Here is a 461,373-nt window from a genome sequence, read left to right as displayed (position 1 = left end):
AAAAACTGCATGGAGGAGTCTGTGCAGGTGTAGTCATGGGGATTAGAATGAGTATGGCTGCAATGAGAGAACTCGGCATGGATCCTGCAAAACAGAATAAGGATCTTATAGTATACGTTGAAGTAGACCGCTGTATGACAGACGGCGTGCAGGCCGTAACGGGATGCACCCTCGGACATAGAAATTTGAAATACAACGACCATGGTAAATTTGTAGCGACCTTTATCAACACGAGTAGTGGAAAAGCCATCAGGGCCTCAGCCAAAGATGACACATGTAAATCAAGTCATGGTTTCTGGAAATGGGCTGAAAACCTTTTTAAAGGAAATGGCAAGTGCGAACCATCACCTACTCCTGAAGATATGGAAGAAGGGGTGGAAATTGTATCAGGATTACCCGAAGAAGAACTTTTAGTACTGGAAGAAATTCAGTTTGAAGTACCTGAAAATGATATTCCGGGCTTTCCAAAACACATAGCGACATGTGAAATTTGCAACGAACATGTGATGGATGGTAAAGAGCTTTTACTGGGCGGTAAAATCATTTGCAGGTCGTGTGCATGTAAAGAAAATTTGTTGAAAGAATTATTTGAATTGTAGCCTGAACTACAGTTTTAATTTTAAAAGGAGCAAAATTAAATGGATAAAAAAAATCACTGCAGTTGTAGCTACTGTCACTGCACACATGATATAAACTGTACCTGTGAATGCTGCACTGCACCAAAACCACACAAAAATCATTTAAGAGAAAATAAAAAACAGCGCGACCCGCAAGATGGGATCATTTAAACTAAAAAAATGTGAAAATCAATTAGAAATTCACTTATAACATATAACTTTCAGGAGGAGATACTGATTAAACTGGAAGATATTGACTGGAACCAGATGTGGAAAGAAATACAGAAGCATGAAACCAACCATTCCCAAAATGAAGGCGTAATAGAAGCCCGATGGAACAGAACAGCTGCACAGTTTAAACGATGGATGGAAGTAGATGACTACCCCCTGAAACTGATGCAGCGAGTGAAATTAAAGCCAGAATGGTCCCTGCTTGATATCGGCTGCGGCGCAGGTGCAGTGTCAATACCCGCAGCAAAAAAAGCCGCCAGGGTTACTGCACTAGATATTTCAGGTGAAATGCTAAAAATATTAAGGGAAGATGCTCAAAAAGAACACATCTCCAATATAACATACATGCACCGCTCATGGACCGATATCGTGGTGGGAGATGATATTGAACCCCATGATGTCGTGGTCGCATCCCGATCCGTGGGGAGGGAGCCGGATATTCAAAGCGCCATTGAGAAGATTGACAGCGCAGCATCCAGATATGTGTATATCACTGTTTGGGGCGGTGGGGAACATAGTCACTGTAAAGGAGTCCCTGCAGTTCTCGGCAGACCATACAGGAACACTCCAGACCATGTATACTTCTACAATATTTTGCAACAGATGGGCATACGTGCCAACGTCGAACACTTGGAGTGCCACAGCCGCCTGATCTACAGCGATCTCGATGAGGCCATGGAAAGCTGCAGAATTAGCCTTGGCCCTTTAAGTGAAAAAGAAGAAAAAAAAGCAAGGGCTTATCTAGACAAAACATTGATAAGGCTTGAAAATGGGATGCTTGAAGTGCCAGACAGCAACCGGTGTGGTCGCTGATGTGGTGGAAAAAATAGATTAAAAAAAACATAATAACTAAAAAACAATATGATAACCGGAGGCGTTATTTTTGAAAATAAGATGTGATTTCGTAACAAACAGCAGTTCAACAAGCTTTATTTTAACTGCAAAAGAAGACATCATAGATGCCAACTTAAACCACTTTAAAAAAACAGACAAAATTGGACTTGTACAGCTACTGACATTCGTAAAGGATGAACTGAAAAAAACAGGCCATACAACAAGAATAAACGATGAAGAATACTACTTCACCGTGAAAAAATTCAACATTGGAAAATCTGTCTTTTTAGATGACAGTATAAATCCTGATGAAATCTCAAGAACCGATTTCAGCAAGCTTTCCAATGAAGAACTATGGGATATTATAAACTGGATAGTTGTCAAAGGTCAAAGCCAGGACCTCTACGGTGTTGGGGCTACCCAGACAACCGATCCAAAATGCGACTGCGAAGAGGATGCGAGAGATCTTTAGATGATAAGGAAACACTTTGAAGGATATAACTTCGTTGGAATTCCTGAAACTGGAATTACCTTCAGGTGGGGTGCAGACTTTTCTGAAGACCCTCAAATGGCACCCTGGCCAGAACTTGCGGACATATCAATATCCAACTACTGTACAAACAGATGCAGTTACTGTTACAGGAAAAGCAGTGAAGAAGGCAAGTTCATGTCCCTTGAAGATTACTGCTTTGCCCTTCAGGAGCTTAAAAGCGAAAAATACGGCAGTATCTTTCAAGTTGCACTTGGTGGTGGAGAACCCCTCCTCCATCCAGATTTTACAGAAATAATCAGGATAACAAGGGAAAAATTTGGAATAATACCAAATTACACCACAAGCGGCAAGTTTTTCAATCCAGAAAACATGGAAGCCACCAGGAATTACTGCGGGGCAGTGGCCATATCATGGGACCCCTACAGGGACCTGACCACTGAAGAGCTTTCAGAAATTGGGTCTTGCTTAAAAGATAACGGCATCCTTGCAAATATCCACTATGTGATCTCAGAGACCACCATAAATGACGCCGTGGACCTTTTAAATGGGAAATACGATGAATACATCAAAGATTTCAATTCAGTCATATTCCTAACCTACAAACCCACTGGACGGGCTGAAAACGACGGGAACATAAAATCTGCAGGCCCACTAAAATCGTTCCTCGATCTTGTAGATAATCCAGTTACCGGTGTGAAAATAGGTTTTGATGCCTGTTTTGTTCCAGTCCTGATGAAAGCCACCGGCGTAAATGTTGACCTGATAGACAGCTGCGAGTGCGGGTTTTTTTCGGTTTATATTGATGAAAACCTTGATGTGACTCCTTGTTCCTTCTGCAACGACAGCAGCTACCACTACAATTTGAAACAGTTCGGTTTTGAAGAGATATGGGAAAGTAAGTTTTCAGATTACAGGGATTACATAGATAGCAGCTGCAAATCAAGCTGTGATGAATGCGAAAAAGCTTCGGGGTGCAGGGGAAAGTGTCCCTTCTTTGATGACCTCTTTTTATGTGGTCTAATTGATTAAATAAACACTTTTATATTTTTTATAATAACCCTTGTTTTTCAAGACAAACCTCATTTTAATTTACAATATTTTATTTTTAACTTTTTAAACAGTTTAAATAGTTTCCAATGTACATAACTAATAAAACAGGCCATGATTTGCAGAATAATTTAAGTTTTTTACTCTTTTTTATTGTTATATCCCCAAATAACGTTTCTATAGTAGATACACCACATAAAGCTACATGAAGTAATACTATCATCATTACTAAACCTAAATAATTAATAATAATTTAGTTAACGATTTTTATTAATAACTGCATATAAAATCCCTGCCGATTTAGTAATACTCACCTTTAGAAAAGTATTTATGTTAAAATTACTTTATTTCGCTTATCTTAAGTTTAATTTGTATAGTATTACTCAGATCATGTTCCAGGTTATAAAAGTATGAGCACGGCCATATTGATAACTTTTAAAATATTTTTTGAGGAAATATTTTGCAAATAACTTAGGTTAATTGTAAGGAGGCGTTAAAAATTAAAAAAAATAAATTATATTTAAGTATAGGCACGGTAATTGCGATTTTAGTAATATTTGCAGTTGCCCTGTCATTTGGCTCAACTTCCCGAGCTGCAGACGAATTAGTTGTTGCTGGAGGGTTTAGCCATAGTGGTGAGCCAGAAGGGGGTTTTGATCCTATCAATGGATGGGCAAGTACAACAGAACCTCTTATCCAGAGTACTCTCTTTAAAAGAGATAACACATCCCTGGTCAACGATTTAGCCACAAACTATTCTGTTAGCAGCGATGGGTTGACATGGACAGTTAAAATAAGAGATGACGTTAAATTTACAGATGGAGTACCCTTAACAGCAAAAGATGTTGCATTTACATTTAATAAAGCAGCCAATGGCACTAGTGGAATGGATTTATCCATGTTAAATAGTGCTACTGCTTTAGATAATACCACAGTCCAGTTTAAATTAAATGATCCTCAGTCAACATTCATTTATAAACTTATGGGATTAGGTATCGTTCCAGAACATGCATACAACAATGAAACCTACGGCCAGCAGCCTATAGGATCTGGCCCATATAAACTTGTACAGTGGGACAAAGGACAGCAGGTGATACTTGAAAGGAACGATGAATACTATGGTAAAAAACCCTACTTCAAAAAAATAACCATTCTGTTTATGAAATCAGACGCTGCTTTTGCTGCAGCTAAGGCAGGACAGGTAGATATAGCCGAAATTCCAGATTCATACGCAAACCAAACAGTGAATGGTATGAAGAGCATATCCCTTGATTCCATCGACGCTCGAGGAATCAGTTTCCCAATGCTGGCAGATACAGGGGAAAAAACTGATGATAATTACACCATTGGAAATAATGTGACATCCGATACTGCAATCAGGAAAGCCCTGAACATTGGAATTGACAGGCAAGCCTTAATCAACGGGGCACTAAATGGACAGGGATCTAAAGAATTCACCGGTGTAGACAGGTTACCATTTGGAAATAAAGCAGCTATTTTTAAAGACGGAAATACAACAGGAGCAAGTGAAATTCTGGATGCAGGGGGCTGGAAAGATACTGATAACGACGGCATACTGGAAAAAAATAAAACAAAAGCAGAATTTACCCTTGTATACCCCTCTGATGATCAGACAAGACAGGCACTAGCTGTTTCAGTAGCTGAACAGGCCCAAAAACTGGGTATAAAAATAAATGTTGAGGGTAAAAGCTGGGATGAAATTGATGCACTTGCATACTCAACCCCAATAGTCTGGGGTTACGGATCCATAGACCCCACTGATGTGTATTTGAGGTACTACAGTGTTCGTTCAGGCAGCGGAGAGTGGAGTAAATACAATAATGTGATATTCTACAACAATTCTGAGGTAGATAAAAATTTAAGAAAAGCTATGACAACTTTTAACAACAGCAGCAATAACTACTGGAAAGCTGCTGCATGGGATGGGACAACAGGATACTCTGAAAAAGGAAACGCCACATGGTTGTGGATGGCTACCCTCAAATATGTCTACATCATGATAGATGATTTAGATATAGGGACTCCAGGACTCCAGCCCCACGGTTCAGATATCTTTAACAACATATACGACTGGAAACGAATTGAAAACCAGACCAGTTAAATTTGAATACTGAAAATATAAAATTCTTCAGTATTTACTTATTTTTTTAAATAATTAAATACTAATGAGCTATTTATCATAAAAATTGTTTATTAATTTTTATTTTCAAATTCAATCTTTAATAAATTAAAAAATAAGATTATGGACTTAATATAACTATACCTACAGGTTTTCACCTGAAAATTAATTTTTAGAGCTTTTTTTGTAAAAATATAGTACAAAAATTTGATTTTAGTATTACAATCCATCCTAATAAATTTAATTTAGTAATAAAGCATTACAAAATAGATTTAAGTAATACGAGCTTTTAAATATCTCTTAAATTAGTAATACTAGCATATAGAAAAGTATTTATAGTAAATTTATTTTATTTAGCTTATATTAAGTTAGATTTGAATAGTATTACATGAATAACGTTTTTTACCAAGAAAGTATTATTAAAATGGCATTAGGATTCATAAAAATAGTTTTGTGGTAAATACCATTCAAAAACTTAATTTTATCTTAAAAACGGATTAGGAGGCATCCAAATTAAAAAAAATCAACAATATTTAGTTATAGGTGCAGTTGTTGCAGTTCTAGTGATTTCTGCAGCTGCACTGACACTCGGTTCAACTCCCAGAGCTGCAGATGAGCTCATAGTTGCTGCAGCAGGGACATATGCAGAACCAGAAGAAGGGTTTGATCCCCTCCACGGATGGGGGTGCGGCCATATGGACTATGAGCCATTGATACAAAGTACACTCTTCAAATCAGCTGATAACGGCAGCATAATAAATGACCTTGCCACAAATTACTCAGTCAGCTCTGACGGGTTGACATGGACTGTGAATATAAGAAATGATGTTAAATTTACAGATGGAGTACCCTTAACAGCGAAAGATGTTGCATTTACATTTAACACAGCAGTTGGAAGTAATTCAGAGTTAGACATGTCCAATCTTGAAAATGCAACGGCAGTAAACAGCACAACAGTTAAATTCAAACTAAAAGAGCCGCAGTCCAGCTTTATATGGAGACTTAGGTACGTTGGAATTGTACCTGAACATGCATACCAAAAAGAAACCTACGGCCAGCAGCCTATAGGGTCTGGACCTTATAAACTGGTGCAGTGGAATAAAGGACAACAGGCAATACTGGAATTAAATGAAAATTACTATGGAAAAAAACCGTACTTCAAGAAAATAACTCTACTGTTTTTAGATAAAGATTCTTCATTTGCAGCCGCTAAATCAGGCAAAGTAGACTTAGCAGGACTTGATAACAGCTATGCAAATCAAAGTATAGATGGATACAATTTAGTTGCTCTCCCATCATCAAGTGCAAACGGGGTTTCATTCCCTATGCAGTATGACACAGGTAAGAAAAGTCTAAGTGGAGAAGTAATAGGCAACAATGTAACTGCAGATATAACCATCAGGAAAGCCCTGAACATAGGTATCAACAGAACTGCCCTTGTTGAAGGTGTACTGTATGGAAAAGGAGATGTTGAGTACACTGGAGTAGACCAGCGCAGCTTTGGAAACCCTAAAGCAAAAGTCAATGACTCAAACATAGAAGGGGCCAAAAAAATGCTGGAAAATGCAGGGTGGAAAGACGGCGACGGCGATGGAATCCGCGAAAAAAATGGTACCAAAGCAGAATTTAAGTTATACTATAATTCAGAAGACCAGACAAGACAGGCCCTCTCTATGGCCGTCAGCGAACAGGCTAAACAGATGGGGATAAAAATAGACCTTATAGGTGCAAACTGGGATGAAATTTACGCTAAACAATACAGTTCAGCCGTTTTATATCAGTACAGTAGTGCAGATACATTCAGCCTGTATATGCAGTATCACAGCAAAGAAGCAGATTCTGGATACAACAACCCCGGTCTTTACAACAGTTCTGTTGTAGACGGTTATTTGGAAAAAGCCCTCAGATCCACAGATCAGGCACAGGCCACAGAATACTGGAAATTAGCTGCATATGACGGAAAAACAGGTTACGGACCTGCAGGAGATGCAACATGGCTGTGGTTAACAACTAAGGACTACCTGTACATGGTAAATAAAACCATTGACATAGGAACACCTCAAAATAACACTGGAAAAGACATTTTAGGGAATATCTACGAATGGAAACGCATAAATGAAAATAAAACCAGTTAAACAACCTCAATTACATCTAAATTTTAAAAAAATGAACATCAAATAAAAATTCTGATGTTGATCTTTATTTAAATTAACTTACAGGCGGAGGGTAACTAAATTGAAATATGAAAAATTATGGAGCTTTTCTGGAAATGGAAAATTATGGGCCTTTGCAGGGAAAAAAACCCTGAAATTAATAAGCCTTTTAATTGCAGTTTGTCTTGTTAGCTTCTGGCTTGTTGAACAATCTCCTATAGATCCCGTAAGGGCATACATTGGAGAAATGTCAATAACTCCAGAGCATAAAGCTCAGCTTGAAGAATACTGGGGAGTTAACATGCCCCCTCAGGAAAAATTCTTAAACTGGGCAGGGAACATAGCCCAAGGAGACTTTGGAACTTCACTGATTTATAGAATTCCAGTTACGAACGTGATTGGTGAAAAATTCACGGCATCGCTGATCCTCATGATGACTTCCTGGTTAATTTCAGGAATTTTAGGTTTTATACTTGGAATAATCGCTGGAATGAAAAAGGGAACGTGGATAGATAAAACAATAAAAACTTACTGTTATATGCTTGCTGCCACTCCCACCTTCTGGCTGGCGCTGGTCCTGCTGATGGTATTTTCCGTGTATTTAGGATGGTTTCCAATAGGTCTAAGCGTGCCCATAGGTGTCACCTCCGGCAATGTGACATTTTTAGACTGGCTGCATCATTTGATCCTGCCTGCACTAACTTTAAGCTTAATTGGAGTTGCCCAGATTGCGATGTTTACACGGGAAAAACTAACAGAAGTCTTATCAAGTGACTATGTACTATTTGCAAAAGCAAGGGGTGAAAAAGGATTAAACCTGGTACTTAGACACGGAATTAGAAATGTTGCACTTCCTGCCGTTACTTTACAGTTTTTAGGGTTCAGCGAACTGTTTGGAGGGGCGGTACTGGTTGAACAGGTGTTTTCATATCCAGGAATTGGGCAGGCCGCTGTGGCTGCAGGGTTAAGATCAGATGTGCCCCTACTTTTGGGAATAGTTCTGGTCAGCGCAGTATTTGTGTTCTGCGGAAATACAATAGCAGATATTATATACGAATTCGTTGATCCAAGGATAAAACAGGAGGCAGAGGCATGAACACTACTGTAACCATGAAAAAAGGGTTATTTAAAGGGTTGAACCTGCGGCAAAAGACCATTTTAATAATAGGCCTCACCTCGGTTTTACTGATTACAATAGTAATTTCCAGCTGGTTATTAAGCGGCGAATCACTGCCAGTGAATTTTGGAGCTAAAAACCTTGCCCCTTCCATTGAACATCCATTCGGGACAGACTGGATGGGGCGGGATATGCTCACAAGGACTATAGAAGGGCTTGGACTGAGCATAGTAATTGGAACTATTGCATCCACATTTAGTTCTGCACTGGCCATAATTTTAGGGCTGCTTTCAAGCGCCGGTAAAAAAGCAGATGCCCTTGTATCATGGTTGGTGGACCTGTTTCTTTCTATTCCACACCTCCTTTTAATAATCCTTATTTCTATTGGACTTGGAGGCGGTGCAGTTGGAATTATTGTGGGAGTAGCATTAACTCACTGGACAAGCTTAACAAGGGTTGTGAGGGCAGAGATCAAGCAGCTTAAAACTCAGGAATATATCCATATCTCCCAGAATCTCGGCAGGTCCAAGTGGTGGGTAGCTACCAAACATATAATGCCGCATTTAATTCCCCAGATACTGCTAGGTACCATTTTAATGTTTCCCCACGCAATTTTACACGAAGCCTCAGCCACTTTCCTTGGTTTTGGGCTTTCACCACATGAACCTGCAATTGGAATAATCCTTTCAGAGTCCATGAAGTACCTGTCAGTGGGGTACTGGTGGCTGGCATTCTTCCCCGGATTATCGCTGCTGATTGTAGTTCTGGTATTTGACCTGATTGGAGATAATTTAGGAAAACTGATGGATCCAAAGAGTGCACACGAATAAAGGTGTTAAATATGGAAAATAAGGTTGAAATAAATATTGAAGAAGATTTCAGTACTGAAATTGGCATAGCTAACAAATTCAATAGTGAAACAAGTGTGATTTTAAATAAAAAATTACTGAATATAAATGATGAAGAAAAAAATAAAGGCGAAATCCTGTTAAAGGTAGAAAACATTTCACTTTCTTTTATCCAATATACTTCCGGGCTTAGACAGACAAAATTAAATGTAATTTCTAATTTAAGCCTGGAAGCGCGGCGCGGCGAAATTACTGCAGTGGTGGGATCAAGTGGATCTGGTAAAAGCCTTTTAGCACATGCTATTCTAGGAATTTTACCGACGAATGCTGCACTTAATGGCAAAATAGAATATAATGGACAAGAACTTACTCAAAGCAAAAAGGAAGAGCTTAGAGGTAAAGAGATAGCCTTAGTTCCCCAATCTATAAATTATCTGGATCCATTAATGAAGATTTCAGACCAGGTAATAGGAGATGTAGAAGAGGAAGATAAAAAATTAATGAAAAATATTCAAAGAAAAATTTTCCGCAGGTATGATTTGAAACCAGAAGTGGATAAGATGTTCCCACATGAACTATCAGGAGGTATGGCCAGAAGAGTTTTAGTTTCCACCGCAGTAATAAGCTCTGCAAAACTCATAATTGCAGATGAACCAACTCCAGGACTGGATGAAAAAACCTTAGATGAAACATTGAATTATTTCAAGGAAATGGCAGATAAGGGATGTGCAGTTATACTTATAACCCATGATATAGAGGCTGCACTTAAAATATCTGATAAAATTGCAGTGTTTTATGCAGGAACTGTTTTAGAATTAGCTAATGTTGAAGATTTCAGCGGTGCAGGTGAAAATTTAAGACATCCATATACCCAGGCACTGTGGAGTGCACTTCCCCAAAATGGGTTTCATGAAATTGGCGGCCACCAGCCAATGCAGGACGAAATCATTGAAGGGTGTGTTTTCTACGAAAGATGCTCCAGAAGGAATGATCTCTGTTCTACCAGTACTCCTCCATTAAAAGAGATCAACAGAGGCATGGTCAGGTGCAACAATACCGCCCAAAAAGAAGAAAACTTTAATGAAACTCCTGTGTTTTATGATACCGAAGGGGACGTGATTATAAAAGAAGTTAAAGGGGTGTAACAGTGCGCCTTAAAGGTGAAGATATAAGTTTTGGATATAAAAAAAATAAGCTGATTTTAAATGATGTAAATATCTCCTTAAAAAGCGGTGAAGTACTCGGACTTATTGGAGACAGTGGGAGCGGGAAATCAAGCCTGTGTAAAATATTATCCGGCTATGAAAATAGGTATCATGGAAATGTATCCATAGATGGAAACGAAATTCAACCAAACAGGTACAATCCTGTGCAGCTTGTATTTCAGCATCCTGAAAAAGCTGTAAACCCAAAATGGAAGATGAATGACATTCTTAATGAGGGACACGATGTTTCAAATGAAATTTTACAATCATTTGGCATAAAACGTGCATGGCTTAACCGGTGGCCCAATGAGCTTTCAGGAGGGGAACTTCAGAGATTTGCACTCGCAAGAGCTTTAGGGCCCCAAACTAAATTTTTAATAGCCGATGAAATAACTACAATGGTAGATGCAATTACCCAAGCCCAAATATGGAATACGATTTTAGACATAGCAGAAGAGCAAAATATTGGAGTACTGGTTGTGAGCCATGAAAAAGATTTAATTAAGCAGTTGTGCCAAGATATCCTTTATCTAGATGATATAAACAATGTTTAAATTTTTTATTTTTTCCCAATCGATACGTTTATATTTACGTTTCGCAAGAATTAAAACACCAACGACTTTAGAAAGGTGCAAAGATGAAGGAAATGAAACTTTTAGACGATCTTATATGGGCAGTACAGGGCGAAGACGCGGTTGCAGAAGACGTGAGAGTCGGCGCATCATGGACTGGTGTTAAAGGCCGGTACGGAGGAGTATGCAAAACTTACGGGATTCCAGTACCCCACGGAAACTACACCAAGGACCTTGGAAAGCTCAATGAAAAAAGCACTTTAGAACTTGCAGAATATGCCCGTTCATGGAATTTCGTGGAAGCAAGTATTGGAGTGGCTGCATTAAATTCAATGGTAAAAGTTAAGGGTAAAACAGGAGTAAACGCCATTGATATAGTACTTGAGACATGCGAAAATAAAAAAGTCACCATGGTGGGTAAATTCCCACGCATCCCTGAAATTAAAGCACTTGCCAAAGAACTGTGGGTTTTGGAAATGAATCCATGTCTTTTAAACATTAAAAAGGGAATAATAAACGCAGCAGCAGCAGAATATGTGATTCCAGACAGCGATATAGTGATCGTAACCGGTTCCACACTTATAAATAAAACCATGGAACGCGTGCTGGAGCTGTGCAGAATGGCAGATGCTTACACCATAGTTATGGGGCCAAGCACTACTATGAGTGATGTTTTATTTGATTACGGCGCAGACATGCTTGCAGGTGTGGAAATAGCTAAGCCAGAAGCCCTGCTTAACACCATAAGTCAAAGTGGAGGGATGATAAACTCCAGAGTCTGCGGAGATGAACTTGTTTTCAGAGTCATGGAAGTTTAGAAATGAAAACTGACCCCAAAAAAATGGATAACAGATCCAAAACCATTTTTAAAGATGTTTATCCACAGATAGCAGATCAAATTATCAGGAGGTGCGGAATCAAAGAAGGAATCTGCATCGATATTGGATCTGGCTCAGGTGCACTTGCAATTGCTGTTTCTAAAGTAACTGATTTGAACATATATTCCCTTGATATGGAAGAGGAAATGAACCAGATTGCAAAGAAAAATATCATAGACGAAGAACTGCACCACAGGATATTTCCAGTTAACGGTGATGTCCACGAAATGCCCTTTCCTGATGATTTTGCCGATTTAATTATTAGCAGAGGATCACTGTTCTTTTGGGAAAATAAAGAAGCATCCTTCAGGGAAATTTACCGCGTTTTAAAGCCCGAAGGATGGGCATATATTGGGGGCGGTTTTGGAAGTAAAACGCTTAAAAATAAAATAAGGCAATCAGTAAATAACAGAAAAACAGATCATATTAATATACCTAAAATTAGCATCACAGGGCTGAAATTGATATTAAACCGAGTTCCTATTAAAGACTACCACATATTAAATGACAATTCAGGCCTGTGGACATTATTTAAAAAATAATTTTTAACGCTCATGTTGTGCAAATTACATTTAATTAAATGTAAACTGTTGAATAAATAAATGGAATTTTTTAAATAAGTTCAGCTTAGATTAACCGATATATAAAAATCTACAGTAAAATTTTACACAGCAATGAACGATAAAAACTCACTGGGTGATTTTATGGAAAGTATGGAAGATATTATAAATAATGTAAAAGACCCTGAAACCAAAAAGGATTTAGAGAAGATCATCAAATTTCACGGCTATTTAAGCTCAGGGGCATATATAGGGTACCAGATGTTGAATATAGCAAAAAGAGAGCTTGATATAAAGGACGATGAGAGAATTTTTGTTACCTGCGAAACATTGAACTGTGTTCCAGACGCATTTCAGATTTTAAGGACTCCTACCGTTGGTAACAAAGGCGTGAAAATTCTTGACTACGATAAAATGGCCGTGACCATAAATAGATCCGCAGATAAAGGCGAAAAGCATATGAAAGGCATACGGATATTTTTAGACCCTAAAAAGACTGAAAAATATCCGCTGCTGCACGACTGGTTTATGAACTATAAAAAAGTGCGCCACGAAGAAGTTTTACCCATTTTAATGGAAGCAGGCGAAGACTTATATTCATGGGAAATGGTTGAAATTGAAGTCCCGCAAAAGAAGAAAAAGAACGTTTTAATATGCAAGATGTGTGGAGAATCATTTATTTCATGGGATAACAGCCCCGTATGTATACCCTGTTCGCAAAAAAAAGCCTGAAATTCAAACATAAGGTGATCACGTGGAAAGACAGATTACAATGAAACTTCCAGAAGATATGTACAACGATCTGAAAGAACTGTCCTCAAAAAAAGATAATATTCCCCTTGGAAATCTTATCAGAAGAGCTATTGATGATTATTTAAGAAAAAATAGAATGAAAGGAAATTTATAAATTTCCTTAATCTTATTTTCCAAATGCATACTAAAGATTTACCCTATTCAAACAGGGTGAAAAGAAATTTTATAAAATTTCCTTAATCTTATTTTCCAAATGTTATAATATAATGGGATTTACCGTGTTCAAGGTCTTCCCCTGCTTCAGTATCAAGCTGAACCATTTTTAAGCCGTGTTTTGCAAACATTTCTTCCATTTCTTCTGGGCTGCTTTTGACCCTTACAGGAGGTCCGTATCCAGTATCCTCTTTTTTATAGTCCATAACTGCTATTTTTCCTTCAGGCTTTATAATTCTTTTAAGTTCTTCAATGGCACCGTCAGTTTTTTCCATTGCCACAAAATGGTGGAAAACATTGACCAGAAGGCATATATCTACAGTGTTATCCTCGATAGCTATGTGGTCTGCTACATCAGACTGGATTGGAATAATATTTTTTATTCCCTTCTCCTCAACTTCTTTTTCCATATCTTCAATGGAAGGCCCAAATACATCTACAGAATATATGGTTGCCTCATCGTCCAGCATATCATACGCTTCCATAGATACATGGCCGTCACCACAGCCAATATCTGCAAAAACTTCATTTCCTTTAAAATTCAACCTTGAAAGCACGTCGTGGGCATCTATAAAAGATTCGGTTGATCTTCCCTGAATACGGTGCCCGTTGGATGGGAATAATCCTGTATCACTTGACATTTTTTTATCTCCTTTTTTTAGTGAATAACCCCTTGTTAAAGTACGCCAATAACCTATTCATATCGCTTTAGCACGTTAAAGGCAATTTAAATAATTGTGTAAATTTACAGGTTTAATAAGTTATTCACAGTAAAATAAAATATACGATACGGGAATATATACATTTCGATATGTTACTTTCTTTTAATTTGAAATCAGATCTTAACTTAATTTTTATATTCTAAAACATGCATGAATTAAGCATGCATATTAAAAGAAAAATACATTAAATCACGAAATGCAACTTATACCTCAAAATTTAAATGTTTAAACATTTACATCATGTTTGTACATGGTTTTGATCCATGTGCATGGAAATGGTAATATTACGCTGTTAATATTATTATTTCCTCCACATTTTGTTAAAAAATAACAGCAGTTACTTAAAATATATATGTCTTTAAATATCCACATAACTTTTTTTATGGTATAACTTAAAAAAAATCATTAGCTATGATATTTATATTACTATAAATCCATTCAAAATACGTAAAAATAGGTTATCACCTGGACACTTTGAGGGAGTGTCCAGGAATAGCATGTGATATACTGAAACTTTGCTTTATTTCAAGGAATACGTAACCTATTGTATCATATGCCGGGAGGATCGAGTAGTATTTTCCCATAAAAGTTTCTGGACACTTAGGAGCAAGTGCCCAGAATGACTTTTTATGATACATTTAGATGGTTGGTCCTCATGACTTATATAGCTTTGCGTGTCGGAAGGGAGGACATGATGGTACCATTCGTTTATTTTTTAAAAGAGGCTCCCAGGCACTTATAGGTGCAAGTGCTCATGGAGATCGAATTGTTCGACTTTGATATAGAAGATCCTGGACACGTAGGGACATGTGTCCAGGGACTTTTTATGAACAATCTTAAATAGTTCCTTTTGATTTATATACTTATGCATCTCGTTTGCAGCATACTGTTAAAACTCCAGAAAGATCACGAACAAAAAGATTATAAAAGGAAATATACTGTATAAATAGCCAAGTATGTTTATAACAGCACCCGATTTATATTAAACATTAAACGGAAAATTAACCAAATTATAAATCTCTAAATCCAAAATACATACATATTAAATTATTTAACCCAAAACTAAAGGAGTATTAATTAAATGAGACGTAATACAACAATATTTATTATCCTGCTGGTTGCGGGGCTGTTCCTGTTAAGCACAGTATCTGCAGAAAGTGCAGCAGCCCAGATTACAGACAAGACCGCACCTAAAATAAGTTCATTTTACCCTAAAAGCGGTACCACAGGTATTTCCAGGACAAATACGCTCTACGTTAAGTTCAGCGAGAACGTCAAAGCAGGGTCAAACTGGTCTAAAATATACGTTAAAAACCTTAAAACAGGTAAAAAGGTTGCAGTCAGCAAATCCATAAGCGGCAATGTTTTATACCTCAAAACAGGTACAATGACTTCCTACACATGGTACCAGATTTACATCCCATCTGCCGCTGTAAAAGACGCTGCAAATAATAGTTTAGCCAAATATAAAACTTGGAAGTTTAAAACAGGGACAGCGGCAACCACTATAATTGATAAAGGCAGTAAAAATGTTACTGTCCAGAAAAATGTATTTTACCACGTGTATAAATGGACAACGTACAGGTACAGCAGCTACAATGTGAAAACAGTTTTAACCAACACCACCTATCTTTTAGGTACACCTTACATGGTAGTTAAAGATGTTATTAACATTAAAAAGGTGGGCACCAACAAGTTAATGGTTGCAGAAGCAGTGACTTCCGCAAGTGGGAACACCACCACGTATACTAACTACTACAGATACAGGGGTGCAAACGCGGTTAACTTTTACAAATACATCTTTAAAAAGTACTTTTTAAAGCCGTACATGACATAAATGCAGACATTGCTTTTAAACCGGTGCATGTACAATTTTTTTCTTTTTTGATGGTTAAGTAACTGGTTTAAATACTGCATAACCCCAATAACACGCTTAAGTATTAAAAACACTATTAGCCAGATAATATCATTTAATTTATTGAAGCACGCCGCACAATTTTTTTTAACTGTTTTTCAATCACCCAATATGTTTAGAGTAATTATGTTTGTTCGATATGAATATATATACATTTCCATAAAACAGCCCATTATTTCCTTATAAAATAAACATCATAATTAATTAAATATATTATTACTGGATTTTAATGTTTAAATTAATATTTAAGTACATTTTATGTGATTAATTTTCCATAAAGTATATATTAAACTTTTAAATTTAATTTAATGTTATTTAGATTCAAGTTAAAAAATTCAAGCCTCAAAAATTTTTTCTTAAGAAGTATCTAGATCTAGTGTGATTTTGAGAAATGTATATATACGTGTATTAACCTAATATCGATCCGTAGCCAAGTACATTTCGAGGAGTGTATAAATGTACCCTGGCGACAAAATGTGGAGGAAATAATAATGAAAATGAAAAAATTAGGAATAGTGGTCTTTTTAGTGGCTGTGTCCCTTGCAATGGGATCCGCATCTGCTACAGATGTAACTTCCAGCATGACCAACACCCAAATTCAAAACGCCATCGATACAGACACCAGCGGAACCATAAATTTCGCACCAGGAACTTATACTGGCGTCTATTTGACTACTACCAAATCCCTGAATTTTGTAGGTAATGGAGCAGTCCTTGTAGGTGATGGAAGTCATAATGTCCTGACTATTTCAAGTACAACTGGAACAAACATAACTGGTTTCGTTGTCAATGTCAATGGGCTGAAAAATGGTATAACTGGACAATATGTGTATAACTGCCGGATTGAAAACAATACTATACGAAATGGTGGAGATGCTATCAATATCTACAAACAGTACGGAAGTCTCACAATCAACAATAACACCATAAACAACATGAGTACCAGCTATGGTGATGGTATTTCACTTGTAAACTGTTTAAATGCTGAAACAAGCACTTCCACAACAGTTACAAACAACGTTATAGACGATACTGATTACGGTATATTCCTGGGCGGATATTTCAAAGGAACTGTTACAGGTAACACCTTAACTAACATTGGCGCTACTGGAATGAACATAACTGGAAAAAATGCCGCAACTACCGGTAACTTATATGCAAATATAACCAACAACGATATAACTTCAAATGGTATAGGCATATCCATGGAAAACCCAGATGTAGTATATCTCAACTTAACAGGTAACACAGTATCCAGTGGTTCAGACAGCCTGCATAAAGGTTACTACTACTACAGAGACCCAAGCATACAGTTAATAAACGATCCAGATGACAACGACTACAATAATGTATGGGATCCTTTAACATCTAATGGCCATTAATGGTAACCATATAAACAATTAAAAAAACTTTATTTAAGCCCGTTGGGCTTAAATATCTTTTATTTTTAAATCATACATTTTAAAGCGCGTGATGCTATATAAAATCAAATTTAAACATTACTAAGCTATTATTTTAAGTAAAATATCAATTTACTATCTGAAATTAGATTATATCATATATTAAATTTTTAAATTATACATTAGTGCTCAATTCGATTTATTATTAGTTTATTATTAATTATTATTTTTTATGGCCTATTTAAACCCACTAAACCCGTTTCGATCAATATGTTTATATCGATCATTCGATTACCTAGTCTTATGAATCTTTATTATTATTTTAATTTTTAACTGAGATTCATAAACAAACAAAATAAGGAGGTAAAACAAAATTGAAATACAATAAACTACCCATATTCCTGGTTTTTGCTTTGCTCGCCTGTATTTTAACAGTGGGAAGCGTCAGCGCGGCTGACACTAATAACCCCACAGGCCTTGCAAACTCATCATACCCCGAATATGGGATAAACAACAACCACACCAGCCAGTCTAACTACACAGGCCCGCAGACAAACACCACCAAATGGAATAATACAGTAAGCACTCTTAATGGTACTGTTAATGGTACTATTAGTGGTGGATCTACAGTTACTGGGTCAGACGGTACTATATATTTTGGAAGTAGCACTGGTTTTTACGCGTTGAATCCAAACGGGACAGTTAAATGGACTTATGATATCAGACCAGTATATAGCGCTCCAGCTATTGGTGCTGACGGGACCATCTATGTTTGTAACATCACAGATTTGTATGCATTAACTGATAGCGGAACCTACGCAACACCAAAATGGAATTACACCCTTGCAGGGCAATCCATGGGCATTTCAATTGCTCCAAATGGAACTATTTACCTTGGGACCAGTAATGGTTATCTGTACTCCATAACAGACAACGGAACATCTGCAATAATAAACTGGATCTATCATACCAGCGCTATCGATACTTATGCTTCTGCTCCATCTATTGGGTCTGACGGAACCCTCTATGTTCTTAATGGAAAGGTCTTGACGGCCATAACAGACAACGGAGACGGTACATACACCGTTAAATGGACATACTCCTATAAATCTTCAACGTACGGTGGTATTTCTATTGGTTCAGATGGGACCATTTATGTTGGAACCAGTAAGGTTTTGTATGCCGTAACAGACAATGGCGATACTTATACCGTTAAATGGAGTTATACTCCAGGCTCAACTATTTACTGCACACCTGCAATCAGTTCAGATGGAACTATTTATATTCTAACCGGTGATGGCACTAAATCCACTTTATATGCCATAACAGACAACGGAGACGGTACATACACCGTTAAATGGAGTTACGATGTTGGACTATGCAATGGTCGATGTGGAATTACTATCGGGGCAGACAGGACCATATACTTCGGGACCATGACAGGCATGTACGCTATAACCGATAACGGGGACTATGGAACATTAAAATGGAACTATACCACAAATGGTACTATTCAGAGTGCCCCTGTAATCGGCTCTGACGGCACACTATACGTTGGAACTACCACAGGTGTTTTTTACGTGTTCCAGGATTTAACAGCAGACTTCACAAACACCCACCCCACAAACGGCACAGTAAGTTTCACCGACAACTCTACTAACATTCCAACCAGCTGGAACTGGAGTTTTGGTGATGGTGCAACAAGCACAGAACAAAACCCAACACACACCTACAGTAAATCAGGCAAATACACCGTTACTCTAACTGTAACCAACGCTGACGGTGTTCAGGACACAACAAGCAAAACCATTTACATTGTTTTAGCATCTGCTAACCCTGTTGGTGGAAACTACAGTAATGGTAAGACTGTAAATTTAGCCACAGACGACACCAATGCCACAATCTACTACACATTAAACGGGACAGACCCAACACTCTACGGGACCAAATACACCGGTCCGCTTACAATAAGTAAAACAACCACTGTAAAATACGCAGCAGTGGACAACGGCAACTGGAGCTCAGTCTACACCCAAACCTACACCATCGCGCCTAGCGTAACCGCTAGTCCTGTTGGAGGAAGCTACAACACATCAAAAACCGTGACACTAAAAACAGACGACACCAGTGCTGTTATTTACTACACAACCAACGGAACCGACCCTAAACTTTACGGAACCAAATACACCGGCCCAATCACCATAAGCAAAACCACAACCCTGAAATACGTGGCTGTAAAAGATGGTAACTGGGGCATTGTCACAACACAAACCTACACCATAGACAAAACCGCACCAACTGCAAGCGCCAATTACAAAAGCGGATGGTACAACAAAAACCTGAAGATCACCCTAAAAATGAGCGAAGCAGGAACCATATACTACATCACCACTGGAGCAACAAGCAGCAAAAAATACACTGGAGCATTCACCATAAGCAAAAGCACAACCCTAAAATTCCGGGCAGTGGATAAAGCAGGGAATAAATCTCCAGTTTACACAGTAAAATATGTAATCGACAAAACTGCACCCAAAGTAAGTGCAGTTAGCCCAAAAAGCAGAGCAACCGGTGTTTCCAGAACAAAAACTGTTTCAATCAGGCTCAGCGAAAACGTCTTAAAAAGTGTGAACTGGTCCAAAGTCTACATTAAAAACATTAAAACAGGTAAAAAATGCAAAGCAACCATATGGATCAGCGGAAACCACATATACATCAAAACCAGCAAAAAAGCATCGTACACATGGTACAGAGTATACATACCAGCATACTCCATAAAAGACAAAGCAGGAAACTACCTGACCAAAGGATACAGTTGGATATTCAAAACAGGAAGATACTAAAACCACCTTCCTATTTTTTAATTTTTAGTTATCAAAACACTGTTTTTACATACATATTTAACCAAACTTTACATGTCTTAATTTTAATAAATTCTCACGATATGTTTTCAAAAACACATCAACTTATCAAAAAAATATTTCATAAAATATTAAACCAATTATAAAAAGTAGATATAAAAATAAGCCATTAACAATTTTATCCCACATTTTAAGGCATAAAAACACAGTTATAACATATTTACTTCTTTTAAATGAATTTAAACCAGATAATAAACTTATTAAAACAGTATAAATTTAAAAAAACATAATATCTAAAATATAATTTTAAGTCCACATTTTGATCTAATGTGATATATTAACGTGAAAAATATGTTTTTTATGACCTATTTTAATTAATATGTAACTAAAATTTGTTATTAACCCTCCAAATTGTTCTAACTTAATTAAAACATTAATTTGATCGATATGTTTATATCGATCATTCGTTTACTCCTATTATTATGGATCTATTATTTTTTATTTTGATCTGATAAGCAACTAAAAAAGGAGGTTAAAATGTTAAAGAATAAGAAAACGTTTATATTAGCCATGGTTTTCCTATTCATTTGTATTACCGCTGCAGGAGGTGTAAGTGCTGCAGATGCCCCTTCCGCCAGTTTTACAAGCAATGCGACGGGCGGCAGTGCAGATTTAAGTGTTCAGTTTAACGACACGTCCGCAGGCAGCCCCACATCCTGGTACTGGAATTTTGGGGATGGAAAAAATTCAACTGAACAGAACCCTGTGCATAACTACACCGCAGCCGGTAAATACACTGTCAGTCTAAAGGCAGGCAATGAATACGGTAGTGATACCACTTCAAATTATATCCATGTATATGATTCAGCCGACGCTGCAAACAGGTTCAACAATTCCGGGTTTGAAACAGGCGATTTAAGCGGGTGGAAATATGGAAATACCACAGAGGTAAGCAGTTCAAAATCTCACAGTGGAAATTACAGCGTTAATTTCCGCAATACTGGTAATGCAAGCACGAATTACATTCAACAGAATGTTGATCTAACCATTGTAGATAATATTTCCTTCTGGTGCTGCGGGGACCTTTCCAGGCAGCTTAACGTGTATATTGATGGAGTCCTTGTAAAATCAGTTAGTACCTCAAATAAATGGACTGAATACACGATTTCAACTTCAAGTTACACCGGCATTCACAGTATAACACTGAACTGCACTGGAGGTACTACTACTTATCTGGATGATTTTTCAGTGAGTTTTTCAAAAAACCTGGCTAATTTCACAAGTACAACCACATATAACAGCAAAAAACCGTTAACTATCCAGTTTAAAGATACATCCACTGGCCTGGTAACAAGCTGGCTGTGGGACTTTGGCGATGGTACAACAAGCACCCAAAAGAACCCGCTCCACAGCTACACCAGGGCAGGCATTTATACTGTGAAGCTAACGGTTACAGGGCCTTACTGCAGTTCAACCCAGACCATTGATGATATGGTTAACGTGGTCCAGCCCACCAATGCCAGAACTGGCAAAACTTACGACAGCATCCAGGCAGCGATAGACGATGCAGAAAACGGAGATACCATCAACATAGGCAGTACATCGTACCTAGAAACCTATACTGAAAACGTGAAGGTCACCAAAAGGGTGAACATAGTTTCAAATGGGAACGTGATAATCACCGCTTTAGATGTAAATAATCCCGTTTTCAGCATGCTTTCTGGTGGAAACAATTCCCTGATAAAAGGTTTCACCATAACTGGAGCAGCTGGTTCAAGCGGGATTTATATAGCCCCTTCAGTCAACGCCGCCATCACAGGCAACATTATTACCGGAAATAAAATTGGAATTGATGTTGAGGACGGGACTGCAACTGTAACTTTCAACAGCATATACAACAACACCCTTTACGGTTTAAAGTTTACAGGAAACGGTTTAAACGCTGAAAATAACTGGTGGGGAACCAACAGCCCATCATATGTAAACGGCACCACTGCACCTGGAAAAACAGATATATATGAAGCACAAAGCGGAAGCCATGCTGTTTATGACCCGTGGATTGTGTTAAAAGCCGGTGCAAGTGACGATCTGCTGAAAAAAGGGGACAAATCCACTATCACAGTAGATATGACCCATAACTCCAATGGCCAAGACACATCAAGCCAGGGAACCATACCAGACTTACCAGTAGACTTTAATTACACTCTAGGGACATTTTCTACAACAAGCACAACAGTTTCCAAAGGAAAAGCAAGTACAGTAACAACTGGCGGAAGCACAAGCGGGACAGATGACGCAAGTGTAACCGTTACAGGATGTACAGTCTACATTCCAATTACAGTTGATACTGTAGCACCCACCACAAACGCCACTTCCGGGGGAACATTTCCCACCAGCAAAACAGTGACCATAACCACCAGCGACCCCACTGCAACAATTTATTACACTGCAGACGGTATTGACCCCCGAACAAGCAGCACAAAAATAAAATACACAAAAGCTCTTACCATCAGCAAAACCACAACCCTCAGGTATGCTGCAGTTGACCCTGCAGGAAACTGGAGCCCACTGTACCTTCAAAATTATGTTATTGGAACAGGGGGGCTTGCAAATTCATCATACCCCACATATGGAATAAACAACAGCCACACTGGGCAGTCCAGTTACACAGGACCGCAGACAAACGCAACCAAATGGACTTACAAAGGCATAACCGTATACGGGTCTGCAGCTGTCGGTACAGACGGGACCATATACATTGGAGGTTATAACGGTAAGGTATACGCATTCAACTCCAATGGGGCGTTGAAATGGACTTACACCACTGCAAGTTATATACTTGGTTCCCCTACCCTCGGGACCGACGGGACTATATACATCAGCTGCTGGATGAACAGTACACTTTACGCAATAAACCCTGACGGAACACTGAAATGGAAGTACAAGACTGGAAAATATAATTTCGGCTCATCACCTGCTATTGGTGCAGATGGAACCATTTATACAGTAGATACCAGCAGTACTGTTGGCACCGTATACGCATTATCTTCTAAAGGAACGCTGAAATGGACATACCATACTGCAGGGTCGATCTATGGGTCATCAGCAGCTATTGGTTCAGATGGAACAATTTATATTGCAGATTACAATGGTGCTCTGTACGCGATAAACCCAGATGGAACGCAGAAATGGATATATAAGCTTTTATTCAGTTCTTATAAAAATGCAACAATAAAAAATTCATCTGGAACTACATATTATGTTACTCCATCTATTGGTGCAGATGGAACAATTTATGTTGAAAGCCAGAACAATTTAAGTTACAATTTAGATGGTTACTGTGGCAGTTTACCACGGTTTACATTATTTGTCATAAATCCAGATGGAACACTGAAATGGACATACAATACTACAGAAGAACTCTACGGTGCCCCTGCCATTTCCTCAGATGGAACTATATACATTATAGGCGCCAGTAAACTCTATGCCATAAGTTCCAGTGGAGAATTATTGTGGACTTACAGCATTGGGGAGGTTGCTACAAATGAAGTCGTATCGGCTACTATCGGGCACGACGGGACTATCTATGTTGGAAGCAGCGCAGGCATTTATGCGTTGACCCCAAACGGGTCGCTGAAATGGAATTATGCCGCTGGAAGTATCTGTGCTTCCCCAGTAATCAGTTCAGACGGCACATTATACGTTGGAACCATTAATGGAACATTATACGCGTTTAAAAATATTGGAGCCAATTTCGTAACAAAAACTAGCAGTAAAACAGTCAAATTCACCGATAAATCCACAGGCAGTCCAAAATCATGGTTGTGGAGCTTTGGAGATGGAAAAACTTCCACAGAACAGAACCCAACACATACATATGCTAAAGACGGTGATTATACAGTTACTTTAACTGTAACCAGCAGCAAAGGTACTGATAAATGCACTCAAACATGCACAATAGACAACAAAGCACCGACCGCAAGCGCCAATTACAAAAGCGGATGGTACAACAAAAACCTGAATGTTACTTTAAAAATGAGCGAAACAGGAACCATCTACTACACTACCAATGGAGCTACACCAACTACAAGCAGTAAAAAATACACCGGAGCATTCACCATAAGCAAAAGCACAACCCTAAAATTCATAGCAGTAGACAAAACAGGAAACCAATCCCCAATATACACCGCAAAATACGTCATAGACAAAACAAGGCCATACGTAAAATCAATGTACCCTAAAAAAAGCAGCACAGGCATCTCCAGATCAAACACACTCTACATCAAATTCAGCGAAAACCTCAAAACCAGCATAAACTGGTCTAAAGTGTACATCAAAAACCTGAAAACAGGCAAAAAAGTAGCATTAAGCAAAGTGATCAAAAACAATGTTTTATACCTTAAAACAGGTAAACGGTCTGCTAACACATGGTACCAGATCTACATTCCAGCAGCAGCAATTAAAGACGCAGCAGGAAACAATGGTATTAGATACACATGGAAATTTAAAACAGGAAGATACTAACCTGTTTTCTTTTTACTTTTTTAATTTTTAGATCAAAATTCCTTGTAACCACATGAGTTCAATTTGCACTGATTTATATCCTAATTTTCTACGATATGTTTACAAACACACATCAATTAAACAGTGCCCCATATTTCATAAAATATTAAACCAATTACAAGAGAACACCTACAAAAAAAGATTAATAACAACTCCATTCTATATTATAATATATCAAAAGATTTTTATAGCATATTAGAACTTTTTAAACAATTATAAACCATATAATGGACTTATTAGATTATAATAAATCTTAAAATAATTTTTAGTGTCCAAAATATAATTTAAAATCTATATTTTGATCTAATAGTACGTATTAACATACCGAATATGTTTTTTATAACTCCTTTTAATTACCATATGATTAAAGTTTATTATTAACTCATAAAAGTGTTCTAGCTTAATTAAAACATTAGTTCAATCGATATGTTTATATCGATCATTCGAATACTCCTATTATTATAGATCTATTATTTTTTATTTTGATCTGATAAACAAAACGCAAGGAGGTGAAAAAACGAACGCTAAAAACAGGATAATGATATTTTCTGTATTCATCATAGGCATGTCCCTGTTTGCCACGGCCATAGAACCGGCATCGGCTGCTACAATTAATGTAACGTCTATTATGAATAATTCAGAGATCCAATCAGCATTAGATAACGCTGCATCTGGAGATACAGTTAACTTCCTTGGAAAGCTCTATGAAAACATTCAGCTGACCATCAACAAGACTCTGAACATAATAACCAGCGCAGGGACAATATTATCCAGATCTAACCCCAAATCTGCAGTATTTTCAATTAATGGGCCCCAATCTTCAGGAACTAAAATAAGCGGATTTACAATTAACGCAAATGGTACAGGAATACTTATAAACAGCACCAGCAATGTAATCATCTCCAGGTGTAACATAAGCGCTGCCAACGGGCCTGCAGTCAATGTAAACAGCAGTTCTAACACCCGAATTGAAAACAGTACTCTGACAAACTCAACCACAGGAATTACCGTTTCAAACAGTAAAAACACCAAAATCACAGGAAGTACAGTCAAAAATAACAAAGAAAATGGTATAGATGTGGAAACTTCCATAAACACTACTATAAACAATGACAAAATCACAAATAATGCAGAAAGAGGAATTAAAATCTATAATTCCATTAACACCACTGTTAACGGCTCCACCATAAAAAGTAATGGAAATAACAGCACTATAAATCTGCACTCCACCGGAGGAGGTATTTATGTTCAAAACTCAAAGAACGTTAAAATCACACACAACAACATTACCCACAACAGCCACGGAATAATTGGGGTAGACTCCACTAATCTCACAATAAATAACAATACAATAGACGATAACCATGGGGATGGAATAATACTCCGCGGATATGCAATCAACATAACCATAGATACTAATGAGATAAAAAGAAATTCTAATGGGCTTGAACTGGATTACTCCAAGGGTACAAACATAACCATCAGACATAACACTATAACTGAAAGCATACTTTATTCAGACAGTCCTACTGAAGAGACCGGGAGTGGAATTAATTATGGAGCTGACTATAAAAATGGTGTAGGCGAGACCATAGAACACAACGTAATCATGAATAACCAAAAGAGAAATATAAATGGGCATGATACGAGTGCTACCCTCCTTCCAGTGGGTATAAACTGGTACGGAGTAACATGGTCTGGAAATGAACCTGGTTATTCTGTGGGTCAGGATCTGTTCTGTTGTAAAGTCCTTGGTACTCCAATCAATTTGGTATTGTATAACTCTGGAGGAAACACATATACTGCATATCTCATGGATGTTTACGGCAATTATATAACCGATTTGCCGGATATAAGTGTAACCTTTAGTACCACTGGAGGATTTTCAAAAACATTGACACTGCACAATGGACATGTTAGTGTTCAGATCGGCATCACCCATCTGGGAAATGGTATGGTACTAGTTACCAGCGGCGATGAAACCGCTTATGTATCATTCGATGCTGAAGTAACTAATCCAAACTCTGGAAATGGAAACGGCAATGGTAATGGTAATGGAAACAATAGCGGTAATGGGAACAACAATGGAAACGGTAACGGCGGCTCTGGAAATGGAAACGGAGCAGGTACAAACGGTGCCGGTGGAAACTCAGGCGGTTCCAGTGGAGGAGCATCATCAGGCGCTTCTGCAAGCGTAGGGCTTGCAACAGCTGCAGCAGATGCAGGAAGCTCTGGAGGTTCCAGCCAAGGTGGATCCAACGGGCAAACATCTTCCCCGTCCAAAGATAATTCTAAAACTGCCCAGGAGTTATTCATCGACAAAACAGTTAAAAGTCCAGAGTTCTGGGGCATAATCGGGATCATAGTTCTGCTCGTCCTGATATTCGGAGCTTACTACAGAAAAGACTTAATGGCCATGATCCAAAAATCAAAAAAATAAACCCTTTCTTTTTTCTTTTTTACTCCAAAATTTTCAATTTTCAGTGCTCACAAAACTGAAAGTTTTGGGGCCTTAAAAAATCTGTGATCTTCAATTTTCACATGCTGCAAAAATATTTGGTTTTTGCAGGTTTTAAACTAAAATCAAATGTACATAACTCTGTAAAGCCCTGTTTAAATGGTTATCACATAATATAAATCCAATTTTACAACTTGATGGTCAAATTATCTACTTATATTAATAATTTCATATCCTACTACTTTAATTCAACTTTTTGTGCGTATAGAACCAAAATCTATACGTATTTATATACGTATCGATCTACTGTTATTGTGTTAATTATATCCTTCTTAAAAATTAGAAGGGGGTGAAAAAGACGAACACTAAAAACGTGATAATTGTATTATTCTTACTATTTATATGTATATCTATACATACCTCATTTGTAGAGCCTGTATCTGCGGCCAACATTAATGTGACTTCTACTATGGACAATTCAGAGATTCAAAATGTATTAGACAGTGCTGCTTCAGGAGATACCATTAATTTCCTTGGAACGCTTTATACAAATATACAGCTGACCATAAACAAGACGTTGAACATAGTAACCCGTGTTGGAACAGTGCTGTCTGGGTCCAGCTCATCAGGGTCTGCAGTGTTTTTAATTAATGGATCTAAAGCTTCAGGGACTCAAATAAGCGGTTTTAATATTACAGGTTCAGGTTCAGGAATACTTGTAAACAGCACGAATAATGTGAACATATCTAACTGTAATATAAGTGCTTCTGATGGTTCTGCAGTCACTATAAACAAAAGCAGCGGCACAAACATTAAAAACAGCAATATAACAAACTCCATAACAGGAATTAACATTTCAAACAGTAAAAACACCAAAATCACTGGAAGCACAATCAAGAACAATGCTAAAAATGGGATAGATGTGGAAAATTCTGTAAATACCACTATAAACAATGATAAAATCACAAATAACGCAGAAAGAGGAGTTAAAATTTATAACTCCAACAGTACGGTTATCAACGGGTCTGCTCTAAAATACAACGGCGATAACAGCAGTGCAGGAGTATCCTCTGATGAAGGGGCTGTATCTGTAAAAAACTCCAACGGCGTTAAAATCACATACAACACCATCAATTCCAACAGCCAGGGCGTAACTGTAGTAGATTCATCCAATGTTAATATAAACAACAACACAATAACTTACAACTATGGAGAAGGAATACTGCTTAACGGAACATTACTTGAAAATATCTTCATAAAAAGTAACGATATAGAAAAAAACGCCAATGGGATTGTATTTAATTACCACAAAGGCATAAATATCATTATCAGCGGAAATATCATAACAAAGAGCATAGAGAGGTCACTGCCCGACGACGAAGACTCTGGAATTGGACTTAAATTTGGTCCAGGATATGCCAGCGACACTGGAAAAGAAGTTATAGAACATAATGCTATTTTAGACAATGATCACATGGATATGAGAGCAAGAGATTCACAGGTCTGGCCCCACGTAGGTTCCAACTGGTACGGGTACCGGCCCCTCATCTGTTCATGTGTTCAACATGCCGCGGGCATAAACATGTTAATAGTGCAACTAGGACCAAATACCTATTCTGTACAGTTTATAGACGGTGTTACCAAGAAAACTGCAACAGATTTACCTTCCATTCATGTAAAATTTACTGCAGGAGGAGTTTCACAAATGAGCTGGACATCAAATGGGCAGGCTGTTTTCAACGTGGATTCGGGTTTAGGTGCAGGCTTATTAACTGCTGCAGCAGACATGGTAAGTGTTTTTACAAATCGTGAGTATAATGATAAACCTTCACCTGATCCTACACCTAATAATGGAACAGGAACTAACAGCACAGGCGGTGGTGGAGGAAATGGTCCAGGTTCAGGTACAAATGGTGCTAACGGAGGTACTGGTGGTGATTCCAACAGCGGGGCAACATCTGGTACTTCTTCAAGTGTAGGGCAAGCGGCTGCAGCTTCAGCATCTGCAGGAAGTGCTGGAAGTAATGGCCAATCTGGAACTGAGAGTAAAACTGTCCAGGAACTATTAATTGATAATACAGTTAAAAATCCAACTGTTTGGAGTATAATTGGAATTATAATACTTCTAATAGTAATATTGGGGGCTTACTACAGGAATGAATTGATGAAGATGATTAAAAAATCAAAAAAATAATTTATTCCCCTATTCTCTTTTTTAGTTCAAGTTACTGATTGTTGCATATTGATTCATGTTTCACCTTTTTAAACATAACCCTATGATCTAATTTAGAAAATGCATATATAACACTTTTTTTTGATTTATTTATCATAATACAGACTTAATAACTATAAAAATGTTTACTAATATTTTAAAATGTATATAAATAAAATTAATCAACTTAATTTTAAAATTGGGATAAAATATTATTTTAATTTTTTAAAGTATATCATATAAAACTCATATTTATTGTTACGCAACATATAGGAACTTCCGAAAGGTATATATTTCATCTTGCCCTAGATCGAATCATAATTATGTGCGTTTCGTTTGAAATAAAAATAGCGCATGATTATAACTATTTGTAGGAGGCATTTAAATTAAAAAACTTAAAATGGGCGTATTAACACTAATAATGGTCCTAGCCATCGTTTCAACAGGGAGCGTAATGGCAGACCCAGTATCCGCAGCTACCCTTCCCGTAACTGCAGGTTCAACAAGTGCCCAGATACAAGCTATAATTGATAACGCACACAGCGGCGACACAATAAGCTTTGCACCTGGGACATACAACGATATAAAGCTAAATATTAATAAAACACTAAACTTAATTGGTAACGGTGCTATTATTAAGGGCATAAATGAATCAGACACAGTTATTTTCAAAATAACTGCTGAAGGAGATGCAGATGGTTCAGGTTCAACAGTTCAAGGATTTGAATTTTGCCTTTTAAACAACAACGTTACTTCTGGATCAAAACGCGTATCAACCGGATATGCAATCCAGTTAGATAAAGTATCAAACGTTGTAGTTAAAAATGTTACCTCTCATGACGGGAAAGCAGCGGTTTACAATACAAACGCAGTTAATACACTTATAGAAAACTGTACTTTTGATGATAAATACTTAAAAACCTATGCTGTGCACATAATGGGTGGAGACAACATTACAGTGAGAAACAGCACAATTATTGGTGCTATGGACGGTATGTCTATCGCTTCTGGAGCTACCAATGTATATGTTGACAACAACACATTCTTAAACAACGACTACTGTGCCTTCTTCGGTGGTGGAGTATCCAACATAACTTTCATAAACAACATATTTAACGGTTTCAATGAAGGTTTAGGAATTGAAAAAGCTTCTAATCTAACTTATGTACTAAATAACACATTTACTAATGGATTAGGAGACGCAATATACATCCAGAACTCATATGCCCACGGACCAATGAGTATCATAAGCAAAATTGAAATTATTGGAAACACCTTTAAAGATATCATTGGAGCAGCTGTTGGAGTTGATAAATCTGGAATGTTCACCGGTGACGGTACTGGAAACTCCATAGTTGGTATCAACAACACAGTTACCAACGTTTCAAAAGGGTATGTAAACCTTTACTCCACAGGCCAGAACCTGAACTTCACCATGGACTCATCATATCCCGCAACCGTACCTGGAAAAGCAAACATCTCAGTCTCAAGCAATGTTTCTTCTGCAGCCATCAAAACTGGCGATAAAACTACATACACCATAACCGTTAAAAACAACGGAAACGGCAGTGCAGCCAACGTTAAAATAAGCGACATCTTAAAAACTGATTTCTACTCAAGCTACGCTACTTATGCATCTGTAGGAACTTATGCTAATGGAGTATGGAACATAGGCAACTTAAATGCAGGGGATACTGCATCATTAGTAGTTACTGCAACTGCTTTAAAATCTGGAACAGCCACATCCCAGGCAAAAGCAACTGGAGACAATATAAGCGTATTATCCAACAAAATACAAAAAACCATAAATAAGTACATTAAACTGTCTTATTCCAATTCAATCCTCACCAACTCCAAAGTTAAAACTGGTAAATACGTTTACCTAGGAACCACAGTGAAAAACTCTGGAAAAGACAAGTCTGGAACTGTTAAAGTTAAAATAACATTACCTAAAGGCATGAAATTGATCTCAGTTAATTATCCCTCAGTTTACAATAAAGCCACTAAAACATGGACTTTCACTGTACCTGCAGGAAAAGAATATACTTTTAAAGTCAAAGCTCAGGTCACATCCAAAGGAATCAAAAAAGTGACATTCAACGACAACGGTGCAGTCCAGTACAAATACATTACAGGGTACTAACTTTAAAATTAGTCTTCTATTAAAAGAAGACTATTTCTATTTTATTTTTTAAATTAGCTATTTTAAATATTTTATTTACTAAAGGAGGAGTTTATATTAAATTTAATAAATGGCTGCTGCTACCTCTTATTGTAATCAGCATAATGACCATGAACGTTGCATTTAGCGAACCAGTGTCTGCAGCGACATGGACCATAAATGAAGCAGATATGGGGATGCAGACAAACACAAACATCCAGAACATTATTAATAATGCAAACCCCGGAGATACGATACTGTTTACAGGACCACAGTATACACACATCCACCTCTCGATAAACAAACCATTAAATATAGTAAGCCGTGTTGGAACACAGCTATATGCGTGTCCCATGGAAGCACCGCAGGGATCAGATAATCTTGCTGCATTTTCCATTAACAACGCAGCAGCAGGGACTAACATTTCAGGATTCAAAATAAACAACAATAACCAGGGATACGGCATAAACATCAACGGCACCAGTAACGTGAATATATTGAACAATACAATAATTTGCAGCGACGGGACAGGAATCAATGTCTTTGGAAGCGGCAATATAACTGTGAAAAACAATACATTGACACAATCGATCTCAGGAATCAAAATATCAAATTCAAGCCTAAGCCGTATTTTAAGCAATTTAATAACAGCTAACGCTGAAAACGGAATTCTATTTGGAGAAAATGTTTCTAATACTGTTATAACTTATAATAACATTACCCGTAACTTAAATTCCGGAATAAACCTTCTAGAATCATGTAATAATGTTACTATAAAAAATAATGCCATCTCATTAAATAATAAAACTGCAGATACAGGATATGGAATTTATATTAATTCAACAATTTCCGGTCTTAACATCACAGGTAACTTCATTTACGAAAATGGGTATTTAGGTATCTGCGATGATATAGGAGTAAACGAATTAACTGAAACCACCCAGAATATTGAAAATAATTATATAACTGGACATACCTTTAGAGATGTGGTAAGGTACGTAGAAGTAGATGGAAACATTGTAAGAAAAGAAGTATGGCTAAAAGAAAACTGTTTTGGGGGTTTAAAACGATTGTGCCCATCGGCACATATCTTAGGTGATGTAATAATGGGCAATATTAGTCAATCATCCCCAGGCATATTCAGCGTTTCCTTTGTTGACAAAGACACAGGATTAACAGCCAATGGTTTAGGTTCATTTTATGTCACATTCTTCTTGAATAAAAATAATATATCCAAAGGTTCAGCTGATATAAGCGACATCTGGAAAGAAATTCTAGTTGTAAATGGAACAGCAACTGCCAATTTCACTAACTGCACATATAAAGCTACTAACAATAGTATCTTTGTTATAGCTCCATATTCCAGCTTTAATACCGCGCTGAAAAATTCATTTGCAGTTAATGATTCAGATATTCCAACTTTAAAGGCGAATATTTCAGCTACCTCCAGTGTCAGCAGATCCATTATAAAAAATGGAGATACAATAACTTATAAAATTACAGTTAAAAACAGCGGCAAGAAAAATGCCACCAACGTTAAAGTAAGCAATATACTTTCCCCTACATACTATTCAAGTTACGCAAAGCCTACCAGGGGGTCATATTACAACAGCGTATGGAACATAGGCAACTTAAATGCAGGAGAAACACTTACATTATACGTAACTGCCAAGGCTAAACTGTCAGGAATAACAAAATCCCAGGCAAAAATAACTGGAAACAATACAGACCCCGCATACTCAAACGCAGTACAGACAACCATAAATAAGTACATTAACCTGGCTTATTCCAACGCAGTCCTCACCAGCTCCAAAGTTAAAACCGGTAAATACGTTTACTTAGGAACCACAGTGAAAAACTCTGGAAAAGACAAATCTGGAACTGTTAAAGTTAAAATAACATTACCTAAAGGCATGAAATTGATCTCAGTTAACTACCCAGCAGTTTACAATAAAGTTACTAAAACATGGACTTTCACTGTACCTGCAGGAAAATACTACACTTTCAAAGTCAAAGCTCAGGTCACATCCAAAGGAACCAAAAAAGTAACATTCAACAACAACGGTAAAATACAGTACAAATACGTTACAGGATACTAAAACTGCAGTTTCAATTATTCACTCAAAAATTCCCAGATAAGGGATTTTTGAGGATTTATTTTTTTTAGATGGAATTCTACTTTGTTTTAAGATTAAAGCGTTTTAAAAACAAATATCTTGCGTTTACTAATTTTCACAGTCCAAAACTATAGGATATCACTATCTTTCAAATGATACACCACACCTGCGATATGTTTATATATCCCTATCGAGCTATATTAAATCTAAACTAATAATATTAGCTTAAAAAACTAAAAGAGCCATTATCAATATATTACAAGATGTTAACAGTTATAGAATTACTATAAAAATTTTATACTAGTTCTAACTGGATCAAGAATAATTGCTCTTAAATAAACAAAAAAAACAGTGATAATATGAGTGACTATATGGAATTATTAAAGAAAGCTGGAGAGTTTCACGGCGATATATGCGGCGGAATCGTTATGGGAACAAAATTAGCCATGTACGGCATGGAAACAATGGGAATGACACCTGGACAGAAAGATAAAAGATTGATAGTCTTTACTGAAATTGACAGGTGTATTTCTGATGCAGTCTTATCTGTAACAAGAACATCCTTAGGTAAAAAGTCCTTAAAACCAATGCACTACGGTAAATTCGCGGCCACATTCGTCAATATAGATACTGGTGAAGCAATCCGTGTTGTAGATTTAGGTGCTAATAAAAAAGATAGAGACGAAAATGAAACAACAGAAGAGCTTATAGAAAGAATAAACAAAACTCCTGCAGAGGAACTATTTGAAATTCAAAAAGTATCGGTTAAAATCGATCCCAATGATTTACCTGGAAAACCACTGGAAATAGTAACATGTGCTGACTGCGGTGAAGTTGTAATGGATGGAAAACATCACCTGAAAGGAGGAAAAGCTTACTGTACTTCCTGTTTTACTGGATCATATTATCAGGTTATAGACGAATAGGTAAAAAATCATAATTCCATTCTTATTTTTTTAAACTCTAACAGACTTATTTATTAAAATTGATTTTAATGAATTATTTAGAACATATCATTTTATTAAAGTTTAATATTTTTTAATAACCATTGATTTTCCTTCATGCGATATGTTTATATATCCCTATCGAGCTAAGATTGATCAATAGATTTTAATCAATTGTAAAACAGTGAAAATCTTTCAAAATAAAAAAATCAATTAATTATTATATTACGAGATGTTAACAATGGCAGAACTAGTATGGGAATGTTTAATCGTATCCTTGGTTTTATTATTTGGTGTTAATATTGGCCTTGCAATGGGCCTTACAGAGATCCGCAAAAAGGAGGCCATTTCCCTTTCAATATCATATGGTTTAGTCACGCTGATCATAATCATACTGGCCAATTTTTTAAACAGCACATTATACAGCACTATTAATTACTATATTTTTGCATTACTTGGAATTATAGGTGTTATAACCCTTTTAAGTGGGATTTACACCATCAAAAAATGGAAAGAAACAAAAAGAGAAATTTACCCCCTTCAATCAGTGGCCATGTTGTCCTCATCGGTATGTTACTTTGCAGGATTTATGTCCACTGCAGTACTTTTAAGTAAAGAAATAACGACGTCTTTCCTTGAGTTCAATTTATTTATGGGTATTGCATTAATTTTAGCAATAATGGGATTATATTCATTTTCTAAAATTTTAAAGCATGCAGAAATGCCTTATCCGGTTTTACTTGGAAATTTCATGATTTTAAATGGATTTTATTTTTTAATAAGCGCGGCACTTATTCCAAACATTGCGGAATTATCTTCAGTTCAAACAAGCGCATTATCCATAAATTCAGATATTTCATCACTTATTTTCCTTATAATGGGATTGATCGGGATTTTCTTAATAGGAGCTTACTTAAAAGGAGAGGGGATTACAAGCACAGAAGATATCCTGCAAAGAATAAAGTTAACAGCGTTTAACAAAACCAAAAAAGCCAAAAAATCAGAATAATGTCTTAAATACACACAACAGTTGAATAAATCAGGTGATTTTAATGCAAATTATTGGAAGCGAAATTTTAAGTAATTTATTATATTTAATAGCTCAAAGCTTGCTTATACCCGTCATATTAGTTCTTCTAGCCTTTATAGTATATGCAGTTTTAAGTTTAGGGAGTTTTTTAACCGAAAAGTTTTCAAAATCAAAATTCGATGTGGAAAAAACAGAAGCTTTGATAAGAGCCATCTCAAAATCAGCTAATCCTGAAGAAATGGCGAAACACGTTCAGGACAGTGAGCTCCCTGTTGACCAGAAAAAAGTGCTGGTAAAAATTATTTCCAACCATGACATTGGTTCAAAATCAAGAAGAGCACTTGCTACAAAGTTAATTGAGGAAGAAGAACTCAAATTTTCAAATATAACTCAAAGAACAGATATATTAGTAAGATTAGGCCCAACTATGGGACTTATGGGGACTTTAATCCCATTAGGTCCCGGATTATCTGCACTTGGAACTGGAGATATAAATTCATTAGCACAAGCTTTAATATTAGCATTTAATACCACAATAGCAGGTTTAGCAGCTGGTTCAGTAGGTTTTATCATATCAAGATACAGGAAAAAATGGTATGCTGATGATTTATCCATTTTAGACGCAATAGTTGATTCAACGCTGGAGGTTCTGGACAAATGCCAAGAAAAAGGAAGTTTTTAGAATATGAAGATGATGATGATCCCTCCTCAGGAATGGGCAGCCTGACAGACTGTATGTTGGTTCTGGCACTTGGATTTATGATATTTGCTATCATGGCGTTACAGAGCAATCCTACATTATTTTCAGAGTCATCATCAGGGTCTAGCCCAAATTCAGTTTCAGTTAGCACGGGCCAAACCATCAATGATACTCCAGGTAATCAATCAGGGTCAGGCAATAATTACCAACAGATGGGAACGGTTTATAAAGACCCTAAAACGGGTAAGCTTATCATGGTCAGTCAGTAGCTTATTGGATGCATAAAAATCAGATTAACCAATGCTTCCTTGATTTTAAAGAATATAAATGATATAATGCATTAAATCTAGAAAATTAATGAGGAATACTTGAAAATCATTATAAATGGCCAAATTTGATGAAAAATGATACTTTACAATAAATTATGAGAGTGATGAAATGAAGAATTATTTTATTTTAATTGCAGCACTATTCTTAATAACAGCATCAGTGGGAGGGCACTATCTAACAGAGAATGGATATCTCTCAATGGGAGGCAACACCACCATAACAGATATGGCTAACAGAACATTGACTGTTCCGTATCCTGTAAACCATGTGCTGGCAACTTCTCCAACTACAACAATCATGGTATATATGCTAGCTCCTGAGAAGCTACTCGCTTTTAATTACCAGACAACAGCTGAAGAACAGGCATACATGCCTGATCAATATAAAAACTTACCATCAGCGGGAGGATGGTACGGATCACAAACTGCTGATTACGAACAATACATATCTATGAACCCTGATGTGATATTTGACAGCGTTTCAACATCCAATTCTGGATCTGAAGATGCGGCAACTGTGGCCACCCTCACCGCAAGACAGAAACAACTAGGTTCAATACCCGATGTTGGTGTAGCTGATACCAGTAATGTTACCGCATTTAGCTCTTCCATTGAGTTCCTCGGAAAAGTACTTGGAAAACAAAACGAAGCCCAAAAATTAAATGAATTCAACTCTAAAGTTCAAAAAGAAGTTAAAAGTGGCGTATCCGGCATATCAGACAGTGCAAAAGTAACTGTTTATTATGCCCGTGGTTCTAATGGACTTCAAACCGCTCCTTCAGGCTCTGCACATACACAATTAATTGAGCTTTGTGGTGGAAAAAATGTGGTTAGTGCTCAGGCGGGGGGAGAAGGAATGGTCAGCGTATCCATGGAACAGGTTTTAAAATGGAATCCCGATGTTATTATAACTTCAGACTCAACATTTTATTCAAATGTTTACAAGAATTCCAGCTGGAATGAAATAACTGCCGTCAAAAATAAAAGAGTGTATCTTGCTCCACAGGGTCCTTTCAAATGGTTTGGCCAACCAGATGGTGCAAATATGATTATTGGAATTCCATGGACTGCTAAAATACTTTATCCTGACAAATTCAAGAATTTAGACTTAACAGGTGAAGTTAAAGAATTCTATTCTGAATTCTACCATTATGATCTAAGCGATGATGATGTTACTAAACTCCTGAAAGGGTCTGGAATGAATTCCAGCATGATAAGTTAAGACTACCACATGTCTTAAGTGAAAATACAATAAGAAATTACTGAATTTCAGGGAGTAATCCCTAGTGAAATCAAGGAGTATACTGCAATAATCAGAACTTAAATAATGATTACAGTGACTCCCCACCATTTCATTAAAAGAAAGTAGTATAAGTTAAATATCATGGTGAAAATATGAATAAATTCTTTATTTGTCTGGGGGTTATTCTGGCGGCCACTGCAGTAGTTTTAGCGGTGTTCGGACAGTCCATTGTAACTAGTGATCAATCCAATGTTAGCGTAAACTGGCACACCGATTTAAATTCAGCGCTTCAAGAAGCCAAAAATACCAATAAATCCATCTTCATAGATTTCTACGGTGAAGGGTGTTCTTACTGTAAGCAACTTAGTGAAAACACACTTTCTGATTTAAGTGTCGAGAAAAAACTCAGCCAGGATTATGTAGCAGTTAAGATCGATACAAATCAGAACCCCAATTTATCATCACAATACAAAATATACGAACTTCCTACGCTGGTCATTCTAAATTCAAATGGTCAGGAGATAAAAAGGCAGGAAGGATATGTATCAGCCGATCAATTGCTAAATTGGCTTTAATGGAGCATGACATGAATATAGGCTTTTTAATTTCTTTTTTTACAGGTGCAGCATCAGTAATTTCGCCCTGCGTACTGCCCCTTATACCAATAATTGTGGGGCATTCCATTCTAAAGAAGAAATTTTCACAAACAACCGCGTTCATCCTCGGATTTTTTTTAGTTTTTACAATTATAACCGTACTAACTGTTTTATTTACAGCTGCAATAAATTATTATCTCTTATATTTTAGAATAACTGCAGCATTACTTCTAATTGGAGTTGGAATATTTTTTATCATTGACAAAAACATTTTTAAACATTCTTACACTCCTAAAAGTAATAGCAAAAACACGGGATCATTTATGCTAGGTTTTCTGACATGCCTTGCATGGTCCCCCTGTTACGGCCCATACATAGTAGCTATAGCAACTTACAGCGCATCTACTGGAAATTTAGTGTACACTACAGTTAATATGGCATTATTTGCCGCAGGATATTCCTTAACCTTACTACTTATAGGAATTTTTGCTTCAAAATTGAATTTTGAAAGATTAATCACATACTCCAAATGGATAAGAATAGGATCTGGAGCCATAATCTTTATTGCAGGGCTTTACCTCCTGTTAAATTTATTATAGCCTGGAGTTTCATAGTCAACACCATCCATTGATTTTCAAGTTTCAATTCTTCTTTTTTTTCCAAATTTCATAATACTCCAAGTACAATCCATACTTAATTTAATAGGAGAATATTATGAAAATAAGTGCAAGAAATCTTATAAAAAACAAAATAGTAGCAGCATGGTCAGGAAAAGTAGTGTCAAACGTGGAATTACAGATTACCATCAATTCCAATATTACAACAGCGACCTAACTGGTGGTTCTGAAGACGATCTGCAAATTAATTAAGAAGTTATAATCGTCCAGATAATAAAATATACATAAATTAAAGTTTAAAATAACAATTAAATGGATTTTAACCATATAATTCATATTTTTATTCATTTTTTATCCAATTAGACATAACCAAATTTTTTATAGGCCTCCCTAACAAATATAACGCGCGTTAATTTGTTAAAATCATAAACAGCAGAAAATAGACCAGATTCCTTATTTTTTAAAATAAAGGGCTTATTCGATATGTTTATATATTCTGTTCGCAAATATGAAAAAAGAGGTCTATCTTTTTGAAAAGATCCGTTTCTTTTAAACCAATATTATCTATAATAAGGAGGCAAAACTATGAACAACAGGAATATAGCGATAATAGCTATTGTAATAATTGCTGTTGCCGCAATTGGAGTGTATGGATACAATACATATTCAACTTCATCAGAAAGCGGTACTATAGTAATATATGCAGCAGACAGCCTTGCATCACAATTAAATGAAACAATAAAAGAATTCAAAACCCAACAACCGAATGTTAATGTAGAAGTACATTACTCCGGAAGCCAATCCGCAATCAGACAGATAACTGATCTTAACAAGACTGCAGATATCGTAGCATCAGCTGATTACGGTCTAATCGACCAGAGGTTAATACCTAATTACACAAGTTGGAATGCTAAATATGCACGTAATGAGATGGTAATTGCATACACCAATAAAAGTAAAAACAGCAGCCAACTTAACAGCACTAATTGGTACCAGATACTCAACCAATCAGACGTAAAATTTGGTTTCAGCGATCCAAACTCTGATCCAGCAGGTTACCGTGCAGTGATGATGATACAACTTGCAAATTCATACTACAACGATAGTTCAATATTTGATAGTTTGATTAGCCAAAATTCTGCCATTACTGTTAAGGAAAACGACACAGGTTATGTAATAAATGCTCCTGGCAACCTGAATCCAGGCTCCCACATCATGATAAAAGATGATGATGCACAGTTAATGCCTTCGTTAGAATCAGGTGCTCTTGATTATGCAATTGTATACAAAAATCTTGCAGAACAACATAAAGATTCAGGTGTAGAATATATGGTTCTCCCCGGCAAATTGAGTCTTAATGATACCCAATATGAATCTGATTACAAAAAAATAAGTTTAGTAGAGTACAGTGACAGCAACGATGCCAATAAAACAAAAGTAATAAAATTATCACCTATTGTCTATGGAATTACCGTGCTGAACAATGCACCGCAAAAACAGCTTGCAACAGAATTTGTGCAGCTCCTATTAAGCCCAACAGGTACACAAATAATTCAAAACAGTTTCCAGGACCCGATAACACCTGCAATAGCAACTAACGATTCCACCAATATACCAGAGGCACTCCAGCAATACATAACAAACAGCACATAATACCATAGCTTTAATTAGGAGACAACTTCTCCTACATTTTTTAATTTATTTATAGTAGTAAAAACTAAGAATTATAAAACGGTACTTATTTTAAAGTGAGTAGTTATGAAGAAACTAGATTATACAACCATTTTCTTTGCTTTTATGGGATCTTTTTTATTTTTATTCATCTTAATTCCTATAGTTAACTTGATATTTTCATCAAATCCTGGCTCGATTGTAGCTAATCTTCAAGACAGCGAAGTAATTAAAGCAATATTTGTCAGCGTATACTCTGCACTTGCAGCAACTATTTTAGCTCTCTTATTTGGAGTACCTCTTGCATACATTTTGGCAAGACATGATTTTCCAGGGAAAGGATTTGTAGAATCAATAATTGACGTTCCAATTATCATACCCCATCCCATAAGTGGTATAGCACTTTTACTTGTTTTTACATCAGGAGGTATACTGGGAGCGCCATTAAGCAAGTTAGGTCTTATCTTCACAGATGCAATCCCTGGAATTATTATTGCAATGCTTTTTGTAAGCTCTTCTTTCGTTGTAAACTCTGCAAGAGAAGGATTTGAAAGTGTTGACCCCCGTATGGAAAAAGTAGCTAGAACACTAGGTTCTGGAAGCCTAAGAACATTTTTCATTATTACTCTGCCATTAGCCTTAAGAAGTATCGTAGTTGGTTCTATAATGTGCTGGGCCAGAGCAATAAGCGAATTTGGATCTATTTTAATTATAGCATATTACCCGCTAGCAGCGTCAACACTTCTTTACAGGAGATTTGTGGATTTTGGCTTATCCAGTTCAACACCAGTGGCTGTTATTCTCATATCATTATGTCTAGCTCTTTTTATTATAGTCAGATTGCTTATAAAGGGATGGAGAACCTATGATAAGAATTGAAAACCTTTCAAATGATTGGAAAGAATTTAAAATAAATAACATTAACCTGCAGGTCGAAGACAGCGAGTACTTCATTATTTTAGGCCCAAGCGGATCTGGTAAGACCATGCTTCTGGAATTAATTGCAGGAATGTGGCCCCTTGATTCAGGTAAAATTTACATGGACAACAAGGATATTACAACTCTTCCCCCAGAAAAAAGAGGAATCGGCTTTGTTTACCAGAATTACATGCTCTTTCCACACAAAACCGTGTTCGAAAATATTGCATTTGGGTTGAAGGTGAGAAAAGTCCGGGACGAAGAAATAAAAACCAGGGTCAAGGAGATGATGGATCTCCTTAAAATTTCCCACCTTGCAGACCGCCTGCCGAGAACTTTAAGTGGAGGAGAACAGCAGCGAACAGCTTTAGCCCGTGCCCTAATCATTTATCCTAAAATTTTACTTATGGATGAGCCTTTAAGTGCACTGGACAGAAAAACTAGAGATGAATTAATGCAGGAATTAAAGGAGATACATAGAAAATTTGATGTGACCCTTGTTCATGTCACCCATAATTTCGATGAAGCACTTATGCTTGCTGATCGAATAGCAATCATGCGGAATGGTGAAATTTCCCAGGTTGGTACCTCAACTGAAATTTTCAGGCACCCTGCAGACAAATTCGTGGCCGACTTTGTAGGGGCCGAAAATATAATCGAAGGTACCGCTAAAAAAGATGGAGAAAGACTCACTATAATAGATACTGGAAATATATCGATATATTCTACTGAGCAGAAACAAGGGCATGTTCACATAACTGTAAGGCCTGAAGATATTATATTATCTACACAAAAAGTTGAAACCAGTGCTAGAAACGTTTTTAAAGGGTCAATTAGAGGAATAGTAGATACTGGAGCATTAATAAAGTTAACTATTGATGTAGGCGAACCGCTGGTTGTATTTTTAACCCGGCAGTCATTTTTAGATATGGAGTTAAATATAGGAAAATCCGTCTGGACCTATTTCAAAGCCACAGCAGTACACGTTTTTTAATTAATTATTCTTTTTTTATACTTATTTCAACTAATAATAGCACAGAAGACCTGTTTCAAAACAAATCTGTTTTTTCAGTTCATTTTAGTTGTTATAATTTGAATAGCATTTTTCATCACTCGGGTATAACAACCTCATATTCCCTTAAATTTGTTAGGGAAGCCTATATTTATATCTTTAAGGAAAATAGTCATAACGATACGTTTATATATACATTTCTATAAAGTTCACATTAAGTCTTATCAGTTTTTAGGACGTATTAATAGGAGGCGAATTATGGATACAAAAAACATCGCAATTATTGCAATCGTAGCAGTTATCATCATAGTTGCAGGCGTATACGCAAGCGGAGTCTTAACAGGCGGGAACAGTGCAAGCGGCAATATCACTGTTTTAGCTGGCGCAGGCACTATGAAAGCTATGAATGAATTAAAAACAAATTTTGAAAAAGAACATCCAGGCACAACCGTTAATATACAGTACGGTAACAGTGGAGAGCTTTTTGCAACATTAAGCTCACAAAAAAGTGCAGACATGGTAGTTCCAGGAGACCTGACCTTTATGGACAACGCTAAAAGTAAAGGTTACATCGATAACAGTACTGTTAAACCGATAGTATACCACATACCAGTCATAGCAGTCCAGAAAGGAAACCCTAAAAATATAACTTCTGTAAAAGACCTGGGTAAATCTGGAATTAAAGTTGCTTTAGGAGATACCAACGGTACTGCTGTCGGTAAACAGAGTATAAAAATACTCAATAAAACAGGCGACTTAGTTGCAGTTAAAAGTAACGTCGTTGTCTACGCACCTACTGTAAACCAGCTCTTAACCTACCTCACATCAGGCCAGGTTGATGCGGCCATAGTAACTGAAGATATAGCAAATACAAGTGCTTCTGAAGGTAAAATCGAAATAATACAGATTCCAGAGAACCAGAATGCCATTGCTACCATTGGTGTTGGTTTAACCACTTTCACTAAAAATAAGGACCTTGCTATGCAGTTTGAAGACTACATAACTTCATCTGATGGTCTGGCAGTATGGAAGAAAAACGGATTTAAACCTGTAAACCAATAAAAATAGAGGACATCAAGCTTTATAAACCAGTGCAACGATAGAGTGATTACATGAAAAGCAAGCTTGAGGTAACCTTTATTTCCATTTCTTTTATTTTTACCGCACTTTTATTCATAATTATAGGCAGTCTTTTTTTTATGCCGTCATTACAAGGATTCGTCCAGTCGCTTTTTTCAGAAGAGATGGCAACTGCATTTAAACTAACTTTATCTACATCAGTAATAGCAGCATTAAGCGTGATACTAATAGCTGTGCCAACTGCTTATTCACTGTCCAGATATAATTTCCCGCTTAAAAATATAGTGAAAAGTATTTTAGACCTTCCCATGGCATTTCCAGAAATTATTTTAGGTATAGCGCTGCTGATGCTCTTTGGAAACAATTTATTTGGAAATTTTCTGCAGAGCCTGGGTATAAATATCGTTTTCACCACGACAGGAATAATTATAGCCCAATTCTTTGTTGCATTTCCCTATGCTGTAAGAATAATTTACTCCACATTTAACTATATTAACCCCAGATATGAACTGGTTTCCAGAAGTTTAGGGTACGGGGAATTCGAAACCTTTAAAAATATAACCATTCCCCTTGCTAAAAGTGGAATATTCGCCGCGTTAGTTGTTACAATTGCCCGCTGTATAGGAACATTTGCCGCGGTCCTCCTGGTGGGCGGTGGAACATACCTGAGAACTGAAACATTACCAATAGCTATTTACTACAATTTATCACTTGGAAATATAGATATGGCCATAACAGCGAGCATAATACTTATATTAATATCATTTGCAGCCATATTCGTGCTGGAAAAATATGCAAACGAAAATACAGGATGATCCAATGTTTTTAGAAGTTCAAAATTTAAGTGTTGACCTCAAAGAATTTTACCTTGACAATGTGAATTTAAGTCTGGATAAAAACAGCTACATGGTGATCATCGGCCCCACTGGTTCAGGCAAATCTGTCCTCTTAGAAACAATTGCCGGATTTTACAGGGCAGAAAAAGGGAAAATATTCCTCGAAGGAAAAGAAATAACAGAGTTAAATCCTGAAAACCGTGGGATAAGTATAGTTTATCAGGATTATGTACTTTTTCCCCATATGAACATCTTTGAAAATATATCCTATGGGTTGAAAAAGAAAACAAAAGACGAAGAAATAATAAAATCTAAAGTTTTAAAGATGGCCAAACTCCTTAAGATTGATCATCTTTTACATAGAAATCCTGATACATTAAGCGGCGGTGAAAAACAGAGAACCGCCATTGCAAGATCCCTTATTGTCGAACCACGAATACTGCTTATGGATGAGCCGTTCAGTGCCGTTGATGTAAGTACCCATGCCTACCTTACAAAGCTAATTAAAAATGTAATAGCAGACTATGAAACTACATGCATCCATGTAACTCATAATTTTAATGATGTCTGGAACTTAGCTGATAAAGTGGCAGTTATGAAAGAAGGTAAAATTCTTCAACAGGATATACCCACCGAAGTATTTTCAAAACCTTCCCACAACTTTGTCGCAGACTTCGTAGGTATACACAATATTTTTGAAGGCGAAATCATCGAAAAAGAAGGGTCTCTAACTAAAATAAAGTTAGATTCTGATTTAATCGTATACAGTTCAGATTCATCTGAAGATTCAGGTAAAATCTTAGTAGGTATAAGGCCAGAAAATGTTATTTTTTCAAATGAAACCTTTGTTTCCTCTGTTCAAAATCAGATTAAAGGAGTTGTAAACGAAATTGTAAAAGTTGGCCCTATAGTCTGGATAGAAGTTAAAATAGGACAAATTAACTTTAAAGGGATTTTAACCCCAAATTCATGTGAAAAATTAAAGATTAAAAAAGGGAAAAACATCTATTTAAGTTTTAAATCTGTCAATGTCAAAATAATTGATAAAAAGGAGTTCTATACTCCATAATTACTTTAATTATTAAAGTGCTAATTAATCGCCGCATCTGTCAATAACAATTACAGTTACATTTTCCTGGCCTTTAGGAGTATGTCTAATTTCAATTAAGTCGTCTTTTACCTCTTCCAGGTCTATTTCAATGGTTGAATTTAAGGTGTCACCCTGTACTTGAACCATTACACTGCAAGTTTCCCTGTCTTTTAAACATTCAGTTTCAACGTTTATAACTTCTCCAGGAGTATAAACTCTATTATAAGATAATTCTATGTTGTCATAGGTTTTTACGTTATTTTTTATGTATTCAATAGCAGCGTCACAATCCATTGTTATTTCTTTTTCCATAAAAAATCACCTCTTAACTAAGGCCATTATATTCATTGAAGTATGTGTATACTATTATTTTAAAGTTTCTTCAATGACAATTATAACAAGTTCATCGTCGGTATTGGTATGTCGAATTTCCAGTATATCATCTTTAATATTTGTTAAATCAAGATGGACTGTATCATTCAACAATTCACCCTGTAATTGAAGTGTAAGGTTTAAGCTTTCATCCTCTTCATCTTCTTCTATATCCAAGACTTCTCCAGGTACATAAACCATATTATAAGAAATTTCCAGAATATCATACTGTTTAACTTCATTTTTGACGTAATCTACAACGTCATTGGCACTTAATATTATTTCAGTTTCCATGATTATCACTTGATCTTTCTGTAAAATAAAAGTTTCTAAAAGTTTTAATTTTTAAAATTAGTCCTATATTTTTAAAAAAAGAAAAAAAACGACCAGCAAAAATTAAAAACTTTCACTGGTCCCTCGAAAACGAGTTTTCAGGGCCCTTGAAAACTCATGAAATCTAAGATTTCAAATTATTTTCGAGTAGCTGAACTAGAGTTTATCCCTGTTCTTTTCAGCATTTAGCCATAATCGGCCTTTTCCGTTTAAAGCAATGTCACCGATGTATTTTATGTATTTTCCGGATAATACTTCTCCTTCAATTTCAGGATCGTCGTATATACCTTCCTGAGTAAATCCTTCAAGTAAACGACCGAGTTCTCCGTTAACAACGATGTCACCGTTTTTCATCTGTCCACCAGGCCACCTGGTTACGTCACCATCGATCTGGATGTAACCTTTGGTCATGTGGATACCTGCGAGAATATCACAGTTTCCTTTGACGATTATTTTACCACCGGATAAACATTCACCGAGCTGTTTACCAGCGTTTCCGTGGAGAGTTATGGTTCCTCCACTCATTCCTCTCCAGTCACCAATGTATGATGCTCCGCAGAATTCTCTGGTATTTCCGGTGATGGTAAGGGATCCTCCCTTCATTTCCCTGCCGGCGTAACTGTCTGCATTTCCGTTAACTGTGATGGAACCTCCGGTCATCTCAGCTCCGCAGTGTAAATCCGCGTCTCCGTTAACTATGATTTCACCTGCACCCATTTTGCTACCGATGTATTTTACTCTGCCACAATCTCCATTTATGACCATTTTTACATCGTCAGCACTTTCAGCATCTCCTTCCACTTCTATAGTAAAGTAGTCTGTAAGTGGGAATCTTGAGTTTCCAATTGGCACCATATACTTTTCAAAGTCTGCTTTTTCCCAAGTGTATACGTTATCTGGAATTATTTCATCGAATTCCAGTGCTATTGGGGAAGTCTTTATTTGATCTAAAGTTATTGTTTTCAAGCTTAACACCCCTTATTTACTTGCTTGATTAATTGTTGTTTCAATTGGGTAAGGTAAATATTTGTCATATACCTGATAGTTTTCAAATTTAATTGAATAATATCTGGTAAAGTCAGGCATTACCCTTTCCATTACTGATTTTTCTTCTTCTTCTAATCCTTTTACGTTGGTCCATAAGGTCTGGCTTGGTTTGACGCTTACAACTTCACCGTCTTTAACCATGATTTGACCATCTTTAATTGTGTACATTGCAGAGCCAAATGCTTTTTCTATGGCTGCAGGTTCTTTAGATGGGTCTATGTCAAATGGGTTAATGTCGTATACAGCTATGTCTGCATTGTAACCAGGTGTGAGTTCACCTCTGTCCTGATATCCGTAGATTTTAGCTGGTCCTGCCCTAGTAATGATTGCTATTTCATTGAAGTCGTATTCCCTGTCAATGGTTGCGAGTGCGGTTCTTCTGTGAGACCATGGGTGGACTTCTTTGTTGTCCATCATTTCATTTCTTCTTTCGCTGCTCATTAACCAGGAGATGATTCTTGGGTATCTTATGAATGGACCTGCGTTAGGGTGGTCAGTTGTTAAACAAACTTGCCATGGGTCTTTGACTCCCATGAATAACTCTAATCCAACAGCCCACTGGAAAGCTGAAACTGGAGCTTTTGGTGAGTAAATACATGGTACAATACCAGATGCTGTTTCCAGTTCAATATCCTTGTTAGCCCATTTGAGACCGTTTAGCTGGTGTAAGTCAAATTCAAATGGAGCATCAGCTGTCATGGTTGTGGTTTCGTCAAGGGTTATCTGTCCAACGTCCATTGTTACGTGTTTATTTTTGTTTATGTAATCTGTAACATAATCTGCACCAGATTCAACATCTCTCCAGCTTGTACCAGCGTATGAGTGGAACTGAGCGTGAGTTATGTGGACAGTCTGGTTTCTGACAGGTGAGTTTTTCTCAACGTCTTTGACTATGTCTAAAGATCCTATGGTTGTTGGGTAGTTTCCTGGGTGTCCTAAATTGTTAGGGTGTATGTGTATTGAATGTGGTAATCCTAACTTTTCGTTAGCTTTTGCAAGCGCGGTTATTACTTCTCTAGAAGTTACGTCCCAGTATGGAGCAGGGTCGTCAATTCCGTGTACGTTCATACCCCATCCCCATGCTTCACTTCCACATGGGTTAACTATTTTTACACCGTAACATTTGGTGAGTTTTAACCATGCAGAAATAAATGCTGCGAGCTCGTCGATTTTACCTTCTTTAGCAAACTGCATTACAAACCAGTTGTTACCAAAGAGAGCAAGTGGAGTAACGTCGAGGTTAGGTATAGCCATTATTTCTTCGTGAGTGTGTTTAGCTTCTAGTGGAGGTACAGCTGCTTCTGTTACTGTTCCGTATCCCATTCTAGAGTACCTGTATCCTGTTGCAGGACAGCTTGGTATGGAAAATCCACTTTCTGATCTTGCCACACCTTTTTTACCGGTTACACCTTTTCTTGAATCTTCAGGTCTGTATAACCTACCTACAACAAGTTTTGGTCCTGCTACGTGAGCGTGAGGATCAATTCCTGCAGGCATTACAATTTTGTCAGTTACGTCAATTACTTTAGCATCAGAAGAGACGTTGTCAACGATTTTTCCATCCTTAAACATTACGTCTTTCTTTTCTCCTGCTATCTTGTTGGCAGGGTCGTAAACAATACCGTTTTTAAGTATGTATTCCATGAAATCACCTATTTAGCTAAAGCTCCTTCTTCGGATTGTGAAGTTCCTTGCTCAGCTTTGATTTTTTTAACTCTTTCTAATAATTCTTTTACGATCCATTCATCGTCTCTGCAAGTTTCAGGTTTGTCTATAGCTTTTTTCATGTAGATTGGAACACCGTCCATCCTATAACTGGTACCAGCAGCTTCCACACCTATGAAGGATCCTGGAAGTACTACATCTGCTATTTCAGTTGATGGTCCCCAGTGGATATCTATCTGTATGACTGGAATTTCTGCAAGGTGTTTAACAGCTCCTCCAGGGTAGTGTGCTCCTGGATCTGCAGCTATTACCATGAATACATCACATTCTTTCCTTGTTAAGAGATCTATAGTGTTAGTTTCCCCGTTCATGTATCTCTGGTATCCTCTTGAGAAGTCGACACCGTATGGGAATCCAGTTTCATAAGACATGAAAATATTGAACCCGTTAACGTTGAAGTGACCCCTCATAGGCATCAGTACCCATTTGGAGTATTTGTTTAAGTCAGCTATCATTTGAATAGCTATGTCAATGTTTCTCTGTTTGGATAATGTGTGGGTTAAACCTAAACCGAAGTAAAGTGTACCGAATTGAGCATTTTTCATTTTTTCGGTTAATTCATATATGTCTTCTTTAGGTATACCTGAGATTACATCTTTTTTAAGTTTTTTACCTTTTAAAACTGCCCTTATAGCGTTGTAAAACTCGTAGTCCCCGTTTTGTTCAAACCCAATCCATACATCTGACATTTTAGCTGTGTCACTGTATTTAGGGTCCATTGTAACAACAGTTCTGTCGTATCTTCCCCTTGGCCTGAAGTATCCCCTTGGGAAAGTACTGTATCTAGCCATGTGTCTTGGGTGAGAGTTCATAGCGTTACTTCCAGTGTAAACAACCATGTCTGCACGGTTTTTACCTTCTCCGAGGGTGAAAATAGGGTATCCTACATTCTGAACTGCCTGGATAGAAGGACCGTGGCAGATAGTTGCCTGGTTGTCTAATACAGCTCCTACTAATTCACCAAGTTCGAGACCGTGGTGCATGGTTTCAATTGAAGTTTCACTCCAACCGTAGAATACAGGTCTTACAGCTCCAGCTATAAGTTCTGCAGCTTTATCTAAAGCAGCGTCCCAGTCAACTTCTTCAAGTTCACCTTCTTCATTCCTTATCATTGGCACTAATAATCTCTGGTCCATATCTTCCATAATCTTACTAGCACCTAGTCTGCAAGCATGTCTTACTGCAACAACATGCCCATCTTTAACTAAATAATCTAAATCGTCACAGTTACATCCGCAAAAAGCGCAAGTACAGTTTTCTACGATTTCATCGTAGTCTGTTATTGGTTCTTCGTAATTTGCCATTTATGTAACCTCCTTATAATTTCTTGTAGACCGGCATCTCTCCAAGTGAAGTAAGTTTGGCGATGCTTTCTTCATCCTTATCATCGACGTATTTTTTGTAGGTTGCCCTCATAAGGTCAGCCATTAATAAAACGTCTTCTTCAGATTTTTCAACTGTACACATGATCCCTTTGTATGTAGGGTCACAACAGCAGTAGGTTTCAGGGCTTGTTACTACATTTGCCCATGGTCCTTTTGGTATAAATATTGTGCCTTCATGAGGTGCATCCCTTGAGTGAGCAGCGAATACTATTACTTCTCCCCAGTCAGAAACAACTTTCACATGTTCCCAGTTAGCGACACCTAATTTAGCCATGTCTTTAGGGTCCATGTATGCTACTCCAGCAACTTTTCTGTATTCATCTTTAAGGGTAGATCCTCTTTTTTTGCAAGCTCCTTGGTAAATGTCGGAACCTGTGTTAAGCATTACTTCTAATTTAGTTCGTTCTTTAGCAGTTGGTTCTTCAAATTTTACTACTTTTGGAACGGCTGGTTTTTCTACATAAGTCAAATTTAACACCTCATTCTAGCCAGATTGCATCTGTAGGACAGAATACTTGGCAGGTACCACATTTTGTACAGCTATCTTTACTGAATAATTTGATTACTCCATTTTCAACCATCATAATTACGTCTTCGGTCTTAGGACCGTGTCCACCTGAAACTTCAGGACTGATTGATGCATTTATTGGGCATGCGACTACACAAACACCGCATCCGAGACATTTGTCTTGGTTTACTTTAAGTTCCATTTGATCACCTGTATGATTTTAAGTTTTTAAAGATTCTAATCTTTGTTGCCATGATTTGGATTTAGTAGGTGTGTAATTAACTGCAGTTCTTTTTACGTTTATGGCTTTTGTAGGACATACATTTGCACATGCTCCACAGTATATACAGAACTGTTCTTTTTTATCGATTTTTTCACCGATTTCAGCTGGTTTGGATGGTTTGTGGAATTCTAATACATCACATGGGCATATATCTACACATGCTCCACATGCTTCACATTTTTCTTCGTCAAATTCCAGTTCACCTTCAAATGGTTTTTCAACAATTACTGCTTCTTTTGGACAGACGTCTTCGCACCATCCGCACCTTACACATGATTCTTCATCAATGATTGCTTTACCAGTGATTTCAGCTGCTTCTGGGCTGATTTCGTATTCACCGTATGAACATGCTCTGCATGCTTCCATTATAGCATTTTCAGGACATGCACGTTTACATACACCACAGTAAACACATTTTTCTTCATCTACTGATATTTCAAAGTCTTCAGGACCTTTCTGTTCAATTGTTATAGCATCTGCAGGGCACATTTCTTCACATACACCACAGTCTATACATTTTTCTTTGTTGATCTCGATTTCACCAGATACAAGTTTTGACCTGTCAGGGAGTATCCTTGCAACGGTTACTGCTTCCTGTGGACATGCTCTTTCACATGCTTTACAGTAAACACATGCATCATCACTTATTTCTGCAGAAGATACGAGACGTGGGTAAGTTTCTATTTCTTTAATTGGTTTACCGTCTATTGTGAGATCTAATGCATCTACAGGGCATGCAACATCACACATACCACAAAGTACACATTTATGTTCGTCGATTGTTATTTTAGGCTCTTCAGCACCGGTTCTTACTATTGCACCAATGTCGCCGAGTTTTATTGCCTCTACTGGGCATATCTGTTCACAAATGCCGCAGCCAACACATGTTTCATTCTTGAATGACAGCTTTCTTTCTTCTTCAGCTGATCTTTCAATGTCGAAATTCTTGGCTTTGACTTCTTTTACATTTGCAGCCATTTTTTTATTCCTCCATCATAATTTTAATTGAGTTAGTAGGACATTTTTCTTCGCACATGAGACATCCACAACATGAATCATTGTCTATCTGTGCTTTGAGATTATCCAACGATATGGCATTCATCAAACATGTATCTACACAAAGCCCACAACCAATACATGAATCCCTCACTTTTGCTCTGTATTTTTGGTTTAAACATGTCTTAACAATTGTTCTTGTTGTATCCCTGTCTTCCAAAAGAGCACTTGTTAGCTCCAGAAAATCCTTTGGACAAAAACCTTTAATGAGTTCTGCTATCTCTATAGATCCCATCGATATATTTCTACCATTCAAATAATGAGAAAGTGTTGATCTGTCCATATCCAGCATTTCAGATATTTCTTTCTGGCTGCGTCCCTCTCTAATGAGTTCTACTGCCGCTAAATATTTTAATCCTGAAGCAATGTGTTTTGGCATGATGGACACCTTGTGTATTAATTACACATCTTGTTTTTATAAATATATATATTTCGACTAGGTAAATATGGAAAATTATATATAATGATGTGTATCAAGTACACATCTTTACATTATAAAAATCAGCGTACATATACATACTTTTTCAAAAAAATTGCATACAATTAAATCCATTAGAATCATTCAATTTTACATTTCAAGCCATATAAATCGTTTTTTCATAACCCCATTTTGAACCCGTTTTATGGTCATCATGATTTTAAAATTTAACAAAATAACAACCTATTTGCACTAGCTTTTCAAGACATATTAAAGGTTAAAAAATAATCAATTTATGATATTTAACTGGTGTCTATTATGTACTCATCAAACTTAATTCCGGTAGAAGATGCACTAAAATTAATTGAAAGTGTTAAAATAACACTTAATAAAGAAGATATTCCTCTTGAAGAAGCAAATACAAGAGTTTTAGCTGAAAATATTGAAGTACTGATTGATGCCCCTCCTTTTGACAGATCTGCAATGGACGGGTATGCTGTAATAGCAGAAAATACAGCGGGAGCATCCGAATCTAATCCAATATATCTTGAAGTTATAGATGAAATTGGTGCTGGAAGCGTGTCTAATCATATTTTAAGTCAGGGAAAAGCTATTAGAATAGCAACAGGGGCACCCATGCCTTCTGGCTCAAATGCAGTTGTAATGGAAGAAGATATTGAACACGTAGATAACCAGATTAAAATAACTAAAAACGTTGCTTTTAATAGAGATGTAGCACTTAAAGGCGAGGATTTAAAAAAAGGAGAAATTATTTTAAAGGAGGGACAAATTCTAGATCCTAATCACCTTTCTGTGATAGCCTCATCAGGTTACAGCAGGGTCAAAGTATTCAAAAAACCTGAAGTGGGAGTTATTATAACTGGAAATGAGCTTGTAGATCCAACCACAAATCTTGAGCCAGGGAAAATAGTGAATTCAAATAGATTTGCTTTAAAAGGACTTGTTGAAGATTCTCTTGCAGTGCCCCACATTAAACACTGCAGAGATGATTTAGATACCATGGTAAATGAACTCCATGGATATGCCCAAAAATATGATGTAGTAATCACAACTGGAGGGACTGCAATCAGCAAGGGAGATGTTGTGGTAAGCGCAACTTCTAAACTTGGAGAAGTTCTGGTTCACGGCGTTGCCATCAAGCCAGGAAAACCTGTTGGATTTGGTGTTGTAAATAATAAACCTGTTTTCATGCTTTCAGGTTATCCCGTAGCGGCAGCAGTACAGTTTGACATTTTTGCAAGAAATTACATCCTAAAAATGCAGAATATCTACAAAAAATTCGATTTAATAGAATGCACTGCAGGCGACGATATAAGATCATCTAAAGGTAAGTGCAATATAATAAGGGCAAAACTTGAAGAAGACATGGTTTACCCAATAAAAACAAAAGCAGGCATAAATAAATCAGCAGTGCTGTCAAACTGTTATATATTCGTTGATGAAGATACTAACGATATAAAAAAAGGTGAAAAGTGCAATATACTTAAATACAGCTCTTTAAAAGTTTTTGAGTGAATTTAAGTTATATTTTTACTTTATTCCTGATTTTTTGTAATCTGATCAAGAAGTTCCTGAGCTTCCATGAAATTTTCATCCTTCACAAGCAGACCTTTAAGTATTTTAGCTGCTTTATCATATTCTTTGAGATGGTACAATCCATTGGCATACAGGTATGAAGCATATTTATAGAAAGCGTCATCATCTTTAGAGTAAGTGTAAAGGAAATTGTCAAGTGCAGTTACAGATTCATCATATTTTTTTAACATAAACAGAGTGTATCCTTTATTATACCAAACCATCCTATCAAGGGGATTTATACGAATAACCTGTTCAAAACAGTCCAGTGCTTGTTCATATTTCTTAAGTTCCAGAAGGGCTATTCCTTTATTGTTCCATGCCGGGAAGAAATCTTCATCCAGATTAATTGCCTTATCAAAAAATTCTACCGCTCGTTGAACTTCACCCTGCCCTAAAAAGGACATCGCTTGTTTATGAAACACTTCAGCTTCTTTTTTACCCATTAAAATCAACCTCAAAAACTCTCTTATTTTCTGTTATGATTACTTATTTCAACATCATATAAAAATAAAAAATTAAAATTATGATAAATTTACTCTTTTTCAACCTTCACCGCACAAACCTTAAATTCCGGTGTATTGGATATAGGGTCCATCGCAGGGCTTGTAAGAACATTTGTAGGTGTTTCACCGAAGTGGAACGTCATAAAGACTACTCCTTTTGGAGACATATCAGTTACTTCTACCCTTGTTTTAACTTCACCCCTCCTTGAGATTACTTTAACCATATCTCCATTTTCAAATCCAAGTTCTGCCGCATCTTCAGGATTTATTTCTAGTGGATCATCACCGTACAATTCAACAAGACCATCAGCGGCTCCAGTCATGGTAGTAGTATGATAATGATAAATACTACGCCCTGTTGTAAGGAGCAATGGATATTCTTCATCAGGCAGCTCAGCAGGAGGTCTGTAGTGTAAAGGTATGAACTTCCCTTTGCCGCTTTCAGTTGCAAATTTTTCCACATGCAGAATTGGAGTTCCAGGGTCTTTTTCATCAATGCAAGGCCATTGTATGCCCTCTTCTTCAATACGGCCGTAGGTAATTCCACCAAATATTGGAGCAACTGAAGCAAGTTCATCTACAATAGAGGACGCATTCTTAAATTCAAATCCTTCTGCACCCATCTTTTTAGCAATTTCACAGGTTATTTCCCAATCGGCTTTAGATTCACCTACTGGTTCTATTGCTTTTCGTACCCTTTGCATTCTTCGTTCTGCATTGGTAAATGTACCATCCTTTTCAGCGTAAGATGCTGCAGGCAGTACCACATCAGCCATGCGCGCCGTTTCAGTCATGAAAATATCCTGAACTATTAAAAAGTCAAGATTTTCAAGGGATTTAATGATGCTTGAAGAGTCAGGCTCGCTTAAAACCGGATTTTCACCCATGATATAAAGTGCTTTAACCGTTCCAAGACTTGATGCACCTATAACAAACGGCATTTTTAATCCTACAGACTTATCTAATTCACAGCCCCACATTTCTTCAAATTTCTTATAAACTTCCGCGTCATCGACCTTCTGGTATCCCGGATACGAATCAGGTAAACAACCCATATCACAGGAGCCCTGAACATTATTTTGCCCCCTAATCGGGTTTACTCCAGTGGAAGGTTTTCCGATGTTTCCTGTAAGAAGTGCCAGGTTACTGAGCGCAAATACATTGTCAGTTCCATGAGAATGCTCTGTTATACCTAACGAGTACAGAATAGATGCAGGTTTTGTTGATGCGTATAATCTTGCGGCTTCTCGTATTTTTTCTTTGTCAACTCCAGTAATTTCCTCAACAGAGTCTAGATCAAATTCTTCAAGTGATTTTTTAAATTCATCGAAGTTTTCTGTGCGTTTATCGACAAAAGAAGAATCATACAAGCCTTCCTCAATTATCACTCCCATCATACCCATAAGGAGAGCAACATCAGTTCCAGGATTATGTTTTAAGAACACATCAGCATATTTTGAAAGCTGTATCTCCCTTGGATCTGCAACAATAAGCTTTTTACCCTTTTTAGCTGCCTCAATCATTCTCATACCTATAACTGGATATGACGCCGTTGCGTTGGTACCTATAATAAATAGACAATCCGCATCAGGTATTTCGTCTATAGAATTACTCATTGCCCCGCTCCCCATACTTCTGGCAAGCCCTGCAACCGATGGTGCATGGCATGAACGTGCGCAGTTATCCACATTATTTGTGCCCATTACAACACGTGTAAATTTCTGGAGAGCATAATTATCTTCATTTGTGCATCTTGCAGATGAAATCGCTGCGAAAGTGTCTCCCTTATATTTTTCAAGATTTTGAGCTATAAAATCAAGTGCTTCATCCCAGCTTACTTCTTCAAATTCCCCATTCCGCTTTATTAAAGGCAAAGTCAGCCTGTCAGGGTGATTGATGAATTTATATCCAAATCTACCCTTAACACAGAGGTTGCCTTTATTTACCTTATTATCTGGATCAGCCCTTACACCTGTAATTTCATTTCCGCGGACTCCAAGATAGATACTGCAACCAACACCGCAGTATGGGCATGTACTTTTAACTTCCCTTGAAGGTTTTGGACTGTTTTTAGGAACAAGTGCACCAACAGGGCATCTTACAACACATTCCCCACAGGATACACATGCCGATTCCATTATAGGCCTATCCGCAAATGTTGTAATTTTTGTATTGCACCCTCTAAATCCAAAATCAACTGCATTTACACCCAGCATCTCACTGCATGTTCTAACACATATCCCACACAGTATACATTTCTTAAGATCCCTATCGAAAAATGGATTGGATTCATCCTTTTCAAGATCTAGAGTCGAACACCTTAAACTTCCCAGATCATCCCTTTGAATACCAAGATAAGAAGCTATTTCCTGCAGTTTGCATTCATTATTTTTAGCACATGTAAGGCAGTCCATCTCATGGTTTGCAATTAAAAGCTCTGCAACAAGCCTTCTTACTTTATTTACTGCTTCACTTTCACTTTTTATATTCATACCTTCCTGTGCAATTGTTTCACATGATGTAACCAATCTTCCATCATCATTTTCAACTAAGCACAATCTACATGCCCCATATGGTTTTAATTGAGGGCTGTAACATAAATTTGGAATATAAATGCCGTTTTCAAGTGCCGCCTCAAGTATAGTGGTTCCTTCTTCCGTTTCTATATTAAATCCATCTATTGTAAATGTGATTTTATTTTTCTTCATGTTAATCATTGAAATCTGTAAATTATCAAAATTAGATTCTAAAATGAGTATCTATCCATTGCATACATACCCTTTTATCTCCAATAATATGGAAAATATCCGATATATGTAAGTTATTTAGAAATTATATATCATCATATTTATTTATATTGAAATTCCCAAAAATAAGGTACAATATATACTAAAGCAAAATTAGTTTATGATAAGTTATTATAATTGAACACGCTTTATTAATGATATATTACTCAAAGAAACATTGAATTATTCTATAGGTGTAATTATGAAAGTTATAGCTGTTTCTGGAACAAAAAATACTGGAAAAACAACACTAGTTACAAGAATTGTTGCCGAACTTACAAGGAGAGGCTTCAGCGTTGGAACCATTAAACACACACACCATACTTTTGACCTTGAAGGTAAAGACACATGGAAACACAGGGAAGCCGGGGCTGAAATTGTAGTGGGTTCAGGTGATGAAACCTTTTTAACTGTAAATGAAAATATGGACTTAGACCAGATTTTAAGCATGATAAAGTTCATTAAAGACCTTGATTTTGTAGTTCTAGAAAGTTTTAAACACTGTAAATATGCTAAAGTAGCTACATCCGATATTGAAGATGAATTCATAATAACCCGAGTTAATGCCCTGAAAATGAATGAAAATGATGTTAAACCGATTGTAGATCTAATTGAAGAACGAAGCTACGGCATTTTACAGAATTTGGATTGTAAAAAATGCGGCTTTGAAAACTGTACAGAGTTTGCAAAAGCGGTTGCAAAAGGCGAAGCAAAAACGGGCACAGAATGTAAAACTGAATCTGATGAAATTCTACTCAGAGTAGATGACCGTATTATCCCAATGAACTTCTTTGTACAGGATTTCGTTAAAAATGCAGTTGTAGGCATGATAAAATCCCTTAAAACTGAAGAATTTGGAGTATATGAAGGTAAAAAGATTGAATTGATAATAAGGGATAAAGATTAGTTTAATATATTACATATACTATTTTTGAACCATTTAAAAAATTTATTTTAAAAAAATAAGGAAGAAATAACATTATCTTCCTGTTTTAAATTGTAAAGTGTAGCCACCTGCATTATTACCTGCATAGTCTTTTACTGCATAAGATGGGATGTAAATCCGGTACCATGTGTAACTGAGCCTCCTGCTGGTCGTGTTGATATAAAGTGTGTTTCCCGAGATCCATTTGGTAATTGAAACTAGTTTTCCAGTGCTGAGATTCTTTATATAAATTTTAGACCAGTTAGTACTGCTTTTAACGCTTTCACTGAGTTTAATTGCAAATGTTGCAGTTCTTGAAACACCGGTAGCTCCATTTTTAGGTGAAGTGGAGACTACTTTTGGTATCACTTTATCAATGGTGTACTTCTCAGTGCAAACTGAAGATGGATTACCTGCAGTATCAATTGCTATAAACCTCAAAGTGGTTGTAGAAGATATTGTAATCGGTCCAGTGTACAGCTTACTCTTTGATGTCGGCGCAGTACCGTCTAAAGTATAATATATTTTTCCAGGCTCATTCATCGACAGAGTTATGGTTTTAGTGGCATTATACAATCCACCTTTGATATTAGCGCTTGTTACAGGCGGTTTTGTGTCTATTTTGAAGTATCCTATATAATCATCTGATAAATTCCCTGCAGGATCTACTGTGAAATATATGATTTTTGTTTTTCCATCAGTTAATTTAATCGGATTAGTATACCTATGTGAGGTTTTCCAATCATCAAATGTGTAGTAAATATCCGCCTCTTCATCATCAGACTCCAATATGAGAGTTACATTATGATTGTATAATCCTTCGTCAACATTCTGCCACACATCTGGAGCTGTTGTATCAATTGTATATAATTCAGCGTATATGCCAGAAAGGTTTCCTGCATCATCCATTGCTACATATTTCAGCACAGTATGCCCTTCATCACTTATTTCAATTGGATCCGTGTATAATTGGCCGTATACTGATGGATCACGCCCATCTAAGGTATAATAAATATTAACATCGTCGTCAGAGTTTAAGGTTACAGTAATCACGTCTTTGTGTAATCCTCCCTTAGGATCGGTCCATAGTTTCGGTGCCGTGGTATCGATGGTGTATGTTTCTGTATAAATGTCAGACCAGTTTCCAGATCCATCAACTGCTGCATACTTCAGTTCAGTTGTTCCTTCTGCACTTATACTGATTGGACCGTTGTATAATTGACCATATACTTTTGGATCAGTTCCATTTAATGTGTAGTAAATTCTTGATTTCTCATCATTGGAATTTAAACTCACATTCACAGTATGGTTATACAGGCCTCCTTCAGTATTATCCCAAACTTCAGGTGGAAGATCAAGTGTATATGTTTCCTGCAGTGCATCTGCCCAGTTTCCAGATCCATCAACTGCCCTGTAGGTCAGTTCAGTTGTTCCTTCCAGATCAATTGTAATAGGACCGCTGTATAACTGCTCATCGCCCCCATTTATCCTGTAATAAATGTCTGCATTTTCATCATCGGACTCCAGAACGACAGTTATTCCATTATTGTATAATCCTCCCTTATGATCTGCCCATACCTTTGGAGCAGTGGTGTCGATAGCATATGTTTCTGTGTTAATCTCTGACCAGTTTCCTGCGCCATCTGTAGCTATAAATTTCAGTATAATTGTTCCCTGGCTGTTTATATAAATTGGACCTGAGTATATGTTGCTTGTCTCTGTTGGATCGCTTCCATCAGTTGTGTAATATATTACAGCGCCTTCTTTATTTGAGGTAATGTTTACAACCTTAGTTTGGTTGTATGATCCACTTTTTACATCAGCAGCAGCTTTTAATTTCACATCCATCTGGCTGTTTACCACATTATCCGATGAATTTGAATCATATTCTGCACCTGACACTGCTGCTGTACCTACAAATGATCCTAACTTTTGAGCTTTTACAGTGATTTGAGCAAATACATCGTTTCCTGCTGAAATATTGCCAATATCCCATATACCAGTGAGTGGATCATATTTACCTTGAGAAGTCTCTGCAGAAACAAAATCAAAGCCTTCAGGCAGTACATCAACTATTTTAACACCTGTTGCATTGTTTGGACCATTATTTTCCACATGGATGGTGTAGCCGACATTCTGCAGATAATTGATTTCACCATTTATAATCTTTTTAACATTTAGATCAGCGGCTGCAGGCACTGTAAGGGTTACACTAGATACATCATTTCCAGTATTCTGGTCATATTCATTTTGTGCGGTTTTTATGGCAGTGCAGGTTAATTCAGTATTTGAAGCTGTGATTTTCCCAATAACTGTAAGTGTTGCAGTAGTACCACTTGCAAGTGTTCCAACATTCCATATTCCAGAACTGTAAGTACCTTGATTTGTGGATGAAGAGACTATCTGTATTCCTTCAGGCAGAATATCTGTAATTTTAACTCCTGATGCTATATTTGGTCCATTGTTTGTCACATTGATGGTGAATTTAACATTTTGCAGGTACTTAGGCGCTGCATTATCAACAGTCTTTTTAACCTTTATGTCTGCAGCAGCAGGCACTGCAATAGATGTACTTGATGAATCATCATTACTATCTCTGTCGTACTCGGTTACAGAGGTTTTTTGTGCTGCATTGACGATTACCCCAGTTTTTGTGACATTTCCTGTGATGTTTAAAGTTTTAGATTCGCCGCTTGCAAGGTCACCGATATTCCAGATTCCAGTTAAATAATTATAGAGTCCTCCTGAAGTGTCTGAAACATATCGGATACCCGGTGGGAGTAAATCAGTTATCTGAAGTCCAGTTGCATCATCTGGGCCGTTATTTACCACTTTAACTGTGTAAATAATATTTTGAGAATATTTAGGTGTTGCATTGTTAACAGACGTTGTAACAGCGACACTTACAGCTTTTGGTATGTCTAAAGTTAGGCTGGATGCATCATTTCCAAGATCGGGATCAAATTCATTTAATTCTGTTTTAGCAGCATTACTGATTATACTGGTATTTGATACGTTGATAATCCCCATTACTTTAAGGAACACCGAAGCACCTGAGTTAAGGTTCCCAATAGTCCATAATCCATTAGAATAGGATGTTCCCTCTGAAGGAGTTATAATAACATTTGATAACCCTGGCGGCACCACATACTCCACTGTTACTCCAGATGCATCATCCGGACCATTATTTTTTGTAGTTACAACAAAGAGGACAGTTTGTTTATATTTAGGGTTTTTATCATCTGCTGAAATTGTTACATTTATATCTGCAGTTCCCTTAAGGTCACTTGTAAATTTAGACATGAATACATCACCTGCACCATTTAAAGACTCATCATAAGCTCCAAGAGTTGCTGGAAAATTAGTTGAACCAGTCTTACCTGTGATGATAATATTCCCAGAGGGATCTGCAGCTATAGCATATCCAACATCACCATAATTTCCCCCAAGATAAGTAGATGCAAGGAGTTGAGTTAAATTACTGTTTAACTTTGAAATGATCACATCGCCAGGTATAGACCTGCTGAATTGATCTCCATCCCCGTTGAATGATTTGTCATATGCCCCTGGAGTAGTTGGGAAATTGGTTGATGATGTACCCCCTACAATGAAAATATTCTCCAGAGGGTCTATATCCATCCCGTACACAATATCATAATCATTTCCACCGAGATAAGTGGATGCAAGAAGCTGTGTGAGGTTGCTGCTAAATTTAGAAACAAATATATCATAAGTTCCGCCGTTGTAAGAAGTATCATAAGCTCCTGAAGTTACTGGAAAACTGGTTGAATTTGTATATCCTGAAACAAAAATGTTTCCAGATAATGAACTAAATATTATGTCTGTTACGTCATTTCCTCCAATAAAAGTAGATGCTAAAACTCCAAAGAGGTTATTATCTAATTTTGAAATGAATAACGTTTTTCCGCTGTATGATGCGTTATAAGCTCCGGTTGTCACAGGGAAATTAGATGAGTTAGTAAATCCTGCAATGAATACCTTTCCAGAAGGATCAACTGTTATCCCATTGACAACATCTCTATCTGTTCCTCCAAGATAGGTGGATGCTAAAAGCTGCGTGAGGCCGTTGTTAAACTTAGAAACAAATATGTCGTAATCTCCTCCATTGTAGGACGTATCATAAGCACCAGGTGTTACTGGAAAATTAGTTGTAGCCGTACTACCCGTGACAAAAATATTTCCTGATGAATCTATGGCTATATCCTGCCCTGAATCTGAATTACCCCCAATAAAAGTGGATGCAAGAAGTGTTGTAAGATCGTTGTTTAATTTCAAAACGAACGCATTATCTGGGTATGGAGCATTATTATCAAAAGTAGTGTCATATGCTCCTGAAGTTACTGGGAAATTAATAGATTGAGTAGATCCTGTAATAAAAACGTTTCCTAGCGAATCTACTGCAAGTGAAGAAACACCATCATATTTTATTCCTCCCAAATAAGTGAATGCTAGAAGCTGTGTAAGGTCGCTGTTAAACTTGGAAACGAATATATCATAATATCCATTGAAAGAGGAGCCATATGATCCAGAAGTTACTGGAACATCGTAAGATTGTGTTGTTCCCGCAACAAAAATGTTTCCATGAGAATCTATAGAAACAGCCTTTGACGTATCAGAATCACTTCCCCCCAAGAAAGTAGAAGCTAAAAGAGGATCTATAGTCAGATCATATGCTTTATTGTAATTCCCAACCTTGAATCCGTAGTAACTGCCGTTTACAATATAATTAACACTCACATTGACCCTTTTCCCGTTAATTATCTGATAAGCGATTGGCGCAGTCATTTTTAAAATACCGTCATCGGTCACTATTTCAAGCTCGCCTTTTTTATTGATTTTAAGGCTGTTTGCCCCTTCAATCAAAAATAGTATATCATTTGGATTCCCATTTGGTTTAACCTTGAATATTTTTTCAAAGTTTTTACCATAAGCCTTGAGAGTTAAATCAATATTAGGATATAAATCAGCATAGTAAAGCTGGTTATACGTTGGAATACTTTTTTTCCATTTATTTTTGTCATTTCCTTTAAAATAATTGACTATCGTCTTTGATTTGTTTGTCCCTTTCACGCTGACATTGTTGGAACCAACAAAGTGTTCCTTGACCGCATGGCTGTTATTAAGAAGTATATATGTTATGCCGTCGTATGTAATGTAAGCATTACCAGAAATCGTTGTGACATAGTATTTTACCTTACTATTGTTTAACTGTCCCTGATTTTCAACGAAAGGCACTTGAACGTTGCCCAGTTTAGATGTTACATTGGAACTAACGGCAGAATGACTCGAAGTCGTGTTTGCCGCCGCTGCTGTCCCGCAAAATAAGAGTGTGACAGTTAAAATAATAGTTAATATCAATAGTTGCCTCTTAATTCTATCCCCTCCTTAATTTAGAATATTAACTTTGTTTTTCGTATTTATTTAGGTAGATATTATAGTTTATTATTAAAGCTGAACTGAAAGATTTACAAAGTGATAGATATATTCTAAAAGCCTCAATTTATACAAAATAGATTATAAATTGTTAATATGCAAAAAAAGAAAATTATAATCCATATATGTTATTATTATAATCCTTTATAACATAAATCAATTGATAAGTTCATAAAATAAGTCTATTGAGTTAAAAAACAAGTATGTTAAATTACTATTTAATAATTATAAATCTAATAACTCCAATATAATTAAAAGAAGTTAAAAATAATAAAAAAGATGTTCAAGCAGTTATTTGCCTTCATCTATCTCTATTTTTGGTATGCATTCCATAGCATCATATTTTCCTGAACACAGCTCGATGCAGGTACCGCATTTAATACATTTTTCCTGGTCAATTACATGAGGTTCTTTCTTTTCACCGCTGATTGCATCTACAGGACATGATTTAAAGCATAACCTGCAGCCGTTGCATTCTTCAGTTATTATATGGTAAGAGATGAATTCTTTACATGCAAGGGCAGGGCAGAGCTGGTCATTGATGTGTGCATCGTATTCATTTTCAAAGAATTTTAACGTTGTAAGCACCGGATTTGGTGTGTTTTGGCCCAAACCACACAGCGAACCTTTTTTAATCCCTTCTGCAAGGTCTTTAAGCAGCTGTACATCTTCAGGTTTACCTTTTCCTTCAGTTATATCAGTCAATATATCCAGCATCTGTTTTGCACCTAATCTGCATGGTACGCACTTACCGCAAGACTCTCTCTGGGAAAATTCAAGGAAATAACGGGAAACTTCAACCATGCACGTACTTTCGTCCATTATAACAAGACCGCCAGAGCCCATTATGGCACCAGCCATAGTAAGAGAATCATAGTCTATTGGAGTGTCTATGAAGCTTTCAGGAAGACATCCCCCAGAAGGCCCTCCAATTTGCACTGCTTTAAATTTTTTGCCGCCAGGAATACCTCCACCGATGTCGAAAATTACTTCTCTTAAGGTTGTTCCAAGAGGCACCTCAATTAAGCCCGGCCTTTCAATTTCACCCACTAGAGAGAATGTTTTGGTCCCTTTACTTGAGTCTGTTCCAAATTCTGCGAATTTATCAGGGTTTTTCTGCATTATAAGCGCTACGCTTGCAAGGGTTTCCACGTTGTTTATAACGGTTGGTTTACCGAACAGGCCAGAAGTTGTTGGGAACGGAGGACGTGTACGTGGAGTTCCCCTTTTTCCTTCAACTGATGCTATTAGTGCAGTTTCTTCACCACATACAAATGCACCGGCACCTTCTTTTATTTCTATATCAAAATTAAATCCAGAGCCACAGATATTCTCCCCTAAAAATCCATATTCTCGCATCTGTTTTATGGCGTGTTTTAAATGATCAAGTGCAAGAGGATATTCAGCTCTGCAGTATATGTATGCTTTTTTCGCGCCGATGACATAACCTGCTATAAGGATTCCTTCCAAAACAGAGTGAGGATCACTTTCAAGGAGAGACCTGTTCATAAATGCCCCAGGATCTCCTTCATCAGCGTTGCATATCAAGTATCTGGTTTCTCCTCCAGAATCACGACAGAACTGCCATTTCATCCATGTAGGGAATCCTGCTCCTCCCCTTCCCCTAAGTCCAGATTCTTTTATTTTTTCTATAACTTCCTCTGGTGCCATTTTAATAGCATCCATAAATCCACTGTACCCATCATTTGCAATGTAGTGGTTGATATTCTTTGGATCTATAATACCGCAGTTACGTAAAATTCGCCGAACCTGAGGTTTTAAAGCTTTTGTATCGAAAAATAGAGGTATACCCTCAATTTTTCCTTCTCCAATAGTTCCAAGGGCATATTCAGGTAAAGGATCATCTTTTACAATGTAAGATCTAATGATTTCTTGCGCTGTCTTTTTTGTTACATTTCCATAAAAAATTCCAGGATTTCCCTGCTTAAAAATCGTTATTATTGGTTCTGCGTAGCATAACCCAATACAGCCCACTTCAATGATCTCTGCATTTGCATTATTTTTCTCCAATTCCTCTTGAATTACAGATTTCACAAGAGCTGCACCTGCCGATTTTCCGCATGTGGCAGAACCTATGAGTATCAACGGGTCTTCGCCTTTATAAAGCGATTCATATTCATTTTTTGCAGTTTTAACTATTTTATCGAAATTCATTGATTTCCCTTTTTTAAAGTTTTGATCTAATTACTTGCTTTTTCTTTACTTTTTTTCCTTTTAAAAAGCCTTTTAATATTTTTTAAAGATATATGGGACTCAACTTCATCATTGACCATGGCGCATGGTGCTAAAGCACAGCAGCCCAGGCATCCCACAGATTCAAGAGAATACTCTAAATCAGTGGTTACTTCTCCTTCTTTGATACCTAAATGTCTTTCAATTCCAGCCAATATTTGAGGTGCACCCTGTACGTGGCATGCAGTCCCTGTACAAACCATTATATGTTTTTTACCCACAGGAGTAAATCTAAACTGAGAATAAAACGTTGCAACTCCATATATTTCGCTTTCAGGCATCTTCAAAAAGTTTGAAAGCTCTACTATTATATCTTCAGGCAGGTATCCATAATTAGACTGGATATCCTGTAAAATAGGAATTAATTCTGATTTTTCGCCTTTGTAACTTGATAAAATTTCGTTTAATTTGTCTTCCATTCTTTTCCACCGGTTTACCAATTACATCGATTAAATGTACTGGTTTAATTTGACTTATCAGTTGACTGATTGAATCTTTTAAAAAGAGTAATGATATAAAAATATACATTTTTTCTATTTATAGTTATTTCACACCCAATTATTTGAAGTTTTTTGGAAGATTTTTAAGGGGCTGTAAATGAAACTATAATCAGTAATAAATATATCAAATTAAAATCATATTATAAACAGGTAAATAAAAAGAAATGGGGATAATAACCATGGCAGATGAACTTCCAGATCATTATGTAAGTATAAGAGAAAGATATAAAGAATTTGGGAATGCATTAAGTGATTTAGGTAGAATAACAGATCAATCCGGCCCTATAGATCATAAACATTCACATTTAATTCAGCTTGCAGCATCAGCTGCCATAAGATCAGAAGGTGCCGTACACAGCCACGCAAGAAGAGCTCTTGAACTTGGAGCCTCTCCTGAAGAGTTATATCATGCGTTAATTATTGTCACAAGTACTATAGGATTCCCAAATGTAGCTGCAGCCATCTCATGGGTAGATGACGTTGTAATGGATACGAAATAAATAATTAACTCTTTTTAAAGCATTAATTTATTAATTTTTTATTTTTACATCAGTTTTAATAATCAGTGCACTAATTAAATATAGACAGACTTTTTGACTACGAGGTAATTCCATGGCAGAAATGTTTAAGAAAGTAAATGCTACACGTATTGATAACGGAATCTCTCAGGTAGAGGAAAAAATCGTTAATGACGAGCAAATCAAAATTATCATAAATGAAACAGTCACTAGAAGTTTCTCCATAAGCCCTAACTCTTTAAAAGAGTTTGCAGTAGGATACTTACTTGGAGAAGGATTGGCTGTATCTGTAGATAATATAACCGAAATAAAGGTTGAGGATTATACCATCAACGTAACTGTTGACCTTGCTGATTTTGATATTAGAAAAGAACTGATCGTGGGATCTGACTGCTTTGGAGGGTGGAGAACCAAAATTGATTATATAAATGAAGTAGATTCAGATTATACTGTTTCCAAAGAAGATATATTTGAAGGATTTAAAAAATTAAAAGAAGAAGCCCATGTATGGCAGGAAACCGGCGGTACTCACATAGCAGGCCTTGTAAATAAAGATACTAATGAATTTATAGGTATAGAAGATGTAAGCCGCCACGTTGCAGTGGATAAAGTTATAGGTGCAAGTGCACTTAAAAAAATAGATTTTTCAAGGAGTTTCCTCGTATACAGCGGAAGAATGCCTGCAGACATGTTAATAAAGGTTGCAAGGACTGGAATTCCAATTTTAACTTCTAATGCTGCCCCCACTTCTTCGGGTTATTCAGTTGCCCAAAAAGCAGGAATAACATTAGCAGGATTTGTCAGGGGAGAACGGTTTAACATATATACACATCCCTACAGGATTTTAATATAAAAACAGTATAACACCTATGTGTTATACGCAGAATATCCTACTGGATAAATATATATCGTATTTTCATTCTCTGAAAGGCCGAGAACTGTATGGACCTGGTCGTCTTTAAATGAACCTAATGCTACTGTTACCAGACCTCTGGCTTCAGCTTCCAGGTAAATATTTTCTCCAGCATGCCCTGCTTCTAAATTCACAAATCGAGTACAAAGTGTTTCATCTTTATATTTAGCCACCATTTTACTGTAATCTCCAGTAATTACGATATCTACTGGAGCTTCTTTTACCCATGCCTGTCCGTTTGCAGCCTGTGATAAATCTGAACGAACATCACTTTCTGATGTTTTCTCCAGTGTGTTGTTATAAGGATTATAATGATATACTCCTTCACTTAACCCTGTTACCCCATCTTTACCTACAATAATATATACTTCCAGTGGATAGACCTGTCCGCCGGAGGGTACCGATCTTAAGTTGTTAGCTTTATCAGTGATTCCCTGCGCAGCCCACATAAGCTGTGAAACGTCTTGTAAAGTTATAGATTGATTAGTATAATGCCTTACAGAACGTCTATTTTGTATAGCTTGCTCCACAGACACGTTACCCTGAACTATAGGGCTTGGAAGATTTACTGTGCTGATAACTATTCTCTGGCTGTTACTGGTTGTTGTAGGTTGAGGCCAGACTAGATAAGCAATTGTTATACCAAGTAAGATAATTAGAATAATTAGAATAATTTTTCCTTTTCTGGACATAACTAGTACTCTCCGTCCATTTTACATATATAGTTTAATATTGCCTGAAATTAATCAGGGTATATAAAAACAAAAAAGTCATTTAAAAAAAGAAAATCATCCAAAACGTGTTGAAAATCAAAGATTTTTGTTGGAGTGATCTGTTTAATTCCAAAAAATCACTCCAAAACAGTATGCCTCCCCTTCAACCCGGTGAATCTATCGATTCACGGCCGCAAAATTGAAAATTTTGCCGGCTTTTTAGAAAAAAGGATTGATCAAAAACACACTGTAACTATCAACTCCCCTTAAAAAATCACTCCAAAACAGTATGCCTCGCCTTCAAATCTTCTTCTGTTTTTCCCATTTTATGCATGAGCTCAGCTATGACACCTTCAAGGAATATAAAAGTTGATACTTCAAATAAAGTTCCAAGTGGAGACAGTGGTTGATGCCTTCCGTTTATCTGACGTTTAATATAATCTTTTTCTGTGTCAATTTTAGTTCTGCCTTTAATTGGCATTATCAAATCAGAAAGACCCCCAAGGGTTGAGTCTTCATAAGATGTTACAGCAATTATTTTTGCCCCTCTTTTTTTACTTATTTTAGCTGTGCTTATAATAAAACTGGTCTCTCCTGACCCTGAAATTGCAAGTAAACAGTCATCAGCATATATAGCTGGAGTTATAGTTTCCCCGACCACATACACACTTATTCCAAGATGCATTAACCTCATAGCAAAGGCCCTTGCAACCAGTCCAGATCTTCCAAGACCTATTATAAAAACATTGTTTGCATTAATTAGCATGTCCAGCATTTCTTCAATGCGTTCACTGTCAATTTCTGATGATACACCCTTAATATTGTCCACTATTTCATCTATAGCCTCATTTAAAATCATTTTCTCACCGGTTGCAGAATCTATATTTCTATATTCTTTCTTAGTATATTTACCTATAAATATTGATTTGGTTATATCATTTTAATAATAGAAAGACTGAAATTACATCCATACTTTGACAACTAAGCCGGGGTTAAAATGAAATACCATCCAAAGGTAAGCCTTATAATAGAAGGACATACATTTAGTTATAAACTTTTTGAAGCGCTTGAACACGTATCCAGAACATACTCCCAGCGGAAAGCTGCTCAAGAATTAAACATATCTCATGCAGTGCTGAACCGGCGCATTAAGGAAGCTGAAGAAAAACTTGGTTTTAAACTTCTCGCTGCAACTGGTGCAGGTTCTGAGCTGACAGGGAACGCAACAAAAATCCTTCAAAAGTATAAAAAATATACAAATAGACTTAAAGATCATGAAAAAATCATTATTTGCGGAGGATATGCTTCTTCGAGGCTTATGGAAACGTTATCATCAAAATATGGTTTAAATGCTGCAGTATACAGAACAAGTGATAAAAATGCAATTCATCTCGCTAACCTCGATATGGTGGATATTCTAACACTTGACGACCCCGTGCACGCATTTATACAAAATTTAGACTTTGTACCAATTGCATATGACCACCTGGTTCTCGTATCCGGCGCAAGAACACATCATGACATCAAGGAGTTAAATGGGAGAAATTTTGTTGAAATTCTTGATTCACCCCAAAGGCTGGCATGGAATACACTGGACGATAATAAAATTCAGTATAAATTAGCGCGGGAATTTAAATTACCCTATGATGCCCTAAGATTTGTCCAAAAAAATCCTGAATTTTATACATTTATAAACAGCAGCCTATGGGAAGGCTCAGATATTATAAAAAATGATACAAGGCACATCATAAGTTGCGTTATATGTAATAAAGAAGATAAAAGAATAAATGACTTTTTAAATTTCATTTTGACGTTTAAGGGGCAGAGATTAGTTGAAAAGTGCGGATTTGAAAGTGTAAGATAATTAGTTTACATGGTAATATAAGTGGCTTTATATATACCCATGAATGAATAAAGGAAAGTTAACTAGATGTTGGTAGAGTGGTTAGTATGGGTATCTTAAAGAAAAAAATCAGCAAGTACAACAAATATGTCATTGAGATTGAGAGCGAAGAACTTGAAGCTAATGATCTTAAAAACATTGAAGATGTTATCATCGTCAGCAAAAAAGACTTTGAAAATGAGTTGAATAAATCTAAGGAATTATCAGCAAAACTAGAATCTAAAGGCTTAGAGATTAAATTAAAAGGCCTTAAACTTCAGGAAAAAGACATAGAAATTCAGAAAGCAAAATCAGAAATTGAAGAACTTAAAGAAACCTACAACTCTAAAATTACTACGCTTGAAGATAATTATGCAACTAAATCAAATGAATTATCTCTTTTACTCAATAATAAAGAAACTGAACTTGAAGATCTTAAAAATAAATACAGTAAACTCAAAGAAGAATTTGAACATAAATCTAACTCTTTAAAAGATAAGCTCGAAGAAAAGGAAACCATACACAATCAGATGGAAGTTTATCGAATTGGAAATATAGGACTTAAAAATGAAATTGAGAGCAAAACAAAAGAGATTAATGAATTAAAAAATGGATATAACCAGTTAAAAACTAATTATGACGAATTAAAAGGCAATTATAGTAATATCCAGGATATTAAATCCCAGCATGAGAAGGAAATAGAAAAACTTCGATCAAGTACAAATAAACTCGGGATGATCCAGGTAGAACACAATAAATTAGTTAATAATTACAGACATCTTCAGGAAGTAGTAAATAAGAAAGATAAAACTATAAATGAATTAGAATCTAAAAAACGGAAGTTAGAACAGTATCTTTCAATGTCAATGGAAGCCATAACTACTTTAAAAAACCTTGGATTATTTAATAGATTGTTTAATAGAATTCCAGAGGGTATAGAAGAACTGCAGGAAGATATTAAAAAGTTACAACCTCCAAAAGAAATAGAAATAGAACCTGTAAGAGCTAAAAAAACTACAGATGTCTTGGGAATAAAAGAAGATAATTTCGAAGACCTTTAGAAACTTTTTTTACAACTAATATTTCTCAAGGAGTAGTTCCACTTCTTTTTCTAAATTAAAATTTTTTAAATATTCTATTTCTGCTTTTTTAACTGCAATATAAGCTTTGGAAAGTTCCTTTCCCATTGCATCCATGATTATTTCATCTTTTTCCAGCTCTTCAATTGCATTTTCCAGTCTGGAAGGTAGAATTTTTATTTTATAATCTTTTCCCTGTAAAATATTTCCAGGATCTTCCTGAACAGGCCTTTCCAGTTCCATTTCCTGTGTTACTCCATCAATTCCTGCTGCAATAACTGCCCCCAGTGCCAGATAAGGATTAGAAGACGCATCTACTGTTTTTAACTCAAAATTCTTGATCTCCCCATCAAATTCCTGAATAACCCTAATAGCAGCCTCCCTATTACCAATTCCCCAGCACTGAAAAGCTCCACTCCAGTAATGCGGTTTAATTCTATGATAAGAGTTGGTAATTGGGGTGGTTACGGCCATAAGTGCAGGCAAGTGATGCAAAACACCAGCTATAAACTGACTCCCTACCTTAGAAATTCCATATCTTTCTTCAAAATCAGGTAAAATATTTTTACCTTCCCTCCACAGGCTCAAATGCAAATGACATCCGCTTCCAGCTTTATCCACAAATATTTTAGGAAGAAATGATGCTGTTAAACCATATTTACCTGCAATTGCCCTTACAGTTTCCCTAAATATTATTTGATTATCACATGCCTTGAGAGCCTCGTCGTACTTAACTGTAATTTCCTGTTGTCCAGGTCCAGATTCAGCATGGTACTGCTGGACTTCCATACCCTGCAAAATGAGTGCTTTAACCATTTCATCAATAATTTCTCTATTTATATCCATAGAATAAGTTGATGCAAAGGAAGTACTATCAGCAGACAAAATTCCATCTTCAGTTTTCTTTAAAAGGTAAAATTCATTTTCAAATGCCCCTTTAACTGAAAATCCCATTTCTGCAGCTTTATTGACCATCCTTTTTAAAAACCCTCGGGGGCAGTAATCCCACGTCTCTCCCCTTTTTTTCATATCCCCTATAAAACGCCCATGACCTGGAGAATATGGGACAGGCGTAAAACTTGAAAGATCCGCTTTAAGCTGGACTTCACCTACTGGACTAAGTCCGCTTTCTTCAACGACAGCATCATATACTGCAGGTACTCCCTGCTGACCTTCAGAAATGCCTACATAATACCTAGAATCCTCCGAAGAATTCTTATAAATCGATTTTGCCCTTATTATGTTTGCATTATCACACCAAAGTATTCTGATAAACTCAATATCGGAAGGTACAACAGATTTTTTATTAACCATACCACTTACCCCACAACAGCTTAATAATTAAATTAATCATTCCAGACATTATTTAAAAAGCTTAACTTAAATTTGTTTTAATCATTTAGAACTATATACTCTCCCCAAACCTAAATAACTTTCCAAACATTTTAATAGTTTTAAAATGAAACTTGTAAAAACTATGGGAAATTTTTCCAGAGTTATTTATAATAATTATTATATTATGAGGTGATTTTTCTGATTAAAAAAACAGATCTTCTAGCCATTGGGCACACAGCTTTAGATTCCATAGTTCTTGTTAAGGAATTTCCATCTCCAAATTCGTCAACACTGATAAAACAGATAAAAAACTTCGATGGAGGAGCAGCTGCAAATGTAGCAGTGGTGGCATCTACATTAGGACTTAAGTCAGCACTGGTATCTGCTGTTGGAGACGAATTTAAAGCTTCAAATTATCACAATAAGCTTAAAACTATGGGAGTAGACACTGACGATATGATAGTGATTGAAAATGAAAAAACACCCATGGCATGGGTTTTTACAGATTCTAACAATGATCAGATAAGTTATTTCTACTGGGGGGCTGCAGCTTACTTTAAAGAATCTGAACCTCCTGAAAGAGCTATTAAAAAGGCAACTGCAGTTCATCTAGCAACAGGCGACCCCTGCTTCAATCGAAGGTCCGGTGAAGTGGCCAGCGAATTTCAAAAATTGATATCATTTGATCCAGGACAAGATCTTCACATGTACTCTCCAGAAAAGCTTAAAAGTGTTATAAAAGTCTGTAACATTCTTTTTGGAAACCATTACGAAATTGACAGAATTTTAAAAACATTGAATATGGATATCAACGAACTGAGATCTATAGGGCCTGAAATTATAGTTAAAACATATGGTAAAGACGGAAGCGTGATATACGCTGATAAAAAAATTAAAATAGATTCAATACTCAGAACCCCCGTAGACCCAACGGGAGCTGGAGATTCGTATCGTGCTGCATTCTTAAATGCTTATTTAAATGACAAAGATCTAGAATACTGTGGAAAATTCGCTTCTGCTGTTTCATCGTTCATTGTAGAGGCTGAAGGGTGCCAGACCAATGTTCCAGATTATAATATGACCATTGAAAGAATGAAAGAAAAATGGGATGAATAATTAATTTACATCCCTCATTTATTTTATAAAATAATCAATGCATTCTCAGTTAACACTCATCTTAACAAATCTGGATAAAAAACCACTTATTTTAAACAGCGTATTAAAACAGTGCTATGCTACTTTTCGGATAACAGCAACCAGTGTTTTTAAGAGTATAGGGCCGTCCATCCATACCTGACTAAGGATATACCTTGGACGCAGGTAGAACTTACGAAAAGCGTTGCTTTGAATCTTTCTAAGCTCTTCTAAGGAACATTCCATGGTATCTATAATAGGCGAAATAAGGGTATATTTAGACCAGTCCTTAACTTTAATCAGATTTTTCTCCTTCATCTGCTGGTAAAACCTGGTTCCAGGATAGGGTGTTGCCAGGCTAAAAATAGCATAAGATGGCTTTAATTCCTGCACAAACTTTATAGTCCTTCCCATACTCTCTTTAGTATCTCCAGGCATTCCCAATACTACTGAAGCAATAGTACGGATTTTTTCTTTCCGAGATACTTCAAATGCGTGCTTGATCTTATCAACAGTAGTTTTTTTGTTTACTTGATCCAGGACTTGCTGATCTGCTGACTCCACGCCCATAAATATAGTTATACATCCTGCCTCCCTCATCTCTTTTAATACTTCCTCAGATAAGGTATCGACTCTAGCTGTACAGCCCCAGAAAACATTCATGTTCCTTTTTTTGATCTCGGCACATATCTGTTTCACCCTTTTACTGTAAAGGGTGAATGTATCATCCATAAATGCTATTGTTTCCACACCATACTCCTTTATTAGATATTCCATCTCATCCACTATTTTTTCAGGTGATCTTAAGCGCATTTTAGGGCCGTGAAGAGCAGCTGAAGCGCAAAATGAACACTGCATGGGACAGCCCCTGCTGGTGATCATTGTAGCTACATTGGTTTTCATATTCAAAAGCCTGTAATGATCCATAGGAAGGAGATGCAGTGCTGGAAATGGAAGACTATCTAAATCCATTATAAGTGGGCGAGGAGGCGTAACTACGTTATCAAATGCTATTCCTTTAACTTCAGCCAGATCACCATCATTTTCAAGCGTTTTAGCCAGTTCAAGCATGGTGTACTCGCCTTCTCCTATTGTTACAATATCCACAAAATCCTTCTCTAAAAGTTCCTGATAATTAAATGTAGGATGATAACCTCCCATTACAACCACAGTGTCTGGACAAACTTTTTTCACCAGCTGTGCTGTTTTCAAAGCCTGCTCTATAGTAGGAGTTAATGCTGTAATGGCCACTAACTCCGGAGAATTTTCCCCTATTTCATCCTCCAGAGTTTCCCATGTCATATCCATAGCAGAAGCATCAATAACACTTACATCAAAGCTATTTTCCTCTAAAACGGCAGCCATATAAGCTATTCCAAGAGGGGGAGCTACTACGCCTATAAACTTGTACTTTGAGTTGGTCTGTGGGGGGTTTATGAATGTTATTTTCATTTATATGTCACCTCATTGCTTAATCCAAATAATCAAAACAATAGGAATGAATGATAAATGTCTTATATAAATTAACAATCTATCATCATGCTTTATAGATAAAATAGAGGCTTATAAACTAAAAACGATGAAAATATAAATAAATAATGGTATGATTAATATATACTAATAAAAACAGATTTTTGTTAGTTCGTAATGTATATAAACGTTTTGTTAAGCTTAATTTTTAGAAAAAAATTATTAAAATTAGACTAAAATTTTATTGAAAATGATAGAATATCTTATAATCCAATTAAAAAGTAGAATATTTAGCTATTCAAAGTATAACTGAGTTTTCTAGTTTTTTTAAAGAAAAATTATTTAAACTATGTTAAATTGATGCCGGTGCTTGCATCCCTGCAGATATTAAAAAATAAAACTACTCATTTTTTCTTATTTCTTCATCACACTCAGGGCACAGGTATTCTTCTACCTTCCCTGATTTTTTAATCCGTTTATCTTCCAGTATTTCTCTTTTGAACCATTCTCCACATCTTCCACATTTTACGTTTTCAGTAACCATCAAATCACCAGTTATATGTTAGTTTTTATCAGATTTCTACTTTTTTATCTTCTTGAATAATCCATTAATTATGCTTTAAAGTTAAAATTTTCAATATATACCAATTTTTATTGCCATTAAATACATATAATCGTCCGAATAATCATTTAAACCATCAATTCAACATAATGCATTTAAAAAATGAAACGCATAATAACTGCTTTCATCATATCTCTAATTAAAAAGTAATAATAATCATTTATTTACCGCTAATTATCCCAAAATTATAATAATTGGTTTATTTTTATTAAATTCAAAATTAAAATATTTATTAGCTTTTTATAATATATTTAGTTTAAATTTTTCGATTTAATTTGTTTCATAAATAATAAAATTATGAGCAACACAGAGAATACTATAAACTGAAAATAAATTATAAAATTAGTCCATTATTTAGTAATTTTTAGTAATTTAGCTTAAGTTTATCATCTAAAATATCAAATAAGGAGTTTGAATTTTATTAAATAAGAGCTACACTGGCTAGAGACTGATTAGGAGTTAATTATGAAAGATGAATTTTATGATGAACCCAATTTAGAAAAATTATGGGAAAAATGCACATTTGTTTTTGATACAAGCGTTTTAATGAATTTGTATACTTGCCCCGAAGAGACTTACAGTGAATTCATTAACATCCTCAAAAATGAAATCTCTAACCGCATATGGATACCCTATCAAATTAGTTCAGAGTTTCAAAGAAATAGCGTTCATGGCGTAGAAAAAGCAGCCAAAAATTATGAAGACTTAAAAAATAGCATTAACATTTTAAAGAATGATTCTAAAAATTTAGCTCAAAAAATTACGGACTTAAACCATACTTTTTTGAGCAGTTCAAATATTGATATCCAGGTTAAAGAAAACTTCAATGGAATTGACGCTATTTTAGAAAATATATCTGAAAGCTTAAGAAAACCTGATCACGATAAAATTAGAAATAAATTAAATGATCTTTTTGAGGGAAAAACGGGAAATAATTATTCTGATCCAAAGTTGAAGGAAATTAATAATGAAGCTAAAATAAGGAGAATTAAAGGAATTCGTCCAGGGTTTGAAGAAAATGAGTACAGTAATTTAATATTATGGTATCAGATGTTGGATTATGCAAAAGGAGAAAAAAAAGATATTATCTTTGTAACCGAAAATCCGGGTTGGTGGATAAACCCAGAAAAAGAACAAATTGAACCACATCCATCCCTAACTAAAGAATTTTCATCAATAGAGCAGAAATTTTATATTTATAGATTCATGAACTTTTTAAGCGATTCTAAGAAATATTTGAATTTAACAGACGTAATAGAAGAGCTTACTGATTTTTCCAATAAATTAAAAGGACGTAAAAGTACAAAACTTGAAAATCCTCCATCAGACATTGCCTTGCAGGAAATAATTGACAATACATTATTAGGTGAAAGCGCGTTACAAAAATTAATCAACCAGAGCGCAGCCTACAAAACTTTACAAAAGTTAATTGACCAGAAGGTCATAGATGAAAATGATTTACACCAGATGATTACAAGAACATTGCTGAGCGAAAACACTTTACAAAAACTAATCAATCAAAATACAGCATATGGAACTTTACAAAAGCTAATTGACCAGAAGGTCATAGATGAAAGTGACCTTCAAAAGATGATCACAAAAACTATAATGAGTGAAAACATCTTGCAGAAGCTAATTGATCAAAACATTACTACTAAAAATGCTCTGGAAGAAGCACTGCGAAAAAGAACTAATAATTAATCTTTTTACTTAAATGTTACTGGTTTTTCAGTTTAAAACCGATCTTTACTACCATATATACTATTTTTTTTATTTTTAAGTTCAAGTAGTGGAAATTTCTATCCTTAACAATTTTTAAAAGAGCAATCGTGGACATTAAACTGTAATTTTATATATTTAAACCGCGGAAAACTTTGATATTTGTATTTTGAATATATATTCATAACTTGAAAAGTAATTTCTTTAATTTAGAATTGTCCAAACAGGAAATAAATAATTGAATTACATAAGATATTAAAATTATCATGAAAAATTAAAAGAAATAACCTATTTATCCTGTGAATTTTCGATGTGAATATTCAACTTTAAATAAAAAAACTTATATTTCAGTTTTGAATATATATTCAGCCATGCCAAGACCTCGAGTATTTAGAAAAATATCAAAAGAACCCGAGATACGGTGCTTTAAGCCAGAAAAAGAAAATTTAGAGCTTCTTGAGCCTATTGAAATAACGATAGATGAATTTGAAGCTATAAGGCTTAGAGACTATCATGATGTTCAGCAGAAAAAATCTGCAGAGATAATGGGAATTTCACAGCCTACTTTCCATAGAATCTTAACTTCTGCAAGGAAAAAGATATCTAAAGCCCTGATTGAAGGAAATACCATTATTATCATAGGAGGGGATTACATAACTGACAAAAAAGCATACAAATGTAATGTTTGTGGATTTGAATGGAGTAATCCTAAAAAAGAATATGAAAAATGCCCCGAATGTGAATCAGAGGATATAGGTTTAGTTACAGAAAATGAAGAACTTCCACCAGAAACAGAATCTTCTTTACTTGAAAGAAGATCTTATGGTGGTACAGGCATGGGTTTTGGACCTCCTAAACTTTGCAAATGCCCAAACTGCGGGTATACATCCCCAAAAAAACGTGCCATTCCCTGTAAAAATACATTATGTCCTGAATGCGGGACACCCCTTTGTGGAGAAAATTAATGATAACCGGTGATTTTATGCCATTTATAGAAATAAAAAACGTTTCAAAAAGATTCAATGACGTAGACGTCTTAAAAAACATTAACATGACTGTAGACGAAGGAACAGTTCTGGGTATCCTTGGAAGAAGCGGATCAGGAAAATCCGTTTTAATAAACATGCTTCGTGGAATGAAGGAATACAAGCCAGATGAGGGCCAGATAATTTACACTGTTGCGATTTGTCCAGACTGCTTGAGAGTTGAACCACCCTCAATGGAAAACAAAACATGCAAATGCGGAGGAAAATTTGAAACACAACGCGTGGACTTCTGGAACTGTGATAGAAAAATCTTTGCAAGCTTAAGGCGCAGAATATCCATAATGCTGCAAAGGTCATTTGCACTCTATGAAGATGATACCGTAATAGACAATGTTATAAAATCCATTGAAGGTCGTGATGAAGAAGATAAGATGTATATGGCTATAGACCTTATTGAAATGACCCATATGACACACAGGATAACACATATTGCAAGGGATTTGAGTGGTGGGGAAAAACAGAGAGTAGTACTTGCAAGGCAGATGGGTAAAGAACCTATGGTTTTTCTTGCAGATGAGCCCACAGGTACATTAGATCCACAAACAGCAGAACTGTTACATCAAACTTTACTCGAAGGTGTTAAAAATAAGGGCACCACCATGGTTATAACTTCCCACTGGCCAGAAGTTATGAGAACACTTTCTGATTATGTAATATGGCTTGAAAATGGTGAAATAATCCATGAAGGAGATCCTGAAACAGTTGTACAAACATTTTTAGACAGCGTTCCACTGCCTGAGAAAATAGAAACACCAGATACAGGAGAACCTATACTTGAACTGGAAAATATTAAAAAACATTATTATTCCATTGAAAGAGGAGTTGTAAAAGCTGTAGATGGAGTAAGTCTCAATGTTAATGAAGGTGAAATCTTTGGTATTGTTGGTTTAAGTGGTGCAGGTAAAACTACGCTTTCCAGAATAATTTACGGACTAACAGAGCCTAGTTCAGGTAAAATAGAGATGAAACTTGGAGATGATTGGATCGACATGACCAAACCAGGCCCATTATTCAGAGGCAGAGTAAAACCTTACATGGGAATACTCCATCAAGAATACAGCCTTTATCCACATAGAACTGTTTTAGGCAATCTCACCGAAGCAATAAGTTTAGACTTACCTGCAGAATTTGCAAAAATGAAAGCAATATACGTTCTTAAAGCTGTAGGATTTGACGAAAAATATGCTTCACAATTATTAGATAAAGCTCCCGATGAATTAAGTGGTGGTGAGCGTCACAGAGTTGCCCTGGCTCAAGTTTTAATAAAAGAACCTCGCGTTATAATCCTTGACGAACCAACAGGTACCATGGATCCAATAACCAGAGTACAGGTCACAGATTCTATAAGAAAAGCACGTGAAGAGCTTAATCAAACTTTCATTATAATATCGCATGATATGGACTTTGTACTGGACGTATGTGATAATGCATCCCTTATGAGAGGAGGCAAAATCCTTAAAACAGGGCTCCCTGAAGAAATCGTGGACGATTTGACAGCTAAAGAAAAGAATAAGATGTTAAAAAAAGAATAATTCTTATTTAGGGAATTGTAACTTCCAAAGCAATTCCCTAATTAGATAGAAATAATTGATAATATACAAAATTAGCCGTTATATTCATTGGTTTATTTATATGCATTAACTAACGATCCATTAAAAAAATGAGGGATATTATGAAAAAAATTAATGAATTTAAGGGAATAAATGGAAACCTTCTAGCATTTAAAGATGCAGTAGGTGATGCAGAGAAAATAACATTTGCAGGAACTCCCGGAGTATGTACTCCATTTGCAGAACTTTTTGCATATGTTGTGAGAGATAAAGAATCAGTTTTTGTTACATTAACTGACATAGAAAGCGCCAAAAAGATGGAACTTACCCCACAGGGAATGCAGTTATCTGAACCAGCTGATCCTCAAGCAGATGTTGTAGCACTTCTTGGAGGGCTGAGTATGCCTAAATCCAATGTTACAGTTGAGGAAGTAAATGAGATGATTGACAAAATATTGAAAAAAGATGGTAAAGTCATTGGACTGTGTTACATGGATATGTTTAAAGAAGCAGGGTGGCTGGATAAGATAAACTTTGACTGCATAATAAATGGCATATTGACCGGATACGTTCTAAAATAATTAATTTAAATTTTAAGAGATATTTCATATTCTTTATCTTAATTTTTTAATAATCTAGCCTAAAAAAAGGATTTAATCTAAAATTGGATAATCTTAAGCTCTGAGTCCAAACTTTAAAAAGTAAAAATGCATATATCTTGTTTGATTAAATCCAGCAACCTCATATTAATTCTAGTTCAAAATTGGGTAATACTGAATTGTAAAGCACAAACTTAATTAATACCGAAATTATAAACCACAATAATGTTCGATGTAGATAATTATTTTTACGCAGAACACAAAATATAACAATAGCTATAATTGTTAAAGAAAAATCCACCTTTTTATACTTATTTTACCATACACAATAAACATGACAATAGAAGATATAAAAGCAGATCCTCATGTCATAGACTTTCTAAACACGCGAAGATTAAGAGAATCAACAACTAAAGAATATTTGCTGAGAATAAATGCATATTGTAATTATCTAGATAAAACGCCGACTGAAATCATAGAAGAAGCTGAAAACGAAGAAGACAATAATATACGAATGAAAAAAAGGAATATAAAACGATACCTAACTAATTTTTTAATGTTCCTTAAAGACAGTAATAAATCAGAAAATTACATTAGTGCAATGATGTCAACGATAATCACATTTTATCATGATTTTGACATAGAAACCCCCAAAATTAAAATTAAGACAAATACTAATTCTAAATTAATTACAACTAATGACATTGTAAAAAAAGAGCATATATTAAAACTCTTAGAACACTGCAATCTCAAATATAAATCAATTATACTTTTAATGAGTAGTTCAGGCATGGGTCAATCTGAAATTTTAAATTTAACTTATAATGATTTCATAAATGCTATTTCTGATTATTATAAACCTGCAGATAATGAACTGTTTGATGTGTATCATATAAGTCAAAAGTTAGAAGAGAATAAAGATGAATTAATAGGTACATGGCAGATACAACGATATAAGACTAGTTATGGTTACATTACATTTTCCTCGCCTGAAAGTATCCAAATGATACTACATTATCTAACAGATAGAATCTTACAAAATCGACCTGTAAAATCTTTAGATGATTGGCTTTTTGAATCCAAAGGAAAACAAATATCAACAAGTACAATAGTTTCTTACTTTAAAGGACTGAATGATCGTTGTGAATTTGGATATGTAGGTAAGCATCGTTTTTTTACAAGTCATAAGCTTAGAAAGTATTTTGCTTCTACTCTTAATAAAAATAAGATTCCTGAATTAACTACCCATTGGCTTCTAGGTCATAGGGTGGATCCTGTAACTGAAGCTTATTTTAAAGCAGATATTAACTCATTAAAAGAGCAGTATAAAACAGTAGTTGAAGATTTAAGTATTGAAAATGTTATTTTAAGAGAAGTAACAACAGAAGGCTATGATAAACTTTTAAAGAAGATTGAAGCTTTAGAAAAACGTCAAGCTTTAATGGAAAAACTTGGATCAGATACTAAATTTCAAGATAAAATGAGTAGTATGAAAAAAACAAGTTAATCTTCTTTCTTTTTTTTACTTTCTTTTTTAACAGGTTTAACAATCATAATCCATTCTCCATCTTTTTTATCCATATCCCAATCTAAATCCCAGTGCTTAGGGTCTAAATCAAATTTTTTAACTATTGGTTGAGGTACTGATGTCCTCAAAAAGTTTCCATCCTTTTTTGCTTTCGTTAATGTTGTTTTCCACATATTTTCAATGTTTATAATTTTATGCATATAAATACACCTCTTGTATGTATAATAGTTGTCAAAAAGTATTTATATAGTTATGTATAAATTACGTAGTAGGTAGAATAGTTGTCAACTATTGAGGTGATAACATGAATCAAACAATAAATGATGTAAAAATCGAAAAAGAAATAATTCATGAAATAGACCATGAAAACGAGTTAAAAGACAAATTACAAAGTCTTGAAAGGATATACGAAGCAATACAGAAAGAAAATCAAAACTACAAAAATAAATACAATGGTTTAAGAATATCTGAGCTTTCCAGAATAGCAGGACCACTATATCAAACAATATCCCAATATAAATCTGAATTAAAACCATCAAAAAAAATGAAAATAGTTCTTGTTTAGGTGGTGTTAAAATAGTTTCCATTAACGATATTCCACACATACAAAATATAACCTCCAAAGAAAGCTTGAGAGATAGTACATATTTAATTATTAAAAATCACATAGAACATCCAACAAAAAGCATATCAAATGATGGATTAACATGTAAAGAATTAAAATGCATATTTTGGTCATTGAAAATATTAACTAGAAATTATACATTTAGTAATCTGGAATTGGCTAATGTATTATTCCATGATAAAGAATGTCGATTCAAATCAATTAAAGTACGCTCTAAAACTGTTTGGGGGCTTACATAATGGAAGTTTTAGAAGTCAGATCTGAGATTCCGAACATTAAAAATTCCATTAATTATGTTCGCGAAATTACCAACAGTCGAACCCATGCTTTTTATCTGAATAATAAACGTCTATTTATAGAACAATCTCATACAAAAGAAATATTATTCTTTTATGGTGCAATTTACAAAGAAGGGGATCTTATAAATGCCAATTGAAGGTATTAGAAATATTCAATCTTATTCCTATGTTAAATGGGATCAGGGTAAAGCCACCCCTATAAATGAAGAAGCGTTAAAGGAATTTGAATACCATAAACGTAGTTATAAAATTGGTCAAGGTCAAGGACGTTTATTTCATAGATCATTTAGAGCATGGCAAAATGGTAAAGCCTCACCTATATCAGATAAGGTACATTATAGGTTTAAACTAGCTCAGTTTAGTCTGTCAGCATTAAAACAATATGGTATAGGAAAAAAGAACACAAGGTATACGATCCACCACCCGATACCTAAATGTTATTTTCCAGATATGGCTTTTGATTTAAATAACACCATGCCTCTAACTAAGCCTGTTCATGTAGCAGTTCATAAGGAGTATTCAAATCGAGACCTATTAGTAGATCCTATTATGCCAGTTATAAACATTTTGGAAGAACGAGTTTTTTGTTCAAAATAAAATATATTATTCAGGTATTGTTTTTTTAACCTGATACTTCTTTAATTTGTTCTATAAGATTATCAAACCTGTTAGGACTAGTTAATAATACTAATTTCTTTTTATATCCTTTTTCTGAGAAAAATATATTTTTTATCTCAGTTAATAGTTCATCATGATTAGTGCCATTTTTAATTATATCTATGTTTACATTCCATAAAACCTGTTGAAGTTCAACAAAATAAGTTAAATCATCCACCATTTCAAGACTTTTAAGTTCTCTTGCTACTTTATTCAACGTTCCCTCTTCATTATTTAATCTTTCAATTTCCTTTGTTATTTTATCCCTTTTCTTATTCAGGACATCTTTACTTTTTTCTAATTTCTTTAAATCAGAATTACTATCACCTATTGCCTGAGCTATTGTTTTATTTTTAGAAATATCACTATCAATCACTTTCTCAGCACCATTAAGATCATTTAAACTCTGTTTTAATTCAGCTAATTTGGATCTAGTTGATTTAATTTCATTTTGTAGGTTTTCTCTTTTTTCCATGTTTTTATTTTTTTCAGGTAATTTAAAACTGTTTTTAGTGTTTGTCATATTATTTTATCTCCTATTGTATTTTTGGTATCATTAAGCCATTTAAATAGTAAATAATGACTTTATATGATTGTAAATTAATTTAAAAAAAATTGGAGGTAATGATCTCCCCTTTAAAAGAAATGTAAAAAAAGAGGAGATTCTATACAAACAACACTAATAAAAAAGCTCATGGAAGGGTGTTGAAAACTTCCAGTTCATAGCAATAAATACGATTTAACCACTTTTACCAGTGATTAAATTCTCCCTATTCATCTGATCAACAACTGCTTTTATTATAAAGTCCGCTGCATCTCCTAAACTCATAATACCATCTTGGTTTACAGTTACATCATTATAGTTTATTATATTGGGTTGTGATTCCCTATTTTCAAGTATGGAGGCGTTTATCTCTGTTGCATCAAAACCAATACTGGCAGAACCGTAACCTATGGATAAGTTAGGGGTTTTTATATCTTCCATGTTTAAAGTACTAAATCCTAATGTTCCGGCGTATGCGATACTTGACGCCCATTTAAACATATTAGCTGCTGTAATAGTAGAAAGTGGTCCGGACTTAGGCGGACTATGGGGAAACAGGTTTGATATTACACTTAAAGCAGAACTTAAACCTGGTATCATATTGATTATACCATTTATGAACTGACTTAATGCATTCATACCCCACTGATACATATGTCCAGGCAATGCTGCTAATGTAGATCCTATGGCAGAAATAATTCTATTACCTGCATTTATAGCATTAGATACCGCAGTACCTGCAAAAGCTATAAACCTAAATGCAGCAGCTGCCAGATACAATCCTATTAATGTGGGTAATTGAGGTATTAATCCTAAAAACCATACAATACCAGACCATATCCATTGTAAAGTTCCATAAATACTTTGACCGGCATATATGAAAGCGCCACTTATTGCATTCCAAATTCCTATCACCGCATTTCTAAAACCTTCATTTGTACTCCAAAGATATAAAAGGACTGCCACTAATGCAACTATTAAAATGATTATAATTGCAATTGGATTAGCAGACATGGCAGCATTCCACGCCCACTGAGCAGCAGTAGCAACATAAGTAGCAGCAGTCTGAGCATAAGTAGCAGCCGTTACAACACCCGATTTAATCGCACTCAAAGTCTGAGTTATATTCAGCAATCCCCAAACCGTTTTAAGTGTGCTTATTGCTAGAACTAGAGCAATAAATCCTGCTCCAAGAGTACCAACAACCCCCAAAACAGCCTGAACTGGAGCGGGTGCACTTTTAAAAGCACTAGTAACTGCATTTACTCCATCTGTTGCTAACTGGAAAGCAGGAATAAGAGTGGGGATTAATAAGTTTCCTACAAAAGTAAAGAATCCTGCCTCTGCTTTACTCATCGCTTGTTTTACACCATCCCATGATTTTTTATAATCATCATTAGCCTCCTGACCTCCTTTTAATGCTAGTGCGGTTCCTAATACTTTTGCCCTTGTTGTTTGATCCATATTTTTAAAGGCGTCCTGTATATCCTTTTCATTACTGCCTACTTTATATCCTAATTTATCCATTGCAGCGCCAACTTCATTCATTCCCATACCAAATTGACTTGATAACTGTTTAGATTGTAATTTACCTGTTTTGGTTAAACGTGCGAAAAATTCTCCTAATGAATCAACATTACGTCCAGTTAAAAATGCTGATCCTGCTATCCCTTCAAATGAACTTTTTATCACATCAGCATTAGTAACTCCACTGATTCCCATTTGAATAAAGAACTCTCTTATATCTCCCGCACTTCTACCCGTGTCACTTGAAATTGAAGATACAACCGCCCCATAGGTGCTTTGTATCTGTTCAGCAGTCATGCCTGTGTTTTTCATTGCTAATCCCATTCTAGCCCACTGTGCCGACGCATTACCACTACTATCAGCCCAAGACATCATAGTAGCGACAATACCTGCACTAGCCAAACCAGTTGCAACAGCATTTAAACCGCTGGCTGATTCGCTTGCATTATCTATACTGTTTGAGGCTTCATCAGCACTGTTAGCAGTGTTCTCTAGTGCTCCACCATCGACATTATTCACATCGTTTGAAAAGTTATTCGCTGCTTCATCAGCTCTCTCAAGATTATCAGCAGCATTACTCGCTGAATCACTTGCACTATCAAGCCCCGAACTATCAGTATCACTTAAAGCATCCGTTACTCTCTGAGCTGATTGTTCTACCTCTTGTAATTTAGCTGCTAACTCTTCAACACTTGATGAGTCGGCCGTCGTTGAGATATCGATCGTATATTGGTTATCTCCCATAGTTATCACTCCTTAAAGTTTGTTTAAAGTAAAAAAAATAGTAATAATTAAATACTAATTAATTAAAGAATAAGAATTAGTAAAATCAAGTCAATAGGGGATTAAATGAAAAAAGAAACAACAATTTTAATAATATTTGCAATAGGTAGTGTAATTGCCATAAGTGGGTGTATTGGTGGAACTAATAGCATAACTACGGACATATTGAACTCCCAAAATTGTAGTTTAAATGCTTCTCTCTTTACAAATCCAGATAATACTGAAAAAGATGATTTCACAATAGAAGATACTGCTTCAAGTGCAGACATAGAATTTAGTGGAAATATAGATCCCACAGCATATACTAGAACAAAATCAAATATTAAAAGTGGAGCTGAAACTGGAAAAGAAACTACAATAGGGGGAATAACAGGCTATCTTGTCCAAGATATAACTGGATTAAGTTTTTATTTTGTTAAAGATGGAATAACTTACGCTATTTCTGGAACACCTCAAAATGGTACAAGTACAGACGATATTAGATTGGCTACTCCAAGAGGGTTAAGTGTTCAGGGAGCATTTGCAGATATTCTTAAAGAATGGAATAAATAATTAAACCATATCAAAATGTTCCTTTACTTTTTGAACATCCATATATTCTTTTGTTTCCTTAAAAATAGTTTTAAACTCATTAGGGGTAATATATGGGTATTCGCTCTTTTCATTTCTTTCCATGAACATAGATAATTTTAAAGTACCATAATGATTATCTATTATTTTAACTTGAACATAATCAGGCAATGGCTCAATTATCTCAATAGCTTTCTTAACATCTTTATTTTTCATTGCATCACTATATTGGTCACATTCTGGCCATTCGTATATAGCTACCTCTGCTTTCTCTTCATCAGTTAATCCTTCTAGGATCTTATCAATTGATGGTCTGTCATTGGTAGCACTTGCAAATAGATAATTTATACTTTTAATACGTAAATCTGATTCATCAAGCTTTTCAGGTTCTATATTCTTTTTTAGTTCTTCTAATTCAAGTCTAAGGGCATTTAAACCTTTCATAGTATATCCCTTCTAAAAATAGTTTAATCGCCATTACAATAGACTAATGGAGGTTTCTCAGGTTTTACTAAACTTTGAGCATATTCTCTTATTATCTGTCTTTCTTCATCAGTCCACTTAGGAGCTTCTTTTTTATTCATTCTGGTTATATCCTTCCTTAACTCTTCCAATTCACACTTAATATTATTTAAACTAGTCAATTGGATAACCTTCTTCTTTCAGTATCTTAATTTGGGCTTCCTTATCAAAGGTATAAACACTATGTTTGGACGCTGCTTTATTAACAGGAATTAAACGACCTCTTCTATCAATCTTATATATTGCATAGTTAGGATCTTCCAGTTTAACAGTGTCAGTATTGATGAGCTGCTTAAGTTCTTTTAATTCATCCTTTAATTTCATTTTCATACATCTCTCTTAATCTGGCTAGTTCTTCTTTCATTTCTTCCATTTCTAAATTGTTTAATATCTCATTGAACGTCTTACATCCTTTGAAAAATGTATCTGCTATTTGATTTCTTAAACGATCATTGCTTAAATCCCTTATACGTCCACAGGTATATTTCTCATATAAGCTTTTTGTAGTTTCTGCTATTAAAACTAAGAGTTCTTTTCGTGTTGTTTCTATGTCAATGTCTTTTTTATCCTCGTTATCCATTATGTGACCTCCATAAAAATTAAAATAAACTTCGTTATATGTGCATATAATGAAGTAAAATAATATTAGAAGTTAAAATGATTTTGAACCTTTTTACGTCCATTACCTTTCTTCAATTCTGTTTTATCCTCTTCAAAATCATCATATTCATATTTAACCATATTCTTGGACTTTGCAAGTTCTTTAGTAGACATTATTAACAAACCTAAATGATTAATTCTCTTATTACTCATAATTACATCTCCTACGTATTATTACGTCTTTAAATTCAATTTAAAAATAACAATTTCTTAAATACCATATAACAAAAAAATTCAAAATTCTCTAAATACCATATATCCAAATTAGAAAAAAGGAATATTAATGAAGTTACATACAAAACAAAGCCAAATAAAACGAATCAAAAAACCAGAATAAATAAAAAATTTCTTTGGAAAACCGATGTTATTCTCTCCCGATACCTTATCGATTATTCATTATTCTGATTATTCATTGATCCAGGTGTATAAGCGTAGCCATATTATATTGAAAATGTAATAATTATGTAATACACATACTAAAAAAGTGGCTATTCTTATATATATACATCTTTGAATAATATGAATAATTGAATAATCATATTAAACATGTACCAAACCCTATTTTAAACAAAGCGTTAAAAAACGTATTTTATCAAAAAAAGACATATAATTACTTATTCAAAATAAGATTTTAAAACAGTTTAATTATTCATGAATATTCAATAGAAAAAGGCAGCTGAATAATTGAGTTTTTAATCATCAGATCCGTATTCATCATTTAACATTTCCCAATCAATTTCTAAGGATTCAATCTCTCTTATAATTGGATTATCTACTCCATTAAAATCAGGTTCTCTATCAAAAGAATAAGTATAAGGTCTTGTAGTTTTATCCTCATTAATCCATTTATTTTCAATAGCTGGTTTTAGAATATCTCTATACACTGTACTAGTACCACTTTGTAGATTTGAATAAGTATCTGGAAATAGAGCTACAACATCAGATCTAGTAAAAGGCTCGTAAGCTAACATTACTTGATCCCCATCATATTCTTTTTTATATGCTCCATATTCATTAAATATAGTATCTAACCTTTTGATGAATAAATCTGAATACTTACCTGTACCTTTAAACATGAATTTGGCAATAGTTTTAAGGTCTTCTTTATCAGCTAATATAAACCCATTGAACTGTTCTTTATAATCCATGTTGATAAAAGCCAACATCTCTGTAAGTGTAAGTAGTCTGTTGTAATTCCTGAATCCATAATGTAAATTTTCAAGTTTTGTTAAATCCCAAGGGCATATACATTCTTTGTCAATTGATACTAAATACTCAAAGATTGAATGCAGTATTGGGGTGTATTCATCAATAACTTTACGAATACGTCGACCAGTTTTACTGTTTTTGTTTTTGTGTTGGATTATTCTTTTAATTTCTCTTTCCTTAGATAGATTAACTGTTGCAATTATGCTTCTGTCTTGATCTTGTGCGTCATTATCATTCCTTACAGAAGTGTACCATGTGGAAGGATTTCCTATAAGTTCCTGATGTACTGTAACCCAGTTTTGTACTCCATCTTCATCTTTTTGTTTTTCTTTAATATTCCTAGAATAGTAACCGTCACTTAATAAAATTCTTAAGATGGTTCGTAATGACTGAGAATCTTCAAACCCATTTTTATCTCCTAGATCTCCCAAATAAACAATTTTATTATCTAAATAATCTATGGGTTGTGTTGGATCAAATAAAGAGGATTCTGTCGCATCATTAATTCTAATTATATATTCTTCTGGAATAAATTGGAGTATATAATCCATTAATACACTTTTTCCCTCTCCAGGGTCGCCTGTAATTATAACCATGTTCGGCCTACCTTTTACAGTAGCTATTGCACTACTCCATATAATTGTAGCTAGTTCTGCGTTTCCAGGCATCAATATTTCAAATATATCTATTAATAAAGATGTTAAAGGTTCATTTAATTGTAAATACTCTATTTTTCCTTGAGACTGAATAATTTCTTCCGAGTTATCAGAGTGATATATATTACTTAATTTCTGATTAAAATCAATATAATCAGTTGTTTTATCGAATATATCTAATAAATCAATTTCGATACGTTTAGATTCAGTATATATCGTTTCAATATATTCAGAATATTCAGAGCTTATGGTTTTAATTAATATTTTAACGTCTGTTTTATGGTATCTTTCTCTGTATAAATCATCAATTAACCATCTTATAAGTAAATCCTGCTTTATATTACCTAAATCATATTTTTTGAACTGTTCTTTGATTAGTTGAATTATTTCAGTTATTTGGATTTGATCTAATCTGTTAGAATAATCTTCATTTACACTTGCTACTTCTAACATTTAAGATCCCTCTTATCATCTGTTTTTCCAAGTGGGATCCCTCTTTCCATTAAATAAAAAATTAGGGCATCTTCGACTACAATTGATAATGATTTATCTGGTTTTTTTAGTTCTCTGAATTCATATAATGATTGTAGTACATCTGTTTGTATTAGGACTTTTAGTTCGTCTTTCATTGCTACTTTTCCCCCTTCTATTTCAATTTCAAAAAATAGCAGTTCTTTTTTAAGAGGGAGACCTTGCATGAGCTACCTATCACTAAAAGCTTATATAATAGTTAAAACAAACTATTTGTTAAGTGATAGGAGTCCATTTTGGGCTCCGTCATTCGTGCTTTAAACTGCTTTTTAATCTTGTTTTTAAATCATGGTATTATTCCATCAATTTTCAGAATTTCTTCTATTGTATAATAATATTCTGGGCGTTCTGAGTTGTTTTTATACTCATCATAGATTGCTTTAATCATTTGGATAAATTCTGACAAAGTCAATCCTCCTTTATATGTGTTTTAGTATAGTGATTATGGGTTATAAAGTTGTCTATTTTTTGTCTATTAAGGTATATACTAGTATATCTACTTAATGCATAACGGCCAGCATATTGTCAGGATAATGATGTTACTGCCCTTAATCACTTATTTTAAAAAAAGAATCAATTATCTATATCTTTATTCAATTCAACTAAATTCAATATTTCATTTATATTTAATTTAAACAAATTATCTAATGCAGTTCGTATAATCTCTGTTTTTGGAATTTTCATGTCTTTTTCAATTCTTCCTTCATATTTTATCTTTTCAAGGATTTTGACTTGATCTGACCTTATATAACATTGCATTTTTTCAGTTTCAAAATTTAATGATCTCATATCATTCACCACTTTGAAATTTATTTATCAATTCTAAACTTAAAACCGATATATTTAGATTATTTCTTTTTATGTAGTCTGTTATCAATTTTGAACATTCTAACGGATAATCATTTGATTTTAAGTATTTTACAGCATCATCAGTTAAAATAATGTTCTCATTAGTGAAATGATTGATTATTTTATTCATAAAATTCTCACCTCCCAAAATGTAATTATGATGGCATTTTGAAAATGATAATAAAAAAAAACGGATAACATTAAGTTATCCTTTAAAAGTTGATTTTTCAAAAGCACCCTCAAAAAACCAACAAACAAACTTTTTGATCTCTTCGTTTATATTGCCAAATATAGCTATGATAAATGACCGTTAATTTAATGATATACCCTGAGGTTAGAGAGAATTTAATCTCTCCTCGTGTTTCTTTTATCTAGAAAAAAGCTTTTGTAAATATTAGAGATGTGTGTGAGGGAATTTTCAATTATTCCCTCACTAAATGTGTTTTATGATTTGTGGTAAAAATAATATTTTATTAATTACTGTCCTCTAATAAACATAAACAACGCTCTCAGAAAGTAGTAAGATGGAGTATTCATTAATACTAAACAACGTCCAAGGCTTTTGAATTCTTTTAGTTCATCAAGTTTTGGCTTTATAACTGCGTATAATTCTTTATTATAATAATTGTAAAGTTTTATTTTTAAAAGGAGGATTAAAATCAGTTTTTAATAATAATACTAATCCATCATTTACCCTATGTTGTGGTGATAAAGTAATGTGGTCAATACTCTTTGTTCATATATAATATGCCCATCTCTCAGAAAGTTTCTAACACCTTCTCTCTATTTATTTAAAGGACTTTGTTATTAAGGCTAAAATATCTTAATTTAAAATTTAAAAAGAGTATTTGGGTTTATTTAATAATTAAAATACCCCTCAGCTTTTTTTAATAAACAAAAATAAATTATTTTGCAGTTACCTCTGCTAAAAACTTTTTGTGCCAATCTGGTTCCTTATGGGCTTTTAGATGGCATGGTTGACATAATGATACTAAATTTGAATGTTCGCAGTTTGTTTTGTCATGATCAATATGGTGAACATTCAACAAATAAGGAATTTCTTCCTGTAATTTACCGCACATTTTACATTTAAATCCATCTCTTAACCTTATTTCAAATTTAAGTGAGCTATTGAACTCTGAAGGATAACCTTTCGTTACATTGTAACAACTTTTAGAACAGTAATCATTCTTCCATGACCATTTCTTACTTTTTCTATATTTTATTTTAGGACTTACAAATTCCATTCCACATTCTTTACAATAATTTATACGATTTATTTTTTCTTTTATTTCCAATATATTCACATTATATCTTTTTATTTTATCTTGGAGTTCTTTACGCTGATATAAAAATTTAGGGGGATTATATTTAAGCTTATTTTGTAAATCAATTATTTTCTCTTCGTTTTTATTAATTTTATCTTCATAATTTAATTTTAAATAATTTGGTTTTAATTCATTATATAAGGTTTTATTATAATATTTCACGCTTAAATTGTTCTTTATTATTTAGAATAGAATGGAGTTAAAAAATAAAAATTATTTTTCCAAAAGCTTTTTAATTATGTAATTATAACTAGATAACACTTAATTAATGAACGATATTTTGTATTTATATTGTGTTGAAATTAAGTAAAAATCAGAGATTTTTATATAACAATAGCTATAATTTTTATAGTAATGATTCTAATTTAGTTTAGATAATGATAAAATCATGGTGATTCTATGACACAAATGGATGAAGCAAAAAAAGGCATAATTACAGAGGAAATGAAGGCAGTAGCAGCTGCTGAGGGTGTTTCAGAGGAATTTATCAGGAAATCTGTTGCCCAAGGAACCATAGCCATTCCAAGTAACGTTAACAGAGAAGTTAAAGCTGTAGGTATTGGAGCAGGACTAAGAACTAAAGTAAATGCAACAATTGGAACTTCAACAGATATCTGCGACTTTGATATGGAAGAAGAAAAAGCTAAAGTAGCTATGGCTTATCAAGCTGACACTTTAATGGAACTTTCTGTAGGTGGAGACCTTGATGAAATCAGAAAAAGGATCCTCAAAATCTCAGATATTCCGGTAGGAAGCGTGCCTATTTACCAGGCAGCCATCGAAACAATAAGGGAAAAAGGTGCTGCAATTTACATGGATGAAGACATAATGTTTAAATCCATTGAAAAACAGGCAAAAGACGGTATTGACTTTATGGCTATCCACTGCAGTGTAAACCGTGAAACCCTTAAAAGATTAAAAAGACAGGGCCGTGAAGGAGGACTTGTAAGTAGAGGGGGAGCATTTGTATCTGCATGGATGGTAGAAAATGACCTGGAAAACCCATTATACAAAAACTTTGACTATATTCTAGAAATAGCTAAAGAATATGATTTTTGTATGTCCATGGCAAACGCTATGAGAGCGGGAGCACTAGCAGACTCTACAGACCGTGCTGCAGTCCAGGAACTCATCGTACTTGGAGAATTAATTGACAGGGCAAGGGAAGCAGGAGTCCAAACTATCGTAGAAGGACCGGGACACATCCCACTAAACGAAATTCCGGCAAATGTCATACTCCAGAAAAAATTATGCAGGCAGGCACCTTTCTATATGTTAGGGCCAATTGTAACTGATATTGGAGCAGGATACGACCATATAGTATCTTCAATTGGTGCAGCAACATCCGCAGGAGCAGGAGCAGATTTCATCTGTTATGTAACACCAGCAGAACACCTTGCATTACCAGACGCAAAAGATGTTAAAGAAGGAGTAATTGCAACAAGAATTGGTGCATACGTTGGAGACATGCAAAAAGGTATACACAACGGTGAAAAAGACCTTGTAATGGCCAACGCACGTAAAAAATTAAACTGGGAAGCACAGTTCGACTCTGCAATGTGTCCTGCAGAAGCAAGGAGAATAAGAGACGAAAGGTCGCCAGCAGAAGAAGATACATGTACAATGTGCGGAAGCTACTGTGCAGTTAAGATTGTAAACGAATGGTTAGACGAAGCAGACACTAACGTGTTTGATTAAGCCCTTAACCATTATTTTATTATTTTATTACAAGATAAATTCATAATAATTATAATTTTTACAATCAGTTTTATATTTTAAACTTACTAAATCCTTCAAAAGAAGGTTTTAATTCTTTTTATATGATTATTAAAGGTGATTTGATTGAAACATTGGATTGAAAATGTTGCAGATAGTTTAATTGAAAGAGATTTACCTGAGCATGTAATTGCAAGTGGGACATCCATATCCGGTTCAATACACATTGGAAATTCCTGCGACGTGTTTATCGCGAATGCAGTCACAAAATCTCTAAAGAACCAGGGAGCTCCTGCAGAAGTTATATGGATTGCAGACGACTACGATCCACTCAGAAAAGTTCCATATCCCCTTCCACCAGAATATGAAAAATATTTAGGCATACCCTATGCACATATTCCCTGCCCTGAAGGATGCTGTGAAAATTTCGTAGAACACTTTAAAAAACCATTTATTGATACACTTGATGACTTTGGAATATCTTTAAAGGAATATTCCGGAGAAAAAATGTACAAAGAAGGGATATACAACGAATATATACGAATAGCATTAGAAAATGCCCCTAAAATAAGGGAAATATTCAATAAATACAGGGAACATGCCCTTGCAGATGACTGGCTTCCATACAACCCAATCTGTGAAGAATGCGGACGGATAAATACTACCTTCGCCTACGGCTATGAAGACGATATCGTTCATTACAGATGTAACTGCGGCCATGAAGGATCTATGGATATTAAATCAGGTACAGGAAAACTTACATGGCGTGTTGAATGGGCTGCAAGATGGAAGATACTCGGTATTACATGCGAACCATTTGGAAAAGACCATGCAGCAAGTGGGGGATCCTACGACGTAAGCAGCATAATATCACAGGAAATATTCAATTATCCTGCACCTTACCCCGTACCTTATGAATGGATAACTCTTAAGGGGGATGCTATGTCCAAATCTAAAGGTGTTTTCTTTACACCAGGACAGTGGCTCGAAATAGGCAAGCCAGAAACTCTTAATTATTTCCTATTCCGCAGTAAACCATTAAAACATAAAGACTTTAACCCCGAAATGCCATTTCTAGACTTTATTGACCAGTATGATCGTGTTGAAAGGATATACTATGGATCTGAAGAACCTGCATCCCAAAAAGAAGGGGAAAAATCTAAAAAGATTTATGAAATGTCACAAATTGAACTTAAGGACGAAATGCCATTCCAACCATCCTACAGGTTCATGACAGTAGCATATCAAATTGCAGATGGAGACATAAAAAAGGTCTTTGAGATACTCAAAAAGAATTCACAGCTTCCAGAAAACATGAACAATGTTGACTTTGAGAACTTAAATGAAGAAGATCTTAAAAATCTCAAAATGAGGATGGATCATGTTAAAAACTGGCTTGGTACATATGCACCAGAATTTGTAAAGTTCAGTGTTATGAAAAAGATTCCTAAATTACCTCTGGGTGAAGACCAGACCAAATTCCTGCTTAAACTTGCAGACCTTCTTGAAGGAAAGGAATATAGTGCGGAAGAATTACATGACGAAATGTACAATCTTCTCACTGAAATGGACATGAAACCTCAAAAAGCATTCCAGGCCATTTATAAAATTATAATCGGTAAAAAACAAGGCCCAAGAGCAGCTTCATTTGTTTTATCCCTTGATAACGATTTTGTTGTCAAAAGATTTAGAAAAGAAGCTTAATTAAGAATTAGTCTCATTTGAAACTAATTCATACATTTTATTTTTAAAATTTAGCATATTTATTAAATTAAAACAAAATTTATCCCAAATTTATAGTTATATTTGAAAAAATATGAATTAATATTAGTAATTAACCATGAAAACTATTTTTCTATCTCAAATTATATATCCAATTTCTTGAGAATTTTAGTTTAATTTGTTATTGAATTAGTATTAACTTAATTTTAAGTACCCACTACCCATTCATTAAAGATTGTTAAACAATTTCAAGAGAATTATTTGTTAATCCCCGATTGAACCAATAATAAATCTTTGTTAAATTTGCTTTTTTTGTAAAATAAGTATAATTAGTAATTATTTTTCATTTTAAATACCTAAAATAATGTATTAACAGAAAAATTTTTATTAGATCAACAACATACCACCTTCTTGTAATACAGAAATAAACTTTTGTATTACAAATGTATGCGTAAATATTTAAGGAGGTGAAAAATATGTTCTTCGGAGGAAGTTTATTATGGAGCAACCCATGGATCTGGACTACACCATTCCTTTTCAACAGCCCATGGTTATGGAACACATGGTTCTGGTAACTGCGACAATATAAAATACGTTTATAGTCACTGAAATCACTGATCGAACATCTATTTTGCAGGGTTTTTAGATTAAATTTTGAATTAAATTTACCTATTTTTTTATTTTATTAAATAGAAACTAGTAAGTGCTATTTTTATGAATGATCATTCATATTTTAGAAATTTTTTAATATCATAACCTTTTTTTCATACTATGCCCTATTTTTCTAAAATTAACATGTATATGCTTTCTATTTTCAATATAATTATTAATTCTACTAAAAACACTTCAATCATCAAATAGTATGCTTTCTTTCAATTTACTTTCTATTTTCTTCTTAAAATTGGCATATCCTTACTAAATAACTTTCAGTTAATTACTAATTTGTCAAATATAATATTTTTCTCACATCTCTACCCTCTATTTTTTCAAAAATAACCCCTCATTGCTAAATAATTTTTAATTAAATTGTGATTTTAATACTAATAAAAAGATTTTTATTACATCAACAACATACCACCTTCTTGTAGTACCAAAATGAAAATTTGGTATTGAAAAATGTATGCGAATATAACACTGTGGAGGTGAAATAGTATGTGTTTTAGTGGATGTCTTCTCTGGAACAACCCACTCTTCTGGAACGTACCACTCTTCTTCCATCAACCACTCTTCTTTGGTTTCCATCACTGGGGTATCAACGCTTTCGGTGCTCATGGTTTCGGCCACTTAGGAATCAACAGATTTGGAATATGGTAATAATAACTGGTTCTAACTGAGGTAATATAAATATTATCTAGAACACGCTGAAACCCAATGCTTAAATATTTAATTTTAACCTAAAAAGTTAAATTAAATATGGAATTCAAAATTTATTCTTTTTTTATTTTTCAAACAATATTGACGCTATTTTTAAATTAGCGCTCCTGTTTATGACACGAACATAAATTATACTTTAATTAAATTGTGATTTTGAAAAATCTACGTTTTGTAACCGCAAAAAACAGAGTTTTTTTGCATGTTTGAAAAAAAAACGTTTTTTCAACCGTAAAAAACAGAGTTTTTTTTGTTAGCCTGCAGAATTCTCAAAACCCCCATGACATGAACGTGAATTAAATTACTGATTTTAAAAAGCTTGATCTTAATTAAAATTATAATCTTCAGCCTATATTTTCCCCTATTAATTCAATAGATAATTACTTGCTATTTTTCAGTTAATTATTAATTTTATCAGATATTAGCTTTTTTTTCACTTTTTCCCTTGTTTTTTTCTCAAAAATAACCTATCATTGCTAAACAATTTTCAGTTAATTACTAATTTTATCAGATATTATGCTTTTTTTTGCATTTTCCCCTGTTTTTTTCTCAAAAACCATGGATAATTACTAAATAATTTTTAGCTAAATTGCGTTATTCATACTAATAGAAAAATTTTTATTACATAATTAACATATGAGATGTTGTAGTACGAAAATAGTATTTACGTATTACATTATGTACGCAAAACAACAAGGAGGTGAAAAGTATGCTACTCATCTACATTAAAATCATAATAATCAAAATACTAGTACTCAAAGCTTGCTTATTACATGGATTACTCGGCGGATTATGGTAATCACAGCCATATAAATACAATTTACACATCAAATCCAAAAATAGCTAAACCTAAAGGTTTTAGCTAGCATTTAGAGATTAAAGTTTTTAGTAATACAAATATTGTATTACATTATGTATAAAACAACAAGGAGGTGAAAAATATGTTGCTCGTCTACATTAAAATCATAATAATCAAAATCTTAATCCTCAAAGCTTGCTTACTTCCACACTTCCTCTGTGGATGGTTCTAATCACAGAAATATAAACATAATTTAAGCATCCAAAACCAAAAACTGCTGTAATACTAGGTAAATCTCAAAGTTTTAACTGGTATCTCTAGATTGAAATTTTTAGTAATACTGTATTGTATTACAGGTATATCAAATAACACGGAGGTGAAAGCATGTTATTAGTCGTAATTAAGATCATAATAATCAAAATCTTAATCCTCAAAGCCGCATTATTCCCACACTTCCTCTGCGGATGGTTCTAAGCTACCCAATCTCTCTATTTACCAAATAACACGGAGGTGAAAGCATGTTATTAGTCGTAATTAAGATCATAATAATCAAAATCTTAATCCTCAAAGCCGCATTATTCCCACACTTCCTCTGCGGATGGTTCTAAGCTACCCAATCTCTCTATTACTAACTTAACCCCTTATTGTTCTAAACTCTCAAAACTCTTTTCTACATATTAGCTTTAAATGGTCTTAATCACTAGTATAAGCACAATTTATACACTAAAATCAAAAAATGCTTAAAATACTAGTTAAACCTTAATGGTTTTAACTAATATCATGGGATTTAAATTTTCCCCATTTACTTTTTATTTTCAAATAGAAGTTCCCTTACTGTTTTAAATTGATTGTTAATTTTATAAATAAAATTAAGTTTTAGATAATATTATAACATTTCTAGCCTTTTATACAACCTTAAAAATGATTAATACTCAACGTTTTTAAGTTAATTTATGATTTAATACTAATAGAAACTTTTTTATTACATAATCAACATAACACCCGTAACACAGGTATAAAATCTGTGTTTAAATATACACAAGTGGAGGTATAATATATGAAAAAAGAACTAAGCGTTCTCCTACTGATCTTTATAGCAACAGTAGGACTTTCAAGTGCAGCATCAGCTCAACCAATAGCTACAACTGCACACGGACCAACCACATATGGCCAAGGAGGCCATGGAGCTTCTTTTTGGCATTGGACTATAATTAGAAGATTCGTTATATATTCCCCACTCAGCCTTACAAGGATTAGACACATATTTCCGCCACCTATCTACAGAGTTAGAGCTACATATATAGGCAACCATAGATGGGTTGCAACTGTATGGAGAAGAACTTACGGCCCATACTACCGAGGTACAATACGTGGCCCAGTAATACGCAGATAAATATCCAATTGAGGGATTAATGGGGTACCAGTTTCGTACCCCTGCATATAATATATGGTTTGTTTTTCAATTAAAATACTAATTTTAAAAAATAATTTTATTAAAGATACCCTCTGCACTTTTTAACGTATAAGAAAATATACTTACAAATTAACTGAGTTCTTATATTTCAATTAGATATACATATCTTAATAAAATTACTGTCTAAAACTAGAATTACTCTTTAATTAACAGCTTTGCACCTTCAAAAGTCAAAATCTATTAAATTACTATTTTTTTCCATTAATTCAATCTCTATTTTTCAAAAAGTAACCAATTACTTATTATTTTTAGGCCAATTGTTTATTTCACAAAATAGGTATTCATTATTTAAATAATATGATTTTTCTGATATTTTTTTCCTTTATTTTTTCAAAATCAGCAAATCATTACTAAACATTTTTCATTCAAATTACCTTATTAATACTAATAGAAACTTTTTTATTACATAGTTGATATAGTATCATCACAACACAGACTTAAAAAATCCGTGTTAATTATATACACGTGGAGGTGTAATATATGAAAAAAGAACTAGCTGTTCTTCTGCTGATTTTTATAGCGACAGTAGGACTTTCAAGTGCAGCATCAGCACAACCCGTTACACAAACTGCACGAGGCTCAGCCACATACGGCCATGGAGGCCATGGAACTTATTATTATGGCCATTGGGTTGTATTTAGGAGATTCGTTGTAGCTTCACCATTTGCAGTTAACAGGATTCGACACAGATACCATACACCTATGTTTAGGGTTACAGCCAGATATATAGGACATCACAGATGGATCGCAACTGTTTGGAGAAGAGGTTATTTCCGCAGATAAAATCAACATAATAGGGGGTATAATTTTTTATTTACCCCACTCTCCCCTTTTTATACATATTATTTTTAATTAAATTAATTTACAATTAACTGGTTCTTATTTAAAACTTAAAATTTACAATAACTTCCCATCACATTGACAATTTCCATTTTAGTATTATACCCCCATTAAACACACCAATTAATGTTTATAAGCCCCTAATAATTTTTTAAAATTATCTCTAAATTAAAATCCCCTAAAACTATTTTATCCCCTTTTTAAACTGATTTTTGAAAAAAATATTTTTATCAAATGTAATACTTATAAATTTATATTTATTATTAAAGATAAATTAGATATTAACTGGTGAGTTTTATGAATAACGATATAGAAAAAAGATGGTGGGTATTTCCAAGGTTTAAAATAGAATTGATGGTTTCAGGATTAAATTTACCTGTTAATCTAGCATTTGTCCCTAATCCAACAGATGACTCCAATAAACCTCTTTTGTATGTTACAGAACTTTATGGACAAATTAAAGTCATAACAAATGATTGGAAAGTTCATACATATGCAGAAAACCTGTTAAATTATGAAGCAAATCATGAATTTCCAGGAACAGGAGAATCAGGCGTTACTGGGATTTGCGTTGAACCCCAAACTGGCGATCTATTCATAACAATGCTCTATGAAGAGAATGGAGAACCCAAAAACAAATTAATAAGAACCAAAAGTAAAAATGGCCTGAAAATAGATTCAGCAGAAACACTTCTGGACAATATACCCTCTATTAAAGCCGCGCATCAAATTCAAGCTGTTACTGTTGGATTTGACGGTAAATTATATGTAAACCTTGGAGAAGGAATGGTCCACCCAGAAGTTGCTCAGGATGACAACGAGCTAAGGGGTAAAGTTCTCAGGATGAATTTAGATGGCAGTATTCCAGAAGATAACCCTGATCCTGATAGTTTAGTGTATGCTAAAGGTTTCAGAAATCCTTTCGGTGCTACATGGCGTAAAAGTGATAAATCTCTTTATATTTCCGATAACGGACCTGCCTATGATGACAGAATTGCAAAAGTAAAAGCAGGAAAAAATTACGGCTGGCCGAAGAGCATGCGTGAAAACAGCTTATTCTGGTGGCATTTTACTCATGGACCTACGGCGCTTGCATTTATGCAGAATGATGAATTTCCTTTTGATTTTGAAGATGAACTATTTGTAGCTCTTTTTGGCGGATCATATGTAAAAGGTGAATCCATAAAAGGCAAAAAAATTGTAAAAATGAAACTTAATGAGGATGCTACCGCAGTTAAATCCTACGATGAATTTGTAAGATATATAGGCGAAGGGGCAGCAAGCCCCTGCGGATTAGCCTTCGGACCGGGAGGATTATACTTCACAGACTTACATGGTGAAGAAAACGGATTTGCAAGGGCTTCCAGTGGGAACATATACAGAGTCACTTCCATAATAAAAGGAGAAGGAGAAATAATAGTCCCATATACTAAAGAAAATGCAGCCAAATGCCTTTGCCCCGGATGTCCCACCCTTAATGAATGCATGAGAAATAGAAATCAACGTCTTTTCTGTGCTGGAGGGAAAACTGAATGTGAACTTGAGAAAAAAGGTTGCCTTTGCGGTGAATGCCCCATTGAAAGTCAGTATGGATTAACTGACTTTTACTACTGCGATGAAGGGGCCGCTAAAAAGTAGATTTCCAATTTGTTTTATAAATTAATAGGTGATTAAATGGCAGAAGAAAAAATTGTTGATGATACAGGAGAAAACGCAGAATTATGCCTTTGTCCAGGATGTCCAACTCATAATGAGTGTATGAAAGACAATAGTGAACGAATATTCTGTTCAAGAGGGAAAACCAATTGTGATCTTGAAAAAAGAGGATGTCTTTGTGGTACGTGTCCCGTTGAAAGAAACTATGGATTAAATGACTTTTACTACTGCACAGAAGGAGCTGCTAAAAAGTAAATACAGGATTATCCTGGTGATTGCTTGGACACTATAACTTCTGTAAAAGGAATATCCTCTTTTTCTAAACTGGAAAAATCACATTATGAAGGCCATCCACTAAAAGAAAAGCATAATACGTCCCTATCTCAAATGAAGGAGATTATAAAAGAATCTAGCAAAACTGACAATTTGCAAACTGTTCATTGTCATGATGTACTCATTATAGGTGGGGGGTTAACAGGGCTTCGAGCATCTTTACAGGCCTCAAATGCAGGGATTAATGTGGCTGTGGTTACAAAGGTCCATCCACTTCGATCCCATTCTGTTGCAGCCCAAGGTGGAATGAACGCTTCTCTTGGTAATGTCCATGGTGAAGGAGATAGCATTGACAGCTGGGAAACACATGCTTATGATACTGTGAAAGGATCAGACTATTTAGCAGATCAGGATGCAGTTGCACGCATGTGCCGTGAAGCTCCTGCAACTGTAATCGAACTGGAACATATGGGAACCGTGTGGTCCAGACTGAAAAATGGAAAAATTGCCCAGCGTCCTTTTGGGGGTGCAGGGTTTCCAAGGACGTGCTATGCAGCAGATCGTACAGGACACAATGTACTCCATACACTATATGAACAGGTTACATGGCGAAACATACCCGTCTATGAAGAATTTTTTGTTACTTCACTGGTACATGACAGCGGGCGGTGCATTGGCTGCACTGCAATTGAAATCATGACTGGAAAGGTTCATGGATTTGTTGCAAAGGCAGTTCTCCTGGCAACTGGAGGATTTGGTAGGATATTCAACAAATCAACAAATGCCCTCATCAACACCGGAGATGGACAGGCACTTGCACTCAAATCAGGAGTACAACTTAAAGATATGGAATTTGTTCAATTTCATCCCACAACACTCTACGGAACTAACATTTTGATAAGTGAAGCGGCTCGTGGTGAAGGGAGCATTATTACTAATAAAAATGGAGAGCGCTTCATGGAACGTTATGCTCCTAATTCAATAGATCTAGCTCCACGTGATGTCGTAGCAAGGGCTATGATTCAAGAAATTTCAGAAGGAAATGCTTATGATGGAGATTACTTCCACCTTGACCTCAGGCACCTTGGTGCCAATCTCATTATGGAAAGATTACCGGGAATACGGCAGATTGCCATGGATTTTGCAGGTCTAAACCCCATTAAGGATCCAATACCTGTTCAGCCGGGGCAGCACTATTCCATGGGAGGAATAGATGTAGATATTAACGGAGCAACGTCTCTTCTAGGGCTTTACGCTGCAGGAGAATGCGCATGTATTAGTGTTCATGGTGCAAATCGGCTCGGTGGAAATTCACTTCTGGAAACCGTAGTGTTTGGACGGCTGACGGCAGATAAAATTATTGAAGATATTAAAAATATTCCCGAGCCCAATTTTGAGCCGGTTAAATCTGCCATGCGTGAAATTGATACGCGAATTAACCAGATACTTGAAAGAGATAAAGGAAAACATCTCTTTAGCTTGATGGATGATATGACACAGACAATGTTCCATAAATTTGGCATATTTCGCGACAGTAAAACCATGAAAGAGGGACTTTTAGAAATTAAAAATATGCAGGATGAGATTTCTCAAGTCTCAATTAATAATAAAGATCGTGCCGTAAATCAGGCGCTTATACGATTTTTTGAACTGGAAGGTATGCTCCAGCTTGCTGAAGTGGTTGCAATTGGTGCCCTTAAAAGAGAAGAAAGCCGCGGCTCCCATACTCGGACTGATTACCCATTACGCGATGATAATAACTTTTTGAAGCACACTATTGTATCCTTTCACAATGGCAGAATGGAAATTTCTTATAAACCCGTTAAATTAGGCATGTTTAAACCAAAGGAGCGTGTTTATTAATGAAATTAAAAGTATACAGGTACAATAAAAAACTGGATTCTCCCCACTATGCTACCTTCGAATTCATGCCAAAATCTGGTATGACCATATTGGAAGCTTTATTTCAAATCCAGAAGCAGTTTGATGATTCTCTTGCATTCCATTACTCATGCAGGGGTGCAGTTTGCGGTACCTGTGCAATGCTCATTAACAAAGTTCCCCGGCTTGCATGCAGGACACAGTTAACGCCTCTCCTTAAAGGAGAACTTAAAATAAATCTCATTTCGTACCATGCAATTGAAGAGACAAACGTGCCATGGGATCCAGAAGAAGAGATTTTAATCGAACCACTTCCCCATTTACCAGTTATAAAAGATCTCATCGTTGACATGAGTACATTTTTCAAATACTACAAGTTTATTGAGCCGGTATTTAAACCAGCAAATCCAGCTCCTGAAAAAGAAAGGCTTATGGAACCTAATGCCCTAACTGAACTAGAACTGTACACAAACTGCATCCTCTGTGCAGCATGTTTCGGGGCATGTCCAGTGGATGGAAAAAATCCAGAATATTTAGGTCCCGCTGCCCTTGCCAAGCTCTATAGGTTTCATATTGATCCGCGTGAATCAAATGGAATCGAAAGGTTGGGACTTGCAAATATTCCAAATGGGTGGTGGGCATGTGAATTTTATGGAAACTGCACCAGAGTTTGCCCTAAAGGAGTGCCTCCAACCATTGGAATTGCAAAAGCCAGGAAAGAGCTCGAAGATAAAGGAAAATTTCAGGAGGGCTGATTATGCGCCTGGAAAAAGATTCCATAGGTGAAAGAGAAATCCATGATAATGCATATTACGGTATTCAAACCCTTAGGGCCATGGAAAATTTTCCAGTTAGCGGCAGACATGAGCGTCCTGAATTAATTAAAGCATACATACTGGTAAAAAAAGCGGCCGCCATCACCAACATGGAACTTGGAACCCTCGATAACGTGCGGGGAGAAGCCATTGTAAAAGCTGCAGATGAAATTATCAGTGGAAAACTTGCTGATCAGTTCCCACTTGATATCTTCCAGGCAGGAGCCGGTACATCATTCAATATGAACATTAATGAGGTGCTTGCAAACCGTGCCCTGGAAATTTTAGGGAAAAACAGAGGAGAATATGATTATTTAAGCCCTAATGACCATGTTAATCAATCGCAGTCCAGTAATGACACATTTCCCACGGCATCCCATATTGCTGTTCTTTTTGAGGCAGATCTCCTCAATATAGTTCTGCTTAACCTTGCAGATGCATTTAAACAGAAAGGCAAAAAGATTTCTTATATTCCAAAATCTGGACGGACTCATCTTATGGATGCAGTACCTGTCACCATTGGAGACGAATTCATTGCATACGGCAGTGCCATCAAACGGGCTGCAGAAAGGATCCGTGAACGCAGGAATAATCTTCTTGAAGTTGCAATAGGGGGCACTGCAACTGGAACTGGAGTGAATTCTCCACCATCTTACAGAAAAAATGTAGTGAAAAAGCTGGCTGATCTAACCTCCCTTAAACTTATCCCTGCAAATGACAGTTTTGAGGCATTACAAAGCCGTTCTCAGATGGCTGCATTTTCAGGGGCGCTGCGAGAACTTGCACTTGAACTGATCCGGATAGCCAATGACCTCCGCCTTATGGGATCAGGACCTACATCAGGCTTAAATGAGATTGTTTTACCGCCTGTCCAGCCAGGATCATCCATTATGCCCGGAAAAGTTAATCCTGTTATGGCAGAATGTCTAAATATGATCTCATTCCAGATTATAGGGAATGATACAGCAGTTTCACTTGCAGTTCAGGCAGGACAGCTTGATCTGAATATTATGACACCCGTTATGACTTCCAATATACTTGAATCAACATCTATGCTTAATAATTATCTTCCAGTCTTCCAGTCCAGCTGCGTTGAAGGTATCAAAGTCAATGAAGAACAGTTACAAATGGTTGCTGGAATGAACCCCATCCTTGCAACGCTTCTTTCACCCAAAATTGGATATTTACATGCTGCAGAACTTGCTGAAGAATCCACGAAAACAAATCAGCCCATTAAGGATCTTGTAATTGCAAAGGGAATTCTCTCTGAAGAAGATGCAAACAGGTTGTTTAATCTTGAAACCATATCCAAAAACCGTTATCGAGAAAATGAAGTATAGTCCTAAACTCGCTGCTATGAAGGGGAGCTAAAATGAAATATCTCTGCACGTATTGTAGTGTTTATGTATATGATAAAGACAGTGGAGATTCTGTTACAAATTTAAAACCAGATACAAGTTGGGATGAGATTCCAGATACCTGGCGCTGCCCAGTTTGTGGAATGCCCAAAGAGTACCTGCAGCAGATACGTGATGATGTATTTGCAATTAAAATGGAAGCTTATAAAGGACAGGGAGGAACTAACGACCTTAACTATTACCGCTCTGTAGGGCGGAGGATGCTCACAGGGGTTTGCGGTGTTTTTCCTACCTGTGATGGTAAACCCGGCAGGACATGTGTCGGGCAGAAATACGGGGCCCCAATAGGCATGGGAGGTGCAGGGCAGGGAAAAACATTTGAAGCAAATTACGATGCCCTTCAAAGATACAAGCTTAAAATGCGCGTGATCAAAGCCCATCATGAACCAGAAATGTCTCTTTCTATTTTTGGAAAAGAGATCAAAGCTCCAGTTATGGGTGCCAGTCTTTCGGGAGTCAAATCTAGCATGAATGATGCAATTTCTGAGGACGCATTTTATCGAGGCCTCTTAAGAGGTGCAAGGGCTTTTGGATCCATTGGAATGGTAGGAAATACTCCAACAAGTCCTGATGATCTGGGAATCAAAGTTATAGGAGAAAGTGGAGGATTGGGAATTCCAATGCTTAAACCTCAATCACAGGAACGGCTTATCCAGCTCATAAGGTTAGCCGAAGACATGAATGTAGTTGCAGTAGGAATTGACCTGGAAGGGGCAGGTTCAACGTTCTGGGCAGCTTCTGATAAAATGGTCTATCGGAAAAGTGAAAGTGAACTTCAGGAACTGGTGGACTGTACAGAAAAACCAGTGATTTTTAAGGGTATTATGACCACTGAAGATGCAAACAAAGTTGTAGATTCTGGCGCTAAGGTATGCTATGTATCTAATCATGGAGGCAGAGTCCTGGACGGAGGACAAGGAGTGGCAGAAGTGCTTCCAGATATTGCAAAGGAAATTTCAGGAAAAGTCCAGATTATGGCAGATGGGGCAGTAAGAACCGGTTTTGATGTGCTCAAGATCATAGCCCTCGGGGCAGATATAGCCCTACTTGGCAGGACTCTCGCGCAGGTAGCTATAGGTGGTGGAGAAGTAGCTGTGAATATGTATTTTAAGTATGTAAAAGAGGATCTACGGCGCGCTATGATACTTACGGGATGTGATACGCTTGAAGACGCAGACGAAAGTATCTTAACCAGATAAACATGAAACTACATAAACAAATGATTATCTAATTTTAAAAACGTCAAAAAAGGGCAATTAATGATGGGATTAGAATTAAATGTGCATGCTTATAAAACTGCCACTGTTTTAAAATATATAATATGATTAACTGATATTAAAACCTGTTATTTTAACTGGGGTGAACTGATTAAGTCTTTAAAACGTGAATTAGGGCTTTTAGAAGTCACATTATCAGGAGTAGGTATAATCTTAGGTGCCGGAATATATGCACTTATTGGGGAAGCCGCACCTTTATCAGGGAATACGTTATGGCTTTCTTTTCTGATATCATCTGTAGTAGCTGCATTTACTGCACTTAGTTATGCCGAACTTTCATCCATGTTTCCCCATTCCAGCGCAGAGTATGAATATGTTAAAAATGCAATGGGAGATCGAATAGCATTTGTTATAGGATGGCTGATTATATTGAGTGCGGTTATCAGTTCTACAACAGTTGCAGTTGGATTCTCGAATTATTTAAGTGTTATATTTGATTTACCCAAATTTTTATCTTCAATTTCATTAATAGCCCTATTATCATTTATTCTTTTTGTGGGAATTAAAGAATCCGCACGGGTTGCCATTGTATTTACATCTATAGAAGCAGCGGGACTTTTAATCATCACTTTCATTGGAATTCCTTATTATGGAACTGTAAATTATTTAGAAGCACCCCTGGGACTTAATGGAATTTTTGCATCCTCAGCTCTAATTTTTTTCGCTTTTCTTGGATTTGAAGAAATCGTAAAACTTTCAGATGAAGCAAAAGAGCCCCATAAAACTATTCCAAAAGGGATTATACTTGCCATGATCATAAGTACAACTTTATACATGCTGGTGGCTTTTAGTTCAGTAAGCATACTCGGTTGGGAAGGCCTTTCACAATCAAATGCTCCTTTTTCCCAGATCGCATACAGTGTATTTGGAACAAACGGTTCATTTTTACTTTCAATCATAGCCCTCTTTGCAACAAGCAATACTGTTCTCTTAATGATTCTAGCTGGATCTAGAATAGTATACGGCATGTCTAAGTCAGGTTCAATTCCACATGTATTCTCAAAAGTGCATTATAAAACCAGAACTCCATGGATTGCAATAATTTTAATCAGTTTAGCTTCAATCGGGTTTTTATTTATTGGAGAAATAGACTTTCTTGCCAGTGTAACTAATTATACACTTTTTGCAAGTTTTATTTTTATAAACGCTTCAGCAATTATTTTAAGGTATACCTCCCCAAATACTGAAAGATCTTTTAAAATACCTTTAAATGTCAAATGGGTTCCAATTTTACCAATTTTTGGTATAATTACATGTATACTGCTACTTTCAAATTTAGAATACAATGCTATTCTTTTAGGGGGCATATTAACAATAATAGGCTTTTTAATTTCCTTTTTAAAAAGAAAATAGAAGTGCTGAAATCAGTGAAATGAGGGATTCACTAAAATATCTTCATTATTTTTTGTTTCAGTATTTAGAGAGTAACGAGCTAACTGTTTCTTTTGGCCAGTTTCTGTTCTTATTAAATTAACTGACAGTGTTTGATCATTAATCATGAGCTGATTGTAGGAAGGGCAAGTATCAGCATGTAATCTTCTAGTTGTTGCAGTACCAGAAGTTAAGATTAACATATCATCTAACTTCCATGCATTTGCAACATGCTTGTGGCCATTTAAGACCATATTAACCCCATAATCCATTAATAATTTTAAAGTATCTCCAGAATCAAGTAAAATATTTCTTTCCCTACCAGTTAAAGGTACAGGAAGTAAATGGTGGTGAAATGTTATAAGGGTGTACATATCTTTAGGGATTTTATCCAGTTCATTTTTTAACCATTCCAACTGATCAATACCAATTTTACCGCTGTGAACATCGGGCTCTGACGAATCAAGCCCTATGATAGCAATATTATTCCCTTTATCAGCATGGCTAAATTTTCTATTTCCAATCAACTTCTGGAAATGGACCAATCCAACGTTACACGAGTCATGATTTCCAGGAACTACGTAAGTTCTAGATATTTGAGTTAATTCATCTATAAATTCCATTGCATCAATATATTCATCAATATAACCCATTGTAGTTATATCGCCGGCGATAATAATTAAATCAGGGTTTTCTTCAAGAATTTGGGATTTTAAATTATTTTTTAATTCCTCAGAGAATTTATACTCTCCAAAATGTAAATCTGAAATTTGAATTATGTTTTTTTCCATACTATCCATCCCCAAACTTTCCTTGGTTGCCACTCTATGGACCAGTTTTTAATTTAAATCGACATAATGTAAGAGGCGATCCCTGTAGTTCTTCACTCGGGGGAATTGAGTTTTGAGTAAATTTGATATGCTATCATTATATGTTGTTAAGGGGGGTACTTCATATGGGGGTGTGATGAGAATGACTGAAGTTACCAATCCCCCCCTATTAACAACATTTTTTGAGGATACTGCTCATTTAACGATCTAATGGAACATGAGTTTAGAGAATATCCTTGTTAATTAATTGATTTTATACTATAAATAAGTTACACATTAAGCACAGTTTAGTACACATTTTGTATATTAAATACATTAAAGAGTTTTAAATTAAATAAGTAATGAACTTCAAAAATAGGTGAAGTAAATAGTATTATAAGGAGAACTGTATGAGAGTTAAAGTCATTGAAAAAGAAGTAATGGACCCATTAGGTGAAACAGCGGCAGATAAAATTGAAGTAATGGCAGTCCCTTCCAAGATCAATAAAATATCTTATTTCGACAATACAAAACCAAATGCGGATATTATTTTAGCTGCAGTTGATGAAAGTTTAGATATAAATGGGAAAAAAGTCGAAAAGCCAGCAGGTGCAGGTGCAACAGAAGAACAACTAAAGGATGCTGCCGATGCAGACTTATCAATTATAGCAGTTGGAGACTGCGGTTCGTGTTCCACATGGGTTATACTTGATGCAATAAGACTTGAAAAAGAGGGCACTCCCACAATTTCAATCTGTTCAGATAACTTCATGGACTATGCAAGATCACTTGCAAAATCCCACGGTGCAGATGACTTAAGGATAGTTGAGATTAAACATCCCATTTCCGGGCAAAAAGAAGAGAATATCCGGGAAAAAGCCGCAGAAACTGTCAAAGAAATTAAAAAATTATTGAATATTAACTAATTCATTGAGGAATCTTACTATGACTAATAAAAAAGTGGATAATACCTGCGGATGTTCCATTGAAGACCTCTTAAGGGAAAATGTAGGAGATAACGAACAACGCTTATGTAAAGCTGCTGAGAGCGATATGGAAGTTTATGTTGACCCAGATCCTGAAAAGTTAAGCTATGAATTTTATATGAAAAAACAGACCGACGGCCTGCCAATCATTCCACCTACAGGAGAGCGTGTACGCAGATTTATAGAATTTTCAGGTAAAAATAGGGATGATATAATAGCAGTTCTTCCCCCAAGGTCTGGAAAAGCTACAGTTGAAAAAATTGCAGTAAATTCTGTAATGGCAGGATGTATCCCACAATTTATGCCTGTGATCCAGCATTCAATAAAAGCTGTTTCACATCCTAAATTCAATTTACCTGGAGTAACTGCCACAACTCACCCAGTAGCAGTTTGCACAATTTTAAACGGTCCACTAGCAGGAGAAATTAGTATAAACAGTGGAATTGGATGTTTAGGCCCCGGAAATATTGCAAATGCAACCATTGGAAGGGCAATACGCTTCTGCCTTATAAATATCGGCGGCGCTGTCCCTGGAATTGGAGACCATGCCACTATGGGATCACCTTCAAAATACAGCTACTGCTTCGGCGAGGCTGAAAATGAAAATCCATGGGAACCGTTACATATAGAACGCGGATTTAAGGCTGATGAAAGTACAGTTACATTAATGGGATTAGATTCGCCGCACAACGTGAACGACCACAGAAGTAAAACTGCAGAAGACCTCCTTGACACTATAATCGACACAGCATCTGTTGCTGGATGTAATAACAGCCACGTGCCCGGCGAAATGCTTATTATAATGGGTCCTGAGCATGCTAAAACTATTGCAGATGACGGCTGGAGCAAGGAAGATGTCAAGAAGTACATCCACAAAAATGCACTTGTACCTGTTGAACTCGGAGATAGAGGTGGAAGAAAGCTTGACTCAAAATGGGTTATTGGCAACGAAGTGCAGATAACAAGAAAACCAGAAGATGTTGTTGTAGTTGTCGCTGGAGGGCCTGGAAGGCACACCATGATTGCACATGGGTTTGGAACTTCTTCTGAGTCTGTAACTGAAGTTATAAGGCTTGCAGATGGAACTCCTGCTTCATCAGTGTTTGATTTTAAAAAATAGATAATTAGTTCAATTTTTTGAACTTTAATTAATTAACTTATAAAATATTTAAGACATTTATCCCCCTCCACAGGAGGAACAAACCTATTAAAAATATGTAAATGCCCATGATAATGTTTCCATTTGATATGAAAAATGTATTTGCTTTCCTTAAAATCTTAGCAGCCCTCTGCCTTTCTAAAACATAAAATATCAGCGGGATTTCAACCATCATATTCATTATTAAGCATATAACCAGAAGTAAAGCTATTTGATAGTCAAAAGGAAACCCTGTAAGTCCTACATCCTTAGAAGCCACAAAAAGCAGTGGAATACTGCTGTAATTAGCCATATTCATGAAAAATCCAAATGAAAATACTTTGTAAATGCTGGGTTCTTTTTTAGCTTCTTTGGCCTTATCATGTTTTTGAGGTTTTTTCTTTCTAAAAAGATAAATTCCAAGGAGTAAAAGTATAAAACCAATTCCTGCATCAATACAAGCTGAAACAAAAGTAGAAAAATGAGGTACAAACGTAAGGAGCGCTGCGCCAAAGATTAAGCTTAAAAATGCCCACAAAAAAGCAGCTGAAAAGTTTCCTGCATAATATGAACTTCCTTTTTGTAAAGGTCTGTTTTGAGCACCTAAATAAAGCAGGACTATCGTTAAATTAGTCGGATTTATTGCAGCCCCTAATGAGAATGTGATTATTTCTGCTATGATATGTGGTTCTGACATTCTTTATATCCCCTTAAATTAAGGCAGAATTTATAATTAATCTAAATAATAATTGGTTTTATGGAGATAAAAAGTATTTGGAAAAAAAGTTTTTTTAAAAAAAAGGATATTTTAGTTTATTTTAAAAATAAATGTTTAAATATATTTTACAGACAGTTTTTTGCGTTTAGGAACTCTGAAAAACTTACACTCAGGGTAGCCTGCCATTAAAGCTCCCAAGAAAACTTCACCTTCTTTTAATCCCAGAAATTCTCTTATTGGCTCAAAATCAGCTGCCATTTGAAGGAAGCCAGCCCAGCATGAACCAAGACCAAAAGACGGCAGCAGTAAGTCTAAATAGCTCAGGGCAATAGTTCCATCCATTGGAGTACTTCCCTCGTTAGATTTAGCAGTGGCTATGAATAAATTGGGTGCCCCTCTTAAAATAGGGTCTAGACCACTTTTCCAGACGCTGATTAAAGATTCCATTGGGAGCATCCGGGCAAAGGGAGAATTTTCTTCCACTAATTTTTCCATCCATTTTATGACCAGTCCCGCCAGTTCTTTAACCTTCTGAGGGTCTTCGATAATGATCCACTCAACAGGCTGCTGGTTACCTCCAGAGGGTGCAAACCTTACAACATCCATGATTTCTTCAATGGTCTCGCGGGGAATTACCCTTTTTTTATAGTTCCTGATTGACCTGCGGTTTCTCATGTAGTTTCCCATATCTTCAGGTGAGATTTTAGAGCTTATGTCCTCCATTGGAGGTTCAAGTTCAGGTCCAGAAATATTAATAGCTCCTTCCGGACATATTGCTTCGCATTGACCGCATTCTATGCACATTGTGTCTGCAACAACTTCAGGGTTTGTATCCATTTCCAGATGGCCGATAGTACATGTAGATACACATGTGCCGCAGCTGCTGCATGCACTTCGGTTTAGGTTAAATTCAGGCATGTTTTTATCTCCTTTTGTATTTTTAAATAGTAAAAAGTTTAATAAATTAATTAGAAAATTTCTTCGTGTTCCACATCGTCATTCCAGTAATTATATCTATTACTAAGAAAATGGTTAATAGCTTCAAAGTCTGGAGTTTGTTGTTTACATTCAAGACCTAAAAGTCTAAGAGTTGAAATCATACTAACATTCAACGACATTCTAATATTTTCTTCATTAAATTCCAAAGTAGGAATTATACTAGAATTTTTGCTTTCCTCATTGTCGATAATCATTTCCCATTCATTTTGATACCAAGTTTTTTTGTCAACAAAAGGAATAGGATATTCTCGCATATTTTCTTCTATTCTATATCTTAAAGCAATATTATTTATCGTAAGTAATATATGCCAATCTAACCATCCATCCTCACGTAATTTTTCAATTATAGGAATAAATTCAGGATCTTTTGCTAATCTTTCAACTGTATATTTAATAGGAACAATTGCTCTTTCGTAACGACTTTTAATCATTTCTTTAGATTCCTCTTCACTATATCCAATTCCGGGTCCATCAAACCATTTTAATTCCCCATATGGATGTAATTCAAATGAACGCTGCATTTCAGGAACTTTTTTAGTGGATCTACTTGTTTCATCAAAAATATCTTGAGTTATTGTTTCATTTAATAAATCTGCATATGGTCTTGCAATGAATGTTTTCATCGAAATTTCATTTTTGAAACAATTTTTAATTATTTCATCAAATTTATCTGAGGGTAAAAGGGAAACCTCGTACAGAATGTGACTCACTAAGCCTATGAACTTAATTTGTAAATTTTTTATGTCACCATTATTCTCATAAGGAGGAAACTCAATTTTCCACTTTCTTCCATCATTAGACGGAATAGGTTCAATATGAGGATCGTTTATCTCATCATTTACTGAAATTAAAACATCTATATCTGTTTTTAATAAGCATAAATCAATATTAGCAAGATCTACCATGAAAATTTGCAAAATGGCAATGAATTGTTCAGAAACAATAGTATTTTCATAATTATTTTCCCAACATATTTTCCAGGTTATACCTAGTTCAGACCATGAAACTTCTCTCATATGTCCACAATCTCCAAAAGGCCTACCTTCTAATTGATTTTCAAGTTCTACCCAAAGATCATCGATGTTTCTAATAGGAAACTTCTCTTCAGCTTCGGATGTATATTCTTCAATTAATTTATCAAATCCATAGCACATATTTAACATATTTTCTACAAATACGTTCAAATCTTCTCCAAAGAAATTTTGAGTAGTAAAAGTTAACATAGAACTACAATATAAAGTTTTAAAGAGTTCTTCATGTTTTTCTATGTCATTTGGTTCTTTAGATAAGGTTAGATGAGCTAAAAGAGCTATTCTAAATAATTCCCAAAATCCACACCAAGCACCCTGAACATAATCACATTCTGAGGAAATAAATAAGGATTGAGGAATAAATTTTTTAACATTTTGATTGGAGGAATGATGAGCTATATATGCCGCTGCTAATGCATAATACTTCGCTGCAAATGATAATCCAAGCTCTAAATACCATTGAGATATTAAGATAATTGCCAATAATGATCCATATAATGTTTCCTCAGCAAACCATTTAATTTTCGCTTGATGAAGTTGATTAATCGCTTTAAGTATTTTACCTTCTTTGTAAAAAACCATTGCCCTATCTCTACATTTTTCTGCCGCCTTAAATTCCCCATATCTTTTTGATAACAATATATCTACTTTTTCCGTTAATTCGTCATAATGAGGATCATCACCAATATATTTAGAAAATTCAGTTAATCTATCAGAAAATCTATCTAATGGAAAAAGTGGTGCATCTTTTACTATTTCGACAAGGCGTAACCAATTATTTATTGTTTCACTGAAATCTATTATGTGTGTATTTTCAGATGGATAAAAGGTTATAAAACCCCTTAATTCAAGTAACTGGCATTTGAATCCAATTTCTTTAACTACATTAATTTTATGTTCTATTTTTTCTAAAAGAGAAGTATGCCATTCGTTCAATTCTTCAAGGGTTATCTCTATTAAACCTGCATGAAATGCACTTATGCAATAATTTAAAAGGGCTACAGCACCATCTAATTCATTAAAATCATTTAGTTCAGACAATATACTAAAATATTCACGAATAATATTTTCACGCCCAATAAGCGTTCCAATACCCCTTAAAGATACAATCGAAATTTCATAAATAGAATGTCTCCTCATATTTACGGGAAATTCCTCTTCTTGAAATTTTTCTAAAAGAGATATCCAAAAAGGTATATCTTGTCTAACAGTATGATCATCAAAAGTAGCATAGCGAGCTGCTGTACTAATTTCATAGAAATCCGCATAATTAAACGAAAAATTTTCTGGATTCTTCCATTTTTCAAAGACTTTTGAATACCAATTTCCTTCTTGTTCAATCCTTGGATAAATTTCAAATGGTATATTCAAATATTCACCTGCAATCCAAAAAGTCTCCCTGTCAGAGAGTGATTCGGATATAGAATCTCCACCATGTATTTCCAATTCAATTGAATATTCTTTTCTAGCCCAATCTTGCAATTCGTGTCTTCTTGAAACAGGTATGTCAGATGTACAAAAATATATAATTGTACTTACAATAGAACCTTGAGACATAATTGTATTAATATCATGCTTTATTTTTGTTCTTATATTCTCTTTCTGTAATGAACAAGCAAAAACAATAGTTTCATCTGATGCAAGCCCAATAAAAGTTGAATTAGCAATAGAACTTGAATTTAAATATGTCCTAAACGTTTCAAAATCTCTTCCTTGATCTCCACCAGCAGAAACCGGCCCAGTTGCAGGTAAAATATTGCTACATATTCTAGCTCGTGTTAAATGCCGACAAAGATGCTCAAAATCATGATGAGCGTTATTAACAGAAAGTTGATCAAGTTGAAATCTTATTTGTGCAATTATTTGTGGAATATTTGCCATTTAAAACCACCTCACCCAGAATCCATTTAATAAATAAATATCTAATTTCCAATATCTTAAAAATAAAAAGATAAAATTAGTTTATTTCTAGTTTTAAAATCGCATTTTTATCTATGATTTTAAAATGGAAGTCATCTGCAATTTTAAGTCTTACACTCACATCAAAATTTTCATGACTGTTTGGAAAAGATTCAAGATACAATTTTATATCTTCTTCTGTGGGAATTCTAACATCTATAAATAAATTTTCATTCTCTTTATATTCAAATCCCTTTTCAATATCCAAAATTAAAATAATATTCTCAGGAATATCTTGATTTTTAATAATTAAGTTTCTGTATAAACGTTCTAAGGTCTCTTCACCATTTATTTTCAACTTTTGACGTTTAAATTCATTTTCGAGTAATTTAATATCAAATTTTCTAGGAACTATCATCAAAATAGGATTATAACCCTTATCTTCCATTTCGTCTATACAAATATCAAGGAACTTCTTTATTTTCTCGTTATTACTTTTTCTTATATTATTGACTTTTAAAATGTCCTTAATAATCAATTCGTCTTTTTCTTGCGCAATTATCCTTCCAAAATCCCTTCCATTATCATCATAATAAATAGGGCCATTTATTTCTACAAAAGGATATTTAGAAATCATTACAATTGATCCAAAAGATTCTAGCTTTTTGTCCGTTTGCGCAGGAAAAGTATATTGTTTTAATAATTTAGATATACTCGAATGGAATTTTCTAGATTCTTGAGCGTGTTTTTTAAATTTATCTATTCTTTTTTGCGAAAGAGGTAATTTAATTATTTCCTCATCTTCATTTTTCACTTTATTTTCTATCATTTTAATACCTCAAAATTAAAATTAATAATTAGTAAACAGGCATTTCCATAAATAGTGCTTTTAAATATAGAAAGTGCTAAATTAATGTCGTATCTTATTATTACATAAAAATAAAAAAATAAAAAGTTAGAACCGTTTTCTGTCCAACAGTTCCTGCATCTTACCAGGGTTCCATCCACCAGAAGCGGATTTAGACCTTCCTACCTGCTGAACATATCCGGTTATACGGTCGTACCATTCAACTTCTTTCTGTTCACCGCAGGTCGCACAGTTGTCCTGTAAACCTTTCATTAAAGTTTTACATTTCAGACAGAAGCTCAGTGCGGAGCTGTAAGCCCAAAATCCAATATCTGATTTCCTGGCTATTTTGTCTGTAAGGCTCATGAGTGCATCTGGGTCTGAATAGGACTCTCCCATGAATGCATGGAATATATGTCCTCCAAGGGTCTTGGAGTGGTACTGAGACTCGATTTTAACTTTTTCTGGGAGTAAAATATCTGCATTAACCGGCACGTGGGATGAATTTGTGTAGTATGCAGTTTTTTCGTCCCCTTGAGCAATGATTTTGTCCCTGTATTTTTCCATATCAAGGGTTGCAAACCTGTAAGCTGTGGATTCTGCAGGTGTCTGGAGAACACTCCATCTAAGTCCTGTTTCATCCTTCAACTTGGCAGCTCTCTCATTTATATAGTCAACTACCCTAAGTCCAAACTCGTTGGCACCCTTATCTTCAATTCCTGCACCTAAATAAGATCGGAGCATTTCATTAAGCCCAACAAAACCAAATGACATTGTGGAATTTTCTATTCTATAGTAGGTACCATCTTCATCGTTTGGTCTCTGTGACAGGAATGGGAGTAAATTATAATCATTAAGGCAATTTAAAGCCTGTTCTCTTCTGAGCATCAGTGTCTGCTCTGCAAGATTCAGATAGGAGTCAAGGTATTCAAATATATCACTGTCATCTTTGGAATTATATGCAATCCTCGGAAGGTTCAGTGTAACATATGCAAGGTTTCCTGTCCTGAAACAGTCTTGAGACCAGTCTCCAGTCCAATCATCGTTTAAAGATGTTCTGCATCCCATGTAATTAGCGAGATTTCCCCTGTAATCAGGCAGCATGTTTATGAAGTAAGATGTTCCAAACTTGGCTGAAAGCTCGTGAACACGCCTTATATCTTCATCAAACTCTTCTTTTAAGCATTCTTTCCTTAAAACATATATTGTGTTTGGGAAGAGATGTGGTTTACCTTCTGAATCTCCATCAAGGAGTGTTTCGGTGAATGCCCTCTGTAGTAACCTTGTTTCTTCTTCAAAGTCCCCATATGTTCCTACACGTTTTCCTTTAGGGCCGTAAGCTGGCTCATCTTTTAAGAAATCAGGGACTGTAAATTCAAGGTTGATACTTGTGAATGGAACCTGCGAGCCTCTTGCAGCGTAAGCCATGTTCAGGTTGTATATCAACATCTGAACTGCCTGCTTTACCTTTTCATAAGGTAAGCCTGCTGCAAACGGAGCTACAAACACGTTCCAGAGGCTCATTGATTGACCTCCGCTCATGTTCTGCTGAGCTGCAAGCATTATTTCTCCAGTATGGTTCATAAGTGTTTCAATATGATTTGGAGGGCCTGCAACTGAAGTATGGTCTCCAGTACCATCCACTTTAAGTCCATTTTTTATAAATACCCTTAAATCATGTTGTAAGCAATTTATTGGGCGTCCTGCAAAGAATTCAAGATCGTGTATATGTATGTCCCCGCCCATGTGGGCATCTGCAAGTTCGTTTGGAAGTATGTGTAACAATGCGTACTGCTTGAGTGCTTCATCTGCAACATATTTGTGAACAGTCTCAGGATTATGGATCATATTTGCATTATCCCTGGAGCCGTTCTTTATGAGGTTAGTTATATTGTAGACAGGTATACCAACCCTTGTATACTTTCGCCTTAATGTCTCAAGACCGTGTTCTACAAGTTTGGTGTTTACAATTTCCCTGATCATCGGCGCGGTCAGGTATTCAACATCGAGTTTTTTAAGTTCTTTACACGCATCTGTTGCAATTTCTCCAGCAAGATCTTCTGAAGCATGTGTTTCCACAATAAGTGTTTTTTCAATCTTACTTTTATCAAATGGTTCTATTGTATCCCTGGTAGTCCTGACCTTTAATTGGTTAGCTGCTAAATATTTACCGGCAGCCTTCCCATCAATTTTTTTAAGGGAATCATGAACCAGTATCTTAATTTCTGCAGTAGAGATACCGTTATAGACCGCAGTTGCTACGTCTGTTGCAATCTTTTCTGCAGCCCAAAGTGAAGCTCCCACCATAAGACACGATTTAACTATTTTTTCATAGCTGAATTTTTCGTATATTCCATTGTTTTTCAGGACGCACGTTTTAGCCTGTATAGGCAGTGCCGCCATAGCACGCATGTCCTTCATTCATAGTCCTCCAAACCACATAAACTGAATCCTCCAGAAAATAATTTTAGATTATTTTTTTTATGATTTTTATTTCGTTAATTCTACTTTAAAGTTTAATACGTATTTATAATACCTTAATATGATAATTGCAGTTAGTTTTACTTATAATAATCGTTCAATCATATTAATAACCATTATCCTACTGAAATTCATTCCGTTTAAATAGGACGGAATTGTAGAATTCTAGTTATATATTATTAACCTCTAAGATTAAAACTTTACTATAGTGTTATAAAACCACTGGTTCGTACCAATATACGATTTAATATTAAATGAACATATATAACACGCTGAAAAAAATTTTAATTTTTTACTGCATGTAATTTTGATGTTTAATCAAATATTTAAGTCAGTATACTATTGTATCCCCCCATATTCCAAATATAAAGTGTAAAAACTTTTGAAAACAAAATATTTGGACATTAAATAAATTAAATTAGCATTAACCTAATTTAACATGATTAATCAGCGTATATCTAATTTTTAGGAATGTACTCCTTCATTTTATAACAGTGCTAGCCTCATGTACTCCACTTTCCAATTATAAAAATACATCAAGTGAACTTTGCTTTGATTTATCGCTTTCAAACAACGAATTTATCCCGGATTCAAGAATTTCTATCCTTTGAACAAGGTAAGTGTCAATCGGATACCTTTTAGCCAGTTCCTTTGAAATTTCAAGGTACTTAACAACTGAACCCTTGGATATGCTGAGTATCAAATTTGAGCCGCAGGTACATTCTCCAGAAAGTGGTATTCGTCTATACTTTTTGTTGCACTTAGTACATCTAACTTTCTGTCTGGAAAATGCCCTTGAATTTCCAGCCATGTCAGGTAAAAAGTGAGACTGAAGAACACCCTCTACAACTCCCTTCTGGTCAACAGCCCTTATCTTTTCAGCGATTTTAACCTGTTCTTCCACCTTTTCCTTCATGGTGGGAAGCATCTTGTAAAGACATAGTTTTGGACCGCTGTGGATGCTTGAGGTATTGTGTGAAAACATGAGACCCTGGTACTGGTCCTCTGTACCCAGCCTTCTCTTAACATTATCTATAACCGAAATGACATCGGAAGGTTTAGCAAATCCGAGACTTTTCTCATAGAGTTCCAGCGGAAGTGTGGCCATTGCATCGATATTATGCGATTCATCGTCGATTTCTTCTGGATCTATCCTTGATGAAAGAACCAATGGAGCGTCCATCTTTCCACCCCTGGAACTTGGAAGGAATATCTTTGAGAAGTTTATTAATGCATCTAAAAGCAGCATCACTGCATCCTCATCACTGTCACAGTTTCTTCTTTTTGCAGAATGGAAATATGGGTGTGCATAGCAGCATGCTGCCTTTGTAAATCCAACAACTCTTCCTAAAACACCAGCAGAAGTGTGAGGTGCAAGACCTACGACCAGATGCCCAACCAGGTCTTCTACTTCATTAATATTATAAAATCTATCCAGCTCGTAATAGTTTTCAAGCAGGTCATCTATAAATTTTGAAACCCTTACAAAGTATTCTGCACAATTATCCGAGATTATTATATCCTGAATCTTTATTTCAATGATTTGATCATCACGTTCAAGTGGATCCCCATAACAATCATGAGTATATCCAAGTTCAATCAGCTTTTCTGGAGTTACTCCTACCTCTTGAGGTATGAAATGGGTGATAGGTAGATCAGTAGAATCATGCCTTATTGTAGCATCTTTAAATGCGAATACATCATTTTTAGCCCGGAGTATAGCTTTTTCAAGAGGTTCAGGGTATTTTTCCTCAGATATCATCCCTACTACCCCTTTTATTTCATCCAATCTTCTAACTCCAGCATTTTCATATGCCTTTTTAAGTAAACTGGCTAAATTAATCTTTTTCTTTGCAGCACCCGTTGGTTCTGTTCTCGCGCCGCATACTGGACATTTAGCATGGAATGAACTTACTCCACATTCAGTACACTTACATCTTGAAATGTCAACAAATATACTTCCTTTTTTGGCCGCCTCAATGATGTTACGCCTGCTTCCCCCATTAGTACCTATAGGGAACAGCCCGTGAGGTGCAGGTTTCATTTTTCTTTCCTTTGTTTTTTCAGGCCTTCCAACCCTTGTACCAATATATGTTGGGGCCTTTGCCATTATTTTCACAGGAGATACTTCATTCAGTGCTTCCAAGGTTGTAATATCTTTTTCAGCATCCAAAGGCTCAGCAAGAGTATTGATCAGGGCATTTGCATGGTCATGATCTATTACCACTTTATTGTCCTGAACCTTATGAGGAACACCTATAACTTCTAAAATCCTCTTAGGAGGTTCTATATCCAACATTAAACCATTTTCTACCGAAGAACCATCATAATTTTTATACAACCAGCTTCGGAGCATATTTAAATCAAGACATGAGACATCGTGGTAAAAATAAGTGTATTCTGGATGCAGTGGAACATTGTATTTCCTTGACAGTTCAAATGCCTCTTCTGAACCAATATCATTAATCGTTTCCAGACTTAAATCGGGCCCTGTCTCTTCTGAATACTTTTCAGAATTTTGAACTGTTTTAATCCACCATTCTTCACACCAGGCAGAGGGTAACAGCACATGGTTATTCCTTAAAAATTCACCAAATGCTACAAGTATATCTCCTAAAAAAAGGATTTCTGTTACATCCTTTTTAATCTCCTTAGCTTGTGCTGTGGATTCAACCTTAACTACATCTCCATTCCTTAATTTAACTATTGGACCTTCTATAGTATCACATGGGACAACACACATTCCTTTACCTGGCCTTTCAATTTTCATCTGGGTTCCAACTGCCAGGAACTCCACAATTTCCATGGTTAATGGGCTGATTCCCATTGCAGCCAGCCCGGAATTCCTTGAGCGCCCGTATCTTAATCTAAAGCCACCTTTTGCCATAGGATATGATAAAACAGGCCTTCCACCAATTATATCCCTCATATATTTATCATTTACTTTAGGAGCTCCTTCATCTTCATCATCTGACTTGGCACTTCCTTTTGAAAACTTATCCAACCAGTCCCAGCCGTCTATCTTCAATTTACTAGCGTATTTCATTACTTTTGGAGCTTTCTGTATAACCCCTTCAGCTATCGCAAGGAGAGCTCCGCCCCTAATACTGTTGGTTTCAACACGCTCTAAATCACGGTGGGAAACTTCTATCTGGTCTGTAGCTTCTCCAGTTACTTCTACAGGGATACTTTTGACTGCAAGCCTTACTTCATCAGGGGTTGGTGAATACTGGAGATTAGTAACCTCTGATTCGTAGAGCTCAACTTCTTCCACGTATCTTTCAATTTCCATGTCTGTAGGTTTGTAAACATCAAGCCCTGCGGAAAGTCTTATATACTCCCCAATTAGAACTGCCATTGCTGCTGCGGTTCCTCCAGCACTTCTTATAGGCCCTGCAAAATAAACTGCAAAATACCATGTACTATCAAAGTTCTGTTTAATTTTAACCTTTGCAATTCCCTCCAGAGGTGCAGCAACTACCCCTTCAGTTAAGATAGCAAGGGCAGTACGCAGTGCCTGGTCAGCTTTCAGCTCTTTAACTTCAATTGGGTCTTCCTTACCTTCCTCATCAGGCGTTATTACAATTTCTCTTGCTACCTGAAATGCCACTTCTTCCCTCGATGACCATTCCTTTTCTAATTCTTTAATCCTTTTTGCAACACCTTTTGGGCCAACTAACCCTTCTACTCGCTCTGCTAAATCCTTTGCAAGAGGTATCTCCGGCTCCATTTCCATGTCATGACCTTTAAGCCGTGCCTTTCTAGCTATAGCATACAATTTTTCAGTTTCCTCTTCTAAAGTCTCGAAATAGCCCATATTGCTCCCTTACCATACTAAAAGTATATTTTATATGAAAATTATTCACCACATTTAAATGCAGTATGTAATTACTTAAGATCAACTTCGTTTAATCATAAAAAGTAAAAATGCGATCTTGCTTATTCTTATGGGTTTAAATAGATAATAAAGCTTACTGTAAGGCCCTTATAAATTCCCAAATTGTGTATATCTCCTTTTAAATAGAGATCACATTATGAAAAATTAATAGTCATTGGCACAACAAATCAAAGTAGATAATGCTGACATGATAAGGTTCTGTTAGATTAAAAACGCGTAAAAAGCGGTCACATTCATATCAACATATGTTCTACAGATAACACATTATTATATGTTGTTGGCAATGAAATAGTACTCAAAATGCAACTAAAACAAATATTAAATTTAAATAGATAGTTATTTAACAATTTATTATATTATTAGGGCCATGAATTATAGAATTTTCCTGAAATTTAAAGAGTACATCACCACGAGATACTTCAAAAAATAGAATATTAAATTGATATAATAATAAAAGGTTATTTTATAAAGTTTAGTACTATTTACAATGATAATAGATACAATACTACTGTATAAATCGTCATAATCCTCTGTTAATTTCACAGTACTTTGACTTTTAAATATTACAAAAATAATAAACCAATGAAAATATTCAATTCAATCCACGAATCTGTTATAATATTTTAAGTTAAGATTTAAATAAACTGTTTAATAAGTTATTAATGTCTAAAAAATACTTTTTACTATTTATACCCCTTATTTCTAGGGTTTTTACTAAATCGGGAGGCATATTTAAGTTATTTTCAGTCATTGATTTTATTAAAATCGCCATTTCTATAATCTGTATCTTTTTATCAATTGAACCGTCTTCAATACCTGTTTTAATTGAATTAATTAAAAGTATAAGAATATCCTTTCGAATTTCCATGATTTGCCTCTCATTTTCATCAGAGGAAGCCATTGTTGCAGGAAACATGGCAAATTTTCTGCCGCGCTCAATTACATCTTTCATGACCAGATTATCTACAATTCGAGTTAAATTAAACCTTCCAGAGATAAAATAATTGTAAATATGAAGATAATCCGGATATCTTAATGCAAAATCAAAATAAGCATTTCTATAAGCAAAAATTTTATCAATACCCTTTTCTACAGTTCCCATCTCTTTTTCTATTAGAGATTTCATAATTTCAGCGCCTCTAAGGACAACTGCAAAAAAAAGGCTGTCTTTATTATCAAAGTACAAATAAAGGGTTGCTTTACTCATTCCAACATCCTTAGCAATGTCATTCATTGAAACATCGTCATAGCCTTTGGAAAAGAATAATTTTTCAGCAGTACTGATTATATCTTCCCGCTTCTGTTTTCTTTTCATTTTCTTTCTTTCTAAAGACATCACAATCACTCAGATCATAGATAAAAAGATGTTATTTACTTTATAATTTTAATATAATATATGTTTAGCCAGTAAAAATAATTTGAATAAAACCTAATTGGGTTAACATCAATGTTGATAAATCAAACGCTTTTTAAAAAGAGGAGAATTAAAAAATTCTCCAAATTGGACTTTTTTAATCCAATTGGTGATTTACTATAAAGTTTGGATTAAAAAAAAAACCTAGAATGAGCTAATTACGTCTCCAAGTAATTTTATGGATTTTTCTTTGTCAGGTCCAATTGGGGAACCTGCAACGTACTGGGTTACGCCCATTTCTCCGAGAGCTTCGATTTTTGGTATGAAGTCATCAGGAGTTCCACAAACAGAGAACGCGTTCATTAAATCGTCGGTTACAGCTCCGATTGCTCCTCCGAAGTCTCCTTTACCTAAGAATTCTCCGAATTTAGCACCGGTGTCTGTAGGTAGGCCGTGTCTTTCGAATACTGGTGGTGGTGAACCAGCAGCAATGAAAGCAACAACAATTTTTGCTGCGCCTGTAGCTTTGCCTTTGTCGTCGTCTATGGAACAGCATGTGTATGCTGCTACGTCAACGTCGCTTATACTTTTACCGGCTGCTTCTGCTCCTTCTTTTATGAGAGGAACTGCAGCTTCAAAGTCTTTTGGGTTTGATGCGTTGATTAATGCACCGTCAGATACTTCACCAGCGGTTTTGAGCATCATAGGACCTTGCCTTGTGCACCCATGTAAATTGGGATTTTTTCCTGAACAGCTTTGGTACCGCCTAATTGTGCACCGCTGTCTGTTTTTTTACCAGCCATTAATGTTTCCATCATAGTGATTGCATTTTTAATTGTGCTTACTGGTTTTGTCCATTCAATTCCTAATGCGTCGAAGGTTGCTTTGTCACCAGGACCAATACCTAAGGTTGCTCTTCCGTTGGAGAGTTCATCAAGAGTTGTAATTGCGGAAGCTGTTATTGCTGGGCTTCTTACATATGGGTTGGTTACACCAGGACCCATTTTGATGGTTTCAGTTCCTTCGGCGAGTAATGCCAGGGTTTCGTATACGTTCTTGTTGTTGTAGTGGTCTGTAATCCATGCGTATTCAAAACCTACGTCTTCAGCTAATTTGACTAATTTAACTATTTTGCTTATAGGTTCATTTGGAACAAATTCTATACCAAATTTCATATTATTACCTCCAAATTCTTTGATTTTAGGCCACCGAACATGAGTGTTCGGGCATTCGAAAATCGACGTTATCAAAAACCGTAGGTTTTTGATGTATGAGAAACTCTGTTTCTCTGCCGCGAAATTTATAATTTCGCAGGCGTCAAAAATCATGAATTTTTGACAGATTTTCGAAAGTTCGGAAAATCATTTAGGATTTTCCTCAACCTCCTAAACTTTAGGTAATTATAACCAAGGGTAAATATTTTATAAAACCACTGGTCATAATTTAGGATAACTGTCGGTTATTGTTTATAAATGTTTTTGTTTTTTCTTAAGCAATATTAAAAAATCATAATAAATCAAAGGACATTGTTATAGTTATTATTCATTACTATCCGGCGTACCTCTGCTAGAGAACTCGGTGATCTCCACTTAAATGGAATCTATCACAAATCATCCCCTAAAAACATGAAATCACAAATAGGTTATAAAGAGAAGCATACGATCAAAAATAAACATATAGTACTGATTATTATACAAAATAAAACAGTAATAACTCAAATAACTTTTATGTCGATTTATAAAAGGGTATAACAATATTTTATTGAAGCTTTTAAGAAAAATTAGAAGGTTTCTTAAATATTTATATCCATAAATTTATAGGATATATAACATTTAAATTAATTTAAGGATATATTTAATATCAAATTAGAATTAATTTTTATAATATGAATAAAGCTAATCGGTGATTTTATGGCAAAAAGAGATAAAAAGAGCCTTCCACCAAGTGGAGCCGGCCTTGTAAGATATTTCGAAGAAGAAACAAGAGGACCTAAATTAACACCAGAACAGGTTATAATTGGAAGTGCACTACTCGGAGTAATCTGTATAGCACTACGTTTTACAGTATCAACTTAATTAAAAAATTTTAGACTAGAGAGATACACATGGCAATTCACCCTATTGAATACAGGTACGGAACAGAAGAAATGCGAAATGTCTGGGAAGAAGAAAATAAACTTCAAAAAATGCTCGATGTTGAAGCTGCTCTTGCAGAAGCAGAATCCGAATTTGGCTTAGTTCCAAAGGAAGCTTCATCCCAGATACGAGAAAAAGCAAGCACAAAATATGTTACACTGGAAAGAGTAAAAGAGATTGAAAGACAAACCAATCACGATATTGCATCCATTGTAAAAGCTCTTGCAGAAGCCTGCGAAGGAGACGCAGGAGAATATGTTCATTTTGGAGCAACCTCCAATGATATAATCGACACATCACAATCACTTCTTTTTAAAGAATCAATAGAAATTTTAAGGGAAAAACTGGTTAAAGTTACTAAAACCCTTCTTAATCTAGCTGAAGAGCATAAAAATACTGTTTGTATTGGAAGAACCCATGGACAGCATGCACTTCCACTAACCTACGGTATGAAATTTGCATTATGGGCTGATGAGTTCCACAGGCAGATTGAAAGGATGGACGAATGTAAAAACCGTTTATGCGTGGGCATGCTAACTGGTGCAGTTGGTACCATAGCAGCACTTGGCAGTGAAGGTTTAGACGTTCACAAGAAGGTATCTGAAATCTTAGGCCTTAAACCAGTTCTAATCTCAAATCAGATAGTTCAAAGGGACAACCACGCAGAGTTCATCATGGACCTTGCAAACATAGCAAGCACCCTTGACAAAATTGCTGTAGAAATCAGAAGTCTTCAAAGGACTGAAATTAAGGAAGTTGGAGAAAGATTCGACCCTAAAAAACAGGTCGGCAGCAGTACAATGCCCCATAAAAGGAATCCAATTACAGCAGAAAGAATTAATGGAGTATCTAGAGTAATACGCGCTTATGTTACCCCTGCACTTGAAAATAACCCATTATGGCATGAAAGAGATCTTACAAACTCATCCTGTGAGAGAATAATTTTTCCAGAGTCATGTATTCTTACAGATTACATACTCAACTTAACAAATAAGTTACTCAATAACCTGGTCTTCTATCCAGAAAACATTGAAAAAAATCTCAATTGTACCCACGGGTTAATAATGGCAGAAAGATTCATGGCAGAACTTACAAGAAGAGGAATGGGCAGGCAAACTGCCTATGCACTGGCAAGAGACTGTTCAATGGAAGCTTACGAAAAAAATACAGGACTGCTTGATATAGTTTTAACGAATGATGAAATTAAACAGTATTTATCAGAGGCTGAAATTAGAGAAATAATGGATCCTCATACTTACATCGGATCATCTGTTAAAATAGTAGATAATGTCATAGAATCCTCAAAAGAGTGGTTCTAACTTATTCTTTTTTTATTGTTTAGTATATATATTACTTATTTTTAAGATTTAACCTTTCAATTTATTTAGAGACTCATTTTCATATTAACTCACCATTTTAGTTTTTTTAAATTATTTATTTTAATTAAGTACCACAAAACCTGATTTTATCCTTAACTCTACCAATTTTTGAACAAAAAGATTTATTTTAGGATTCAAATAGAAAAAAATATATGTTAATGTCACAAAATATAAACTAAGTATAATTAGAACTTAAAAGGAGTTACAAGAAACTGTCAAAATCTTAAAAAACTGAAAGTTTTTGGGAGTTAGAAAATACATAGTATTTTCTAAAATCCTTTGAATTTGGACGCATTCGCAATCAAAGATTTTGAGGACATCGTAAATTTTTGAATGTTCTGTTTCCTGAACTCCAAAAAGATTTTAAGGAGGTAAAAAAAAATGGTAGATGTAAAAGAAATTAAATCGGTTGAACTAGCGCCTTTCACATTGATGTCATCATCAATACATGCAATTCTAGCATTTATTGCAGCCATAATAACTTTAATCGCATTTGGAATCATAGCAGCCTTAGTCCCTCAAGCTAGTATCTTTGGATCAATTATTACATCCGCAGGAGCCGCTTTAATTATAATATATCCCATAGCAGCATTCTTTACATATTTAGCCATAAGTTTCTTCACTATACTGCTTTACAATGCTTTAGCACCTAGAGTAGGTGGTATAAAACTAGGATTAGAGGGAAATGAAGTAGCAAATGTCCCCGTAGTTTCATTTTCATTAATATTAGCAGTTATAGAAGCAATATGGGCCTTCATTATTGGAGTATTTTTAGCAGCTGCAATTACACCAGTATTTACAGCTTTAAGCAGTTCCATCCCAGTTGTATCACAGGCTATTGCCAACGCCACCAATGCTACAAACATGACCATCCCTACAGGACAGGCTGTAGCAGCAGGAGGAGTATTCTTAGCCATAATCCTCATTATTGGACTGCCAATAATGGCGTTTATATTTGGATTTATTGGTAATGCATTAGCAGCGATATTCTACAACTATATAGCCACAAAAGTTTCTAAAATACAGTTAAACTTTGATGCAGTTACTGGAACATTGAAAAACCTGACTTCTATACCTGTAGTACCAACATCACTGGCTGTAGCAATCGTTTTCACCATATTTGGGCTGATCAGAGGACTTTCAGATCTGGCATCACTCAGTGCAAATGGAAACGTATCTGGAGGAGTTGGAGCACTGATAGCATCCATAGTTGGTTATTTCGTAATGTATTTCATAGGAACCGCACTGATAACAATATTCTACAATGCATTAGCTCCAAGAATTGGTGCAGTTAAACTGGAACTTGAATAAATTAATTCATATTTTTTTTCTATTTCTTTTATTTTGGATAATCATTGTAAATTATCAAAATTTGCATTAAATCCTATTTTTAAGTTTATATAGCTTTCAACAATTTTTTTTTAATTAAATATTAATTGTACAATCCATTATACTATTTTAAAATTAAAGAAAATGTTATATAAACCAGTGCATAATTACAGATTAGAATAACTATAAAAGGAGTTGAGGAAAACTGTCAAAATCAGAGATTTTCGACAGCTATGTTTTCCGAACATTCAAAAATTAAAAATTTTTAGAGGTTGAAGGAAATGCATAACTGACAAACACATTGTGTTTGTCGCATCAAAATCGAAGATTTTGATTGCATTTCCTGAACCCAAAATCAAAGATTTGGAGGTAAATGCATGGTCGACATTAAAGAAATCAAATCAATTGAAATTGTTCCTTACACATTAATGACATCCTCTATTAATGCAGTATGGGCTTTCCTGTATGCCATATTTACATTAATTTTAGGATTAGTACCCTTCGTAATTTCCCCAACTGCAGCTAACTCAACTGCACTATGGTTCTACATTGCTTCTATTGTTTCTTCACCGGTAGGCAGCTTTGTTCTAGGAGTCCTGCAGTCATTTCTATTTGCATTAATTTACAACCTATTAGTCCCCAAACTTGGTGGAATTAAACTTGGACTTGAAGATCTAAGCGAAATAAAATCAATTCCAGTGATGCCGTTTGCACTAATAACTTCTACCATTTCAGCAATTTTTGTACTTATAATTGCCTTAATTGTTATGCCGTTAGTTGCAGCGTACATCCCTGTAGTATCACAAATAGCAAGTTCACTGCCATTAAACGGGACAAATATAACTGCAGAAAGCATATCCTCATTAGGAACATTTGGAGTTATAGGATCTATCTTATCCATTATAATACTGCCAATAACAGCATTTGTAATTGTATTTGTAATAAATGTAATATTAGCTGCATTATACAACTTAGTAGCGCCAAGGGTTGGTGGGATTAAGCTTGAATTTGCAGCAGGTGCAGAAAATATGTACGAGATACTGTCAGTTGCACCAGTACAGCTTGCGTTAATAACTGCAATTATTGCAGCTATATGCGGAATTATTATTGGAATAATCGCAGTCATAATCAGCGCACTATATGGAGTTGCCATCATAGGAGTTATGTTCCTGGCAGGATTTACAATCGGATTCCTGGTAGGTGTATTTATAGCATATGCAATTCTAGCATTGATATATAACTTCTTAAGGCCAAAAATCGGCGGAATCAAGTTAGAACTACAGTAAAATCATTATTTAATTTTTTCTTTATTTTTCTTTTTAATTACTGGATATAACGCTGAATTGAATCTTCATATTAGACATCCTTAAAAACCGCTAATTTATGTGTTGCCAGTTAAAAGTTACCTATAAAACAGATAAAATACTAGATAATTTTGTTTGATTAAATATTAGATACATTTAACTAAATCGTTAAACTGATTCATATAATTATTTTACTGATTAAAACGTGATTTTATGCAAAAACAGATTATAAATTGTAGAAAAATTTCTAAAGGACATGCCCAGGGAGAAGTTATAGTTACAAAAGATTCTATAAGTTTTTTAGGTGGAGTAGACCCAAAAACAGGAGTTATAATTGATTCACAGCATGAATTGTACGGTAAAAAAATAAGTGGAAAAATTCTTGTAATTCCCTCTGGAAAAGGATCCACGGTAGGATCGTATGTTATATTCCAGATGGCAAAAAATAAAACCGCTCCCACTGCCATAATATCATTAAAAGCTGAACCTATTATTGCAACAGGTGCAATAATGGCAGAAATACCCATGGTAGACCAGCCAGATGCAGATATTTTAAATATTTTAAAAGAAGGAGATATTGTTGAAGTTAATGCTGATTCGGGCATTATAAAAATAAACTGAACTATGTTTTGACTTATTAAATCAACATACTTATTTTAAAAGAAGTAAGAATGAATTTAAGGATTCATTCTTTAATAATTTTCATATCCTCTTCTACCTGCAGATTGTACATATTCTCCTATAGCTCCGCCAATAGCAGAAAGAATTCCACATATGAACACTGCAAGTATTGTAAAGAAGATTACAACTAAAACTCCCAGTGCACCTACTGCAAGTCCCACTTGTGCTGCTAAAACTGCTATTACAGCAGCTATTATTCCAATACCAAATAGTGAGAGAATTCCAATTATTAAACCGCCTATAACTCCCGCTAAAGCTCCATTTATTATACCGCTTTCAAATTCATCTTTCATCAAATATACTGCCAAAAAACCGCCGACTATTGGCCCTAAAAAGAATAATGGGAAAAACACAAGGGCAAGAACAATAGTTAAACCAGCAGTCACTACTCCACCTATTCCAACAGCTGTCCATTCAGTCATTTTATCACCTCAATCTTGAGTCAGTATGCATTATGTCCTTAATCCCTAAAATACTTATTTTGCTACAGGGCATCCCCCTAGTTTAATAATGAATTTTAAAAAATAAATCAAAATTATAAGGGCGCAGCTTAATATAACTAATTTAAGTTTTCATTTTCAAAAATATACCCATTTAGCTAATTTCCTACGGTTCCCTACCAATTAATCCCGGTACTGTACCAATTACAAATACCATAATTGCGCTATAACCATGATGACAATTAAATAACTTCCAAAAACAGGGTTTGGCCCTATTATGTCCCAAATTATAAATACCGCTGCAAACCCGGAAAAGCACTTGAAATACCCCATTTATAATATTATCTACATAACATTATATCCTTTATATACAAAACAAGGAAAACTCCAATTATTGGTGTTAATGCATATATTAAACCTCTTAAAATGCCAATATACCACTTATCTCCCGCATACAGCATTAGTGTAGTTAAACCCAATAAAGATGTTTTTCAGTTTAAAATCATTTTATTTCCTTTAAATTAGTTAAAACAAAAAATAAGATACTCTCAGTTAATTAAAGAGAATTTCTAAAAACATGCAGAACCTCAAAAAATCATAGATTTTTTATGCCTGCAAAAACCAGGGGTTTTGCGGCCGAGGAAATAAATTTCCTCCGGCATGTAAAAATCTGCGATTTTTACGGTTGCGAATTGAAAATTCGCAAACATAGAAAAATGCATAGCATGCAAACACTTCGTGTTTGCTGTTACAAAATCGTAGATTTTGTAAACATTTTTCTCCAGCTATGTTCTGCGGCCCAAAAAATCATAGGTTTTTTGACGGTTCTGCGAAATTAAAAATTTCGCGAACCCAGAAAAATCAGAGATTTTTCGACGACCCTTAAAATAGAGATGTGATATAAATTACTATAATAATTAATAATATTAAACAGGTTTAAAGGATGTATTTTTCAATATAAACGTCTGAAATCATTAATTAGAATTATCCGAAAATGAAAAATAAGTATCCCCGAAACGAGGTTAATAGAAATTCTCTGTTATATTTAATATTATTAAGTTACAGGTTTTTCTTTTGATGTTCCTGATTCTTTTATAATGACTCCTATTGTTCCACCAATAGCTCCAACAACTGCCCAGATAACAATTAATAAAATTATTGCATCCAACCCAACTGCTGCTTCTATTATTCCCAATAACGCTTTAAAACCCATAATTGAAAAGATTCCGGCGATTATTGCCCCTATAGTACCCACTAGTGCACCATGAACTGTGCCATTTGTATAGTTTCCACTAACAGAAAAACCTACATATATTGTCGCTAAAAGTACGCCGGCATATTCGCCCCATGATCCCGATATCATTTTAAAGAGCGTTGCCAGTATTATTGCTAAGATTATACCAGTTATTATGGGTGTCGATTTTATTTCAACCATCATTTCACCCATTTTCATTTATCTATGTTTAAATATTAATACATTTCTTATTTATTTTTAAATCTATATCCAAACTTAACAAAATACATGCCATGCGGTTAAACTAGTCCAAAGATATATTTGAAAATATTTAACCCAGTTTTCATGTTTAAATTAACCTTTTAAACCTTTAAAAAAAATTAATCTATAAAAAATAAAAAAAAACAGTTTTCATAACTATTTTAAGATTTTTAAACCGCAGGCTCTCCTTTTATTGAGAAGTACACGCTGATGATGAACCCAATAATTCCGCCAATGGCCCCAATAATACCATAAAGTATTGATTCTAGTGATAAAGCTGTTATTGAACCAGTGGTTACTACAAAAGTTCCAAAAATGACTCCTGTAACAATTAAAGATGCTAGTCCTCCAATGAAACCTATAATTGCACCATAAATTGCACCGTTTATATAATTTCCATTAATACTGTAACCAACATATATTGTTGCTAAAAGATATCCAATAATTTGTCCAGTAGTGCCTCCATTTGATCCAAAAGCTGCCCCAATGGTTAATCCAATGAATCCAAGAAATTCAGATAATACTACCGCTAAAATGAAACCAATAATTACAGTTCTCCAGTTGACCATGTTTTGACTTCCTTAGTTTTTAATCTAGTTAAACTTTATATTTTCTTCTTAAATACTTAAAATATTCTTTAATTAATTAAAAAAATAACCTGAATTTCAATTTTTTATTTGATCACTTAAAATGATAATTCAAAATCAACTTATTTAAGCTATCATAGCTCCAAAAGCTCCTCCAACTGCACCTAAAATTACGTCAGCAATTATTTCAACCAGTAAAAGAACACCGAATGATTCCACTATATAGGGTCCTCCCCCCACAATTAATACAATGATTACAGCAACTATCCCCCCAAGAATTCCAATTAATCCACCGTGAATAGCTCCAAAAATCAAAGATTTTTGTTTTTCAGAAAATCTGCGATTTTCTGAAACCCCATTCATCCAATTATAATTAACCATGTACCCTACAATTATACCTGCGGTTATAACTCCAATATATGAACCAAAACTTCCAATAACCTGGTTTAAAATTGAAGTAAAAATAACTGTAAGAATGAAACCAATAATTACTGCCTTCCAGTTTACCATGTTAATTCCTCTAATAATTCCAGATAAGTGTAATATAAACTGTTATTATATAAAAAGGATAGTTCAATCTGAGAATTTATAAAATTCAAAAAAAGAGAAATAAATAAAGTTTCTAGTTAAACTCTTCTTCCAGTTACTGCAGAACCTATAATACCGCCAATTGCACCTACGATAATGTCAATTATCCATGCAATTATTAGAGCTGCACCTATTACTGATCCTGCTAAACCAAATGAAGAACCAATTAATAATCCGAGTATTAATGCTATTATTCCACCAACAAGGCCTGCTATTGCACCGTGTACTGCTCCTGTTGCTATATCTGTATCAACCATGTATCCCACTACTATACCTGCTATTAACACTGCTATCATTGGACCATAAATGAGAGAAACCATTCCAAAAATTATTGCAAGTACTATGGCTATAACAGCCCCTATGATTACTGCTCTCCAGCTAACTATCACAGTTCTCACCCCCTTTATTATTAATTTATATTATATTTTTATTAACAATCCCTAATATATTTTTCTTTAAGCTATGGCTTTTGGGAAAAGATAAGCTTAAAAAAGTTAATATTTAAAAATAAGAGTAATTAAAATGTTTTAAATGAATTTTTAAAATGTTAAAAAAATTAAAAAATAATTTTAAATTCAGTTCCACCATTGACATTAAGTTCAATTTTTCCATTAAGCTGTTTTACCAATTTATTTACAAGTCTTAAACCAGAAGTTTCTGTATGCTCAAGTTTAAAACTTTCAGGGAGACCCATACCATTGTCAGACACAGTTAACCATGTTTTATCGTTGGAATGGAATTTAATTTGTACTTTCCCTTTAATTTCAGATTTAAATGCATGTTTAAGTGAATTTGTAACAAGTTCATTAATAATAAGGCCACATGGAATTGCAACATCAATATCAAGGGGTATACCTTCAATATCCATCTCAAGATTGATTAAATTAGAATTGGCCCCATAAAAATCAAATAAATAATCTGTAAGATCTCTAATATACTCTGCAAAATCAATCATTGCAAAATCTTCAGACTGGCAAAGCTTTTCATTAATTAATTCAACAGCTTTTGCACGATTTTCAATTTCCTGATTAAATTCACTGGAATTCTTACATCCATTTTGCAGATATTCACTGTCTATTATACTTATAATTGTATGCAGACTATTTTGAATTCTACTTTGAATTTCGTCGAGAAGTATCTTTTTCTCCTCTAAAGATGCCATAATTTCCTCTTCTGCCCGTTTACGTTCATTTATTTCTATTCTAAGTTGTTTATTTGCTTCTTTCAGCCCAAGAGTACGCTTTTCAACCAGTTCCTCTAGATGATCCCTGTGTTTTACCAGTTCTTCTTCTATCTGTTTCCTTTCAATGGCATAAAATATAGAACGTGCCAGTAATTTACCATCAACTTCCCCTTTCATCAAATAATCTTGAGCTCCCTCATGTACTGCGTCCAATGCTGCTTCTTCATCAGCAGCACCGCTCAATATTACAATGGGCAAATGTGGGGCATTTTTATATGCTTCAATAAATGTTTCAATCCCAAATGAGTCAGGTAAATTAAGATCAAGTAATAATACATCAAATTCATCGTTTTTAATAGATTTAAGTCCTTCATCTAAACGTTCTACATGTTTAAACTCAAAACTAAATGAAGGAATTTCCTTAAGCATTTCCTGTATCAACCGGACATCTTTAAAATTATCTTCTATTATCAAAATCCGAGTAAGTTTCATCTTATTAATACACTCCGATGATTTTTAGTTTTAACCCATAACCCAATTACAGTTTAACCTCTTCAGCTTTCTTTAAATAATGTTCAAACAACCGATTTCCCCAATCAATCGCTTCAACATCTTCATCTATTAAATATTTATGAAGATCATATATTCCATCAGTTGAAAACAAGCCCAGTGCAATAAATTTATCTGTTACTGTAAAAGACATTCTTGCATCGTCTATCTTCCATATTTTAAAATCTTTTTCTTCAGTCGCTTTTTTCAAGTTTTCTCTGCCCTTTATTTCGATCCATTTATCCAGTATTTCAGGCGTTACCATAAGCTGAAGGGAACTGCTTTCCAGTAAATCCTCGAACATCTCTATTTTTTGAGGAAGAAGGACTGAAGATATGTAATTAATCTCTTTGGCCTTTGATAAAAGTTCAGCATAAACTGTATGGGGTTTCATAACATCTGTAGGCGTAGACTCGACTACCACCGAGTTTTTTAAACTACCAATAGTTTCAAGTAAATATTCAGGGATAGCCTCTATTTCATGCCTTAAAAATATTTTTTCAAGCTCTCCCAGAGATGTAGAAGCTTTTATGAGACTTATTAAATGAATTGCGACAATTTTACCGGTCTGAGAAAGGGAATAACCTCCCGACTGCTTAAGTATGAAATTTTTTTCATCGAGCTGGTTCATTCCATGTAAAATAGTTGCTGAACTCAAATTTGTTTCGTCTTTAAGGTCGCGTAAACTTTTTAATCCACCATTTAAAGTTATAATAATCCTTGTTCTAACATCAGAAGCTGTGAGAAACTTTAAATCATCCCTTACTTTTCCATAAAGCTTTAAAATCTCTTCAGACATATTTTTCCCCTTCAAATCAAATAATGATTATTATCATTGCTATTTTATGCCAATAGTATGATCTTATCATTTAAGTTATATTTTAATTATTTAAAATAATGAATTACTCATTATCTAAAGATAAGAAATCAATCAAATACATCAAGTTGATAAAGAACAATTTGTTTTTTTTAGTTATTATTTTTTATCATATGAGATTCGTAACTCCATACATCAAAGAAGCAGTGTTCTCAATCAGTATTAGTAACCTTAAAGCTACAAAATTAGATTGGTTTATTATAAAACCTTTTAATTTGTAATTAAAAGCTATAATTCATTATTTAGACTTTTATACTAATAAAATTGGTTTATTACTAAATTAAATATGTTTAAATGATTTAAAATTATATTTAAACTAAAAAATAGCAAAATCTTTAGTTTTTATGAAAATAAAAGCATTGATAAATTTAAACATGCAAATTAAAATGAAATTGTGGGTTTTATCCCCCTTTATTCATTTTATCAAGCTCTTTTAACCCGTGCTTATATTCTCTTTCTCCCATTTCCTTATTGTCAAATAGAGATTTCAATTCCGAGGCAATACTTTCACGGGTAACTTTTTCTTTCCTATCCATAATGTTAGTAACTGCCATTCTAAGCTGAGGATATTCATCAGTGATATCTAGAAGACTGGATGCTCTCTGTGTTTCTGGATTATCCTTAAGCTGAACACTGACAACTTCTAAATTAGCCGCTTTAGCATTTATACTCGATGGTGCAACAGCTTTAACCGTGATTCGAGAGATGTTATCATTAATAGATTTTCTAAAAGTTTCAAAGTCAACTGAATAACTATCTTCCAAATTTGTCATGGATTTATTAACAACATGATTTAAACTGTCAATAAAACTGTAGACCCTTCCTCCCCTTTCACCATAAATAGTGCCGTTTTCAGGATAATAAGAAGTTATAAGCCCACAAATCCATTTAACCTGAGTATCATGGTCTGTTATTATTATATAAAACTCATTTATCTCTTTCTTTTTGACCTCTCTTTTTTTAATATCCCCCACATAAATCTCACCGGAAATTTCTTCTTGAGGCACTAATTCATTTAAATATTTAACAGCATAATTTTCAGTCCTTTCTTTACCACTTTTTTTTATCCCCAAATCCAGCATATAATCACCAACCGATCCGTACTGTAGTATTATTTGTTAATGATTCTATATTACTATTTTTGATAATTGATACTACCCTGATTTTGATAGAAAAAAATAAAAGTTATAACAACATTACGCCGTATTCTTTCCTTAACCGTTTACATTCAAAAATAGCATCTTCCTTTAGCAAAAAAGAACCAAATTTACGCTGTTTTTTGTTAATACTAAATGCAATAGCCCATCTTCCAGATTTATGCCTGCTAACTCCAGGATAATCTCTTATAATAATTGGAGCATCGGTTACTTCCCTGTAACTAAAATTATATCTGCTAAGTCTGCATAATCCTTTAACATTTCTTAACGATTCTGATTTAATTACTGTGCCATGCTTTTGTAATCTGCGCTGTATAGTCGAGGCATGAGTATCATACAGTTTTGCTATTTCATTCAATGTCAAAAGTAGATCCCAATACAAAAATGTTAAATAAGAATTATCTGGAAGATCTGGCCTATACTTTGGATTATCTTTGCCTTTATTGGAAGAATCATATTCTTCCACATCGTATATTTTACGTAACCTTTTACATTCTTGAACTGCGTCTTCCTTTAGTAAAAAAGAGCCAAATTTATGCTTTTCTTTATTTATATTAAATGCAACTCGCCATCGATTATTTCTTTTATCAAAATTTACTCCAGGATAATCTCCAATGGTTATTTTATCATCTGTAACCCATTTATGCATCGAATTGTACCGGCTCAATCTGCAAAGGCCTTTAGTATTCTGCAATGGTTTATTTTTAGGGACAGACCCATAATTTTTAAGCCTGTGGTTAATATGTTCTTTGGAAGTATTGTACAATTTTGCTATATCTCCAGAGGTTAAAAGTAAATCAGCGTATAAAAAATTAATATAAGAAGCATCAGGGACATCATGCCTATATCTTGGGTTATTTTTACCATTTACAATTCCACTATTTCTGACGGTTTTGCCCATCTTTTTAGCTGTTTCTGGGTTTTTCATGGGATTATTTCTAGTTAAAAGTAGAGATTTGTGTTTTTTCATTGAAGGAGTATGTCTTACCCCTCCACCACCAATTAATATATTATAGCCGTATTTTTGATCAGTACTTTTATATCTGGCAATATATTCCATTTCGAGCTTATCTAATGCTTTTTTTGATGTGGCGTAGTTTAAAACTTGAAAATTAAAAACATTTCCATATTTATTAAAACTGCTTTGTAAATGGCGGCTGTGATGTGTATTCATTCTCAATTTTTTAAGGTGATCTTTCCATCTTTTATCTGGTTTCCCGGTAGTTTGGCCAATATACACTTTATTCGTTTTATAATTTACGATTTTATAAATATGCCCGTATACCATAAGTATACCCCTAAATAAGAGACGCAATAAATTTATTTCTAGATAATGGAAGGGCGAATTTCTCTAAAATAATATTAAATGCATTAAATAGAGGTGCTGTACCGCCCTTCTATTTATTATTAATTTTTGGAGATATCATACTTTATGGTACTAAAAAATATTGACTAAATGCAGTTGCTTCTTTGTTTTATAGCTAAAGCCATTTATTTCTATAATAAATCAAAAATTGTTTATATTTTATTAGGAAAGTAGTATTTATGAGTATTTTTTCATTAAGCTTTTTAATATTAGGAATAATTTTTATAATTTTACCTAGCTTTGCTCTTCTTGAATATAAAAGAAAATTTCCAGAAAGAAAGTTAGAAAATAAATCAGCATTTTTGATGTATCCTGTAGGAATTCTTTATATATTGGGCTCTATTACAGGTTATATTTGGATAATATTTCCATTAACAATGATTGCACTTCTTATATCCCTTCGTTTGGATATATATTATCATAAAAAGAAATATTCTTCCTCTGATTCAGATATTTAAAAAGAATATTCTTGAAAGATATGAAAAAGCTTTTAATATTAGTATTTGGCTTAATAAAATAGCTAATATTAGTTTTATTTTTCTTAATTTTAATTATATTTCTATTGTTATTTACGCAATTATATCTTTAAAATAATTCGCTAAGCGGTATTTCCAGCCCTTAGACGGAGTCTTTTCACTGGGAGGGTGCGGGACTATTTTGTTAAATACGAGATATTGCGAAGTTTTAAAAAATTTTTTATTTTTTCAAAACTTGGGAGCTTGCGACCGGACGTAATATCTCATGTATTTAACGAATAGGGTGGATCATATATACTCCCCGAATTCCAGACGCTCTTATTTGGTTTCATAGAAAAAGGAATAATTTAATAATATTGTTAGTAAATTAACATTATGCGTAAATTTAATCCAGTAATCAGCATAATTAGTGGAATTATCGTTACAATTACGATGGCATATGTTGGGTTTTTAATAATAGATACACCTAACTTTGGAATATTAGACATAATTTTATTATGTTTTTCTTTAGTTATTGGAGGATTTATATCCACTTATTTTACTGAAAAGAGACGTATTGTATATGGAGTTTGTGAAGGGCTGATTCTTTCAATAATGTGTGCTACATATGTAGTGGGAACTGGTAAAGGACTCAGCTATATAAACTATATAGCTGCTTACATTAATGTAGCCCTTGGATTTGTTTCTGCCACATATATAGGGTCCATTCTAGGCCGAAAAAATAGGTACATGTATTAATTTTTCTTAGCAATTTAAATTTTAATAAAAAGAAAAATTGAACTTTACAGAACCAATAAAAAAAGATTTCATAAAGAAGAAGCCATCAATAGAATTCATTTGATTGGTGCCTTTTATTGGATTCTTTGAGCACATTCAGTAGAACTAACGTCTTTTTTTATCAGGTTGAAATACTGCAAAGCTCTCCCAAGGAACTAATCACTTCTATTTCTTTAAAGGCCTAATCTCCCGCTAGGGCATACTATTCTAGGACTATATTCTGGATCCAACTAAGGGATTCTATAAAAGGTCACTCATCTTTGCTACTTTAGACTTGAATTTATTGCTTTTATTTTAAAAATAGAGGTTTTATGGTGCTTTAATAAGGCGCTATAATGCATTTTCTAATAAAAATAGGAGTTTATAATATTCGTATTTAGAACATTTTATCACTCCTGCTTTATATTATTTATAACAGAATATACTTTTCTCAACTTTTTATTATCTTGTAACTTCTCTAATAATTGGGAATATCTCTCAAGATTTTTTTCATTCTCTTTGATATTTTGGAGATAGAAATTATATTCATTTACGTTCTTAAATTCAATTAAATGATTAAAATAGAAAATTAAAATACTATCAGCTATACTTTTTGACAAATTCCTATCTTCTTGAGATATAATGCCTGTTTTACCTTCATGAACTAATTTGTTTCTTTGGTTGTACAAATATCTGATTCTTTTCTCTAAGAATTTTTCAATTGAAAATTTAAGATGAGTGCTCAATATTTTTTTCATTATTCTTATTATACTATCATCATTTTTCTTTCCTACAATTTGTTTAATCACATATTCTGAAATTATCCAAAATTTCAAAAAAGAATAATCTAAATCCTCTTCAAGGCATGCGGAGTAATATTGTGAAAGAGATTTCTTTAAGATGAAAAATAATCTATTTTTATCTTTTTTAGATTGTTGACATTTTTCTATTATCCTATAAACTGATTTATATGTAGGTAAATTTCGACAAATATCTAAATCTTTGCTTTCATTTAATTGTTCAATAGTATTTTTTAATTTAACGTCTAAATCAACTCTTAAATGAAAATCATCAGGATTTATTAGCTCTTTTCCGTTTCTTAAAACAATATGATATTTTGGTTCAATTTCAAAAATACTATAATTAGCATTTCCATATGAATATGGTCTTGTAAAAAAATTTTTTATAAAAGCCAAAGATCCTAAGAAAAAATCAATTATAAAATTAGCTTCATCATATGCAAAGATGTAGTCTCTAGCTTCAATTTCTAATTTTAAAGTTTCTCCATTTGAATAATTAATAAATTTATTAATTAAGTCTTTTAACGTGTTTTCGGTATTGGAATCGTCAATATTATAATCAATTGAATCTAATCTTTTTAAATTAAATAATTTTAGGATATACTCAAAAAATTGTTTTTCTTTTCCCTTACGTTCAGTATAATGTAAATTACCAATCGAAGGATATTTTTCAATATTTATGAAAAAAATAAAAATGTAGTTATCCATTTTATTTTTTCTAAGCTCATCAATTTCTTTATCTAAAAATTCTAGTAGTTTCATTGTAAGCAAATCATCTTCAACACTTTTAAGATCAGAAAATAGCTTCTTTAATTTTTTGTAATCAGTAACTGATTCCAAAGAAGCATTCATTCTGTTTAATTGTTGTTCAATATTTGTTTTTTCTAGTAAATAGCTGAAAATAAGATCTTTATGTTCTTTATAATAACGAGATTTACTTGCAATGATATTACCATCATTTACATACTTAGTAATATTTTTAATTAATTTATTTAGTTCTTTTGAATGTTGATATTCAAATTTTTTATATATCTCCTCTTTTGAATTAATATTTGAAATATGCAATATAGCCCCTTTAAAATTAAAATTATTATTATCTATCATTTTTTGGGCTTTTTTTTGCTTTAATTCATTAATTCTCTTAAATTCTTTACTTTCTTCATTATCGGGCAATTTAATATGCATAATACAAAAATCATCTTCAAAAACTTCTTCATTGCACCCCTCATATTTACATTTCATTTCGATCACACATCAATTATAGATTAATTAAAAAAAGATAAAAATTTAGCTTTCTTGAGTAATTTTCACTGTCCATGAACCGTCAGCTTCTACATTTAAAAGATAATCCCCTTCAGGCACATTAAATGCTTGTGAACCATTGTAAGCGCCGATTTCATTTACCACGTATTCTTGAACATTTCCATTAGTGTCCATCAAATGTACAATGAAATTAGAATTTCCATTATGTGTCATTTCGAACCTAGTTAATCCACCATTCAAATGGAAAGTTTTAGTAGCTTCCTGCCCTTTACCAGATAAAACAATTGGCTGACTTGTAGTATCTGCAGATTGTGTATTATTAGACACTGTTGTCATAGTTGACTGCGAATATGTCGATGCTGTATCTGAAGATGACATTCCACTTATTCCCAAAGCAATTAATCCTACTATTACAAATAGACAACAAAAACCAATTAAACCTATTCCATATTTCGAATTACTACTTTGATTATCCCACCAATCTTTTATTCCTTCTTGAGTACTTTCAGTGTTGGTTAATGATGTTCCACAATTTTCACAGAATTTTGCAGCATTTTTATTTTTATTCCCACAATTTTGACATACTTTTGCCATTTTATCCCCTTCACATTAAATACCGTTTTATTCAATGTAATAATAATATTTACTATTATAACTAAATAGAAATCGTTATATTGTGTATTATCAAATAAAAAAAACATCGTTAATCTATAATCAAACTAAAGATCATAATAAACAGACTAGTTGAACTGTAGATAATAAAAAATCCAAGCTTTAATAGTTTCTAATCATTTTTCCACTTTTTACTTGAAATATTAGATTGACCCCTTCCAGAAACATGAAAAGTTTCACCTTTTAAACTTGCCAGCAAAAATCTAAGTTCAGCTTCTTGAATTGCTTCCATAAGGTGCATATATTTGGTTTCAGGTGAGATTACTCTGTTAAGTCTGAAACCACTTTTATCAATCATTACTCAAATTATTAGAATTATTTTATAAGCTCCTTGAGCTAGAGCACTTGAAAACTAATTTTTATGAATTCATAAAGCTTAAAATAGTTGGGGGTGACCGGAATCTTAAATGATCCCAATCGTTAGTGCCTTTTACGTTTTTAAAATAGAATATAGTTGAAAAAGGATGTGAAATTCCTTTTCGTTTAATTTAAAACAAATAATAACTTTTTTCCATGTGAAAAGTACTAAATTTAATTATAAGGAAAATAGTAGCCGTATTTTACTTGAATAAAAATAAAAGAATTATTTTTCTTGTTTTTTTATACAATCACGCGCAATCAAAATCAATTTAGTGAGCTCCATCCCTATAGCTCCTTTTTTCATCATTCCAAAATCTTTAAAAGCTTCATTTTCAAGAAATTCTGCAGCTTCTTTGGTTACCATACCCCGAACCATAATTCTTTCTGCTTCTGACCATTTCTTCTCTAATTGTTTAATTTCCTCTGATTCTCGCGACATTATAAAATATGTTTTTGAATATGTACTTATTTTTTTCTTCAAAGCAGTAAGTAACTATTTATATGTTTACTTATTACTATATAGCAACAAGGCAATAAGTTAAAAATAGGTAGTTTAAAGTATATTTTGAAAAGGTGTTTGGAATGAGTAAAGCTAAAAATAACGATTTAAAGCATGAAATGAAGAGTATCAAAAACGAATTGGCCGCTACACTCATAGAAAATATGATAAAAACAAAAAGAACCGTTACAAAATCAGATGAAATCGAAAAACTGCAGAATACATCTCTTGATGTTCTCCTTTTAATTGATGAATTTAAAAACAGGTTTGAAAAACTCGGCCAAATAGCAAATGAAATCGCTGCAAAAGAGGGCCGAACCATTGTAACCTACGAAGATGCCGAAAAAGCCCTTAAGCAAATGCGAACAGAAAAATAAAAAATTGATCCCAAATTGATTGATAGCTACTCCATAATCCTTAAAATACCACAAAACCCCCACAAATAGCTTTATTTCTGTACATTCTTTCAGAATATAATTGTATCCAAAATTTTAATTTCAATGAGCACCATAATATGATTTGTTTTACTCGGATTTGGAAGACAATTATATGTAAAAAATGGGGCAAAAAATGACAGAATATTCTCTTATCCATAACGGGACTTTAATTAACGGCACTGGAGATGAACCTCTCCTTAATGCAGCTATTTTAATTAAAGATAACGAAATTGTTGAAGTTGGTGAGGAAAACTTAATTACCCTGCCTGATGAGGAAATCAAAAGGGTTGATGCCGGCGGGATGTTCATTTTGCCGGGATTCATAGATACCCATATGCACTTAATGGCAAACGGGTTTAAAGATAAAGATACGCTCTATGATCCCCTTTCACTCTATTTTTATAAAGGCGCGGAAAACTGCAGGAAAACAATTGAAGCAGGCGTAACTACTGTAAGAGATGCAGGCCTTGCAGATCTAGGCGTTAAGATGGCAGTTGAACAGGGATTAATACTAGGCCCCCGGATACTGATCTGTGTAATGCCCCTTTCTATAACTGGCGGACATTTTGATTTCTGGCGTGCTTCAGGTTTTGACATCAAGATTTCTTACCCCGGTCTCCCCGAACATATTTGTGATGGTGTGGAGGAAGTACGTAAAAGAGTTAGAGAAATAATCCGCTGCAAAGCAGATTTTATTAAAGTAATGGTCACAGGCGGAGTTATGAGCGCCAATGACGGCCCAGAACATACACAGTTTACAGTGGAAGAATTGAAAGTTATGGTGGAAGAAGGGAAAAATCATGGCGGAATAAAAGTAATGGCACATGGACATGGGGCTGAAGGGATTAAAAATGCTCTTAAAGCGGGTGCTCATTCAATAGAACACGGGAGTTACTTAGATGATGAAGCAATTCAAATGATGATAGATAAGGGCACATACCTTGTGCCGACATTTGTAGTTATGCACCATAACAAAAAACTTGCCGAAGCAGGTGCGTTACCCGAATGGGGAATAGAACAAGCCATTGAAATTGTTGATATACATAAAAAAAATATAAAGAAAGCTTATGAAGCTGGTGTTCGCATTGCAATGGGTACTGACTGTGGTGTTGTATCCCATGGGATTAATCTGGAAGAATTAGGCTTTTTATGTGATATGGGGATGAGTGCAGAAGAAGCCATAGTAGCAGGGACTAAAACTGCCGCAGAATGCATTGGATACGATGACAAAATTGGTACAATCGAGGAAGGTAAATTAGCAGACGTTATAATCTGTAAAAAAGACCCTATTGCACATATAAGGGCTCTTGGAAATCCAGATAACATAATACTGGTAATGAAAGATGGGAAAATTGTAAAAGACCTCAGAAATTAATATTTAATGTATATTTTAAAATGTCTTAATTATTTCACTATATTATTTATACAATTATATTTTTAGATGCTTTATTAAACTGATTTTGATAAAGTAACCATTTTAAAGATAATATTTCATATTATACTTTCCAAGATCTCTAAGTTAAATTTTATAAATATAATATATCTTCATATTATACGTCCAATTAAATTATCCCCTTTTAGACATATTCTTTTTGAAAGTAATGGCTGTTTAAATTAACAAGCCTATTTCTAAATTTATGCTCATTATGAAATTTAACTGGTTAATTATGAAAATTAGAAACATTTATAAATGTAAAATCCAAATTTAATTACTTAAATTCATAATTAAGATAAAATTTATAAGATAAAAATCATGCATATGAAAATTTATTTAAAAGGGAGATCTTAATTAAAAAACTAGATAACACTTGTTAATTTTACTGGAGAAAAAAAATGAAATGGTGGTTAATTGCACTGGCTATTTTAGCCCTCATTATAGGTTACTCTTACGTTACAGTTTCAAACGGCCCTATTGAGCCTTTAGGAAGACTTTCATTCGTTAAATTATCTAACCCTGACTTTTATCCAGGACACCCCCACTCTGAGCTTTTTGCACAGCAGGTTAATAAAACCGGTTCTAAAGTAGGTTTAATTGTACACATGTATGGAGGTTCCAATTATCGTAGTTACCAGGAAGGGGATATTTACATAATTGAAGTAGCATATATTGACACTAAAGGTGCGGGTTCAGTAAGTTTAAATCATATTGACTTTTTAGACTCGCTTAAAGTAGCTTTATTTGGTGTTCCAGACGGCAGATATAAGTACATGTCTGACGGTCATGTTTACAGCACTTATGACGAGATGATGGCCCATGTCAACGAACTTGCCGAAGAACACGGCCAGGAAGGGCCAATTCCAATGGCTTATCATGGAAATGCCAGAATTGGTAACCCTGTTCTAGAACCCGGAGATGGATTCCCATTATACTTCCAGATACTGACAAAAACATACGGAATAATCCCTGCCTATGTCTACATGATTTCAGGAATGCTCGACCCATACTTCAACAACCCATATAGAAACTTTGAACTAGGACACGCTTCTCAGTTACAATACTACTACAATCACGGTTTACTCAACGAAAACTATACTGAAGTCAATTCAAGCACCAAATCATATTACCACAACCTGTATCAAAGTAACCTTGCAAAAGAGTATGAATAAATCAAATAAGGTTTAAATTGTTATTTAAATCAAGTTTTAGGGAAGCAACACCCTAATTCATCTATTTTTTATTTTTAATTTAAAAAAAATTAAAATTCCTCTTTTTTAAATGAATCCGCAGGATATTCTACAAAACCGTTATAATACTAAATCTACATATTATATTATACTAATTCATGACATCTGTGGAGGAGTTAAAATTAATCATGATGATTCTAACCATGAACATATGCATCATGAAAAACATGGTGAAAAGGGTAAGTGCATTGTTTGTGGCCAGCAAATGGAAGAAGAACACCGCGTACATGGTGAACATGTTCATACCGGTATGCTCAAAGATTTAAAAAGAAGATTCTGGATATCATTAATTTTAACTGTACCCATACTCATTTTATCCCCTACAATTCAGGAATTAATTGGACTTGGAGCATCAATTAGATTTCCAGGAGATTCATATATCTTATTTATTTTATCTTCCATTGTTTATTTTTATGGCGGCTATCCATTTTTTTAAGGGTTTTACAATCAATTAAAACTACGAGTTCCTGGAATGGATACGTTAATTTCCGTTGCAATTACCAGTGCTTATTTATACAGCAGTGCAGTAGTTTTCGGCCTCATGGGCGAAGTATTTTTCTGGGAACTTGCAACATTAATTGACATTATGCTTATAGGCCACTGGTTGGAAATGAGATCTGTGATGGGCGCTTCCAGAGCTCTTGAAAAACTGGTTAAGCTCATGCCATCAAGTGCCCATAAACTAATGGATGATGGAAGTACCATGGATATTCCATTGGATGAATTAGTGGTTGGAGATCATGTGCTTGTTAAACCCGGCGAAAAAGTCCCTGTAGACGGTGAAATTATTAAAGGAAACACTTCTGTTGATGAATCCATGCTTACAGGTGAATCACAGCCGGTTTTTAAAGATATTAATGCTGAAGTGATTGGTGGATCAGTTAATGGAGATGGATCCATTACAGTTGAAATTAAAAAAACAGGAAAAGATTCATTTTTATCACAGGTTATAAACCTTGTTAAAGAAGCTCAAGAAAGTAAATCACGTACACAAAATATAGCGGACCGTTTTGCAACAGGACTTACCGTAATTGCCCTTAGCGGTGGATTTTTAACATTTTTAGTCTGGTTTATCTTTACTTCATTCGGCTCTGAGTTTGCACTGGAGAGGGCTGTAACTGTAATGGTAATTACATGTCCTCATGCACTTGGACTAGCAGTTCCACTCGTTGTTGCTGTTTCAACAGCTTTATCTGCACAAAATGGACTTTTAATAAGAAATCGCGCATCTTTTGAAAAATCAAGAGATATAAATGCCATAATATTTGATAAAACAGGTACACTTACACGTGGGAAATTCGGCGTGACTGACATCCTTCCTTTGGGTGAATACAGTGAAAATGAGATTTTAAAATACGCAGCTTCACTTGAATCATATTCTGAGCACCCTATTGCAAAAGGAATTGTAGAATCTGCAAAGGAAACTTTTAATGTTGAAGATTTTAAAGCAATTCCTGGAAAAGGAGTTCAGGGAATCATTGCTGGGAAAAAAGTGGAAGTGGTTAGTCCAGGATACTTAAAAGAAAAGAACATCTCTATTTCAAATGAAAATTTGAATGAACTCTTTTTGCAGGGAAAAACTATTATTTTTGTAATTATGGAGGGCAAGCTTAAAGGAGCAATTGCACTTGCAGATATTATAAGAGAAGAGTCCAAAGAAGCCGTACAAAAACTCAAGGATATGGGTATTCAATGTATAATGATTACAGGAGATAGAAAAGAGGTTGCAGAGTGGGTAGCAAAGGAAATTAGCCTTGATAAATATTATGCAGAGGTTTTACCCCAGGAAAAAGCCCAAAGAGTTCGAAAAATCCAATCTGAAGGATTAATTGTTGCTATGACTGGGGATGGTATTAACGACGCTCCTGCACTTGCACAGGCAGATGTGGGAATTGCAATTGGTGCAGGGACTGATGTTGCTATTGAAGCAGGTGATGTTGTTTTGGTAAGGAGTAATCCTCTTGATGTTGTTTATGTAGTTAAGCTTGCAAAATCTACATATCGCAAAATGATCGAAAATCTACTATGGGGAACTGGATACAATGTTTTTGCAATTCCAATCGCTGCAGGCATTCTTTTTGCATATGGAATTATATTAACCCCTGCAGCAGGGGCCATATTAATGTCAGTAAGTACCATAATTGTAGCTTTTAACTCAAGATTCTTGAAAATAGAGAAGTAAATTGAAAAATTTTGGGACATATAAAAGTTGAATGTGATTCTATGGATAGAAACACCGCAATTGTGTTAATAGTGCTAATTATTGCCATAGTAATCATAGTAGCCATCTTTGCATGGATATGGATGTACACACCTTATATGGGAGGCCATCACGGTTACTATGGCAACAATACAGGTCATGGTATGATGCATGGATACTGATTTTTCACGTGCAGAATAACTAATAAACTTTATGTAATAAATTTTATAAATTTAATATTACATAATGAGTAATGATGTAGATGAAATCTCAAATTAGAATTTCAAACCATATAAATGAGGTGATAATATGGCAAAAGTCCCAAAAAATGAAGAAACAATGATAAAGTGCATCTGTAATGCATGCCCCACATATAATGAATGCATGCAGAGCGGAAAATTAGGAGTATTTTGCTCCGCAGGTGATGAAATAAGATGTTTTGAAAATGAACAAGGGTGTAACTGCCAGGACTGTACAGTTTCATCAGATTTTGATTTCTCAACTGTTTACCACTGCAAAGATGGATCAGCCGACAGGCAAATGGAATCCAGATCAAGATAACTTACCTAATTTATTTTTTTATTTGAAAATAAACTGCGGATCTATTTTAAAAATTATTGATATTATAATGTAAAAACGTGATTTAAATGAAAATTAAAGGTATTGTAGTTTCAGGAACAAAAAAAGGCGCATATTTTATGTCGCAATCAATTTACAGGGATCAATTTGAAGATAAACTTCATTTCAGGCCATTCGTTGGTACTTTAAATGTTCATGTTGAAGATAATGATTCACAAAAGGTTGAAAAACTTTTAGAAAGTGATATTCCCGAAATAAAAGGTGAAAAAACTTTTGGTGATGTTAAATTTAAAAAAGCAACTCTAAATGATGAAGTTGAAGGAGCAGTAATTTTTCCAGAAAAAACTCATCATTCAAAAGATGTTGTTGAGTTTATAGCTCCCCAAAATCTTAAAGAAAGGTTCCATATTAGCGATGGAAGTTCCGTAACTATAAATATTCCAGATTAAGTTCTAAAAAATTGGTTATATCCTGCTAATTTCAGCATGCTCCCCTTAGCTAACATAATACTTGCCATATTTACAGCATCGAGATTTTGAATTCCTTTTTCAATAAGGGGGAGTTCAATATTGCCCGTTGCATCTGAAACATTTTGATACTGCCCTCGCCCTACAAGATTATCTTCATATATAGCAAAAAAAGCTAAAAACAATACAAATAATGCCATAATAATTCCAACAATGGCTAATTTTACAATCTTCCTCATGCGTTTCACCCGGAACATGACATAATGAATTTTATTATTCTATTATAGGCCATTATTACTTATAACTGCTTGCCAGAATTGCATGAACCCATATTTGTTATTATAGTGAATGACCAAATATTTTTGACTAAATTTTATAAGAAATTTTGTTAATATGCCCATGGTTTAAATATATATTTAAATTCTAAAATTGAGCGTTTAAAAAGTTACATCATTCACTATAATTAAACCTCTAGTTTTTAAAATCAGTTTAAGTAAGGTTATATTTCTTCAAAAAAAGAATTGGAGTTAAAATTAAGACTTGCTAATAATTTTTGACTCAATTTTATCCACAATTTTTGATATTCTAACTGAAATCTCTGATTCAGGCTCTTTAATTACAACAGGAGTCCCAATATCCGAAGCAGACGCTGTTTCCACATCCAAAGGCAGTCTCCCCAGGAAAGGAATGTCCATTTCTTCAGCCAGTTTAGCACCCGTACCTTTACCAAATATTAAAATTTCATTTTCACAGTGGGGGCAGATGAAACCAGACATATTCTCAATAACTCCAATAATTGGAATATTTAGATTTTTAACTAAATTAACACCCTTGGTTACATCTTCCTGAACTACAGATTGAGGTGTGGTAACTAAAACGACTCCATCTAATGGAACAGTCTGTAAAACAGTTAAAGGCTCATCTCCAGTGCCTGGAGGATTATCAATAATTAAAACATCTAAATCACCCCAGTTAACTTCTGCAAAAAATTGTTTTATTGCCCCTGTTTTTGCAGGACCTCTCCATATAACCGGAGTATCCTGTGAAGATAAAAAAAATCCTACAGACATGACCTTTATCCCTTCTTCGGTTTCAACAGGTGTTATACCCTCTTCACTGTAACCTAAATTTTTTCCTTCTACTCCCAACATCTTTGGAACATTTGGCCCATGTACATCTGCGTCCATAATACCTGTTTTATATCCTTTCTTGGCAAAGGCAGCAGCTAAGTTTACCGATACCGTGGATTTACCCACTCCTCCTTTTCCACTCATTACTGCAATTTTATGCTTGATCTTACTCATCCTTTTTATAATTTCAACTTCCTGTTCCATTACCGCTTTTTTACGCTCTTCTTCTTCAGAGCTCATTATTAATCCCCCAAAGTTCATTAAACACGATACAAAATACATATATTGTTAAATAGAAATTAAAAATTAAATTCTAAAAAAATGATGCTATTTTTTAGATTTTTTTAAAAATTTTGTAGATATCAAGTAATATTATCTCTTCAAAATTATTTATAATTTTGGCTTTAAGTGCTGAATACAGCTTTTCAATCCGTTAATTACATCATCTTTTCTAAATATCGCTTTCTTATTCTTTTCAATGCAATTTTAACGTTTAATGGATTATAGGTCTTGGTACTGGCTTAAAAACTAGCTTTGAAGAAGCTAATTTCTTTAAAGCTTTCTCAATCAGGAGCCCCTGGATAGAATATGGTTGTACACTGCACGATAAAAGGGCTTTGGATGCAGAAGGACCAACTTGGCTTGCAAGTACTACATCACAATCTGAGATTAAATCAACACTCTTTGCAAGTGCTTTATCATGATTTTCTAACAAGTTTGGATCATCTGAAGGTGGAATATTTTTACGCATTCCAATAAATTCAGAATCTCCATTTTTTTTAATTTCAAATATAAGGAAGTTTGGGGCCTGGCCAAAATACATGTCTATAGATTTCCCATTACTGCTTGCAATTGCAACTTTTAGTGACATGTATATCATCTCTTTTTAAATTCAATGGCTGATTTAGTTAAATTAAGCCAAATCAAGGATCGATATCTCATTAAATTGTGATGTTAAATTTTTAATTTATATAACGATCGTTATTATAGAGAACCGGATTTAAATACATAACTATTGTTATAACATGAGACATATCCATAACAGTTATAGATTAAAACTAAAAAATAATAGAATGTAGCCTACTCTAATACATTTAAACAGATTTTAGACTTACAGTACTCTTCTCCCCAATCACAGAGTAATTTTAAAATAGGTATAACGGATTTACCCTTTGCAGTAAGCGAGTATTCCACTTTTGGAGGCACTTCTGCATAGACCTTTCTGTTAACTAAATCATCCCTTTCCAATTCCCGGAGCTGTTTTGTAAGCATGCGCTGTGTTATAGCAGGTAATTCCCTGTTAATTTCGCTGAACCTTAACGTTTGATCCTTTAATGCCCATAAAATTAGTGGTTTCCATTTTCCACCTATTTCATCTATTGCTGCAGCTACTGGACAGCAGTACTTTTTATTTTCAGTCATCAGATCACACCAGTTACTTATTAAATCTTTATACAAAAATAATCTACGTATTTTGTTTATATTCCAATGGTACTTCTATTGATAGCCCGTATACAAAAATAATCCATGTATTTTGTTTATATCCCCATGGTATATTTATTGATAGTTGGTATACAAAAGTGTACTATATAACCATTTTGTCTATACCTAATTTAAATACAACTAGTGGGATTCATATATTATAGATAAATTAATTAAAAATTTCAGTTAAAAATAATTAAAAGAGTTATATAATCATTGTTTAACCAAATGTATCTAAAAATCAAATAATAAGAATTAAGGAGGAATTAAATAGTGTTTGATTCAACAAAAGCAGAAATTAAAATTTCAGGAATGAGTTGTGCCCACTGCGTAGCACGCGTTGAAAAATCTTTAAAAAATGTAGATGGAGTCAAAGAAGTTAAAATAGATCTAGAATCAGGGAAAGCCACCGTTAAATACAATCCTAAAAAAGTGGAACCTTCAAAGCTAGAAGAAGCTGTAAAAGAAGCAGGCTACGACGTGATTAATTAATCACTGAAACTTAGAAGATATAATAAATTTTAATGAGTTAAGAATTAAAAAAAAAGCTTTGATAAAACCTTAATTAGCAAATTTAAGATTTGTATCGCCAAAGCATTACTCATACCCCTTATTATTTTATTTTGGACTTTTTTTCTTTATTTAAATCATTATTAATTAAAAATATTAGAAAAAATTATTAATTAAGAAAAACAAAATTTAAATAGCATAATCATGATTAAGAGGTAAACAAATGGCAGAACAATCCAAAAAGAAAGCAGAGATTAAAGTTTCAGGAATGCACTGCGCTTCATGCGCTTTAAACGTTGAAAAGTCTCTAAAGAACCTTGAAGGAGTTGAAGAAGCCCAAGTAAACATTGGAACTGAAAAAGCCACTGTTGAATATGATCCTGAAAAGTTGAAGCTCGCTGAACTGGAGAATGCCATAGAAGATGCGGGTTATGGAGTGGCAAATGAACACGTTATTCTAAAAATTGGAGGAATGAGCTGCGTAATGTGCGTAAAAGCCATAGAAGAAGCTCTTGGAAAACTTGATGGGATCAGTGATGTTAATGTCAATTTAACCTCTGAAAAAGCTTATGTTACTTATAATTCTGAAATTACAACAGTTAAAGATATGAAAAATACAATTGAAGATCTTGGATACCAATATCTTGGCATTGAAGGAGAAAAAACAGAAGAACTTGAAGAAGAAGTAAGAGCTAAAGACCTTAAAGATAAAAGAAATCGGATAATTGTTGGTTTTGGATTTTCAATCCCTTTAATGGCTTTAATGTATCTAGATATTCCCCTTCCAATCCCAATGCCTTATTTCATGCTTATAGTTTCCATTCTTCCATTTATCTACGTGAGTTACCCCATATTCACAGCAGGCTTCCGTTCCCTCAAAAACAGGAACCTTGACATGGATGTTATGTATTCCATGGGAATTGGAGTAGCTTATGGATCAAGCCTCCTAGGCACTTTTAATATTATATTAACTCAACAATTTTTATTTTATGAAACTGCACTTATGCTGGCTGCATTCTTAGCTTTAGGAAGGTATTTAGAAGCTAGAGCAAAAGGACAGACATCAACTGCCATAAAAAAATTAATCGGACTGCAGGCAAAAACTGCCACTGTAATTCGCAGCGGTAATGAAATGGAAATTCCCATTGAAGATGTTCAAATGGGTGATACAGTAGTTGTTAAGCCTGGTGAAAAGATCCCTGCAGATGGAGAAGTTGTAAGCGGTGAAAGTTATGTAGATGAATCTGCAATTACTGGAGAGCCAATTCCTGCGTTTAAAAACGCAGGGAAATCTGTTGTTGGAGGTACCATTAACCAGAACGGAATATTAAGGTTCAAAGCTCTAAAAATAGGGAAAGATACAGTATTATCCCAGATTATAAAACTTGTAGAAAATGCTCAGGGATCAAGGCCGCCTGTTCAAAGAATTGCAGATAAAGCTGTAAGTTATTTCATCCCAACTGTTTTAACTATAGCAATTGCAGCATTTTTATTCTGGTACTTCTTATCAGGAGCTACCCTTCTTTTCGCACTTACTGTGCTGATCTCCATTCTTGTTGTAGCATGTCCATGTGCACTTGGGCTTGCATCACCCACCGCCATAACTGTAGGTATTGGACGAGGAGCAGAGCTTGGGATCTTGATTAAAAATGGGGAAGCCCTCGAGATATCTGAAAAGCTTACCACCATAGTATTTGATAAAACAGGCACACTTACCAAAGGCAAGCCTGAGGTTACAGATATAGCCTCAATTGGAACTGATAACAGAGAATTATTAAAACTCGCCGCCAGTGTTGAAAAAAATTCACAGCACCCCCTTGCAGAAGCAGTGGTTAAAAAAGCACTGGAAAAAAATATAGAAATAGAAACAAGCCAGAATTTCGATACCTTTGGAGGAAAAGGAGTAAAAGCAGTGGTAGAAGGTAAAGAGATTATAATAGGAAATAGAGCCTTGTTTAAAGATAAGAATATTATAATATCAAACGGAACTGAAGAAAAACTATCTAAATTTGAAAATGAAGGCAAAACCGCGGTTTTAGTTGCTGCAGATAACTCATTATCCGGAGTAATCGCTATAGCTGATACATTAAAAGAAACCACCAAAGATGCAATTGGAAAGCTCAAAGAAATGGGCCTTAAAGTGGTCATGATAACGGGAGACAACAAACAAACAGCAGGCGCAATTGCAAAGCAGGTTGGAATTGAAAATGTAATTGCAGAAGTACTGCCTCAAGATAAATCTGAAGAGGTTAAGAGGCTTCAAGAAGCTGGTGAAGTTGTAGCCTTCGTTGGTGATGGTATTAACGATGCTCCTGCACTAACGCAGTCTGATGTCGGAATAGCTATAGGAAGTGGCACAGATGTAGCCATAGAAAGCGGTGAAATTGTCCTTATAAAAAACGACATCATGGATGCACTTGCTGGTATTCAGTTAAGTAAAAAAGTGATGGGAAGGATAAAGGAGAACTTGTTCTGGGCCTTTGCATACAACACAGTGCTTATTCCTGTTGCAGCAGGTGTGCTCTACCCATTCTTTGGAATTACATTCAGGCCAGAATTTGCAGGGCTTGCAATGGCACTTAGTTCAGTATCTGTTTTAACCCTTTCATTACTGCTAAAAGGGTATGTGCCTCCTGCAAAGAAAGATAAAGTAGAAATAACTTCCTGAAATTTTAAAAAAATCCAGTGTGTAAAATAATTGAACACGCTGTTTTTCTTCTATTTTTATAGTTAAAAAATAATATTAATTTCTTTGATCATATTAAAAAATTAATTTTAAAGTTAGTTTTTGAGTAGTCTGATTAAAAACTGTCAAATTGAGGTGAAAAAATGGCTTTAGATCCGGTATGCATGATGGAAGTGGATGAAAAATCTGCAAAAAATGTAAGCGAATATAAAGGGAAAAAATACTATTTCTGCGCTCCACTTTGTAAAAAAAAGTTTGAAGAAGAGCCCGAAAAGTACGCAAAGGAATGATTAAAAATTTATTTTACTTTAGCAAGCACAGTACACGGGGCACTATCAATTCCTTTAATCTGCCACGGGACAACAATTATACTTTCCAAATCTTCATTTTGGACATTGCTGAGCTTCATATCTTCAACTAAAAGTAAAGGTTCACCAAAATCCTTGCTCTTTTTAAATGCATTTACGTGCACTTCTTCCCCAGATTTTGGATTTTGATAGCTGGACATCGATACACAGTCTATACCAATACATCGGACATTTTTAAGGTTTTTTCTTATAAAGTAAATAACTTCTGGAGACATTCCTGGATTTTGAGTTAGATATTCCTCCGGATCATCGCTATGGAATTTTTCAAATCCGGTACGGAATAAAATGCAGTCTGCATCATTAAAATCCATTTTAGATATATCCCATATTTTTACAAGCTCATTTGGGCCTTTGGGAATATCCACAATTAAAGGATTATTAAAAACCAGTTCATCAGGCTGGTACTCAGAGATTATTTTACCACCTTCTACAAAATGACCCGGAGCATCCACATGTGTTCCAGAATGGTTTTCAACATTTATCAAGTACGTATTATAACCTTTCCCATCTATAATTTGATTATTATGAACCATTTCTGGCTCTTTTAAACCTATATGAACAGGAGAAGTTTCTTCCAGCGCGTAAGATAGTGTTATATATCCCATATTTTTCATCTCCTTAATTTATATCCTGAATCTAAAAATTTTAAGTCAATCTATAATTTAAATAATCCACTTAATTTTTAATTTACAAGTATTGTAATTATGAGTTTCTCTTTAGTTCCGTTTTATATTTTAAAATATCACCAATATAATTTTTGGCATCATCATTACTAAATAATTTTTGAGTTATTTAAGAATATAGGTCACTAATTAGACACCATTATGTTTATTATGAATTTTAAATATTCATATTCATAATTAAACCGCACAAAACTCGATTTTTCCAAATTAGTAAATAATAAATTTTAATAAAAATATATAATTTATTAATAAATTATAGGAGCGTGAAATTCATGGCAATGTTTATGGTACATATGACCCATCCTGCAGAGACATGTTACTTATTTAATGAGGAAAATAAGAAAAAACTTAAGGAGCTTTCAAGTAAAAAAGAAGAAATAGCTCAAAAGCATGAAATTAAAGTTATATCTGCAGTGTATCCCCCATTGGAACATGAAATATTTTATGTAGTGGAAGCACCATCTTTCAAGAATGTAGAAAGGTACATAAAAGACATGGGATTTGCATTCTATAACAAAGTCAAAATAAGACATGTTAAAAATATGGAAGAGTCTTTAACCCGATTATAAAGGTAAAACTTTATTTAATTCTATTTTTTTATAAAAAATCATTAACAGATAATCAGTTTCAAGTTTTGATTTCTATTTTTAGAAGGTCTACTATTTAATAAACATTAAGCTTTTAATCCTTTATCGAGGGACATGTGGGGAATTAATCCATCGATTAGGAATGGATCTACTTCAAACTTTTACGACTTATGACATACTCCAAGGATCATAATCCTTGAGGGTGTAGATTCAGGTTAACTATCAGATCATTGTATAATGATCACCATAATTATCCTGCAATATAACAATCGTTATAATCCCATATAAATTTTAACATTGCATGAAAATCCAAAATCCAAACAGTTAAACGTCGCTACAACAAAGAAAAGAAAAATGAAGAAGGTGAAAACATGTCCCTATTAAACGATCTAAAAAAGAAAGCCGAAAAAGAAATTGAAAAACAAGCTAAAGGCGATTTAGGCAAAAAAGCAAAGATTGGAATGGAAAAACACGCCAAAAAAGGCATTGAAAAACAGGCAAAAAAAGAAATTAAGAAGATATTTAAAATTTAAAGAAATTAAATAAGATTTACCTGAATTCACTCATTTTTTATTAATTATTCATTAAGTTAATCTATTAATTACAAATATAACTTTAATCGACAAGTATCATAAAAATCTTTTATTTACAATATAAGCTAATTACACACTTCATTATTTAAAAACACATATTAATTATCTTATTTTGAATATTTAAGCTATTAAAATAGCATATACATCCTAAATCACTATTTAAAATCTTTTTATCCAATTAGGAGTTGTTATGATTAAATGGTAATATTTATATAAGTTAATATCTAGACCCTTGTAGTATCATATTATCATAATTTAGCAAATACTATTAAAATATAAATTTTGGTTTTATAATTCATGAAATAGCCGTATTTTCTAAATTTAGCTGATAATTTTAAAATTATATCTATATTTTCAATAAGGGTGTGTAAATCTTGATAAAAAGGATCATATTACTATTAATCGCATTATTTATATCATTAACAATTTGTGGATCAGCCACTGCGGCTAATAGCACTGAAATTATTAGTATTTCCACTAATGGTAGTATATCCAATGGTTATAGTTCAGAAGCAGCAGTAAGTGCCGATGGAAGATATATTACATTTTCTTCATATGCAGATAACCTTGTAGCTGGAGATAATAATAGTTGTAGTGATATATTCGTGCGTGACCGGGTTTTAAATACTACAAAAAGAATTAGTATCTCAAATTCAGGAGAAGAAAGTAATGGAGATAGCTATGGCCCTTCCATAAGTAGTGACGGTCGTTATGTAGCATATACATCTTATGCAACTAATTTGGTGGCAAGTGATAATAATGGATACTCAGATGTTTTTGTATACGACTGTTTAATGAATATTACACAACGTGTTAGTATTTCAAATAATGGCAATGAAGGGAATGGAGACAGTTATGACCCATCCATAAGTGCAGACGGTAGTTATATTGCTTTTTCATCCAGCGCAAGTAACCTTGTAACGGATGATACCAATGGTTGTAATGATGTTTTTGTTTACAACAAAATTTCAAATACAATTAAAAGAATAAGTGTTTCAAATACCGGCGAAGAAGGAAATGGAGATAGTTCTGAACCATCTATAAGTGCCAATGGTAATTTTATTGCATTTACTTCATATGCAGATAATCTAGTTAATAATAACATTAACGGCTGTTCTGATGTATTTGTTTATAATCAAACATTTAACACAATTAAAAGAATAAGTATATCCAGTAAAGGTGCCGAAGGATATGGAAGTAGCTATGGATCATCTATTAGCGCAGATGGTAACTCAATTGCTTTTGTTTCATATGCAGATAATCTTGTAACTGGAGATAACAATGATAGAAGTGATGTTTTCGTTTATGATCTAAATTCAGGTACAACAGAACGCATAAGTGTCTTAAATTCAGGTGAAGAGATCCAAGATTATAGTTATAGTCCTTCGATCAGCGGCGATGGGCGTTATGTAGCATTTATAGTAGGTAAATTACGTGTAAGTGTTGCTCTATCTAACACTAACTTGGACAATTATTATCCTTACGGCATAGTAGTTATAAGAGATAGAACTCTAAAAACTACTGAAGAAGTTAGCATATCCAATTTATATGAAATAGCAAATAGTAACTGCGAAAGCCCATCAATAAGCGCGGATGGAAGTTGTATAGCTTTCAGTTCATACGCAGATAACCTCGTTCCTGTTGATAATAACTGTTATCATATTTTCGTTCGTGATACAAATAATCACTTACAACTTCTTTCTGGCTCACTTAATCTTAATATTGTGAAATCTGGAGACATAATCACTATAAAAGCTTATTCAGGAGATGTAACAAATATAACTGCTTTAATATTTAATAATAAATTGAATCTTATAAAACAGCCAGACAATACGTGGATCCTTAACTACACTATTCCACAAGTTCAAGATGGAACTTATTCTGTTTTACTAACTGCAACAGATGCAGAAGGGAACACCAAAAATCTCTCACTTGACTTTACTGTTGATAACACGCCACCAACGAGTTTAGGTACAATCACACCAAATTTAGTGAGATCTGGAAATGCTATTATTATAAATGTGTCTTCTGACTCAGATACAAAAAGTATAGTAGCTTCAATTGCAGGTAGTAAAAATTTAAGTATGTATAAAGAAGAGGATGGTATCTGGCGGCTTTATTACACAATCCCATCTCTTTCATCCGGTAATTACACAGCCATATTAACTGCGACAGATAATGTTGGAAATCAAGGAATCGCTGTACTTAATTTTACAGTTGACAATACACCTCCAACTATCAATGCAACTATTTCTCCTGATTCTTTCCAATTAATAAACAATTGTTTACCCCTTGATAATACAACAATAACCATAAAAGCCTCTTCCGATCTAGATACAAAGAACATCACCGTCAATAACAGATATAACATGATACAACAACAAGACGGCACATGGATATTTACCTGTTCTTTCCAAGATCTTTTTGATCAAATACATTCCGGTCAGTATTCTATTTCATTATCAGCTACTGATTCTCTAGGTAATCTTGGAGTTAAAAAACTTAATTTAGAACTGATTAATATTAACCCTACAATAAATGTCAGTGCATCTCCCTATGCAGTTAAACCTGGTGATTACGTATTAATAAGCGTTTCATCAAGTCTTGAACCAAAAGAGATATGGGGCTATTTTGTTGGTTATAGTGACTATGACCAAGGATGGGTTAGTTACAAAGAAGAAATTCCTAACCTAACAAAACAAGAAGATGGAATCTGGACAACTTCTTATAAGGTTCCAAATATTACAAATGGCCTTTGTAATATTCTACTGACTTTATATTATGGTAATGGGATCACTCCATATGGTTTTACTGCAGGCATTGTTCAAAATGTTTATGCTAAATTTAGAGTAGACAGTACTCCTCCTCGAATATCACCGTTCACTGATCCTTCCATCATAAAATCAGGAGATATTCTCAAAATAAGAGTATATTCATACATAAGTCGATTAGAATATTGGACATGGGGTGATGATACTGCAAGTGTCAATGCCAATTTATTCAATAAAACATTGAATATGACAAAAATGTGGTTTGATGGATACGAAAGCCTTTGGGAAGTCGATTATACTGTTCCCAATTTACCTGATGGAAATTACACTATATTTTTCACTGCAACAGATGAAGTTGGAAACCCATCAAACGCATCAACTAACTTCACTGTAGATAACACACCGCCAGTAATGACTGCTACAATTACTCCAAATAAAGTTAAATCTATCGATTTTCAAGGAGATAGATTGTTAACAATTAGTGCAAATTCTTCTCCAGATACAAAAGAAGTTTATGCCCGTATCCTAGGTTCATGGACACCCCTAACCTATGAAAATGGTAAATGGACTTTAACTTTTAGTGTTGCACCACTAATGGATGTTGGTAATTATAAAATATCATTGCAGGCAATTGATTATGCAGGGAATATAGAAACAACTTCAGTTTACTTCACTGTTTATAATAACCTTATAAATCAGCCCGGAGATTCCGGACAAAATAACGGAACTACCTCTGGTGAATCAGGGCAAGGCGGATCTGGTAGTGGAAGTTCTTCTGGCTCAAGTGGATCAGGAGCCTCCAGTGGATCTAATAATGGAGGATCATCTGAAAGTGGATCTTCCAGTTCAGGAAGTTCATCCGGAGATTCTTCAGGAGGAAGCGGATCAGGAGGATCATCTGGCGGTTCAGGCGGATCTGGTGGGGGAAGTGGAGATGGAGGTTCCGACGGACCATCATACCCCGACTATCTTCCATATTTACTGTTAGCTATAGGTATCATAATGGTTATTGTAGCTCTAATGTTAATACTTGGAATATTTGGATTTTTACTGGATTTATTACTCTACATGATCTTAGACATTTTATTCGCAGATGTGCCAGAGATTTTAGGAATTACATTTGAATTTTTGGATACAATAACAGGCATAACTTCTATTTCAGGTTTTTCTCTAAATTCAATTGCAATGGCAATGAGCTTTATAACTGCAGATATATTTGGAATAGTAGCAAGTATATTTCTAGTATTTTTAGCATATTTTGTATCTATTGGAGTTCTTGGAGGATTATTTGGACTGTTTATAGCATTAATTGGGTTTTGGCTTATGATTACCACGTTTATAGGATTTATTAATAGTTGGAAACAAAATAAATTATAGGTGCAATTAAATGACATGGATGGACAAGCATAATACTGAAAAAGCTGATGAGTTCAGACTTAATAAGTCACTCAAAAGCCTTGAAAATGAAAATGTTACTGGTTTGAAGGAGGTAATAATCTCCATGGAAAATGCAAGTGATTCTAATCTTTATGAAGACTTGAAAAATGCATTTAATTCACAAAACCAGTTTTATCCAAGAGAAAAAAGAATGAACTATGAAAATATGCCTGAAAATAGCGTCTACTCAATTGCACATGAAAATTTAGACTTTGCAATCCCCAAGTTCGGTTATATGATGCGCTTTTACTATATCTGTTTAATATATCGAATTATTGGATTTAGATACTTCATGACCGTCAAAAGAGAATTCAGTGAAGAAGATATACAAAATATCTACTTAAGTGAATTAGATGAGCGTCTTATTTTTGGTCTTGATCAGTTTGATGAAGTGTCCAATTGGCCTCAACCTTCTGCAGAATTTTTCCAAAAACTTAAAAAAGTTAAATGGGAGGACAAAAACACTAAAAAATTCGCCAAAAAATTGAAATATCTAAAAATAAGGATATTATACACCCATTTTGGACTTGCAAAATATCACGATCTTTCATCTATGGAAGAAATGTTTATAAAATTAATGGCAGGATGTAGCGCTGTAAACGATAATAGAGATGAAATAACCAAAGAAGATATTGTTATTGGATACAAAACTTATCTAAAACTTTTGAATACAGATGTAACCAAATATAAAGCAAGAAATATGGGAGAATTTAGTAAAGAAAATGAAAATAACGGTTATTTAGTCTGTGAAAAATGTAATAGTTACTATAAACTCCAACCTGGCGAATCGCCAGAAGATTTCGACCGATGCCAGTGCGGAGGAGAATTGAAATACTATGAAAATATCAATGATTTTGAAAACGAATGAAAATATAAATATTAATGGTTGATTCAATGAGTTACCTACTCTGCGACAAATGCAATGGATACTATGAACTCCAGGAAGGAGAATTACCAGAGAAGTTTTCAGATAAATGTGAATGCGGCGGAACCCTCAAACACGTAGTGTTTGGGGCACCGAAAAATCAAGATTTTTCGAGTGAATTGAATTATTATACTAATTTCACTTCCGAAGGTGTCTTTATCAATCAATCCCAAAACCCTGCACCTTCGAAAAACTTGTTTTACTATCTATTTTCCTATAAACTGGATCCCAAATTAGAATTAAGGTTATACGGCATAATTATGATTGCTATTGCCTGTGTAGAACTAGCATTCAGCTTATTCATTTTATTTTACACCCAAGGAAAATTTTTCATGTTCATTATATCCATATTTATGGGCCTAATTCTTCTCCCATTAGGAATTAAATCGTTCTTCACTGTTAATAAAAAAATATACTGGATTTATGCGGCTGCAGCAGGCCTACTATTCTTCCAGTACTGGATTTTAAATGATATGATAAAATCACCAGAATTAGGGAGCTTGGTCTTTATTCTTCTTATGGGATATTTTGCAGGAAAAGCAATTGAAAAGAAGTAATGAATTTTAACCTGTAACATATGCAATATATTTTAAATACACTAAAAAATTTAAAGAAATTAAATCTTAAACAACTTCATTTTTCATTATTTCCCGCAAAACAGCCGTTGCATAGCATCCTTTTGGAATTGAAAACTCTACAAGAACTCCTTCATCAGTGGCCTTAGCAGAGGCATCCCATATTTTAAATCTAATCGCACGCCTCAGCCCATGACTTCCAAGCTTAGGCATTTTAGGGACTTTAAATTCTTCTAAAGTAACTCCTTCCCCATCTATAACTTTCTGTTCCATTTCACCAAGTTCTCCACCGGCAAGTGGGACTTTACTTCCAAAAAGGGGAGCTGTAGGGTGAACTTCAAAGTTTTCAATTCTCTCGTCGATGTCATCACCAAATTCATGGACTAGATGCTCCTCATTATCAATGATTATGTCACCTTCAACATACTTATCTATTCCAAGTTTAGCTCTCTCACTTACTGCTTTATTAAATAAAAAGGATTGATAAGCGTGGACAAACATTCTCCGTAATGGTTTTGGAAGGCTTGATATAGCGCGCCTGTAAGCATGTTCATCTAAAGAATCAATATCTTCGATATTTTTCTTTTTCATTTCCTTTAAAAGGGTTTTAAGCATCATTTTTTCATATCTCATGCTTCCAGGCATTTCTTCAAGTGATTCTTCCCATTTTCCCTCGTCATAAAGCTGTCTTGGTTTTTTAATATGCTCCCTCTCCTCATCATAAGGGTTTCCAATATAACAATCAACTGCTTTTTTTAAATCATTTTCAAGCAATGCTTTTCCAACAAGATGAGTATTGGATCTCTTTTTACCGAACCTCTGCCAGCCGTAGTAATTAGGAACACCTGTTTTTGAGAGTTCTGTCATTATTTCAGTTGCTAATTGGCTATCTTTTTCTGGATCTTCTGTATCTCTTATAAGAAGCCTGAATTTATTCCCTACAAGCTGTCCAATCCTTAATTTTTTCTCGTTTTTCATTATCTTGAGTATGTCAACTTTATACAGCTTGTCTCTTAATTTTTCAATGTCTTCAACTTCTGAGTTTGAAACACACAGCCACTGTCTTGTGACTGCCCGTTTATCTTTCATCCCTGCAAAGCCCATTCTTTTCCGGTCTACGTGCAGTTCACGTGCGACATCCAGCACAACCTCAAGTGTATCTCTTCCAACTTTTTCAATGAAAAACCATGTGTTATCTCCTATTCCACTTGGTTCAGATTCAGGTATTTCTTCAACGTAAAAATCTTCATATCTTGTTCTAATTTTTCCGCCAATTCCTTTTTGACGGGTGATATAAGTTTCCGCATTAAGCATTAGTTTTTTCTCCGGATTATTTTTAAAAGTGTAAAAATAAGTATTCTATTACTGTATGTTCTCACATTCATATAAATAAAAATAATTCATTGTAATTTAAAAAAATAATTCAGTTATTTAAATCTCACCGGCGGTCCACCAAACGCTTTGGCCTTCCCCTGATCTTATAAAATTCAAGGCCTTCGGGACCAGTAAAATTAAAGACTACATTAAATGTACCATCTGAATATGCCTGCCGAATACCCGGCTTAAATTTAAAGAAACTTTTAATAAAATTTTCACTGATCATGTCTTCATCGCAGTTTGCAGGGTCATTACATTCTATGCTAACTCTTAGTGTAGTTTCCATTTCATCCCCATACAGAAACGCTTCATATTCTCCTGTTAGATATTCCATATTGTCTCGCTGGAATACTCCCTGTTCTATATCAACTTTATTAAATGGGTTTCCACCTACCCAAACAGTTTCTGCCTCACGCTGAGGATTTAAAATTCGCATATGAGTTCTACCACATTTACATTTTTCCCTGCTTAAAACTACAGTGGTGTCTTCTGTATCATAGTTCAAAAGAAGTGTTCCTGTCTTTTGACCAACAGGTAAAAGAGTTGTTAAAACTATTCTACCGCATTCACCGTCATTTACAAAGTCTTTAAGCTGGGGATTATAAACATCAAGATGTACAAGATCCTCAGGCACATGCATGCCTGCTTTTACATAACATTCCCCACACATAGTCCCCTCAGTACTTCCATAAGTATTATAGACAGGTACGTCCCATATTTCTTCCAGATATGCCCGTGATTCTTCTGCAAAGCTTTCTCCACCAGCAACCAAATGTTTGATGCTTGACTCCTGAGGTAGGATTCCTTCTGCTTCCATTCGTTTTGCAAGACGCAGAAGCTTGAATATACTTCCCACTATACCTGTAGGCTGATAATTTTTTATTATACGAACTGGAAATGTGCATTTACCTTCAGGGATAATTGCCATCCCTATTTTTTGAGCCGCTAGCGTCATAGTGTTAGCCCCTACGTTCATTCCATAGGCTGCGCAGACCACTACACGATCTCCCCTGCCAAAATGTTGAGATACAAACGATCGAGCATATTTTTCAGCATACCTATTCCAGTCATCCCATGTAAGAAAAAAAGATTTAGGTATGCCGCTGGTTCCGCTCGTTTCATGAATTGTATATATATCATCCCAATCCATACATTTGAATTCAAAGTTCTCTGTCTCTGGAGGCTGTCTTTCTCTTAACGTTTTACTGGTTATTATAGGCAGTTCTCTTAAATCTTCATGGGATTTAATGTCCGATGTGTTTATTCTGTTTTCTTTAAACCATTTTCGGTAAAAAGGAGAGTTTTTATATGCATATTCAACTGTATATTTAATACGTTCTTCAACAAGGGTATCAATGTCATCTCGACTCATTGTTTCCATTTTCTCATTGAAATAACTCATAAAAATCCCCCTATTTAGCGTTTCTTAAATTATTTTTGCAAAAATGCTAATACACAGTGGATTTAACCATGTATTTAATAAATTCTTAAACAGGAATATCAAACATCTTCTTTTATGTTTTGAGATTGATACAAAAAATTCCACTATTTTTAAATTATATTAATATATGTCAAAATTAACTTATTAATCTAAGGATTAATAAGATTTAAACAAGCTTAAAATAGCAAGATATATTAAGTTTTGAGATATTAATAAACCAGAATAAACGATATATAGTATATTACAACTTATTTTGTCCAGATTGCATTTTAAAAATATTCCATTATTATTTTATGTTTTAAAAACCATAGATTATAATACATTTTAATTAAGTATTAATAAGAAATTTTAGGTGTTTAAAAAAAATTATGACTTAAGATGAGCGAATCATGAAAAATTCTATTTGTGTGTAACCATGAATGAAAATAATCCCTCCTCAGAAGAGATGGATATTTATAAACCTTCTCCTGAAGAAGTATATTCTAAACTGGATACATCACCCCGCGGCATAAGCGAAAATGAAGCCCAATTAAGGCTTAAAAAATATGGCCCAAATCAAATTGAAGAAGTCAAGAAAAAACCGTTGATATTTAAACTTTTAGAGAACTTTTACAATATTCTTGCCCTTCTTTTATGGGCTGCGAGCATATTAGCTTTTATTTCTGGAACTCCCCAATTAGGATTTGCAATTATTGGCGTAATTATAATAAACGCTATTTTCAGCTTCTGGCAGGAATATCAGGCAGAAAAAGCAACAGAAGCCCTCAAAAAAATCCTTCCATCAACTGCAAAGGTAATAAGAGAAGGTAAAGAAAGGGAAATAGTTGCAGCAGGACTGGTACCTGGTGATATAATCGTACTTGATGAAGGAGACAATATTTCAGCAGATTCAAGGATTGTAGAGGCATCCCAATTTAAGGTGGATAATTCTACACTCACAGGAGAATCACGGCCTATACGTAAAACGCCTGATGGGATGAACGGTGAAGATCATGCCTTTATTGAGATGCATAACCTTATTTTTGCAGGTACCAGCGTGACATCTGGCTCTGGAAAAGCAGTGGTTTTTTCAACAGGCAGAAACACGGAGTTCAGCAAAATAGCGTCTCTTACCCAAACTGTGAAAGAAGTACAGAGCCCACTGCAGATAGAAATAAACAAAGTGGCACGTTTAATAGCAATTATAGCAATTTTAATGGGCATTACATTATTTGGTGTTAATATACTTGTTTTAAATCTCCCCTTAACCATTGCGTTTCTTTTTGCCATAGGTTTAACTGTTGCAAATGTTCCGGAAGGTCTTCTTCCTACTGTAACCCTTGCACTTGCTGCAGCCGCTAGAAAAATGGTCAGTAAAAATGCACTCATAAAGCGTCTTTCCAGCGTCGAAACCCTGGGTTCTACAACCATAATATGTACAGATAAAACAGGGACACTTACTAAAAACGAGATGACCGTCCGTAAAATCTGGATACCTGATGAATTAATTGACGTAACAGGTGCAGGATATACACCTAAAGGTAAATTCCTGCATAAAGGTAATGAAATATCTTATGATGAAATGAAAGAGCTTAAACTACTTATGAGGACAGCCGCATTTTGCAACGATGCCAAATTAATTAAACCCCACAGTGAAGGTAAAAAATGGAAAATATTAGGGGATCCTACAGAAGCATCACTACTTGTTGCAGCATGCAAAAGCGGGTTTAATCCGAAGGAAGAGATAAAAAGAATTCCACGGATAATTGAACTCCCATTTGATTCTGTACGGAAATCAATGAGTTCTATACATCAAAAAGAGGACAAAAAGGTTGCATATATTAAAGGGGCCCCTAAAAAGATAATTTCTTTAAGTAATCAAATTTCTGAGGATGGAAAAATTAGGCCTCTTTTCCCAGAAGAAAAAGAAAATATAATCAAAATACATGACGAACTTGCAGAAGAAGGCCTTAGAATACTTGCAATAGCATATAAAAATTTACCCAATGATTTCAATGATTACAGGCCGGAAACTGTTGAAAAAGACATGATATTTCTTGGCATGATGGCAATGCAGGATCCTCCACGTCCAGAAGTCTATAAAGCTGTCAAGCAATGTCATGGTGCTGGAATACGAATTATAATGATAACTGGGGACTATGGACTTACAGCACGAGCTATAGGCGAAGAAATTGGCATCATAAGCGGTGATTGCCAGGTGGTAAAGGGAAAAGAGATCAGTGAGATGTCAGACGAGCAAATTGTACAGCTTCTCAGTTCTGGATGTGATGTGATATTTGCAAGGGCTGTTCCAGAGCATAAAATGAGGATTGCATCCATACTTGAAGAAGAGGATGAAATTGTAGCAATGACTGGTGACGGTGTAAATGATGCACCAGCACTTAGAAAAGCAGATATAGGGGTTGCAATGGGAATAACTGGTACTGATGTAGCTAAAGAAGCTTCAGACATGATTTTAACTGACGATAATTTTGCGACAATTGTATCTGCCATAAAAGAAGGCAGGACCATCTATGAAAATATAAGGAAATTTATAACCTATATTTTCTCCCATGAAACTGCTGAAATCATACCGTTTGTACTTACAGCCATGTTTGCTATCCCTCTTCCCATTACAGTGATGCAGATACTTGCAATAGATTTAGGTACAGATACCCTTCCAGCAATAGCATTAGGAAGAGGGCCTCCCGAGTCGGATGTAATGAAAAGGCCGCCACGGCCAAGAAAAGAGAGACTTTTGAATTTACCTGTAGTGCTTAGAGGATATATCTTCCTTGGATTAATTGAAGCAGTACTTGTGATGTCTGGATATTTCTGGGTGCTCTACGGCGGCGGATGGCATTTTGGACAACCTCTCCCATTTTCAGACCCATTATACATTAAAGCCACCACAATTGTCTTTGTTGGTATTGTAATGGGCCAGATAGGAAACCTTTTAACAATTCAAACTACACGAATGTCAGTATTTAAAATTGGAGTTTTTAAAAATAACTGGATAATAAGAGGAATTATATTTGAAGTCGCTATAGTGCTTGCAATCCTTTATATACCTCAACTGCAGGGCGTATTTGGAACTGCTCCACTTGGAATAATAGAATGGTTATATGTAATTACATTTATTCCAATTATGTTTTTTGCAGATGAATTAAGGAAATGTTTAATCAGACAGTTTAAATAATGGTTATTTTATAATTAAAGACATATCTGCTTTTTTAAATCTATAAATCTTCATTATCTGCAAATTTCCCAACAAGCCCAAAATATAATCAATGATCAAGTTTATATGCTCTGCTGGATATTATTAATACGATCCAAATGATTGGTCAACTGAGAAAAAAAGATTTTTATATAGTGCTTGAGCAGTTAGGCCTAATAATGATAGGCATTGGTGTGGTGACTTTAACACCAATAGTTGTTGCTTTAATCTACAACGAGCCGGATTATTTATCTTTTATAATCCCATCTGGATTTTCAATTTTAATAGGTTACATTCTTAGAAGATCTCTCAGGGGCAAAAATAGAAGAATGGGGCTTAAACATGCCATGATGATAGCTGCCCTTGCCTGGCTTTGGGCGGCACTAATTGGAAGCCTTATACTCATGAATACAACCCATATCAACTTTTTAAACGCTTATTTTGAAAGTATGTCCGCCTGGACTGGAAGCGGACTCAGTATCTTTACAAATGTGGAAATACTCCCCAGATCAGTTCTATTTTTAAGAAGCATCGAACAGTGGATTGGTGGTCTTGGTGTTGTAATTGTAGTTATTGGGATACTTATACGGCCTGGAACCGCTGCAGCAAGATTATATAAATCAGAGGCCAGAGAAGAAAAAATAAAACCAAGCATATTGGGAACTGTGAAAACCATATGGTGGATATACATTTTTTATACTGTTCTCGGAGTTATTTTATATGTTCTTGCAGGAATGTCAATTTTTGACGCTATAAACAATACATTCACTAACTTATCTACAGGCGGAATGTCTGTAAGAAACGATAATATTGGAGCATATAACAGCACCTTAATTTACATAATAACCATATTCTTAATGTTTGTAGGTGGAACAAGTTTCTTAATTCATTATAAAGCTTTAAAAGGCAAATTTTGGGACGTATTAAAAGATATACAGTTCAGGGCCATGGTACTTATAATTGCCATATTTTCAATACTTTTAATTCTAAATTCAACACTTGTACCTGTAGAATCTATTTTTAATGTGGTATCCGCAATTTCATGTACTGGTTCCAGCATATCCCCATTGAACACCATGATTGCATGGCTAGAATATATAAAACTGATACTCATTGCGTGTATGATAATAGGTGGAGCAGCAGGTTCAACAGCGGGTGCACTAAAAATAATAAGGGTAGTTACAGCATTAAAAGGAATCTATTGGGATATTTTAAAGGCAGTATCTCCCGAAGGGTCTGTTATACCTCGAAAAATATCTAATAAGTTAGTATCTGATGTAGAAATCAAAGAAGCCACATCATATGCATTTATTTATTTCATTTTTATATTTATAAGCTGGCTTGTCTTTGTAGCTTATGGCTATGATGCTCTAAACTCATTATACGAAATTGTCTCGGCACAGGGAAACGTCGGGCTTTCAATGGGCATTGCATCCCCAACAATGCCTCAAATTCCTCAAGCTTTCATGATATTTAATATGTGGATTGGAAGGCTTGAAATTATCCCAGTACTTGTTTTAATAAGAGCATCATTAGGTGCATTTAAAAGATTTTAAATGTTTAATTTTCACAAATTACAACAAATAATAAATTTTGAATCATAGCTTAATTTAGTTCAAGTATACAATTGTACAGCATATCTCCAAAAATATATAACAATAATTCTCAAATAGTTACTTTAGCATTTAAATTTCATTTTAAATAAACATAAAAATGTTAAAAAATGCATTATTCTAAACAATGATTAAATTTATATGCTTCGCTGAAAATCTATAATACGATACAAATGATTGGTCAACTGAGAAAAAAAGACTTTTTTGTAATATTAGAGCAATTAGGCTTAATAATGATTGGTATTGGCGTAGTGACTTTAACGCCGTTAATTGTTTCATTGATCTACAATGAATCAAATTATCTGTCTTTTATAATTCCATCAGGATTCTCAATCCTGGTAGGGTATGCTCTCAGGAGATCTCTTCGAGACAAAAATGGACGCATGGGGCTTAAACATGGTATGATGATAGCTGCCCTTGCCTGGCTTTGGGCGGCACTAATTGGAAGCCTCATAATGATGCAAATCACCCATATTAATTTTTTAAATGCTTATTTTGAAAATATGTCCGCCTGGACGGGAGCTGGGATGACAATATTTGCAAATGTGGAAATACTCCCCAAATCAATTCTCTTTTTAAGAAGTATGGAACAGTGGATAGGTGGTTTAGGAGTCGTTATTGTTGTTATTGGAATACTCATAAGGCCAGGAACCGCTGCAGCAAGATTATACAAGTCTGAAGCCAGAGAAGAAAAAATAAAACCAAGTATTGTCAACACCGTAAAAACCATATGGTGGATCTATCTATTTTATACTGCAATTGGAATCGTTATGTTTATAATTGTAGGAATGCCCATTTTTGATGCTATAAACCAGACCATGACCGCTATAGCCACAGGGGGAATGTCTGTTAAAAACGACGGCATTGGCGCATATCACAGTAATGCCATCAACATAGTGGCCATGATTATAATGATCTTAGGTGCTACAAGCTTCTTGGTGCACTATAGAGCTTTAAAGGGCAATATAAAGTTCTTACTACGAGATATTCAATTCCAGGCGTTACTACTTCTTATATTTGTATTTTCTGTACTCATAATTTTAAATGGTCATCTCAGTTCTATGGATGCTGTTTTCAATGCAGTATCTGCCATAACAACTACCGGTTTTAATATTCAACCCACAAATACTATGGTAATGTGGCCACAATATGTTAAAATAATGCTTATATGTTTAATGCTCATTGGAGGTTCAGCAGGTTCTACTGTAGGTGCTATAAAGCTTATAAGAATAATTACGATTTTAAAAGGAGTTTACTGGGAAATTGTTAAGATAGTTGCCCCTGCAGGATCCGTTATACCTCGAAAAATATCTGGAAAGCCACTGGCAGATGCAGAAATTAAAGAATCAGGATACTTCATAATAATTTACCTCATTTTTATATTTATAACATGGACTGTGCTTGTACAGTACGGATACGATGCTTTAAATTCTTTATTTGAGGTTAGTTCAATTCAGGGGTGTGTTGGACTCTCAATGGGCATAGTATCCGCAACAATGCCTCAAATTCCTCAAGCTTTCATGATATTTGATATGTGGATTGGAAGGCTTGAAATAATACCAGTGCTCGTGCTGTTAAGGGCAGTAATAGCCACAGTTAAAAAATTTTAAATTAATTTGGACATTTTCAGGAGACTATTAAAGTCTAAATTTTTCTATAATTAAATACATGAAATAAAATTTGATAGCCACTCATTGTAAATAATACATAACATATAATAATTAATAGGACGATGCTAGAAAATCCAAAGATCAAAAATGGAAAGATGAACTACAGCTCAAATAATAATTGTCTGCACCAATATCTTCATAATCGTCGTTTAATAGAGTATCCACTGCATGCATGGGCCACATACAAATAATCAAAGTGCATGTTATAAGTTCAGTATTACTCCAATTAAAAAATTAATAAGAGGTATTACAATACCATATATCTCCAATTTATTTATTAAGCATATTTTAGACATATACACTTATTTCATGCCCACTTTTGTAAAAAAAAGATTTGTAGACCCTAAATTTCACCTGCCGGAAGATATCGGAAGATAAAGTTTATATATAACATTGGTCAAATTACATGAATCGGTATAAAAAAAATTAGTAAACCGTTGCATAGCCAGTATAAACTTAAAGTAAAGTTTATTGACTATATTTATGTAGAATAACATTTTATTTCAAACTTATAATCGTTTTAAGTATTTATTTAAACGATTTAAACTATAATTATTGATAAGGTGTATTTATGTATGTAGTAATAATGGGCGGAGGAAGAGTAGGTCTTAACTTGGCCTCAAAACTAATTGAAAATGGTAACGATGTTACTATAATCGAAAAAAGTGAAGAATTATGTAATAATGCTGCGACGGAACTAGATGCACTGGTTATCTGCGGTAATGGTACCAATAAAAAGATTCTCGAAGAAGCCAATATTGGTGATGCAGATGTTTTTGTTGCAGCTACAGGTAATGACGACGCTAATTTGTTATCAAGTATTCTTGTAAGGGATTATAACATAGAAAAAATTATAGCAAGGGTAAGCGATATATCACATGAGGAAGCATTTCAAAAAGTTGGTATCAATTTTGTTGTAAGTCCTGAACTTACTGCAGCGAGTTACCTTGAGAAAGTGATAACAAGACCCAATATAGCCGATCTAATCGTGCTTGGAAAGGGAAATGCAGAAATGATAAACATTACCGTGAAAAACAAAAAGGTAATTGGTAAAGAAATCAGAGAAGTGAGTCCCACAGATGATTATATAATTGCCGCAGTTCATAATAACGGCAACATAATTATTCCAAAGGAAAATATGGTTTTAAGCGAAAATAACCTTATTTCCGTACTTGTTAAGGCGAATGCCGTCAAAAAAGTTACGCAGATGTTCACAACCTAGGTCGTGATTAAATGCAAAGGGTTCATAGGCTGAGTAGGAGAGAAGTTAAAACTATCCTTCATTACACAGGAGATGTTTGCATGCTTCTTGGAGCTGCAATGCTAGTTCCTATTTTAGTTTCCTTTATTTACAATGAACCCCGCTATATAGTTCCTTTTTTATCTTCAGCTGCCATAAGTGCAGTTATTGGTTTTACTTTTGTTAAATTATTTAAAATAGAAACACAAATTACTCTTAAAAGTGCAATGGTTTTTTCGACCATTATATGGTTGATTGCATGTGCACTGGGCGCTTTGCCGTATTATATCTCAGGAGAGTTATCCTATCTTAATTCTTATTTTGAAGCCATGTCTGGATTTACAACCACTGGTTTCAGTATGTACTCCAATTTAAATGCTGTTTCTTTTACAATGAATTTCTGGAGAGCTTTTACACAGTGGATTGGAGGTCTCGGAATTATATTCCTCCTTCTAGCTCTTTTAAGATCTACTGGTGCCGACGTGATGCGTTTATATCTTGCAGAAGGTAGAGAAGAACGTTTAAGACCCAGTATCAAACATTCTACAAGAGTTATAGTTTATATATACGTATTCTTTACTGCACTTGGAATAATCTTATTTTTGATTGCAGGTATGCCATTATTTGATTCAGTGTTCTACACATTTACTGCTTTATCCACCGGCGGTTTTGGAATGCAGAATACAAGTATTTTATTCTATAACAGTGTCTGGATAGAAATAGCAGCCATGATTCTAATGATGATCGGAGCTACAAACTTCGCCCTGCATTACACCGTTCTTAAAGGGAACTGGAAAGAGTATTTCAGGGATATAGAAACAAAAGTGGCATTTTCACTTATTATACTTTCAACAATCCTTGTGACATTTGTACTGTACAGCCATCAAGTTTATGGAAATGACCTGCTGCTCAACTTCAGATTCGCTTTATTCCAGATGGTATCCGCCATATCTACAACTGGCCTGCAAACAGCATTTTATCCAGATATATTGAGTAAATGGATTGGCCTCGGTACTTTCCTAATGACAATAATTATGATCATTGGTGCAGGTTCTCTCTCTACAGGTGGGGGTATCAAATGGCTCAGACTAGGCGTACTTCTAAAAGGAATTTCATGGCAGGTTAAGTCGTTTATACTGCCAGGTAAAGCCGTAATGGCAAAAAAAATTCACCATGTTACAGAATTAAAAGTCACAGATGATGTTTTGAGAATAACAGGTGCATTCGTATTTACATACCTTGTAATATACATAATAAGTATAGTTATAGTTCTTATATATTATAATGATATATCAAGGGTCATTTTTGAAGTAGCATCAGCTTTAAGCAACGTAGGACTATCAAGTGGAATTATTACACCAGATTCACCGGTTTTAGTAAAATTAGTTTTTATTATAGATTTCTGGGTGGGCAGACTCGAAATATGGCCAGTACTGCTCCTTATAGCCATTGCAATTAATAATGTGGTCAGGAGATAAATAATTGTAGTTAGTTATAAACTTACTAAAAAATTAAGAATTGAGGAGTAAAACTAGCATCTAGACCTATAACCCTTTTTTTAAAAGCATAGGAAAATGCCACGTGGTGGCATATAGACCTATCTATCACTGTTTTGCCGATATCAGATAGACCAGCTTATCCATGGAAATCAGCTTTTTGATAAAAGTTCCTCTGCAGCATCTTCAGCAAGCTGAATCACTTCAGCCTCATCAAGCACTTCTAATACTTTGTTCCTCATTAAGATCTCTCCATTACAGATTACAGTGTCAACATCACCGCCGTTTGCAGAATATACAACATGCGATACAGGATGTCTGAATGGAGTTAAACCCGGAGTTTTCATATCAACAAGTACGAGATCAGCCTTTTTCCCAACTTCAATACTGCCAATTTCATTTTCAAGACCTAAAGCAGCAGCAGCATCAATTGTAGCCATTTCAAGCACTTTTTCAGCTGGAAGCACTGTAGAATCACCAGTGTGTACTTTTTGAAGCAGTGCTGCAAGTTTCATCTCTTCAAACATGTCTAAATTGTTATTTGAGGCTGCACCGTCGGTTCCCAATGATACATTTATGCCGCTTTCAACTAATTTTGAAACTGGAGATATTCCTGATGCTAATTTCATGTTACTTGCAGGGTTGTGGGATAATTTCACATCGTTTTCTTTAATTATTTCTATTTCTTTATCTGAAAGCCATACAGCATGCGCTGCTATAACATCATCTGCTAGGAAACCTATTTCATCAAGGTATTCAAAAGGTCTTGCACCGTAAGACTCCTTTATCTGCCCAACTTCAAATTCAGTTTCAGCCACATGAATGTGGATTTTAAGCCCCAATTTACTTGATTTTTCCCTTACTTCTTTTAATAGTTCTGTTGAACATGTGTAAGGTGCATGTGGTCCAAATGCAACTTTTATTCTACCGTCCGCAGTATCATGGCATTTTTCTATTATCCTCATGGTTTCCCTAAATTCGGCCTTTCTCTTCTCTTCATCCCCAAGGTCAATCATCCCGTGGGACAGCATACCCCTTAAACCAGATTTATCAACTGCTTTCGCCACATCATCCATAAAAAAGTACATATCATTGAATGCGGTGGTTCCAGACTTTATCATTTCAATACATGCCAGTAAAGCACCTGCATAACAGTATTCACCTGTTAAATTAGCTTCTACAGGCCAGATATGATCATTTAACCAAGTGTCGAGAGGCAAGTCATCTGCAAGCCCCCTCATAAGTGTCATTGAAAGATGAGTGTGCGTATTCACAAGTCCTGGCATTAAAACTTTTTTTTCACCATTTATTACCTCATCAGCACTGCATGAGCCTGATTTTTCAGTTATTTCTACGATTTTATCATTCTCTACGATTACTGAACCTTTTTTAATCTTATCGCCCAGTATAGTAACGTTATCTATTAAAATACTTTTTGTTTCCATGGAACCACCGGTTAATATTTAAATTTTAGATTAATTTACATAAATATCTACTATCTTATTTATTAAAGTCTAAAAATACATTTTGCATAAAATAATGGTATTAAATTATAATAGAATTTGTATGATATAAATCATTTAACAACATACGATTACCAAAGTTTTAAAAGTACACATTGTACAATATAAGACAATATTATTGTATTCAATTTCAATTTGGGCATAAAGCCTTTAATAACCTTTATCCAAAATATATAAAGTACATGCCAAATTACTTATAGTAAATAACAAACTAGATTTATAAAATATATACTCCTCAAATTAATTTAATCATGTTTAAATAATCTTTCGGTTATTTAACCGCGACAATCTATGGTTTTTGCATGTTTAAATGTGTAAAACCTGATTTAGCAATAATTTAGTTATTCACTATAATATAATTATTTAATCAATTTTACAGGGAGGACGCATATGCAGTTAAAAATAGCGCTTCCATCAAAAGGAAGGATAAGCGATCCTGCAGTTAAACTTTTAGAAAAAGCAGGGATTGGTATTAAAGATACAGCAAATAGGAAGCTCTTCTCAGAAACATATGATAAAGAAACAAGCGTTATGTTTACAAGGGCTGCAGATATTCCTGAATTTGTTGCAGACGGCGCAGCAGACCTTGGAATAACCGGCCTTGATTTAATAGAAGAAAAAGAAGCAGATGTTGAAATTTTAGAGGATCTTAATTTCGGAAGCGCTAAACTTGTTTTAGCAGTGCCTGAAGATTCCAGAATTAATAACATATTAGATATAGATGACGGTGCCATTGTAGCCACAGAATTTCCCAATCTAACAAAAAAATACCTTGAAAATAAAGGTATAAACGTTAAAATAGTTGAATTAAGTGGATCAACCGAAATTGCACCATTTATAGGTGTGGCTGATATTGTAGCAGATCTCACAAGTACAGGTACAACTCTCAAAATGAATCATCTTAAGATCATAGATACTGTACTTGAAAGCTCCATAAAGCTAATTGCAAATAAAAAAAGTTTTAAAGACAAAAATGAAAAAATAGAAGCCATACGGACAGGTATAAAAGGAGTTCTAGATGCTGAGGGCAAAAAACTCGTCATGATGAATGTTAATAAAGAACACCTTGAAGACGTTAAAAAAGCAATGCCTGGGCTTACAGGACCTACAGTTTCCCAAGTTGTTTCAAATGAAGATGTTGTAGCAGTACAGGCAGTTGTAGATGAACTTGAAGTCTTTAATACAGTAAACAGGCTTAAAAAAATAGGTGCAAAGGATATTCTGGTTGTACCAATTGAGCGGATAATATAAATCGATCTATGAAAGTTATGTAAATAATGTAATTTTTCATGTGAATTATCAACTACATGTTAAGATAATTACCCTATCAAAATTACAATTTAATTAAAGTATACTACATGAGCAAAAATAATCTTATTAACCAGGTTTTTAAGTCATAAAAATAAATAGAGCAATGTCCTAATTCTCATAAGTGATTACATGAAAAAGCTGTTGTGGTGGTTAATTGCCGGAATGAAAGGTGGATTAAACCGTGCTAAGATAATTAAGTCGTTAAATGAAAGACCATATAATGCAAACCAGCTTTCTGAAGAATTACATCTTGATTATAAAACTATAAGGCACCATATTAAAGTTTTAGAAGACAACGGCATCATTAAGTCCACAGGAGGAAAATACGGTAAAATGTATTTTCTAACAGAAAATATGGAAAAAAATTATGATGTTTTCAACGAGATTTGGGAACAAATTGGGAAAAAGTAGATATTTATAATGCAAAAAAATTGAGATAGTAGAGGATATAAAATGATACAAAATTCCACAAACGCAACGCCAAATGGTACAGATATTAGCCCACATTTTACAAATGTGCCAAACGGTAAAAATATGAACCCCGATATTGGTATAGGGCATGGTGCACCACACATAGATAGCGGCATACATGATGGAGGTATCACTTTAGGACCTTTCCATATAGGCCCAAATGGAATTGATATCGGAGGTATAGGAACCTCCTATTTATCTATTGTAGTTGGAATTGCAAACATCTGCTTATTAATAGCGTTGATTTATATCTACATGAAAAATTACAGGCAGCTCAAATCCAAATTTACCATGGGCCTTTTAGTATTTGCTTCGCTATTACTACTTCAAAACGTTGTATCTACCGGATTTTTGATCTTAAATCTGGTTATGGGTATGGGACAGCATGGTTTTGATATAGACAGGCCTCAATTCCCGTTATCTTCCATTAATGTAATCCAGCTTATAGCTCTATCAGTTCTTTTAAAGATCACATTGGACTAAACTTATTTTACCCCTTTTTTAGATTATAATTAAGTATTCATTCCTTTTTTTTAAATATTACCTAAAAAATCAGTATTTTGATATAATTACATCAAATATCATTTCTTTTTTTTAAATCACTTAAAAAAATTAGTAATATTTTGATAAGCTTCTTTTCACAGCAACATTTGGTATAGATTTGGGTATAAATCTGGAATAAATACTTAAATTTAGCACTCCAACATTAAAACGTGAAGTACATGAACCGAATTATTAAAAATCGGGAACAAATAAGTTAAAAGTATAATTACATATATTGAGAGGTTAAATCATCTCACCACCTTTCCATACTGAAATCTCTCAATATAAAATAATGAACTAATTACAGGTGATATCAAGAAAATTAAAAACAGAATATTAATTGCAGGTTGGCGGGCACCTGCAAGTATCCAAATATGTCGCTTAATATCTTCTATGTGAGGCTTAGCCTCTTTGAATCCCCTTTCGCTCATAGAAGATTATATTGCACAGTGGGCGGGTCACCTCCAAAAATCCGTAGGATTTTTGGGGTTACAAAATTCATTCTGAATTTTAATAACCTCCAAAATTTTTTTTAACAAAAAAGTTTTGGGGCCTTCGAAATCTTTGATTTCGGGGCATCGAAACGAAGTTTCGAATGTTTCGGAAATTTTCAATTTTCTTCAACCTCCAATAACCATTCGGTATAGAGGCAAGACAATTTTTTATTTTAATTTAGAATTAATTATATTTTAGCATGTTAATTTTAAAGAACTAGAAAATAAGTTTAAATAAAATTTATCAATTAATTTTAGAGTATAAACTTGAAATTAGCTTTATTTCTACACTAAAAGAATTCATAATATTTTTCAAGCTTCATTTTATAAATTATATCATGCTAAGTTCAGTTTCTTTTATCTACTGCAAAGTCGTTGCAAAATGAAGATTTTAAGATATTTTATATATCTTAAAACCACTTCCACTGAAAATTAATGTCCCATAATTAGATATTATCTGGTTTAAGTTTTGATTTGGCATATCTCCAGATGAGCCTCCTCCATTATTTGGAGCATTTCCACCGCCTGCAGCATTATCTGGATCAGTTCGAGTGGCATTAAACGGAGAAACTTTGTCATTTTGTCCCCTATTTCCTAAACCAGTTGGTGGGGTTCCTGACTTATTCTGTCCAGTTGCATTCCCAAAATCTCCAGGCGGAGACTGTGAAAGCTGTTTCTGGCCACCCGCTGAATTAAATGAATTATCAAAGTTCCACCCCACAAATGGGAATGAATAAGGAAGCAGTGGATTCCATGAATACTCGGAATTTCCTTTTAATTGAGATTGGCTATTTTGTGTCAAAGTAACCGCATATATAGTTCGATTAAAGTATTCTTTCTGAATTTCACTCAGGTTACCTGTTTCTACCTGCATTCCAAGTACATATTCTACCCAGTAACCGGTATGATAATCATTGACAAGTATTATACCATCTGTGTCAATATTATTAGCTGTAAGATTTTCTTTGAGAGAAACCAGGTTATTATACTGGTCCGAAGTGATACTTGGCCCCATACCTGAGAATTCTCCAGTAGCAGTGTAAAAACTTGATACAACGAATATAACTGCTATTAAACTTATTAATCCTAATTTCAAGCTTCTTTTAGAAGGGTATCTTTTTGACAGCCAGTTTTCAATGAATTTTAAGCCCAATGGTACCATAAGGGCAATTGGAACAAATGCCAGCTCTATGAACCTGCTTTTATATTGAGAGTCCACAGAAGGCGCCACAATCAAACTAATTAAAATTACTGTTAGTACCAAATAAGCCCATGATAAAAGTGTCTTTCTACTTATTGCCTTTCTTTCTACATTTATCTTTTCTTTAAGCCCATTATAGAAAATACGTATAGTAACAATCACTCCTAAAATGAAGGGAACAGTTAAAAATATTACTGGACTCATAAAATTTCCTCCAGTTAAATTGGAACTGCTTGTAGATGAATTATTCATGAATGAAAGTACCGTAGTGAATTTAGAGAACATATATGGATATACAGCAAATAAAACTGCTAATCCTACTATAACTGAAATACTGACTATTCCCAATATTTTTAAACCTTTAATTTCTATTTTACCGGTTTTATAAGATATTAAAGCCCAGTTAAGCAGTAAAAGAGAAATAAATAAAATGACTGCAAGTATTCCAGTATAAATGTGTGTAAATATGTTACAGAGAAGTAGTGCAATCGCCAGAGTTCCATATTTTTTCCATTCTTTTGGATTTTCAAGCCACTTAACTGCAAAATATATCAAAAGAAGCAAAAATAAGACACCTACTAAATTCTGCATGAAATCTCCAATCAGCTGAAAGTAAAATACGTTTACAGTTATCAGAAGTGCACTCAAAAGAGCCGGGATCTTAGATCCTATATCAAGCTTTTCATTAAACATCTCTGTAAGTAGAAATGCCGGAAATGCCATAAGTGACCCAAGAAGGGCCATTCCAATTTTTATTCCAAAGAAAGAATTTCCACTTACCAGTACAAATGGGGTAAGTATATAGTAAACAAGTGGGGGATCATTACTGGCAGGAATGCCTGTTTTAAGTATATTTAAAACTTGAAGATCATAAAAAGGGCCGTCCATTCCATAAGATAAGTTATAACGTGTTAATACGTACATATCTAGTATAAATGAGAATATAAATATACTGAATAATGTTATAATCCACCATTTTTCTCTAATTTTGTTTGTAAACATGAAGATTTCGCTCTTTGAAGTTTTTTATAATAATATCTGTGCTCAAATTAAGAGCTAGAAAGAATATAAAGCTTTTCCCAAATTTAGCCCAAAATATGCCGGAATTCCGCTGTTTTTAGATAATAACCCACATACTATTCCAAATTTAGAATTAAATTCTAAAATAGTTATGAAATATTTCTAAAGCTGAAAATAGGATTTTATTTTTTAGTGATCTGTAGCTGTTTTTTATGAATATGTACCAAAATTTGGTAGAGATTTGGGTATAATTAGTATAGATTTGGACTTAAATCTGGAATAAATACTTAACTATGGCTATTTAAACAAAGGAGCATGAAATTCAGGAATTTGATTATAAAAAACATATTCAGGAATAAATCAAGGAGTTTACTGGCAGTATTTGGAATTGCTATAGGCGTGGCTGCAGTGGTAGGACTTGGTCTTGTAACTGACAACCTCTCCACATCTACCCAAAAAGCACTAACTGCCGGTGCTGCTGATTTTTCAGTGATATATGGGACCAATAGTGGAAGTGAAGGGCCCGGAGGGGGCGGAGGACCCTCAGGCAGTATGGGCGGACAGCAGCTGATTAATGAAAGTAAAGTTAGTGAAATCCAACAAATATCTGGTGTTGGTAATGCAACAGGAGTTTTACGGACCAATATTGACTTGAGCGATAACAGCACCAGTAACAGCACTAGCAGCAATAGTACAAGTGAATCTGCAGGCCCACAAGGAAACTTCAGAATGAACATGTACAGTGTAATAGGAATTGACAGCAGTGATCTGAGCATGGACGACATTGTTATAACCAATGGTAATACCTACAGTAATGGAAATGAAGTAATAATAGGTAAAACAGCCGCTCAAAGATTGAATAAAAGCGTAGGGGATACTTTAAACATATCCAATCAAACTTTCAAAATTGTAGGAACCTATGAAACAGGAAACTTCATGGATGACCAGGGAGTGGTTATGTCACTTTCAAAACTCCAAAATCTCACAGGAGACACTGGAGAGGTTTCATTGATCCTCGTTAAGGCAGCAGACGGCACCAGTGCTACAGATCTAGCTGACACCATTGAACAGAAATATCCAAATGAATTATCGACATCGACATCATTATCAGGAATGGACAGGATGAACAACGGGCTTGATGTTATCAACTCGGGCTCATGGGCAGTTTCACTACTTGCAGTCATAGTAGGAGGAATAGTCGTTGTTGTTACTATGATGAAGGCAGTATCAGAAAGAACTCGAGAAATTGGGGTTTTAAGAGCTATTGGGTGGACTAAACACAGAATTATGACGATGATACTGGGAGAATCTCTGGTCCTGTCAGTAATAGCTATCCTGGTTGGATTGGTTGTAGGAATAGGTGTTGTAGAGATCATATCTGCCACCAATCTTATGCGGGGAATTGAACCTGCATTTTCAGCATACCTTCTGCTCAAAGGAATTGGAGTTGCATTATTCTTAGGGCTTGTAGGTGGAATATATCCCGCTTACAGAGCAAGCAGACTAGCACCAACGGAGGCACTGCGCTATGAATGATATAAATGTCATTGAAATCAAAGGTCTCAAAAAAAGCTATGAAGAGGGACAGATAACAGCATTGAACGGTATAGACCTTGAAATTAAAGAAGGGGAATTTGTTTCCATCATAGGGCCGTCAGGTTCTGGGAAATCAACCCTCCTTAACATGATCGGAGCACTTGATAACCCAGACGAAGGCAGTATAAGTGTAGCAGGTACTGATTTAACTCGAAGTGAGGATTTAAGTAAGTTCAGATCAGACGAAATTGGCTTCGTGTTCCAGCTGCATAACCTGATCCCAAACCTTACTGTGTTTGAGAATGTCCAGATCCCCCTGATTGAAACACCTCTTTCAGATGAACAGATGGAAAAAAGAGCTTTAGAACTTTTAAAATCGGTGAATCTTGAAAATAAAATCAATCAAAAACCTACAAAGCTTTCAGGTGGTGAAAGACAGAGGGTTGCGATAGCAAGAGCTCTTGTCAACCACCCATCTATTATTTTAGCAGATGAACCAACGGGATCCTTAGATTCAAAAACACAGGAGATCATTCTGGATTTACTTAAAGATATCCACAAAAAAGAGAATGTAACCTTGATTATAGTAACACACTCTCCAGACGTAGCCACTATGGCAGATAGAATTATAACAGTATTGGATGGTGAAATAAAAGGCTGAAAAGCACATGTTTAATATAAGAAAGCGGCGGGCGGTTAATCTCCGTATATTGGGTGGGAGACTTTTTAAACATGTTTAAGAAGGTGATATCAAAAAACTAAATTGCTAAATTGTATTTTTGTGTGATAATTTAAGCTTCTGTGGTAAAACACAACACATAAAATAGCTACAGGTGGTGATATAAAAAAACTAAAAATTGAATCTTAATTGCAGGGCTGGTGGGAACCCTACAATTTATCCATAAATCATTTAATGTTTTCTCCTATGCGAGGTCATGCCTCTTTTAGTCCCCTTTTAATCATAAGAAACTATTAAGTGAATGAAAATTTGTCCTCTACTTTGTTGGTTCATCCAAGGACAATAGGGCGGGAAAAATCTCAGGTTCAAGAAAATTTTTTGTTAAAGATGTAAGTATAAAACTCCATATTACAGCACTTACAATCAACAGATCATTATTAAAAATCATTTGAAGGCAAATATAAATTACAGGTAATTATAGGCAAAAGTTCTCAAAAACTTTCGGTTTTTGGAACATTCGGAAAACTGTAAGTTTTCCTTCAACCTCCAAAATCTCTGATTTTGGGGCCCTCGAACACTACGTGTTCGGGGCATCGAAATCGTAGATTTCGAATGTTCAGGAAATCGAAGCATGCAAACCTTTCAGATTTGCTGCTCCAAAAATTCCCTCGAAATTCGTAGAATTTTAGAAAAATGCAAGCATTTTTCTAACTCCCAAAAATCGAAGTTTCGATTTTTGAGGATTTCGGGGCATGTGAAAATTGAAAATTTTCACGGTTGAAAATCTACGATTTTCAAACATCAAAAACCGCAGGTTTTTGAAGGCTGTCAAATCTTTGATTTGACGCCACAAAAATCAAAGATTTTTGAAGGCTTCGAATTTTTGAGAGATTTCCTTCAACCTCCTATATTTTAATTTAAAAATATAATTTCAAATTTCTTTTTTTAAGCAACTGCATTAACTGAAATAATCTACTTTAGGGCTTTAAGAAATTGGATAAGAATAGAATTGTTAGACAGCTTATTTAATATGATTTAAAGTAAATTACGCTTTTCTCTTAAAAGTACAAAATATTATTAAATGAATTTTAAGGATTTTAAGGATTTTAAGGCCATTTAATCTAGTTTTAAGACATTTTTAATGATTGGAGTTTTGATTAATTTTTTAGTATTTATTAGATATTGTCTTTATTTGAGTAAAGATCACATATTTAGAATTTTAAAGTTCAGAACATTTAATTAAACTAGGAATATACCAAATTGTTTATACGTTTTCCGTTTCTTCATGAAAATCTAACACCTAATCTACTTTTAAAATTTAAGCATACTGCACAATCCAGTTATTATTTATTAATTAAAAGTAAAATAATTTAAAGGAATTAAACCAGAATATCTTAAAAAAACATTTCAAATAATGCAAAAAGGGACAAATTATGAAAAAAGTGCTTTGGTGGTTAATCCTTGGTACAAGGGGAGGAATAAACCGTGCCAAAATTATTAAAAAATTAAAGGAACGACCTTACAATGCACATCAACTTGCTGAAGAGTTAAATGTCAATTATAGAACCGTTAGGCACCATATAAAAATTTTAGAGGATAGTGAAGTTGTTAAATCTGCTGGAGAAAAATACGGTAAGATGTACTTCCTTTCAGAGAATATGGAAAAAAATTACAGGGATTTTGAAACCATCTGGAAACAAGTACAAGATGGGAAAAAGGATAATTAGTTTATAGGGATTAAAATGGTATTAGAACTATTTGGATTAACATTAATTAAAACAGCAGCTGTTGGTATAGAGATCGCGAATATTGGCATCTTATCAGGATTACTTTATCTTTATATTAAAAGTTACAGGCAGATAAAGATCGGATTTACAGTAGGGCTTATACTATTTGCTTCAGTTCTTTTAATTAGAAGTATTTTAACCATTGCACTTTTAATTATAGATAGTGACATGTTAACAGGCAGACAGGTACTAATCGGTGGCATTATCGAGTTTATAGCGCTTGCCATACTATTAAAGATTACTTGGGACTATTAAAAGCATGTTTGAAAACTATAAAGTTATATAAAATGATAAATTCCTAAATTAATGTTTTTAACCCTGTAACTGCGAAAAATAGTCCTTTAGGATAGTTATTTAAAAGTTAAAAATTCAAAAAAAATAGAATAGTAAATAGCTACCTAAAACGATAACGATGCATATTTACCATATATTGTTGCAGTCGATGTTTTCCAGTTATTCACAACTCCAAAAGAGTTTCTAGAACTGGTTGCATCTGCTTTATACCATTTACCATTTACATATACTTCTGCCCAGACATGACCATACCAGCTACCGCTTGAAAATTTACAGTAACCATGCACATATCGAGCAGGCAATCCTGAAGCTCTTGAAAGAGCAACTAGTAAATGAGCAGTGTCACAACAATTTCCCGTTTTTTTAGAAAGAGTACCTACAGCTCCGTACTTAGTATTGTAATAGAAAGAATAACCTATTTTATCCCTTACATAGTTATATACTGCTACTGCCTTGGCATAACTAGATGTTTTACCGCTTGTAATTGACTTAGCCTTTGATTTTATAGTAGTACTGGTTGACTGACAGTTCGTTGTAGCTTTTAGATATTTTGTTAATGAACTGGATGTACTAGAAGTAGAATTTGAACTATTGGTTGTATTAGATTTACTGGACGTACTAGATGAACTAACGCTACTCGAGCTAGAAGTAGTCGTACTGGATGTTGTAACTTTTTTGTATGTTATTACCCATTTATACTTCCAGGTGTATTTCCACTTGTATTTCCACTTGTATTTCCACTTACCGTGATACTTATACCATGATTTATACCATGACTTATACCAGGATTTATACTTTACTTTTGTATATACCTTTTTATATACGGTACTAGCCGCATTTACCTGTACTCCCATCGATTTTTGAGTTTCTGCAACTGAAACTTCATTTACATTGTTTGAATCACCGATAACAGTCGTCTGTGATTCGTCTAAATAACTTAACCCATTCGAAATGGGCAAAATGCATAATGCTAACGCTAACAGGCCAGCAAATGCAAAACGCGAATCTCGCTTAATTGTACCGCCTCCAAATGTCTGAAAATTTACTATAAAGATAATAAATTTTTCCGCAAATTTAATATATAGTTAGACTAACGTCTTTAAATCAATTTTCAGACATTATTATGTTCTAAAAAGAAGCATATATAAATATTTTGATTCAAAATGACCATAAAAGATTTATTATAATCCTTTTATTGTTTTAAAAACGTATTAGAGATATTTGTCATGAAGATAAATCAATATAAGCATTCAGTTACTTATTTAAGAAAATAAAGCCATAGTAAATGGTATTTACATAAAAGGGAACATTTGAATATGTATTTACATTACATTACTCCCCTCAATTAAATAAAGCATTATAATAGGCTATTTTTTCCAAAAAAAGGCATAATATTGCTATTTTTCATAATTAAGGCGTGTTTAAACTAAATTGTATTCCAATCACAGACATTTGCATTATGAGTCCTGAGTTTAAACTATTAAACATAGAGTAAACTTAATTTAAAAAGATATATATAAATAAAAGCCATTTTTACCCATATTTTAAATCTAAAAACAAGAATACATGCCATAAATACATATTACTTAAAATCAGCGCTTTTTATGTTAATTTATAAAAGGATTTGTAAAAGATTTGTATATAATTTACACCTAATTTTGAAAAACTTATTTAAATACTGGTTATTAAAAAAATGGCTGTCAGTTAAGTATTATAAAATTTCAGACAGGAGTATTGAATCATGAATTATTTAGGATTAATTATAAAAAATCCATTCAGAAATAAAACAAGAACCTCCCTTGCAATTGTGGGTATTGCAATTGGGATTGCAACTATTGTAGCACTGGGCCTTGTCACCAGTGGTCTTCAGGCATCCACACAAAGCACCCTTAAAGCAGGGGCTGCTGAAATTACAGTAACACATACTGGTTCTAACGAATTTGGATCAACATCAGGCAGTATAAATGAAAGCCGTGTGACAGATATCCAAAATATAAGCGGCGTTAAAGAAACCGCAGGTATTTTAAGGGCTACAGCCAATATAGAAGGCAGTTCAGGCAATGGCCTTTCCATAAGCGGTATAGACAGCAGTAAACTAAATCTCATGGGAGTAGACAGTGTAAATGGGACGATCTACTCAAATGGAAGTACAAACGAGATCATACTAGGTAAAACAGCTGCTGAAGATCTTAACAAGTCAGTTGGAGATAATATCACCATATTTAATAAAAACTTTAAAATTACAGGAATATACGAGACAGGTAGTTTCATACAGGATGCAGGAGCATTTATGTCTTTAAATGCACTCCAGAATTTAACCAGCAATGATGGTAAAATCAGTACCATTGCAGTTAAAGTAACTGAAGATGCCAATGTTACAGATGTAAGTCAGCACATTGAAGATACTTATCCTAACGAATTATCAACAGTAACAGCAGCAGATCAGGCAGGCAGAATAAATGACGCATTGGGGGCCATTAACACAGCCACATGGGCAATTTCACTCCTTGCAATAGTTATAGGTGGAGTTGGAGTTATCAATACCATGATAATGTCAGTATACGAGAGAACACGTGAAATTGGAGTTCTAAAAGCTGTAGGATGGAGAGGCAGGAGAATACTCGGTATGATACTGGGTGAATCAATTGTACTTACCATCATGGCAGCTATAGTCGGCACTATTATAGGCGTAGTAGGCGTTGAAGTCCTTCTATCATATTCTGCAACATTTGGAACCATGATTAAACCAGTATTCTCGCTTGATCTGTTCTTAAGAGCATTTGGAATTGCATTCCTTGTAGGAATCATTGGAGGAATCTACCCAGCTTACAGAGCAAGCAGACTAGCACCAACGGAGGCACTGCGCTATGAATAATGAAAACATTATTGAGATTAAAGGCCTCAAAAAAAGCTATGATAAAGGCAAAATAAAAGCTTTAAATGGAATAGACCTTGAAATTAGAAAAGGAGAATTTGTTTCCATTATAGGGCCGTCAGGTTCCGGAAAATCAACTCTACTTAACATGATCGGGGCACTTGATACTGCTGGTGAAGGCAGCGTCGAAGTAGCAGGTATTGACCTGACCAAAACCAAGGATCTAAGTAAATTTAGATCACAAGAAATTGGCTTTGTGTTCCAGCTCCATAACCTGATTCCAAATCTAACAGTGCTTGAAAATGTCCAGATACCCATGATCGGGACTTCCATTTCGGGTAAAGACATGGAAAAAAGAGCTTTAAAACTTTTAAAATCAGTAGATCTTGAAGACAGGATCGATCAAAGACCAACCAAACTATCAGGCGGTGAAAGGCAACGTGTAGCTATAGCAAGGGCATTAGTTAACAATCCCTCTATTATTTTGGCGGATGAACCAACAGGAGCTTTAGATTCTAAAACAGGAGATATTATTTTAGATCTTCTTAAAGATCTACATAAAAAGGAAAATGTAACTCTTGTTATGGTAACACACGAGCCATACGTTGCAAATATGGCCGACAGGATCATTACAGTGCGTGACGGTAAAATTTTAGAGGAGAAAACGAACAATATAACTTAAACTTTAAAGAGTGGGCGGGAACATCTCCAATGTATCAAAATTGAAGCATTCGAAAATCTATGATTTTTTGAACAGCGAAATTGAAAATTTCGCATGCTTCAAATATATGATTTTTGATAGATTTTGGTACCATAACCTCCTTTCTTCTTACGGCGGGATTCTCTTTAAAGATTAAATTACTCATACATAGTGGCTTTAAATCAAATGAAATACAAAACAGTATAAACACATTTATAGGAGATAAAATGGACTTAATAACACATTTTTTAGTACCTTACATCATTCTAGCAGCAATTGGTAGTAAGAATAAACTTGCAGGAGCCTTTGGCGGTATTTCACTTGATTTTGACACTATTTTTGTTACATGGATTGGATTGTTATCTCCCCAACTTTTCATTTTTGCACACAGGGGAATTACACACTCTTTTGTATTTGCACTCGTAACATCTACCCTCTTTTTGTATGTGTTATCAAGAAAGCAGATAAATGGATTTATCAGCAGTATTATAAAGCGTGATATATCCGTTGAATTTACAAAAACTACCATTGCACTTGCATATTTTGGGGCACTTATACATTTATTCCTCGATTTCCTAACAACAAAAGGCATTCCACTATTTTATCCCCTTTCAATTACCAGGTATGCTGCAGAAATATACCCTGCAGTTGACATGATAATAACCATTCTGGCAGTGGTTACACTACTTGTGATTTACCTGAAAGTAAATCAAAAGTATAAAAAAGTTACCATGGCAGTTTTTATGATTGTTTTAGTATCATTTGGATGTATAATGGCTTATGAGAAATCAAATGCAATTAGTGCCGAGACTCTAACTTTAAACTCAAGCTACAATCATTTATCCACTTATCCAACCCAGGACATGTTTATGTGGGACGTTGTAAAAAGCAATTCACAAAACAGCAGTTACATAGTATCAAAGTACAACACCCTGCAAAATCAGGAATCAAATATCAGGACATATAATACCCCTTCAATTAAAAATGGACCTTATATATCCGCACAAAATGCCATTAATACCGCGAATAACCTTCCAGTTGTTGAAAGATTTAAATGGAACTCATATTATGCCTTAATCAACGCAACATACAGTTCAGGAGAATGGAAAATAACTTACTATGATATCCTGAATTCATGGACTGGAAACAATATAACAGTTACAGTACCTACTTAATGGAGCTAACATGACAATAGAATTATTAGGATATAGAGCAGCGGAAATTGGAGCCATATGCGTAGAATTTTTAAATATGGGCCTTTTATCCGGGTTAATTTATCTTTATATCAAAAGTTACAGGCAGATAAAAATTGGGTTTACAATTGGCCTTATGTTATTTGCCTCATTCCTGTTACTTAGAAGTATCTTTGCCGTTGCTCTTTTAATTTTAGATAGTGATATGATTTCCGGCAATCACGAATTTTTAAGCAGCATTATAGAGTTCATAGCACTTGCCATACTCCTAAAAGTTACATGGGATTATTAATCCATTTTGATTTAAAATAAAAAAAATTTGTAATTTTAAAATCAGTTATTTTCTACAAATTACATACGTCCTGAAAAAAATTCAGATTTTATTGGATATAAAAAGTTGAGAAGCTAATTTATTAGTTTTGTTTTGCATAAATAGATATCATTAACTCCAGAGTGATTAAGGTGAATTTATGAAAATTATAGGATTTTTAAAGGATAATCATAAAAAAACAGGGTTATTAAAAGGCAATAATATAACAGAACTTTCGTGCTCAACCATAGAAGCAATTAACTCCAGAAACATCGGAAAGTTCCAAAAAGATACTAACTATGAAGTTGAAGAAGTGAATATATTGCCCCCAGTCTCACCCTCTAAAATTGTGTGCGTTGGCTTGAATTACAGGGACCATGCAGCTGAACTCAATATGGACCTTCCAGAAGAACCCATAATATTTATAAAACCCCCAACATCAGTAGTTGGGCATTTAGATGACATAATCTATCCTGCCTCAAGCAGTCAAGTTGATTTTGAAGGTGAACTTGGCATTGTCCTATCTAAAGAAGCAAGAAATGTGAAATCAGAAGATGCTGCAGATTATATAGGAGGATATACTGCATTAAACGATGTAACAGCAAGAGATTTACAGAGAAAAGACGGCCAGTGGACAAGGGCAAAAAGCTTTGACACATTTTGTCCCATCGGGCCATGTATTGAAACTGATTTAGATCCAATGAATCAAAATATTTCACTTAAACTCAATGGAGAATTTAAACAAAAATCAAACACTGAAAACATGATATTTAATGTTTATGAACTCGTTGAATTCATATCCGATATAATGACTCTTAAAACTGGTGATGTAATTGCAACAGGAACTCCTCCGGGTGTTGGTCCCATGAATACTGGAGATACTGTTGAAGTCGCAATTGAGGGAATTGGAATGCTTAAAAATTTTATAAAAAAGGGTTAAAAAAATAGTAAATTTATGCTTAAAATTCGTTTAAGCAGTTTTAATTAATTATTTTTTCCCAGTTAATTCTTCAACTTCGTTTTTACCTTTTGCGAGCTCTTTGACCTGTTCTTCATCCATTCTTAAAAGCATGGTCTGGAATTCTCCAACATGGGTTTTTTCTTCTTGAGCCACATCTGTAAGAACCGCCTTAAGATCTTCATTGTCAGTCATGTCTGCCATCTGCTCATAAAGGTTAATAGCATCCAGTTCTGCCATTATAGCTACTCTTAGAAGTTCTTGGTCTAGGTTTTGATTTTCTCTTTTTATTTTATTAATATCTATAGGTACTTTAGAAAACATTCTTTTACTCCCTTAAGATACAATTTAAATTAGATTGCTCATGGATCGAATATTATGTGTTATTCTCATAAACTGTTGATTAAATCAACTAAAATTTTGTACATATTGTCATGAGCTTCAAAATTCCATTATTTAATATGGATCTAATATTTTTTATATTTTATCATTTTTCAAATTTAAAGTGTAAAATCTGTTTAAATGCAAATTAATGACATATTAAATTTAATTTGCTCAAAAAAAGTAATAATATTTGACAAAATCAGATTTAAATGAATCAATCATGCCAATGTAACGAAAATAAGAATTAAATTTGAAAGTCACTATAATAAACCACTATGAAATTTTTCAGCACTTCAAACCCAAAAATTATTTCTCTATTTCGCATTTGACACTTTTTCATCATTTGAAGGGATTAAAAAAGTTAAACCCATTGTTATCAATGATAACACTGCTAGAATAACAAAAACAATCTGAAAACTTCCAGTAATGTCCAGAATTTGTCCAGTCATACTTGGCCCAATTACCGCACCGATATAACCAATTGCTACAACAACACCGCCAGCGACCCCTGCATGCTTTTTTGGCATGATTTCTACAGGTAAACTGAGCAATGTGTTAAAACGTAAGATGTTTATAACTCCCGCAATTGCCATTATAAAGCAGATGGCCAGTTCAGAGGCATATAATATCCATATTGCAAGGAAAGCAAATATCAAACTGGGCACCCATATAAGCAGTCTTTTTGATATATTGCCCCTTGAAAACAGCATGGGTATCAATATTACAGTCGGGACACCTACCCACAGCATAACTGATGTTAACAACCCAGTAAGGCCCAAACTAACTCCTTTTTGCAGTAGGTAAGTTGGAAGCCATCCAGACCATGTATAAAAGAATATATTATGGAGCAAAAGTATAAAAGCCAGAAGCCATAGCGTTTTATCTTTTAATACATCCTTTAGCCCTACAGATCCTGTTTGTTCAGATTCAATTTCGGCACTTGGACAAGGTGGTTCACGTACCGCGACCCACCACAAAATTGTTGCAATTACGAGCGGTACACTCCACACATAAAAAACACCCTGATAGCTGTTAGTTAACGGATAGATCAATGGAACTGTAATGGCCAGAGCTGTCCCAATACCTGCAAGTAGTCCGAAGCCCGTGATAAATCCCATGACAGAACTTGTCTGCTGGCTGGAACTGCATGATCGAGCGAGTTTTGGTAGGTTTGCAAATGTACATCCCATTCCAAGCCCAAAAATGAGCGAAAATATGAGTAACCCAGAATAGGTTGATGCTGTTCCCCTAAGCACAGCGCCAATACATGCAACAATGGCACCAATCCCAATTGCCCTTTTTAAACCTATCCTATCAGCGATAATACCTGCAGGAATTGCCACTATAGCTATCATAAGTATTGGGGCACTGAAAAGTAAACTTGTCTGGAAATGAGAGATATGCAAATTTGCAGATAGTATAGTTCCCATTGGCGGAGTAACAAACAAAAATGCCCAAGTACAGAAATTCAAAACTATTGCAATTATAATAATATTCCAGGGTATTTTATAATTATTATTAAAGTTGCTGTTATCCATTTTATGCATCTCTTAAACAATTTTTATCTGTATTGCGCTTATCCAATTGTAATTTTAACATATTAATATAAAATTAAGCTAGATAATTACAGCTGCACAAACTCTGATGATTATTTCATAATAAGATAAAAAAATGTGGTTTTTATCAAAAATCAATTAAAATTAAAAAAAAGAGTATATCCCTTTGATATTACTCTATATAAATAGCAGGCTTGTAAGGCATTGCATTTTTGAACTTACCCTTTGGATCATAGGTAGGTTTTTCATATACAATCACTTCTGCACCTGCTTCGCTTGATAAGAAGTCCAGTGATTCCTCAATAATGGAACACTCATCAATTTGGCCCACATATTTAATTTTAGTTACTTCTCTTGCCACTTTCTTTGCAAAGTCTGCAATTTCTTTTTTATTATCATGCAGATTTTGTTTTATGGATTCTCCCATTATTCTACCTATATCCGGCCTTCCAATATCTTTTGCAATTTCGAATACCTTCCATTTCCACTCAGGAGCTACATAGATGTGGATTTTATTTGGTTGAGTACCTGTGATTTTCTTTATTTCGTTTATATCACCTGCAAGTCCCTGTACAATTTCCTCGGCCTTCTGAACTTTTTCATCTATTAAGTCCTCATTATATTCAGGCCACTGTGCATTTGATACAAATCCTTCCCCATCAAGTTTGCTCCACAGTTCTTCAGATGTATGAGGTACAAATGGAGACATTAAACGTATCCAACCGCCTAATATGTATGTTAAAACGTTTGAAATTTCTTCTTTTGCCTCTTCATTCTCTAATTCATGTTCTATACGATGGAAGTAATGATCAATATCCTTTTTAAAGATGAATAATAATTCCTGCAGTGCTTTTCTTGTCTGGAATCCTTCAAGGGCCTCTGTTGCATCTTTAATTCTCATATTAAACTGACTTAAAATCCAGTTATTTATGGGCTTTTTAACTTCCCCTAACTCAAAGTCTTTTAAAGATACAGGATATCCTTTAATTTCAGCCACGCGATCTGCAAATTCTGAAAACCATTCTAACCGTCTTTTAGTCCCTTTTACTTCATTTTCTCTCCAGTCGAAGTCTTGCCATGGTTCTGCAGATGCCATTAAAAAGAGCCTTACCACATCTGCTCCGTAGGTCTCTATAGCGTCATTCAAGAGGATTACATTTCCTTTTGATGATGACATCTTGTTTCCTTCAAGAAGACCCATTCCAAAGACTACAATACCATTCGGCCACTTGTATTCAGGGAATATTGCGGAATGGTGGAACATGTGGAATGAAAGGTGGTTTCCAACCAGGTCCTTAGCTGAAAGTCTCCAGTCCAAAGGATACCAGTAATTAAATTCATGCTTGATATCTTCAAAGAGCTGACCTTCTATCTGGCCAGAATACTTCTGGAGGTCTAAAAATACATCGTCAAAGAATGAATCATCAAGATCTTCTGGATCAACATCCTTCATGTACTTTGCAATTGTATAATAAGCCATATAAATAGTAGAATCGCTTAAAGGTTCTATTAACCATTGATTATCCCATGGCATTTTTGTCCCAAGCCCAAACCGTCGGCTGCAGGCCCAATCTTCTAACCATCCAATATAATATTCAAAATTAGCCCTTATTTCTGCAGGGACTATATTTTCTTGAGCAAGGCAGTTATATGTGCTCTGTTTCCACTGTTCATCAGAATATTTAAGGAACCACTGGTCTTCAAGTATCTTAACCACACATTCTGTACCGCACCTGCATACAACAGGTTTTTCTGCAAAGTCATACATTACATCCCCTTTTTTGGCTTCAAGAAGATTTTTTATAACCTCATCCCTTGCAGATGGTACTTTTAAGCCGTCATAATCAGGAATATTTGCCATAACTCCCTTTGCATGTTCCAGTTTATACAGTTCATTTGTGGCGTCAGAAAGTCTTGGATCTTTCTGGTTTTTAACACCGAACTTTTCAATTATTTCTTGAGCAGGGAATTTCCCAAAGCCTTCAAGCTTTACAATGCTGATTGGCTCTATTTTTTCCACTTTATTCCCTATATCATACTCTTCAAGCAGTTCTTCGTTCTCTTTGAGATCTTTAAGTGCTATGTAGTCTGCAGGAGCGTGTGCTGGTACGGAATAAACAACACCAGAACCATATCCAGGATCTACAAATGAAGCAGGGAGTATAATGTGTTCTTCGTCAGTTAGAGGGTTTTTTACATATTGCCCTATTAACCCATTTGCATCAATAGAAGAATCAATGACAGCATCCTTTTTTTGATGGATGATGTTATCAAATGCTTTTTTAGTTATTATCCAGCTTTCGCCGTATAGTTTTACACGGATGTATTCTTCATCTGGATTTAACCATAAATTAGTAGCTCCAAAAAGTGTTTCAGGACGGAATGTTGCAGCTACAAGGTAGTCGTCACCTAACTTGAATTTGACAAGGGTAAGCTCGTTTATTGCAACACCTTCCCCTTCCAGAAGGTCGTGGTCCCCTACAGGGTTCATTTCTTCTGGACAGTATTTTACTGGATGTTTTCCTTTACCAATGTATCCTTTGCTTTTAAGTTTTCTAAACTGCCATTCCACGAATTTTTTGTAATGAGGGTCTGTAGTTCTGAATTCCCTTCTCCAGTCTATTGAGTAACCCATACTCTGCATTACATCGTGGTATTCAGTACTGAAATATTTTACAATATATTCAGGGTCTGTAAATTTATTGAGCTCTTCTTTTGAGACTTTATGGACATTTTCATAGATATTTAATGTCCATGGGTCTTTCCTTTCAATTCTTTTTGCAATACCTATAACTGGAGCACCTGTTACATGCCATGCCATTGGGAAAAGAACATTATAGCCCTGCATTCTTTTAAACCTTGCATACACATCAGGCACTGTGTAAGTTCTTCCATGTCCTATGTGCATTGCTCCGCTTGGATAAGGATATGCTACTGTTAGAAAAATTTTCTCTTTATTATCAGGATTAGATTCAAATAAGTGTGATTCTGCCCATTTTTTCTGCCATTTCTTTTCTATTTCGTTCAAGTAATCACCTAAAAGTAATTAATTCGTATTATTCTGTAATTTTATCTAATTTCACCATCTAAATAATCTAAATACTCTTTAGAACCTTCGATTATCGGAATTGCTAAAATAGCAGGATTTTCATAACTGTGAATTTCTTTTACTCTTTTTATAATATTTTCTATGTTGTTTACCTTAGTTTTTACAATGAGAATAGATTCTGTATCTTCTTCTATTTTCCCTTTCCACCAGTACAAAGACTCAATTGTAGATATTATATTTATACAACCTGCTAATCTTTCTTCAACAATAGTTCTTCCTATTTTCTTAGATTCTTTCTCTCCAGATGTGGTTATATAAACTAAAGCATACATCATTTACCTCTTTTAAATAAAAAAAATTTAAAATAAATTTAATCAATCTCAATAAGGGAAGGTGAGGATAACTTATGTTTTGATGATTCCACCATGTTTTTAACCCTTAAAACTTCATCTTCTTCAATTTTAAGGCGCTCTGCAATATCGGGAATGCTCAAGTTTTCATCGACCATGAGGTACAGTATTTTATCTAAAAGATCATATGTGATTCCAAGCTCATCTTCATCAGTTTGCCCTGTCCACAAACCTGCAGTAGGTGCTTTTTCAATTATATTTTTAGGAACACCAATATATTCAGCTATTTCTTTTACGTGGGTCTTGTAAAGATCACCTATCGGTAAAATATCCACTCCACCATCCCCATATTTTGTAAAATAACCCACTAATAGCTCAGTTTTATTTCCAGTTCCCATAACTAACCTATTCATTGAATTTGAATGGTAGTAAAGAAGCATCATCCTTATTCGTGCTTTTAAATTTCCATTTGCAAGTGCACTGCCGCTGCACTCAGGGCACAATTCTGGGAAAGGTTCAATTAAAGGGTCTATATGTAAATTCTTGTATTTTATTCCTAAATTTTCTGCAACTGCCTTTGCGTCTTCTATATCCTCTTTAGATGTAGTTTCACTTGGAAGTATTAGTCCAAGTATATTATCACTTTTTACTACCCTTGCACAAAGGTAAGCTGCTGTTGAAGAATCGATTCCCCCACTAAGCCCTATAACTAAACCATCGGCTTTTGATTCTTCTAATTTACTTTTTATGAAGCAGCATATTTTTTCTACAGCATTTTGCGCATCTAATTTGGGAAATTTAAATTCTCCTTCCATCTTAATCACAGTTTACATTTTAAAGATTCACTTATCAGTATGTTTATAATTCTTTAAATAAGACTGTTTTTATAGGATATATTTTAAGAGTATCCTTTTTTACAGTATACAAGTTGATATGCCGATATAGTAAAATTATAATCCAGAAATTAGATGGGTTTAAACTTACTTAATAAAAAAAATATTTTAAGAACCCTTTAAAAAAATTAACTTATGTGGGGAAAAATGAAGTTATTACAAGGCTTATACTTAGCCCCATCACGATTACAACTGTAGCCCATGCTATATAATTAAATAATCTTGAATTTACATGTTCCCCCATTATGCGTTTATCATTGATAATTAACAGCATCAATATAAGTAAAAAGGGCAGTAAAATACCGTTTGCAACCTGTGAAAGGTACAGTATAGATAGAAGCGGCACATTTGGAAGCATGATAACTATGACTGCCAGTATTATAAGCCCAAGATATAATCCATGGAATACTGGGGCTTCTCTAAAACTTTTAGAAACACCTGCTTCAAACCCTAAGCTTTCACACACATAGTATGCTGTAGATAACGGTAGGATACTTGCTGCAAATAGGGATGCATTTAAAAATCCAAACGCAAACAGTAAACTTGCATATTGCCCTGCAAGAGGAACAAGTGCAGTTGAAACATCTACAACATCATTAACCTGAATCCCATTGGCATTTATAGTGGCTGCACATGCTATCACTATAAAAAACGCCACGATGTTTACGACTATTGCCCCAAATACTGCGTCTAACTTTGAGTATTTTAGATTCTTTAATGTTATTCCCTTCTCTACAACAGAAGATTGAATGTAAAACATCATCCATGGAGCTATAGTTGTTCCAACCAGTCCTATAATCATGGTAATGTAAGCAGTGTTTAAAGATATCTGAGGCACTACCAGATTATGCGCAGCTAGAGCCCAATCGGGCTGTGAAAGGTATCCTGCTACAATATAAGATAGATAAACTAATGAAGCTAACAAAAATACCTTTTCGACACTTTTATAAGTGCCCTTAACTACTAAAAGCCAGACAAATAATGCAGCTACAGGTAATGCAACGAATTTAGGAACTCCAAATATTCCGCTGCTTACAGCAATACCTGAAAATTCAGCTAAAATATTACCCATATTAGCAGCAAGCAGGGCAATCATCATTACAAATGTAAGTTTTAACCCTACCTTTTCACGTATCAAGTCTGCAAGCCCTTTACCCGATACAATACCCATTCGTACGCCCATTTCCTGAATAATAGCTAAAGCTATAATCATTGGAATAAAAAGCCAGAGCATATCATATCCAAACTGGGAACCCGCCAGTGAATAGGTTGTGATGCCTCCAGCATCGTTGTCAACGTTGGCAGTTATTATTCCAGGACCCATCACTGAAAGAAACACTATTAAACTCAAAATAATAGGGTGTTTAAATACTCTTGTAAAAATTCGAATATCCATTTAAGCCCCCCATTATCTTCCAAACATTCTTGGAACGTGTTTTTTCCATGCAGTAGGCAGTACAATATCTATAGCATCATCAACAGTAACAACACCCTGAATCCTATTTTCGTCTTTAACTACAGGAAGGGCGAGTAAATTATATTTTGCAATTTTTTTCGCCACATCATGCTCTTCCTCCATAACGTCCACTGATATTATGTCTCTATGCATGACTTCTGCAATTTTTTGCTCAGGATCAGCAAGCAGCAGCTCCCTTAAAGACATGACCCCTATTAATGAATTAGAATTAGATAAAATATAGATATAATAAATACTTTCCACTTCTCTGGCCATTTCCCTAAGTGCGTTAAGAGTTTCACGTGCTGTAAGGCCATCTTTAACTGATGCAAATTCTGTGGTCATTATTCCACCAGCAGTGTCTTCCGGATATTTTAAAAGGGATTCCACATCCTTTGCTTCTTCAGGATCCATTAATTCAAGTAATTCCTGCGCCCGGTCGTCTGAAAGTTCACCTATTAAATCAGCTGCATCGTCAGGTGACATCTCTTCAAGGATGTCGGCAGCCCGTTTAGTTTCCATTTCCTCAAAAAGGCTGACCTGCCTTTCAGGAGAAATTTCTTCGAGAGCATCAGCTGCAACTTCATCATCAAGCGAATTTAAGATGGTAATTGAGTCATTGATACTCAGCTGGTCCACAATTTCCGCTATGTCTGCAGGGTGAAGTTTTTTTAAGCTGTATTCCGGCACTTTTAATTTTAAACGAGAGATATCACTTTCAAGTACATCCACATCCATCCAAGATATATAATCTTCTTGAAGGTTTATTTTAAGGCTGCTTGCGATCTTTTCAATGCCAAGGCGCCTTAGTATACCTTTGAAGCTTATATCTACCCCTATAAGTCTGTAGTATCCTCGGGTAGTTGACAATTGGAGATCGTTGATCCTTCTTATTTTTTTACCTTCCAGATCAACAACCTGTTTATCGAGGACGTCTTCTACAAGTTTAATATCCCTTTTTTTAAGCTTATACTCTTTAATATCCTCAAGTTTAACTTTAAGCTTAATCTCTTTGTTTATATGATCCACATCTTCCCATGAAACAAGTATATCTTTTTTACCGGACGTACGTATGCTTACTGCCTCAACCAGCGGGTAAAGTATATTTACTGATACTATAAAGTCTTTGAACTTTCCAATTTTGTTGCCGTCAAGGTCAACTATCGTTTTTTTCATGATTTCACTTAGAAAACGCATCGTACCATCCTCCAATTAAATACTGCGATCACTCCGTCCCTGGGATTATGGGAACCATATCTTCCTTAACACGCTCCATTACAATCATTTCAGTTAAATCTTCAACACCATCAACTGAACGGATCTTGCTGTTTATTAATTTATTGAGCTCTCCAATACCTGGAACCCAAACTTTAATGAGAATATCGTACTCTCCCGATACACTGTATACTTCTGATACCTCCTCAAGCTTTGATAGCTCTTCTTTAACAAATTCATGCTTTTCAGATTCTGTTTGAATTATAATTATGGCAGTTATGCTAAGGCCAATTTTTTGCCAGTCGGGTATCATTGTATAACGCTTTATTACATCTGCCTCCAGCTTTTTAAGCCGGTTGGAGATGGTCGCATCAGGAACATCAATTTCCTTTGACATTTGAGATATTGTAATTCTCGAATTCTTAATTAAGGAACGGAGTATAGCCGTGTCTATATCATCCATTGTTTATCCAACACCTGTTTGGTTATTGCAGATTACTGTATACCAATGATCACTTATAAAGGTTTGGGAAAATTACCAACATTTTTGTAAAAGTTGAGGATTTTTCCAAAAGCATGTGAAATCTTTGGAAATATCAAAAAATATAATAAATTACACTAAATTTTTATTAATTATAAATGAAAAATGTTCATTTTTTCAGGTAATTATTAGAAAAAAATAGATTTAAACTCAGAAGAATTTACAAAATTAAATAAAAATAAAGTAAAAAGAATTCAAAAACCTGTAATTTCAGGTTTTCAAATAAAATTTAGTTAGAAGCGGGGTTAGCTTCTGGTTCGCCGTAGAGAATATCTGCAATGTGGGTAAGCTTATCCATACCTTTAACTTCTTCTGTCTGAAGAGGTATTTGTGCTATAACCTGGTTTCCAAACTTCTGCTGGATAGTTTTAAGACGCTGTTCTTGTATTTTACGTCTTGCAGCACAGAACTCACAGTCAGCTTCTTCTGGCTGGATCTGGTTTACAATAACACCATCAGCAGTTATGTTGTACTTGGCAAGAGCTTCCATAGCCCTTTCCGATTCATAAATTGACATTTCTTCAGGTATAACAACGGTCTTGAAAGAAGTCCTTTCAGGATCGGCCATAACGCCTCTTGCTTCGCGTATTCTCTTTTTGGTTTCTTCCATGTCCTCTAAAGCACGGTCTTCTTCTTCTTCATCACCCATAAACGGCATGATGTTTTTAAATGCTTTGGCCATACTTCCAACCTGACGCCTGATTTTAATCATCTTTCCAACCCATGAATCCATCATTTCAGGGAAAGAAAGTAATCTTAAAGTGTGTCCTGTTGGTGCAGTATCAAATACAACGATGTCATACTCATCAGTAGTCATGTACTGCATGAATTTATCAAATGCGGCTGTTTCATCAATACCTGGAGCCATTGAAGCCATATCCATTTGATCTTGGAGCATTCCCATATCCATACCTGGATTCATTGCTTTCTGTTGCTCCATCTGTGCTTGATATTCTTGCATAGCAATTTCAGGATCGATTTCCACTGCTTCTAGATTTTCAGCTATTGGTGTTGGGTTGTGTCCTATATTTTTCTCATAAGAGTCAGAAAGGGAGTGTGCAGGGTCTGTAGAAATTACAAGAGTTTTTTTACCCTGTCTTGCAAACCATAATGCTGTTGCAGCAGATACGGTTGTTTTACCGACTCCTCCTTTTCCACCTATAAATACAAATGTTGTTTTTCCTTTGTTGAATTTAAAAAGGTCTTTAAATGCCATTTTAATCCTCCATAACTATATTGATAAATCAGTAAAAAAACTAGATTTTATTATAGTTACATTATGTTCTTTTTATATTTAACCTCTCCCAAAATAATTTTTTTATAACCTCAAAACTTGCGATTTTGAAAAGCTAATTAAGTGAGCAGCACTTTAGAGAGGGCCATACTTCTTTTAATTTATAAGGCAAATAATAAATATTTTGCTTATCATACATAAGAAAATACTAAAATTGATATATTACTTAATTAATTTAAAGGGGGATAATATGGCAGGGCAGGAAAAACCATTAACAATTCAATTTCTTATACCTGATTTTGAAGTTGGGGTAATTAAGGAACCACTAAGTGGTGAAGCAGAAGAGTATGAAGGTGCAATGGAAGATATGAACAGATATCTCATTGGACAACCCCAAAAGCTGGATTTTGATAAAGTCCAGAAAGAATTTAATGACCGTTTAGTTGAAGTTTTAAGCCTTTTATCAGAATCAAAACCAGTACTAAATGATTTTCAAGTAGATAAAGTAACTTTTTCAGTTGGTGTTAATTTAGACGGGAAAGTATCCATTTTAGGATCCAGCGGAATATCTGTAGGATCTGAATCTGGAATTCAAGTTACTTTAGCGCGCAAATAAATTATTTAAGGTTGTAACATGCCTGTTTTAAAAAGAGATAGGAAGAAACTCCATAAACCTAAAAGGGTCCCGGAAGAACCTGTTCGCTACAGACGAATGAGTATTAAAAAGACCAAAAAGTAAACAACATCTAAAAATAATTGGGAAATTTTAATTTCACCTTAAGATTACATAGGAATCACGAAATGTTTTTATAGAAAAAATATTAGATAGATAACATCAAACTGTTTACAATATTTATTTTGAGAGTTTAGCTAAATTAGATAAATTCAAATATGAAATTTATATTTTACGCTGCAGGGGTTCCCGAGCGGTCAAAGGGGATAGGTTCAGGGCCTATTGGTGTAGGCCTTCGTGGGTTCGAATCCCACCCCCTGCACTCCAAAACTCGTAAATTTTTGAGTGCTTTTTTAAAAAATATAGTTTTAGTACCAAACCTTTAAAACAAAAAAACACGGCTGAGGTCCTAAATAACTAAGTTTTACATCATCTAAAGGCGTTCCCCTTGGAACACCGACTACATAACTATCAAAGCTATCCCTTAAAGCCCCATTTAAAACATGGAACCATAAAACAGCTTTTGTATTATTACTCACTGCTTTCCCTATTTTATCATTTACAGCTATTGGCCCATTATTGAACTTGCAATTACAATCCAATTGGGCATCTGCTCTATCAATTCCCCACCTTGCAGAATCAGTTACAGTAACTGGATCAGTGACTACATAAAAGTCTGTTGAGTTTAAATCCGCTGCAGTAACATTAAAATGATGGCATGTCCATCCAGAATCTCCTGTCTTCAAATTATTTTGGTTGTGATCTGCATGGGGGCAAACTTCACATTCTTCTGACACCTGCTGATCTTTATGCATCCCAATCTTAATTACAGCAGAGATATGCATAAATTCGCACAATACCGTCCTATTTGCAACTGCAACTTCCGAAGCGCTCTCTGGAACTGTATCATTCATCACTATGATTGGGCCTAATGATGGATCTATAGGATAGATCACCATGCTGGAATCAACACAATATGGAAGTAGACCACCATACATAAGCGGAGCATAATTGTCCTTCAGTTTTAAAATTTTTACAAATGAAAGAGTATTAGGAACCGTCTGGTCTACCTCTTTTTTTGCAAGTCCCGGTACAGTATCACCTTTGATTTCATATTCTTCCCATTTATCAGGAGATCCTGAAGATTTTATGAGTGTATCTGCTGCATCTGCAGTTATTCTTTCAATTGAAAGTCTTGATGAATAATCCTGCGCTTTATAGCTTACCATGTCCATAGCATCTGCTGAAATGCCCAGTATAACCGCTATTATAATTAGAGCCAGCAGCACATCAAGTGAAAATATCTGTGCTTTGTTATCCTTTTTAAAGCCTTTTTTTCTCATTTAATCACTTAATATTTTGGTAAGCCGTATTTCTGCCTATGTCCATTATCTAAAAATAATTTCAAGTAATTAGACTTATTTGAATAATATACAATTCCTTTTCCAGAATAAGGATAATCATCAAATATTACATGCTCGATTGAACAGGGAGCATACATTAATCGCGAATCAGAAGAATTAGATGGCACTATAAATGTTTCAAACCCGTAATGATAACATACGGCTTTACCTTCCAATCTGCATAAAAAACAGGATCCATCACTGCTTTCATGAAAATAACCGTTATCTATGCAGTTTTTAAGCACCACAAAATGAAGAGATTTCCTGTGATTTATATACGGATCATAAGGGCATTTTTTAATAAAAAGAGGAGATGTAGCATTTTCATAAATATTGGCATTTTTTAAATGTTTATCTTTTAACATTTTTGCAAGACTTGAACCGTAAAAAATTTTTGTACTGGTATTGGTTATTTCACCGTAGCTTCTACACTTTATAAAAGGCAGAGGATCTTGAATCGGATAATTTGAATCTGTAATCGAAATATTTTGACTTATATGCTCGTCATGAGCCAAATTACCCTTCTGGACATGAATAGTTGAATTAACTTCAATTTTAAAAGGATCTGATGTAGGATTTACAGACCATATCCTGCATGTGACATTCATATTTCCACTGTTCCCGTATCTTTCAGATAACTGATTCATTTCTTCCTGTAAACTATTTTTAATAGTATTCCTGCTATCTGTTAATGGAACTCCAGTCTTAACGACATTATCTGTAGTTTTTTGTAAAATTTTCTCTGTTAAATTAGGTATGTTACCTTCAATGTCTTTTGCTGTGTAAAATGTTACATCAGACTGTACCCCTAAACTTTGAGTTTCGCTGCCAGTGTGAACCATATCTACAAAAACAGCCATTAAAAGAAAAACAGGAATTATAAGTAGAAGGGTCAATCCACTCATTACATATCCTTTTTGATCCATTCATGTCACTTTAATCAATTATCCGTTGTAAATAATGGCATAAATTATTGAAAATAATAAGCCAATGATATCAATTATACTTGTTTCTATTACAATATATAAAGCTATATAAAGTACTTAATTCTGATATTACTACTTTTAATCGTAAATTGGGCCATATCATAAAATTTAACCCGCATAAATTAATATTACACCAAAATTAGTACTATTCAAAACTAAACATGAATAAAGTTTGATTATCTAATATCTTCCTTTCGCGGATATGATAAATCTGAAATCAATAAAACAACCAATACTAACATGAACAATCCCATTACAATATAATCAAGTCTAAACTGCATATATATCAAAAACAACCCTACCAAACTTACTGCTGCTGGCAGTAAAATGCTAATCCTGTTTTTGTAATCATAATATTTCTGTATACCACCTATCAGGAATATTAAGCCAATAAAACATAAAATAAAGCTTACCTCCATTTTAGACAAAAAGAACACTAAAAACATTGCTAGACCCGCTATAATTGATGATAAGTACTTATCCATATTCTATCCTCCAAATTATCAATGCTGATTGTTATTACTTATTTTTATTACAGTATATAAAGCCATATAAAGTACTTAATTTTAATAATACTACATTTTAGTTACAAATAGAACCATATCACAAAATTTAACCAGTTGTGATATTATTAAATTTAAAATTAATATTATTTTAGAAAATAAAAACCAAAGAATTTTATTGTAGTTAGCCCTTATAATTGCTAACAAATATATATAAATAGATCAAAAAGACATCTAAACTTACAGTTTAAATTATAATAATTAATTATTATAATTAATTTAACCAGAGTTATATCAACTCACTTTGAAAACGTTGGAGGAATCAAATGAAAGATATAGTAAGAGGATGGCGTCACATACCACAGAGGTACAGCCTAATTGGATCAAAATGCTCACAATGTGGAACAGTTTTTTTCCCAAAAAGAGTCATATGCCCAGAATGCAGAAGAAAAGGTGAACTAGAAGACCTAAAACTCAAAGGAGAAGGAAAAATCCATACTTATTCTGTCATACATACTCCTACAGATGAATTTAAGACCATTGCTCCATACGTAGTGGCCATAATTGAGCTTGAAGAAGGGGCAAAATTAACAAGCCAAATTGTTGACTGCAACCCAGAAGATATAGAAATAGGCGACGAAGTTGAAATGGTCTTTAGAAAGATTAAAGAAGAAGGCGACGATGGAGTGATATCATATGGATACAAATTCAGACTCAAAAACTGCTAAAATAGGTATTTTACTTGTAGGACATGGAAGCAGGCTGCCCTATGGAAAAGATGTAGTTAGCCAGATTGCTGAAATGTACAAAGAGAATTCAGATTATCTTGTTGAAGTAGGATTTATGAACATATCCAAACCCTCAATACCTTCTGCAATAAACAAGCTTTCAAAAGAAGGTGTAGAAAAGATAATAGTAACACCAGTCTTTTTAGCACATGGGGTTCATACTAAACAGGACATTCCACATATTTTAGGTTTAGATGATGGACATTCACATGGCCATGACCACGGCCACAGCCACGAAGAAGAGGAAGAACAAGAAGAAATTGAATTTGATGGTGAAATTATATACACCGAACCTCTTGGCGCTGATGCAAGACTTGTTGACATTATCAAAGAAAGGGTAGCAAGTGCCCTCTAATTCTTTTCTTTTTTAAATATTAATTATAATTAAACAAGGTTAAAAAATGCCCCGTAAAATTTCAGATATTGGGGAAAAAGGACTTATAAAACGGATTTTAAGTAAAACCGAAAAATCCGACTTTAATTCTACTTTTCTAGATAAATTTTCCTTTAAAAGCTTAAGTGATGATGCAGCACTTATCAATCTAGGAGACCAGTATCTAGTTGCAACATCAGACATGCTTTTTAAATCTACTCATTTTCCAGATGATATGAGCTACAATCAAATTGGTAAAAAATCAGTAACTGTAAATGTGAGCGATTTAGCTGCGATGGGTGCTAAACCAGTGGGAATCATTATTTCCATGGGACTGCCACGAGACATGTTACTTGACGAATTTGAAGAGCTAATTGAAGGCATTCTGGATATGTGCTCCAAATATGGTATGAAGCTCATTGGAGGAGATACAAATGAATCTCATGAGCTTACTCTTTGCGGAACATGTTTAGGAATTGTCCAAAAAGAAAACGTTTTAATGAAAGATGGAGCAAAACCCGGAGATATAATTGCTGTCACTGGTCCTGTTGGACTTGCAGCTGCTGGATTTGAGATTTTATTTAATAAAAACCAATTTCAAGATTTGAATCCAAATTACAAAGATCATCTGTTGAAACATGCTTTAAATCCAAAAGCAAGAACAAATGAAGGAATTTTACTTGCAAAAAGTGGCATTATAACTTCTGCAACAGATATAACCGATGGTCTGGTAAGTGAAATTGATGAGCTCATAAATGCAAATAACTACAGAATCGGCATGACATTAAATGAAGAAATGCTCCCAATTCCTGAAGAAATCATAGAAGTAGCAAACAAAACAGGTAAAAATCCACTAGAATTTGCTTTTTACTATGGTGAAGATTTTGAACTTCTTTTAACTGTTAAAAAAGAAGGATTTAAACAAATTAAAGAGAGAATTCACCTCTATGAAATAGGAAATGTAACATCTTCTGGAAAAATAGAAATTCTGCATAAAGATGGGACAAAAAGTGTAATTAAACCCCGCGGCTACGAGCATTTATCCCCTAAAAAAGGTTAATTGAACCACTTGATGCTATTTAAGATTCCAGCTAATCCAACATATTATCCTTTAATACTCATCTAATTATTTTTATATCAAATCAAATATAATTATATCACAACATGGATATCCAAATTCTTGATTAAATTATAAATAAAAAGGTTTTGTGGGGAGTAATCATGAAAAAAGAAGTCCTTATTTATGATAAATTAGATGGTGCCATGAACTGCAAAATATGCGCCCGAAAATGCGTTATTGCAGAAGGAGATACTGGTTTCTGCAGCATGAGAGCAAACATGGATGGAAAGCTCTGTGCATTAAATTATGCTGCCGCATCATCTGTAGCCGTAGACCCCATCGAAAAAAAGCCCCTTTTCCATTTTTACCCAGGTTCAACTGTTTTTTCCATTGGGTCAGTGGGCTGCAACTTTAGATGTAAACACTGCCAGAACTGGAATATTTCACAGGTGGATATAGAAGAAATTCCAACACAGGAGCTACCTCCTGAAGAAGCAATAAGACTTACCAAGCAGTACGGATGTAAATCCATTGCATGGACATACAATGAACCAACTATGTGGTTTGAATATACATATGACTCAGCAAAACTTGCAAAAAAAGAAGGAATAGCTACAATTTATGTAACAAATGGATACATGAGTGAAGAATCATTCGAAATGATAAGTCCATACCTTGATGCTGCCAATATCGATTTAAAAGGAATGTCTGACAAGTTTTACAATGATTTATGCCAGGCAAGGCTTCAACCTGTCTTAGATAATATAAAGCGATTTTATGAAAATAAAATCCATATTGAGATAACCAACTTAATTATACCCGGATACAACGATTCTGAAGATGATATAAAAACCCTGGTAAACTTTATGGTAGATGAAACAGGATTAGAAGTTCCTCTACATTTTACAAGATTTTTCCCATACTATGAATTAGGCCAATTACCACCAACACCAGTAGAATCGCTCCAGAGAGCTTATAAAATTGCAAAAGATGCAGGAATGAAATATGTATATGTTGGAAATGTTTCTACAGGCGGTGAAGAAAGTACATTTTGTCCGGAATGTGGAAAAATGGTCATACAACGAAACGGATTTGAAGTTGTAAGTAAAGAAATTAAAGAAAAAGGAATATGCCCTGCATGTAAAGCAAAACTAAATATTATAACTTAATTTAGATATAAACTTAAAATAATTTACACATTCAATAACTAAATTATTATAATTTTAGAATAAGTTAAAAATACATTTGAATTATTAAATCATTTAAAAAAAAAATCTCGAAAATCTGTCGAAATTTTAATTTCAACAGCAAACACAAGGTGTTTGCATGCTTTGATTTTCGAGCAAAATAGATTTATCTTTTTATTTCATTCTAGGTCTTATTCCAGCAAAAACCATTAATGCAGCCAGTAAGATTCCAACAGCGGGAATTCCTGTTTTTTGCATCGGAATAGTTTTTGATGGCGTATTTGTACCAGTATCTGTGCCTGTATCTGATGAACCATTTTCACCTACATCCAATGTAGTATCTGCATTGTCATTGTCACTGTTGGGATCAAAGAATTCACTGAGATCTTCTGGAGGATCAGTTATGTATGCTTTAGCTGTCAGTACTATGTTTGAGGCCATAGCTTGTGCTACTATGTGTAATGTCTGATTAGTGTTAACAGCCATAGGACCTACAGACCATAATCCAGTTGTTGAGTTATATGTAGCGTTATATGTACCATCAGCTGAGATAAATTTGAGCCCATTAGGTAATGTAACGTATACCTTAACGTTTGGTGCAGCATTAGGTCCATAATTACTTGCTGTCAAAGTGAAAGTCACATACTCCATATATTTTGGATGTGGTTTGTTAACTGTCATGGTTATGCCCAGATCAGAAGCTGGACCTGTGGTTACAGTTGTATTACCCTGGTTGTTGGTTGAATTCTGATCATAGTTTGTTCCGGTTACAATTGCGACATTGGTTAATGCAGTGTTTGCAACAATACCCTGTGCTACTATTTTTAAGGCAGCAGTTGCACCGTTAGCTAAATTACCAACAGTCCATACACCAGTTGTAGCGTTATATGTACCATTACCACTAGCAGACAAGAATTTAAGTCCTGTAGGTAACTTATCAGTTACAGTAACACCAGTAGCAGCATCAGGTCCATTGTTTCTTGCTGTTAATGTGAAAGTTACTTGTCCTAAATAGTTAATTTTGCTGGCGCTTGCTGTTTTAGTGATGCTAAGATCAGAAGCTGGACCTACAACTACGGTTGTATTACCCTGGTTGTTGGTATTGTTCTGATCATAGTTGGTTTCATTTATAACAGCTATGTTGGTAGCCTTACCATTAGAAATAGTAACCTGTGCTACAATTTTTAATATGGCATCAGCACCGTTAGCTAAATTACCAATAGTCCATACACCAGTTGTAGCGTTATATGTACCATTACCACTAGCAGACAAGAATTTAAGTCCAGATGGTAACTTATCAGTTACAGTAACACCAGTAGCGTTATCTGGCCCATTGTTATGTGCAGTTAATGTGAAAGTCACATTTTGTAGATATTTTGGGTTTGCATTGCTTACTGTTTTAGCTATACTTAAATCAGAAGCAGGGTTCACAGTTACGGTTATATTAGCCTGGTTGTTAGTAGTGTTTAAATCATTTTCGTTTGCAGCAGTGTTCGGGTTTATAACAGCTGTGTTTGTTAATTTAGTGTTTGAGGTAATAGCCTGTGCTACTATTTTTAAGGCAGCAGTTGCACCGTTAGCTAAATTACCAATAGTCCATACACCAGTTGTAGCGTTATATGTACCATTACCACTAGCAGACAAGAATTTAAGTCCAGATGGTAACTTATCAGTTACAGTAACACCAGTTGCATCATTAGGTCCGCTGTTATGTGCTGTTAATGTAAAGGTCACATTCTGCAGGTAGTTAACTGTAGCTTTGTCAGCAGTTTTGGTTATACTTAAGTCAGTGACCGGATCCAAAATTGTAGTTACATTAACATTGTTGTTTGTATCATTTGTATCAAGTTCATATCCAAATATAGATGCTGCAGTAGTTACTGTAGTCCTTGAACCAGTAGCCTGTGCTACTAAGTGTAGTGTAGCAGCTGCGCCGCTTGCTAAGTTTCCGATGGTCCATTTTCCTGTTGTTGAGTTATATGTACCGTCGGCAGATACAAATTTAAGTCCTGCAGGCAGTGCGGCCATTACAGTTACTCCTGTTGCATTGTTTGGCCCATTGTTACGTGCAGTTAATGTAAACATGACCTCATCCAGACAGTTACAACGTGGAGCCGATGCTGTTATGGTTACAGCAGGGTCTGTAGCAGGCCCTACATCAACTGATACACTCGCATTGTCATTGCTAGAATTTGGATCATAGAATTCTGTAGTGTTAGTAGGGTCTGGATCAGTTATATTAGCAGTATCAGTTACTGTAGCATTGGAAATCATAGCCTGTGCTACTATATGCAGTATAGCTGAAGCACCGTTAGCTAAAGGACCGACTGCCCATAATCCAGAGGTAGAATTAAATTTACCGTTAGAATCATCTGACACATAATTAAATCCTTTAGGTAATGTATTGTACACTTTAACGTTTGCTGCATCGTTAGGTCCATAATTACTTGCTGTTAAAGTGAAAGTTACATAATCTAAATATTTTGGATTTGCATTATTCACGGTTATTTTAATACCCAGGTCAGAAGCAGGCCCCACATTTATAGTTACATTAGCCTGATTGTTACTGGAATTTGTATCGGTCTGATTTCCGCCTATAACTGCAGTGTTTGTTAGTTGAGTGTTTGCAGCGATAGCCTGTGCTACTATATGTAATACAGCAGTTGCACCGCTTGCTAAATTCCCAACAGTCCATACACCAGTTGCAGCATCGTAGTTACCATCTGCTGAGACAAATTTGAGCCCAGTTGGTAATTTATCAGTTACTGCAACGTTTGTTGCGGTGGCAGGCCCGTTGTTATGTGCAGTTAATGTAAATGTAACATTTTGCTGGTATTGTGGTGTTGCATCATCTACTGTTTTAGTTAGACTTAAGTCAGCTTTTGCATCAGCTACAAATTGTGCTGCAGCGTCAGCGTGTCCAATTGTAAGTTTTACTCCACCTAAAAGCAATCCAAGGAGCTCTACATTTATAGCATCTCCAGATACGCTAGCAGATGTTCCATCTGCAGCTATATTTATTACAGGATTACCTATAGATATGTTCAGTACTCCCGGAAGTTCAACAGAAAGTTTTGCTGTTAATTCACTTAGAATACTCTTACCGTTAAGCAGTATATCAGCTACTGACCATTTGAAATTAGCGCTAGCTCCACCAGGTTGTCCATTTGCAGTTGCTGTTGCAGTTACCTGTAACGCTTTGATCTGCAATACCCCTCCTAAAAGGGTTATATCTGCTACCCCATTTCCTGATGTACTTGTTACTGCGGTAACATTTGCATTTGGTGTTACACTAGTACTTGAATTTATTATACTTAAATTCAGAACTGGAAGCAAGTTAAGCAGATTCAGATCAACTGATGCTACACTACTTCCTCCATTTGCTGCTGGAGGATGAGTACTTGAATTAGCAGTAGCATTTAAAAGGCCTATTTTAAGTCCTAAAGCTTGCAGTAGAGCTGGTAAATTTGATGGAAGTATACCTCCATTTACAGTACCCTGATCTCCTGTTGAATTCACATCTAAAAGGCCAGATAATAAACTGCCGTTAAGAAGTTTAATTTCTAAAGGTGTGTCCGCGCTACTTGCGTAAGGCGAAGCTGTACTATTCACCCAAGAACTTGATTTTCCGGCGTAAAGATCCAATAAAACTTGTGGAAGCACGCCTACATTCAATACATAACTTGAAGCATTACCACTGTATGCATGTAATTTATATAGTGTAAAATTTGCAGTGCCATATAGAGTATTTGGATCATTTGCGTTAGGACTTACATTCACTTTTTGAGTGTAAGAAATATAACCTAACTTACTTGCAGTAACTTTGAATGCTTTATCAGAACTGGTAAAGTTCAAAGCATATGTACCGTTTGTTCCTGTTATTGTTTCCGCTAAAAGATTACCACCTGTAGTTTCGGCTTTAATTGAAACCCCAGTTAATCCTGAATTTGATGGACTTTCTATAACTTTACCTGAAATTATAGAATTTGTAACATTATTTGCACCGCTGACATTAAGTGTTACGTTACCTGTGGTTGCTGCAGAAGCTGTACTACACAGCATTAGTGCAAGGAATAATACTGCAAACAAAAATACCCCATGTTTTTTACTATATTTCACCTAATTTCACCTCCTATCATAATCAATTCATTTCTTTTATTTCATTTCATTTTTCACCCATAATCCGTCTTAAGCTAATATATCACCCCTACATAAGTAATAGGCAATTACGCCGCTATTGACTATTATTACAGATGAAATTAATTCAATTTTTACCTTTTTTAATAAAATACTCATGGAAATTAACTCCTGACTTTTAAAACTTGGTATAGTCCAAATACAAGATAGTCTAAATTAATATAATTTCTTATTATTTTCTTACCCGGCATTTTGTTCCTTCCACTATAAAAAGGTTTCTACATGTTTGAATAATTCAATATATGTCAAAAATTATGGTCAGTTCAATCTAATTGAGGTTAATAGAACTTTCTAAAAATAAAAAACACTTTTTATTATATAATTTAAAAATATAAAGTCTAATATTAATTTGTAATAAAAGTATGCCTCATAATAAAATTTTATTAAAACCCAAATTACATAAAGCCTCTTAAATAATATAAATAGTTTATTAAAACAATTATAAAGATAAATATATACTTTAAAACAGTTATTTATATTAAAATATAGAATAAACCATATTCACAGGTTGTTATATCAAATAAGTGTTAATAATTTGTTTTAATACAAATAAAGGATATTATAATATTTTATTAATCAATAAGTTAACAAAATTGTTTTAATCAATAAAAACAATTATCATATGTCCCGAAAAATTATATACTAGATTTACACTATTTAACTATATGGCAAAAACATCTGATTATGTACAATTATATATGACTCCAGAGGGGCCCAAAATAATTGAGTCTGCCACTAAAACTAAAATATTATCACTCCTTGAAGAAAAAGATCTTTATTTTGACGAAATCCTGGATAAAACTGGCAAATCCAAACCTACTCTCTCAAATCATCTAAAAATACTTGAAGATAGAGGCTTAATTGGATCAAAAAGTGATCCTTACGATAAACGAAAGAAACTATTTCATATTAAAGCAAAGCAGTATGTTGAATTATCTACAGATATAAAATTAAATATTAATCTAAAAAACTACTTTAAGAATTGTTTTACTCAACTTGACAATCCAGTTGATTTTTATGCATTATCCCTGCGAAGCATTAGATTTTTTTTAAGTAACAACGGCATTGACATAGATCCATTACTGGTTAATATAGGAAATTTTATGGGCGAATCAATGTACGAACAAGTCCAATCTCCCCAGACTAAGAAATTAATTGAAAATATGGCTGTTTTTTTCGATAAATTCGAAGCGGGACATGTCGCATTAATAGGTGAAGATCCATTAACTATTCGTATCGATGATAATTTCGAATGCAAAAACATGGTTAATACAGGGACCCCCAATTGTGCAATTGCTAAAGGGTCTTTCGAGTCCATTTTCTCCATTCATTTCCAATCTGAAGTTTCAGTTGAGGAAATTAAATGTGTTGCTAAAGGAGATAAATACTGCACCTTTGTTATAAAAAAGTTAGATAAAAAAATAAACTTACCTGTAAAAGGATCGATAGAGTTCATTTAAACAGATATATTTCATTTTAATTTATTTGTCAATCAAGTTAACACGCTGCATCGTTAGGTCCATAACTATGCGCTGTTAAATCATAGGGTTAAGATTGGATTTAATCCAGTCTTAATTCCTTTAATTTAAATTATTATTTTTATACTTCTCAAAATTTAGCAGTGCTGAAAAACCCGTATAAAGTTTACAATACGTGAAAAGTTATGCTACCTTAAAATAGTCAATACCTACGATAACTGGATAAAAAAGCAATATCAACAAAAAATATCTTTAAAATAATTTTAAATGCATATTAAACATTTTTAATTGTAATATAAACTAAATATAAAAATTATACACGCCTATTGATCTTTTAAAATCTTAAATAATATCTTTTTAATATATATACATGTTATACTCTTTTAAAAATCTATATTAAGCTTTATATCCCCCAATACATACTAATTTTACTAATAAAGCTTTTATAACAAAAATAAACATCCTACAAAAGGTTTATTAATAAGTTGATTTAATAATAAATTAAAAATTTGTGGGAGGTTGAAGGAAATTACAATTGAAATTTATAATTTCCTAAACATTTGAAAATTTTTATAAAATTTTCCATGCCCCGAACACACAGTGTTCTATGGCCCCAAAATTTTTTATTAAAAAATTTAGGAGGTTGAAGGAAATGCTTGCATGCCAAAATCGAAGGTTTTGGCAGCATTTCCTGAACATTCGAAAGCTTCACTTTCGATGTCCCGAAATTCTGCGAATTTCGAGGACCCCAAAAAATTAAAAATTCTTTGGAGGTGATTAAATGGCAATTAAAAGCATCTTTAAACTGGCAGTAATAACTATCTTAATAATAACAATCTTAAACTGTGCCTATGCAGATACAGGGCCAAGCATAGGGGAAAATCAGGCTAAAACAATAGCACAAAATTATTTGAATTCCCATAACTTGCCCTACACTGCAGTAACTCCTAACGGGAACATCTGGTATTACTATGTTAAAAATACCAAAACTGGAGAAAAAGAATGGATATCCATTAACACATTCATTCACGATGACCCAGAGTTTGGTGGACCTGGCATATACAAAAAAGTTTTCGATAATATGTACGGAGTATGGCTTGTACAAGTTAACAGCAGGGATGGGAAAAATACAGGAACTATCTACATTGATGGAGAAACTGGTAAAATTCTAAAAGTTACAGTACCAAAAAAGTTCCAAACCAAAAATTTATCCAAAACAACCGAAAATACTGCACTAAAAAATACAACTAATGGGACCAATGCAACCAGTCAGACTTTCCCTGAATCAAACAGTAAATCAGAGCCCTCAGGCTTTAGTACAGAAATATTTGGTATAATCGCTTTAATTATTGCAATAGGTGCTGGCTACTTCATGTATACCAGAATATGAGGTAACCTTACTCGAAAATCATAGATTTTTGGTACCTAAGAAACTCTCGAAATTCATAGAATTTCTGTAGGTTTTTCACAATCGAAGATTGTGATACCCCTAAATCTATGATTTCGAGGGATTTATTTTTTAGGAGCAAATAAGATGAATTTTAAAAAAATATTTATTCCAATCATAATCTTTGTAGTTATTATATCTCTTTTATTGATAAATTCAAATGTTAATGGTAAATCTTCGGATTTATCATTAGTATCAGATGTAAAATACATTTCACAGGAAATAGGGCCTAGACCTGCAGGATCTGAAAATGAAAATAAAACTGCCCATTATCTCAAATCAAAACTCAATAGTTATGGAGTTAAAACCGAAGTTCAATCATTTAAATATTATTCAATGTATTCAAAAGGTGTTAAAAGCTCTGAAAATGTTATAGGCATCATAAAGGGGGCATCTTCCAAACAGATCATAATATGTGCAGATTTAGATACAATAAAAGATAAAAATACCGGTAATTACACAGAAGGAGCTAATGACGATGTAACATCAATTGCAGTGCTAATAGGACTTGCAAAGGAATATCAACATGAAAAACCTTATTTTACCATTAAATTAATAGGTTTTGGAGCTGGTGAAGATCCATATACTCTTCCAGTTAATGCAAGTCCAAGAACCAGCCTAAATTCAGAAGAATACAACAAAATTATGTACATACCCTACTTAATAGGTGCAAGACATTACCTTCTTGAAAACCAGGATTCAATAAACAATACTGTTGCTGTTATAAGCTTAGAGGCTGTTGGCGAAGGTATTCCATGCTTTGTGAGTCAAGATTCGTTTGCTGAAAATAACCAATCATTCGTAAATTTTTTAGTTTTCAATGCCCGAATTAATGACTTTAATGCTGAAAAAATTGATTTCATGACTTATGAAGAGCCCCAAGGTAGAAATGACCCCATCAGCCACATTTATTTGCCCTTTTCTTACGCAAATATCCCTTCAACGTTTTTAACATGTCTGGAAAATCCAAATGTCAATTCTTCAACCCACAATAATAATGAAATGCCAGGCTATCTTACAGTGAACGATAATTATGAAAATCTGGTGAAAAATAATGGTGGGGAAGGAGAACTAGAAAAACACTTAGATACAATTTTAAGCCTCGTTAAAACAAGTATAAATAATATTGACAAATTTTATGCTGTAAAAAATATTTCAGTAACTTAGTGATGCATATTTACAAATTTCCATGCATTAATCTATTTAATCTTTATTTTTTTATAGATATTCCCATTTAAGTAAAAAAAATAGTGATTTAAAGACAATATTTATTATCACTTAAATCCAATAATAAACCCAAAGTATAAATGGGGGTTCGATGGCATTGAAAAATATCTTTAAAATATTTTTAATAACTATTTTTGTAATAGGAATTTTAAATCTCGCCTATGCTGATTCTGGGCCTACTATTGGCGCCAATCAAGCTAAAACAATAGCTCAAAACTATTTAAATGCACATAATTTACCTTACACTGCAGTAACTCCTGGCTGGGATGATTGGAAAACTAAAGTAAAAGATACAAAAACTGGTGAAGTAAAATGGATACCTCAAAGTGAAGCTAAAGGCGACAGCCCTGATTTCGGTGGCCCTGGCAGATATGAATGGGTTCAAGGTTATAACTCTTCATGGGTCGTACAGGTTAATGACAAAAATGGAAAAAATGTTGGAAGAATTTATATAGATTCAGAAAATGGTAATGTTCTAAAAGCAATTTTAGACCCTGTATCCACAACTAACAATAACCAGTCAACATCGACCAATGCAACTAACGCTGTTAATCCAACCAATCAAGCTTCTCAAGGGCAAACAAACAACACAGGGCTTATAATTGGTGTGATCATTCTACTCATTGTGGCAGGTGTCGGTTACTGGATGTATAATAAAAGAGGTTAAATCCTCATTTCAACTTTTTTTACACAATTATGTTAATTTTTGATTATGCATAGAATTAAATTCTAAATTCTGGTATTTAACGCTGCCAGTATAAATACTGCTTGAAAACTCATTATATTTCTGTATTAAATCACGATACTTCAGGCTATTAATAAACTTTTTTTCAGATATATAGCCCCGATATCCTTTTAAAAGAAATCCAAATAGCCATAAACCCTATTAATTAGTTTTAATTAAGCATGCCCATTCAAATATAAATAATCATTTAACAGGAAACTTTATTAATAGAGTAAGTTAACACTAACTTAACAAATTCAAAGGAATGAATTCAATGACATTTAGATATATTTTAAAAATATTTTTAATAGTATTTTTTGTAATAGGAACTTTAAATTTTGTTTATGCTAATGGAGGACCTGTAATTGGTCAAAATCAAGCCAGATCATCTGCTCAAAGCTATTTAAACTCCCATAATCTGCCATATTCTGCTATTACTCCTGAATGGAATGATTTAAAAGTTAAAGTAAACGATACCCAAACTGGAGAGGTGAAATGGATACCTGTAGCTGTAGCTGATGAAGATCAGTTTAACTCCGGCGGAGAAATTAGATATAAGGTAATTGATGCGTATCCTGTCTGGATGATACAGATCAATGATAAAAATGGTAAAAATGTTGGACAAATCCGTGTGGACTGCAATACTGGTGAAGTCCTTAAAGTAAATGTAGATCCAGCGCCCCCAAATAGTCAAAAACAATCAAAACCAGCTAATTTTACCCATGCAGCCAATGCCACTGCATCGATCCCTCCAGAACCATCAAACAATAATATGGGCTTTAATGTTGGGTTTATACTTGGAGTGATTATTTTGATTATTGTGGTAGGTACTGGTTACTGGACATATATTAAAAAAGGTTAAATCCTCATTTTGACTTTTTTGAATTAGAGAAAGTTCCTTAAAATAAAAGAAAAAAAATTAATATTTAATTAAACTATTCACTAAAACTAACCCTCTCAAATTTTTCCAGCTTATCTAAAGGCTTAGTTGCATCCACTCCAATTTTAGTAGTGGTACCATCAGGCTTTGCGCAAGGGTCAAGTGAAGAACCTCTAGCTCCAGGGACTATCATGATATCATCATCACCTTTAACACGTGTTGCAATAGCATATTCAAGATCTTCAGGGTCAAATATGTCAACATCTTCATCTACTACAATAGCATGTTTCAAGGATGGATGAGCCGCAAGCGCTGCCATTAGCACATTTTTACCGTCACCTTGAGTTTGTTTCTTTATAGAAACTGCAGCGTGAAGCCAGCAGCAGCCCCCTTCAGTTAAAACAACATTCTGAACAGTTGGAACTGTATTTAAAACAGCGTTATAAATTCTTGGTTCCTGCGGAAGCCCCTGTAAAAGCCTGTGTTCAAATCCAGCAGGCATTATAGCGTGATAGAAAGGATCTTTCTTGTAATGGATTTTATTAATGTTTATAATCGGTTCCTCTCTTACAACATCATAGGTGTCTGTTAAATCTACAAATGGACCTTCAGGTTCTCTTTCGTGGGGTAAAATTTTACCTTCCATAATTATTTCAGCATCGGGCACGTCTAAATCAACAGATTCACACTTTATAAGTTTCATATTTCCATTATGGAAATTATTTGCAACTTCAAGTTCATCCGTTGTAATTGGAACAGAAGTGGTTGTTGCGAGAAGTGTTGCAGGGTGCATACCTATTGCAATAGCAATATCAAGCGGTTTATCCATTTCTTCCGCTTTTTTATAGTAAGTATAAAGATTTCTTGGGACTATTCGTATTCCAAGCTTATCTTTTCCAGAAACAAGCATCCTGTGGATCGATGCATTTCTTATTCCCGTTTCTGGATCTTTTGCTATTACAACTCCTGCAGTTATATAAGCCCCGCCGTCTTTTTTGTAGTAAGTTGGTACTGGAATTTTACTTAAATCTGGCTCTTTTTGAGTATTGAAGTTTTCTTTGATATTTTCAACATTTTTAACAGGTATAGGGTTCTCTGTGGCTTTCATTATCCGTTTTGTAATTTCAGGTACTGTAACTGAAATTCCACGTGCAATCTTATCCCTAGTATTGCAGATACCTGATATGATCTTCATATCATAACCTTTAACATTTTCAAAGATCAGCACATCTTTCGGGTGTTCCCTCAAAATCTTTGCGACTTCATATTCAGCAGATACTTCCTTCTCAATCTTAATAACCTTAAAATCCTCTTCAAGAACCCGATTCAAAAATTCTCTCATAACTACCAACCCACGAATTTAATTACCAAAAATCGCTGCTGTAATCATTATAATTACAATAACTGCAATTCCTAACCATATTTGATTCACAGAACAACCACAACCACTTGTTTGACAAGTATTAGTGTAGTGCTCATCTTTTTCCTTCATTTTTATCCCTAAAGGTTTTATCCCCATAATTTACTCAATATTTCCTTTAAACCGTATTATATCAGTTTCAACACTTTTATTTGTGATTCCAAGCATTTCAGCAGCTAAAATAGCAGCATTTCCCCCATTATCTATTCCTACTGTTGCAACAGGTACTCCTGGAGGCATGTTAACCATTGAAAGCAGCGCGTCCATCCCTTCAAGTCTAATTGAACATGGGACTCCTATAACTGGTTTCTCTGTATAAGCTACAATAGCCCCAGTAACGTGTGCCGATAGTCCAGTTAGAGCTATAAAAAGCTTAGCATTTCTAACTTTTTTTAACTGGTCTTCAAACTTTTTAGAATGTCTTACAGGAGATATAACACTGAAATCATAGGATACATCCATTTTATCCAGGAAATTAGTGGTTTTCCGGGCAAATTTGATATCAGAATGGCTTCCAGCAATTATAGCCACATCTAGATCATCATATGAATCTAATTCTTGTTCTCCAGCGCAATCATCTTTTTTAAATTCTTGAGCATCAAATGATGAAGGGGAATAATAACTACCATTAACCTTTTCAAGAAGTTTGCTTTCGTCTTTATTTACTTTTTCAAAGAAGGAACTCCTCATTGATGAAACCCTTTTTCTTACCTCTTCATCATGAATTCCAATTATCTGTGCAGCAAGCAGTGCCCCATTGTCTCCCCGATCTATTCCAACAGTGGCAACCGGTGCCCCAAATGGCATTTGAACTGAGGCGTAAAGCGCGTCGAGCCCGCCTACTTTAACATCTACTGGTACTCCTACCACGGGTTTATGAGTATTCGCTGCCATTATTCCAGGTAAGTGGGCTGAAAGTCCAGCAATTCCCATAAATACTTCTATTCCATTTTTAGTAGATTCGGTTACAATTTTTTTAACTTTTTCGTGCGTTCTGTGTGCTGAAGCTACTTTAATATCATAAGGAATACATAATGTTTCCAATATATCTATAGCCTTTTTTGCTATAGAGAAATCAGATGAGCTTCCCAGTAATATCATAACTCTTGGTTTCATTTTACACCTTCAAATATCTGATAACATTAATTTTTTATAATGAAAATAAGAAATTTTCATATGTAAGAAAGTAAATAGGTATTTCAGATATTTCAATATAACTCGCATTATTTATAAAATTTGATGTAATATCAACATTGGAAATTGAGGTGTACATTTTGTCATGGTTTATCCTACTTTTCGTCTTACTAGTGGCATCCATCAAAAACAGAGGTTCAGAAACAAAAATGACAGTATCTATTGTAATTCCAGCTTATAATGAATCTAAAACTATAGAAAAAGTGATTGGTGTTATAAATAGTTTAGATTGTGTCAATGAAATAATTGTCGTCGATGACGGATCTTCAGATGATACCGCAAGTGTTGCACAAAAAGCAGGGGCGACAGTTATACTCCATTCTAAAAACAAAGGAAAAGGTGCAGCTATAAAAACTGGTTTTGAAAATTCAAATGGGGATGTTGTTGCCTTCATTGATGCGGATTTGAAAAATTTAACCGCAAGACAAGTGGAAAAAATCATCAAACCTATATTAGATGGAAAAGCAGACGTAACCAAAACAAAATTCAAACGAAAAGCAGGAAGAGTGACCGAATTAACCGCCAAACCACTTTTAAATTTCTTTTTCCCAGAATTAAAATATGATCAGCCTTTAAGCGGGCAATTTGCAGCGAAAAAAAGTTTCTTAAGTAAGATAAAGTTTGAAGAAGATTATGGGGTAGATATTGGAATCGTGCTGGACGCTGATGTTAGGGGAATGAGGATAAAAGAAGTAGATATAGGTGAAATTGAACACGTCCATTCATCCATTGAAGGCCTGAATAAAATGGCCAATGAAGTTGTAAGAACTATTGTAGACCGTGCCATGTCATACGGTAGATTTTCCATGATGGATGACCTGGGAAAAAATATAAGAATGGCCATTTTAGGACTTTCACTTATAACTTTAGGGCTTTTCTCCATATTTTTTGTTAACAAAATTCCAATGGATATAGGACTAGTAATTCTGGTATCAGGGCTAATAATTGCCATTTATTATGGCGTACTTCTTGTAAAAAGGACAGTGAATATTCTTTCAAAATCCAGTGGAAGACTTCCCACATTAAAGTCATTGTTTTATATGCACTTTCCAATTCTTATTTCTGGATTGATACTGTTAACTATGATATCCACATTTGTAGGATATGTAAGCATAGATGATGGGACAATATCAATACAGCCAGCTTCAGGTAATCTCGTGCTAATAGGCCCTAATGGTTTACAATTAGAGTCAAGAGGACCTTATACTGTAGATAGCGCCCTTGAAAATGAATATAGCATTTTTAGGGTTCCATCCAGCGCTATGAAAACATTAGGCTTGAATTATGGAGATTCCATATACATATTTAACAAAAAATACACTACACGTCCAACTATACAGGGAGAAGACAATATATTAAGAATGCCAAGAGATGCACGAACATATCTCGGAGTGGACACAAGAACTGTCATATTAGATAGTAATCTCAGAAATATCTTCAACAATATATATATTGAAAGATCCCTGCCAGTACAGGGAAATATTAGCGACCTATCCATTATTGAAGGAGCTATAATTAAATCAGATTATCAAAACGGCAGAATAGTAAATATATATGTTGATAACCAGAAGGTTGCAACAACATCAGGAGTCCTCAAAGATGGGACTTACAGCATCTACATTAATAACATGAAGGATCGTACCATTTATATCAATAATAACGATGCTAAAGATAGTACTGCCCTTTACTGGGGTAATCATACCATAAAAATAGAAATTGGAGGGCAAACTAACTCTAATTTTGAATTTGCAACGTCAGATCGAGGCAAATTTTTAAATATATTCTTAAGTAAATGAGTTTAAAATCTCATTTACCTTTAAAAAATCAATAATAAACTTTTACGGCTTCTTCTATATCATTGTAAAGTCCTAATGCTGCAAGAGCCCCTATTTTACCATGAGAACCTGTAACTTCAATAAGTTCTATTCCAAGTTCTTTTGCAGTTTTTTCAGCCTCTTCAAGGGACATCATGGACTGTTTAGTTGCCATTGAATATTCTCTAAGTTTTTCAGGAATTTCAATACCATCCAAAATTGCCATTGAAGTTTTTTGAGATAAGGTACTTTCTTTAAATAGTTCCCGTGCTTCTTCAATTAATTTATCCCGTTCACCAGGTTTAACAGCGAAAACAAGCGCTATTGCAACGCAATTTTGAGTTTTATTTGGATTATGAGGATATAGCTGCACGATAACATGATTTATATATTCAAATCCTCTTTTGCTTAGTTCCACTCCGACATTATTAGCTAAAGTCCATGTGGCCCCCTTTTCCTTAGTATCAGTGTCATCAATTCCAATTACAACTTTTTGAAGTTTAGGAGTTACAACCGCGGCTCTTCCAACCTTTGAACCGCCGCCAATATCATAAAGTTCAACTCTTTTAACTCCTTCTGCCATTCCTCGGCACATTGCAGCCCCCACTCCTGCTCCAGCCAGACCTGCATGAGTTACTTTTACTTCATCCCCTTCAACAGATACTTCTTCGATCCCTGCAGCAGAAAAACTTGGTTTAAGATTTAAATCGGTTTTTCCAACTTCTACAAGATACGTATGTTTGTTTCCATCTCTTTCTGCACTTTTTACCAGATCACTTGACCTTTCATATTGATAGACCATCCACTGTGAGCCCCCAATACATGGATGATATTCAACAATTTCCACCATATCATCGTTAACCATGGTTAAAATCTTTTTATATGGGGCTACCCATGGGTCTTTAAATCTCTCTTTTAAGTCGTCAGGGGTTACTATTTCCATTTAATAATCACCTAATATTGTAATTAATTAATTCTGATTAGTTTAGTTAAATTAATTATAAATAACAATTTACAGGAAAATTTGCTGATCTTGTTGAGTCCTGCCAAATTGTTTAATAATCAATGTGTACTGTTTTGAATTTACTGCTATGTAATATATTAATTTTGGATTTTCAAATTGATCATATTGATCCATAAATTAGAAATTTAATATTTGAACGATGTGTAATCGCTTAAAAATACATTAACCAATTATATTACATAAAAATCATTTAAAATAGCATTATAACTACATCAAAAATAAAACTAGTTCCTTAATCAATAAAAACAAAAGGAAAGATTTATTTTAATCTTTCACACATTTTAACAGCTGCTTCAACAGCACGTTTTCCATATTCAACACGTTGATGAGCTTCTAAACGTGTCATACCTGGGCCTGAAATTCCTAAACCAACTGGTTTATTATATTCAAGTGCTAAATCCGCAATCTTACGTGATGCATGCTGTACAACTATTTCATCATGTGAAGTTGCACCTTCTATAACTGCTCCAAGGGTTACAACCGCATCAATATCATCATTTTCTAGAAGTTTCTTAATTGCAAGCGGCATATCAAATACACCAGGTACGGTAATTATTTCTGTTATTTCAGAATCTAAAAATTTAGCATGTTCTTTAGCTAATTCTAACATCATATGAGTTATATCATAATTGAATTCAGCTACTACTGCGCCTAATCTAACTTTTACCATTATTTTTCCTCCATTTCAAGTATAATTAATCTCAAAATTTTGTGAAATAAATAAAAATTCATTTAAAATGAACTTATTTTATCATACATATAATATTTAACTATTAATTTAATTATATTGCACTTAATACGGCAATTGCAACAACCCATACGACCATTATCACAATTATAAATATTGCTATGGCTCTTGTTCTATCCATATAATTCAACCTCCAAAAAATTTATTTTTCGGGCCCTCGAAAACTATGTTTTCGGGGCATACAAAAATTCTTTTAATTTTTATGGTTGAGGAACTTAGTTCCTCAAACATCGAAAAATTTTATAAAAATTTTCAAATGTTTGAGGAAATTACAAATCCATCAAAACGTAGTTTTTGCGAGCTTTGATTTGTAATTTCCTTCAACCTCCTGCGAATTTAGAGATTTCTTCAACAGTTTCTGCTAATATATCAATCTCTTCTTTAGTATTATAATAATGAACAGATGCTCTAACAGTTCCACCAAGTTTATCTGCACCTATATGTTTAATTGCAGGAATTGCACAGTGGTAACCACTTCTTACACATATATCTTTAATTTCATCCAGTATTTTAGCAACATCATGAGAATTCATGCCTTCTACATTGAAAGCAACTATTCCATGAATATTATCAGGATTACCATAGCATATTGTATTATCTATGTTATTAATTTTATCAAACATGTATTTTGTGAGTTTTGCGCTGTGTTTTTCAATATTCCCAATTCCAACATTTTCCACATAATTTATAGCAGCTCCAAGACCAATGACACCAGCTATATTTTGAGTACCTCCCTCAAATCTACCTGGAGCAGATTCAAGTGTAAAATCATCTTCTGTAACCTTTGATACTGTTCCACCGCCAAGATTAACTGGTTTTAATTTATCCATAACATCGCTTTTGGAATATAAAAATCCAGTTCCAACAGGACCAAAAAGACCTTTATGTCCTGGAAATGAGACAAAATCAGCCTTTGTTTCTTTTACATCAAATTTTACATGTCCTGCAGATTGTGCAGCGTCAACAAGATATAAAATGTCATTTTCTTCTGCTATATCTCCAATATCATATATTGGCTGGCATGAACCAATCGAATTTGAGATATGAGTAGTTGTGATGAGCTTCGTAGTATCATCTACAGCTTTTTCAATATCTGAAAGGTCTATTACCCCATATTTATCTGTTTTTATGACTTTAAGATTAATTCCTGCTTTTTTCAAATTGAGCCATGGCAGAAAATTAGAATGGTGTTCTATATTTGGAACAATTATTGAATCACCCTTCTTAAATTCCAGACTGTTTGCTACAAGATTTATAGCTTCAGTGGTGTTTTTTGTAAATATAACCTCATTTCTATTACAGTTTATAAATTTTGCAATTCTTTCCCTTGTATTTTCAAATTTCATTGTTGCTTTAACTGCTGTTTTATAGGCGCCCCTTCCTATATTAGCATTGAAATTATGGAAATAATCACACATCGCATTTACTACAGGCTCTGGAGTTGGAGTAGTGCTTGCAGCGTCCAAATAGATTACTTCATTAAGTAAAGGAAAATCTGATCTTATATCAATATTTTGGGTATCCATGGAATACGCTCCTGATTAATTTTAGTTCTACTTGAACCCGGTACAAACTGCAGCTTATTTCTATTCTATTTTTCTTCTAATTTCACTGGCCATTTCCATGGTAGATGCATTACCACCAATATCTCCAGTTATAACTTTACCTTCACTTAAAACTTCAATAAGCGCATTTTCAACTTTACGGGCTGCATCATGTTCTTTAAGGTAATCCAGCATCATTACTGCAGATAATATCATTGCAGAAGGATTTGCAATATTTTTTCCAGCTATGTCTGGTGCTGATCCGTGAACGGGTTCAAATAAACCGCTATTTTCCCCGATATTAGCAGATGGTATTAAACCAAGACCGCCGACAAGTCCTGCACCCTCATCTGAAAGTATATCCCCAAATAAGTTTGTAGTAACGATCACATTGAACATTTGAGGGTTTGTAATGAAAAACATTGCTGTTGCATCAACATAACGGTCATCTGTTCCAATATCTTTATAATCTTCAGCAACTTTGTAAAAAATATCTTTGAACAATCCATCCGTTTTTTTAAGGACATTCGCCTTGTGAACCGCTGTAACTTTATCTCTACCACTTTCTTCAGCATATTCAAATGCAAACTTGCAAATTCTTTCTACAGCATTTCTTGTAGTAACTCTTAAAGCAGTGGCTCCCTCTTCTGTTTCTTCTTCAAGACCAATATAAAGGTCTTCCGTGTTTTCCCTAACAATTACAAAATCTAAATTATCAAACAAAGCTTTAGTGCCAGGGTATGATTTAACAGGTCTTAAATTAACATAAAGCTCTAGTTCCTGTCTTAATCTGACAATAACATCTGCTGCTGATTCTCCAGCAGCCCCAAATAAACATGCCTGCGATTCCTTTACTATATCAATTGTTTCTTGAGGCAAAGCAACTCCTGAGGCTGCTTTGCATTCATCCCCTGCATCTGCAAATGTATAATCAAATTCAATATCAAGTGCATCTAAAACATGTAATGTTGCTTCCATAACTTCTTTTCCGATACCGTCTCCAGGTACCACTGCTATTTTGTACATTAAAACACCTTTATCCTTATTTATTTACTGTAAAATTATCTAAAATTTAAGTTTAAACTAATTGTATCTATTTTAACATTAACCTTATTTTTATATTTTAATTATTATTTTTGCTTAATTTCGCCCACATATACAAAACTGCCATGTTCATTGTATTTTCGTCTTCAAACTTATAAACATCCTAATTTGAACTGTAACCACCGCTTTTTCAGCCTATGTTGATTAATACAACTTAAATAAGTTTGATCAAAGAATATTCATTTTTACGTTAAATTCGATTGTTTATAGAACTTTAAATTACACGTTTCGTGTTGTAAAAATCACATCTGGGCTTTTTGAACATATGCTCCCAGTAAAATTCAATAAATCCATATAAATACAAATATAAGAACCAATTTTGACTACGATCTCTCCTAAAATCATATAATCCATATCAAGGAGCAATTAATGGTACAAACATCCCCCCAATTTATAAAAATCAGTAATTACTCCATATTTAACAAATTTATGCATCATAATCCTTTTTATAGCCATATCAAGCGAGTCTGCAGGTATTTGATGGTCAAAAATGATCATAATTTTCTCAGGATCCCAGACCCTAGGAACCTTAATTTCTTAAAAAAATTTCCCACATAAATTCACAGTAATATCATGGACCATTTAAACATCAATATTACCCATATGGATATATAGATCCATATTATGGTCATTAGCACGTGTTTATATTCATATGTACTATTTTATAGTTATATGCATGCCCAAAATACATATAAATCCATATAATTAATCATAATAGCATAATAAATGTTTAATTAACGCTGAATGCTTTAAAAGGCTTAATTCGACTAAAAAAAGTTGCCATTTTTAGCAGTTAAGCATATATATCGGGGTGTAAATAGTACTACATATATTATATAACATTAAATTAATTCTTCTAAAATTTATATGATGTAGATTTTAAGTGAGGGCTCAAGATGGAAAATGATGTAAAAAGCGAATATCAGCGAATCAGCGACAAAATCTCATATGACGATTTCTTAAAAAGAATAGAAGACATGAAAAAGGATTATGAAGATGTAAGTTTTATGGATGAGCTTGATATTGCAAGGATGATAGTAGGAGAATATATAGACGAAGAAAACGTTCCCCTTGCAAAGGATAACGAATTACGTAAAATATCCGAATTAGAAACAGGTTTGCATGATATAAGCATAACCGGCAGGATAATGAGGATCTCCAACGCTAAAGCATTTGTAACAAAGAAAGGGAAAGAAGGTAAAGTCCAAAACATTATGTTAGCCGACGATACTGGTGAAATTCGAGTAGTGCTCTGGACAGATAACATCAAACAGCTTAAAAACTTTTCTGAAGGAGACATTGTCAAAATAAACAATGTAGAAATAAAAGATGGATACAGAAGTGAAGAAGCTCACCTGCAGGGCAGGTCAACCATCGAAAAAGTTGAAGGCGAAGAAGCTGATAATTTACCAGAATATGCTGAAAAAATAACAAAAATTGCAGATATTCAAGGCGAAATGCAGGTTAATGTAATTGCAAGAGTAGTTAGAATTTCAAGAATAAGAACATACAACAGCAACGGCAGAGAAGGACAATTCATTACTCTTGATTTAAAAGATGATAGTGGTTCAATATCCATAACTTTATGGAATAAAGATGTTGAAATTATCAATGAAATAGAACTCAAAGAAGGAGATTCCATAAAAATATTAGGCGCCCAAAGCCGTGTTAGAAATGGTGAAGTTAATTTAACTCATTCATGGATTGGAAGGATAATAAAAGATGATTTCGACGTCCCCGAGTATGAAGAAGCAGAAATCATGAAGATCGGGGACGCCCATGAAATGAAAGATGTCACTTTAATGGGAGTTGTAAGTAAAATACAGGACGCCATTACTTTTCAACGTTCAGATGGAAGTGCCGGATCTGTAAAATCAGTTGTAATTTCAGATGAAACCGGTTCTATAAAGGTAACCCTTTGGAACGATGATACCAAGCTCGACATTAATAAAGGAGATATTCTAAAGATAACCGGTGGAAATATCGAATTTGATGATTATTCTGATGGATATAGAATAAACACCAATTGGAATAGCGGAATAATTATCAATCCTGAAGATGATGCTGGTTTAAAACAAGTTCTTGAAGAACATAAAAAAGAGCTCGAACCAATCAAAATTGAAGATTTACATAAACTTGAAGATGAAGGAGACGAAGTGGATATCATTGGAAGAATGATGGAACTTTACGATGCAAATGAGTTCCAAAGAGCAGATGGAAGCGCGGGGCTTGTAAGATCCGTTAAAATAGCTGATGATACAGGTACAATTAGAGCATCACTCTGGGATGACAAAGCAAAGCTCAGGTTAAATAGAGGAGATCTTGTAAAGATAGAAAATGCAAAAACCAGGTTTAGAGATGACAGTGTGGAACTTAGCATTGGGAAAACAGTTAGAATAATTAAAATGAGTGAAAATGATGCCCAGAGTCTTCCACCTATTGATGAACTTGAAGGGGAAATGTATAAACCAATTAAAATTAGCGAGTTAGAGAACATAAAAAGTGAAAGAGACGAAGTTGGAATAATTGGGCGTATAATTAACTTATATGATGTTAATGAATTCCAAAGATCCAATGGAACCATGGGAATGGTTAGAACAGTAGAACTTGCTGACGATACTGGTTCTGTCAGAGCTTCATTTTGGGATGAAAAAGCTGAAATGGGTTTAAACAGAGGCGGTGCAATCTGGATTAAAAATGCAAGGCCACGATTCAGAAACGATGCTGTTGAACTCAGTGTTGGAAGAGCTACAATGGTAATTAAACCAAAAGATGAAGAAGCAGCAGCACTCCCCTCACTTGAAGAAATTGAAGAATCCATATATAAAACCAAGAAAATTGAAGAACTTACAGAAGATGATAAAAATATCAAGTTAAGTGGAGAAATTATTGAGGCATATGGAGATAGGATACTCTATGAAATGTGCCCAAATTGTAATAAAAGAGTAGAATACGTCGATGATGCATTTGTATGTGATTTCTGCGGAGAGGAAATACAGCAGCCGAACTATCTCATGATAGTTCCATGCGTAATTGAAGATGAAACTGGAACGGTCAGAACAACGTTCTTCAGGAAACAAGCCGAAGAATTAATTGGGATGACCACCGAGAAAGCAAATGAAGTGATTATGACAACTGCAGATGAAGGATCACTTGCAGGAAAAGTCGAAGACCTGATTGGCAGCGAGATTACTGTAATCGCAGATGCAAGCTTCGATGAATACAATGAGGAAATAAGGCTCATTGCTAAGAAGATAGTAAAATAGGAAATAAGTTCAAAAATAAATAAGGCAACCGGTGCAGTTTTAAAAATAGAGAACTTAAATTCCAAAAACAATTTTACAAACTTTAAAGGAGAATCAAAATGGTAGAATTAGGAGATTTACCCGGTGTTGGGGAAAAAACTGCTCAAAAGTTGATAGATGCAGGTTTTGCGGACATGATGAGACTTGCAACAGCAACTGCCAAAGAACTCAGTGTAAAAGCTGAAATCGGTGAAGGAGTCGCTGAAAAAGTCATTGAAGCTGCAAGAAAAGCTGAATCAATAGATTTTGAAACCGCTTTTGATGTAATGGAGCGTAGAAAAGACGTAGGTAGGATAACCTGTGGAAGTACTGCCCTTGATGAACTCATTGGTGGAGGAATCGAAACACAATCCCTAACAGAAGTGTTTGGTGAATTCGGTTCAGGAAAAAGTCAAATATCTCACGAACTTGCAGTTACAGTACAGCTTCCAGAAGAAAAAGGAGGTCTTGATGGGGAATGTGTATTCATAGATACAGAGAACACATTCAGACCAGAAAGAATAGAACAAATTGCAACAGGATTTGAACTTGATGTTGAAGAAACACTGCAGAAAATACATATTGCAAGGGCCTTCAATTCAAGCCACCAGATCTTGATGGCAGACAAAATAAACGAGTTAATCCAAAGCGGAGCAAACATAAAACTGGTTATAGTAGATTCCGTAACTGCTCACTTTAGAGCAGAATACGTAGGAAGGGAAACACTTGCAACAAGGCAGCAAAAACTAAACCAGCACCTTCACACGTTACAAAATATTGCAAACACTTATAATGTAGCAGTATTTGTTACAAACCAGGTGCAGGCAAGACCTGATGCTTTCTTTGGAAGCCCAACAAAAGCTGTCGGAGGTCACGTACTTGGACACGCTGCAACCTACAGGATATGGCTTAAAAAGGGCCTTGCTGGAAAACGAATTGCAAGACTCGTAGACAGTCCTCATTTACCTGAAGGCGAATCTGTATTTAAGATAGTAACTGAAGGTATTGTTGATTAAGTTACAATGTGAAATAGCATGATACTATTTCATGCTTATTTTCTCTTTATTTTTTGAAATTGTTTTTTGATTAAAATTTGAAATGTAAATTTGTTTTAAAAATATAAAAATATGAATTACGGACTTCTTTTTGCTTAAATTCCATAAAATACTTTAAAATCATAAGTAATACTTATTTCAGGATATTATTAACCTATTAAGTACAAAAGTAGGTACAATAAAAAAGTTTATTTTTAATAAAGTATTACATTTAATTAGAGAAAAATTATCTAAGAAAGTGCATACTTAACTCATTTATAATCCACCAATACTCCAAATACACCACTTAAAACAATTATTCAAGTCATTTAGCACAATTATTGGCTTAAAATCCATTAAAACTTAAAATAAATCACACATTAATACCTTAAGACGGTTTAATCAATTATTTCAGTTAAATAGATAGTTTCATCCATAAATTTTGAAAGGGGGCATTTATGGACATGAGTCTAATTAAAAAATTAAGGCTTTCTTTATCAATCATAATCGGTAAATTAGTAAGATTCGGGCTTAAAACAACAGGAAGGAGTGCTACAGCATTACCTGGAAATATTGCACTTAGAATAGAACCCGATCTTCTGAAAATTGTGAATGAAAGATGTAAAAAGAAAGTTATCGTAACTGGTACAAATGGTAAAACTACCACAAATAACTTAATTGCCCATATCTTAGGCAGCAATTTTAAAAATGTCCTCTCAAACTTGAGGGGTGCAAATATGCCTCAGGGCATTGCAAGCAGTTTTATCGAAAACAAGAAGGACGAATATGATTGGGGAGTCTTCGAAGTAGATGAAGGCTCTTTTACAAGAATAATAAGAGATATTGAACCAGATTATATCGTTGTAACTAATTTTTTCAGGGACCAGCTCGACAGATATGGAGAAATAGAAAATACGGTATCCATGGTTTATGAAACCATTAAACCTTTAAATACATCCCTTATCTTAAATGCAGACGACCCACTTGTATCTAAATTTAAAAATTTAAATAAAAGTAATATATTCTACGGGATTAAAAAGAATAAATTCAGTAGTAAAAATGAAAAAATAGTGGAAACACGAAACTGCCCATCATGCAACAGTTATATTGATTATGAATATTTTAACTATGGACAATTAGGCAGTTACAACTGTAAAGAATGTGGATTTAAAAATCCATATTATGATTATTACATTGAAAATATCAATTATAAGAATAACAAGTATTGTTTTGATATTAATACCGATAAAGAAACATTTAAAGATACATGTTTTGAGTATGAAGGAATTTACAACATTTATAACTGCTGCGCAGCATTTACATTTAGCTGTGAAATAGGAATTGAACCATCTAAAATTATTCATAGGATGGAGAATTTTGACTATAAACTGGGCAGAATGGAAGAAATTAAATTTAGAGACAAAATCATAAAAATTGTGCTAACTAAAAATCCTATTGGACTTACAGAGGTAATTAAAAGTATATCCCATGATAAAAGAAGAAAAGCTATTCTTTTTATTTTAAACGATAATCCCGCAGATGGCCAGGATATCTCCTGGATATGGGATGCAGGACTAAGTAAATTCAAGAACATCGAAAACTTAAAAAAAATCTATTGCTCTGGAAAAAGGGCCGAAGATATTGCACTAAGAATTGAATATGCCCATATTCCTACCGAAATTATAAAAATAGATGATGACATGCAGGAATCAATCAAAGAAGCAGTTCATGAAGATGTTGAAATTGCGTATATATTACCCACATACACAGCAGTTTTCGAGACCCGTGACATGGTACTAAATTTAACACATGGCAAATAACCACGATAAACTGTTGAAACTACTCACATATTACATATCTTGACAGAAGTTTCCTAGATTAAGGATTCTATATTAAATTTAATGTTGCGTGGAGGATAAATTATGGAATTAAATATCTACCATATGTATCCAGATATTCTAAATTTGTATGGAGACATTGGTAATGTAATCTGCTTGAAAAGGAGATGTGAATGGAGAGGGATTACTCCAAATATAATTAATTTTAGCTTAAATGATGAGAAGCATGATTTAAGTGAAGGAGATATCTTTTTTATAGGCGGTGGATCGGATAGAGGCCAGAGCATAGTATATTCTGATTTTTTAAAATATAAAGATTCTTTTAAAGAGATTATCGAAGATTATGGTGTTGTCCTTGCTATATGCGGAGGATATCAACTTTTAGGTGAGAAATATATTAATAATGAAGGTAAAGAAGTCTCTGGTCTTGAGATATTCAATTATTCGACTGTAAGTGAAGAAGGAAGACTAATTGGGAATGTTATAATTGAAAATCAATTAGGATTAACTCCTAAAACTATTGTAGGGTTTGAAAATCACGGTGGAAGGACATACAGTGACTATAACCCTTTAGGATTAGTAAAATCAGGATATGGAAACAATGGAAAAGATAAAAAAGAAGGCATAGTCTATAAAAACTGCATAGGTACCTATCTTCATGGCCCAATACTTCCAAAAAACCCACATTTAGCTGATTACTTAATTTTAAAAGCATTGCAAAGAAAGTACGAAGTTGAAAGATTACAGTCTTTAAATGATGACTTTGAAAATTTAGCCCATAAAAAAGTCATAAAACTCTACTGTAAATGATTTTTTTATAAAATAAAAAACTGCCAATGTGATATGATATGTGTGAACTGCTGGGATTGTCATTTAATACGCCTGTAAGGCCTAATCTATCTTTTAAAGGATTTCGCCTTAGAGGTAAAGCAAATCCTGATGGATGGGGCATATCTTTTTACCCAGATAAATCTACACAGATTATAAAAGAGCCTTTAGAAGCTGAAGAAAGCTTATTATCCGAATTTATCGAACTTTATCCTAAAATTAAATCAAAAATATTTGTTGCACATGTAAGATTAAATAGCGCCGCACCACCTGCACATATGAATACTCATCCCTTTGGACGTGAATTAAACGGCATAAATTTTGCTTTTGCACATAATGGAAATTTAACTAATTATCAAAAAGATTTTGACACTCTCAATTTTAAACCGGTTGGTGAAACTGATTCTGAGGCTGCTTTCTGCCATTTACTTAACAGAATAAAGAACAAAAAGATTAAATTTTTTGATGATTCCAGTTATAAATGGTTGCTTGATGAATTAAGGTATCTTAATAATTATGGAAAGTTTAACTGTATTTTTTCAGATGGCAAACATTTATTCTGTTATTACGACATGAATGGATTTAACAGCCTATTTTACCTTCACCGCGAGGCCCCATACGATCATACACATCTTTCAGATGAACACTTTGATATACATCTTAAAGAACAAAAATCAACTGAAAAAGAAGGATATATAATAGCTACAAGGCCTTTAACTAATGAAAAGTGGCGAAAGTTTGAGCCAGGGGAACTTAAAATCCTGAAAAACGGCAAAATAATTAGTAATGAGTAAGATTTGATATTTTCAAAATTTAAAAATTCACCAGAGTTGTTAAATATAATTATTTATAGTAAATGACCAGATATTTTTGACTAAATTTTATAAGAAATTTTGTTAATATGCCCCTGATTTAAATATATGTTTAAATTCTAAAATTAAGCGTTTAAAAAGTTACGTCATTCACTATAACCTAACAGGATACATTCGATTTATTAAGGATAAATCACAATTTATAATATAGAGCCTTTTTTTAAGGCCTTGAATTATTTTTAGTTTTCAAATACATTTTAAAAAAGCTAAATTAGCATTTAACTATATTAATAGTATTAAGGGAATTATATGAACTCAGTTGAAACCATTATCCCAATCATAGCCATGATTCTTCTTGGTTATGTCTTAAAAAGAAGCAATGTTTTAAAGGCCGAAGATGCATTATCTCTAAATAAAATTGTAATAAATATTGCAATTCCATCACTCATATTCCTTGCAATATATAAAGTAAATTTATCTATTCTTCCACTTATAGTTCCAATTCCACTTATATGCATATCTGTTGGAATAATTTCTGGTTTAATTGCTTATTTGATTCTAACTCTTAAAAATTATCCAAGTAAAACTAGATGGAGTGTTGTATCAACTAGTGCGCTTTTTAATTCTGGTTTTCTTGGATATCCTGTTGTGCTAGGCGTTTTCGGAACAGATGGATTTATAAGAGCTATTTTCTATGATATGGGCTCTATGATCCTTTTTATAAGTTTTGGGATATTCTTCCTGTTAATGCTAGGTGGAAAATACTCCGATATTTTAAAACGATCCCTCCTATTCCCCCCACTTTGGGGAATCCTTTTGGGGCTTCTGCTGAACTTTTTAAATATTCCCCTGGGATATGTAATTACACAAACATTAACTTACTTAAGCGGCGCTGCCATACCTCTTATAATGATATCTTTAGGATTATCTATGGAATTTAGAGGAATTAAAGAATATATTGGGCTTGCATCATTAGTATCTGTTATAAAATTAGGTATTGCTCCTTTAATAGCATTTACAATCGTCATGCTTCTAAGCATGGGCGGACTTGAAAAATCAGTTACTGTTTTAGAAGCAGGAATGCCTTCAGCAATGCTTGCTCTTGTTCTGGCCATTACATATGAACTTGATATAAAAGTATCTGCAGCATGCATATTTTTAAGTACGGTACTCAGTATGGTTACTCTCCCTATACTACTATTTTTAGTATGAGATTACAGAGAATTTAAATGATTTAAAGCTTAATTTGGCATTTATAAAGAAAATGAACCATTTAAAAAAAAAGTTAATTAAAAATTTTAATGTATTTCTCAAATTGCGAACTGTAACCTATATACTGCTGGTTTTATCCTAAAAAGTTCAGGAGTTCACGGTTAACCTCTTCATTATGCGTCCATGCAATACCATGAGGTCCATCTTTTATGACCACTAACTTGCTGTCTTTCACAAAATCAGGCATACGTTTTCCTGAGTTCTTGAAAGGAACAATACGGTCCTGATCGCCATGGATTACAAGTGTAGGTACGTCAACACGTTTGAGATCTTCTCTGAAGTCTGTTCCCCAAGTATCTACACAATCAATTGATCCTTTTGGAGATGCCTCAATTGCAGTATTCCAGCTTGCCTGATATGCATGTTTACTGACCCGTTTACCTTCAAGAGCGTCCATATTGTAGAAATCTGTGCAAAATTGAGTCATGAATGCAGGTCGATCCTCAATAACTGCGTTTTTAATTTCTTCAAAAAGGCCTTCGTCTAATCCTTCAGGGTTATCATCAGTCTTACGGAGGAAAGGTGTAACTGCAGAGATAAAAACAACCTTACTCACGTCTTCAGTTCCATATTTTCCAATATAACGGGCAAGTTCTTCGCCTGCCATTGAGTGACCAACTAATACAAAATCATGTAAATCTAGCTCAGTAATAAGCTTGTGTAAGTCTTCAGTAAATGTATCAGGATCATAACCTGACCATGGTTGACTAGAGTTTCCAAATCCTCTTCGGTCATAGGTAATAACACGATAACCCGCATCAAGCAGTGCAGGTATCTGTTTCTCCCATGCACGGCCACTTAATGGATAACCGTGAATTAAAATTATCGGTTTTCCTTCACCATAATCTTCATAGTGTAAGTTTATATCACCTGAGTTTCCTTCATCTACTTTAACAAACGGACACATTTATTTACCTCCAATTTTATGTATTTAGGTGCAATTTCCCAAGAAAAAATTATTTTAGGCGCTATAATTGATTTAACTGAATTTACAAAGTTTAAAGATCTTGCGCCTATTATACATTAAGGCATCTAAACTATTAAAAATTTATTATTTTTTTAAGTATGTGTATTACTAAAAACTAGTTATGCCCATATAAATAAGTCAGTTAACTATAATACAGAAAAAATAACACATTAAAACAGATTTAATTTTAATAAAAATCGATTTAAATTATTATTTTAAACCTAAAAGCCATTTAACAGCTAATTTTAGAGAACAACTAATTCTATAAAAATAAATTAATTAAAAGTAATATATCCAAATTTAATTTAAGTCTTCAAAATGAAAAATAAAAATAAATTTAGAGGTAAGATTTCACATACCTTGATTTTTCATCTCTTATTTTATCCAGTATATGCCTTTCCTTATTCCCACTTATTATTTCTTTTGCCTTAGGAAAGATTTTTTTTTCTTCTTCATCAATATGAAGTTCTATAATCTCTTGAAGTACTCCCATTTTCGGCATCCATCGTTCATCGTTTTTATCCAATTTATCTAATTCATAGATCAATTTTTTGCCAAGTTCATGTTCTTCATATCTTTCAAGGACCATAAATGATTCTTTTTTCCTGAGTGCTGGATAAAAATATATTTCTTCTCCCAGCATATGGGATTCCCATTCTTTTTGGATTTTAGGAAATTGTGAAGGGTCCTTATTTTGTATAGTTTCCCTCAAAAGATTCTTTATATTATCATGGTCATTCTTTAGTAATTCATAAACATCATTTTCTGCCATATTATCCCCCCACAATTCGTACAATTTACATTTTTTGTGACTTAAGTTTTTCAATTTGCTGAACTATTTTTTGCTCCTGTTGATCATTCAGCACTTCTCTCGCTTCATCAAAGATTTCAGACTCTTCTTCCTCGATATGATGATCCAGTACATCTTTTAAAACTTTTATTTTTGGTATACATGTTTCATTTCCACTTTTAGTATCGCATATTTCACTGATTAATTTCTTTCCTACCTTATGCTCTTCATAAGCTTCAAGCATTCCTTCTTTATCTTTATTCTTCAGAATTGGATAGAAAAACTTTTCTTCCCCTTCCATATGCACGTCTAACATTTTTTTAACTTTTGGGAACTGAGAAGGGTCTTTACTTTCTATAGCCTGCTCTAACATGTTTGTAACTTCTCGGTGGTCCTGTTTTAACATATCAAATAATCCTGCCATTTAAAATACCCCCACGTCTTTTTGATTATTTCTATTGCTAATTTATAATATATTTTATGAAAAAAGTAATACATATTGAACTAAAATTATATTCCATTAAAATACATTAAACCAAGATATTTTCCAAATAAATGATTTTAAAAGTCTTTTTTTACCTTCAAAAATTTGATTAAATTAATATTAGACGCTTAATATATTTTAGTAACTATTAGTTCAAAAAAAACAGCCCTAATAACTTTTTAAAGAATATACCTTTAAATCCGGTATTTTTCCACCAGTAACCTCTTTATAACCATTTGGAATGGAAGAATTACCTGAAATGCCCCATACTATATAAAAATCAATATTATTTTTCTTTAATTCTCCTTCTAAATCACTACTGCTAATATTTTTTCCTGTTTGTCCATAATATTTACTACCCGTAAAATATGCTATATACAATGATTTACGCCATTGGTCATTTGATGCAATATTACCATGCACATTGTACTCATTTTTTAAGGTCTGACTTAATTGATAGACCCCTTCAGCGTTTGGAGTACCATTAATTGCACCTACAAAATTAACTGCAAATGTTACTGAAAATAATAAAATAAAAGCTACTAAAAAGATATTTTTTCTCTTATTATTAAAAAATGGATTTTTAAACAAAAAAGTGAGTAAATAGCTGCCCATTAATAATAATAGAATATAAACTATCCATAAATATCTATCCTCAACCAAAATTAGGAGATATCCTGCAGTATATAACCCAATAGCCAACAAGGGATAAAGTATATTTCTTCTCAAAATTTGATCTTTTGGTTGTCTGACATACATCAATATAGCCATAAAGATTATTATAATTGATAAAAAAGAAAATGAGAGATAAATATTAATAGTATCCTTAAAATTCTCCCATATGAGATTTAATTGATAATTCCATAGTTTAAGGGGGTCCCATGAATTCATTTTAATGAAAGTAGGGTCTTCCCAAGCACTAATTGCTGCTTTATTCGGTGGTTTCAATAGTTCAGAGTAAATTAAATGCTGTCCCTGATAATCAGGACCTACTAATTTTTGATTGTAGTCACCTGTAGTTCCAAATGTGAATTCATCGTATTTATGGCTTATAATTCCTATCCATATCCCACTTATGGTAAAAAATACAATTAAACCTAAAAGGAAGTTTTTAAGTATCTTCTTTTTTTCTTTTCTGCTTATACCATTAATATAATAAACAAAATTAAAGAGCAAATAACTGGTTACAAAAAAAGGCAGAGCATAACTCTTACTGAAATATGCCATTGCACCAAGTATTCCACATCCCACTCCATATATAACGTTATTTTGATATTTACGGCTAAAAATAAGGTTTAAATAGTATATAAGGACACATAAAAGTAGTAGATCTGCAAATACACTTCGCAGCCAGAAATATATTACACTTACAACCATTAAAAACATTAGAACTGTTCTGATTTTCTCTTCAATTTCAAATTTATAAGACAATAGTCTTACACCTAATAATGTAAAAAAACCTATAATAAATGACAGTATTTCGCTCAAGTATACTAATTGTAAAGGTTTAGATCCAAAGAATGCAAAGGGCACCAGCAACCATGAAAAAAGAGGTCCCCAATACCCATTAATTGCATTAGAAAAATCACCGCTTACATATTTTTGAGAAATGCAGATATATGAAATTGCGTCTGGATTTAACGGATACTGGTAATCTTTTAGCAAAAATAGGGTTGCAATACCCAATATTAAATATATCAATAAAGCAAGAATAAAGCGGTGATTAACTTTATCCAAATTAACCGCAATATTATCTTTAATTTTAAAGATAACAGCTAAATATGAGAGTAATTTTATTTCAATTCACCCTTAATAACTGATTCAACAGAATAGTCTTCATGATTTATTTTTAAACTTTCATAGGTATACTGGATAATGTCACTGATTATTTTTAGCCCAATTTGATTTATTGAATATAAAATACCTTTATTTAACATATAAATATGTTTACGGGCCATACACATTAAACTACCTCCACATTAACCAAATAATTCAATATTAATAATAAAAATAAGATTAAATAGAATCATGCCTTTCTCCACCAGTTCGTATTCTTCTAAGTATTTCACCTACAACTGCAATAATTAAAACACCTGCAACTAATGCAGATATTTGAGATGGTGTTCTGAAAGCTCCTAAAGCCACTAAAAGAGTTGTAGCCGCTGCTGGAGGGTGGGAAGATCTTAAAAACATGTTGATAATTATAGTAAGAAATATAGCAACTGCTGCTGCGCCTACCCACGCAGGAAGTAATTGATGGCTAACAAGAACTGAAGGAGTATTCCATAAACTGAAAATAGCAATTCCTATTAATCCCGCGGCGATTCCAACATAATGACCAACTATCGTGTTATAAAAGTGAGCACTTTTAAGTTCAGGTGTTTCAACCTGTAAATACGCTGTTGGTCCTAGACTTGGAAAAAGCCAGGGTTGACCTGCAATTAAACCTATAATCCCCGCCACTAATATTAAAAATCCACCCATAACCGGTGCCCAAACACTATCTGGGATCCTTGAAGTCCAATCACCAACTGAATCCCCTGTTTTTTTCAAAGGATCTAAAATTCCCATGAGTACCGCCTCCCCTGATTTAAATTCAAAAATTTAGGACTATGATGACTGACATTCATATTTTTAGCAACCTGAATAAGATTTAAACAATTAAACAAGCATATTTTAATTGAAGTTTAAGAAATTTAAGAAAAATTCAATTTAAATTTTTAAAAATTTCTTTATAATAATCTGAATTTTAGAAGTAATATCTTTTTCTTAAGTAGTAGTAATATTTTTAAAGTAAGATATTCAAAAGTATAACCCAAATACGGCCGCTAAATTGAAATCGTATTTAATTAATTTTTTCAAGTAATAAACATTTAATAACCGCTTATTTAGCGTTATCTTATCATTAAGATAACAATATATAAAATGAGGTGATAATATGGCACTTGGTGGAATGACTGTAGAAATTGAAAAAGCTGACAAAATCCTCAATTTTGTCACGTCAAAAATCAGAGATTTTTGACAGCCTACAAAATCTTTGATTTTGTGGCATCATAATCGGAGATTATGAAAGCTTTAAAAGGTATGAATTACCCTGCAAGTAAACAAGATTTAGTACAAAAGGCAAAACAGAATAATGCAAGTCAAGATGTAATTCAAACTATAGAAAAATTACCACAAGATCAATTTAACTCTCCTACTGATGTTCAGAAAGCATGGGGACAAGGAAGAAAATAAACGTGGGATTTTTCCCACTAATCCCACTTTTCTATCTCAATAAATTTAGCTGTTTTAATTTCATTGCATGCAATGTATACTTGTTTTTAATTAAATACCTACGATGGTACTACAAGCGCTTGTGGAGCCGCTTGTTTAATACGTGTCAAAATCCATGCCATTTGGCGCCTATTCTGCTGATCACATTCTTCACATACTGATTCTAGCTCTTTATCCCTTAAACTCTTTGCAGCTTGAAGTAAAACTATCCACGATATATGGCTCTCATTTGCAAGTAACCAGAGATCATGGAGGTCACGTACAAGACCCACACCTCCCGAACGAGGCCCATGGAAAATTTCTTTTCTTAAATCTTGAGGTTCATTTTCTTTATGCTCAGAATAATGATCTTTGAATTTTTCAATCTTTCCATAATGAATTTTAGACCATGATGCAAGCAAATTACATGCTGCATAAACGTCAGGTTCTTCCTTATGATGCTCAGCTACATCTTTAAATGCCTGTTCAAGCTGCTGTTCACTTTGATGAATAAGGCCTATATAATCTGCTATATGAATTTTTTCCTTCTCTTTTTCCGCTACTTTTTCTTCTTGTACAGGCCTTATTTGTCCCTGTTCATCAGACCCCATTTTTTTTATGCGTTTTATGATTTTTTCGCCCAAGCCTTCATGTTCAGATTCTTCCGGCCGGCTATATTCCTCAATTTTCCTGATTTTTACTGCAGCATACTTATAATATGGTTGTTTACTTACAGGATCCCATTCAGTTATTGTAAGCTCATTTGCAGCTCTTGGACGCCCTGGGTTATCCCAATATCCATAATGGAACGGCATGAAAACATGTCCAGGTATAATATCACCAATTAAAGCTGGGCCCTGTGCTTTACCCCTCCTTGATTGAATTTCAAGCTTATCTCCTTTACTTACACCGTATTTTTCAGCTTCTTCTTCCGATATTTGTACAAAAACATCAGGAGCTGCATTATTTAACTCCTGTGATCTTGCAGTTTTAGTACGTGTATGGAAATGGTAAACTACACGTCCAGTAGTCAAACACAGAGGGTATTCATCATCAGGAATTTCATGTGGAGGCTGGTAATCTACTTCTTTTAAAATTGCTTTGCCGTTATAACCTTTTGCCTTATATTCCTGAGGTGTTATAACTGCACCAGTTACCAGATCATGCCCATAATTTTCACAAATATCCGGGTAAGTTCTGAAATTACTGTCCTCATAAAGTCGTTCAGTACCTTCAGGGTGATCTTCATTGCACGGCCATTGAATACCAGAACCCCCAGTTAATTTTTCATAAGTAATTCCTGTATAATCAACTAATTTGCCCACTGTACATTTCTTCCATGCTTCAAATGTGCTTTCTGGATCATTCCATTTAAGAAGGGGATCCCCATCTTTATCGCGAAAATCCATTCTTTTAGCATAATCAAGGAATATATTCAGATCAGATTTCGCCTCACCCGGTGAATCTATCGCTTTATATGAAATATGCACTGTACGATCTGTATTTGTATACGTACCTGTTTTTTCACCCCATAAAGCTGCAGGCAGCACTACATCTGCAAGTTCAGCCGTTTCTGTAAGGAATGCATCATTTACAACTACAAAAAGATCCTCTTTGGAAAGTATCTTCCTAATTCTACCAAGTTCAGGTAATGAAACTGCAGGATTTGTTGCCACGATCCACAGCATTTTTATTGAACCCTGCTCTGCATATCTAAATATTTGCATGGCATGAGTCGGAGGAACCCATCCAGGAACTGTTCCATGTTCTACATTCCAAAGTTTTTCAAGTTCTGCTATATGATCAGGATTATCCCAATTACGAAATGCAGGTAAAGCACCGTCATCCCCAGTTTCACGAGTATTTTGAGCTGTAGGCTGCCCATTCATCTGCAATATTCCAGATCCATGTTTTCCAATAAGCCCCCTAAGTAGATGCATGTTATTAACCTGACATGCTGCTGCAGTCGCCTGCATTGACTGGTAAACTCCCTGTAATACCGTTGAAAATAAGGTTGAGGTAGTTCCTATAATTTTTGCGGTTTGCTTTAATTGATCTGCGGGTACTCCTGTAACACTTTCTACTTTATCAGGAGTCCATTTGGAAACTATTTCTTTTAATTTGTCAAACCCCGTTGTATGTGCATTAATATAGTCCTGATCTATATTGCCTGCTTCAATCATTAAATTTAGAATTCCATTCATCAAGGCAACGTTTGTGCCTACTTTAGGGGCTAAATGAATATCAGCTTTTTCTGCAGAATATGTCACTCTTGGGTCAACAACAATCAATTTTGGAGGATCATCTCCAGCGAGCCTATCTAAAATTCTCATCCACAAAACAGTTTGTTGAGACGCCATATTATGTCCCATTAAGAATATCGTATCTGTGACATCTATATCTGCATAGGAACCAGGTTGTCCATCTGATCCAAACGTTTCCATTAATGCCTGGGCCGCAGTAGCAGTACATAATCGAGTATTACCATCCATATGGGGCGTTCCCAGTCCAGCTTTGCCTATAATCCCTATATTATAATATTCTTCAATAAATAACTGACCAGTGGTATAAAATCCAAATGCATTGCCTGTATATTTATCCCTAATTTCCCTGGAACGATCAACAATTAGATTCATTGCTTCATCCCAGCTCACTTCTTCAAGCTTTCCATTTTTCCGTATTAAAGGCTTTGTAAGTCTCTCTGAGCTTTGATTTGCAATCCATCCATGAAGTCCTTTTGGTCCAAGACGGCCTTTGTTTACACGGTCTTCTACACGCCCCCGAACGCCCACTATTTTACCGTCTTTAACCCCAATATCTAAACCACAATCATTTGAGCATAATAGACATGCTGATTGTATCCATTCATCCGGCTCTTCCAGAATCCTTTCATCCTTTCTTACAGGCCATTCACCCCTATGAGGAGTTCTTTGGCCCCATACCTCTTTAATACTATCATGTGTTTGTCTTACATGATTTAAATCATCTATACTACCTGGCGGATTTTTCATAAAATCACCTCGCTAATACGAATTTGTATATTTTTATTACTATTAAGATGTAGTTTATTAGCTATAAAAAAGGAGAATTGTTAATAATTTTGCAAAATTTAATAATAAAAATGAAATTCGATGAGTATTTTTATTAAGTACAAAGGCGAACAATATTCTTATTAAATAAATTTCCCTCACGGGAAAAACAGCAGGCCTTCAATGTTCTCATATATAAACTTTGTATAAAAAAATAAATAGAAAAGTTTATCTGTATCATTGATAGACCTACACCCATATACATAAAAATCATTCATCACACATGTGAAAGGTGATCTAATGGCAGAAGAAAAAAAAGTAGAAACTAGTGAAGAACCTAGAATAGGTGTATACGTTTGTCACTGTGGTATCAACATCGGTGGTGTTGTTGACGTAGTGGCAGTTAGAGATTATGCAGCCACACTTCCAAACGTTGTTGTAGCTGAAGAATACAAATATTTCTGTTCAGACCCAGGTCAGGAAAAGATCCAGAAAGATATTAAAGAAAAGGGCTTAAACAGAGTAGTAGTAGCAGCATGTTCACCAAGGCTCCACGAGCCAACATTCAGAAGATGTGTATCAGAAGCAGGATTAAACCCATTCTTATTTGAGTTTGCAAACTTAAGAGAACACGATTCATGGGTACACATGGATGAACCTGAAGCAGCAACTGAAAAAGCAAAAGACTTAACAAGAATGGCAATTGCAAAAGCAAGATTATTAGAACCTTTAACCGCTGAAAAAGTTAGCGTTACAAACACAGCTATGGTTATTGGTGGAGGAGTTGCAGGTATTCAATCTGCTCTCGATTTAGCTGATATGGGATTCAAAACTTACTTAGTCGAAAAGAACCCAACCATCGGGGGAAGAATGGCTCAGTTAGATAAAACATTCCCAACTCTCGATTGTTCAATGTGTATTCTCGCACCTAAAATGGTGGATGCAGGAAAACACGAAAATATTGAATTATTAGCTTACTCAGAAGTTAAAGATGTAGACGGATACATTGGTAACTTCAAAGTAACCGTAGAAAGGAAACCAAGATACGTAGACGAAGACCTCTGTGTAGGATGCGGATCATGTGTAGACGTCTGCCCAATAGAAATACCAAACTACTTCGACGAAGGAATTGGTATGGTCAAAGCAGCATACATCCCATTCCCACAAGCAGTACCTCTCCTCGCTACAATCGATAAAGATTACTGTATCGAATGTGGTCTCTGTGACCAGATATGTGAAAGAGGAGCAGTTCAGCACGATCAGGTAGCTGAAGAAGTTGAACTCGACATTGGTACAATCATCGTTGCAACCGGTTACGACCAGTTTGATGCAAACGAAAAACTCGAATACGGATATGCAGATAACGCAAACGTTATCACCGGATTAGAAATCGAAAGGATGATTAACGCATCAGGACCAACAGAAGGTCACGTATTAAAACCATCTGACGGTAAACACCCAAAAAGCGTTGCATTCATATTATGTGTCGGTTCAAGGGACGAAAAAGTCGGTAACGAGTACTGTTCAAGGGTTTGCTGTATGCACTCCATGAAAAACGCTCAGCTCGTTAAAGACCACGAACCAGATACTGAAGTCACTATCTACTACATGGATATAAGGGCATTCGGTAAAGGATTCGAAGAGTTCTACAAACGGTCACAAGAAAAATACGGTATCAAATTTGTTAGAGGCCGACCAGCAGCAATTCTCGGAAACCCAGACCAGACCCTTACAGTAAGGGCAGAAGACAGCTTACTTGGAAGAGTAACTGAATACAACTATGATATGGTTGTACTCGCAGCTGGACTCGTACCACCAGCAGGTGCTAACGAGTTAAGACAGACCATCGGGCTCTCCAAGAGTGCAGACGGTTTCTTAATGGAAGCTCACCCAAAACTCAGGCCTGTAGACACACTCACTGAAGGTGTATTCCTTGCAGGTGTAGCACAAGGACCAAAAGATATTCCTGACTCCGTAGCACAAGCATCAGGTGCTGCAGCAAGAGCAGCAATTCCAATGGTTAAAGGTGAAGTGGAAATTGAACCAATTACTGCATACACCGATGAAGACGTATGTGGTGCATGTGCAGTTTGTGTAGAACTCTGTCCATACGGAGCTCTAGCAATAGACGAAGGCCATGCAACCGTTAACATAGCTCTCTGTCACGGATGCGGAACATGCGCAGCAGCATGTCCATCTGGAGCAATGGACCAGAGCCACTTCAAAACTGACCAGATTATGGCCCAGATTGAAGCTGCAATGGGCGGAACCGGAGCACAATCCAAATAAGGGATTAATACCCTTATTTTATTATTTTTATTTTACAAACTATTTTTAACTAATTAACTGTTAACTGATTTAATATATTTCTAGCATCTTAGTTATGCCATACATATTCCACTAATTTTCCTGTTAATATGCTGTTTAAAATGTTTAAACAAAGTTTAAAGCTTTTTATAGCCGAAATATATATAATACATTTTAAAAATACTCATTTTAGCTATAAACCCCTTTTTCCAAAAAGTATATACTATCCCGTTATAAATTTAAGATCAAATGTATTAAATTATCAAAAATCAGGAATTTTTTGACAGTTTAAAACAGGATTTGTTTTTAGGAGTTTCTTGTAAATGAGGGGTTAAAAATGGACTACAATGAACTTGGAAATAAATTAAAGGAAATCTTGAAATTAGAAAATGATCCAGTTGCTATAAAATGGTCTGTAAAAGAACCGAGGGATATTGAAAAGGAAGAATGCAAATCTAGATTTTGCGCCAAAGTAGACAAAGCTATGCAAGGTGAAACATTTTATGCAACTGCTGAAGAAGAGGAATGTATGGGCGGTGCAAGATATTCTGGACTTAAAGACCCGAAAGAGTTCTGTCAAAATTCTTGAATTTTGACGTTTACGAAACTGAAAGTTTCGTAACAGCAAAAAATGAAATTTTTTGCATGCACCGAAAATCTTCGATTTTCGAGTGTCCTGCAAATATGCAAAGCGGTGCATTTCTAGTTCCCATGGGAGTTTACAAGAATACCCCTGCAGTTCAACGTTCATGGAAAAATAATTTAAATGTAGAATGCGGGATTTTTAACGCTGTTATATTTGCCCCGCTTGTAAAGGCCGAATTTGAACCTGACGTGATATTTGTAATCTGCAGTGCAAAACAGGGAATGGAAATACTCCACGCAAATGCATACGATTCTGGTGCCCATGGAATAGGTGCTGATTCAGGGCCAATATGCAGTTCAATGGCTGCAGTTCCTTATATGACTGGAAAAGTCACCTACGGTTTTGGAGATGTGGGCTCAAGACAGCATATGGATATTAACCCCGAAGATATCATGGCTACTATACCTGCAAGTGAATTGTCCCGTATAATGTCCAATCTAGAAGAAATGAGAACTAAAAAATTCTTCAAGGAAACGTGATATTAATTTATTCGCTCATGTCCCGGTCTGTGTACATTTATATTTCATGCTATTGATAACTGGTTAATTTAAATTAAAAATTTCAAGGTGTCAGACCATTTGTTTTGTGAACATTCAAAATATGAGCGAATTTATTTTATATTCTTAATTTATCAAAAAACTTTTAATTTTGCAGAATTCAGTTTTTCAAGAAAAATCATACCACTATTTCAATAAAAATCAGAATTTTCAGTAATTAAGTAGTCAATTTTGAAAGTATTTATACTCATTTATTTTATACATAGTTATGTAAAGCTACTTAGTTACATTTACTCGGAGGCAATCAATGTTTAAAGATGAAAAATGTACTCCTGATGTCAAAAATGGAGGACAATTAATGTACGAAAATCAAAAATATGCTCTTAAAATCAAAGAAGTTACTAAAGAACATCACAGGTGGATGGAAAATAGTATAAACTTAATTGCAAGTGAAAATATAACCAGTACAGATGTAAGGGAAGCTCTGGCATCGGATTTATCCCACAGATATGCAGAAGGTTTACCTGGTGAAAGGCTCTATGAAGGCTGCGAATACATAGACGAGATTGAAAATCTAACAATTGACCTATCTAAAAAACTGTTTAATGCTGAACATGCCAATGTACAGCCAAATTCAGGGGTTGTTGCAAATTTAGCCTCATTTTTTGCCCTTACAAATTATAATGACCTCCTCATGGCTTTAAATGTGCCTGTAGGTGGCCACATAAGCCATGCTGAAGTTAGTGCTGCTGGAATAAGAGGTTTAAGGATTAAATCACACCCTTTTAACAGCGAAACAATGAACATCGATGCAGATGCAATGAAAAAAGAAATTATAAAAAATAAGCCAAAAATGGTTCTTCTTGGCGGTAGTTTATTCTTATTCCCTCACCCAGTAGAAGATGCACGTGAGGCCGCAGACGAAGTAGGTGCAAAAGTTATGTACGACGGAGCACACGTACTCGGTCTTATAGCTGGAGGCCAGTTCCAGGATCCTCTTAAAGAAGGAGCAGATATCCTTGCTGGAAGTACTCACAAAACATTCCCAGGTCCTCAAGGTGGTATAATCCTTTGTAAAGAGGATATAAAAAACAAAATAGATACTGCTGTATTCCCTGGAGTTGTAAGTAATCATCACTTACACCATGTAGCTGCTTTAGGCATAAGTATGGCAGAAATGCTGGAATTCGGTAAAGATTATGCATCGCAAACCGTTAAAAATGCTAAAGCTCTGGCACAAAGCCTTTATGAACTTGGTTTTGATGTCCTCTGTGAAGACCTCGGATTTACAGAATCCCACCAGGTCGCTATGGACGTTAAAAAAATAGGCAGTGCAGCTAAAATGGCAAAAGATATGGAAGCTAACAACATCATCCTTAACAAGAACTTACTCCCATGGGACGACCGTAAACGGACCGATGATCCATCAGGTATAAGGGTTGGTACACAGGAAATAACCCGCCGTGGATTAAAAGAAGCTCAAATGGAAGAAGTTGCAGAGTTCATCAAAAAAGTAGCCATGGAAGGTAAAGACGTTAAAGCTGAAGTTACAGAATTCATGAACCAGTACAACACTGTACACTACTGTTTCAGAGAAGATTTAGCTTACAAATACATTGATTTCTAGAAAGAAATCAATTATTGTTCTACTTTTTTAACATTCAATCAACACATTTCTACTTTTTTAAACTTTTTATACTCTTTCTGTCAATTCAATTTCTCAATTCAAACCTAAATCAAATTCTCAATCAATATCTAATTTTATAAATATTACTTTCCCCATATATTGAACAAATTACAAACTTTACGATTTTAGTATAATTAGAGGAGATCAGATGAAAATAGCCTTTGGAATTACAGGAGCAGGTCACTTACTTTCAGACAGTGTGGAATTAGTGGAACAGTTAATGACAAAGCATGATGTAACTGTTTTGCTTTCAGCCGCTGGCGAAGAAGTTCTTAAAATGTACGGACTTTATGAAAGAATAGAAACAATAACCGGCGGATACTACAATGAATTAATCCGAGAAAAAGACCAACGGTTCAGTTATCCTATAACAGGACGATTTTCACTGGGAAAATATGATCTTCTCATTGTATCCCCTGCAACTTCAAATACAATTGGAAAAATTGTAAGTGGTATTGCAGATTCACTGGTTACAAATGCAGTCGCACAATCTGGAAAAGGCGGCATTAAAACATGTATAATCCCCGTAGATCTTGAATCAGGGGATGTTGAAACTGTACTGCCATCCAAACTGGAATTAGATACATGCCAAAAATGTGAGCCATGTGCCGCTGCAGCAGCTTGTCCCGGCAATGCAATAACTCCAGGGGTTGAAATAGATCTCCTTAAATGTGAAGGCTGTGGTGCATGTGCAGCAGCATGCCCCTTTTCAGCGATTTCAGCTGGGAAAATAATCACTATCCACATGAGGGAAATTGACATTGAAAACACCAAAAAACTCTATGACTTTGAAGGTATAGAAGTTTTAGGGCATCCTTCTGATTTAAAAAAGATTTTTTAGAGTATTATTTAAGAATTACACCAATACAAATCTTTATTTTCTATTTTGCAGTTTTTATATTAAATTAATGGACAGCAAACAAAAATATTAATTTTTATTAAATCTCTTTTCCAAATATTATAACAGAATCTATATAATATAAATCCCCATTTTTCGAAAATTTTTAAGACGGTGCTAATATGGCAAAAGAAGATTCACTTAAAAAATATCGTGAAAAAAGAGATATTGAAAAGACTCCCGAACCATTTACAAGTGAAAAAGTTTCAGATAAGCCAAGATTTGTAGTGCAAAAACATGATGCAAGTAAACTACATTATGATTTCAGGTTGGAAGTTAACGGTGTTTTAAAGTCATGGGCAATTCCCAAGGGACCTTCTACAGATCCAAGCCAAAAAAGGCTTGCAGTCCCAACAGAAGACCATCCCCTGGACTATATTGATTTTGAGGGAGTTATTCCTGAGGGAAATTACGGCGCAGGCACTGTAATTGTCTGGGATACTGGTACTTACAGGAATTTAAATAAAAAAAAGGGGCATGAAGTCAATATGGAAGAATCCGTTAATAATGGGCACGTAGATATCTGGCTTGAAGGCCATAAACTTAAGGGAGGCTATGCACTTATACGTACAGGAAAAGGAAACAGAAAATTCTGGCTCCTTTTAAAAAAGAAAGATGATAAGATAGATACAGGCGAAGACATCCTGATTGATCAGCCGGAATCTGTATTAAGTGGTCGTACCATCGAGGACATAATATGAAAAATATGTGAAAAATGAATAAGTTTTTAAAAGTTTAAAAACAAATATGATAGCTAGGAGGTAATGCATTGGCCGAATCAGAAAATAGAGATTTAAATTATCTTAAGGGTGAACTGGAAAATGGTGATTGGAGAAGAAGAGAAGATGCTGCAGAACTTCTTGCAGAATTAGCAGATCCCCAAGCTGTAGATCCTCTAATTAAAGCATTGAAAGATGAAGATTGTCATGTTAGAGAAGCTGCTGCTTTATCGCTTGGCGTTTTCGAAGATAAAAAAGTTATTGCCCCCTTAATTGAAGCATTGGATGATGAAAGGGCAAGCGTTCGGTATGCTGCCGCAGTAGGCCTTTCTGGAGCTGGAGATGAGAGCGCCATAGATCCACTTGAAAAAGCGTCTAATGATGAAAACCCTGTGGTAAAAAAAGTTGCTCAGATGGCTCTAAATTCAATAAAAGAAAGACAATAGAACCAACCTATTACTTATTTTTAAATTTATTTATTTATTTGGCATTTTCACACGTAAAATCCAGTTCATCCCCTATTTCAGTACATGATGACTCAATAGTACCTTCTTCCATTTCTATGACATATTTTGCTGGCTTTTTAGGAGTATAAGTTTTCCATGGATCGATTGAAACTACATCGACTACTTTTCTATCAGCATCTGCAAAAATTATATCCAGAGGAAACCTTACAAAAAACATATGGATTGCTGAACCACTTCGACTTCTAGTATTTGGAAGTTTTAAAATTAATCCGCGCTTAAGTTCTTTTTTGAACATTGTTCCCCTTAATCTTGAGAAGAATGTATCTGCAATTTCACTTTCACCAAGTACAGTAGATTTAGTTCTGTTTATTACCATAAGATGTTTACTATTTGGATAATTCTGCATTTCAAAGCCTCTTTTTGTAAATTAAAGTTATATACATATTTTTAATAATCATATAACATTTATCATAAGTATTAAATTTTTTAGATTATTTTACTCTATTCTTTATTAGTAGGGTAAGAATATATTTAAATATCTTAAAAAATAAGAACATATGAGATCACGGTTACTTTGACTTTACATTTTATGACGTATTTGTATAGTTAAAAGGGAGGACATTTATGAAAAAAAATATTTTCGTTGAAAAGCTCATTCAAAAACCAATTGAACAGCAAGAAATAGAGATAGTAGAAAGAAAAGGTATAGGACACCCAGACAGTATCAGTGACGGAATAGCAGAATCCGTAAGTAGAGCTTTATGCAATGCATATATCGAGCAATTCGGAGAAATAATGCACCATAACACTGATGAGGTTCAGATTACAGCAGGAGAATCAGACCCAGTATTTGGCGGTGGAGACATAATCAAACCTATGGACATCCTCCTTACAGGAAGGGGAATAGCCGAGTTCCATAATGAAAAAAATGGAAAATTAGAAATAAAGAAAATGGGTCTTGACAGAATAGCAATAGCCGCTGCAAAAGAATACCTAAGAGAAAATATAATAAACCTCGATGTTGAAACTGCTACCGTCGTAGAATGTAAGATAGGGCATGGATCAGGTGACTTAACAGATGTATTTAAAAGAAAAGGAGAAGCTCCTTCATCCAATGATACATCCTTCGGTGTAGGTTACGCGCCATTTTCAGAAACAGAAAACATAGTACTTGCTACAGAAAATCTCCTGAACTCTAGAGACTTTAAAAAGAAATATCCTCAAGTAGGTGAGGACATTAAGGTTATGGGGCTTAGAGACGATAACCATATCGTGCTTACAGTTGCTTCAGCTATGGTTTCAAAATATGTTAATGATCTTGATCATTATATCGATGTAAAAGCAAAAGTACACGATGAAGTACAGAAACTTGCCGAAAAGTACACAGAAAGAAATGTAGAAGTTTACATAAACACTGCAGATGTTCATGACCCAGAAAATCCTTCAGTTTATCTGACTGTTACTGGAACTTCCGCAGAAATGGGTGACGATGGTTCTGTAGGACGTGGAAACCGTGCTAACGGATTAATAACACCTAACAGACCTATGTCAATGGAAGCAACTTCTGGAAAGAACCCAATAAACCACGTGGGTAAAATATACAATCTCCTATCAAATAAAATTGCAAATGATATAACTGAGAACGTTGAAGGGGTAAAACAGGTACATATAATGCTTTTAAGCCAGATAGGAAAACCAATTAACCTTCCAAAGGCTGCAAGTGTTCAAATGATTCTGGAAAATGGATACCAGCTTGAAAATGTTAACAAGCAGGTAGAAGAAGTCACAGATTACTGGTTAGAAAATATAACAAGCATAACTGACATGCTCGTGGCTGGTAAAATCAGGACTTTCTAAACAAATTTTAAGTGAAAAGGTATATACAATGTATGATGCTTGAATATACCTCCTTAATCTCTTTTTTTAGCGAATAAGTTTTATATAACCTATATTTTAAATATAATTAGCATAATTTCTAGTAATAGAAAATTTATTTTATAAACATTTAAATTTATAGCGTATAGACCAAATATAAAGTTTCTATGATAGATTTAACCTTTTAAATAAGTTTATTTCTATTTAAATAGTTTAATATATACATTTAGCATATCATGAAAGTTAATTTCTTATAAATTTAAAATAAGTAAATATTTATATTTACTTAGTACAATATTACCCCGTGTGAACTTGATAAGATTAAAAGGGGTGAAAAATTGAAAAGGCAACTATTAATTTTAATTATTTTTTCTATATTAACCTTGATAACGTGTGGAACAGCTTCAGCATCACCCGATTTAGCGGTAACTTCTGTAAATGTGACAAGTAATGTTTCACCAGGCAGTACAGTAACAATAAATGATACTGTGACTAATCAAGGTGATCAAGCAGCAAATGGATTCACTGTAGGCTATTACATACAGGATGAATATGCTGTAGTTAAAAAACCTGCTAGTCAGCGTACTGCGGCCATTTATGAAGATAAAGTAGTCTGGTCTGATTACAGATATGATCAATTAGGAGCAGATATTTACTGGAAAAATATCACAGGCACAGAAGACGGTTATATTTCCACTTTTAGTGGCGGTCAGGCCAATCCTGCAATTTACGGAGACGTAATTGTATGGCAGTATAACTACAGCGGTACTTGGACTATTTTAGGTTATAAAGTCCCAGGCAGAGATGATCCAATTGATCCAAATGTACCAGATATATATCGATTATATACAAGTAATGAGAATCAGATAAATCCTCAAATTTACAATGATAAAATAGTCTGGCAGCAGTATAACTCAACCACCAAAAATTGGGACATATATCTATATGACTTCTCAATTACAGGGGATATTGCAATGCCTAAAGGAAAATGGACCGTCCAGATAACAAAAGACGGTGCTAACCATATTAATCCATATATTAATGGAAATTACATTGTATGGCAGCAAGATAATGGAGACGGTATCTGGAATATATATACATATGATCTTTCTACAGGAGATATAACTCGAGTATGTCAATCTTCAGAAAACCAGACTAATCCTGCACTTTATGGAGATAACGTTGTTTGGCAGCAGTACAATACAACCAGAAAAAACTGGGACATATATATGTACGACCTTTCTAAAGATCCTGCGGATGCTGAAACCCAAATAACCAATAATACATCCAACCAGATTAATCCTGCAATTTACGGGGATAAAATAGTCTGGCAGGACAACAGAAACGGGAACTGGGACATATACCTGTACGATTTAACTCTTGGGATCGAAAGACAGCTAACTATAGACAAAAAGAACCAGATAGACCCTGCTATCTATGATAACAAAGTCGTTTGGACTGATGATAGAAACGGTAATGAAGACATATACATGACAGATGACCTCACATTAGAACCTGAATATACTCGTTACATTTCAAGTCTAGCAGCCGGAAAATCAAATAGTGCACTGACAAATATAACCTTACCATCTGATTTAAAAGCAAACGTCAATTATTACATAATAGCTATGGTGGATGCAGCGTACGATAACAGCGTTTCTGAATCTAACGAAAACAATAATATAAAATTCAGCGGTGCAATGATTGTACCTGATGCCGACCTCACAATGCCTTCAGTATCTGGGCCTGCTACAGCTCAAACAGGCGGATCAATGATAGTAGTAAATACTGTGAAAAATATAGGGACCAAAAACTCAAATCCAGTCCACGTCTATTTCTATCTCTCAAAAGACGGCACTACACTTGATAAATACTTAGGATCTCGATATATATCAGGAGGCCTCAAAGCCGGTGCATCCAGTACATCGTATACAAATCTTACAATTCCATCCAATATCTTTGGAAGCTATTATATCATAGCAGTAGTTGACCCTCTAAATGAAACATGCGAAACAAACAAATTAAACAATATAGTGGCATCTTCAACTACTACAAATATATGTACTCCAGATCTTGTTATTACATCAATAAGCACCGGGACAACCACATACAAAAGAGGAGACAAAATAACCATCCAAAACACAGTGAAAAACCAGGGAAGCTCCACATCAAAAGGTTTCTATGTTAACTTCTACCTCTCAAATGACAGCACCATTACCACATCTGACACCTACCTAGGACAAAGATACATATCAGGAGGTCTCAACGCGGGCATATCAAATATAGAATACACAAACTTTACAATCCCATATGATGCGTCTGGAAATTACTATATCGGGGCGATAGTTGACTCAACCAATGCAGTATTTGAATCAGACGAATCAAACAATATAAAAGCATTCTCAACTACCATAGAAGTATGTTCACCTGATCTTGTTATTACATCAATAAGCACTGGGACAACCACATACAAAAGAGGAGACAAAATAACCATCCAAAACACAGTGAAAAACCAGGGAAAAATTTCATCAGGAGGATTTTATGTTAACTTCTATCTCTCAAATGACAGCACTATTACCACATCTGACACCTACCTAGGACAGAGATATATCTCAGGTCTTAACGCAGGTGCATCAAATACAGAATACACAAACTTTACAGTCCCATCCAGCCTATCGGGAAGCTATTATATTGGAGCAATAGTTGACTCAACCAATGCAGTATTTGAATCAGACGAATCAAACAATATAAAAGCCTATTCAAACACTATAAACGTAGTCCTTCCTGATCTTGTAGCTTCATCAGTAAGTGCAGGATCAACTTCGTACAGAAGAGGAACTACAATGACTATTAAGAACACAGTGAAAAACCAGGGAAAAATTTCATCAGGAGGATTTTATGTCAAAATTTACATCTACCGAAACTATAAAGGCAAAATAACTTCCACATACCTTGGTAGACGATACATTAGTTCACTTAAAGCAGGGGCATCAAATACAGCGTACACTAAATTAACTATACCTTCAACTATAGCAAAAGGACTTTACTACTGTAAGATGGTAGTCGATTCAGAAAACAATGTAGCAGAGTCAAGTAAATCAAACAATGCAATTAGCAGCGGAACATGGGTGAATATATTTTAAATCAGGGATCTCAAGCTAGCTTGAGAAAAGGGGCAAATACCTCCCCCTAAATTCTTTATTATATCCCTCAATATTTTAATTTTTAAAATAATATATATTAAAACTAAATTTAAACTTTTTTTAAAGGTAAATATAAAAAATTAGCATATAATTACAAATAAATCTTAATTTTAAGCTAAAATTTTTCAGTATAATACCTATGTCTCTAAAGACATAGGTAAATTACTTAATTAATGGCCATCCACTCAATCTTCCCAAAATGAGAGTGGCAATTCATCCTTTTTTATAACTTATTAATAAGCTTTTCGGTAAAATTATAATTTTTATAAGAATTGACGCCCCATTTGAGAGTTCAAACAAGAGGGTGATCGGGGCGCCATAATTAGTATAGTGATATTATATAAAAATTAGTAGGTGTAACATCCCCCCGGAGGCGATACGATCAGTATTAAAAATAGTATCGTTGTAATAGGGGATGCACTACTAGTTAAGATTAAAGGTATTTATATCTTTTTCTATTTCGCAAAAAAAATACTATTACCTCAAAAAATATGCGTTAACTTTTAAATATCTGCGAATCAGATATAGATCAAGAATAAATTAATGAAAAAAATGTAATGAAGTACAAAAATTTTTACAGAAAACTGATTCTTATATTTAATTTATAAATACCGCAAGGAGAATGAAAATGCCAATAAAAGAGGCCAAGAGATCATACGATACAAAGCTTATAGAAAACGATATTCAAAAGTTTTGGAATGAAAACAGTATATATCAAAAAACAGATAAATTAAGAGAGAATAGCCCTAAATTTTCATTTTTAGACGGCCCTCCTTATTGTAGTGGTAAAATACACCTGGGAACTGCATGGAATAAGACCATAAAAGACACTTTTTTACGCTTTAAAAGCATGTCAGGTTTCAACCTGCGTAGACAGGCTGGATGGGATACTCACGGACTTCCTATAGAACATAAAGTAGAAGGATTACTCGGTTTAAAAAGTAAAAAGGAAATTGAAACTAAAATAGGAATTGCCAATTTTGTAGAAAAGTGTAAGGAATTTGCAATCGAAAATAAGGCCCTCATGACCGAACAATTTAAAATGCTGGGCGTATGGATGGACTGGGATAACCCTTATGTTACTTTTGATACCAAATACATGGAATCCTGCTGGTGGACCCTGAAGAAAGCAAATGAGAAAGACCTTCTTATAAATGACCTCCGAGTTATAACATGGTGCCCTCGATGTGAAACAGCACTTGCACTTGCAGAAATCGATTATGAAAATAAAGAAGACCCTTCCATTTATGTTAAATTCCCATTAAAAGAGTCTGAAAACGGCAATGAATACGTGCTTGTATGGACAACAACACCATGGACTCTCCCTGCTAACATGGCAGTATGTGTACATCCTGATTTTGATTATGCTTATGTTGATATTAACGGCGAAGTTTATATAATGGCAGAAGCCCTTGTTAGCTCTTTATTTGAAGATCAGGATTATGAAATTCTTAAAACAGTGAAAGGTAGTGATCTTGAAGGTCTTGAATATCAACACCCACTTATAGATGAAATACCTGTCCAAAAAGAATTTACGCACAAAATACTTCCAGGAGAACATGTAACTTTAACAGAAGGTACTGGTTGCGTTCATACCGCTCCAGGTCACGGTCCAGACGACTTTGATATTGGTAAAAAATACGGCTTACCAATATTCTGCCCAGTAGACGAAGCAGGGCTTTTTAAAGAAGAAGCTGGAAAATATGAAGGTGAATTCGTAAAAGAAGCTGACCCTTATATCATAGCTGATTTAGATGTGCACGGTTTACTCTTTAAAGAAGGGGTAATTGATCACAGGTACGGATTCTGCTGGAGATGTAAAACTCCCATTATATACCTTGCAACACAGCAGTGGTTCCTTAAAGTTACAGACATTAAAGACAAAATGTTATCAGAATTAGACCACGTGGAATGGGTTCCAGAATGGGCTGGTGAAAGCAGGTTCCGTAACTGGGTTGAAAATGCAAGAGACTGGACAATATCAAGGCAGAGATACTGGGGAATTCCAATTCCAATCTGGAGATGTGAAGACTGTGGAGAAATAACAGTTATAGGGTCCATCGACGAGTTAAAAGAGAAAACAGTTAAAGGAACTCTCGAAGGAGATTTCATACACAGACCTTATGTTGATGAAATTACAATCCAGTGCGAATGTGGGGGAGACATGAACCGTGTCCCTGACGTTTTAGATGTATGGATAGACTCAGGAGTAGCAGGATGGGCAGCTCTACATTATCCAGAAGAAAAAGAAATGTTTGATGAATGGTTCCCTTACGATTTCATAACAGAAGGACATGATCAAACTAGAGGATGGTTCTATTCACAATTAGGGTGCGGAGTAATATCTTTTGACAAAGCACCTTATAAAAAAGTTTTAATGCACGGATTTACCCTCGATGAAGAGGGAAGAAAGATGAGTAAATCCCTCGGAAACGTAGTAGCACCAGAAGAAGTCATTGAACAATACGGAGCAGATATATTGAGATTTTATCTACTCTGGGGAAATAAACCATGGGAAGACCTGAAATTTACATGGGATGAGATTAAAAACGTTCAGAAAATGTTCAATATTCTCTGGAATGTTTATGTATTTTCAACTACCTACATGGCAATAGATAATTTCAACCCAACACTGTACACTGAAAAAGATCTTAAATTAAGAGATGAGGACAGATGGATAACTTCACGTGCTAATTCTCTTGCAAAAGAAGTAACAGAAGCTTTAGATTCTTTATATCTCCATAAAGCTACAAGGGCTATAAATCATTTCATACTGGAAGATTTAAGCAGATGGTATGTTAGACTTATAAGAGGACGTACATGGGTTGAAAAAGAAGATCCTGATAAATTAGGGGCTTACTTTACACTTTATAATGCTTTAAAACTTCTAATTAAAACAATGGCCCCAATAACTCCACATATTACCGAAGAAATCTACCAGAATCTCATAAAAGGAGTGGAAGAAGATGCTCCTGAAAGTATACATATGGAAGACTGGGAATTCAATGAAGACCTGATTGATACAGAATTAGAAGAAAATATGGATATCGTCAGAGATATCATAGAAGCATGTGCAAGGGGAAGAGATGTTGCAAGGTACAAACTTAGATGGCCAGTAAGTGAAATTGTAGTTGTTTCTGAGGACAAAAAAGTTTTAAGCGCAGTTGAATCCCTTAAAGCTGTCATAATGGAACAGGCCAATACAAAAGAGATCATAGCAACAGATGAATTTGAAAACCTCAAGATAATTGCAAAACCTAATTTAAAGACCCTTGGACCAAGACTCAGGGGCGATGCACCAAAAGTAATGAAACATCTCACAGAAGCCGACGGATCCGAGATAAAAGCAGTTTTAGATGCTGAAGGAAGTTATTCTGTTGAAGTTGATGACAGAACCATAGAACTTGGTGTTGACGATATCCTATTTGAAACTGAACTTCCAGAAAATCTTGTAAGTGCAGATTTTGATTCTGGAAATGTATTCATAAACACAGAAGTCACAGAAGAAATATTATCCGAAGCAATGTCCAGAGAACTCATAAGAAGAGTTCAAGATATGCGAAAAGACCTTGACTTGGATGTTGAAGCCAATATTCAGGTATTTGTAGAATGTGATGAAGGCTTCAAAGAACTAATTAAACCATTCTTTGACTTTATCTCCAATGAGGTACGTGCTGAAAAACTGAGTTTCGAGGCACAGGAAGGAGATTATACAAAAGAATGGAAGATTGAGGATGAAAATCTCAAAATTACTATCAAAAAGACATAATAATGTTAAAATGTTTTTTTGATCAAACACTCAAAAATTCTATGAATTTTTGGTGCTTGCAAAACCTTTAGTTTTGCAGCCGTGAAAATTGAAACATTCGAAAACCTACGGTTTTCGATGCATCAAAATTTGTAATTTCGATAGATTTTCACATGCCCCGAAAATCTTAGATTCGCCGGTTTGAAAGGTGGAAGATTGAGGATGAGAACCTTAAAATAACCATTAAAAAAACAGAATGAGGTAAAAAAACCTCAAATAACTCTTAAAAATATACAATAATTAAATATAATAACTGCAGCGTGATATCATGACCCTAACAGATTCAGAATGTAAATTTGTAAAAAAAGAATTGGGACGAGACCCCAATTCATTGGAGTATGGTATGCTTGATATAATGTTTTCAGAGCACTGCTCCTATAAAAGCAGCCGTCCTATTTTAAGATTATTCCCGAACGAAGGTAAACGTGTCATTCTTGGCCCTGGAGACGATGCGGGAATTGTTGAACTAACAGATGAACTTGCACTTGTTATTGGAATGGAAAGCCACAACCACCCATCAGCAATTGAACCCTATGGGGGCGCTGGAACAGGTATTGGGGGAATAATTAGAGATATTATTTCAATGGGTGCTAAACCAATCGCATTACTTGATTCATTAAGATTTGGACCTCTTGAAGACCAAAAATCAAGGTACATATTTGAATATGTGGTAAAAGGAATTTCAGACTATGGAAATAGAGTAGGGATCCCAACTGTCGGTGGAGAAATCGAATTTGATGATAATTTCAAATTTAACCCACTTGTAAATGTTATCTGTGCAGGGCTTGTTAAAAAAAGCGATATTGTACTGGGTTCTGCCCCTAATGTAGGCGATATCTTTGTCCTTATGGGAGGTACCACCGGAAGAGATGGAATCCATGGTGTGACATTTGCATCTGAAGAGCTTACAACCGAATCTGAACTTGAAAGCAGGCCTGCAGTCCAGGTAGGGGATCCTTTCACTAAGAAAATGGTTATGGAAGCTACATTTGAAGCACTGGATAAAATTGACGTGGTCGGGCTTAAAGATTTAGGCGGCGGCGGTCTAACATGCTGTGTTTCAGAAATGGCCGCTAAAGGCGGAAACGGGGCTGAAGTAGAACTTACAACGATTCCACTTAGAGAAGAAGGAATGACACCCTATGAAATAATGCTTTCCGAGTCCCAGGAAAGAATGGTTTTTGTTGTAAACCCTAAAGATGTGGACGCGTTAATGGAAATATTCAATAAATATGAACTTCCAGCAGCAGTTATTGGCAAAGTCACAGATACCGGCAGGTTAGTTTTGAAGAAAGAAGGAGGAATTATAGCAGATGTTCAAACAGAACTTCTCTCAGATCCTCCAGTTGTTAACAGGGAATCATGTAATCCAAAAGAAGAAGGATGCGGACCGTCTGAAACTGCTGAATATCAAGAAGTAGAAGATATCGATTCTCAGGAAGCTCTTCTCAAACTTCTCTCTTCACAGAACATTGCAAGTAAAAGCTGGGTTTACAGGCAGTACGATCACGAAGTACAGATTAGAACTGTTATTAAGCCTGGTGATGATGCAGCAGTTCTTAGAATTGATGATAAAAAAGCTATTGCACTTACATCAGACTGTAACAGTATACACACCAAACTCGATCCATACCATGGAGGAGCAGGAGCAATTGCAGAAGCCATAAGAAACGTTGTTTCTATGGGTGCTGAACCGGTGTGTGTTGTTGATTGCCTGAACTTCGGAAACCCTGAAAAGCCAGATGTTTTCTGGCAGTTTAAAGAATGTATCAAAGGAATGTCAGATATTGCAAATAAATTTGAAACTCCTGTAATAAGCGGTAACGTTAGCTTTTACAACGAAACTGAAGGAGTAACTGTAAATCCTTCCCCAGTTGTGGGTGTTGCAGGACTAATGGATATAAAAGACATTAGAACCATGGATTTCAAAAATGAAGGCGATAAGATCATATTAATAGGAAAAACTTATCCCGAGCTTGATGGTTCCCAATACCACAAAGAAGTCTTTGATGTTGTCCAGGGAAAATCTCCAAAGGTGAATATGGACGCCGAATTTGAATCTGCAGAGGCAGTTCTAAAAATAATCCGTGAAGATGAAAATGATGCTGTAACAGCAGTTCATGATTGTTCAGCTGGAGGAATAGCCGTTGCAGTTGCTGAAATGGCAATCTCAAGTGATCTTGGAGCAACCGCGGACATTTCAAAAGTGCCCAAAGATAATGATATGAGCGATGCTGAAGCACTATTTTCAGAGTCCAATGCAAGATTCATTGTTACAGTTAAAAGCGAATATGCCGATGAAATATTAAGCAAAATAAAAGCTCCTGCAGCAGTTATCGGAGAAGTTGGAGGTAAAACTTTAACTATTAACCAGAATCTGATAAATGTAGATATTGAAAATCTCAAAGAATCATATTATGGAGTAATAGAAAAATTCATGGCTTAATTTAAGCATGATACAAAATTTTACGGCCTGATGATATGGAAAAAGAAAATTTCAGACAGTTGATTCATGCATCAGGTATTTTTATTGTTTTTGTAAATATTTTTTTAAGCCCCATCATTGCCATACTCACGTGTATAGCAATTGTGATTATTGTAGAAGCTATTTTTAGAATCGATGAAAATAGAAAAGTATTCTTCTTTTCTTTTATTTTAAGGAAATGCAAACGAAAAAATGATGAACGCGGTTTTGTCTATTTCTTTATTGGAATTATACTGACACTTTACTTATTTAAATTTAACATAGCCATCGCCAATGCTGCAATATTGATTTTCTTACTGGGAGATTCTGCATCAACCATATTCGGAAAAAGATTTGGAAAAAGACCATTACCCTTCAATGAAAGAAAAACTGTAGTGGGAACATCTACATTTTTTATTGTGGCATTAATCAGCGCATTAACTCAACTTCCACTGATTCCTGCATTAGTTGGAGCAGTATGTGGTGCTATAACTGAAGCATACAGCCCTATAGATGACAATATTCCAATTCCAGTGATAGCTGGTATTGCAATGAGTTTAGTAGTATACCTTATATAGTAAAGAGATGAAACAATTAATTTCAATATGGAAGTAATCATGATATACAATGAATAATTAAATTAAGCCGGTGAAATATTGCGTCTAAACAAGTTAAACATCATTGGAATCATTATGATTCTTTTTGCAGCATTACTTGCTGTTACAAGTTTCCTGGACAGTACCATCCTAACAATTACATATCATCTTATGGAAGGGTCATCTAAAGGCAAATCTATGATTCTTTTTGCCGTTATGGGCAGTATATTATTATTTTACCCTTTATTCCAATCAAAAGGATTAATTGGAAAGAGAATATCATCACTGAGCCCTAGCTTAAAAATAGATGCCCAAAAATATCTTAAATTTACCATAATAACTATATTCTTTACATATATAGTTGGACTGCTCATTGAAGTCTGGATAAGAATAAAACTTGGCGTGTCCCTTTTCACCATGTTCGTGTCTTATAATGGAAATGAATTCAGCACAACTGCATTAACACATAGTCATGCGTTTAAATCAGTTTTAGGCTATGTAATTCACTCGATGGGAATACACGTTTCTTCAACTATAAATACAGGAGTCCCACTGGCACAGTATACTGTTCCATTCTCACTTATCATCTTAATTACATTCCCGCTGATTTATATAGCCGGAATTATTGCACTGAGCGAAAAAAGAGACCTTTATAAAGTGCTGCTCGCATTTTTCCTGACCCTATCACTTATTACAATGCTTGATGGAGGAATGCTTGATTACCCTGCATGGATTGCTCTTGCTGGTCTCCTAATAATTTATTATATCAGCAAAAAACCTTTTTCACCGCGAGATTTATATAAGCCAGCTCTCATAATGGCCTTGATTATTATTCTCAGGGTTTCAATCAGCGTATTTGGATCTAATACTGATTTCCATGAATTAACAATTATAGACCCTGTAGACAACATAAGCCTAAATGGTTACGATGTTTTAAGTATTCAAAAAGAAGGAAATAAAACAATAGTTGAATTACCTGGGGATCTATCTGATAAACCGCTTTTACTCAAATTGATTCCTGATTTAAAAGGCCAGTGCAGCGGATTTGCGCTTTCATGGAATTATAAAGCTTGGGTGTGACTCAATCCTGCAGAAATTTTATTTTTGGCCTGAATATTCCACATTAAAATAAGATTTTACATGCTACCTTGTGGTAAAAATTAATTTAAAAAAAACTAAAAAACAGAAGAAATAATATTATTCAAGATAAGTTTCACTGATATTTTTTCCCATTTTGATCATGCGTTCATTGAATTCAATGAACTTGCTTAAAATCTCTTCTCGACGCTCTAAAACTAGCCTAACCAGTTGATATTCAGTGGAGATTCTTAAATCTTTAAAGAACACAGATCCAGTATCTCTTATAACCACTATATCCCCTTCAGCCACGCGCAGCCTGTAAGAAGTGTTAGCGATGATTTCTATTTCATCTCCATCCTTTGTATAACTATTTACTATTTCTGCAATTCTATTCAGCTCATCATATATCCTGCTTTCAATCTCCAAGCGTTCTTCATGTAATTTTTTAAGATCTTCAGACATGATACCACAAGAATAAATTTATATTAAAAATATTTAAATCTTTGTTAAATATTTAAGAAATAATTAAAATTAAAAGCTATAGCTATTATTTATACGCTAAAACAGATTTATTATTATATATTTTAAAATTTTGTGGTCTAACTATAATTTAAAAATCCTGTAATCCATTTAAACTATCAAAATATTAAATTTAAGATATAAATAAGAATTTAGAGCCTTATAGCCCTTTCATGTCTAAAGTATGTTACAGCCAGTGCAAAAATTAATGTAGACACTAAAATCGCAGGAATGAAAAAAAACATAATATTCCATGGGACAGCTGGAGTTGAAGATAATTTAACCATTAAAACTGTGGGAATAATATTTAAAATTCCTTCAAGATACGGCATTTTTATAAAGAGAGGCATGAAAAAGACAAATGTTGCAAACATTAAAGCAAGCGTTATAGCTGAATTTGCTTCTTTAGTACTGTCAACAAGCATTGAGATCAATATTCCAATCCCTATAAATGCTAAACCGACGAAAATGAGCATGAAAATTAAAACAAATACATTATAAATAGGAACCCCAAGTAAATTCAGTAAAATGATCCATGCAATACTCTGAACCAGCGAAAATGAAAGGATAGGTAAAATTTTTCCAATTACTACCATTGAACTTGAAATAGGGGTCATAAGCAGCATTTCAAATGTTTTCCTCTCTTTTTCCCCCACAATACTATCTGTTACTATGTTACTTGCAAGGAAAAATGGAAGGAGAAGAACAAATGGAACTATGAATCCATACATTATTTCCACAAAGTAAGAAGTATTTAAGGCTAATTTCGCTATGTTATCCTCATTAATATTTATTTGATTTAAAATCACAGGATTTTCAATTTTCTGGATCATTTCTTTACTTATTCCTGCAGATTGCAGTTTCTTTTCTAATTTAAACTTATTTACAGCATCACTTATCTTTTCAGATACTATTGGGTAAAAAGGATTAGATGTATCTGATTGAACAACTATATCCTGTTTTGGAGAAGATGAAACCGTAACTACTGCAATTAATTCTGATCCAAGCAATTTATCAGCTTTACTCATATTTTTGAAATAGACTACATTTAATTTTTGGGCACTTAGATCATTTGCAATTGTTGAATTTTTTAAATCTTCAGAAATTCCCACTGTAAGATGGGATGTAACTCCGAACTTATCCAGAAGCCCAGGATCAGTTATAACAGCACTCCCTACCCCTAAACCAAATGCTCCAAGAATTATAAATATCTGAACAAAAACAACCATGATGTAAATTCGGTTGGTTAATATATCTTGAGCTTCTTTTTTTGCAAGTGCTATTACCTTCATTTTATCTCCTGTAAATTATGAATGATTAAATTCATATGTACATCTTTTTAGTTAATTTTCCTAAAAGCCCGGTGGCTTAATATGTACATAAAATTCATATTTAATTCGCCTTTGAAATATTCTTAATACCCAATAATTCAAGGGCCAACCTTACTATACCTGGCCTTGGCCCAAACATTATATCGTCTCTTTCAAAGAGTTTTATTGTAATCCAATACGATATGGCGCTTATAATAAGTATAGAACTGATTGGAATCATTAAATCTGTCATAGAGACGGAATCGCCTGAAAACAGCCGCATTACAAGGGTCATTGGAGAGATGTTAGCTGCGGCTGACTTACTTGAGATATAAGCAAGGGCAGGGATCACGAGAAATCCGACAATCCCAATATAAATAAAGCTTAATCCAATCCCTGCCTCTTTATAATTCTTAGAATATGCTGCTATGACACTTGTTATCCCTACGATCGGAATAGAGGTTAATATAATCACTAAATAAACTAAAATAGGATTTTTAAGGTCAAAACCTGCCACTAAAAGTATAAGAATCCATAGTGCTACTTGAACAGCTATTACTAAAACTACTGCCAAATTTTTTCCAATTATAATTTCTCCATGGCTCAAAGGCATTGCTATCAATATTTCTCCTGTTTTTCGCTCCTTTTCACCTACAATACTGTCTATGATCATATTTCCAAAAAGGAAAAGGGGAAGAAAAAGTAGTATTGAAACCATCATTTTTTTAATAAGCTGTAATGGTAAGGACTCTCCTTTTTTTTCCTCCCTAACATCTGGTTCAATTGTACTTGTGGAAGGGACCAGTGAACTTATCCATTGATTAGAGATAGAAGAAGAAATAGCTTTAGCTGTAGAATTTACCTCCTCAGTCACCACACTCCTCTTCGGATCGGCATAATCAACAAACAGATTTAAAGTGATAGGTTGGAAAGTATCTATTTTACCGATAGAATTTTCAGGAACAATCAACGCAGCTGTGGCCTTACCACTTTTAACCTGGTTTACCGATTCATTACTTCCGAGTGGAGTTATACCAAGAACTTCGTGATTTAATTGTTTTTCAAATAAGCCACTTGTATCTGAAACGCCGATTGAAGCGAAGTTTGTCAAAGAGGGAGACAATGTAACACCGTTTTCAGATTCTATATTGCCAATGAACATGTTTAAGAAAACTATCATTAAAACTAAGACAGAAAGCTGCATTAAAAAGATCATCAAAAACTTTCTGCTCGAGAGGGTATTTTTAAACTCCCATTTAGTTATAGTTGAAAATCTCATAATAAAACCCTGAAATATCTATTTCACAGCATGAATGAATACATCCTCAAGTGACGGCTCTTTAGTATTTACAGATACTACATTATGTCCAATCAGGCTAACTATGTCTGAAATATCTTCTTTAGAATTTAAAGATACTTCCAGATTTTTACCCTTTAAGTTTACATTTTCTACAGAATTAAAATTAAGAACTTTATCAGTATCTATATCTGCATGGTTCATTTTTATCTGGAGTATAGTTTGGCCGTGAATCTTTGCCTTAAGATAATCAGGAGTGCCCATATCCCTGATTTTACCCCCACTTAAAATCGCGACCCTATCACAAAGCGCATCAGCTTCTTCCATGTAGTGAGTGCACAAAATTATGGTCTTCTCACCTTTAAGGCCTTCTATAAAACTTCTAATTGAAAGTGCAGTAGCAGGGTCCAGTCCCATTGTAGGTTCATCAAATATAATGATCTCTGGATCATGGATTAAAGCCCTTGCAATACCAATTCTTTGACGTAATCCCTTTGAAAATGTGTTTATTTTATGTTCTGCACGATTTTCCATTCCTACAAGCTCAAGAAGCTCATAAACTCTATCGTTAAGCTTTTCTTTTGGGACTCCATAAAGTTCACCAAAATATCTAAGCAGATCGCGTGCTTTAAACCTTTCATATAAATTTGGCTCCTCTGGAAGGTACCCTATCATTGATTTAGTTGTAATTGGATCTTCCAGAACATCGTGTCCACCAACGAAAACCGTCCCCATATCTGGTTTCAATATACCACATATTATCCGTATTGTAGTGGTCTTTCCAGCCCCATTTGGCCCTATGATCCCTAAAAGCTCCCCTTTCTTAATATTCAGGCTTAAATTATCTAATGCCTGTATTTCACCAAAATATTTAGTGAGGGAGTCTATTTTAATCATATCTTCTTTTAAGTCCAAAGTCTAACCCCTTAAAAACCTTGTTTTTATGTTCGGAAATTCATAGAATTTTCCTCAACTTAGCGTTTGAAAGTTAATTCTTAATTTGTACTGTTTAACTATTTAGAGATATTGATTAGATGTGTTATCAATATTAATAGTTTATACAAATCTGACAAACAGAAAGCAACTCCTTGTTTAATATTTGATACTATCCAACTTTTTATTGCAATATTTAATCAAATAATAACTTTAAAAGTGGTAACACAAAACATTAATAATAAAAAATACTTAAATTATCTTATTTGTAAAAAACGTTCTTCAAGTGTATTTCTCCTTAATTAGATTTATAAAAGCGTGGTAAAATGGAAAATGAAAATAAATATAAGAAAGCCGCTTTTGCAGCAGGCTGTTTTTGGGGTATTGAAGAAACCTTTAGGACTACAAAAGGTGTCATATCTACTGCGGTAGGTTACATGGGAGGTCATACAGAAAATCCGACCTATGAAAATGTTTGCTCTGGAAGAACTGGCCATGCGGAAACAGTAGAATTGACCTATGATCCTTCAGTAATCACCTACAATGAATTACTGGATATTTTCTGGAAGATCCATGACCCCACAACGCTTAACAGACAGGGGCCAGATATAGGTGAACAGTACAGATCTGTAATTTTCTACTACGACAGCGAGCAGGAAAAAGCAGCACGTGCTTCAAAGGAAGAACTTCAACAATCTGGTATGTATAATCAAGATGTTGTAACCGAAATTGTACCCGCAGATAAATTCAAATTTTACATGGCTGAAGATTACCACCAGCAGTATTTGAAAAAAAGAGGACGCAGCAGCTGCAGGTTCTAAAAAATTTGAGTATAAAAGAGTTAACTAATTTGTTTTTTAATATTTTTATAACTTCATTTTCTTTTTTCCGCAGCTTAGCGAGACCGTCCAAAAATCGATGATTTTTTGAGTGATAGAGTTAATACAAAATAGTGATTTTTGACATAAATTACAAGTGTATTACAAAAATACTATTTAGGAAGAACTTAGATAATTTCCAGACATACATTGCAAGTGTATAACGAATTAATTCAAAAATACTGGTTTTCAATAAGTACAGTCTCTGCCACTTAAAATTACTCCAAATAATTTTCCACTATGGCATCAACTATACACGGTGCATTCCATCCTACGATATCTACAGCAGCTTCTTCAAGCTCAGGAGGTACATTTTCCATACCGTAAGGCCTGATGACAATTATGGGCTTTTCTAATTTATTTGCAATGTCTATTTGCTTCTTTATAATATCTTTATACTTATTGTACAGCCCTGAAAGAATTATTACAATCCCTACAGGCATTATCTGTTCTTGAAGCTCTTCTCCAGTGATCTTATCTTTTTCAAGTATCCCATAGTTTTTAAACTCAAAATCATGTGCTGCTGCCAATTTCTCAGTAAACGTGTTATATTCTTCCTCATTTTGACCTATATGGCTTATAAATATGTTATATAATTTTGATTCTGATTCAAACATTTCATCTACCTACAATTTAATGATAATGATCATTAATAGAAATTATGGATAAAATTAGTAATTTATTTTTTGATTTAAAAATAGAAATACTTAAAATCTAAAAAGAGGTAAAGGGTTTAAAACGATCTTCACCTCTTAAACCGTAGCTCAGCCCTAAAGAATCATGGATTTAACTGCATGTATTATACAATTAAATAATTATATCCATAAGCTCTGTAAGGAACTGTTTTCCACTTTCCGTTTTGGTATAGTTGAACTGATCTGTGCCTGCTGGAATAACTTGTCGCGTATTGAATTACTCTTGATTTGTAGCCTGCAGCTTTGAATTTATTGTTTAAATATGCACTGTATGCCCAACAATCACCTGCATGGTATTTAACTAAACCAGAAGCAGTACTAACTCCACTTCGGTAGCCGTATCCTGCAGCTGATTTCATAATTGAGTTTAATTTTGGGTCGCTGAATGTATCTGCTTTACCGCTTGATGTATAAGATGAACTACTGGAACTTGATGCTGCTTTAACTGTACTGGTTTTGTATTTATAATAATATTTCCAGGTATATTTCCAAGTGTACTTCCATGTGTAGTACCATCTACCGTGGGATTTATACCAATGTTTATACCAGTGTTTGTACCAGTGCTTATACCATACTTTAACTTTTACACTGGACGCTGCATTCACCTTCAAAACGTCTTTGTGTTCGTTTAGACCAATTTGAGCATTATCATCCGATGCACTTTGGTCCGATGCCCCCACCGCAGAGGGCAAAATGCTTATTGCCATAGCTACTGCTATTAGCAAAGCATACATAGATTGTCGCTTAATTATACCGCCTCCGTGTCCAAAAGTATTAATACACCTACGTAGTACTTCTTGGACAAAACAATAATCAACTTACAGCATATATAAATGTTTTGGTTTTTTTGTCGAAAAAAAGCCCTTATAACTCTCTTTTTTAGATTTAAGACTCTCTTAAAGTGTATTTAAATGTCGAATTACAGATTAGTGCGTTTAGTTTGTATTTTTACTAAATTAGCTCTAATTAAACCCCATTTGGAAAAATTGTCACTAATTGATGCTATTATACATCTAAATTACACGTTCAAATTATGTATAGTATTTACTATCAAGTTCATTCATACATATAATCCCTATAAACACATAAATGACAAAAATACAATCTAAAATACGCTATTTACAGAATTAACCATTAAACACATGTTATAACAGAAATGATACAAAATTTCATATTTTCCAAATTAACAGAAAATTTTATTATTTAAAATGCCCTTCCAAAGTCGGATTTATAGTACAGTCAACCACATAAAACTATAACTTACATACAATCATATACATAACTACTTTTTATACTCAAAATCCATTACAATCAAATTGTGGAAGTAGACTGAAATGTTCATATCTGAATTGATACCAGTTAAGGATGCACTAAAAATCATAGACAACATTGAAATTAAACTCGATATTGAAAGGATTCCTCTTGAAGAAGCATATAACAGAGTCCTTGCAGAGGATATAAAAGCACTTTTAGATTCTCCCTCCTTTGATAGATCTGCTATGGATGGTTATGCCGTAAAAGCTGAAGATACATTCGGATCTTCTGAAACCAGTCCTGCATATTTAAAAGTTGTAGATAGAATAGGTGCTGGCGATACATCAAAAATAGTTTTAAAGCAAGGGGAAGCTATAAAAATCGCTACTGGGGCGCCGATACCAGAAGGTGCAAATGCAGTTGTCATGGAAGAGTATACCTACGAAGAAAACAATGATTTAGAAGCTTCAAAAACATTATTTCCAGGGGAAAATGTTGCTCCATTTGGAGAAGATTTTAAAAAAGGCGATGAACTCCTAAAATCAGGGGAACTCTTAAGACCACAAGATATTGGAATAATAACGTCTGCAGGCCATGATACAGTAAATGTATTTAAAAAGCCCAAAATAGGCGTGATAACTACTGGAAACGAACTTGTAATGTCTAAATCAGATATCGAAGGGGCCAAAATTATAAATTCAAATTATTATACCTTAAAAGCACTCGTTGAAAGTACCCTTGCAGTTCCAGAACTTACCCATTGTGTTGACGATGCGCAAAAAGTAAAAGGACAAATTGAAACATTTTTAGAGTCATGTGATGCCATAATAACCACTGGCGGCACTGCAATAAGTAAAGGAGACGTTGTGGTAGATGTGGTTGATGAAATGGGAGAAGTTTTAATTCATGGAGCGGGCATAAGACCTGGAAAGCCCTTTGGATTTGGAGTAATAAATGGAACCCCAATATTCATGCTTTCAGGGTATCCTGTAGCTTCAATGGTGCAGTTCGATATTTTCACTCGTAATTACCTTCTTAAAATGCAGAATATTCATAAAGAGTTCCCCATCATTAAAAAAACAGCATCCAGGAAAATTGCATCAACACTTGGCAGAACAGATTATGTTAGAGCAAAAACAGAAGGCAGTTTAGTACAGCCCCTTAAAATAGATGGATCTGGAATTATAAGATCTATGGTTGAATCTGACTGTTATATATTGATAGAAGAAAATGTTGAGGGTATAAACGAAGGCGAAGAATGTGACGTTTTACTTTACGATTCGTTAAAGGTATAACTAATTAGATTCATAGTTAAATTTTCAGACTGACAAAATTTATAATTAATATCATTGTGCAAATAAATATTAATAAATACTTGCTTTATTATATGAATTTAAAGGTGATTAAGTGGACGCTTTACAGTTTTATGCTATTGCATTTATTGTTATTTGGGCTGTAGCCCTTTTATTCAGAGATAAACTAAAAATTGAGATAAGTGGCCCTATTTTAATGAGGAAAACCACTCGACTCAGGGATTTTATTGACTCTATTGCTCAAAAGAGTCCCAGGTTCTGGCGATGGAGCATGAATATTGGAGTGCCCATATGCGTGTTCTTTATGATTTTAAACCTCCCACTGCTTTTATACTCACTGGGAACTATCATACAAAACATATTTGCCGTCCAGGGACCATCAACAGTATCCAGCGTTGGTATTGCAATCCCAGGGGTCAGCATTCCAGGATCATCTTTTAATGTCCCCTTAGTATACGGGTTAATTGGACTTGTAGTTGTTATAGTTGTTCATGAATTTGCACATGGAATCCTGGCAAGAACTGATGGAATTAAAATCAAGTCAATAGGACTGCTTATGCTTGCAGTTATACCTGGAGCATTTGTTGAACCAGATGAAGAAGGGATTAAAAAAGCATCAAGACTTACAAAGCTCAGAATTTATGCTGCAGGATCTATGTCTAACATAGTTGTAGCGTTTATTGCATTTTTACTTCTAACTGCATTATCGTCTTTTTTCATTGCCCCATCTTTCCATCCTCAAGGAGTAGAAGTCCAGAATACCATGCCAAATACTCCAGCTTATGGAGTTCTACAAAATGGAATGGTTATAACTCATGTTAACGGCTATGAAGTGACGAATTTAACCACATTTACTGATATATTAAGCACTAAAATTAAACCCGGTGAAGAAGTTAACATTACGACTAACCAAGGGACGTTTAAACTTAAAGCAACGGCAAACTCAAACAATACAAACCATGCTTATCTAGGAGTAATTGTACAAAACCATTTGACTGTTAATCAAGATGTTGCCAGCAAATACGGAGATACAATACCATGGTTCCTTTACAGTTTATACTGGTTGTTCTACTGGATATTCTTCTTAAACATTGGAATCGGGACTTTTAATTTACTTCCTGCAAAACCACTTGACGGAGGACTTATGCTGGAAGAGATATTATCCTCTAAAATGTCAGAGGACCTGGCAAACAGAATTACAAATTCAGTCTCCGTATTCTCATGGATGATAGTTGTAATTCTAATAGGAGCAACTATTATACCTGCAATAGCTTAAGTATAGCTTAATAAAGCTATATTACTTATTTTTATTTTTTCTTTTTATGTTTTATTGCGTCCTCAAAAGCCTCTTTATGGAAATTAGATGCCATATCCTTTTTACACTCGTCATCGGCGAATAGTCTCATTTTAGGAGCCCTGCAAGGATAATGCTGCAACCTGAGACCTGCTTTAACAGGTACATCTTCTAAATCCTGCCCTATCATTTCTTCAGCTACAAAATATGTTGAGCCACATGGAGAAGACCTTAAAACTTCTATATCAACAATTTTATCTCCCTGGCAGTTTACCCTAACAATTGGCCTTCCAAATTTGGATACAAACTCATCAAATACAGGATTGCCATTTTCTTGAAGATCACACATATTTTCAGGGCATGTAACATTTCCCAATCTTTCAAGCTGATTTTTAAACCCTTCTCCTCTCCAGGCAGCCACGATTACCCACCCTACCTTATCATGGATCATTTCAACAAGGTCAAGAGCAAGATCTGGATGAAGAACATAAGTTATCAGCATATCTACACCTTCCAGCCGTTTTAATGCATCTTCAGGTATCTCAATTTCATCTGCAAACATGGATACAGGTGGTTCAAGCTCAATAAAATCTGTGTCAAATTCTTTACTTATATATTCATATGCACGTTCTCCGTACGGGCCATCTGTAGCTATTGCAACTTTTAACATCTTTTCAATCTCCTAAAACAGTCCCCATTTATATAAATTCAAGTTATTTTACTAAATCTTCAATTAAACCAACAATTTCTGGATTAATAAGTTTATAGTGTATCCATACCCCTTCTTTACGTCCTTTTATAAACCCTGCATTTTTAAGTACATTTAAATGATGTGAAATAGTTGATTGAGGCTTTTCAAGAGCCATAATTATTTCACAAACACACAACTCCCTGTCCTGCAATAAATAAAGTATTTTAAGCAGGGTGGGTTCTGAAATTGCTTTAAATTGATCTGATCTGACTTCAAAAGTTTCATCAGAAGGAACTTTAGATAAAATTTCCTTTAAATTCTCAATTTGCCCACTGCATGGTTCGCCTTTACCGTTTATCTCACAGGTTTTCATGACATACATCTCATTTTAACTGCCTTAATTTGAACACTGGTGATCTTTCCCACTAATCTCTCATCCATATTTGGCTCTGTGAAAAAGTGCTGTTCAACAATTTGAATGTCTTTAAATCCTGCGTCTTTTATTGTATCTAAATAATCCTGCTTTTCCATAGCCCCCGCAATACAGTTAGACCATGCATCAAAACTGCGTTTAATTTCTTCAGGTATATTTCCCTCTGTCACCAGATCTGATACTAAAATACGCCCTCCGGACTTTAAAACTCTAAAAGCTTCTTTATATGCAGCAAATTTATCAGGTGTAAGATTAATTACACAATTACTTATAATAACATCTATCGAACCACCCTCAATGGGTAAATTTTCTATTTCTCCCAGTTTAAATTCAACATTTTCATATTTACCTTCTTCAGCATTTTTACGGGCAGTTTCTACCATTTCTTCAGTCATATCTACTCCAATGACTTTACCTGATTCACCGACCTTGTTTGCTGCAAGAAAAACATCTATTCCCCCTCCAGATCCAAGGTCTAATACTGTTTCACCTTCTTTAAGATCTGCAAGTGCAGTAGGATTGCCGCACCCAAGCCCAAAAACAGCTTCTTCAGGTATACTTTTAATATCTTCCAGGGCATACCCTGCAGCTTTAGCCTGTTCAATTGTTAAATCAACTCCAGAGCAGCAAGAACAATAAGATTCCTCTTTTGTCGCTATTTTTGAGTATCTACCCTTTACAAACTCCTTAATTTCTTTTCCATCCATTATATGCACCATGTCAATAAGTTTAATTCCATATATCCAAATATATGGATATATTAAATATAAAATTATTGATTTTTCATATAAAAAACAACAAAAATTCAAGCTTATATACTTTGAACTTACAAAATTCATAGTGTCTAATTCCGAAAGGTGAAAAAATAAATGAAAATAGCAATAGTAGGTGCTGGAGCCGGTGGGCTTTCAACAGCCTCTAACATAAGAAAATACAATAAAGATGCGGAAATAACTGTAATTACCATGGGAAAACATATTGCTTATTCCCCTTGCGCTATCCCCTATGTTTTAGGTGGGGAAGTAGAGAATTTTAAGGATATCATTATGCATGAAGCAGAAGATTACCTTGAAAAGAACATAAAGATCATAACTCAAGCAGAAGTTTTTGATATATCAAGCAGCGAAAATAAAATAAAATACCGTCTCATAAACGAAAAAACAGAAGAATATGAACTTTCATATGACTATCTCGTTATAGCAACCGGGGCGAGTTCATTCATCCCTCCAATTGAAGGTACTAATCTAAAGGGTGTTTTCAAGCTTAGAACCATTGAAGACGGTCTTAAAATCAATGAATGGGCTGAAAAAAGCCAAAATGCAGTGATTGTAGGGGCAAGTCTAATAGGTGTAGAAGTATCATATGCACTCAGACAAAAGGGCCTTAATGTTACAATGACTGAGATGCTGCCTCAAATTATTCCAAGGTCACTAGATCCAGATATGGCAACAATAGTTCAGGATTACCTCGAAAAACATGGCATAAACGTGATTTTAGGGCAGGGAATTGATAAACTCACAGGTGATGAACATGTAGAAGGGGCTGTCTTTGAAGACAACGTTATAGACGCTGATCTGGTTATAATGGCTACTGGAGTCAGACCTAAAACCAAGCTGGCGGAAATGGCAGGATGCACACTTGGAAAATGGGCAATAGTGGTCAACGAAAAAATGCAGACGTCCATACCAAACATATATGCAGTTGGAGATTGTGTAGAAGTATTCGATGCAATAACTGGAGATAGTACTCAATCCATGTTAGGAACAACAGCTGTAAGACAGGGAAAAATCGCGGCCAAAAACATTACAGGAATAAATGCAGAATTCAAACCTGTTCTAAATTCCAATGTTTCAAAGGTTGGAGAACTTGAATTTGGTGCTGTAGGTCTAACAGTTGCATCAGCACGGCAAAGCGGGATAGATGCAACATATGGTAAAATTAGAGCGCTTACCAAAGCCCGTTATTATCCAGGGGCAAAAAGAATTGATGTTAAAATTATAAATAACCTTAAAGGGCGGATCATCGGATGTCAACTGATTGGTGAAGAAAGAGTTGCAGAACGAGTAGACATAATGTCACTCGCTATAACAAAAGGAGTTACCTGCTCTGAACTTGCAACTACAGAATTTTCATATGCCCCTCCAGTTTCAATGGTCACAGATCCAATTATTCTAGCGGCAGAAGATGCTTGCAGTAAATTAAAATCAGTTAATAAGGAAGAACAGGATTAGTTCTCCTAAAACTTTTTTTATTTAAATTTTTAATCAAAAATAACTTAATTATTCAATTAAGCTATTGATTTATTCGCTTTCAGGCTCATTTTTAAAAGGAACTGCAAACTTTTTCTCAATTTCCTGCCTGTAAAGCGTGTTCATGGAGCAAAAAGGTATAATTCTTCCATTTGGAACTGCATAGTGTATTACACATCTTCTAACTCTATCCTGATCAAAATTCCATGGATCCATGAAGTGCATGCATGCAATAAGCAGTGATTTTTTATGAAAATCTCCAAGTGCAGAATATGACCTTTCTTTAAATACAGAGGTCAATATTTTCTTTATATCAACTGATTCTGGTGCTTTTGACGTGTCTATAGTTTTGGGAAGTCCGACTGTTGCCCTTGCTATGGTTTTAGCTTTGCCGGTTAATCCTCCTTTTTCAATATCTTCAGCACTTTTTGTTAAAAGGCCGAATAATCTATCTACATCTATAAACTGTGTAACTGGAATAATTTTATCATTGTCAATAAAAATATAAGTAGCAGCACCACAATGAGGATGACATGTAAATGTAACCTGCTCTTTACCTTCTATAGCCGCAACAAACTCGGAAATTGGGACAACAGAGGATGCAGGGTAAAAATCTTCTACTTTAATTTTAGATTCAGTCTGCTCCTCAACTAATTTCTCAAAATCAGGGATTGTTACACGCTGTTCTTCTACTTCATCTGCCGGTGTTCTACCTGCAAATGAAACAGGCTGGAAGTTAATTCCCCTTATAATATCAATATTATCAATTGCAAATCTTATTATATTCCCTACTTGCTGGTCATTTATCCCTTTTATAAGTGTCGGAACTAAAACAATTCCTAAATCTACTTTTCTACAGTTTTCAATTGCCTCTAATTTAGTTGAGAGTAAATCTCTGTTCCTTATTTTGATATATGGCTCCTCTGTAATTCCATCAAATTGTAGATAAACGGTATTTAATCCTGCTTCTTTAAGATCTCTTGCAAGGTTTGGGTTTTTTGCAAGTTTTATGCCATTTGTAGCTATCTGCGTATGTGTAAAACCTTCTTCCTTGGCAAGCTTGATTAGATCAACTATATCTTTCCTGACGGTTGGTTCCCCTCCAGCATACTGTATTGCAGGAGTTGAAACAGGCTGATTATTCCTTAAATTCTGAAGCATTCCCCTTATCTCTTCATATGTCGGTTCATAGAGACTTTTTGAAACAGCAGCATTTGCAAAACATACAGGACATTTCATATTACACCGGTTTGTAACATCGATAAGCCCGAGAATAGTGTGGCTTTCATGTTCCGGGCATAATCCGCAGTTTGAAGGGCATTCGCCATTTAAAACAGTTTGAGGATTTTCAATTCCTTCCCCTTTATGATCATATTCAACCGCGTTTTTATAAATTTCATCACTGCTCCAGTAAGTATTTTCAAACTTTCCATGCACTAAACATTCTTTTATTATCTTAACCCTATCTTTATCTTCATCAACTTCAGCATCGATAATTTGAAGACAATCCGGACATAAACTTTTAGTCTTTTTAATAACCATTATTGTACCTCCAGCATCCAATTGACTTTAAAAATTAAAATTTAATAATTTGTAATAGATTGTATCCATTTTGAAGTGTTTACATCCCCTTTTTCCTTCTTAGTATACAACTCATTAACATATTTTATTGCCAAATCCATATTTTAAAAAATCTACAAGATTACTTGCATTTTCAAGCACTTTTTCCATTTTATAGTCTTCTTCTTCATCAAACATTTCGTTAAAATGGAATACCATATAATTCAATATTTTAAGGATGAAATCTTCAGAAAATCTATTATTAAAATCTCCATCTTTAATAGCTTTTTTGATTCGTTCCTCAAGCCATGCTTCCTTATTTCTCTCAATGATGTTTTTCGCGTATTCATAAATTTCATTTCCCCTTTCTTTTCGAAACATTATACCGAGTTTAAAGTACTTGGGAAATGCAACCGCAAATTCATAAGCTATCTGGACCTGTACTTTAAACCTTTCAAAGATATCTTTCCCTTTAAAATCATCCATACATCCCATACGGTCATTTATGAATTTGCACTCAGCTTTATGGGCAGATTGAAGTAAAAACACGTAAAAAGCCTGTTTATCTTGAAAGTGATAGTAAAAGGTACCTTTGCTGATACCTGCATTTTTAAGGATAATATTTAAGGAAGCATTTTCGTAATTTTTCGCTGTAAATTCATCTAAAGCCGCCTCAATAAGTTCATTTTTTCTTTTAAATGACTTTTGTTCCATTTAATTTATCCTCCATCAGATGGCCTATAAATGAAAGCAGTATATCCTTTAAATCTTCAATACATACACTCTCAATATATACTGGTTTTAAGTGTATTGCAAATATAATATATAAACCTGATGGTCTAGACTATGCAGTCTACAGAATTAAAATTGTTTAAAATAAAAATAGTTTAATTTTGAGGAATTTCCTTAAATTTTATAAAAATTTAAATACTTTCCTTTTCTTAAACTTTTGAAACCTTTTTCAAATGTATTTTATGACCATATCCTTTTTGTTCTTTACTGATTCTATACCTGTAACCTGTAGCCTCTTCAAGTGCCATTGCTGAAGTATTGGTATAAGGACATGTTGTTATTAAGACTCCTTGTTTTTCAAGCTGCTTACACAATCCAAAGAAACGGCAGTTTTTTATTTCAAGTTCAGCTTCTCCATCTCTAACCTCATATTCCATATCTCTTGCAAATTTATGTTTAATGAAATATTCTTTTACAGATTGAAAAGCAGATTCTCCATTTGTAAACTCAACACCGTCTTTTTTCAATTCATTGATAAACGTACGGCCTATTTCTCTAGTTACAGAGTAAGATCCCCTCCCAGATATTGTCCAGAGGCCGTGTGTTAAAGCCAGTATCATAAGAGCCATTGGACCTTCCCCTTCGGATCCTATCTTTTCATCTTCAAGAGAAATAAATTGATCTTTTTCTATGCCGCATATTGGGCAAACCCAATCTGAAGGAAGATCTTTTAAATCAGTGCCTGCTTTAACTCCATTTTCAGGGTCGCCGATACTTGAATCGTAAATATAACTGCATATATCACATTTGTACTTCATTTTACTCACCAATTAACACTTTTTACCCCAAACATTAGCTTTAAGAAAATTTTATGTGTAACCTATATTGTTTGGCTTTACCCGAACTAATTGTATATTATATAAAATAATGCATATAAATGTTGCTATTCAATCTAAAATCGTAATTAAAAGTAACTGAAAGTTAATACAGATAAAATTCATCTCCAAATCTGCATAAAGTTGAAATAAGTCAATAAAAAAAGGTAGACCCTTGAAAATTGTATATTTTCAAGGGTGTGAAATGAGAACTTTAAACACTTATCCTAAAATTGTTTTAATGTCTTCTTTTGGGTCTCCAATTGGTGTTATATCATAATTTTCGACCAGCACATTTAGAATATCTTCATTTACCCATGCAGGTATAATTGGGCCCAGGTAAATGCCTTTAATTCCAAGTGCAAGTAAGCTCCAGAGGATTGCAGCAGCTTTCTGTTCCATCCAGCTTAAAACAAATGTCAGAGGCAGTTCATTTACCTCCAGGCCGAATAATTCTGAAAGCGCAGCTACAATGTCGATTCCAACTATTGCATCGTTACATTGGCCGAGGTCTATTAATCTTGGAACTCCTTCAATATCACCAAGCTGAAGGTCATTGAACCTGTATTTACCACATGCAAGTGTTAATACAACTGTGTCTTCAGGTAAATTCTTCACAAATTCTCTGTAATAACTTGTTTTTGGCAGTGGGGAGTCACATCCTCCAACTACAAAGAATCTTCTTATTTTTCCAGCTTCTACAAGTTCTTTAATTTTTGGCGCAAGTGAAAGAACTGTGGAAGCTCCGAATCCGGTTGTGAACACTTTTTCTCCAGGTTCATCTGGAAGTTCAGGTAAAGATTTTGCTTTTTCAATTACGGGAGTAAAATCGTAACCGTCAATATGCTGAACTCCAGGTAACTGTGCAACTCCTGATGTGAACATTCTTTCTTTGTATTCATCTGTTGGTATTAATACACAGTTTGATGTTCCAAGGATTGCGACAGGGTACTTTGAAAATGTTTTCCTCTGATCGAACCATGGTCCTCCGAGTTGCCCGACAAGATGGTCGAATTTTTTAAATTCAGGATATCCATGTGCAGGGAGAAGCTCTGAATGTGTGTAAACATTTATTCCAGTCCCTTCTGTCTGTTTAAGCAGCTCATATAGCGCTTTAAGGCTGTGGCCTGTGGCAACAATACCATGACCTTTTACAGTTCCAGTTTTTACTTCTTTTGGCTCTGGTTCGCCGTATTTTTCTATAAGAGCTTTCTTTAAAAGCTGCATTGTTTTTATGTTCATTTCCCCAGATTCAACGGCAAGCTTTACAAATTCTCCTGCGTCCTGATTAACATTTGTTAATGTGGAGTAAAATCCCCTTTCTAAAAATCCATCCACTTCTGGATCTGTATATCCTAATTCCCTTGCGTGGTAAAGATATGCAGATATCCCTTTAATTGAAAACAATAGATTATCTTGAAGCCTTGCAACTGTTGCTTCTTTTCCACAAACACCTTTTACTGTACAACCAGTTCCTCTAGCAGTTTGAGAGCACTGGTAACAAAACATATCTAAATTTTCTTTTACAGGGGGACAGCTTCCGCCTCCTGATGATTCAGAACTTTTCCTACCAAATAGTTCAAATTTCATGTTTTTCCTCCATCTTACTGTGTTCGTCTGCATACGAATGTTTCATTATCTACGAACAATAGTATATAAAATTTTCGGTTTTGTTTTATGGTACACGAACAAAGTATATATAAAGAACACCAACATACTTTGTAAACAAGAAAAGTTATCTTTTCAAAAAATATGATTATCAAAAAAGTTAATATTTAAACATATCATTTTATCTAGGACTAAAGTAGAACTAGATATAAACCTTAAAGAGAGGCTATCTTTATGAAAGACACGAATCAAAAAAAATCCTATGATACCCAAATCGGATTATTTGCAACATCAAAGGGTATACGCGCCATAGATAGTCCCGTAAAGTCTAAAATACTATCAATGCTTAGAAAAGGAGAGTTAAGCTTTGATCAGATAGTAGCTTCATCTGGAAAGGCCAAATCAACTGTATCAGTACACCTCAAAAAACTGGTAGATGATGGAATAATCGGTTCAAAGCCCGATCCTCAAGATGCACGTAAAAAGATATTTTTTATAAAATCAGAATATATCGGCGAATTGGCACGAGATAAAACACAGGAAGATGATTTAGAGAGTTATGTCTCCAGCTATGTTTTAAGCGACGGAGATCCCTTCGAATTTTTCAGATTAATGTTTAAGACCATACGTGTAGGCCTAATAAACCAGGGCATCAATATCGACCCCATACTTCACGATGCAGGGATCAAAGTAGGAAAAGCACTATATGAAAGGGTAGCTGACCCTGAAATGAGCAAATTCCTCGGAAATATCGCCCAGTTCTGGGAAACCCACTATCTAGGTAATGTTGAAGTTAAAAATCTTGAACCGTTAATAATTAACGTCAGCGAATGCTATGAATGCAGGCATTTACCTTACCTTGGAAGACCTGCATGTGCATTTGATGCAGGAATATTAGAATCTCTTTTTTCGTCTTATTATAACGATAAACGAGCTGTTACTGAAACAAAATGCTATGCTATGGGCGATAAATACTGCTGCTTTGTTATAGATAAAAATGAATAGTCAAAGAGACTATTTCAGATTCGTGAGCACTTCAGAACCTAATTTTTTAATATCTCCACTTTGAGAATACTGATAAATGCCCGCATATGCAGGAGCTGAATCTTCACTTTTGGGAGGTATAATAACAACAAAGGTCATGGTACACTCATTCTTATCTATCCATGTACCTGAATTTATATAGACATTCTTTTCCTGTTTTTCATTGAATGAGGTTATAACACGTGCCTCATGGGAATGTCCAAACACAACAATTCGTTTATCCGAATCAGGGTTATTGAAGTACTGGACAGCTGATTGATCATCAAGATGACTGGCTAAATCTCCTTTCAAAACTGCCTCTGCTGTAGGTATTTTAACAGGGACTAAATTATTAGTTTGCCTTTCATCCCAACCTTCAATAACTCCATTATGTAATTTAACATCAATATAACCATTATCTGGGTCTTGATATGGTAATACATCACTTATGGAATAAAAACCAGTGAATCCATCTATATTTGTGTTTATGACCTTTTCATCGAGCCCTTCTTTTACAGGGAAATCCGTAATAAGGTCTTTCCAGACATTCCAGTAGAGGAAATAAAGATATTGAACTTCTCCAAGTTCATTTTTACTAACAACCGGTAATGGATCATCTCTTTTAGGGCGGCCCTGAATAACTGAACTTGTTGCCATTCTTGTAAAAATATATCCTGGAGGCAGTATGGAATCTATTTTGGTTATAGATCTGTTTGAAAAGTCAGGTGCGCAATAGAAATTATATCTATGTCCATGTTCAATGACTATTTCTGGGAAATCTACAGGAGTATATGCTCCCAAACCTTTAACATCACGGGCTTCAAATATTCCCGGCATGATGCTTTGAATATCTTCGGAATTTATCAGTAAATCATGATTTCCAGGCACGTATGTTACTTTTATTTTACCATCTGTTATTATGCAATTAAAAGCATCTATTACAGGTTTGTTATTAACAGCCACCGCTTTTACAAAGTCCCCCTGTGTTTTTCCATTAAATGTATCCATATTCATTGGAATAAACCATTCATCTATGAAATCACCGGCTATAACCAGTTCTTTGACATTTGGTGAAGTTCTAACTTGATCTAAGAACTTAACCAGGGCTTCTCTGTTTCTGTTAATTTCAGCGTAGCTGTCGTTTGCACCTAAATGAAGATCACTTATACATAATATCAACGTTCTTTGATTATTTAAATCCAGAATACCTCTTGAATCCAGATTAAATGAGTAATCTACAGCAAAATAATTTGTAAATTCTTCTTTTAAAGATGCTCCACTTACAGATTTTACTCCATCCGTTATGTGGAGTTTATACTCCTCACCTTCCGTAAAGTTTGCATTGTCAGATTTACTGATATAAAGAGAAGATGATGAATTTTCATCAGAACCTATTATAATGTTCTCTTCTATTTCTTTTCCATTAGATTTAACTTTATAAAGTTTTATTCCATCTGAAACTGTATTAATATCTAAATTTTCGCTGAATACTATATTTAATTTACCTGTAGGGTTAATAATAGATGGATTTTCTATTTTATCTGATAAAGGAATGTCTGTTTCTACATTTAGCAGTGGTTTAACTATTTCTTTAGAATTCAAAGGACTAACCTCCTAAGTTAAGATATAAACCCAAGCACGCTATTTTATTAATTAAATTAATTTTATAAACAAGTATAAGTTCTCAAGCTTCCATTTAAACATTTCCTTTTTATACATCAAAAAAGATAAGATTGGAATTTACTTAATAAAAAGATTATAAAAATATAATAAAAAAATAACCTTTAATACGGTGTTTTATAGATTAAGAGATAATTTTACTATTTATAAAGAATTTCCATTATTTTATCCCTGTTTTTAAAATTTTCTACAACGTAATCTGCTCCGCAATCTCTTAATTCTTTAACACTGTACATTCCAGTAGCTACTGCTATAGTTTTAAGGTTATAAACTTTGGCTGCTTCTACATCGCGGGGAGTATCTCCTACAACAAATATTTTATCCCCATTAAACCCAAGCTGATTTTTTGCAATGCTTATAGCTTTTTTAACCATTAAAGAACGGTCAGCATTGTCACTTCCAAAACCTCCAAATGAAAAGTAACCATTTAAACCTGCTCTTTCAAGTTTAGCGTAAGCTATAGATTCTAAATTCCCCGTTACTAAGCCTAAAAGTGCACCTTTACGCTTAAGCTCATCTAGAAGTTCTATAGCTCCATCAAATACATGTATATTCTCATACTGCACATTTTTCAGGTAGTAATCCGTCATGAAATCCAAACAGCTCTGGAAATCTTTCTGAATTTCTTCTGTAGTTAAGCCCCCTAATGTTAAAATTTCACGTAAAATTAGTTTATCGCTTTTACCTGCGGCGTTTACACTGTGCACATAATCTTCCATGCCATAAAACTTCTTAACGCCCTCTATATAAGCTTGATAATGGCATTTAGCTCCCTGAACCAGTGTACCATCAATATCAAATAGCATTAAAATATCATTTTGAACCATTGTTATCATCTATATTTTTTTACTTCCGAAATGAATTATAATTTTCAACTTAATATAGTCAACCCAACCACTTCAGCCATCTTTCTAAATTCAATTGTCTAAGCCCATTTTTGATAATTAACCCCATAAATAGAACTTAACAAAATATAGAAAATATTAAGACCATATCAAGATCAAAGGAAATTTACTGATTCATATAACCGAACAAATTTTATTCAAAAGTAGTTAAGAAGATTTTATCATATTAAAAAAGACAACGAATTTTTCTTCTAAATCCTCGAAAATTCTTGAATTTTCGGCGGCTTCATATCTTTGAGTAATTGGTGGATTAAAAAAAATCATGTTTCGAAATTTATCCTTGGAACCATTATTTCTTTAATTCTTGAGTGAATATACGGCTTATCAAAGACGCGAATCGGCCCTTTTCAGGATATTAGTTTTTCATTTTCCAGTAAATAAAAAGTCCCTGTTTTAATTCCATTTTCAGGATCCCATTATTTGGAGGGCAAATATAATTGCATCATATTTATACATTTAATCACCTGAATAAGGAGGGAATGAGAGAATAAGACAGAAGCGGTAGTCTCATTTATTATTTCTCTCATGAATTTGAAATTGTGTAAGGAGAGATATAAACCCTCAAAAATCTTTCAAAATTTCAATTTAAAAGATTTTCTGGGCCCCCAAAATTCATAGAATTTTGAGCAACAAGGAACGGAGGCGGTATTGTCCTCATTAACATCTCTCCGTAACTTTAATTATGTGATAGAGATTAAGTCTATGCAATATGCTCCTGATTTAATCTTTCAATGAATTAAGCAGCGGAGAGAACTTAGATGAAGGGTGGTAGGTTAATTATCGTACAGTATCTCTCCATAAAGTTAATTCAAAGTGTGAGAGAGATAGGTGATCTTAAACATCTCTCCCAATCTTGGCATGAGGGAATTGATGATAAACTGAAGCACATGGTTTATTTAAAGTACCTCTCTAAAATTCCCTCTAACATTTTAGCGTGACGTCCTTCATCCCTTGAGCTTTCATCAAAGAAATCATGTGCAGGATCTATATCACACTCTTTAGCTTTTTTAGCTGCAGCTTTCTTTTCATTGTTGGCCATTGTTTCCCCGTTTAGCATCATTTCGATGTTTTCTTTGAGGGACGGCTTGATAATTCCTCCAAGTTCTGCAAAATGAGAGGCGTGGTTAGCTTCATCCAGTGCAATTCTTGTTAAAACTTCGCCTACTTCTGGAAGGCCGTCTCTTTGTGCCTGGCGGGCCATAGCAAGGTACATTCCTACTTCCTGGCATTCCCCGTTAAAGTTGGCCTGGACTGCTTCTTCTATATCTGTGTTTTTACAAATTCCAATTTCGTGTTCGTTTATTATTTCCATTTTAATCTCCTCTATTTCAATTAATTAAAGCCCTTTTATCTCCTGAGCAAGCTTTTTACCTGTCTGGAAGCATTTTTCCAGTTCATCTGCATCAGGTACGTAGTATACTTCGTATTGATCTTTAACATCAAAACCGCAGTTTTTAAGTTCTTCAGCTAGTTTTTTAGGAGTTCCACCTTCCCCACCCATTGATCCAAAGGTTACTGCAAGGCGTTCTCTATTTGTTCTGTTGAACTTAAGACCTCGGAGGTAGAATATTAAGTCTCCTACACTTGGGAACGGTTCATCATAAATTGTTGGGGCCCCAAGAGCTATTGCTTTACTGTCAAGAATATCTTTTACAATTTCGCTCCTTTCATCCTCGTGGAGGTAATATACTTTTACATCCACACCTTCGCTTATAACTCCATTTGCCATGGCGTGTGCCATTTGCTGGGTGGAATAGTGCATGGTGTCGTATATAATGGTTATTTTATCTTTGCATTTTCCAGTGGCCCAGTCGCTGTAGGCACCTATTACTTTCATTGGATCTGTCCATATCTGCCCGTGTGCAGGGGCAATCATTTTGATCTGCTCAAGAAGGCCTAAATCAGTGACTTCCTGGAACTTTTTAAGGACCAGTTTTGATATTGGGGTGATTAAATTGGCGTAAAACTTTTTAGTGGCATCCATAAGCACGTAATCTGGTATTTCATTATCATAGAGCTGTGGGAAGCATAAGTGCTGTCCAAATGCATCGTTAGGGAATAAAATACCTTCTTCTGCATACAGTGTAAACATGCTGTCAGGCCAGTGTAATAAAAATGCATCTAAGAAAGCAAGAGTCTTTCCTCCTAAATCCAGAGCATCGCCAGTTCCCACTGTGACGAAATTAACATCTGAAACACCAGGGAAGTGTTTTTTAAGCCCTTCAACTGCAATTTCAGTACAGTAAACAGGTGCTTCAGGGAATTTTTTATGCAGTTCTGTTAAGACCCCACTGTGGTCTTTTTCAACGTGGTTCTGCACGATCACGTCAACTTTAAATTCTCTACCTTCTTTCTTGCAAGCGTCTTCAACACGTGCTATTAACTCAGGGAATGTTCCAGGGTAAGAGTTATCTATTAAAGCTGCTTTATCTTCCCCAAAGACCATATAAGCATTATAACTGGTTCCGTCAAGTGTGTAACCATGATAGGTTCTTAAATCCCAGTCTAATACTCCAACCCAATATACTCCTTCCTTAATTTTCATTGACTCTGCTTTCATATTTTTGTCCTCCGTTTTAATATTATAGTTTGGTTTTATTCTGACTGTATGGTACTATGCGAACTAATTCTATATAAGTTTTTCTGTTTGGTTTTTCCCGAACGTATTGATATACCCGAACTAGTTATATATGATGAAAATCATATTCTCTAAATGTGATTTGTAATGGCTAAAAAAAATCAGAAGAAACAGAAGAACACAGGCGTAAAATTATTCTCAACTGATGAAGGAATAAATGTCATTAAAAGCCCTATGAAAGCTCAAATACTATCTCTACTTGAGAAAAATGAAATGAGTTTTGACCGCATCGTTGAACACACAGGCAAATCCAAATCCACAGTTTCAGAGCACCTTCAAGCCCTGGTAGATGACGGAATAATTGATTACCGACCAGATCCAGAAGACCGCCGGAGAAAAATATTTTATATTAAATCACGCCACCTGGGAGATGTATCTTCTATAAAAGAGCTTGAAGAAGGCGCAGAACATTATTTTTCAGGAATGTCCAATTACAAAGATCCATTTGAATTCTTCAGACTTATGTTTAGAACCATTAGAGTGGCCTTATTAAAAGAAGGTATAAATATAGACCCTTTACTGCATCAAGCAGGTATAAAAGTAGGGGAAACAGTTTATAATGATCTAGAATCATCAGATACAGATGAATTCGTTAAAAATATTGCAGAGTTCTGGGAAGGAAATAAATTAGGGCGAGTTAAGATTGAAAGTACTGAGCCTATAGTTATAAATGCATACGACTGCTTTGAATGTGAAGATTTGCCCCAGATTGGGAGATCTGCATGCGCATTTGACTCAGGAATACTGGAAGCGATTTTTTCAAAACACTTCGGCCATGAAGTTAACACTGATGAAGTCAAATGTTACGCTAAAGGCGATGACTACTGCTGTTTTGTAATAAAAGAAAAGGAACTTGGAAATCCCGATTATAAAAGTTTAACATCGTAAAACAGTAAAAATATACATCAATTTTTACTATTTTTAAATTTAACAATGGTGGTAGATAAATACTTCTTATCCTCTACAAATCCATTAAATATTTTTTCATCCTTCATACTGCAGTTTTGGACAGATATTATCTCTTTATCCCTTTTATCCTGATTTATAATCTCTTCAAGCATATCAGAATGCCTTGATGTTTTCATTATAACGAATGTATCACCACATGCCATAATCTGAGATAACCTTTCATCTACCTTTGGTACTATAACCATGATTTCATCTTTTTCTGCAAGCTGCATTTTTGCGCTTGCCGCACACCCTGTAAATGAGGTTATACCTGGAATTATCATTGTTTCAAAGTCCATGCCTTCAATTATTTTGAACACATAAGAGAAAGTACTGTAAACAGAAGGGTCCCCCAATGTTATAAATGCCACATCCAGCCCTTCATTCAATTTCTCAATTATAACCTGTGCGGCATCTGTCCAATACTTTTGAAGCTCTTTTTTATCTTCAATCATTGGGAAAAGAGGTTCCAATGTTTCATACTTGCTTTTACGATCATTTAAAACCGGATTTATAATTGATAATGCCACGCTTGGCTTTGATTTTGAAGATTTAGGTGCACATATTACGTCAACTTTATTCAATGCTTTTACAGCTTTTACTGTTAAAAGATCAGGGTCTCCAGGCCCCACACCTATACCTATGAATTTGCCTTTTTTCATGAATTTACCTCAAATATAATCTTTAATATCTTTAAATCCTAATTATTAGCTTTAAAATAAGATTAAATTGTATTATTGACTTATTTAAATAGATAATATATGGAACCCTCGAAAATCAGTGATTTTCGGGGCGTCAAAATTCATAGAATTTTGAGCGACTTACCTATTTATAACATTATTAGAATATAAATGATTATGGATAATGGCTTTTTTTGCAGCGAATGTAAGATGATAAAACAGCGATGCATTTGCTCTACAAAGAAATTAAAGGAAAACAAATCGACAGGAATTCCAAGAGATCACATAGCTAATCTTAAAATGGAAAATCCAGGTGTAAAAAATAGAATACTAAATAATTTTCCATTTGAAGAACCAAGGGAAGGACAGCTGGAGATAATATCAAAAATTGATAGTGCAATCGAGGAAGGATACAAATATATAATCCTTGAAGCAGGGACCGGAACTGGAAAATCAGCAATAGCAACAACGCTTGCAAGGATGTATGAACCGGCTTATATCCTCACAATGACAAAACAGCTCCAAAGTCAGTACGCGAATGAATTCAGTTATCCCCTAGTTAAAGGAAGAGGCAACTTTTCATGCAAGTCTGGAGATTTAGAGATAAGCTGTGATAATGGAATGTGCCAGACAACCCCCAGATCACAGAAATTTTCCTGCGACTTTGGTGTAACCAAGACTGAAGGTGATGAAGCTCATTTTGCATTTGAAGATGCAGGAGGATTCCCATACTACTTCAAATCCCTGGATAAATGCAGTTACTGGCAGCAGAAAGCAGATGCCGCAAACAGCGACATAACCCTGATGAATTATGATTATGCGCTCCTTGAGCTCAACTATGTGAGGCATTTCCCAAAAAGGAATTTCATGGTGCTTGATGAAGCCCACAACATCGAAGATAAACTCATGCGCAGGTTAGAGGTTAATTTACTGAATCAAAGTCTTGAAAAAGATATTAAAAAAACGATACCTCCTCAAATGCTGAATTTTGAAGACCCCGAAGAGTGGATACTTTTCGTTGAAATTCTCCATGATGCCTATAAAGAAATCAACACTAAAAAACTTCCAAAAAATAAGGGAGATAGAATAGTCAGTACCCGTTTTAGACTGCGTGAACTCTTAACTAATCTAGAAGAGCACGCTGAAAACTGGGTTGTAGATCCAACCCCTGGAGGAGTATCATTTAAACCATTAAAGATCGATTTATATGCGCAGAACATGCTGTTTAAACATGCAGATATCTGCCTTTTCATGAGTGCAACTATACTGGACCATCGGTTATTCTGCAAATGGCTTGGAATTGACTACAAAGAGGCGTATCCCCTTAAAATTAAAAGTAACTTTGCAGCATCAAGCCGGCCGGTTTATATAAAACCAGTTGGGAACATGTCCCAGAGATCAATTAAATTCACAGCGCCTAAAACACTTCCAATTCTTAAAAAGATTATGGAACATCACAAACATGAAAAAGGGCTGATTCACACCCACAATTATAAATGTCAAAAATATATAATGGCTAATCTAAAAGATCCACGGTTAATGGGCCACACTTACATAAATAGAGAAATGAAACTACAGCAATTTGAAAAAACAGATAAACCAATGGTGCTTGTAAGCCCCTCAATGAGTGAAGGTGTAGACCTCCCCTACGAAAAATGTCAGTTTCAGGTGATTTATAAAATACCATTCCCTTACCTTGGAGATAAACAGGTAAACAGCAGGAAAAAACATGACCCCAAATGGTACGCATATAAAACCATTATGACTCTAATTCAAGCTTATGGGCGAGGAATGAGAGCAGAAGACGATTTCTGCGCGACCTATATTCTAGACCGGAATATTAAAATGCTGTTTAACAACCCTCTTTATAAGGCGCTTGTCCCAAGATCATTTAAAGAAGCCATTGCACTTGAAGAAGAATGGCTAATTACAGACAAGTTTGAAGAAGAATACTAAATTTTCTTCAACTATCTCAAATTTTTTTAAATATTAATTTAGTACACTTCTAAATCAAACAAACTATTTTTGATATTTTAAAATCCACAGCCCTTGATTTTTATCTGTAATATAAATAAAACCACGCCTGTCAACCAGTACATCTTCAGTTTGCATAACTAATTTTCCCTCGGGCATGGGCCCATAACGCTTTCTTGGCTCAGGAGGCATGAAATATCCCACCTCAACTGGCAAACGCGGATCTTCAACATTATAAACCCTCAAGCCAGCATTGAAATAGGCAATGTAAAATAATTCGCCCTGTTTCTGTACGTCCTGATTGTGCTGTAGTATATTAATATTATGTGGGCCTGACCATCCTCCTTTTTCAAAAAAGTCACGGTATGGTGCACCAGAATGTGGAACTGGCTCAGGAAACAATGATAGCAACATTGGATTTGAGGGGTCGGAGATATCTACGATGGACGCATGATGTAACGGCCCTTTACCATAGGACGTATCCTCCGAATTAACATATGCAATCCCTTTTTCAGGTAAAGGAAGTACACTGTGCATGCTGAACTGTGAGTGGAATGGCGGACTAAAGCTCAAACGACTTACTTCTTCAGGTTTAGATAAATCACTGATATCCAGTATAACCATACCTTCCGATCCATAAGGAAGGTATGCCAGCTTGTCCACAACATATGGTGGGCCGTGCAATGATATATAAGGTTTATGCGGCTTTTCTCCCCTCGCTGTATGCTGTCCTGGTACCCACCAGCGCCCTGCTTCAACTGGCAGAGCTGGATCACTGATGTCAATAATTACATAGATATTTCCATCATATCCCGGCATTCCAGCAGCTAAATGTACATATCGGCCACCAGAATAGAAATTACGATGAGTACCAGTTCCCCCAGTGCGAAATTGCCCTAATTTTCTTGGATTAACAGGATCACTAATATCCCAGATGAGCACACCTTCCTCAAAAGGCTTGCCTGGATTTCCACCAAAGTTTGGAAATATCTTTTCCAGGGCAGTGATCATTATGTTATCTGATAACTCCATTTGAAGAGTAAAAGTATTTTCCGGGCCGGGAATGAATTTAACTAATTGAGGGGCTGTTGGATCTGTAACATCTACAATACTCCATCCCGAATGCCAGAAATGCCCAGTATAAAGATACCACCGACCATTATGCTCACGAATTGACATTTTAAAGGCAGGCCTCCCCTTTAGATCACTGTACCCAACAGCCTGAACATTACTTGCTACAAATCCCTGCGGAAGTTCTTCCTTCATTTTATCCCATCTAATAAATGCATTTACAACTCGTAAATTCCAACAAGGCGAGCCTGTACAGTGACATGGTCAGCAATAACATCTAGCAGCTGTTCACGAGTTAATCCCGGTTTTAAGTTAAGAACCGTGTCAAGAGCATATAACCAGAAATAATAATGATGCGGCCCATGTCCTGGAGGTGGAGCTGGACCTCCCCACCCCTGTTCTCCATATCCTGTAATACCTTCTGTGAAAGCCTTTTTTCCTTCACCTTCTCCTATACCTGTAACATCTGCAGGTATTCCATATACAACCCAGTGAGTAAATCCATAGGGGAGTGGAGCATCGGGATCATGGCAAATTAATGCAAATTCTTTTGTGTCTAGTGGAACACCGCCCCAGTCTACTGGGGGAGAAATATTATCTCCATTATATACATAATGTTCTGGAATACGCTCCAGAGAACCAAAAGCAGGACTTCTAATGTGGAGATCTCCTAAATTCAATGCCATAACAAACCCCCTTTAAAAATGTTTCAATTTTAAATATTTCAAGTTGAAGAAGTATTTCTGATTTGTATTATGTAATTGATTTTTCATATGATCTATTATAATCCAAATCCATAATCCCCGCCCCTATGTCCTGATAAAAAATAATTTAAAGCTTTAATATATTATAAATGATGATAACATCCAAAATTATCAAATAGATGCACATATCAAACTAGTATTAAATATACTGTTTATTTTCCAGTATAAATTGATAAAAAGCCGCTGTAATTAAGTTATAATTTAAAAACTATTTTATAATGAACTTATCTTCAGAGGCAAAAAAGATTTCAGGTAAATTGGTAAAACAACGTAATTGTTTTTAAAGTTAATTTGTAATCAACTGTTTTTTAGCTTTTTAAAAATTCTGAAATTTGTGGAAATATCTATTAGATCTAATATAATCCATATATCCAAATAAAAAAAATTTTAATTTTTTCTAGAGTCTTCTACAGAGCCGTTTTATTAAACATTACTGTAAATACATATTGACAATTAAATCACCTTTAACAGTTGAATATTTACCCATTTCCATAACAAAAATAGTTTTTATCAAAGTTTATCTGTTACAAAAACCAATTATGAACTGGTGATTTTAATGTTAGAAACAGTCAGTGATGAAACGGTGATAGATAGAATTTCCGGTTCTATATGTCGGCAAGTAAAAATGGAAGATGCAGAAATTAGCAAAGAAGAATACTCCCATTTAAGCAGTAAAATGGCGCAATACATAGATATTAATTTCACTTCTAATTTTGAATATGAAATAAACTACGAGATCCCTAAAAATATCATGAAAATAGGCATTGACAAATATATGAGCCCAAAATTACCTGAAGAAAAGCTTCTTGAAGAGGAAAAATTATTTAGAGAAAGACTAACCGGCTTCAAAACAGCTTATAATCAGTTTAAAGAGGAATTTAAGAAATAGGCTTTTCCAGATATTTATTTTAAATCGCTCATGTTCACAAAAACTGTCGGTCTTCAAAAATCGAAGATTTTTGAAACCTCGAAAACAAAGCATTCGAAAATTTACAATTTTCGATGCGTCAAATCAAAGATTTAACAGTTTTCGAAGGTTTTTGTGACCGTAAAAATCGCATTTTTACATGTCCATGATCCTGTGCATGAGTTATACTTTATGTTAAATTGTAATTTTAATTGATTACAGGGGATTTTAAAAAAATGCAATTTACTTAATCAGCAATCACATGAAAATGAAGCGATATTATTTACACAACATCTGGGCATGAGCGTATTAATGTTATGCCTTAAATTAAGTATTGTTTATTATTAAGTATTGTTTATTTTTGTAAATTGTCAATTAAACCTATCGTGCATCTGAACTGTGCAGGGTTATATAAAATTAAGAACATGGATTAAAAAACACTGCTTAAAATGAAAAATTCTTTTAAAATAACTTGATCTATCTATTTTCTGGATATTTTTTAAGGTTCATCACTGCTGGCCCGTGTATAACCTGTCCTTCATAATTATAACGTGACCCATGGCATGGACAGTCCCATGTTTTCTCTGCAGTATTCCAGACTAAATCACATCCCCTGTGATTACATACTGCCTGTAAACAGTGCATATGGCCCTCCTCATCAAGATATACTGAAAATTTCTCTTTACCATCACCTATTACTCGAGCTTCACCCTGAGATAAATCAGGGATTTCAATATTCAAAGGCCATGATATTTTACCTTCCTGGAAATTCCGTGCAATTTCTAATTTCTCATCGTCACGAGATATAACTGGTTTTGAGCCTTTGAATCTTAAAGGGTTAAATAATTCTGCTAAATGATTTTCTTTGCCTGTTATAAGATCTGTAATTAATAAAGCAGCAGTTGTGGCATGAGTCATGCCCCATCCTCCAAAAGCTGTGGCAACATAAACTCCAGATTTAGACGTTTCTCCAATTATAGGAAATCCGTCTGGAGCAGTATCGTCTTGATTAGACCAGTGATATTCAATGGATTCAATTTCCCAGTTATCAGCAGCATATTTTTCCAGGCGATTATAACACTCCCGAGTATCGATAGGAGTTCCAACAATTTGATGCTCACCTGCAATCATGATCATCTTGCCCTTTTCAGTTGGAATTGAACGGTAAGTATGGAATGGGTTAAGACATACATACATTCCCTCTGGAAATGGTTCTCTGGCATGATACATCATTATATACGACCTTTGTACTGTTAAATATGCATAGAGGCTATCTGGATCATATATAGGCGTGTGAGTAGCTACTATAATATTATCTGCCTCAATTGAACCTTGATTAGTTTCAATATTATAAGACTCGCCCTCTTTTACCTTAAGAACTCTCGTATTTTCAAATATATAACTTCCTTCGCCTGATATTTCTTTTGACAGCCCAAGGAGATATTTACGTGGATGAAATTCTGCCTGGTTTTGGTATACCACGCCTGCTTTTGCATTGGGCGCGAAAGAAATATTTTCAACATATGATACTGGAAGTCCAAGCTCAGGCGCTACTTCTGCTTCAGATTTATATATACCTGCCTCCTCTTCAGCTTCAGTGTAAATATAACAGGGAGTCCTGTGGAAATCACAATCTATACTATATTTAGATACTAAATTAGAAACAGATTTTACAGCTTTTAAATTAGCTTCAGCAAACATTTGGGTCTTTTCTTTGCCTAAATTATCCAGCATTGTACTGTAAAAAAATGCGTGTGCACTGATTTTTGCAGTGGTAGTGGCAGTTATATCCTCTACTATACGCCCCGCTTCAATCACTGCAACTGATTTACCCGATTCTTTAAGCATTATTGCAGCTGTAAGACCTGCTATACCTCCGCCAAGTACAGCAACATCTATCTTAAGTCCATTTTCCAGTTTGGAAAAATTAGTCTCAGGAGTACTATCTATCCAGAAGCTTTCTGCTTTTCCAGGTATTTCATCTGACATTTTATCTCAACCTTTCCAACAATACTAAATTTGCATCTTAAAAATAATGCATCAGCTAATATTTTACTGATTCAAGGGTATTTACTTATAAACTTAATGAAACACTTGTAGAATGAAAAGTCAATTGAATTCTAATGTATAACTTGATGTTATATTATTATGGCAGATATGACTTATTAGACTTGCGATTTTTAAACAATTCAGTAATTTAAAACTTTAAACCCTAAAAAACCATTATAATCACTTAATGTTAACCAATATAGTCTCACCTTCAACTTTAACGTTGAAAGTAGGCAAATCATAAGTTTTTACAGGTGCAATAATTTTCTCTAAACGTTCTGAATATTTCTTGAGTTCAGGAACTTTTTCCGCTCCAGGAATTGATGTAAGGACTGGTTCTTTAACGTTCTTTCCAGTGGTGACATCGAACTGAGATGCGTGTAAAGGACATATAACTGTAGTTCCCTGTAACTTGCCCATTGAAAGCCTCGCATTCATATGGCCGCACCTGTCACCTACCGCATAAATTTTCCCATCGACCTTTGCTAAAAGAATTTCAGCATCTCCTTCCTCAACATGCTTCATGCTTCCTTCAGGTACTTCATCAATCCTGGCAACTTCAACAAAACTAATTTTATCACCCCTAAAGCCTATTTTAAAAATAACAACCGATTAAAGCATATTTAATAAAAAAATAAAGATATAATTATTTATTATGTGATTTAATTAGTTACAATCTCAAATTCTTATTTATTACATGATTAAAGATTAGTTTACAGTATTTTCACATGCAAATAAACCATGAGTAGTAATAATTATTGATTGATTAACATTTAATAATTTCGCAGTTGAGGGTTTAAAAAGAGTTTTTTGAAAGAAAATAAACGATGAGATTGTTGAAAGTTAAAGGATTCAAAAAAATTGATTAGATGATTTCTTTTATCAGAGTACTGAATAGATTTTAAATTGTTTTTAAGAGATTTTAATGGATTTTGCATAGTTATAGTATTGTTCTTTTGTATGGACCAAATAGTTTGATATCTTTAGATGATTTAAGGGATTCGTATTGATTTTCGATCTCCGAGCGTCAGCGAGGCAGAACCCATTTGTTTTGAAATCATTTAGGAATTTAGATAAGAATTCAAAATTAGAATTTATTGAATTAAGAATGGGATTAAAATTAGAATTCGCTTTGATTTTAGATTTCCACAGTAAAAAATCTTCGATTTTTTACGAGGATTTTAAATTAAATTTTTTTTAAAAAAATTTAGCGGACCTGGGGGGATTTGAACCCCCGACCTTGGGATCCGAAGTCCCACGTCATATTCCTGGCTAGACTACAGGCCCATTTAAATAATTTTTAGATTATGATCAAAATGAAAATGGTACATTAGATAGCTTATAACTTCATTCATTATAAATTTATTGTAATTTGGAGTTGAAAATAAATGAAAAAAAGTTTCTACATGTATTCCAAGAAACATTATTTTCCATACATACAAAATAATTAACTTATTGAGACTTTGGAATCACCATTGGGACTCCTTCAAAGTTTTTAACATGCACATCAACCCCATAAGTTTCTTTTATAATTTCAGGAGTTATAACTTCTTTTCCACCTGTGGTGAATACCTGGCCTTCTTTTAATATTATAAATTTGTCAGAATATCTTAAAGCAAGGTTTATGTCATGCATAACCACAATTGAAGCAATATTGTGAGTATCTGATACTTCCCTTATGATCTTCATCACTTCTAACTGATTTTTTAAGTCAAGGTCACTGGTAGGCTCGTCTAAAAGTAAAATTTGAGGTTCCTGGACTAATGCACGTGCTATAACAACTTTTTGCAGCTCTCCTCCACTAAGTTCATTTATGTACCTGAGGGCGTATTCTTCAAGGTTCATGACCTTCAATATATTCTCTGTTAATTCTATGTCCTTCTTGGAAATATCCCATTTTATGTAAGGTTTTCTACCAAGTAAAACTGCATCAAAGACTGTGACAAACCCTGTTTCTGAACTTTGAGGTACATAACCAATTTTTCTTGCAATTTCGATGTCTTTCATTTTCTTCAGGTCCCTGTCTTCAACGAAGATCATGCCCTCTTTAAACTTCAAGATCCTGTTTATACATTTCATCAAAGTAGATTTTCCAGACCCGTTAACTCCCAGTATTGAAACAAAATCTCCTTTTTTAACCTTAAAGTTCACATCTTTAAGTACTGTTGCATTTCCATAAGAAAATTCAATTTTATCAACTGAAAGAACCATTTTATCGCCCCATTTTTATTATTAGATAAAAGAACAGAGGTGCCCCTAAAAAGGACGTTATAATACCCACAGGCAGTATAATAGGTGACAACACTGCCCTTGCAATCGTATCAGATATCAGCAGTATTAAAGCGCCGAGAATAGCCGATGCAGGGATTAAAAATCTATGGTCGTTTCCTATAATTCTCCTCATGATATGGGGGGCTATTAAACTCACGAAGCCTATAACTCCCAGAAATGCCACCACCACTGCAGATGTAAATGAAGAGATCAGCATTCCATGCAGCCTTATGCGTTCTGTATTGACACCTAACCCTTTTGCAGTCTCTTCTCCACTTTCAAGGCTGTTATAATCCCATGCATGATACATGAAGTATATCAAAGCAGGTATCAAAAGTATAAACATGAGCCAGACATCGTTCCACATTGCCTTTCCGACATCTCCAAATGTCCAGAATACAGTGGCTGCGACCTGAGTATCAGATGCAAAATACTGTAAGAACTGTATCCCTGCAATGAATAAGGAACTCATTGCCACACCTGCAAGTATCATTGCTTCGGGTGTTATACCCCTAGTCCTCGCTATCAAAAGGATTATACTAACACCGATCATTGCGCCCAAGAATGCTGCAACAACTGTGAGATAAGGGTTGTTTATAATAACTGCATCTGCCTGCATGCTGTTTAAAGTCCCTGCTCCCAAAACTATAATTGCAAATGCTGCTCCAAAAGCTGCTCCCTGAGTAATTCCCATGGTATAAGGACTTGCCAAAGGGTTTCTGAGTACATTTTGCATTATGCATCCTTCAATACCCATGCAGCAACCCGCAATTATAGCAGCTAGAATCCTGGGAATACGGATGTTCCAGATGATCAAAGCCCCGTCTGCCTGCCTGTTAATTAGTGCATTTATTATATCATATACTGATAAATTTGCAGCACCTACTTTAATTGAACATATCACTGCTATAACCAGAGCTATAACTAAAAAAATCCCAATATATGTTTTATTCCGTATATATGACTTATAGTCTGTAACTGTTTTATCTTTAAAGCTCAATTTATCTCACTTTTTTAGCTATTACAATTTTGTCCCTTGAAATTCTTCCAAAAGGAGTGTTAAAACGAGTTATTGGGTGCACGTCCACCACTGAAAATCCAAGGCCTTCCAAAAATTCCAAGTATTCATCAAAGAGCAGGTCTCCTTCAAATGTGAATTTTCTGCCTGTTTTATGGGATTTCTCAAAGTTGGTGAAATTCCATTCCATATCATCCAGAACATCTTCTAAAGAACCCGGTTGGTTTTCTGGAAAGTACTGTTTATTTACAAATAATCCGCCCATATTCAGAGAATTATAAACTTTTTCAGCGATTTCAGGGTTCTTACCTCCAGGATTGTAGGATGAAAAGATGATGTCGTAACTTCCGCCAAAATCATCGTTGTAGAAGTTTCCAGGAATAGTCTGAACACTGGAATCATATCTATCAATAAACTTCTTGGTTTCCTCTAAAACATCAGGGAGGTCAAACACATAACACTGCAAGTCTGGATTAACCTGGCTAAAAGCAATAGGGTACATTCCGTGGCCTCCTGCAAGGTCAAGTAAAGTCTCTGCATTTTTAAATTCATCGTAACCCGACAGCAGTTCAACTGTATCCTGCAGTTCACCGCATAAGCAGTCGTCAGCCATTCTCTGGACAACCATAGGGAAAATAACCTCTTCTTTTCTAGTTATGTTCCCTTTTATGCTGTTAGATAAATTATTCCATAGATTCACATTCTCTTCTAAAGCAGATATGCATCTAATCCTACTGTAACTAGATTTTGAGTTTAAATATAAATGTGAAGATCTCGTATTCTTATAAAATTCTCCTGACTTATCTACCAGATTCAATTTTACAAGTATCTCTAAAAGGTAGTTTGCCATTGCGGGTTTAATTCCAAGTTCTTCAGAAAGCTGCGTGTAAGTCATTTCATGTTCTAAAATGTCAAAAACTCCCAGTTCTATGGAAGTTTTCAGGACGTTGTATATTTTTAAGCCGTTTAACGTATTTTCAATAATTCCATGTAGGTCCTCTGCTGAAACATCTGGACGTTCTGTAATATTCATCTCCTTCACCCCTCAAAATTGTAAATTTTGGCAAAAATCTATGATTTTCCTCAACCTCAAAAAATAAAGAATTTATTAAAGATTTAACTGTTTGAATCCACTATAATTTTCCTTCAGCCGCCGTATATTGATACATCATTACCAAATATCGAACTTGTGAATATTTCATCATTTCACTTGCATTCAAGTACATTATCTCCAGAATATATGTCCTTAATCTTTTATTTACTTAAATAAGGTCCAAAATTGTTCTACCTGCAACATAAGTTACGAAAACTGTACTTCCACTACTTGAACTTGCACTACCTGACGTATAGATCAGCACCCCATTCTAATGCTATTGCAATAATAGTAATACTCACCACCAACTTTGGATTTATAAAATCGCCTCCATTTTGTATAAATTAAGCAAAATCAGTTATAATACTTTCGATCTAAGTAATAATACATATATAAAGGAACCCTTTTAACGTAATACTTAAACAAATGATAATAACACACTTATAAGCAACTTTCAAAAATGTAATACTCAAAAAAGAGTATTTTGTAATACATGATCACAGATTCACATTTAAAATTAGAACATATACCAAGAGCAGCGAAATAAAAAAAACTGTAACCACCCTTAGATGGCTTTTTAAATACACCTAATATGGTTGAATCATCAAGATTAACTCACTTTCTTAGCTATTATCATTTTATCCTGTGCTTTATTTCCAAAAGACGTATTAAAATGGCCTATACGATGTACGCTCACTATAGAAAATCCCAGATCTTCTAAAAATAAAAGATATTTTTCAAATTTCAAATCATTTTTAAATGTGAACCTTTCCTTTGATTTATTGGATTTCTCAAAGTTGGTGAAGTTCCACTCCATATTATCTAAAAGATCTTCCAACGAGTCTGAGCCAGCTTCAGGGAAGTACTGCTTAGTTACAAATAACCCTCCACGATTTAATGAATTGTAAACTTTTTCAGCGATTTCAGGGTTCTTACCTCCAGGATTGTACGATGAGAATATGACATCGTAAGTCCCCCCAAAATCATCGGCGTAAAAGTTTCCAGGAATAGTCTGAACACTGGAATCATATTTATCAATAAACTTCTTGGTTTCCTCCAAAACATCAGGGAAGTCAAACACGTAACACTGCAGATCAGGGTTTAACTGGCCAAAAGCGATTGAATACATGCCATGACCTCCTGCAAGGTCAAGTAAAGTCTCTGCATTCTTAAATTCATCGTAGTCTGCCACCAGTTCAACTGTATCCTGCAGCTCACCGCATAGGGCATCTTCAGCCATTACCTGTATAATGAACTGGAAAAAGTTCTCATCTTTTTTTGCTGTTTTACCTTTTAAGGTATGTTTTAAGTTATTCCAAAGATTAAGCGGTTCTTCCATAGATAATATACAGTTAATCCGTTTATAATCTGATTCAGAATCCAAATATGTTTCTGAAACAGGCGTGTTTTTATAATTTTCCCCTTCTTTCTCTACCAACCCCAATTTAACAAGTATTTCTAAGAGATAATAGGTTAACACAGGTTCAATTTCAAGTTTTTCAGAAAGCTGCCTGCATGTTGTACCCTTGTTTAAAATATCAAAAATTCCCATCTCTATTGAAGTTTTTAAGATGCTAAACACTTTTAAACCATTGGCAGCATTTTCAACCATATTCTGCAGTCCTTCCAACGATGTCCCCGGACGTTCTGTAATATTCATATTATCACCCCTGTAAAATAAAAAATAAAAAAAAGTAAATTAAAGATTCAGTTGTTTAAAACCACCATACTGTGTTTTTAATGTACTGTAAACTGATTCACCATTTCCACAATCGAACTCGGTAAATATCTCAGCAGCTTTTTTCTCTGGATCTACGTCCTTAAACTGTTCAGGATAAAGCACTTTTCCAATATAATAAGCATTTGCAAACATTTCATCCTTATTATAACTGTACATACAGTAGGCTAATACCCCATAAACATCACCGTTTTTAATGGCAGCAATGTTTTGATACTCTGGATTTTTAGCGGTTTCATTTTCTATTGCAGGTATACTGCCTCCTTCAACGAAAATAAAGCCAGGGTTCCATTTTATCAACTGTTCTTTATCTATTTGAATAGCATGGATAGTAGCATTTGTATCGTTAATTCCACTTGCAACATTTGAAGCATTTAACATTACAAACGGAGGGTAATATGGATTTGTAGATGTAATACCATGAGCTCCATAGAAAGCCTGCCCTGCAATATAAACTGTTTTATTACTATTGATACTGTTAGTACGTTTTGCAAGGTCTTCCTGGGTGGAATCAATGTAATTTGTAAGTTCTTCTGCCCTTTCTTCCTTACCTAAAACTTTTCCCATCATTTTTAAAGAGTTTTTATATGTATTCATCTGATCCGATGTTCCAACTGCACCCACATATGCAACAAGAGTTGGAATACCAGTTTTAGATTGAATTTCATTTGCTTGTTCGGCAGTTCCAGCAAATACCACATCTGGCTTGAGTTCTGCTATTTTTTCATAATTTACAGTATCAGTCTTTGCATTTCCAACCACAGGTAACTTCATCAGTTCAGGATGCGCAATGATGTAAGGCAGCTGATTTCCCCATCCCCCTGTTGAATTAGTCTCTATCTGTTCTATTCCAACCAGCTTATCACTGGCATTCAGGTACACTATTTCTCTAGCTGAACACCCTGTTCCTACCACTTTATTTACCTGTGCAGGGACTTGAACAGTTCTGCCTGCAACATCAGTTATAGAAACAGTGTTTCCACTACTTGAACTTAAATTACCTGAACCTAAAGCATAGATCAATGTAGCACTTAATAATACTACAATCGCAATAATACATGCTATCACCTTTGAATTTATAGAATCACCTCCATTTTGTATAAGTTAAGCAAAACAAGTTATAATACTTTCGATCTAAGTAATAATACATTTATAAAGAGGCCGTTCAAATGTAATAATTTAGATTATAATAATAACACATTTATAAGCAGAATTTAAAAATGTAATACTCAAAAAACTCTATTTTGTAATACTTAAAAGGTAAAAAATTCGTTTTAAGTAATATTTTTAAAATGGGGTAATAAATTGAAGTAAAAATTTTGTACTAAATGATATCTACCCAAAAGAAAAAAAACAAAAGAATTATGTTCTCGAATAATAATCATCGAAGCCATTTTCTGAATGAATTCCTGAAAAAATCCAGTAGATGAGGTCTCTAGGTCATGATATACGAATATTTAGATAACAGATAAATTCTTATGACTATAAGATAGCAGATAAAACATTTACTTCAAAATTAGGAGGAATGTGCTCTTGATTGTTAAATTTAATATTTTTGATATAAAGAAACGAATTCCATTATTGCATAACAGCACTATTAAAAAAATTGATAATAGTTATCCATCCGATGAGAAGTATTTGGTGCGTTTTAATGATAACAATAAATATCTTCTTCGTTTATTTGATTTAAAGGAATATAAATCTAAGCTCAATTTCGGATTTTAGAGAAAATGAAAGATTATAAAGTAAAATGTTCAAGACCCGTTGAAATTGGGAAATTATCAAAAGTTGGATATATGATTCTTTCTTTTGATGGACATGATAGAATCTCCCAACTCCCTAATTTAAGTGATGATGAACAATTTAAAGTTGGATATGAAGCAGGAAAAGGAATTAAAAAAAATTCATCAATATGCTGCTCCTAAACATATTTCTTCCTGGTATGAGCGAAAAGCTATAAAACATGAAAAATATTTGAAGAATATTTAGCATGGGGTAAGAACTAAGAATGAAAATAACATTAAAACATTTATTGAAGATAATATGAGCCTTACCAAAGAACGCCCCAATATTTTTCAACATGATGATTTTCATGCGGGTAACATAATTATAAATAATAATAAGGAACTAACAGGGATTATTGATTTTAACAGGTACGATTGGGGTGATCCCTACATGAATTTATAAAAGTAGGGATATTCAGTAGAGAGGTTAGTATTCCATTCTCAATTAGACAAATTAAAGGCTATTTCAATAATAATGAACCCCTGAATTGTTTTGGAGGTTATATTCTCTTTATCTAGCAATGAGTTTATTTTCAACAGTTGTATGGACCTAAAAGTAATTCCTGAAGATATTGATGACATGCTCGATAAAATATATATGGTTTTAGAAGATCATGATTTTTTTTAATGAAATAAAGCCTATTTGGTACAGATATTAATGGAATCTAACAATCATATAACTGTATAACTGTAATAACCATTCCATTCACAACAATTAGCTGCATTCAGAATATTATACTCATGTTGAAAAAAATCAATTAAGTCATGTGAATCCAGTACGAAGAAATGTTAAATAAATTAAACTCGTTTCATATTGATTAATAAAAAAAGAAAAATGTTTAAATTTAAGTCCTTGAATAATCATTAAAACACGGGATACACACGATGTTACCATTTTCTACTCGTGCCCTGTGCTCTGCTACCAGTTCGCCACATTTAGCACATTTAACTGACTGGAATATCCTGGCTTCTTCAGGAATTTCAAGTTTAACATGTTCTATTTTGAATAATTCCTCATCAGGCACGCCAAGGATATCAAAAGATGCTTTATCCTTTTTTTCTTCAAATTTTGATTTTTCTTCTTCACTGGCAGATCCAGAAAAAGCTTTTTCCCTAATTTCAGCAAATTCAGGGTCCATCTCATCTATGCTCATCTTTAAAGACAGACGTAAAGTATCCCCTGTTTTCCTGTTTACAAATGAATAAACATTTTTTCCATGATCTTTAAATATTAAATTTCCTTTACCCATAGTACATCCCGTTACAACCTGTATTGCATCAACACTGCAGCTGTCGTTTTCCACTATAGCAAGGAACTCTTCATCTATTGCTCTATCTGAACCAAGCTCTTTTATAGCTATTTCTGATGCACGGTACCCTATAGCTGTCCCTGGACAAACATGGCCATGAAACTTAGTTACTTCTGAAAATGGTAATATCCGCATTGAATTTTCCATATTATCACCTGTAATACTTTTATTTTTTAGATTATTGAAAAAAGAATATAATTCCAAGCTACTTTATAAATTTGCCGATGAAGTAAAAAAAAATAGAAAAAGCTGCTATTTCCTACAGCCAAAAAATAGTTAAAATACCAACATTATAAATGTTTATATTTCTATGTAATGCCAGTTATCAGCTTATCCAACTCCCCTATGGCAGAAGGCATATCTAAAGATTCACCCTGAAGGTTTATATGGGCGAGAGTAGATGAATAGGGCAGGATACCTTTAATTGTTATGTTTTTTAAAGTCAGCATCTCTTCTAAAATTGACGTTGTTTTCCCATCAACCTTATTTAAAACAACAGCAAAATTTTTCCCTGCTTCTTCAGTTAATTTGGCTGCTTTTTCAGTTAATAAAACAGCGTCGTTAGAAGGATCAACCACCATTAAAACTGAATCTGCACCTTCTACTATTCCCCTTCCAAAATGTTCTACCCCTGCTTCAGTATCTATTAAAACCCATTGGTCTTCTTCTACTGCCAGGTGGTTCAGAAAATCCCGTGCTATAGCCCCCATAGGACATGCACATCCTTCCATAGTGTGTTCAATTTTTCCTACCTGCATTAAAGCCAGATCACCATTCCACTTGACAAATTCTGGTGATAAACTGTTCAGGTCAGAGTTTTCCATGAAAAATTCCGCATGTTCATTTTTTTCTTCTTTAATCTGGGCCATTAACTTGTCCATTACAGCAGGTTTACCTCCCAAATAATCCATAAGGGTCTTTTCTGCAGGTTTAAATCCAAGCATTGTCCCTAAACCCAAATTAGATTCATCTGAATCTACTACTAAAACTGTTTTCCCCTGTTCTTTAAGTTCTTTGGCCATTAAAGTCACTAAAGTACTTTTTCCACAGCCGCCTCTTCCACTAACAACTATCTTTGGCATGACAACACTTCCTGCTCATTTACCTGTACCTGGCACTTCTTTTTTCTCATACATCCATGACAATGGATCTTTACCGTCTTCAAACATAGCACCAAAAGGTTCGAATTTATCAATACTCTTAACGGTGCAAAAATGCATTCCCCTATCTGATTCCGTCATCATTAATGGTTTAGCCTTTTCTAGATCCCATGAACCGTCCTCATGGTTGTAGACATCATCATCTATCTCCAGATGTACTACTTTACCCATAATCAGCAAATAAGGTACCCCATTATACTCTTCTTCGTGCATACTGTGGAGTTTGCATTCCATCCACGCGTAGCAGCCTTCAATTCCAGGTGCTTGGACTTTTGTGGAAGGTTTTTCTTTTAAATCTGCCAGTTCAAATTCATTAACATCAAAAGGAACATGCATAGCTGTTGGTATCACTTTATCAGACATATTAGCACCGGGCATGTTAATAACGAATTCTTTTGTGCTTTTAATGTTAACAAATGTATCCCTCATTTTCGCTGAAGCCACACAAACCAGATCAAATGGGCGTAAAATGGGCATAACACACGAATAAGGTGCTATGTTTCTAACACCATCTTCACTAACTGTAGAAATAAATGATACCGGTAATGGTATCAGCGATTCTCTCTTAAAATTTTCCAATATCATATTACCACCAATAATCCTTATATCTTCACCCATATAAATATTAGCTTTTTATTATATAGTATTACTAATTTAGCAAAGTTCAGCTAAAATTTATTACCCTACCTAACTAAAATGTTGGCTTATTCAGTAAAATAAATAAATTTACAGATTTTAAAATCAAAATAAAGATTTTTAAGCTTAAAAATTAATTTTTGTATACCGCAGAATATAAATTACCACATAAACAATTAAATTAATAAAAATAATATATTATCCGGAATTAAAAAATAAGACGAACTACACTAAATAACCTTAAAAATAAATAAAAGAGGTAAATTAATGCTTGCAAAGAGAATTATACCATGTCTTGACTGTGATTTGAATGTACCACACGGGCGTGTTGTGAAAGGTGTGGAATTTAAACAGATCCGCTATGCCGGAGAGCCTGTCGACCTTGCGACTCGTTACTATGAAGAAGGTGCAGATGAAATTGTATTTTTAGATATTACAGCATCTCACGAGCGCCGAGAGACCATGACTGACGTTATTAAAGCCACCACAGAAAATGTATTCGTCCCAATTTGCGTGGGCGGCGGAATAAGAAAGCCAGAAGACTATGTTAATATGCTAAAAGCCGGTGCTGATAAATGTTCTACAAATACTGCCGCTATTCACAATCCAGATCTTATCAACGAAGCTTCAAAAGTTGTAGGTTCACAGGCGTGTGTAATCGGGATAGATGCAAAGCGCCGCTACGTTGAAAACCCAAAAGAAAGTGAAGATAAGATCATAGTTGAAACAGATAAAGGCTACTGCTGGTTTGACTGCAGCATATATGGAGGGCGTGAATTCACTGGAATCGATGCAATTGCATGGGCTATTGAATGCGAAGAACGCGGAGCCGGTGAAATCCTGCTAACATCCATGGACCGCGATGGAACCAAAGATGGGTACGATAATTATCTTAACAAAGCCATAAGTGAAGCTGTAAATATTCCAGTCATTGCATCAGGTGGTGTAGGTAGTCCAGAACATATTTACAATGCGTTTACACAAGGCAAAGCAGATGCCGCTTTAGCTGCCAGTATCTTTCACTTTAAAGAGTATTCAGTAGGTTTTGTCAAGAAATATTTAAAGAAAAGAGGAATTCCTGTCCGACTATAATTGTCAACAGGAATTTAATTATGCTCTTTAAAAAAATTAAATTTTGAGTAATCCATTAAAATATTCATATGATCTAGTTTTAGGAGTTAGATATTTCAGATTATTTCTCAAATTTGTAGATAATCTGTTTAAAAGTACCTTTTAATACAAATTAAAATTTAATTTTAACCTATGAAAATCTAAATACAGATTAATTAATTAATAATTTGAAATTAGAGTTAACTATTATTTATTTTGTACTTTTGCTAATTATAAACATTTATAAACATATAATTAAGTTTAATGTCCTATTTTATAGGTTAAATAAAGTTAATAACATTTTAAAATATTTTTAAAATGTTATTAGGTTAAATATAATATTTAAAGTGTCTTTTGACCTTTTCTTTAGATATAAGGTGTTAATAAATTATTATTAATATATCGGAAAATTTAAGAGTTACATCACCCATATCACAGTATTAAATAAAAATATTATATGAGGCAAAATTGCGGGAATGTGAGTTAAATGAAAGGAGAGCCTGATCTATACGATAGAGCCAGTTTAAGTTCAGATGTGACGGTTTGTGAACTAGAAAAATATGAAAATGAATCTAATTTTGAAATAATGGAAAATGTATCATTCAATAGATGTATTATATGTGGTAAAATTATAGTACCTTGGGAAATTTACGACCATAAATACTGTAAATACTGCGCAGATGTAATTAAATCTGCAAAAAACAAGTCTTATGGTACGTGTATTGAATGTAATAATCCTTTTCCTATTTCCCAGCTCTATAAATTAAAATATTGTCCAGATTGTGCAGAAAGAATTCGCACCTGCCAATGCTGCAACACAGAATTCGTTTTTGAAGACGAAAATTCTTTTATTTGCCCATCATGCATAGATACATTATCTAAAGAGTGTATCAAATGTGGAAAAGAATTCATTCCAGAAGGAAATTACAGCTATTTCTGTCCTTCCTGTTATAACGAGTATAAAAGAAATATGGAAATTCAAATCCTGGAAAATTCATCCCACGATATAGAACTTTATAAATCACATGATAAAGAATCAGCTGATTTTAATTCTTTAATTAAAAATTTGAATGGAAATAATCCGATTAAACGAGCACTTGCCCTGGAAACCGTATGTACTATTAAAAATAAAGATGCTTTACCAGTGGTAATCAGTGCTTTAAAAAATAGAGATATGAATATCAGATGGAAAGCAGCTAAATACCTGGGCATTTCCAGAGACAAAAAGGCAGTAAAACCTTTAATTGAAGCATTGAAAGATAAAGAGTTTATTGTCAGGAATAACGCTGTTTGGAGTCTGGGAGAAATAGGAGATAAAATGGCTATAAAACCTTTAACCCTAATTTTAGAAGATGAAAATAAATATGTAAGATGCAGCGTAGAAGAAGCTGTTGAAAAAATAAGAAATAGTTAGAACAGCGGCGGTATATCTACTACTTGAAAATAAAAATTAATAATTGCTTTAACGCCTAATCACTAAGTATGTTAAAACGTTTTTGGTAAAAATTAATCTATTTTCCATTAAAAACTATTTATAAGAATATTACATCTAATTTCAGCTATATATATCCTTAAAATATATTAGGACTCTAAATTAGGAAACTAGGAAGAACAAACCCCCATAAACCCATAAAATATATATGATATTATTAAAAAATATTAATATTATATGTAACAATATTTCCTAAAAAGGGAGGGTTTTTAGTTAGATTTATAGCTGAAAATATGGAAAAAAATGAAATCAAATACATCGAAACTGATCTTAAAGGTATTCAACTCCTAAGATCAGCCCAATTAAATAAGGGCACTGCTTTTAGTGATACAGAACGAAAAAAATTTTTCTTAAAGGGCCTGCTGCCACCTGTTATAGAAACTATAGAAGATCAGATGCAAAGAGCCTACCACCAATATTCTTTGCAGACAGATGACCTTCAGAAGAATATATTTTTGAATAATCTTTACAATACCAATGAAACCCTCTTTTTCAGGCTTATCTCAGAGTATATTGAAGAGATGATGCCCATAATTTACACCCCAACTGCAGGGCTAGCTATACAGCATTACAGTAGTGAATTTAGAACACCCCGCGGTATTTATATTTCTTATCCTGATCAGGACAATATTGACGAGATCCTGAATAATCTAAGCAACGATATTAATCTGATAGTTCTAACTGATTCTGAACAAATACTTGGAATAGGCGACCAGGGAGCCAATGGAATCGGAATTTCAGTAGCTAAAATTGTAATTTACACTCTATGTGCAGGCATTAATCCCAAAAAAATGCTTCCAGTGATGATTGATGTTGGAACCAACAACCCTCAGTTACTTCGTGACCCTCTTTATATAGGCTGGCGTCATTCCAGGATCCAGGGAAAAGCATATGATCAATTTGTAAGTAAAGTAGTAAAAGCCATCAAACAAAAATTTCCAGATGTGTTTCTCCAATGGGAAGATTTTGGAAAAACAAAAGCTCGATGCAACCTGAACCAGTATCAGGATAAGATATGTACATTTAACGATGACATACAGGGTACCGGTGCCGTTGCCACGGCTGCTATCCTCAACGCTTCAAAATTAACCCATACCCGACTATCAGATCACAGAATAGTGATTTTCGGTGCCGGAACAGCTGGCTGCGGTATTGCAGACAGAATCTGTGAATGGATGATAAAAGAAGGGCTGAGTTCTCAAAAAGCCCGTTCAAGGTTCTGGCTTATGGACAGTCAGGGGCTTGTAACAAATGATAGAGAAAACCTAGATTATTTTAAAGCTTCATATGCCCGACCACAGGAAGAATCTCAAAACGGGGATAAAAAAAGCAAAAATACATCTCTTTTGGATGTAGTTTGCAATGTAAAGCCCACTATCCTTATTGGTACCAGTGCAGTGAATAGTGCCTTTGATATAGAAGTAATTAAAGCCATGGCTTCTGGTGTGGAATATCCTATCATTTTCCCGCTTTCCAACCCTCCAATAATGGCAGAGGCAACTCCTGAAAATATACTCCGTTGGACAGATGGAAATGCCATTGTAGCCACAGGAAGTCCTTACCCTGATGTTATATTAAATGATAAGTCCATATCAGTGGCCCAATGTAATAATGCATTGATATTTCCAGGGTTGGGCCTAGGAATAATATGTGCTCACGCAAAAAGAGTGACTTCAGGAATGATTGATGCTGCAGTTAAAGAACTGAGCAATTCTGTTAACCTGCAGGATGATCATCACTCCAGATTACTTCCTGAAGTCTCAAGATTGCAGGAAGTGAGCAGAGATATCGCAGTGGCAGTAGTTAAGAAAGCTATTGCAGAGAAAACTGCCAGAATTAACCCAAATAAGGATATTAGTGAATTAGTTAATGAAAACATATGGAAGCCTGTCTATGTTCCATATCATTAAATAAAACATCTTAAGGTTGAGGAAATTTCGAATCTCCCTACATGAAAATCGTGAGATTTTCATACTTCTAAATAAATTACCCTCATATTTTAACCTAAAATTATCTGAGAAAACAGTATAAAAAGAACAAAGATAGCTAAAATTAATAGTGCATATCTCCTTGAAGATCCCCCCGTAACGTCTTCATTTTTAAATCCAAAAAATGCATTGATGTTGATGAAATGAAAAACTGTTCCTAAAAATAAAATGAATAGTAAATAAGGCATGGAAACTGTAATTATGGCTATAATTATATAAAACAAATATTCAGCTACAAAAGCTAGCGGCCCCCTTCTCCACAATCCAAATCCAAACTTAATATCCTTACTGCTAAATCCAAACACAGGTAAATCTTTAATATGCACCATAACATCCAGGATCCAATGGGATATTGAAGCTATAACAAAAATCACCGCTATAAATGGATTTTTCAAAAACAATGCAAGAACTAAACCTATTATCAATGCCAAAATACTTGTAAGTACCAGAGAATGAGATACAGGGTAACTTTCAAATACAATATCCGACATTAACGGCTTATTTTTATCAAATTTAGCCTTTTCAACACCTGATATAACCAAAATTGACCATAGAATGTCTGGAAATGAAACCCCAAGAAGAGGAATGATAATTGGAACTCCTGGAAACATATATCCTATCAGGAAAGCAGCAGCAAAATGTCCAATAAACATTTTAAATCATAACTATTTCTATTGTTTTAATATAATAAACAAGTTTGTTATAAATGTTTTTAAGCTTTAAAAGATAAAATAATGCAAATATTCTCTGTTCAATGTCTAGACATGAGTCATAAGTATTAAACTCTACAACAACAGGATAAAATCTAAAATTCAAAAAATTTTTGAACGTCTAAATTAAAAATAATAAACATGAAAATCCGCTGCCCCTGGGCTGAAAAAGACCCTTTACTTATGAAATATCATGACCTGGAATGGGGCAGTCCAGTCCATGATGATAATCTTCTTTTTGAGTTCCTTGTGTTAGAAGGAGCACAAGCTGGTTTAAGCTGGGTTACAGTCCTTAAAAAACGGGAAAGTTATCGTGAAGCATTTGACAATTTCGATCCTGCTAAAATTTCTCGTTACAATGAGGAAAAAATCGAGGATTTAATGAATAATTCTGGCATAATACGCAACCGCCGTAAGATTTTATCTGTCGTTACTAATGCAAAAGCTGTTTTAAATGTTCAAAAAAAATTTAACTCATTTGACTCTTATATCTGGCAGTTTGTAGGCAGAAAACCGATCCAAAATAAATGGAAACATGCCGAAGATTTACCCGCATTTACCGCCGAATCTGAAAATATGAGCAAAGATTTGAAAAAAAGAGGTTTCAAATTTGTGGGGCCTACTATCTGCTACGCGTTCATGCAGGCCGTAGGAATGGTTAACGACCATATTATAGACTGTTTTCGACATGAAGAAGTTAAAAATGAAATTAAAATAGATTTTTAGGTTACATTTTTAATTCATTTTTCCAAGATTACAGATTATGTGCTATAAATTCTAGTGGAAAAATGAGTATATAAACTAAACCACTCCAAGCAGGTATTACAAAAGAAAGCGCTATCGCTGAAAGAGTAATAACTATAAAAATAAGTATATCTCCTCTAATTGAAGCTATTTCATTATTATCTACTTTTTCATGGATTAACTCCCTCTTACTGGCATAATACCAGTTCAGATAAAGAAATACTGCAATTCCCAGCATATTCAAATTAGAAAGAAGATGTGAAATAGGAAATTGAGCATATTTTGCAGTTAAGGACGCAAAAAATGGAACCAGTACTATAAACAAAAGCCATACTAAGTTTATCCATAACATAATGGTATCTACCTGCTTTATCCTGTGAAAAATACGGTGCTGTAAAGTCCAAAACAATGCTAACAGGAGAAAGCTCATTACCAATGTGTAAAATCCAGGAAGAATAGCATAAAGAGCATTTTCAACAGCCCCATTAGATAAAGGACCAGCTACATCAGGTACAACTAATGTCAAAACCAGTATAGTCATTGCAATAGCAAATATACCATCCACAAGGGCTTCTATACGGCCAGTAGGCACGGTTGAATTATATTTTTTATGACTCATAATTATAAACTCCAAAATAAAATTATAATATTATATCCTTAATCTAAGGAATATCCCTTAAATATTTAATGATGTTTATCGTTATTCCAGTAATAAATTTCAGCAATAGTTATTTATAGATGAAATTACATTAAGAAATCCAATAAGTTCTCCTATAACCAAAATACGCCGTTAATACTTTAAAAATAGAGAAGATAATATGAAAAATGAAAAGCCAGTGCTAGGATTCGATAAATTCCTGATGATGGCCCTCCTAAAGGAAGGCCCGCTTAGCAAAGAAGAACTATGGGAAAAAACCATCTTATTTTTATCCCTGATCTGGTACCAGCAGTTACCTGGTAAAGGCCAGCCCTTGGCTGAACACCTGTTCTTCAAAGTTGCAAGTATACGCTCCAAAATAGAAGACGGAAGAGCAAGTAAAGCCACAGGTTCTCCTGAAGAGGAAATGAAAAAACTAATGGAAAGAGACTGGGTTAAATTAAACGATGAAAACAAATATGAATTAACCCCTGAAGGCCTAAAAAATGCCAAAATATTCAAAGAGCACATGGAAAAAAGTGCTTCATCAGCAGAGGGCGAATTAACGCCTTCCAGTACTGCTAAAAACACTACTTTTTTAGATGCATTCCTTGCTGTACTTAAATTAGGTAGCGGTTTAGTAAGCGGTAGTGTTGGTCTGATAGCAGACGGTACAGATGCTACCATGGATACAATCGAAGCTATTTTAGTTTGGCTCGGGATCAAATACCATAAAGAAGATCTAAGTACTATCCTGGTTATAATAGGATTATTTGTGGCTTCCATAAGCGTTTTATTTGACTCTGTCACCCACATATTAGGAGCATTAGCCGGGCATTCGGAACCCCTGACTTTACCATTTCTGGTTATAGCAGTTGAAGGAATAGCCATATTGGCAGCGGTCTTTTTATTCTATTACCAGCGCTTCGTTGGAAAAGTCTCCAACAGTTTGACGTTGATATCACAGTCTGTGGACTCTAAAAATCATATATTCATTGGTACTTCAGTTATTATAGGTGCTATTTTTGCAATCTACGGTATCTACTTTGTGGACGCAGTTATAGGATTATTTGTAGGAGCCGGTATTTTTAGAGATGCTGTTGGATTACTCCGGGAAGCTATTTCAGCTCAAAAAGGTGAGGAAGAAGATTATTCACAGGAATATAAATTACCACTGGAAGAATGCTGGGAAGAAAATAAATTAATGGCATTCAGAAACTGGATATTATATGCTTTATGGGCTGAAGATCTGAAAACACGCCCCGAAATTGTAACATCTCTTAAAAGGGCTTTTCATCCAGATAACTACATTCCAGTACTTAGTGAACTAAATGCAACCTGTAATGAACACTATGACTTTGAAGGCCAGTTTGAAATTTTGATACATCCATTAAAAGAACATGAACTTTTAATTGAAGAAATTGAAGAGTATGTTATAACTGAAAAAGGTGGAAAACATCTGAAAACCTTTTTTGACAATTTCAGATACTATGATGTCCACTACTCTGACAGAATATTGCTGGCCATGACGAGGGATGAAAAACCATCAGCTGAATTAGATGAAGAATCCCCAAATACTAAACCAAAAGCGCCGAAAGGCTTCTAAAACATTATTTTTCTTAAATGAGGGCATATTAATCAAATATCCTAGATAGTATAGGCTAGGTGAAATCCATAAATATAACTCCAATGTAACGTTTTGTGTATCCCCCTATTGAGATTTTAGATAAAATGAGTAATCACTCTAATAATGAAATAAAAAATTAGATTTAATATATTTGGCTTTATGCATGATAAGGATCGAAATGTATGAATTCAGAATTAAAATTTTTTGAAACCAACATGAGTAAACACAGGAAATTTTTCGAGACTATGTTAACGATTTTAGTCTTATTAGACATAGTACTAATTTCCTGGACATCAATATTTCATGAAATAAACGGCCCATTTTATACATTAGTCGTTTACTATGATCTAATTGTTTGTCTAATTTTAATCCCTGATTTTGCTTATCGATTATGGGCATCGGATAATCGGAAAAAATTCCTGCTTGAAAATGGGATTGATATCTTAGGAATGGTTCCATTAATCATAATAGGGCCAGCACTATCATACTCCAGATATTTCAGATTATTCAGAGTAATAAAGATCCTAGCACTTTTAAAAGATGATTTACCTGGTATTTACAGATTTTTCAGGGAAACAAATTTAGATTACGCTATCGTAGCCCTTTTTTTCACGCTTATTATTAGTGGTTTTACTTTTTACCTGTTAGAAGTTGGAGTAAATCCTAAAGTGCATGGTATCAATGATGCATTATGGTATGCCGTTGTCTCCATAACAACCGTTGGTTTTGGTGATATTGCACCAGTAACTACCGACGGCAGGCTAATATCAATCATCATCATAATAGCAGGAGTTATCTTCGTAGGTTTTTTAACCGCTTCTATATCATCATGGCTTATTAAAAGGGAGAAAGGAGAAGATACAGATAGATTAGATGAAATTGAGAGTGCAATTATTGATGTGAAATCTGAAATTAAAGAGTTAAAAGAAATAATCGAAAAACAAAACAAATAAAGAGAAATATTTGAAACTCAAAGATTCTTGATTTACTAATTATCTTGAACTCGATTTAAAAGATCATAAACAGGCATAATAGTTTAAAAAAACGTTAAAAATGTACAGTGAGGCGATTATATGACATTTTTTATAGGACCAATAGTACGATGGCTATTTGCAGATATTGGGCTACATGGAACTATTGTTGTTATAATATCCATTTTCATAAGTGTTATTGTTGGTAAATACCTGAAGGAAAAACTTGCTTCAGCTAAAACGGGCGTTGGAAATAAAAATGAATTTGGAGAGAAGCAGGAATTTGTTGGAAATATAGATAAAAGTTTAGAGAATGATGAAGTAAGGAAAAATCAAGCTAAAAATACAGAAAATGAAAGTACTGAAAATAAAAAAGAATATACAAGAACAGAAAGTCGTAGAGATATAAAACGTAGAGAACGTGAAGAACGTAGGCAAGAAAGGAGAGAAAGAAGAAATAGATGGTAAAATTCATAAAATAATGGATATAACTGGTTATAAAACCTATATTCTATTTTTAAATTATAAACATGTGTTATATCCGCCTCTATCTTATATCTTATAACTTATAAGTTATAATCTAATTCATGGCTGTTTTTTCGTAGGAAATTGTAACCTAAAAAAACTTAATCATGTGCTTGAAACCTTTCTAAATAGATTAATCCCATAAATCTCCCTTGAGATGCGATAATTAGAGGATAAATCAGTAAATTAGCAGCGAAATCAGTGATGTATACATTAAGAGAAATCATTGCCCCTACACTGTAAAATATCATGTGGAGAAATCCAGCAAACAATATTAAATAAGCAGCCATTATTGAAAGCCCTGTTAATGAAAGGGCATATTTTTTCAAACCAATACATCTTATATCCTTAAACACCATTTTAAAATCAAAAGCTGCTCTTAATTGATTTTTATAAGCCATACGGGGTATTGCTGTAATACTTAAGATATAAGCTGAAATATAAAACAGCGATGTAAGCATGAAAAGTCCAATCATGAGCCCGGGATTCAAAGTTGCATATCCCATTTTTACGAGTACAAACAATGCAAATTCAGAAATCAATCCAGGCAACATGAAAAATATTACCACTGTAGCGACTTTCAAGCCATCGATAAACATACCTTTCCAGTTTTCAAAAGGAGGCAGCTCATAATTACCCTCTATCGTGTTTTCAATAATTCTCATAAGGTACCCGCCTGCAAATACAGCAGGTACAATTAGAAATACTGCAGAGCAAAATAAAAGTCCCAATCCCAGTATCCTCTTGGAATTAGAAAAGGGATACGAGATATATGAATCAGCAAACATTTCAGTTATATTCATAAAAATTCTTCCTATTAAATATTAAATAATATTTCCATTAATGCTATCCGTTACATTATTCTCTTTTAAACGAGATATAAATAGCTGATGTAAATGAAGCTTGAGAGATCATTTTATGAAAGAAACACGTTAATTGTGGCTAGGAAACTCTTAGGCTGTGTTTTAGTGCATATAACTCCTGAAGGCATAACTAAAGGTAGAATTGTAGAAACAGAAGCTTATATGGGTCCTGAAGATAAAGGTGCACATTCCTACGGAGGCAGGCATACACCAAGAATGAACCCTCTGTATAAAACAGGGGGATTTGCCTACATTTACCAGCTGCACGGTTATAATTACTGCATTAACGTGGTAACTCAAAAAGAAGGAGTACCTCAAGCAGTGCTTATTAGAGGATTAGAACCTGTAAAAGGCCTGGAATTAATGGCAAAGCGGCGTAAAATTGATATTTCAGATAACCGGAAAAGTAAACTTAAAAATCTGACTAACGGCCCTTCAAAACTCTGTCAGGCAATGAAAATCAACACATCCCTTAATGGAATTGATCTATGCGGAGATGAAATTTTTATTACCAATCAAACTGATTTAAGGAGTAACGAAGAAATTATAGCTGCACCTAGAGTTAATATTGATTATGCAGAAGAATACCGGGATAAATTATGGAGATTTTTAATTAAGGGAAATGCATTTATAAGCAAAGGTTATAAAGGTCGAAACTTTAAGAAGATGTAATTCCAGCAAGAGCCAATTTTTAGTAGATATTTCCCTGTTAATCCCATCCTAACCATGTTTATACCATTTTTTTATAATTCAATAGTTATCACAACTAATATATATTTACATTTTTTAAAATGGCAAAAGTTTTTTAAACTAAAAATTTATAATTTGACTCTAGAAAGGTTGATTTAAGCTATTATAATCCCCTTTTCTAAATTATGGAAAATGGATAATTCCAGTTACTTATACCCTAACTGAAAAAAGTGGGGTATTTGGAGCGTTGACAGCATGATCAAAACACTTGAGCTAGACTCTTTCGAACAGTACTCTACCATGGGGAATGCCCCAAAATGCCCAAAATGCGGCATTAAAACATGTTTTAATCCGTACAGTGATTCTTATAAATGCATTGCGTGCGGCTATACTAAACACGTGTCGGAATTAGCTAAAACTCAGAGCTACGTTTCTTTTAGAGATTCCATTGATTTAAACCAGGACAACAAATATAAAGATCCTTCTTTTATCAACCCATCTAAAGATGAATATAAAACCTGGAATCACATTAAACAGCTTTCAAAAAAATCATATGGAAAATATGATAGAACCTATGAAGCCCAAAAGAAAAGAAAGCAAAGAATAGAGAAATATCACTCTTATATCGATATTATCGGCAGTTTAATTAAAATGGATCCATACTCAATTATAGATGCCAAAGAAATGGTTATATACATTATGAACCAGGAAAGGGCCATGAAAAATCTCTGCGGTAACTGTAAAATAGAGGTAATTTTGTCTTCCATATGCCTTTACACTGCATTTACTAAAAATAATGTATCACTTAATCCGAATTTACGCTCTAATCTAGATGACTACTGCTCCGGAAAACTTACTGACAGGTCAATTAGTACTATATCGCCCAGAGCAGAGCAATATTATGAAAAAACATTTAAATTAAAGTTTAATGCAGGATACATTATGGAAGGAGAATAGTCCTTGCTGTGTCCCATATAACTAACAAGTTGGAGAGAAGCCAACAGTTAATTATTTCTTTTCTAATGATGTTTTAATAAATCTAATTTATATTTAAACTAATTCTTTATCTTGTTTTAAAGATTAGGTAAATTATAATATTTTATAACTTCAAATTCTTGTTTTAAAGAGACTTACCTATTAAAATTTATATATCAAAAAATCTCGCTGTGTCCCATATAAACAATAAGTTGGAACATACCAATAATTAATTCTAGTTTTAATTAAAATTATTATAGCGTCTAATTTTACATTTAGATGAAATATTTACCTGATTTTTCAAAATTAATGGAATCATAACAATTTACAGCTCAAAGTTTAAGGTATTTTATCTGTAACATCATGAGATTTCGCTGCGTCCCATATAACTAACAAGTTAGAAAGAACCAATAAGTAACTTTTTTTTCTGTAACGCTTTAAAACTTTTAATTTTAGATTTAAATTAATTTTACACCTTATCTTAAAAATTTGCCCGATTTAGAGATGTAAATCCTTAAATTCCTGTTTTTAGTTTATTTATAAAATTTATGGAAAATCTCGCTGCGTCCCATATAACTAACAAGTTGGAAAGAAACCAAAACTAATTTTATATATTCTAACAATACTTTAAAACGCTTATTTTTACATTTAAGCTAAGTATTTATCTATTTTTAAAAATTAATTAAATTATAAGAATTTATGTCTCAAATCTTATTCTAAAAGTAGTTATTATATAAACCATCCCGCTGCGTCCCATATAACTAACAAGTTGGAAAAGAGCCGGCAACTAATTCTATTTTTGATTAAAAAATTTATAATAATGCTCACCGTTGTATTTATTCTATATTAAAATATTCAACTAATTTTAATTTATCCGGATCATGACGCATGCCTACACCTTAGTAATAAAACCTACAAATTTATTACTATCAAAGAATATAATATAACTAATGCCTGAACTGAACTCCTTAATTGCCAGCATTCTACCCTATGCCCTAGGTGCAGCAGTAAGCCCTGTTATCTTAGCCACAATATTAACTACCGTTTCTCCCACAAGAAGCCCGCGCTTAGCTTCATTCTCATATCTGTTTGGCGCGATTATATTTTTCCTTATTGTGGCATTTTCAGGCATGTATATTGGCAGTGGCCTTTCTGCTGTAGCCCTGGGTACAATCCGCATCGGTGCCATAACAGAAGTTGTCTTAGGCAGCATTCTTGTTATTATAGCATTGAAAAATATTTTTATCCGTGAAGAATCTCGAGAAGGTGGACTTATTGGATTTGTAAGTTCGCTTCGAGAAGATAAGAATTCCTCAACCTTCATAAAATTTTTCTACTTCGGATTTATCGCTTTCCTGGCCAGTTTCGTTACAGATATTCTTGTGCTTCAGGCAGGCACTCTCATTGGGCTTTCAAATCCAGGATTTGCGCTAGCTGCAGAAACAGTTATTATATTAGGTATTATTACACTTTTAGTGGCTGAAATACCGTTTATTATTTATTTAATATTTGCAAGTAGAGCAAGGAACATATTAACTCCTGCCCGTAACTGGATAATTAATTACGGCGACTATTTTACAACTACAGTATACCTAATTCTGGGCTTTTTCTTCCTTATTAGAGGATTCATGTTTATTTAATTGGATCTAAATTTTGGCAGTTTTTAGCCTGTTAACTTAATTAAACTATTAAAACATGTATTCAATCCATTTTAAACTCTTATACTCCCTTTTAATTTGAACGGACCTGCATATTCATTTATTCAGTTTAAAGTAGTAATAAAAACTATAATTTTATTACTATTAAGTTAACATAGTATTAAATGAGAGGTGTTTTCCATGCCAGATATTATAACAACAATTAAAGATCCTGAAGATATTCATTTTATTCTTAAAAAGAAGGAAATTGAAGCTGAAAACGTGATAATTTTAACCAAAGGAGATATTCACGGCCTTTTAAATGTTGAAAGAGAAGGATACTCCATTAAATTCCTAGAAGGAGATTTTTTCGAAATCTTACATGATATCAAATGTGTTTTTGATCTTGCACCAGAGCCCTGCTTCATTGCAGGCGAAAATGAACTTGATATTTATGTAACCTATTATCTAGCACAGCTTCAAAAAACAATTCCATTTTATGTTTTAGATAACAATAACCTCATATTACTGCCTTTGAGTACTTCACATGCCTTTACTCATGTTAAAAAGCAGATAATGGAATACTTACATGACCATGAGCAGTCAAAACCTGATGATGTTGTAAGCCATTTAACAAGAGAGTCTGGATTCGCAGGTAAAAAAAATAAATATTCAAAATTAACCATTAACCAGTATTTGCACGAACTTGAAAGTGCTGATTTAGTTAACAGCGAGGGCAACAAATACTCACTCAACGATAAAGGTTCCCGATTCATGGAAATTTTAAAATAATTTTTTAATTTATTTAACACTGTTTAACGGAATTTAAATAGTTATATCTTTTTATTTTTTAATATAATGTCCTATAAATTAAAATTTTAGTTAAATAAAAAAATATATAATACATTTAGCTTTAATTGAGCTCTTTATAAAATTTTGGTTTTAAATTAGATTAATTATTCCATTGATTTTAATAAGATCAACCCTCACAACCTAAACGTTTAAATACTCTTTCTGACACATGTGTCACTAGATGACATATATGTCATTATATGTTAATAGTGTTTATTTATGACAATTATGTCATTAAATGGAGCGATTGAATGACAATAGCAGATAGGAAAGAGAGAGAAAAAGAGAGACGTGGGCAAGAAATCATTGATGCCGCTGCAAAACTCTTCTCAAAAGGCTATGAAAATGTTTCTATGGGAGATATAGCCAAAGAAAGCGAATTAGCGAGAAGCACATTATATCTGTATTTCAAAAACAAGGAAGATATATACATTGCTGTAGCTATTCGCGGTTCAAAAATCCTCAGGAAGATGTTCGAGGAGTATTACCCAAAAGGTAAAACTGGAATTGAAAAAATCAGATTATTAATACAGGCATTTTGTAGATTTTACAGAGAATATCCTGGTTATTACCATGCAAACTGGTACTCACAGATACCCTGGTTTAACAATGAAGAATTTCCCGAAATAGAAGAATTAAAGAATATTAGAACTACCAGTTTTAAGATGGTAGGAAATGCTATTCATGAGGGCATAAAAGATGGGACTGTTAGAGCTGGTGCTGCACCCTTAAAGTCTACTCTAGTTGTGGCTTCGTTAATGCAAAGCGTGCTTGACCTTAGTCCTGCAATTGAGATGCATATGAAAAATAATAATTTAACACACGATGAATTTATTGATTATACAGTAGACATGATTTTATGTTCATTTGAGAATAAAACAAAAAAATAAGGTGATTAAAATAATAGGAGAAGATGTTTGGTCCCACTTTGGAATGTGGGAGGCTGTAATAGTTTGGATAGTTATCTATAGTATATTTTTGCTGTTTACACCATTTTATAAAAAAAGTCAGATAAAGCCTACAGGTGTTTATATGGCATTTATCGTGGCATTTGCAATTGAAATGTTTGGAGTACCATTTAGTATGTTTGCAATCGGTTGGCTGTTTGGATTTACTTTGCCAGAAGGCATATTCTGGGGTCACACCCTTGGAAATTACATAGGACTCTGGGGGATGTATGTAGGCATCATTGTATCTCTAGCAGGTGCAGCACTGGTAATTTTAGGTTGGAATAAGATCCATAAGGATTACTGGAGCAAAGAAACCGGCCAGGGAGAACTTGTAAAGACAGGTATATACAAATATATCCGTCACCCCCAGTACACTGGTTTTTTCATGATAACACTCGGTATGATGTTTGAATGGGCCACATTACCCCTAATAATCCTTTACTGTGCGTTTATTGTCATTTACTATAAATTAGCAAAAAGAGAAGAAAATGACATGGTAAAAGAGTTTGGAGATGAATACATCGCATATAGAAAGAAAACAAAAATGTTCATACCGTATGTTGTATAAAACACGCAATTTTGACAGTTTTTAAATTTTTTGTGTTAACTAAATTTAGTTTAATATAATTAAGAAAGGGGATCAAAATGGAAAAGAAGAAAATAGCAAAATATGTGGGACTAGGAATAGTTTTAATCGTTCTGATAGCCTTCGCATCTATAGGTCTTGTAATGGGAGATGTTATGAGCTATACAGCAACAGGTTCGCAAACTTTAAATCCCAATGGAACCTCAGCTGGAAAGGCATTAGTAGTCTACGACCCTGGAATTACAGGAACAGCGAAAAACGTAGCTGCAGTAATTGCGGATGATCTACAGGCAAAAGGGTATACAGTCACTTTAGCAGGCATTAAAAGTTCAAATATCCTGAATACAACAGGATATAACGTTATTGTTATTGGAGGACCAGTTTATGCTGGACAACCTGCAAGTTCATTACAATCATATTTATCAGATATAACTCCACCTAAAGAAGCAAAAATCGGCATATTTACCACAGGATCAGTGGCTGCAAACAGTAATAGCACCGCCTTCATTAAAAAAGAAATATCTTTGAATAATACCAATATATACCAGGTAGATGACGTAATGAAGTTTGTAGATACAAATACTATCAATCGAAAGGCTGCTGAGTTTGTAAATAGTTTATTAGGGCAGTGATAGTGTTAAAATAATGAGGTAAAATTATTTTAAAACCAATTAATGCTTTTAGGGCCATTGTGACATGTCTAATAAGATAAAAACTAACAGGTTAGACGCGTCACAATAATTTTGTTTATTCATTGGGGGTGTTAAGATTAAATCTAAAAATGAAACAAATTCTAATATTATTTACCAAAAAATAGCAGGAATACTGCTTATTATTGGAAGTATTCAATTTATGTTGTTTGTTACCATAGCTGAAACATTGTACCCTGGTTACAATACCGGAATTAATACACTCAGCGATCTTGCTGATCTGCCAGTATATGAACCTTCAGCTACCATCTTTAACATAACTGTCTTTTTACTGGGATTATGCCTTATAATAGCCTCTTATTTAATCTATAGGAAGTTTGGCCGTAAAATTTTCCCATCACTTTTGGCTATAAGCAGCATTGGAATCATGGGTGTGGGAATATTCCCTGGCCATACTGGAGGAACGCATGTTCTATTTGCAATGACCGCATTTATTTTCGGAAGCCTGGCAGTAATTTCATCTTTCACTATTTTACGGGATTCACTGCTTAAATATATTCTCATAGTTCTTGGTGCCATCGGATTTATAGATATTCTGCTTGTGATTATTCTTCAAAATACAAGTCCATTTATGGCACTGGGAGAAGGGGGAGCCGAAAGATTAATAGCTTATCCTGTAATTCTTGGTTTAATCGCTTTGGGTGGTTATCTAACAGGATCAGCACGTCAAGAAAGTTAAAATACAGAATTTTATAGTTATAAATATAAATAAGGATAATGTTTTAAAAGAACATTATCCTTTTAATTTTTTAATTTTAACTAAAATTTCAATCTTAAATCTAAAAAAATATAAATTTATACTTATTTTTAATAAATACAAGATATTATCCTCTTATTTTAAGTTTATATCCATTTTAAAGTCTTTATTCATAATGTTTAAACTGTAACCGCAACCTTTATATACTTTGGTAATATATTACCTATACAAGTAATATATTACCTTTGGAGGGAAAAAATGGACAAAAAAGTAGTATATATAAATTCAATTTTTATCGCTGTTCTTGCAGGCATAGCAACTCTATCCGGTTTATTCTGGAAAGGGCTGTATAAACACGAAACAATTTCCATGGCAGCTCAAGCTATGGGCCAGGACTTAATTACACTGATAATAGGTATTCCAGTACTTATGGGATCTCTTTATTTAATCCAAAAGAATTCACTTAAAGGCAGTTTAATCTGGATGGGAACTCTGTTTTACTTCCTTTATTCTTACGCATCAATGTCATTTTTAGCATCATATAACCAGTTATTCCTGGTGTACGTGGCTTTGTTTTCTTTATCACTGTACACTTTCATTTATGGGCTGTTATCACTAAATGTAAAAACTATCAAGGAAAGTATATCTCCTGGAAAGACCAGCAAAATAGCAGGTGCATTCCTAATATTTTCAGGGGCGATGGTAGCTCTAATGTGGGTAAAAATGATAATCGATTCATTATTAACAGGTATTGCTCCAGCTGCACTGGAAAGTTACACTACACTGGTTATTCAAGCCCTAGATATCGGAGTAGTTTTTCCTGCTATGCTCATTGCAGGCATATTAATCATAAAAGGTAAAGAATGGGGATATGCTCTGGTATCTATACTCTTAATAAAAGCATCACTTATGGGAACTGCCCTGCTTTCCATGATATTCTTCATGGCACAAAATGGAGTAATTCCAGCAACTGGACAAGTTATATTCTTTGCAATAATAACTGTTTCAGGAATTTTAATCTCAATTTCGTTCTACAGCAAGATAAACAATCCATTATACAAAAATGGGCATATTAAACCTAAAAATAGGGAAAAAGCTGCAGAACTGTAAAAATAAAGAATAATGTTAATAAAAGTATATTACAAGGTAATTAAAATGAAAATATTAATCGTTTATGGGACAAGATACGGCACAGCTGCCGAAATTGCAGAAGAAATAAGAAAAGTTATAGAAAAGGAAGGTATTGAAGTTGATTTAGTAGATTCTAGGGGCATTAAAAACTACGATATTTCACTTTATGACATGGTAATTATAGGAAGTGGGATCAAAATAGGCAAATGGACCAAAGGATCGCTTAAATTCCTGGAAGATAATAAATCTGCCCTTTCAGATAAAAAGGTGGCACTTTTTGTCACATGCGGTGCCGCCAACATGGAAGAAACAATTACTGAAGGACAGGAAAAATACCTGGATGAAGTGGCTTTGAAGTATTTATCAGGTAAACCTGTAGCTACAGGACTTTTTGGAAGCGTATATGACCCAAATGCCAACCACGGTTTAATGTACAAATTAGCCACCAAGTTCATTATCAAAAAAGGACTGGATAAGCAGGGAATAGATACTAGCAAACGTATCGATTACCGAGATTGGGATGAAATAAGAGGATGGGCACTTAATTTAGCCAATATGTTAAAATAGTCTTTCATTAGGTTATACTTCAAACAGCATCTTAATTTATCTGACAAATTTAACAAAAAAATTTATTTTTTAAACCACATAATTATACCTGTTCTTTATAATGAAAATGAAGGTGATTCTATATGTGTGAGGACAAAAACTGTGGTTGTAACCATCACCAAGGACATCATGGAAGATACCACAGGCACCATATGAAAGGCTACAAATCAATAGTTAAAAGGACTGAAAAAGATGTAATTGTACCAGAAGTTCTTTTAGAGGTTGCAGATGTAGATGTTGGCGACTTTTTAGAAATTAGCGTTAGAAGAGTTAAAAAACACCACCACCATGTTAAGTAAAACTTTCTCTTTTTCTTTAAAATTTAAATTTTTTTTATACTTTTCAGTTGTATTTACAGTTTAATAAATGAAATTTAGATTATTATTTGAATTTGGGAGATATAACAATTAATTATTCGCGTATTTATAAATTCTTTACATTTTTTACCTATTTTACCGTGACTAATACCTTTTAAATAAACTTATTTTTATTGTAACTGATCCCCCTATTAATAATAAATTTTATATATTTAGTAATACTAAATAATACATATTACATTATAGTGTGTTTTATACGACTGGCATTGCAGCAATAATAAGACATTCTGAAAATATCGATTATATCCTTGAGCAAATGAGAATACAATAGACAAGGCCATAATATTCACAAAAGAAGAATTGTATTACCTGAATAATAACGGTGCCCGTTTTATGGAGCTTTTAAGCTAATTTGTATTTAAAATCTTTGGCCTATCTTCATTTAAAAGTGATTTTAAGTCACATTACAAAGTTTGGGGTGTATATAATCTCTTTAAAAAAAGTATTCTCTTTAAAAATCTTAAATTATCTCTTTAATCTAAAAAATGCCAGAAATAAATTCCTATTTTTAAACATCAAAATTCTACTAAATTTTTTTGTTCTATTTATATGCCTAAAAACTTTTTTATATGAGTTCATTATTATGGTGACTGAATTCACAATGAGTAATAAAAACTATAAATTTAATATTAATGAAAAAACATAATATCATAATATAATAAAAATACGGAGGTTTTAAATGCCAAGTCTTATAACAACAATCAAAAGGCCCGAAATTATCCAAAACATCCTTAAAAAGGAAGATTTTAAGGCCGATGAAGTTATAATGTTGTCGAAAGACGCTGAAAGAGAAAAAGATGGTTATAAAGTTATTAATTTACAAGGCGACTTCCATGAAGTTGTAGGCGAAATTAAAAATGTTTTTGAAGAAGTTGAAGACCCCTATTTCATAGCTAGCGAAGATAAACTTGATCTCTACGTAGCTTATTATTTAACACAATTCCAGGCATCCACACCGTTATATGTTTTAGACGAAGGTAGGCCTGTTTTCCTTCCTGTAAATCCTGCTCATCGTTTTGGTAGTACAAAGATAAGAATACTTGAAGTTTTAAGTAAAAATAATGGCATTACATTTAACCATCTTCTAACTCTCCTAAGTCGTTCATATTCTAAATCTAAAGGTAAAAGGAAAAAATATTCTGAATCAACAGTTTACCAGTACCTTCAAGAATTAGAGAATATGGGTTTAATAGATGTTGAGGTTAAAAGGAATAAAAAATATGCAATCAACGAAAATGGAATTCATTTTATAGAACACATAAAATAAAATCTAATTTTGCAATTTTATCCCTGATTCCCCTTAATTACCTTACTAAATTTAAAATCCGTATTTTACTAATTTTGTTATACATTTGTGGTTAAATTGCTGGAGAAATAAGATGAATCCCAAAGAAATTGAAAATAAATTCCCCTATTCAGGAATTCCAACATTCTACAAACTCCAGCATACAACTAACTTAAAAAATGTGGATGTGGCTCTAATCGGAATCCCATTTGATCAGGGCACTACAAATCGATCTGGAACGCGTTTTGGACCTCGTGCAGTCCGTATTGCATCCCAAAATTATGGAATTTATATGCATTCTGATGAAGGGGCCTATGATCTAGAGCAAAAAAAGCATATCCTTCATGGTGTAACTCTCATAGATTATGGAGATGTACCTATCCTACCTACATCCACAGCCACCAATATGAAGATGATCTACGATACCTTCAAAAAAATTATAGAAAGCAATGTTTTTCCTGTAGGTTTTGGTGGTGATCATTCAATTACTTTTCCAATTCTTGAAGCATTCGATGTCGATTTTGACATAGTTCATTTTGATACTCACCTCGATTTTACAGACAATGTAGCCAATGTTAAATTTTCCCATGCAAGCCCAATTAAACGTGCATCTGGCCTTAAAACTGTTGATAATATCACACAAATTGGGATTCGTGGATTTACCGATAGAAAAGCGAATTATGACGAAGCCACGAAATACAACTCAAAAATTATAACTGCATCAGATATTTTTAAAAATGGAATCCCGTGGACACTTGGAGAAATACCTGAAACCAAAAATATCTATGTAACTCTTGATATTGACGCCCTTGACATCTCAACAGTGCCAGGAACAGGTACTCCCGAACCCGGAGGTTTAAATTACATTCAAATGAGACAAATATTACAAAATTTACCAAAAAAAGGGAATATCATCGGATTTGATGTTGTAGAAGTTAATCCCCTCTATGATGCAGGGAATATGACATCACAGGTAGCCTCTAGACTTGCCCTTGACCTTTTAGGATCGATTTATAGTAAATAACACAGCCAACATTATCCTTTTTTAACTTCCAGAATTAATTGTATTTAAAATCAATCCATTTTACTAAATTCATTTTAAATCGTGATTTCTTTGAACATATATTAAAAACAGTGTTATACATTCATTAAGTCTCTATTTATCTGGATTTAGATATTATAGCTGTAAAAGAAAAATTATTGAATTTTCCCATCAATCAAAAAAGTTGATGGAATAAATGTCAAATGAGAGGTTTTATTTTATTAACTTCGTGTTGACTTTATTCTTTTTTATGGTGTTTTTAGTGTTTTTAACAGATTTCACAGTGGCTAAACCATATTTAGTGTTGTAAGTTATCTGGTTTTTATAAAGAGTTGTTTTATACCCTTTATTGTAAACACCGTAATTGGTGTTTTTATAAACCTGGTTAGAAGTTACTGTAGAGTACTTAGCAGTTTTATACAAGTACAAACCAACTTTATTGTACTTTAAAACATTGGATTGTAATGTATTCTTGTATCCTGCGTCTGATAATCCATAGTAAAACTTAGATACCGTGTTACTTTGGATTAGATTGGATTTAACTGAACTAGTTAAATAAATTCCGTAACCTTTGTTTAAACCTGTTAAAGTGTTTTTATAGATTTTAGCACTAGAACCGCTGTTGTAAACACCATAACCTGTAACAGACTTTACACTATTCCCACTGATCGTAACTGAACCTGCACTGTTTACAATACCTTTACTACCACCAGAAACCACATTATAAGCTATTGTAGATGCTGAACCTTTGTTGTTGATTCCATAGTAGTTATTTTTCAAGGTGTTGTGCCCAATCTTACTGGAAGAACCAGTATTATAAATACCAGACTTAGAAGCGCTTGAAACAGTGTTGTAGTTAATGTCTGTAGCTTTTTGGCTGTTTACAATGCCATATTCTCCGCCAGAAATGGTATTGTATAATATGTCTACGTTGGATCCTTTGTTTGTGATTCCCACTTTATTGTTCACCAGTTTAAAACCACGGAAAGTCAAATTATTCCCATAATTATAAATAGCTGAACCTTTACTGGACTGGAAAACATTATTAGTACTTATCTTAACACCAGAACCACTACCATAATTAACAACACCATTCACATTACCCGCAAACGTGTTATTAACTATACTAACAGTACTTGCTTTATTCAAGATTCCAGTACCATAATTTTTAATTACCAAACCCTGAATAGTAGCATTAGCATTTACAGTAAACGCAGTACCCGAACCATTACCCATTATAATTACTGTACCTTTAGATTTTATATTAACTGGTCTAGAAACTATTAGCTTTAAATTACTGTACTGTCCACCCATAAATATAATATTACTGTATACTACGCAATTATCCAGTATATGTTGAATCTGAGCATTGGTCATATTATTATACACAAAATAGTCAGCAGGAGTAGTAATATTTGAAATAATCAAAGTACTTGCAGTGGTTGTACTGCCATACCAGCCATTTGTATAGAAATTGTCAACAACAACATAATTTCCAACATCTAAATTAATTAACAAACTAGCTACTCCCTTACTATCTGTTACAGCAGAATAGGTCTTGTTAAATTTTTGATTCATAATTGTGATATTTACTGACTCACCTGCCAGCGGTCTACCGTAAATGTCAGTTAAAGTAACTTCATAAATATTGTTAAAATTTGAAATAACAGAATCTGCCCTTAATTTAGTGTCTACCCTGTTAATTGTAAGAGTACCCTTAGCAGAACTTGACTTATACAAACCATTACCCCCATATTTAACCGTTACATTATAAAGTCCAGGGTACAGGTTTATCATTAAGCCAGCAGTACCATTTACATCTGTTTTAAGATTAAAGGTTTCATTCTGGTTACCTTGAGATATAATTAGCGTTATACTCTCATTTCTAAGTACATTGCCGTTAGCATCTCTCACTTTAACAATATATGGGTTTCCACGACCGTACACAACAGATGTTTCAAGGGTCACACTCGTGTTTATTGGAGATATAGTAAAAGAAGAAGTACTGCTGCTGGACCCATACCAACCATTACCTGCAAAACTCATTTTTACATTATATTTACCCTGTGAAAAATTAACAACCACACCAGTCCTGCCTTGATCATTAGTAACACTATAATAAATCTTTGATTCATTTCCATGCGAAATATTAAAGCTTATTTTTTGACCTGCTACTCCTTTACCATTAAAATCATATAGATCTGCATAGAACACATTTCCAGTACCATAAAACGTTCCATCGTAAGAAACTATTTTGGTTATCGAGGTTAAGATTTGTATGATAGCATCAGCTTGAGAACCTTTGAAATATCCATTACCCCCATAAATAACATGTACGTTGTAAACACCTATTGTATTATTGAGTAAAATAGTAGCCATACCATTTTCATCAGTAATTACCGAATATGCCTCTGATTTACCATTTTTATCTGTGAAAGTAACCTTTAAAGTTTGATTGGATATTAAATAACCATTTACATTGCGCAAAATTATTTTGTAAACATTGCCTTTACCATAAAAAGCAGCGTTATCAATGTCAATTACAGTACTGTTATTTCGGATTGTCAGATCCAAGCTTTGATTGTCGATGGCAGCATTAGCTGTAAAATCCTTATCAGAATTGGTAATTGTGGCTAAAGCCTGATTATTAGTTAAATTTTCGTGTTCTGGAGAAATATTAGTGTTAGTTCCCTTAAAGAATACTTCCCTAGAAGGTAAAACTCCGGCCAAATTATGGATGGTACCATTTAAATCTGTTACCTTATCTAAAGAAGCATTTAAAACATTGTTGTTAATAGTTAAAGTCATTATGACCCAGTTATAAGCATAAACATCTCCCAAAAAGCGGTACACCTTTTCACTGGTAGGTCCGCTGTTTGAACCCCACCAATTAGATAACAGATAAGCCGTCCCCATGCGATTATAGACATCAGCAGCTAAATATTTGGCAGTATTATTAACAAAAACTGAATAGGAAACATTCAAATCACCTAAATTATAAATAGCTCCGCCATACGCCGCACAATTATTTGAAAAAGTACACTGAGTAACAGTCAGATTACCTCCATTAAAAATGACACCATTAGAGTTGTAATCTTCATAATCATCAACCACATTAGAATTATTAATAAACGTGGAATTGGAGATGGTTAAATTTTTAGGTTCAGAATTGTAGTCACCGTTAATTATAATTGAGCCTCTAATTGAGCCCCTTCCAGTATTGTTTATGAAAAGAGAGTTATTGATAATGCTGGCCTGAATTACACAAGATCCTGTATTATCAATAAATTTACAGTTTTCAACAGCGGCCCCCTGATCAAAGTTATAGAAAGTCACGCCCCCTGTATTGTTAGTAAAATTTGAACCATTAATCAGGGCAGATGAACCTGAACTCCACTCCGCATATATTGCATTTAAATTATTATTAATAAAAGTCGAATTTATAACTGTTAAATTACCACATGAACGGATGATTGCTCTATCATAAATAGAAGTGTTAGGAATTGATATATTCGTGAAAGAAGATTTTATAACTGTTAAATTACCATTAGACTGAATGGCATATCCAACTATATTATAAAATTTAGAATTATATGCCTTAACATCTCCAGAACCTCCAATACATCCTGTGGAATTGTTTATTGTACAGTTATTTAAAACTAAAACACCGCCGCCGTTATTAATTAAAAGCACGTTATAAGACATGTTTGAGCATGTATTTATGTTATTTAAATTTAACTGTCCAAATTCAGTGATATTAAAAAGATTGATGTTGGAGTACCTGTATATTAACACGTCACCATTAAAAGAACTGAATGTAAGGTACTTGTTTATATGTAAGTCGGTGTTATATAGACCTGTATATGTTCCAGCGTAAATGTAGATTTTATTTCCATTTAAAGCCTTACTCACCGCTTTCTGTAAAGTCTTATATGGATTATCTCTGGATCCATCGCCGTAGTAATCATCACCATCGTTGGAGACATATATAGAGTAATCGGTCCAGCCGGTGCCTATAACCAGCCTCACTTTTTGATTATCCACACATGCATAGATCCACGTGTCTTCAGTATTGTTCAGGTAAGTGGTGGAAAATGAGTTATTCACCATGTACCCGTTTGGAGGTGAAAAATCTCCATTATCAGTTTCAAAACTTATAAAACGTGAAGGTAAATACGTTTTCCCTAAATTAAAAACATTTTTACCGTCAGTATATTTAAAAACAGCAGTAACCGTAGCATTGGTTTTAGATGGAATAGGGCTCTTATCACTGACAAATGTTAATATAACCCACTTATCAACAACAACATTGTAAAGAGTTGGTACTTTATTAGACCCCCACCAGTTATAAGACGCATATGCAGTACTATTAACTCCACTAGTACTTATAGTTCCCAATATTACAGAATAAGTTATATTGAGTGTACTATTAACACCAACAGAGGCTGCATATCTTCCAAATGATGATCCAGTGATAGTGGCATTACTGTTTTCTAATTGAACTGCAGAATATGATGAATCAACGAATGATGAATTGTATATGTAGACGGTATTGCCCTTGCTTGTTACCATGGAGTCTGCAAATGATGCATTTGTAATGGTCACTGAATTTCTGTTGCTGCCAAAATTATCGCAGATTATACTGCTTGAAGTAAACTTAGAAGATATTACAGACATATTACCTGCATTAAACAGTCCTCCGCCGGTATTTTCAATAAATTGGCTGTTATGAACGTTGGTCGTGCCGAAGTTGGCAATTCCCCCCGCGTAATTGGTAGCCTTATTCGTTTTAAAGGTGGAATTTAAGACTGTTAAACTGCCGTAATTTAAAATAGCACCTCCTAAAAACCCATTATTATTACTGAATGCGGAATTATTTATGGTTAATTCACCACGGTTAATTATAGCTCCAGAGGTGGATTCTTCCCCCGCATACCCATTTATGAGTTTTAATCCATTCAAAGTTAAATTTCCATCTGAAGTTATATCAAAAATCTGCGACTTTCCTTCACCGTCAAGTGTAACTGCACCATCCCAGGCTGAAATAATCAATGTTTTATCAATAATTAAGTTGGTGTTGTTTACACCCCTGTAAGTGCCATTGAACATGTAAATAGTCGAAGCGCCAGCTGAATGGCTGATAGCCGAATTTAAACTCCGATAAGGATTATCAAGAGTACCGTCCCCATTTTCATCACTGCCATTAGCTGCCACATAAATTTTAGAATTACCACCTGCAGAATAAACTTTTTGACCTTTAACCTTTACAGGATCAGCAGCCAAATTATTTGAATTAACATGAACATCACCATTTACTGCTGAAATATTAGTTACATCTCCGGATGAAGTATCGCCAGCACTGACCATGCCCATTGATAGTGCCAGAGACACGATAAATAGTATCATTATTCCCATTTTGTTAAACATCACTTTCTTCCCATCCATGTTAAATAATCCCCTCATGTATGCTCATTTTACAATACAATTAGCGCTTAAATTGCTTCTTATTTCTTATATAACCTATAACAACCAGGAATACAAAAAATAAAACCGCTATTAAACCCGCTAAAACATCGTTAGACTCTTCTGTTACGGTTTTTTTGTCTTTACTTATTTCATAAACCTTCTGACCATCGGCACCAGAACTACTGCCTGATTCTCCTCCTGGTGAAGAACTAGAACCTGCAGCAGCAGCAATATTAACTGCACCTACTGTATTCAGCAAATTATTAATAAAATCTACATCAGATTGGCCATTGCCCCAAATATTATTGCCATTTGAATTATTATTCAGACCAGAGCCTTTTCCATTACCATTACCAGTGCCACTGCCATTACCTATACCAGACCCAGAACCGTCACCTAAGCCCGATCCAGTTCCAGTACCAAAACTAAGTCCCGATCCTGAATTGGAACTACCACCATTACCAGAATTGCCCCCATTACCAGAATTACCATTATTACCTGAATTGCCCCCATTACCAGAATTACCTCCATTATCATTCCAGTTACTTCTTTCGGTTAACCATGCTTTTAATTGAGCTCCGCTATTCCATACATCATCCGTAGGGCCGGTAAGACCCCAATAATTACCCCTGGCATCTATATTCGTCCAGTAAGGCTGAGCAAATATTGTGGGATAAGTTGGTGCAAAATTATTGACAATATTTGAATTGGTGATGTTCACATTAGCCTCATCAAATCCAAAAGCGCCCCCACGTACCATGGCAGTGTTATTTTCTATATCACAATTAGCTATGGTCAGCTGATACAAAATATGGCTCCAAACCATATCTCCCTCATAATAAAGTCCAGCATAGTACATAGCTGCATTATTACTTATTATTGAGTTAGTAATTTTGATATTACCGCCAGATAACCCAAGAGCACCAGAAGACGTAGCCCTGTTATACCTAAAAACAGACCTATCAATAGTACCTTCATCAGTTGATAGAGACACAGCACCGCCGCTGTTACTGGCCTCATTATAGGTGAAAGTTGAATTTAAAATGGTGAACTTTTTAGTACAGCCAAAAATAGCGCCGCCGCTTTGGGCACTGTTGTTTTTAAATGTTGAGTTTGAGATATAATCTACTGCAACACCCTCTAAAGGGTTGCCTTTGTATGCAGAATTCGAAATAACGCCCCCATATGAGGCATTATTAAATTCAAATAAACAGTTAGATGCATTTAAATAACCATAATTATCAATGACGCCACCATTATCTGTGGCAAAATTATGTTCAAATGAAGAATTAAAGATATTTAAAGAACCTGTTTCATTGTTATAGATTACTCCACCACAAAATGCAGAATTATAATTAATCTTACATCCGCTAATGAACACGTTCCCATAATTCGATATAGATCCGCCATTATGTGCACTATTATGTGATAAAACAGAATTACTTACAGATAAATTTCCATGATTAAGTATAGATCCACCTTCACCACTTGATTTACTATAAGATATTCCAGAGTTATCTATTTTTAATTTTCCATAATTTATAAACGCAGATCCATTTTCTGAATAAGTATTAGTTATATTTAAACCAGATATGGTCAAATAACCTGTTGACGAAATATAAAACATTTGCTTTTTATCACCTTCAAGAACCACTTTACCGTTCAAGGAAGAAAGGGTGATTGTTTTATTAATCATCAATCCTGTTTCATGATAAGTTCCTTTTAAAAGATAGATGAGTGCCATGTTAGGTGCCTGGGATATCGCATAGGCAATTGATTTATATGGATTCACCTGCGAACCATTGCCAGTTATATCACTGCCATCCAGTGAGACAAAAATATAAACAGGGGTATTATTACATACAACATCAAATAATGCATAAACCGCGCCATCTGCCATTTTATGATTATTATCGCTGATCATGTAATTTCCAGCTGCCACATTAGAAGCAAATGTAGCACTTGCAATGAAGACTGCATAATCGCCGCCGGGAAGATAAGTAGAAATTATATAATTATCAGTCACCTGGTTATTTGATGATCCGTTGGAGTAATAGATTCCTGTTTGGCCAGTTGATATTTTATCTCCATTAACCTTGCAGGTTCCATTAACAAGTATTGTATTGCTTTTAATCAGGTCCCCATTGGTTTTAAACCCTGCATAACCATAAGAAGTGCTGGAATTAGAGTAAAGAATGTTACCTGTAACTACATTGTTAAGAGCTCCCAATGACTCTATTAAATAGACCAAACTACCCGTACCATTAATCGTATTGTTAATTATCTGAGTATTGTTAGTCCAGAGCGTGCCAAAACCAATATAATCTACAGAATAATCAGTTATCACACCATACACTTCAGCAGAAACCAGTGACAACCTATTGTTAAGTATCAATGTATTACAGGCCATTGCAACATATATTCCATTAGTAGAAGAATTAGATTTAAGATTAATAATATTATTTGAGATTGAATTATATTTAGGGCTTCTACCATAATTATTCTGATAACTATTAGACACGCAAATACCACATAACGCGTAACTACCCACCATCTCAATTAAATTATCACTAATTTGATTAGAAACACTATTAAGAGCAACTAAAATACCAGTCACTCCCGATTTAACCGTGCTAAAAATTTTAATGGTGTTTTTGCTTACTGTGACATTAACTGCGTCAATCAAATTAACAGCAGTTTCATCTGTCAAATTAAATATTAAATTACTTACAGTTGAGTTGGATGCGCCAGATTTTAAAATAAAACTAGCATTAATACCGCTGCTGCCCTGATAAGAAGTTAAATTCAAAGGAATGCCAAAAACCAAACTGCAATACTTCTTTAAATCTGCAAACAGTAAAGTATCGTTTGTTTGAACTATACTGTCCTCTAACAACTCCCCATTTGATCTACCTGTAAAATAGTTCAGCAAATTCTCATCATCAATCACATAGGAATTCCTGGCCAAAGTAGTGTTAAAAGCATCTTTAAAAATCATCTGCTTAACCGCATTAGTATAGACCGTGTTAAACAGGATATTGGTAGTGCCAGCATTAGCTGTTAAATAAATAGCAGCATTACCTTTACCCAGCACATCAGAACTACCCGGATCAGTGAGGCTCAAATCACCACCAGTAGTATGAATACTATTAGATTTAATGGTTACATTACTGGTCTTGTAGGCGCTGATTCCATAAACACCGCTGCCCACACCGGAAATAGAATTGTTTACAATAGAAACATTACTGCTCATATGCAGCTCAACCAGATAAGCCATCCCTTTAACACTGACCATTATAATATTATTCATGATATTTAAATCGTGCAAAGAACCCATTATATTGGCTGTTGCAATACCATATCCATAGGATCCCCCAAATATGTTAATTGTGTTGTTAACTATACTAGAATAGATTAATGAATCAGTGTATATCCCTTCCACCAGTTTATTCCCAATTGAAATAATACTGTTGTTGGCTATGGTAAAATATTTTGAGAAATCACTGGCAAAGTGGGAGTTATCGGGATTATAAGACACTGAATTAATGCCGTATACATACCCTTTATCACTGTTGATGAAAATGTTGTTCCCAGTTATATTAACATATTCACAAGCACCATAAGACAATATACCTGATAAAGAACCAGTATAACCTGGATCTGAGAGAATAGTTATATTATTACCTGTTATATTAATGTTGCCAGTTCCTTCTGCTAAAATTATGGCATTTAAATTTGTATTATAAAAATTCAGGTCTTTAATTACAGACCCTGCGGCATCAGGATACAACGTTATGGTTACTTTAGTCAGCAGGTTGGCCATGCCATTGCTGAGCAGTGTGACCTTTTGATCGAATTTCAGATTTTTATTGCTTAAATGAGTTAAAACAATCACAGGATCATTTTTAAATGATTTAAACTTAAGATAACCATTTTTATCAAAGTAAGTGTCATAATTAGAATCATTTACAATAATAGCTGTAGCATCGTTTATAACACCATTAACGGTGTTATCAGAACTGTTATCCCCAAAATCATCGGTAATGTCCTTATAGATACCTTTAGAATTAGTATATATGATGTTTCCAGAAAGGGTGGTATTGTATATTAAACCTTCTAAGTAGATCCCATAAAGATTGCTGGTAATTGTATTGTTGATAATTGAATTATTATAAATTCTTACACGCGGAGAAACTATATGAATACCACAAGACTGCGTGGTTATCTTATTCCCAATTATATCAGTATCACTACCAAACCCTTCAATACCTGCATCTCCCTTAGTATTAATCGTATTGTTGATGACTGAACCTTGCCCTGTTTTTATACCAATACCATAAACTGGGAGATTAATAATATTATTAGACACCATACAGTTATTATCTGCATATATTGCATAATTGCAGCCTTCACTAAGAGTTATTTTATTATTACTAATTGTGACATTCTTAGAATTGCTTACTTGAATCCCCACTACAGCAGATTTAACATTAATTACATTATCAGACACTACTATATTAGAACCACCTGCTGAAATTGCCTGATCATATGAATCATCTATAAAATGATTTCCCTTAATTGTAAGGTTATTACCGGTTAAGACTATTCCAGAAAAAAAATGAGAAATTGTGTTATTAATAATAGTTGTGTTATCATGGCTGTTATACGTAAACATCATGCCAATGATCATTTCACTAATAACTTCAGAATGCAGATAGTTGTTTGAGATATAATTGCCGATGCATAAGCCAGATCCGTAGTTAGCATTTCCAAAGGGATTGAAATAAATGATATTACCTACCACCCCATAGATTGCACCTCTAATCTCTAAATGGTTATATGATATATTATTGTAATTGGATTCGCTCATGGGCATGCAAATGGTTGCACCGCTGGAAAACCGGTTATATATTATAGTATTGTTATTTGACCAGTCCATTGGCATAATATATGATCCCGCTAAACGAGAAAATTCCACGTCGTTGTAAGATATTGTATTATAACTGGAATTGGTAAGTCGAATCCCATCTAAAATTTCACTGGAGATACCATTTACCGTGTAAACTACTTTATTATTTCTTATTTTGAGTCCAGTTACAATGGAACCGTTGCTGCCTGCTATTAAGTGTATCATTCCGTTGGTTATTTGATCGCCGTCGCAGATGGTGGTTATAATAAGCTTGCGGTCAATTGTAAACATTTTATCAGTTACATTACCAATTCTCAGAGTGTCGCCTGAGATAATATCTGCAGAAGACAGTATTCTGCCGGTATAAACATTGAAATAGTTAACATAATTATCATTAGTGATATTGATCTCTCTAACATTACGGGAAGCACTCTTAGAAGTAACAGACAACTTAGAAGAGTTCAATCCCAAATTACCAGTATTTGAACTATTAGCAGCATGAGTAGTATTTAAAGATAGATTTCCCGTTGTATTTTCAGCATTTACAGTAGTAACTGATAAAAAGATAATCAAAATTGAAATCAAGACTACATGCTTTTTATTTATTTTTATCAATTGTATTTCACCCAATTTACAATTTTACTAACATCCCATTTTTAAAGAAAAAAATTATAACCCATTTTAATCTACTTAATCCCTCAAATATTTGGAAAAATCCTTTTTTAACCAGAATTCCTTAAAAAATTAAAAAATGGAATAAATGTCAAATGAGAGGTTTTATTTTATTAACTTCGTGTTGACTTTATTCTTTTTTATGGTGTTTTTAGTGTTTTTAACAGATTTCACAGTGGCTAAACCATATTTAGTGTTGTAAGTTATCTGGTTTTTATAAAGAGTTGTTTTATACCCTTTATTGTAAACACCGTAATTGGTGTTTTTACAAACCTGGTTAGAAGTTACTGTAGAGTACTTAGCAGTTTTATACAAGTACAAACCAACTTTATTGTACTTTAAAACATTGAATTTCAACGTATTCTTATATCCTGCGTCTAATAATCCATAATAAAACTTAGATACCGTATTACTTTGAACCAGGTTAGTTTTAGCAGAACTAGTTAAATAAATTCCATAACCTTTATTTAAACCAGTTAAAGTGTTCTTATAAATTTTAACACTAGAACCACTACTATAAACACCACAACCTGTAACAGACTTTACAGTATTCCCACTGATCGTAACTGAACCTGCACTGTTTACAATACCCTTACTACCACCAGAAACCACATTATAAGTGATCGTAGAACTAGAACCACTATTATTGATTCCATAGTAGTTATTTTTCAATGTATTATGCCCAATCTTACCGGAAGAACCAATATTATAAATACCAGACTTAGAAACGCTTGAAACAGTATTGTAATTAATGTCTGCAGCTTTCACATAGTTTACAATACCATATTCTCCACCAGAAATAGTGTTATATAATATGTCTACATTGGATCCTTTGTTTGTGATTCCCACTTTATTGTTCACCAGTTTAAAACCTTTAAAAGTCAGATTATTTCCGTAATTATAAATAGCTGAACCTTTACTGGACTGGAAAACATTATTAGTGCCTATCTTAACACCAGAACCACTACCATAATTAACAACACCATTCACATTACCCGCAAACGTATTATTAGCAATGCTAACAGTACTTGCTTTATTCAAGATTGCAGTACCATAATTTTTAATTACCAAACCTTGAATAGTTGCATTGGCATTTATGGTAAATGCTGTACCAGATCCATTACCCACTATAGTCACTGTGCCTTTGTTTTTAACATTCACTGGTTTTGAAATTGTCAAAGTTAATTTATTGTACTGTCCACTGTTAAATATAATATTGCTGTTATTTACACAGTTGTTCAGGATGTACTGTATTTGAGTGTTGTTTAAGTAGTTGTATACGTTCCAGGTGGTTCCGTTGTAGAACACTTCTTCGAATGTTTTTTGTGCTTGTGAAGCTAAGTAATCACCTAATCCCATGTATTGTGCTGTAATATTGTATTTTCCGACTGTAAGGTCTGCAATCCAATTTTTAAGAGTTGCAATTCCATTAACCAGATCTGCTGTGCCAATTAGTGTGCTGCCCCTGTAAAATTTAACAACACCGCCATTAACAGCATTACCACTGGCAGTCTCCTTAACAACTGCAGTTACATTAACCCTATCACCATACTTAGCAGATGAATTAGACAAATTAGTGGTTGTTGTAGTGTTAATAGAAGTTACTGTTAAGAATGCGTGGTTGTCTGATGTGAGGTAACTTTCAGATCCTAGATACTGGACATTTATTTCATATACACCCCTATCCTTATCAATCACCCATTCTTTAGTGGCTTTACCATCATGCACCGCAGCCTTACCAATCGATGTGTTTCCAATGAAGAATTCAACTTCACCCTCATCTACAGGATCACCGCTCTTCTCATCTTTGACATTTGCAGTTATAACTATCTTATTGCCCTGTTTACTTGTGGAATTTGATAAATCAACTGTAGTTGCAGTATCTGCCTGGTACAATTCAAAATTACAGGTCAAAGTCTGATTATCAATAGTCGCGTTCACTGAATAGTTACCATAAGTTCCAGCGTTAAACACAGCATCTGCAGCATTATCAGTTAAACTACCCGATACTGGACTAATAGTTCCGTTAGAAACATTGAACACATAATCCCTTACTGGCAAATAGCCATCAAATGCGTAGTTAATCACACCGTCAGTGTAATGGTTAATTCCTACTTTAACGTTTTTACTAAAACCAGGCTTACTATCTGGTGTTAAAGTCATCACCAGCCAGTAATTCAATGTAAAATTATCAGGACCTGTAATAACCGGTTTAGTATTATTACCCCACCAGTTATAATCTGCAGTCATATTGATAGCACTACCAGTTACCTGTACTGGACTTAATATCACACAATTCGAAATATTAACCACTGCAGGATTAAACATTGAACCGTACAACGCATAACTGTCATTTTTAAACAGGCAGCCTGTAATATTCAGGTTCAAATTACCTGTTTGCACTGTAATTGCCTTATAAGTACCCGTAATATTTGTAAATGAACAGTTAGACACTGTAATATTACCCCAAGAATTACTAGCAGAACCTATCAAAATACCTGTACTGTTGTAGAAACTGGAATTAGAAATAATTCCATTATAACAGGTTAAATCACCTTTTGAAGCAGTATTATTTGTAAAAGTACAGTTAAACATGTTCAAATTACCGGAAATTTCCTTGGACCCTTCAACAGTTATACCATTTCCAGTAAAGCCTGAAACACGAACATTATTTTTGAATACAGAATCTTTAACTAATAATACCCCTTCATTGCATATAGCAGTCCCCCATTTAGCAGAATTATGTATAAATGAAGAATTATTAACAGTTAAAGTACCATTAATCATGTTATAAATAGCACCACCATACCATGAGTCGCCGTTATTGGCAAAGCTACTGTTACTTACAGTTAGGTTTCCATTATTATTAACAGCACCCCCATAATAACCATGGCTGCCGTTAACATATAAATTATCGATAACCACGGTAGAATTAGCTGCAATCATTATAGGACTATCCTGAATTACCTTAGAAGTATAAACCAGAGTACTATTTATGATTTGGAAGTTTTTCAAAGTGATTAAACCATCACCCAGTGTTATATTGAAAATCCAGTTGGTATTTTCGCCGTTTATAATCGATTTGTCTATGCCATCACCAAGTATAGTGAGGTTCAAAGTTCCAGGTAGAGTCACATTAGTGTTTCCCACACCAGAATAAATGCCCTCTAACAGGTGGATGGTTATATTTCGACTTAATTCCACAGCAGCAGTTAATGCTTTTTGGATGGTTGCAAATGGTTTAGCTTTAGATCCGTCACCAGTAAAATCACTGCCTGATTTAGAAACATACTGTTCAACAGAATCTTTTTCATTAATAGCTACCTTAACCACACCATCTTTAGTATAAACAGGGTCTACAGCATTACTGTAATTTCCAGTTAAATTATAAGCCCCATTTTTAAAACCAATATAATTTAAAGTCGCAACTCCATTAACAACATCTGCCCTACCAATATAAGTCCCATTCAAATAGAACGAAACATATCCTCCACTTATGGCATTGCCCTTATCATCAACCACGGTAGCAGTCAAATCACCAGTAAGTTTATCGATGTTAACTGTACCATTACCCACAAAAGTCAAATTAACACCAGAAATAGTACCAGAAACGCTGCCGCTGCTGTACATGTATATGTTATTACCGTTAGTTCCCGCAGTATTGTTCTCAAAAGAACAGTTTTTAAGGGCTAAGTTGGTTGCATATATAGCACCACCGTATGTTCCCGCAGTATTATTCCTGAAAGTAGCGTTTGTTATATTTCCATTAGCAATAATCGCCCCACCATTAATTAGTGCAGTATTATTGCAAAATGTATCGTTTACACTGGTTATAGTACCTGCATATAGTGCTCCTCCATATTCTTTTGCATAATTACCCGAATATGTGTTGTGGATACTTGTTAACGGTCCGTTTACATATACTGCACCTGCAGTGCCTTCGTTGGAGTTATTTATAAATTCTGAGTTTCTTACAGTTAAATTATGGCCGTATAAAGCTCCTCCATTCATGGCCCCCGTAGATGTTCCCGTATTACTGTTGTTTATAAAGTGGCAGTTATCAAGTTCACCTGTGTGAACATAGCACGGCCCATAATAGGCACCATAAACCTGATTGTCTTTAAAGATTAAGTTTTTAATTGTAACCTTTGTTCCATCGTTCCCTGCAGAAATAATAGACGCATATCTACCATAATTATTTTCGAAAATACAGTCTATCATGCTCAAATCAGAAGCTGCACTTAAAACATTATTATTTAAAGGATATTCTGTACTGCAATTACCATTTTTAATGGTCAAATTCACCATGTTGACCTGTGTGTACTTGCCAAAATTGAATATCCAGTTAACAAGTCCCCCATCGATTATAGTTTTGTTGTATGTTTCACCGATTAAACTTAAAACACCTATATCAGTAAAACTCATATTTGTGTTTCCAGATCCCGAGTAAGTACCCTCCAGTATATGGACTATAGGGTAGTATGATGTGGAAAAAGCTTCATGAATAGCCTTAGATATAGTCAAATAAGGCTTGCTTACAGACCCCTCCCCAGTATCATCACTGCCGGTTGTTGAAACATATACATTCTTAGGAGTCCTGTCAATGTTTACATTCAAAGTCCCATTTTTAACATTGGACAAATTATTTATGAAGTAATAAGAAGTCCCATTTAACCTGTATAAACCGTTATTTTCCAGCAGTTTAGTGTATTTTAGCGTTGCTGTACCATTTATGACATTTGCACTTCCAAGTGATATACCATTAGCATAGAAGTCAATACTTCCCCCATAAACTGGATGTCCCATGTCATCAGTTACAGTAGCAGTTACAGTAGCTTTAGGTGCAGTAATAGTCGCATCATTGAAAGTAACTTTAGCATTAAAAGAAGAACCTGCATAAATATAGTTACCGCTTGCTGCTGAACAATTTGTCATGGTGTTATTTTTTAAATAACTATCTCCGGAAATGTATACAGCTCCTCCCTGACCGGAACTACCGATTACAGTACTGTTAATAATAGTGTTGTTTATCAGCGAACCATAAGCAATACATATAGAACCAGCAATACCCCAATCGTCTTCAACAGAATTATTCGCGAAATAAGAATTCTTTATAGTAGAATTAGCTGTTTGAACACCATAAATATACAAAGCTCCAGCACCACTAGCCTGGTTATTTGTAAAACTGGAATTTGATATATTAACTAATGTTGAACCTGAACGTATAGCCCCACCATATCCTGATGGTGCTGAATTGTTGTTGAACTTACTGTTAAAAACAGTTAGATTTCCAGAAGTACTGCAAATAGCTCCACCACCATTATATGATGTTGCATAGTTTTTTTCAAAAATACAATCTACAATACTTAAATTACCCTCATTAACAATGGCCCCCCCATTTGTAGATTTTCCATTGATCAATGTGAGGTTTAGAAGCTTAACAATAGAATCAGCTTTTATATCAAATATAGAATCAATGCTGTTTGCATCGATAAACGTTTTATTGTATCCCGCACCCACTATAGTCAAGCTGCCGCCCTGACTTTGGTGCGCTTTATTAATTACAACTTCAGTATTCCCCGTACCAGTGAATGTCCCTTTACTTAAATGTATCGTAGCATTACGCGAGTCACTAGCATTTGACACCCCTTTTGCTATAGTAGCATAAGGACTATCCGCGTTTGCCCCAGTATTAGAAGAATCATTACCAGTAGTAGACACATAAATGTCTTGAATTCCCGTATTCGAACTTTTTACAGGATTTTCAGCATTAACCATGTTTATAGAAATAAAAAACAATATCAAAATGCCTAATAGTATCGTTTTCCTCAATTTAATCCACCTCCTTGAATTTAATCCCCTATTTTTTTTACTAACACCTTCATTTTCCATTTAAAATATTAGTACAAAATACCAATTGTACAAATCAACCATATAAATATTTCCATTTTAGTTGAGTAAATATCAAGTAAAATTGAATTAGATGAAGCAGTACCAAACCAGGAAAAATCAACATCAAAAAGCCATAATCTGCAAAAGCTATTTTTAAATTGCAAAATCGTCACTTTCTACTCCTAAAAATCAATTATCCTTTAACTTATACACATGGACAATACCCTTTTTTTAAATGAGTTTACCACTTCCATTTTAAAACAAATACTGCTTAATTTTTTGACTATTATTTTAAAAAACTGTAATTTGCAAGAGATAAACTCCATTTTACAATAAACATTTGCAAAAAATTATTGTAATTTGATGATCTTAAATAATAATGATGCATATGAAGACCAGATTTAAAATAGAAACCCCTGAATTTAAAGGTCCATTCGACATTGAACTTACCATTGGAAGCGGCCAGACATCCCAGCCGGCATGGCAAAAGAATGGCAAATATTTCCAGGAACTTGTATTTGTAGACAATAAACCATGCCTTGTAAAAATAGCCCATAAACCTAATAGTGATGATCCAATTGACATAATAGCTGAGTCTAAAGAAGATATAGAAAAAGAACATATTAAAGCTAGAATAATGGAAATTTTTGGGTTAAATGATGATCTCCCCAAATTATATGATTTTTTAAGAAATGATCCAAATCTGGAACCTACAATCGATTTTTGTAAAGGACTGAGGCTATTTAAAGCTAATAACTTATTTGAGTCAGTTATATGTTCTATAACCTCTGCCCATAATTCAATAAGGCAGTGGAACAAAGCTATAAATCTTTTAAAAGAAAAGTTTGGAGATAAATACAAATTCTCATCTGGTACGTTCTACTCTTTTCCTAGCCCCCAGGTACTTGCAAATGCTCCAGAACATGAGTTTGATGAAGAAGAATGTGGCCCAGAATTACTTAAAACAAGGGCATCATGGAAAGATCTAAGAAGCTGCCGCGTAGGCTACAGGTCAAAATACATAATTAAAGCATCTGAAATGGTTCAAAGCGAAATAGATCTACAAAAAATTAACCAAATGGATTATGAAACTGCTTTTGATACAATACTCAAGATTCCGGGAGTGGGGCCAAAAGTAGGAGATTGTATCCTCCTTTATGGTTATGGATTTGGAAAAGCGTTTCCAGTGGATATATGGATAAGCAGAATTGTAGCCAAGCTTTATTTTGACGGAAAAAATGTAAGTAACCCTAAAATGAGGAAATTTGGTATAGAAAGGTTTGGAAATTATGCAGGTTATACCCAGCTGTATTTGTTCCATTATGCAAGAAAGTCGGGGCTTATGAAAACCTTGAAGAAATAGTTTAGAGCTGATATTTATAATTCAATAAGTGAACTATCTAAATTTGAATCTTAAGCTACTTTTTACATTTCTTCCCAAAAATATCCTTTTAGAGAAGTACTAAAAGATTTAGAACATTCATAATGGCGGATCCAAGAAATTTCGAGGGTTATCAGGACTAATCATTTTAAAAATCATACCTAAGCCAAATATTACAGCTATAAATACAAAAATAAGACTTATTATCATTAATATAACAGAATTATTAGCTTGAATCCATACATTAAATAACACCCCGCCTTCTACAAAAAATAGAACTGCCGACAAAAGGTAGATTAAACACCGAGAAATCATACTAAATACTAATTCTTGACTTTTATCGCGAATTAGTAATAAAACCATGCCGAATCCCAAACCAAACATTCCGGAAGTAGCAACGATACTTTGATTATACCCCATACTTCCAATACATGCTGAACTTACCACGATTAAAGCCATAGGAGCACGCAAGTATTCTGTTGGACTGGCTGTTCTTTTCCTTTCTACAAGTCTCTCATCAGGCAAATCTGGAAGTGCAATATACTCAAAAGTTCCATCACATTCACATTTATCAGGGAAATCTTTTGGAGATTCTTCTTTATGTACTTCATAATATGCACCACATTTATTACAAATTAGATAACCCTTAATTGACGGTTTTAAAAATTCTAGTTGGTCAACTATTTTGTTTAATTCAGAGTTAAGATAATTTTCCCCATAAATTGTCTTGTCAGCGGACATTAAACCTCCTTGTAACATTCTGGAGATTTTTAAGTATGTTTTTCCTTCATTTAAGCACATTTCGACTTTATATCTATATTCAATTGGAAGACGTTTATAAGCTAACGAATCACCGAACCGTGTCTTAACATAAATACCGTCTATTTGAGTTCCTTTATCTAAACTGTACCCTTGCTTTCTAAATATATAATCAATATAATTAGATAATTCTTCAATAGGTATGGAATCAAAATTAAATAGATAACTATTTCCTGTCCATTCAAAAGGTACCATCATTAATTGTAAAACTTCATCAGGATCTAACCCTTTACGTTTAGCTTCAAGCATTATTTTAGTTTCTATATTAGACGCCATTTAAAACCTCAGTATTTAATTTAGTGCAATTTTATTACATAAAAGCACCATTTAATCTTTAAAAACATGTATTTTATTTAATAACTATAAAACACCTTATTCACAGGCAAAACCTTACAATAACCTGTTAAATAGGATAAAAGAATCTAGCTTACTTCTTTTGCAGTATTTTTTGGACTGCTGATCCTTTTTCTTATACCTGCACCGATGATTCCACCGATTGAGCCAGTAATGAAATAAAATATGAAAAATACAACACCCAATATTAAATTTGCAAGTAGAATTGCATCAAATGATTGTCCAGCAGCCAAGTTACCCCCAATAAGTAATATAATACCTAAAAATCCTGCTATTCCTGCCGGAATCCCCCCATTTACAAGTCCATTAATATAACTCTTACCAGCTATACAACCTGCAATAAATCCGCCAAACAACGGCCCCATAGTAATTTGATTATTTGCTAAATAGGACCCTATAAAAATTATATTACTCAAATGTTTTCCAAAGATACCAATAATAATTGTAACTAGGAATGCAATACTAATTGCAACCCAATTCAAATTCTTTTTTTCGTACATACTTAAATATTTATTTTTAAACCTTCTTATAAGTGCAATAACTGCCATTACGGGGAAAATAGTAAGAATAAAAAAAAAGAGAATAATGCCAATTACTGAAGAAATACTGACTCCAGACATAGGTTTAAAAATAGAAGTCATAACGCCCATACACAATACCCATCCAAAATAAATCGCCATTATTGCAATGACGCCCACATTAGATAAAATCCATAAAAATCCAAAAATAAGCTGCTTTTCTGATAAATATGATTCTTCTAATCTAAAACCACAACTAGGACATATTTCATCACTATCTTCAATTAAACTCCCACAATTAGAGCAAGTTTTTTGTAAGTTATCATCATTCAAACTCTGAACGTATTTGAGAGTCCCACCACATTCACATTTAGAGTCAAAATCATCGGGAGACTCACCAGGCTGGAGTTCATAGTATCCACCACATTTATCACAGATGATATATGACATCAAAGCACCATTTTAAATTCTTTTCATATAAATGTTGTGCTATCTCTAAATTTTTGATTTTTTTGGAGTATTTTAGAGACATTTCTTAAATTTAGTTTTTAAAGAAGATATCTTTTTTTTCATTTTTTCAACTGAATTCATTAGAAGTTATAAACACTAATTAAAAAGCAATTATTATGTGCTGTTAAAAATTTGATTGTAGACTACTTTCTAATTCTACAAATCTATCCTCAATATATTGTGCGGAAGAGATTATAGCATCTTTTAGACTAAATACGATAACTCCACTTTCTTCTACCTCAAATACACCAGTTATATATCCTGCTAATTGTACTAGTTGGGCTGTTGGAGGAAATATGCTGCCCAGTTTACCTTCCACAGAATTTGGTATCGTGAGAAGAAGTGGATTTCCACTTGACATAATTCCCATTAATGCATTTTCATCATCACAATAATTAAGGAACATTGCATTGTCACCATAACTATAAATGCCATTTGCACCATTATGACTCACTTCATTAGAATCAATATAATTCATAGGTCCAGCTAAAAGCAGGTTTAAAGGGTCAACTGGCAATGTTGATCCAATAGCTAGAATGCCATCTAATACATTATCATTAGCATGGCACATATTGACATATATTCCTCCAGAAACGACTATTCCAATTCCATTGGAGTTAGCTGTACAATTTCTGATTCCATTTTCAAGCACGCCATTGGGTCCATTCACATTCCTTAGATAAATTCCCACCCAATCATTTCCATTGGCAATATTATTTGTAAGAACAATATAAGTATAGTTATAACTTCCAATAACAGCAATTCCCCCAGCATTACCTGTAATTTGGAGATTATTGGCAATAGAATAAGTATCGTCACCATATACTAAAATTCCATAACCCCCATTATAATCAGCCTCAATCGTGTTAGAAATAGATGCATTATTACCAATCACTTCAATACCGTTACCATTTAAACCTAAAGAAACAAGCTTAGTCTCTACACCGCCGCCATAAATATTATTTAATTCAGAATAATAGTTATTTACCATAGGTTCTGTAAATCCTGATACACCTTCCATAGCTATATTCTTAAAAAATCCAATACAATCATCTTTTACAAATTTACCGAAATATGTTAAGTTTAATACTGAATCGATAATTGTATTATTTGTTATATCATCAATAAGACTATCCACATATTCATTAGCGTTGTTTATTCCATCTAACCATCCATTATCCGTCACTAATTGAGGAACATATGGATTAGAATGTACCGAAGATCCATTATGGTTTACCGTGTTCCCATAAAGAACTGCAGAGTTACACTCGACAAAAATTCCATTATTACCATTATAATTAGCCGTATTTTCACAAATATTTGCACCATTAACACCGCTAACCACTATTCCAGAACCATTATTACCTATTGCATTATTCTTGAAAATAGTTGCATTCTCACCATTAACTAATATTCCATCTTCAGTACTGTTAGTCACAGTATTCCATGAAACAATTGCATCGATACCGGCAACATATATTCCATTTCCAGCACTATTAATCACCGTATTATGAGTAATAGATGCATAATATCCACTAACTGATATTCCATCCCCAATACTGTTAATCACAGTATTTTCCGAAATATTAGCATGGTTACCAGTAACAGAAATTCCAGTATTGCCCTTATTAGTTATAATATTTCCAGTGATATTTTCATTATCACCAGTAACTGTTACTCCATTACCCCAATTATTGGTCAGCCTATTATTAGAAATAGTCACATTATGTCCTGGCGCATAAATACCGTCTTTACCATTGTTGTAAATGTCAAACCCGCCAAGATCCGTGTTAAACCCGCTGAGGTTAATGTTATTTCCAATTACATAAATTCCATAACCACTGTTATCATGGACATTGTTATCATGTGTTATAATGGCGTTATTTCCAGTTACATCAATACCATCACCAGTATTTCCGGATGCTGTATTTCCAGAAACAGTAACATTAGAGATATTCACATTGTCATCAATTGAAAGTCCATTTCCATGGTTATTGGTTACATTATTGCCGGAAACCGTGATATTATCACCAGTAACTGATATTCCATTACCACCATTATTGTGAATATTATTGTGTAAAATAGTATAATTGTTTCCAGATGCACGAATACCATCTAGACCATTGTTGTAAATGTCAAATCCACCAAGACCATCATTGAATCCACTAAGGTTAATGTTATCTCCAATTATATTGATACCATAACCGCCATTATCATGAATATTATTATCCGGTGTAATAATGGCATTATTCCCAGTCACATCAATACCATCGCCACTATTACCAGTAATAACGTTGTTAGAAACTGTTATACCTGAAACAGTTGCATTAGAAATAATTGAAATTCCATATCCGTGATTATCAGTTACTTTATTTTCAGAAACAGTTTCATTATTTCCAGTAACTGTAATTCCATTTCCATTATTGTGAATATTATTGCGTAAAATGGTATAATTGTTTCCAGATGCACGAATACCATCTAGACCATTGTTGTAAATGTCAAACCCGCCTAGACCATCATTGAATTCTATGAGGTTAATGTTATCTCCAATAACGTAAAGTCCATGACCCTCATTATCATGAATATTATTATCTGGTGTTATAATTGCATTATTTCCAATCACATCAATACCATCGCCGGCATTTCCTGCTGCAGTATTCCTTAAAACGTTTACACCGTCACCAGTGACTGAAATACCAAAACCACTATTATTAGTTACAATATTATCAGAAACCATTGTACCATTAGTAACTAAAATTCCATGTCCTCCATTACTGTCAACCGTATTTCCAGAAACAATTAAATTAAGGCCATATGCATCAATTCCATTACGACCACTATCATAAACCGTGTTCTGTAATATTTTTGAGTTATCTCCTTGTGAGTAAATCCCAATACTACCTTCATTATAAAGAGGATATAAATAAGGATAAGTTGGAGCTGCTATTACTGTATTAATACCACTATTTCTTATGCTATTTCCAGAAATAGTTGAATTATTTCCAGACACTGAAACACCATAACTACCATTAAACTCACTAAGTGGATGATTGAAACCTTCATAACTCAATCCACACGATAAGGTCGTGTTAATACCATTATCAGTTATAGTATTTCCAGAAACATTCGCATTAGGACCTCTAATCAGAATACCATTACCTCCATAATAGTATAAGGTAAGAATCCATGCGCTTAATGTAGCATTAACGCCGTTGCCAGTTATAGTATTTCCAGAAACATTCGCATTATCACCAGATACAGAAATACCGTTACCACCATAGTAATATGTGTAGTTTCCACCAATATTCGTATTACATCCATTATCAGTTACAGTATTTCCAGAAACATTCGCATTATCACCAGATACAGAAATACCGTTACCACCTTCATAATTTGCAGTGAAAGCAGAATCAATGGTTACATTATTTCCATTACCTGATATTGTATTGTTAGAAATGCTTACATTATCTCCAGTTACTGAAATACCAAAGCCAATATTATAATCTATTGGGTCATGTCCTGCTGTGAAATTACATCCATTATCCAATACAACATTTCCAGAAATGTTTACATCACTACCTGTAACAGCAATACCAAACTTACCATTACTGATTATTCTATTTCCAGAAATATTCAAATTATTTCCAGATGCAGAAAGTCCATAATTTTGATTATTTTGAATAATGTTGTCGGTGATAATTACGTCATTTCCAATTGAAACAATCCCTTCAGCAGTGTTCCAAGTATCATTATTACCAGAAATAGTTGCACCATCACCATTTACATAGATGCCTCTACATCCATATTCATAACCACCACTACCAGTTACAGTATTGTTATAAATACTTGAATTAATTCCATTTATCCAAATACCTGCCCAATCATCGCTGAATACAGCTACACTTGTAATATCATTAATATTACCAGTTACATTATTATAAGAAACCGTTGCATTATCACCAGATACTGAAATACCTCTGAATCCTAAATTAGTGCTATTATTATCAGTTACTTCATTTTCGGTAATAATTGCATTATTACCAATAATCATTATTCCAGAACCATTAGTATGAGTCACTATATTCCTTAAAACATTGGTATTATTACCATTAACAGTTATTCCAGTGTCATCATGGTTATTTGTTATAGAGTTATCAGAAATTGTTACATTATTTCCATTTACATAAATTCCTCTGGTGCTGTTGTCTATATGGTTTTCAGATATCGTGATTTGAGAAGAATTAATCAGATAAATGCCCTCAATACAATAGTTGGCGATTATATTTTGCGTTATTGTATTGTTAGATGAATTTACCAGATGAATTCCATAATTGCTGTTATTATTATTGTTATTTAAGGTATTGTTCCTAATTCTATTGTTTAGGGAATTTTCCATGTAAATTCCATAATAAGAGTATACATAATAAATATAATAATATTTATCTGGATCATTTGTACTACTTGTGTTATTATTTAGGCCATTGTTATCTATAGTGTTGTTTGTGGAATCTTTTTGGTAAATTGCATAGTAATAGTTATATTCCCACCAAGTACCATATCCATCATTTTCATAGTTATTAACGTTATTAAGATTAGTTATATTATCATTAATTACATTCTCAACTATTGTATCACTTGAAGAGTTATCTAAATAGATTCCATAATAATAGCCATAAGGAGGAAGACTATAACTACTTATAGTGTTGTTAATGATTGTAATTTCATTAGAGTTCAATAAGTAAATTCCATACTGGTTGTTACCAATAGTGTTATTGTTGATTGTATTTTTTAATGAGTTACCTACGTATATTCCATATTTACTGCCAGAGTTTTCATTAATATATCCAAAAATATTGTTATCCATGATAGTATTGTTTGAGGAACTTTCAAGGTAAATTCCACTGTAATAATTGTTGTTGATTATGTTGTTGATTATTGCATTATTTTGGGCATTTACCAGGTAAATTCCCCGATCAACATTATTGAATACATTGTTTGTTACTATATTTCCTGAGGAGTTTTCCAGATATATTCCTGCATCATAACTTTGACTGATTCTATTATTATCGATTGTATTGTCTGAGGAATTTAATAAATGTATTCCATACCACCATTGATAATAATTATCCACATTTGTTATGATATTTCCAGAAATTGTATTGTTTGAGGAGTTCCAGAGATATATTCCCTGATAATTATTTTCTAAAGTTAGGTTTTCAATCCAGGAGTTTGTAGTGTTTAAAAGAAGAACTCCATCGTAATTACCAGTAAAGGTAATGTTTCGAACTGTTATATTGGTACATGAAATAAGTGCCAGATATCCAATTGAAACACTGTCAAAAACAAGCCCATTTTGCCCAATAATATAATAAATAGGATTACCATTCACAGTATTACTAGTATCGATATCCTGCTGATATCCTCCAATATCCGTACCTATATACATACTATATGTATTATTTACAAACGTATTATTCCTTAAAACATTTCCGGGTACATTTTCCAAATATATTCCATAAGTATTGTTGTTTATTTCATTTCCTGAGATTATCTTTTGGGGGCTAGATAAATATATTCCCTGATTAGTATTGCTTATATTATTTTCTGAGATTATATTATCTGCAGAATCTAAATACATTCCATATTTATTGTTTGTTATGTTATTTCCTGAGATTGTATTATCTGCAGAATTTCCAATGTAAATCCCATAGTTATAATAGATTCCATCATCGTTATTTGTTAGTATATTCCCTGAAATTGTATTATCAGAAGAATTCCATAAGTATAGCTCCATATAACTATTTGTTATTTGATTTCCATTAATTTCATTTCCTGATGAATTTTCTAAATCAATTCCATTATTATAGCTATTTGTTACATTATTTCCCGAAACTGTATTATTTGAAGAGTTCTCTAAATAAATTCCGCTGTTAAAAGTGTTATTTATAGCATTTCCTGAAATAGTATTGTTCAAAGAGTTTTCTAAATAGATTCCATAATCATAATTATAAACTGGCCCCTCATTATTTATAGTATTTCCATTAATCTCATTTCCTGAAGAGTTTTTCAAACATATCCCGCATCTACTTTCGTTAATTGTGTTATTAGTTATATTATTATTTGTAGAATTTTCTAAAGTAATTGCATTATCAGTATTATTTATGATATTTCCTGAGATTGTGTTTCCTAAAGAATTTTCGAGATACAAATCCGTATTAATATTATTATTTTCAATCGTTGAATTAGTTGTATTTAAAATAAACACATTATAACTGCTTGTTATATTAGAATTTGTTATAGTGATATTATTACATAAAATTAAAGCTAAATATCCGATATTTAAGTTATCTAAGACTATGCTATTTTGCCCTACCAAATAATAAATAGGATTCCCATTTATAGTATTGGTAGCGTCAATATCCTGCAGGTAATCTTCAACATTACTAACTACAATATTTAAGTTATCTACGTTATTTGCAAGTATGTTACTCCTTAAAATATTTCGTGAGGAGGCTTCTAAACTAATTCCGTTATTATTACCAGTTATATTGTTCCCTGAAATTGTATTATTACCGGAATTGCTGAGATAAATTCCATTATTAGAATTGCTTGTTACATTGTTCTCTGAAATTGTATTGTTACTTGAATCACTGAGATAAATTCCGTTACTATTATTGAATATTTGATTTTCACTAATTGTATTCTGAGAGGAGCTCTCTAAATATACTCCATTACTATTATTTGACACTTGATTATTTCCGCTAATAATATTTTGAGAAGAATTCTCTAAATCAATTCCATTATTAGAATTGTTTGTTATATTGTTCCCAGAGATCGTATTGTTACTCGAATCACTAAGATAAATTCCATCATTCCAATTATCTGATATTTGATTTTCATTGATGGTGTTTTGAGAGGAACTCTCTAAACCAATCCCATTACTACCATTTGAAATTGTATTCTCTGAAACGTTATTATTTGTTGAATAATTAAGATAAATTGCATAATTCCAATTATTCATCAGGTTATTTCCAGTAATCGTGTTATTATAAGAATTATCAAGATAAATTCCATTATCAGAAACTGTATTCCTTGAAATTGTGTTATTTGAAGATGACTCAAGATAAATTCCATTTCCGGAAACTATATTTTCCAAAATTATGTTATCAAAAGATGATTCAAGACTAATTCCATTATCGGATACCGTATTTCCTGAAAGTATATTACCTAAAGAGTTCAAAAGTTCAATTCCATTAACATAATTTCCAGAGATTGTATTGTTATTAGACGATACAAGACATAGAGCATTATTACTTTCATAAGTAGTTGAATAGCTAACCATATCACTTAAAAGTGCACAGCATACGGGGCCTCCACCATGATAATAATAGATATTATTATTAGATATTGTGTTGTTGTCAGATAAATCAAGGTAAACCTGGCCATTTATGGTATTTCCAGAAAATGTATTATTTGAAGAGTTTTCAGAATATATTCCTGTTAAATCACAATTTTCAATTATAGAATTAGTTGTGTTTATGATACTAATTCCAATAGCACTTTGGACTAAGAAACCCTCATCATCATACTGTTCACGAATATTCTCTACAGTTATATTGTTACACGAGACTAAAGCTAAATAACCTATATGTATCCCATCTAGCACAAGGTCATGTTGCCCTATCAAATAATAAACAGAATTTCCATTTATAGTATTACTGGTATCAATGTCCTGAATATAATCTGAAAGATCATCTCCAGATATATTAAATCCATCGTTGTTATTTACAATTATATTGTTTCGAAGCGTATTTTCAGGGGAATTATCAATATAAATTCCATAATTACTGTCTGTTATACTGTTATCAGAAATTGTGTTATTTAAAGAGGAATCACTATAAATCCCATATTCAGTGTTAGTTATATTGTTATCAAAAATTAGAGTATTTGAGGAAACATAACCATAAATTCCATAATTACTGTCTGTTAGATTGTTCCATGAAATTGAATTATTTAAAGATGAATCCAAATATATTCCATACCAATTATCTGAAATTGTATTTCCTGAAACTATATTATTCGAGGATGATTCCAAATAAATTCCATAATTCCAATTATAGGTTATATTATTATTAGAAATAGTATTGTTTGAAGAATTTTGCAAGTCTATTCCATTATTGTAGTTATTATTTATGTTATCATCTGAAATATTATTCCCCAATGAATTTTCTAGAATTATTCCATTATTATTATTTGTTATAATATTTCCAGTTATGCTACAATTATCAGCATAAACATAGATACCATCTGAACCCCCATTTATATTGAAACCTTGTACTGCTGATCCATTTCCGGTATAAGTTATAGTAACAACGGGCTGTGACGAATCCACAGCCTGGATTGTTACATCTTCACCCGTAGCAGATTTCAATGTTATATCTTTAGTTATAACAATATTTTCCACGTATGTGCCTGAATGAACTTCAATAATAGAACCATCATTTGAATCATCTATAGCATCCTGAATACTGAAATAATATTTTTCAGTCTGACACTGAGCTCGATTACCTGTAGCATCAACAGCAATGAATCTCAAAATCGTATTTTCATCAATAGTTATAGGACCCGTATATACCGTGCTCAAAGTTGTTGGGTCACTACCATCCAAGGTATAATAAATTACAGGATTTGCATCAAAATTATCAGTTACATTTAAAGTTACAGTTTGTGTAGTGCTGTAAACGCCACTCGTAATATTAGCAGTTACAGTTAGTGCAATTACATCGATTGTGACATTTGTTTGCACAGTTTGATTATCTAACGTGACAGTAATATTAGCATTTCCAGAAGTAGATGTTCCGCAGTTAAATGTTGCATCAGTTTTTCCACTACGAGTAGATGCTGTACTATTTACTGTTCCTAATGTTGTAGCGAAATTTACAGGAATATTATTCGGAATATGTCCCTGCGAAGAAGTATCATCATCAGCACTGTTATGAGTTAAATCCGCCGTTATAGTTGAATTATTAATAGTATTTGATGGACTGGCGGTTACATTCAAAACAATCCATGGATTATAATTTACTGTTCCTCCAACAATACGAATATCCCCAGATCCGCTTGAAATTATTTTTGGATTATTTGAGCCCCACCAATTGTTTGTTGCATCTACTGTTCCATTACCTGTATTATAAAGTCCATATATGCTATTTCCAGTAATTCTATTAAAGTTTACATTGGCAGAGCAGTTGCAAAAATATATTCCATAATGATTACCGGTTATATTGTTTTCAATTATTGTGATATTCAAACTATTAGATATAGACATTCCATATTGGCTACCTTGTGCTGTATTATTCTGAATTGAATTGTAATTTGATGAGCTGTCTAAATGAATTCCTTGATAGGTATTGCCTGTTGCTACATTTCCAAATATAACACCATACGTACTGTTATAAAGATATATCCCATATTGATTACCCAGTATAGTATTATCCTGAATTGTGTTATTATTTGTGCTTGAAAGGAGAATTCCATAAGAAGTATTGTTTTCTACATTATTATTCCAGATTATATTATAATTCGATCCAGAAATACCAATTCCATATGAAGTACTGCTTTCTACAGTATTATTACAAATGGAATTATAATTCGAAATGTTGTAAAGATAAATTCCATACTGATTATCTATTAAACTATTATTCTGAATAGTATTGTAATTTGAACCTAAAAAAACAATCCCATAAATATTATTTATCAAATCATTATTTTGAATTGTGTTATTATTTGAACCATTATAAAGACCTGTTCCCCTAGAATTATTAGATATAACATTATTCTGAATTAAATTACCATTAGAACTACTCAAATACATCCCATACACATTACCTGTTAAAGTATTTCCAGTGATACTACAATTTGAAGCTCCATTCAAATGAATTCCATTTGAATTGGCGGCCCCCACAATTGTAAATCCTTGAATAGTAGTACCATTTCCAAGTGAAGTTACTGTAAAAACAGGACGTGATGAATTAGAAGCTTGAACAGTAACATTTCCACCAGTTTTGGCCTGTAATGATAATGTTTTATTTATAATTACATTTTCTGTATATGTATACGCAGAACCATTATTATCATTAACTATGATTGTATCGTTATCAGAAGCATTATTAATAGCTGATTGAATGCTATCTCCAGGGTTTATAGTCACATTAGCAGCTGATACTGCCCCGATAAACATCAAAAGTATTGTAAAAAATGTTATACATGCCAAAACTGTCTTTATATTCGTCATAACTCATCACATCGATTATTACAAATACATGGCTATTGTAATTAAGTAATATTTAATACTTTCGGTTCATACATTATTTTATTATGATTAAACATGATAAAAGGAGAAATAAGACAGGTATAACGAATTAAACTCCAAATATTACAAATTCTAGGCAAATAATAAATAATTTAATAATTTAATAAAAAATACATAAAAAATAATCATATTAAGCGAATTAATAGCTTTAAACTGTAAATATATATTTAATTCGCTACTTATCGCATTTAATTCGTAATTAGGTTATTTTTTGTCATATTGTATAAATTTAACTCCATAATTTTTCCTTTTGTATGTTATAATTAAATATTTTAAATCATAAAATAAAAATTAACCAAATGCCATAACTATTTTAAAGAATAAAAAATTATTAAACTGTGAGTGATTTATATGGGCGAGCTTTCAGATGCACTAGATGAATTCAGCGAAATCTCAAGGGAGTACCACGCTAAAATCCAGAAAATTTTAAGGGATAAATACTGCTGGAAATGCCCAATGCGTTCTACAAGTAAGAACACTTTTTGTAATGAGTTAGACGCATGGATCAGGCTTACAGGTGCCTTTGAAAGTGGAGTTCAAGAGAGCATACTTGAAGATGTTAATTCAAAGGATAATTTAGAAGTTATAACCTCAAGATACTTATTTAAACTCTTAAAAAAGAACAAACGGCAGTTAAAATACAGTAAAAGAACTATTTTAAAATTAAAGGAAGATCTTGAGCCGTTTGCTTTAAAAAATGACCTTCTTTCTATTGAAGAAAATCCCGAATCCGTCAAAGTTGGTGATCTAATTTTATGGCCTCAAATTTGCCCAGTTTCATTTTACTGGTTTTCAAAAGCTAAAATACTGGGCATTATTCCGTTTAAAATCCTAAAAGTAGAAAAATCATTTCAAAAAGAAGGGCGTAATTTTGTTCAAGTAGAAAATAGCTTGGACATTCCATTAGAACATATAACTGGGAAAATAATCAAAATTATAGGCAAAACTGATCCAATATACTCAAAATTGAATTTATAACCCTAAAAGCTTAAAAAAAATAGAGAGTATTTAAAATTAATAATTTTATTTGACAAAATAGCCTATATACGTAAGTATATACGCCACAAATATCAATATAAGCCCCCAACCATAGCGTGAAGCAGTTTTATCACCCGTAGATAAAATATATGCCCCAAAAATTACCGGGACTATGGACGCTGCAAAACCCTGCGTATATCCGTTTTTGATGAAATATACCCCTAAAAGCAGTACCAGTATGCTTATTACATATCCCATATTTACCAATGTTTTGTATTCAAATGTTTTTCCTTCTTTTTCCACTTTTAATCCCCCACATACTATTTTCATATAAAAATAATTTTTACAACGTATCCACACAATTAGTAAGTAATTTCTTTAATTTAGAGCTATTTGAAGGCCATAAAATATATAAAGAGCTAATTAGCTTTAAAAATGATGAGGGTTCAGGTATTTCAAGTTTATCCCTCATTTCCTCTGTTGCTGGAAGTCCAGCTAATTTAAGCCTGTTTAGTATAGGGTCAGCATAACCAGTTGATTCTGCAAAACCTCGACCAATTAAATTTCCTTCAAGATCCTTTAAATACACAGCACCTTCTGAATAATGTAATCCATTTGCAAAAAATCCTGATTGGCCTCCGCTGACAATTGGAACCATGACAAAATCCCGTATATCTTCTGGAACATCTTCGCCAAAGCTAAATTCCCATTTTTGAGGATACCATACATTTGTGATAGGATACAAATCTGGATCCTGTGATTTATCACTTTTTATCCATTCAGTTATCTTTAACCTTCCTTTAACATTTTTAAAGTTACTTTCCTCATCCATATATTTCCCAGAAACTTCAGCATCCATTATCCCCGGAGAATTTGAACCTGTTTGATTAAGAAATCCCATCATTTCATGTGAATGTATAGATGCCATTGTTAATTCCCTATCTCCCTTAAATTGAGCCATGAACCAGTCCCATCCACCTGCAGCCTTCTTATTCATATTGTTAGCCGCTCTTAAAACCTTTACTCTGGGACTACCCGCGGGGAGCATTCCATTACACCATTGATGGTCATACCAGAATTTACCGCTTTTTAGAGAAACTTCTTCTCCGTTAATTCTTAAAGTACTTTTATCTGGGTCAACTCTAAGGTTTGGAACAGAATAATATAGAGTTCCAACTCCTCCACAGCAGGGATCGCATCCATCTTTGCCCTGAATCAAATATTTTTTAGTTTGTGTGAGTGTAATATCCACCTCAATTTCTGATGGTGAATCAGGATCTAAATCTACTCCTCTTCCTTTAATTTGCATAGGAAATGTGCTATCTTCTCTTAAAGACTTTATTTTATTCTTTCCCAGAGTATAATCAAATGGGTTACTTGAAAAATCTATTAATCCAGTTGTACCTGCAATTGCTATAGGTTTAGAACGGTAATGTTTTCCTCCAGCTTCACTTATGGCTAGATGTAATTCAATAAACTGGTTTTCAATGTCAGAAAGCCCAAAATGCTTGGCTATATTTGGAGGAAGTAATGCATATTGCCAGAACATAAATTGGACACCGTATTCTTTTCCATTCTCGCCTATACAACTCCCAACAATAAAATGCCATCCTAATTGATAATCCCATTGAGGGGCATCATCACGAGGAATTTTAAAATCTGCCTTTGCAGGTATTGCTTTATAACCTTTAGAACTGTCCATGCCTAAAAAAAATGTCATTGCATACGCTTGATGAGGCGAAAGTGATTTAGAATACTTAATTAAAGTTTCATAAACATTTTTGTAGCTTGGAGTGAATGAATCCGGGTGTTTTAATCTCTCCTCCAACAAATACTGCATTCTCTCTCCAAAACTTTCATTGCTATTTTTTTCGCTTACTAATCTTTTAATTATTCCTTCAGGAATCTCTTCAGCATTAAATTCCTGCATCCATAGAATTCTGGCTATATTATCTCTAGTTTCCCTATCTAATTTATCAAGTAAATCATAGATTTCCATATGACCACTTCATTATTCTCCATTTTCCTATCTATCCCTTAATAAAACACAGCTCCAAAGATCATCTCTAGTATTTATTATTTCTCTTCAGCTATTACTCTTTTTGCATAAAAAATATTAATAGATAATAAACAGATAATAAGAGTAAACATTAGGTGGTGTTGAAAAAATGAGGGCCGAAGAAAACTCAAAACGCTTGAATAAATCTAGCAAAGTCAACATCCTGGCTGAACTTATTGAATTATATACTCATGGCAAAGACATAGATCACATAAAAAATATTGTAGACGTCCCCCTATCTTTTTCTCTTAAAGAAATTTCAGATATCGTGTTAAAAGAGGCAGTTAAATTAACTGAAAGCAAATACTGTTATGTAGCCTATGTAGATCCTGAAAATAAAGATAGTGTAGGTATTTCATTCACTAAAATGACGCATGAATGCGATATGTACGAAGAAATTGGTGAAGCACGGTTTCCAGTAAGAAAAGATGGGACCTACGGCGGACTTCTGGGATATTCACTGGATACAGGGAAATCATTTTACATTCAAGATGTTACTACTCATGAAGCTGCCCATGGAATTCCAGAAGGGCATACTCCTGTAAAACAGTTTTTATCTGTTCCTGTATTTTCAACAGATAAAATTACCGGTCAAATTGTCATTGGTAACCCTAAAAGAGATTATACAGATAAATATTTGGAAATAACTGAGAAAATTGCTGCATTTTATGGCATTATCCTTGAAAAATTACTGTAACTACTTTTTTAAATGGATCATAATTTAAAATTCTATAAAATATCATTTTTGTGAAAAATAGTAAAATACTTATTTTAAAACTTATCTTAAACCACTTTATGAAGGGGAGAGGCGTTTTATCAAAGTTAGGTATTTTAATAGTTCTATTACTTATAACTGGAGTGTTTTTATTTGGCTCATCGCTTTTTAACAATAATAAATCATTTGAAAATGATAAATTAGAATTCACATACCCTGCAGATTGGACCCCTACAAATTTTACTGCTATAAATACAAGTTATTCTGTCCAATTATATGGAAATGACACCAATATTATCTTTCCAGTTACCATAAAGACTGAAGTTACTAAGATTAATATGTATACTTCAGACGATCCAGACGAAATTATTCTCCGTAAACTGGTTGGAAAAAAATATCCAGAAATAGCCAAAAGCTGTGAAAGAGATGATTTATATAAGAAACGTCATTCTCTGGTAACACTAAAATATAAATCCATTGTTGACGGAAAAACAGAAATACGTATATTTTTCCTTGATGGTATACACTTTTGTATAATAGAAGGAAAAACATCAAAGGATGACGGAGTTCTTGAAGATAAATTAGATAAAATCGCATTATCATTAGATGATAAAGCACTATAATTTCCGGATATATCGCTTTTAAGTATATCCCTTAAATTACCGTAAATTTACAGTTACTGCTTATATTGCAAAGTGCAGCATTTTAAGGCATCAAAATTCATATTTTCTGTTTGAATAATTATTTTTGGTATTTTAATGGCCTTATATTTTTCAATTTGTATTTAAAGATATATTACATGGGAAATATTGTAAAAAGCCGTAGTTACGTTATTAATAACAAGAATTATCATAAAATCTCTTTTATCCTATTATATTTTAAATAAAAAAAGTAAAGAAAGTTAATTTATTTTTATTGTCCTGATGCATTTCTTCTTTTTAATAAGATTGCTGCGATGTATCCAAGTCCTAAAGTTATTAGAACACCTACAATCAATGCCACTATTCCACCGTAAGGATTATCTTCACCTAAAAATGGTATAGTATAATCTGGCATTGGTGCCTCATAAATTCCTGACTCTTCAGTGGTAGATACGTCCTCTGCAGTCTTTTCAAGTCCATCAGGATTGCTTGAAGCTATAAATGGTGCTAAAACAGCAATTATTATGCAGATTACTAATCCTCCCAGGACTAATTTTTTGTCTTTAGGGCTCATTTTGCTGCAGCCTCCATAGATTCAGATTTAGTTTCTTCAACATTCTTTTTTCTGTTCCAAGCGAGTAAATCAGGCCTTACACTTTCAAGTCCCATAATTACTACCACGGTTAGAACTGCTTCAATGATTCCGATTAATGCATGGTATAATCCCATCATTTCAAGTCCAGGTACAAGTGGGAACGTTCCAGCAAGCCACATTTCTACTGCAACTGCTTCAGATGCTAAGAAAATAGATAACCATGATGCTACACCTATAGCTGCTATTTTTCCTATTGATTTTCTAAGGGCCTTAAATGTGAAAAGTCCTACAAATCCTCCTATAATTCCCATGTTAAGCACGTTAGCACCTATTGTAGTTATTCCACCATCTCCGAAGAATAAAGCCTGAACAAGTAGTACTAATGTAAATATTATAACTGCTGCTTCGGGAGCACAGAATACAAGTGCAACTAATGCTCCTCCCACCATATGTCCGCTCGTTCCAAATGCTATAGGAATGTTCATGGACATTATGGCAAATATACCTGCAGCTAAAACTGCCATTAAAGGAACTGACTTTTCATCAAGGTTCTTTCTGGCCCATTTCTGTGAGAAGTATAATGCCACAATAAGAATAACAAAATAAATGGCACACTGCCACAAAGGTATAAATCCATTTGGTATATGCATATTTTCCAATCCTCCTTTTACTTTATAAGGATCACTCTTAAGTTAATGGAGTATTACTAAACCTAATTTTAGAGGATGAAAGTTAATACTCCATTTTAACGCTCTATGACCCTTAAACTCTCCGTCTATGCCTTTTAATTTTTAATCATATAAAGCTTTCCATCAGTATTACAAAAACCATTATTTCATCATTAAATGTAATAAAAAAGTATTACATCAGTTCTATTTTTAATGGAAAATGTAATAACATGCTATTTCAGACAATAAAAAAACAATAAACGACAATTTGTGATCGTATTTAGATCTACAAATAGTATATTAAGCCCTAAAACTCAGCTTAGCCTATCTCTGGTTTAAAAAAATAAAGGAAAAAGTATAAAGAAATAACCGTCAACCCTCAACCATAATCAATTTACCGCTGCTAGGATCCTTATATACCGTTCCCATTTGCACATAACCTTTTCCTTGTCCGGATTGGCTTTGTGGTGTGTTGTTGAGTTGTTTACCCTGTTCAATTTCAGCAGCTTTCTTCATGGCTTCCATGGTCTGTTTTTTCTCTTCTGGAGTTGAATCACTGAAAACAACACTCTGCATGTTCCATGATAATACCAGGAATATAAGGAATCCAACAGCCAATACTAGCATTGCATCTACTAAATTAGATGTTCCTGCCATTGGATCTTCTTCTTGAGTGTTAAGTAATCTGCGCCGGTTTTTTCGAAGCATTTTCTAAGACCTCCAGAACAGATTCTGCCAGTGTTTCAAGGGTCGAAAGGTTATCTTCATACCACCGTCTTCTAACTTTAGAAATGACGTATGCAACACCTCCAGCAGCTATACCAACAACAGTAGTGTCAAAAGCAATTATTATTGCTTGTGCAAGAGCATTTATGTCTCCCGAACCTAAAGCCGCTAAACCTGGACCCATTGGTATTAATGTACCCATAAGTCCCAGTGTTGGACCAAGTCGTGTCACAATATCTGTTTTTTCAAGACTTTTGGCGATTTTATATTCTTCATTTTCAATTAACTTCCTTGCAAGGGATTCCCTTGATTTTAAGCCTAAATCATCAGACTCTACAATACTCACCAGTATTTCCTTATGATTTTCAGATAAATCACTTTTTTCAACCACTTCCAGCACATGTTCTGGGGTACCGGGATTTGACATGTCTTTTATAAGTTTTTTAACGTCCCCAACTTCAAATTTAACCCTGCTTGAATATTCAGAGAGTAAACCTCCAAAACTAATTATTGCATAGACCATAAAGGCCAGTAAACCTATAATAACAGGTATAAGAAGACTCTGAGATATAACGTGTAAAGCTGCGCTTAATGCTTCACTTCCAGGAATTGTCGCCATTAAATCACCTCATTTATTTTTGTATTAGAATGCTTCTCTTTTTTGTCAGGTAAAATCCTGCAAATACAAGTACTACAACTAGTAGTAATGCATAAATCAATGTTTCTGCAGATGGAACAGTTAACGGGCTCATTTGAGATTGAAGAACTGTACTTATATTTGGAATAACTATAGCAGAAGCTAAAAAGTAAAGGCCAACAAAAAGCATAAAATTACCCAACAAAACAGGGTAAGGCTTCTTCAAAACCCTTACTATTGCACCGGATGCAAAATAAAACGCGAGTATAGTTATACTAAGGAAAACAGCCGCATATTGCCCAACAAATACTGTAGAAACTCCTATAAATGGAGAAGCCAGTACTATAGCTGCTATAACCGCCCCAAAACAGCATGGACACGGCGCAATCATTGCAGCACATGATGCCTTAGCATGATTTTTACGATGCACTTTCCACTCCCTAATGGTGTGAAACCCTGCATACATAATTATAATTGACATAGCTAAAAATATAGCGAAATTATAATCATACACGACCTTATAAACAATATCAGTGTGTCCTGAAACTAAAAACGCTAATATAAATATCCCAAGACCGTAACCAGCTGATACTCCCACTGCAGCCTTTTTAGAAAGCCCAGCAAATCCAGATGCAAGTCCGATCTTAACACCGAACACTAAAATTGCAGATAATATTCCCATTTGCCATAATAACTCTAACATGATAATCAACCCAATTTTTATAGTTTAGTTCAATATAATACTTTCTATTTTACTTTTATTATTACATATGGTCCTTATTTCACCAAAAATGTAATACAATTTATATAAAATTATTACGTAAATCAGTTATTTCATCAATTAGTAATAATTAAATAGAAATTATTACATTCTACCTTTAAATATACTCATTTTCATTACACAACCAAACCCGATACTTTTCATGACTTTTATCCCTATTTAAATAAAAAATAGGGAAAAATTTAGTTTTTAGACCGTTTTAACAGGTTCAAAATATCCGATTTGAAGTAACCAGCACCAAGTAAACACAAAATTGATATTACACCAATTATAGCCATTACAGGGACACCTGAAGATCCTGACGCACCGCTAGAAGCTGCTGTAGATACTTCATATGCATTTTTACTGCCGGAAGCTACTGAAGCACTGCTGCTGCTTGAAGCACTTTTAGTTGCAGCCGTAACCGCTGCTGCCCCAACACTGCCCACACCGCTTCCAGAAGAACCAACACTACCGCTGCCTTTACCAGTATTAGATTGACCTTTACCCGAATTTTGTGAATTTCCCCCATTAGAGTTCTCATTTAAAACCTGACCAGTAGCCTTATTCATCATATCCGCGAACTGTTTAAGCTGGGCCGTGCTCAAAGAGGAACTCATCATCAGGAAATTGCTGAAGTCAATATTAGCACACGTGTGGTGGCAGCAGGTAACACCGTACTTAGTAGACTCTATATAAGTATCAACCAAGTCTGTAATAGTTTTTGAGTCCGCATTCCACAGACCTTTACGATATGCCGTAATAAGCCATCCTGCCATACTCTGGAAAGAAAACGCTTTATAATCTGCGTTAACACTGAATGCAGAACTCAGCAAGGTATTGGCCAGTTGATTCCATGTAGAATCGCTGACGAGTTTTCCTCCATTTGTATCTTTATTGATCAGATCAAATGCGGCTAAGTTTTCAATCCTTGCAGAATATTCCAGCCAGCCGCTTGCTCCCTGGTTCAAAAGAGCATTCACGTATTTTGGATTTAATAGCGTAGATCTAATCTCCAAATTTATCTCTTCAGAAAGGCTCCTCGTTATGATATCGTTTTTGTTACGGATATCAACAATAGATGTATCCGGATTTGCACCTAAATACTGAGATGCTAGAGTTACTCCTCCAAGCCAATCATAATAATCGCTTGAATCTAATAATCCCCATGTACTGTCAATATTTTGGGTTATTATATCTGTATTCTTAAGCAAATACTCAAAGGTATTTCGATTACTGGACACGACAATATTACCATTTTTATCAACAGTCCATGCATTAGATATTCTTGACAGGTATATCTCTGCTAGTTCTTTGGTAACATCAGCACTATGCTCCCATTTACCAGTGTTTGGAAGGTAATCGGATATTCCTGTCCCTTCAAGAACCGCCCCGGGTAAACCAAATATACGATCCAAAGAGGGGTTTTGGGCATAATGTTTTTTAACATAGTTGTACTTTGTACTTTCATTTGTAGCATTAACCAGTGCCACTGCACCGGTCATGAGTTTTAACCAGTTTACATTACTTGTAACTGCTGTTGCAAAAACATCTATGCGCGGCCTGTGGATTACAGTGCCGTTACTAAGGGTTATAGTTAATTCAGATAGTTTCATTAGTTTAATACCAGTTACTGTGCCGCTGGCATCCCATACTGGCTCAACACCTAAATAATATAAAAATTGAGCAATAGCGACACCTTCAGTACGCAGCAGTTCAGTACCCCACATAACAATAGCTATAGTATCAGGGAATTTTTTATGTTCCTCATAATACTCAACTATTTGCTTATTAACAATATTTTTAGCAGATTCCCATGCCGCTTCACTCGGCATTTTAGTAGAATCAACAGAGTACATACTGGTACCTGTAGGTAAACTATCGCAGTAAGATGGATCCCCTGCCAAACCCGGTACTACATAACCCCCACTTAAAGCTGTCATAATAGATTCTATTTCAGTATTTTTTGATAGCTCTGAAATTGTGTTCACGCAGAAGTTTAGATTAGCGTACAGATCACTCTGTTTGCTGATTCCATTTTTTGCAGCCAGATTAGCTAAAGAGACCCCATTAACCAGTTGAGTTATATAATAGGTTAATTTGCTTTTAATAGCAGTTACATACCTATTATATGAGGTATTGTGGGTCATTGTGTAATAATCTACGCTTAATGACGGATACAACAATTTTTTGATGTTATCCATGATCTTCGTTCTAGATGACGCTATTGTAATTGTTTCCTGAATTAAATTATCACCTTTAAGCCCCTGACCTAAAACATGCAAGCCTAATGTGATAAGAGTATTCTGAAGTTCATCTAAATAACCATCAAGGCTATTAACCCATGTTTCAAAACTTTCACCCTTTTTCGGACCAGTCAGTCCCAGCTTATTAACAGCTACATTTTTAATTTTAATCTGATACTGTGCCACCAGATCAGTAGCATTTACTTTAATTGCATTCTTATAAGCGGTAATATAATTCTGCAGGGTGACATAATCACCATATAATTCTGAAGAAACTGTAGCTGGGGTCATATGACTTATAACAAGGGCAAATGCCCTGTCTTTAGCAACCATACCTTCACCAGGATCAGAAGTTATAAAAGGGTATATGTCTGGTATTGTGGATAGTTGAAAAGTCCAGTCATCTGCCTGCACTCCAATAGATCTACCCGGCAACCACTCCAGTGTTCCATGGGTTCCAAAGTTTATCATTACGTCTGCTTTGAATACTTCACTTAACCATTTATAAAATGCAACATACTGCTGGTGGGGCGGAAGCGTTGCACTGTGATAATCTTCAGCTGTTTCCAGTTCCTCCCATCCCCTACTTGGTTGAACTGTGATAAACACGTTACCGCAAACAATTCCAGGGATAACAAGGTACTTGTTATCATAAACCATGACTTTACCAATACCAGAGCCCCATTTAGCGACTAATTGATCTTGCAGCGTTTCAGGTAATTCATTGAACCATTTCATGTATTGGGTAAGATTTACAAGCTGTTTATTTGCAGTGAGATTTGCATAGTTGTCTTTAACATACTCATTAAGAAGTCCCTGAGCCCAGGTACCTTTATTACCAAATGAGGCGATGATAGTATAAAGTTTCGTAGCAGAAGGAATTTCACTTCTTTTCATGCCAATATTGTATCCCGCATCATACATCGCTACCAATAAATCATGGAGGCTCCGGAAAACATCCAGATAAGAAGCACCTATATTAGATTTCCCCGGAGGGTAATCATAAAGAACGATAGCAACTTTTTTATCTTTATTGGCCTTTTCTTTAAGATTTGCCCACCCGTTGGTCAGTTGAACAACTTTATCTATACCTTCCTGTACAGGTATTTCATTACCATTAGAATCAATATAAGATACAGGCACAGCCCCAAAAACGCCTTCAAACTCTGGAATAGTGACTGCATAGGTCCATTCGGCTTGAGGCCCATATGCACTTGTGTAACTATAGTTACTGATACCATTAACAGCCTTGATAATTTCAATGTTCATCTCTGCAAAGTCATCAATGGCACCTCCATCAGCCATATTAGCATAATCCATTGACCAGCTGTACAGTGAAGTTACACAGACAACACCCCTTGATAATGGGCCAGTGCCATTTACACCGACGGTTAGTTCATTTAACAGTTGACTAATTGAAGGTGTAAGTGCAGACTGAAATAAATTAAATACGGCCCTGCCTTGAGCTTCATAAGTTTTGATCATTTTATCTACAAGGGCTCCTCCAGGGTTGTAACTGGCAATAATTATAAATGAACCCTTTATTTTTGACTTAGACGAATTATACCATTTTTCAAACGCTGCATAAATCTCTTTATTGGTGTTATGTTTCGCTTGCCATGTTTTCAATTCATTGGTCATCCAGTTTAAACTCCCAGATTTATCACTATTATAGCCCGGATCTGCCTTGATCCATTCATTTATCTCTTTTTGGGTGGGAGATGATCCAAAAATTCCGTAATCTGGATGATATATTCCCCATGTAGGGTTAGATAAAAGTGGGGTTCTGCCCTCTATTTTAGTAGGATTTACGCTGGTTTCTCCCATTAAATAGAAGATATAACCCAACATATTCTGCATGTTTTCTTTAACTATGCTGCTATCATTTACAGCTTCTGCCTGCCAGTAAGAACCAATATACGTGTTTTCAAGTGTGTTATAAGTGTTGTTTTTATTGGTCCCACCTAAAAAATTCCAGCTGCCTATATATTTTGATATGAAGTTGGCATCATAAATCCCAAATACATATGCAATCCTGTGATTCTGGTTGGCGGGGCTATCTGCAATTACATCTGCAGGTATAGCAAAGTTGTAACTGTACATATCCACCATGATAAAATTGGTATATTTCAACATCCACCACTTAGAATCATCTTTACTGTAGCTTTCAATAGTGTAAACCCTGCAGCTCAAGTTTTGAAGTGTCTGCATCTTATTAAGCTGGCCATCAGTACTGGAAGTACCAGAATAACTGATAACAGCTATATCTGGAACAAATGTATGGTTGACAGTTAGGGGGGTTGTAGTGAGAGTTATACTTTTATTAAAGCTTTTATAAGTTTTATACAGTATTTCTACAATGTAACTCCCCTTAGTCAGATTACTAAAAGTATAAGTTCCAGAATTACCTGTAACTACAGTTTTAATTATCTTTTTATTACTCTGATTTCTTAAATTTACTGTCGCGTTAGAAACAGGTACCGCATCATTATACTCTCCAGCATACTCCTTTTTTGATTTATCATATGCATCGCGGACAGTCCCGCTGATATTCAATTTGGAAACGGTACTTTGAGATGTGGAATAGGCACTGTAAATTCCACTGCTTAACGTGCTGTTATTTGTTGTATTCAAAGACTGATTACCTGTAATATTATCTGCAGATACAGTCCCGCAAAGAGCGAAAGAAAACAAAAGTACAGCCATTAAAAGCAAAATTTTCATGCCCTGTTTTTTGATATTTTTGATAGTAACACTTCCTACTTTTGAAGTTTAAATTGTACTTCAAAAAAGAAAATAAGGTTTTTATTTTCCTGTTTTGAACTTGAAAGTATACCCTTTAGCCATTTTATTGCCTGCAGTGTCTTTTACAGCATATGCTGGGATGTAAACCTGGTACCAGGTATTTGCTGATCTTTTGCTGGTAGTTTTAAGGTACAAAATGTTTCCCTTAATTACTTTGCTAACTGCAACTTTTTTCCCAGTTTTAAGGTTCTTAATATACACTTTAGACCAATTCACACCCGCTTTAACGCTTTCACTAAACTTAACACCAATAGTACCTGTTCTTGAAACTTTCCCTGCCTTATTTTTAGGACTGGTTAAACTAACCTTAGGCGCAGCCTTATCAATAACATACTTAACAGTGTACACTGGAGACTTATTACCTGCTTTATCCACAGCTAAAAACCTTAAAGTACAAGTAGAACTAATAGTAATTGGTTTAGTATACCTAACACTGCGTGTAGTTGGCGCAGCCCCATTCAAAGTATAATAAATACTTCCAGACTCACTCATTTTCAAAGTAACACTCTTAGCAACATTATAATATCCACTTGAAACACTAGCACTAGCTTTAGGAGCAGTCTTATCAATAACATACTTTACAGTGTACACCGGTGACTTATTACCTGCCTTATCCACCGCCAAAAACTTCAAAGTACAAGTAGAACCAACACTAAAAGAACCAGAATACTTAGTACTGCCAGTAGTTGGTGTAACCCCATTAGTAGTGTAATAAATCGTCCCATTTTCACTCATTTTCAAAGTAACACTCTTACTAACATTATACGTTCCACCTGAAACATTAACACTCGCTGTAGGAACCTTAGTGTCAATAATATAAGTTTTTGTAACCACATCCGAAACTTCACCATCCAAATTAACAGCGATAAACTTCAAAACAGTGGCCCCTTCCTTACTAACGCTTATTGACCCAGTATACAAAGTACTGCCTGTAGTGGGAGTACTACCATTAGTAGTATAATAAATTCTAGGATTAGGATCTTTATTATCTACAGCAGTTAAATGCACAGTTATCCCCTTATTAAAAGAGCCACTCCCAACATCCGCCGAAGGTGTTAATTTGCCGTAATTATCAGCAACCGTGTCGTTTGAACCAGTATTTACTGCATCATTACCTTGATTACCACTTGAAACCAGTAAATTATTGGTAACAGTGGTGCTGCTACCCTCAGTTGAATCAACAGCATAAGTACCAGTAGTGGTAATATGGTTACTGTTTATTTTAGTGTTAGTAGGAAATTTACTTGAAGACTGCTTTTTTAACAGAATTCCAGTACTATTTGAAGTTATAACGTTTTCAGAAAGCGTGTTATTGTCAATTTTACCATATACATAGATACCCTCTTTAGTACCTGATGTTGTAATATTGTTTCCAGTGACCGTACAATTTGAACCTGCTAAATAAATTCCATACCCACTGGCCAGGTTTATGATATTATCTTTTATTATTGCACCCGAACCATAAGCACGGATACCGCTATCAGTTGAATCATAGCCAGATATTTTATTTCCAGACACTGTACACTTGGAAGTGAAATAAATACCGCAGTAAGTTGCGCAAATGGTGTTTCCAACTATGGCGTTGCCGCCCTCCGTATCCATTTCCGATGAAACACCCCTGTAGGACCCTGTAACTGTGTTATTTGTAACATTGTTATAGGAACCCATCACCTGAATAGCGTAACAAAAAGAATCATTTACACCTACGCAGGTATTGTTGAAGATACTATTATAATAACTGGCCCCGTCACTCTCAAATTTACCTGAAGAATATATCGTCAGATAAATACAGTCTGCCCCATTACTTTCGACATGGTTACCTGCTATAATGTTGTAGTTTGAAGAACCCAAAGGAATGGCAGTATGCGTTCGAGTATTGCCATCAATAGTATATTTATATGTTTTAACAGTATTTTCAATAATTTTATTGTGATTAGAACGTGTCAGAGGAATTCCAAATCCATAAGGGCCGTTGCAGGATATGCTATTTCCCCGTATGGTGTTATTCTCAGTTTCGTATAATGAAATTCCGCTGCCGTTTTCATTACTGTTTTGAATGGTTAGACCTGTCACATTTGAACCTGAACCATTTTTCAGTATAGTAATGGTCCCGTTAACAAGTTTACCTGTTTTACTAGTACTGGTCAAATTCAAAGGCCTGTCAATATACATATTTTTATTATTGATAGTGCCGTACAGGTCTAAAACATCACCCGCATGAATATTTGAGTCTTTAATATACCCCGATTCATTAAAATACGTGCCGTATGAATCATCGGTAATAGTATAACTGGCCGCACCAACAGCATTAACCATAGTGAATGCTAACAATAAGCCAGTTACTACCATCATAAACTTTAATTCTCTCTGCATTATAGTATCCTCCAAAAATGAAGAAAAGATTAGTATCTCCCTGTTTTAAATTTAAAAGTGTACACTTTAGCCAGTTTATTGCCTGCACTGTCTTTTACAGCTGAAGCAGGAATATAAATCTGATACCAGTTGTAAGCATATCTTTTAAAAGTCATTTTAAGATACACTGTATTTCTATTAATTACTTTGCTGATTGCAACTTTTTTTCCAGTTCGAAGGTTTTTAATGTACACTTTAGACCAGTTGATGCTTGATTTAACGCTTTCACTGAACTTAACCGAAATGGCACCTGTTCTTGAAACTTTCCCAGCCTTATTTCTAGGATAAGTTAAACTCACTTTAGGCGCAGCCTTATCGATAACGTATTTTACGGTGTATACTGGTGATTTGTTGCCTGCTTTATCCACAGCTAAAAACCTTAAAGTACGCGTAGAACTAATAGTAATTGGTTTAGTGTACTTTGCACTGCCTGTAGTTGGAGCAGCCCCATTTAAAGTGTAATAAATAGTTCCATTTTCACTCATTTTCAAAGTAACAACTTTATTAACATTATACGTCCCCGCCTTAACACTAGCACTAGCAGTAGGAGCTTTAGCATCCTTAACTGTCAAAGTAACAGTTTTTGAGGTAGTAAAATTACCAGCGAACACTGTTAAAATAACCTGATAAACTCCAGGTTTAGTGTAAGTATGAGTTGGATTCTGTTCAGTTGATGTTATCCCATCGCCGAAGTTCCATTTCCATGATGTGACATACTTGGATTGATCAGTAAATTTCACAGGTAACGGTGCATTACCCACAGTAGAATTAGATGTAAAATTCGCAACGGGCATTCCTGTGTTATCTTTGACTGTGTTACCAGTACCAGATACCGTGTCATTACCCTGTTTGTTGCCACTATCCGAAACCATCCAGTTATTGGTAATAGAATTATTATAAGAGGTAGCAGCATCTATTGCATATAACGTACAGCTGTTAATTACATTGTAAGCTACAGTATTCTTATTAGAATTCTGGTACAGCTTAATACCTTCATTTCCTGCAGGTATAGAGTCCCCTGTAGAAACTGCAGGTGCAGAATTATTCCCTATTGTAGTAATGGTGTTGTTAATTATGGTATTATTTTGAGATTCGTATGTTCCAATACCTAAACTGTAATTTCCAACACCTTTGATTATGTTACCAGTGATAGTATGTCCTGAAGCCTTGTATAACTCAATAACATAATTGGCATTAGCCGCAGCAGTGATGTTGTTTCCTGTAACGGTGACATTTTCAAGTACGTCCCAGTTTTCCAGATAGACTCCATAAGCAACTGTAGTACCATTGGCTTTAATCTTATTTTTAGAAATACTCGTATTTTTAGTATAAGAACTTATTTTAACACCGTTAGCATAACTTCCAGTTGTTTCAATGGTATTTCCCAGGATAAGGTTATTCTGTGCTACTGAACCATAGGACCCCACTACATCTAAACCATAAGCGCAAGAATAGCCTTTTGTGGTGACATTATTGCCTTTAAAGGTATTGTTACTGCAGTCGTTGCTTATATGAACACCAAGTAGGGTATCCCCCTTACTAATACTTGTTATCTTATTATAATTTGTGTTGATTGAATTATCAGTTATATTGTTATTGCTGGAACTTTCATCCAAAAAGACGCTTATAGTAGGATATATTCCACCTTTCATCCAGTTAGACCAATCAACATCTGCTGCAGCTCCTGTTGTTTTGATTGTATTTGAATTAAGTACATTAGAATCAGAATCATATAAGTAAACACCATATGTAACTTTATCTCCAGTGGTGTTTATTTTATTTCCAATGATTTTATTGTTGTTAGCCTCATTCAAATAGATACCATAACTTTTCCCTTTCTGATTTGCATTAATGGTGTTGTTTGATATTTTACTGCCGTTGGACTGGTTAAGGATTATTCCATTTTGATTGTCATTACTTATAACCAGACCAGTGACATTTGACCCGGATCCGCCTGATAAAATAGTTATAGTCCCGTTAACAAGTTTTCCTGTTTTACTAGTACTGGTCAAATTCAAAGGCCTATCAATATACATATTTTTATTATTGATGGTGCCGTACAGGTCTAAAACATCACCAGCACGAATATTTGTATCATTGATATACCCTGACGCGTTGAAATACGTACCGTACGAATCATCAGTAATATTATAACTGGCCGCACCAACGGCATTAACCATCGCACACGATATCAGCAAAGCAACTGTTAGCATGGCAAATTTAAATTTCTTCTGCATATTTTCATCCCCTCCTATTAATTCAAATTTACCTTATAAAAATTCAATTTAATTTAATCAGTTTTACCTTATAAAAATTCAATTAAAGTTGAAATAGTATAGAATATAAATGATGAATATATATAATTTTCGGTTTATTCCCGCTGATGAAGCATTTTAAACAAAAACAGTACCATATAAAATAGATAATACTATCCTTAAAATTAATATAAACCATTTAATATTATATAACCCCATAACCACAATTAGCCAGATAAAAAATGATTAAACTCCCAAATACAGTATTTAGAGGACCTTTATTCACATTTTCTAAAATTATCAAAAAATAAAATATTGGTACAGGTATCAACGGTTCCCAGAGTTTCGCTATTACATATACCATGACATCTTAAATCCAGAAAGTACAAAACCAATTTATAAAGGGTAATTTAGGAAAAATAGTTCAAAGGTAAGACAAAAAACTTACCATTAATTACTACCTTTCCCAAAATTTCTCTTTGAAACTGCCATTCCACCAAGTATAGACAAAACTGCCGCCCATAATCCCGTTAAAGGCATACCTGTATTTTTCATAGGTACGGTACTTCTGTTAGTTACTTCTATTGCACCTGCAGAAGGTACAGAACTTTTATTCCCCTCTTTAAAATTTCTAAATGATGTTCGTAACTGCTGTACATTAATTATCGAACCAACATTATCATCTACAAGTGCTTCACCATAATTATCAGCAACAGTATCCCCTGAACCAGAAGCCACTGCTTCATCACCATAATTACTTCCTGAAACCAGATAATTATTTATAATAACTGTATTAACTGCTTTTGAAGCATTTACAGCATATTCACCATTGGTTATAACGCTGTTACTATCTACAATGTTATTTTCAGAGCTGTGGACTAAATACACACCTACATTCGTTGCAGGAATAGGATCACTGTGCTCATAGATGGTTTCAGGATCTGCATCAGCGTTCCCTTTTACTGAAACTTTATTTTTGCTAATAATGTTGTTATCAGACCCATACAAAGCAGTACCAATGCTGTAATTTCCAGTCCCTGTGAAATCATTTTCTACAAAACTATTGTTATCTGAATCCTCTAGTGTAGCGCCATAGTTAATATTAGATTCGGTGGTAAAATTATTTTCATTAATATTTGAATTAAAGCTTCCAATCATCACCAATCCATAAGCATAATCATCTGCACTGGTAACAACATCGTTATCGCTGACTGTTGTATTGTAACTGTACCACCCTAAATTGATACCATTGCTGTATCCCTTTCCAGTTGTAATGACGCTGTTTCTTGAGAAATTATTTCCAGTAGAAATAGAATCCATAGAAGACGGTTTAATACACTGGTATATTGTTAAACCATAAACATTGCCATTTCCAGTGGTTGTAACCATGTTATCTGTGATTTTATTGTCATTACTGTTGTAATATAAGTTAACGCCTGCAACAGAATTATTCTCAGCGGCAGTATTAATGGTATTCTGTAAAATACTGTTATTTTGAGAATTCCTTAAGTAAATACCCAATGTAGGAAATTCCAGATTAAAAACATCGCTTTCAGGAACGTTTCCAGTCGTTTGAATTTCATTTAATCTGATTTCATTACCACTGGATTCATCTAAAAAAATACCATGGGTAACCTTATCCCCGGTGGTGTTTATTTTATTTCCGAGGATTTTATTGTTATTAGCCTCATTCAAATAAATACCATAACTTTCCTCTTTCTGATTTGCAGAAATGGTGTTATTGGATATTTCACTGTTATTTGCACCCTCAAGAATTATTCCATTTTGATTGTCATTACTTATAACCAGACCAGTGACATTTGACCCGGATCCGCCTGATAAAATAGTTATAGTCCCGTTAACAAGTTTTCCTGTTTTACTAGTACTGGTCAAATTCAAAGGCCTGTCAATATACATATTTTTATTATTGATAGTGCCGTACAGGTCTAAAACATCACCAGCACGAATATTTGTATCATTGATATACCCTGACGCGTTGAAATACGTACCGTACGAATCATCAGTAATATTATAACTGGCCGCACCAACAGCATTAACCATAGTGAATGCTAACAACAAGCCCGTCAGCAAGAACATAAATTTAACTTCCTTCCGCATTATTTTATCCTCCATTTTATAAAATTATAAAAAAATGAATTTTTTATTTCCTCCAGGATAATGTAAATCCACCACCAACCATTAGAACCGCTAATACAAGACATTCCATAGGTAAACCCGTTTTTTGCAGGGGTAAACTATCAGTTAATGCCGCAGCTGAATGAACACCAATCACGCCCCTACTTGTTGGTTTAATATTTACGTTGTTATCCCCTTTAGTTTCAGTATTGTTATTTACAACGATATGTACAACTCTTGAATCAGTCAGATTACCATCAGACACAGTAAAAATAACCTGATATGAACCAGATTGAGCATAAGTTGGAGTCCATGTAAACACGCCGGTAACCTGATTAAAGTTCGCACCGTGCGGTAAGTTGGTTACAGTGTAAATTAAATTATCACCATCAGGATCATTGGCATTAACAGTAAACTGCAGCTGTTTATTTTCATTAATTACCTTATCAGTTATATCATCAAATACAGGGGCCTTATTATCAGTGATTGAAATATATTCTGCCTTTATTATTTCATCATAGCCCATGGTGTTGGTTACCACAAGTTTTACTGTGTACAATCCAGGCACTGCGTAAATATGTGAGGGATTCTTTTGGGTTGACGTTCCTCCATCACCAAAGTACCATGTCCAACCAGTTACATTCCCAATAGATTGGTCAGTAAACTGCACAGTCAAAGGTGCATTGCCCTTGATAGTGTTAACTTTAAAATCAGCACTGAGCATCTCACCATAGTTACTGTTGACAATACCCTCTGAAGCTACAGCATCGTTGCCACTTTTATTACCATTATCTGAAATCAGATAATTGTTTATAACAACGTTACCGCATGACCCTGTATCATTAACCGTATAAAGTCCCACATTATTGATTTTATTAAAAGAAATTGTATTGTTCCCTGAATTTGACATCAGATAAATTCCTGCATTCCCCCAGGGGATAATATCATCATGGTAGCATGAATCTGATGCATTTTCACTGTTTTCTACCGTGAAAATTTTGTTTTTAGTGATGTTATTTTGAGAAGACCTGTATCCTGCTATACCATAACTGAATTTTCCTGCTGCAGCCAGTTCATTTCCTTCAATAAGATTACCATTAGATGCAAATAATTCGATGATATAATTAGCCACGGCGGTTGTACTAACCTTATTTTTAATAAGTTTACTTTCCTTAGAAGCCTCTAAGGTAATTCCATAGCTGTAAATATATGAAGATACATTGATATTATTCCCCTTTAATGTAGTGTTTAAACTGTTAGGGCCTGCTATAAAACCTGTAGCAAAATAACTGCCATTCACACTGATATTATTATATGAAAATACATTATTTTCCGCTGAATTATCTTTAGTACCACTTACAGAGCCTAATACTCCTAATCCATAGGAATAAGGATTTTTTCCATTCACCGCGATATTATTATTGATAACTTCATTGTTATGGCTGTCATAATAGATATCTATGCCCACCATACTGTTCATACAATTCTTGTTGGGCATCACCGGCGTAGAAAATCCAGACTTCAAAATTACGTCGTTGCCCGCAATCCTGTTATCTGAGGAGAACAATAAAAGAATACCATACGTAGGGAATATTTCCTTTATATCACCTATATCCTTATTAACAAGTATAGAAGAAGTATAGGGCAATAAAATACTTGTACCTAAAACTTTGACTTTATTTGACTTTATTTCATTGTTGTAAGACTCATATAACAGCATGCCGTAGGTAATGTAATTTCCTGTCGCGGTTACATCGTTGCCTGTAATCCTGTTATTTTTAGAATCATGCAAATATATGGCATAACTTTCAGATTCTTGATTGACAACAACTGTATTGTTTTTTATGGTGTTATTTTCTGATTCATAGATAATTATACCATTCTGATTATCATTTTTTATCTTTATATTGGAAATATTGGTTCCAGAGCCATTTTCTATAATCTTAATGGTTCCGTTGTACAGTACCGCGCCATAACCGATTATATTCACAGGAATATCGATGGTCATATTCTTACTGTAAAAATTTCCGTATAATTTTAAAGTATCGCCTGCATTTACAGCATCATTTTTCAACAATCCATGATTATCAAAGTAGTAGCTGTATTCAGCATCAGTTAGGTCCACAGTTTTAGTAACATGTAACTGTTTTGAACTGTAACTATTGAGAGTTTTACCCATAGAATAAGCAGTTGCAGAACCTGTGCTCTGATTACCCATAACAGTTTCATTTGTTGAATTTACAGCCGAAACTGAACTGCACAATATTATTCCAAGAATTAAACTACATATTAACAGCATAGCTTGTTTTTTAATAATTTCTCACCTCCAGTTAGTTTTAATAAATATCTCTTTATTCAAGTATAGCTTAATAAAATTCAAATATAACTGATATTTAATACTACCGATTTTTTAAAGTATACTTTAAAAAAATTAAAGTAAATTTTAAATAGTAAATAAACTAATTGGTTATTGCGTTGAAAAATAAACTAAAAAGACATCAAAGTCTAGCATAAATTCTTTATTCGCTGATAATGTATCTTTGTATGTCTCTATTCGGATCTGGGTTAAACCAGCTCCTATCCCCACTTTATAAAAGATTGAATTAATATACTGTACTTAATTAAAATTAAACCAAATAATCAAGATAATATTATTTTGGAAATAGATTATTCCTTTTTTATAACACATCAAAATCAATTCATTAAAATTGCAAAATTTAAATAAAAAGAACGGGGATTTGAAACAGGTCCTCCATTAAATGATAAGATTCGGTTATACTATTTAATTTAATCAATAGAATTAGTAAAATTAGCCATATTTAAGTTTAATTATTATTTTTTCGCACATGCACATTGCAATTTGGCTGACAATTACAATGTGCATGAAACTTCTTATAAAAGGAAATTAAGAGGTCTAACTGATAATATATTGTTATAGATGACAGCGAACACCTCTTTAACGTAATAATAGATATACTTAATATAAATACTGGAATCTCATTTTATCTAGTGGTGAGATAGTAGAATTTTAAATCTACAGGAGATTCCAGCATTGATTTATTACGTATTGGGATTTACTATAGATCTCATTAACTATTTAAATATTTCCATTTTTGTTGAATAAATATCAAGTAAATTTGAAATATAATGTTTTATAAAAGAGTTCTAAGGTACTAAATTTGAGGGCAAATAGAAGGTGATTATCATAACAAAAATTAAGTTTAACGTTACTTTAGGGCTTGAAAATAGTAATTGGGATTTATTTTGCATAGAAAAAGAATTAGAATTGGATTTTATTCCAGATATAGAAGATATAATAGAAGATAATGGACTCCATTTTAAGATAGAAAGTAGAAAATTCAATATTCTAGAGAGATATGTAACTATTTACCTAAAAGATTACACATTAATAAATGATACTGTTAAAAAAGACGTTTTAAAACGTATGGAAGATTCAGGATGGTATTACAGAGACCCTGCAGCTTATAAACTTTTAGAATTATAATCTTTATTTTTTTAAGCTGTATAAATAGTTCTTGTACAAAATATTCCCCAAAAAAGTCATTAAATTTTTCATTTAAGTAAATTAAATTGATTATATAAAAACATAAAAATGGTACAACCCCAAATCTTAAAATTAGACAAATGCAGAGCAAATATATAATTAAAAAGTAGATCTTTTAAAATTACCCATACATGCCATGCAACCCATTATAGATAGTAGTGACATTGCTACGGCAGTAGAATGAAACTATCATGTTAAAAAAATCTGCCCCAATCTCCCAATAGTCTTTAAAAACTCACTGTTATCTATGAATTTTCGCGAATAATCTACATGCCATCAATTACAAAATAACAACTTTATCCCCAAGAATCATTGAAATATCCATAATTTAGTATATTTTTAGACTCTTCATGTGTCAAAACGGACTATTAAACCGGTAATCTAGAAAGATCATATTTATCCGATGGTACGAAAACCCCAGTTTTTAGTTCATTTTTCAGTTTTACCCAAAGTTAAAATCATTTTCGCTCATGCCCAGAATGTTGTGTAAATAATATCGCTTCATTTTCGTGTGTCTGGTTAAATAAATTGTATTTTTTTTAAGATAAATCCCATACAATCAATTAAAACTACAATTTAACATAAATTATAACTCACGCACAGGATCATAGACATGTAAAAATCGCAGATTTTTACGGTCACAAAAACCGAAGTTTTTGTGAACATGAGCGATCATTTTTTAAAATCTTCTACAGTATATTGAATACCTTCCTCATCCAGTTCCCTTGTTATACTTTTAGTCATGTTACCCACAGCCAAAACAAGCACGTTTAAACCTTTTTTTGCTGCAGCTACAGTGGCATAAGGAGTTGCAAACTCAAAATCTGGAGAAATTCCCATTTTTTGCGTAACTGCCCTTGAAATTGTTCCCATTATACCCACCCTGTCAAATCCTTTCTGGTGGATTTTCTGTATTTTAGGGATGTCAGATGCCCTTGACCCTCCCTGAATTATAGTAGGAAGTTTGATTACAGTTACAGTACCATTTTTAAGCTCTATAATACCATTTAATCTGCTTAAAGCCACATCTTCTCCTTTTAAAGCGTCTTTAAGCACTTCTGCTGAAGCAGACGTTTTTTCATTTGTGGCATATAAAATTCCATTTTCCATTTTAAGCCATACATTCTGACCAGATTTCAGCTCTTCTTTTGCTATTGCTGGCCATATTGACTTATAGGTATTCATAGTTTCTACCACTTCATCAGCATACTTCCTGAGGTCAACAGCTTCCTTTTTTAGTTTTTCAATTCCCTTTTTTGTAATGTGGTATCTTGCAGTCCCTTCCCTTATCTCTACAAAACCATCGTCAGTCAAGCTTTTAATATTTTCAGAAACAGCTTGTATGGTTATTCCAAGTTTTTCAGCTATATCCTTTTGTCTTAGATGAATCTGTTGTTTGGCTATCTCTGCAAGGATTTGAAACCTTGTAAGCTCACCTTTATTCTTGAAAACTTTCATTTATTCACCAATTATAATTTAAACTTTAAATTCAATTAAAAATGTTATAATAGACCTGTTCATTAGAATTGTGCATCATGGAAATAATTTTCAATAGAATATATAGTACCCTCATATAACTAATTAGCCCTTTAGATTTTCTCACTAGAAAACCCACTATGCTTTTATTTTCATGTGTTTTGGGCTGTGTTTATAATGTTGTTTCTAAAAATGACAAATATCTAAATAAACACATAAACCTAAAATTAAAACCATTTTCTTAAAAAGAAAAATCTAAGGGGTTAACTACTTTATTGACTATCTGAATCTGTACAATGCAGCTGCTCTATTGATTTGGTTTACTCTGTACAATGAGTCCAGTCTTATATCTTTCCAAATTTTTGAGTATTTTTTAGGTATGCTGAAGTATATTCTTACAGTAGTTGATTGGCCGGGTTTTAACGCCTTTAAGTTAGCGCTTTTAGTGTATTTTTTAAGTTTAGGATATACTGTACCATATTTGTTTGGTTTTTCATACCAAATCTTTATTTTAGTGGCTTTAGAAGATGTAGATCCTAAGTTTGTAACTTTAACATCTAAATAATTAATATTTCCTTTCTTATAATCTTTATAATTAGTACAACCATAATTAAGTTTGCTTAATGCAAGTTGTGGTTTATCGGTTACATAAATCAAGTATTCCTTAGTTGCTCCATTGATACTTCCATTAAAAGTCATATTCCCCCATGAAACTTTGCTGAAAGTTGCGTTAAAGCTTACAGTAAGTTTATACCAACCAGATTTAGTGTATGTATGAGTTATCCAACCATTACTTTTTGTTTTAGTACCATCACCAAAATTTATACATGCATCTTTAATTTTAACACCAGACATATTAGATAACAAAGCTTGAGAATTTACTGATGCAATATATTTAATTTTTTTATTTTTACTTGCCTGGAAAGTGTAATTTTCATATTTTTTGTATTTTTTAGGAATCTTACTTTTTTCTATAGAATAAATTATTCCATTAACACCCAACTGCGCATATCCATTACTAGCATTATCTCCATCATTTGTAACAGTAATTTGATTCGATCCTATATTAAGCCCTGCAGAGCTAGCAGATATTGAACAAAACATAAAAAATACAGCTATTATCAAAAAAAATCCTATTTTAGTCCTATTCCTATTCAAATTTATTAGCCTCCTCTAATAATTAAATAAAAAAAACAATTTAACCATTTTTTAACACTTATTTTAATCAAAAAGCTAAATTAAACCATTAATACCAATAAGGTTTTACATTAATAGTTTAATTAGATGTTTCTGGGTAAAAATGAAGATTTATTTAGTTTACAAAGGGAACCTGATTATTGTGATGATCTAAATCGTGCATCAGTTAAATAAGTTCCCATTACAAACTTTTTGGATGTTATTTTACTATTTCCAATACAATGACTCAATTGTATATAGAATATGTTTATATATAAATATTTCCATTTTACTTGAAATATTATAAAGTAAAATTGAATTATGTTAATTAAAGCTCAATCTTTTAAGTAACACTGTTTTTTTCAAATTTTTAGGTGATAAATCCTAAAAAAAGAAAATATGGTTTTTATTTTCCTGTTTTGAACTTGAAAGTATATGCTTTAGCCATTTTATTGCCTGCAGTGTCTTTTACAGCATATGCTGGGATGTAAACCTGGTACCAGGTATTTGCTGATCTTTTGCTGGTAGTTTTAAGGTACAAAATGTTTCCCTTAATTACTTTGCTAACTGCAACTTTTTTCCCAGTTTTAAGGTTCTTAATATACACTTTAGACCAGTTAATGCTTGATTTAACACTTTCACTGAACTTAACCGTAATAGTACCTGTTCTTGAAACTTTCCCTGCCTTATTTTTAGGACTGGTTAAACTAACCTTAGGCGCAGCCCTATCAATAACATACTTAACAGTGTACACTGGAGACTTATTACCTGCCTTATCCACTGCAAAAAACTTCAAAGTATGCGTTGAAGCCATATTAATCGGCTTAGTGTACCTTGCATTTGAAGTGGTTGGCGTTTTACCATTCAAAGTATAATAAATACTTCCAGACTCACTCATTGAAAGAGCAACACTCTTACTAACGTTATACGTTCCCGCCTTAACACTAGCACTAGCTTTAGGAGCAGTCTTATCAATAACATACTTTACAGTGTACACTGGAGACTTGTTACCTGCTTTATCCACCGCTAAAAACTTCAAAGTACAAGTAGAACCAACACTGAACGGGCCAGAATACTTAGTACTGCCAGTAGTAGGAGTACTACCATCCAAAGTATAATAAATACTTCCAGACTCACTCATTGAAAGAGCAACACTCTTACTAACATTATACGTTCCACCTGAAACATTAACACTACCAGTAGGCGCCTTAGTGTCAATAATATAAGTTTTTGTAACCACATCCGAAACTTCACCATCCAAATTAACAGCAATAAACCTCAAAGTAGTAGTTCCTTCATTACTAACGCTTATTGACCCAGTATACAACGTACTACTTGCAGTCGGAGTACTACCATCCAAAGTATAATAAATTTTAGGATTAGGATCCTTATTATCTACAGCAGCTAAATGCACAATTATCCCCTTATTAAAAGAGCCACTCCCAACATCCGCCGAAGGCAACAGTTTACCAGAATTACCAGAAACCACATCACCAGAAGCAGAAGCCACAGCATCATTACCCCGTTTGCCATTTGAATTCATATAATTACCCTTAACGGTGGTACTGGTGCCGCCAGTTGAGTCTATGGCATAGGGGCTGGTGGTGATTATTTCATTATTGTTTATTGTAGTGTTAGTGGGGCATTTGCTTGAGGACTGTTTTTTTAACAGGACCCCCGTACTATTTGAGTTTATGATATTCCGGGAGATATTAATGCCACTGGTTCCACCGTATATGTAGATACTTTCTTTACTTGTATCAGCTGTTGTGATTTTATTTTCTGTGATGTTACTGTTTCCTGTTACGTAAATTCCATATCCCCCGTAGAACATGTTGACAATGTTATCAGTTACTGTACAGTTGGAGCCTGTTGTGATGCCGCTGTTGCTTTGATTAGTGTAATCAGCAGTTTTATCATCTTTATAACCATATATAGTGTTTCCCGATATTACAGAGTCACCCGATGCGAAAATACCGCAATACGTCGCGTAAATAGTGTTTCCAGTTATGGTATTACCCCCAGATTCAGATGAGATGCCCCGGTAGGCTCCTTTACCATAGTTTCCTGCCGTTAAGTTGGAAACTGTGATGGTGTTGTTCCTTGCTATATTGTAGGACCCCATCATCTGGATAGCATAACACCAGGAAGTGTCCACGCCTATGCATGTGTTGTCTGTGATGTTGTTATAGTAGCATAATCCACCGCCAGAACCATATATGGATAGGTAGATGCAGTTAGAAACGCTGGATATGATGTAATTATTTTTGATGTTGTTGTAGTTGCTGTTTCCCAGGATGATTGGTGAGTGTGTCCATCCAACTGTTGTTTCGAATTCTGACAAATTATTTTCCAGGATATTATTGCAGTTGGATCCTGTTAATGCAATACCATGACCTGAAGATCCATCACACTGTATGGTGTTCCCTTTTATTGTGTTGTTCTGCGTATCCTTAAGGAATATTCCCATCACTCCATCTCGAGTATTGTTAATCCTTAAACCAGTTACATTCGAACCTGAACCACCTGACAGAATGTTGATGGTTCCATTGATGATCTTCCCCGTTTTACTACTGCTGGTTATATTCAAAGGACGGTCAATATACATGTTCTTATCATAGATAGTACCATACACGTCTAAAACATCACCCGCCTTAATATTCGCACCTTTAATGTACCCCGATTCATTGAAATAGTTACTATATGAATCAGCACTAATGTTATAAACATTAGCCGCGCTGGTAACATTGATACTGGCAAATGATAACAGCAGTATAACAGTTACCATGACCATTTTTACTTCCTTTCTCATTTTCTCCCTCCTTTAAAAGTTTTCTTTAAATTTAATTTGTAAAATGCCTATTATCTAATAGAAATGGATAGTATGCGCCCCTTACCAAACAAATTTAAAACCCCTTTCATCAATCATTAATTAAATCAAGTGAATTATATTTTAAGCTTCTTAAATTATGGCATTTGAGAATCAGTAAAAATAAAAAGACTAAATTAATCAATCCATTTATTCTACATCTTTTAAAGTTATACTGCCCTGTAAAAAGTTCTTTACCATCCCGTTTACAATGTGGCATAAAAATTATTGCTGGAAAATACTGCTTTAGGAATATTATCAACCTGAACTGTCCCACCAAACAGTATTACGCATCTTTTTAGAATATTCAGCCGTAAAATGTCAGGAGTTGCCATGACCATAGAAACCATTTTCCTGCAATTTTTTAATTTATATGTAATGTAACTTCAACACCCTTTTTTAGGCCCCGCTAAATAAAATGCCAGGTTTAGGAAGTAATGTACATTATTCAAGTATACTTGAATTTTATTCAATTATAAGTGATATTTAATATTATCTATTTTTTTTCAAGCCCATTTCAAAAAAGTTAAAGTAAAATTCAAATATGAAATAAAAACATCCATTGTTGTTGTAAAAATAGATAATAAAAAAGACATCGAAATATGGCCCACTGTAAATATCCTTATTCCTTAAAAAGAGATGTATATTTAATAAATATAAAATTAAATCATGCTCTTACCTATTATGAGAAAAATAAGTGATTGAAGATGTATCCATTTTAGAATAAAGATTTAAATTAAGTCTTTAATGATAAATAAAATTTTAAAAATAGATGAATCATCTGGACACTTTGGAACTCCTGCTTTCAAAACAACCTAACATTACTAGTCTTTAATCTTAAATTCTGCTATTTTTTGTTTTATTTCGTCTTTTGTTAAATTTAATGTTATAAATTCTCTGATATCATCAATATCCCCCGGATATATCGCAAAATAATCATTTTTATATCTTCCACGTACACGTGTAGCCTCTACAACAACTTTAAATGTCAAATTATTATCAAAATTAATGTATAAATCCTTAACCTGACCTATAGGTATCGCATCGGCAGATCCAACATAGATATCCCGAAAATCCTTGAAAAAATAGCGTCCATATTTAGAATTTCTCAATTCCAGATCAGCATCATAATCAATATCACCCTTAGAACATTTTAAGTGAATATAATTGTCTATTTCACCCAAATCTTCCAAATTCACAGTGAAATATTTTTTACTGAAAAATCCGCCAGTTAAAACGAGAATATTTTCAATCTTAAATTCATCCAGATTAATTCTTAGATCAGACACTTTACCTATCTCAATACTATTCTTATCCAGAACTTTCATTCCTTTAAGTTTTTTAGCATTCATTCCAAAACCACCCATTAATTTCATATTATAAAAATAATGGCGCGATTAGTTCATAGTTGCACCATTCATATCCATTTAATAAACTATTTTCTACTATAATTTATTCTAATCCTTTAAACTATGACTAAAACATTTTAATATTTAACTGCAAATTTTTAAAAAATTAAAAATTTAATTCTTTGAGCCACAATTACAACAAACCACACCAACAATAGCAATATGATTATTTCATAATGACGCCCAAAACTCTTCCTTTGAATATACACATACATAACTGAAATCCACCCTACAAAAATTAATACAAAGAAAAATGGAGCAAAATAAAAATCAGAATTTAAAACATTAAAAACAACTGCAGAAAAAATTAATACTAATATGAATATATAAGCTAAAATTAAGGTAAATAACCTGACGTAATGATTTTTTTTATCTGAAAAATTATACTTAAACAAAATTATCTCCCCTTATATATAAACTGCTTCATCCCACTTTTGATAACCATTTGAACCCACAGGAACCTCTATATAATAAATAGTATGATCTTCTGGATTTAAATATGCTACAACTTTACAATCAGAAGGATGGTAAGCACAATTCTTCCAATATTCTTGAGGTATTTCCTTATTTCTTATATAAACTACAAATTGACCTTCGACATACATGGCAGACCCAGCTAACATAACTGTACCGCCCAAAGGACCTGCCTTTGATAATATCATTTCTCCAAGAGATCCTGAATTAACTAAACTCATAACTCCTCCAAATCCTGCACTCAATACGGAAAATAAATTAGAACCTGCCCCACTTAAGCTATTTATCCAACTTGAAATTGACCAGTGAGCTGCTAGTTAATTGATCATGGTAACAATAAGCATTAACTTGAGATATTGCACCTTTATACACGAAACCATTGGATTCAGTTAAGTCCCATACTAAACCTGAATCTGAATCAATAATTATCTGAGAATCAGGACTACCATTTAACATTATAGTCACCATGCTACCATTCCTAATCATATCAAAAGTTTCACCATTTAAAATACCAGACATAATCCCTGCAACTGTTGAACTAACTGACAAACCAGTAGCCCCTACAGCAGCATGCTCCACTTCAGAGAGGAGAAATGAACACGCAAATCTAAAATTTTTTATATTATCCACAGCACCATTAACACTCATACCCATCGCAGGATCCTGACAATGCACATAACCTGTACCATACATATTCACACCACTCATAACCACTGTTGGAGGGGTTCTACTCCATGTCACATTCAACTGAGAAGCCATTTCATCTGCTAATTTGTCACTGAGCCATAAAGTGGTTAATGCTGTCATGAATGTTCCGTAAGCTGCTTTTGTGGCGCCTGTGGGATATGTGGAGTTTCGGTTTAGCCAGGATTGTACTGTATTGTCAGTTATTTTGTTTGTGGCGATTGCAAAGCTTTGTATAATTTCAAATCCTGCATCTGGCCCATTTCTGTAATATATAGTTTCATTTCGAGTTGAAGATCCTCCGGGATAAGTTAAAGTCATTTGAATATTATCATTGGGAACACTCCTGTAATTCATGAAATATTTTGTTAAAACAGTATTTCCATTCACCAAAACCTTTAATGACTCAGCACCAACTATACCAGCTTCATTATACACAACACTTACCCATGTAACCGGGCTCGTCAAATTGATCTCATATGCAAAATTTAACTGTTGATTCGTATAATAATCAAGTGCAGTACTATTAATAGTCAAAATAGCACGGGCAGGTGTCTTAATAACCAATGTAGAAACATTTTGATTATCAAGTTTAACTATTACATTCGCCCCAATTGACTGAAGATTACTCAAAACTGCTGCTGCTTTACCATTTCTAGTGTAAGGGGAGTTGATTATAGTTCCTGATGTTGCAGTGAAATCTACAGGTATACCATCTGGAACATGGCCCTGTGAAGAAGTGTCATTACCAGCACTATTATGAGTTAAATCTGCAGTTATTGTAGAATTATTATTAGTACTTGCAGGATTAGCAGCTACATTCAAAATTAACCATGGATTACAAGTTATTTTTCCAGTTCCTCCATAATCGTAAATGTTGCTTGAATTGGTTGCTGGATCCATATTTAAACCCCACCAATTATTAGTAGCATTTACAGTTCCATTTCCCTCATTAAAAATTCCATATGCATCATTTCCCAATATTCTATTGAAGTTAATGTTAGCTGATGAATAAACAATGTAAATTCCACCATATTGTCTAAACCCATTATTTTCTATATTATTTCCAGATATTAAGTTATTGATTGAATAAAGAATCTCTATTCCGGCAGCATGATTATTTGTTATGTTGTTTCCGACTATGGTGTTATTATTTGAAGTATCCATATAAATTCCTGGAATTCCACAGTTAGATATATTATTGTTTGAAATATGATTGTTATTTGCACTCACAAAAGAAATTCCAGCTCCATTAACCGTGTTTCCTGTGATAAAACAATCGTTAGCAGAATTTAAGGCAAGTTTATTTAATGTTAAGTTTTGTATTGTTGAACCACTTCCAGTTGAAGCAATTGTAACAGACTTAACAGTGACATTTGCTCCAGAAACTGACCTAATGATAAGTTTTTTATTAACAACTACATTTTCTGTATAGGTTCCATTCTTAATATTTATAGTATCTCCATCAGAAGTTGAAGAATCATCAATAGCAGATTGGATAGTAGAATAACTTTTTCCCGTGTTAACATTTATAATTGGAAGGTTTAAAATGTAATTTTGGGTTTGAATCGCGGCCTGATTACCTGCATTATCCACTGCTATAAACTTCAAAGTAGTAGTACTAACAATATTAATAGAGCCAACATATTTTGTACTAGAAGTCGTAGGTGTACTACCATTGGTTGTGTAATAAATCACAGGATTTGAATCAAAATTATCACTGGCAGTTAAAATTACAGTTTTTGTAGTGTTGTAAGCTCCACCTGCAAGATTTGCAGTTACAGTTGGTGCAGTAAGGTCAATTGCATATGTTATAGTTTGATTTAAGCACATATTACCTGCATTATCACGGGCATAAAACTTAAGGTTTGTTATTCCCTGATTAAGGTTCAAAGTAATAGTTTTAGCATGACTATTCCATGTTGCACCGTTATTTAAACTATAATAAAGGATAGGATCCATACCACTGTCGTCACTGGCTGTTAAAGTTACTGTTTTTGTGGTGTTGTAAACTCCACCAGCAAGACTTGCAGTCACAGTTGGCGGCGTATGATCATTGATAGGGATTAATACACTTTGCCCATCCACAGTAACTGTAATAGTTCCAATTCCTGAAGTATATGTTGCATTGGCCTTTCCATTTCTAGTATTAACAGTAGCCATAATTGTATGTGCCCTTGTGAAGTAGTTTACCGGAATATCATCAGGAACATGCCCCTGTGAAGAAGTATCATTACCTGCACTATTATGAGTTAAATCTGCAGTCACTATAGGATTACTCTCTTCATAGTTTACATTTGTACTTAAAACAATCCAAGGAGCATATGTAATTATTCCCACAATATTGTAAATGTTGCTTGAATTGAGTGTGGGATCATTATTTGAACCCCACCAATTATTAGTAGCATTTATAATTCCCCCATAATTCAAAAGTCCATCTTCCATGTTTCCATATATTCTGTTGAAGTTGATGTTAGCTGATGAGGAAGAAAGGTAAATTCCACATCCATCCCATCCACCATTATTATTATTATTTGCTATATTATTTCCAGATATTACATTATTGTTTGAATTATAGATTGCTATTCCAACATTCCCACTAGTTATATTGTTTTTGGCTATGAGGTTATTATCTGAAGTATCCCCATAAATTCCACAATCATTGCATTTAAATTATTTCCAAACACAGTATTATTCTTTGAGTCTTGAAATTGAACCCCAATATAATTGTTGCTTATATTATTTCCAGAAATAGTACATTTACTACATTGATCCACCAATATTCCCGCAGAAGGACTTGTAACTCCTTTTATAGTGAAACCTTTAATTACTGAGCCATTTCCATTAGAAGTTACCCTAACAGTTGGAAGTGAAGAATCCAACGTTCGAATAGCTACTAATCCTCCGCTTTTAGCCTGCAATGTTAACTTTTTATTGATAACAATATTTTCATTATAAGTATAAGCAGAGCCATTATTATCATTAACTGTAATCGTATCATTAGAAGAAGCATTATCTATAACTGACTGAATACTTCCGCCAGGATTAACAGTCAAATTAGCGGCTGAAACAGTGCCCACACTCAAAAAACATAAGACTAAAATCAAAAATACCCCTTTCAACTTCATCTACAATCAATCCCCTTTCATATTAATACAAATAGGTATTAACATCTATTATTTATACTTTTCCATTTTAGTTGAATAAAAGTAAAATAAACTTGAAAAAGTAAAAAATAACAACACAAAAAACAACCATAAAAACTAATAGCAAAAAACAAAAAATTAAACTCATATAATATATTTAAATTACATTTAAAGTCATAAATAATTAAAATAATCAAAAAAAAGCATCAATAACATATTATTTTTAAATCAAAATATAATAAAACTTTAAATACATAAAATCAAATTTTAATTATTATTTTTTAAAATATAAATGATATTATCAGACAAAATGAAAGGAAAGTAATCATTATAATACTGACCAATTTAAATTGCTTTATTTTATTCTTATTTTCAAATATAACCTGTTTAAATGTGTCTAAAATAGCACCGCACCCACTACAGAACTTATTGCTATCCTCATTTTCCTTTCCACATTCAGAACATAAAATCATAAATACCACACACTCAATTCCACAAATTGCATTTTCAATCAGTATCTTCCTAAATTAAAAACCTCTAAATTAAGACTTTAAATAAATAGTCTTTCCAAACCAAGTACTAATGTTTCCTTTTTTTAAAATTATTACATAATAAATTCCCAAAAAGTAAGGAAAATATTAAATTATTCACCTTAAATGACTTAAAAGTTCATGGAGTTAATATTGCACATTTCCAAGGGTATCCTGCTCCATAATACTCCCAATTCCTTTTCCTATGGAATATCCAATTTTAGTAGACACTCCGCTTAAAGCATCATTAAATGATTGGGTAGAAGTCATTGTAACAACATTGTAATGGCCCCTAATTCCACCTAATTTCGCTGCAATGTCTAAAGCTTGGTCTTTACCGCCTGTTTCGTCTATAAGTTTAAGTTCTTTGGCCTGTTTTCCAGTATATATCTTCCCTTCTGCAATGCTCTTCACATATTCCCTGCTTAAATTCCGGTTTTCTGCAACCATGCCAATAAAATTGTCATAATTTTCATTTACCATAGTTTGAAGCATGCTTCTTTCCTGTGAAGTTAAATTCCTGTAATCAGCGCCCATATCCTTGTACTTTCCGCCCTTTATCACATATTTGGTAATCCCAATTTTCTTGTACAGATCAGAGAAGTTGGTTAAATCAAGTATCACGCCGATACTGCCAACCCACGAAGAATTACTTGCAACGATTTTATCAGCAGAAGAAGCCGCAAGGTACGCTCCAGATGCTCCAGTATCACTAATCCATGCAACCACCGGCTTTTTACAGTTTTTAACTGCATTCATGATCTCTTCGCTTGCAACCGGAGTTCCTCCAGGGCTATTAATATCCAAAAGAACCGCACCTACAGAACTATCATTTTCAGCTGCCTCAATCTCACTTTTAATCACTTCAGGATTTACAACACCTCCACTTCCATCTGAAGACCCATACCCAATTTCCCCATGAATAGGTATAACCGCTATCGTACCTCCAGATGAAAAGCCTATGATGGCCACTATACTTAAAAAAACAGCCACCAGTAAAAGTCCACCTATAATTATCAACAGTATTTTACCATTTTTATCCATATTAACCACTTATTAATCTAATTTTTTTATGTATAACTGAATCAAACAGTTAATTCTACCGTGTTAGTAAAAAATCATATTAAACAGCCTATATTCTTATATAATCATTATATATCCTGTTTTAACCATTTAAACACAGTATTTAAACTTATAAATAAAATATCTCCTTTATCAAGTATACTTGAATTTTATTCAATTATAAGTGATATTTAATATTATCTATTTTTTTCAAGCCCATTTCAAAAAAATTAAAGTAAATTACATCCTATTACCACAGAACAGTTAATTCATAATAAAAAATTCCACAAAAACCCTCAAAAACTTAGTAAACTACAGGTAAAATACAAAAAAAAGCTTGTTAAAAAAAATAAAAAAAAGGAAAATTTATTTTTTAGACTGTTTCAACAGGTTTAAAATATCTGATTTGAAGTAACCAGCACCGAGTAGACATAAAATTGATACTACCCCTATGATAGCCAGTGCAGGAACTCCTGAAGATCCTGATGCACCGCTAGAAGCTGCTGTAGATACTTCATAGGCATTTTTACTGCCGGAAGCTACTGAAGTACTGCTGCTGCTTGAAGCACTTTTAGTTGCAGCTGTAACCGCTGCTGCCCCAACACTGCCCACACCGCTTCCAGAAGAACCAACACTGCCGCTGCCTTTACCTGTACTAGATTGACCTTTACCAGAATTTTCATTCTGTGAATTTGCCCCTTTAGAGTCTACAGTTAAAGTTTGACTAGTAGCCTTATTCATCATATCCGCGAACTGTTTAAGCTGAGCCGTGCTCAATGAAGAGCTCATAACCACAAAATTGCTGAAGTCAATATTAGCACACGTGTGGTGGCAGCAGGTAACACCATACTGATTAGCGTAATTAATATACTGATTAGCCAGTTCAGTTAAGGTAGCCTTGTCAGCGCTCCACATGTTTCTCCGGTTTGCCTCAAGCATCCATCCCAGTATAGATGTGTATGCGTAGGGGTTAGATTTGAGCAGTGCACTGCGGACATCAGGATTGGTCATGTAATCTTTGGCCAGGGTTTCATACATCCAATCCTTAACTACGTTGGACTGCACTGCATCCCAGGCGAACATGTTACCTATCTCCTTTACAATTTCATGGGCACCCGAAAATCCCTCGTTAAGCATTCCCTCTTTCCACTTAGGATTTGCAAGTCTGGTTCGGAACTCAGTGGCTAAAAAGTTATCCAGTGTCTCTATCTTTGGATTTGAACGCGTGTTGGCAATGTAAACACTGACATCATTTCCAGAAAGGCTTTTTACAGCCATTGAAAGACCGCCCAGGTACTGGTAAACATCGTCATTGTCTAAAACTCCATAATTGTTGTCCCTCACCTGTACAGTTGCCTGTACATTTTTCAGCTGATCCTTGAAGGCCTGAAGTCCCTGTAAACCATAAGTGCCTGCACCATAGATGTAGGACATCCTTGAGAGGTATGTGTCCACGAGATCAGATTGATCCTTCCACTTGGACGTGGATGGTACCTGTGCTGCAACTCCAGTTCCATAACTTCCAGGCGCTTCTCCGAATATCCTGGCCCCTGCCAGGATATCTGCATCTTTAGAGCTCATACCACTGTTCACATACTTGTTGTAGTTGTTCTGGTAGTGCTTCTTAACGAAGTTGTTGCTGGTGCTTTCAGACAGGTTTGCAACCTGACGGAATGCCTTGTCCAGAATGTCTATGGTGTAAGGGAATGTATCCCTGAAGAGACCGCTTATTGTTACAACCACATCAACACGGGGCCTCTGGAGTTCACTCAATGGAGTTACCTTAACACCTACAAATCTTCCAGACTTCCATTCCGGTTCCAGGCCCATGTACCTGAGTATCATAGCTATGGTCTGGCCGTTAGTACGCATGGTTTCAGTTGACCAGAGAACAACTCCCACTGTTTCAGGGTAACGTCCATTTTTCTTGTAGTAATCTTTTAGCATGTCATCAGCCATTTTCTTACCTATCTCCCAAGCTGTTGTATCTGGAGCTGATCTTGGGTCAAAGGAATAGAAATTGGAACCTGTTGGGAGCACATCTGGCTTACGAATTGGATCACCACCCAAAGAGGGAGATACAAATTCTCCATTTAAAGCTGCAAGTAATGATTCCATTTCATAGTTTTGAGAGAGTGCAGCCCTTATATTTGCCCGGAACTCAGCATTATTCCTATTTGCGGGGTCAAAGCTCACTATAGATTCAACCATCTGATCTAGAATCGTGCCGTTCAAGGCAACTCCAAATGTGTGGAGCCCATAAGGCATGAGTGTTGCTGCAAGATCCTCTAAATGGTGTTCAATTTCGTTTTTAATGGTTTCAAAGTCTGCAATGTTCATATTGAGATCAATATCCTGATCCAGATTCATTTTAGTTACAAGTGCTCTGATCTGTTTCTCCAGAACTGTTTTACGTTCACTGTCGCTTGTGCTGTCGTAACTGTTTATCAAGTCTTGAAGAGTCGAAAGATCTCCGTATAACCCTGAACTTATAAGTGGGGCTGTTAAGTGATCAATTATCACTGCGTAGCCCCTTCTTTTAGCCTGAGTTCCCTCTCCAGTGTTATCAACAATGTAAGGGTATATGTTTGGTATGTCTCCAAGGAGAATATCTGGCCAGTCATCTTCACCAAGCCCAACACTTTTCCCAGGTAACCATTCCAGGGTTCCATGTGTTCCAAGATGTATAACTGCGTTTGCACCCATTTTCTTCTGCAACCACATGTAGAATGCAATATACTGGTGGGTCGGTGGCAGTGTTGATGAATGAGCAATGTCTGTGGAGTTCTCTCCCCATCCACGCATCGGCTGCGCACCAACGAATATATTACCCAACATTATACCGGGTAAAACTATTTTACCATCGTATACCATTACATTACCTGGAGCAGGGCCCCACTTAGCATTTACTTCATCTCTAAGTTCTTTAGGTAATGTATTAAACCATTCCATATATTCGCTGAGAGGTATGGTTATTGCACCTGCATCCACAACCTTTTTAAGCTCTCCGGGAGCCCATGAACCCACATTATTTCCAGCTGTCAGGAACAGATCAATTATAGATTCAACTGAATAGTTGCCTGATACTTTATACCCTGATGCTTTAAGTGCTTGGAGTATTGCTGATATACTCTCAGGAACGTTGAGATATGAAGCGCCGACTCCATCTTTACCTCCTGCAGTGTTATAATAAATAATTGCTATCTTTTTCGCACTGTTAGGGAGTGTTTGAAGTAATATCCAGTCATAAACCCTGTTAGTTATTCTTTCTATCCTATCTGGTAGTGGCTGGTAATTTTTGACAACGATTCCAGTGTATGGATCAGTTTCTGCAGATTCGACCCCGCCCATAATGATAGGTTCGATTCTTCCTTCCATTTCAGGCATTGCAACCTGCCAGTAAACTTCATTGGAAAGTCCTGAAGAACTGTTCTTCCAGGATTCAAGGTCTGAAGCATATATAGGGGCAAATATTGGCACATTCATCTTTTTCAGAAGATCTGTGCTGTTTTGAGGGTTGTTGTAGATGATGTTGTAACCAACACATGCCACAAGGGCACCTACACGAGAGGAGTTACCATTCAAAAAGTATTTTGTTATGGCATTTGCTCGGGCAGTGTCACTTGATGCTGTTATAGCCAGAATCACGTTCAAACCCTTGGCTTCCAGGCTTCTTAGTATGCTGATGGGCATGTCACCGTTTCCATTGAAGAATGTAGAGGCGTACATCATTATACCTACCCATGCCTTACCAGACTTGTAGTGTCCGCTCTGAGTGTACCATTTCAGATAGTCATTCCATGTTACAAACTGTGGCGTAGTTGAATCTGGATGGTATATGAATTCAGTTGGATAATTTATAACACTCAGATTTTCAGAGGGTTTAACATACATGCCAACCCTTTGAAGTGCCCTGAGCTGGAACCTTTCCATGTTGTCTGTACCAGTTCCGTCCCAGTAGGCACGGAGTTCGGTGTCGTTGGAATCAATACTGTCGTTATTTAAAAATGTGACCCCGCATCTTAAAGCCATTATTTTGGCATTTGAATCTGATAAGAGCGGCATTAAATTTGAAAGTGTGCCTGATTCACTTATCATTTCTATGACTATGAGATCTGCCTTAGATGCAGACTGTTTTATCTTCGCTTTGGTGTCTGCAGATGTTAAATCCGTGCTGGTGAAGAAGTTCATGTTGAAGTAGTAGCCCTTGTCCCTGAGTTTCTTGTTGGAATCAACGAAAGGCTTGGCATAGGACGAAGATCCACTTATTATAAGCAGATTATATGCCCTCAACTTTACAGATGCATCGCCATAAAGTACAGGATCCGTGGCATTCCTCTGTGAGACTAATACATTCACTGTTTGAGATACATGGCCTAAGGCACCTACAGTCAGTTTGAAACTTGTTTTATCGCTGAGGAAATTAACTTTATACTGATTATTTTTAACCTTAACAACTTTTACATTAGTGATAGTTTTTCCACTGGTATCTTTCACTGTTACAGTTGGTAGTTTACCAGAAAGTGCCTCAGGGTGTTCTAAAGTGACATTTAAAGTGATTTCCGGATCAACAGGTTGTTCTGTACTTTTAACATTACTAGAATTTGCTGTTGAATTGTTTAGTAGAAATTGACCCGTATCATTACCTCCCTGTGAACTTTCTGCTGATACTGCACCACACAGAACCATCACAAAAACAGCCGTAATCATTAGTAAAATAGCTTGTTTTCTAATCTTTTTCACCTCCAAAATCTTCGATTTTGGGGTTTCGAAAAATTCTATGAATTTTTCTTCAACCTCCAAAAAATTTTTTATTTTTTGGGGCCCTCGAACACTCTGTGTTCGGGGCATCGGAAATCTCTGATTTCCGAATGTTTTGAAAATCTCTTTCGAGATTTTCCCCCACCTCCAAAAAATTTTTAGCAAGTATCCTCTATTCAAGTAATACTTGAATAAAAATCAAGTATAAGCCATATTTAATATTATCTATTTTTTTCAAGTTTAGTTTAAAAAAATTAAAGCAAAGTTTAAATAAGAAATGGGACAATTAATTGTTGATTAATAATAAGTAACAAGACATCAAAATGGGTCTACCACAAACCTCCTTATTCACAAATAAGATGTCTTTATTAAGGTATCTGGGTTAAACCAGATTCCTATCCCATTTTTTATAGAAAATTAAATTATTATTTTTGAGAAGTTAAAAATTAAGTCTATACAAAAAATAAAAAAAATAGGAGTTATTTCCTTTTAAATAGATTTGGTATATCCTTTCTGAAATAACCCGCACCTATCAAACCAAGTATAAGGATAACTCCTAATATTGCTGCTAACATTGTATCTTCTGAAGATCCAGATGAAGTTTCTGGTTTAGTTATCTCATACGCTTTTTGTCCCTGATTACCTGCACCAGATTGTGATTCCTGCGAACTTTGTGTAGAACTTGCAGCTGAAGCGTAAGTAACTCCGCTAGAAATTTGACCTGGTGATGAAGTTCCACCTGTAGAAGTGGATCCTCCCTGCTGCGGTTTAGAAGGATTAGACGTTGCAAATGCAGGGTTCTGCGTGGAAGCGTACAGTTTGCTTTTAACTCCATCCACAAGCACAGTATCCATATTTTGTAACGCTTCATTTACAATATCCATATCTAAGGGATCACCAGTTAAACCATTTGCATTTACTGAAACAGCCCAAGCGTTAGATAATGCCCTTTTTGTAGCTGCATCTGCATTCCAGCGGTTTGAATGAATAGCCTGCATGAGGTTATACATGATCGCCTGCTGCGTGTAAGGATTGTTTCTTTTGAAATAGTCATTAAGCCCCAAATTCAAGCTATCTCTGACATATATATCATAAATTGCTTGGAACTGGTTTGAAGTTGCAGTACCTGGATTTAATATATCCCACGCCAGCAGATTCGTAATATCCAAGAAACGACTGGCTGCACCTGGTCCCTGAGAAATTAATGCACTAATCCAAGTAGGATTGAAGTAACTAGTTCTTAAATCACGAGCTATCGACTCAGCTAGGGTTTCTGTTTTGGGCTTATCTGGATTTTCAAGATTATTTATGACCATTACAGGTGCAGTACCCGTTATTTTAGTGATAGCTGCTCCCAAACCCCCAAAGTACGCATAGTAGTCGTCATCACCAAGCAGGTCGTTAGCATTTACATCTCTGCTGAAAACCGCCATATCAGTTCCATTGAGGATTGCTGTGTAAAGATCTACAAGAATTTGGGAAGTCGCATTTGAACCATATAAATAACCAAATGTATTTATATAGGTGTCAATGACTGCCTGCATATTATCCCCACTTTTACCCAGAGTAACCTCTGTTAGCGGGTTATGGTGATTTCCGGGTTCTTGAGAGAATATTCTTGACATTGAAAGCTGTTTAGCATCCTCATCACTGTAGCCTTTTTTAATAAGCATCTGATAGATACCATCTGAATGAGTTTTAACATAATTTGTTGTGCTGTTGATGGTTGCAGCATATCTTACAGCAGCATCAAGTACATCCAGGACGCATTTATAATCGTTCAGGTAAAGAGAAGTTGTAGTGATTACAACATCGATCATAGGCCTTCCAAGATTAGGAATTACCTCCGTACCATTTACATATCCATTACTGTCCCATGTAGGTTTTAAACCCATAAGATAGAGTATTTCAGCTTCCATTACTCCTTTATCTTGAATTGAATGTGTAGCCCACAGCATGAACGCTACTTTTTCTGGATATTTTCCATGCTGTTTATAATAAGAAGACAGCATTTCATCTACCAGTTTCACAGCGATATTCCATGCTTCTTTGGTAGGTACTGTTCTAGGGTCAAATGAATACATGTTATTTCCAGTAGGAAGCACATTTGGATTTGTAATTGGGTCTCCAATGTTAAATGCAGGAATATAACCTCCATTTAATGCTTTCAAAGTACTGTTGATCTCGTTAGTTGCCAGAGCAAGGTTATTCATGTATATTATGGCCAGATTTAGATAAGCTGTTAGATCAGTTTTGGTTTGGTTTAAGACCGATTTTTGAGCATCTTCAGCTGACATTTTATCAAATAAAACCTTTTCAAGCAGTAAATATACCTGATCATCAGTTAACTTATTCGCATTCATGTAATCTCTAAACTGGTAACCCAAAAGGGATTGTACCATGTAAATAGAATAATTTCCTTTTGGAGGTTCACCAAGCACGTGTAACCCCAGCGTGATGTATTCTGATTCCATTTCCTGCAGATAATCCTGCAGTTCAATAGCGAACTGATCAAAATCCTTGATTGTAGATAAGTTCACATTCATATCTTCATCAAGATGAAGAGTCTTGGTTAACTGTAAAATTGTACTTTTAAGTTCTGCCTTGATGGATGCCGATGTTGATTGATCGAAATATGTATTCAACTTCTGGTTCAGTGTTGTTAGATTACCGTAGAGTCCCGAAATGGTCATAGTTGGTATTAAGTGACTGATCATTACTGCACCCTGTCTTCTTTGAGGTAAAGTAGATTCACTTCCCTCAACAGTAAAGAGATAGATTACAGGCATGTCTTGGCTTACAATAGCCGGCCAATCATTTTCACAGTCCAGACCAGTAGCACTTTTTCCAGGTAACCATGCTACAGTACCATGCCTTCCAAAGTCAATGAGGGCATCAGCCTTATACACATTGTTCAACCAGAAATAGAAAGCAAGATACTGGTGAGTAGGGGGTATAGTGCCGCTGTGATACATTACCTCTCCATTCTGCGTGTAGCCACGTGAAGGTTCAGGGGCGAGAATAATATTTCCATACTGAATTACAGGTAGAACCAAATATCTTACACCATTTTTAGTGTAAACCATTATGTCTCCAGGTGCTTCGCCCCATGCATCAATAACTTCCTGTCTTTTAGCAGCGTTAAGCTTGTTAAACCATGCTAAATATTGAGATTCAGGAACTAAAACCACAGGATAATTTTCAACTAACTTTTTCAGGTCTCCAGGTGCCCAGTTACCAATATTTGAACCCTGATTTCTGATGATCACCGCAAGTTCATCTGCTGTAGGAATTTTTTTATTTCCTAAATTATAGCCGCTGTCTTTCAAAGCCTGTAAAAGGTTCACTAAACTGGCATATGCATCTAAATGTCCTGCACTAACTCCAGAACTCAATCCGGGCTGTGAGGTCCAGTAAATGATAGCTACTTTCTTATTAGCATTTGATTTGTATTTAAGGTTTATTTGAGCTATTGATCTATCAATTATCCAATTTATTTGCCGTGTGATTGGTACTGTTTGAGCTATACCTTTAGAATCTGTTTCTGTGGTTGCAACAACAATCGGATCAATTATACCCTGTTTTTCGCCGTTTGTAACTGAGTATGCAAATGTAGCGGACCCTATTCCCTGAGTAGCATTTAGCCATTTTTCATATGAATCTTCATAGGTCAGTGCTTTGATAATAGGGACATTCATGGAAATTAATTCAGCCATTGTATCATTATATGACCGTATCATATCCCATCCGGCAGCACGATAATGCACAACTAAATCTGGAAGGAATTTTCCTTTATACACTAAAAACGTGTTTATATCTACCTGACCTAAAGGATATGTTTCATGATCAAGGAAATATGGGATTACATTGTACCCTTTTGCTTCAAATCCTCTGATTAATGCATCTACCGCTGTTGTATCTGCTTTGTTATATGAAAACTGGCCAAACATAACCGCTACTGTTGGTTTATTTGAATTATATTTTTTATACCATGCTAGATAACTGGTTAAATTTGAAAATACTTTATCCGCATCGGGATGATAAATACCAACCTTAACTACAGTACCAGGGGCCTGATAAGTATCTTTTACTCCCAGAAAATTCACTGAGATATATTTTATCATATTCTTTGCATTTTCTGGTGAAAGATTAGTCCAGTACTGCCTAATAGCAGAAAGCTTTGCAGAATCCACATTTGTCGGATTTGACATGTAATAAGTTGTTGTAATGATCACAGGTATATTTTTAGCTTTTGCTTCCTCTATTAAAGGAGTTATTTTATCCAGATTCGGTGTTGAAGTGTATAAATAGTCAATAAATACCAGGTCATATTTGGTGAGATTGAGACCCGCTGGGAGATTTTTAAGTAAGTAGACTTCACTTGTAAAGTGGGTATTTTGATCTAATGCATTCATTAACGTATTTGATATTGCTGAAGAACTTGTAAATAAGAAAACTGCCTTTGGTTTGCCTAACTTAAAATTAGCAGTTCCCTGCATTGAATTATTTGATGTGTTTAAAGTAGTGTTCACCAGTTGAGATGATGATTTATGGCCAGTATAACTTGCTGTCACATTGAATTGGGTTAAATTGCTTAGAAATTTCAGTTCATATTTACCTTCACCATTGGTTTGAGTAACACTTAATTTATTTCCATTACCCGATACAGTCACATTTACTCCTGGAAAGGGTTTGCTGGTGACACAATCTAGAACATGACCTGTAATTCTAACCTCTTTTAACGAACTATTTTTTTGAGAAGAATTATTGAGATCTGTTGAATTTATTGTGCCTCCAGAATCACCTCCAGTAGTAGTATTTGCTGCAGACACTGCCCCACACAGTGCCAATATAAAAACAAATGTTGTTATTAGTAATATTACTTGTTTTTTAATACTTTTCACCTCCAAAAAATTTTCTATTTTTTGGGGTTTCGGAAACATATTTTCCTCCAACCTCCATTTAATTTGTAAAAAGAGTTTAAAGTCTACCAATATTTAATACTTTTTATTATTCATTTATTATTACTTTCAGGTTCAAATTATGGAGTTTAGTAATAAAAAACACATGAAATTATTACCAAATGAGTAACTATTGTTCAATTTGTAATAAATTCTCTAAAAGTTAAGTAAAATCAAGAAAGTATATTATACAAAACTAATAACAAAATAAGACTCTTTAAAATTGTTTAAATATACATTATTTAAAAAAAAAGAACATAAATAATATTTATTTATATATAAGACACATCTTAAGCGTTATTTTATAATAATAATAATAATAATCTTTTTAATCCACAATTAAATCATAAATTGACATAATTGGCCTTTAAGACTTGAAGCAGAAAGCAGAGCTTAATGTTATTACTAAATCCTTTAAAAATCCCTAAAAAGGTTTAAAGATGCAACAACCAGGGTAAATAAAAAATATTTATTCTAAATCCTTTTTAACAAAGATAAGATTTTCATCATAATTTAAAATGTATTCTTCAGTTCGCCAGTTGAGTTTTTTTAAAGCGATTTCTACTGTTTCTAAATTCTCTTCATTATATGGAAAAGTGGTCCATGCAACACAGGTGGATTTTCTTTCAAAGTCAAAATCTAATTCTTTCAATTTTTCTACTACGAAATCCAATGTTGTTAATTTTTTCATCTTTAATAATTCAACATTATCTTTATAATTCATATTATATCCCTCAAAAAGTTTGTAGGGCATTTAGAATACATTTGAGCGAAATTCAAATGCCCTATACTTTTTAATTGCTTAGGTATGTTTTGGGTTAATTTTTCAAATGTCCTAAGGACATCAAGGGGGAAACTTATGGCAAGACCGTCGAAAATCATGGATTTTCGGGCTTTCAAAAAACTGATGTTTTTTGATATTTGCAAATCAAAGTTATTAAAATTCAAAGAATTTTGAGGGATTTGCAGCCGTGAAAAAATTATTTTTCACATGCCCAAACACTTCATGTTGACGGCCTGCAAAATCATAGCTTGCAAAAACTGAAGGTTTTTGCGCATTCGAAATCTTTGATTTCAATGCCCCGAATACTTCGTATTCGAAGGCTCCGAAAATTCTTCAATTTTTGAGAGATTTTGCAAGGATTAATTAATACTTAAAGAAGGTATTTTAAACCATTCGTAATACTAAATCAGCCCTTTGCCATTACAAAGAAAGATTAGCGCTTTTTGTATATAATACTTTCTATTTATTTGGTATTATTACTTTCATGGCCAATTTAAACAGAATCTTAATACTTATAGAAAAAGTAATAAAAATAGGGGTGCTTTAATAATAACTATAACAAAGTTTTTTCAACAAAAATCAGGTTTTCATCATAGTTTAAATTGTATTCCCTCTTCTCCCAGTCAAGTTTATTTAAACAACTCTTTACAACTCTTAAATTAAATTCATTGTAAGGAAATGTTGTCCATGCTATGCAGGAACCTTTTCCTGCAAAATCTGTGTTTAAAATTACAAGTTTCTCTATTACTTCAGATTCAGCCAAATAATTATGCTCCACTTTTACTCCCCCGAAATGGAAATCAATATAAAAAATATAATTAAATATCTTATATCTTCAAAACCATTACATTTTAATTTTAATTCTTAGTTTTCCTCTGCTTAAGGAGGAAGATGGCAAAGACGGCAAATAAATATTTGCGGTGTGCAAAAATTTTCAATTTTTAACAGACACCGAAAATCAAATTCAAAATATAAAATTATAAACTTTGACATAGATTTTAATACTGCATTCGTATTCAAAGTAATACAAATTGGCCCTTTGCCATTACAAAAACCAATTATAGTTTTTCCACATATAATACTTTCTATTTGGATTTTATTATTACTTTCGGGGCAAATTTAGATGAAATAGTAATACTTACATCAAAAATAAGGACATCGTATAAAAAAAATTCCTAATAATATGCTAATTTCTAAATATCTAATTAAATGCTAAAAACGGTAATTTTCTATTATAATCCCTGTAAATTAAAAAATAGGAGCTAAATCTTTGTAAATAATATACTTAAATCCTAAAAGAGACCAATTCCAAAGCTATTTACCATTTCCTGGAGATCTCCAAATTCAATTCCTCCATTTTCTCCTTTAAAATATCTTTCGGCCGTTTCAATATAGCTGGATCTTCAATTATCTCTTTTGAATACCTCAAAAGTTCAGAATCTTCAAGTAATTCCTTTGAATGTTTTACCAATTCTAATTCGTTAATTATTTCGCTTGATTCTTCAAGTATATCCTGCGGTGCAGGTATTATATCTGATTCCTGAATTATTTCTTTAGTTTCAGTGATTTTCTTCCTGTAGATACCCACTGGAGAAAGTATAAGTATAATTATGCTTAAAAATGCTCCTAACATCATTATCAAGTGCATTCCACTTGTAAAATTATATGCAGCCAGGTTATAGAGTTGATTTTGCTGTAAAACATCCGGGCTTATGGTAGTATACAGCAGTATACCTGCAATTGATACTCCAAATACCATTCCCAGATTTCGCATGGTCACTATAATGCTAGAAGCTAGACCTTTCTTCTTATCAGGTATAACAGTCATAATAGCCCTGTTATTTGGAGCCTGGAAGATTGCAGCACCTACTCCTAAAAGAGCCAATCTCCATACAACATCAAAGACATTAGAGAACATGGTAAGGGACGTCATAGAATAAAATGCTAAAGCACTTATTAATGCCCCCATAATTGCCAGAGGTCTTGAACCTACCCTATCAGCCAATGTCCCACTTATAGGGGCCAAAATCATCATAACTACAGGGTTAACAGTTAATACAGCTCCAGTTAATGCAGGATTGCATAATAAAACCTTTTGCAGGTAGAAAGGCATGATAAAGAGGATCATGTACATACAAATATAGTTGAAGTACAGGCTGAGGTTAAATGCGGAAAATGTTTTGTTTTTAAATATTTCAAGGTCCAAAAGAGGATCATCTGCCCTTTTCTCATTCCAGATAAACAAGATTAATGTTGTTACAGCCACAGCAGCCATTATTATTGTTAAATTATCTAATTTTGATGTTTGAATATCATTAAGCAGGTATACTACAGAAAAAAGGCAAAAATACTGTATTATTGCTCCAGGAATATCTAATTTAACTGGTTTAGTTTCATCTCTTGTTAACACTTTGTAACAAAGCAAAAAGCTGGTTATACCCATGGGAATATTTACCAGAAATATAGTTTGCCAGCCAAAGAATGTTTGTATTAACCCCCCAATTGCGGGACCAATTGCCAAACCTGCAGATATGGCCACTGCATATATACCCAAAGCTTTACCAGTTTGACTGAGTGGGAAAGCGCTCTTAACTATACCTAAAGACACAGATATCATCAATGCAGCAGCAATTCCCTGTAAGCTCCTGAAAATTATCAAATAAGTTATTGAAGGGGATAAACTGCATAAAATTGATGTAGCAAGGAAACTAATCAACCCCACCATGTATATCCTTTCATGACCGTAGAAATCACCTAATCGGCCAAATAATAAGACAAAACCCAGTAAATTAATTAGGTAAGCTGTTATTACCCATTCTGAGCTTGCTATACTTGTAGAAAAGAAAGCAGTAATTGTAGGTAACGAAACATTAACAATACTTGCATTAATAGGTACCATTATGGTTCCTACAGCAATTGCAAATAATATCCGCCATTTTCTTTCTAAAACATTCAAAACAGTTTCACCTGAATATGAAATAAGGCTCTATTTAACTTTATTTTATATAATAAGTTTCTAATAAATTTTTTGAACATGCTGATCCTTTAAAATTCAACCATTTATTTATATTTAAAAACATATTATCCATTAATCGCGCTAAAATCAATCAAAACAAATAAATTCACGTTCTAAATACTTATAAGAGGTCTAATTATCTTAAAATAAAAAGTAATTGAAATAAAGTTATTCGTCAAAGACAGTAACCTTATTCATTACGTCGTTCTGTTTTATTTTGTTTACAACATCCATTCCTTTAACGACTTTACCAAAAACAGTGTGTACTCCGTCAAGGTGCGGCTGTGGAGAATGGGTAATGAAAAACTGACTGCCGCCTGTGTCTTTACCTGCGTGAGCCATGGAAAGAGCCCCTGCACCGTGTTTGTGAGGGTTTATTTCACATTTTATAGTGTAACCCGGTCCACCAGTTCCATTTCCTTTAGGACATCCACCCTGGATGACAAAATTAGGAATCACCCTGTGGAATGTCAGACCATTGTAAAATCCTTCTTTTGCAAGCTTTTCAAAGTTAGCTACTGTATTTGGAGCTTCTTTATCAAAAAGTACAAGTTCTATATTCCCTTTATCAGTTTCAATTATTGCTTTTTTCATTTTTTTTTCACCATCGATTAATTTATAATCAAGTAAGAAGTTTTAAAAAGTATAAATTCAATTTTTAGAAAGTAATTCCAATTCAAGGATACTTTCGGGTAACTCATTAACACTAATGTTTGACGAGATATTGAGATAAATATTTTATCATATAATATATGAACTTAACTACATTTAGTCTTTAAAATGTACTTAAAAAAATGATACTGCTTAATTTAAAATCTGTTTAATTTTTTAAATCCATAAATTTCCAAATTTTCCGGATGATTTAATAGTGCACAGAACAAATTAATTTGGTAAAATAAATTTCAATTAGATAATAAAATTTTATACTCACTCAAAAAATCTCTCGAAAATCCGTAGGATTTGCGGAGTATTTTTTGGTGCCCCGAAAAATCAGAGATTTTTCGAGGGTTTTTGATTACAAAGGTGATTTAATGAATACGGAAGAAATTATGGCTTTAGATAAAGAATACGTCATGCAAACATATGGACGGTATCCTTTAGCCCTTGCAAAGGGACAGGGATCTGTGGTTTGGGACGTGGAAGGTAAAACATATATTGACTGTTTTGCAGGGATTGCCGTAAACAACGTAGGACATTCACATCCAAAGGTTGTAGAGGCCATATGTAACCAGGCTAAAAAGATGATTCACTGCTCCAATATCTATTATACACAGGAGCAGGTAGAATTAGCCAAATTACTTACAGAGGTTTCTCCGCATGACAAAGCATTCTTCTGTAACAGCGGTGCAGAAGCAAACGAAGGGGCCGTGAAACTTGCACGGAAATTTACAGGAAACGGCGAAATAATTGCCATGGAAAACTCATTCCACGGGCGAACCCTCGCCATGATTACAGCTACAGGCCAGCATAAATACAAAAAGGGATTCGAACCATTATCTCCAGGATTTACACATGTTCCTTTTGGTGATATTGAAGCAGTTTCAGAAACCATAACTGATGACACAGCTGCAGTTCTAGTTGAGCCAATACAGGGCGAAGGAGGAGTTATAGTACCTCCAGAAAGTTATTTAAAAGAACTTAAAGAGCTCTGTGATGAAAATGATGTTCTCCTGATCTTCGACGAAGTGCAGACTGGGTTTGGAAGGACTGGAGAAATGTTTGCATCCGACCTTTTCGGTGTAACTCCAGACATAACTACCGTTGCTAAGGCTTTAGGTGGAGGGTTCCCCATAGGGGGTGTACTCGCACAGAAAGAAGTAGCAGACGCATTTGAACCCGGAGACCACGCAGCAACCTTCGGTGGAAACCCACTTGCATGTGCAGCTGCAAAAGCCAGTATTGAAACCATAATTGAAGAAAACCTCACTCAGAAAGCAAAAGAAATGGGAGAATACCTTAAATACAAACTCAATGAACAGAAAAAACTGTACGGCATTGTAGAAGATGTGCGTGGTGAAGGCCTAATGATAGGAATGGAAATTGACATTGACTGTTCAGATATCGTGACCACTGCCAGAGACCAGGGTATTCTTATAAACTGTACAGCAGGCAATGTTTTAAGGTTTGTACCGCCGCTTAACATAGATAAAGGTCAGATAGACACTGTTACATGTGTTTTAGAGACTATTTTAAGTGATCTTTCTTAAAAATGGATTATTTCCATTTTTAACTTTTGTTCTACAGTATCTATTTTTAAAACAATATTTTTCAATAAATATCATAAATTCCACTGAATTTTCCATTTTTTCAACCTCAACATAAAACACTTTTTATAGTAAGAAGAGAATAAATTTAATGTTTACTTCTTTTTTGGAATTCCAAAATCGAAGTTATCAAAACTGAAAGTTTTGATATTGCAAATCAAAGCTAGAAATGCTTTGAATTTTTCTTGCATAAAAATCATAGTTGATAATTTGCGCCCAAAAACAAGTTTTTGGGAAATGGAGAGATTTATGATGCAATTTGATCTTAAAACAAATGAAAAAGGAAATTTAAGCATCGGTGGAGCAGATGCTGTAGAACTCACAGAAAAATATGACACCCCTCTTTACGTTATAGACGAGATGAAAATAAGGGATAATTACAACAGGCTGTACAACGCATTTTCCAGCCAGTACGAAGACTTTAAGATATTTTACGCCTGTAAAGCTAATACAAACCTTGCAGTAATGAGAATACTGGAACAGGAAGGAAGCTGTATTGATGCAGTGTCCCCTGGAGAAGTGTATACCTCACTCCTTGCAGGATTTGAACCTGAAAGGATCTTATACACAGGGAACAACGTTACTGATGAAGAACTTAAATTCGCAGTATCATCAGGTGTTACAATCAACCTGGATTCAATTTCAGCCCTTAAAAGGCTTTCAAAATTAACAGACCCTGAAAAAGTCAGGATATCATTCAGGGTAAACCCAATGGTAGGTGCTGGACACCACGAACACTGCATAACCGGTGGTGAACTATCTAAGTTCGGTGTTATGGAAAAAGAAGCAGCAGATGTTTACAGCTTAGCACAAGATCTCGGATTTACACCTGTCGGAATTCATACCCACATAGGATCTGGAATACTTGACCCTGAACCATTCATGCTCGCAGTCGAAACCCTTATGGACATTACAGGAAAAGTACACGAAGAAGCAGGAGTTAAATTTGAATTTATAGACTTCGGTGGCGGACTTGGAATTCCATACGAGCCACATGAAAACAAACTTGACATAGACCACTTTTCAAAAGAAATTGTAGGACTCTTTAAAAACAAATTAAATGAGTACAACCTCGGAAAACCTACAATGTACCTCGAACCAGGCAGATATATCGTTGGAAACGCTTCAACACTCCTTACAAAAGTAAATACCATAAAACAGAGCTACAGGAAATTTGCAGGTGTAGATGCTGGTTTTAACACACTTCTACGTCCTTCAATGTACGGTTCATATCATCACATCGTGGTTGCAAACAAGCCAGAAGCAGAAGCTACCCAGAATATAGACATTGCTGGAAATGTATGTGAATCTGGAGATTTATTTGCAAGGGACAGACCACTGCCTGAAATTGAAGAAGGAGATGTACTTGCGATCTTAAATGCGGGAGCATATGGATTTTCAATGTCATCACAGTACAATTCACGCCCAAAAACCGCGGAAGTGCTTGTAACTGACGGTGAAAGCGAAGTTATAAGGGAGAGGGAAACCTTTGCAGATGTCCTTGCAAAACAGAATGTGCCTGTAAGGCTTTTAAAATAGACACAGATTACTGTACATTAATTAAAAGACAATATTGTAAAGCTTTTAAAGTAGGTACATGAGTTAGGAAGCACCCGAGACTTAAATTAATGTACAATTATTATGAAACTTTTAAAATAAAGACTATGAAATGCGTTACGCACCATAACTTAAATTAACGCTTCAAAAACCTGTCTTTAGGGGTTTAAAATAAATATTTCTTAAGCTTTCAAAAAACAGGTATCTATCCAGGAAAACTAAAAACAAAATCTTATTAATCAACGAGGCCTTAGTAATGAGTTTAAAAAAAATTAAATTTTCAAAAATGCACGGACTTGGAAACGATTACATTGTAATCGATGAAACAAAGGAAGAAATTATTCCAGAGGACAAAAAACCAGAAATTACAGCAGAAATCTGCAGACGCGGTTTTTCAATTGGAGCTGACGGAGTTATATTCGTTACTCCATCTGCATCTGAAGACATATGGTTTAGAATCTTTAATTCAGATGGTTCTGAAGCTGAAATGTGTGGAAATGGAATAAGGTGTTTTTCCAAGTTTGTATATGATAAAGGGGTTATAAATAAAGAAAATATAGATGTTGAAACACTCGGCGGAACTAAAAAAGTAGAGTTAACTATCGAAGATGGAAAAGTGGCATCTTCAAAAGTTAATATGGGTAACGCAACCTTCAAAACATCGGAAATTCCAATGACAAGTGATAAAGAAGAGTTTCTTGATGACGAATTAGTTGTAGGTGGAAATCCGCTTAAAATGAGTGCAGTAAGCGTTGGAAATCCTCATGCTGTAATATTTACTGATAATCTTGATGATGTGCCTCTAAATGAAATGGGTCCTGTAATTGAAGCACATGAGGCATTTCCACAGAAAATAAACGTACATTTCGTGAAAATATTAAGTAAAAACGAAATAGACATGATTACATGGGAGCGTGGCGCTGGCGTAACATTTGCATGCGGTACTGGAGCTACTTCCTGCGTATTAGCTGGATTTAAACTTGGAAAACTCGATAACGATGTCCTGGTACATCTTCCTGGTGGAGATCTTAAAATAAATGTCTATGAAAATAGTGAAACTTTAGGCGCATTCATGGAAGGGGATGCCGTCTTAGTCTTCGACGGGGAAATGGAACTTAATATTTAATTTTAGAAAATGCTGTCAAAAATCACAGGTTTTTGACGTTAAGGGAAATTTCGTTTCCCGAACCGCAAAACTGAAGGTTTTGCAGGCAACAAACACTTTGTGTTTGTCTGCTCTGCATTTTCTAACCTTTGGAAATCTTTGATTTCCAATTTTTACGGGGCATAGCTCCGTAACCGCAAAACCCCTGGTTTTGCATGCTCAAACGCTTCGCGTTTGAGGTTGAAAGAAACTACGTTTCTTGAACCGCAAAATCGAAGATTTTGTAGGTCCCAAAAAATTCATAGAATTTTTTGAGGATTTTTATTGCCTATTAAAATTATGGAAATTGAGCTTTAATTAGACAAAAGCTCTTATCCTTTAATTTTAGATAATTAAATTCACTAATTTTTGATTTATTTTTTTATTTGAAGATTTTTAATCCAGATACTTAAATCTAGCCTTAATGTTTATTTTAGTGTGTATTTTAATAGATTATTCACTGGTTAATGCCATGTAAACCATTATTCTTCCAAGTTCTGTCATTAGATAAAAGTCTTCGGTCTCTTTTCCTTTTTCTAAAAGGTCTGTACTGTAATAAGCATGTGCTTTCTCCTCGCCTGCTTCAAATTCTTTTGTTTCAAAGTACTTTAAAATTCCTACATCAGATAATTTCTTTAAGTACTCTTTTGCACTGTCTTCAGTAATCCCAAATTCTTTATTAATAGATTTAGAGTCAATAAATCCATGACAATCAGCTAATTTTAATATTTCACTCTCTTTCTCACCAAGCGCACCTGCAGGGATGATAGGAAGCTGCTGAAGTTCTCCATGGCTTAGTACATATGTTGGATTTAAAGAACGCATTTGGGCAAGCCATAAAAGATACACACCAGTTCTATCTGGCCTAACTATAATTGAAAAATCATCTTCATCATTTAAAATTGCATTAGCTTTATGGATAATATCTTCAAATCGATTTTTTATCTTCATATAATCCGTTTTAACCTCAAAATCTCTGAATTTCGCCTTTTTGGATGATACAATTATCATCCTATCAGGTTTAACTTCAGACACCGCATCTTGAATATTATTTTTACTTTTAAGATTTGTTATCAATATTTTTTCACTCATGATATCACCAACAAGCTACAGGTAAAGAAACAGAAAAATTTTGATTTTTTATATTAAAATAACTATAATTTTCTGAGTGTATGCTCAAGCACAACTGCATTATTGTGCTCTTTATCTTTTGCAGAGTAAATTAAAGTTACTTTACCTTTATCTTTTTCTATATCCTTTATTTCATTAATTAGCTCACTTTTGTTTTTTAGTTCGTTTTTATACCTATTTTCAAATTCGTTCCACTTCTTAGGGTCATGCGAAAACCATTTTCTTAGATCATTGGTTGGTGCAATCTCTTTCATCCAAGCATCTAGATCAGCCTTTTCCTTGGATACTCCCCTAGGCCAGATTCTGTCAACAAGAATTCTAAATCCATCATTCTCACTGGATGACTCATACACCCTTTTTATCTTTATCATTTTATCACTTTTAATACTATGGTTAAAATTAATAATAAGTTTTTTTAACTGTCAAAACTTCATAGTTTTGACGCCCGAAAAATTGAAAATTTTTCGACGGCAGTCAAAAATTCGGAGAATTTTTGTGGCACGAAAAACTGTCAAAATCTCTGATTTTGACGTATCGAAAAATCTCTCAAAAAACCGAAAGTTTTTTGGAGCACAAAACCTTCGGTTTTGCAAGTTTTAATTTTTCGACGGCAGTCAAAAATTCAAAGAATTTTTGTGTTTCAAAAACTGTCAAAACTTTATAGTTTTGACTCCAAAAAATTGAAACTGATAAAAACTTCGTTTTTGTTGTATCAAAATTTTTAATCTTTTTTGTGACACTTAAACATGGTGAAGTTGGTATATTTAAAATAGAAGGATTTAAACCCTCTAATTGACTCTTATATCTCCAAGAAGAATTCTATAAAAATATAAAAAATGAAATATAACTTAAAAACTACATGGCATATAACTAAAATTTAAACAAAACGAGTGGTAAATTAGCTTTTACTTTATTTAAGGCAAGTAAACAAAAAAAATTCAATTTTAAAAATACTGAATCAAAAATAAAAAGGTAATATATGTTAAATTATCCTACCCTTTGAATGCATTCCCTTCTTAACTTCAAGAGATCCTTTTTTCTTTTTTTAAGGTCATCTACTTCTTTAACAATTTCGGGGAATTTCTCCAGGATACATTTAACTACTTTATCCTCATGGATCCATGTGCAGTCCTGGCAGCTCCAGACTCCTTTATCTTTTATCCATTTGCCCCCCGTAGAACTATCTCCACATGGATAAAATGGACAGTAACAGAAAGTACAGCTCTGTCCCTCTTCATGACATGGATAATATTCACATTCTAAATTAGGACCTTCAACTATTTCGCCCTCTAAAAAGTGCTCATAAAATTCTTTTGAAAGTGGATGTATATCTGATCGGATCATATAACCCCTTGGAGTTATCATATATCCATCCTGAACATAAGTCATGGAATTTCCAATAATTACAGTTGTAGACATGTTTATTTCATGATTTTTAAGTTCTCCAAGTGTTGTTACTGTAGTATCTACTCCATTATCTCCACTTTTCACTATCCCAACAGGAGTAGATGGTTTTTTGTTTTCAAGTAAGACCCTGTAAGCTTCATTAAATGGTTCTTTCCTTGTTTTACTCTTTGGATTGTATATGGCAATTACAAAGTCCCCTTTTGATGCAAACTCTACTTTTCTTTTTATTTCAGATAATGGGGTTAAAATATCACTTAAACTTATAACTGCAAAATCGTGGAGAGGTGCTCCGAGTTTGGACGCTGCAAAGGTTGCTGCAGTTACACCCGGTATAACTTCCACTTCAATGTCACTGTACTTGCCAATTAATTGAAAAATAACATTTCCCATTCCAAATACGCCGGGATCTCCAGAACTTATAATTGCAACATTCTTACCTTCCCTTGACTTTTGTATGGCTATTTCAGCTCGTTCTATTTCATCGCCCATTCCCTTTTTAATTATTTCTTTCCCATCGAGCAGGTCTTCTATGGGTTTTATGTAAGCTTTATAAGCGATTATAACTTCGCAGTTCTTAATTGCATTTAAAGCCCTTATACTCATGTCTTCTCTGGAAGGTCCTATGCCTATAACGCTGATCATCGAATCACCATGTTAAAAAATTAATTATTCTTTATAAAAAATATAGTTAGTTTAAGCTTTAACTTAAACTAATCATTCTATTTTAAGATTTTATTTGCTTAAGTGATGTTATCCTGATTGTGTTAACATCCACTGCTATACCTTTTGTTTTCTGCTCTCCAGTTGCTGTTGCAGTCAAATTATAGGTTGCGCTTGGACTTATTACTATTTGTCCACTTGTAAAAGCAGTATTGGAACTATTTGCAGTTGTTTCATTTTCCTTATACCCTGTTGCTGAAATAGTCACATTTACGTTACCGCCGCTTGAGCTAACTATTATGGCAGATATTGTGTCAATATTAATTCCATCAAGCTGAGTTTTGCTTTTAAGAGCCTGTGAAACCGGATCTACGTTTGTAACGTTGTATGTTTTAGCGATGCTTACTTTTGAACCTATGCCTATACTGTCCCAAATAGCAGTTAGTTTACTGACCTGCATATCTATGACTTTTCCAACATCGGGGGGTTGGGAAGTTACTATAGTATACGAGCTTAAAAGTCCTGCTTCAAAAATTATCCCGAAGAGTAATAGGAAAAATATAAATTTTATAATCCTTGGCAAATTTTATCACCTTAAATAATTTATTTTAGTATACTTTCTTAACATGAATTTTTAAAATTGATTAACTTAGTTTTGTGAGTTAAATTAGATTAATATTATAATATGATGTTATAAATATACATACAAAAAGCTTTGCACGGGGTAGTCATGAGCGATGATATCATTTTAAAGTTCACCAATGCCAACATTTTGATAAACGATAAAGCATATGAACGCATAATAACTCAAGAAAATTCTATTGAATTCACAGAATCATTAATAGAGGATCTAGTATACTCTAATCAGAATATAATTGTTTTAACTGAAGATATTCTGGATCAATATCTAGAAAAAAATGGTTTAAAAGGAGAAATAAACAGTGAGATTATCCCTGAAAATGTGGATATAAATCCCACTACGGTCTCCCAGAGTAAATTCCAAACTGGAAGGCCATTTGATTTTCACGTGATCCAGGATACCACTAAAAAATCATATACAAGCGGGGAAGTTAAGGACTTTATCACTTATTTTAACAGCAGATATGAACAATTACATAATATTTTAAATAAAAGAAGGGAATTAAAGGATCACCGCCCTATTAATAGAATAGGTAAGAACGAAGAAGTCATCAAAATAATAGGAATGGTAAATGACATCAAAAATACCAAAAACAGTCATAAAATAATAGAATTAGAAGATGAAACTGGAAGTATTAGTGTTCTTGTACATAATGAAAGCGGTCAGCTCTATGAAAAAGCTGAGAAAATTGTAAGAGATGAAGTTATTGGTATAATTGGAAGTAAAAAAGGAACATTAGTAATAGCTTCAGATATTATACAGCCAGGAGTTCCCAGAATCGATGAAAAACCAATGGATTTTGGAGCAGTTTTTATTTCTGATGTCCACATAGGCAGTTCTACTTTTCTTGAAGATGCATTTAATAGATTTATAAAATGGATAAACGGAGATTTTGGTGATGATAACCAGCAGGAAATCGCCAACGATGTTAAATATCTAGTTTTAGGTGGAGATACAGTTGATGGAATTGGTATATACCCAAACCAGGAAAAAGAACTCACTATAAAAGATATTTATGAACAGTACGACGAAGCTGCAAGACTTCTTGGAGATGTTCGAAGCGACATTAAAATAATAATATCCCCTGGAAACCACGATGCAGTAAGATTAGCTGAGCCACAGCCTGCGCTTCCAGAAACATACGCAAAGTCACTTTATGAACTTAAAAATGCAGAATTTGTAAGTAATCCCGGAGTTGTAAGTTTAGACGGGATCAATACACTCATATATCACGGAAGAAGCTTTGATGACATGGCTATGTCTGTTAAAGGGTTTTCCCACCAGCGGACAGATTTGGTAATGACTGAACTGATAGAAAAAAGGCATTTAGCACCCATATATGGGGAAAGAACCCCCCTTGCATCGGAATATGAAGACCATCTCGTCATAAAAGAAGTTCCAGATATATTCCATACAGGGCATGTGCATATTAATGCATATAAAAGACATAAAGGCATTCATCTGATAAATTCAGGGACTTTTCAATCCCAAACAGAGTTTCAGAAAATCTACAACATCGTGCCAACATGTGCAGAAGTCCCCGTGATACATAAAGGATCATTTAAACTATTAAAATTTGCTTAAATGTGAAATAACTTCACATAAATTTATTATTTTCATTGACTACATTTTTAAAATAGCTAATTAATAAATTATAAATAAAAAGACATTATATTCAAGTGATTTAAATGGATAAAAATCTAATTATAAAAGGATTAGTTGATACTTCACATTATGTTTACAAAAAGGGTCTTGTACCTGGAAAATCTGGAAATATAAGCTGTAGATTTTATGAAGAAGGAATATCAAAAGTTGCAATTACAAGAAGCGGTATTGCCAAAAGAAACGTGGAATCAGACGATATTATTATAATAGATATGGATGGAAATATGCTTGAGGGAGATAAAAAACCATCTATGGAGACTTTTCTGCACCTTGGAATCTATAGGGAAAGAAATGACATAAATAGTATTGTACATTCACATTCGCCATTTGCAACTGGTTTTTCAATGTCAGGCAAAAAATTAAAAAGATTGGAAGGATTTGGACCTATTGAAACTCCTTATATTCCATACGTGAAGTATTCAGCACCAGGAAGCGGAGAACTTGCTAAAGACACTGCTTTCATGATGAAAGACAACGATGCAGTGGTACTGAAAAATCATGGAACAGTTGCTGCAGGTGTTAATCTTGATGAAGCAACTCTTCTTGCGGAATTTATAGAAGATATTGCTAAAATACAGTATATTGCCCACACTTTAAGTTTAAATTCTGATATATCAGTCTAATTTTAAAATTGATTCAAGATTTTTTCATTTTAAATTTATTAAAAATAAGGCAGAGAACGGAGAAAGTTCTCTGCCATGTGGAGTTAATTAAGTCATGTTTTTTTTTTGTTTGGTATGGAATTCGCTTTCAACCTAGATATCCTATCTTTCGTAGTAATGACGGGTGAATCTGTGATATACAATAGTTAGGACCTAGAATATTGTTTCAAGCTCATTTCCCAATATCATACATACATTACCTAATTTTTCTAGCGTTGCCTGTACTACTCCACACAAACCATTAACAATGGTTACAATTAGGGGTTTACAATTGGTGGATACATTTGTACTTATCTGCGATGTATCTTCAGATAATGGAACATCTGATGAATCAATTACAGTACAATTACCATTATCTAATTCATTTACATCATTATCTTGACTCTCATTTAATTGATCTATATCATAGGAACCATCATATCCAAATTCAATACTTAATTCCGTGAACATGCCATATTCATCTTCATCAAGCTGATCATCTGCGTTTAACTCATCGAAATTATCTTCATCTGACGGACTTGATACATCAAGTTCATCCAGATAACCAGCGTCTTCATCAACAGTATCTAATATTTCCAACAAATCATTACCTATATCATCAAATTCATCCATACTTGCGGATTCAACCATATTATTGCTATCTGGTTCATCTATGTATTCAATATCTTCGCCAGGGATATTAAATGAACTAACGGCGTAATTATCAGTTTCATCCGGCTGATCATCCGATATACATTCTAAATCTGATGGATCTATCACTGTATAATTGCCAATATAGTTACCATCATCGTCATATCCATCAATATAACCGCTATCTTCATCTTCTGGATCTGAAACATCAAATGTTACCCTATCATTATTAGATGAGTTTAATACTTGAGATATACCTTTAATATCATTATTGGTTTGTTTAACTGCTGTAGAAGCGACGGTTTGCTGATCTACAGGAGAATCTACTGCAAATGCCGGTGCCACTCCTATCATCAAGATTACAAGAAAAATTGCCATTAACACTTTCACATCATCACATCCAATTATAACAATTCATGATTTTGATTAATAAGTTTCATAGTATATAATCTTAACTATTTTAACGGCGTATTAACGTCTATTAATTGTTCCATTAAGGCAATATTGCTCTTAAGTGACAAATAAGATTTATATAAGATCATTTTACAAAATTAATATTGCTATAACTGAATAAATAGAAACAAAGTCATATTATCCAAAATTTGAATTAAATATATTGGCATGAACTAGCAAAATAAAGTCTAAAATTTGGACCAATAGGACAAGAATTATTTAAAATAAAGTCTAAATTTTGGACTAATATATGAAAGTAGAATAAACCTAAATTGGATTAAATATTTGACAGAAATTAGTAGAATAAAGTCCAAATCTAAGATTAAATACTAACAAAAACAGTAAAATAAGCCTATTTTCAGACAAAATACACTGACAAATAGTAAAATAAAGCCCAAGTCAGACAAAATACACTGACAAATAGTAAAATAAAGCCCAAATTTGGACTTAAACTAGATAAAATAATTAATTTACAATGCCTTCTAAAACCTTAATTTACTTTTAACATTACAATATTATTCAAAAAAACATATTATCTTAAATTAGATTAAGTTAATTAATTTATTTTATCAACTTAGCCCATATTATCAAAAAATAAGTAAATTACCTTAAATTAGATTATTAAGTTAATTAGAGAGTTACAATGTTTAAAAGATAAATAATTCACTTAAACTAAAAATTAAAAGTGAAAACAGCATATATCTAAAAAAGAAAGTTTTGAGAAAATATCAGCTGAAAATAACGGTAAGTTACCTATGCTGACATCAATCAAAAGTAGCTAAATTAAGTTAATATTTATTTAAAATTAAATTCAGTCTCTAACAGACTCTAGTTCGCTTAAAACATTCCATATAAGGGTTCTTGCATGTATTGGAATATTTGGATCATTACTAATTTCGTCAAGTATTGAAATTACAGTACTTGCACGGATAGTAGGTTCTTCATCATCTTTTGCCAATATATCCTTAGATTCTTCTGCTGCTCTCCTAATATTCCTAGGAACGCTTGTATCTTCCATTATATGTTGTAATATCTGATTAACACGATCAAATGCCTCTTCATTCATAATGTGACCTCCATAATATTTTTAGATAAAAGAATTCATAAAATAATCTAACTATTATTTTTTATATTTGATAAACTAAAAACCTTTTGGTATTTCAATAATTCACCTGTTTCTATTTGAATTTGAAAAATTTAAGATTTCCCCTATGAACTTCATATAGAAAATAATACAACTTACTTTATACTGACATAAATTTAACTTTTTAGCCTTTAGAAGCCACAGCAATGGCTACAGTAACCCCATTAAATGATGTTTTCTTTAATACAAGCCTAGAATTTCCTCCAGCAGTTATTAAAGCAACAGGCTCACAAACTCCATAAATACCAAATTTTTTCTTAACAAATGATGATTTTGAATATCCATCATAGTTAAATTTTTTTAATTCATCTAAAGGAATTATTTCAAGGGGTATGTTAAATTCAGAAACCACTTCAATTATACCCTCCTCATTCCTTTTCATTTCACCTGTTGAAATTACATCTATTCTTGCAACTGGTAAATTGAGAGTATTCATTGCACTTGTAATTGCACCTTCAACATTTTCTTTTGAAATATCTCTTCGTGCACCTATACCAACTGCAAACTTTTTAGGTTTTAAAATAATTTCAGTATCTCCAAATAACACTTTAAAATTATTTTCACCAGACTCAACTAAATTATAAGAAGATTTAACCTGTGGATCATCTGAAACAAAATTAAACCTTAATGGAACCAGCAGTTCAGGAAATTCCCCCTGGACCAAAGCAGAATTTATACTTTTTATTCCTCCAGGATTTTCAATATCCAGATAATATTTTTTTGCAAGTGAATCTATCCCTAATTTGCCATGTACATCTGTAGCTGTTGTTATAACTGGATCAGCACCCGTAATTTCTGCAATTTTCTTTGTAATTTCATTGGCACCGCCAAAATGACCTGAAAGTAAGCTTATAACATGTTTTCCAGCGTCGTCCATGACCAGGACTGCAGGATCTTCCAGTTTATTTTCAAGTAATCCGCAGATATTTCTTACCATAATTCCAGATGCCATTATGCCAATTATACAATCATATTTGCTGAATACAGATTGTAATGTCTTTTTAACATTTTTATGGAATATATCCACACCAGTTATTGTAGGATCATCTGCAAGATTTTCCCTGATTTTAGACGCAATATCCTGAGAATTCGTGGTTATGGTGATTATAGCAATTTTCAAAGAAAAATCTCCGGTTTTACTTTAATTAAAATGTAACTTCTAAACAGATATCATATATAAAATAAGTTTTCTACATTAAAATATTGTTTGGTATAGAGTGAAGTCATACCACTTTAAAATTTCATGATATGCTTCGTTTTGAATTTAAATAGCAGTTTAATTTATTATAACATTAATCTAAATTTTTAAAAGTACAGGAAAGTTTAATCGAAATTGACAAAAATAAAGCATATTCCACTAAATTTTATGGGCTTATTGATGTTAATCGGGCTGGAGCTGAAATATTTAGAAAACGCTGCTGAATATCAGCTATAAGCGAGTAATCTATTATGGATCACGTTTTTCAAGGACATGACCCCATTCATTTTTTAAAATCAAAATTATACCGGTTGTAATATTACTATTGAACGTAAAAAATGTATAAACGGCTATTTATCCTTTTTTTAGATTAATAAAACACAATAAAAGCTGCAAAAAATGAAAATTAAATTAATTGCATAATGAATAGAAAAAAGGTTTAACACCTTTTCCATTCAGGTTTAACCCGGAATGTTACTAAATAAAATATCATCATTATGACTGCAATACTTATGAGTTCATAAGCAGGATCTATTGCTGCCTGGGTAAATAGCGATGGTGTTTGCAGAATTGAAGCTTGAGGATGAATAATAGCTGATTCATAGATATTATTAGCAGCATGCATACCAATAGCTAGCTCTAGTGTTCCGCTTTTAAGAGTGATAAATGCTAAGGAGAATCCAACTACTACATAATAAACCATTGCTAGAATTCCACCTGCACTGATTTCAGGGTTTACTATATGGGGTAACAGGAATAAAATACCGTTTATCAGTGCTAGCACTAAAAAATTTCTGGTTAATAGCCCGGTTCCCTGCATCCAGTAGCCTCTGTAAGTGAGCTCTTCGCTAGTAGTTTGAAGTGGTATCAGCACCAAGATGAACGGCAGGAAGTATAAGAACTGTGAAATATTATTACCGTTAAACTGGATGTTTGATGAATTCAATCCATATAAAAGAACATCTGAAAGGATTAAAAGCAGTAAAAAAAATCCAAAGCCATAAAGAATAGGCTTCACGTTGATATTTTTAAAGGGAGTTATAAGTGTAGAAAATGGTCTTTGATGCACATAACGGACGCTTATGAACACTCCAATTATTCCACAAATTGCAGGACACATGGTAACCACAAAATAGGCCAGCGGGTGATTGAACTGATGTTAAGTGTTCCAAGATTAACTGATGATCCAAAGGCCATTGCAACGATGAACTGTACTGCAGCGCCAACAATATAAATAAAAAAATAAATAATAAATATTCCAATAATATACCTTATTAAACTTGTTTTACCTTTACGAGCTTGATCAAGAAATGTTTCCATTATATATCACCTTTTATTAGCAAACCAAATATTGAATTATCTCTTAAATAAACTTTTCTTACATAAATTCACTAATATTAAGCATTTCATAATAAATAACATGCATTTTAATCTTATTTGTGATGAATTAAAAAAAATTTAAATAATTATAATTAAAAGAAGCCTAATAAATATTTTTTTTAAATTTATTTGCTCATTTATGCTCTAATTAATAAAAATTTAAATATGACTTGTTAAAAATATTGTTATTGAAGGGGGATGTATTATGAAACAAAAAATATTAATAGTTGGAATTTTGCTAATTGCAGGTTTACTTTTAGCTTCTCCTGCATCAGCAGCTACATCAGTAGATAAAAACACGCATAATGTGTACAGCACTAAATTTCATTGTTATGGGTCTATGACATATGTTACTTACAAAATTAGTGCATCTCATTATAGAACCTATGTTTATATTAAATATAAGAATGGGAAGGATGGAAAGTTGCAGATTGATTTAACTAAGCCTTCATCTAATAAAATCAAAATGACTGTTCTTCAACGTACTGACTGGGGTAATTCATATAATACAAAATATATCTACACTTCTTGGAGCGTTTACAAGTTCTATTTCTCCTATTTTAAATATGTGTTAAGATCAATGACATCTTAACCATTCTAAATTTTTATTTTTTTAAACTCGTAAAAATTAAGTAATTGCCATTAATAAGATATAAATCTCAAGGAATGCTTATTTATATGCTTTATAACAACTTAATTTTTAAAATAATTAACTAATACCATCATAATTTTAATTTATTTATTATATATTCTATTTTTTCAAAAATTAAACCATATATATCATATAAACATGAATAAATAGGTAAAATTAAAATTAACCCTATTAATAATCTTAAATAGTCTTCTTTGAAACTTTTTTCAAATATAGAAAAGAGTAAAATATATTACATCTGCAAATAAATTTAATACTTAGCTAAGAAAAGCGTATGGGTAATGGTAAATAAAAATTCACAATCGAGATTTATTTAGAATTATATCTTGGTGTATCCATGTACGTAATAGTAATGGGCGGGGGAAGAGTAGGACTTAACTTATCATCCTTTTTAATTTCAGATGGGCAGGACGTTACACTCATTGAAAATAACGAAGAATTATGCTCAAAAGCTGCTTCAGAATTGGATGCTATGATTATCTGTGGTAACGGCACCGATACAAAGACACTTGAAGAAGCAGATATAAAAAGTGCAGATGTTTTTGTGGCAGCCACTGGAAATGATGAAACAAACCTGCTGGCATGCATTCTTGTTAAAGATTACAATGTTTCTAAAATTATCACCAGAATAAGCGATCATACCCATGCAAAAGCATTTAAAAATGCAGGTATTGATTTTGCGATAAGTCCTGAGCTTACTGCGGCCAGTTACCTTGAAAAAATAATATTACGGCCAAAAATAGCAGATCTTGTTGTTTTAGGGAAAGGGGACGCAGAATTACTTGATGTTAGTGTAGAAAATAACAAAGTTATTGGTAAAAAAATAGGTGATATAAGTCCAACCAAGGACTATATCATAGTGTCCTTGCATGAAAATGGGAAGATAACAATTCCAATGATGGATACTGTCCTTGAAAGAGGATTTAAAATCTCGATCCTTGCAAAAACAGGGTCTATAAAAAAAGTTATAGATTTATTCACATAAAAAAGATGATATACATTTAAATATGATTTAATAAGGTTAAATGAGTTAAAATAAATGATTAAATACATTAATGCCTAAACTTTTAAACAAGTCATAAAATCCAATGTATAAAATGAAAACATACCATATTATCATTATAAACTTCTTTTTTCTGGCTTCTTTTTTATAAAATTCATGGAGCATATAGTAAATTGCCCAATATAATCATAAATATACTTATTAATAAAAAATAATAATTCAGATATTTACTTTAAAAATTTGTATATAAATATATTCAAGCTAAAATCATTAAAAATTAAAATACATTCTCAAAAGAAGATAAAAATAAGATATCAGGTTAATTAATTACAGTATACTCTTAAAAAATCATAAATATGTGAAAGGAGTATAGCAAAGAATCTAAATAATAAATGGATTACAATTCACAAACAAATGAATCCATAAATCATATCAAAACTGTAAAAATCCCAAATAAAACAGATGCAACTAAAATAAATAATAAAACCGTTATTTTAGACAGTGAAACTGCTTCTGTAATTTTTTCAGTTGTTAATGGGCTTAATTCATCCCCTATCTCATAATAACCTATTTTTTCAAGTTTAATATCAAGAGCACCAGCTGCTGCAGCCATAGAAAATCCTGAATTTGGGCTTTCTGGTTTTCTTGCATCTCTTCTCATTATATTATATGCATTTTTCCAGTTTAACCTTAAAAACACAGCTGCAATTACAATAAAGACCCCTGTAATCCTTGCAGGTATAAAATTCAAGACATCATCTGACTTTGCAGAAAACCATCCTATTTTTATCTTTTCAGGTGTTTTGTAGCCCACCATGGCATCAAGTGTATTTATAACTCGGTACACAACAGCCCCCGGAACTCCAAATATAAATGCATAAAACAGGGGAGCTATAATAGAATCTGTAATGTTTTCAGTGAGCGTTTCTATTGTTGCAGATACCAGATCTTCTTCATTAAGTTCCATTGTATTCCTGCTTACAAGAAAAGACATTGATTGTCTCGCTTTTTCAATATTATGATCTATATCATTTTTCATATTTTCTGCAGAAGTTAATAGGACCTTAATTGCAAATGTAGTCGATAAAATTATAGAAGAAATCAAAATGTATAGTATGTAATTGAATGCTGACAGATGGAGTAAGACATAGGTTGCAAGTGTAAAAATGATTACAACCAGGAATGTTAAAATTATTCCGGAAATTTTACTTCTGTAGCTGGTGAGATATCCACTTAAAAAATCTATCAATTTCCCCATCCAGACTACAGGGTGTATTTTTGCAGGTAATTCTCCAAATATGACATCGATGACTATTGCAATTATGATTATGAATATAGTTAGTTGAAGATACATTGAATTCCTCTAGGCCATTGTTAAATAAGATGTTATAACTAAAGATAGATGAAATTATTGTTAAATAAATTACAGCTCTGTAAAAATTATCATGTATTTATGAAATTATTTTTAAACTTCATGTAGTTACCCTAAACATTACACTTGAACCATGAAATATTTAATTTCTTCAAACTTTTCCACAAGGCTCAAATTATAGAAAACTCCATTATTATGATTTCACGATTTAAATTTCCCTTTTTAATACAAGATCTGGTGGAGTTTCAGAGGAAAAAAGTGAATTGTGAAGCGGGATACGATGAAAAACTCTGTCATTATTCTAAATTGTTAAATTAACATATTGCAAGATTTAGAGAGCATAACATGCATTTCAAGTGTAAATTTGTACTTGAAACTGCCTCTGTGATTTGACATGTTTACTAACACTGAAATATAATTCATTTTATTAAATTCAAACGTAGTTTTCACTTGAAATTATCTATTTAACATAATTCTCCTAAAATTTTATTGATTTACACTTGAAATACAACTGTTAGTTACAGAATTCAATAAAACATTTGAATTTACACTTAAATTTAACTGAACTAATTTTAAGAGTTATATATTTTAAAATTTACACTTGAAATCAATCTATTTAGCATAAAACAATAAATTTTTTGATTTATACTTTAAATACAACTGTTAAGTACATAAATTGATAAAAATATTAAATTTACACTTTAAACTTAAGCCTAATAATTTTAAAAGTCGTATAGTTAAATTTTACACTTGAAACGTGCCTATGCAAATTAATATTAATAACTTTTATCGATTTACACTTGAAACTTAACTCTAAGCGCTAAATTGATACTATTAATAATTTTACTACTTTAAACACGGTTTAAATGATTAAATGTTGTATTTTAAGATATTACACTTAAAATATATCTATTTAAAGTAATTACAACATATTTCCTTCATTTAAAGTTAAAAAGTATATTTATATGTCAAACATGATAAAAAAGCTAAATTTACATTTTAAACTTGACTCTAAGCGCTAAATTTATAATAATGTTAATTTTAACACTTTAAACATTATTTAAATAATTTTAAATGTTATATTTTAGAATATTACACTTGAAATGTATCTACTCACCCTAATTTTGATTATTTTTGTTGATTTATACTTAAAATTAGTATTTATGTGTTAAATATAACAAAGAGATTGAACTTACACTTGAAAAATAACTAAACTAATTTTAACAAATGTATAATGATTTTACACTTGAAAAATAACTAAACTAATTTCAACAGATGCATAATGACTTTACACTTGAAAAATAACTAAGCTAATTTTAACATGTTTACAATGATTTTACACTTGAAACGCGACTCTATTTACTTTAACATGTTCAATACGCTTAAAAAGAAGCTGTTCAAATCCATTTTATTACTCATTATTGCTTTTTAACTATAAATTGAAGTTTACATGTTGAAATTACAAAAAGCTAAACTTACACTTGAAAGGTAACTAAGCCAATTTTAACAAATTTATATCGTTTTTACACTTGAAATAAAGGTTATAGTAAATAAAAATGAAAAATTTAAATAAATTATTTTTTTACTAAAAATTTTATAAAAAGACAAATTTTAGGTTACTTTTTCTAAAAAATTTCATTATACAAATTTTAATATAATAAATAGATTTTTTAAGCATGGATTAAATATGAGTATACTATTAAAGTACAAGTTACACTTGAAACGCAAGTAGGTGTTAAAAAATGTCAAAAATTGAAAGTAAAGTTCAAAAATGGCTCTCTGATGAAGGTCTCTTCAGACAAAAAGTTCCTGATGACAATACAAATTTTCACTTCATGATAAATTACCCTGAAGGCCATGTTCTGGACATTATTCAGCCAAAAGGAAAAGATGACATGGTTTTAATTGCATGTGCAACTAATGTAAGTCCAGAACATCAAACTGAGATTAAAAAATTATCTAGTAAAAAAAGAGAAGAATTTATCTGGGATATAAGGTTTCTTTTAAATAATCAGTTCGTTGATTTCCAGCTGCAGCATCCAGACAATATTTTACAGAATTTTGTAATTACAGAAGAAATTTTTGAAGATGGATTGAACAAGGACAGGTTAATTTCAACTGTAAAAAAGATCTTCAGGGCCAAGTTACAGGGAATCTGGAAAATACAGAGAGAATTCGGACTTGGCGAAGAGAGTCAAGGAAGTATTCAGCAGGATAACATGTATGTATAACTCTTAAATTCATTTTTTAAGAGATATAAACTTTTTATTTTGATTTTAGCGCGTTTTATATAATTATAACTTAATTATAATCATTTATATGTATTTATAAGTTAAAATATTACTATAAAACTTATAAATACATGATTTATGTATTTTTTCTGGTTTTTTACTGTATAAACATACAATCAACAAGAAGTATTGCAACAAAAATTAAAACAGATATTACACTTGAAATAGATGTCATGAAACTATTTACTAACTTAAATAATAAAACAAAGGTAGCAATCTATTACTTATCATGAAATGGATAGATCAGAATAAAAAAACATCAAAATAAGTTAATTTTTAAATTTTAATACAGTTGAAATTGTAGTCAAAATAAAACAAGTTTAAGGTATAAAAACAAAAAATACAATCAAGTTTATGGTTAAAAGATTATAAACAATCTGAAATTTAAATTATATTCATGAACATTTTATTAAAAGATTAAATCTAAATTTTAAACATTGAAACACATACTTAACAAAATACACTTGAAACATAACTGTTTTAAGAGAAATCCAACACTGAAAACAAATACAAAAAATGAAAATTATTTTTTAGATCGCATATTACAAAGCAAGACATGCATTTCAAGTGTAAATAATTTCTCAAAAATTAATTTTTAGTAAGTAAGACATGCATTTCAAGTGTATTATAAAATAAGCTTTGTAAAGTAAAAATTTTTTATTGGTTTTAATATCTTTTTTTCATAAAACTACTTTAAAAAAAATGTAAATTTCAGTATATCTTCTTTAATTATTAATTTAAGTCATAAAAATACCTTTTATATTTATTTTAAGGTAAAAAATTTGATTAAGACACAATATAGAGTCAATAAATCTTAATAAATTTATTCAAACCGTTTAAATTATATAAACATTCATACTAAACAAATTAAGATTAAATATCCTATTTAAATTATATTTATCAAGCTTTACTATGGTTTTTATATCAAAATATTAAATTATTACCTTTTTAATGGAAAATACTTATTTACAGTTGAAATATATGTTATTTAAAGATCTATGTAAAAAAAACATTTAAATTCATTTTAACTGATTTTTTAATTATAAATAATATTTCAGGTATTTAATTTATAATGATTTACAGGTTATAATATCAATAAGTAAAGTTAATATATCTTTAATGACAAAAGTACCGTTTCGTAGTTTTATTTATTTTAGGATATAAAAGTAAAATATAAGCAGTGATTTTAATATAAAGTTTTTTATAGTAGATAATAGAATAAATCATTTAATTTTATAGGACATTTAAATTAAACATTGATGAGACATTATTTATATCTATTTTTATCCGATTTAAAGAATTAATTAAGAAATTAATATTATATAACAAATTTAAATCTATTTTCAGGCCATAATAAACTTTAAATAACAGCTATAAATTTTAAAAACTCTAATTTATTTTTATGTTTAATATATGGTTTATCATGATATCAATTTTAATAATTTGAATTATTTTTAAAATTTAAAAGGTAATTTTTCAAATTGATATTAAAATCATTATAAATTGTATCTACTGTTAAAACTACATAGATCCAATCAATAGTTTTGTAATTTACCTATTCTGATTTTATACATAAATATTCAGTATAAAGGAATGAAATTAAGCTTTATATAATCTATAATCAGTAAATTTTATGTATTTTCAAATTATAACAAGCATATTACATTTTACACCTAAAATTTGATTATTAAGTATATAATACAATACCCAGCTATATTTACACTTGAAATATAACTTTATTAGTTATAATGATTTTATTACAGTTTTACACTTGAAATATATGTTGTAATAATCTAAAAAATATAATAATCCTGTATTATCACTAATTATTTAGATTATGTCTTAGTACTTTTAATTGCCACAATGACTGCAAGTGTAACTACTAATTAACAGCAAGAACTAATTTGTTTTCATTAAATTGAAATATTTCCAGATATATTTCAATTTATATCAAATGTATTTACACTTATTTTCTCTTATTAAACTTATATTTGACATTTATACTTTTAATAAAGTTGTAATATGCTTAAAATATTCAAATATGGCTTAAATAATCATTGAATATAAAATATTTTTAATTACTATATATTAATTAATAAATTAGAACTTTTAAAGCAATTATTTTTAATTTAATTATACTTAAGCTGTTTTTATGATTATACCCTAATTAAAAAGCTTTAAAAATTTTGTTTTATTTCTAAATATTAATAAATCAATTTTAAAACATTTAAAATGCTTTATTTCCTATATTTTAACTGTTACAAGTGTATTATAAAAAAATAGGCTTAAATACTATTTAAACATAAAATTGAGTTAAATTTGATATATTTAATTTAACTATTGTAAATCATGCTAAATTTACTATTTTAAAATTACAGTTGAAATACTACTGCTCACATTAGTTTAGATATATATTTACACTGGAAAGGCTACTGGTATCTGCAACTTATGTTTATTTGATTATAGTGTCTTTGCATTATAGTTCTGCTTCAGGTTAAATTGTACTTCTGCTGTTTATTTTTATACATTTCTAATTTTGAGTTACACTTGGAATATTTAAAGTCACATTAATACTAAAAACCAGAAATAAAGTGAAATATCATAAATTTCACGTATATTTTAATTATTAAATTAGAAATAAAGTAAGATATCATCAGTTCATGAGTATCAATTAGCAAATTAAAACTTTTAAAGTGGACTATTTTTAATTTAATTATATCTAAACTGTTTTTATGGTTGTACTTCAACTAAAATAAAGTATTCTTCTTTAAAACTGTGTAAAATCAAAAGAAGGAGATGTTAAACTTGCACAGAAATTTACAGGAAACTGTGAAATATTACCTGTTGTTAACTTTATCTATTTAATTAAATACTCATTAATTTTATATCTAATTTACACTTGAAATACTACTGATATTTATTTTAACTGCTTTATAATTTTGAATTATAGTTAAAATTAGCTAATATATCATATTAGTACATTTTTTATTAATTAATATATCCAACTTATATGCACTTTAAAGCTACATATATAGCATTATTAATATATTCAAATGCTTTATAACTTAGAATTAGACTTGAAGCAGTACTAATATTTTTAATTGATTCATAATCCAAAATTATACTTTTAATAGCATTTATATTTATTATAATATGTTTAAATTTCTAATATTCTTAAATTAGACTTTAAATATTACAGATGTGTTTATTAAGTTTATAATTTTAAATTAAAGTTATTAAAATATGTTTAATTAGTTTTTATTTTTAAGTTAGACTTTAAATAGTATATAAATGTTTTAATTAGTTTTAGTTAGCTTGAAAAGGTATATTTTACATTAATTGATTTAAATAACTTTAAATTACATTTAAACTAGATGTTAAACTTTAATTGATTTATAATTTTGAATTATATTTGTAATATTGATGTATTTTAAATAGATCCCTAATTTTGAGTTACACTTGAACTGGTACTGGTATTTAATTTAATTAAGTTATAATCCTGAACTAAACTCAAAAATGTTGTATATTTTCTTAATTAGCTTGTAATTTTGGTATTATACTTAAATTAACACTGATGTAATTCAATCAGTTCCAAATTTTTAATTATACTTAAATTAATATAGATCTAATTATAATCTGTTCATAATTTTGAATTATTTGAAATAACACTGGTATTTGATTATAATTTTGAATTAAACTTGAACTGGTATGTTTTACGTTAATTAATTTAACTACTTTAATTAATTAAAAAAGTGCTAAATTTACTTTAATTGATTTTATACCCTTAAATTGTTCTAATAACAGTATTAAATTTATTTGATAATTTTTATATCTTTAAATTATCTCTTTAGAATTATTTTTAATCTTTTATAATCTAGTTTTAGACCATTAAGTTACCTTTAAAATATTATTAAACTTAATTTATTTACTTTAATGACATTATACTAGTAAATACACTTAAAATAGTTTAAATTTACTTCAATTTAAATTTTATACCATTAAATATCATCAAATAGTTTAGATTTAGTTTAATATATTTTATACTCTTAAATTCACTTAATCTTTTTAATCTAGTTTTAAACCATTAAATTACCTTTAAAACATTATTAAATTTGATTTTTTCATTTTAATAATGTTATACCTTAAATTACTTTTAAAATACTATTAAATTTAATTTTATGCTATTAAATTACTTTTAACGTATTATTAAATTTAATTTCTTTGATTTAATAATGCTGTGACATTAAATTAATTTTAGTCTTTTATAATTTAATTTTAGACTGTTAAACTATCTTTAAAATATTATTAAATTTGATTTTTTTAATTTAACAATTTCATATTCTTAAATACCTTTAGAATAGTTTAGCTTTACTTTAACTGATTTTATACTATTAAATACCTTTAGAATAGTTTAGCTTTACTTTAACTGATTTTATACTATTAAATATTTTTAGAATAGTTAGACCTGTTTTAATTGATTTTATATTCTTAGATACACTTAGAGTAGTTTAGATTTACTTCAATTAGATTCTATATTCTCCAAATTACACTTAGAGTAGTTTAGATTTACTTCAATTGATTTTATACTCTACAAACTATCTTAATATTAATTTACTCTATTAATTTTATACTCTTAAATTACACTTAAAATGCCTTATTCTATTTAATTTAAATTTTAAAATAATATAAACATTTATATTGTTTTTATACTCTTAAATTACACTTAAAATAATATTTTGAGGCATGTAAACTGTTCTAATTTTTTATTTAAATATTTAATTATGAATTCCTGGCTTTTCTTGAATTACACTTGAAACACTACTATTATTTAGATCTATATTAAATGCAGAATATAGTTGAAATATTTTTATTTAAAGTAAATTTGAGATATTATTTCCATTTTATTTTAGTATAGTCCCATTTACACTGCATTTAAATATTAATACGTCTCAATTGTGGGATGTTTACAATAATGCAAATTTGTTTATGATCTTTGTACATTTGATACAGTTGAAATGACTCTCTGCATAAAATCATTCATTAATTCATGAATCAAATGTTACACTTGAAATGGATGTCCCTTACAAAATTAAAATTTCAAAATATCTTAGAGAATTATTTGTTTACACTTGAAATGTAGGTCTCATTATCTACAAATTAAATCTGATCTAAAAAATCAATTTAAATATTTTAAATTCAATAAATATTGGTTAAAAATGTTTTATATTAAAAAATATATTATTAAAATACTTAAATTTTATTTTAAAGTTGTGAAACTCTGCTTTTGTAATATATTAATAATTTTATTTTTTAAATTATTAAGTTTAATTGGCAGCAGTAGCTTCAAAATGTTTTTTACACTTGAAATGCATGTCCCTTGTTAAAATGAAAATTTTGCTTTATGGGTTTTTTACACTTGAAATGCATGTCCTTTTATATGGAATTGTAATACAAATAATATTGAATTTATTATTTTACACTTGAAATGCACCTCTCTGTTTGAACATTTATATGAGTTGAGTGACAATTTAATTTACTAGAGAAAGATTTCAAGTGTATTGATATTTTTCGATCATTCTTTTGAAGCTTGAAGTATTATTAATTAAAGGCTTCTTTTAACTATAAATAAGTGGTCAGTATGAACATCTTTGAAGAACTCGGTGAAAAAAACACTGTTTTTAAGTGCAAAAAATTTTTGGATCATAGATTTTTACCTGATAAGTTACCTCACCGTGAAGAACAGATCCGATCTGTTGCTAAATATTGGATTGAAGCTTTAAACAGCGTCACTCCACCAGATATAACTATTTACGGTAAGACAGGTACTGGAAAGACAGCAGTAGCTAAATTTACAAAAAAACAATTATTACAGATGGCAAAGGACAAAAATCTTAATGTAAGGGTAGAATATGTAAGATGTACTGATTACACAACTGAATATCAAGTTATAGCTCATTTATGTCAGCAAATGGGTCAAAACGTTCCTTACAGAGGTTGGACAAAAGCTGAAGTGATACAATCATTTAGAAATCTTTTTAAAAAGAATGTATTTGGAAAGGACCTTATTTTAATTATTCTTCTTGATGAAATCGATATATTATTGAAAAACGATGGTGATGGTCTTCTTTACACTCTTACAAGGACTGAAAATGTTGCAATCGCGTCTATAAGTAACTATGTTGATTTTAAAAAATTCATAAAACCAAGGGTAAAAAGCAGTTTACGTGATCGAGAGATTGTTTTCCCACCGTACAATGCTCAACAACTTGTTGATATCCTGGAAGAAAGGGCAGCATTGTCTTTTAGAGACAATGTCTTAAATGATGATGTAATTCCGCTTTGTGCAGCTCTTGCAGCAAAAGAAGAAGGGGATGCTAGATATGCTCTGGACCTCCTCAGGACTTCAGGTGAACTTGCAGATGAAAAAGGTTCTGACATTGTATTTGAGGATTATGTAAGGGAAGCAAAGGACCATATTGAGCATAACAAAGTTACTGATATCATAATGACTTTACCAAGCCAGCAGCAGAAAGTTCTGGAATCATTACTCTATCTTACTAAGAGAAAAGAAGAAATAACATCTGGAAGACTCTATGAAGTTTATAAAGAAGTTTCCAAGGGAGATTCAGTATCTTATCGTCGGATATTTGATTTTATAAATGAATTAGAAATGTTAGGACTTATTTCAACTAAAACAATCTCTAGAGGTAGGGGTAGAGGACGAACAAATATTATAGATTTACAGTGTGAAATTAATCTTCTTGAGGATGCTATGTGGAGTGCATAGTGTCATAACTTTTTATTTTATACTAACTAAAAAGAGTATTTTTTCTACATATCAATCTATTTTCACTTGAAATATATCCTACTTTAAAAAAGTGTTGACTAAACAGGCTTATTAAACTTATTTTCACTTGAAATGCATCTTAATTATATTTTAAAGCATCTATCTTAAGATTAATTAATGTTTAATATTTTAGAATTTTTAAAACAAAAAATAAATGATGTATATTAGTTAAATAGCCGTTCATGCCCAGAATGTTGTGTAAATAATATCGCTTCATTTTCGTGTGTCTGGTTAAGTAAATTGCATTTTTTTAAGATAAATCACATATAATCAATTAAAACTACAATTTAACGTGAAGTATAACTCATGCACCGGATCATGGACATGATCGAAATTAGTTTTATAGACTATTCATAGTTAATATAATTAACTGATTTTATTTAATCACAGACTTTAACAGAGCCATTCTAACAGGTACTCCATAAAAAGCCTGCTCAAAGTATCTGCCCTGCGGAGTATTATCCACATCATGTGATATTTCATCGATTCTAGGCAGTGGATGCATTACAATGGCATCACTTCCCTCTAAAAGCTTGGAAGTGATGGTATAAGCACCCTTAATTTTCAAATATTCTGCAGGATCAGGGAATCTTTCTTTCTGGATCCTTGTCACGTACAGAACATCTGTCTTATCCAGCACTTCATGGATATTATCAGTTTCGTACACGTCAACTCCACTTTTACTTAGGTCATGGAGAATTTCACGGGGCATTTTAAGTTCTTTTGGTGATACAAAGCTCACATCAACATCGAACTTTGCAAGTGCATATGCCAGGGAATGTACTGTCCTTCCATATTTAAGGTCTCCCACAAGTGCAATACGCAGGTCATCAATTCTTCCAAGGATTCGTTTCATAGTATAAAGATCAAGCATTGTTTGAGTTGGGTGCTGGCCGGCACCGTCTCCCGCATTTATTACAGGGACATCAACTATATTCGCGACAAAACGGGCAGTTCCTTCCATATTATGCCTTATAACAAGTGCATCAGAATATTCCCCTACTATCCGCACGGTATCTGTTAAGTTTTCACCCTTCGTTGCAGAACTTGTCCCAGCTTCTGCAAAACCAATTGTACTGCCGCCCAGACGTTTCATTGCAGCTTCAAATGAAAGCCTTGTCCTTGTTGATGGTTCATAAAAAAGCATTCCCAGCAGTTTTCCAGACAGCGCATCTGATTTTTTTTCTGATCTAGCGATAGGTTCCATTTCTTCGGCTAGTTTCAGGATATATTCTATATCTTTTCTGTCAAAATCCCTTATTGAAATAATATCTTTTTGATTGAAAGCCATAAACACACCATAACTGAACTTTTAAGATTATTCGTAGTGATTTTAAGTTTATTAATTTGAGAATGTAATTAAAATATTCTTATTTTCTTTAGATTCTAATCATATTTTAAGTTTATAGTGAATGACATGTGAAAATTCTATGAATTTTCACGGTTACGGAACTGTCAAAAATCGAAGATTTTTGCGGCCGAGGAAATAAATTTCCTCAGGCGTAGAAAAATGCATGGCATGCAAACACTTCGTGTGCGCTGTTACAAAATCGTAGATTTTGTAAACATTTTTCTCCAGCTTCGTTCCGTAAACATAAGTTTTTAAATGATAAGATAATTAGGTTACGTGCTTTGAATTTTTCGAATACTTAAAAATTTTAAGTCAAAAAATATTTGGTCATTCACTATACTCATACTACAAATTCCTTGCAAATGTCAAGTAACCAGTATGGCCAACAGCCCTTGTTTTGGGCCTAGTTCCTTTAGCCTTTACTTCAATTTCGCGTAAATTACACTCAACAGTATTTAGATCTGAAAAACCGAATTTTTTAAGCACTTTATGAAGTACCTGTACCTGTTCAATGTAAGGAGCATAAGTTGCAATATAGCCTCCGATTTTAAGAGCCTCTTTGGCATGTTCAACAACATCCCACGGCCTTGGTAAATCCAAAAATATTACATCAACATCTTTTTCTTCAATTCCTTCAGTGATATCTTTGCATTTAATATGCACGTTTTCAAGGCCAAAATTCTCCACGTTACGTTTTGCAATTTCTGTAAAATCTTCACGGATCTCGTATGAGTTTACTTCACCTTCTTTCCCCACTATATTTCCAAAATGAAGTGCTGTGGCCCCGGCTCCAGTTCCGGCATCAATTACCCTGTCGCCAGAACCCATACCTGTAAATGCTGTTATAATTCCTATATCTTTAGGTAATATTATTGAACATTTTCTTTCCATTAAATCAATATAATCATTGATATTTGCCTTTAAAACTTTAAATTCATGACCTAAATGAGTTTTAAGGATATCTCCTGGTTTACCATTTTCCATATCCTCTTTTGTTATAAAACCAAAGTTAGTGTGAAATTCTTCATCCCGGGCAATGTATTTCTTGCCCCTTTCATCCATTAAAATACGCAATATTTCCACTCCTCATGTTTAATAATATGTATTTTGAATTTAATTTAAACTGACTGATCCTTGGGGAATAAATGATCATTTAATCTATACTCTTATAAATCTAGTAAATAGTACTCTAATTTATTTTTATTTTTAGGGTACATACTTATTTACTTCTATAACTTTTCAGCGCTACTTTCAACTTATTTGACTTTGCAGTAACTAATGTTCATAGTTCAACTAATTCTATAAGCCTGTTGAATAATCATTATTCATTTTTTTATTCATTTTCTATGTTATCTTTTGATTCATCAACTTCTATGAGCTTTTTAGTTTTATTTTCACTGATTTTTCTAAAACCTGAACTCACCACATCAACTATGCTTTTGGCTATTTTATCCCCAATTCCTTCCACTGATTTAAGTTCTCCCTGTGATGCATTAATGATATTTTTCACAGAACCGAATTCATTGAGCAGTTTTTTAGCAGTAACTGGGCCAATATTTGGCAGTGACTCTACAATGTACAGCTGCTGTTCGTATAGTGTAAGTGGTTTTTTCTCAGTTCTGACCTGTACTGGTGATTTGTCCTGTATCTGTTCCCTTATAGCGATTCTTAAAATCATTGCAGCAGTATCTTCTTCAGATCTGGTTGGGATTATAGGAATACCGAAATCAACAGCTATAGATGATAGAGCTCCTCTTATTGCATTTGGGTTAAGGAGGGAAGAATACAGATCATCTCCTTCCAGTATAATCACAGGCTTCCTGAAATTTTCAACCAGTTCCTTTGCTTGTTTATACAGCCTTTTATCAATGATTGAGCCTACAAAGTCTTTTGCAGTTTTTCGCTCGATTCCAACTTCACCGCTTACCTGATAATCTGCTACCGGAAGTGCTTTAACTTCGATAACTGCATCTAACTTATCAAGTTCGCGTAAAACCCTGGAATTACCTTCCCTTGAATCTGCGTATATTAAAGGTTTTATAACTTTTTCCCCATCTTTTTCTTCTTCGCGGGGGAGCATTTTAACGATTTCATTTGGGGCTATATTCCGTTTAACTCTCTTGGAAAGCTGTTTTTTCATCCTATGCTCTTTATTAATACTTGTCCAGTAATAGGCTTCATCCCTAGTACCTTTAGTAATTAAAATGTACATTTTACCTTTGTTTTTTCTTCCAGTTCTCCCACGACGTTGTATCATTCTTATTTCTGATGGAACGGGTTCATAAAGGATTACAAGGTCCACTGCAGGTATATCTATACCTTCCTCGGCAACACTTGTGGATATTAAAACATCATAAACACCCATTTTAAAAGCTTTGATTACTTCTTTCTGCTTTTTCTGGGTTAATCCTTTTTCACCTTCTTTTGAAGCCTGGCCAAAAAATTTTACTGCATTAATTCCTTCTTCACCACATTTTTCATATATTCGATCTACTGTATCTCTAAACTGTGTGAAAACAATTATTTTGGAATCTTTGTTATTAAGTTCTTTTTTTAGAATATCGGCCAGCAATTGAAGTTTAGGGTGTTCAATTCCATTTTCATTCGCTTTTTTAGTGAGGCGAATTGCCTTTGAGAAATCTTCATCCATTAAGAGGCCTTTAGCAGCCTTTGTCCTTTTCTTTTTAAGCCGGTCAAAGTATTTGTCAAGCGTGCTTATTCCCTGGGTCTCAAGGAGTTCAACAGCGTGCATTGCATTTATAACTGCAGTTAACACTGAAACTGCATAATAACATTTTTTAGGTGGATTAGAACTCTGTGCAATTCTTTTTTGGGCAGCCCCTTTAGCTATTAAAACATCCTTTTTACCCATATTCACAGACTTTATAACACCCATTTTCTTAAGCGTGTTCAGCCTCGCCTTTAACACGGTATCGATACATTTTTTTATCTCTTTGAGCTCTTCTGTAAGCTCTGTCTTTATCCATTTGGTTTCTACTGGATTAAAGTATGGTGCAACGTCAGGATCTTCTTCGCTTTTAATGATCACATCATTTATAAAGAGATTTTCGCATACTTCATTAATTTTATCTTCAACAGACCCTGGAGAAGCTGTAAGTCCAAGCACCAGAGGATATTTACTTTGCTGCAGGTATTTACCTGCTAAATAAACGTAAGAATAAGATCCAACTCCCCTGTGGCATTCATCAAATACAACCAGTGAAACGTTCTCCATGGAATATCTGGATGATATTAAGTCAGATTCTATAGTCTGGGGGGTTGCACATATGACTTGATGATCGTTCCATCTTTTAATTCTCTCTTCCGGCTTCACATCACCAGTTAATGATGTTGCTGGGATGTTTAAAAATTCCCTGAAGCTTTCCTCGTGCTGGACAACTAAGGGCTTGCTTGGTGCGAGAATAAGAACTTTTGAGCCCTTGAAATTTTTGATCCGCTCTGCTGCAACTAAAACTGCTACTATTGTCTTTCCAAGTGCTGTAGGCGCTACTATCATAGTATTTCCTTTTTTAAGCACGTCTGCAGCTAGAAGTTGTTGATAAAGCCGTGATTCTATTTTTTGATCTTTGATTAGGGAGTGTTCTATCCACTTTTGCATGTTTCTATATTGGCCATGATCATATAAAAAGTTCAATTTTAAGTTAGATATGTTGGATTGAAATATTAATTTAATCCACATAAATCCTGAAAATAGGATCTTAATCAATTTAAATATATAATTAAGCTATTATTTCCTTTTAATAGTTAAAAAGAGAAAGTTTTTTTATATGGAAAGTAATTCATAATTAAATAGGATATGATTAATTCAAAGTGCTGTTACATTATTCAATTTATTAAAGGGGGAAATTTTATGGATATAGGAGATTATTATTCAAAATCAATTGAAAGTTTTAGAAGAAATTGGAAAATAACTGTACCTTCTATAATAGCTTCAATATTAACGGTATTATTATTTATTGTGGGCTTTTTTGGAGTAATGGCAATTTTATCGCCTAATTTAAGCATTATGTGGAATTTCACACCATCTATATTCTCTCAAATTAATTTAAATACCCTTCTTACAGCTGGTTTGATTCTACTAATCATTGAAATATTGATATTTGTTATAAATGCATTTAGAACTGCTGCTACGGTTGGAATGGCTAAACAAATAATAATGGACGGCTCTGCAAGTCTTGATATTGCATGGAAAGATGGAATAAAATATTTCCCCAAAATATTCGTAGTTTCAATTATAAAGATGATTTTGATGGTTATAGTAGCGGCACCGCTAATTTTAAGCTTTTATCTGCTTTTTAATAACATGATACTAGGTGGAATTTCACTGCTTTTAGCGGGTTCACTGATATTCTTCATTGGTTATATCTTAATTTCACTGATATTCTTTGTATTTAACCAGTCAGTAGTTGTAGGTCAAAAATCAGTTATAGGCTCAATTAAAGACAGTTACCATATATTCTGGAATAATAAACTAACAGTATTCCTTGTCGCGTTAATTAATGGTGTTATTTCACTGGTAATAGGTTTTATACTGGGAATTATTTTTACACCTTTAGCTGTGGTAGCCGGTCCGCTTGCAACCCAGGTTGCAGGGCTTTTGGTAAGTATCATACTTGTTCCTTATTTTGCCCTGGTGATGACTTACATGTATATGGAATTAAAAATGGGCTTTCAGTGGATTAACGGCGATGTAAAGGATCATATAGTGTCAACTGAAAAATAAGGAGTTCAACTGGCAATATGAGCTATAATAAGATATAAAAATAAGAGAATGTTTAGATCCTAAAAAAACACTAAGTTAGAGGAAAAAGAAATTAAAAAGCGTAAAATAGATGTAATTTTACATATTCTCAACAATTACATTTTCAAAACCATTGAAAACGTTGTTATCTATTTTAACAATTAAATTTTGAAAATAGGTAAATACAACATCATCTATTTCTCAACAATCATATTTTCTAATTCATCGAAAACAACGTCTAATCCGCACATACTTGGCACATAATTGGCTGCTTTAGCTGAATCCACTCCAATAACATCAAAGCCGAGCTCTTCAATCGGTGCAACTACCATACATGTGTCGCATACCATTTTTCCACCTGCTTTTTCGATTATGTCTGTGTAGCCCATTCTGTCTGCTGCAGCTTTTACTGAAATTGATGTGCAAACCCACAACTCGTTTTGAAGCTGTTTTCCAGCCACTTTCTCTGCAATGGTCTTGATTTCTTCGATGGATGCATGCGGGCAGCCTAAGCATATTAAATCCGGTTTTTTGCTGCTTGTTGATAGTTTTTCTCTGGTTTCGCTAATTTCTTCCCTTCCAATGCTGATTTTTTCCAGATCGCTGGTTTCCAATCCTTCAAGTGCAAACTTGTATTCTGGAGTTAAATTTTCAACATGGTAAAGTGCAACGGCGCCTGATGAAGCAAGTGCAGCACCTAAACTTTTCAAATTATCTCTTTTTGAGGTGTTTTTAAATCTAAAATAAGGAACTCCATCACCAACAGCTTTCCCAACAAGGTAACCAATAGCCCCATAGTCTGTTCCTTTAATTTCAGTTTCAAGATCGACAATTAAATTAGCTTTCCTTTCTTCGTCAAGATGGTAACCATATTCTGGGGTTTTTCCACAGATTGCAGCCGAAAGTGCCCCAGGTCCCCCTTCTCTGTTTGTTTTAGCACCAATTACTGAGTTTACATATGCTACAGCAGATGATTCAGACCATGCGATGTGATCTCCGGTCATAGGAACGTTTCCGACAAGATAAGGGGTACATGTACATGTGGTGGTTATATCCATCTTCCTGTAGGCTTCAATTATTTTTAGCTGCCATTTTGTAAATTCATCACTAAATCCAAGGTCTCTTCTGTCAAGGTCAACACCAGCAGGGTTTAAGGTTGATGGAACTATGACTTCTGCATCCTGAGCCATATCCTTTAAAAACTCTAAACCGGCATCTCCAATTGTTTTATATGAAACTCCCGATATCTGTGCTGATGTTATGTTCACCAGCTTTTTAGCGTTGTATATATCGCCTAAGGCGACTAATATTTCCATACTTTTTTGAACTGAAGACCCATATTCGCCTTCGAGCATTTTTTCTTCTTGGGGTGTAAGGTACATAAAAATCACTAAAATTTTAAATTTATTAGCTTCAACTGGAAGCTAAATTGGTGTATTTTTTATAGTTAATATCTTCAAGATTTATTTTGAATTTATTTTTATATTCAATTTAATTTAATTTATATTTACCCGGATCAAAAATAGTAATTTATTTTATATTTTACATGTTTTATTGGCAACACCGCTCAATACTAAGTTTTAATGGATAAAATGTTGAAATTACCTGATTTAACTGTATTGGGATGTATTAAAGTAAATTAATAAAAATAGAGAATAGAAATTTAAGTTAGAATTGGATTTAAAATAAGAAAAAATTCATTGACGGATCTGAGTCCCAACTATCTCATCAACGATATCAGTAAAATTATCCATATCTTTAAAAGGCACCACTGCACCTGCAGCGATATTATGACCTCCACCAGCTCCATTGAAGCTTTTAGCAGCTTCACCAAGGGCATAACCTAGGTTCACACCTTTTCTAATGAGTTCCATGCTGGTCCTTCCAGACACTTTTATGATGTTATCCATTTTGGATATGGCAATCACTGGCTTATTTGGGTCTAAAATTTCAAGTTCCAGTCCAATACTGGATATTGTACCCATTAGACTTTTTCTGGATTTGTCTTCAGTGTAAATATATTGAATATTATCCAAGTGAACTGATCCTTCTTTTTTAATCCAGTTTATACCCTTAACAAGACTGTCTCTGTACTTTTTAGCAAATCCTATGCCTTCTTCAAGGGCATTCTCTCTTTCCCCGATACAGATGCTCAGTCCGACACCGTACTTTTTATTTTTACCGCAGGCATCAAGGATCCTTGAATAGTCTTCGATATTCCTCAAAACGGGAGTTTCACGGGGTATGCTGTAAACTTTGTCAAATATTTTAGGAGTTATTTTCATGAGTTCTTCTTTTAACAGGTCTTTTTCTTCTTCTGCTAGATCGTCGAACTTAATTCCATAGGATAATCCGCGTTCTTCCAGGAATGCTTTAGTTCCTTCAGGATCTCCAGAAATACCCTTTAAAGCAGGGTTAAAAGTATATGAAAGTGCTTTATAGAGTGGTTCTTCCTTTTTGTAGGTTATTTTAAGGTCTTCATGTTCTTCGATTACGCCAGCATTGAGGCCTTCGTCAAGCATCATCTTGTTGACGCCTATGATTTCCTCACTGCACTGCATATCCCCATAGGCACCGACTAATGCAAGCCCTGTAAGCTCTACATTGTCCATTCCGCGGACAGTTAAATAAGAAACTCCTGAGGCGCTCACGTCTCTTGTTCCGTCCATTCCAAAGAGATGTGGGTTTACATGAACTAAATTTTCATATTCTTTGTCATGATCACCTAACACCTGGTGGTGGTCGGCAATTATTGAATCAGCTTTTAATTTACTTATAAGATCAGGGTATGCACTACCCATATCACAGAAAACGAATAATTTGTACCTTTCATTCCTTAATTTCCTTACAAACTCTTCTTTGAGTCTTGGAACTATTGTGACATGAAATTTACCGCCTTGTTTGGAAATTGCGTTACACATTACTCCTGCAGCGGACAGTCCATCAGAATCATTGTGTGAGATTACTCTCACAACATGATCCTTTTTAATATGTTCCTTTAAAAGGGAACAGGCTTCGTCAGCTCTATTTAACAAGTAATGCTGCGCTTCTTGGGTCATATCTCCATCCTTCAGGGAGTACACCTTCTCTTGTGTAGTATCTGACTAATCTTCTTATTTTAGATTCGATAATCCTTAAACCTCTCCTTGTGTGGAGATCTTTTGGATTTTCTTCAAGGTGTTCCCTTATGTTTACTGCTCTTCTTATGAGGTTCATGAGGTCTTCAGGGTATTCGAGTCCCTGGTCGTGTTTTTCAAGGATTTTGGTTATTTTCTGTCCGGTTATGAGTTTAACATCTGGGATTCCGTACTGGTCTCTTAATATAATTCCGATTTTACTTGTGGAGTTTCCTTCTTTTGTGAGTTTTAAGATTAACTCTTCTATTTCTTCGGTTGAGTATTCAACCCATTCAGGCTTAATTGCCATTAAAATCACCTCTTAATTAATTTAGTTAGTTTAACAGAATTTTACATGGATTAATCACTTGCAGCATGTTCATTTAACCATGATGCAAATTTTTCAAGCGACATTCTCCTGTGAGAAAATTCATTTTTTTCATCTGTTGTAAGCTCTCCAAAGGTCTTATCGTACCCTTCTGGAATAAAAAGCGGATCGTAAGCAAATCCATAATTTCCCCGCTCTTCGTATGCAATATGTCCTGGAACAGCGCCTAAAAAAACCTCGGGCTCGGCTTTGGGTGTGCAGTAGCCAATAACCGACCTGAATTCGGCGTACCTGTCTTCAACATCATTCATGAGCTTTAAAATGCCTTTATTACCAAGTGTTTCCTGCACGTAGGACGAATAAGTCCCTGGAAACCAGTTTAAGGCTTTTATAAAAAGACCAGCATCTTCTACTATTGCAGGCCCTTCTAGTTTGCTTGCAGCATACTCTGCGCCAAATTTGGCCACATCAACCAGCTCTCCCTGCACTTCAGGGTAGCCTAGATCTGTATGTTCAAGCTCTATGCCAAAATTTTCAAAAATTCCTTTGGCTTCTTTAACTTTGTGTTTGTTACCAGTTATAAATGTAATGCTTAGAGTCATTTTATACCCTCTCAATATATAGTTTAACTATACCGCCATAAAAATGTTTTTACAATTACAAATCCATTTTATTTGTGCTAAAATGAGCTTTAATAGGTTTATGCAAGATATTCAAAAGAATATGTAATGCTAAATTGATTATTTATATTAAATAGCTAATGAGATATTAAAATTTTGATGCATAAAATTTATATAAGAAAGTAGTTAGATCAAAATGTGAATTGGATAAAAATCAGCTACCACTGATTCCATCCATGTTTCACTTTATTCAGTTATTCGTTGGATGCCTGGAAATATATTAAAATGGCTATCGAATGTATATATTTCCGTACATCCTCTATTTTTCATGCTTATGTATGCAATCGCATCATTAAGACCGATTTTGTTCTCTTTGTATTTTTGAACGATTTTATGAGCTTCCAGCATATCTTTTTTTGATGTTTCAATTATTTCGAATGCTGGATTATCTATTAAAAACCGTTGGATTCGCATCGATGTTTCATTGTTGGTGAAGGAGTCAATTATATTAATGACTTCTGAAATTTGAACTGTTGTAATATAAACAGTTTCTTTTCCTTGTATTAGGCGATTAACAATTTTTTTAGCATTTTCTTTTATTTGTATTGTTTTAGGACTTAAATCCTGTTTTTTTTCGTTGATCAAAGCATGTATGATCACGTTTGCATCTATACATCTCATGGTTATTCTTTTCCTGTAATTTCATTTTCTTTTTGAACCTTTTACGATTAGTTCTTTTTTCATTGCTTTCCAATCGCTTCGGTCTGATTCAAGGTCGATCTCTATTGAACCAAAAAGATCGCTGATATCTTCTGGTTCGTAAGGAAAGACATGTATTTCACCATCCGTAATTTGTAATTTAACAGAGGAGCTTTTTAAGTGTTCATTTCTCCATTTTTTTGGCAAAACAATCCTTCCTTGATTGTCAACCTGTTTTACAACGGTGTTGTCTAAATCTAGCATATTTGTGTTCCTCCTAAAAAGGATCATAAAAAATTTTCATAATCCTTATAGGTACTATGGGTGTTTAAGGTATATAAAATTTTCTACCTAAAAAAAATTTTTACCTAAAATTAGTTTTATACCTAAAAATTAGCATTAATTTTTACTTAGTTAATATAGTATATGTTCTGAGCGATTTATTTGTAGGAATTTTTAAAATTAATAGTCATTACTACTGATTTTAAGGAGTACATATTGTTTTTAATAATTAATATCTAAATTTGCGTAAGATGGGGATTAATATCTCGACGCAAGATTGTACTGGCGAGATTTTATAATTTTTACAGAGGAAAAGTAGATGTTAATTATATTCTATGGAAATTTATTGGCACTAGTTTTAAGTTTCTATTCTAATTGAAACTTTATATAATCCCTCTTTGTATTGAATATTTTCAATTATTGAATCAGTAATTTGAAATTCATACCACCATTTCGGAATCGGCTCATAATATTCGAATGTTCCAAGATCATGACCATCAATAGTTAATATTTGATAATGATTTTGAGATATATCTAGTCTAGGCGCTAAAAGTACATTATCTCCTTCATTAATTAGATTAATGAGCTCAGAAGTCAAATTAATAGTAATTAAATCTTTAAGAAATACTTGTCCATTATAAGCATTATCATTCATTAATTGAATAATATGTCTTGAAACAGTTTTTTTAATTCCTTTTTCAATTAATTGTTCTTCAGTAAGATTATTGAACCATTCAACTATTTTTTTTGGATTTTCAATAGTATAAGGGCATATATCTGCTAGAGTTAATGCCAAATATCTTTCCTGATTTAAGTATGGCAAAATACATACTGCTACTGGATTATTAACCCCATATTTAAACATCCCTGAGAAGTATGAACATATTGATGGAATATCCATAGATTTGTCCTCTTCAATCATTTTAAGATAATTTACAATACTGGTTAATCCCCAAGGTAGCCTATAACCACCCATATCCTCTAAAAATAAACGTAATTCAGTAGGATCATTAGTAAATGTGTTTATATGGTCATCCTCAACCATATTTAAAACTTCTTTACCTTTTAACCATGAAGAGATTATTTGAGGCCATTGTTTGGGAATAGGTCTATTATCTACAATTTCTTTTAACTGTAAAATGAATTTTGAAATTTTAATTAATAAATTAACTCGTTTTTCTTCTGAAAGCTCATCCCAAAGAATAGATTCCTCAAATAGGTTGTACAAATATTCCCTATTATTCTCAATAAGTTCACAATCTGAAAGTCTCATTCCTAATTTGTATATACGTTTACGAACATTAGAACTGGGATATTTTGACCAAATATAATGAATACGAGAACTTAAGATTTCATTTATTAAATCTATACTCAAATATGCATCACGCCTTTGTTGTAATTGTATAAATAAAAGTGAACCTTCCAATATTTCCTGTAAAGTACTTGGTGATATTTCTTTAACATCGGATTCTTCAGATATTGCCAAAAGATGAGAATCTAATATATCCATCCACACGCGGAAGAAATTTTGATTATCTTCATCTATCCAAGTATAAGAATTATTAGCTAAGTTAATACATAACTTGCTGATATCTACATCGGGATACTTCCTTTTCCATTCCCTTACAACTGTATATAGCAATTTATAGATCATACTAACAACTTCAGATGTTTTAAATCTATGAATTACTAGATTTATATTTGCTAAATTCCGCTTGTGTTTATCAAATTTTATTGTTTCATCTAAACAAAAGAGGATTTGGCCTTCATTTTCTTTACCTGCTCTTCCTGCTCGACCACAAATATTCCAAAAACGAAGTGAGTCTAATTTTTTTCCCATATCGATATATAAACCTTTAATAAGTACAGTCTTAATTGGCAAATTTACGCCTTCCGCAAGAGTAGTTGTCGCTATTATGAGCTTAATATCATTTGCACGAACTAAATCTTCAATAGCAATCCTTACACGACTAGGTAGGCCTGCGTGATGTATTACAAATCCATTTTTAAGAAACTTAAGCAAAAACGAGCCTTTCCCCATTTCTGATTCAATTATTCTCTTACATTCTTTAAAGTATTCACTTTTTTCGTTTATGGAAGGTAACTCAAAATCTTTACCTTTGGATTTTTCAATTATACGTTGTTTCCTTATTGCTTGTAATATAAGATCACCAAAAGGTTTTGCCTGACGTTTTTGCGGGACAAAAACAAGAGTAGTACCTTTTCTTGCAAATAATAATGCTGAAAGGGCAAAAGCTTCGTTGGCATTATTAGGAAATGGATTTTTTAGTCTCCCAGCGCCGGGAAGCCCCTCAATCTTTGTTCTTTCAACAAAGTTAGGCACGAAACAATCTTGATTAAAATTGTCATAAAGATTATGAGTATAATTTATCCAGGCACTTTCTCCTCTCCATGTTAATCTACCTAACATTAGTCTAGAAGGTCTCCAATCTGACTCTATTAGTTGATTAGATGAACCTGTAATCCACTGTGCAAACTGCTTTGCATTTGGTAAAACTGCAGAAATAAAAAGGAATCTACAATCTTTATCATTAAATCTATTTAACAGTCTTTGGATAAAAAACTCAAACATTAAACCTCTTTTAGTAGTATCAATAATGTGTCCTTCATCAATTATTATCAGTCCTATATCTTCTGCTATATCTGGAATATATCTTAAAATAGCATCAAATTTTTCAGGTGTCAATACTAAAATATGTGTCTCTTGAATTAAGGTACTTTCAGCAGGATTTAGATCAAAACCGCCATATATCTCTGATACTTTATATCCAAGCAAGTTAAAATTCTCTCTAAATTTTTTTTCAATCTCTAAAGCCAATGATCTAAATGGCGCAATATAAACACATTTTCGAGGTTCCTCTAATGAATCTAAAAAAAATCTTAAAATAGTTAATTCAGCTATACGTGTTTTACCTGCACTTGTTGGCATCTTTAGACAAAAACTTCTTTTTTGCTCATCAATAACCATTGGCATTGCGGAAACTTGAGAAGGCCATAATTCAATAACAGGAGGTTTATGACTTAGCTGACTTCTTATGTATTTTTTAGTTATATCTTTATTATCCTCTTTAAATGAATCCAATTGTTTCCAGAGACTATTTTCATAATATTCTTTGAATATAAATGATAAACTGTATAGCCACCACCACCAATCAACAAATCTGTGTTTTTTGGCTAGATTAATTGAGTGTTCTATTATTTTAATTGAATTTTGATAATATTCTAATTTACCTGTTTTCACGTACCCTACATGAAGTGAAACTGCTTTGGCAATCGAATAATTAAACACTCTCGAAATAGCTTCATTTTCATCGATATTACCTTCTAAAATTTCATTAGCAATTATTTGATCTTTATATTTTCTGTCATTTAGTATATTCAATGCTTTAGTTAATGCTCCTTTTAGATCTTTTTTTAAAAAGGTGGCAATAAGTTTTTGAGGATCAGAAAGTTCTAGTTTCCCATCAATTTCTTTTGATAATACATAAGCTGAAGCATAATTACCTGAAATGTAATATGCTAAAATAGAATTGAAAATTACTTCATCTGAAATGCTAGAATCACATCCGGGATATTTGTATAGGTATTCTAAGGCTTCAGCACCTTTTTTTAAATAATCTTTAGCTGGTTTTTGATATTTTTCAAATTCTAATAAATTTAAAGCGCTTAAAATTTGAAAATTAGCCATATAATATAATCTAATATCTAAATCTTTCTTAAAATGTGGCCATTGTGCTTTATTGGGATTTAAGTTGCTTATAATTGATCTAGCATGTGCTTGCGCCTCTAATCTCATATCCAAATAGTCTTCAGAGAATTTTTCTAAAGTTTCAAACAATATTTCTGGATTTTGATTAGACATTTTTAACCTCAGCTACGCACTTTTCGAATATTTCATCTATAAACTTATTAAGATCAGGAAGATGTATACTAATTACGCTTAGATTTTCCACAATTTCAGATCTCTCTGAAATGGGTTTAAAAGGATCACGTGGTTTATTATCCGTAATAATAAAAATCCAATTATGTCTTGGAAAACTATGTTTGCCGAGGGTGCCCATGAGTTTTAACAATTCAAATGCTAATTTTTTATCTACATCTTTCAAAGCTGTGTAAACTAAAGATAAGGAAGTTGGTCTAACTTCATAAGTATAATCCAGCCTCTCATGAGCTTCATTTACTGTTCTGCTATTATATCTTGTTAGAACTTTAGCTTCACCAATACAAAGAGTTTTTATCTCGTCATTGACAATATTAAAAGCCAGTATGTCCTCACCAGGCATTGGTACATTTGGATTTGCAGAATGCCTCAATTTAAATACGGGCATTTCATAGTTATATCTCTGACATAAGTGTTCTGATGAGATTATTTCTCCAAAATTACCTTTTTTGGTACGAGATGATTTAGGAATGTCTAAAATTAAATCTGCAGTTATATCGTATCCTAAATCCTTTAATTCTTCGCGCGAATCAATTTTTTCAGGAGTAATATGGTGATCTATAATTGCTTCAACAAGTGCTTTTTTAATGTCTTCGCGCATACCATCAATTTCATTTACTCGTATTGCATTAAATTTTTTAAATTTAGGATTAGGATGACATTCAAACCAAAAATTATCGAAATTATTTCTTTTAATGACCTTACCCTTAACCATTTTAACGCCTAATTATTTTCTATAACTTATGAGTTCTATTTTGCAACAATATGTTTCTTCTACATATTTTTACATAATATATGTCCAATTATCTGTTAAATCCACATTAAATAATATATGCGATTATTAATCCATATATTGGGGTCTTAAAACACATTTATGTATTTTATAATCCTCTAAAGTCCTCTCGAGTAGTTATTGGTAACTTCATTGTATTAACTTTTCGATTTTATCTTTCAATTATGATAACGATTACATTGACTTTGTCTTAACAATTAAAACCTGTTATTTGTTGACTTTTATAATTAAATACTGTTTTCTGAAGGCCTAAAATTATTCCAGAGTGATTTCACGTATCTTTGTTATAATTTTAATACTAATGTTTCTTAAGGACGTTTGTGAAATTTTTATGAGAATAAATGTACTCCTTGAAAAAAATATGTGAGCCATTTTCTGGATTTGTTAATTACATTATTTTATGTGATCGCCACATTCATAAGCAAACTTTTGATATTATTTTCAGAGGAACAGTTAATCTGTTTTTTATTATTGAAATGTTATTAAAAAAAATTAAAAGTAAAAAAATAATCAAAAAAACATCTAATGATAAGATAGACTTATTAAGTTTAATGCCACATCTTAAAGATTTCAATAACTTAAAAGAAGTGAGGGGTTAATTGGTGATGGTTATGTAATATTATCTTCTATTTTATTAAACAATGCTTCTGAAGTATTAATAAATTTATCTATTTTTTTGTCCAAAAGAGATTTTGCTTTTATATGAATTTCTAGACTATCCCCAGATTTTTTAAGTAAATTAAGCTCTTTAATGGTTTCATTTATTTCATCTGCAAGATTATTTAAAGACAATAAACATATAATAATCTGTGCTTCTAAATCTACCTCTGTAATCTTAGAATTTACTGAATCCCAGAATATAGTGTCTAATTTATTTAACGGGGATGAATAGGGAAAAGCATTAATATATTTTTTGTTAGCTTTAGCTCTTTTTATATTGAGTTTAATATTATCATTCACAACAAGTAATAGTCTTTTTTTAACTTTTTTACTTCTTTCTTCTTGATTTCTTTTATTTAGCCATTTATCGCTTATAGAAACCAAAAATGTCCCCAATAGTATGTAAAGGGCGCTTAAATAATTTAGTTCTGGGTGCTTAGGAAGCCAATATAGTAAATATACAATTGCAATAATTACTAAGCAAAATAGTAACGCATAGCCATAATTATATGTTTTTATTTTAATTTTTTTCATATAATCTCCTATATATATTTAATCATGCTTAGAAAGACTAAATATCCCCTAATAATTCTAATGACACCATATATTCAATAA

General features: G+C 33.9%; 363 protein-coding genes, 2 tRNA genes and 3 pseudogenes (1 of these 368 cut by a window edge). 181 read left to right on the top strand and 187 right to left on the bottom strand.

The features are described 5' to 3' along the window. The 5 genes from EJ01_RS05675 to EJ01_RS05660 all read left to right on the top strand — a co-directional run. On the top strand, positions 1-599 hold the 3' portion of the coding sequence (locus tag EJ01_RS05675; protein WP_048081427.1) for an FmdE family protein. It extends 34 nt beyond the left edge of the window; the window shows 599 of its 633 coding nt (coding positions 35-633); its start codon lies off the left edge, out of view; its stop codon occupies positions 597-599. A gap of 39 nt (positions 600-638) precedes the next feature. Then, positions 639-788, top strand: coding sequence for a hypothetical protein (locus EJ01_RS17180; RefSeq protein WP_157197591.1), 150 nt, complete (start codon positions 639-641; stop codon positions 786-788). A gap of 96 nt (positions 789-884) precedes the next feature. Continuing rightward, a complete protein-coding gene (locus EJ01_RS05670; RefSeq protein WP_048081426.1) occupies positions 885-1,661 on the top strand; it encodes a class I SAM-dependent methyltransferase in 777 nt (258 codons plus the stop codon). Between the two features lie 70 nt (positions 1,662-1,731). Then, complete coding sequence (locus tag EJ01_RS05665) at positions 1,732-2,154, top strand: hypothetical protein (protein ID WP_048081425.1); 423 nt, start codon at positions 1,732-1,734, stop codon at positions 2,152-2,154. Continuing rightward, positions 2,155-3,204: a radical SAM protein gene (locus tag EJ01_RS05660; RefSeq protein ID WP_048081424.1), complete on the top strand. Its 1,050-nt coding sequence runs from the start codon at positions 2,155-2,157 to the stop codon at positions 3,202-3,204. Positions 3,205-3,693: 489 nt separating this feature from the next. Here the strand turns inward: EJ01_RS05660 and EJ01_RS17785 are convergent, their stop codons facing one another. After that, entirely contained in the window at positions 3,694-3,972 is a 279-nt protein-coding gene (locus tag EJ01_RS17785) for a hypothetical protein (RefSeq protein ID WP_245611160.1), read from the bottom strand. Positions 3,973-3,997: 25 nt separating this feature from the next. On the opposite strand from EJ01_RS17785, the gene EJ01_RS05655 reads away from it, so the two are divergent. The 10 genes from EJ01_RS05655 (at position 3,998) to EJ01_RS17175 (ending at position 13,602) form a co-directional block, all read left to right on the top strand. Further along, entirely contained in the window at positions 3,998-5,344 is a 1,347-nt protein-coding gene (locus tag EJ01_RS05655) for an ABC transporter substrate-binding protein (RefSeq protein ID WP_245611159.1), read from the top strand. 581 nt (positions 5,345-5,925) lie between these two features. After that, the gene (locus EJ01_RS05650; RefSeq protein ID WP_245611158.1) at positions 5,926-7,497 is read left to right on the top strand and encodes an ABC transporter substrate-binding protein; all 1,572 of its coding nucleotides are present in this window, start codon (positions 5,926-5,928) and stop codon (positions 7,495-7,497) included. Between the two features lie 100 nt (positions 7,498-7,597). Beyond that, positions 7,598-8,611 carry an ABC transporter permease gene (locus EJ01_RS05645; protein ID WP_048081421.1) on the top strand — a complete coding sequence of 338 codons (1,014 nt, stop codon included), beginning with the start codon at positions 7,598-7,600 and terminating at the stop codon, positions 8,609-8,611. After that, positions 8,608-9,462, top strand: coding sequence for an ABC transporter permease (locus EJ01_RS05640; RefSeq protein ID WP_048081420.1), 855 nt, complete (start codon positions 8,608-8,610; stop codon positions 9,460-9,462). Before EJ01_RS05645 ends, EJ01_RS05640 begins: the two co-directional genes overlap by 4 nt. Before the next feature lie 11 nt (positions 9,463-9,473). Then, complete coding sequence (locus tag EJ01_RS05635; protein WP_084689150.1) at positions 9,474-10,625, top strand: ABC transporter ATP-binding protein; 1,152 nt, start codon at positions 9,474-9,476, stop codon at positions 10,623-10,625. 2 nt (positions 10,626-10,627) lie between these two features. Then, positions 10,628-11,239, top strand: coding sequence for an ABC transporter ATP-binding protein (locus tag EJ01_RS05630; protein WP_048081419.1), 612 nt, complete (start codon positions 10,628-10,630; stop codon positions 11,237-11,239). 83 nt (positions 11,240-11,322) lie between these two features. Then, positions 11,323-12,075: a DUF364 domain-containing protein gene (locus EJ01_RS05625; protein WP_048081418.1), complete on the top strand. Its 753-nt coding sequence runs from the start codon at positions 11,323-11,325 to the stop codon at positions 12,073-12,075. A 2-nt stretch (positions 12,076-12,077) separates the two neighbouring features. Then, entirely contained in the window at positions 12,078-12,677 is a 600-nt protein-coding gene (locus EJ01_RS05620; RefSeq protein ID WP_048081417.1) for a class I SAM-dependent methyltransferase, read from the top strand. Between the two features lie 162 nt (positions 12,678-12,839). Next, positions 12,840-13,427 carry an FmdE family protein gene (locus EJ01_RS05615; protein WP_245611157.1) on the top strand — a complete coding sequence of 196 codons (588 nt, stop codon included), beginning with the start codon at positions 12,840-12,842 and terminating at the stop codon, positions 13,425-13,427. 22 nt (positions 13,428-13,449) lie between these two features. Beyond that, positions 13,450-13,602 carry a ribbon-helix-helix domain-containing protein gene (locus EJ01_RS17175; protein WP_083241086.1) on the top strand — a complete coding sequence of 51 codons (153 nt, stop codon included), beginning with the start codon at positions 13,450-13,452 and terminating at the stop codon, positions 13,600-13,602. 88 nt (positions 13,603-13,690) lie between these two features. On the opposite strand, the gene EJ01_RS05610 is transcribed toward EJ01_RS17175, so the two are convergent. After that, positions 13,691-14,302 carry a class I SAM-dependent methyltransferase gene (locus tag EJ01_RS05610; protein WP_048081415.1) on the bottom strand — a complete coding sequence of 204 codons (612 nt, stop codon included), beginning with the start codon at positions 14,300-14,302 and terminating at the stop codon, positions 13,691-13,693. Positions 14,303-15,464: 1,162 nt separating this feature from the next. On the opposite strand from EJ01_RS05610, the gene EJ01_RS05605 reads away from it, so the two are divergent. From EJ01_RS05605 to EJ01_RS05505, 21 genes are all read left to right on the top strand, one after another. Next, complete coding sequence (locus EJ01_RS05605; RefSeq protein ID WP_048081414.1) at positions 15,465-16,220, top strand: Ig-like domain-containing protein; 756 nt, start codon at positions 15,465-15,467, stop codon at positions 16,218-16,220. 569 nt (positions 16,221-16,789) lie between these two features. Next, positions 16,790-17,680: a right-handed parallel beta-helix repeat-containing protein gene (locus EJ01_RS05600; protein ID WP_048081413.1), complete on the top strand. Its 891-nt coding sequence runs from the start codon at positions 16,790-16,792 to the stop codon at positions 17,678-17,680. A 392-nt stretch (positions 17,681-18,072) separates the two neighbouring features. Continuing rightward, on the top strand, positions 18,073-20,538 hold the full coding sequence (locus tag EJ01_RS16405; RefSeq protein WP_052375879.1) for a chitobiase/beta-hexosaminidase C-terminal domain-containing protein: 2,466 nt from the start codon (positions 18,073-18,075) through the stop codon (positions 20,536-20,538). Between the two features lie 555 nt (positions 20,539-21,093). Continuing rightward, complete coding sequence (locus EJ01_RS17780) at positions 21,094-25,080, top strand: PKD domain-containing protein (RefSeq protein WP_052375877.1); 3,987 nt, start codon at positions 21,094-21,096, stop codon at positions 25,078-25,080. Positions 25,081-25,657: 577 nt separating this feature from the next. Beyond that, complete coding sequence (locus EJ01_RS05585; RefSeq protein ID WP_048081412.1) at positions 25,658-27,559, top strand: right-handed parallel beta-helix repeat-containing protein; 1,902 nt, start codon at positions 25,658-25,660, stop codon at positions 27,557-27,559. Positions 27,560-27,926: 367 nt separating this feature from the next. After that, the gene (locus tag EJ01_RS05580) at positions 27,927-29,771 is read left to right on the top strand and encodes a right-handed parallel beta-helix repeat-containing protein (RefSeq protein WP_157197590.1); all 1,845 of its coding nucleotides are present in this window, start codon (positions 27,927-27,929) and stop codon (positions 29,769-29,771) included. A 439-nt stretch (positions 29,772-30,210) separates the two neighbouring features. Next, entirely contained in the window at positions 30,211-31,932 is a 1,722-nt protein-coding gene (locus EJ01_RS05575) for a right-handed parallel beta-helix repeat-containing protein (RefSeq protein ID WP_169740435.1), read from the top strand. A 149-nt stretch (positions 31,933-32,081) separates the two neighbouring features. Beyond that, positions 32,082-34,049, top strand: a complete 1,968-nt coding sequence (locus EJ01_RS05570; protein ID WP_048192856.1) for a right-handed parallel beta-helix repeat-containing protein — start codon at positions 32,082-32,084, stop codon at positions 34,047-34,049. Positions 34,050-34,438: 389 nt separating this feature from the next. Next, a complete protein-coding gene (locus tag EJ01_RS05565; protein WP_084689159.1) occupies positions 34,439-34,993 on the top strand; it encodes an FmdE family protein in 555 nt (184 codons plus the stop codon). A 259-nt stretch (positions 34,994-35,252) separates the two neighbouring features. After that, the gene (locus EJ01_RS05560; protein ID WP_048081407.1) at positions 35,253-36,020 is read left to right on the top strand and encodes a DUF2162 domain-containing protein; all 768 of its coding nucleotides are present in this window, start codon (positions 35,253-35,255) and stop codon (positions 36,018-36,020) included. Between the two features lie 43 nt (positions 36,021-36,063). Beyond that, on the top strand, positions 36,064-36,723 hold the full coding sequence (locus EJ01_RS05555; protein ID WP_048081406.1) for a MotA/TolQ/ExbB proton channel family protein: 660 nt from the start codon (positions 36,064-36,066) through the stop codon (positions 36,721-36,723). Beyond that, a complete protein-coding gene (locus EJ01_RS05550; RefSeq protein WP_048081405.1) occupies positions 36,699-37,010 on the top strand; it encodes a DUF2149 domain-containing protein in 312 nt (103 codons plus the stop codon). Before EJ01_RS05555 ends, EJ01_RS05550 begins: the two co-directional genes overlap by 25 nt. Positions 37,011-37,179: 169 nt before the next feature. Next, complete coding sequence (locus EJ01_RS05545; RefSeq protein ID WP_052375876.1) at positions 37,180-38,292, top strand: iron ABC transporter substrate-binding protein; 1,113 nt, start codon at positions 37,180-37,182, stop codon at positions 38,290-38,292. Positions 38,293-38,525: 233 nt separating this feature from the next. Next, entirely contained in the window at positions 38,526-38,888 is a 363-nt protein-coding gene (locus EJ01_RS05540) for a thioredoxin family protein (protein ID WP_169740434.1), read from the top strand. A gap of 11 nt (positions 38,889-38,899) precedes the next feature. Continuing rightward, a complete protein-coding gene (locus EJ01_RS05535; RefSeq protein ID WP_048081403.1) occupies positions 38,900-39,508 on the top strand; it encodes a cytochrome c biogenesis CcdA family protein in 609 nt (202 codons plus the stop codon). Positions 39,509-40,111: 603 nt separating this feature from the next. Beyond that, positions 40,112-41,179, top strand: a complete 1,068-nt coding sequence (gene wtpA / locus EJ01_RS05530) for a tungstate ABC transporter substrate-binding protein WtpA (protein WP_048081402.1) — start codon at positions 40,112-40,114, stop codon at positions 41,177-41,179. 105 nt (positions 41,180-41,284) lie between these two features. Beyond that, the gene (wtpB, locus tag EJ01_RS05525; RefSeq protein ID WP_048081401.1) at positions 41,285-42,076 is read left to right on the top strand and encodes a tungstate ABC transporter permease WtpB; all 792 of its coding nucleotides are present in this window, start codon (positions 41,285-41,287) and stop codon (positions 42,074-42,076) included. Next, complete coding sequence (wtpC, locus tag EJ01_RS05520; protein ID WP_048081400.1) at positions 42,063-43,109, top strand: tungstate ABC transporter ATP-binding protein WtpC; 1,047 nt, start codon at positions 42,063-42,065, stop codon at positions 43,107-43,109. Before wtpB ends, wtpC begins: the two co-directional genes overlap by 14 nt. A gap of 276 nt (positions 43,110-43,385) precedes the next feature. Next, on the top strand, positions 43,386-44,189 hold the full coding sequence (gene modA / locus EJ01_RS05515; RefSeq protein WP_048081399.1) for a molybdate ABC transporter substrate-binding protein: 804 nt from the start codon (positions 43,386-43,388) through the stop codon (positions 44,187-44,189). Between the two features lie 50 nt (positions 44,190-44,239). Then, the gene (locus tag EJ01_RS05510) at positions 44,240-45,022 is read left to right on the top strand and encodes an ABC transporter permease (RefSeq protein ID WP_048081398.1); all 783 of its coding nucleotides are present in this window, start codon (positions 44,240-44,242) and stop codon (positions 45,020-45,022) included. Next, on the top strand, positions 45,000-46,112 hold the full coding sequence (locus EJ01_RS05505; RefSeq protein ID WP_245611156.1) for an ATP-binding cassette domain-containing protein: 1,113 nt from the start codon (positions 45,000-45,002) through the stop codon (positions 46,110-46,112). Before EJ01_RS05510 ends, EJ01_RS05505 begins: the two co-directional genes overlap by 23 nt. Positions 46,113-46,136: 24 nt before the next feature. Here the strand turns inward: EJ01_RS05505 and EJ01_RS05500 are convergent, their stop codons facing one another. The 9 genes from EJ01_RS05500 to EJ01_RS05460 form a co-directional block, all read right to left on the bottom strand. After that, positions 46,137-46,445, bottom strand: coding sequence for a DUF2097 domain-containing protein (locus tag EJ01_RS05500; protein WP_048081397.1), 309 nt, complete (start codon positions 46,443-46,445; stop codon positions 46,137-46,139). Between the two features lie 54 nt (positions 46,446-46,499). Further along, positions 46,500-46,799, bottom strand: coding sequence for a DUF2097 domain-containing protein (locus tag EJ01_RS05495; RefSeq protein ID WP_048081396.1), 300 nt, complete (start codon positions 46,797-46,799; stop codon positions 46,500-46,502). 195 nt (positions 46,800-46,994) lie between these two features. Beyond that, positions 46,995-47,813, bottom strand: a complete 819-nt coding sequence (locus tag EJ01_RS05490; protein ID WP_048081395.1) for a formylmethanofuran dehydrogenase subunit C — start codon at positions 47,811-47,813, stop codon at positions 46,995-46,997. Positions 47,814-47,816: 3 nt separating this feature from the next. Next, a complete protein-coding gene (locus EJ01_RS05485; protein WP_048081394.1) occupies positions 47,817-49,529 on the bottom strand; it encodes a formylmethanofuran dehydrogenase subunit A in 1,713 nt (570 codons plus the stop codon). Between the two features lie 8 nt (positions 49,530-49,537). Further along, complete coding sequence (locus tag EJ01_RS05480) at positions 49,538-50,914, bottom strand: formylmethanofuran dehydrogenase subunit B (protein ID WP_048081393.1); 1,377 nt, start codon at positions 50,912-50,914, stop codon at positions 49,538-49,540. 13 nt (positions 50,915-50,927) lie between these two features. Beyond that, positions 50,928-51,464: a molybdopterin dinucleotide binding domain-containing protein gene (locus EJ01_RS05475; protein WP_084689147.1), complete on the bottom strand. Its 537-nt coding sequence runs from the start codon at positions 51,462-51,464 to the stop codon at positions 50,928-50,930. Positions 51,465-51,474: 10 nt separating this feature from the next. After that, the gene (locus EJ01_RS05470; protein WP_048081391.1) at positions 51,475-51,705 is read right to left on the bottom strand and encodes a 4Fe-4S binding protein; all 231 of its coding nucleotides are present in this window, start codon (positions 51,703-51,705) and stop codon (positions 51,475-51,477) included. A gap of 18 nt (positions 51,706-51,723) precedes the next feature. After that, positions 51,724-52,764, bottom strand: a complete 1,041-nt coding sequence (gene fwdF, locus EJ01_RS05465) for a tungsten-dependent formylmethanofuran dehydrogenase subunit FwdF (protein ID WP_048081390.1) — start codon at positions 52,762-52,764, stop codon at positions 51,724-51,726. 4 nt (positions 52,765-52,768) lie between these two features. Beyond that, the gene (locus EJ01_RS05460) at positions 52,769-53,221 is read right to left on the bottom strand and encodes a 4Fe-4S binding protein (protein WP_048081389.1); all 453 of its coding nucleotides are present in this window, start codon (positions 53,219-53,221) and stop codon (positions 52,769-52,771) included. Positions 53,222-53,578: 357 nt separating this feature from the next. Between EJ01_RS05460 and EJ01_RS05455 the strand changes: the two genes are divergently transcribed. Continuing rightward, positions 53,579-54,796: a molybdopterin molybdotransferase MoeA gene (locus tag EJ01_RS05455; protein WP_048081388.1), complete on the top strand. Its 1,218-nt coding sequence runs from the start codon at positions 53,579-53,581 to the stop codon at positions 54,794-54,796. A gap of 20 nt (positions 54,797-54,816) precedes the next feature. Here EJ01_RS05455 and EJ01_RS05450 read toward each other — a convergent pair whose 3' ends face one another. Both EJ01_RS05450 and fdhF read right to left on the bottom strand, forming a co-directional pair. Then, complete coding sequence (locus EJ01_RS05450; protein ID WP_048081387.1) at positions 54,817-55,302, bottom strand: tetratricopeptide repeat protein; 486 nt, start codon at positions 55,300-55,302, stop codon at positions 54,817-54,819. Positions 55,303-55,391: 89 nt separating this feature from the next. Continuing rightward, positions 55,392-58,070 (bottom strand): formate dehydrogenase subunit alpha, encoded by a 2,679-nt coding sequence (gene fdhF / locus EJ01_RS05445; protein ID WP_048081462.1) that lies wholly within the window; start codon positions 58,068-58,070, stop codon positions 55,392-55,394. Between the two features lie 280 nt (positions 58,071-58,350). Between fdhF and mobB the strand changes: the two genes are divergently transcribed. Beyond that, positions 58,351-59,055: a molybdopterin-guanine dinucleotide biosynthesis protein B gene (gene mobB, locus EJ01_RS05440; protein WP_048081386.1), complete on the top strand. Its 705-nt coding sequence runs from the start codon at positions 58,351-58,353 to the stop codon at positions 59,053-59,055. A 72-nt stretch (positions 59,056-59,127) separates the two neighbouring features. On the opposite strand, the gene EJ01_RS16395 is transcribed toward mobB, so the two are convergent. The 3 genes from EJ01_RS16395 to nuoE all read right to left on the bottom strand — a co-directional run bounded on the left by EJ01_RS16395 (position 59,128) and on the right by nuoE (position 67,199). Then, positions 59,128-64,452 (bottom strand): chitobiase/beta-hexosaminidase C-terminal domain-containing protein, encoded by a 5,325-nt coding sequence (locus EJ01_RS16395; protein WP_052375874.1) that lies wholly within the window; start codon positions 64,450-64,452, stop codon positions 59,128-59,130. A 366-nt stretch (positions 64,453-64,818) separates the two neighbouring features. After that, positions 64,819-66,702, bottom strand: a complete 1,884-nt coding sequence (locus tag EJ01_RS05430) for an NADH-quinone oxidoreductase subunit NuoF (protein ID WP_084689146.1) — start codon at positions 66,700-66,702, stop codon at positions 64,819-64,821. A 26-nt stretch (positions 66,703-66,728) separates the two neighbouring features. After that, positions 66,729-67,199 (bottom strand): NADH-quinone oxidoreductase subunit NuoE, encoded by a 471-nt coding sequence (gene nuoE / locus EJ01_RS05425; protein WP_048081385.1) that lies wholly within the window; start codon positions 67,197-67,199, stop codon positions 66,729-66,731. A 260-nt stretch (positions 67,200-67,459) separates the two neighbouring features. On the opposite strand from nuoE, the gene EJ01_RS05420 reads away from it, so the two are divergent. Both EJ01_RS05420 and fdhD read left to right on the top strand, forming a co-directional pair. Further along, positions 67,460-67,780 (top strand): carboxymuconolactone decarboxylase family protein, encoded by a 321-nt coding sequence (locus tag EJ01_RS05420; protein ID WP_048081384.1) that lies wholly within the window; start codon positions 67,460-67,462, stop codon positions 67,778-67,780. Positions 67,781-67,892: 112 nt separating this feature from the next. Next, positions 67,893-68,651 (top strand): formate dehydrogenase accessory sulfurtransferase FdhD, encoded by a 759-nt coding sequence (fdhD, locus tag EJ01_RS05415; RefSeq protein ID WP_048081383.1) that lies wholly within the window; start codon positions 67,893-67,895, stop codon positions 68,649-68,651. Between the two features lie 14 nt (positions 68,652-68,665). On the opposite strand, the gene EJ01_RS05410 is transcribed toward fdhD, so the two are convergent. Both EJ01_RS05410 and hxlB read right to left on the bottom strand, forming a co-directional pair. Beyond that, positions 68,666-69,403, bottom strand: a complete 738-nt coding sequence (locus EJ01_RS05410; protein WP_048081382.1) for a SagB/ThcOx family dehydrogenase — start codon at positions 69,401-69,403, stop codon at positions 68,666-68,668. 295 nt (positions 69,404-69,698) lie between these two features. After that, positions 69,699-70,283 carry a 6-phospho-3-hexuloisomerase gene (hxlB, locus tag EJ01_RS05405; RefSeq protein WP_048081381.1) on the bottom strand — a complete coding sequence of 195 codons (585 nt, stop codon included), beginning with the start codon at positions 70,281-70,283 and terminating at the stop codon, positions 69,699-69,701. 138 nt (positions 70,284-70,421) lie between these two features. On the opposite strand from hxlB, the gene EJ01_RS05400 reads away from it, so the two are divergent. Together EJ01_RS05400 and EJ01_RS05395 are read left to right on the top strand one after the other, a co-directional pair. After that, positions 70,422-71,288, top strand: a complete 867-nt coding sequence (locus EJ01_RS05400; RefSeq protein WP_048081380.1) for a helix-turn-helix domain-containing protein — start codon at positions 70,422-70,424, stop codon at positions 71,286-71,288. An 86-nt stretch (positions 71,289-71,374) separates the two neighbouring features. Next, the gene (locus tag EJ01_RS05395; protein ID WP_048081379.1) at positions 71,375-72,367 is read left to right on the top strand and encodes a coiled-coil domain-containing protein; all 993 of its coding nucleotides are present in this window, start codon (positions 71,375-71,377) and stop codon (positions 72,365-72,367) included. A 15-nt stretch (positions 72,368-72,382) separates the two neighbouring features. Here EJ01_RS05395 and EJ01_RS05390 read toward each other — a convergent pair whose 3' ends face one another. Next, positions 72,383-73,699 (bottom strand): glutamine synthetase family protein, encoded by a 1,317-nt coding sequence (locus EJ01_RS05390; protein WP_048081378.1) that lies wholly within the window; start codon positions 73,697-73,699, stop codon positions 72,383-72,385. A gap of 219 nt (positions 73,700-73,918) precedes the next feature. On the opposite strand from EJ01_RS05390, the gene EJ01_RS05385 reads away from it, so the two are divergent. After that, positions 73,919-74,836, top strand: a complete 918-nt coding sequence (locus tag EJ01_RS05385; RefSeq protein ID WP_048081459.1) for a carbohydrate kinase family protein — start codon at positions 73,919-73,921, stop codon at positions 74,834-74,836. A gap of 114 nt (positions 74,837-74,950) precedes the next feature. Here the strand turns inward: EJ01_RS05385 and EJ01_RS05380 are convergent, their stop codons facing one another. After that, a complete protein-coding gene (locus tag EJ01_RS05380; RefSeq protein WP_048081377.1) occupies positions 74,951-76,306 on the bottom strand; it encodes a B12-binding domain-containing radical SAM protein in 1,356 nt (451 codons plus the stop codon). Positions 76,307-76,724: 418 nt separating this feature from the next. Beyond that, complete coding sequence (locus EJ01_RS17170; RefSeq protein ID WP_157197589.1) at positions 76,725-76,868, bottom strand: hypothetical protein; 144 nt, start codon at positions 76,866-76,868, stop codon at positions 76,725-76,727. A gap of 543 nt (positions 76,869-77,411) precedes the next feature. Here EJ01_RS17170 and EJ01_RS05375 point away from each other — a divergent pair. The 5 genes from EJ01_RS05375 (at position 77,412) to EJ01_RS05355 (ending at position 83,367) form a co-directional block, all read left to right on the top strand. Then, complete coding sequence (locus EJ01_RS05375; protein ID WP_048081376.1) at positions 77,412-78,647, top strand: PIN-like domain-containing protein; 1,236 nt, start codon at positions 77,412-77,414, stop codon at positions 78,645-78,647. 371 nt (positions 78,648-79,018) lie between these two features. Beyond that, the gene (locus EJ01_RS05370) at positions 79,019-79,630 is read left to right on the top strand and encodes a DUF134 domain-containing protein (protein WP_394296583.1); all 612 of its coding nucleotides are present in this window, start codon (positions 79,019-79,021) and stop codon (positions 79,628-79,630) included. A gap of 17 nt (positions 79,631-79,647) precedes the next feature. Beyond that, complete coding sequence (gene atwA, locus EJ01_RS05365) at positions 79,648-81,243, top strand: methyl coenzyme M reductase system, component A2 (protein ID WP_048081458.1); 1,596 nt, start codon at positions 79,648-79,650, stop codon at positions 81,241-81,243. A 140-nt stretch (positions 81,244-81,383) separates the two neighbouring features. After that, positions 81,384-81,842: a DUF2124 domain-containing protein gene (locus EJ01_RS05360; protein ID WP_048081374.1), complete on the top strand. Its 459-nt coding sequence runs from the start codon at positions 81,384-81,386 to the stop codon at positions 81,840-81,842. Positions 81,843-82,194: 352 nt separating this feature from the next. Then, on the top strand, positions 82,195-83,367 hold the full coding sequence (locus tag EJ01_RS05355; protein WP_048081373.1) for a tyrosine-type recombinase/integrase: 1,173 nt from the start codon (positions 82,195-82,197) through the stop codon (positions 83,365-83,367). On the opposite strand, the gene EJ01_RS05350 is transcribed toward EJ01_RS05355, so the two are convergent. Then, a complete protein-coding gene (locus EJ01_RS05350) occupies positions 83,364-83,588 on the bottom strand; it encodes a hypothetical protein (RefSeq protein ID WP_048081372.1) in 225 nt (74 codons plus the stop codon). The two genes, EJ01_RS05355 and EJ01_RS05350, sit on opposite strands and share 4 nt — an antisense overlap. Before the next feature lie 104 nt (positions 83,589-83,692). On the opposite strand from EJ01_RS05350, the gene EJ01_RS05345 reads away from it, so the two are divergent. The 3 genes from EJ01_RS05345 to EJ01_RS05335 all read left to right on the top strand — a co-directional run bounded on the left by EJ01_RS05345 (position 83,693) and on the right by EJ01_RS05335 (position 84,909). Beyond that, positions 83,693-83,953, top strand: a complete 261-nt coding sequence (locus EJ01_RS05345; RefSeq protein WP_048081371.1) for a hypothetical protein — start codon at positions 83,693-83,695, stop codon at positions 83,951-83,953. Positions 83,954-84,251: 298 nt separating this feature from the next. After that, on the top strand, positions 84,252-84,449 hold the full coding sequence (locus tag EJ01_RS05340; protein ID WP_048081370.1) for a hypothetical protein: 198 nt from the start codon (positions 84,252-84,254) through the stop codon (positions 84,447-84,449). Then, positions 84,439-84,909 carry a hypothetical protein gene (locus EJ01_RS05335; RefSeq protein WP_048081369.1) on the top strand — a complete coding sequence of 157 codons (471 nt, stop codon included), beginning with the start codon at positions 84,439-84,441 and terminating at the stop codon, positions 84,907-84,909. The genes EJ01_RS05340 and EJ01_RS05335 overlap by 11 nt, the downstream gene beginning before the upstream one ends. Positions 84,910-84,934: 25 nt before the next feature. Here the strand turns inward: EJ01_RS05335 and EJ01_RS05330 are convergent, their stop codons facing one another. Both EJ01_RS05330 and EJ01_RS05325 read right to left on the bottom strand, forming a co-directional pair. Next, positions 84,935-85,492 (bottom strand): hypothetical protein, encoded by a 558-nt coding sequence (locus tag EJ01_RS05330; protein WP_048081368.1) that lies wholly within the window; start codon positions 85,490-85,492, stop codon positions 84,935-84,937. A 216-nt stretch (positions 85,493-85,708) separates the two neighbouring features. Continuing rightward, the gene (locus EJ01_RS05325; RefSeq protein WP_048081367.1) at positions 85,709-87,784 is read right to left on the bottom strand and encodes a hypothetical protein; all 2,076 of its coding nucleotides are present in this window, start codon (positions 87,782-87,784) and stop codon (positions 85,709-85,711) included. 105 nt (positions 87,785-87,889) lie between these two features. Between EJ01_RS05325 and EJ01_RS05320 the strand changes: the two genes are divergently transcribed. Then, positions 87,890-88,375 (top strand): hypothetical protein, encoded by a 486-nt coding sequence (locus tag EJ01_RS05320; protein ID WP_048081366.1) that lies wholly within the window; start codon positions 87,890-87,892, stop codon positions 88,373-88,375. On the opposite strand, the gene EJ01_RS05315 is transcribed toward EJ01_RS05320, so the two are convergent. From EJ01_RS05315 to EJ01_RS05280, 10 genes are all read right to left on the bottom strand, one after another. After that, positions 88,376-88,837: a hypothetical protein gene (locus tag EJ01_RS05315; RefSeq protein WP_048081365.1), complete on the bottom strand. Its 462-nt coding sequence runs from the start codon at positions 88,835-88,837 to the stop codon at positions 88,376-88,378. Between the two features lie 23 nt (positions 88,838-88,860). Next, positions 88,861-89,007 carry a hypothetical protein gene (locus EJ01_RS17165; RefSeq protein WP_157197587.1) on the bottom strand — a complete coding sequence of 49 codons (147 nt, stop codon included), beginning with the start codon at positions 89,005-89,007 and terminating at the stop codon, positions 88,861-88,863. Between the two features lie 22 nt (positions 89,008-89,029). After that, a complete protein-coding gene (locus EJ01_RS05310) occupies positions 89,030-89,245 on the bottom strand; it encodes a hypothetical protein (protein WP_048081364.1) in 216 nt (71 codons plus the stop codon). After that, positions 89,223-89,495: a hypothetical protein gene (locus EJ01_RS05305; protein ID WP_048081363.1), complete on the bottom strand. Its 273-nt coding sequence runs from the start codon at positions 89,493-89,495 to the stop codon at positions 89,223-89,225. The genes EJ01_RS05310 and EJ01_RS05305 overlap by 23 nt, the downstream gene beginning before the upstream one ends. Before the next feature lie 65 nt (positions 89,496-89,560). Further along, positions 89,561-89,728, bottom strand: coding sequence for a hypothetical protein (locus EJ01_RS17160; protein ID WP_157197585.1), 168 nt, complete (start codon positions 89,726-89,728; stop codon positions 89,561-89,563). A 539-nt stretch (positions 89,729-90,267) separates the two neighbouring features. Next, the gene (locus tag EJ01_RS05300; protein ID WP_048081362.1) at positions 90,268-91,893 is read right to left on the bottom strand and encodes a myosin/kinesin family protein; all 1,626 of its coding nucleotides are present in this window, start codon (positions 91,891-91,893) and stop codon (positions 90,268-90,270) included. After that, a complete protein-coding gene (locus EJ01_RS05295; protein ID WP_048081361.1) occupies positions 91,887-92,138 on the bottom strand; it encodes a hypothetical protein in 252 nt (83 codons plus the stop codon). Before EJ01_RS05295 ends, EJ01_RS05300 begins: the two co-directional genes overlap by 7 nt. Before the next feature lie 406 nt (positions 92,139-92,544). After that, positions 92,545-92,760, bottom strand: coding sequence for a hypothetical protein (locus EJ01_RS05290; RefSeq protein WP_048081360.1), 216 nt, complete (start codon positions 92,758-92,760; stop codon positions 92,545-92,547). Position 92,761: 1 nt separating this feature from the next. Further along, positions 92,762-92,950 (bottom strand): hypothetical protein, encoded by a 189-nt coding sequence (locus tag EJ01_RS05285; protein WP_048081359.1) that lies wholly within the window; start codon positions 92,948-92,950, stop codon positions 92,762-92,764. A 775-nt stretch (positions 92,951-93,725) separates the two neighbouring features. Further along, the gene (locus EJ01_RS05280; RefSeq protein ID WP_048081358.1) at positions 93,726-94,310 is read right to left on the bottom strand and encodes an HNH endonuclease; all 585 of its coding nucleotides are present in this window, start codon (positions 94,308-94,310) and stop codon (positions 93,726-93,728) included. A 237-nt stretch (positions 94,311-94,547) separates the two neighbouring features. Here EJ01_RS05280 and thiC point away from each other — a divergent pair, with 237 nt between their 5' ends. Together thiC and lysS are read left to right on the top strand one after the other, a co-directional pair. Beyond that, positions 94,548-95,846 (top strand): phosphomethylpyrimidine synthase, encoded by a 1,299-nt coding sequence (gene thiC / locus EJ01_RS05275; RefSeq protein ID WP_048081357.1) that lies wholly within the window; start codon positions 94,548-94,550, stop codon positions 95,844-95,846. Positions 95,847-95,990: 144 nt separating this feature from the next. After that, on the top strand, positions 95,991-97,568 hold the full coding sequence (lysS, locus tag EJ01_RS05270; RefSeq protein ID WP_048081356.1) for a lysine--tRNA ligase: 1,578 nt from the start codon (positions 95,991-95,993) through the stop codon (positions 97,566-97,568). A 1,035-nt stretch (positions 97,569-98,603) separates the two neighbouring features. On the opposite strand, the gene EJ01_RS05265 is transcribed toward lysS, so the two are convergent. Both EJ01_RS05265 and EJ01_RS17960 read right to left on the bottom strand, forming a co-directional pair. Next, positions 98,604-98,858, bottom strand: a complete 255-nt coding sequence (locus EJ01_RS05265) for a hypothetical protein (protein WP_048081355.1) — start codon at positions 98,856-98,858, stop codon at positions 98,604-98,606. 2,026 nt (positions 98,859-100,884) lie between these two features. Beyond that, positions 100,885-101,019, bottom strand: coding sequence for a hypothetical protein (locus EJ01_RS17960; protein WP_269221194.1), 135 nt, complete (start codon positions 101,017-101,019; stop codon positions 100,885-100,887). Between the two features lie 691 nt (positions 101,020-101,710). Between EJ01_RS17960 and EJ01_RS05255 the strand changes: the two genes are divergently transcribed. From EJ01_RS05255 to EJ01_RS05220, 8 genes are all read left to right on the top strand, one after another. Then, positions 101,711-102,013, top strand: coding sequence for a hypothetical protein (locus EJ01_RS05255; protein WP_048081574.1), 303 nt, complete (start codon positions 101,711-101,713; stop codon positions 102,011-102,013). A 354-nt stretch (positions 102,014-102,367) separates the two neighbouring features. Further along, a complete protein-coding gene (locus tag EJ01_RS05250; protein ID WP_048081575.1) occupies positions 102,368-103,708 on the top strand; it encodes a PQQ-dependent sugar dehydrogenase in 1,341 nt (446 codons plus the stop codon). Positions 103,709-103,744: 36 nt separating this feature from the next. Next, positions 103,745-103,981, top strand: coding sequence for a DUF2769 domain-containing protein (locus EJ01_RS05245; RefSeq protein WP_048081576.1), 237 nt, complete (start codon positions 103,745-103,747; stop codon positions 103,979-103,981). Positions 103,982-104,005: 24 nt separating this feature from the next. Further along, positions 104,006-105,862: an FAD-dependent oxidoreductase gene (locus EJ01_RS05240; RefSeq protein WP_211251442.1), complete on the top strand. Its 1,857-nt coding sequence runs from the start codon at positions 104,006-104,008 to the stop codon at positions 105,860-105,862. Next, positions 105,862-106,635 carry a succinate dehydrogenase/fumarate reductase iron-sulfur subunit gene (locus EJ01_RS05235; RefSeq protein ID WP_048081577.1) on the top strand — a complete coding sequence of 258 codons (774 nt, stop codon included), beginning with the start codon at positions 105,862-105,864 and terminating at the stop codon, positions 106,633-106,635. The genes EJ01_RS05240 and EJ01_RS05235 overlap by 1 nt, the downstream gene beginning before the upstream one ends. A gap of 2 nt (positions 106,636-106,637) precedes the next feature. Next, positions 106,638-108,035 carry an aspartate ammonia-lyase gene (locus EJ01_RS05230; protein WP_048081578.1) on the top strand — a complete coding sequence of 466 codons (1,398 nt, stop codon included), beginning with the start codon at positions 106,638-106,640 and terminating at the stop codon, positions 108,033-108,035. A gap of 32 nt (positions 108,036-108,067) precedes the next feature. Then, entirely contained in the window at positions 108,068-109,312 is a 1,245-nt protein-coding gene (locus EJ01_RS05225) for an alpha-hydroxy-acid oxidizing protein (protein WP_052375873.1), read from the top strand. Between the two features lie 135 nt (positions 109,313-109,447). After that, positions 109,448-110,743: an amino acid permease gene (locus EJ01_RS05220; RefSeq protein WP_169740440.1), complete on the top strand. Its 1,296-nt coding sequence runs from the start codon at positions 109,448-109,450 to the stop codon at positions 110,741-110,743. Between the two features lie 11 nt (positions 110,744-110,754). On the opposite strand, the gene EJ01_RS05215 is transcribed toward EJ01_RS05220, so the two are convergent. After that, the gene (locus EJ01_RS05215; RefSeq protein ID WP_048081580.1) at positions 110,755-111,552 is read right to left on the bottom strand and encodes a metallophosphoesterase family protein; all 798 of its coding nucleotides are present in this window, start codon (positions 111,550-111,552) and stop codon (positions 110,755-110,757) included. A gap of 428 nt (positions 111,553-111,980) precedes the next feature. Here EJ01_RS05215 and EJ01_RS05210 point away from each other — a divergent pair, with 428 nt between their 5' ends. Then, positions 111,981-112,496, top strand: a complete 516-nt coding sequence (locus EJ01_RS05210; protein WP_048081581.1) for a UGSC family (seleno)protein — start codon at positions 111,981-111,983, stop codon at positions 112,494-112,496. A 19-nt stretch (positions 112,497-112,515) separates the two neighbouring features. Then, the gene (locus EJ01_RS05205; RefSeq protein WP_052375869.1) at positions 112,516-113,676 is read left to right on the top strand and encodes a hypothetical protein; all 1,161 of its coding nucleotides are present in this window, start codon (positions 112,516-112,518) and stop codon (positions 113,674-113,676) included. A gap of 37 nt (positions 113,677-113,713) precedes the next feature. On the opposite strand, the gene EJ01_RS05200 is transcribed toward EJ01_RS05205, so the two are convergent. The 8 genes and pseudogenes from EJ01_RS05200 to mer form a co-directional block, all read right to left on the bottom strand. Next, on the bottom strand, positions 113,714-114,391 hold the full coding sequence (locus tag EJ01_RS05200; RefSeq protein WP_048081582.1) for a GAP family protein: 678 nt from the start codon (positions 114,389-114,391) through the stop codon (positions 113,714-113,716). Positions 114,392-114,526: 135 nt separating this feature from the next. Then, on the bottom strand, positions 114,527-115,330 hold the full coding sequence (locus tag EJ01_RS05195) for a nitroreductase family protein (RefSeq protein ID WP_048081583.1): 804 nt from the start codon (positions 115,328-115,330) through the stop codon (positions 114,527-114,529). Positions 115,331-115,380: 50 nt separating this feature from the next. Then, positions 115,381-118,323 carry a hypothetical protein gene (locus tag EJ01_RS05190; RefSeq protein ID WP_048081584.1) on the bottom strand — a complete coding sequence of 981 codons (2,943 nt, stop codon included), beginning with the start codon at positions 118,321-118,323 and terminating at the stop codon, positions 115,381-115,383. Between the two features lie 76 nt (positions 118,324-118,399). Then, positions 118,400-119,170, bottom strand: a complete 771-nt coding sequence (locus EJ01_RS05185; protein ID WP_048081585.1) for a hypothetical protein — start codon at positions 119,168-119,170, stop codon at positions 118,400-118,402. Between the two features lie 126 nt (positions 119,171-119,296). Beyond that, positions 119,297-121,609 (bottom strand): anaerobic ribonucleoside-triphosphate reductase, encoded by a 2,313-nt coding sequence (gene nrdD, locus EJ01_RS05180; RefSeq protein WP_048081586.1) that lies wholly within the window; start codon positions 121,607-121,609, stop codon positions 119,297-119,299. A 583-nt stretch (positions 121,610-122,192) separates the two neighbouring features. Beyond that, positions 122,193-125,486 carry a DNA polymerase II large subunit gene (gene polC / locus EJ01_RS05175; protein ID WP_048081587.1) on the bottom strand — a complete coding sequence of 1,098 codons (3,294 nt, stop codon included), beginning with the start codon at positions 125,484-125,486 and terminating at the stop codon, positions 122,193-122,195. A 709-nt stretch (positions 125,487-126,195) separates the two neighbouring features. Further along, positions 126,196-126,903: a TetR/AcrR family transcriptional regulator gene (locus EJ01_RS05170; protein WP_048081588.1), complete on the bottom strand. Its 708-nt coding sequence runs from the start codon at positions 126,901-126,903 to the stop codon at positions 126,196-126,198. 222 nt (positions 126,904-127,125) lie between these two features. Then, positions 127,126-128,096: pseudogene (gene mer, locus EJ01_RS05165) on the bottom strand (5,10-methylenetetrahydromethanopterin reductase). A gap of 735 nt (positions 128,097-128,831) precedes the next feature. Here mer and EJ01_RS05160 point away from each other — a divergent pair. The 5 genes from EJ01_RS05160 to EJ01_RS05140 all read left to right on the top strand — a co-directional run bounded on the left by EJ01_RS05160 (position 128,832) and on the right by EJ01_RS05140 (position 133,689). Further along, positions 128,832-128,996, top strand: coding sequence for a preprotein translocase subunit Sec61beta (locus EJ01_RS05160; RefSeq protein ID WP_048081590.1), 165 nt, complete (start codon positions 128,832-128,834; stop codon positions 128,994-128,996). 29 nt (positions 128,997-129,025) lie between these two features. Continuing rightward, entirely contained in the window at positions 129,026-130,375 is a 1,350-nt protein-coding gene (gene purB, locus EJ01_RS05155) for an adenylosuccinate lyase (protein ID WP_048081591.1), read from the top strand. Positions 130,376-130,816: 441 nt separating this feature from the next. Beyond that, positions 130,817-131,746 carry a hypothetical protein gene (locus tag EJ01_RS05150; RefSeq protein WP_048081592.1) on the top strand — a complete coding sequence of 310 codons (930 nt, stop codon included), beginning with the start codon at positions 130,817-130,819 and terminating at the stop codon, positions 131,744-131,746. Positions 131,747-132,141: 395 nt separating this feature from the next. Further along, positions 132,142-133,050 (top strand): DUF3566 domain-containing protein, encoded by a 909-nt coding sequence (locus tag EJ01_RS05145; protein ID WP_048081593.1) that lies wholly within the window; start codon positions 132,142-132,144, stop codon positions 133,048-133,050. Positions 133,051-133,293: 243 nt separating this feature from the next. Then, a complete protein-coding gene (locus tag EJ01_RS05140; protein WP_048081658.1) occupies positions 133,294-133,689 on the top strand; it encodes a DUF126 domain-containing protein in 396 nt (131 codons plus the stop codon). A 71-nt stretch (positions 133,690-133,760) separates the two neighbouring features. On the opposite strand, the gene EJ01_RS05135 is transcribed toward EJ01_RS05140, so the two are convergent. The 9 genes from EJ01_RS05135 to EJ01_RS16385 all read right to left on the bottom strand — a co-directional run bounded on the left by EJ01_RS05135 (position 133,761) and on the right by EJ01_RS16385 (position 141,913). Then, the gene (locus tag EJ01_RS05135; protein WP_048081594.1) at positions 133,761-134,171 is read right to left on the bottom strand and encodes a DUF5518 domain-containing protein; all 411 of its coding nucleotides are present in this window, start codon (positions 134,169-134,171) and stop codon (positions 133,761-133,763) included. Between the two features lie 1,072 nt (positions 134,172-135,243). After that, on the bottom strand, positions 135,244-135,636 hold the full coding sequence (locus tag EJ01_RS05130) for a DUF5518 domain-containing protein (RefSeq protein ID WP_245611155.1): 393 nt from the start codon (positions 135,634-135,636) through the stop codon (positions 135,244-135,246). A 218-nt stretch (positions 135,637-135,854) separates the two neighbouring features. Beyond that, positions 135,855-136,253, bottom strand: a complete 399-nt coding sequence (locus EJ01_RS05125; RefSeq protein WP_048081596.1) for a DUF5518 domain-containing protein — start codon at positions 136,251-136,253, stop codon at positions 135,855-135,857. Between the two features lie 144 nt (positions 136,254-136,397). After that, positions 136,398-136,781: a DUF5518 domain-containing protein gene (locus EJ01_RS05120; RefSeq protein WP_048081597.1), complete on the bottom strand. Its 384-nt coding sequence runs from the start codon at positions 136,779-136,781 to the stop codon at positions 136,398-136,400. 116 nt (positions 136,782-136,897) lie between these two features. Beyond that, entirely contained in the window at positions 136,898-137,248 is a 351-nt protein-coding gene (locus EJ01_RS05115) for a DUF5518 domain-containing protein (RefSeq protein ID WP_052375867.1), read from the bottom strand. A 167-nt stretch (positions 137,249-137,415) separates the two neighbouring features. Further along, positions 137,416-138,534 (bottom strand): response regulator, encoded by a 1,119-nt coding sequence (locus tag EJ01_RS16390; protein WP_052375865.1) that lies wholly within the window; start codon positions 138,532-138,534, stop codon positions 137,416-137,418. Positions 138,535-138,580: 46 nt separating this feature from the next. Next, positions 138,581-139,390, bottom strand: coding sequence for a helix-turn-helix transcriptional regulator (locus EJ01_RS05105; protein WP_048081598.1), 810 nt, complete (start codon positions 139,388-139,390; stop codon positions 138,581-138,583). Between the two features lie 479 nt (positions 139,391-139,869). Beyond that, positions 139,870-140,550, bottom strand: coding sequence for a hypothetical protein (locus EJ01_RS05100; RefSeq protein ID WP_048081599.1), 681 nt, complete (start codon positions 140,548-140,550; stop codon positions 139,870-139,872). 103 nt (positions 140,551-140,653) lie between these two features. Then, positions 140,654-141,913 carry a GIY-YIG nuclease family protein gene (locus tag EJ01_RS16385; RefSeq protein WP_052375864.1) on the bottom strand — a complete coding sequence of 420 codons (1,260 nt, stop codon included), beginning with the start codon at positions 141,911-141,913 and terminating at the stop codon, positions 140,654-140,656. 257 nt (positions 141,914-142,170) lie between these two features. On the opposite strand from EJ01_RS16385, the gene EJ01_RS05090 reads away from it, so the two are divergent. Both EJ01_RS05090 and EJ01_RS05085 read left to right on the top strand, forming a co-directional pair. Beyond that, the gene (locus EJ01_RS05090) at positions 142,171-142,449 is read left to right on the top strand and encodes a hypothetical protein (RefSeq protein WP_048081600.1); all 279 of its coding nucleotides are present in this window, start codon (positions 142,171-142,173) and stop codon (positions 142,447-142,449) included. A gap of 393 nt (positions 142,450-142,842) precedes the next feature. Next, positions 142,843-143,205 carry a hypothetical protein gene (locus EJ01_RS05085; RefSeq protein WP_157197598.1) on the top strand — a complete coding sequence of 121 codons (363 nt, stop codon included), beginning with the start codon at positions 142,843-142,845 and terminating at the stop codon, positions 143,203-143,205. A gap of 428 nt (positions 143,206-143,633) precedes the next feature. Here EJ01_RS05085 and EJ01_RS05080 read toward each other — a convergent pair whose 3' ends face one another. From EJ01_RS05080 to EJ01_RS05065, 4 genes are all read right to left on the bottom strand, one after another. Next, on the bottom strand, positions 143,634-145,265 hold the full coding sequence (locus EJ01_RS05080) for a HEPN domain-containing protein (protein WP_048081602.1): 1,632 nt from the start codon (positions 145,263-145,265) through the stop codon (positions 143,634-143,636). A gap of 45 nt (positions 145,266-145,310) precedes the next feature. Beyond that, positions 145,311-145,880, bottom strand: coding sequence for a zinc-ribbon domain-containing protein (locus EJ01_RS16380; protein ID WP_052375861.1), 570 nt, complete (start codon positions 145,878-145,880; stop codon positions 145,311-145,313). Between the two features lie 190 nt (positions 145,881-146,070). Next, on the bottom strand, positions 146,071-146,256 hold the full coding sequence (locus EJ01_RS05070) for a hypothetical protein (RefSeq protein ID WP_048081603.1): 186 nt from the start codon (positions 146,254-146,256) through the stop codon (positions 146,071-146,073). Between the two features lie 285 nt (positions 146,257-146,541). Continuing rightward, a complete protein-coding gene (locus EJ01_RS05065) occupies positions 146,542-146,757 on the bottom strand; it encodes a hypothetical protein (RefSeq protein WP_048081604.1) in 216 nt (71 codons plus the stop codon). A gap of 143 nt (positions 146,758-146,900) precedes the next feature. Here EJ01_RS05065 and EJ01_RS05060 point away from each other — a divergent pair, with 143 nt between their 5' ends. The 8 genes and pseudogenes from EJ01_RS05060 to EJ01_RS05035 all read left to right on the top strand — a co-directional run bounded on the left by EJ01_RS05060 (position 146,901) and on the right by EJ01_RS05035 (position 153,167). Further along, the gene (locus EJ01_RS05060) at positions 146,901-147,194 is read left to right on the top strand and encodes a hypothetical protein (protein ID WP_048081605.1); all 294 of its coding nucleotides are present in this window, start codon (positions 146,901-146,903) and stop codon (positions 147,192-147,194) included. A gap of 193 nt (positions 147,195-147,387) precedes the next feature. Continuing rightward, positions 147,388-148,629, top strand: a complete 1,242-nt coding sequence (locus EJ01_RS05055) for a metal-dependent hydrolase family protein (RefSeq protein WP_048081606.1) — start codon at positions 147,388-147,390, stop codon at positions 148,627-148,629. A 458-nt stretch (positions 148,630-149,087) separates the two neighbouring features. Further along, complete coding sequence (locus EJ01_RS05050) at positions 149,088-149,861, top strand: hypothetical protein (RefSeq protein ID WP_048081607.1); 774 nt, start codon at positions 149,088-149,090, stop codon at positions 149,859-149,861. Positions 149,862-149,970: 109 nt separating this feature from the next. Then, positions 149,971-150,375, top strand: coding sequence for a hypothetical protein (locus tag EJ01_RS17775; RefSeq protein WP_245611154.1), 405 nt, complete (start codon positions 149,971-149,973; stop codon positions 150,373-150,375). Positions 150,376-150,393: 18 nt separating this feature from the next. Next, positions 150,394-152,121: pseudogene (locus EJ01_RS05045) on the top strand (heavy metal translocating P-type ATPase); the annotation flags it as partial. 41 nt (positions 152,122-152,162) lie between these two features. Next, entirely contained in the window at positions 152,163-152,321 is a 159-nt protein-coding gene (locus tag EJ01_RS17155; RefSeq protein WP_157197599.1) for a hypothetical protein, read from the top strand. A 127-nt stretch (positions 152,322-152,448) separates the two neighbouring features. Continuing rightward, a complete protein-coding gene (locus EJ01_RS05040) occupies positions 152,449-152,700 on the top strand; it encodes a DUF2769 domain-containing protein (RefSeq protein WP_048081608.1) in 252 nt (83 codons plus the stop codon). Positions 152,701-152,786: 86 nt separating this feature from the next. Continuing rightward, positions 152,787-153,167 carry a DUF120 domain-containing protein gene (locus tag EJ01_RS05035; protein ID WP_048081609.1) on the top strand — a complete coding sequence of 127 codons (381 nt, stop codon included), beginning with the start codon at positions 152,787-152,789 and terminating at the stop codon, positions 153,165-153,167. Here EJ01_RS05035 and EJ01_RS05030 read toward each other — a convergent pair. The 4 genes from EJ01_RS05030 to EJ01_RS05015 form a co-directional block, all read right to left on the bottom strand. Next, positions 153,164-153,424 (bottom strand): hypothetical protein, encoded by a 261-nt coding sequence (locus tag EJ01_RS05030; RefSeq protein WP_048081610.1) that lies wholly within the window; start codon positions 153,422-153,424, stop codon positions 153,164-153,166. The genes EJ01_RS05035 and EJ01_RS05030 overlap by 4 nt on opposite strands. A gap of 294 nt (positions 153,425-153,718) precedes the next feature. Further along, complete coding sequence (locus tag EJ01_RS05025) at positions 153,719-154,555, bottom strand: Mrp/NBP35 family ATP-binding protein (protein ID WP_084689145.1); 837 nt, start codon at positions 154,553-154,555, stop codon at positions 153,719-153,721. Positions 154,556-154,808: 253 nt separating this feature from the next. Beyond that, positions 154,809-155,186 (bottom strand): NifB/NifX family molybdenum-iron cluster-binding protein, encoded by a 378-nt coding sequence (locus EJ01_RS05020; RefSeq protein ID WP_048081612.1) that lies wholly within the window; start codon positions 155,184-155,186, stop codon positions 154,809-154,811. A gap of 209 nt (positions 155,187-155,395) precedes the next feature. Further along, positions 155,396-155,737, bottom strand: coding sequence for a winged helix-turn-helix transcriptional regulator (locus tag EJ01_RS05015; protein WP_157197600.1), 342 nt, complete (start codon positions 155,735-155,737; stop codon positions 155,396-155,398). Between the two features lie 333 nt (positions 155,738-156,070). Here EJ01_RS05015 and EJ01_RS05010 point away from each other — a divergent pair, with 333 nt between their 5' ends. From EJ01_RS05010 to EJ01_RS16905, 3 genes are all read left to right on the top strand, one after another. Further along, on the top strand, positions 156,071-156,289 hold the full coding sequence (locus EJ01_RS05010; RefSeq protein WP_245611152.1) for a heavy-metal-associated domain-containing protein: 219 nt from the start codon (positions 156,071-156,073) through the stop codon (positions 156,287-156,289). Positions 156,290-156,530: 241 nt separating this feature from the next. Next, positions 156,531-158,975: a heavy metal translocating P-type ATPase gene (locus EJ01_RS05005; RefSeq protein WP_048081613.1), complete on the top strand. Its 2,445-nt coding sequence runs from the start codon at positions 156,531-156,533 to the stop codon at positions 158,973-158,975. A gap of 161 nt (positions 158,976-159,136) precedes the next feature. Beyond that, positions 159,137-159,283, top strand: coding sequence for a YHS domain-containing protein (locus EJ01_RS16905; RefSeq protein WP_084689144.1), 147 nt, complete (start codon positions 159,137-159,139; stop codon positions 159,281-159,283). Positions 159,284-159,291: 8 nt separating this feature from the next. On the opposite strand, the gene EJ01_RS05000 is transcribed toward EJ01_RS16905, so the two are convergent. After that, positions 159,292-159,966 carry a cyclase family protein gene (locus EJ01_RS05000; RefSeq protein WP_048081614.1) on the bottom strand — a complete coding sequence of 225 codons (675 nt, stop codon included), beginning with the start codon at positions 159,964-159,966 and terminating at the stop codon, positions 159,292-159,294. Positions 159,967-160,316: 350 nt separating this feature from the next. Here EJ01_RS05000 and EJ01_RS04995 point away from each other — a divergent pair, with 350 nt between their 5' ends. The 5 genes from EJ01_RS04995 to EJ01_RS17145 all read left to right on the top strand — a co-directional run bounded on the left by EJ01_RS04995 (position 160,317) and on the right by EJ01_RS17145 (position 166,914). Beyond that, on the top strand, positions 160,317-160,613 hold the full coding sequence (locus EJ01_RS04995; protein WP_048081615.1) for a hypothetical protein: 297 nt from the start codon (positions 160,317-160,319) through the stop codon (positions 160,611-160,613). 389 nt (positions 160,614-161,002) lie between these two features. Next, entirely contained in the window at positions 161,003-161,164 is a 162-nt protein-coding gene (locus EJ01_RS17150; protein WP_157197601.1) for a hypothetical protein, read from the top strand. Between the two features lie 434 nt (positions 161,165-161,598). Next, positions 161,599-165,372 carry an Ig-like domain-containing protein gene (locus tag EJ01_RS16375; protein WP_052375859.1) on the top strand — a complete coding sequence of 1,258 codons (3,774 nt, stop codon included), beginning with the start codon at positions 161,599-161,601 and terminating at the stop codon, positions 165,370-165,372. A 10-nt stretch (positions 165,373-165,382) separates the two neighbouring features. Further along, positions 165,383-166,300, top strand: coding sequence for a hypothetical protein (locus EJ01_RS16370; protein ID WP_052375857.1), 918 nt, complete (start codon positions 165,383-165,385; stop codon positions 166,298-166,300). A gap of 26 nt (positions 166,301-166,326) precedes the next feature. Further along, positions 166,327-166,914 carry a hypothetical protein gene (locus tag EJ01_RS17145; protein WP_052375855.1) on the top strand — a complete coding sequence of 196 codons (588 nt, stop codon included), beginning with the start codon at positions 166,327-166,329 and terminating at the stop codon, positions 166,912-166,914. Between the two features lie 66 nt (positions 166,915-166,980). On the opposite strand, the gene truD is transcribed toward EJ01_RS17145, so the two are convergent. Further along, on the bottom strand, positions 166,981-168,246 hold the full coding sequence (gene truD, locus EJ01_RS04975; protein WP_048081616.1) for a tRNA pseudouridine(13) synthase TruD: 1,266 nt from the start codon (positions 168,244-168,246) through the stop codon (positions 166,981-166,983). A gap of 124 nt (positions 168,247-168,370) precedes the next feature. Next, positions 168,371-169,711 (bottom strand): coenzyme F390 synthetase, encoded by a 1,341-nt coding sequence (gene ftsA, locus EJ01_RS04970; RefSeq protein WP_048081617.1) that lies wholly within the window; start codon positions 169,709-169,711, stop codon positions 168,371-168,373. Positions 169,712-170,165: 454 nt separating this feature from the next. Between ftsA and EJ01_RS04965 the strand changes: the two genes are divergently transcribed. The 5 genes from EJ01_RS04965 to EJ01_RS04940 all read left to right on the top strand — a co-directional run bounded on the left by EJ01_RS04965 (position 170,166) and on the right by EJ01_RS04940 (position 178,947). Next, on the top strand, positions 170,166-172,928 hold the full coding sequence (locus EJ01_RS04965) for a cation-translocating P-type ATPase (RefSeq protein ID WP_331275696.1): 2,763 nt from the start codon (positions 170,166-170,168) through the stop codon (positions 172,926-172,928). Positions 172,929-173,065: 137 nt separating this feature from the next. Then, positions 173,066-174,502: a TrkH family potassium uptake protein gene (locus EJ01_RS04960; protein ID WP_048081618.1), complete on the top strand. Its 1,437-nt coding sequence runs from the start codon at positions 173,066-173,068 to the stop codon at positions 174,500-174,502. A 230-nt stretch (positions 174,503-174,732) separates the two neighbouring features. Beyond that, positions 174,733-176,169, top strand: a complete 1,437-nt coding sequence (locus EJ01_RS04955) for a TrkH family potassium uptake protein (protein WP_048081619.1) — start codon at positions 174,733-174,735, stop codon at positions 176,167-176,169. Between the two features lie 631 nt (positions 176,170-176,800). Continuing rightward, positions 176,801-177,451, top strand: coding sequence for a potassium channel family protein (locus EJ01_RS04945; RefSeq protein ID WP_048081621.1), 651 nt, complete (start codon positions 176,801-176,803; stop codon positions 177,449-177,451). A gap of 11 nt (positions 177,452-177,462) precedes the next feature. Then, on the top strand, positions 177,463-178,947 hold the full coding sequence (locus tag EJ01_RS04940; RefSeq protein WP_048081622.1) for a TrkH family potassium uptake protein: 1,485 nt from the start codon (positions 177,463-177,465) through the stop codon (positions 178,945-178,947). A gap of 170 nt (positions 178,948-179,117) precedes the next feature. On the opposite strand, the gene EJ01_RS04935 is transcribed toward EJ01_RS04940, so the two are convergent. After that, the gene (locus EJ01_RS04935) at positions 179,118-180,410 is read right to left on the bottom strand and encodes an amidohydrolase family protein (protein ID WP_048081623.1); all 1,293 of its coding nucleotides are present in this window, start codon (positions 180,408-180,410) and stop codon (positions 179,118-179,120) included. Between the two features lie 468 nt (positions 180,411-180,878). On the opposite strand from EJ01_RS04935, the gene hisG reads away from it, so the two are divergent. The 3 genes from hisG to EJ01_RS04920 all read left to right on the top strand — a co-directional run bounded on the left by hisG (position 180,879) and on the right by EJ01_RS04920 (position 182,753). Further along, positions 180,879-181,739: an ATP phosphoribosyltransferase gene (gene hisG / locus EJ01_RS04930; RefSeq protein ID WP_048081624.1), complete on the top strand. Its 861-nt coding sequence runs from the start codon at positions 180,879-180,881 to the stop codon at positions 181,737-181,739. A gap of 189 nt (positions 181,740-181,928) precedes the next feature. Next, positions 181,929-182,210: a winged helix-turn-helix domain-containing protein gene (locus EJ01_RS04925; protein ID WP_048081625.1), complete on the top strand. Its 282-nt coding sequence runs from the start codon at positions 181,929-181,931 to the stop codon at positions 182,208-182,210. Positions 182,211-182,252: 42 nt separating this feature from the next. Then, positions 182,253-182,753, top strand: coding sequence for a hypothetical protein (locus EJ01_RS04920; RefSeq protein WP_245611151.1), 501 nt, complete (start codon positions 182,253-182,255; stop codon positions 182,751-182,753). Positions 182,754-183,698: 945 nt separating this feature from the next. On the opposite strand, the gene EJ01_RS04910 is transcribed toward EJ01_RS04920, so the two are convergent. Continuing rightward, positions 183,699-185,510 (bottom strand): glycosyltransferase family 39 protein, encoded by a 1,812-nt coding sequence (locus EJ01_RS04910; protein WP_048081627.1) that lies wholly within the window; start codon positions 185,508-185,510, stop codon positions 183,699-183,701. Between the two features lie 333 nt (positions 185,511-185,843). Here EJ01_RS04910 and EJ01_RS04905 point away from each other — a divergent pair, with 333 nt between their 5' ends. The 4 genes from EJ01_RS04905 (at position 185,844) to EJ01_RS04890 (ending at position 189,785) form a co-directional block, all read left to right on the top strand. Further along, complete coding sequence (locus EJ01_RS04905; protein WP_048081628.1) at positions 185,844-187,064, top strand: ABC transporter permease; 1,221 nt, start codon at positions 185,844-185,846, stop codon at positions 187,062-187,064. After that, entirely contained in the window at positions 187,057-187,725 is a 669-nt protein-coding gene (locus EJ01_RS04900; protein ID WP_048081629.1) for an ABC transporter ATP-binding protein, read from the top strand. Before EJ01_RS04905 ends, EJ01_RS04900 begins: the two co-directional genes overlap by 8 nt. 1,451 nt (positions 187,726-189,176) lie before the next feature. Beyond that, a complete protein-coding gene (locus EJ01_RS04895; RefSeq protein WP_048081630.1) occupies positions 189,177-189,470 on the top strand; it encodes an ArsR/SmtB family transcription factor in 294 nt (97 codons plus the stop codon). A gap of 15 nt (positions 189,471-189,485) precedes the next feature. Continuing rightward, complete coding sequence (locus EJ01_RS04890; protein WP_048081631.1) at positions 189,486-189,785, top strand: hypothetical protein; 300 nt, start codon at positions 189,486-189,488, stop codon at positions 189,783-189,785. A gap of 143 nt (positions 189,786-189,928) precedes the next feature. Here EJ01_RS04890 and EJ01_RS04885 read toward each other — a convergent pair whose 3' ends face one another. Next, positions 189,929-190,783 carry a transglutaminase-like domain-containing protein gene (locus tag EJ01_RS04885; protein WP_052375853.1) on the bottom strand — a complete coding sequence of 285 codons (855 nt, stop codon included), beginning with the start codon at positions 190,781-190,783 and terminating at the stop codon, positions 189,929-189,931. 782 nt (positions 190,784-191,565) lie between these two features. On the opposite strand from EJ01_RS04885, the gene EJ01_RS04880 reads away from it, so the two are divergent. The 5 genes from EJ01_RS04880 to EJ01_RS04860 all read left to right on the top strand — a co-directional run bounded on the left by EJ01_RS04880 (position 191,566) and on the right by EJ01_RS04860 (position 195,842). Next, positions 191,566-192,699 carry an ABC transporter permease gene (locus EJ01_RS04880; protein WP_048081633.1) on the top strand — a complete coding sequence of 378 codons (1,134 nt, stop codon included), beginning with the start codon at positions 191,566-191,568 and terminating at the stop codon, positions 192,697-192,699. Then, a complete protein-coding gene (locus EJ01_RS04875) occupies positions 192,692-193,381 on the top strand; it encodes an ABC transporter ATP-binding protein (protein WP_048081634.1) in 690 nt (229 codons plus the stop codon). Before EJ01_RS04880 ends, EJ01_RS04875 begins: the two co-directional genes overlap by 8 nt. A 245-nt stretch (positions 193,382-193,626) precedes the next feature. Continuing rightward, positions 193,627-194,574: a metal-dependent hydrolase gene (locus EJ01_RS04870; RefSeq protein WP_048081635.1), complete on the top strand. Its 948-nt coding sequence runs from the start codon at positions 193,627-193,629 to the stop codon at positions 194,572-194,574. Positions 194,575-194,584: 10 nt separating this feature from the next. Next, entirely contained in the window at positions 194,585-194,884 is a 300-nt protein-coding gene (locus EJ01_RS04865; RefSeq protein ID WP_052375851.1) for a hypothetical protein, read from the top strand. Between the two features lie 178 nt (positions 194,885-195,062). Then, the gene (locus EJ01_RS04860; protein WP_048081636.1) at positions 195,063-195,842 is read left to right on the top strand and encodes a fumarylacetoacetate hydrolase family protein; all 780 of its coding nucleotides are present in this window, start codon (positions 195,063-195,065) and stop codon (positions 195,840-195,842) included. A 48-nt stretch (positions 195,843-195,890) separates the two neighbouring features. Here EJ01_RS04860 and EJ01_RS04855 read toward each other — a convergent pair whose 3' ends face one another. From EJ01_RS04855 to EJ01_RS04815, 9 genes are all read right to left on the bottom strand, one after another. Continuing rightward, positions 195,891-196,184 carry a ferritin family protein gene (locus tag EJ01_RS04855; RefSeq protein WP_048081637.1) on the bottom strand — a complete coding sequence of 98 codons (294 nt, stop codon included), beginning with the start codon at positions 196,182-196,184 and terminating at the stop codon, positions 195,891-195,893. A 374-nt stretch (positions 196,185-196,558) separates the two neighbouring features. Continuing rightward, complete coding sequence (locus tag EJ01_RS04850; RefSeq protein WP_048081638.1) at positions 196,559-197,782, bottom strand: MFS transporter; 1,224 nt, start codon at positions 197,780-197,782, stop codon at positions 196,559-196,561. Positions 197,783-197,972: 190 nt separating this feature from the next. Next, the gene (leuS, locus tag EJ01_RS04845; protein WP_048081639.1) at positions 197,973-200,828 is read right to left on the bottom strand and encodes a leucine--tRNA ligase; all 2,856 of its coding nucleotides are present in this window, start codon (positions 200,826-200,828) and stop codon (positions 197,973-197,975) included. A 41-nt stretch (positions 200,829-200,869) separates the two neighbouring features. Beyond that, the gene (gene cutA, locus EJ01_RS04840; protein WP_331275697.1) at positions 200,870-201,184 is read right to left on the bottom strand and encodes a divalent-cation tolerance protein CutA; all 315 of its coding nucleotides are present in this window, start codon (positions 201,182-201,184) and stop codon (positions 200,870-200,872) included. Between the two features lie 35 nt (positions 201,185-201,219). After that, positions 201,220-202,014 (bottom strand): NAD+ synthase, encoded by a 795-nt coding sequence (locus tag EJ01_RS04835; protein ID WP_048081641.1) that lies wholly within the window; start codon positions 202,012-202,014, stop codon positions 201,220-201,222. 211 nt (positions 202,015-202,225) lie between these two features. Next, a complete protein-coding gene (locus EJ01_RS04830; RefSeq protein WP_048081642.1) occupies positions 202,226-203,488 on the bottom strand; it encodes an Nramp family divalent metal transporter in 1,263 nt (420 codons plus the stop codon). 12 nt (positions 203,489-203,500) lie between these two features. After that, entirely contained in the window at positions 203,501-204,724 is a 1,224-nt protein-coding gene (locus EJ01_RS04825; protein WP_245611150.1) for a magnesium transporter, read from the bottom strand. 49 nt (positions 204,725-204,773) lie between these two features. After that, a complete protein-coding gene (locus EJ01_RS04820) occupies positions 204,774-205,226 on the bottom strand; it encodes an Lrp/AsnC family transcriptional regulator (RefSeq protein WP_048081644.1) in 453 nt (150 codons plus the stop codon). A gap of 307 nt (positions 205,227-205,533) precedes the next feature. Next, positions 205,534-206,520, bottom strand: coding sequence for a TRC40/GET3/ArsA family transport-energizing ATPase (locus EJ01_RS04815; protein WP_048081645.1), 987 nt, complete (start codon positions 206,518-206,520; stop codon positions 205,534-205,536). 268 nt (positions 206,521-206,788) lie between these two features. On the opposite strand from EJ01_RS04815, the gene EJ01_RS04810 reads away from it, so the two are divergent. Together EJ01_RS04810 and EJ01_RS04805 are read left to right on the top strand one after the other, a co-directional pair. Next, positions 206,789-207,154 (top strand): Pepco domain-containing protein, encoded by a 366-nt coding sequence (locus EJ01_RS04810; RefSeq protein WP_048081646.1) that lies wholly within the window; start codon positions 206,789-206,791, stop codon positions 207,152-207,154. Positions 207,155-207,450: 296 nt separating this feature from the next. After that, positions 207,451-207,533, top strand: a tRNA-Leu gene (locus EJ01_RS04805). Positions 207,534-207,579: 46 nt separating this feature from the next. On the opposite strand, the gene EJ01_RS04800 is transcribed toward EJ01_RS04805, so the two are convergent. The 3 genes from EJ01_RS04800 to EJ01_RS04790 form a co-directional block, all read right to left on the bottom strand. Beyond that, complete coding sequence (locus tag EJ01_RS04800; RefSeq protein ID WP_048081647.1) at positions 207,580-208,554, bottom strand: amidohydrolase family protein; 975 nt, start codon at positions 208,552-208,554, stop codon at positions 207,580-207,582. Positions 208,555-208,562: 8 nt separating this feature from the next. Further along, the gene (locus EJ01_RS04795) at positions 208,563-209,540 is read right to left on the bottom strand and encodes a hypothetical protein (protein ID WP_048081648.1); all 978 of its coding nucleotides are present in this window, start codon (positions 209,538-209,540) and stop codon (positions 208,563-208,565) included. A 236-nt stretch (positions 209,541-209,776) separates the two neighbouring features. Beyond that, positions 209,777-210,085 carry a hypothetical protein gene (locus EJ01_RS04790; protein ID WP_048081649.1) on the bottom strand — a complete coding sequence of 103 codons (309 nt, stop codon included), beginning with the start codon at positions 210,083-210,085 and terminating at the stop codon, positions 209,777-209,779. Positions 210,086-210,429: 344 nt separating this feature from the next. Between EJ01_RS04790 and EJ01_RS04785 the strand changes: the two genes are divergently transcribed. The 4 genes from EJ01_RS04785 to amrS all read left to right on the top strand — a co-directional run bounded on the left by EJ01_RS04785 (position 210,430) and on the right by amrS (position 213,493). Continuing rightward, positions 210,430-210,831: a Zn-ribbon domain-containing OB-fold protein gene (locus tag EJ01_RS04785; protein ID WP_048081650.1), complete on the top strand. Its 402-nt coding sequence runs from the start codon at positions 210,430-210,432 to the stop codon at positions 210,829-210,831. Further along, positions 210,800-211,246 carry a sirohydrochlorin nickelochelatase gene (cfbA, locus tag EJ01_RS04780; RefSeq protein ID WP_048081651.1) on the top strand — a complete coding sequence of 149 codons (447 nt, stop codon included), beginning with the start codon at positions 210,800-210,802 and terminating at the stop codon, positions 211,244-211,246. Before EJ01_RS04785 ends, cfbA begins: the two co-directional genes overlap by 32 nt. 46 nt (positions 211,247-211,292) lie before the next feature. After that, positions 211,293-212,324 carry a thiamine-phosphate kinase gene (gene thiL, locus EJ01_RS04775; RefSeq protein WP_048081652.1) on the top strand — a complete coding sequence of 344 codons (1,032 nt, stop codon included), beginning with the start codon at positions 211,293-211,295 and terminating at the stop codon, positions 212,322-212,324. Positions 212,325-212,485: 161 nt separating this feature from the next. Further along, complete coding sequence (amrS, locus tag EJ01_RS04770; RefSeq protein WP_048081653.1) at positions 212,486-213,493, top strand: AmmeMemoRadiSam system radical SAM enzyme; 1,008 nt, start codon at positions 212,486-212,488, stop codon at positions 213,491-213,493. A gap of 192 nt (positions 213,494-213,685) precedes the next feature. On the opposite strand, the gene EJ01_RS04765 is transcribed toward amrS, so the two are convergent. Further along, complete coding sequence (locus EJ01_RS04765; RefSeq protein WP_048192855.1) at positions 213,686-217,630, bottom strand: DUF11 domain-containing protein; 3,945 nt, start codon at positions 217,628-217,630, stop codon at positions 213,686-213,688. Between the two features lie 743 nt (positions 217,631-218,373). Here EJ01_RS04765 and EJ01_RS04760 point away from each other — a divergent pair. The 5 genes from EJ01_RS04760 to EJ01_RS04740 all read left to right on the top strand — a co-directional run bounded on the left by EJ01_RS04760 (position 218,374) and on the right by EJ01_RS04740 (position 223,446). Then, a complete protein-coding gene (locus EJ01_RS04760) occupies positions 218,374-219,168 on the top strand; it encodes a V4R domain-containing protein (RefSeq protein WP_048081556.1) in 795 nt (264 codons plus the stop codon). Positions 219,169-219,967: 799 nt separating this feature from the next. Then, positions 219,968-220,576, top strand: coding sequence for a PepSY domain-containing protein (locus tag EJ01_RS04755; protein ID WP_048081555.1), 609 nt, complete (start codon positions 219,968-219,970; stop codon positions 220,574-220,576). A 144-nt stretch (positions 220,577-220,720) separates the two neighbouring features. Continuing rightward, positions 220,721-221,800, top strand: a complete 1,080-nt coding sequence (locus EJ01_RS04750) for a M28 family metallopeptidase (protein WP_048081554.1) — start codon at positions 220,721-220,723, stop codon at positions 221,798-221,800. 151 nt (positions 221,801-221,951) lie between these two features. Continuing rightward, a complete protein-coding gene (locus tag EJ01_RS04745; protein ID WP_048081553.1) occupies positions 221,952-222,527 on the top strand; it encodes a hypothetical protein in 576 nt (191 codons plus the stop codon). 331 nt (positions 222,528-222,858) lie between these two features. After that, positions 222,859-223,446 (top strand): hypothetical protein, encoded by a 588-nt coding sequence (locus EJ01_RS04740; protein ID WP_048081552.1) that lies wholly within the window; start codon positions 222,859-222,861, stop codon positions 223,444-223,446. 73 nt (positions 223,447-223,519) lie between these two features. Here the strand turns inward: EJ01_RS04740 and EJ01_RS04735 are convergent, their stop codons facing one another. The 3 genes from EJ01_RS04735 to purE are packed head-to-tail and all read right to left on the bottom strand — an operon-like array spanning position 223,520 to position 226,000. Next, positions 223,520-224,806, bottom strand: a complete 1,287-nt coding sequence (locus EJ01_RS04735; RefSeq protein ID WP_048081551.1) for a UbiD family decarboxylase — start codon at positions 224,804-224,806, stop codon at positions 223,520-223,522. An 18-nt stretch (positions 224,807-224,824) separates the two neighbouring features. Further along, positions 224,825-224,956, bottom strand: a complete 132-nt coding sequence (locus EJ01_RS17955; protein ID WP_269221198.1) for a hypothetical protein — start codon at positions 224,954-224,956, stop codon at positions 224,825-224,827. A gap of 30 nt (positions 224,957-224,986) precedes the next feature. After that, positions 224,987-226,000 carry a 5-(carboxyamino)imidazole ribonucleotide mutase gene (gene purE, locus EJ01_RS04730; protein ID WP_048081550.1) on the bottom strand — a complete coding sequence of 338 codons (1,014 nt, stop codon included), beginning with the start codon at positions 225,998-226,000 and terminating at the stop codon, positions 224,987-224,989. A 158-nt stretch (positions 226,001-226,158) separates the two neighbouring features. Here purE and EJ01_RS04725 point away from each other — a divergent pair, with 158 nt between their 5' ends. Then, entirely contained in the window at positions 226,159-227,874 is a 1,716-nt protein-coding gene (locus EJ01_RS04725; protein ID WP_048081549.1) for a glycosyltransferase, read from the top strand. A gap of 28 nt (positions 227,875-227,902) precedes the next feature. On the opposite strand, the gene mmp11 is transcribed toward EJ01_RS04725, so the two are convergent. The 4 genes from mmp11 to EJ01_RS04705 form a co-directional block, all read right to left on the bottom strand. Further along, complete coding sequence (gene mmp11 / locus EJ01_RS04720) at positions 227,903-228,835, bottom strand: methanogenesis marker protein 11 (protein ID WP_048081548.1); 933 nt, start codon at positions 228,833-228,835, stop codon at positions 227,903-227,905. 340 nt (positions 228,836-229,175) lie between these two features. After that, entirely contained in the window at positions 229,176-229,586 is a 411-nt protein-coding gene (ribH, locus tag EJ01_RS04715; RefSeq protein WP_048081547.1) for a 6,7-dimethyl-8-ribityllumazine synthase, read from the bottom strand. Positions 229,587-229,984: 398 nt separating this feature from the next. Further along, entirely contained in the window at positions 229,985-231,190 is a 1,206-nt protein-coding gene (locus EJ01_RS04710; protein ID WP_048081546.1) for an aminotransferase class V-fold PLP-dependent enzyme, read from the bottom strand. A 60-nt stretch (positions 231,191-231,250) separates the two neighbouring features. Beyond that, on the bottom strand, positions 231,251-232,234 hold the full coding sequence (locus tag EJ01_RS04705; RefSeq protein WP_048081545.1) for an isocitrate/isopropylmalate family dehydrogenase: 984 nt from the start codon (positions 232,232-232,234) through the stop codon (positions 231,251-231,253). Positions 232,235-233,208: 974 nt separating this feature from the next. On the opposite strand from EJ01_RS04705, the gene EJ01_RS04700 reads away from it, so the two are divergent. The 6 genes from EJ01_RS04700 (at position 233,209) to EJ01_RS04675 (ending at position 241,320) form a co-directional block, all read left to right on the top strand. Beyond that, positions 233,209-235,578, top strand: a complete 2,370-nt coding sequence (locus EJ01_RS04700; protein ID WP_048081544.1) for an OB-fold nucleic acid binding domain-containing protein — start codon at positions 233,209-233,211, stop codon at positions 235,576-235,578. Between the two features lie 98 nt (positions 235,579-235,676). After that, positions 235,677-236,612 carry a DNA repair and recombination protein RadA gene (gene radA / locus EJ01_RS04695; RefSeq protein WP_048081543.1) on the top strand — a complete coding sequence of 312 codons (936 nt, stop codon included), beginning with the start codon at positions 235,677-235,679 and terminating at the stop codon, positions 236,610-236,612. Positions 236,613-237,088: 476 nt separating this feature from the next. Beyond that, positions 237,089-238,450: a Mur ligase family protein gene (locus EJ01_RS04690; protein ID WP_245611148.1), complete on the top strand. Its 1,362-nt coding sequence runs from the start codon at positions 237,089-237,091 to the stop codon at positions 238,448-238,450. Between the two features lie 102 nt (positions 238,451-238,552). Next, entirely contained in the window at positions 238,553-239,278 is a 726-nt protein-coding gene (locus EJ01_RS04685) for a type 1 glutamine amidotransferase (RefSeq protein WP_048081542.1), read from the top strand. A gap of 38 nt (positions 239,279-239,316) precedes the next feature. After that, positions 239,317-240,090 (top strand): class II glutamine amidotransferase, encoded by a 774-nt coding sequence (locus EJ01_RS04680; protein WP_048081541.1) that lies wholly within the window; start codon positions 239,317-239,319, stop codon positions 240,088-240,090. A 327-nt stretch (positions 240,091-240,417) separates the two neighbouring features. Further along, positions 240,418-241,320 carry an AEC family transporter gene (locus EJ01_RS04675; RefSeq protein WP_048081540.1) on the top strand — a complete coding sequence of 301 codons (903 nt, stop codon included), beginning with the start codon at positions 240,418-240,420 and terminating at the stop codon, positions 241,318-241,320. A 133-nt stretch (positions 241,321-241,453) separates the two neighbouring features. Here EJ01_RS04675 and EJ01_RS04670 read toward each other — a convergent pair whose 3' ends face one another. From EJ01_RS04670 to EJ01_RS04650, 5 genes are all read right to left on the bottom strand, one after another. Continuing rightward, positions 241,454-242,287 (bottom strand): alpha/beta fold hydrolase, encoded by an 834-nt coding sequence (locus tag EJ01_RS04670; RefSeq protein WP_048081539.1) that lies wholly within the window; start codon positions 242,285-242,287, stop codon positions 241,454-241,456. A 397-nt stretch (positions 242,288-242,684) separates the two neighbouring features. Beyond that, positions 242,685-243,119 (bottom strand): hemerythrin domain-containing protein, encoded by a 435-nt coding sequence (locus EJ01_RS04665; RefSeq protein ID WP_048081538.1) that lies wholly within the window; start codon positions 243,117-243,119, stop codon positions 242,685-242,687. 25 nt (positions 243,120-243,144) lie between these two features. Next, positions 243,145-243,561 (bottom strand): hemerythrin domain-containing protein, encoded by a 417-nt coding sequence (locus EJ01_RS04660; RefSeq protein WP_048081537.1) that lies wholly within the window; start codon positions 243,559-243,561, stop codon positions 243,145-243,147. Between the two features lie 228 nt (positions 243,562-243,789). Next, complete coding sequence (locus EJ01_RS04655) at positions 243,790-245,358, bottom strand: hypothetical protein (RefSeq protein ID WP_052375847.1); 1,569 nt, start codon at positions 245,356-245,358, stop codon at positions 243,790-243,792. A 279-nt stretch (positions 245,359-245,637) separates the two neighbouring features. Continuing rightward, entirely contained in the window at positions 245,638-246,192 is a 555-nt protein-coding gene (locus EJ01_RS04650) for an HPP family protein (protein ID WP_052375845.1), read from the bottom strand. Positions 246,193-246,687: 495 nt separating this feature from the next. Between EJ01_RS04650 and EJ01_RS16895 the strand changes: the two genes are divergently transcribed. Beyond that, the gene (locus EJ01_RS16895) at positions 246,688-246,858 is read left to right on the top strand and encodes a DUF2795 domain-containing protein (RefSeq protein WP_084689141.1); all 171 of its coding nucleotides are present in this window, start codon (positions 246,688-246,690) and stop codon (positions 246,856-246,858) included. A gap of 98 nt (positions 246,859-246,956) precedes the next feature. Here the strand turns inward: EJ01_RS16895 and EJ01_RS04645 are convergent, their stop codons facing one another. After that, positions 246,957-249,887 carry a molybdopterin oxidoreductase family protein gene (locus EJ01_RS04645; protein WP_048081535.1) on the bottom strand — a complete coding sequence of 977 codons (2,931 nt, stop codon included), beginning with the start codon at positions 249,885-249,887 and terminating at the stop codon, positions 246,957-246,959. A 318-nt stretch (positions 249,888-250,205) separates the two neighbouring features. Here EJ01_RS04645 and EJ01_RS04640 point away from each other — a divergent pair, with 318 nt between their 5' ends. The 7 genes from EJ01_RS04640 to EJ01_RS04615 all read left to right on the top strand — a co-directional run bounded on the left by EJ01_RS04640 (position 250,206) and on the right by EJ01_RS04615 (position 257,105). Further along, positions 250,206-252,194 carry a CoB--CoM heterodisulfide reductase iron-sulfur subunit A family protein gene (locus tag EJ01_RS04640; RefSeq protein ID WP_048081534.1) on the top strand — a complete coding sequence of 663 codons (1,989 nt, stop codon included), beginning with the start codon at positions 250,206-250,208 and terminating at the stop codon, positions 252,192-252,194. Positions 252,195-252,549: 355 nt separating this feature from the next. Beyond that, positions 252,550-252,801 (top strand): DUF169 domain-containing protein, encoded by a 252-nt coding sequence (locus EJ01_RS18025; RefSeq protein ID WP_331275698.1) that lies wholly within the window; start codon positions 252,550-252,552, stop codon positions 252,799-252,801. After that, complete coding sequence (locus EJ01_RS04635; protein WP_331275699.1) at positions 252,798-253,337, top strand: DUF169 domain-containing protein; 540 nt, start codon at positions 252,798-252,800, stop codon at positions 253,335-253,337. Before EJ01_RS18025 ends, EJ01_RS04635 begins: the two co-directional genes overlap by 4 nt. Before the next feature lie 376 nt (positions 253,338-253,713). Continuing rightward, positions 253,714-254,982, top strand: coding sequence for a serine hydroxymethyltransferase (gene glyA / locus EJ01_RS04630; RefSeq protein ID WP_048081570.1), 1,269 nt, complete (start codon positions 253,714-253,716; stop codon positions 254,980-254,982). A 208-nt stretch (positions 254,983-255,190) separates the two neighbouring features. Then, a complete protein-coding gene (locus EJ01_RS04625; RefSeq protein ID WP_048081533.1) occupies positions 255,191-255,883 on the top strand; it encodes a dihydromethanopterin reductase (acceptor) in 693 nt (230 codons plus the stop codon). Between the two features lie 179 nt (positions 255,884-256,062). Next, positions 256,063-256,641, top strand: coding sequence for a DNA polymerase ligase N-terminal domain-containing protein (locus EJ01_RS04620; RefSeq protein ID WP_048081532.1), 579 nt, complete (start codon positions 256,063-256,065; stop codon positions 256,639-256,641). A 68-nt stretch (positions 256,642-256,709) separates the two neighbouring features. Then, a complete protein-coding gene (locus EJ01_RS04615) occupies positions 256,710-257,105 on the top strand; it encodes a HEAT repeat domain-containing protein (protein WP_048081531.1) in 396 nt (131 codons plus the stop codon). Positions 257,106-257,139: 34 nt separating this feature from the next. Here EJ01_RS04615 and EJ01_RS04610 read toward each other — a convergent pair whose 3' ends face one another. Then, positions 257,140-257,532, bottom strand: coding sequence for a DUF192 domain-containing protein (locus EJ01_RS04610; RefSeq protein WP_052375843.1), 393 nt, complete (start codon positions 257,530-257,532; stop codon positions 257,140-257,142). 218 nt (positions 257,533-257,750) lie between these two features. Here EJ01_RS04610 and EJ01_RS04605 point away from each other — a divergent pair, with 218 nt between their 5' ends. From EJ01_RS04605 to EJ01_RS04580, 6 genes are all read left to right on the top strand, one after another. Further along, on the top strand, positions 257,751-258,983 hold the full coding sequence (locus EJ01_RS04605; protein ID WP_048081530.1) for a methionine adenosyltransferase: 1,233 nt from the start codon (positions 257,751-257,753) through the stop codon (positions 258,981-258,983). Between the two features lie 356 nt (positions 258,984-259,339). Further along, positions 259,340-262,144 carry a CARDB domain-containing protein gene (locus EJ01_RS04600; RefSeq protein WP_048081529.1) on the top strand — a complete coding sequence of 935 codons (2,805 nt, stop codon included), beginning with the start codon at positions 259,340-259,342 and terminating at the stop codon, positions 262,142-262,144. Between the two features lie 688 nt (positions 262,145-262,832). Beyond that, complete coding sequence (ileS, locus tag EJ01_RS04595) at positions 262,833-265,973, top strand: isoleucine--tRNA ligase (RefSeq protein ID WP_048081528.1); 3,141 nt, start codon at positions 262,833-262,835, stop codon at positions 265,971-265,973. A 307-nt stretch (positions 265,974-266,280) separates the two neighbouring features. Continuing rightward, a complete protein-coding gene (gene purL, locus EJ01_RS04590; RefSeq protein ID WP_048081527.1) occupies positions 266,281-268,458 on the top strand; it encodes a phosphoribosylformylglycinamidine synthase subunit PurL in 2,178 nt (725 codons plus the stop codon). 35 nt (positions 268,459-268,493) lie between these two features. Continuing rightward, complete coding sequence (locus tag EJ01_RS04585; RefSeq protein ID WP_048081526.1) at positions 268,494-269,054, top strand: diacylglycerol/polyprenol kinase family protein; 561 nt, start codon at positions 268,494-268,496, stop codon at positions 269,052-269,054. Between the two features lie 78 nt (positions 269,055-269,132). Further along, entirely contained in the window at positions 269,133-270,152 is a 1,020-nt protein-coding gene (locus EJ01_RS04580) for a hypothetical protein (RefSeq protein ID WP_048081525.1), read from the top strand. A 117-nt stretch (positions 270,153-270,269) separates the two neighbouring features. On the opposite strand, the gene EJ01_RS04575 is transcribed toward EJ01_RS04580, so the two are convergent. From EJ01_RS04575 to EJ01_RS04560, 4 genes are all read right to left on the bottom strand, one after another. Further along, a complete protein-coding gene (locus EJ01_RS04575; RefSeq protein ID WP_048081524.1) occupies positions 270,270-270,614 on the bottom strand; it encodes a hypothetical protein in 345 nt (114 codons plus the stop codon). A 209-nt stretch (positions 270,615-270,823) separates the two neighbouring features. Further along, positions 270,824-271,963, bottom strand: a complete 1,140-nt coding sequence (locus EJ01_RS04570; RefSeq protein WP_048081523.1) for an ABC transporter permease — start codon at positions 271,961-271,963, stop codon at positions 270,824-270,826. A 100-nt stretch (positions 271,964-272,063) separates the two neighbouring features. Further along, entirely contained in the window at positions 272,064-273,260 is a 1,197-nt protein-coding gene (locus EJ01_RS04565; protein WP_048081522.1) for an ABC transporter permease, read from the bottom strand. 18 nt (positions 273,261-273,278) lie between these two features. Next, positions 273,279-274,193, bottom strand: coding sequence for an ABC transporter ATP-binding protein (locus tag EJ01_RS04560; protein WP_331275700.1), 915 nt, complete (start codon positions 274,191-274,193; stop codon positions 273,279-273,281). 344 nt (positions 274,194-274,537) lie between these two features. Here EJ01_RS04560 and msrA point away from each other — a divergent pair, with 344 nt between their 5' ends. Further along, positions 274,538-275,032: a peptide-methionine (S)-S-oxide reductase MsrA gene (gene msrA, locus EJ01_RS04555; protein WP_048081521.1), complete on the top strand. Its 495-nt coding sequence runs from the start codon at positions 274,538-274,540 to the stop codon at positions 275,030-275,032. 275 nt (positions 275,033-275,307) lie between these two features. Here the strand turns inward: msrA and EJ01_RS04550 are convergent, their stop codons facing one another. Then, positions 275,308-275,706, bottom strand: a complete 399-nt coding sequence (locus EJ01_RS04550) for a TIR domain-containing protein (protein ID WP_048081520.1) — start codon at positions 275,704-275,706, stop codon at positions 275,308-275,310. Between the two features lie 182 nt (positions 275,707-275,888). After that, positions 275,889-276,518, bottom strand: coding sequence for a hypothetical protein (locus EJ01_RS16360; protein WP_052375841.1), 630 nt, complete (start codon positions 276,516-276,518; stop codon positions 275,889-275,891). Positions 276,519-277,118: 600 nt separating this feature from the next. Here EJ01_RS16360 and EJ01_RS04540 point away from each other — a divergent pair. Both EJ01_RS04540 and EJ01_RS04535 read left to right on the top strand, forming a co-directional pair. Next, positions 277,119-278,333 carry a molybdopterin molybdotransferase MoeA gene (locus EJ01_RS04540; protein ID WP_048081519.1) on the top strand — a complete coding sequence of 405 codons (1,215 nt, stop codon included), beginning with the start codon at positions 277,119-277,121 and terminating at the stop codon, positions 278,331-278,333. Between the two features lie 112 nt (positions 278,334-278,445). After that, on the top strand, positions 278,446-279,627 hold the full coding sequence (locus EJ01_RS04535; RefSeq protein WP_048081518.1) for a site-2 protease family protein: 1,182 nt from the start codon (positions 278,446-278,448) through the stop codon (positions 279,625-279,627). A 31-nt stretch (positions 279,628-279,658) separates the two neighbouring features. Here the strand turns inward: EJ01_RS04535 and EJ01_RS04530 are convergent, their stop codons facing one another. The 3 genes from EJ01_RS04530 to arsM are packed head-to-tail and all read right to left on the bottom strand — an operon-like array spanning position 279,659 to position 281,476. Further along, positions 279,659-280,315: a DUF166 domain-containing protein gene (locus EJ01_RS04530; protein ID WP_048081517.1), complete on the bottom strand. Its 657-nt coding sequence runs from the start codon at positions 280,313-280,315 to the stop codon at positions 279,659-279,661. 43 nt (positions 280,316-280,358) lie between these two features. Then, positions 280,359-280,709: an ArsR/SmtB family transcription factor gene (locus EJ01_RS04525; RefSeq protein WP_084689140.1), complete on the bottom strand. Its 351-nt coding sequence runs from the start codon at positions 280,707-280,709 to the stop codon at positions 280,359-280,361. Then, positions 280,706-281,476 (bottom strand): arsenite methyltransferase, encoded by a 771-nt coding sequence (arsM, locus tag EJ01_RS04520; protein WP_048081516.1) that lies wholly within the window; start codon positions 281,474-281,476, stop codon positions 280,706-280,708. The genes EJ01_RS04525 and arsM overlap by 4 nt, the downstream gene beginning before the upstream one ends. Positions 281,477-281,638: 162 nt before the next feature. On the opposite strand from arsM, the gene EJ01_RS04515 reads away from it, so the two are divergent. Next, complete coding sequence (locus tag EJ01_RS04515) at positions 281,639-283,000, top strand: NAD(P)/FAD-dependent oxidoreductase (RefSeq protein WP_048081515.1); 1,362 nt, start codon at positions 281,639-281,641, stop codon at positions 282,998-283,000. A 69-nt stretch (positions 283,001-283,069) separates the two neighbouring features. Here EJ01_RS04515 and tes read toward each other — a convergent pair whose 3' ends face one another. The 4 genes from tes to hcp form a co-directional block, all read right to left on the bottom strand. Then, positions 283,070-284,560 (bottom strand): tetraether lipid synthase Tes, encoded by a 1,491-nt coding sequence (tes, locus tag EJ01_RS04510; protein ID WP_048081514.1) that lies wholly within the window; start codon positions 284,558-284,560, stop codon positions 283,070-283,072. Positions 284,561-284,674: 114 nt separating this feature from the next. Then, positions 284,675-285,292 (bottom strand): TetR/AcrR family transcriptional regulator, encoded by a 618-nt coding sequence (locus tag EJ01_RS16355; protein ID WP_052375839.1) that lies wholly within the window; start codon positions 285,290-285,292, stop codon positions 284,675-284,677. Positions 285,293-285,519: 227 nt separating this feature from the next. Beyond that, a complete protein-coding gene (locus EJ01_RS04500) occupies positions 285,520-286,128 on the bottom strand; it encodes a rubredoxin (protein WP_048081513.1) in 609 nt (202 codons plus the stop codon). Positions 286,129-286,407: 279 nt separating this feature from the next. After that, complete coding sequence (gene hcp / locus EJ01_RS04495) at positions 286,408-287,694, bottom strand: hydroxylamine reductase (protein WP_048081564.1); 1,287 nt, start codon at positions 287,692-287,694, stop codon at positions 286,408-286,410. 333 nt (positions 287,695-288,027) lie between these two features. On the opposite strand from hcp, the gene EJ01_RS04490 reads away from it, so the two are divergent. Next, positions 288,028-288,798, top strand: a complete 771-nt coding sequence (locus EJ01_RS04490) for a V4R domain-containing protein (RefSeq protein WP_048081512.1) — start codon at positions 288,028-288,030, stop codon at positions 288,796-288,798. A gap of 9 nt (positions 288,799-288,807) precedes the next feature. Here EJ01_RS04490 and EJ01_RS04485 read toward each other — a convergent pair whose 3' ends face one another. The 4 genes from EJ01_RS04485 to EJ01_RS04470 all read right to left on the bottom strand — a co-directional run bounded on the left by EJ01_RS04485 (position 288,808) and on the right by EJ01_RS04470 (position 293,961). Continuing rightward, a complete protein-coding gene (locus EJ01_RS04485) occupies positions 288,808-290,418 on the bottom strand; it encodes a metallophosphoesterase (RefSeq protein WP_048081511.1) in 1,611 nt (536 codons plus the stop codon). 218 nt (positions 290,419-290,636) lie between these two features. Further along, positions 290,637-291,323 (bottom strand): HAD family hydrolase, encoded by a 687-nt coding sequence (locus EJ01_RS04480; RefSeq protein WP_048081510.1) that lies wholly within the window; start codon positions 291,321-291,323, stop codon positions 290,637-290,639. Positions 291,324-292,293: 970 nt separating this feature from the next. After that, positions 292,294-292,713, bottom strand: coding sequence for a ferritin-like domain-containing protein (locus EJ01_RS04475; protein WP_084689138.1), 420 nt, complete (start codon positions 292,711-292,713; stop codon positions 292,294-292,296). Between the two features lie 24 nt (positions 292,714-292,737). Continuing rightward, entirely contained in the window at positions 292,738-293,961 is a 1,224-nt protein-coding gene (locus tag EJ01_RS04470) for an FprA family A-type flavoprotein (protein WP_048081508.1), read from the bottom strand. A gap of 165 nt (positions 293,962-294,126) precedes the next feature. Between EJ01_RS04470 and EJ01_RS04465 the strand changes: the two genes are divergently transcribed. Then, on the top strand, positions 294,127-294,927 hold the full coding sequence (locus tag EJ01_RS04465; RefSeq protein ID WP_048081507.1) for a V4R domain-containing protein: 801 nt from the start codon (positions 294,127-294,129) through the stop codon (positions 294,925-294,927). Between the two features lie 17 nt (positions 294,928-294,944). Here EJ01_RS04465 and cobI read toward each other — a convergent pair whose 3' ends face one another. After that, positions 294,945-295,649 (bottom strand): precorrin-2 C(20)-methyltransferase, encoded by a 705-nt coding sequence (cobI, locus tag EJ01_RS04460; RefSeq protein WP_048081506.1) that lies wholly within the window; start codon positions 295,647-295,649, stop codon positions 294,945-294,947. Positions 295,650-295,844: 195 nt separating this feature from the next. Between cobI and EJ01_RS04455 the strand changes: the two genes are divergently transcribed. Next, positions 295,845-297,623, top strand: a complete 1,779-nt coding sequence (locus EJ01_RS04455; RefSeq protein ID WP_048081563.1) for a helicase C-terminal domain-containing protein — start codon at positions 295,845-295,847, stop codon at positions 297,621-297,623. Between the two features lie 63 nt (positions 297,624-297,686). Here EJ01_RS04455 and EJ01_RS04450 read toward each other — a convergent pair whose 3' ends face one another. Next, a complete protein-coding gene (locus EJ01_RS04450) occupies positions 297,687-298,907 on the bottom strand; it encodes an LVIVD repeat-containing protein (protein ID WP_157197597.1) in 1,221 nt (406 codons plus the stop codon). Positions 298,908-298,930: 23 nt separating this feature from the next. Next, positions 298,931-299,398 carry a YbhB/YbcL family Raf kinase inhibitor-like protein gene (locus EJ01_RS04445; protein ID WP_048081505.1) on the bottom strand — a complete coding sequence of 156 codons (468 nt, stop codon included), beginning with the start codon at positions 299,396-299,398 and terminating at the stop codon, positions 298,931-298,933. Between the two features lie 634 nt (positions 299,399-300,032). Here EJ01_RS04445 and EJ01_RS04440 point away from each other — a divergent pair. After that, positions 300,033-300,365 (top strand): hypothetical protein, encoded by a 333-nt coding sequence (locus EJ01_RS04440; protein ID WP_048081504.1) that lies wholly within the window; start codon positions 300,033-300,035, stop codon positions 300,363-300,365. A 495-nt stretch (positions 300,366-300,860) separates the two neighbouring features. Here the strand turns inward: EJ01_RS04440 and EJ01_RS04435 are convergent, their stop codons facing one another. The 8 genes from EJ01_RS04435 to EJ01_RS04400 all read right to left on the bottom strand — a co-directional run bounded on the left by EJ01_RS04435 (position 300,861) and on the right by EJ01_RS04400 (position 309,575). After that, the gene (locus EJ01_RS04435; protein ID WP_048081503.1) at positions 300,861-302,372 is read right to left on the bottom strand and encodes an FAD-dependent oxidoreductase; all 1,512 of its coding nucleotides are present in this window, start codon (positions 302,370-302,372) and stop codon (positions 300,861-300,863) included. 240 nt (positions 302,373-302,612) lie between these two features. After that, positions 302,613-303,005, bottom strand: a complete 393-nt coding sequence (locus EJ01_RS04430; RefSeq protein WP_048081502.1) for a Rieske (2Fe-2S) protein — start codon at positions 303,003-303,005, stop codon at positions 302,613-302,615. Positions 303,006-303,643: 638 nt separating this feature from the next. Further along, positions 303,644-303,719, bottom strand: a tRNA-Arg gene (locus EJ01_RS04425). Positions 303,720-303,884: 165 nt separating this feature from the next. Then, positions 303,885-304,643 (bottom strand): ABC transporter ATP-binding protein, encoded by a 759-nt coding sequence (locus tag EJ01_RS04420; protein ID WP_048081501.1) that lies wholly within the window; start codon positions 304,641-304,643, stop codon positions 303,885-303,887. Position 304,644: 1 nt separating this feature from the next. After that, entirely contained in the window at positions 304,645-305,703 is a 1,059-nt protein-coding gene (locus tag EJ01_RS04415) for a FecCD family ABC transporter permease (protein ID WP_048081500.1), read from the bottom strand. Position 305,704: 1 nt separating this feature from the next. Next, positions 305,705-306,754 carry a methyltransferase family protein gene (locus tag EJ01_RS04410; RefSeq protein WP_048081499.1) on the bottom strand — a complete coding sequence of 350 codons (1,050 nt, stop codon included), beginning with the start codon at positions 306,752-306,754 and terminating at the stop codon, positions 305,705-305,707. A 670-nt stretch (positions 306,755-307,424) separates the two neighbouring features. Beyond that, complete coding sequence (locus EJ01_RS04405) at positions 307,425-308,474, bottom strand: methyltransferase family protein (RefSeq protein ID WP_048081498.1); 1,050 nt, start codon at positions 308,472-308,474, stop codon at positions 307,425-307,427. 39 nt (positions 308,475-308,513) lie between these two features. Beyond that, positions 308,514-309,575 carry an ABC transporter substrate-binding protein gene (locus EJ01_RS04400; RefSeq protein WP_169740433.1) on the bottom strand — a complete coding sequence of 354 codons (1,062 nt, stop codon included), beginning with the start codon at positions 309,573-309,575 and terminating at the stop codon, positions 308,514-308,516. Between the two features lie 707 nt (positions 309,576-310,282). Here EJ01_RS04400 and EJ01_RS17635 point away from each other — a divergent pair. After that, the gene (locus tag EJ01_RS17635) at positions 310,283-310,477 is read left to right on the top strand and encodes a hypothetical protein (RefSeq protein WP_211251440.1); all 195 of its coding nucleotides are present in this window, start codon (positions 310,283-310,285) and stop codon (positions 310,475-310,477) included. Positions 310,478-310,595: 118 nt separating this feature from the next. Beyond that, on the top strand, positions 310,596-310,739 hold the full coding sequence (locus EJ01_RS17630; RefSeq protein WP_211251439.1) for an aminoglycoside phosphotransferase family protein: 144 nt from the start codon (positions 310,596-310,598) through the stop codon (positions 310,737-310,739). A gap of 442 nt (positions 310,740-311,181) precedes the next feature. On the opposite strand, the gene EJ01_RS04390 is transcribed toward EJ01_RS17630, so the two are convergent. The 3 genes from EJ01_RS04390 to EJ01_RS04380 form a co-directional block, all read right to left on the bottom strand. After that, entirely contained in the window at positions 311,182-311,793 is a 612-nt protein-coding gene (locus EJ01_RS04390) for an FmdE family protein (protein ID WP_048081497.1), read from the bottom strand. A 161-nt stretch (positions 311,794-311,954) separates the two neighbouring features. Then, positions 311,955-312,728 (bottom strand): ATP-binding protein, encoded by a 774-nt coding sequence (locus EJ01_RS04385; protein ID WP_048081496.1) that lies wholly within the window; start codon positions 312,726-312,728, stop codon positions 311,955-311,957. 15 nt (positions 312,729-312,743) lie between these two features. Beyond that, positions 312,744-313,391, bottom strand: a complete 648-nt coding sequence (locus EJ01_RS04380) for a flavin reductase family protein (protein ID WP_048081495.1) — start codon at positions 313,389-313,391, stop codon at positions 312,744-312,746. Between the two features lie 318 nt (positions 313,392-313,709). On the opposite strand from EJ01_RS04380, the gene hisF reads away from it, so the two are divergent. The 3 genes from hisF to EJ01_RS04365 all read left to right on the top strand — a co-directional run bounded on the left by hisF (position 313,710) and on the right by EJ01_RS04365 (position 317,954). Beyond that, complete coding sequence (gene hisF / locus EJ01_RS04375; RefSeq protein WP_048081494.1) at positions 313,710-314,534, top strand: imidazole glycerol phosphate synthase subunit HisF; 825 nt, start codon at positions 313,710-313,712, stop codon at positions 314,532-314,534. Between the two features lie 505 nt (positions 314,535-315,039). Then, positions 315,040-315,966: a HEAT repeat domain-containing protein gene (locus EJ01_RS16350; RefSeq protein WP_052375834.1), complete on the top strand. Its 927-nt coding sequence runs from the start codon at positions 315,040-315,042 to the stop codon at positions 315,964-315,966. Between the two features lie 311 nt (positions 315,967-316,277). Further along, positions 316,278-317,954, top strand: coding sequence for an NAD-dependent malic enzyme (locus tag EJ01_RS04365; protein ID WP_048081493.1), 1,677 nt, complete (start codon positions 316,278-316,280; stop codon positions 317,952-317,954). An 89-nt stretch (positions 317,955-318,043) separates the two neighbouring features. Here the strand turns inward: EJ01_RS04365 and EJ01_RS04360 are convergent, their stop codons facing one another. Then, positions 318,044-318,685, bottom strand: coding sequence for a hypothetical protein (locus EJ01_RS04360; RefSeq protein ID WP_048081492.1), 642 nt, complete (start codon positions 318,683-318,685; stop codon positions 318,044-318,046). A gap of 198 nt (positions 318,686-318,883) precedes the next feature. Between EJ01_RS04360 and EJ01_RS04355 the strand changes: the two genes are divergently transcribed. Next, positions 318,884-319,468 (top strand): DNA-3-methyladenine glycosylase I, encoded by a 585-nt coding sequence (locus tag EJ01_RS04355; protein ID WP_048081491.1) that lies wholly within the window; start codon positions 318,884-318,886, stop codon positions 319,466-319,468. Between the two features lie 28 nt (positions 319,469-319,496). Here the strand turns inward: EJ01_RS04355 and EJ01_RS04350 are convergent, their stop codons facing one another. Beyond that, entirely contained in the window at positions 319,497-320,105 is a 609-nt protein-coding gene (locus EJ01_RS04350; protein WP_048081490.1) for a TMEM175 family protein, read from the bottom strand. A 199-nt stretch (positions 320,106-320,304) separates the two neighbouring features. Here EJ01_RS04350 and EJ01_RS04345 point away from each other — a divergent pair, with 199 nt between their 5' ends. The 3 genes from EJ01_RS04345 to EJ01_RS04335 all read left to right on the top strand — a co-directional run bounded on the left by EJ01_RS04345 (position 320,305) and on the right by EJ01_RS04335 (position 323,189). Then, positions 320,305-321,729, top strand: a complete 1,425-nt coding sequence (locus EJ01_RS04345) for a cation diffusion facilitator family transporter (protein ID WP_048081489.1) — start codon at positions 320,305-320,307, stop codon at positions 321,727-321,729. 203 nt (positions 321,730-321,932) lie between these two features. Beyond that, complete coding sequence (locus EJ01_RS04340; RefSeq protein WP_048081488.1) at positions 321,933-322,703, top strand: potassium channel family protein; 771 nt, start codon at positions 321,933-321,935, stop codon at positions 322,701-322,703. 120 nt (positions 322,704-322,823) lie between these two features. Next, the gene (locus EJ01_RS04335; protein ID WP_048081487.1) at positions 322,824-323,189 is read left to right on the top strand and encodes a hypothetical protein; all 366 of its coding nucleotides are present in this window, start codon (positions 322,824-322,826) and stop codon (positions 323,187-323,189) included. 158 nt (positions 323,190-323,347) lie between these two features. Here EJ01_RS04335 and EJ01_RS04330 read toward each other — a convergent pair whose 3' ends face one another. Next, complete coding sequence (locus EJ01_RS04330; RefSeq protein ID WP_048081486.1) at positions 323,348-324,049, bottom strand: DUF4013 domain-containing protein; 702 nt, start codon at positions 324,047-324,049, stop codon at positions 323,348-323,350. A gap of 93 nt (positions 324,050-324,142) precedes the next feature. Between EJ01_RS04330 and EJ01_RS04320 the strand changes: the two genes are divergently transcribed. The 13 genes from EJ01_RS04320 (at position 324,143) to speB (ending at position 335,629) form a co-directional block, all read left to right on the top strand. Further along, positions 324,143-324,781 carry a DNA-3-methyladenine glycosylase gene (locus EJ01_RS04320; protein ID WP_048081485.1) on the top strand — a complete coding sequence of 213 codons (639 nt, stop codon included), beginning with the start codon at positions 324,143-324,145 and terminating at the stop codon, positions 324,779-324,781. A 273-nt stretch (positions 324,782-325,054) separates the two neighbouring features. Further along, positions 325,055-325,756: a hypothetical protein gene (locus EJ01_RS04315; RefSeq protein WP_048081484.1), complete on the top strand. Its 702-nt coding sequence runs from the start codon at positions 325,055-325,057 to the stop codon at positions 325,754-325,756. Between the two features lie 968 nt (positions 325,757-326,724). Continuing rightward, positions 326,725-327,414, top strand: coding sequence for a GAP family protein (locus tag EJ01_RS04310; RefSeq protein ID WP_084689136.1), 690 nt, complete (start codon positions 326,725-326,727; stop codon positions 327,412-327,414). Positions 327,415-327,612: 198 nt separating this feature from the next. After that, positions 327,613-328,203, top strand: a complete 591-nt coding sequence (locus EJ01_RS04305) for a helix-turn-helix domain-containing protein (protein ID WP_048081482.1) — start codon at positions 327,613-327,615, stop codon at positions 328,201-328,203. A 311-nt stretch (positions 328,204-328,514) separates the two neighbouring features. Next, the gene (locus EJ01_RS04300) at positions 328,515-329,153 is read left to right on the top strand and encodes a TetR/AcrR family transcriptional regulator (protein ID WP_048081481.1); all 639 of its coding nucleotides are present in this window, start codon (positions 328,515-328,517) and stop codon (positions 329,151-329,153) included. 142 nt (positions 329,154-329,295) lie between these two features. Continuing rightward, positions 329,296-329,781: a methyltransferase family protein gene (locus EJ01_RS04295; protein ID WP_211253429.1), complete on the top strand. Its 486-nt coding sequence runs from the start codon at positions 329,296-329,298 to the stop codon at positions 329,779-329,781. 77 nt (positions 329,782-329,858) lie between these two features. After that, the gene (locus EJ01_RS04290) at positions 329,859-330,431 is read left to right on the top strand and encodes a flavodoxin family protein (protein WP_048081480.1); all 573 of its coding nucleotides are present in this window, start codon (positions 329,859-329,861) and stop codon (positions 330,429-330,431) included. A 121-nt stretch (positions 330,432-330,552) separates the two neighbouring features. After that, positions 330,553-331,188, top strand: a complete 636-nt coding sequence (locus EJ01_RS04285) for a DUF998 domain-containing protein (protein ID WP_338101536.1) — start codon at positions 330,553-330,555, stop codon at positions 331,186-331,188. Between the two features lie 276 nt (positions 331,189-331,464). Then, a complete protein-coding gene (locus EJ01_RS04280) occupies positions 331,465-332,316 on the top strand; it encodes a hypothetical protein (protein ID WP_048081478.1) in 852 nt (283 codons plus the stop codon). Positions 332,317-332,361: 45 nt separating this feature from the next. Then, on the top strand, positions 332,362-332,904 hold the full coding sequence (locus tag EJ01_RS04275) for a flavodoxin domain-containing protein (protein WP_048081558.1): 543 nt from the start codon (positions 332,362-332,364) through the stop codon (positions 332,902-332,904). Positions 332,905-333,026: 122 nt separating this feature from the next. After that, positions 333,027-333,242: a hypothetical protein gene (locus EJ01_RS04270; RefSeq protein ID WP_048081477.1), complete on the top strand. Its 216-nt coding sequence runs from the start codon at positions 333,027-333,029 to the stop codon at positions 333,240-333,242. Between the two features lie 757 nt (positions 333,243-333,999). Further along, positions 334,000-334,587 (top strand): hypothetical protein, encoded by a 588-nt coding sequence (locus tag EJ01_RS04265; protein ID WP_048081476.1) that lies wholly within the window; start codon positions 334,000-334,002, stop codon positions 334,585-334,587. A 112-nt stretch (positions 334,588-334,699) separates the two neighbouring features. Continuing rightward, positions 334,700-335,629: an agmatinase gene (gene speB / locus EJ01_RS04260; protein WP_048081475.1), complete on the top strand. Its 930-nt coding sequence runs from the start codon at positions 334,700-334,702 to the stop codon at positions 335,627-335,629. Between the two features lie 231 nt (positions 335,630-335,860). On the opposite strand, the gene EJ01_RS04255 is transcribed toward speB, so the two are convergent. The 3 genes from EJ01_RS04255 to EJ01_RS04245 form a co-directional block, all read right to left on the bottom strand. Next, entirely contained in the window at positions 335,861-341,092 is a 5,232-nt protein-coding gene (locus EJ01_RS04255; RefSeq protein ID WP_048192852.1) for a right-handed parallel beta-helix repeat-containing protein, read from the bottom strand. A 40-nt stretch (positions 341,093-341,132) separates the two neighbouring features. Further along, positions 341,133-346,637, bottom strand: a complete 5,505-nt coding sequence (locus EJ01_RS04250; RefSeq protein ID WP_048082324.1) for a right-handed parallel beta-helix repeat-containing protein — start codon at positions 346,635-346,637, stop codon at positions 341,133-341,135. A gap of 162 nt (positions 346,638-346,799) precedes the next feature. Continuing rightward, positions 346,800-352,526, bottom strand: coding sequence for a right-handed parallel beta-helix repeat-containing protein (locus EJ01_RS04245; protein WP_169740432.1), 5,727 nt, complete (start codon positions 352,524-352,526; stop codon positions 346,800-346,802). A gap of 448 nt (positions 352,527-352,974) precedes the next feature. Here EJ01_RS04245 and EJ01_RS04240 point away from each other — a divergent pair, with 448 nt between their 5' ends. Continuing rightward, a complete protein-coding gene (locus EJ01_RS04240) occupies positions 352,975-353,949 on the top strand; it encodes a DNA-3-methyladenine glycosylase family protein (protein WP_048082320.1) in 975 nt (324 codons plus the stop codon). A 117-nt stretch (positions 353,950-354,066) separates the two neighbouring features. On the opposite strand, the gene EJ01_RS16345 is transcribed toward EJ01_RS04240, so the two are convergent. The 3 genes from EJ01_RS16345 to EJ01_RS04225 all read right to left on the bottom strand — a co-directional run bounded on the left by EJ01_RS16345 (position 354,067) and on the right by EJ01_RS04225 (position 366,462). Continuing rightward, entirely contained in the window at positions 354,067-355,062 is a 996-nt protein-coding gene (locus EJ01_RS16345) for a hypothetical protein (protein WP_052375830.1), read from the bottom strand. 146 nt (positions 355,063-355,208) lie between these two features. Next, positions 355,209-356,108: a zinc ribbon domain-containing protein gene (locus tag EJ01_RS16340; RefSeq protein ID WP_052375828.1), complete on the bottom strand. Its 900-nt coding sequence runs from the start codon at positions 356,106-356,108 to the stop codon at positions 355,209-355,211. A gap of 184 nt (positions 356,109-356,292) precedes the next feature. Then, positions 356,293-366,462 (bottom strand): right-handed parallel beta-helix repeat-containing protein, encoded by a 10,170-nt coding sequence (locus EJ01_RS04225; RefSeq protein WP_048192850.1) that lies wholly within the window; start codon positions 366,460-366,462, stop codon positions 356,293-356,295. Between the two features lie 429 nt (positions 366,463-366,891). Between EJ01_RS04225 and EJ01_RS04220 the strand changes: the two genes are divergently transcribed. Continuing rightward, positions 366,892-367,518, top strand: coding sequence for a hypothetical protein (locus tag EJ01_RS04220; protein ID WP_048082288.1), 627 nt, complete (start codon positions 366,892-366,894; stop codon positions 367,516-367,518). 45 nt (positions 367,519-367,563) lie between these two features. On the opposite strand, the gene EJ01_RS04215 is transcribed toward EJ01_RS04220, so the two are convergent. Continuing rightward, the gene (locus EJ01_RS04215) at positions 367,564-367,821 is read right to left on the bottom strand and encodes a hypothetical protein (protein WP_157197632.1); all 258 of its coding nucleotides are present in this window, start codon (positions 367,819-367,821) and stop codon (positions 367,564-367,566) included. 40 nt (positions 367,822-367,861) lie between these two features. Beyond that, positions 367,862-369,517, bottom strand: a complete 1,656-nt coding sequence (locus EJ01_RS04210; protein ID WP_048082286.1) for a lipocalin-like domain-containing protein — start codon at positions 369,515-369,517, stop codon at positions 367,862-367,864. A gap of 169 nt (positions 369,518-369,686) precedes the next feature. Here EJ01_RS04210 and EJ01_RS04205 point away from each other — a divergent pair, with 169 nt between their 5' ends. Continuing rightward, positions 369,687-370,274 carry a GAF domain-containing protein gene (locus EJ01_RS04205; RefSeq protein WP_084689134.1) on the top strand — a complete coding sequence of 196 codons (588 nt, stop codon included), beginning with the start codon at positions 369,687-369,689 and terminating at the stop codon, positions 370,272-370,274. Positions 370,275-370,372: 98 nt separating this feature from the next. After that, positions 370,373-370,915 carry a hypothetical protein gene (locus EJ01_RS04200; protein WP_157197631.1) on the top strand — a complete coding sequence of 181 codons (543 nt, stop codon included), beginning with the start codon at positions 370,373-370,375 and terminating at the stop codon, positions 370,913-370,915. Positions 370,916-371,204: 289 nt separating this feature from the next. Here the strand turns inward: EJ01_RS04200 and EJ01_RS04195 are convergent, their stop codons facing one another. From EJ01_RS04195 to EJ01_RS04150, 10 genes are all read right to left on the bottom strand, one after another. Then, on the bottom strand, positions 371,205-371,507 hold the full coding sequence (locus EJ01_RS04195; protein ID WP_048082284.1) for a PDGLE domain-containing protein: 303 nt from the start codon (positions 371,505-371,507) through the stop codon (positions 371,205-371,207). Continuing rightward, positions 371,504-372,178 carry a cobalt transporter CbiM gene (cbiM, locus tag EJ01_RS04190; RefSeq protein ID WP_048082283.1) on the bottom strand — a complete coding sequence of 225 codons (675 nt, stop codon included), beginning with the start codon at positions 372,176-372,178 and terminating at the stop codon, positions 371,504-371,506. Before cbiM ends, EJ01_RS04195 begins: the two co-directional genes overlap by 4 nt. A 390-nt stretch (positions 372,179-372,568) precedes the next feature. Continuing rightward, positions 372,569-372,904 carry a DUF2149 domain-containing protein gene (locus EJ01_RS04185; RefSeq protein ID WP_048082282.1) on the bottom strand — a complete coding sequence of 112 codons (336 nt, stop codon included), beginning with the start codon at positions 372,902-372,904 and terminating at the stop codon, positions 372,569-372,571. Next, the gene (locus EJ01_RS04180) at positions 372,873-373,541 is read right to left on the bottom strand and encodes a MotA/TolQ/ExbB proton channel family protein (RefSeq protein ID WP_048082281.1); all 669 of its coding nucleotides are present in this window, start codon (positions 373,539-373,541) and stop codon (positions 372,873-372,875) included. The genes EJ01_RS04185 and EJ01_RS04180 overlap by 32 nt, the downstream gene beginning before the upstream one ends. Before the next feature lie 13 nt (positions 373,542-373,554). Beyond that, positions 373,555-374,262 (bottom strand): DUF2162 domain-containing protein, encoded by a 708-nt coding sequence (locus EJ01_RS04175; RefSeq protein WP_048082280.1) that lies wholly within the window; start codon positions 374,260-374,262, stop codon positions 373,555-373,557. A gap of 260 nt (positions 374,263-374,522) precedes the next feature. Beyond that, positions 374,523-379,289, bottom strand: a complete 4,767-nt coding sequence (locus EJ01_RS04170) for a cobaltochelatase subunit CobN (RefSeq protein ID WP_048082279.1) — start codon at positions 379,287-379,289, stop codon at positions 374,523-374,525. An 81-nt stretch (positions 379,290-379,370) separates the two neighbouring features. Continuing rightward, positions 379,371-381,743 carry a chitobiase/beta-hexosaminidase C-terminal domain-containing protein gene (locus EJ01_RS16335; RefSeq protein ID WP_052375826.1) on the bottom strand — a complete coding sequence of 791 codons (2,373 nt, stop codon included), beginning with the start codon at positions 381,741-381,743 and terminating at the stop codon, positions 379,371-379,373. Positions 381,744-381,772: 29 nt separating this feature from the next. Then, entirely contained in the window at positions 381,773-384,019 is a 2,247-nt protein-coding gene (locus EJ01_RS04160) for a chitobiase/beta-hexosaminidase C-terminal domain-containing protein (protein WP_048192849.1), read from the bottom strand. A gap of 468 nt (positions 384,020-384,487) precedes the next feature. Then, positions 384,488-386,155 carry a right-handed parallel beta-helix repeat-containing protein gene (locus tag EJ01_RS04155; RefSeq protein WP_169740431.1) on the bottom strand — a complete coding sequence of 556 codons (1,668 nt, stop codon included), beginning with the start codon at positions 386,153-386,155 and terminating at the stop codon, positions 384,488-384,490. A gap of 43 nt (positions 386,156-386,198) precedes the next feature. Then, positions 386,199-388,472 (bottom strand): PKD domain-containing protein, encoded by a 2,274-nt coding sequence (locus tag EJ01_RS04150; protein WP_048192847.1) that lies wholly within the window; start codon positions 388,470-388,472, stop codon positions 386,199-386,201. Between the two features lie 897 nt (positions 388,473-389,369). On the opposite strand from EJ01_RS04150, the gene EJ01_RS04145 reads away from it, so the two are divergent. Beyond that, positions 389,370-389,678 carry a hypothetical protein gene (locus EJ01_RS04145; RefSeq protein WP_048082326.1) on the top strand — a complete coding sequence of 103 codons (309 nt, stop codon included), beginning with the start codon at positions 389,370-389,372 and terminating at the stop codon, positions 389,676-389,678. 732 nt (positions 389,679-390,410) lie between these two features. Here EJ01_RS04145 and EJ01_RS04140 read toward each other — a convergent pair. The 18 genes and pseudogenes from EJ01_RS04140 to EJ01_RS04065 form a co-directional block, all read right to left on the bottom strand. Beyond that, a complete protein-coding gene (locus EJ01_RS04140; RefSeq protein WP_048082327.1) occupies positions 390,411-391,196 on the bottom strand; it encodes a DUF7839 domain-containing protein in 786 nt (261 codons plus the stop codon). A gap of 297 nt (positions 391,197-391,493) precedes the next feature. Then, positions 391,494-392,318, bottom strand: coding sequence for a hypothetical protein (locus EJ01_RS04135; RefSeq protein WP_157197636.1), 825 nt, complete (start codon positions 392,316-392,318; stop codon positions 391,494-391,496). A 478-nt stretch (positions 392,319-392,796) separates the two neighbouring features. Further along, the gene (locus EJ01_RS04130) at positions 392,797-395,202 is read right to left on the bottom strand and encodes a chitobiase/beta-hexosaminidase C-terminal domain-containing protein (RefSeq protein ID WP_048082329.1); all 2,406 of its coding nucleotides are present in this window, start codon (positions 395,200-395,202) and stop codon (positions 392,797-392,799) included. Between the two features lie 263 nt (positions 395,203-395,465). Beyond that, positions 395,466-395,600 carry a hypothetical protein gene (locus tag EJ01_RS17950; RefSeq protein ID WP_269221330.1) on the bottom strand — a complete coding sequence of 45 codons (135 nt, stop codon included), beginning with the start codon at positions 395,598-395,600 and terminating at the stop codon, positions 395,466-395,468. A gap of 483 nt (positions 395,601-396,083) precedes the next feature. Then, positions 396,084-396,611: a PRC-barrel domain-containing protein gene (locus EJ01_RS16330; protein ID WP_052375824.1), complete on the bottom strand. Its 528-nt coding sequence runs from the start codon at positions 396,609-396,611 to the stop codon at positions 396,084-396,086. A gap of 464 nt (positions 396,612-397,075) precedes the next feature. Then, positions 397,076-397,363 carry a hypothetical protein gene (locus EJ01_RS04115; RefSeq protein WP_052375822.1) on the bottom strand — a complete coding sequence of 96 codons (288 nt, stop codon included), beginning with the start codon at positions 397,361-397,363 and terminating at the stop codon, positions 397,076-397,078. A 58-nt stretch (positions 397,364-397,421) separates the two neighbouring features. Beyond that, entirely contained in the window at positions 397,422-400,271 is a 2,850-nt protein-coding gene (locus tag EJ01_RS04110) for a chitobiase/beta-hexosaminidase C-terminal domain-containing protein (RefSeq protein WP_084689132.1), read from the bottom strand. A 21-nt stretch (positions 400,272-400,292) separates the two neighbouring features. Further along, positions 400,293-400,433: pseudogene (locus EJ01_RS18075) on the bottom strand (hypothetical protein); the annotation flags it as partial. Between the two features lie 11 nt (positions 400,434-400,444). Then, positions 400,445-400,954, bottom strand: a complete 510-nt coding sequence (locus tag EJ01_RS04105) for a NosD domain-containing protein (protein WP_048082198.1) — start codon at positions 400,952-400,954, stop codon at positions 400,445-400,447. A 299-nt stretch (positions 400,955-401,253) separates the two neighbouring features. Next, the gene (locus tag EJ01_RS18070) at positions 401,254-401,445 is read right to left on the bottom strand and encodes a zinc-ribbon domain-containing protein (protein ID WP_048082197.1); all 192 of its coding nucleotides are present in this window, start codon (positions 401,443-401,445) and stop codon (positions 401,254-401,256) included. 204 nt (positions 401,446-401,649) lie between these two features. Continuing rightward, positions 401,650-402,546 carry a signal peptide peptidase SppA gene (gene sppA / locus EJ01_RS04095; RefSeq protein WP_048082196.1) on the bottom strand — a complete coding sequence of 299 codons (897 nt, stop codon included), beginning with the start codon at positions 402,544-402,546 and terminating at the stop codon, positions 401,650-401,652. Positions 402,547-402,930: 384 nt separating this feature from the next. After that, positions 402,931-407,415 carry a cobaltochelatase subunit CobN gene (locus EJ01_RS04090; protein ID WP_245611147.1) on the bottom strand — a complete coding sequence of 1,495 codons (4,485 nt, stop codon included), beginning with the start codon at positions 407,413-407,415 and terminating at the stop codon, positions 402,931-402,933. A gap of 389 nt (positions 407,416-407,804) precedes the next feature. Beyond that, positions 407,805-412,268, bottom strand: coding sequence for a cobaltochelatase subunit CobN (locus EJ01_RS04085; RefSeq protein ID WP_048082195.1), 4,464 nt, complete (start codon positions 412,266-412,268; stop codon positions 407,805-407,807). 487 nt (positions 412,269-412,755) lie between these two features. Further along, the gene (locus EJ01_RS04080) at positions 412,756-413,010 is read right to left on the bottom strand and encodes a hypothetical protein (RefSeq protein WP_048082194.1); all 255 of its coding nucleotides are present in this window, start codon (positions 413,008-413,010) and stop codon (positions 412,756-412,758) included. A gap of 213 nt (positions 413,011-413,223) precedes the next feature. Then, a complete protein-coding gene (locus tag EJ01_RS17135; RefSeq protein WP_157197629.1) occupies positions 413,224-413,364 on the bottom strand; it encodes a hypothetical protein in 141 nt (46 codons plus the stop codon). 259 nt (positions 413,365-413,623) lie between these two features. Next, positions 413,624-413,833, bottom strand: coding sequence for a hypothetical protein (locus tag EJ01_RS04075; protein ID WP_157203579.1), 210 nt, complete (start codon positions 413,831-413,833; stop codon positions 413,624-413,626). A gap of 555 nt (positions 413,834-414,388) precedes the next feature. Beyond that, positions 414,389-416,026, bottom strand: a complete 1,638-nt coding sequence (locus tag EJ01_RS04070) for an MFS transporter (protein WP_084689131.1) — start codon at positions 416,024-416,026, stop codon at positions 414,389-414,391. Positions 416,027-416,254: 228 nt separating this feature from the next. After that, positions 416,255-416,680, bottom strand: coding sequence for a peptidylprolyl isomerase (locus tag EJ01_RS04065; protein WP_048082192.1), 426 nt, complete (start codon positions 416,678-416,680; stop codon positions 416,255-416,257). 437 nt (positions 416,681-417,117) lie between these two features. Here EJ01_RS04065 and EJ01_RS04060 point away from each other — a divergent pair, with 437 nt between their 5' ends. From EJ01_RS04060 to dapF, 3 genes are all read left to right on the top strand, one after another. After that, positions 417,118-418,293: an acetylornithine transaminase gene (locus EJ01_RS04060; protein ID WP_048082191.1), complete on the top strand. Its 1,176-nt coding sequence runs from the start codon at positions 417,118-417,120 to the stop codon at positions 418,291-418,293. A 309-nt stretch (positions 418,294-418,602) separates the two neighbouring features. Then, positions 418,603-419,889 (top strand): diaminopimelate decarboxylase, encoded by a 1,287-nt coding sequence (gene lysA / locus EJ01_RS04055; protein ID WP_048192859.1) that lies wholly within the window; start codon positions 418,603-418,605, stop codon positions 419,887-419,889. 274 nt (positions 419,890-420,163) lie between these two features. Beyond that, positions 420,164-421,033: a diaminopimelate epimerase gene (gene dapF, locus EJ01_RS04050; protein ID WP_157197628.1), complete on the top strand. Its 870-nt coding sequence runs from the start codon at positions 420,164-420,166 to the stop codon at positions 421,031-421,033. A gap of 471 nt (positions 421,034-421,504) precedes the next feature. Here dapF and EJ01_RS04045 read toward each other — a convergent pair whose 3' ends face one another. The 4 genes from EJ01_RS04045 to EJ01_RS04030 form a co-directional block, all read right to left on the bottom strand. Further along, positions 421,505-422,143 (bottom strand): hypothetical protein, encoded by a 639-nt coding sequence (locus EJ01_RS04045; protein ID WP_048082189.1) that lies wholly within the window; start codon positions 422,141-422,143, stop codon positions 421,505-421,507. Positions 422,144-422,205: 62 nt separating this feature from the next. Further along, a complete protein-coding gene (locus tag EJ01_RS04040; RefSeq protein WP_048082188.1) occupies positions 422,206-422,553 on the bottom strand; it encodes a DUF488 domain-containing protein in 348 nt (115 codons plus the stop codon). Between the two features lie 616 nt (positions 422,554-423,169). Then, complete coding sequence (cobJ, locus tag EJ01_RS04035; RefSeq protein WP_048082187.1) at positions 423,170-424,231, bottom strand: precorrin-3B C(17)-methyltransferase; 1,062 nt, start codon at positions 424,229-424,231, stop codon at positions 423,170-423,172. 82 nt (positions 424,232-424,313) lie between these two features. Continuing rightward, a complete protein-coding gene (locus EJ01_RS04030; protein ID WP_048082186.1) occupies positions 424,314-424,832 on the bottom strand; it encodes a hypothetical protein in 519 nt (172 codons plus the stop codon). Positions 424,833-424,979: 147 nt separating this feature from the next. Between EJ01_RS04030 and EJ01_RS04025 the strand changes: the two genes are divergently transcribed. Together EJ01_RS04025 and EJ01_RS04020 are read left to right on the top strand one after the other, a co-directional pair. Continuing rightward, a complete protein-coding gene (locus tag EJ01_RS04025; protein WP_048082185.1) occupies positions 424,980-426,473 on the top strand; it encodes a DNA-directed DNA polymerase II small subunit in 1,494 nt (497 codons plus the stop codon). A 104-nt stretch (positions 426,474-426,577) separates the two neighbouring features. Beyond that, on the top strand, positions 426,578-427,177 hold the full coding sequence (locus EJ01_RS04020; RefSeq protein WP_048082184.1) for a class II aldolase/adducin family protein: 600 nt from the start codon (positions 426,578-426,580) through the stop codon (positions 427,175-427,177). 192 nt (positions 427,178-427,369) lie between these two features. Here EJ01_RS04020 and EJ01_RS04015 read toward each other — a convergent pair whose 3' ends face one another. From EJ01_RS04015 to EJ01_RS03995, 5 genes are all read right to left on the bottom strand, one after another. Next, positions 427,370-428,224 carry a hypothetical protein gene (locus tag EJ01_RS04015; RefSeq protein ID WP_048082183.1) on the bottom strand — a complete coding sequence of 285 codons (855 nt, stop codon included), beginning with the start codon at positions 428,222-428,224 and terminating at the stop codon, positions 427,370-427,372. Positions 428,225-429,110: 886 nt separating this feature from the next. After that, positions 429,111-429,365 (bottom strand): UPF0147 family protein, encoded by a 255-nt coding sequence (locus EJ01_RS04010; RefSeq protein WP_048082182.1) that lies wholly within the window; start codon positions 429,363-429,365, stop codon positions 429,111-429,113. Positions 429,366-429,567: 202 nt separating this feature from the next. Beyond that, positions 429,568-430,563: a cobalt-precorrin 5A hydrolase gene (locus EJ01_RS04005; protein WP_048082181.1), complete on the bottom strand. Its 996-nt coding sequence runs from the start codon at positions 430,561-430,563 to the stop codon at positions 429,568-429,570. Between the two features lie 517 nt (positions 430,564-431,080). Then, a complete protein-coding gene (locus EJ01_RS04000) occupies positions 431,081-431,761 on the bottom strand; it encodes a CPBP family intramembrane glutamic endopeptidase (RefSeq protein ID WP_048082180.1) in 681 nt (226 codons plus the stop codon). Further along, positions 431,737-431,961 (bottom strand): hypothetical protein, encoded by a 225-nt coding sequence (locus EJ01_RS03995; protein ID WP_048082179.1) that lies wholly within the window; start codon positions 431,959-431,961, stop codon positions 431,737-431,739. The genes EJ01_RS04000 and EJ01_RS03995 overlap by 25 nt, the downstream gene beginning before the upstream one ends. 265 nt (positions 431,962-432,226) lie before the next feature. On the opposite strand from EJ01_RS03995, the gene EJ01_RS03990 reads away from it, so the two are divergent. Both EJ01_RS03990 and EJ01_RS03985 read left to right on the top strand, forming a co-directional pair. After that, entirely contained in the window at positions 432,227-432,613 is a 387-nt protein-coding gene (locus EJ01_RS03990; RefSeq protein ID WP_048082178.1) for a hypothetical protein, read from the top strand. A 397-nt stretch (positions 432,614-433,010) separates the two neighbouring features. Further along, complete coding sequence (locus tag EJ01_RS03985) at positions 433,011-433,658, top strand: potassium channel family protein (protein ID WP_048082177.1); 648 nt, start codon at positions 433,011-433,013, stop codon at positions 433,656-433,658. Between the two features lie 445 nt (positions 433,659-434,103). On the opposite strand, the gene EJ01_RS03980 is transcribed toward EJ01_RS03985, so the two are convergent. Then, positions 434,104-435,030: a cobalamin biosynthesis protein gene (locus tag EJ01_RS03980; protein ID WP_048082176.1), complete on the bottom strand. Its 927-nt coding sequence runs from the start codon at positions 435,028-435,030 to the stop codon at positions 434,104-434,106. Positions 435,031-436,790: 1,760 nt separating this feature from the next. Between EJ01_RS03980 and EJ01_RS03975 the strand changes: the two genes are divergently transcribed. Both EJ01_RS03975 and EJ01_RS03970 read left to right on the top strand, forming a co-directional pair. After that, complete coding sequence (locus EJ01_RS03975; protein WP_048082175.1) at positions 436,791-437,279, top strand: DUF2299 domain-containing protein; 489 nt, start codon at positions 436,791-436,793, stop codon at positions 437,277-437,279. Between the two features lie 5,698 nt (positions 437,280-442,977). Beyond that, entirely contained in the window at positions 442,978-444,126 is a 1,149-nt protein-coding gene (locus tag EJ01_RS03970; RefSeq protein WP_048082251.1) for an orc1/cdc6 family replication initiation protein, read from the top strand. 436 nt (positions 444,127-444,562) lie between these two features. On the opposite strand, the gene pyrB is transcribed toward EJ01_RS03970, so the two are convergent. From pyrB to EJ01_RS03955, 3 genes are all read right to left on the bottom strand, one after another. Further along, a complete protein-coding gene (gene pyrB / locus EJ01_RS03965; RefSeq protein WP_394296586.1) occupies positions 444,563-445,483 on the bottom strand; it encodes an aspartate carbamoyltransferase in 921 nt (306 codons plus the stop codon). Between the two features lie 399 nt (positions 445,484-445,882). Further along, a complete protein-coding gene (locus EJ01_RS03960) occupies positions 445,883-446,611 on the bottom strand; it encodes a tRNA (adenine-N1)-methyltransferase (RefSeq protein WP_048082249.1) in 729 nt (242 codons plus the stop codon). 259 nt (positions 446,612-446,870) lie between these two features. After that, on the bottom strand, positions 446,871-449,156 hold the full coding sequence (locus tag EJ01_RS03955; RefSeq protein ID WP_048082252.1) for a DEAD/DEAH box helicase: 2,286 nt from the start codon (positions 449,154-449,156) through the stop codon (positions 446,871-446,873). A 252-nt stretch (positions 449,157-449,408) separates the two neighbouring features. Between EJ01_RS03955 and EJ01_RS03950 the strand changes: the two genes are divergently transcribed. Next, positions 449,409-450,281: a DUF7847 domain-containing protein gene (locus tag EJ01_RS03950; RefSeq protein ID WP_048082248.1), complete on the top strand. Its 873-nt coding sequence runs from the start codon at positions 449,409-449,411 to the stop codon at positions 450,279-450,281. Positions 450,282-450,493: 212 nt separating this feature from the next. On the opposite strand, the gene EJ01_RS03945 is transcribed toward EJ01_RS03950, so the two are convergent. The 9 genes from EJ01_RS03945 to EJ01_RS03900 form a co-directional block, all read right to left on the bottom strand. After that, positions 450,494-451,681, bottom strand: a complete 1,188-nt coding sequence (locus EJ01_RS03945) for an aconitase X catalytic domain-containing protein (RefSeq protein WP_281174066.1) — start codon at positions 451,679-451,681, stop codon at positions 450,494-450,496. A gap of 315 nt (positions 451,682-451,996) precedes the next feature. Beyond that, entirely contained in the window at positions 451,997-453,358 is a 1,362-nt protein-coding gene (locus EJ01_RS03940; protein WP_048082246.1) for a single-stranded-DNA-specific exonuclease RecJ, read from the bottom strand. Then, on the bottom strand, positions 453,324-453,725 hold the full coding sequence (locus EJ01_RS03935) for a 30S ribosomal protein S15 (protein ID WP_048082245.1): 402 nt from the start codon (positions 453,723-453,725) through the stop codon (positions 453,324-453,326). Before EJ01_RS03935 ends, EJ01_RS03940 begins: the two co-directional genes overlap by 35 nt. A 50-nt stretch (positions 453,726-453,775) precedes the next feature. After that, entirely contained in the window at positions 453,776-454,345 is a 570-nt protein-coding gene (locus EJ01_RS03930) for an XTP/dITP diphosphatase (RefSeq protein ID WP_048082244.1), read from the bottom strand. Positions 454,346-454,609: 264 nt separating this feature from the next. Beyond that, the gene (locus EJ01_RS03925; protein ID WP_048081991.1) at positions 454,610-455,044 is read right to left on the bottom strand and encodes a type II toxin-antitoxin system VapC family toxin; all 435 of its coding nucleotides are present in this window, start codon (positions 455,042-455,044) and stop codon (positions 454,610-454,612) included. A gap of 21 nt (positions 455,045-455,065) precedes the next feature. Continuing rightward, positions 455,066-455,326, bottom strand: coding sequence for an AbrB/MazE/SpoVT family DNA-binding domain-containing protein (locus EJ01_RS03920; RefSeq protein WP_048081992.1), 261 nt, complete (start codon positions 455,324-455,326; stop codon positions 455,066-455,068). 376 nt (positions 455,327-455,702) lie between these two features. Further along, a complete protein-coding gene (locus tag EJ01_RS03915) occupies positions 455,703-459,227 on the bottom strand; it encodes a DEAD/DEAH box helicase (protein WP_048081993.1) in 3,525 nt (1,174 codons plus the stop codon). After that, positions 459,220-460,020, bottom strand: a complete 801-nt coding sequence (locus tag EJ01_RS03910) for a Hachiman antiphage defense system protein HamA (protein WP_048081994.1) — start codon at positions 460,018-460,020, stop codon at positions 459,220-459,222. The genes EJ01_RS03915 and EJ01_RS03910 overlap by 8 nt, the downstream gene beginning before the upstream one ends. 687 nt (positions 460,021-460,707) lie before the next feature. Further along, on the bottom strand, positions 460,708-461,292 hold the full coding sequence (locus tag EJ01_RS03900; protein ID WP_048081996.1) for a hypothetical protein: 585 nt from the start codon (positions 461,290-461,292) through the stop codon (positions 460,708-460,710). Between the last annotated feature and the right edge of the window lie 81 nt (positions 461,293-461,373).

The sequence above is a fragment of the Methanobacterium veterum genome, from assembly GCF_000745485.1.
Lineage (GTDB): Archaea > Methanobacteriota > Methanobacteria > Methanobacteriales > Methanobacteriaceae > Methanobacterium_D > Methanobacterium_D veterum.
This window is presented reverse-complemented; position numbering and strand designations above follow the sequence as displayed.

Coding starts and splice junctions, on each gene's coding strand:
- EJ01_RS17180 (WP_157197591.1), top strand. CDS start 639: ATGGATAAAAAAAATCACTGCAGTTGTAGCTACTGTCACTGCACACAT.
- EJ01_RS05670 (WP_048081426.1), top strand. CDS start 885: ATGTGGAAAGAAATACAGAAGCATGAAACCAACCATTCCCAAAATGAA.
- EJ01_RS05660 (WP_048081424.1), top strand. CDS start 2,155: ATGATAAGGAAACACTTTGAAGGATATAACTTCGTTGGAATTCCTGAA.
- EJ01_RS05640 (WP_048081420.1), top strand. CDS start 8,608: ATGAACACTACTGTAACCATGAAAAAAGGGTTATTTAAAGGGTTGAAC.
- EJ01_RS05635 (WP_084689150.1), top strand. CDS start 9,474: ATGGAAAATAAGGTTGAAATAAATATTGAAGAAGATTTCAGTACTGAA.
- EJ01_RS05625 (WP_048081418.1), top strand. CDS start 11,323: ATGAAGGAAATGAAACTTTTAGACGATCTTATATGGGCAGTACAGGGC.
- EJ01_RS05620 (WP_048081417.1), top strand. CDS start 12,078: ATGAAAACTGACCCCAAAAAAATGGATAACAGATCCAAAACCATTTTT.
- EJ01_RS05615 (WP_245611157.1), top strand. CDS start 12,840: ATGGAAAGTATGGAAGATATTATAAATAATGTAAAAGACCCTGAAACC.
- EJ01_RS05610 (WP_048081415.1), bottom strand. CDS start 14,302: ATGTCAAGTGATACAGGATTATTCCCATCCAACGGGCACCGTATTCAG.
- EJ01_RS05605 (WP_048081414.1), top strand. CDS start 15,465: ATGAGACGTAATACAACAATATTTATTATCCTGCTGGTTGCGGGGCTG.
- EJ01_RS05600 (WP_048081413.1), top strand. CDS start 16,790: ATGAAAATGAAAAAATTAGGAATAGTGGTCTTTTTAGTGGCTGTGTCC.
- EJ01_RS17780 (WP_052375877.1), top strand. CDS start 21,094: ATGTTAAAGAATAAGAAAACGTTTATATTAGCCATGGTTTTCCTATTC.
- EJ01_RS05585 (WP_048081412.1), top strand. CDS start 25,658: ATGATATTTTCTGTATTCATCATAGGCATGTCCCTGTTTGCCACGGCC.
- EJ01_RS05575 (WP_169740435.1), top strand. CDS start 30,211: ATGGTCCTAGCCATCGTTTCAACAGGGAGCGTAATGGCAGACCCAGTA.
- EJ01_RS05570 (WP_048192856.1), top strand. CDS start 32,082: ATGAACGTTGCATTTAGCGAACCAGTGTCTGCAGCGACATGGACCATA.
- EJ01_RS05565 (WP_084689159.1), top strand. CDS start 34,439: ATGGAATTATTAAAGAAAGCTGGAGAGTTTCACGGCGATATATGCGGC.
- EJ01_RS05560 (WP_048081407.1), top strand. CDS start 35,253: ATGGCAGAACTAGTATGGGAATGTTTAATCGTATCCTTGGTTTTATTA.
- EJ01_RS05555 (WP_048081406.1), top strand. CDS start 36,064: ATGCAAATTATTGGAAGCGAAATTTTAAGTAATTTATTATATTTAATA.
- EJ01_RS05550 (WP_048081405.1), top strand. CDS start 36,699: ATGCCAAGAAAAAGGAAGTTTTTAGAATATGAAGATGATGATGATCCC.
- EJ01_RS05545 (WP_052375876.1), top strand. CDS start 37,180: ATGAAGAATTATTTTATTTTAATTGCAGCACTATTCTTAATAACAGCA.
- EJ01_RS05535 (WP_048081403.1), top strand. CDS start 38,900: ATGAATATAGGCTTTTTAATTTCTTTTTTTACAGGTGCAGCATCAGTA.
- wtpA (WP_048081402.1), top strand. CDS start 40,112: ATGAACAACAGGAATATAGCGATAATAGCTATTGTAATAATTGCTGTT.
- wtpB (WP_048081401.1), top strand. CDS start 41,285: ATGAAGAAACTAGATTATACAACCATTTTCTTTGCTTTTATGGGATCT.
- wtpC (WP_048081400.1), top strand. CDS start 42,063: ATGATAAGAATTGAAAACCTTTCAAATGATTGGAAAGAATTTAAAATA.
- modA (WP_048081399.1), top strand. CDS start 43,386: ATGGATACAAAAAACATCGCAATTATTGCAATCGTAGCAGTTATCATC.
- EJ01_RS05510 (WP_048081398.1), top strand. CDS start 44,240: ATGAAAAGCAAGCTTGAGGTAACCTTTATTTCCATTTCTTTTATTTTT.
- EJ01_RS05505 (WP_245611156.1), top strand. CDS start 45,000: ATGCAAACGAAAATACAGGATGATCCAATGTTTTTAGAAGTTCAAAAT.
- EJ01_RS05500 (WP_048081397.1), bottom strand. CDS start 46,445: ATGGAAAAAGAAATAACAATGGATTGTGACGCTGCTATTGAATACATA.
- EJ01_RS05495 (WP_048081396.1), bottom strand. CDS start 46,799: ATGGAAACTGAAATAATATTAAGTGCCAATGACGTTGTAGATTACGTC.
- EJ01_RS05485 (WP_048081394.1), bottom strand. CDS start 49,529: ATGGAATACATACTTAAAAACGGTATTGTTTACGACCCTGCCAACAAG.
- EJ01_RS05480 (WP_048081393.1), bottom strand. CDS start 50,914: ATGGCAAATTACGAAGAACCAATAACAGACTACGATGAAATCGTAGAA.
- EJ01_RS05470 (WP_048081391.1), bottom strand. CDS start 51,705: ATGGAACTTAAAGTAAACCAAGACAAATGTCTCGGATGCGGTGTTTGT.
- fwdF (WP_048081390.1), bottom strand. CDS start 52,764: ATGGCTGCAAATGTAAAAGAAGTCAAAGCCAAGAATTTCGACATTGAA.
- EJ01_RS05460 (WP_048081389.1), bottom strand. CDS start 53,221: ATGCCAAAACACATTGCTTCAGGATTAAAATATTTAGCGGCAGTAGAA.
- EJ01_RS05455 (WP_048081388.1), top strand. CDS start 53,579: ATGTACTCATCAAACTTAATTCCGGTAGAAGATGCACTAAAATTAATT.
- EJ01_RS05450 (WP_048081387.1), bottom strand. CDS start 55,302: ATGGGTAAAAAAGAAGCTGAAGTGTTTCATAAACAAGCGATGTCCTTT.
- fdhF (WP_048081462.1), bottom strand. CDS start 58,070: ATGAAGAAAAATAAAATCACATTTACAATAGATGGATTTAATATAGAA.
- mobB (WP_048081386.1), top strand. CDS start 58,351: ATGAAAGTTATAGCTGTTTCTGGAACAAAAAATACTGGAAAAACAACA.
- EJ01_RS05430 (WP_084689146.1), bottom strand. CDS start 66,702: ATGAATTTCGATAAAATAGTTAAAACTGCAAAAAATGAATATGAATCG.
- nuoE (WP_048081385.1), bottom strand. CDS start 67,199: ATGGAAGACAAATTAAACGAAATTTTATCAAGTTACAAAGGCGAAAAA.
- EJ01_RS05420 (WP_048081384.1), top strand. CDS start 67,460: ATGGCAGATGAACTTCCAGATCATTATGTAAGTATAAGAGAAAGATAT.
- fdhD (WP_048081383.1), top strand. CDS start 67,893: ATGGCAGAAATGTTTAAGAAAGTAAATGCTACACGTATTGATAACGGA.
- EJ01_RS05410 (WP_048081382.1), bottom strand. CDS start 69,403: ATGTCCAGAAAAGGAAAAATTATTCTAATTATTCTAATTATCTTACTT.
- hxlB (WP_048081381.1), bottom strand. CDS start 70,283: ATGATTTTAAATGAGGCTATAGATGAAATAGTGGACAATATTAAGGGT.
- EJ01_RS05400 (WP_048081380.1), top strand. CDS start 70,422: ATGAAATACCATCCAAAGGTAAGCCTTATAATAGAAGGACATACATTT.
- EJ01_RS05395 (WP_048081379.1), top strand. CDS start 71,375: ATGGGTATCTTAAAGAAAAAAATCAGCAAGTACAACAAATATGTCATT.
- EJ01_RS05390 (WP_048081378.1), bottom strand. CDS start 73,699: ATGGTTAATAAAAAATCTGTTGTACCTTCCGATATTGAGTTTATCAGA.
- EJ01_RS05380 (WP_048081377.1), bottom strand. CDS start 76,306: ATGAAAATAACATTCATAAACCCCCCACAGACCAACTCAAAGTACAAG.
- EJ01_RS17170 (WP_157197589.1), bottom strand. CDS start 76,868: ATGGTTACTGAAAACGTAAAATGTGGAAGATGTGGAGAATGGTTCAAA.
- EJ01_RS05375 (WP_048081376.1), top strand. CDS start 77,412: ATGAAAGATGAATTTTATGATGAACCCAATTTAGAAAAATTATGGGAA.
- atwA (WP_048081458.1), top strand. CDS start 79,648: ATGCCATTTATAGAAATAAAAAACGTTTCAAAAAGATTCAATGACGTA.
- EJ01_RS05360 (WP_048081374.1), top strand. CDS start 81,384: ATGAAAAAAATTAATGAATTTAAGGGAATAAATGGAAACCTTCTAGCA.
- EJ01_RS05355 (WP_048081373.1), top strand. CDS start 82,195: ATGACAATAGAAGATATAAAAGCAGATCCTCATGTCATAGACTTTCTA.
- EJ01_RS05350 (WP_048081372.1), bottom strand. CDS start 83,588: ATGCATAAAATTATAAACATTGAAAATATGTGGAAAACAACATTAACG.
- EJ01_RS05345 (WP_048081371.1), top strand. CDS start 83,693: ATGAATCAAACAATAAATGATGTAAAAATCGAAAAAGAAATAATTCAT.
- EJ01_RS05340 (WP_048081370.1), top strand. CDS start 84,252: ATGGAAGTTTTAGAAGTCAGATCTGAGATTCCGAACATTAAAAATTCC.
- EJ01_RS05335 (WP_048081369.1), top strand. CDS start 84,439: ATGCCAATTGAAGGTATTAGAAATATTCAATCTTATTCCTATGTTAAA.
- EJ01_RS05330 (WP_048081368.1), bottom strand. CDS start 85,492: ATGACAAACACTAAAAACAGTTTTAAATTACCTGAAAAAAATAAAAAC.
- EJ01_RS05325 (WP_048081367.1), bottom strand. CDS start 87,784: ATGGGAGATAACCAATATACGATCGATATCTCAACGACGGCCGACTCA.
- EJ01_RS05320 (WP_048081366.1), top strand. CDS start 87,890: ATGAAAAAAGAAACAACAATTTTAATAATATTTGCAATAGGTAGTGTA.
- EJ01_RS05315 (WP_048081365.1), bottom strand. CDS start 88,837: ATGAAAGGTTTAAATGCCCTTAGACTTGAATTAGAAGAACTAAAAAAG.
- EJ01_RS05310 (WP_048081364.1), bottom strand. CDS start 89,245: ATGAAAATGAAATTAAAGGATGAATTAAAAGAACTTAAGCAGCTCATC.
- EJ01_RS05305 (WP_048081363.1), bottom strand. CDS start 89,495: ATGGATAACGAGGATAAAAAAGACATTGACATAGAAACAACACGAAAA.
- EJ01_RS17160 (WP_157197585.1), bottom strand. CDS start 89,728: ATGAGTAATAAGAGAATTAATCATTTAGGTTTGTTAATAATGTCTACT.
- EJ01_RS05300 (WP_048081362.1), bottom strand. CDS start 91,893: ATGTTAGAAGTAGCAAGTGTAAATGAAGATTATTCTAACAGATTAGAT.
- EJ01_RS05295 (WP_048081361.1), bottom strand. CDS start 92,138: ATGCAAGGTCTCCCTCTTAAAAAAGAACTGCTATTTTTTGAAATTGAA.
- EJ01_RS05290 (WP_048081360.1), bottom strand. CDS start 92,760: ATGAGATCATTAAATTTTGAAACTGAAAAAATGCAATGTTATATAAGG.
- EJ01_RS05285 (WP_048081359.1), bottom strand. CDS start 92,950: ATGAATAAAATAATCAATCATTTCACTAATGAGAACATTATTTTAACT.
- thiC (WP_048081357.1), top strand. CDS start 94,548: ATGACACAAATGGATGAAGCAAAAAAAGGCATAATTACAGAGGAAATG.
- EJ01_RS05265 (WP_048081355.1), bottom strand. CDS start 98,858: ATGAGCACCGAAAGCGTTGATACCCCAGTGATGGAAACCAAAGAAGAG.
- EJ01_RS17960 (WP_269221194.1), bottom strand. CDS start 101,019: ATGTGTCTAATCCTTGTAAGGCTGAGTGGGGAATATATAACGAATCTT.
- EJ01_RS05255 (WP_048081574.1), top strand. CDS start 101,711: ATGAAAAAAGAACTAGCTGTTCTTCTGCTGATTTTTATAGCGACAGTA.
- EJ01_RS05250 (WP_048081575.1), top strand. CDS start 102,368: ATGAATAACGATATAGAAAAAAGATGGTGGGTATTTCCAAGGTTTAAA.
- EJ01_RS05245 (WP_048081576.1), top strand. CDS start 103,745: ATGGCAGAAGAAAAAATTGTTGATGATACAGGAGAAAACGCAGAATTA.
- EJ01_RS05235 (WP_048081577.1), top strand. CDS start 105,862: ATGAAATTAAAAGTATACAGGTACAATAAAAAACTGGATTCTCCCCAC.
- EJ01_RS05230 (WP_048081578.1), top strand. CDS start 106,638: ATGCGCCTGGAAAAAGATTCCATAGGTGAAAGAGAAATCCATGATAAT.
- EJ01_RS05225 (WP_052375873.1), top strand. CDS start 108,068: ATGAAATATCTCTGCACGTATTGTAGTGTTTATGTATATGATAAAGAC.
- EJ01_RS05215 (WP_048081580.1), bottom strand. CDS start 111,552: ATGGAAAAAAACATAATTCAAATTTCAGATTTACATTTTGGAGAGTAT.
- EJ01_RS05210 (WP_048081581.1), top strand. CDS start 111,981: ATGAGAGTTAAAGTCATTGAAAAAGAAGTAATGGACCCATTAGGTGAA.
- EJ01_RS05205 (WP_052375869.1), top strand. CDS start 112,516: ATGACTAATAAAAAAGTGGATAATACCTGCGGATGTTCCATTGAAGAC.
- EJ01_RS05200 (WP_048081582.1), bottom strand. CDS start 114,391: ATGTCAGAACCACATATCATAGCAGAAATAATCACATTCTCATTAGGG.
- EJ01_RS05195 (WP_048081583.1), bottom strand. CDS start 115,330: ATGCCTGAATTTAACCTAAACCGAAGTGCATGCAGCAGCTGCGGCACA.
- EJ01_RS05190 (WP_048081584.1), bottom strand. CDS start 118,323: ATGGCAAATATTCCACAAATAATTGCACAAATAAGATTTCAACTTGAT.
- EJ01_RS05185 (WP_048081585.1), bottom strand. CDS start 119,170: ATGATAGAAAATAAAGTGAAAAATGAAGATGAGGAAATAATTAAATTA.
- nrdD (WP_048081586.1), bottom strand. CDS start 121,609: ATGAAGGACATGCGTGCTATGGCGGCACTGCCTATACAGGCTAAAACG.
- polC (WP_048081587.1), bottom strand. CDS start 125,486: ATGGGCTATTTCGAGACTTTAGAAGAGGAAACTGAAAAATTGTATGCT.
- EJ01_RS05170 (WP_048081588.1), bottom strand. CDS start 126,903: ATGTCTTTAGAAAGAAAGAAAATGAAAAGAAAACAGAAGCGGGAAGAT.
- EJ01_RS05160 (WP_048081590.1), top strand. CDS start 128,832: ATGGCAAAAAGAGATAAAAAGAGCCTTCCACCAAGTGGAGCCGGCCTT.
- purB (WP_048081591.1), top strand. CDS start 129,026: ATGGCAATTCACCCTATTGAATACAGGTACGGAACAGAAGAAATGCGA.
- EJ01_RS05150 (WP_048081592.1), top strand. CDS start 130,817: ATGGTAGATGTAAAAGAAATTAAATCGGTTGAACTAGCGCCTTTCACA.
- EJ01_RS05145 (WP_048081593.1), top strand. CDS start 132,142: ATGGTCGACATTAAAGAAATCAAATCAATTGAAATTGTTCCTTACACA.
- EJ01_RS05135 (WP_048081594.1), bottom strand. CDS start 134,171: ATGACTGAATGGACAGCTGTTGGAATAGGTGGAGTAGTGACTGCTGGT.
- EJ01_RS05130 (WP_245611155.1), bottom strand. CDS start 135,636: ATGGGTGAAATGATGGTTGAAATAAAATCGACACCCATAATAACTGGT.
- EJ01_RS05125 (WP_048081596.1), bottom strand. CDS start 136,253: ATGGTCAACTGGAGAACTGTAATTATTGGTTTCATTTTAGCGGTAGTA.
- EJ01_RS05120 (WP_048081597.1), bottom strand. CDS start 136,781: ATGGTAAACTGGAAGGCAGTAATTATTGGTTTCATTCTTACAGTTATT.
- EJ01_RS16390 (WP_052375865.1), bottom strand. CDS start 138,534: ATGAAACTTACTCGGATTTTGATAATAGAAGATAATTTTAAAGATGTC.
- EJ01_RS05105 (WP_048081598.1), bottom strand. CDS start 139,390: ATGTCTGAAGAGATTTTAAAGCTTTATGGAAAAGTAAGGGATGATTTA.
- EJ01_RS05100 (WP_048081599.1), bottom strand. CDS start 140,550: ATGCTGGATTTGGGGATAAAAAAAAGTGGTAAAGAAAGGACTGAAAAT.
- EJ01_RS16385 (WP_052375864.1), bottom strand. CDS start 141,913: ATGGTATACGGGCATATTTATAAAATCGTAAATTATAAAACGAATAAA.
- EJ01_RS05090 (WP_048081600.1), top strand. CDS start 142,171: ATGAGTATTTTTTCATTAAGCTTTTTAATATTAGGAATAATTTTTATA.
- EJ01_RS05085 (WP_157197598.1), top strand. CDS start 142,843: ATGCGTAAATTTAATCCAGTAATCAGCATAATTAGTGGAATTATCGTT.
- EJ01_RS05080 (WP_048081602.1), bottom strand. CDS start 145,265: ATGAAATGTAAATATGAGGGGTGCAATGAAGAAGTTTTTGAAGATGAT.
- EJ01_RS16380 (WP_052375861.1), bottom strand. CDS start 145,880: ATGGCAAAAGTATGTCAAAATTGTGGGAATAAAAATAAAAATGCTGCA.
- EJ01_RS05070 (WP_048081603.1), bottom strand. CDS start 146,256: ATGATTGATAAAAGTGGTTTCAGACTTAACAGAGTAATCTCACCTGAA.
- EJ01_RS05065 (WP_048081604.1), bottom strand. CDS start 146,757: ATGTCGCGAGAATCAGAGGAAATTAAACAATTAGAGAAGAAATGGTCA.
- EJ01_RS05060 (WP_048081605.1), top strand. CDS start 146,901: ATGAGTAAAGCTAAAAATAACGATTTAAAGCATGAAATGAAGAGTATC.
- EJ01_RS05055 (WP_048081606.1), top strand. CDS start 147,388: ATGACAGAATATTCTCTTATCCATAACGGGACTTTAATTAACGGCACT.
- EJ01_RS05050 (WP_048081607.1), top strand. CDS start 149,088: ATGAAATGGTGGTTAATTGCACTGGCTATTTTAGCCCTCATTATAGGT.
- EJ01_RS17775 (WP_245611154.1), top strand. CDS start 149,971: ATGAATCCGCAGGATATTCTACAAAACCGTTATAATACTAAATCTACA.
- EJ01_RS17155 (WP_157197599.1), top strand. CDS start 152,163: ATGGATAGAAACACCGCAATTGTGTTAATAGTGCTAATTATTGCCATA.
- EJ01_RS05040 (WP_048081608.1), top strand. CDS start 152,449: ATGGCAAAAGTCCCAAAAAATGAAGAAACAATGATAAAGTGCATCTGT.
- EJ01_RS05035 (WP_048081609.1), top strand. CDS start 152,787: ATGAAAATTAAAGGTATTGTAGTTTCAGGAACAAAAAAAGGCGCATAT.
- EJ01_RS05030 (WP_048081610.1), bottom strand. CDS start 153,424: ATGAGGAAGATTGTAAAATTAGCCATTGTTGGAATTATTATGGCATTA.
- EJ01_RS05025 (WP_084689145.1), bottom strand. CDS start 154,555: ATGAGCTCTGAAGAAGAAGAGCGTAAAAAAGCGGTAATGGAACAGGAA.
- EJ01_RS05020 (WP_048081612.1), bottom strand. CDS start 155,186: ATGTCACTAAAAGTTGCAATTGCAAGCAGTAATGGGAAATCTATAGAC.
- EJ01_RS05015 (WP_157197600.1), bottom strand. CDS start 155,737: ATGACTGAAAATAAAAAGTACTGCTGTCCAGTAGCTGCAGCAATAGAT.
- EJ01_RS05005 (WP_048081613.1), top strand. CDS start 156,531: ATGGCAGAACAATCCAAAAAGAAAGCAGAGATTAAAGTTTCAGGAATG.
- EJ01_RS16905 (WP_084689144.1), top strand. CDS start 159,137: ATGGCTTTAGATCCGGTATGCATGATGGAAGTGGATGAAAAATCTGCA.
- EJ01_RS05000 (WP_048081614.1), bottom strand. CDS start 159,966: ATGGGATATATAACACTATCTTACGCGCTGGAAGAAACTTCTCCTGTT.
- EJ01_RS04995 (WP_048081615.1), top strand. CDS start 160,317: ATGGCAATGTTTATGGTACATATGACCCATCCTGCAGAGACATGTTAC.
- EJ01_RS17150 (WP_157197601.1), top strand. CDS start 161,003: ATGTCCCTATTAAACGATCTAAAAAAGAAAGCCGAAAAAGAAATTGAA.
- EJ01_RS16370 (WP_052375857.1), top strand. CDS start 165,383: ATGACATGGATGGACAAGCATAATACTGAAAAAGCTGATGAGTTCAGA.
- EJ01_RS17145 (WP_052375855.1), top strand. CDS start 166,327: ATGAGTTACCTACTCTGCGACAAATGCAATGGATACTATGAACTCCAG.
- truD (WP_048081616.1), bottom strand. CDS start 168,246: ATGCTTAATGCGGAAACTTATATCACCCGTCAAAAAGGAATTGGCGGA.
- ftsA (WP_048081617.1), bottom strand. CDS start 169,711: ATGAGTTATTTCAATGAGAAAATGGAAACAATGAGTCGAGATGACATT.
- EJ01_RS04965 (WP_331275696.1), top strand. CDS start 170,166: ATGAATGAAAATAATCCCTCCTCAGAAGAGATGGATATTTATAAACCT.
- EJ01_RS04960 (WP_048081618.1), top strand. CDS start 173,066: ATGATTGGTCAACTGAGAAAAAAAGATTTTTATATAGTGCTTGAGCAG.
- EJ01_RS04955 (WP_048081619.1), top strand. CDS start 174,733: ATGATTGGTCAACTGAGAAAAAAAGACTTTTTTGTAATATTAGAGCAA.
- EJ01_RS04945 (WP_048081621.1), top strand. CDS start 176,801: ATGTATGTAGTAATAATGGGCGGAGGAAGAGTAGGTCTTAACTTGGCC.
- EJ01_RS04940 (WP_048081622.1), top strand. CDS start 177,463: ATGCAAAGGGTTCATAGGCTGAGTAGGAGAGAAGTTAAAACTATCCTT.
- EJ01_RS04935 (WP_048081623.1), bottom strand. CDS start 180,410: ATGGAAACAAAAAGTATTTTAATAGATAACGTTACTATACTGGGCGAT.
- hisG (WP_048081624.1), top strand. CDS start 180,879: ATGCAGTTAAAAATAGCGCTTCCATCAAAAGGAAGGATAAGCGATCCT.
- EJ01_RS04925 (WP_048081625.1), top strand. CDS start 181,929: ATGAAAAAGCTGTTGTGGTGGTTAATTGCCGGAATGAAAGGTGGATTA.
- EJ01_RS04920 (WP_245611151.1), top strand. CDS start 182,253: ATGATACAAAATTCCACAAACGCAACGCCAAATGGTACAGATATTAGC.
- EJ01_RS04910 (WP_048081627.1), bottom strand. CDS start 185,510: ATGTTTACAAACAAAATTAGAGAAAAATGGTGGATTATAACATTATTC.
- EJ01_RS04905 (WP_048081628.1), top strand. CDS start 185,844: ATGAAATTCAGGAATTTGATTATAAAAAACATATTCAGGAATAAATCA.
- EJ01_RS04900 (WP_048081629.1), top strand. CDS start 187,057: ATGAATGATATAAATGTCATTGAAATCAAAGGTCTCAAAAAAAGCTAT.
- EJ01_RS04895 (WP_048081630.1), top strand. CDS start 189,177: ATGAAAAAAGTGCTTTGGTGGTTAATCCTTGGTACAAGGGGAGGAATA.
- EJ01_RS04890 (WP_048081631.1), top strand. CDS start 189,486: ATGGTATTAGAACTATTTGGATTAACATTAATTAAAACAGCAGCTGTT.
- EJ01_RS04880 (WP_048081633.1), top strand. CDS start 191,566: ATGAATTATTTAGGATTAATTATAAAAAATCCATTCAGAAATAAAACA.
- EJ01_RS04875 (WP_048081634.1), top strand. CDS start 192,692: ATGAATAATGAAAACATTATTGAGATTAAAGGCCTCAAAAAAAGCTAT.
- EJ01_RS04870 (WP_048081635.1), top strand. CDS start 193,627: ATGGACTTAATAACACATTTTTTAGTACCTTACATCATTCTAGCAGCA.
- EJ01_RS04865 (WP_052375851.1), top strand. CDS start 194,585: ATGACAATAGAATTATTAGGATATAGAGCAGCGGAAATTGGAGCCATA.
- EJ01_RS04860 (WP_048081636.1), top strand. CDS start 195,063: ATGAAAATTATAGGATTTTTAAAGGATAATCATAAAAAAACAGGGTTA.
- EJ01_RS04855 (WP_048081637.1), bottom strand. CDS start 196,184: ATGTTTTCTAAAGTACCTATAGATATTAATAAAATAAAAAGAGAAAAT.
- EJ01_RS04850 (WP_048081638.1), bottom strand. CDS start 197,782: ATGGATAACAGCAACTTTAATAATAATTATAAAATACCCTGGAATATT.
- cutA (WP_331275697.1), bottom strand. CDS start 201,184: ATGATGTATGCTTTAGTTTATATAACCACATCTGGAGAGAAAGAATCT.
- EJ01_RS04835 (WP_048081641.1), bottom strand. CDS start 202,014: ATGGAAGGAGAATTTAAATTTCCCAAATTAGATGCGCAAAATGCTGTA.
- EJ01_RS04830 (WP_048081642.1), bottom strand. CDS start 203,488: ATGGATATTCGAATTTTTACAAGAGTATTTAAACACCCTATTATTTTG.
- EJ01_RS04825 (WP_245611150.1), bottom strand. CDS start 204,724: ATGAAAAAAACGATAGTTGACCTTGACGGCAACAAAATTGGAAAGTTC.
- EJ01_RS04820 (WP_048081644.1), bottom strand. CDS start 205,226: ATGGATGATATAGACACGGCTATACTCCGTTCCTTAATTAAGAATTCG.
- EJ01_RS04815 (WP_048081645.1), bottom strand. CDS start 206,520: ATGGCATTTAAAGACCTTTTTAAATTCAACAAAGGAAAAACAACATTT.
- EJ01_RS04810 (WP_048081646.1), top strand. CDS start 206,789: ATGGCAGGGCAGGAAAAACCATTAACAATTCAATTTCTTATACCTGAT.
- EJ01_RS04800 (WP_048081647.1), bottom strand. CDS start 208,554: ATGAGAAAAAAAGGCTTTAAAAAGGATAACAAAGCACAGATATTTTCA.
- EJ01_RS04795 (WP_048081648.1), bottom strand. CDS start 209,540: ATGGATCAAAAAGGATATGTAATGAGTGGATTGACCCTTCTACTTATA.
- EJ01_RS04790 (WP_048081649.1), bottom strand. CDS start 210,085: ATGGATAAGTACTTATCATCAATTATAGCGGGTCTAGCAATGTTTTTA.
- EJ01_RS04785 (WP_048081650.1), top strand. CDS start 210,430: ATGAAAGATATAGTAAGAGGATGGCGTCACATACCACAGAGGTACAGC.
- cfbA (WP_048081651.1), top strand. CDS start 210,800: ATGGATACAAATTCAGACTCAAAAACTGCTAAAATAGGTATTTTACTT.
- thiL (WP_048081652.1), top strand. CDS start 211,293: ATGCCCCGTAAAATTTCAGATATTGGGGAAAAAGGACTTATAAAACGG.
- amrS (WP_048081653.1), top strand. CDS start 212,486: ATGAAAAAAGAAGTCCTTATTTATGATAAATTAGATGGTGCCATGAAC.
- EJ01_RS04760 (WP_048081556.1), top strand. CDS start 218,374: ATGGCAAAAACATCTGATTATGTACAATTATATATGACTCCAGAGGGG.
- EJ01_RS04755 (WP_048081555.1), top strand. CDS start 219,968: ATGGCAATTAAAAGCATCTTTAAACTGGCAGTAATAACTATCTTAATA.
- EJ01_RS04750 (WP_048081554.1), top strand. CDS start 220,721: ATGAATTTTAAAAAAATATTTATTCCAATCATAATCTTTGTAGTTATT.
- EJ01_RS04745 (WP_048081553.1), top strand. CDS start 221,952: ATGGCATTGAAAAATATCTTTAAAATATTTTTAATAACTATTTTTGTA.
- EJ01_RS04740 (WP_048081552.1), top strand. CDS start 222,859: ATGACATTTAGATATATTTTAAAAATATTTTTAATAGTATTTTTTGTA.
- EJ01_RS04735 (WP_048081551.1), bottom strand. CDS start 224,806: ATGAGAGAATTTTTGAATCGGGTTCTTGAAGAGGATTTTAAGGTTATT.
- EJ01_RS17955 (WP_269221198.1), bottom strand. CDS start 224,956: ATGAAGGAAAAAGATGAGCACTACACTAATACTTGTCAAACAAGTGGT.
- purE (WP_048081550.1), bottom strand. CDS start 226,000: ATGAAACCAAGAGTTATGATATTACTGGGAAGCTCATCTGATTTCTCT.
- mmp11 (WP_048081548.1), bottom strand. CDS start 228,835: ATGGAAATAGTAACCCCTGACGACTTAAAAGAGAGATTTAAAGACCCA.
- ribH (WP_048081547.1), bottom strand. CDS start 229,586: ATGGTAAAAGTTAGATTAGGCGCAGTAGTAGCTGAATTCAATTATGAT.
- EJ01_RS04710 (WP_048081546.1), bottom strand. CDS start 231,190: ATGGATACCCAAAATATTGATATAAGATCAGATTTTCCTTTACTTAAT.
- EJ01_RS04705 (WP_048081545.1), bottom strand. CDS start 232,234: ATGTACAAAATAGCAGTGGTACCTGGAGACGGTATCGGAAAAGAAGTT.
- EJ01_RS04700 (WP_048081544.1), top strand. CDS start 233,209: ATGGAAAATGATGTAAAAAGCGAATATCAGCGAATCAGCGACAAAATC.
- radA (WP_048081543.1), top strand. CDS start 235,677: ATGGTAGAATTAGGAGATTTACCCGGTGTTGGGGAAAAAACTGCTCAA.
- EJ01_RS04690 (WP_245611148.1), top strand. CDS start 237,089: ATGGACATGAGTCTAATTAAAAAATTAAGGCTTTCTTTATCAATCATA.
- EJ01_RS04685 (WP_048081542.1), top strand. CDS start 238,553: ATGGAATTAAATATCTACCATATGTATCCAGATATTCTAAATTTGTAT.
- EJ01_RS04680 (WP_048081541.1), top strand. CDS start 239,317: ATGTGTGAACTGCTGGGATTGTCATTTAATACGCCTGTAAGGCCTAAT.
- EJ01_RS04675 (WP_048081540.1), top strand. CDS start 240,418: ATGAACTCAGTTGAAACCATTATCCCAATCATAGCCATGATTCTTCTT.
- EJ01_RS04670 (WP_048081539.1), bottom strand. CDS start 242,287: ATGTGTCCGTTTGTTAAAGTAGATGAAGGAAACTCAGGTGATATAAAC.
- EJ01_RS04665 (WP_048081538.1), bottom strand. CDS start 243,119: ATGGCAGAAAATGATGTTTATGAATTACTAAAGAATGACCATGATAAT.
- EJ01_RS04660 (WP_048081537.1), bottom strand. CDS start 243,561: ATGGCAGGATTATTTGATATGTTAAAACAGGACCACCGAGAAGTTACA.
- EJ01_RS04650 (WP_052375845.1), bottom strand. CDS start 246,192: ATGGGAATTTTAGATCCTTTGAAAAAAACAGGGGATTCAGTTGGTGAT.
- EJ01_RS16895 (WP_084689141.1), top strand. CDS start 246,688: ATGAAAGCTTTAAAAGGTATGAATTACCCTGCAAGTAAACAAGATTTA.
- EJ01_RS04645 (WP_048081535.1), bottom strand. CDS start 249,887: ATGAAAAATCCGCCAGGTAGTATAGATGATTTAAATCATGTAAGACAA.
- EJ01_RS04640 (WP_048081534.1), top strand. CDS start 250,206: ATGGCAGAAGAAAAAAAAGTAGAAACTAGTGAAGAACCTAGAATAGGT.
- EJ01_RS18025 (WP_331275698.1), top strand. CDS start 252,550: ATGGACTACAATGAACTTGGAAATAAATTAAAGGAAATCTTGAAATTA.
- glyA (WP_048081570.1), top strand. CDS start 253,714: ATGTACGAAAATCAAAAATATGCTCTTAAAATCAAAGAAGTTACTAAA.
- EJ01_RS04625 (WP_048081533.1), top strand. CDS start 255,191: ATGAAAATAGCCTTTGGAATTACAGGAGCAGGTCACTTACTTTCAGAC.
- EJ01_RS04620 (WP_048081532.1), top strand. CDS start 256,063: ATGGCAAAAGAAGATTCACTTAAAAAATATCGTGAAAAAAGAGATATT.
- EJ01_RS04610 (WP_052375843.1), bottom strand. CDS start 257,532: ATGCAGAATTATCCAAATAGTAAACATCTTATGGTAATAAACAGAACT.
- EJ01_RS04605 (WP_048081530.1), top strand. CDS start 257,751: ATGAAAAAAAATATTTTCGTTGAAAAGCTCATTCAAAAACCAATTGAA.
- ileS (WP_048081528.1), top strand. CDS start 262,833: ATGCCAATAAAAGAGGCCAAGAGATCATACGATACAAAGCTTATAGAA.
- purL (WP_048081527.1), top strand. CDS start 266,281: ATGACCCTAACAGATTCAGAATGTAAATTTGTAAAAAAAGAATTGGGA.
- EJ01_RS04585 (WP_048081526.1), top strand. CDS start 268,494: ATGGAAAAAGAAAATTTCAGACAGTTGATTCATGCATCAGGTATTTTT.
- EJ01_RS04575 (WP_048081524.1), bottom strand. CDS start 270,614: ATGTCTGAAGATCTTAAAAAATTACATGAAGAACGCTTGGAGATTGAA.
- EJ01_RS04570 (WP_048081523.1), bottom strand. CDS start 271,963: ATGAAGGTAATAGCACTTGCAAAAAAAGAAGCTCAAGATATATTAACC.
- EJ01_RS04565 (WP_048081522.1), bottom strand. CDS start 273,260: ATGAGATTTTCAACTATAACTAAATGGGAGTTTAAAAATACCCTCTCG.
- msrA (WP_048081521.1), top strand. CDS start 274,538: ATGGAAAATGAAAATAAATATAAGAAAGCCGCTTTTGCAGCAGGCTGT.
- EJ01_RS04550 (WP_048081520.1), bottom strand. CDS start 275,706: ATGTTTGAATCAGAATCAAAATTATATAACATATTTATAAGCCATATA.
- EJ01_RS16360 (WP_052375841.1), bottom strand. CDS start 276,518: ATGTATGCTTTGCTAATAGCAGTAGCTATGGCAATAAGCATTTTGCCC.
- EJ01_RS04540 (WP_048081519.1), top strand. CDS start 277,119: ATGTTCATATCTGAATTGATACCAGTTAAGGATGCACTAAAAATCATA.
- EJ01_RS04530 (WP_048081517.1), bottom strand. CDS start 280,315: ATGTTAAAAGTTGCAATAGCTACAGATGGCCCGTACGGAGAACGTGCA.
- EJ01_RS04525 (WP_084689140.1), bottom strand. CDS start 280,709: ATGAAAACCTGTGAGATAAACGGTAAAGGCGAACCATGCAGTGGGCAA.
- arsM (WP_048081516.1), bottom strand. CDS start 281,476: ATGGATGGAAAAGAAATTAAGGAGTTTGTAAAGGGTAGATACTCAAAA.
- EJ01_RS04515 (WP_048081515.1), top strand. CDS start 281,639: ATGAAAATAGCAATAGTAGGTGCTGGAGCCGGTGGGCTTTCAACAGCC.
- tes (WP_048081514.1), bottom strand. CDS start 284,560: ATGGTTATTAAAAAGACTAAAAGTTTATGTCCGGATTGTCTTCAAATT.
- EJ01_RS16355 (WP_052375839.1), bottom strand. CDS start 285,292: ATGGAACAAAAGTCATTTAAAAGAAAAAATGAACTTATTGAGGCGGCT.
- EJ01_RS04500 (WP_048081513.1), bottom strand. CDS start 286,128: ATGAAGTACAAATGTGATATATGCAGTTATATTTACGATTCAAGTATC.
- hcp (WP_048081564.1), bottom strand. CDS start 287,694: ATGTTTTGTTACCAGTGCTCTCAAACTGCTAGAGGAACTGGTTGTACA.
- EJ01_RS04490 (WP_048081512.1), top strand. CDS start 288,028: ATGAAAGACACGAATCAAAAAAAATCCTATGATACCCAAATCGGATTA.
- EJ01_RS04480 (WP_048081510.1), bottom strand. CDS start 291,323: ATGGTTCAAAATGATATTTTAATGCTATTTGATATTGATGGTACACTG.
- EJ01_RS04475 (WP_084689138.1), bottom strand. CDS start 292,713: ATGGAAATAATAAACGAACACGAAATTGGAATTTGTAAAAACACAGAT.
- EJ01_RS04470 (WP_048081508.1), bottom strand. CDS start 293,961: ATGAAAGCAGAGTCAATGAAAATTAAGGAAGGAGTATATTGGGTTGGA.
- EJ01_RS04465 (WP_048081507.1), top strand. CDS start 294,127: ATGGCTAAAAAAAATCAGAAGAAACAGAAGAACACAGGCGTAAAATTA.
- cobI (WP_048081506.1), bottom strand. CDS start 295,649: ATGAAAAAAGGCAAATTCATAGGTATAGGTGTGGGGCCTGGAGACCCT.
- EJ01_RS04455 (WP_048081563.1), top strand. CDS start 295,845: ATGGATAATGGCTTTTTTTGCAGCGAATGTAAGATGATAAAACAGCGA.
- EJ01_RS04450 (WP_157197597.1), bottom strand. CDS start 298,907: ATGAAGGAAGAACTTCCGCAGGGATTTGTAGCAAGTAATGTTCAGGCT.
- EJ01_RS04445 (WP_048081505.1), bottom strand. CDS start 299,398: ATGGCATTGAATTTAGGAGATCTCCACATTAGAAGTCCTGCTTTTGGT.
- EJ01_RS04440 (WP_048081504.1), top strand. CDS start 300,033: ATGTTAGAAACAGTCAGTGATGAAACGGTGATAGATAGAATTTCCGGT.
- EJ01_RS04435 (WP_048081503.1), bottom strand. CDS start 302,372: ATGTCAGATGAAATACCTGGAAAAGCAGAAAGCTTCTGGATAGATAGT.
- EJ01_RS04420 (WP_048081501.1), bottom strand. CDS start 304,643: ATGGTTCTTTCAGTTGATAAAATTGAATTTTCTTATGGAAATGCAACA.
- EJ01_RS04410 (WP_048081499.1), bottom strand. CDS start 306,754: ATGAATATTACAGAACGTCCAGATGTTTCAGCAGAGGACCTACATGGA.
- EJ01_RS04405 (WP_048081498.1), bottom strand. CDS start 308,474: ATGAATATTACAGAACGTCCGGGGACATCGTTGGAAGGACTGCAGAAT.
- EJ01_RS17635 (WP_211251440.1), top strand. CDS start 310,283: ATGAAAGATTATAAAGTAAAATGTTCAAGACCCGTTGAAATTGGGAAA.
- EJ01_RS17630 (WP_211251439.1), top strand. CDS start 310,596: ATGAGCCTTACCAAAGAACGCCCCAATATTTTTCAACATGATGATTTT.
- EJ01_RS04390 (WP_048081497.1), bottom strand. CDS start 311,793: ATGGAAAATTCAATGCGGATATTACCATTTTCAGAAGTAACTAAGTTT.
- EJ01_RS04385 (WP_048081496.1), bottom strand. CDS start 312,728: ATGCCAAAGATAGTTGTTAGTGGAAGAGGCGGCTGTGGAAAAAGTACT.
- EJ01_RS04380 (WP_048081495.1), bottom strand. CDS start 313,391: ATGATATTGGAAAATTTTAAGAGAGAATCGCTGATACCATTACCGGTA.
- hisF (WP_048081494.1), top strand. CDS start 313,710: ATGCTTGCAAAGAGAATTATACCATGTCTTGACTGTGATTTGAATGTA.
- EJ01_RS16350 (WP_052375834.1), top strand. CDS start 315,040: ATGAAAGGAGAGCCTGATCTATACGATAGAGCCAGTTTAAGTTCAGAT.
- EJ01_RS04365 (WP_048081493.1), top strand. CDS start 316,278: ATGGAAAAAAATGAAATCAAATACATCGAAACTGATCTTAAAGGTATT.
- EJ01_RS04360 (WP_048081492.1), bottom strand. CDS start 318,685: ATGTTTATTGGACATTTTGCTGCTGCTTTCCTGATAGGATATATGTTT.
- EJ01_RS04355 (WP_048081491.1), top strand. CDS start 318,884: ATGAAAATCCGCTGCCCCTGGGCTGAAAAAGACCCTTTACTTATGAAA.
- EJ01_RS04350 (WP_048081490.1), bottom strand. CDS start 320,105: ATGAGTCATAAAAAATATAATTCAACCGTGCCTACTGGCCGTATAGAA.
- EJ01_RS04345 (WP_048081489.1), top strand. CDS start 320,305: ATGAAAAATGAAAAGCCAGTGCTAGGATTCGATAAATTCCTGATGATG.
- EJ01_RS04340 (WP_048081488.1), top strand. CDS start 321,933: ATGAATTCAGAATTAAAATTTTTTGAAACCAACATGAGTAAACACAGG.
- EJ01_RS04335 (WP_048081487.1), top strand. CDS start 322,824: ATGACATTTTTTATAGGACCAATAGTACGATGGCTATTTGCAGATATT.
- EJ01_RS04330 (WP_048081486.1), bottom strand. CDS start 324,049: ATGAATATAACTGAAATGTTTGCTGATTCATATATCTCGTATCCCTTT.
- EJ01_RS04320 (WP_048081485.1), top strand. CDS start 324,143: ATGAAGCTTGAGAGATCATTTTATGAAAGAAACACGTTAATTGTGGCT.
- EJ01_RS04315 (WP_048081484.1), top strand. CDS start 325,055: ATGATCAAAACACTTGAGCTAGACTCTTTCGAACAGTACTCTACCATG.
- EJ01_RS04310 (WP_084689136.1), top strand. CDS start 326,725: ATGCCTGAACTGAACTCCTTAATTGCCAGCATTCTACCCTATGCCCTA.
- EJ01_RS04305 (WP_048081482.1), top strand. CDS start 327,613: ATGCCAGATATTATAACAACAATTAAAGATCCTGAAGATATTCATTTT.
- EJ01_RS04300 (WP_048081481.1), top strand. CDS start 328,515: ATGACAATAGCAGATAGGAAAGAGAGAGAAAAAGAGAGACGTGGGCAA.
- EJ01_RS04295 (WP_211253429.1), top strand. CDS start 329,296: ATGGCATTTATCGTGGCATTTGCAATTGAAATGTTTGGAGTACCATTT.
- EJ01_RS04290 (WP_048081480.1), top strand. CDS start 329,859: ATGGAAAAGAAGAAAATAGCAAAATATGTGGGACTAGGAATAGTTTTA.
- EJ01_RS04280 (WP_048081478.1), top strand. CDS start 331,465: ATGGACAAAAAAGTAGTATATATAAATTCAATTTTTATCGCTGTTCTT.
- EJ01_RS04275 (WP_048081558.1), top strand. CDS start 332,362: ATGAAAATATTAATCGTTTATGGGACAAGATACGGCACAGCTGCCGAA.
- EJ01_RS04270 (WP_048081477.1), top strand. CDS start 333,027: ATGTGTGAGGACAAAAACTGTGGTTGTAACCATCACCAAGGACATCAT.
- EJ01_RS04265 (WP_048081476.1), top strand. CDS start 334,000: ATGCCAAGTCTTATAACAACAATCAAAAGGCCCGAAATTATCCAAAAC.
- speB (WP_048081475.1), top strand. CDS start 334,700: ATGAATCCCAAAGAAATTGAAAATAAATTCCCCTATTCAGGAATTCCA.
- EJ01_RS04255 (WP_048192852.1), bottom strand. CDS start 341,092: ATGGATGGGAAGAAAGTGATGTTTAACAAAATGGGAATAATGATACTA.
- EJ01_RS04240 (WP_048082320.1), top strand. CDS start 352,975: ATGAAGACCAGATTTAAAATAGAAACCCCTGAATTTAAAGGTCCATTC.
- EJ01_RS16345 (WP_052375830.1), bottom strand. CDS start 355,062: ATGGCGTCTAATATAGAAACTAAAATAATGCTTGAAGCTAAACGTAAA.
- EJ01_RS16340 (WP_052375828.1), bottom strand. CDS start 356,108: ATGTCATATATCATCTGTGATAAATGTGGTGGATACTATGAACTCCAG.
- EJ01_RS04225 (WP_048192850.1), bottom strand. CDS start 366,462: ATGACGAATATAAAGACAGTTTTGGCATGTATAACATTTTTTACAATA.
- EJ01_RS04220 (WP_048082288.1), top strand. CDS start 366,892: ATGGGCGAGCTTTCAGATGCACTAGATGAATTCAGCGAAATCTCAAGG.
- EJ01_RS04210 (WP_048082286.1), bottom strand. CDS start 369,517: ATGGAAATCTATGATTTACTTGATAAATTAGATAGGGAAACTAGAGAT.
- EJ01_RS04205 (WP_084689134.1), top strand. CDS start 369,687: ATGAGGGCCGAAGAAAACTCAAAACGCTTGAATAAATCTAGCAAAGTC.
- EJ01_RS04200 (WP_157197631.1), top strand. CDS start 370,373: ATGAAGGGGAGAGGCGTTTTATCAAAGTTAGGTATTTTAATAGTTCTA.
- EJ01_RS04195 (WP_048082284.1), bottom strand. CDS start 371,507: ATGAGCCCTAAAGACAAAAAATTAGTCCTGGGAGGATTAGTAATCTGC.
- cbiM (WP_048082283.1), bottom strand. CDS start 372,178: ATGCATATACCAAATGGATTTATACCTTTGTGGCAGTGTGCCATTTAT.
- EJ01_RS04185 (WP_048082282.1), bottom strand. CDS start 372,904: ATGCTTCGAAAAAACCGGCGCAGATTACTTAACACTCAAGAAGAAGAT.
- EJ01_RS04180 (WP_048082281.1), bottom strand. CDS start 373,541: ATGGCGACAATTCCTGGAAGTGAAGCATTAAGCGCAGCTTTACACGTT.
- EJ01_RS04175 (WP_048082280.1), bottom strand. CDS start 374,262: ATGTTAGAGTTATTATGGCAAATGGGAATATTATCTGCAATTTTAGTG.
- EJ01_RS04170 (WP_048082279.1), bottom strand. CDS start 379,289: ATGAAAATTTTGCTTTTAATGGCTGTACTTTTGTTTTCTTTCGCTCTT.
- EJ01_RS16335 (WP_052375826.1), bottom strand. CDS start 381,743: ATGCAGAGAGAATTAAAGTTTATGATGGTAGTAACTGGCTTATTGTTA.
- EJ01_RS04160 (WP_048192849.1), bottom strand. CDS start 384,019: ATGCAGAAGAAATTTAAATTTGCCATGCTAACAGTTGCTTTGCTGATA.
- EJ01_RS04155 (WP_169740431.1), bottom strand. CDS start 386,155: ATGCGGAAGGAAGTTAAATTTATGTTCTTGCTGACGGGCTTGTTGTTA.
- EJ01_RS04150 (WP_048192847.1), bottom strand. CDS start 388,472: ATGCTGTTAATATGTAGTTTAATTCTTGGAATAATATTGTGCAGTTCA.
- EJ01_RS04140 (WP_048082327.1), bottom strand. CDS start 391,196: ATGAAAGTTTTCAAGAATAAAGGTGAGCTTACAAGGTTTCAAATCCTT.
- EJ01_RS04135 (WP_157197636.1), bottom strand. CDS start 392,318: ATGTTTTGTTCAATATCTGCTAGCTCTGCAGGGCTTAATATAGGATCG.
- EJ01_RS04130 (WP_048082329.1), bottom strand. CDS start 395,202: ATGAGAAAGGAAGTAAAAATGGTCATGGTAACTGTTATACTGCTGTTA.
- EJ01_RS17950 (WP_269221330.1), bottom strand. CDS start 395,600: ATGGTCATGGCAACTCCTGACATTTTACGGCTGAATATTCTAAAAAGA.
- EJ01_RS16330 (WP_052375824.1), bottom strand. CDS start 396,611: ATGAATGCTAAAAAACTTAAAGGAATGAAAGTTCTGGATAAGAATAGT.
- EJ01_RS04115 (WP_052375822.1), bottom strand. CDS start 397,363: ATGAGTTTAGTTAATTCAGGATCTCTTGGAGAAATGATATTATCAAAG.
- EJ01_RS04110 (WP_084689132.1), bottom strand. CDS start 400,271: ATGGAAGATGGACTTTTGAATTATGGGGGAATTATAAATGCTACTAAT.
- EJ01_RS04105 (WP_048082198.1), bottom strand. CDS start 400,954: ATGAAGTTGAAAGGGGTATTTTTGATTTTAGTCTTATGTTTTTTGAGT.
- EJ01_RS18070 (WP_048082197.1), bottom strand. CDS start 401,445: ATGATTTTATGTTCTGAATGTGGAAAGGAAAATGAGGATAGCAATAAG.
- sppA (WP_048082196.1), bottom strand. CDS start 402,546: ATGGATAAAAATGGTAAAATACTGTTGATAATTATAGGTGGACTTTTA.
- EJ01_RS04090 (WP_245611147.1), bottom strand. CDS start 407,415: ATGCCCCGAACACAGAGTGTTCGAGGGCCCCAAAAAATAAAAAATTTT.
- EJ01_RS04085 (WP_048082195.1), bottom strand. CDS start 412,268: ATGTTTCCGAAACCCCAAAAAATAGAAAATTTTTTGGAGGTGAAAAGT.
- EJ01_RS04080 (WP_048082194.1), bottom strand. CDS start 413,010: ATGAATTATAAAGATAATGTTGAATTATTAAAGATGAAAAAATTAACA.
- EJ01_RS04065 (WP_048082192.1), bottom strand. CDS start 416,680: ATGAAAAAAGCAATAATTGAAACTGATAAAGGGAATATAGAACTTGTA.
- EJ01_RS04060 (WP_048082191.1), top strand. CDS start 417,118: ATGAATACGGAAGAAATTATGGCTTTAGATAAAGAATACGTCATGCAA.
- lysA (WP_048192859.1), top strand. CDS start 418,603: ATGCAATTTGATCTTAAAACAAATGAAAAAGGAAATTTAAGCATCGGT.
- dapF (WP_157197628.1), top strand. CDS start 420,164: ATGAGTTTAAAAAAAATTAAATTTTCAAAAATGCACGGACTTGGAAAC.
- EJ01_RS04045 (WP_048082189.1), bottom strand. CDS start 422,143: ATGAGTGAAAAAATATTGATAACAAATCTTAAAAGTAAAAATAATATT.
- EJ01_RS04040 (WP_048082188.1), bottom strand. CDS start 422,553: ATGATAAAGATAAAAAGGGTGTATGAGTCATCCAGTGAGAATGATGGA.
- cobJ (WP_048082187.1), bottom strand. CDS start 424,231: ATGATCAGCGTTATAGGCATAGGACCTTCCAGAGAAGACATGAGTATA.
- EJ01_RS04025 (WP_048082185.1), top strand. CDS start 424,980: ATGAGCGATGATATCATTTTAAAGTTCACCAATGCCAACATTTTGATA.
- EJ01_RS04020 (WP_048082184.1), top strand. CDS start 426,578: ATGGATAAAAATCTAATTATAAAAGGATTAGTTGATACTTCACATTAT.
- EJ01_RS04015 (WP_048082183.1), bottom strand. CDS start 428,224: ATGGCAATTTTTCTTGTAATCTTGATGATAGGAGTGGCACCGGCATTT.
- EJ01_RS04010 (WP_048082182.1), bottom strand. CDS start 429,365: ATGAATGAAGAGGCATTTGATCGTGTTAATCAGATATTACAACATATA.
- EJ01_RS04000 (WP_048082180.1), bottom strand. CDS start 431,761: ATGTGTCCTGCAATTTGTGGAATAATTGGAGTGTTCATAAGCGTCCGT.
- EJ01_RS03995 (WP_048082179.1), bottom strand. CDS start 431,961: ATGGAAACATTTCTTGATCAAGCTCGTAAAGGTAAAACAAGTTTAATA.
- EJ01_RS03990 (WP_048082178.1), top strand. CDS start 432,227: ATGAAACAAAAAATATTAATAGTTGGAATTTTGCTAATTGCAGGTTTA.
- EJ01_RS03985 (WP_048082177.1), top strand. CDS start 433,011: ATGTACGTAATAGTAATGGGCGGGGGAAGAGTAGGACTTAACTTATCA.
- EJ01_RS03980 (WP_048082176.1), bottom strand. CDS start 435,030: ATGTATCTTCAACTAACTATATTCATAATCATAATTGCAATAGTCATC.
- EJ01_RS03975 (WP_048082175.1), top strand. CDS start 436,791: ATGTCAAAAATTGAAAGTAAAGTTCAAAAATGGCTCTCTGATGAAGGT.
- EJ01_RS03970 (WP_048082251.1), top strand. CDS start 442,978: ATGAACATCTTTGAAGAACTCGGTGAAAAAAACACTGTTTTTAAGTGC.
- EJ01_RS03955 (WP_048082252.1), bottom strand. CDS start 449,156: ATGCAAAAGTGGATAGAACACTCCCTAATCAAAGATCAAAAAATAGAA.
- EJ01_RS03950 (WP_048082248.1), top strand. CDS start 449,409: ATGGATATAGGAGATTATTATTCAAAATCAATTGAAAGTTTTAGAAGA.
- EJ01_RS03945 (WP_281174066.1), bottom strand. CDS start 451,681: ATGTACCTTACACCCCAAGAAGAAAAAATGCTCGAAGGCGAATATGGG.
- EJ01_RS03940 (WP_048082246.1), bottom strand. CDS start 453,358: ATGACCCAAGAAGCGCAGCATTACTTGTTAAATAGAGCTGACGAAGCC.
- EJ01_RS03935 (WP_048082245.1), bottom strand. CDS start 453,725: ATGGCAATTAAGCCTGAATGGGTTGAATACTCAACCGAAGAAATAGAA.
- EJ01_RS03930 (WP_048082244.1), bottom strand. CDS start 454,345: ATGACTCTAAGCATTACATTTATAACTGGTAACAAACACAAAGTTAAA.
- EJ01_RS03925 (WP_048081991.1), bottom strand. CDS start 455,044: ATGAGATGTATAGATGCAAACGTGATCATACATGCTTTGATCAACGAA.
- EJ01_RS03920 (WP_048081992.1), bottom strand. CDS start 455,326: ATGCTAGATTTAGACAACACCGTTGTAAAACAGGTTGACAATCAAGGA.
- EJ01_RS03915 (WP_048081993.1), bottom strand. CDS start 459,227: ATGTCTAATCAAAATCCAGAAATATTGTTTGAAACTTTAGAAAAATTC.
- EJ01_RS03910 (WP_048081994.1), bottom strand. CDS start 460,020: ATGGTTAAGGGTAAGGTCATTAAAAGAAATAATTTCGATAATTTTTGG.
- EJ01_RS03900 (WP_048081996.1), bottom strand. CDS start 461,292: ATGAAAAAAATTAAAATAAAAACATATAATTATGGCTATGCGTTACTA.